The sequence below is a fragment of the Amycolatopsis sp. VS8301801F10 genome, from assembly GCF_046195355.1.
In the GTDB taxonomy this organism is placed as follows: Bacteria; Actinomycetota; Actinomycetes; order Mycobacteriales; family Pseudonocardiaceae; genus Amycolatopsis.
The window spans coordinates 5,615,844-6,062,265 of record NZ_CP176065.1 but is presented as its reverse complement, the minus strand read 5'-3'; the positions used below and the strand labels follow the sequence as shown (position 1 = coordinate 6,062,265).

425 protein-coding genes, 7 tRNA genes, 4 pseudogenes and 1 riboswitch (2 of these 437 only partly in view) are annotated in these 446,422 nt (G+C 71.0%); of the genes and pseudogenes, 219 read left to right on the top strand and 217 right to left on the bottom strand.

Features of this window, described 5'->3' with window-relative positions; translation table 11 throughout:
• The 4 genes and pseudogenes from F9C11_RS28645 to F9C11_RS28630 form a co-directional block, all read left to right on the top strand.
• A protein-coding gene (locus F9C11_RS28645; RefSeq protein ID WP_409180462.1) for a helix-turn-helix transcriptional regulator crosses the window boundary here: on the top strand, positions 1 to 140 show its final stretch. It extends 853 nt beyond the left edge of the window; the window shows 140 of its 993 coding nt (coding positions 854-993); the start codon falls outside the window, past its left edge; it ends in the stop codon at positions 138 to 140.
• A 24-nt stretch (positions 141 to 164) separates the two neighbouring features.
• Positions 165 to 296, top strand: a pseudogene (locus F9C11_RS28640) (acyl-CoA dehydrogenase family protein); the annotation flags it as partial.
• A gap of 158 nt (positions 297 to 454) precedes the next feature.
• On the top strand, positions 455 to 1,042 hold the full coding sequence (locus tag F9C11_RS28635) for a TetR/AcrR family transcriptional regulator (protein ID WP_409180461.1): 588 nt from the start codon (positions 455 to 457) through the stop codon (positions 1,040 to 1,042).
• Positions 1,043 to 1,151: 109 nt separating this feature from the next.
• Positions 1,152 to 1,697 (top strand): hypothetical protein, encoded by a 546-nt coding sequence (locus F9C11_RS28630; RefSeq protein WP_409180460.1) that lies wholly within the window; start codon positions 1,152 to 1,154, stop codon positions 1,695 to 1,697.
• A 9-nt stretch (positions 1,698 to 1,706) separates the two neighbouring features.
• On the opposite strand, the gene F9C11_RS28625 is transcribed toward F9C11_RS28630, so the two are convergent.
• On the bottom strand, positions 1,707 to 2,135 hold the full coding sequence (locus F9C11_RS28625) for a DUF6292 family protein (protein ID WP_409180459.1): 429 nt from the start codon (positions 2,133 to 2,135) through the stop codon (positions 1,707 to 1,709).
• 601 nt (positions 2,136 to 2,736) lie between these two features.
• Between F9C11_RS28625 and F9C11_RS28620 the strand changes: the two genes are divergently transcribed.
• The 3 genes from F9C11_RS28620 to F9C11_RS28610 all read left to right on the top strand — a co-directional run bounded on the left by F9C11_RS28620 (position 2,737) and on the right by F9C11_RS28610 (position 5,278).
• On the top strand, positions 2,737 to 3,132 hold the full coding sequence (locus F9C11_RS28620) for a DUF6010 family protein (RefSeq protein WP_409186990.1): 396 nt from the start codon (positions 2,737 to 2,739) through the stop codon (positions 3,130 to 3,132).
• 378 nt (positions 3,133 to 3,510) lie between these two features.
• Positions 3,511 to 3,957: a CBS domain-containing protein gene (locus F9C11_RS28615; RefSeq protein WP_409180458.1), complete on the top strand. Its 447-nt coding sequence runs from the start codon at positions 3,511 to 3,513 to the stop codon at positions 3,955 to 3,957.
• Positions 3,958 to 3,988: 31 nt separating this feature from the next.
• A complete protein-coding gene (locus tag F9C11_RS28610; RefSeq protein ID WP_409180457.1) occupies positions 3,989 to 5,278 on the top strand; it encodes an ArsB/NhaD family transporter in 1,290 nt (429 codons plus the stop codon).
• 34 nt (positions 5,279 to 5,312) lie between these two features.
• Here F9C11_RS28610 and F9C11_RS28605 read toward each other — a convergent pair whose 3' ends face one another.
• The 8 genes from F9C11_RS28605 to F9C11_RS28570 all read right to left on the bottom strand — a co-directional run bounded on the left by F9C11_RS28605 (position 5,313) and on the right by F9C11_RS28570 (position 14,814).
• Complete coding sequence (locus tag F9C11_RS28605) at positions 5,313 to 6,689, bottom strand: sensor histidine kinase (RefSeq protein ID WP_409180456.1); 1,377 nt, start codon at positions 6,687 to 6,689, stop codon at positions 5,313 to 5,315.
• Positions 6,686 to 7,366, bottom strand: a complete 681-nt coding sequence (locus F9C11_RS28600) for a response regulator transcription factor (protein ID WP_409180455.1) — start codon at positions 7,364 to 7,366, stop codon at positions 6,686 to 6,688. Before F9C11_RS28600 ends, F9C11_RS28605 begins: the two co-directional genes overlap by 4 nt.
• 138 nt (positions 7,367 to 7,504) lie before the next feature.
• The gene (locus tag F9C11_RS28595) at positions 7,505 to 8,188 is read right to left on the bottom strand and encodes a class II aldolase/adducin family protein (RefSeq protein ID WP_409180454.1); all 684 of its coding nucleotides are present in this window, start codon (positions 8,186 to 8,188) and stop codon (positions 7,505 to 7,507) included.
• A complete protein-coding gene (locus tag F9C11_RS28590) occupies positions 8,185 to 8,946 on the bottom strand; it encodes an SDR family NAD(P)-dependent oxidoreductase (protein WP_409180453.1) in 762 nt (253 codons plus the stop codon). Before F9C11_RS28590 ends, F9C11_RS28595 begins: the two co-directional genes overlap by 4 nt.
• Entirely contained in the window at positions 8,943 to 9,227 is a 285-nt protein-coding gene (locus F9C11_RS28585) for an acetone carboxylase subunit gamma (protein ID WP_081685118.1), read from the bottom strand. Before F9C11_RS28585 ends, F9C11_RS28590 begins: the two co-directional genes overlap by 4 nt.
• A complete protein-coding gene (locus F9C11_RS28580; protein ID WP_409180452.1) occupies positions 9,224 to 11,197 on the bottom strand; it encodes a hydantoinase B/oxoprolinase family protein in 1,974 nt (657 codons plus the stop codon). Before F9C11_RS28580 ends, F9C11_RS28585 begins: the two co-directional genes overlap by 4 nt.
• Entirely contained in the window at positions 11,197 to 13,308 is a 2,112-nt protein-coding gene (locus F9C11_RS28575; RefSeq protein ID WP_409180451.1) for a hydantoinase/oxoprolinase family protein, read from the bottom strand. Before F9C11_RS28575 ends, F9C11_RS28580 begins: the two co-directional genes overlap by 1 nt.
• A 24-nt stretch (positions 13,309 to 13,332) precedes the next feature.
• Positions 13,333 to 14,814, bottom strand: a complete 1,482-nt coding sequence (locus tag F9C11_RS28570; RefSeq protein WP_409180450.1) for an aldehyde dehydrogenase family protein — start codon at positions 14,812 to 14,814, stop codon at positions 13,333 to 13,335.
• A gap of 183 nt (positions 14,815 to 14,997) precedes the next feature.
• On the opposite strand from F9C11_RS28570, the gene F9C11_RS28565 reads away from it, so the two are divergent.
• The gene (locus F9C11_RS28565) at positions 14,998 to 15,777 is read left to right on the top strand and encodes an IclR family transcriptional regulator (RefSeq protein ID WP_409180449.1); all 780 of its coding nucleotides are present in this window, start codon (positions 14,998 to 15,000) and stop codon (positions 15,775 to 15,777) included.
• 44 nt (positions 15,778 to 15,821) lie between these two features.
• On the opposite strand, the gene F9C11_RS28560 is transcribed toward F9C11_RS28565, so the two are convergent.
• From F9C11_RS28560 to F9C11_RS28545, 4 genes are read right to left on the bottom strand one after another with little or no spacing between them, the layout of a single operon-like run.
• Positions 15,822 to 17,048: an FAD-dependent monooxygenase gene (locus F9C11_RS28560; protein ID WP_409180448.1), complete on the bottom strand. Its 1,227-nt coding sequence runs from the start codon at positions 17,046 to 17,048 to the stop codon at positions 15,822 to 15,824.
• A 10-nt stretch (positions 17,049 to 17,058) separates the two neighbouring features.
• Positions 17,059 to 17,661: a maleylpyruvate isomerase family mycothiol-dependent enzyme gene (locus F9C11_RS28555; RefSeq protein WP_409180447.1), complete on the bottom strand. Its 603-nt coding sequence runs from the start codon at positions 17,659 to 17,661 to the stop codon at positions 17,059 to 17,061.
• Complete coding sequence (locus F9C11_RS28550) at positions 17,661 to 18,491, bottom strand: fumarylacetoacetate hydrolase family protein (protein ID WP_409180446.1); 831 nt, start codon at positions 18,489 to 18,491, stop codon at positions 17,661 to 17,663. Before F9C11_RS28550 ends, F9C11_RS28555 begins: the two co-directional genes overlap by 1 nt.
• A complete protein-coding gene (locus F9C11_RS28545) occupies positions 18,488 to 19,630 on the bottom strand; it encodes a cupin domain-containing protein (protein WP_409180445.1) in 1,143 nt (380 codons plus the stop codon). Before F9C11_RS28545 ends, F9C11_RS28550 begins: the two co-directional genes overlap by 4 nt.
• A gap of 65 nt (positions 19,631 to 19,695) precedes the next feature.
• Between F9C11_RS28545 and F9C11_RS28540 the strand changes: the two genes are divergently transcribed.
• Positions 19,696 to 20,454, top strand: a complete 759-nt coding sequence (locus F9C11_RS28540; RefSeq protein ID WP_409180444.1) for an IclR family transcriptional regulator — start codon at positions 19,696 to 19,698, stop codon at positions 20,452 to 20,454.
• Here the strand turns inward: F9C11_RS28540 and F9C11_RS28535 are convergent.
• From F9C11_RS28535 to F9C11_RS28520, 4 genes are read right to left on the bottom strand one after another with little or no spacing between them, the layout of a single operon-like run.
• Positions 20,451 to 20,873 (bottom strand): hypothetical protein, encoded by a 423-nt coding sequence (locus tag F9C11_RS28535; RefSeq protein ID WP_409180443.1) that lies wholly within the window; start codon positions 20,871 to 20,873, stop codon positions 20,451 to 20,453. The two genes, F9C11_RS28540 and F9C11_RS28535, sit on opposite strands and share 4 nt — an antisense overlap.
• Positions 20,866 to 22,089 carry an AI-2E family transporter gene (locus F9C11_RS28530; protein WP_409180442.1) on the bottom strand — a complete coding sequence of 408 codons (1,224 nt, stop codon included), beginning with the start codon at positions 22,087 to 22,089 and terminating at the stop codon, positions 20,866 to 20,868. The genes F9C11_RS28535 and F9C11_RS28530 overlap by 8 nt, the downstream gene beginning before the upstream one ends.
• The gene (locus F9C11_RS28525; protein WP_409180441.1) at positions 22,089 to 23,522 is read right to left on the bottom strand and encodes an MFS transporter; all 1,434 of its coding nucleotides are present in this window, start codon (positions 23,520 to 23,522) and stop codon (positions 22,089 to 22,091) included. Before F9C11_RS28525 ends, F9C11_RS28530 begins: the two co-directional genes overlap by 1 nt.
• Positions 23,523 to 23,570: 48 nt before the next feature.
• Positions 23,571 to 23,792 carry a DUF6480 family protein gene (locus tag F9C11_RS28520; protein ID WP_409180440.1) on the bottom strand — a complete coding sequence of 74 codons (222 nt, stop codon included), beginning with the start codon at positions 23,790 to 23,792 and terminating at the stop codon, positions 23,571 to 23,573.
• Between the two features lie 112 nt (positions 23,793 to 23,904).
• On the opposite strand from F9C11_RS28520, the gene F9C11_RS28515 reads away from it, so the two are divergent.
• On the top strand, positions 23,905 to 24,096 hold the full coding sequence (locus F9C11_RS28515; protein ID WP_409180439.1) for a DUF2795 domain-containing protein: 192 nt from the start codon (positions 23,905 to 23,907) through the stop codon (positions 24,094 to 24,096).
• Between the two features lie 250 nt (positions 24,097 to 24,346).
• Here F9C11_RS28515 and F9C11_RS28510 read toward each other — a convergent pair whose 3' ends face one another.
• The 3 genes from F9C11_RS28510 to F9C11_RS28500 are packed head-to-tail and all read right to left on the bottom strand — an operon-like array spanning position 24,347 to position 26,548.
• Positions 24,347 to 24,532, bottom strand: coding sequence for an acyl-CoA dehydrogenase family protein (locus F9C11_RS28510; RefSeq protein WP_409186989.1), 186 nt, complete (start codon positions 24,530 to 24,532; stop codon positions 24,347 to 24,349).
• Positions 24,533 to 24,551: 19 nt separating this feature from the next.
• The gene (locus F9C11_RS28505; RefSeq protein ID WP_409180438.1) at positions 24,552 to 25,382 is read right to left on the bottom strand and encodes an HpcH/HpaI aldolase/citrate lyase family protein; all 831 of its coding nucleotides are present in this window, start codon (positions 25,380 to 25,382) and stop codon (positions 24,552 to 24,554) included.
• Positions 25,379 to 26,548 (bottom strand): acyl-CoA dehydrogenase family protein, encoded by a 1,170-nt coding sequence (locus F9C11_RS28500; RefSeq protein WP_409180437.1) that lies wholly within the window; start codon positions 26,546 to 26,548, stop codon positions 25,379 to 25,381. Before F9C11_RS28500 ends, F9C11_RS28505 begins: the two co-directional genes overlap by 4 nt.
• 219 nt (positions 26,549 to 26,767) lie before the next feature.
• Between F9C11_RS28500 and F9C11_RS28495 the strand changes: the two genes are divergently transcribed.
• The gene (locus F9C11_RS28495) at positions 26,768 to 27,439 is read left to right on the top strand and encodes a GntR family transcriptional regulator (protein WP_409180436.1); all 672 of its coding nucleotides are present in this window, start codon (positions 26,768 to 26,770) and stop codon (positions 27,437 to 27,439) included.
• 57 nt (positions 27,440 to 27,496) lie between these two features.
• Positions 27,497 to 28,948: an amidase gene (locus F9C11_RS28490; protein WP_409180435.1), complete on the top strand. Its 1,452-nt coding sequence runs from the start codon at positions 27,497 to 27,499 to the stop codon at positions 28,946 to 28,948.
• Between the two features lie 5 nt (positions 28,949 to 28,953).
• Here the strand turns inward: F9C11_RS28490 and F9C11_RS28485 are convergent, their stop codons facing one another.
• Complete coding sequence (locus F9C11_RS28485; RefSeq protein ID WP_409180434.1) at positions 28,954 to 29,880, bottom strand: Lrp/AsnC family transcriptional regulator; 927 nt, start codon at positions 29,878 to 29,880, stop codon at positions 28,954 to 28,956.
• A gap of 179 nt (positions 29,881 to 30,059) precedes the next feature.
• Here F9C11_RS28485 and F9C11_RS28480 point away from each other — a divergent pair, with 179 nt between their 5' ends.
• The 5 genes from F9C11_RS28480 to F9C11_RS28460 all read left to right on the top strand — a co-directional run bounded on the left by F9C11_RS28480 (position 30,060) and on the right by F9C11_RS28460 (position 35,993).
• Complete coding sequence (locus F9C11_RS28480; protein ID WP_409180433.1) at positions 30,060 to 31,553, top strand: peptide MFS transporter; 1,494 nt, start codon at positions 30,060 to 30,062, stop codon at positions 31,551 to 31,553.
• On the top strand, positions 31,550 to 32,755 hold the full coding sequence (locus tag F9C11_RS28475) for an amidohydrolase family protein (RefSeq protein ID WP_409180432.1): 1,206 nt from the start codon (positions 31,550 to 31,552) through the stop codon (positions 32,753 to 32,755). Before F9C11_RS28480 ends, F9C11_RS28475 begins: the two co-directional genes overlap by 4 nt.
• Positions 32,756 to 32,834: 79 nt before the next feature.
• The gene (locus F9C11_RS28470) at positions 32,835 to 34,295 is read left to right on the top strand and encodes an FAD-dependent oxidoreductase (RefSeq protein WP_409180431.1); all 1,461 of its coding nucleotides are present in this window, start codon (positions 32,835 to 32,837) and stop codon (positions 34,293 to 34,295) included.
• Complete coding sequence (locus tag F9C11_RS28465; RefSeq protein WP_409180430.1) at positions 34,292 to 35,362, top strand: hypothetical protein; 1,071 nt, start codon at positions 34,292 to 34,294, stop codon at positions 35,360 to 35,362. The genes F9C11_RS28470 and F9C11_RS28465 overlap by 4 nt, the downstream gene beginning before the upstream one ends.
• A gap of 31 nt (positions 35,363 to 35,393) precedes the next feature.
• A complete protein-coding gene (locus tag F9C11_RS28460) occupies positions 35,394 to 35,993 on the top strand; it encodes a TetR/AcrR family transcriptional regulator (protein ID WP_409180429.1) in 600 nt (199 codons plus the stop codon).
• 105 nt (positions 35,994 to 36,098) lie between these two features.
• Here the strand turns inward: F9C11_RS28460 and F9C11_RS28455 are convergent, their stop codons facing one another.
• From F9C11_RS28455 to F9C11_RS28445, 3 genes are all read right to left on the bottom strand, one after another.
• A complete protein-coding gene (locus F9C11_RS28455; RefSeq protein WP_409180428.1) occupies positions 36,099 to 37,313 on the bottom strand; it encodes a cytochrome P450 in 1,215 nt (404 codons plus the stop codon).
• Positions 37,314 to 37,395: 82 nt separating this feature from the next.
• Positions 37,396 to 40,464, bottom strand: a complete 3,069-nt coding sequence (locus tag F9C11_RS28450; protein WP_409180427.1) for a BTAD domain-containing putative transcriptional regulator — start codon at positions 40,462 to 40,464, stop codon at positions 37,396 to 37,398.
• Between the two features lie 29 nt (positions 40,465 to 40,493).
• Positions 40,494 to 41,318, bottom strand: a complete 825-nt coding sequence (locus F9C11_RS28445) for a hypothetical protein (RefSeq protein ID WP_409180426.1) — start codon at positions 41,316 to 41,318, stop codon at positions 40,494 to 40,496.
• A 201-nt stretch (positions 41,319 to 41,519) separates the two neighbouring features.
• Between F9C11_RS28445 and F9C11_RS28440 the strand changes: the two genes are divergently transcribed.
• Entirely contained in the window at positions 41,520 to 41,810 is a 291-nt protein-coding gene (locus tag F9C11_RS28440; protein ID WP_409180425.1) for a DUF4235 domain-containing protein, read from the top strand.
• 78 nt (positions 41,811 to 41,888) lie between these two features.
• Positions 41,889 to 43,193 (top strand): erythromycin esterase family protein, encoded by a 1,305-nt coding sequence (locus tag F9C11_RS28435; protein ID WP_409180424.1) that lies wholly within the window; start codon positions 41,889 to 41,891, stop codon positions 43,191 to 43,193.
• Between the two features lie 210 nt (positions 43,194 to 43,403).
• On the opposite strand, the gene F9C11_RS28430 is transcribed toward F9C11_RS28435, so the two are convergent.
• Positions 43,404 to 43,838 carry a hypothetical protein gene (locus F9C11_RS28430; RefSeq protein WP_409180423.1) on the bottom strand — a complete coding sequence of 145 codons (435 nt, stop codon included), beginning with the start codon at positions 43,836 to 43,838 and terminating at the stop codon, positions 43,404 to 43,406.
• Positions 43,839 to 43,991: 153 nt separating this feature from the next.
• On the opposite strand from F9C11_RS28430, the gene F9C11_RS28425 reads away from it, so the two are divergent.
• Together F9C11_RS28425 and F9C11_RS28420 are read left to right on the top strand one after the other, a co-directional pair.
• Complete coding sequence (locus F9C11_RS28425; RefSeq protein ID WP_409180422.1) at positions 43,992 to 44,852, top strand: MerR family transcriptional regulator; 861 nt, start codon at positions 43,992 to 43,994, stop codon at positions 44,850 to 44,852.
• Positions 44,853 to 44,935: 83 nt separating this feature from the next.
• A complete protein-coding gene (locus tag F9C11_RS28420; protein WP_409180421.1) occupies positions 44,936 to 45,400 on the top strand; it encodes an MSMEG_6728 family protein in 465 nt (154 codons plus the stop codon).
• A gap of 153 nt (positions 45,401 to 45,553) precedes the next feature.
• Here F9C11_RS28420 and F9C11_RS28415 read toward each other — a convergent pair whose 3' ends face one another.
• The 3 genes from F9C11_RS28415 to F9C11_RS28405 all read right to left on the bottom strand — a co-directional run bounded on the left by F9C11_RS28415 (position 45,554) and on the right by F9C11_RS28405 (position 48,213).
• Positions 45,554 to 45,679 carry a hypothetical protein gene (locus F9C11_RS28415; protein WP_409180420.1) on the bottom strand — a complete coding sequence of 42 codons (126 nt, stop codon included), beginning with the start codon at positions 45,677 to 45,679 and terminating at the stop codon, positions 45,554 to 45,556.
• A gap of 71 nt (positions 45,680 to 45,750) precedes the next feature.
• Positions 45,751 to 46,671 carry an NAD-dependent epimerase/dehydratase family protein gene (locus F9C11_RS28410; protein WP_409180419.1) on the bottom strand — a complete coding sequence of 307 codons (921 nt, stop codon included), beginning with the start codon at positions 46,669 to 46,671 and terminating at the stop codon, positions 45,751 to 45,753.
• Positions 46,672 to 47,004: 333 nt separating this feature from the next.
• The gene (locus F9C11_RS28405; RefSeq protein WP_409180418.1) at positions 47,005 to 48,213 is read right to left on the bottom strand and encodes a saccharopine dehydrogenase family protein; all 1,209 of its coding nucleotides are present in this window, start codon (positions 48,211 to 48,213) and stop codon (positions 47,005 to 47,007) included.
• A gap of 71 nt (positions 48,214 to 48,284) precedes the next feature.
• Between F9C11_RS28405 and F9C11_RS28400 the strand changes: the two genes are divergently transcribed.
• From F9C11_RS28400 to F9C11_RS28390, 3 genes are all read left to right on the top strand, one after another.
• Positions 48,285 to 48,860: a TetR/AcrR family transcriptional regulator gene (locus F9C11_RS28400; RefSeq protein ID WP_409180417.1), complete on the top strand. Its 576-nt coding sequence runs from the start codon at positions 48,285 to 48,287 to the stop codon at positions 48,858 to 48,860.
• 88 nt (positions 48,861 to 48,948) lie between these two features.
• Positions 48,949 to 49,878, top strand: coding sequence for an acetoacetate decarboxylase family protein (locus F9C11_RS28395; protein WP_409180416.1), 930 nt, complete (start codon positions 48,949 to 48,951; stop codon positions 49,876 to 49,878).
• A gap of 289 nt (positions 49,879 to 50,167) precedes the next feature.
• A complete protein-coding gene (locus F9C11_RS28390) occupies positions 50,168 to 50,878 on the top strand; it encodes a type 1 glutamine amidotransferase domain-containing protein (RefSeq protein WP_409180415.1) in 711 nt (236 codons plus the stop codon).
• 253 nt (positions 50,879 to 51,131) lie between these two features.
• Here F9C11_RS28390 and F9C11_RS28385 read toward each other — a convergent pair whose 3' ends face one another.
• Entirely contained in the window at positions 51,132 to 52,520 is a 1,389-nt protein-coding gene (locus F9C11_RS28385) for a KamA family radical SAM protein (RefSeq protein WP_409180414.1), read from the bottom strand.
• A gap of 121 nt (positions 52,521 to 52,641) precedes the next feature.
• Between F9C11_RS28385 and F9C11_RS28380 the strand changes: the two genes are divergently transcribed.
• The 3 genes from F9C11_RS28380 to F9C11_RS28370 are packed head-to-tail and all read left to right on the top strand — an operon-like array spanning position 52,642 to position 56,664.
• On the top strand, positions 52,642 to 54,243 hold the full coding sequence (locus F9C11_RS28380) for an amidohydrolase (protein WP_409180413.1): 1,602 nt from the start codon (positions 52,642 to 52,644) through the stop codon (positions 54,241 to 54,243).
• A gap of 10 nt (positions 54,244 to 54,253) precedes the next feature.
• Positions 54,254 to 55,873 (top strand): apolipoprotein N-acyltransferase, encoded by a 1,620-nt coding sequence (lnt, locus tag F9C11_RS28375; RefSeq protein WP_409180412.1) that lies wholly within the window; start codon positions 54,254 to 54,256, stop codon positions 55,871 to 55,873.
• 23 nt (positions 55,874 to 55,896) lie between these two features.
• Positions 55,897 to 56,664: a polyprenol monophosphomannose synthase gene (locus tag F9C11_RS28370; RefSeq protein WP_409180411.1), complete on the top strand. Its 768-nt coding sequence runs from the start codon at positions 55,897 to 55,899 to the stop codon at positions 56,662 to 56,664.
• A gap of 7 nt (positions 56,665 to 56,671) precedes the next feature.
• Here F9C11_RS28370 and F9C11_RS28365 read toward each other — a convergent pair whose 3' ends face one another.
• The 3 genes from F9C11_RS28365 to F9C11_RS28355 all read right to left on the bottom strand — a co-directional run bounded on the left by F9C11_RS28365 (position 56,672) and on the right by F9C11_RS28355 (position 58,660).
• Complete coding sequence (locus F9C11_RS28365; protein WP_409180410.1) at positions 56,672 to 57,754, bottom strand: SRPBCC domain-containing protein; 1,083 nt, start codon at positions 57,752 to 57,754, stop codon at positions 56,672 to 56,674.
• Positions 57,751 to 58,095 (bottom strand): ArsR/SmtB family transcription factor, encoded by a 345-nt coding sequence (locus tag F9C11_RS28360; RefSeq protein WP_409180409.1) that lies wholly within the window; start codon positions 58,093 to 58,095, stop codon positions 57,751 to 57,753. Before F9C11_RS28360 ends, F9C11_RS28365 begins: the two co-directional genes overlap by 4 nt.
• Positions 58,096 to 58,174: 79 nt before the next feature.
• A complete protein-coding gene (locus F9C11_RS28355; RefSeq protein ID WP_409180408.1) occupies positions 58,175 to 58,660 on the bottom strand; it encodes a winged helix-turn-helix transcriptional regulator in 486 nt (161 codons plus the stop codon).
• A 49-nt stretch (positions 58,661 to 58,709) separates the two neighbouring features.
• Here F9C11_RS28355 and F9C11_RS28350 point away from each other — a divergent pair, with 49 nt between their 5' ends.
• Positions 58,710 to 59,882, top strand: a complete 1,173-nt coding sequence (locus F9C11_RS28350; protein WP_409180407.1) for an MFS transporter — start codon at positions 58,710 to 58,712, stop codon at positions 59,880 to 59,882.
• Here F9C11_RS28350 and F9C11_RS28345 read toward each other — a convergent pair.
• A complete protein-coding gene (locus F9C11_RS28345; RefSeq protein ID WP_409180406.1) occupies positions 59,842 to 60,726 on the bottom strand; it encodes a LysR family transcriptional regulator in 885 nt (294 codons plus the stop codon). The two genes, F9C11_RS28350 and F9C11_RS28345, sit on opposite strands and share 41 nt — an antisense overlap.
• A 117-nt stretch (positions 60,727 to 60,843) precedes the next feature.
• Between F9C11_RS28345 and F9C11_RS28340 the strand changes: the two genes are divergently transcribed.
• Complete coding sequence (locus F9C11_RS28340) at positions 60,844 to 61,320, top strand: cupin domain-containing protein (protein WP_409180405.1); 477 nt, start codon at positions 60,844 to 60,846, stop codon at positions 61,318 to 61,320.
• A gap of 116 nt (positions 61,321 to 61,436) precedes the next feature.
• On the opposite strand, the gene F9C11_RS28335 is transcribed toward F9C11_RS28340, so the two are convergent.
• The 3 genes from F9C11_RS28335 to F9C11_RS28325 all read right to left on the bottom strand — a co-directional run bounded on the left by F9C11_RS28335 (position 61,437) and on the right by F9C11_RS28325 (position 64,195).
• Complete coding sequence (locus F9C11_RS28335) at positions 61,437 to 61,784, bottom strand: RNA polymerase-binding protein RbpA (protein WP_009078445.1); 348 nt, start codon at positions 61,782 to 61,784, stop codon at positions 61,437 to 61,439.
• Positions 61,785 to 62,010: 226 nt separating this feature from the next.
• A complete protein-coding gene (locus tag F9C11_RS28330) occupies positions 62,011 to 62,772 on the bottom strand; it encodes a thymidine kinase (RefSeq protein ID WP_409180404.1) in 762 nt (253 codons plus the stop codon).
• Between the two features lie 22 nt (positions 62,773 to 62,794).
• A complete protein-coding gene (locus F9C11_RS28325; RefSeq protein ID WP_409180403.1) occupies positions 62,795 to 64,195 on the bottom strand; it encodes an MFS transporter in 1,401 nt (466 codons plus the stop codon).
• A gap of 250 nt (positions 64,196 to 64,445) precedes the next feature.
• Here F9C11_RS28325 and F9C11_RS28320 point away from each other — a divergent pair, with 250 nt between their 5' ends.
• Positions 64,446 to 65,150, top strand: a complete 705-nt coding sequence (locus F9C11_RS28320) for a transglycosylase family protein (RefSeq protein WP_409180402.1) — start codon at positions 64,446 to 64,448, stop codon at positions 65,148 to 65,150.
• Here the strand turns inward: F9C11_RS28320 and F9C11_RS28315 are convergent.
• Entirely contained in the window at positions 65,083 to 66,081 is a 999-nt protein-coding gene (locus tag F9C11_RS28315; protein WP_409180401.1) for a helix-turn-helix transcriptional regulator, read from the bottom strand. The two genes, F9C11_RS28320 and F9C11_RS28315, sit on opposite strands and share 68 nt — an antisense overlap.
• A gap of 40 nt (positions 66,082 to 66,121) precedes the next feature.
• Positions 66,122 to 66,898 (bottom strand): glycerophosphodiester phosphodiesterase, encoded by a 777-nt coding sequence (locus F9C11_RS28310; protein WP_409180400.1) that lies wholly within the window; start codon positions 66,896 to 66,898, stop codon positions 66,122 to 66,124.
• Between the two features lie 66 nt (positions 66,899 to 66,964).
• Here F9C11_RS28310 and F9C11_RS28305 point away from each other — a divergent pair, with 66 nt between their 5' ends.
• Both F9C11_RS28305 and F9C11_RS28300 read left to right on the top strand, forming a co-directional pair.
• Positions 66,965 to 67,345, top strand: coding sequence for a hypothetical protein (locus tag F9C11_RS28305; protein WP_409180399.1), 381 nt, complete (start codon positions 66,965 to 66,967; stop codon positions 67,343 to 67,345).
• A gap of 99 nt (positions 67,346 to 67,444) precedes the next feature.
• Entirely contained in the window at positions 67,445 to 68,266 is an 822-nt protein-coding gene (locus F9C11_RS28300) for a hypothetical protein (protein WP_409180398.1), read from the top strand.
• A 329-nt stretch (positions 68,267 to 68,595) separates the two neighbouring features.
• Here F9C11_RS28300 and F9C11_RS28295 read toward each other — a convergent pair whose 3' ends face one another.
• The 3 genes from F9C11_RS28295 to F9C11_RS28285 all read right to left on the bottom strand — a co-directional run bounded on the left by F9C11_RS28295 (position 68,596) and on the right by F9C11_RS28285 (position 71,482).
• Positions 68,596 to 69,060: an SRPBCC family protein gene (locus tag F9C11_RS28295; protein WP_409180397.1), complete on the bottom strand. Its 465-nt coding sequence runs from the start codon at positions 69,058 to 69,060 to the stop codon at positions 68,596 to 68,598.
• Positions 69,061 to 69,064: 4 nt separating this feature from the next.
• Complete coding sequence (locus F9C11_RS28290) at positions 69,065 to 70,090, bottom strand: tyrosine-type recombinase/integrase (protein WP_409180396.1); 1,026 nt, start codon at positions 70,088 to 70,090, stop codon at positions 69,065 to 69,067.
• Positions 70,091 to 70,771: 681 nt separating this feature from the next.
• A complete protein-coding gene (locus F9C11_RS28285; RefSeq protein ID WP_409180395.1) occupies positions 70,772 to 71,482 on the bottom strand; it encodes an SDR family NAD(P)-dependent oxidoreductase in 711 nt (236 codons plus the stop codon).
• Positions 71,483 to 71,542: 60 nt separating this feature from the next.
• Between F9C11_RS28285 and F9C11_RS28280 the strand changes: the two genes are divergently transcribed.
• The gene (locus tag F9C11_RS28280; protein ID WP_409180394.1) at positions 71,543 to 72,136 is read left to right on the top strand and encodes a hypothetical protein; all 594 of its coding nucleotides are present in this window, start codon (positions 71,543 to 71,545) and stop codon (positions 72,134 to 72,136) included.
• Here F9C11_RS28280 and F9C11_RS28275 read toward each other — a convergent pair.
• The 11 genes from F9C11_RS28275 to F9C11_RS28225 all read right to left on the bottom strand — a co-directional run bounded on the left by F9C11_RS28275 (position 72,133) and on the right by F9C11_RS28225 (position 82,587).
• Positions 72,133 to 72,999: an LLM class flavin-dependent oxidoreductase gene (locus F9C11_RS28275; protein ID WP_409180393.1), complete on the bottom strand. Its 867-nt coding sequence runs from the start codon at positions 72,997 to 72,999 to the stop codon at positions 72,133 to 72,135. The genes F9C11_RS28280 and F9C11_RS28275 overlap by 4 nt on opposite strands.
• A gap of 88 nt (positions 73,000 to 73,087) precedes the next feature.
• A complete protein-coding gene (locus F9C11_RS28270) occupies positions 73,088 to 73,588 on the bottom strand; it encodes a hypothetical protein (RefSeq protein ID WP_409180392.1) in 501 nt (166 codons plus the stop codon).
• A gap of 23 nt (positions 73,589 to 73,611) precedes the next feature.
• Positions 73,612 to 74,844: an ATP-grasp domain-containing protein gene (locus F9C11_RS28265; protein ID WP_409180391.1), complete on the bottom strand. Its 1,233-nt coding sequence runs from the start codon at positions 74,842 to 74,844 to the stop codon at positions 73,612 to 73,614.
• Positions 74,841 to 75,809, bottom strand: a complete 969-nt coding sequence (locus F9C11_RS28260; protein WP_409180390.1) for an EamA family transporter — start codon at positions 75,807 to 75,809, stop codon at positions 74,841 to 74,843. The genes F9C11_RS28265 and F9C11_RS28260 overlap by 4 nt, the downstream gene beginning before the upstream one ends.
• Positions 75,806 to 77,176 (bottom strand): TrpB-like pyridoxal phosphate-dependent enzyme, encoded by a 1,371-nt coding sequence (locus F9C11_RS28255; RefSeq protein ID WP_409180389.1) that lies wholly within the window; start codon positions 77,174 to 77,176, stop codon positions 75,806 to 75,808. Before F9C11_RS28255 ends, F9C11_RS28260 begins: the two co-directional genes overlap by 4 nt.
• A gap of 20 nt (positions 77,177 to 77,196) precedes the next feature.
• A complete protein-coding gene (locus tag F9C11_RS28250) occupies positions 77,197 to 77,889 on the bottom strand; it encodes a transglutaminase-like domain-containing protein (RefSeq protein ID WP_409180388.1) in 693 nt (230 codons plus the stop codon).
• A complete protein-coding gene (locus F9C11_RS28245; protein ID WP_409180387.1) occupies positions 77,886 to 79,061 on the bottom strand; it encodes an acyl-CoA dehydrogenase family protein in 1,176 nt (391 codons plus the stop codon). The genes F9C11_RS28250 and F9C11_RS28245 overlap by 4 nt, the downstream gene beginning before the upstream one ends.
• Before the next feature lie 11 nt (positions 79,062 to 79,072).
• A complete protein-coding gene (locus tag F9C11_RS28240) occupies positions 79,073 to 79,450 on the bottom strand; it encodes an ectoine synthase (RefSeq protein WP_409180386.1) in 378 nt (125 codons plus the stop codon).
• A gap of 28 nt (positions 79,451 to 79,478) precedes the next feature.
• On the bottom strand, positions 79,479 to 79,730 hold the full coding sequence (locus F9C11_RS28235) for a phosphopantetheine-binding protein (RefSeq protein WP_409180385.1): 252 nt from the start codon (positions 79,728 to 79,730) through the stop codon (positions 79,479 to 79,481).
• A complete protein-coding gene (locus tag F9C11_RS28230; RefSeq protein ID WP_409180384.1) occupies positions 79,727 to 81,163 on the bottom strand; it encodes an AMP-binding protein in 1,437 nt (478 codons plus the stop codon). Before F9C11_RS28230 ends, F9C11_RS28235 begins: the two co-directional genes overlap by 4 nt.
• Complete coding sequence (locus F9C11_RS28225; RefSeq protein ID WP_409180383.1) at positions 81,160 to 82,587, bottom strand: FAD-binding oxidoreductase; 1,428 nt, start codon at positions 82,585 to 82,587, stop codon at positions 81,160 to 81,162. The genes F9C11_RS28230 and F9C11_RS28225 overlap by 4 nt, the downstream gene beginning before the upstream one ends.
• 817 nt (positions 82,588 to 83,404) lie before the next feature.
• On the opposite strand from F9C11_RS28225, the gene F9C11_RS28220 reads away from it, so the two are divergent.
• From F9C11_RS28220 to rox, 4 genes are all read left to right on the top strand, one after another.
• Complete coding sequence (locus F9C11_RS28220) at positions 83,405 to 84,010, top strand: TetR/AcrR family transcriptional regulator (protein WP_409180382.1); 606 nt, start codon at positions 83,405 to 83,407, stop codon at positions 84,008 to 84,010.
• On the top strand, positions 83,994 to 85,610 hold the full coding sequence (locus tag F9C11_RS28215; protein ID WP_409180381.1) for an acyl-CoA dehydrogenase family protein: 1,617 nt from the start codon (positions 83,994 to 83,996) through the stop codon (positions 85,608 to 85,610). The genes F9C11_RS28220 and F9C11_RS28215 overlap by 17 nt, the downstream gene beginning before the upstream one ends.
• Positions 85,611 to 85,662: 52 nt before the next feature.
• Positions 85,663 to 86,307 carry a class I SAM-dependent DNA methyltransferase gene (locus tag F9C11_RS28210; protein ID WP_409180380.1) on the top strand — a complete coding sequence of 215 codons (645 nt, stop codon included), beginning with the start codon at positions 85,663 to 85,665 and terminating at the stop codon, positions 86,305 to 86,307.
• Between the two features lie 174 nt (positions 86,308 to 86,481).
• Positions 86,482 to 87,909 (top strand): rifampin monooxygenase, encoded by a 1,428-nt coding sequence (gene rox / locus F9C11_RS28205; RefSeq protein WP_409180379.1) that lies wholly within the window; start codon positions 86,482 to 86,484, stop codon positions 87,907 to 87,909.
• A gap of 62 nt (positions 87,910 to 87,971) precedes the next feature.
• On the opposite strand, the gene F9C11_RS28200 is transcribed toward rox, so the two are convergent.
• From F9C11_RS28200 to F9C11_RS28190, 3 genes are all read right to left on the bottom strand, one after another.
• Positions 87,972 to 88,748: a PE-PPE domain-containing protein gene (locus F9C11_RS28200; RefSeq protein ID WP_409180378.1), complete on the bottom strand. Its 777-nt coding sequence runs from the start codon at positions 88,746 to 88,748 to the stop codon at positions 87,972 to 87,974.
• A gap of 210 nt (positions 88,749 to 88,958) precedes the next feature.
• On the bottom strand, positions 88,959 to 89,606 hold the full coding sequence (locus F9C11_RS28195) for an SWIM zinc finger family protein (protein WP_409180377.1): 648 nt from the start codon (positions 89,604 to 89,606) through the stop codon (positions 88,959 to 88,961).
• Complete coding sequence (locus F9C11_RS28190) at positions 89,603 to 91,942, bottom strand: DEAD/DEAH box helicase (protein WP_409186988.1); 2,340 nt, start codon at positions 91,940 to 91,942, stop codon at positions 89,603 to 89,605. Before F9C11_RS28190 ends, F9C11_RS28195 begins: the two co-directional genes overlap by 4 nt.
• 244 nt (positions 91,943 to 92,186) lie before the next feature.
• Between F9C11_RS28190 and F9C11_RS28185 the strand changes: the two genes are divergently transcribed.
• From F9C11_RS28185 to F9C11_RS28165, 5 genes are all read left to right on the top strand, one after another.
• On the top strand, positions 92,187 to 92,936 hold the full coding sequence (locus F9C11_RS28185) for a TetR/AcrR family transcriptional regulator (protein WP_409180376.1): 750 nt from the start codon (positions 92,187 to 92,189) through the stop codon (positions 92,934 to 92,936).
• A gap of 87 nt (positions 92,937 to 93,023) precedes the next feature.
• Positions 93,024 to 94,328 carry an RNA polymerase sigma factor gene (locus F9C11_RS28180; protein WP_409180375.1) on the top strand — a complete coding sequence of 435 codons (1,305 nt, stop codon included), beginning with the start codon at positions 93,024 to 93,026 and terminating at the stop codon, positions 94,326 to 94,328.
• Positions 94,325 to 95,128 carry an alpha/beta fold hydrolase gene (locus F9C11_RS28175; protein WP_409180374.1) on the top strand — a complete coding sequence of 268 codons (804 nt, stop codon included), beginning with the start codon at positions 94,325 to 94,327 and terminating at the stop codon, positions 95,126 to 95,128. The genes F9C11_RS28180 and F9C11_RS28175 overlap by 4 nt, the downstream gene beginning before the upstream one ends.
• Positions 95,128 to 95,451, top strand: a complete 324-nt coding sequence (locus tag F9C11_RS28170; RefSeq protein WP_409180373.1) for a YciI family protein — start codon at positions 95,128 to 95,130, stop codon at positions 95,449 to 95,451. Before F9C11_RS28175 ends, F9C11_RS28170 begins: the two co-directional genes overlap by 1 nt.
• Before the next feature lie 32 nt (positions 95,452 to 95,483).
• Positions 95,484 to 95,972 (top strand): GyrI-like domain-containing protein, encoded by a 489-nt coding sequence (locus tag F9C11_RS28165; RefSeq protein WP_409180372.1) that lies wholly within the window; start codon positions 95,484 to 95,486, stop codon positions 95,970 to 95,972.
• Between the two features lie 18 nt (positions 95,973 to 95,990).
• Here F9C11_RS28165 and F9C11_RS28160 read toward each other — a convergent pair whose 3' ends face one another.
• Entirely contained in the window at positions 95,991 to 96,467 is a 477-nt protein-coding gene (locus F9C11_RS28160) for a DUF1772 domain-containing protein (RefSeq protein ID WP_409180371.1), read from the bottom strand.
• A gap of 482 nt (positions 96,468 to 96,949) precedes the next feature.
• Here F9C11_RS28160 and F9C11_RS28155 point away from each other — a divergent pair, with 482 nt between their 5' ends.
• From F9C11_RS28155 to F9C11_RS28135, 5 genes are all read left to right on the top strand, one after another.
• Positions 96,950 to 97,441 (top strand): hypothetical protein, encoded by a 492-nt coding sequence (locus F9C11_RS28155; RefSeq protein WP_409180370.1) that lies wholly within the window; start codon positions 96,950 to 96,952, stop codon positions 97,439 to 97,441.
• Between the two features lie 87 nt (positions 97,442 to 97,528).
• Positions 97,529 to 97,858, top strand: a complete 330-nt coding sequence (locus F9C11_RS28150) for a putative quinol monooxygenase (RefSeq protein WP_409180369.1) — start codon at positions 97,529 to 97,531, stop codon at positions 97,856 to 97,858.
• Between the two features lie 53 nt (positions 97,859 to 97,911).
• Complete coding sequence (locus tag F9C11_RS28145) at positions 97,912 to 98,316, top strand: MarR family winged helix-turn-helix transcriptional regulator (RefSeq protein WP_409180368.1); 405 nt, start codon at positions 97,912 to 97,914, stop codon at positions 98,314 to 98,316.
• Positions 98,317 to 98,387: 71 nt separating this feature from the next.
• Entirely contained in the window at positions 98,388 to 99,518 is a 1,131-nt protein-coding gene (locus F9C11_RS28140) for an FAD-dependent oxidoreductase (protein WP_409180367.1), read from the top strand.
• Between the two features lie 253 nt (positions 99,519 to 99,771).
• The gene (locus tag F9C11_RS28135; protein WP_409180366.1) at positions 99,772 to 100,707 is read left to right on the top strand and encodes an AraC family transcriptional regulator; all 936 of its coding nucleotides are present in this window, start codon (positions 99,772 to 99,774) and stop codon (positions 100,705 to 100,707) included.
• Positions 100,708 to 100,720: 13 nt separating this feature from the next.
• Here the strand turns inward: F9C11_RS28135 and F9C11_RS28130 are convergent, their stop codons facing one another.
• Complete coding sequence (locus F9C11_RS28130) at positions 100,721 to 101,857, bottom strand: FAD-dependent oxidoreductase (protein WP_409180365.1); 1,137 nt, start codon at positions 101,855 to 101,857, stop codon at positions 100,721 to 100,723.
• 84 nt (positions 101,858 to 101,941) lie between these two features.
• On the opposite strand from F9C11_RS28130, the gene F9C11_RS28125 reads away from it, so the two are divergent.
• Both F9C11_RS28125 and F9C11_RS28120 read left to right on the top strand, forming a co-directional pair.
• Positions 101,942 to 102,628, top strand: a complete 687-nt coding sequence (locus F9C11_RS28125) for a TetR/AcrR family transcriptional regulator (protein WP_409180364.1) — start codon at positions 101,942 to 101,944, stop codon at positions 102,626 to 102,628.
• A gap of 27 nt (positions 102,629 to 102,655) precedes the next feature.
• Positions 102,656 to 103,399: a hypothetical protein gene (locus F9C11_RS28120; RefSeq protein WP_409180363.1), complete on the top strand. Its 744-nt coding sequence runs from the start codon at positions 102,656 to 102,658 to the stop codon at positions 103,397 to 103,399.
• A 40-nt stretch (positions 103,400 to 103,439) separates the two neighbouring features.
• Here F9C11_RS28120 and F9C11_RS28115 read toward each other — a convergent pair whose 3' ends face one another.
• A complete protein-coding gene (locus F9C11_RS28115; protein WP_409180362.1) occupies positions 103,440 to 104,603 on the bottom strand; it encodes a tyrosine-type recombinase/integrase in 1,164 nt (387 codons plus the stop codon).
• Positions 104,600 to 105,295, bottom strand: coding sequence for a TetR/AcrR family transcriptional regulator (locus F9C11_RS28110; protein ID WP_409180361.1), 696 nt, complete (start codon positions 105,293 to 105,295; stop codon positions 104,600 to 104,602). The genes F9C11_RS28115 and F9C11_RS28110 overlap by 4 nt, the downstream gene beginning before the upstream one ends.
• Positions 105,296 to 105,374: 79 nt before the next feature.
• Here F9C11_RS28110 and F9C11_RS28105 point away from each other — a divergent pair, with 79 nt between their 5' ends.
• The gene (locus F9C11_RS28105) at positions 105,375 to 106,508 is read left to right on the top strand and encodes an FAD-dependent oxidoreductase (protein WP_409180360.1); all 1,134 of its coding nucleotides are present in this window, start codon (positions 105,375 to 105,377) and stop codon (positions 106,506 to 106,508) included.
• 68 nt (positions 106,509 to 106,576) lie between these two features.
• Here the strand turns inward: F9C11_RS28105 and F9C11_RS28100 are convergent, their stop codons facing one another.
• Complete coding sequence (locus F9C11_RS28100; protein WP_409180359.1) at positions 106,577 to 107,446, bottom strand: PhzF family phenazine biosynthesis protein; 870 nt, start codon at positions 107,444 to 107,446, stop codon at positions 106,577 to 106,579.
• 3 nt (positions 107,447 to 107,449) lie between these two features.
• Positions 107,450 to 107,743 (bottom strand): DUF1330 domain-containing protein, encoded by a 294-nt coding sequence (locus F9C11_RS28095; protein ID WP_409180358.1) that lies wholly within the window; start codon positions 107,741 to 107,743, stop codon positions 107,450 to 107,452.
• 102 nt (positions 107,744 to 107,845) lie between these two features.
• Here F9C11_RS28095 and F9C11_RS28090 point away from each other — a divergent pair, with 102 nt between their 5' ends.
• Entirely contained in the window at positions 107,846 to 108,214 is a 369-nt protein-coding gene (locus tag F9C11_RS28090; protein WP_409180357.1) for a winged helix-turn-helix transcriptional regulator, read from the top strand.
• Here F9C11_RS28090 and F9C11_RS28085 read toward each other — a convergent pair.
• Complete coding sequence (locus F9C11_RS28085; protein WP_409180356.1) at positions 108,211 to 108,954, bottom strand: BTAD domain-containing putative transcriptional regulator; 744 nt, start codon at positions 108,952 to 108,954, stop codon at positions 108,211 to 108,213. The two genes, F9C11_RS28090 and F9C11_RS28085, sit on opposite strands and share 4 nt — an antisense overlap.
• 191 nt (positions 108,955 to 109,145) lie before the next feature.
• Here F9C11_RS28085 and F9C11_RS28080 point away from each other — a divergent pair, with 191 nt between their 5' ends.
• The 4 genes from F9C11_RS28080 to F9C11_RS28065 all read left to right on the top strand — a co-directional run bounded on the left by F9C11_RS28080 (position 109,146) and on the right by F9C11_RS28065 (position 113,458).
• Positions 109,146 to 110,468 (top strand): cytochrome P450, encoded by a 1,323-nt coding sequence (locus tag F9C11_RS28080; protein ID WP_409180355.1) that lies wholly within the window; start codon positions 109,146 to 109,148, stop codon positions 110,466 to 110,468.
• 59 nt (positions 110,469 to 110,527) lie between these two features.
• On the top strand, positions 110,528 to 111,379 hold the full coding sequence (locus F9C11_RS28075) for a class I SAM-dependent methyltransferase (protein WP_409180354.1): 852 nt from the start codon (positions 110,528 to 110,530) through the stop codon (positions 111,377 to 111,379).
• Between the two features lie 378 nt (positions 111,380 to 111,757).
• Positions 111,758 to 112,873 carry a hypothetical protein gene (locus F9C11_RS28070; RefSeq protein ID WP_409180353.1) on the top strand — a complete coding sequence of 372 codons (1,116 nt, stop codon included), beginning with the start codon at positions 111,758 to 111,760 and terminating at the stop codon, positions 112,871 to 112,873.
• A gap of 96 nt (positions 112,874 to 112,969) precedes the next feature.
• Positions 112,970 to 113,458, top strand: a complete 489-nt coding sequence (locus F9C11_RS28065) for a DinB family protein (protein ID WP_409180352.1) — start codon at positions 112,970 to 112,972, stop codon at positions 113,456 to 113,458.
• A 156-nt stretch (positions 113,459 to 113,614) separates the two neighbouring features.
• On the opposite strand, the gene F9C11_RS28060 is transcribed toward F9C11_RS28065, so the two are convergent.
• The 4 genes from F9C11_RS28060 to F9C11_RS28045 all read right to left on the bottom strand — a co-directional run bounded on the left by F9C11_RS28060 (position 113,615) and on the right by F9C11_RS28045 (position 117,048).
• Positions 113,615 to 114,496, bottom strand: coding sequence for a hypothetical protein (locus F9C11_RS28060; protein ID WP_409180351.1), 882 nt, complete (start codon positions 114,494 to 114,496; stop codon positions 113,615 to 113,617).
• A gap of 161 nt (positions 114,497 to 114,657) precedes the next feature.
• Positions 114,658 to 115,545, bottom strand: a complete 888-nt coding sequence (locus F9C11_RS28055; RefSeq protein ID WP_409180350.1) for an alpha/beta fold hydrolase — start codon at positions 115,543 to 115,545, stop codon at positions 114,658 to 114,660.
• Positions 115,546 to 115,591: 46 nt separating this feature from the next.
• A complete protein-coding gene (locus F9C11_RS28050; RefSeq protein ID WP_409180349.1) occupies positions 115,592 to 116,170 on the bottom strand; it encodes a TetR/AcrR family transcriptional regulator in 579 nt (192 codons plus the stop codon).
• Between the two features lie 32 nt (positions 116,171 to 116,202).
• Complete coding sequence (locus F9C11_RS28045) at positions 116,203 to 117,048, bottom strand: NmrA family NAD(P)-binding protein (RefSeq protein ID WP_409186987.1); 846 nt, start codon at positions 117,046 to 117,048, stop codon at positions 116,203 to 116,205.
• Between F9C11_RS28045 and F9C11_RS28040 the strand changes: the two are divergent.
• From F9C11_RS28040 to F9C11_RS28030, 3 genes and pseudogenes are all read left to right on the top strand, one after another.
• Positions 117,016 to 117,084 (top strand): annotated as a pseudogene (locus F9C11_RS28040) (TetR/AcrR family transcriptional regulator); the annotation flags it as partial. The gene F9C11_RS28045 and the pseudogene F9C11_RS28040 overlap by 33 nt on opposite strands.
• A gap of 51 nt (positions 117,085 to 117,135) precedes the next feature.
• A complete protein-coding gene (locus F9C11_RS28035) occupies positions 117,136 to 117,528 on the top strand; it encodes a hypothetical protein (RefSeq protein WP_409186986.1) in 393 nt (130 codons plus the stop codon).
• Positions 117,529 to 117,574: 46 nt separating this feature from the next.
• Positions 117,575 to 118,375 carry a pentapeptide repeat-containing protein gene (locus tag F9C11_RS28030; RefSeq protein ID WP_409180348.1) on the top strand — a complete coding sequence of 267 codons (801 nt, stop codon included), beginning with the start codon at positions 117,575 to 117,577 and terminating at the stop codon, positions 118,373 to 118,375.
• On the opposite strand, the gene F9C11_RS28025 is transcribed toward F9C11_RS28030, so the two are convergent.
• Complete coding sequence (locus F9C11_RS28025) at positions 118,376 to 118,543, bottom strand: hypothetical protein (protein WP_409180347.1); 168 nt, start codon at positions 118,541 to 118,543, stop codon at positions 118,376 to 118,378. It lies immediately after the preceding gene.
• A 444-nt stretch (positions 118,544 to 118,987) separates the two neighbouring features.
• Between F9C11_RS28025 and F9C11_RS28020 the strand changes: the two genes are divergently transcribed.
• Both F9C11_RS28020 and F9C11_RS28015 read left to right on the top strand, forming a co-directional pair.
• The gene (locus F9C11_RS28020; RefSeq protein WP_409180346.1) at positions 118,988 to 119,482 is read left to right on the top strand and encodes a DUF1360 domain-containing protein; all 495 of its coding nucleotides are present in this window, start codon (positions 118,988 to 118,990) and stop codon (positions 119,480 to 119,482) included.
• Positions 119,483 to 119,989: 507 nt separating this feature from the next.
• On the top strand, positions 119,990 to 120,499 hold the full coding sequence (locus F9C11_RS28015) for an EF-hand domain-containing protein (RefSeq protein ID WP_409180345.1): 510 nt from the start codon (positions 119,990 to 119,992) through the stop codon (positions 120,497 to 120,499).
• Positions 120,500 to 120,747: 248 nt separating this feature from the next.
• On the opposite strand, the gene F9C11_RS28010 is transcribed toward F9C11_RS28015, so the two are convergent.
• On the bottom strand, positions 120,748 to 121,941 hold the full coding sequence (locus F9C11_RS28010) for a cytochrome P450 (protein ID WP_409180344.1): 1,194 nt from the start codon (positions 121,939 to 121,941) through the stop codon (positions 120,748 to 120,750).
• A 567-nt stretch (positions 121,942 to 122,508) separates the two neighbouring features.
• Here F9C11_RS28010 and F9C11_RS28005 point away from each other — a divergent pair.
• From F9C11_RS28005 to F9C11_RS27965, 9 genes are all read left to right on the top strand, one after another.
• The gene (locus F9C11_RS28005) at positions 122,509 to 123,513 is read left to right on the top strand and encodes a streptomycin biosynthesis protein (protein ID WP_409180343.1); all 1,005 of its coding nucleotides are present in this window, start codon (positions 122,509 to 122,511) and stop codon (positions 123,511 to 123,513) included.
• A 95-nt stretch (positions 123,514 to 123,608) separates the two neighbouring features.
• A complete protein-coding gene (locus F9C11_RS28000) occupies positions 123,609 to 124,622 on the top strand; it encodes an NAD-dependent epimerase/dehydratase family protein (RefSeq protein WP_409180342.1) in 1,014 nt (337 codons plus the stop codon).
• Positions 124,623 to 125,037: 415 nt separating this feature from the next.
• On the top strand, positions 125,038 to 126,726 hold the full coding sequence (locus tag F9C11_RS27995) for a prenyltransferase/squalene oxidase repeat-containing protein (RefSeq protein WP_409180341.1): 1,689 nt from the start codon (positions 125,038 to 125,040) through the stop codon (positions 126,724 to 126,726).
• Complete coding sequence (locus F9C11_RS27990) at positions 126,723 to 128,063, top strand: cytochrome P450 (RefSeq protein WP_409180340.1); 1,341 nt, start codon at positions 126,723 to 126,725, stop codon at positions 128,061 to 128,063. The genes F9C11_RS27995 and F9C11_RS27990 overlap by 4 nt, the downstream gene beginning before the upstream one ends.
• Positions 128,060 to 129,247 carry a cytochrome P450 gene (locus tag F9C11_RS27985; protein WP_409180339.1) on the top strand — a complete coding sequence of 396 codons (1,188 nt, stop codon included), beginning with the start codon at positions 128,060 to 128,062 and terminating at the stop codon, positions 129,245 to 129,247. The genes F9C11_RS27990 and F9C11_RS27985 overlap by 4 nt, the downstream gene beginning before the upstream one ends.
• Before the next feature lie 4 nt (positions 129,248 to 129,251).
• Complete coding sequence (locus F9C11_RS27980) at positions 129,252 to 130,496, top strand: cytochrome P450 (protein ID WP_409180338.1); 1,245 nt, start codon at positions 129,252 to 129,254, stop codon at positions 130,494 to 130,496.
• On the top strand, positions 130,496 to 131,662 hold the full coding sequence (locus tag F9C11_RS27975; RefSeq protein ID WP_409180337.1) for a nucleotide disphospho-sugar-binding domain-containing protein: 1,167 nt from the start codon (positions 130,496 to 130,498) through the stop codon (positions 131,660 to 131,662). Before F9C11_RS27980 ends, F9C11_RS27975 begins: the two co-directional genes overlap by 1 nt.
• Complete coding sequence (locus F9C11_RS27970; RefSeq protein WP_409180336.1) at positions 131,659 to 132,873, top strand: cytochrome P450; 1,215 nt, start codon at positions 131,659 to 131,661, stop codon at positions 132,871 to 132,873. Before F9C11_RS27975 ends, F9C11_RS27970 begins: the two co-directional genes overlap by 4 nt.
• A 43-nt stretch (positions 132,874 to 132,916) precedes the next feature.
• A complete protein-coding gene (locus F9C11_RS27965) occupies positions 132,917 to 133,744 on the top strand; it encodes a phytanoyl-CoA dioxygenase family protein (protein ID WP_409180335.1) in 828 nt (275 codons plus the stop codon).
• 27 nt (positions 133,745 to 133,771) lie between these two features.
• On the opposite strand, the gene F9C11_RS27960 is transcribed toward F9C11_RS27965, so the two are convergent.
• Positions 133,772 to 134,743, bottom strand: coding sequence for a UbiA family prenyltransferase (locus F9C11_RS27960; protein WP_409180334.1), 972 nt, complete (start codon positions 134,741 to 134,743; stop codon positions 133,772 to 133,774).
• Between the two features lie 49 nt (positions 134,744 to 134,792).
• Between F9C11_RS27960 and F9C11_RS27955 the strand changes: the two genes are divergently transcribed.
• The 6 genes from F9C11_RS27955 (at position 134,793) to F9C11_RS27930 (ending at position 142,138) form a co-directional block, all read left to right on the top strand.
• On the top strand, positions 134,793 to 135,956 hold the full coding sequence (locus F9C11_RS27955) for an FAD-dependent monooxygenase (protein ID WP_409180333.1): 1,164 nt from the start codon (positions 134,793 to 134,795) through the stop codon (positions 135,954 to 135,956).
• Positions 135,957 to 136,056: 100 nt separating this feature from the next.
• On the top strand, positions 136,057 to 136,812 hold the full coding sequence (locus F9C11_RS27950) for a methyltransferase (RefSeq protein WP_409180332.1): 756 nt from the start codon (positions 136,057 to 136,059) through the stop codon (positions 136,810 to 136,812).
• 48 nt (positions 136,813 to 136,860) lie between these two features.
• Positions 136,861 to 138,822: a KedN5 family methylcobalamin-dependent radical SAM C-methyltransferase gene (locus F9C11_RS27945; RefSeq protein WP_409180331.1), complete on the top strand. Its 1,962-nt coding sequence runs from the start codon at positions 136,861 to 136,863 to the stop codon at positions 138,820 to 138,822.
• Entirely contained in the window at positions 138,819 to 139,856 is a 1,038-nt protein-coding gene (locus F9C11_RS27940; RefSeq protein ID WP_409180330.1) for a polyprenyl synthetase family protein, read from the top strand. The genes F9C11_RS27945 and F9C11_RS27940 overlap by 4 nt, the downstream gene beginning before the upstream one ends.
• 33 nt (positions 139,857 to 139,889) lie before the next feature.
• On the top strand, positions 139,890 to 141,092 hold the full coding sequence (locus F9C11_RS27935) for a cytochrome P450 (RefSeq protein WP_409180329.1): 1,203 nt from the start codon (positions 139,890 to 139,892) through the stop codon (positions 141,090 to 141,092).
• Positions 141,089 to 142,138, top strand: a complete 1,050-nt coding sequence (locus tag F9C11_RS27930; protein ID WP_409180328.1) for a methyltransferase — start codon at positions 141,089 to 141,091, stop codon at positions 142,136 to 142,138. Before F9C11_RS27935 ends, F9C11_RS27930 begins: the two co-directional genes overlap by 4 nt.
• A 10-nt stretch (positions 142,139 to 142,148) precedes the next feature.
• On the opposite strand, the gene F9C11_RS27925 is transcribed toward F9C11_RS27930, so the two are convergent.
• Complete coding sequence (locus F9C11_RS27925) at positions 142,149 to 142,400, bottom strand: YrhK family protein (RefSeq protein WP_409180327.1); 252 nt, start codon at positions 142,398 to 142,400, stop codon at positions 142,149 to 142,151.
• 142 nt (positions 142,401 to 142,542) lie between these two features.
• Between F9C11_RS27925 and F9C11_RS27920 the strand changes: the two genes are divergently transcribed.
• The 4 genes from F9C11_RS27920 to F9C11_RS27905 all read left to right on the top strand — a co-directional run bounded on the left by F9C11_RS27920 (position 142,543) and on the right by F9C11_RS27905 (position 146,144).
• Complete coding sequence (locus tag F9C11_RS27920) at positions 142,543 to 143,412, top strand: class II glutamine amidotransferase (RefSeq protein ID WP_409180326.1); 870 nt, start codon at positions 142,543 to 142,545, stop codon at positions 143,410 to 143,412.
• Between the two features lie 19 nt (positions 143,413 to 143,431).
• Positions 143,432 to 144,856, top strand: a complete 1,425-nt coding sequence (locus F9C11_RS27915; RefSeq protein WP_409180325.1) for a glutamate decarboxylase — start codon at positions 143,432 to 143,434, stop codon at positions 144,854 to 144,856.
• Between the two features lie 144 nt (positions 144,857 to 145,000).
• On the top strand, positions 145,001 to 145,360 hold the full coding sequence (locus tag F9C11_RS27910) for an ATP-binding protein (protein ID WP_409180324.1): 360 nt from the start codon (positions 145,001 to 145,003) through the stop codon (positions 145,358 to 145,360).
• Positions 145,361 to 145,430: 70 nt separating this feature from the next.
• Complete coding sequence (locus tag F9C11_RS27905) at positions 145,431 to 146,144, top strand: PAS and ANTAR domain-containing protein (RefSeq protein ID WP_409180323.1); 714 nt, start codon at positions 145,431 to 145,433, stop codon at positions 146,142 to 146,144.
• A 161-nt stretch (positions 146,145 to 146,305) separates the two neighbouring features.
• Here F9C11_RS27905 and F9C11_RS27900 read toward each other — a convergent pair.
• The 7 genes from F9C11_RS27900 to F9C11_RS27870 form a co-directional block, all read right to left on the bottom strand.
• A tRNA-Lys gene (locus F9C11_RS27900) sits at positions 146,306 to 146,379 on the bottom strand.
• Positions 146,380 to 146,396: 17 nt separating this feature from the next.
• Positions 146,397 to 146,468 (bottom strand) — tRNA-Gln (locus F9C11_RS27895).
• A 4-nt stretch (positions 146,469 to 146,472) separates the two neighbouring features.
• A tRNA-Gln gene (locus tag F9C11_RS27890) sits at positions 146,473 to 146,544 on the bottom strand.
• A gap of 129 nt (positions 146,545 to 146,673) precedes the next feature.
• A tRNA-Arg gene (locus F9C11_RS27885) sits at positions 146,674 to 146,747 on the bottom strand.
• A gap of 32 nt (positions 146,748 to 146,779) precedes the next feature.
• Positions 146,780 to 146,852, bottom strand: a tRNA-Gly gene (locus F9C11_RS27880).
• Positions 146,853 to 146,874: 22 nt separating this feature from the next.
• A tRNA-Thr gene (locus F9C11_RS27875) sits at positions 146,875 to 146,947 on the bottom strand.
• A 248-nt stretch (positions 146,948 to 147,195) separates the two neighbouring features.
• Positions 147,196 to 147,330: a hypothetical protein gene (locus F9C11_RS27870; protein WP_409180322.1), complete on the bottom strand. Its 135-nt coding sequence runs from the start codon at positions 147,328 to 147,330 to the stop codon at positions 147,196 to 147,198.
• A 128-nt stretch (positions 147,331 to 147,458) separates the two neighbouring features.
• Between F9C11_RS27870 and F9C11_RS27865 the strand changes: the two genes are divergently transcribed.
• Positions 147,459 to 147,986, top strand: coding sequence for a CGNR zinc finger domain-containing protein (locus tag F9C11_RS27865; protein ID WP_409180321.1), 528 nt, complete (start codon positions 147,459 to 147,461; stop codon positions 147,984 to 147,986).
• Here the strand turns inward: F9C11_RS27865 and F9C11_RS27860 are convergent.
• Positions 147,983 to 148,762 (bottom strand): SGNH/GDSL hydrolase family protein, encoded by a 780-nt coding sequence (locus F9C11_RS27860; RefSeq protein WP_409180320.1) that lies wholly within the window; start codon positions 148,760 to 148,762, stop codon positions 147,983 to 147,985. The genes F9C11_RS27865 and F9C11_RS27860 overlap by 4 nt on opposite strands.
• Positions 148,763 to 148,791: 29 nt before the next feature.
• Complete coding sequence (locus F9C11_RS27855; RefSeq protein ID WP_409180319.1) at positions 148,792 to 149,361, bottom strand: TetR/AcrR family transcriptional regulator; 570 nt, start codon at positions 149,359 to 149,361, stop codon at positions 148,792 to 148,794.
• 166 nt (positions 149,362 to 149,527) lie between these two features.
• Between F9C11_RS27855 and F9C11_RS27850 the strand changes: the two genes are divergently transcribed.
• Positions 149,528 to 150,871 (top strand): MFS transporter, encoded by a 1,344-nt coding sequence (locus F9C11_RS27850; protein WP_409180318.1) that lies wholly within the window; start codon positions 149,528 to 149,530, stop codon positions 150,869 to 150,871.
• A 62-nt stretch (positions 150,872 to 150,933) separates the two neighbouring features.
• Here the strand turns inward: F9C11_RS27850 and F9C11_RS27845 are convergent, their stop codons facing one another.
• The 6 genes from F9C11_RS27845 to F9C11_RS27820 all read right to left on the bottom strand — a co-directional run bounded on the left by F9C11_RS27845 (position 150,934) and on the right by F9C11_RS27820 (position 156,250).
• Positions 150,934 to 152,274, bottom strand: a complete 1,341-nt coding sequence (locus F9C11_RS27845; protein WP_409186985.1) for an SPFH domain-containing protein — start codon at positions 152,272 to 152,274, stop codon at positions 150,934 to 150,936.
• Between the two features lie 116 nt (positions 152,275 to 152,390).
• Positions 152,391 to 152,825: an NfeD family protein gene (locus tag F9C11_RS27840; protein ID WP_409180317.1), complete on the bottom strand. Its 435-nt coding sequence runs from the start codon at positions 152,823 to 152,825 to the stop codon at positions 152,391 to 152,393.
• Between the two features lie 92 nt (positions 152,826 to 152,917).
• On the bottom strand, positions 152,918 to 153,724 hold the full coding sequence (locus tag F9C11_RS27835) for a DUF3097 domain-containing protein (protein ID WP_409180316.1): 807 nt from the start codon (positions 153,722 to 153,724) through the stop codon (positions 152,918 to 152,920).
• Between the two features lie 257 nt (positions 153,725 to 153,981).
• Positions 153,982 to 154,857, bottom strand: a complete 876-nt coding sequence (locus F9C11_RS27830) for a phosphotransferase (protein ID WP_409180315.1) — start codon at positions 154,855 to 154,857, stop codon at positions 153,982 to 153,984.
• Entirely contained in the window at positions 154,857 to 155,666 is an 810-nt protein-coding gene (locus F9C11_RS27825) for an SCO1664 family protein (RefSeq protein ID WP_409180314.1), read from the bottom strand. Before F9C11_RS27825 ends, F9C11_RS27830 begins: the two co-directional genes overlap by 1 nt.
• An 8-nt stretch (positions 155,667 to 155,674) precedes the next feature.
• Positions 155,675 to 156,250: a DUF3090 domain-containing protein gene (locus tag F9C11_RS27820; protein ID WP_037359506.1), complete on the bottom strand. Its 576-nt coding sequence runs from the start codon at positions 156,248 to 156,250 to the stop codon at positions 155,675 to 155,677.
• Between the two features lie 130 nt (positions 156,251 to 156,380).
• Between F9C11_RS27820 and F9C11_RS27815 the strand changes: the two genes are divergently transcribed.
• From F9C11_RS27815 to F9C11_RS27795, 5 genes are read left to right on the top strand one after another with little or no spacing between them, the layout of a single operon-like run.
• Positions 156,381 to 158,312 (top strand): prolyl oligopeptidase family serine peptidase, encoded by a 1,932-nt coding sequence (locus F9C11_RS27815; protein ID WP_409180313.1) that lies wholly within the window; start codon positions 156,381 to 156,383, stop codon positions 158,310 to 158,312.
• Positions 158,309 to 159,208 (top strand): LD-carboxypeptidase, encoded by a 900-nt coding sequence (locus F9C11_RS27810; RefSeq protein ID WP_409180312.1) that lies wholly within the window; start codon positions 158,309 to 158,311, stop codon positions 159,206 to 159,208. The genes F9C11_RS27815 and F9C11_RS27810 overlap by 4 nt, the downstream gene beginning before the upstream one ends.
• Before the next feature lie 2 nt (positions 159,209 to 159,210).
• The gene (locus tag F9C11_RS27805) at positions 159,211 to 159,624 is read left to right on the top strand and encodes a TIGR03668 family PPOX class F420-dependent oxidoreductase (RefSeq protein ID WP_409180311.1); all 414 of its coding nucleotides are present in this window, start codon (positions 159,211 to 159,213) and stop codon (positions 159,622 to 159,624) included.
• Positions 159,625 to 159,670: 46 nt separating this feature from the next.
• A complete protein-coding gene (locus tag F9C11_RS27800) occupies positions 159,671 to 160,348 on the top strand; it encodes a hypothetical protein (protein ID WP_409180310.1) in 678 nt (225 codons plus the stop codon).
• An 11-nt stretch (positions 160,349 to 160,359) separates the two neighbouring features.
• Positions 160,360 to 160,953 (top strand): hypothetical protein, encoded by a 594-nt coding sequence (locus F9C11_RS27795; protein WP_409180309.1) that lies wholly within the window; start codon positions 160,360 to 160,362, stop codon positions 160,951 to 160,953.
• 49 nt (positions 160,954 to 161,002) lie between these two features.
• Here F9C11_RS27795 and F9C11_RS27790 read toward each other — a convergent pair whose 3' ends face one another.
• Positions 161,003 to 161,473 (bottom strand): nuclear transport factor 2 family protein, encoded by a 471-nt coding sequence (locus tag F9C11_RS27790; protein ID WP_409180308.1) that lies wholly within the window; start codon positions 161,471 to 161,473, stop codon positions 161,003 to 161,005.
• 184 nt (positions 161,474 to 161,657) lie between these two features.
• Here F9C11_RS27790 and F9C11_RS27785 point away from each other — a divergent pair, with 184 nt between their 5' ends.
• Positions 161,658 to 162,467: a hypothetical protein gene (locus F9C11_RS27785; protein ID WP_409180307.1), complete on the top strand. Its 810-nt coding sequence runs from the start codon at positions 161,658 to 161,660 to the stop codon at positions 162,465 to 162,467.
• A gap of 43 nt (positions 162,468 to 162,510) precedes the next feature.
• Here the strand turns inward: F9C11_RS27785 and mptB are convergent, their stop codons facing one another.
• From mptB to F9C11_RS27760, 5 genes are all read right to left on the bottom strand, one after another.
• Entirely contained in the window at positions 162,511 to 164,064 is a 1,554-nt protein-coding gene (gene mptB / locus F9C11_RS27780; RefSeq protein WP_409180306.1) for a polyprenol phosphomannose-dependent alpha 1,6 mannosyltransferase MptB, read from the bottom strand.
• Between the two features lie 90 nt (positions 164,065 to 164,154).
• Positions 164,155 to 165,807, bottom strand: a complete 1,653-nt coding sequence (gene nikE / locus F9C11_RS27775; RefSeq protein WP_409180305.1) for a nickel ABC transporter ATP-binding protein NikE — start codon at positions 165,805 to 165,807, stop codon at positions 164,155 to 164,157.
• Complete coding sequence (locus tag F9C11_RS27770; RefSeq protein WP_409180304.1) at positions 165,804 to 166,724, bottom strand: ABC transporter permease; 921 nt, start codon at positions 166,722 to 166,724, stop codon at positions 165,804 to 165,806. Before F9C11_RS27770 ends, nikE begins: the two co-directional genes overlap by 4 nt.
• Positions 166,721 to 167,749, bottom strand: a complete 1,029-nt coding sequence (locus F9C11_RS27765; RefSeq protein WP_409180303.1) for an ABC transporter permease — start codon at positions 167,747 to 167,749, stop codon at positions 166,721 to 166,723. Before F9C11_RS27765 ends, F9C11_RS27770 begins: the two co-directional genes overlap by 4 nt.
• Before the next feature lie 6 nt (positions 167,750 to 167,755).
• Positions 167,756 to 169,540, bottom strand: a complete 1,785-nt coding sequence (locus F9C11_RS27760) for an ABC transporter substrate-binding protein (RefSeq protein WP_409180302.1) — start codon at positions 169,538 to 169,540, stop codon at positions 167,756 to 167,758.
• 188 nt (positions 169,541 to 169,728) lie between these two features.
• On the opposite strand from F9C11_RS27760, the gene F9C11_RS27755 reads away from it, so the two are divergent.
• Together F9C11_RS27755 and F9C11_RS27750 are read left to right on the top strand one after the other, a co-directional pair.
• Positions 169,729 to 170,556 (top strand): M55 family metallopeptidase, encoded by an 828-nt coding sequence (locus F9C11_RS27755; protein WP_409180301.1) that lies wholly within the window; start codon positions 169,729 to 169,731, stop codon positions 170,554 to 170,556.
• Positions 170,549 to 171,853, top strand: a complete 1,305-nt coding sequence (locus F9C11_RS27750) for a M20/M25/M40 family metallo-hydrolase (RefSeq protein WP_409180300.1) — start codon at positions 170,549 to 170,551, stop codon at positions 171,851 to 171,853. The genes F9C11_RS27755 and F9C11_RS27750 overlap by 8 nt, the downstream gene beginning before the upstream one ends.
• Positions 171,854 to 172,018: 165 nt before the next feature.
• On the opposite strand, the gene F9C11_RS27745 is transcribed toward F9C11_RS27750, so the two are convergent.
• Complete coding sequence (locus tag F9C11_RS27745) at positions 172,019 to 172,675, bottom strand: class I SAM-dependent methyltransferase (RefSeq protein WP_409180299.1); 657 nt, start codon at positions 172,673 to 172,675, stop codon at positions 172,019 to 172,021.
• Between the two features lie 259 nt (positions 172,676 to 172,934).
• Between F9C11_RS27745 and F9C11_RS27740 the strand changes: the two genes are divergently transcribed.
• From F9C11_RS27740 to F9C11_RS27720, 5 genes are all read left to right on the top strand, one after another.
• A complete protein-coding gene (locus tag F9C11_RS27740; RefSeq protein WP_409180298.1) occupies positions 172,935 to 177,242 on the top strand; it encodes a GH92 family glycosyl hydrolase in 4,308 nt (1,435 codons plus the stop codon).
• 433 nt (positions 177,243 to 177,675) lie between these two features.
• A complete protein-coding gene (locus tag F9C11_RS27735) occupies positions 177,676 to 178,074 on the top strand; it encodes a GNAT family N-acetyltransferase (RefSeq protein WP_409180297.1) in 399 nt (132 codons plus the stop codon).
• A gap of 38 nt (positions 178,075 to 178,112) precedes the next feature.
• Positions 178,113 to 181,181: a GH92 family glycosyl hydrolase gene (locus F9C11_RS27730; protein WP_409180296.1), complete on the top strand. Its 3,069-nt coding sequence runs from the start codon at positions 178,113 to 178,115 to the stop codon at positions 181,179 to 181,181.
• Positions 181,178 to 183,265: an FUSC family protein gene (locus F9C11_RS27725; protein WP_409180295.1), complete on the top strand. Its 2,088-nt coding sequence runs from the start codon at positions 181,178 to 181,180 to the stop codon at positions 183,263 to 183,265. Before F9C11_RS27730 ends, F9C11_RS27725 begins: the two co-directional genes overlap by 4 nt.
• A 92-nt stretch (positions 183,266 to 183,357) precedes the next feature.
• The gene (locus F9C11_RS27720; RefSeq protein WP_409180294.1) at positions 183,358 to 185,157 is read left to right on the top strand and encodes a hypothetical protein; all 1,800 of its coding nucleotides are present in this window, start codon (positions 183,358 to 183,360) and stop codon (positions 185,155 to 185,157) included.
• Positions 185,158 to 185,241: 84 nt separating this feature from the next.
• On the opposite strand, the gene F9C11_RS27715 is transcribed toward F9C11_RS27720, so the two are convergent.
• Entirely contained in the window at positions 185,242 to 185,628 is a 387-nt protein-coding gene (locus F9C11_RS27715) for a nuclear transport factor 2 family protein (protein ID WP_409180293.1), read from the bottom strand.
• 117 nt (positions 185,629 to 185,745) lie between these two features.
• Here F9C11_RS27715 and F9C11_RS27710 point away from each other — a divergent pair, with 117 nt between their 5' ends.
• Complete coding sequence (locus F9C11_RS27710) at positions 185,746 to 186,168, top strand: MarR family winged helix-turn-helix transcriptional regulator (protein WP_409186984.1); 423 nt, start codon at positions 185,746 to 185,748, stop codon at positions 186,166 to 186,168.
• A 37-nt stretch (positions 186,169 to 186,205) separates the two neighbouring features.
• On the opposite strand, the gene F9C11_RS27705 is transcribed toward F9C11_RS27710, so the two are convergent.
• Positions 186,206 to 186,844, bottom strand: coding sequence for a DUF4360 domain-containing protein (locus F9C11_RS27705; protein ID WP_409180292.1), 639 nt, complete (start codon positions 186,842 to 186,844; stop codon positions 186,206 to 186,208).
• A gap of 564 nt (positions 186,845 to 187,408) precedes the next feature.
• On the opposite strand from F9C11_RS27705, the gene F9C11_RS27700 reads away from it, so the two are divergent.
• The 3 genes from F9C11_RS27700 to F9C11_RS27690 all read left to right on the top strand — a co-directional run bounded on the left by F9C11_RS27700 (position 187,409) and on the right by F9C11_RS27690 (position 191,510).
• Positions 187,409 to 188,398 carry a malate dehydrogenase gene (locus F9C11_RS27700; RefSeq protein ID WP_101440116.1) on the top strand — a complete coding sequence of 330 codons (990 nt, stop codon included), beginning with the start codon at positions 187,409 to 187,411 and terminating at the stop codon, positions 188,396 to 188,398.
• A gap of 577 nt (positions 188,399 to 188,975) precedes the next feature.
• On the top strand, positions 188,976 to 189,575 hold the full coding sequence (locus tag F9C11_RS27695) for an AAA family ATPase (protein ID WP_409180291.1): 600 nt from the start codon (positions 188,976 to 188,978) through the stop codon (positions 189,573 to 189,575).
• Positions 189,576 to 189,893: 318 nt separating this feature from the next.
• Positions 189,894 to 191,510 (top strand): KR domain-containing protein, encoded by a 1,617-nt coding sequence (locus F9C11_RS27690; protein ID WP_409180290.1) that lies wholly within the window; start codon positions 189,894 to 189,896, stop codon positions 191,508 to 191,510.
• 90 nt (positions 191,511 to 191,600) lie between these two features.
• On the opposite strand, the gene F9C11_RS27685 is transcribed toward F9C11_RS27690, so the two are convergent.
• Positions 191,601 to 193,319, bottom strand: a complete 1,719-nt coding sequence (locus F9C11_RS27685; protein WP_409180289.1) for a glycosyl hydrolase family 18 protein — start codon at positions 193,317 to 193,319, stop codon at positions 191,601 to 191,603.
• Between the two features lie 203 nt (positions 193,320 to 193,522).
• The gene (locus F9C11_RS27680; RefSeq protein ID WP_409180288.1) at positions 193,523 to 194,773 is read right to left on the bottom strand and encodes an MFS transporter; all 1,251 of its coding nucleotides are present in this window, start codon (positions 194,771 to 194,773) and stop codon (positions 193,523 to 193,525) included.
• A gap of 237 nt (positions 194,774 to 195,010) precedes the next feature.
• Here F9C11_RS27680 and F9C11_RS27675 point away from each other — a divergent pair, with 237 nt between their 5' ends.
• Positions 195,011 to 196,195, top strand: coding sequence for a serine/threonine-protein kinase (locus F9C11_RS27675; RefSeq protein ID WP_409180287.1), 1,185 nt, complete (start codon positions 195,011 to 195,013; stop codon positions 196,193 to 196,195).
• An 82-nt stretch (positions 196,196 to 196,277) separates the two neighbouring features.
• On the opposite strand, the gene F9C11_RS27670 is transcribed toward F9C11_RS27675, so the two are convergent.
• The 3 genes from F9C11_RS27670 to F9C11_RS27660 form a co-directional block, all read right to left on the bottom strand.
• Entirely contained in the window at positions 196,278 to 198,329 is a 2,052-nt protein-coding gene (locus tag F9C11_RS27670; RefSeq protein WP_409180286.1) for a M3 family metallopeptidase, read from the bottom strand.
• A 91-nt stretch (positions 198,330 to 198,420) separates the two neighbouring features.
• Positions 198,421 to 199,128 (bottom strand): histidine phosphatase family protein, encoded by a 708-nt coding sequence (locus F9C11_RS27665; protein ID WP_037805922.1) that lies wholly within the window; start codon positions 199,126 to 199,128, stop codon positions 198,421 to 198,423.
• Between the two features lie 29 nt (positions 199,129 to 199,157).
• Positions 199,158 to 200,000 carry an undecaprenyl-diphosphate phosphatase gene (locus F9C11_RS27660; RefSeq protein WP_409180285.1) on the bottom strand — a complete coding sequence of 281 codons (843 nt, stop codon included), beginning with the start codon at positions 199,998 to 200,000 and terminating at the stop codon, positions 199,158 to 199,160.
• 161 nt (positions 200,001 to 200,161) lie between these two features.
• On the opposite strand from F9C11_RS27660, the gene F9C11_RS27655 reads away from it, so the two are divergent.
• From F9C11_RS27655 to F9C11_RS27640, 4 genes are all read left to right on the top strand, one after another.
• On the top strand, positions 200,162 to 201,124 hold the full coding sequence (locus tag F9C11_RS27655) for an aldo/keto reductase (protein WP_409180284.1): 963 nt from the start codon (positions 200,162 to 200,164) through the stop codon (positions 201,122 to 201,124).
• Positions 201,125 to 201,222: 98 nt separating this feature from the next.
• Complete coding sequence (locus tag F9C11_RS27650; RefSeq protein WP_409180283.1) at positions 201,223 to 202,236, top strand: YncE family protein; 1,014 nt, start codon at positions 201,223 to 201,225, stop codon at positions 202,234 to 202,236.
• The gene (locus F9C11_RS27645) at positions 202,233 to 202,457 is read left to right on the top strand and encodes a DUF5703 family protein (protein WP_344275483.1); all 225 of its coding nucleotides are present in this window, start codon (positions 202,233 to 202,235) and stop codon (positions 202,455 to 202,457) included. Before F9C11_RS27650 ends, F9C11_RS27645 begins: the two co-directional genes overlap by 4 nt.
• Positions 202,458 to 202,475: 18 nt before the next feature.
• On the top strand, positions 202,476 to 203,057 hold the full coding sequence (locus F9C11_RS27640; protein ID WP_409180282.1) for a dihydrofolate reductase family protein: 582 nt from the start codon (positions 202,476 to 202,478) through the stop codon (positions 203,055 to 203,057).
• A 397-nt stretch (positions 203,058 to 203,454) separates the two neighbouring features.
• Here the strand turns inward: F9C11_RS27640 and F9C11_RS27635 are convergent, their stop codons facing one another.
• From F9C11_RS27635 to F9C11_RS27620, 4 genes are read right to left on the bottom strand one after another with little or no spacing between them, the layout of a single operon-like run.
• Positions 203,455 to 204,183: an SRPBCC domain-containing protein gene (locus F9C11_RS27635; protein ID WP_409180281.1), complete on the bottom strand. Its 729-nt coding sequence runs from the start codon at positions 204,181 to 204,183 to the stop codon at positions 203,455 to 203,457.
• Positions 204,176 to 204,778, bottom strand: a complete 603-nt coding sequence (locus F9C11_RS27630; protein ID WP_409180280.1) for an ArsR/SmtB family transcription factor — start codon at positions 204,776 to 204,778, stop codon at positions 204,176 to 204,178. Before F9C11_RS27630 ends, F9C11_RS27635 begins: the two co-directional genes overlap by 8 nt.
• Before the next feature lie 33 nt (positions 204,779 to 204,811).
• Complete coding sequence (locus tag F9C11_RS27625) at positions 204,812 to 205,705, bottom strand: alpha/beta fold hydrolase (RefSeq protein ID WP_409180279.1); 894 nt, start codon at positions 205,703 to 205,705, stop codon at positions 204,812 to 204,814.
• Positions 205,705 to 207,027, bottom strand: a complete 1,323-nt coding sequence (locus F9C11_RS27620) for a M20/M25/M40 family metallo-hydrolase (protein ID WP_409180278.1) — start codon at positions 207,025 to 207,027, stop codon at positions 205,705 to 205,707. Before F9C11_RS27620 ends, F9C11_RS27625 begins: the two co-directional genes overlap by 1 nt.
• A gap of 418 nt (positions 207,028 to 207,445) precedes the next feature.
• On the opposite strand from F9C11_RS27620, the gene F9C11_RS27615 reads away from it, so the two are divergent.
• From F9C11_RS27615 to F9C11_RS27560, 12 genes are all read left to right on the top strand, one after another.
• Positions 207,446 to 208,306 carry a TetR family transcriptional regulator C-terminal domain-containing protein gene (locus F9C11_RS27615; protein WP_409180277.1) on the top strand — a complete coding sequence of 287 codons (861 nt, stop codon included), beginning with the start codon at positions 207,446 to 207,448 and terminating at the stop codon, positions 208,304 to 208,306.
• Positions 208,306 to 209,199, top strand: coding sequence for a 3-keto-5-aminohexanoate cleavage protein (locus tag F9C11_RS27610; RefSeq protein ID WP_409180276.1), 894 nt, complete (start codon positions 208,306 to 208,308; stop codon positions 209,197 to 209,199). Before F9C11_RS27615 ends, F9C11_RS27610 begins: the two co-directional genes overlap by 1 nt.
• Positions 209,192 to 210,136: a 3-hydroxyacyl-CoA dehydrogenase NAD-binding domain-containing protein gene (locus tag F9C11_RS27605; protein ID WP_409180275.1), complete on the top strand. Its 945-nt coding sequence runs from the start codon at positions 209,192 to 209,194 to the stop codon at positions 210,134 to 210,136. Before F9C11_RS27610 ends, F9C11_RS27605 begins: the two co-directional genes overlap by 8 nt.
• The gene (locus F9C11_RS27600) at positions 210,129 to 210,554 is read left to right on the top strand and encodes a thioesterase family protein (RefSeq protein WP_409180274.1); all 426 of its coding nucleotides are present in this window, start codon (positions 210,129 to 210,131) and stop codon (positions 210,552 to 210,554) included. Before F9C11_RS27605 ends, F9C11_RS27600 begins: the two co-directional genes overlap by 8 nt.
• A gap of 81 nt (positions 210,555 to 210,635) precedes the next feature.
• Positions 210,636 to 212,228 carry an ABC transporter substrate-binding protein gene (locus tag F9C11_RS27595; RefSeq protein ID WP_409180273.1) on the top strand — a complete coding sequence of 531 codons (1,593 nt, stop codon included), beginning with the start codon at positions 210,636 to 210,638 and terminating at the stop codon, positions 212,226 to 212,228.
• Positions 212,225 to 213,181 (top strand): ABC transporter permease, encoded by a 957-nt coding sequence (locus F9C11_RS27590; protein WP_409180272.1) that lies wholly within the window; start codon positions 212,225 to 212,227, stop codon positions 213,179 to 213,181. The genes F9C11_RS27595 and F9C11_RS27590 overlap by 4 nt, the downstream gene beginning before the upstream one ends.
• A complete protein-coding gene (locus tag F9C11_RS27585; RefSeq protein WP_409180271.1) occupies positions 213,178 to 214,074 on the top strand; it encodes an ABC transporter permease in 897 nt (298 codons plus the stop codon). The genes F9C11_RS27590 and F9C11_RS27585 overlap by 4 nt, the downstream gene beginning before the upstream one ends.
• Positions 214,071 to 215,636 carry an ABC transporter ATP-binding protein gene (locus F9C11_RS27580; RefSeq protein ID WP_409180270.1) on the top strand — a complete coding sequence of 522 codons (1,566 nt, stop codon included), beginning with the start codon at positions 214,071 to 214,073 and terminating at the stop codon, positions 215,634 to 215,636. The genes F9C11_RS27585 and F9C11_RS27580 overlap by 4 nt, the downstream gene beginning before the upstream one ends.
• Positions 215,637 to 216,737: a serine hydrolase domain-containing protein gene (locus F9C11_RS27575; protein WP_409180269.1), complete on the top strand. Its 1,101-nt coding sequence runs from the start codon at positions 215,637 to 215,639 to the stop codon at positions 216,735 to 216,737.
• A gap of 239 nt (positions 216,738 to 216,976) precedes the next feature.
• On the top strand, positions 216,977 to 217,570 hold the full coding sequence (locus F9C11_RS27570; protein ID WP_409180268.1) for a hypothetical protein: 594 nt from the start codon (positions 216,977 to 216,979) through the stop codon (positions 217,568 to 217,570).
• A complete protein-coding gene (locus F9C11_RS27565; RefSeq protein ID WP_409180267.1) occupies positions 217,567 to 217,770 on the top strand; it encodes a DUF6186 family protein in 204 nt (67 codons plus the stop codon). Before F9C11_RS27570 ends, F9C11_RS27565 begins: the two co-directional genes overlap by 4 nt.
• Before the next feature lie 37 nt (positions 217,771 to 217,807).
• Positions 217,808 to 218,281, top strand: a complete 474-nt coding sequence (locus F9C11_RS27560) for an SRPBCC family protein (RefSeq protein WP_409180266.1) — start codon at positions 217,808 to 217,810, stop codon at positions 218,279 to 218,281.
• On the opposite strand, the gene F9C11_RS27555 is transcribed toward F9C11_RS27560, so the two are convergent.
• The 5 genes from F9C11_RS27555 to F9C11_RS27535 all read right to left on the bottom strand — a co-directional run bounded on the left by F9C11_RS27555 (position 218,278) and on the right by F9C11_RS27535 (position 224,295).
• Entirely contained in the window at positions 218,278 to 219,054 is a 777-nt protein-coding gene (locus F9C11_RS27555) for an SDR family oxidoreductase (RefSeq protein ID WP_409180265.1), read from the bottom strand. The genes F9C11_RS27560 and F9C11_RS27555 overlap by 4 nt on opposite strands.
• A 92-nt stretch (positions 219,055 to 219,146) precedes the next feature.
• Positions 219,147 to 219,497: a hypothetical protein gene (locus F9C11_RS27550; protein WP_409180264.1), complete on the bottom strand. Its 351-nt coding sequence runs from the start codon at positions 219,495 to 219,497 to the stop codon at positions 219,147 to 219,149.
• 77 nt (positions 219,498 to 219,574) lie between these two features.
• Complete coding sequence (ligD, locus tag F9C11_RS27545; protein WP_409180263.1) at positions 219,575 to 220,516, bottom strand: non-homologous end-joining DNA ligase; 942 nt, start codon at positions 220,514 to 220,516, stop codon at positions 219,575 to 219,577.
• Between the two features lie 33 nt (positions 220,517 to 220,549).
• Positions 220,550 to 222,112: a hypothetical protein gene (locus F9C11_RS27540; RefSeq protein ID WP_409180262.1), complete on the bottom strand. Its 1,563-nt coding sequence runs from the start codon at positions 222,110 to 222,112 to the stop codon at positions 220,550 to 220,552.
• Between the two features lie 143 nt (positions 222,113 to 222,255).
• Positions 222,256 to 224,295 carry an MDR family MFS transporter gene (locus F9C11_RS27535; RefSeq protein ID WP_409180261.1) on the bottom strand — a complete coding sequence of 680 codons (2,040 nt, stop codon included), beginning with the start codon at positions 224,293 to 224,295 and terminating at the stop codon, positions 222,256 to 222,258.
• Positions 224,296 to 224,631: 336 nt separating this feature from the next.
• Between F9C11_RS27535 and F9C11_RS27530 the strand changes: the two genes are divergently transcribed.
• Positions 224,632 to 226,023 (top strand): amino acid permease, encoded by a 1,392-nt coding sequence (locus tag F9C11_RS27530; RefSeq protein ID WP_409180260.1) that lies wholly within the window; start codon positions 224,632 to 224,634, stop codon positions 226,021 to 226,023.
• Positions 226,024 to 226,128: 105 nt separating this feature from the next.
• Here the strand turns inward: F9C11_RS27530 and F9C11_RS27525 are convergent, their stop codons facing one another.
• The gene (locus F9C11_RS27525; RefSeq protein ID WP_409180259.1) at positions 226,129 to 226,590 is read right to left on the bottom strand and encodes a nuclear transport factor 2 family protein; all 462 of its coding nucleotides are present in this window, start codon (positions 226,588 to 226,590) and stop codon (positions 226,129 to 226,131) included.
• A gap of 13 nt (positions 226,591 to 226,603) precedes the next feature.
• Positions 226,604 to 227,515, bottom strand: a complete 912-nt coding sequence (locus F9C11_RS27520; protein ID WP_409180258.1) for a pyridoxamine 5'-phosphate oxidase family protein — start codon at positions 227,513 to 227,515, stop codon at positions 226,604 to 226,606.
• Positions 227,516 to 227,619: 104 nt separating this feature from the next.
• On the opposite strand from F9C11_RS27520, the gene F9C11_RS27515 reads away from it, so the two are divergent.
• A complete protein-coding gene (locus F9C11_RS27515; RefSeq protein ID WP_409180257.1) occupies positions 227,620 to 228,183 on the top strand; it encodes a CGNR zinc finger domain-containing protein in 564 nt (187 codons plus the stop codon).
• Between the two features lie 4 nt (positions 228,184 to 228,187).
• Here F9C11_RS27515 and F9C11_RS27510 read toward each other — a convergent pair whose 3' ends face one another.
• Positions 228,188 to 228,748, bottom strand: a complete 561-nt coding sequence (locus F9C11_RS27510) for a TetR/AcrR family transcriptional regulator (RefSeq protein ID WP_409180256.1) — start codon at positions 228,746 to 228,748, stop codon at positions 228,188 to 228,190.
• Positions 228,749 to 228,784: 36 nt separating this feature from the next.
• On the opposite strand from F9C11_RS27510, the pseudogene F9C11_RS27505 reads away from it, so the two are divergent.
• A pseudogene (locus F9C11_RS27505) lies at positions 228,785 to 229,606 on the top strand (DMT family transporter); the annotation flags it as partial.
• Between the two features lie 22 nt (positions 229,607 to 229,628).
• Here F9C11_RS27505 and F9C11_RS27500 read toward each other — a convergent pair.
• The gene (locus F9C11_RS27500) at positions 229,629 to 231,887 is read right to left on the bottom strand and encodes a glycoside hydrolase family 15 protein (RefSeq protein WP_409186983.1); all 2,259 of its coding nucleotides are present in this window, start codon (positions 231,885 to 231,887) and stop codon (positions 229,629 to 229,631) included.
• A 315-nt stretch (positions 231,888 to 232,202) separates the two neighbouring features.
• On the opposite strand from F9C11_RS27500, the gene F9C11_RS27495 reads away from it, so the two are divergent.
• Positions 232,203 to 232,658, top strand: a complete 456-nt coding sequence (locus F9C11_RS27495; protein ID WP_409180255.1) for a single-stranded DNA-binding protein — start codon at positions 232,203 to 232,205, stop codon at positions 232,656 to 232,658.
• 356 nt (positions 232,659 to 233,014) lie between these two features.
• On the opposite strand, the gene F9C11_RS27490 is transcribed toward F9C11_RS27495, so the two are convergent.
• Positions 233,015 to 233,254, bottom strand: a complete 240-nt coding sequence (locus F9C11_RS27490) for a hypothetical protein (RefSeq protein WP_409180254.1) — start codon at positions 233,252 to 233,254, stop codon at positions 233,015 to 233,017.
• 402 nt (positions 233,255 to 233,656) lie between these two features.
• Between F9C11_RS27490 and F9C11_RS27485 the strand changes: the two genes are divergently transcribed.
• Positions 233,657 to 234,292, top strand: coding sequence for a hypothetical protein (locus tag F9C11_RS27485; protein WP_409180253.1), 636 nt, complete (start codon positions 233,657 to 233,659; stop codon positions 234,290 to 234,292).
• 352 nt (positions 234,293 to 234,644) lie between these two features.
• Here the strand turns inward: F9C11_RS27485 and F9C11_RS27480 are convergent, their stop codons facing one another.
• The 3 genes from F9C11_RS27480 to F9C11_RS27470 form a co-directional block, all read right to left on the bottom strand.
• Positions 234,645 to 235,385, bottom strand: coding sequence for an SDR family oxidoreductase (locus F9C11_RS27480; RefSeq protein WP_409180252.1), 741 nt, complete (start codon positions 235,383 to 235,385; stop codon positions 234,645 to 234,647).
• A 282-nt stretch (positions 235,386 to 235,667) separates the two neighbouring features.
• On the bottom strand, positions 235,668 to 236,264 hold the full coding sequence (locus F9C11_RS27475; RefSeq protein ID WP_409180251.1) for a cation transporter: 597 nt from the start codon (positions 236,262 to 236,264) through the stop codon (positions 235,668 to 235,670).
• A gap of 553 nt (positions 236,265 to 236,817) precedes the next feature.
• Positions 236,818 to 237,150: an ArsR/SmtB family transcription factor gene (locus F9C11_RS27470; RefSeq protein ID WP_409180250.1), complete on the bottom strand. Its 333-nt coding sequence runs from the start codon at positions 237,148 to 237,150 to the stop codon at positions 236,818 to 236,820.
• Between the two features lie 44 nt (positions 237,151 to 237,194).
• Here F9C11_RS27470 and F9C11_RS27465 point away from each other — a divergent pair, with 44 nt between their 5' ends.
• Positions 237,195 to 238,001: a helix-turn-helix transcriptional regulator gene (locus tag F9C11_RS27465; RefSeq protein ID WP_409180249.1), complete on the top strand. Its 807-nt coding sequence runs from the start codon at positions 237,195 to 237,197 to the stop codon at positions 237,999 to 238,001.
• Positions 238,002 to 238,049: 48 nt separating this feature from the next.
• On the opposite strand, the gene gcl is transcribed toward F9C11_RS27465, so the two are convergent.
• The 6 genes from gcl to F9C11_RS27435 form a co-directional block, all read right to left on the bottom strand.
• Positions 238,050 to 239,744 (bottom strand): glyoxylate carboligase, encoded by a 1,695-nt coding sequence (gene gcl, locus F9C11_RS27460; RefSeq protein ID WP_409180248.1) that lies wholly within the window; start codon positions 239,742 to 239,744, stop codon positions 238,050 to 238,052.
• Between the two features lie 2 nt (positions 239,745 to 239,746).
• On the bottom strand, positions 239,747 to 240,637 hold the full coding sequence (locus tag F9C11_RS27455; protein ID WP_409180247.1) for a 2-hydroxy-3-oxopropionate reductase: 891 nt from the start codon (positions 240,635 to 240,637) through the stop codon (positions 239,747 to 239,749).
• A complete protein-coding gene (locus F9C11_RS27450) occupies positions 240,637 to 241,461 on the bottom strand; it encodes a hydroxypyruvate isomerase family protein (RefSeq protein ID WP_409180246.1) in 825 nt (274 codons plus the stop codon). Before F9C11_RS27450 ends, F9C11_RS27455 begins: the two co-directional genes overlap by 1 nt.
• A gap of 278 nt (positions 241,462 to 241,739) precedes the next feature.
• Positions 241,740 to 242,687 carry a sucrase ferredoxin gene (locus F9C11_RS27445; protein WP_409180245.1) on the bottom strand — a complete coding sequence of 316 codons (948 nt, stop codon included), beginning with the start codon at positions 242,685 to 242,687 and terminating at the stop codon, positions 241,740 to 241,742.
• Between the two features lie 229 nt (positions 242,688 to 242,916).
• A complete protein-coding gene (locus F9C11_RS27440) occupies positions 242,917 to 244,104 on the bottom strand; it encodes a cupin domain-containing protein (RefSeq protein ID WP_409180244.1) in 1,188 nt (395 codons plus the stop codon).
• 266 nt (positions 244,105 to 244,370) lie between these two features.
• Positions 244,371 to 245,012: a GntR family transcriptional regulator gene (locus tag F9C11_RS27435; RefSeq protein ID WP_409180243.1), complete on the bottom strand. Its 642-nt coding sequence runs from the start codon at positions 245,010 to 245,012 to the stop codon at positions 244,371 to 244,373.
• A gap of 83 nt (positions 245,013 to 245,095) precedes the next feature.
• On the opposite strand from F9C11_RS27435, the gene F9C11_RS27430 reads away from it, so the two are divergent.
• Together F9C11_RS27430 and gdhA are read left to right on the top strand one after the other, a co-directional pair.
• Positions 245,096 to 248,431 carry a molybdopterin-dependent oxidoreductase gene (locus F9C11_RS27430; RefSeq protein WP_409180242.1) on the top strand — a complete coding sequence of 1,112 codons (3,336 nt, stop codon included), beginning with the start codon at positions 245,096 to 245,098 and terminating at the stop codon, positions 248,429 to 248,431.
• A gap of 72 nt (positions 248,432 to 248,503) precedes the next feature.
• Positions 248,504 to 249,847, top strand: coding sequence for an NADP-specific glutamate dehydrogenase (gene gdhA / locus F9C11_RS27425; RefSeq protein ID WP_409180241.1), 1,344 nt, complete (start codon positions 248,504 to 248,506; stop codon positions 249,845 to 249,847).
• A gap of 24 nt (positions 249,848 to 249,871) precedes the next feature.
• Here the strand turns inward: gdhA and F9C11_RS27420 are convergent, their stop codons facing one another.
• A complete protein-coding gene (locus F9C11_RS27420; RefSeq protein WP_409180240.1) occupies positions 249,872 to 250,093 on the bottom strand; it encodes a hypothetical protein in 222 nt (73 codons plus the stop codon).
• 213 nt (positions 250,094 to 250,306) lie between these two features.
• Here F9C11_RS27420 and F9C11_RS27415 point away from each other — a divergent pair, with 213 nt between their 5' ends.
• From F9C11_RS27415 to F9C11_RS27400, 4 genes are all read left to right on the top strand, one after another.
• Entirely contained in the window at positions 250,307 to 251,140 is an 834-nt protein-coding gene (locus F9C11_RS27415; protein WP_409180239.1) for a DUF6597 domain-containing transcriptional factor, read from the top strand.
• Positions 251,141 to 251,201: 61 nt separating this feature from the next.
• Positions 251,202 to 252,437, top strand: a complete 1,236-nt coding sequence (locus tag F9C11_RS27410; protein ID WP_409180238.1) for an FAD-binding oxidoreductase — start codon at positions 251,202 to 251,204, stop codon at positions 252,435 to 252,437.
• A gap of 19 nt (positions 252,438 to 252,456) precedes the next feature.
• Positions 252,457 to 253,059 (top strand): dihydrofolate reductase family protein, encoded by a 603-nt coding sequence (locus F9C11_RS27405; RefSeq protein WP_409180237.1) that lies wholly within the window; start codon positions 252,457 to 252,459, stop codon positions 253,057 to 253,059.
• A gap of 11 nt (positions 253,060 to 253,070) precedes the next feature.
• A complete protein-coding gene (locus F9C11_RS27400; RefSeq protein WP_409180236.1) occupies positions 253,071 to 253,451 on the top strand; it encodes a PPOX class F420-dependent oxidoreductase in 381 nt (126 codons plus the stop codon).
• A 17-nt stretch (positions 253,452 to 253,468) separates the two neighbouring features.
• Here F9C11_RS27400 and F9C11_RS27395 read toward each other — a convergent pair whose 3' ends face one another.
• On the bottom strand, positions 253,469 to 254,389 hold the full coding sequence (locus tag F9C11_RS27395; protein WP_409180235.1) for a LysR family transcriptional regulator: 921 nt from the start codon (positions 254,387 to 254,389) through the stop codon (positions 253,469 to 253,471).
• Positions 254,390 to 254,472: 83 nt separating this feature from the next.
• Between F9C11_RS27395 and F9C11_RS27390 the strand changes: the two genes are divergently transcribed.
• From F9C11_RS27390 to F9C11_RS27380, 3 genes are read left to right on the top strand one after another with little or no spacing between them, the layout of a single operon-like run.
• On the top strand, positions 254,473 to 255,180 hold the full coding sequence (locus tag F9C11_RS27390; RefSeq protein ID WP_409180234.1) for a succinate dehydrogenase cytochrome b subunit: 708 nt from the start codon (positions 254,473 to 254,475) through the stop codon (positions 255,178 to 255,180).
• A 1-nt stretch (position 255,181) separates the two neighbouring features.
• Positions 255,182 to 257,110, top strand: coding sequence for a fumarate reductase/succinate dehydrogenase flavoprotein subunit (locus F9C11_RS27385; RefSeq protein WP_409180233.1), 1,929 nt, complete (start codon positions 255,182 to 255,184; stop codon positions 257,108 to 257,110).
• The gene (locus F9C11_RS27380) at positions 257,107 to 257,850 is read left to right on the top strand and encodes a succinate dehydrogenase/fumarate reductase iron-sulfur subunit (protein ID WP_409180232.1); all 744 of its coding nucleotides are present in this window, start codon (positions 257,107 to 257,109) and stop codon (positions 257,848 to 257,850) included. Before F9C11_RS27385 ends, F9C11_RS27380 begins: the two co-directional genes overlap by 4 nt.
• 62 nt (positions 257,851 to 257,912) lie before the next feature.
• Here the strand turns inward: F9C11_RS27380 and F9C11_RS27375 are convergent, their stop codons facing one another.
• Positions 257,913 to 258,758 (bottom strand): DUF2382 domain-containing protein, encoded by an 846-nt coding sequence (locus F9C11_RS27375; RefSeq protein WP_409180231.1) that lies wholly within the window; start codon positions 258,756 to 258,758, stop codon positions 257,913 to 257,915.
• A gap of 453 nt (positions 258,759 to 259,211) precedes the next feature.
• Between F9C11_RS27375 and erm the strand changes: the two genes are divergently transcribed.
• Positions 259,212 to 259,973, top strand: a complete 762-nt coding sequence (gene erm, locus F9C11_RS27370) for a 23S ribosomal RNA methyltransferase Erm (RefSeq protein ID WP_409180230.1) — start codon at positions 259,212 to 259,214, stop codon at positions 259,971 to 259,973.
• A 380-nt stretch (positions 259,974 to 260,353) separates the two neighbouring features.
• Complete coding sequence (locus F9C11_RS27365) at positions 260,354 to 261,265, top strand: LysR substrate-binding domain-containing protein (RefSeq protein ID WP_409180229.1); 912 nt, start codon at positions 260,354 to 260,356, stop codon at positions 261,263 to 261,265.
• A 12-nt stretch (positions 261,266 to 261,277) separates the two neighbouring features.
• On the opposite strand, the gene F9C11_RS27360 is transcribed toward F9C11_RS27365, so the two are convergent.
• Positions 261,278 to 261,871: a TetR/AcrR family transcriptional regulator gene (locus F9C11_RS27360; RefSeq protein ID WP_409180228.1), complete on the bottom strand. Its 594-nt coding sequence runs from the start codon at positions 261,869 to 261,871 to the stop codon at positions 261,278 to 261,280.
• A 65-nt stretch (positions 261,872 to 261,936) separates the two neighbouring features.
• Here F9C11_RS27360 and F9C11_RS27355 point away from each other — a divergent pair, with 65 nt between their 5' ends.
• Positions 261,937 to 262,875, top strand: a complete 939-nt coding sequence (locus F9C11_RS27355) for a beta-ketoacyl-ACP synthase III (RefSeq protein ID WP_409180227.1) — start codon at positions 261,937 to 261,939, stop codon at positions 262,873 to 262,875.
• 470 nt (positions 262,876 to 263,345) lie between these two features.
• On the opposite strand, the gene F9C11_RS27350 is transcribed toward F9C11_RS27355, so the two are convergent.
• Entirely contained in the window at positions 263,346 to 264,626 is a 1,281-nt protein-coding gene (locus tag F9C11_RS27350) for a flavin-containing monooxygenase (protein WP_409180226.1), read from the bottom strand.
• A gap of 226 nt (positions 264,627 to 264,852) precedes the next feature.
• On the opposite strand from F9C11_RS27350, the gene F9C11_RS27345 reads away from it, so the two are divergent.
• The 3 genes from F9C11_RS27345 to F9C11_RS27335 are packed head-to-tail and all read left to right on the top strand — an operon-like array spanning position 264,853 to position 267,073.
• Positions 264,853 to 265,275 carry a RidA family protein gene (locus tag F9C11_RS27345; protein ID WP_409180225.1) on the top strand — a complete coding sequence of 141 codons (423 nt, stop codon included), beginning with the start codon at positions 264,853 to 264,855 and terminating at the stop codon, positions 265,273 to 265,275.
• On the top strand, positions 265,272 to 265,949 hold the full coding sequence (locus F9C11_RS27340; protein WP_409180224.1) for a DUF1028 domain-containing protein: 678 nt from the start codon (positions 265,272 to 265,274) through the stop codon (positions 265,947 to 265,949). Before F9C11_RS27345 ends, F9C11_RS27340 begins: the two co-directional genes overlap by 4 nt.
• Positions 265,949 to 267,073, top strand: a complete 1,125-nt coding sequence (locus F9C11_RS27335) for a M20 family metallopeptidase (RefSeq protein WP_409180223.1) — start codon at positions 265,949 to 265,951, stop codon at positions 267,071 to 267,073. The genes F9C11_RS27340 and F9C11_RS27335 overlap by 1 nt, the downstream gene beginning before the upstream one ends.
• A gap of 138 nt (positions 267,074 to 267,211) precedes the next feature.
• Here the strand turns inward: F9C11_RS27335 and F9C11_RS27330 are convergent.
• Positions 267,212 to 267,436, bottom strand: a pseudogene (locus F9C11_RS27330) (lyase family protein); the annotation flags it as partial.
• Between the two features lie 230 nt (positions 267,437 to 267,666).
• Here F9C11_RS27330 and F9C11_RS27325 point away from each other — a divergent pair.
• Positions 267,667 to 269,010 (top strand): MFS transporter, encoded by a 1,344-nt coding sequence (locus tag F9C11_RS27325; protein WP_409180222.1) that lies wholly within the window; start codon positions 267,667 to 267,669, stop codon positions 269,008 to 269,010.
• A 30-nt stretch (positions 269,011 to 269,040) separates the two neighbouring features.
• On the opposite strand, the gene F9C11_RS27320 is transcribed toward F9C11_RS27325, so the two are convergent.
• Entirely contained in the window at positions 269,041 to 269,895 is an 855-nt protein-coding gene (locus F9C11_RS27320; protein WP_409180221.1) for an SAM-dependent methyltransferase, read from the bottom strand.
• A gap of 55 nt (positions 269,896 to 269,950) precedes the next feature.
• The gene (locus F9C11_RS27315; RefSeq protein ID WP_409180220.1) at positions 269,951 to 270,616 is read right to left on the bottom strand and encodes a hypothetical protein; all 666 of its coding nucleotides are present in this window, start codon (positions 270,614 to 270,616) and stop codon (positions 269,951 to 269,953) included.
• Positions 270,617 to 270,759: 143 nt separating this feature from the next.
• Here F9C11_RS27315 and pip point away from each other — a divergent pair, with 143 nt between their 5' ends.
• Positions 270,760 to 271,704 carry a prolyl aminopeptidase gene (gene pip / locus F9C11_RS27310; RefSeq protein ID WP_409180219.1) on the top strand — a complete coding sequence of 315 codons (945 nt, stop codon included), beginning with the start codon at positions 270,760 to 270,762 and terminating at the stop codon, positions 271,702 to 271,704.
• A gap of 239 nt (positions 271,705 to 271,943) precedes the next feature.
• Here the strand turns inward: pip and F9C11_RS27305 are convergent, their stop codons facing one another.
• Genes F9C11_RS27305 through F9C11_RS27290 form a run of 4 tightly spaced genes read right to left on the bottom strand, consistent with a single transcriptional unit; the run spans position 271,944 to position 277,213 of the window.
• Entirely contained in the window at positions 271,944 to 273,560 is a 1,617-nt protein-coding gene (locus F9C11_RS27305) for a dipeptide ABC transporter ATP-binding protein (protein WP_409180218.1), read from the bottom strand.
• A 4-nt stretch (positions 273,561 to 273,564) separates the two neighbouring features.
• Complete coding sequence (locus tag F9C11_RS27300) at positions 273,565 to 275,253, bottom strand: ABC transporter substrate-binding protein (protein WP_409180217.1); 1,689 nt, start codon at positions 275,251 to 275,253, stop codon at positions 273,565 to 273,567.
• Positions 275,254 to 275,273: 20 nt separating this feature from the next.
• Positions 275,274 to 276,275: an ABC transporter permease gene (locus F9C11_RS27295; protein ID WP_409180216.1), complete on the bottom strand. Its 1,002-nt coding sequence runs from the start codon at positions 276,273 to 276,275 to the stop codon at positions 275,274 to 275,276.
• Positions 276,272 to 277,213 (bottom strand): ABC transporter permease, encoded by a 942-nt coding sequence (locus F9C11_RS27290; protein ID WP_409180215.1) that lies wholly within the window; start codon positions 277,211 to 277,213, stop codon positions 276,272 to 276,274. The genes F9C11_RS27295 and F9C11_RS27290 overlap by 4 nt, the downstream gene beginning before the upstream one ends.
• A gap of 322 nt (positions 277,214 to 277,535) precedes the next feature.
• Here F9C11_RS27290 and F9C11_RS27285 point away from each other — a divergent pair, with 322 nt between their 5' ends.
• Complete coding sequence (locus F9C11_RS27285) at positions 277,536 to 278,183, top strand: S1 family peptidase (RefSeq protein WP_409180214.1); 648 nt, start codon at positions 277,536 to 277,538, stop codon at positions 278,181 to 278,183.
• Here F9C11_RS27285 and F9C11_RS27280 read toward each other — a convergent pair.
• The 4 genes from F9C11_RS27280 to F9C11_RS27265 form a co-directional block, all read right to left on the bottom strand.
• The gene (locus tag F9C11_RS27280; RefSeq protein WP_409180213.1) at positions 278,162 to 278,680 is read right to left on the bottom strand and encodes a GNAT family N-acetyltransferase; all 519 of its coding nucleotides are present in this window, start codon (positions 278,678 to 278,680) and stop codon (positions 278,162 to 278,164) included. The two genes, F9C11_RS27285 and F9C11_RS27280, sit on opposite strands and share 22 nt — an antisense overlap.
• 36 nt (positions 278,681 to 278,716) lie before the next feature.
• On the bottom strand, positions 278,717 to 280,306 hold the full coding sequence (locus F9C11_RS27275; RefSeq protein WP_409180212.1) for an acyl-CoA synthetase: 1,590 nt from the start codon (positions 280,304 to 280,306) through the stop codon (positions 278,717 to 278,719).
• 101 nt (positions 280,307 to 280,407) lie between these two features.
• A complete protein-coding gene (locus tag F9C11_RS27270) occupies positions 280,408 to 280,773 on the bottom strand; it encodes a YrdB family protein (RefSeq protein WP_409180211.1) in 366 nt (121 codons plus the stop codon).
• Positions 280,774 to 280,833: 60 nt separating this feature from the next.
• Positions 280,834 to 282,141, bottom strand: a complete 1,308-nt coding sequence (locus tag F9C11_RS27265) for a lysozyme (protein WP_409180210.1) — start codon at positions 282,139 to 282,141, stop codon at positions 280,834 to 280,836.
• Between the two features lie 651 nt (positions 282,142 to 282,792).
• Here F9C11_RS27265 and F9C11_RS27260 point away from each other — a divergent pair.
• Genes F9C11_RS27260 through F9C11_RS27245 form a run of 4 tightly spaced genes read left to right on the top strand, consistent with a single transcriptional unit; the run spans position 282,793 to position 287,355 of the window.
• Positions 282,793 to 284,085, top strand: coding sequence for a sugar ABC transporter substrate-binding protein (locus tag F9C11_RS27260; protein ID WP_409180209.1), 1,293 nt, complete (start codon positions 282,793 to 282,795; stop codon positions 284,083 to 284,085).
• Positions 284,082 to 285,068 (top strand): carbohydrate ABC transporter permease, encoded by a 987-nt coding sequence (locus F9C11_RS27255; protein ID WP_409180208.1) that lies wholly within the window; start codon positions 284,082 to 284,084, stop codon positions 285,066 to 285,068. Before F9C11_RS27260 ends, F9C11_RS27255 begins: the two co-directional genes overlap by 4 nt.
• Entirely contained in the window at positions 285,065 to 285,895 is an 831-nt protein-coding gene (locus F9C11_RS27250; protein WP_409180207.1) for a carbohydrate ABC transporter permease, read from the top strand. The genes F9C11_RS27255 and F9C11_RS27250 overlap by 4 nt, the downstream gene beginning before the upstream one ends.
• Positions 285,892 to 287,355 (top strand): glycoside hydrolase family 3 protein, encoded by a 1,464-nt coding sequence (locus tag F9C11_RS27245; protein ID WP_409180206.1) that lies wholly within the window; start codon positions 285,892 to 285,894, stop codon positions 287,353 to 287,355. Before F9C11_RS27250 ends, F9C11_RS27245 begins: the two co-directional genes overlap by 4 nt.
• A 62-nt stretch (positions 287,356 to 287,417) precedes the next feature.
• Here F9C11_RS27245 and F9C11_RS27240 read toward each other — a convergent pair whose 3' ends face one another.
• From F9C11_RS27240 to F9C11_RS27230, 3 genes are all read right to left on the bottom strand, one after another.
• A complete protein-coding gene (locus tag F9C11_RS27240) occupies positions 287,418 to 288,386 on the bottom strand; it encodes an L-threonylcarbamoyladenylate synthase (RefSeq protein ID WP_409180205.1) in 969 nt (322 codons plus the stop codon).
• A 70-nt stretch (positions 288,387 to 288,456) separates the two neighbouring features.
• The gene (locus F9C11_RS27235) at positions 288,457 to 289,383 is read right to left on the bottom strand and encodes an anti-sigma factor RsbA family regulatory protein (protein ID WP_409186982.1); all 927 of its coding nucleotides are present in this window, start codon (positions 289,381 to 289,383) and stop codon (positions 288,457 to 288,459) included.
• Positions 289,384 to 289,706: 323 nt separating this feature from the next.
• Positions 289,707 to 290,180, bottom strand: coding sequence for an ATP-binding protein (locus F9C11_RS27230; RefSeq protein ID WP_409180204.1), 474 nt, complete (start codon positions 290,178 to 290,180; stop codon positions 289,707 to 289,709).
• Between the two features lie 400 nt (positions 290,181 to 290,580).
• Here F9C11_RS27230 and F9C11_RS27225 point away from each other — a divergent pair, with 400 nt between their 5' ends.
• The gene (locus F9C11_RS27225) at positions 290,581 to 290,757 is read left to right on the top strand and encodes a CsbD family protein (protein WP_409180203.1); all 177 of its coding nucleotides are present in this window, start codon (positions 290,581 to 290,583) and stop codon (positions 290,755 to 290,757) included.
• Between the two features lie 190 nt (positions 290,758 to 290,947).
• Positions 290,948 to 291,769, top strand: a complete 822-nt coding sequence (locus F9C11_RS27220; RefSeq protein ID WP_409180202.1) for an ANTAR domain-containing protein — start codon at positions 290,948 to 290,950, stop codon at positions 291,767 to 291,769.
• 37 nt (positions 291,770 to 291,806) lie between these two features.
• Here the strand turns inward: F9C11_RS27220 and F9C11_RS27215 are convergent, their stop codons facing one another.
• On the bottom strand, positions 291,807 to 293,918 hold the full coding sequence (locus F9C11_RS27215; RefSeq protein ID WP_409180201.1) for an ANTAR domain-containing protein: 2,112 nt from the start codon (positions 293,916 to 293,918) through the stop codon (positions 291,807 to 291,809).
• Positions 293,919 to 294,358: 440 nt separating this feature from the next.
• On the opposite strand from F9C11_RS27215, the gene F9C11_RS27210 reads away from it, so the two are divergent.
• The 3 genes from F9C11_RS27210 to F9C11_RS27200 all read left to right on the top strand — a co-directional run bounded on the left by F9C11_RS27210 (position 294,359) and on the right by F9C11_RS27200 (position 295,925).
• Positions 294,359 to 294,841, top strand: a complete 483-nt coding sequence (locus F9C11_RS27210; RefSeq protein ID WP_409180200.1) for a hypothetical protein — start codon at positions 294,359 to 294,361, stop codon at positions 294,839 to 294,841.
• 63 nt (positions 294,842 to 294,904) lie between these two features.
• Positions 294,905 to 295,417 carry a DUF4383 domain-containing protein gene (locus F9C11_RS27205; protein ID WP_409180199.1) on the top strand — a complete coding sequence of 171 codons (513 nt, stop codon included), beginning with the start codon at positions 294,905 to 294,907 and terminating at the stop codon, positions 295,415 to 295,417.
• Between the two features lie 67 nt (positions 295,418 to 295,484).
• Positions 295,485 to 295,925 (top strand): SRPBCC family protein, encoded by a 441-nt coding sequence (locus tag F9C11_RS27200; protein ID WP_409180198.1) that lies wholly within the window; start codon positions 295,485 to 295,487, stop codon positions 295,923 to 295,925.
• A gap of 27 nt (positions 295,926 to 295,952) precedes the next feature.
• Here the strand turns inward: F9C11_RS27200 and F9C11_RS27195 are convergent, their stop codons facing one another.
• The 4 genes from F9C11_RS27195 to F9C11_RS27180 are packed head-to-tail and all read right to left on the bottom strand — an operon-like array spanning position 295,953 to position 299,012.
• Entirely contained in the window at positions 295,953 to 296,441 is a 489-nt protein-coding gene (locus tag F9C11_RS27195) for a GNAT family N-acetyltransferase (protein WP_409180197.1), read from the bottom strand.
• Between the two features lie 41 nt (positions 296,442 to 296,482).
• Positions 296,483 to 297,469, bottom strand: coding sequence for a zinc-binding dehydrogenase (locus F9C11_RS27190; protein WP_409180196.1), 987 nt, complete (start codon positions 297,467 to 297,469; stop codon positions 296,483 to 296,485).
• 19 nt (positions 297,470 to 297,488) lie between these two features.
• A complete protein-coding gene (locus F9C11_RS27185) occupies positions 297,489 to 298,286 on the bottom strand; it encodes a helix-turn-helix domain-containing protein (protein ID WP_409180195.1) in 798 nt (265 codons plus the stop codon).
• Positions 298,287 to 298,322: 36 nt separating this feature from the next.
• On the bottom strand, positions 298,323 to 299,012 hold the full coding sequence (locus F9C11_RS27180; RefSeq protein ID WP_409180194.1) for a nitroreductase family protein: 690 nt from the start codon (positions 299,010 to 299,012) through the stop codon (positions 298,323 to 298,325).
• 70 nt (positions 299,013 to 299,082) lie between these two features.
• Between F9C11_RS27180 and F9C11_RS27175 the strand changes: the two genes are divergently transcribed.
• Positions 299,083 to 299,985 carry a LysR family transcriptional regulator gene (locus tag F9C11_RS27175; protein ID WP_409180193.1) on the top strand — a complete coding sequence of 301 codons (903 nt, stop codon included), beginning with the start codon at positions 299,083 to 299,085 and terminating at the stop codon, positions 299,983 to 299,985.
• On the opposite strand, the gene F9C11_RS27170 is transcribed toward F9C11_RS27175, so the two are convergent.
• The 3 genes from F9C11_RS27170 to F9C11_RS27160 form a co-directional block, all read right to left on the bottom strand.
• Complete coding sequence (locus F9C11_RS27170; RefSeq protein ID WP_409180192.1) at positions 299,975 to 300,793, bottom strand: SDR family oxidoreductase; 819 nt, start codon at positions 300,791 to 300,793, stop codon at positions 299,975 to 299,977. The two genes, F9C11_RS27175 and F9C11_RS27170, sit on opposite strands and share 11 nt — an antisense overlap.
• On the bottom strand, positions 300,790 to 301,368 hold the full coding sequence (locus F9C11_RS27165; protein WP_409180191.1) for a TetR/AcrR family transcriptional regulator: 579 nt from the start codon (positions 301,366 to 301,368) through the stop codon (positions 300,790 to 300,792). Before F9C11_RS27165 ends, F9C11_RS27170 begins: the two co-directional genes overlap by 4 nt.
• 72 nt (positions 301,369 to 301,440) lie before the next feature.
• On the bottom strand, positions 301,441 to 301,587 hold the full coding sequence (locus F9C11_RS27160; RefSeq protein WP_409180190.1) for a hypothetical protein: 147 nt from the start codon (positions 301,585 to 301,587) through the stop codon (positions 301,441 to 301,443).
• A gap of 95 nt (positions 301,588 to 301,682) precedes the next feature.
• Between F9C11_RS27160 and F9C11_RS27155 the strand changes: the two genes are divergently transcribed.
• Entirely contained in the window at positions 301,683 to 302,057 is a 375-nt protein-coding gene (locus tag F9C11_RS27155) for a nuclear transport factor 2 family protein (protein WP_409180189.1), read from the top strand.
• A 219-nt stretch (positions 302,058 to 302,276) separates the two neighbouring features.
• Positions 302,277 to 302,376: riboswitch (glycine riboswitch) on the bottom strand.
• 33 nt (positions 302,377 to 302,409) lie between these two features.
• Here the strand turns inward: F9C11_RS27155 and F9C11_RS27150 are convergent.
• Positions 302,410 to 302,991, bottom strand: coding sequence for a MerR family transcriptional regulator (locus F9C11_RS27150; protein WP_409180188.1), 582 nt, complete (start codon positions 302,989 to 302,991; stop codon positions 302,410 to 302,412).
• 259 nt (positions 302,992 to 303,250) lie between these two features.
• Here F9C11_RS27150 and F9C11_RS27145 point away from each other — a divergent pair, with 259 nt between their 5' ends.
• The gene (locus F9C11_RS27145) at positions 303,251 to 303,880 is read left to right on the top strand and encodes a TetR/AcrR family transcriptional regulator (protein WP_409180187.1); all 630 of its coding nucleotides are present in this window, start codon (positions 303,251 to 303,253) and stop codon (positions 303,878 to 303,880) included.
• 36 nt (positions 303,881 to 303,916) lie between these two features.
• Here F9C11_RS27145 and F9C11_RS27140 read toward each other — a convergent pair whose 3' ends face one another.
• The 6 genes from F9C11_RS27140 to F9C11_RS27115 all read right to left on the bottom strand — a co-directional run bounded on the left by F9C11_RS27140 (position 303,917) and on the right by F9C11_RS27115 (position 307,743).
• Entirely contained in the window at positions 303,917 to 304,390 is a 474-nt protein-coding gene (locus F9C11_RS27140) for a bifunctional nuclease family protein (RefSeq protein ID WP_009078856.1), read from the bottom strand.
• Positions 304,391 to 304,604: 214 nt separating this feature from the next.
• Positions 304,605 to 305,375 (bottom strand): MerR family transcriptional regulator, encoded by a 771-nt coding sequence (locus F9C11_RS27135; RefSeq protein ID WP_409180186.1) that lies wholly within the window; start codon positions 305,373 to 305,375, stop codon positions 304,605 to 304,607.
• The gene (garA, locus tag F9C11_RS27130) at positions 305,372 to 305,842 is read right to left on the bottom strand and encodes a glycogen accumulation regulator GarA (protein ID WP_009078859.1); all 471 of its coding nucleotides are present in this window, start codon (positions 305,840 to 305,842) and stop codon (positions 305,372 to 305,374) included. The genes F9C11_RS27135 and garA overlap by 4 nt, the downstream gene beginning before the upstream one ends.
• A gap of 125 nt (positions 305,843 to 305,967) precedes the next feature.
• Positions 305,968 to 306,351, bottom strand: a complete 384-nt coding sequence (gene gcvH / locus F9C11_RS27125) for a glycine cleavage system protein GcvH (RefSeq protein ID WP_009078861.1) — start codon at positions 306,349 to 306,351, stop codon at positions 305,968 to 305,970.
• 46 nt (positions 306,352 to 306,397) lie between these two features.
• Positions 306,398 to 306,994 (bottom strand): CDP-alcohol phosphatidyltransferase family protein, encoded by a 597-nt coding sequence (locus tag F9C11_RS27120; RefSeq protein WP_409180185.1) that lies wholly within the window; start codon positions 306,992 to 306,994, stop codon positions 306,398 to 306,400.
• A 512-nt stretch (positions 306,995 to 307,506) separates the two neighbouring features.
• Positions 307,507 to 307,743 (bottom strand): hypothetical protein, encoded by a 237-nt coding sequence (locus F9C11_RS27115; protein ID WP_409180184.1) that lies wholly within the window; start codon positions 307,741 to 307,743, stop codon positions 307,507 to 307,509.
• A 271-nt stretch (positions 307,744 to 308,014) separates the two neighbouring features.
• Here F9C11_RS27115 and F9C11_RS27110 point away from each other — a divergent pair, with 271 nt between their 5' ends.
• Complete coding sequence (locus F9C11_RS27110; protein WP_409180183.1) at positions 308,015 to 308,533, top strand: hypothetical protein; 519 nt, start codon at positions 308,015 to 308,017, stop codon at positions 308,531 to 308,533.
• Positions 308,534 to 308,551: 18 nt separating this feature from the next.
• Here F9C11_RS27110 and F9C11_RS27105 read toward each other — a convergent pair whose 3' ends face one another.
• Positions 308,552 to 310,258 carry an AMP-binding protein gene (locus F9C11_RS27105; RefSeq protein ID WP_409180182.1) on the bottom strand — a complete coding sequence of 569 codons (1,707 nt, stop codon included), beginning with the start codon at positions 310,256 to 310,258 and terminating at the stop codon, positions 308,552 to 308,554.
• 35 nt (positions 310,259 to 310,293) lie between these two features.
• Complete coding sequence (locus F9C11_RS27100; RefSeq protein ID WP_409180181.1) at positions 310,294 to 311,136, bottom strand: crotonase/enoyl-CoA hydratase family protein; 843 nt, start codon at positions 311,134 to 311,136, stop codon at positions 310,294 to 310,296.
• Between the two features lie 109 nt (positions 311,137 to 311,245).
• On the opposite strand from F9C11_RS27100, the gene F9C11_RS27095 reads away from it, so the two are divergent.
• Positions 311,246 to 312,124 carry an alpha/beta fold hydrolase gene (locus tag F9C11_RS27095; protein ID WP_409180180.1) on the top strand — a complete coding sequence of 293 codons (879 nt, stop codon included), beginning with the start codon at positions 311,246 to 311,248 and terminating at the stop codon, positions 312,122 to 312,124.
• Between the two features lie 80 nt (positions 312,125 to 312,204).
• Here F9C11_RS27095 and F9C11_RS27090 read toward each other — a convergent pair whose 3' ends face one another.
• Together F9C11_RS27090 and cobA are read right to left on the bottom strand one after the other, a co-directional pair.
• The gene (locus F9C11_RS27090) at positions 312,205 to 312,954 is read right to left on the bottom strand and encodes a PIG-L deacetylase family protein (protein ID WP_409180179.1); all 750 of its coding nucleotides are present in this window, start codon (positions 312,952 to 312,954) and stop codon (positions 312,205 to 312,207) included.
• A gap of 37 nt (positions 312,955 to 312,991) precedes the next feature.
• Positions 312,992 to 314,218: a uroporphyrinogen-III C-methyltransferase gene (gene cobA, locus F9C11_RS27085; protein ID WP_409180178.1), complete on the bottom strand. Its 1,227-nt coding sequence runs from the start codon at positions 314,216 to 314,218 to the stop codon at positions 312,992 to 312,994.
• Positions 314,219 to 314,436: 218 nt separating this feature from the next.
• Between cobA and F9C11_RS27080 the strand changes: the two genes are divergently transcribed.
• Positions 314,437 to 315,579 (top strand): HAF repeat-containing protein, encoded by a 1,143-nt coding sequence (locus tag F9C11_RS27080; RefSeq protein ID WP_409180177.1) that lies wholly within the window; start codon positions 314,437 to 314,439, stop codon positions 315,577 to 315,579.
• Here the strand turns inward: F9C11_RS27080 and F9C11_RS27075 are convergent.
• The 6 genes from F9C11_RS27075 to rpmB form a co-directional block, all read right to left on the bottom strand.
• Positions 315,576 to 317,549, bottom strand: coding sequence for a DUF2201 family putative metallopeptidase (locus tag F9C11_RS27075; protein WP_409180176.1), 1,974 nt, complete (start codon positions 317,547 to 317,549; stop codon positions 315,576 to 315,578). The two genes, F9C11_RS27080 and F9C11_RS27075, sit on opposite strands and share 4 nt — an antisense overlap.
• Complete coding sequence (locus F9C11_RS27070; protein WP_409180175.1) at positions 317,546 to 318,607, bottom strand: AAA family ATPase; 1,062 nt, start codon at positions 318,605 to 318,607, stop codon at positions 317,546 to 317,548. Before F9C11_RS27070 ends, F9C11_RS27075 begins: the two co-directional genes overlap by 4 nt.
• Positions 318,608 to 318,701: 94 nt before the next feature.
• Positions 318,702 to 318,947 (bottom strand): 30S ribosomal protein S18, encoded by a 246-nt coding sequence (rpsR, locus tag F9C11_RS27065; protein WP_182889057.1) that lies wholly within the window; start codon positions 318,945 to 318,947, stop codon positions 318,702 to 318,704.
• Entirely contained in the window at positions 318,944 to 319,249 is a 306-nt protein-coding gene (gene rpsN, locus F9C11_RS27060; protein ID WP_409180174.1) for a 30S ribosomal protein S14, read from the bottom strand. The genes rpsR and rpsN overlap by 4 nt, the downstream gene beginning before the upstream one ends.
• Positions 319,249 to 319,416 (bottom strand): 50S ribosomal protein L33, encoded by a 168-nt coding sequence (gene rpmG, locus F9C11_RS27055; RefSeq protein WP_409180173.1) that lies wholly within the window; start codon positions 319,414 to 319,416, stop codon positions 319,249 to 319,251. Before rpmG ends, rpsN begins: the two co-directional genes overlap by 1 nt.
• Complete coding sequence (gene rpmB, locus F9C11_RS27050; RefSeq protein ID WP_409180172.1) at positions 319,417 to 319,653, bottom strand: 50S ribosomal protein L28; 237 nt, start codon at positions 319,651 to 319,653, stop codon at positions 319,417 to 319,419. It abuts the gene before it with no gap.
• A gap of 78 nt (positions 319,654 to 319,731) precedes the next feature.
• Here rpmB and mrf point away from each other — a divergent pair, with 78 nt between their 5' ends.
• The 4 genes from mrf to F9C11_RS27030 are packed head-to-tail and all read left to right on the top strand — an operon-like array spanning position 319,732 to position 322,497.
• Positions 319,732 to 320,973: a ribosome hibernation factor-recruiting GTPase MRF gene (gene mrf / locus F9C11_RS27045; protein ID WP_409180171.1), complete on the top strand. Its 1,242-nt coding sequence runs from the start codon at positions 319,732 to 319,734 to the stop codon at positions 320,971 to 320,973.
• A complete protein-coding gene (locus F9C11_RS27040) occupies positions 320,970 to 321,233 on the top strand; it encodes a type B 50S ribosomal protein L31 (RefSeq protein ID WP_009078888.1) in 264 nt (87 codons plus the stop codon). Before mrf ends, F9C11_RS27040 begins: the two co-directional genes overlap by 4 nt.
• Entirely contained in the window at positions 321,233 to 321,391 is a 159-nt protein-coding gene (gene rpmF / locus F9C11_RS27035) for a 50S ribosomal protein L32 (RefSeq protein WP_409180170.1), read from the top strand. The genes F9C11_RS27040 and rpmF overlap by 1 nt, the downstream gene beginning before the upstream one ends.
• A gap of 23 nt (positions 321,392 to 321,414) precedes the next feature.
• A complete protein-coding gene (locus F9C11_RS27030) occupies positions 321,415 to 322,497 on the top strand; it encodes a GTP-binding protein (protein ID WP_409180169.1) in 1,083 nt (360 codons plus the stop codon).
• A gap of 58 nt (positions 322,498 to 322,555) precedes the next feature.
• Here F9C11_RS27030 and F9C11_RS27025 read toward each other — a convergent pair whose 3' ends face one another.
• A complete protein-coding gene (locus tag F9C11_RS27025) occupies positions 322,556 to 323,485 on the bottom strand; it encodes a zinc-binding alcohol dehydrogenase family protein (RefSeq protein ID WP_409180168.1) in 930 nt (309 codons plus the stop codon).
• Positions 323,486 to 323,687: 202 nt separating this feature from the next.
• On the opposite strand from F9C11_RS27025, the gene F9C11_RS27020 reads away from it, so the two are divergent.
• Entirely contained in the window at positions 323,688 to 324,413 is a 726-nt protein-coding gene (locus tag F9C11_RS27020) for a dienelactone hydrolase family protein (RefSeq protein ID WP_409180167.1), read from the top strand.
• 7 nt (positions 324,414 to 324,420) lie between these two features.
• On the opposite strand, the gene F9C11_RS27015 is transcribed toward F9C11_RS27020, so the two are convergent.
• From F9C11_RS27015 to F9C11_RS26995, 5 genes are all read right to left on the bottom strand, one after another.
• Entirely contained in the window at positions 324,421 to 325,023 is a 603-nt protein-coding gene (locus F9C11_RS27015) for a hypothetical protein (protein ID WP_409180166.1), read from the bottom strand.
• 34 nt (positions 325,024 to 325,057) lie between these two features.
• Positions 325,058 to 326,473, bottom strand: a complete 1,416-nt coding sequence (locus F9C11_RS27010; protein WP_409180165.1) for a pyridoxal phosphate-dependent decarboxylase family protein — start codon at positions 326,471 to 326,473, stop codon at positions 325,058 to 325,060.
• The gene (locus F9C11_RS27005; protein ID WP_409180164.1) at positions 326,470 to 327,777 is read right to left on the bottom strand and encodes an MFS transporter; all 1,308 of its coding nucleotides are present in this window, start codon (positions 327,775 to 327,777) and stop codon (positions 326,470 to 326,472) included. The genes F9C11_RS27010 and F9C11_RS27005 overlap by 4 nt, the downstream gene beginning before the upstream one ends.
• Positions 327,778 to 327,951: 174 nt before the next feature.
• The gene (locus F9C11_RS27000) at positions 327,952 to 328,977 is read right to left on the bottom strand and encodes an LLM class F420-dependent oxidoreductase (protein WP_409180163.1); all 1,026 of its coding nucleotides are present in this window, start codon (positions 328,975 to 328,977) and stop codon (positions 327,952 to 327,954) included.
• A gap of 43 nt (positions 328,978 to 329,020) precedes the next feature.
• Positions 329,021 to 329,950 (bottom strand): oxygenase MpaB family protein, encoded by a 930-nt coding sequence (locus F9C11_RS26995; protein WP_409180162.1) that lies wholly within the window; start codon positions 329,948 to 329,950, stop codon positions 329,021 to 329,023.
• Between the two features lie 91 nt (positions 329,951 to 330,041).
• On the opposite strand from F9C11_RS26995, the gene F9C11_RS26990 reads away from it, so the two are divergent.
• Positions 330,042 to 330,647, top strand: coding sequence for a TetR/AcrR family transcriptional regulator (locus F9C11_RS26990; protein ID WP_409180161.1), 606 nt, complete (start codon positions 330,042 to 330,044; stop codon positions 330,645 to 330,647).
• Here the strand turns inward: F9C11_RS26990 and dmpG are convergent.
• Positions 330,641 to 331,666, bottom strand: coding sequence for a 4-hydroxy-2-oxovalerate aldolase (dmpG, locus tag F9C11_RS26985; protein ID WP_409180160.1), 1,026 nt, complete (start codon positions 331,664 to 331,666; stop codon positions 330,641 to 330,643). The two genes, F9C11_RS26990 and dmpG, sit on opposite strands and share 7 nt — an antisense overlap.
• Positions 331,663 to 332,565 (bottom strand): acetaldehyde dehydrogenase (acetylating), encoded by a 903-nt coding sequence (locus F9C11_RS26980; RefSeq protein ID WP_009078908.1) that lies wholly within the window; start codon positions 332,563 to 332,565, stop codon positions 331,663 to 331,665. The genes dmpG and F9C11_RS26980 overlap by 4 nt, the downstream gene beginning before the upstream one ends.
• Positions 332,566 to 332,604: 39 nt before the next feature.
• On the opposite strand from F9C11_RS26980, the gene F9C11_RS26975 reads away from it, so the two are divergent.
• A complete protein-coding gene (locus F9C11_RS26975) occupies positions 332,605 to 333,360 on the top strand; it encodes an IclR family transcriptional regulator (RefSeq protein ID WP_409180159.1) in 756 nt (251 codons plus the stop codon).
• On the opposite strand, the gene F9C11_RS26970 is transcribed toward F9C11_RS26975, so the two are convergent.
• Positions 333,361 to 333,927: a TetR/AcrR family transcriptional regulator gene (locus F9C11_RS26970; RefSeq protein ID WP_409180158.1), complete on the bottom strand. Its 567-nt coding sequence runs from the start codon at positions 333,925 to 333,927 to the stop codon at positions 333,361 to 333,363. It abuts the gene before it with no gap.
• Between the two features lie 53 nt (positions 333,928 to 333,980).
• Here F9C11_RS26970 and F9C11_RS26965 point away from each other — a divergent pair, with 53 nt between their 5' ends.
• Complete coding sequence (locus F9C11_RS26965; RefSeq protein WP_409180157.1) at positions 333,981 to 335,198, top strand: amidohydrolase family protein; 1,218 nt, start codon at positions 333,981 to 333,983, stop codon at positions 335,196 to 335,198.
• Complete coding sequence (locus tag F9C11_RS26960) at positions 335,195 to 336,043, top strand: alpha/beta hydrolase (RefSeq protein WP_409180156.1); 849 nt, start codon at positions 335,195 to 335,197, stop codon at positions 336,041 to 336,043. Before F9C11_RS26965 ends, F9C11_RS26960 begins: the two co-directional genes overlap by 4 nt.
• Here the strand turns inward: F9C11_RS26960 and F9C11_RS26955 are convergent.
• Positions 336,021 to 337,466, bottom strand: a complete 1,446-nt coding sequence (locus F9C11_RS26955) for an amidase (protein WP_409180155.1) — start codon at positions 337,464 to 337,466, stop codon at positions 336,021 to 336,023. The two genes, F9C11_RS26960 and F9C11_RS26955, sit on opposite strands and share 23 nt — an antisense overlap.
• A gap of 142 nt (positions 337,467 to 337,608) precedes the next feature.
• Between F9C11_RS26955 and F9C11_RS26950 the strand changes: the two genes are divergently transcribed.
• The 3 genes from F9C11_RS26950 (at position 337,609) to F9C11_RS26940 (ending at position 340,699) form a co-directional block, all read left to right on the top strand.
• Positions 337,609 to 338,559, top strand: a complete 951-nt coding sequence (locus F9C11_RS26950) for a response regulator transcription factor (protein WP_409180154.1) — start codon at positions 337,609 to 337,611, stop codon at positions 338,557 to 338,559.
• A gap of 136 nt (positions 338,560 to 338,695) precedes the next feature.
• Positions 338,696 to 339,958, top strand: coding sequence for an alpha-hydroxy-acid oxidizing protein (locus F9C11_RS26945; RefSeq protein ID WP_409180153.1), 1,263 nt, complete (start codon positions 338,696 to 338,698; stop codon positions 339,956 to 339,958).
• 60 nt (positions 339,959 to 340,018) lie between these two features.
• Positions 340,019 to 340,699: a GntR family transcriptional regulator gene (locus tag F9C11_RS26940; protein ID WP_409180152.1), complete on the top strand. Its 681-nt coding sequence runs from the start codon at positions 340,019 to 340,021 to the stop codon at positions 340,697 to 340,699.
• A gap of 271 nt (positions 340,700 to 340,970) precedes the next feature.
• Here the strand turns inward: F9C11_RS26940 and F9C11_RS26935 are convergent, their stop codons facing one another.
• The 7 genes from F9C11_RS26935 to F9C11_RS26905 all read right to left on the bottom strand — a co-directional run bounded on the left by F9C11_RS26935 (position 340,971) and on the right by F9C11_RS26905 (position 346,513).
• Positions 340,971 to 342,125 (bottom strand): LLM class flavin-dependent oxidoreductase, encoded by a 1,155-nt coding sequence (locus F9C11_RS26935; protein ID WP_409180151.1) that lies wholly within the window; start codon positions 342,123 to 342,125, stop codon positions 340,971 to 340,973.
• Complete coding sequence (locus F9C11_RS26930) at positions 342,122 to 343,132, bottom strand: ABC transporter substrate-binding protein (protein WP_409180150.1); 1,011 nt, start codon at positions 343,130 to 343,132, stop codon at positions 342,122 to 342,124. Before F9C11_RS26930 ends, F9C11_RS26935 begins: the two co-directional genes overlap by 4 nt.
• Entirely contained in the window at positions 343,119 to 343,823 is a 705-nt protein-coding gene (locus tag F9C11_RS26925) for an ABC transporter ATP-binding protein (RefSeq protein WP_409180149.1), read from the bottom strand. Before F9C11_RS26925 ends, F9C11_RS26930 begins: the two co-directional genes overlap by 14 nt.
• Complete coding sequence (locus tag F9C11_RS26920; protein WP_409180148.1) at positions 343,808 to 344,620, bottom strand: ABC transporter permease; 813 nt, start codon at positions 344,618 to 344,620, stop codon at positions 343,808 to 343,810. Before F9C11_RS26920 ends, F9C11_RS26925 begins: the two co-directional genes overlap by 16 nt.
• A 489-nt stretch (positions 344,621 to 345,109) precedes the next feature.
• Positions 345,110 to 345,820, bottom strand: coding sequence for an MBL fold metallo-hydrolase (locus tag F9C11_RS26915; RefSeq protein ID WP_409180147.1), 711 nt, complete (start codon positions 345,818 to 345,820; stop codon positions 345,110 to 345,112).
• Positions 345,821 to 345,844: 24 nt separating this feature from the next.
• Positions 345,845 to 345,934, bottom strand: coding sequence for a DUF664 domain-containing protein (locus F9C11_RS26910; protein WP_409180146.1), 90 nt, complete (start codon positions 345,932 to 345,934; stop codon positions 345,845 to 345,847).
• Between the two features lie 78 nt (positions 345,935 to 346,012).
• Complete coding sequence (locus F9C11_RS26905) at positions 346,013 to 346,513, bottom strand: DinB family protein (RefSeq protein WP_409180145.1); 501 nt, start codon at positions 346,511 to 346,513, stop codon at positions 346,013 to 346,015.
• 43 nt (positions 346,514 to 346,556) lie between these two features.
• On the opposite strand from F9C11_RS26905, the gene F9C11_RS26900 reads away from it, so the two are divergent.
• The 3 genes from F9C11_RS26900 to F9C11_RS26890 all read left to right on the top strand — a co-directional run bounded on the left by F9C11_RS26900 (position 346,557) and on the right by F9C11_RS26890 (position 351,175).
• A complete protein-coding gene (locus F9C11_RS26900; RefSeq protein ID WP_409180144.1) occupies positions 346,557 to 347,429 on the top strand; it encodes a hypothetical protein in 873 nt (290 codons plus the stop codon).
• Between the two features lie 309 nt (positions 347,430 to 347,738).
• Entirely contained in the window at positions 347,739 to 349,415 is a 1,677-nt protein-coding gene (locus F9C11_RS26895) for an ABC transporter ATP-binding protein (protein WP_409180143.1), read from the top strand.
• Complete coding sequence (locus tag F9C11_RS26890) at positions 349,412 to 351,175, top strand: ABC transporter ATP-binding protein (protein WP_409180142.1); 1,764 nt, start codon at positions 349,412 to 349,414, stop codon at positions 351,173 to 351,175. The genes F9C11_RS26895 and F9C11_RS26890 overlap by 4 nt, the downstream gene beginning before the upstream one ends.
• Before the next feature lie 19 nt (positions 351,176 to 351,194).
• Here F9C11_RS26890 and F9C11_RS26885 read toward each other — a convergent pair whose 3' ends face one another.
• Positions 351,195 to 351,404, bottom strand: a complete 210-nt coding sequence (locus F9C11_RS26885; protein WP_409180141.1) for an MbtH family protein — start codon at positions 351,402 to 351,404, stop codon at positions 351,195 to 351,197.
• A 19-nt stretch (positions 351,405 to 351,423) separates the two neighbouring features.
• Entirely contained in the window at positions 351,424 to 352,761 is a 1,338-nt protein-coding gene (locus tag F9C11_RS26880; protein WP_409180140.1) for a lysine N(6)-hydroxylase/L-ornithine N(5)-oxygenase family protein, read from the bottom strand.
• Positions 352,762 to 352,897: 136 nt separating this feature from the next.
• On the opposite strand from F9C11_RS26880, the gene F9C11_RS26875 reads away from it, so the two are divergent.
• Positions 352,898 to 353,845, top strand: coding sequence for a methionyl-tRNA formyltransferase (locus F9C11_RS26875; protein ID WP_409180139.1), 948 nt, complete (start codon positions 352,898 to 352,900; stop codon positions 353,843 to 353,845).
• Here F9C11_RS26875 and F9C11_RS26870 read toward each other — a convergent pair.
• Both F9C11_RS26870 and F9C11_RS26865 read right to left on the bottom strand, forming a co-directional pair.
• Positions 353,842 to 354,573: a class I SAM-dependent methyltransferase gene (locus F9C11_RS26870; protein ID WP_409180138.1), complete on the bottom strand. Its 732-nt coding sequence runs from the start codon at positions 354,571 to 354,573 to the stop codon at positions 353,842 to 353,844. The two genes, F9C11_RS26875 and F9C11_RS26870, sit on opposite strands and share 4 nt — an antisense overlap.
• A 40-nt stretch (positions 354,574 to 354,613) precedes the next feature.
• Positions 354,614 to 356,251, bottom strand: a complete 1,638-nt coding sequence (locus F9C11_RS26865) for an ABC-F family ATP-binding cassette domain-containing protein (RefSeq protein WP_409180137.1) — start codon at positions 356,249 to 356,251, stop codon at positions 354,614 to 354,616.
• Between the two features lie 121 nt (positions 356,252 to 356,372).
• On the opposite strand from F9C11_RS26865, the gene F9C11_RS26860 reads away from it, so the two are divergent.
• From F9C11_RS26860 to F9C11_RS26845, 4 genes are all read left to right on the top strand, one after another.
• A complete protein-coding gene (locus tag F9C11_RS26860) occupies positions 356,373 to 357,263 on the top strand; it encodes a PaaX family transcriptional regulator C-terminal domain-containing protein (RefSeq protein ID WP_409180136.1) in 891 nt (296 codons plus the stop codon).
• Positions 357,260 to 358,030 carry an enoyl-CoA hydratase/isomerase family protein gene (locus tag F9C11_RS26855; protein WP_409180135.1) on the top strand — a complete coding sequence of 257 codons (771 nt, stop codon included), beginning with the start codon at positions 357,260 to 357,262 and terminating at the stop codon, positions 358,028 to 358,030. Before F9C11_RS26860 ends, F9C11_RS26855 begins: the two co-directional genes overlap by 4 nt.
• A 176-nt stretch (positions 358,031 to 358,206) precedes the next feature.
• A tRNA-Pro gene (locus tag F9C11_RS26850) sits at positions 358,207 to 358,280 on the top strand.
• A gap of 116 nt (positions 358,281 to 358,396) precedes the next feature.
• A complete protein-coding gene (locus F9C11_RS26845; protein ID WP_409180134.1) occupies positions 358,397 to 359,389 on the top strand; it encodes a tyrosine-type recombinase/integrase in 993 nt (330 codons plus the stop codon).
• Positions 359,390 to 359,628: 239 nt separating this feature from the next.
• Here the strand turns inward: F9C11_RS26845 and F9C11_RS26840 are convergent, their stop codons facing one another.
• Genes F9C11_RS26840 through F9C11_RS26830 form a run of 3 tightly spaced genes read right to left on the bottom strand, consistent with a single transcriptional unit; the run spans position 359,629 to position 363,244 of the window.
• A complete protein-coding gene (locus F9C11_RS26840; RefSeq protein WP_409180133.1) occupies positions 359,629 to 360,444 on the bottom strand; it encodes a hypothetical protein in 816 nt (271 codons plus the stop codon).
• The gene (locus F9C11_RS26835) at positions 360,441 to 362,759 is read right to left on the bottom strand and encodes a hypothetical protein (RefSeq protein WP_409180132.1); all 2,319 of its coding nucleotides are present in this window, start codon (positions 362,757 to 362,759) and stop codon (positions 360,441 to 360,443) included. Before F9C11_RS26835 ends, F9C11_RS26840 begins: the two co-directional genes overlap by 4 nt.
• The gene (locus F9C11_RS26830) at positions 362,756 to 363,244 is read right to left on the bottom strand and encodes a hypothetical protein (RefSeq protein ID WP_409180131.1); all 489 of its coding nucleotides are present in this window, start codon (positions 363,242 to 363,244) and stop codon (positions 362,756 to 362,758) included. The genes F9C11_RS26835 and F9C11_RS26830 overlap by 4 nt, the downstream gene beginning before the upstream one ends.
• A gap of 873 nt (positions 363,245 to 364,117) precedes the next feature.
• On the opposite strand from F9C11_RS26830, the gene F9C11_RS26825 reads away from it, so the two are divergent.
• Complete coding sequence (locus tag F9C11_RS26825; protein ID WP_409180130.1) at positions 364,118 to 364,720, top strand: hypothetical protein; 603 nt, start codon at positions 364,118 to 364,120, stop codon at positions 364,718 to 364,720.
• 220 nt (positions 364,721 to 364,940) lie between these two features.
• Complete coding sequence (locus tag F9C11_RS26820) at positions 364,941 to 365,873, top strand: DUF5677 domain-containing protein (protein WP_409180129.1); 933 nt, start codon at positions 364,941 to 364,943, stop codon at positions 365,871 to 365,873.
• A gap of 865 nt (positions 365,874 to 366,738) precedes the next feature.
• On the opposite strand, the gene F9C11_RS26815 is transcribed toward F9C11_RS26820, so the two are convergent.
• The 5 genes from F9C11_RS26815 to F9C11_RS26795 form a co-directional block, all read right to left on the bottom strand.
• Positions 366,739 to 367,974, bottom strand: coding sequence for a hypothetical protein (locus F9C11_RS26815; protein WP_409180128.1), 1,236 nt, complete (start codon positions 367,972 to 367,974; stop codon positions 366,739 to 366,741).
• Positions 367,975 to 368,311: 337 nt separating this feature from the next.
• Positions 368,312 to 368,995, bottom strand: a complete 684-nt coding sequence (locus tag F9C11_RS26810) for a hypothetical protein (protein ID WP_409180127.1) — start codon at positions 368,993 to 368,995, stop codon at positions 368,312 to 368,314.
• A 427-nt stretch (positions 368,996 to 369,422) separates the two neighbouring features.
• The gene (locus tag F9C11_RS26805) at positions 369,423 to 370,094 is read right to left on the bottom strand and encodes a response regulator (protein ID WP_409180126.1); all 672 of its coding nucleotides are present in this window, start codon (positions 370,092 to 370,094) and stop codon (positions 369,423 to 369,425) included.
• Positions 370,091 to 371,608 carry an ATP-binding protein gene (locus F9C11_RS26800; protein ID WP_409180125.1) on the bottom strand — a complete coding sequence of 506 codons (1,518 nt, stop codon included), beginning with the start codon at positions 371,606 to 371,608 and terminating at the stop codon, positions 370,091 to 370,093. Before F9C11_RS26800 ends, F9C11_RS26805 begins: the two co-directional genes overlap by 4 nt.
• A 54-nt stretch (positions 371,609 to 371,662) precedes the next feature.
• Entirely contained in the window at positions 371,663 to 372,943 is a 1,281-nt protein-coding gene (locus tag F9C11_RS26795) for a hypothetical protein (protein WP_409180124.1), read from the bottom strand.
• Between the two features lie 263 nt (positions 372,944 to 373,206).
• Here F9C11_RS26795 and F9C11_RS26790 point away from each other — a divergent pair, with 263 nt between their 5' ends.
• The 4 genes from F9C11_RS26790 to F9C11_RS26775 are packed head-to-tail and all read left to right on the top strand — an operon-like array spanning position 373,207 to position 375,662.
• Complete coding sequence (locus F9C11_RS26790; protein ID WP_409180123.1) at positions 373,207 to 373,935, top strand: PIG-L deacetylase family protein; 729 nt, start codon at positions 373,207 to 373,209, stop codon at positions 373,933 to 373,935.
• Entirely contained in the window at positions 373,932 to 374,651 is a 720-nt protein-coding gene (locus tag F9C11_RS26785) for a 4-carboxy-4-hydroxy-2-oxoadipate aldolase/oxaloacetate decarboxylase (protein ID WP_409180122.1), read from the top strand. The genes F9C11_RS26790 and F9C11_RS26785 overlap by 4 nt, the downstream gene beginning before the upstream one ends.
• Positions 374,648 to 375,355 (top strand): alpha/beta fold hydrolase, encoded by a 708-nt coding sequence (locus F9C11_RS26780; protein ID WP_409180121.1) that lies wholly within the window; start codon positions 374,648 to 374,650, stop codon positions 375,353 to 375,355. The genes F9C11_RS26785 and F9C11_RS26780 overlap by 4 nt, the downstream gene beginning before the upstream one ends.
• A 16-nt stretch (positions 375,356 to 375,371) precedes the next feature.
• The gene (locus tag F9C11_RS26775) at positions 375,372 to 375,662 is read left to right on the top strand and encodes a muconolactone Delta-isomerase family protein (RefSeq protein WP_409180120.1); all 291 of its coding nucleotides are present in this window, start codon (positions 375,372 to 375,374) and stop codon (positions 375,660 to 375,662) included.
• A gap of 881 nt (positions 375,663 to 376,543) precedes the next feature.
• Here the strand turns inward: F9C11_RS26775 and F9C11_RS26770 are convergent.
• From F9C11_RS26770 to F9C11_RS26750, 5 genes are read right to left on the bottom strand one after another with little or no spacing between them, the layout of a single operon-like run.
• Positions 376,544 to 377,185 carry a cyclodeaminase/cyclohydrolase family protein gene (locus tag F9C11_RS26770; RefSeq protein WP_409180119.1) on the bottom strand — a complete coding sequence of 214 codons (642 nt, stop codon included), beginning with the start codon at positions 377,183 to 377,185 and terminating at the stop codon, positions 376,544 to 376,546.
• The gene (gene purU / locus F9C11_RS26765; protein WP_409180118.1) at positions 377,182 to 378,054 is read right to left on the bottom strand and encodes a formyltetrahydrofolate deformylase; all 873 of its coding nucleotides are present in this window, start codon (positions 378,052 to 378,054) and stop codon (positions 377,182 to 377,184) included. Before purU ends, F9C11_RS26770 begins: the two co-directional genes overlap by 4 nt.
• A complete protein-coding gene (locus F9C11_RS26760; protein ID WP_409180117.1) occupies positions 378,051 to 379,025 on the bottom strand; it encodes a bifunctional 5,10-methylenetetrahydrofolate dehydrogenase/5,10-methenyltetrahydrofolate cyclohydrolase in 975 nt (324 codons plus the stop codon). Before F9C11_RS26760 ends, purU begins: the two co-directional genes overlap by 4 nt.
• Before the next feature lie 47 nt (positions 379,026 to 379,072).
• A complete protein-coding gene (locus F9C11_RS26755; RefSeq protein WP_409180116.1) occupies positions 379,073 to 379,942 on the bottom strand; it encodes a class III extradiol dioxygenase subunit beta in 870 nt (289 codons plus the stop codon).
• Positions 379,935 to 380,291 (bottom strand): protocatechuate 3,4-dioxygenase, encoded by a 357-nt coding sequence (locus F9C11_RS26750; RefSeq protein WP_409180115.1) that lies wholly within the window; start codon positions 380,289 to 380,291, stop codon positions 379,935 to 379,937. The genes F9C11_RS26755 and F9C11_RS26750 overlap by 8 nt, the downstream gene beginning before the upstream one ends.
• Before the next feature lie 599 nt (positions 380,292 to 380,890).
• Between F9C11_RS26750 and F9C11_RS26745 the strand changes: the two genes are divergently transcribed.
• The 19 genes from F9C11_RS26745 (at position 380,891) to F9C11_RS26655 (ending at position 401,001) form a co-directional block, all read left to right on the top strand.
• Positions 380,891 to 383,308 carry an NB-ARC domain-containing protein gene (locus F9C11_RS26745; protein WP_409180114.1) on the top strand — a complete coding sequence of 806 codons (2,418 nt, stop codon included), beginning with the start codon at positions 380,891 to 380,893 and terminating at the stop codon, positions 383,306 to 383,308.
• A gap of 413 nt (positions 383,309 to 383,721) precedes the next feature.
• On the top strand, positions 383,722 to 385,092 hold the full coding sequence (locus F9C11_RS26740; RefSeq protein WP_409180113.1) for a YcaO-like family protein: 1,371 nt from the start codon (positions 383,722 to 383,724) through the stop codon (positions 385,090 to 385,092).
• Positions 385,093 to 385,120: 28 nt separating this feature from the next.
• Positions 385,121 to 385,798: a TOMM precursor leader peptide-binding protein gene (locus tag F9C11_RS26735; protein WP_409180112.1), complete on the top strand. Its 678-nt coding sequence runs from the start codon at positions 385,121 to 385,123 to the stop codon at positions 385,796 to 385,798.
• On the top strand, positions 385,795 to 388,197 hold the full coding sequence (locus F9C11_RS26730; protein WP_409180111.1) for a nitroreductase family protein: 2,403 nt from the start codon (positions 385,795 to 385,797) through the stop codon (positions 388,195 to 388,197). The genes F9C11_RS26735 and F9C11_RS26730 overlap by 4 nt, the downstream gene beginning before the upstream one ends.
• A 126-nt stretch (positions 388,198 to 388,323) precedes the next feature.
• Positions 388,324 to 388,479 (top strand): hypothetical protein, encoded by a 156-nt coding sequence (locus F9C11_RS26725; RefSeq protein ID WP_409180110.1) that lies wholly within the window; start codon positions 388,324 to 388,326, stop codon positions 388,477 to 388,479.
• Positions 388,467 to 388,664 (top strand): hypothetical protein, encoded by a 198-nt coding sequence (locus F9C11_RS26720; RefSeq protein ID WP_409180109.1) that lies wholly within the window; start codon positions 388,467 to 388,469, stop codon positions 388,662 to 388,664. Before F9C11_RS26725 ends, F9C11_RS26720 begins: the two co-directional genes overlap by 13 nt.
• 34 nt (positions 388,665 to 388,698) lie before the next feature.
• On the top strand, positions 388,699 to 388,890 hold the full coding sequence (locus F9C11_RS26715; RefSeq protein WP_409180108.1) for a hypothetical protein: 192 nt from the start codon (positions 388,699 to 388,701) through the stop codon (positions 388,888 to 388,890).
• A gap of 47 nt (positions 388,891 to 388,937) precedes the next feature.
• On the top strand, positions 388,938 to 389,132 hold the full coding sequence (locus F9C11_RS26710; protein ID WP_409180107.1) for a hypothetical protein: 195 nt from the start codon (positions 388,938 to 388,940) through the stop codon (positions 389,130 to 389,132).
• A 97-nt stretch (positions 389,133 to 389,229) separates the two neighbouring features.
• On the top strand, positions 389,230 to 390,387 hold the full coding sequence (locus F9C11_RS26705; RefSeq protein WP_409180106.1) for a site-2 protease family protein: 1,158 nt from the start codon (positions 389,230 to 389,232) through the stop codon (positions 390,385 to 390,387).
• A 37-nt stretch (positions 390,388 to 390,424) separates the two neighbouring features.
• On the top strand, positions 390,425 to 391,144 hold the full coding sequence (locus F9C11_RS26700) for a DsbA family protein (protein ID WP_409180105.1): 720 nt from the start codon (positions 390,425 to 390,427) through the stop codon (positions 391,142 to 391,144).
• 37 nt (positions 391,145 to 391,181) lie between these two features.
• Positions 391,182 to 392,519, top strand: coding sequence for a YcaO-like family protein (locus F9C11_RS26695; protein ID WP_409180104.1), 1,338 nt, complete (start codon positions 391,182 to 391,184; stop codon positions 392,517 to 392,519).
• Positions 392,520 to 392,545: 26 nt separating this feature from the next.
• Positions 392,546 to 393,184, top strand: coding sequence for a hypothetical protein (locus F9C11_RS26690; protein WP_409180103.1), 639 nt, complete (start codon positions 392,546 to 392,548; stop codon positions 393,182 to 393,184).
• Positions 393,184 to 394,575 (top strand): hypothetical protein, encoded by a 1,392-nt coding sequence (locus F9C11_RS26685; RefSeq protein WP_409180102.1) that lies wholly within the window; start codon positions 393,184 to 393,186, stop codon positions 394,573 to 394,575. Before F9C11_RS26690 ends, F9C11_RS26685 begins: the two co-directional genes overlap by 1 nt.
• The gene (locus tag F9C11_RS26680; RefSeq protein WP_409180101.1) at positions 394,572 to 395,048 is read left to right on the top strand and encodes a hypothetical protein; all 477 of its coding nucleotides are present in this window, start codon (positions 394,572 to 394,574) and stop codon (positions 395,046 to 395,048) included. The genes F9C11_RS26685 and F9C11_RS26680 overlap by 4 nt, the downstream gene beginning before the upstream one ends.
• Positions 395,048 to 396,361, top strand: a complete 1,314-nt coding sequence (locus F9C11_RS26675; protein WP_409180100.1) for a YcaO-like family protein — start codon at positions 395,048 to 395,050, stop codon at positions 396,359 to 396,361. Before F9C11_RS26680 ends, F9C11_RS26675 begins: the two co-directional genes overlap by 1 nt.
• Positions 396,362 to 396,369: 8 nt before the next feature.
• A complete protein-coding gene (locus F9C11_RS26670) occupies positions 396,370 to 396,960 on the top strand; it encodes a TOMM precursor leader peptide-binding protein (protein WP_409180099.1) in 591 nt (196 codons plus the stop codon).
• On the top strand, positions 396,957 to 397,769 hold the full coding sequence (locus tag F9C11_RS26665; RefSeq protein ID WP_409180098.1) for a hypothetical protein: 813 nt from the start codon (positions 396,957 to 396,959) through the stop codon (positions 397,767 to 397,769). The genes F9C11_RS26670 and F9C11_RS26665 overlap by 4 nt, the downstream gene beginning before the upstream one ends.
• Positions 397,766 to 400,186 (top strand): lantibiotic dehydratase, encoded by a 2,421-nt coding sequence (locus tag F9C11_RS26660; protein WP_409180097.1) that lies wholly within the window; start codon positions 397,766 to 397,768, stop codon positions 400,184 to 400,186. Before F9C11_RS26665 ends, F9C11_RS26660 begins: the two co-directional genes overlap by 4 nt.
• Positions 400,183 to 401,001: a lantibiotic dehydratase C-terminal domain-containing protein gene (locus F9C11_RS26655; RefSeq protein ID WP_409180096.1), complete on the top strand. Its 819-nt coding sequence runs from the start codon at positions 400,183 to 400,185 to the stop codon at positions 400,999 to 401,001. Before F9C11_RS26660 ends, F9C11_RS26655 begins: the two co-directional genes overlap by 4 nt.
• A gap of 138 nt (positions 401,002 to 401,139) precedes the next feature.
• Here F9C11_RS26655 and F9C11_RS26650 read toward each other — a convergent pair whose 3' ends face one another.
• Together F9C11_RS26650 and F9C11_RS26645 are read right to left on the bottom strand one after the other, a co-directional pair.
• Positions 401,140 to 401,952, bottom strand: a complete 813-nt coding sequence (locus tag F9C11_RS26650) for an oxidoreductase (protein WP_409180095.1) — start codon at positions 401,950 to 401,952, stop codon at positions 401,140 to 401,142.
• A 3-nt stretch (positions 401,953 to 401,955) separates the two neighbouring features.
• The gene (locus tag F9C11_RS26645; protein ID WP_409180094.1) at positions 401,956 to 403,137 is read right to left on the bottom strand and encodes a cytochrome P450; all 1,182 of its coding nucleotides are present in this window, start codon (positions 403,135 to 403,137) and stop codon (positions 401,956 to 401,958) included.
• Between the two features lie 158 nt (positions 403,138 to 403,295).
• Between F9C11_RS26645 and F9C11_RS26640 the strand changes: the two genes are divergently transcribed.
• Positions 403,296 to 403,982 (top strand): helix-turn-helix domain-containing protein, encoded by a 687-nt coding sequence (locus tag F9C11_RS26640; RefSeq protein ID WP_409180093.1) that lies wholly within the window; start codon positions 403,296 to 403,298, stop codon positions 403,980 to 403,982.
• A 662-nt stretch (positions 403,983 to 404,644) separates the two neighbouring features.
• Here the strand turns inward: F9C11_RS26640 and F9C11_RS26635 are convergent.
• Both F9C11_RS26635 and F9C11_RS26630 read right to left on the bottom strand, forming a co-directional pair.
• A complete protein-coding gene (locus F9C11_RS26635) occupies positions 404,645 to 405,085 on the bottom strand; it encodes an Hsp20/alpha crystallin family protein (RefSeq protein WP_409180092.1) in 441 nt (146 codons plus the stop codon).
• Positions 405,086 to 405,170: 85 nt separating this feature from the next.
• Positions 405,171 to 405,515, bottom strand: a complete 345-nt coding sequence (locus F9C11_RS26630) for a hypothetical protein (RefSeq protein ID WP_409180091.1) — start codon at positions 405,513 to 405,515, stop codon at positions 405,171 to 405,173.
• Positions 405,516 to 405,538: 23 nt separating this feature from the next.
• On the opposite strand from F9C11_RS26630, the gene F9C11_RS26625 reads away from it, so the two are divergent.
• The 3 genes from F9C11_RS26625 (at position 405,539) to F9C11_RS26615 (ending at position 409,240) form a co-directional block, all read left to right on the top strand.
• Positions 405,539 to 405,817: a hypothetical protein gene (locus F9C11_RS26625; protein WP_409180090.1), complete on the top strand. Its 279-nt coding sequence runs from the start codon at positions 405,539 to 405,541 to the stop codon at positions 405,815 to 405,817.
• A 233-nt stretch (positions 405,818 to 406,050) separates the two neighbouring features.
• Positions 406,051 to 406,446 (top strand): hypothetical protein, encoded by a 396-nt coding sequence (locus F9C11_RS26620; protein ID WP_409180089.1) that lies wholly within the window; start codon positions 406,051 to 406,053, stop codon positions 406,444 to 406,446.
• Positions 406,447 to 407,062: 616 nt separating this feature from the next.
• Entirely contained in the window at positions 407,063 to 409,240 is a 2,178-nt protein-coding gene (locus F9C11_RS26615; RefSeq protein ID WP_409180088.1) for an MGH1-like glycoside hydrolase domain-containing protein, read from the top strand.
• Positions 409,241 to 409,302: 62 nt separating this feature from the next.
• Here the strand turns inward: F9C11_RS26615 and F9C11_RS26610 are convergent, their stop codons facing one another.
• The 3 genes from F9C11_RS26610 to F9C11_RS26600 form a co-directional block, all read right to left on the bottom strand.
• Positions 409,303 to 409,725, bottom strand: a complete 423-nt coding sequence (locus F9C11_RS26610; protein WP_409180087.1) for a hypothetical protein — start codon at positions 409,723 to 409,725, stop codon at positions 409,303 to 409,305.
• Between the two features lie 460 nt (positions 409,726 to 410,185).
• Positions 410,186 to 410,944, bottom strand: coding sequence for an SGNH/GDSL hydrolase family protein (locus tag F9C11_RS26605; protein WP_409180086.1), 759 nt, complete (start codon positions 410,942 to 410,944; stop codon positions 410,186 to 410,188).
• Positions 410,941 to 411,330, bottom strand: coding sequence for a nuclear transport factor 2 family protein (locus F9C11_RS26600; protein ID WP_409180085.1), 390 nt, complete (start codon positions 411,328 to 411,330; stop codon positions 410,941 to 410,943). The genes F9C11_RS26605 and F9C11_RS26600 overlap by 4 nt, the downstream gene beginning before the upstream one ends.
• A 69-nt stretch (positions 411,331 to 411,399) precedes the next feature.
• Here F9C11_RS26600 and F9C11_RS26595 point away from each other — a divergent pair, with 69 nt between their 5' ends.
• The 7 genes from F9C11_RS26595 to F9C11_RS26565 all read left to right on the top strand — a co-directional run bounded on the left by F9C11_RS26595 (position 411,400) and on the right by F9C11_RS26565 (position 414,899).
• Entirely contained in the window at positions 411,400 to 411,975 is a 576-nt protein-coding gene (locus tag F9C11_RS26595; RefSeq protein ID WP_409180084.1) for a PadR family transcriptional regulator, read from the top strand.
• 47 nt (positions 411,976 to 412,022) lie between these two features.
• Complete coding sequence (locus F9C11_RS26590) at positions 412,023 to 412,883, top strand: DUF1932 domain-containing protein (RefSeq protein ID WP_409180083.1); 861 nt, start codon at positions 412,023 to 412,025, stop codon at positions 412,881 to 412,883.
• A gap of 168 nt (positions 412,884 to 413,051) precedes the next feature.
• On the top strand, positions 413,052 to 413,240 hold the full coding sequence (locus F9C11_RS26585; protein WP_409180082.1) for a bacterioferritin-associated ferredoxin: 189 nt from the start codon (positions 413,052 to 413,054) through the stop codon (positions 413,238 to 413,240).
• 78 nt (positions 413,241 to 413,318) lie between these two features.
• Positions 413,319 to 413,804 carry a bacterioferritin gene (bfr, locus tag F9C11_RS26580; protein WP_409180081.1) on the top strand — a complete coding sequence of 162 codons (486 nt, stop codon included), beginning with the start codon at positions 413,319 to 413,321 and terminating at the stop codon, positions 413,802 to 413,804.
• Positions 413,805 to 413,883: 79 nt separating this feature from the next.
• Positions 413,884 to 414,033, top strand: coding sequence for a hypothetical protein (locus F9C11_RS26575; protein WP_409180080.1), 150 nt, complete (start codon positions 413,884 to 413,886; stop codon positions 414,031 to 414,033).
• Positions 414,030 to 414,557, top strand: coding sequence for a hypothetical protein (locus tag F9C11_RS26570; protein WP_409180079.1), 528 nt, complete (start codon positions 414,030 to 414,032; stop codon positions 414,555 to 414,557). Before F9C11_RS26575 ends, F9C11_RS26570 begins: the two co-directional genes overlap by 4 nt.
• A 45-nt stretch (positions 414,558 to 414,602) precedes the next feature.
• A complete protein-coding gene (locus tag F9C11_RS26565; RefSeq protein WP_409180078.1) occupies positions 414,603 to 414,899 on the top strand; it encodes a DUF1905 domain-containing protein in 297 nt (98 codons plus the stop codon).
• A gap of 152 nt (positions 414,900 to 415,051) precedes the next feature.
• Here F9C11_RS26565 and F9C11_RS26560 read toward each other — a convergent pair whose 3' ends face one another.
• Complete coding sequence (locus tag F9C11_RS26560) at positions 415,052 to 416,089, bottom strand: PQQ-binding-like beta-propeller repeat protein (protein WP_409180077.1); 1,038 nt, start codon at positions 416,087 to 416,089, stop codon at positions 415,052 to 415,054.
• An 82-nt stretch (positions 416,090 to 416,171) separates the two neighbouring features.
• Here F9C11_RS26560 and F9C11_RS26555 point away from each other — a divergent pair, with 82 nt between their 5' ends.
• Both F9C11_RS26555 and F9C11_RS26550 read left to right on the top strand, forming a co-directional pair.
• The gene (locus F9C11_RS26555; protein WP_409180076.1) at positions 416,172 to 416,852 is read left to right on the top strand and encodes an ATP-binding cassette domain-containing protein; all 681 of its coding nucleotides are present in this window, start codon (positions 416,172 to 416,174) and stop codon (positions 416,850 to 416,852) included.
• The gene (locus F9C11_RS26550; protein WP_409180075.1) at positions 416,849 to 418,795 is read left to right on the top strand and encodes a YhgE/Pip family protein; all 1,947 of its coding nucleotides are present in this window, start codon (positions 416,849 to 416,851) and stop codon (positions 418,793 to 418,795) included. Before F9C11_RS26555 ends, F9C11_RS26550 begins: the two co-directional genes overlap by 4 nt.
• A 498-nt stretch (positions 418,796 to 419,293) precedes the next feature.
• On the opposite strand, the gene F9C11_RS26545 is transcribed toward F9C11_RS26550, so the two are convergent.
• The 3 genes from F9C11_RS26545 to F9C11_RS26535 are packed head-to-tail and all read right to left on the bottom strand — an operon-like array spanning position 419,294 to position 422,998.
• Positions 419,294 to 419,956 carry a response regulator transcription factor gene (locus F9C11_RS26545; RefSeq protein WP_409180074.1) on the bottom strand — a complete coding sequence of 221 codons (663 nt, stop codon included), beginning with the start codon at positions 419,954 to 419,956 and terminating at the stop codon, positions 419,294 to 419,296.
• A 10-nt stretch (positions 419,957 to 419,966) separates the two neighbouring features.
• Positions 419,967 to 421,607 carry a right-handed parallel beta-helix repeat-containing protein gene (locus F9C11_RS26540; RefSeq protein ID WP_409180073.1) on the bottom strand — a complete coding sequence of 547 codons (1,641 nt, stop codon included), beginning with the start codon at positions 421,605 to 421,607 and terminating at the stop codon, positions 419,967 to 419,969.
• The gene (locus F9C11_RS26535) at positions 421,607 to 422,998 is read right to left on the bottom strand and encodes a BTAD domain-containing putative transcriptional regulator (RefSeq protein ID WP_409180072.1); all 1,392 of its coding nucleotides are present in this window, start codon (positions 422,996 to 422,998) and stop codon (positions 421,607 to 421,609) included. The genes F9C11_RS26540 and F9C11_RS26535 overlap by 1 nt, the downstream gene beginning before the upstream one ends.
• A gap of 34 nt (positions 422,999 to 423,032) precedes the next feature.
• Here F9C11_RS26535 and F9C11_RS26530 point away from each other — a divergent pair, with 34 nt between their 5' ends.
• Positions 423,033 to 423,707 (top strand): response regulator transcription factor, encoded by a 675-nt coding sequence (locus tag F9C11_RS26530; protein ID WP_409180071.1) that lies wholly within the window; start codon positions 423,033 to 423,035, stop codon positions 423,705 to 423,707.
• The gene (locus tag F9C11_RS26525; RefSeq protein WP_409180070.1) at positions 423,704 to 424,954 is read left to right on the top strand and encodes a sensor histidine kinase; all 1,251 of its coding nucleotides are present in this window, start codon (positions 423,704 to 423,706) and stop codon (positions 424,952 to 424,954) included. Before F9C11_RS26530 ends, F9C11_RS26525 begins: the two co-directional genes overlap by 4 nt.
• 304 nt (positions 424,955 to 425,258) lie before the next feature.
• On the opposite strand, the gene F9C11_RS26520 is transcribed toward F9C11_RS26525, so the two are convergent.
• Genes F9C11_RS26520 through eccCa form a run of 5 tightly spaced genes read right to left on the bottom strand, consistent with a single transcriptional unit; the run spans position 425,259 to position 432,712 of the window.
• The gene (locus F9C11_RS26520) at positions 425,259 to 426,470 is read right to left on the bottom strand and encodes a hypothetical protein (RefSeq protein WP_409180069.1); all 1,212 of its coding nucleotides are present in this window, start codon (positions 426,468 to 426,470) and stop codon (positions 425,259 to 425,261) included.
• 14 nt (positions 426,471 to 426,484) lie between these two features.
• Positions 426,485 to 426,913 (bottom strand): hypothetical protein, encoded by a 429-nt coding sequence (locus F9C11_RS26515; RefSeq protein ID WP_409180068.1) that lies wholly within the window; start codon positions 426,911 to 426,913, stop codon positions 426,485 to 426,487.
• Positions 426,914 to 426,924: 11 nt separating this feature from the next.
• Positions 426,925 to 428,283 carry a hypothetical protein gene (locus F9C11_RS26510; protein WP_409180067.1) on the bottom strand — a complete coding sequence of 453 codons (1,359 nt, stop codon included), beginning with the start codon at positions 428,281 to 428,283 and terminating at the stop codon, positions 426,925 to 426,927.
• A gap of 16 nt (positions 428,284 to 428,299) precedes the next feature.
• On the bottom strand, positions 428,300 to 428,698 hold the full coding sequence (locus F9C11_RS26505) for a hypothetical protein (RefSeq protein WP_409180066.1): 399 nt from the start codon (positions 428,696 to 428,698) through the stop codon (positions 428,300 to 428,302).
• Between the two features lie 48 nt (positions 428,699 to 428,746).
• Positions 428,747 to 432,712: a type VII secretion protein EccCa gene (gene eccCa, locus F9C11_RS26500; RefSeq protein ID WP_409180065.1), complete on the bottom strand. Its 3,966-nt coding sequence runs from the start codon at positions 432,710 to 432,712 to the stop codon at positions 428,747 to 428,749.
• Positions 432,713 to 432,855: 143 nt separating this feature from the next.
• On the opposite strand from eccCa, the gene F9C11_RS26495 reads away from it, so the two are divergent.
• Entirely contained in the window at positions 432,856 to 433,209 is a 354-nt protein-coding gene (locus tag F9C11_RS26495; RefSeq protein ID WP_409180064.1) for a WXG100 family type VII secretion target, read from the top strand.
• Positions 433,210 to 433,239: 30 nt separating this feature from the next.
• Positions 433,240 to 433,536, top strand: coding sequence for a hypothetical protein (locus tag F9C11_RS26490; RefSeq protein WP_409180063.1), 297 nt, complete (start codon positions 433,240 to 433,242; stop codon positions 433,534 to 433,536).
• Positions 433,537 to 433,607: 71 nt separating this feature from the next.
• Here the strand turns inward: F9C11_RS26490 and mycP are convergent, their stop codons facing one another.
• Entirely contained in the window at positions 433,608 to 434,894 is a 1,287-nt protein-coding gene (mycP, locus tag F9C11_RS26485; RefSeq protein WP_409180062.1) for a type VII secretion-associated serine protease mycosin, read from the bottom strand.
• 117 nt (positions 434,895 to 435,011) lie between these two features.
• Here mycP and F9C11_RS26480 point away from each other — a divergent pair, with 117 nt between their 5' ends.
• The 3 genes in view from F9C11_RS26480 to F9C11_RS26470 are tightly spaced (at most 3 nt apart) and all read left to right on the top strand, a layout consistent with a single transcriptional unit that may run on beyond the window.
• Positions 435,012 to 435,389 carry a YbaB/EbfC family nucleoid-associated protein gene (locus F9C11_RS26480; protein ID WP_409180061.1) on the top strand — a complete coding sequence of 126 codons (378 nt, stop codon included), beginning with the start codon at positions 435,012 to 435,014 and terminating at the stop codon, positions 435,387 to 435,389.
• The gene (locus tag F9C11_RS26475) at positions 435,389 to 435,763 is read left to right on the top strand and encodes a hypothetical protein (RefSeq protein WP_409180060.1); all 375 of its coding nucleotides are present in this window, start codon (positions 435,389 to 435,391) and stop codon (positions 435,761 to 435,763) included. The genes F9C11_RS26480 and F9C11_RS26475 overlap by 1 nt, the downstream gene beginning before the upstream one ends.
• 3 nt (positions 435,764 to 435,766) lie before the next feature.
• On the top strand, positions 435,767 to 446,422 hold the 5' portion of the coding sequence (locus F9C11_RS26470; protein ID WP_409180059.1) for a hypothetical protein. The gene runs 2,601 nt beyond the window's last position; only the first 10,656 of its 13,257 coding nucleotides appear in the window; the start codon lies at positions 435,767 to 435,769; the stop codon falls past the right edge of the window.

Sequence of the window (446,422 nt, the reverse complement as noted above, 5' to 3'; positions counted from 1 at the left end):
CGCTCGGTGCCTGGTCGTGGGCCGGGATCGCGGGCATCCTGGCCACGTTCGACAGCGAAATCACCGAGGTCCGCCCGGCCGGACTCCGGGAAGCCTGCCGACGGCTCGCCCAGCGGTGGGCCAGGTCAGGACTGCGGTGAACCCGCTCCGGTCGGCGCGGTGGCCCGCTCGCGGCGCTGCAGTCGATCCAGCACAAGATCGCGGACCTGGCCACCGCGTACTACGCCGTCCGCGCCATGACCTACGCCGCACTGTCCGAATTGGACTCCGGCGGCAAGCCGAGGACGGAGACGTTCATGTGCAAACAACGGTATTTCTCCGCGGTCGGCATCGTGCCGCGTCCGGCTGGCTGCCCCGGGCCGGCCAGCGGCAAGGAACGAAACACCGAAGCCCCTCGCCGCCGCGACCAGCTGACCGGGCAGCGCCGGCTGTTCTCTCTGCTAGCGTCGTCGTTGTGGCGCAGAAGGTCCAGGTCTCCGAGGCGCGGTCGCGGCTGCTCGCGACCGCGACCCGGATCTTTTACGCCGAAGGCCTCCACTCGGTGGGGATCGACCGGCTCGTGGTGGAGGCGAAGGTCACCCGGGCCACGCTGTACCGGCATTTCCCGGGCAAGGAAGACCTCGTCGTCGCGTATCTGCGGGGCGTTTCCGAGATGGAGCGCGACGGGATCGGCAAGATCCTCGCCGGCAACCCGCCCGCGGCCGACGCGCTGCGCGCCATCGCCGAACTGATCGCCGAGAGCATCCAGTCGGCGCACTTCCGCGGCTGCGCCTTCCTCAACGCGGCAGCCGAATACCCGGACCCGGAACATCCGGTCCACCAAGCTGTCCTCGCGCACCGCGAATGGTTCCTGCGCACGGTCACGGACTTGCTCGCACAAATCGGTTCGAAACCGCCGGAGCCCGCGGGACGGCATTTCGTGCTGCTGCGCGACGGTGCGATGGCGTCGGGCTGTCTCACGGACGCGGCGGAGGTCGGCGAGACGTTCCTCCAAGGCGTCGACGGCATCCTGCGGTTCCGTCTCGGCTCCGCGGCGAAGTAACTCGTCGTAAGACTTCGGAAAGACCGTTCGGCATTGACGCTGCCCGGGCGGGCCGCCAGGCTCAGAGGGAGACAGAACGTTCGTTCTACCTGAGCTTGGAAGGATCACCGTGACCATCGTTGACAAGCCCGCCGCCGGAACCGCGGCCCCGTTGCGCCGCCTGTATTTCGTGCGGTTCGGCTTTGCCCTGGTCTGGGCCGCGTTGCTGTTCCTCACGACGAAGTCGCACTTCGGCCCGCTCGGGGTGGTCCTGGTCGTCGCGTATCCGCTGTTCGACGTCGCCGCCGCGGTAGCGGACGTGCGTTCGTCCCGGACCGCGGGGTTGTTCGTGAACATCGCGATCAGCCTGCTGGCGGGAATCGGCCTCGCGATCGCCAGCGCGTCCGGCGTTCCCGCGGTGCTGCGCGTGTGGGGCGCCTGGGCGGTCGTGGCCGGACTTGTCCAGTTGATCGTCGCGGTCGGCAGGCGCCGGATGGGCGGCCAGTGGCCGATGATCCTCAGCGGCGGCATCTCCGTGCTGGCCGGGGCGAACTTCGTCCTCAGCGCCGGCGGGCCGAACCCGTCGCTGACCGCCGTGGCCGGATACGCGGTGCTGGGCGGGATCTTCTTCCTGGTCTCGGCGATCCGGCTGGGCCGCGCGCCTTCGGAGAGCTGACGTCGAGCGTCACTGGTGCGGAGCCCGGTAGTCAAGCAGAAGGCCGAGCAGATCGTCCCGGTCCCCGCTCAGGTCCGGCGGCGCGGGCGGCGACGCGCGCCGGGTCCGGGCGTGGACCGCGCGGACGAATTCCCGGACGCGGGAAGGGGACGGCACCAGTTCGCCGCCGAGGTAGGCCACCACGAGCAGGTCCTCGCCGGAGTGGGTTTCGATGGTGAACGACCATCCGTGCCGCTCGTCCCAGACCAGCGCCGTGTCGCGTCCGGGATGGACGGCGAGCCTGCCGTCGAGCGCGAGGTAGGCCGACATCGGCGCGTCGAGGTCCATCGTGGTGGACTCCGGCCCGACCCCGGCCGCGGCGCTCACCGCGTCGAGGTAGGCGCTCATTCCGCAGAGCAGACGGTATTCGTGGTCGGTGGTCAGCGACTGGACGGTCATCGACTCTCGTTTCCGCTGCCCCGGCCCGCCGTTTTTCGCGGCGGCCAAGCCTTCGGCAGCCCGCTTCAGGCTGCTCCCGGGGGCGGCGGCGGGACAAGGGCCGAAGGTCACCTGCTCCGGCCGTTGTGGACGGAGGGACCTGGTCCACTGTGGACCGAATCGTGCCCTGCGGCGGCGACCTGGACAGCAGGGGTTGGCTCGGGCAGTTCGCTACGACCGGAGTGCCCGCGATGGAGAAGACAGCTGCCGCGGCTGGACGTTCGCCGAAGCGCAGGTGCTGGGGTTGACGGCACGCGATTGGACCACCTCCGCGCCGGTTACGCGCTGGAGCGCTGCTCGAAGGCGTGACCCTCGGTCTCGTCGGCGCGGTGCTGACGCAGCCGTTGCGAGTGCCGGAGGTGCGTTCGGCGTTGTGTGCGGCTGGGGCGGTCGACCCGGGTGGCGCCGTCGAGCCTGCGCCGCGGAGTGGCCGCAGTCCTGGGCGAGAAGTGGCGGAAGCGGTGACGAACTGAACCGATTGGCCCCGTTGGCAAGAACCCGGCGAAACTTGGCTCGCCGCCCGGTTATGCGCGCGGGGCAGCCGTCCTAGCGTCGGACTGTGATCATCATTTCGGCCGTTCTCATCGGCATTGCCTACTGCTTGCTCAACTCCTTCCTCGCCGAACCGCACCGCCGCAGTTTCAACGCGATCATGGTCGCGGGTGCGGGAGCCGCTTACCTGAGCAGCGGCGCTTTCGGTCCCGTGGAACTGGTTTTCACCGCCGCGGTCACCTACTGCGCCTACCGGGGCCTGAAATCCTGGCCCTTCATCGGCGTCGCGTGGCTCCTGCACACGGCTCTCGACGTGCTGCACCACCTCAAGGGCATGCCGATCCTGCCGTTCGCGCACACCTCGTCGCTCGGCTGCGCGATCTGCGACCCGGTGATCGCCGCCTGGTGCTTCACCGGCGGAATGTCGGTCAAGGAAGCTCGTGCGAAACTGGTCTCCGTCGCCTGAAAACCGTGAGCGCGTCACTGCTCGCGTTGGGCGGAGGGGCGCTGGCCATCGGGTCGGGCAGGTGCTCAAGCCTCTTGCGCCGCAGGTCGAGGTGATCTGTGTCCAGCCGCTGGGCGCACCGGCGACGCGGCCGCCTATCACCGCTGGGTCGGCGCGGCCACCCGTTCTGACGACCCCGCCTGGTTTGCCCCGGGCCGGTCTTTGCGGCATCTTTACGCGTGGTGTGCCGGGAAGTCTGGTCGGCCTGCCCGTGCCCAGCCGGGCGACGGGCGGTCCGGTCGACCCCGAGGAGTCCGATGACGCTGACGGCCGCGTCAGGCGTGCGGAAAGAAATCACGAGGTCCAGCGGAGCCGCCCGGCTCGCCGTAGCCTGGGGGCATGCGCGCAGCGGACCTGGCCGAGGAGTTCCCGGTCGTCGATCTCGACTCGGACGCGCTGGCGGCCGCGCGCCTGCTGGCCGAGCACCGGCTGCCCGGGCTGGTGGTGACCGAAGCGTCCGGGTGTCCGCACACCGTGCTGCCCGCCTCCGACGTGGTGCAGTTCCTGGTCCCGCCCTACGTGCGCGACGATCCGTCGCTGGCCGGGGTGCTCAGCGAATCGATGGCGGACCGCGTCGCGGACAAGCTCGGCGGCCGTACGGTGCGCGAGCTGCTGCCGGACGAACCGCGCGAGCTGCCGAGGGTGGACGCCGACGACACGATCGTGGAGGTCGCCGCGACGATGGCCCGGCTGCGGTGCCCGCTCGTGGCGGTCCTGCGGGACCGGACACTGCTCGGCGTGGTGTCCGCCTCGCGGCTGCTGGAGCACGCGCTGACGCCTCGCTGAGCCGGGCGGGACTGAACCAGGCGGTCCGCCGGTGAGCACGGTGATCGCGGTGGTCGTGTTCGTGGTGGCCTACGTCCTGATCGCGACCGAGAAGATCCCGAAGATGACCGCCGCGCTGGCCGGGGCGGGCGTGATCCTCGCGACCGGGGTCAGCGGATCGGCCGACGCGTTCTTCTCCGAGGACACCGGCGTCGACTGGAACGTGCTGTTCCTGCTGCTCGGCATGATGATCATCGTCGGGATCCTGCGCCGCACCGGGGTGTTCGAATTCGTCGCGATCTGGGCGGCCAAGCGCGCCAAGGGCTCGCCGCTGCGGATCATGCTGCTGCTGGTGCTGATCACCGCGGTGGCCTCGGCGTTCCTGGACAACGTGACCACGGTGCTGCTCATCGCCCCGGTCACGCTGCTGGTGTGCGACCGGCTCGACATCAGCCCGGTCCCGTTCCTGATCGCCGAGGTCCTCGCGTCCAACATCGGCGGCACCGCGACCCTGATCGGCGACCCGCCGAACATCATCATCGGCAGTCGCGCCGGGCTGGCGTTCAACGATTTCCTGCTCAATCTCGCGCCGATCGTCGCGCTCGAACTCGTCGTGCTGGGACTGGTGCTGCCGTGGCTGTTCCGCGGTTCGTTCACCGTCGACCCGCAGCGCGTCGCCGACGTCATGGCGCTCAACGAACGCGAGGCGATCCGGCAGCCGAAACTGCTGGTCAAATCCGGCGTCGTGCTGCTGCTGGTGTTCGCCGGATTCGTGCTGCATTCGGTGGTGCACCTGGACCCGTCGGTGGTCGCGCTGCTCGGCGCGGGTCTGCTCGTGCTGCTTTCGGGTACGCCGCCGAAGCAGTACCTGGACGGCGTCGAGTGGGAAACCCTGCTGTTCTTCGCCGGGCTGTTCATCATGATCGGCGCGCTGGTCAAAACCGGCGTGATCGACTGGCTGGCCAAGCTCGCCGCCGGAGCCACCGGCGGAAACGCGCTGCTGGCGGTCTTCCTGATCCTCGGGGTGTCCGCGCTGCTGTCCGGCGTGATCGACAATATCCCTTACGTGGCAACGATGAGCCCGCTCGTGCTCGCGCTGACCCACGACATCCCGGACCCCGCGCATTCCGAGGCGCTGTGGTGGTCGCTGGCGCTCGGCGCGGACTTCGGCGGCAACATGACGGCGGTCGGGGCCAGCGCGAACGTGGTGGTGCTGGGACTCGCCGCGCGGGCCGGGGCGCCGATTTCGTTCTGGGAGTTCACGAAGAAGGGCGCGGTGGTCACGCTGATCACCGTGCTGGTCGCGGCACCGTATCTGTGGCTGCGGTACTTCGCGTTCTGACCTCTGCGGGAGCCGTGCCGCCTATGAACCGCACTCACCCCCGCGCCTCGGGGAGTTCGACGACGAACCTCGCCCCGCCGCCCGGACGGTCTTCCGCCCACACCCGGCCGTCGTGGCGGGCCACGTGGTCGGCCACGATCGCCAGTCCCAGTCCGGTTCCCGCGTCGGGGTCTCGCCGTCCGGCGTGCACTCCGCGGGAAAACCGCTCGAAGATGCGTTCCCGGAGTTCCGCGGGCACTCCCTCGCCGGCGTCGTCCACCTCCAACCGGACTGTGCCGCCGCAGGCGTGTGCGGCTACGCGGACCGCGCCGCCGCCGTACCGGGACGCGTTGTCGAGCAGGTTCGCCAGGACGCGGTCGAGGCGGCGGCGGTCGGCGGCCACCAGCAACGGTTCCGCGGGGAGTTCGAGCGCCGGTCGCGGGGCGGGGATGCTCGCGACCCCGCTGCGGACGAGCGGGCCGAGATCGACGAGTTCGCGTTCCTCGCCGGGGTCGGCTTGGTCGACGGCGGAGATCTCCAGCAGGTCGAGCACCATGCCGCGGAACCGGTGGAGTTCGGCCAGCAGGAGGTGGAGCGCTTTCTGCGCGGGTTCGGGCATGGCGTCGCGGCGGCGGTCGAGGACTTCCGCGACCGTCGTCATCGTGGTGAGCGGCGAGCGGAGTTCGTGGCTGACGTCGGCGGCGAACCGGGCGTCGCGGCGGACGCGCCGTTCCAGGGCTTCGGCGGTGGAGTTGAACGTCGCGGCGAGGGGAGCGAGGTCGGGTCCGGCTTGTTCGGGCAGGCGGGCGCTCAGGTCGCCGCGCGCGATCCGGGCCGCGGTCTCGGTGAAGGCGGCGAGCGGGCGCAGCGCGCGCCGGGCGGCCCACGCGCCGACGGCGACGCCGAACATCCCGCACGCCACCGTGCCCGCGACGAGGATCATCCGGAGCTTGCGGAAAGTCCGTTCGAGCCCGAGCAGCGGATGAAGTTCGACGTAGAAGCCCTTCGCGGCGCTCAGCGGCTGGGCCACCGCGAGGACCGGGACCCCGTCGGCGGTGAACTGCTCGTGCGCGGGCGCGCCGGGGCGGGCGCGCGCGAGCAGGCCGGGCGGCAGATCTTGGGGGCCGACCGGGCGTCCGGCGGTGTGCCAGCCGCCGGGCAGGGACACGAGGATCGTCGAATTCGGTCCGGTGGTGAGGCCGGACAGCAGTTCGGCGAGATCGTCGGTCCGTTCGCGGACCTCGTTGTCGACCAGCCGCGCGTTGATCCGGGAATGGCGGTCGGCGCTCTGCAGGCGCTGGTTGAGCAGGTAGTCGGTGGCGAGGTGCCAGGTCGCCGCCGACAGCGCGCTGACCACGGTCAGCAGGCCGAGCCCGAACGCCGCGGAAACCCGGCAGCGCAAGGAAAGCCGCGACCCCGGCGCCGGGCTCACGGCCGGGGCTCGGCGCGGTAGCCGATTCCCCGGACAGTCAGCACGAGCCGGGGGCAATCGGGGTCCGGCTCGACCTTGCGGCGCAACCGCCGGATATGGACGTCGAGCAGCCGCGTGCCGCCGAAGCAGTCCCGCCCCCAGATCCGGTGCAGCAACTGCTCCCGCGTGACCACCTCGCCGTCGGCGGCGGCCAGTTCCGCCAGCAGGCGGAATTCGGTGCGGGTGAGCCGGATCTGGGCGCCGTCGCGGGAAACGGTCTCGTCGTGCGTGCTCAGCACCAGATCGCCGACCTGGAGGCAGCACCTGCGAACCGGGGCCGCCCGGCGCAGCAACGCGCGGATGCGGGCCGCCAGCTCGCCGGCGACCAGCGGCTTGGTCACGTAGTCGTCGGCGCCGGCCTCCAACCCCGCGATGACGTCCTGGCTGTCGGCGCGCGCGGTGATGACGATGACCGGCAGGTCGCCGCGCACGCGCAGCTCGTGGCAGACGGCGAGCCCGTCCATGCCGGGCAGCATCAGGTCGAGCAGGACGACGTCCACCTGCACCGATTCGAGCATCGCCAGCGCGTCCTCGCCGGACGCGGCCTGCGTCACCGCGCAGCCCTGGTCAGCGAGAGCGAGCGAAAGCGCTTCGCTGATCAGGGCGTCGTCCTCGACCAGCAAGACTCGCACCGTCATCGGGTCGCCCTCCGCCGCGGAACATGCTTAAAAATTGTTCCCTATCGCGGCAAGTGCGGGACGGCTGCGGATTCCTTCGCGTATTTCGGCGGACGGTGGGGTTTCCGGCGGAATTGCGGACGACAGCGGACCGGCCGCTCAGGGCAACTGCCGCACCAGGTAATCCCACACCGCCTGAACCGCGCGCGGGTGGTAAATATGCTCCCGCTTGGCGTGCGATTCCTCCGGCGGCGACCAGCTCGGCCAGCCGCCGAACGACTGGGTCAGCAACTGCTGCTCGCACGCCCGCTCCAGCACCACCGCGGCGACCGTAGCGCTCTCCACGGAATCGCCGACCGCGACGATTCCGTGGTTCACCAGGAACACCGCCCGCGCGTTGCCGAGTTCCGCTGCCAGGGATTTACCCAATTCGGGCGTCAGGATCAGATCCGCGGTCTCGGTATAACGCGGCACCTCGGGCGGCACGAACAGGTTCGCGGCATGGCTCACCGGCCGCAGTTGCTGTCCGGTCGCAGCGAGGGCGACGGCGTGCGGGGCGTGCGTGTGCACCACCGCGTTCACGTCCGGCCGCGCGGCGATGACCTCGGTGTGGATCGGGTATTCGCTGTGCCGCGCGCCGGTGCCGGACACGACTTCGCCGTCGGCGTTGACGAGGTGCACCCGTTCCGGCGTCACCTCCTCCATGCCCCATTCCGCGGATTTGATCCACACCCCGCGGCCGTCGGCGTCCCGGCACGAGACGTGGCCCCAGATGAGGTCGCCTTGTCCGACGGCGGCCAGGATCCGGGACGACAGCGCGACAAGTTCCCGCTGCGTGCTCATCGGTGCACCAGCCCGCCGTTGACGCTCAGGGTCTGGCCGGTCAGATAGCCGGCGTCGTCGCTGAGCAGGAACGCGGCCAGGCCGGTCATGTCGTCGGACCCGGCGGGGCGGTGCAGCGATTGGGCTCGCAGCATGGCCTCGCGTTGATCCGGGGTCACCGTTTCCCGCGCGACTTCGGTGTAGACCGGGCCCGGCGACAGGGTGTTGACCCGGATGCCGAACTCGCCGAGCTCGCGGGCCATCGAGAACGTCATGCCGTGCACGCCTCCCTTGCTGGCCACGTAATGCAGATAGCCGGGACGGCCGAGTTGCACGGCGTCGGAGCCGATGTTGACCACGCTGGCCGACGGCGAAGCCTGCAGCAGCGGGAGCAGCGCCGACACGAGCAGCCACGGGCCGCGGAGGTTGACCGCCATCAGGCGATCCCATTCCTCGTCGGTGATCTCCCAGAACGGCTTCATGGTGATGGTGGAGAAGATCGCGGCGTTGTTGATCAGGCCGTCGACCCGGCCGTGCGCCTCGGTCAGCTGCGCCGCGAACTCCGCGCAGCTGGCGCGGCTGGAGACATCGAGTGCATACGCACTGGCTTTGCCCGGGCCGTCGAGAGAATCGGCGGTGGCCTGGACACCCTCGTGGTTGAGGTCGGCGAGCACCGCGGTCGCGCCTTCGGAGACCAGGCGGCGGGCGTAGGCCGCGCCGATGCCTTGGGCCGCGCCGGTCACGACGACGACCTTTCCGGCGAGTCCGTTGCGGGTCATGTCAGGCTCCAGCTTCGGTAGGAGGGTTCGCCGTCCGGGACGATCTCGGTGGACAGCAGCGTCAGGCAGCCGGGGCAGAACGCTTGGCGCAGCAGGACTTCCCGGTCGACGAACGCGGCGGGATCGGCGTGCACCCCCGGTCCGGCTTCGGTGGAGGGGCGTTCGTGGCGCAGCGCGTGCGCCATCGGTTCGGCGGTGGTGTCGCCGATCCGGGCCGCGCAGTGGCGGCAGACGACAGCTCCGGTCGCGTCGTCCACGCGGAGGTTGAGGTCGAGGTTCACTGGTGCGCTCCTTCCGGCGGGGTGAGCCCGGCGCGCTCGTACCGCAGCCGATCGCGGTGTGCCGCCGTGGCCGCGAGGTCGGGTTCGCCGTCGGTCAGGACGACGCCGTAGACGTCGCGAGCGGCGGCCGCGGACACCCTGCCGTTCCGGACATCGGCGGCGACGCGTTCGGGCTCGCGGTGCAGCGGGTCGCCGATTCCGCCGCCGCCTTGCCAGTGGGTGAAGTAGACGTCCGCTTCGGCGAGATCGGTTTCCAGATGCGGCGGGAGCGTGTCCGCGCGGCCGCGCAGGTCGTCGATCGTCTGCGGGATCCGGCCGTTCGCGAGCTGGTCGCGCACGGTGGTGTCGCGGACGAGGACGTCCCATTGCGTGGCGGCGGGGTAGCCGCCCGAGATGCCGGGAGCCTGCGGCACCGCCTTGCCGTTGGCGGAGACGACGAGGTGCACGCTGCCGGCGGGGGAGTCGTAGGGGATGAAGCAGCTCGACGCACCGACGCCGCCGCGCCACCGGCCCGGTCCGCCGGAATCGACCTCCTCGCGCCGCCACAGGTAGAGCATCGGGAAGCTGAACTCGTTGATCTCGATGTCGGCGATGCGGCCCATCGGAATGCAGTTCTCGCCGCCGGTGTCGACGCCGTCGCCGTCGACCTTCGCGCCGAGCCCGCCGGACATCGCGTCGCACAGCATCGTCGCGAAACCGCCGCCGCGCTGGTCGACTCCGGCCAGCATGGTGAGATCCCAGGTGCCGCAGCACACGCTCATCGCCGACCGGCTCAGTTCCGCGTGCGTGCTCAGCATCTGCGCGACGGTTTCGGAGACCGCGTTCTGCGTGGACCAGGCCGAGTTGACCGACGCTTTCCCGATGCCCGCCGGGAAGGTGCAGTTGTTGATCGTGCCGGGTTCGCTGACGATCTCGACGCACCGGTAGATCCCGCCCGGCGACCAGGAGATGTCCGGGCACAGCATGGTCAGCAGGATCGGCAGGATGCCGCCGCGCAGTCCGGCGAGCGTGCAGTTGATGATCCCGTCGACCTGCGGGTCGGTGCCGGTGAAGTCGAACGTCAGCGTGTCGTCCTGTTTGGACATCGCGACCACGATCTTGTGGATGTCCCGGTCGCCCGCTCGCGCGCCGTCCTGGTGGGCCACCGCCGACCACGTGCCGTCCGGCAGCGCCCGCAGTTTCGCGCGCAGCTGGGATTCGGCGTCGCTCATCATCTTCTTCATCACGGCCTTGACGGTGTCCGGGCCGTACTTGTCGATGAGCGCGGTCAGCCGGTCCCGCGCGACGTTGTTCGCGCCGATCTTCGCGCGCAGGTCCAGTCCGACGAGCCGCGGCACGCGGGAGCGCCGCAGGTACATGTCCTCCAGGTCCGAGCGCAGCGTGCCGCCTTCGACGATCTTGACCGGCGGGATCGGCAGCGCCTCCCAGAACACGTCGTGCCCCTCGACCGACCAGCTGCCCGGCGACACGCCGCCGAGGTCGACCTGGTGCGCGACCGCGCCGGTCCAGCAGAACAGCTGGCCGTCGTAGAAGAGCGGGGCGAGGACGGTGACGTCGTTCTGGTGCAGTCCGCCGCCGATCCACGGGTCGTTCAACAGGAACTGGTCGCCCGGTGCGATTCCCGGGTTCTCCGCGCGGTGCTCCAGCGTCCAGCGCACCGCCATGTCCAAAGCGGACCCGAGCTGCATGTTGTACAGCCCGACCTGCACGGTTTCGCCGGTCTCGTCCAGGATGCCCGCGCCGAAGTCGTTGCAGTCGGTGACCACGACGGAGCCGGACATCCGCTTGATCGCGTCGCCCATGTCGTCGGTGATCGCGACCAGGCGGTGCCGGACCACTTCGTAGGTCAGCGCGTCCACGCTGTCGGAGCCGCCGCGGTGCAGTTTCAGGTCGCCGAACCGGGCGTCCGGGTCGAGGGGAGCGCCGGACTGGACGAATCGCTCGGATCCGGCGACGGGGATGACAGCCATCAGGAGTGTTCCTTCCGTTCGGGGAACCGGATGACGAGGTTGCCCAGCCGGTCCACGGTGGCCTGCGTGCCCGGCGGCAGGGCGACCGTGGTGGTCGGCGCTTCGACGACCGCGGGGCCCGCGATCTCGTGGCCCGCGCCGAGTGCGCGGTAGTCGTAGACCGCCGCGGGCTGGCGTCCGGCGCGCACGTCGAGCAGGACCTCCCGCTCGCCGCTCGCGGCGGGCTTGCCGGGCCGGGTGCCGTGCTCGGGCAGCTCCGGCTGGATCTGCAGGATCCCGGTCGCGCGGACGCGGTAGGTGATCAGCTGAAGTCCGGCGTCGGGGAAGCCGGAACCCTTGCCGTACAACGCTTCGTAGCCGGCCTCGAAGTCCCGGCCGAGCTGCTGCACCGACGCGTCGGTCAGCTGCCCGCCGGGCACCGGAGTCGCCACCTCGGCGAGCTGCATCGTGTAGCGGAGGTCGGCTTCGCGTTCGTAGCTGATCGCGGAGAACGTCAAGCCTTGTTCTGCCAACCGGCGTTCGAGTTCGCGTTCCAGGCCGGCGAAAACCTCGTTCGCGGTCTTCGCGGGCACCGGCATCGCCACCGGTCGAGACTGTTCGGCCGTCAGCACGATGTCCGAGGCGGCCAGCCCGTAGGCGGAGAACACCGCCGCGGTGGAGCCGAGCGGGACCACGACCTCCTTGACCCCGAGGTCGGCCGAGTAGCTCGCGCAGTGCATCGGGCCCGCGCCGCCGAACGCGTAGAGCGTGAAGTCCCGCGGGTCCTGGCCGGAGTTGACCACGACCTTGCGGACGAGGTCGGCGGTCTGGGCGTTCTGGATCGCGTAGATCGCCGCGGCCGCGTCCTCGACGGACATGCCGAGCGGGGTCGCCACCACCTTGTCGATGGCGTCCCGGGACAGCTGGACGTCCAGTTTCTTGCGCCCGCCCAGGAAATTGTCCGGATTGATGATGCCGAGGACGAGGTCGGCGTCGGTCACGGTCGGCTCCCAGCCGCCCTCGCCGTAGCAAGCCGGTCCGGGCCGGGCGCCCGCGCTGCGCGGCCCGACGCGGAGGTTGCCGCCCGGGTCGACCCAGGCGATCGCGCCCCCGCCGGCCCCGATGGTGTGCACGTCGACCATCGGCGTGCTGATCGTGTACTGGTTGAGGATCGTGCTCGTGGTGGTCACCGGCTTGCCGTCGACGACCAGCCCGACCAGGAACGTGGTGCCGCCCATGTCGGTCGAGATCACCTTGTCGTGGCCCAGCGAGGCGGCCATCCGGGTGCAGCCGACGACACCGCCGGTGAGCACCGAACCAATGGTGGTGATCGCGTGCGCCGGTGCGTCGGCGGCGGTGACGCAGCCGCCGGAACCCTGCATCACCAGCAGGGCGCCGGTGAGCCCACGCGCGCGCAGTTCGGCTTCGAGCGGGCGCAGGTAGCTGCCGAGCCGGGGGCCGACCTGCGTGTTCATGATCGTGGTGACGTTGCGCGGGTACTCCCGGATGCGCGGGCTGACCTCGCTGGACAGCGCCACGTACACCTCCGGCGCTTCCTCCCGCACGATCTCGCGCACCCGCTGCTCGTGCGCGGGATTGCGGAACGACCAGAGGAACGAGACCGCGATCGCCTCGGCGCCGTCGGCGAGCAGGTCGCGGACCGCGGTCCGGACGCCGTCCTCGTCGAGCGGGACGACGACGCGGCCCTGGTAGTCCACGCGTTCGTCGATCTCGCGGATCCGGTGCCGGGGCACCAAGGCCGCGGGTTTCGCGGTGCGCGCCATGTGCTGGATGTCGTCGCTGCCGAGACCGGCGTAGCGGCCTTCGAGGTTCATGATGCTGATCGAGTCCGCGTGCCCGCGCGTGGTGAGGAAGCCGACCTGCGCGACATCGCCGGTCACCAGCGCGTTGAGCGTGGAAGTGGTGCCGTGCACGAGATAGTCGGTGTCGGCGAGCAGTTCGCGGACCGGAATGCCGAGTTCCGCGGCGAGTTCGTCGATCGCGGTCAGGAAGCCGGTCGCGAAATCCGGGGGAGTGGACGGGGTTTTGGCCGCGGCGAGCCGGTTGTGCTGGTCGGCGACGAAAGCGTCGGTGAACGTGCCGCCGGTGTCGATGCCGATGACGTACGCCATGAGGGCCCCTTTGCCTTCGTGCCGTCAGAACATGACGTTGATGGATTTGGTTTCGGTGTAGCTGAGCAGTTCTTCGAGGCTTTCTTCGCGGCCGACGCCGGATCCCTTGACGCCGCCGAAGGGCACGTTGGGGAAATGCCGGGACGAGCCGTTGATCCAGACGAACCCGGCCTCGAAGGCTCGGGCGACGCGGTGCGCACGCGTGACGTCGCAGGTCCACACGCTCGCGGTCAGCCCGTAGTCGACGCTGTTGGCGATGCGGACCGCTTCGGCCTCGTCAGTGAACGGGATGACCGACAGCAGCGGCCCGAAGACCTCTTCGCGGGCGATCCGCATGTCCGGATTCACGCCGGTGAAGACCGTCGGGGCGACGAACAAGCCCTGCTCCACGCCAGCCGGCCGGCCGCCGCCAGTGGCCACCTTCGCACCTTCGGAGACCGCGATGTCGATGTAGGACAACGACTTCTCGTACTGCGCCCGGTTGATCATCGTGCCCTGCTCGGTGCGCTCGTCGAACGGATCGCCGATCCGCCGGGCTTCGATCAGTGCGACCACGCGGGCCACCAGCGCGTCGTGGACGTCCTGGTGCACCAGCAGCCGCGAGTTCGACCCGCAGGACTGGCCGGACCAGGTGAAGTTCATGCCGAACACCGCACCGGCGGCCGCGGCTTCGAGATCCGCGTCGGGGAACACCACCATCGCGTTCTTGCCGCCGAGTTCGAGGCTGACGTCCTTGACGCCGCTTTCGGCGGCCGCGCGCTGGATGGCGCGTCCGGTGGGTTCGGACCCGATGAACCCGATCCGCCGCACCTGCCGGTGGCGCACCAGCGCGTCCGGCACCGCCGGGCCGTCGCCGACGACCACCGACAGCACGCCGGGCGGGAAGATGTCCTTCGCCAGTTCGGCGAGCCGCAGCGCGGACAGCGGCGCGGCTTCCGGCGGCTTGAGGATGGTCGGATTGCCCGCGACCAGCGGCGCGGCGACCTTGCCCGCGAACATCAGCGGATGGTTGTAGGGCACGATCCGGGCCACCACGCCGACCGGTTCGCGCGTGGTCACGTGCAGTGCGGTGCTGGCGGGCACCGTCGTGCCTTTCAGCTCCAGCGCCTGTCCGGCGAACATGCGCAGCTGCGCCACCGTCACGCCGACGTCGGCGCGCGAGTTCGAGATCGGCGAACCGGCGTCCACGGTGTCGAGCAGGGCCAGTTCCTCGCCGTGGCGTTCGATCGCGTCGGCCAGTTCCGCGACCAGCTTCGCCCGCTCGACCGGCACGGTGTCCCGCCAAGCCGCGCGGGCGTCGGCCGCGGCGCGCACTGCCTCGTCTACGTCGTCCGCGCCAGCGTCGGGAACCTCGGCGATCGTGGTGCCCGTGTAAGGGGACACCCGGGCGAAGGTGGCGCCGGACCGAGCCGGGACGAGCTTGCCGTCGACGAGCAGGCGCCACTCGCGGTCGAGAAGTTCGGCGACCCGGGTCGGGATTTCCGGGCCGGAATGTGCTTCGAGCATCGTCGCTCCTGCGCTTCCTGAGTCCCGCGGGGACCTGGAGCCCCGCGTGCCGTCGGCTCATGCTAACCCGGCGACCCGGCCCGCAGTCCATCTTGCAGACTCTTATTCTGTTATCCAGAAACTCTGCCGAGTCTTTCCGGCGGAAGCACCCGGAAACTCCCTGGTCCGGATAGGATGTCTGCTATGCAGACATCTGGTCCCGCGCGGCCCGCTCCCCAGTACCCGATCGAATCCGTGGACCGCGCGCTGCGGCTGCTCCGGATGTTCAGCGCCACCAGGGAACTCCGGCTCTCCGACGCGCGGGACGCGCTGGGCGTGGGCCAGTCGACCGCGCACCGGCTGATGGCGATGCTCGTCCACCACGGGTTCGTCGACCAGGACCCGGCCAGCCGCGTGTACCGCGCCGGGCCGGCGCTGGTCGAGATCGGGCTGTCCGTGGTGAACCAGATGGACCTGCGCGCGGTCGCGCGGCCGGTGCTGCAGTGGCTGCGGGAAACCACTGGAGAGACCGTGCATCTCGGTTCTCTGGAAGGCAATCAGGTGCGCTTCCTGGACGTGCTCGAGAGCGACCGGGCGCTGCGGGTGTCCGGCCGGGTGGGCCGCACCCTCCCGGCGCACGCGACCAGCCTGGGCAAGGCGATGCTCGCGCACCTGCCGGACGACCAGATCGCGCAGCGCTACCCGGACGAAGTGCTCGGCCAGGTCACCACGAAGACGATGACGAGCCGCAGCGCGCTGCTGGCGGAGATCGAGCGGATCCGGCGGCGTGGCTACGCGCTGAACGCGGGCGAGAGCGAGGACGGCGTCAGCTCGATCGGCTGCGCGGTCGCCCGCCCGGACGGTCCGCTGCTGGGCGGGCTGAGCGTGGCGGCGCCGACCGGCCGGATGACGAAGGCCCAGCGGGACGAGCACGCGGTGGCGCTGGTGGAGGGCTGCCGGCGGCTGGCGGAGAAGCTGGGGTGAACGAAAAAACCGGCGGCGAACGGGTCGTTCACCGCCGGTCCTGGTCATCGGGTGGCAGTCAAATCGTCCGCTGTGGACAGCGGGATCGGCTCGAACATCGCCGGTTCGTCTTCGGGGAACAGGGCTGTCGGGCCGTACAGCCAATCGGTGAACGAGTAGTCGTCCGAAGCCCGGGCACGGAGCAGGCTGTTGCGCTGTTCCCGCTCGACACTGTCCAGATGCCACAGATTTCCCCAGGCCCGGGCGGTCAGCACGACCCGGCGGCAGTGTTCGGTGCGGACTGCCTGGTAGGCGGCCAGCGCACCGTCCCAGTCTCCCAGCCGTTTCACGTGTTCGGCCAGCACCCAGCCGTCCTCGACGGCCATGATCGCGCCTTGGGCGAGGTACTGCAGGGGCGGGTGCGCGGCGTCGCCGAGCAGGGCGAGCCGGCCGTCGACCCAGGTGGAGATCGGGTCGCGGTCGTACATCCGCCACCACTTGTCCCGCCACATCCGCGGAATGCCGGCCCGCACCTCGTCGCAGGTGGCGGCGAACGCGGTGTCCAGTTCGTCCGGCGTGCCCCAGTCGGCCAGGCCCGCCACGGCTTTCGGCGACTCGAAAACGGCTACCTGATTGAGCAAATCGCCGCCGCGGAGTCCATAGTGGACAAAATGGCAGCGCGGGCCGACATAGACCACGACCTCGGACAGATCCACCGGACGGCCGACCTCGGCGATCGGCACGGTGCCGCGGTAGGCGACGTAGGCTGACGAGACGGGCTGGTCGTCCGCGAAGTGCTTCCGGGCCACCGAATGCAGGCCGTCGGCGGCGAGGACGACCGGTGCACTGTGGACGGTTCCGTCGGCGGCGACCGCGGTCGCCGGGTCCGGCGTGTACGACACGATCCGTTGCTCGGTGAGAAGTTCGACGCCGGCGTCCCGGCAGGCGTCGAGGAACAGCCGGTGCAGGTCGCTGCGGTGGATGACCAGGTACGGGAAGCCGTAGCGGCGTTCGAGGTCGCGCAGGTCGAGCGCGGTCAGGTCGCGGCCGTCGACGGCGTCGCGCATGACCATCCGGTCCGGGACCACGCCGCGGGCCTTCGCGGTGTCCAGCAGGCCGTAGGCGTCGAGGATCCGGGTGCAGTTGGGCGCGAGCTGGATGCCGGCCCCGACCTCGCCGAACTCCTTCGCCTGTTCCAGCACCCGGACCGCCACGCCGAGCCGGGACAGCGCGAACGCGGTGCTCAGCCCGCCGATCCCGCCGCCGACGACGAGCACGTCAGGGGTGTCCATGGGGTTCTCCTCACAGCCAGGGGCCGAGGCCGGGGACCCCGGTCAGCGAATGCGGCCGCCCGGCCAGGTATGCCGCGACGTCGGGCAGCGGGCCGTCCGGCAGCCGGTCGAGACCGCGTTTGGCCTGGATTTCGGCGACGAGCGCGGACAGGAACGCCTCCGGCAGGTCTGCGAACGTCAGCCCGGCGCCGAGGTCGACCGCGTGCACGCAGACTTCGCGGGCCCGCAGCCAGGGGATTTCGGCGGCGGGAACCGTCCGGCCCTGTGCGGTGACCACCTCGGCCTGCCACTGCTGCGGAGTCAGCGACGCCATCGCGGACTCCAGCGAGCGGGCCGAATCCTGCAGCCAGGACGTGAGCTGGGCTTCGGGCAGCTGCGAGCCTGCCTCGATGTCGGCGTTGCGCTGCTCCGGCGAGGTGTACATCGGGGTGCGCTCGCCGGTCCGCGCCCAGTGCACGAGGTTCCCGAGTGCGTCCGCGTTGGCCGCGACGTGCGCCGCGAGGTGCTTGCGGGTCCAGCCCGGGAGCGCGCTGGGTCCGGACAGTTCTTTCGCGTGGGCAAGGAAAAGCTCGGTCCCGAACGCGGCCCAGTCCCGCGCGGCGCCGGCGGCCATCAGGATTCCTTCACGATCTGGTTCACGCACGCGCCGATCCCGGCCACCTCGGTGACGACGGTTTCCCCGCCGGTCAGGTAGACCTTCGGGTCGCGCGCGTGGCCGACTCCGGCGGGCGTGCCGGTCGCGATCAGGTCTCCCGGGTTGAGCTGGACGATCGTGGAGACGTACCGCACCAGGTGCACCGGGTCGAACAGCAGCGTGCCGGTGTCGTCGTGCTGCATGACGCGACCGTCCACAGTGGTCTTCACCTCGAGCGCGGGCCGGACGCCGCCGACCTCGTCCGGCGTGACGACGTACGGGCCGACCGGCGTCGAGGACTGCCAGATCTTGCCCTGCGTCCACTCGACGGTGCGGAACTGCCAGTCCCGGACCGAGACGTCGTTCATGACGGTGAACCCGGCGATCGCCGCCGCGGCCTCGTCCTCGCCCGCGCGCCGGACGGTTTTGCCGACCACGACGACGAGTTCGACCTCCCAGTCGAGCGCGTCGGTCTCGGCCGGTTTGACGATCGGGTCGGCCGGCCCGGTCAGGGTGTCGGCGAACTTGGCGAACAGCGTCGGGTACGCGGGCAGTTCGCGGCCCATTTCCTTGATGTGGTTGGTGTAGTTGTGCCCGACGCAGACCACTTTGGACGGATTCGGCACGACCGGGGCGAGGTCGGCGTCCTCGGCGGGCCAGGTCCGGCCGGTCGCCTGGGCGGCGCGCGCCTCCCAGGCGTCCTGGGCGAAGAGCGCGCCGAGGTCGGGACAGCCGAGGTCGACCAGCAGGTCTCCGTCGAGGCGGACGGCGCGCGTGCCGCCGTCGACGCGCAGGGTGGCGAGCTTCATCGGAGGGTCTCCTGACGGTTGAGGTGGAGCGCCTCGAACACGGGCGCGTCCGAGAAACGGAACAGGTCGAGGGTGCCGGAGTCGGAATCCGTGGCACCGGCCTCCGACTTCACCGAGAACGGCTGCCACGACGGGACGACGAACAGGTCCCCGCGCGAAACCGCCCACGTGGCGTCGCCGACGGTCACCGTGCCGGAGCCGTCGAACACCTGGCAGACCGACGAGCCGGTCTCCCGCACCGGCGCGGTCTCGGTGCCCCGGGCCACGCGGTGGAACTCGGCGCGGATGGTCGGCAGCACGTCGGAACCGTCGTGCGGATGGGAAAACCGGACAGCCGCGTGGCCTGGTTCGACCGTTCCGCCGTAGCCCTCTTTCTCCAGCTGCAGCTGGTCGGACAGGGCGGCGTCGGTGTGCTCCCACTTGTAGGACAGCAACGGCGAACCCGGCGCGACGGCGCCGGCCGAGAGCGGCCGCAGGCCCGGATGCGCCCAGAGCCGTTCGGACCGAGACCGCTCCGGCGTGATCCGCTCCGCCTCGCTGATGGCTTCGCGGCCGAATTCGAAGAACTGCGCGTCGATGCCGTACTGGAACGGAATGTCGAGGCCGTCCAGCCAGGCCATCGGCTCGCGCGCGGCGTTGTGGTGCGCGTGCCAGTTCCAGCCCGGCTGCGGCAGGAAGTCGCCGCGCCGCATCGGGACCGCGTCACCGCCGACGACCGTCCACACGCCCGAACCCTCGACGACGAACCGGAACGCGTTCTGCGTGTGGCGGTGCTCGGGCGCGTCCTCGCCGGGCAGCAGGTACTGGATCGCCGCCCACAGCGTCGGAGTCGCGAACGGACGGCCGCCGAGCCCCGGGTTGGCGAGCGCGATCGCCCGTCGTTCCCCGCCGCGTCCGACCGGCACGATCTCGCCCGCCTGCTCGGCGAGCCGGAGCAGGTTCTCCCACCGCCACCGGTGCGGCACCGCCCGCGACCGCGGGTGCGCGGGCATCAGGTCGCCGATCTCCGTCCACAACGGAACGAGCAGCTCCTGTTCGAAGCCGCGGTAGAGGTTCCGCAGGGCGGGGGTGACCGCGGGCTGGTCCGGTGCGTCGACCGCGGCGAGCTGGACGGGAGTTCGCGCTGGTGTGCTGGGCATGGGGTTATGGTGGGCGCGTCCCGGTCTGCGGAAAACGGGATTCTGGTGTGCGGAAAGGCGGCCGGATGGAGAAACGGTTCAAAGCGCCGCCGCCGTACGCGGTGGCCAGCGTCGACAACGCCCTGCGGATCGCGGCGATGCTGCAGCTCGAAGGCCCGTTGACGGTCTCCGAGGTGGCCGAGCGGATCGGCGTCGCGCCCTCGACCGCGCACCGGCTGCTCGCGATGCTCGTGTACCGCGATTTCGCCGTCCAGGACGCCAACCGCGCTTACCGGGTGGGCCCGGTGCTGGAGCTGGCCGCGCACTCGCAATCAGCCGCGTCGAAGCTGCGCGCGGCGGCGCTTCCGCACCTGCGGAGGCTGGTGGACCTGCTGGACGAGTCGGTGAACCTGACGGTCCGGACCGGCGACACGGCCCGGTTCATCGCGAGCGTCGAGTGCTCGCAGGCGTTGCGGGTCGGTTCGCGCGAAGGGATGGTGTTCCCGGTCCATCAGACGACGGCCGGCCTGCTGCTGCTCGCCGAACTGCCGCCGGAACAGGTGGAGGAGCTGTACGCGGTCGACAAACCCGGCGAGCGCCCGGACCCGGCCGAGCTGCGGGCGGACCTGGCGCGCGTGCGCCGCAGCGGGTTCGCGCTCAACCAGGGCCGCTCCGAACGCGGAGTGGTGGCGGTCGGCGTGCCGGTGCACGGGCCGGACGGCGTGGTCGTCGCGGGGTTGTCGGTGTCGATGCCGAGCGTGCGCTACCGGAAGGATCAGCTGCCGACGCTGGTGGCGGCGCTGCGTGCGACCGCAGCCGCGTTGGAGGCGGATTTACGCGGTTAGCGCTGGTCTTCTCCTGCGAGCGCGGTGGCGAAAGCCGCGTGCACGCTGAGGAATTGCTGCACCGACAGTTCCGCCGCGATGCCGGGGTACTGCGGGGCCAGCCGTTGGGCCGCCCAGGCACCCCACCGCACGTGGGCCTCGGCGACGCTCAGGTGCGCCGCTTCGGCGGCATGGCGGGCGTTCACGCCGTCCAGGATCGCTTGGTGCATCAACGCGGGAGTCGAACGTTGTTCCCACGCCCGCAGGGACGCCATCGAGGAAAGCCGGTGCAGCGTCGCGGAAACTGTCGGCGGCGCGGGACGGGGGAGCGGTACGCCGCGTTCGAGCGGTCCCCTCCGCTGCGGCGCGCCGTCCAGCTCGTCGTCGACTGCGGCACCGGTCGAAGTGGCCAGGCCGCGGCTTTCGGCGTCGTCAGTCATCAAGCTCGTCATCAGAGTCCCTCCGACGTGCGGTTACCCGCCTTCGCACGCGCGAAACCCTTGATCGGCGGGAACCGGTGGCGCGGGCGTTGCCGGGCAGCAGCGGGTCGATGTCGACCGGATCCAGCCGCGGGTCGCGCTGCAGGGAGCCGAGCGCGGCCTTGGCGACGGCGAGGATCGGCACCGCGAGCAGCGCCCCGACGATCCCGGCGATTTCCAGGCCGAGCGCGATGCCCACGACGACGGCCAGCGGATGCAGCCGGACCGCGCGCCCGAGCAGGAACGGCTGCAGCACATGGCTTTCCAGCTGCATCACCGCGACCACGACGGCGAGCACGATCCCCGCCGCGACGAATCCGTTGGCGACCAGTGCGACCAGCACCGCGACCGCGCCGGTCACCACCGCGCCGAGGATCGGCACGAACGCCCCGATGAAGATCAGCGCGGCCAGCGGCACCGCGAGCGGGACCCCGACCAGCCAGATGCCCAGTCCGATGCAGACCGCGTCCACACAGGCCACGGCCACGGTCGCGCGCACGTAGCTGACCAGCGAGGCGAACCCGCGGCGGCCGGCGACGTCGATCTCGTCGCGGGTGGCGGCGGGCACGATCTTCAGCAGGAAATGCCACACCTGATTGCCGCTGTACAGGAAGAACACGAGCACGAAAAGCGTCAGCAGCATCTCGGTGAGGACGCCGCCGACGGTCGCGGCGGTGGACAGCACGCGCGTGGTGAGCTCGGCGGTGTTGCCCTGGATCGCGCTGACCGCTTTGTCGAGCAGCTGCTGCAGCTGAGGCAGGTGCAGCGGTCCGTGCTGCAGCCAGTTGTTGATGCGCGCGAGACTGGCCCCGACCTGGTTGCCCAGCTGTGGCAGGCTCGCGGTGACCGTGGTGATCACCAGGGTCAGAACCCCGCCCAGCACGGCGAGCCCGACGATGATCGCGATGAGGGTGGCCAGCGCGCGGGGCACGTGCCAGCGCACCAGCCGCTCCACCAGCGGCGCGAACAACGCCGACAGGAGCAGGGCGATCCCGATCGGCACGGTGACGTCCGCGAGGTAGCCGAGAGTCCACGCGATGACGCCGAGCATGGTCAGCACGACCAGGAAGCGCCAGCTGGCCGCCGCGGCGACCCGGAGCGACCACGGCACCGCGTCGGCGGCGTCCCGGCGCCGATGACGGTGCGCCCCCGCGATCCGGCGGGCTGGCGCGGTCATCACGCCGCTGCCTTGGCCGACAACGGCTCCGCGACCGATTCGAGCGAGCGCCGCTCGGCCTTGATGCCCAGAACCGCCTCGGCGATCCCGCCCGCGATCATCATGCCCGCGCCCAGGTAGTAGCCGAAGGCCACGTTGCCGACGACGCCGGTTTCGACCAGGCCGCCGAACAGCACCGGGCCGATGATCCCGCCGAGCCCGGTGCCGACGGAGTAGAAGATCGCGATCGCCAGCGCGCGCACTTCGAGCGGGAAGATCTCCGACACCGTGAGGTACGCGGAGCTGGCCCCGGCGGAAGCGAGGAAGAACACCGCGCACCAGGCGATCGTCAGGGTGAGCGCGGACAGCACTCCGGCTTGGAACAGCAGGCCGGTCGCGACGAGCAGCACGCCGGAGCCCAGGTAGCTGGTGACGATCATCGGACGGCGGCCGATCGAGTCGAAGAACCGCGCGAGGACCAGCGGGCCGACGAAGCTGCCGAGGGCGAGCGGGACGAGGTAGAGCCCGACGGACCCGCTGGAAATGCCGAAGAACCGGCTCAGCACGAGGCCCTGGGTGAAGTAGACGGCGTTGTACAGGAATGCCTGCCCGACGAAGAGGGCGAGCCCGAGCAGCGTCCGCCTCGGGTAGCTGCGCACGAGGGTCACCGCGACTTCGGTGAGGCTGGTGCGCGTGCGCTCCTCGACCTCGATTGTGTCGTCGACCGGGTCGAGCCGCTCACCGGTCGCCCTCTGAACCCGGTCTTCGATCCCGGTCACGACCTGGTCGGCCTCGTCGGCGCGGCCGTGGGTGAACAGCCAGCGCGGGCTTTCCGGGACGGTCCGGCGGACGATCAGGATGAACAGGCCGAGCACCGCGCCCAGCCCGAAGGCCAGCCGCCAGCCCAGCCAGGCCGGGATCAGGCCGACGTCGAGCAGCACCAGGCTGAGCGCCGCGCCGCCGGCCGCGCCGAACCAGTACGAGCCGTTCACCGCCAGGCTCACCGTCGCGCGCCAGCGGGCCGGCACGAGTTCGTCGATCGCGGAGTTGATCGCCGCGTACTCCCCGCCGATGCCGGCTCCGGTCAGGAACCGCATCACGAAAAACCACCACGGCGCAAAGGAAACCGCGGTCAGCACGGTGGCCAGCAGGTAGAGCCCGAGCGTCAGCAGGAACAGCCGTTTCCGGCCCCAGCGGTCGGTCAGGTAGCCGAAGACGAGCGAACCGCAGACCGCGCCGGTGACGTAGCACGAGGTCGCCAGCCCGACCTGGGTGGCGGAAAGGACCAGGCCGCCGCCGGGTTCGGTGAGCCGGTCGGACAGCGCGCTGACGATGGTCACCTCGAGCCCGTCGAGGATCCACACCGTGCCCAGCCCGACGAGCATCAGCCAATGCCACGACGACCAAGGCAGCCGGTCCATCCTCGCCGGCACGTCGGTTCGCACCACATCCATCACCTCGCGGCGCGAATTCCCGGCGGAGATCACGCGCAAACGGCTTGGCTACCACCAGTCGAGCGCGCGCAGCACGAAGAACGCGGCCACCCCGAGCACGAGGACCGCCACCGCGACGAGCCACGCGACGGGGAGTTTGCGCGACGGCATCGGCTGCGGATGCGAGAGTCCCGAAGTCTGCCCGGCGTCGGGCGGGGTGTCGCCAGGCGGCACGGAGCCGCCCGGTTCGAGGCCCGGCACTTCGTCCGGTTCGGGCCCGGGTGCGGTCATGTCCGGTCTCCTCGTCGGGGGCGCGTTCACCGGACGGGGTTGCCGCCCCGGACGGCGATAAACCCGGGCCGGCGGGTGTTTGCCCGCGGACCGGGCGGGTAGGCGAAGGCCCATGGCTGAACTCAACCCGATCCAGTTGCAGAAAGACCTGGCAGGCGTCGACTACCCGGCGACCCGAGACGACCTGGTCTCAGCGGCCGAACGGAACGGCGCGGACTCCGGAACCCTGGAGGTGCTGCGCGGCCTGCCCGACCGCACCTACGAGGGACCGAGCGGCGTCAGCAAGGAAGCCGCGCAGAAGTAACCACCCGAAACCCGGCCCGGCTCGAGGCGGACCCGCTGCCTCGAGCCGCTCTCTGTGGGCCTTAACCGGGGAGGACGCGTTCGATGATCTCCTTCGCCTCGACGTCCGCGACCGCCTTCGGCGTTCCTCTGCAGGATCAGGTGCCGCCCACGGGAAGTCGGGCTTCGCGACGAAGACCTCCCCGGTGCGCTGCAGAAACCAGCCGAGCAGTCCGGCCAGCAGTGTAGGGTTCATCCGGCGAAACCCCGGGTCACTCCGACACCCGTTCGAACACCGCGGCGAAGCCTTGTCCGCCGCCGATGGACATGGTTTCGGCCGGGGCGAGCAGCCCGAAGAACCCGAGTTTCCTCATTGCGTCGATGAACTCGGCCGGGTAGACGTCGTCGGCCTCGAATTCCCGCACCCGCGGCCGAACCCGCTCGTGCTTCGCGACCAGGGCGACCCACTGCTAAGCGTCATCGCCTGTTCCCTTCCCGTGCCTGCCGCAGCACGCGCTGAGCCCGTTCCAGCACCGGCTTGTCCACCATCTGCCCGCCCACCGCGACCGCCCCGCCCGTGCTGGCGGCGTCCAGGATCGACTGCGCCCAGCGGACTTCCTCGCGCGTCGGCCGCAGCGCCGCTGCGGCGACGGGCACCTGTTTCGGGTGCACGCACAGCTTTCCGGTGAACCCGAGCCGTCGCGCGTAGTGGACTTCGTCGGTGAGGTGAAGTTCGTTGTCCAGGTCTGCGGTGACGCCGTCGATCGGCCCGGGCAGCCCCGCTGCGGCGGAGGCGAGGACGAGCGCGCTCCGGGCGGCGACGAACGCGTCCCGGTCGGCCGGATCGGCGCCGAGTTCCGCGGCCAGGTCGAAGCTGCCGAACGCGAGGCGCTGCACGTTCGGGACGGTCGCGGTCTCCCGCGCGTCCAGCACCCCGCGCGCGGTTTCGACCAGCGCGATCACGACCGGCAGGACCCCGAGCTGCTCAGCCGCGGCCCGTGTCGTCGCCGGTTCGGCTTTCGGCAGCATGACGGTGCACCGGCGTTTCCTGAGCGCGGCGAGGTCTTCGTCGTGCCAGGCGGTGCCGGCGGCGTTTACCCGCACCGCGCACTCGGGGTTCTCCTCGAGCCACGCGACGACCTGCTCCCGCGCGTACTCCTTCCGCTCCGGCGCGACCGCGTCCTCCAGATCGAGCACGACCAGGCTCGGCCCGGCCGCCATTGCCTTGCCGAAACGCTCCGGCCGGTCGCCCGGCACGAACAACAGGGTCGCCGCTTCCCGCGCTCGCGTGGCCGTGCGGCTGGTCATTTCTGTGCCTTCTTCGCCTGGCGGACGAGCCCGCCGCCGATGATCAGCCGTTGGATCTCGCTGGTGCCTTCGTAGAGGCGCAGCAGCCGGATGTCGCGGTAGATGCGTTCGACGGGGACGTCGCGCATGTATCCGGTGCCGCCGTGGATCTGGACGGCGAGGTCGGCGACTTTGCCCGCCATCTCGGTGCAGTACAGTTTCGCCGCCGAGGGGCCTATCCTGCGGTCCTCGCCGGACACGTAGCGCGCGGCGGTTTCGCGCACCAGGGCGCGTCCGGCCATGATTCCGGTCTGCTGGTCGGCGAGCATGGCTTGGACGAGCTGGAAGTCGCCGATCGGCTGGCCGCCTTGGGTCGCGGAGGCGGCGTAGGCGACGGATTCGTCCAGTGCGCGTTGCGCGGACCCGACGGCGAGCGCGGCGATGTGGACGCGTCCGCGGGCGAGGGAGGTCATCGCGGCGCGGTATCCGGCGTCTTCGTTGCCGCCGACGAGTGCGGAGGCGGGGACGCGGACGTTGGTGAGGGTGACGTCGGCGGTCCAGGCGCCTTCCTGGCCCATTTTCTTGTCCTTGGGCCCGACCTCCAGTCCCGGCGTGCCCGCGGGCACGAGGAAGACGGCGATGCCGGGTCCGGAGTCGTCGGCGGGGCGGGTGCGGGCGAAGACGACGAACAGGTCCGCGATCGGCGCGTTGGTGATGAACCGTTTCTGCCCGTCGAGCACCCATCCGTCCCCGTCGCGCACGGCCTTGGTGCGCAGCCCCGCGGGGTTGGACCCGGCGCCGGGCTCGGTCAAAGCGAAGGACGCGACGACTTCGCCGGTGGCGATGCGTTCGAGCCACTGCGCTTTCTGTTCGTCGGTGCCGAACCCGACCAGCACTTGCCCGGCGATGCCGTTGTTGGTGCCGAACATCGACCGCAGCGCCAGCGAGGTGTAGCCGAATTCCATCGCGAGCTCGACGTCCTGGGTCAGGTCGAGTCCGAGTCCGCCCCATTCCTGCGGGATCGCGTACCCGAACAGGCCCGTCTCCGCGGCTTGCGCGCGCAGGTCGTCGGGGATGGCGTCGCCGTCCATGATCTCCTGTTCGCGCGGGACGACCTTGGTGCGGACGAAGTCGCGCACCAGGTCCAGGATGGGCCGGAAGTCCTCGGGGGTCACCGCTGCTGCCATGGGTCCCACTATGGCCTACCCGGCTGGCACAGAAAATAGTTTATCAGAAATCATCGAATGCCTCACACCGCCGGACGCACCGCGTTGCCGGTGTTCTCCCAGGTCGGAGGGGAGGTTCGTAGGGTGGAGGGCGCTCGTGGCGGAGGGGACGTGCGTGCCGCGGTCGTGTAATACTTGATCCGTGACAGCGGGCAAGTGGAGGGGGAGCAGGCAGTGGCGATGTCCACGGGCGCCGGGTCGCGTCGCACTGGTCCGGCGAACCTCAACGCGATGGCCGCGCAGGAAATCCGCCGCCGCGTCTTCTCCGGCCAGCTGCGCGCCGGGGCGAAGATCGACCAGGACGCCCTCGCCGGCGAACTCGGCATCAGCAAGCTCCCCGTCCGGGAAGCCTTGATCACCCTCGACCACGAGGGCGTGGTCGAGCACATCGCCCGCCGGGGCGCGTTCGTCGCCCGGCTGACCCGCGACGACATCCGCGACCACTACCGCGTGTTCGGCGTCGTGTCCGGACTGGCCGCCGAACACGCGGCGAAAAACCTGACCCCAGGAAGCCTGCAGGCGCTGCACGATCTCGCGGACCGGATGGAGTCCGCAGTGGACCGTGCCGACCAGGAACGGCTGAATTACGAGTTCCACCGGAGAATCAATTACGCCGCCGACTCGCGCCGCCTTCTGTCGCTGCTCGGCATTCTGGCCAAAACCGTGTCGCACGGTTTTTACGAGGCACACGAGGACTGGCCGGTCAAGGCGCGGGACGACCACCGGCTGATCCTGGCCGCATTGTCCGCCCGCTCCGCCGCCCGGGCGCGCACGCTGGTCGAGAAACACCTCGCGGACGCGGGCGAGCGCGCGGTGGCGTTGCTGGAGAAGCAAGGATTCTGGGACCGCTGACCCGTTGCGCGAATTCAGTTTTTATGGCTCCGCCGAGTGTCCATTACGGTCGAATTCATGGAGCGGAACTTTGACTCGGCCGAAGAACTCGCGGCCGCTTTGCATGCTGGTGAAGTGTCCTCAGCGGAATTGACCGACGAGGCGATCGACCGCATCGAGCGGGAAGACAAGGCGCTCAACGCGATCTGCGTGCCGGATTTCGACCGGGCCCGCGCCGCCGCCCGCGATGCCGACCAGGCCCGTGCCCGCGGCGAAGACCGGCCGCTGCTCGGGATTCCGGTGACGGTCAAGGAGTGCTACAACGTCGCCGGCCTGCCCACGACCTGGGGCCTGCCGGAGCACCAGGGCTTCCGGCCGGCGGAGGACGCGGTCCAGGTCGCGCGGCTCAAGTCCGCGGGCGCGGTCATCCTCGGCAAAACCAACGTGCCTCTGGGGCTTCAAGGATTGCAGAGTTCCAACCCGGTGTACGGCACCACCAACAACCCGTGGGACCACGACCGCACGCCAGGCGGTTCCTCCGGCGGATCGTCAGCGGCTCTAGCGGCGGGCTTCGGCGCACTGTCCATCGGCTCCGACATCGGCGGCTCGCTGCGCACCCCGGCGCATTTCTGCGGCGTTTACGGGCACAAACCGTCCCTCGGCCTGGTGCCGAACCGCGGAATGGTCCTGCCCGACACCCCCGCCCTGCCGGTCGACCTGGACCTCGCCGTCGTCGGCCCGATGGCGCGCACCGCCCGCGACCTCGCGCTCCTGCTCGACGTCATGGCCGGACCGGACCCGCTGACCTACGGCGTGGCGCACGAACTGGCCCTCCCTCCCGCCCGCCACGAGAAGCTGAGCGACTGCCGGGTCCTGATCCTCGAAGACCACCCGTTCATCCCGACCGGAGCCGCGGTCCGAGCCGGGGTGCACCGAGTCGCCGCCGCACTCGCGGACGCTGGTGCCCAAGTCGAACGACACAGCCCGCTGCTGCCCGACTTGGAAGAGGCCGCGACGCTCTACACGCAGCTGCTGTTCTCCGGCTCAGTCGCGCGTTTCCCGGTCGACGCGTACGAGCAACTCCAGACCCGCGCGGCCGGACTGAGCCCGGACGACCAAAGCCTCGACGCGTCACGGTTGCGCGGAATGGTGCTCACGCACCGCGACTGGCTCCAGCTGAACCACCGCCGCGAACTCCACCGGCACGGCTGGCGGCAGTTCTTCGCCGAGTTCGACGCCGTGGTCTGCCCGGTCACGCCGACGCCCGCGTTCCCGCACGACCACAACCCCGACCTGCTGGCCTGCCGGATCGACATCGACGGCGTCGAGTACCCGTTTTTCGACCAGCTCGTCTGGGCCGGTCTGGCCACCATGCCCGGCCTGCCCGCCACCGCCGTGCCCGCCGGCCTGTCCCCGGAGGGGCTGCCGGTGGGCGTGCAGCTCGTCGGCCCGATGTTCGAAGACCGGACGCCGTTGCGCCTGGCCGCACTGCTGGAAGAGCGGATCGGCGGTTTCCAGCCGCCGCAGTAGCGGGCTTATTCCTCGTTCGCGAGCGGGCGGTCGTTCTCCTCTTTGACCGCCCGCAAGTGGCTCCAGGACTCGACAGCGCGCACGCCCGGCAGCTCCCGCAGTCGTTCGAGCGTGTCCAGCACCTCGTCGAGCGACTGTGCCTGGATGCTGCCGATTCCGTTGCACCATCCCACTCCGGTCGCGAAACAGTCGATGTTCTCGAACTCCGCGATCCGCCGGGCCACCGGTTCGGCGTCGCCGGTCGTGTGCACCGCGAAACCGACGGTGTGCGTGCGCGTCGAACGGCTGAGCCGCACCAACGCTCCAATGTGGACGACGCCGGACTCGATCAGCCGGAGCACCCGGGCGCGCGCGGCTCCTGGCGAAAGCCCGGTCGCTTTCGCCAGTTCGGCGAACGACGCGCGGCCGTCGTCGCGCAGCTGGGCCAGCAGCGTGTGATCGACGCCGTCCAGTTCGAGGCCGGCGAGCGGCCCCGGGCTTTCCAGCGGCCCCGGCGGGAAATACGGGTCTTTCCAGACGCGCAGATACGTGATCGTCTGCACCGCCCGGACGCCCGGAACGGCCTGCACGCGCGCGAGACCCCGGGCGAAGGATTCCAGGTCGGCGGCCCGCAGTTCGGCGGTGACCGCGAACCGGCCCGCGGTCGTGGTGACGAACGAGGTTTCGCTGAGCGCCGCGATCCGCTCGGCGACCGGGCGGGCGGCGCCCTCGGTCTCGACGATCACGTGCCCGAGCTGATGGAGCCCGAACACCGCCGGATGGATCGCGCCGACCAGCCGGAGCCCGCCCTCGTCGATCAGCCGCTGCACCCGCGCCTTGGTGGTGGAGCGGGCGAGCCCGACCAGCCGGGCCAGCGTTTCGAACGACGCGCGCCCGTCCTCCTGCAGAGCCCGGATCAGCAGGTCGTCCACGTCGTCGGTGTTCCCTCGCACGGGAAGAACCTAGCCGATCCCGTCTCGATCGGCGAATCCGCTTATCCGACCGCAACAACGCAGACGAAGCGACGGCCATCTAGAGATCAGACAGTCGAATCGTCTATTGCTCCGCCCATCCGGCAGAGGTACCGTCTGCTCCCATCGGAGCGGCGGTCGACGCGGAAGGTGCGGTGGGCATGGGGACGGAACGGGCGTTCTTCGGTCAGCCCCGCGGCCTGGTGGGGCTGTTCTTCGCCGAGGCGTGGGAACGGTTCTCCTACTACGGCATGCGCGCGCTGCTGCTCTACTACATGACCGACCGGCTGTCCGACGGCGGACTCGGGCTCCGGCCGGAGAGCGCGAAACCGATGATCGCGGTCTACGGTTCGGCGATCTACCTGGCGGCGATCCTGGGCGGCTGGATCAGCGACCGGCTGCTCGGCGACCGCAAGACCACCCTCGTCGGCGGCGTCCTGATCATGTGCGGGCACATTTGTCTGGCCGTCCCGGCTGGCGCCGGCGCGCTGTTCGCTTCGATGGTCTTCATCGCCGCCGGGACGGGACTGCTGAAGCCGTCGATTTCTTCCTCGGTCGGCGACCTCTACGCGGCCGACGATCCGCGGCGCGACTCCGGGTTCAGCATCTACTACATGGGCATCAGCGTCGGCGCGGTGGCCGCCCCGCTGGTCGTCGGCACCGTCGGCCAGGATTACGACTACCACGCCGGGTTCGGGATCGCCGCGGTCGGCATGGCGGTCGGCCTCCTGGTCTACCTCCGGACGCAGCGGCGGCTCAGCCCGGCGAGCAGCCGGCCGAAAAACCCGTTGCGGCTGGCCGAGATCCCGCGGCCGCGGCTCGTCGCGGCGATCGCCGGAATCGCCCTGCTGGCCGTGCTGGGCGCGGCGGCCGCCAGCACCGGAGTTCTCGACGCCGACGTCGCCGTCAACCTCATCAGCGTGCTGGCGATCGCGCTTCCGGTCGGCTATTTCACGGTCATGCTGCGCAGTCCGCGCACCACCGCGGCCGAGCGCGCCCGGGTGCGCGCCTACGTTCCGATGTTCGTCGCGGCAGTCGCGTTCTGGTGCATCCAGGAGCAGGGCGCGACCGTGATCGCGCAATACGCGGGCGAAAGCACCGATCTCGACGCGTTCGGGTTCGCGATCCCGGCGTCGTGGTTCCAGTCGGTCGGCTCGCTGGTCCTGATCGTGCTCACCCCGCTGTTCGCGATGCTGTGGCTGCGGCTGGACCGTTCGCCCCGGTCGCCGTCGACGGCGCACAAATTCGCCGCGGGACTGGCGATCGCCGGTCTTTCGTACCTGCTGCTGGTGGTCCCGGCCGCGCATCCGGGACAGACGAATCCGTTGTGGCTGGCCGGAAGTCTCGCGGTGGTCACCGTCGGCGAAATGTGCCTCTCGCCGATCGGGCTGTCCGCGACGACGAGGCTCGCACCGGCGGCGTTCGCGACGCAGACGATGGGGTTGTGGCTGTCGTCGAACGCAGCCGGGCAAGGCATCGGCGCCCAGCTGGTGAAGTTCTACGACGCTCGTTCGGCGGCGGGCTACTTCGGCGCGCTCGGCGCGGGCGCGGTCGTACTGGCCCTGCTGCTGTTCGCACTGGCTCCGCTCATCCGGCGGCAAGCAACGAAAAGGGAGTCCACCATGGACCACGAGCAAGCGGCGGCGGGCCGGTGAAGCGCGTCGTTTTCCGGGGCGGAACCTTGTTCGACGCGGAGTCTCGCTGTGCGGACCCGGCGGACGTGGCGGTGGAGGACGGCCGGATCGTCGACGTCGGGACCGGCCTCGACGGCGACGAGGAGGTCGACTGCACCGGCCGGGGAGTGCTGCCCGGGCTGATCGACTGCCACGTGCACCTCACGATGACGAGTTCGGATCTGTTCGAGAGCGTGCAGCAGCCGTTTTCGCTCCAGTTCTACGAAGGCGCGCGGAACATGGCCCGGACGCTGGCCGCGGGCGTCACCACCGTCCGCGACGCCGCGGGCGCTGACCTCGGGATGCGCGTGGCGCAGGAACGCGGCCTGATCGCCGGGCCGCGCATGCGGATTTCGCTGAACATGCTGAGCCAGACCGGCGGGCACGGCGATCCGTGGTGGCCCTCGACCTGCGTGGTGGACCTGCTGCCGCCGCACCCGGGCCGCCCGCCCGTGGTGGTGGACGGCCCGGAGGAGATCCGCCGCAAGGTCCGGGAACTGGTCCGCGCCGGAGCCGACGTCATCAAGGCCGCGACCAGCGGGGGAGTCGTGTCCGGCGGCGCCGGGCCGAAGATCGCGCACTTCCGGGACGACGAGATCGCCATGATGGTGACCGAGGCCGCGGCGGCGGGACTGCACGTCATGGCCCACGCGCACGGCGACGGCGCGAAGGCCGCCGTCCGCAACGGGGTCCGCTCGATCGAACACGGCCACTTCCTGGACGACGAAACGCTCGAGATGATGGCCGAGCGGGGCACCTGGCTGGTCCCGACTCTCAGCGCCGGAGTCGGTCTCCGGCAGGCGGTCGAAGCCGGGGCCGGATATCCCGACCACATCGTGGAGAAGATCAAGGAACGCACCGAAAGCAGTGTCCGGCGCGCGGTCGAGGCAGGCGTCCCGATCGCGATGGGCACCGACGCGCCGCTGTACCCGCACGGGGAGAACCTGCTGGAACTGGAGCTTCTCGTCGAACAGGGCATGCGTCCGGCGGACGCGTTGCACGCCGCGACGCTGTCCGCGGCGAACCTGATGGGCCTCGGCTCGGAGCTGGGCTCGCTGACTCCCGGCAAGCGCGCCGATCTCGTTGTCGTGGACGGCGATCCTCTCGACGTGCGGGACCTGGGCAAGCGGATCCTCGCGGTGTACCAGGACGGGCGGCTGGCGCACGCGGCCGGCCGCGAGTGAACCGAGCCGATTGACACACCGGCTCGTCATTCATACATTATCTCCAACTTTGTATGATCGACGAGCGGAGCTGGTTCGGATGAAGCTCGGCAAGACCGCGGTCGTCCTCGGCGGAAGCGTCGCGGGCCTGTGCGCGGCCGGCGCGCTGTCCCCGTACTTCGAGCGGGTGCTCGTGCTGGAGCGGGACGTGCTTCCGGAGGGGGCCGAGCACCGGCGCGGCGTGCCGCAGAGCAAGCACCCGCACTTCCTGCTGAACTCGGGCCGCCGGGCGATCACCGCGCTCTTCCCGGGCTTCGAGGACGACCTCGTCGCGGCGGGCGGGCTGCACCTGATGCCGTCGATGGACGCCGCCTACCTGGACCGGGAGGGCTGGTCGGCACGCAAGCGCAGTGCGATGACGATGGTCTACAGCTCGCGCGTGCTCATCGAGCGCGTGCTGCGGGACAAGGTGCGCGAGCTGTCCAATGTGGACCTCCGAGAGCGGGTCGCGGTGCGCGGGCTGGCCACCGCGGGCGGCGCGGTCACCGGAGTCGAGATCGCCGCGCCCGGCGGCGAGGAGCGGCTGGACGCCGACTTCGTCGTGGACGCGATGGGCCGCGGTTCGTCCGTCGCGAACTGGCTGGTGGCGGCGGGCTGGCCGGAACCGGAGGTGCGGACCCTCGACGCCAAGGTCACCTACACGTCGCGCTGGTACGAACTGCCCCCGCCGGAGAGCCGCCCGGCGTCCTGGTGGTGGCGGCATCTGGTGCTGATGCCGACCCAGGACCGCGGCCGGCATCCCGCCGAGCACGAGTTCCTGGTGAACTTCTTCCCGATCGAGGGCGACCGGGTCATCGCGTGCATGGGCTCGTGGGGCCTGGAAATGCCGCGGACGGCCGACGCCTTCGTGGCCTCGGCCCGGCGGACGCGGACGCCGCTCTTCGCCGCGGCGATGGACCGGTGCACTCCGGCCTCGGAGGTGCACCTGACCCGGTCCACCGGCAACCGGTGGCGGCGCTACGACCGCTGGACGAACCCGCCGCGAGGCCTGGCGTTCGTCGGCGACTCGATCTGCGCGTTCAATCCGTTCTACGCCCAGGGCATCAGTTCCGCGTCGAGTTCCGCGCTGCTGCTGCGCGAGCAACTGGCCCGCGCGACCAGTCTCGACGCGGGTTTCAGCGCGCGATTCCTGCGGGCGCAACGCCGTCTGCTCGAAGTGCCGTGGACCCTGGCGATGGCCCGCGACCGGGGTTACGAGTGCGCGGAGGGCACCGAACGGCTGCCCAAGTGGCAACGCCGTCTCCTCGCCGCCGTTTCCGCGCCGGCGTTCAGCCTGATCGTCGGCGCCGCCCGGGAGGACGACGTCGTCGACGAGCATTTCGCCAAGGTGTTCAACCTCGACGAGTCGCTGAGCGAGATGATGCGCAATCCGCGCGTGCTCGGCGGGTTGGCGCGCTACTGCGTCCGCTCCGTGCTGGGCAGGCACCGGGTGCCGTTCGGCTTCGACCCGCAGGCCGAGCCGCCCGCCACGGACTATTCGCCGGCCGCGGTCGCGGGATGAGCGCCGCCTGCGGACCGGAGGCGGCGGAGGTCACCCGGCAGCTCGGCTTCGACTGCCACCAGGTCAGCCCGGTGGTCTCGGTCCGGGTGCCGTGGGACCTGGAGCACTGGACGATGCCGTTGCTGGAAGTGCTGATCGTCGGCGGCGCCGTTTTCGCGCTGTGGCACGCCGTGCGCCGCTACCGCGCGGGCGATCCGGTCAACCTGGCGCTGTGGTGGGCTTCGCTGGTCTATCTCGTCGTCACCGAACCGCCGCTGTATTTTCCCGAATGGTTCGGGCTCGACCGGCTGTACGGATTCATCTTCGCGCACAACCGGTTCACCGTGCAGTTCATGGGGGACCGGCTGCCGCTCTACATCGTGGCGTTCTACCCGGTGATCAGCCAGCTCGCCTACGAACTCGTGCGGTCGCTGGGGATCTTCCGCCGCCGCGGCCCGCTCGCCGGCTCGGTCGCGGTCGCGTTCGCCTGCCAGGTCTTCTACGAGGTGTTCGACCAGGTGGGCCCGCAGCTGAAGTGGTGGGCGTGGAATCCGGCCAACCGCATCGTCAACCAGCCCGCGCTGGCCGCGGTTCCGATGACCAGCATGCTGCTGTTCGCCTCGGTCTCGATGGCGGCCATGACCTACCTGGTGGTCCGTTTCACCGGCAACCCGCCGCGCCGCGGCTGGCCGCTGGTGCCCCGAGTCCTCGCCGCGGGCGTCCTCACCCCGTTCACCATGGCGGTCGCCGGGCTCCCGGCGAGCCTGTTAGACGGCAACCGCACCGGGCAGGCGTGGGTGCTGGGCACGGAACTGGCCCTCGTCTGGCTGGGCGGCGTGTGGATCGTCGTGGCACAGCTGCGCTCCGCCGCTCGCCTCGACGAGCCGCTTTCGTCCTTCGGCCGGTACTACCCCGCTCTCTACCTAGGCGGAATGGCGGTGTTCTGGATCGGCGCACTGCCCGCCTACCTCGCCGCACGGGACGGCGTCACCAGCGCCGGTTCCCCGATCGGAAGCGGCCCGTACGCGCTCGCGTGCTTCGCCGCCGCCGGTCTGCTGCTGGTCGCGCAACGAGCCGTCCGTCGCTGACCCGCGGTCCCCGTCTGCGACGATAGGCGCCATGGGGTACCACGGATGGCAGGGCGACCCGCCCGGCGCCGAGGACGAGGCACGCCGCCGGATCGTGAAGGCGGCGATCGCGTGCATCGACCGCGCCGGGCTGGCCAAGGCCAACCTCTCCCACGTCGCCGCGGAAGCGGGCGTGACCCGGCAGACCGTCTACCGCTATTTCCCCAGCCTGGCCGAAATCCTGCGCGCCGTCGCCCACGCGGGAGCCGAGGAGTTCGCCGAACGGATGCGGGCGCACCTGGCCACCTTCGACAGCCCGGTCGAGGTCGCCGTGGAATCCGTCGTCTTCGCCGTCCGCAGCCTGCCCGACGAGCCATATCTCGGACTTCTCCTGCAGGCCGGGGAAGCCGACTATTTCACCGCCGGAACCGCGACGCCGCCGTCCTTCTCCCTGGGCGCGCGAATCCTGCGCGACACCGAGGTGGACTGGTCCGCCGCCGGGGTGCGCACCGACGAGGAACTCCAGGAACTGGCCGAGATCTTGATGCGGCTGTTCATGTCGTTCCTGCAGTACCCGTCGACGCCCCCGGCGACAGACGACGAACTGCGGGGGATGGTGCGCCGCTGGATCGGCCCGGCACTGCGCGGGTGATCGCGTCGGCTGTCCACGATCGGCGCTGAGGATCCGGTTGCTGGGGTAGCTGCCGCTGCCCGCGCGTCGCACCGGGAGGACGCTCCTGAGCTCCAAAGTGGACGGTCAAGACCAGGCAACCGGAAGCTCATGCACCCCGTAAATGTTCATGTTCGTCCGCAACGGCACCTCCCCAGCCGGAACCGCCAGCCGCAGGCCGGGGAAGCGGCGCAGCAGTCCCTCGAATCCGACCCGCATTTCGATCCGGGCCAGTTGCTGTCCCAGGCACTGGTGGATCCCGTGCCCGAACGCGACCTGTCCGCGGACCTTGCGGTGCAGGTCGATCGTGTCCGGGTTCTCGAAATGCCGCGGATCGCGGTTCGCCGCCAGCAGCGACACGACCACCGTCGAACCGGCCGGAATCGTCTCCCCGCCGAGTTCCACGTCCTCGGTCGCGTAGCGGTAAAAGATGTCAGCCACCGACAGGTACCGCATCAGCTCCTCCACCGCGTTCGGGAACAGCGTCGGATCGGCGCGCAGTTCGGCCAGCTGCGCGGGGTTTTCCAGCAGTGCGAAGGCCCCCAGCGACAGCATGTTCGCGGTGGTCTCGTGTCCGGCCAGCAGCAGCAGGAACGCCATGCCGGTCAGTTCTTCGATGCTCAGGTCCTCGTCGCGGGCGAGGTCGGACAGGATGTCCTCGCCGGGCTCGGCGCGCTTGTCCGTGCACAGCTGGCCCAGGTAGCCCATCATCGCGCCGAACGCGGCCATCTTGTCTTCGAGGTTCACGTCCCGTTCCATGAACTTCGACGAGTTCGATTGGAAGGTCTCGCGGTCGGCGTAGGGGACGCCGAGCAGTTCGCAGATCACCAGCGATGGCACCGGCAGCGCGAACTCCCGCACGAGGTCCACCGGCTGCGGGAGCTTCGCGACCGCGTCCAGCTGCTGTTCGGTGATCGCGACGATGCCGTCCTCGAGCTGCTTCATCCGCTTGACGGTGAACGCGCCGGTGAGCTTGCGCCGCAACCGGGTGTGGTCGGGGGCGTCCATGCTGATGAACAGGCCGGGGATCTGCGGCGACGGCTCGGTGGCGACCGGCATTCCCGGCGTCTCGTACGGCACGTGGACCACGCCGAGGTCCTGGCGGCTGCTGAACCGGGCGTCGGACATGACCTGGCGCACCGCGTCGTATCCGGTGATCAGCCAGCCCTCGTGGCCGTCCGGGAAGCGCATCGGGCTGACCGGGCGGGTCTCGCGCAGGGCGGTGATCGCGGCGGGCGGGTCGAACGGGCCGGCGTCGCGGTCCATCGGCAGGCCGTCGACCGGGGAAAGCTGCTGGCTCATCGGAAATCCTTTCGTGGTGGCTTTGGTGTCACCACGATCGCCGGGAGGCCAGACACGAAGCCGTCACGGCGCTGACACGGGATCAGACCCGCGTCAGCGGCACCGTGACCAGCTCGGTCCACACCCCCGCCGCGCCTTCCCGAGCGGCCTGGTCGAACGCTTCGTCGCCGAGGTGGCGGCGCGCTTCCTGCTCGATTCGCACTACATCCGGGTTGGACAGGTCTTTCCGGCCGAGCACCCGCGTGCTCGCCGCGAGCAGCCGTGCGGCGTGGTCGTATTGCGCGCGCCGCAGCGCCAGGTCGGCGACCCCGACGACCGCCCGCGCGATTTCCGGCGCGCGTCCGGTTTCCTCTGCGGCACGGCAGGCGGCGGCACGGTGTTCGCGCGCCTCGTCGAGGTCGGCGGCGAACCAGGCGTGCAGGTCGTGGGCCACGGCTCGCAGATGCGGTTGCTTCGCTTCCTCGCCCAGCAGGCTCATCGCGTGGCCGAACTGGTCGAAGGCCTCCTGCGCGTTTCCGTTCCACCGGGCCAGTTCCGCGCGCACCAAGGCGAGCGAGGCCAGCGTCCCGGGCCAGGTGACGCCTTCCGCGAGCCGTTCCGCTTCGGCGACCGCGGCGGCGCAGGCGTCATGGTCTCCCGCGAGCCAATGCAGCCGGGCTTGCCGCATGCGCAGCTGGGCGACGTCGTCCAGCGCGTCCAGTTCCGCGACGACCGAGACCGCCTGCTCGAAGTGTTCGTTGGCCTCGGCGAACTCGCCGCGCATGGCGAGGCAGCCGGCGAGTTCGGTCTGCGCGAACGAGATGCCGAACCGTTCCCCGAGCACCCGGAACTCGACCAAGGCTTCGTCGAACCAGGATTCGCAGTCCTGGCCGAGCATCATCCGCAGCTTCCCGAGATGCAGCCGGGACAGCGCGCGCACCCACGGGTCCTCGTCGTCCAGCAGCGACTCCCAGGCCGGCTGCAGCGCGTCCGGGTCGCCGAGCATCATCTCCAGCGGCACCACCAGCCGCAGCGCCGCGTGCCGGTGCCGGCCGTGCTCGCCGAGTTCGTACGCCTGGTGGATCCACTTCGCGGCTTCGGGCATGTCGCCGGGGCCGGAGGTGACGAACATCGAGGTCAGGGCGTACACGATGGCCCTGATGTCGTCGGGGACCTCGCCGGGGGTGGCGATCGCGGCGGCGATCAGCTCCATGCCCTCGGCCTTGCGGCCCACCAGCCACCAGTACCAGCCGCAGGCCGCCGCGAGCCGCATCGCGGCGTGCGCGTCTCCGGCCGCGAGCGCGCCGCGCATCGCCGAGACGAGATTGTCGTGCTCTGCGTTGAGGACGGCGAGCCACTCCAGTTGCTCGCCGCGGCGCAGGCGGGGTTCGGCGTTTTCGGCCAGTTCGGTGAAGTACGCGAGATGTGCCTGCCGGGCCAGCTCGGTCTCCCCGGCTTCGGCGAGCCGGGCGGCGCCGTACTCCTTGATCGTGCCGAGCATCCGGTAGCGCGGCGCGCCTTCGCCGAACGCGACGAGCAGGGACTTGTCGCTCAGCGCGGCGAGCAGGTCGAGCACTTCGTACTCGTCGACCAGCTCTCCCGCGCAGACCCGTTCCGCCGCCTCCAGGCTCGCGCCGCCGGCGAACACCGAGAGCCTGCTCAGCACGAGCCGTTCGCCGTCGCTGAGCAGTTCCCAGCTCCAGTCGACCATCGCGCGCAGCGTCCGGTGCCGGGGCAGCGCGGTGCGGCTGCCGCCGGTCAGCAGCCGGAACCGGTCGTCGAGGCGGTCCGCGAGCTGCTCGGCGGACATCGTGCGGAGCCGGACCGCGGCCAGTTCGATCGCGAGCGGCATCCCGTCCAGCGCGGTGCAGATCCGAGACAGCGTCCGGTCGTCGGCGAGGTCCTGCCGGCCTGCCGTCGCCCGATCCCGCAGCAGCTGGACGGCCTCAGCCCGGGGGAGCGGCTCGACCGGCCACAACGCCTCTCCAGTGATCCCCAGCGGTTCGCGGCTCGTCGCGAGAATCCGCAATCCGCGGCACTCGCCGAGCAGCCGGTGCGCGAGGGCGGCCGCGGACTCGATGACGTGCTCGCAGTTGTCCAGCACCAGCAAGGTTTCGCGGTCGCGGACCGCGGAGACCAGCCGCTCCACCGGGTCGGAGGGCGACGCTTCGCCGAGCAGCGCGTCGCGCAGGCCGAGCCCGGACAGCGTGGCCTGCGCGACGTCGTCGCCGCTCCCGACGGCGGCCAGCTCCACCAGCCACGCGCCGTGGTGCAGGCCGTCGACCAGCGTGCGGGCGGTTTCCGTGGCGAGCCTGGTCTTTCCGGAGCCGCCGGGTCCGGTCAGGGTGGTGAGCCGATGGCGGGACACCAGGTCGCGGACTGCGGCGACATCGGCTTCTCTGCCGACGTAGCTGGTGAACTCGGCGCGCAGGTTGGTCTTGCGGTTCTCTTCGCGCCGTCCGACCTCGCCGCGCAGCAACGCGACGTGCAACGCGGACAGTTCGGGCGACGGGTCGGCACCCAACTCGTCGGCCAGTGTTTCCCTGATGCGCTGAAACGCTTGCAGCGCCTCGGTATTGCGGCCCGCGGCGGCGAGCGCTCGCATCAGCGCGCCCACGAGCCTTTCCCGCACCGGATGCGCGGCGACGAGGTCGGTCAGCTCCGAGACGAGGTCCGCGCCGCGCCCGAGGTCGAGCTCCGCTTCGAACCGGTCTTCCAACGCCGCCAACCGCAAGGCTTCCAGCCGCGTGGCCGCCGCTTCGAACGCCTCGCTGTCCTGCAAGCCGACGTCCTGCATCGCCGGACCGCGCCACAGCTCCAGCGCTTCGCGCAGCCGCCCAGGCCCGCGGTCTTCCCGGGCCTGGGCGACGAGCCGTTCGAAGCGCACCGCGTCGACCGCGTCCGCGTCGACCGCCAGCCGGTACCCGTCGGTCACCCCTTCGACCACCGCGCCCGGCAATGCCTTGCGCAGCCGGGAAACCAGGCGTTGCAAGGCATTCGCGGCGTCGGCCGGCGGATGCTCGCCCCAGATCCAGTCGATCAGCGCCGCCCTCGGGACGACCTGGCCCGGCCGGAGCGCGAGGGCGACGAGAAGTCCGCGCAACCGCGCGCCCGGAACGTCGGCCACGTCGCCGTCGCGGACCTCGAACGGACCCAGGATCTTGATCTGCACCCGCCCGATCCTGCCATCCGATCGGGTGGTCAGGCAGCGGAATAGAGGACGATGTCGTCGTGCCGCGTACGAGCGTGGACCTTGAGCGTGCCGCGGGGACGATCCGGCGTGCCGAGTGTGCTGCGCACGGTGCCCTTCGTGCTCTTCGCGTCCACGTCGGCGGCGATGTCCGCGCTGACGCCGACCTCGATCCCACCGGCCGCGTTCGACAGCTCCACCTGGCCGCCCGTGACCCGCCCGATCCGGATTGGACAGTGCGCGGCCTTGGCGACGACGCTGCCGTCGGCGGTGCCGATGTCGAAGCTGCCGTTCGACCCGCCGAGGTCGACGTCGGACCGGGCGTGGCCGATCCAGACCTCGCCGCCGGTGCCCTGGTAGCGGACGTCGCCGTCGGCTTCGCCGATCCGCAGGCCAGCCGTGCTGCCCTCGATGACCGCGTCGCCCGCGACGTGCCCGACCGCGAGCCCGCCCGCGCCGAGGTTGCCGCGCAGCGCCGCGACCCGGTCGAGCTGCACCTGGCCGGAGCCGATGTTGACCTCGCAGTCGCCGAGGCGGCCGTCCGCCCGCACCTCGGTCCACGCGGTGTTGAGAACGAGCTTGGACCCGGCGGGCAGCTCGATCGCGATCTCGACGGAGCCGGTCTGGCGGCCGGACTTGGTCGTCTTGACAGCCAGCACGCCGTCGGCGAACTCGACCTTGGTCTTCTCGGCGACCTTCACGTCGACGGAGTTGGCCGCGTCGACGGGCTGCACTCGCACGACGGTCTCGGTGCGCTCGCCCGCGCTGATCCGGACGCGGGCGCCGGCGGTGGTGAGGGCGGCGGTGATGGGGTTCGGGGTGGGGAAAGCGGACATTTTCGGTCTCCTCGGCTGGCTCAGTGGTTCGTGGGGACCACATTCGCCTGCTCGACGGACACGCGGCTGTCACGGCTCAGACGCGGGGGAGACGCGCGTGTCAGCACCTGTGTCGGACGCCAAACCGCGCATACCCCCGGTCGCTCGCGGGTAGTGCTTGAAGACGCTGTTGTGGAAGCTGGTGCGAAGGGAACGGTGAACGTGAACGTCAACAAGCTGATGTACCGGCCGATGGGCATGGTGTTCGGCGTGCTCGGCGGTCTGGCCGCCAACGCGGCGTTCGAACGAGTGTGGAAGCTGATCTCCGGCACCAAGAAGGCGCCCACCCCGACGCAGAAAGACCGGGGCTGGGGCGAGGTGCTCTTGGCGGCGTCGATCCAGGGGGCGATCTTCGGCCTGGTCAAGGCGGCTGTCGACCGCGGCGGCGCGACCGGCTACGACAAGCTCACCGGCCAGTGGCCCGGGGACACCGCCAAGCACGGCAAGGGCTGAGATCCGCCGGACGCGGCAGGTGTGCCGGGGGCGCGCAACGGATACCCGGAGAGTGCGCCGTGCGAGGAAGAGGGCCAGATGGACGAGGTGGACGAGGTTCGCCGGGCGGCGGTGCCGTTGCACGAGCCGGGAGAGCTGGAGCCGCTGCTGGACCGGATCGGCGGCGCTCGTTATGTGCTGCTCGGCGAAGCGTCGCACGGCACCTCGGAGTTCTACCGGTGGCGCGCGGAAATCACCCGGCGGCTGATCGCCGAACAGGGCTTCTCCTTCGTCGCGGTGGAGGGCGATTGGCCGGATTGCCACCGGCTGCACTGCTGTGTCTCGGGCGCGCCGGGCGTCCCGAAGGATCCCGCGCAGGTGCTGTGGGAGTTCGACCGGTGGCCGCGGTGGATGTGGGCCAACGAGGAAGTCGTCGAGTTCGCGCGCTGGCTGCGGGAATTCAACACGGCCCGCTCCGCCGGGCACCCGCCGGTCGGGTTCCACGGCCTCGACGTCTACAGCCTCTGGGACTCCTTGCGCGCGGTGCTCGACTACCTGCGGGAACATCGCCCGGAACAGGTAAACCGCGCGCTGGCCGCGTGGCGCTGTTTCGAGCCGTACGCGCAGCAGCCGCAGCAGTACGCGCGCGCCAGCGCGATCGTGCCGGACGGCTGCCAGGACGAGGTCGTGGCACTGCTGGCCGAGCTGCGCCACGCGAGGGACGGCTCGTCGCCGCTCGGTCTCGACGCGGGCTTCGTCGCCCGGCAGAACGCCGAGGTGGTGGCCGGAGCGGAGCGCTACTACCGCGAACTGGTGCGCGGCGACCGGCGATCGTGGAACGTCCGAGACCGGCACCTCGCCGACACCCTCGACCGGCTCGTGCGCGCATACGGCCCCCACGCCAAAGCCGTGGTGTGGGCGCACAACACCCACATCGGGGACGCGCGAGCCACGGACATGGCCGCGGCCGGAATGCTCAACCTCGGCCAGCTGGTGCGCGAACGGCACGCCCGAGAAGGCGTCGTGGCGGTCGGATTCGGCACCCACCGAGGTTCGGTGCTCGCCGGCGAACGCTGGGGCGCGTCCCCGCGGCGGGTACCGGTCCCTCCGGCGCGGGAGAACAGCCTCGAAGGGCTGCTGCACGAGGCCATTCCCGCCGACGACACGCTTTTCCTGTTCCCGGACGAGCCTTCCGGCTGGGCCGACCAGCTTCGCGGCCACCGCGCGATCGGCGTGGTCTACCGCCCGGACTCCGACCGCAACCACTACGTGCCCACTGTCGCGGCCCGCCGCTACGACGCCTTCGTGCACTGCGATTCCAGCAGCGCGCTGACCCCCTTGCACCCGCTGGAGGACGAGCTGGTCCCGATGGCGGAGGCCGAGACGTATCCGAGCGGGCTGTAGGAGAGTCCCGGAACTGCGCCTGGGAACTGTTTCGCCGCACGGATTCTGCTCGTCGGACCGCTTTGCGCGAGGGCCGAACGGGCCAACCACAGCTCGTTGGCCGAGTACTGCCCCTACCTGCGCGAAGTCCCTCACTCGCTCGTTCAGCCGGACCGGGCATCGCGAGACCGATCGCCGGACGCCCGTCGCTTTCAGGCCGAGAATGCTCGGTCAACTTGCTTCTTCGACTGGCGCGGTGGTCGGCGCGCCCTGTTCGTGCCCGGCCCGTCCGGCGGTGCGGCGGCGGCGTTTCATGCTTTCTTCCGCCAGGTGCCGACGGCCGTGGGTGAGTGCCGCGCGCATGTCGCGCTCGAGCGTGGTGAAGACCCGGTAATAGCCGTCGTCGTACTCCTCGAGGACCTGGAAGGTCCAGCGGTCCGGAAGCACGTTGAGGCCGATGAGCTCGGTGCTGATCCGGTCGGCCCACGCGGGATGGCCTGCCTCGCGCAGCAGCCGGACGGCGTCGTCGAGGGCGAGGTCGGCGCTGCCGGTCAGCTGGTGGAACGCGTACAGGTGCCCGCGGGCGCGTTCGACGGTTTCCAGCGCTTCGCTGACCTTGCCGGCCGCGGCCACGGTGGCCGGGTCGGGCTGAGCGGAATCAGGCATCGCGGGCTCCTTCCGGGACGTCGTTGCACAACCGTTGCATGCCGGGAAGGGGATGTCGACACGACGGCGGCCGGTACCCCGGAAATCGTTCGTTAAACTCGCCGTTCGCCGGACCCGGACGCGGGCCCGGCGGCGGGGAACGGATGGTGGCGGATGGACGCGCGCACGGCGGAGACGACCGCCGGGGCCTGGCCGCCCGGCAAGGTTGCCGAGCTGCTCGGGGTCTCTCCGGTCACCCTCCGCAGCTGGAGCGCGCGCTACGGGATCGGCCCGGAGACCCGCGGCCGGCAGCGCCGGTATACCGATCTCGACGTCCGCCGGCTGCAGCACATGCGCCGCTTGATCGAGAGCGGCATCCGGCCCCGGGAAGCCGCCGCGACGGCGTTCGCGGAGGCCGTCCGGCGGGCCGGCGTCCCCGCGGACGAGCGCGTCGACGACCTGGCCGGCGCGGCGGAGTCCCTGCGGCCGGACGCGCTCGCGGCGCTGCTCGACGACACGATCGCCGATCTCGGCGCCAGCGGGGCCTGGACCGGGGTCTTCCAGCCGCTGCTGCGCCGGTTCGGGGACCGCTGGCAGGCCGGGGACAGCTGCTTCGGCGTCGAATGGCTGCTGGCCGTCGAGATCGCGCAGGCCTTCGAACGGTTCTCCCGCAGCCGCCCGCCGTCCGGCGGGCGACCGGTCCTGCTCGCGTGCTGCCCGGCCGAACGGCACTCGCTTCCGGTCGACGCACTGCGCGCGGCCCTGCTGGAAAACGGCGTTCCGGCGCTCTCCTGCGGCCCGGCGGCTCCCGCCGAGGCCACCGTCGATCTCGCCGCGAAACTGGCCCCGCCGCTCGTCGTGCTCTGGGCCCGGTCGGCGCCCGCGGCCGACGACCTGCTCGCCGCCCGGCTGCGGCAGGCAGGCACGCCGGTCGTTTTCGCCGGACCCGGCTGGGCGCCGCTGGCCCACCGGATCGACCCGTGGGTCGGCGATCTCCCCTCCGCTGTCGCGGCCATCGGCGAGCGCGTGCGCTGATCCCGTTGCAAGACCGTTGCGCTCGGCGCACGATGGGAAGCGACGGCGCTCCCGGCCGACCGAGCTCCCGGAGGAGCGAACGGATGCAGACGTTCTTGCCCTATCCCGATTTCGCCGCCACCGCCCGCGTTCTCGACCGTCGCCGCCTCGGCAAACAACGAGTGGAAGCGCTCCAGGTCGTGCGAGCCCTCACCCGGCCCGGGTACGGCTGGCAACACCACCCGGCCGTCGCGATGTGGCGCGGATATGCCGAAGCAGTCGCTCGGTACGGAATCGACATCTGCCACGCCTGGCGCGAACGAGGCGGCGCGGACACCTGCGCCGCCACCATCGCCGCCGACCTCGCCGCCGCCGGAATCCCCGAAGCCCGCTGCCAAGCCGAACTCGCCCGGACCGGCGAACTCCCGCCCTGGCTGGGCGAACCGGACGTGCACCGCAGCCATCAAGCCGCCCTTGTCCGCAAGGACCCCGCGCACTACCGGCGTTGGTTTCCGGACGTGTCGCCGGATCTGCCTTACGTCTGGCCTGCTTCCGACCGCGCGGGGTGAGCAAGGTGCGGGGCGTCGGGACCCGGCGAGCTTGCCGAGCCTTCGCGTGCTTCCAGAAGCTCCGCGCGACCGCGAGTCCCATGGGAACGGCCGAAGGTCCGGCACACTGCTCCCCGTGACAGTTTTGCCCGCCTCGCTCGAGGTCTGGCCCGATTACGGGAAGGCGTCATGGTCGCGGGCGTAGCGCTCGGCGGTGAACGAGAACGGCGCGTCCCAGCTCCAGGCGTCGGTTCCGGTCACCCGCACCTTCTGTTCGAGCAGGTGCGGCCGACTCCGCACCCGGAGCTAAGGAATCGATCACGGGGCTGCACGTCGCAGGTGCCGCGACCTCGGCGACGATGCGGTCAAAATCAGCCGACGAGGATCCGCTCCACTCCCTCGCGATAGGCGGTGGTCCGGAAATCGGGGAAGCGGGCCGCGAACTTCGAGCTGTCGAAGATGTTGTCGTCGCGGTAGCGGACGAGCAGCTCGTACATCTCGTCGAGCGGCTTGACGAAGCGGCGCCCGAGGCGGAAGGCGAGCATCGGCAGCACCGTGTAACCGATCTTGCGGCCGGTCGCCTCCGCGGCGAGCTCGACGAGCTGGGCGTAGGACAGCCGGTTCGGGTCGACCGGCAGATGCCACGTCTGGCCGTAAGCATCCGGGGTGTTGCCGAGCAGGGCCAGCGCCCGGCTCGCGTCGGGGGTCCAGATCAGGGAGCGCTTGGCGTGCGCGTTGACCGGGACCAACGGCCGCTTGCCCGCCCTGATCCGGTCGAACACCAGCGTATTCGTGTAGCTCTTGGTCCGGCCGGGCCCGTAGAACTCGGGAGCGCGGCCGATGAGGCCCTCGACCCGGCCCGCCTGGATCGCCTCGAGTAGCATCGTGGCGAGCTCGCCGCGGACCTGCCCCTTGCGACCGCCCGGTGCGAATGCGGTCGACTCGGTCTGGGGTACTGGCGTTCCGGGGTACATGTAGGTGTTGTCGAAGAAGACGAGCTTCGTCCCGTGTTCGGCGCAGGCGTCGATGACGTTGCGCATGATGACGGGGAACTGCCGCTCCCACAGCTGCGAGTCCAAGGGCAGACCTACGGTGAGGTAGGCGATCTCGCTGCCCACGACCGCATGGCTGGCGGCCTCGGCATCGGTGAGGTCCGCGGCCACCAGCTCGTCGGTGTCGTTGACCGGCGACGGCTTGCGGCTGACGAGGCGGATGTCCTTGGTGTGGTTGCGGTAGAGCTCGTGCACTAGCTCGTCGGCGATCGGTCCGCCGGCACCGAGAACGGTCTGCATTCGGGTCTCCTTGAAGTGATGGGGGCGTGTGGACGGCCGCTCAGTCGCGAGCAGCGTCGCGCCACCGGATGACGATGCGGTCGACCACCGAGGCCGGGGGCCGAGAAACTGGCCACCCGGGCGACTCTGCCCGCGCCGCGGAGACTGCCTGTGCGATGTCGTCGATCTCGTCGCGGTAGGCCCAGTCCTCGCGTCGGCTCGAACCTCCGCCGCCACAGCGCCCGGGCTTGCCACCCGCGCCGCTCGAACTCGGCGACCAGCGGCTGGCAGTAGCCGGAGCCGATCGCCATCGCCGGCGAGATCAGGACGATCGGCGGGCTGGCGCCACCCTTGTCAGCGTCCGCCACGGGTCGCCGTCGTCGAGGTGAGCACGGTGAAGCTGATGCCGGCGTCCTGGAGCCGGCGCAGCAGGTTCTCGCCCATCGCGGTCGCGGTGGTGACCTGGCCGGCGGTGGGCGGGTTGTCGTCGAAGGCGAGGCACAGCGCCGATTCGGCCAGCATCTTCGCCGTCTCGGTGTAGCCGGGGTCTCCACCGCTGACCTGGGTGTGGACGGTCTCGCCGCCGCCCTCGCCGACGAAGTCGACGGTGAACCAGGCGCGCTCGCGTCGCTCCGCCGACGGGCCCTCGCCTTGCGGGATGCGTCGGCCGATGGCGCGGCGCAGGGGAGGGATCTGCACTGCGGCCAGGATGGCGGGGAAGCCGGCGAGCGCGCTGGCGACGGTCGCGACGCGCCGGGCCCCGATGTAGTGGGAGTAGGCGAAGTCGGGCCCGTAATCCGGGCGAGCGAGCGCGGACCGCCGGACGACGTCGGGGTCGATCGTGGGCAACGGGATCAGCCAGGTCCCGAGCACGCGGTCGCGATGGGGGTGGCCGATGCGGGCGCGAACCCGGCGTCCCCGCGGTCGCGGCTCGAGCCGACGGCGTTCGGACGCGGCCCGCAGCATGGCACGCGGTCGCGACAACTGGCCGAGACCGGAGTGCAGCGTGCCGCCGGAGATGGCGGCGTTCGTGCGGACCACTCCCCGGAGGGTCACCGGCACGCCGGACGGCAGTTGCTGGACCGTGAAGAGCGCGCCGAGATCGTGCGGGATCGAGTCGAAGCCGCAGGCATGGACGAGGCGGGCGCCGGTCCGCTCGGCCGTCGCGTGGTGCTCGACGTACATCCGGTCGACGAACTCGGGCTCGCCGGTGAGGTCGACGTAGTCCGTGCCGGCCGCGGCACAGGCGGCCACGAGCGGTTCGCCGTGCTCCAGGTACGGGCCCACCGTGGTGATCACGACCCGGGCGGACTCGGCGACGCGGGACAGGGACTGAGGATCCGAGGAGTCGGCGTGGAGGAGCGCGATGTCCTCCAGCTGCTGGTCGCTCCGGAGGAGACGGCCGCGGACGGCCTCCAGCTTGGCCCGGTTGCGTCCGGCGAGGGCCAGCCTCGCCCCGGAAGGGAGACGGGCGGCGAGGTGCTCGGCGGTCAGTCCGCCGGTGAAGCCGGTGGCTCCGAAGAGCACGACGTCGAAGGGGCGCGGGTTCGGGCGTGGGTCCATCGGATCTCGGCTCCTCCGGAAGTGCGCTATGTTTACAGTGCTAACCGCAGCGTAGAAGGGTGAAGTAAGCGATGTCAACTTCGGAGAAGGGCGGCTACCATCACGGCGACCTTCGGGCGGCGCTGCTGTCGGCCGCGATGGAGATGCTCGAGGCTGGCGAGCCCTTCTCGCTCCGCGCCGTCGCGCGCAGGGCCGGCGTGTCGCCCACGGCGCCGTACCGCCATTTCAAGGACCGCGACGCGCTGGAGTCCGCATTGGCCGCCGAGGGTTTCCGGGACCTGCTGTCGGACCTGGGCGACGGGGGCCGCCCGCCTGCCTCGCTTTCGGACCTGGCCGAATTCGCGGTCGCCTACGTCGCCTTCGCACTGCGGCGCCCGGCTCTCTTCCGCGTGATGTTCGGCAAGCCGTGCGACGACGCGGACGACGAGCGGGTCAAAGCCGCCGACGCCCTGCACGAGCTGCTGGCCGCGGCCCTCGACCGGGTCTTCCCCGAGGCGGACGCGTCGGCTCTGGCGTCGGGCGGCTGGGGGCTCGCGCACGGGCTGGCCTGCCTGTACCTCGACGGCAAACTGCAGGCAGCATCGGACGAGGAGGTCGCCGAGCGGGTGCGCGGCGCCTTCCTCGCGATCGCGTCGGTCAGCCCCTGACGCGTGGCCCGCGGCACCCGTTGTTGACAGTGCTCACATGCCGTGCAACCCTCGGTGTTAACGCTGCTTACATCGGAGGAGAGCGCTCATGGCATCGACCGGCAAGCTGACCGACCGGATCGTGGAGGTCGACCTCGGAGGCCGTCTGGTCACCGTCCCCGAAGGCGGCCTCTACGACCGGTTCCGGATGGACACCGACCTCGACGAGGTCGCGCGGGACCCGCGGGTCAGCAGCGTCGACTTCTTCCGCCGGATGCCGAAAACCCGCGTGGACTCGCGCATCGGACCGACGCTGACGCCGAACTTCTACTACCGCATCTCCACGGCCCGGCTCACGATGCTCGCGCCGGCGAAAGCCATCCGGGCCCGCCTGCCCCAGGAGCTGGACCCGCTCGAGATCGCCCCGGGGCTCGGGATCGTCTCGGCGATGGCCTTCCGGTACGACGTGTGCGACATCGACTTCTACACCGAGGCCGCCGTCGGCATCGCCGTCAAGCCGGCCCGGCACGGCGGCGGGCTCGGCTTCCTCGACCTGGTCGCCGGGCTCAAGAACGACTCCCTGCACTCCTACGTGCTCTCGCTTCCGGTCAGCACCGAGATCGCGCAGGTGCGCGGCCACGACGGCTACGGCTTCCCCAAGTGGGTCACCCGGCTCGACGTCGACATCGACCCCCAGCGCACTTCCTTCCGGGTCGCCAACGACCAGGGCGGCCTCGACCTCGCCCTCTCGGCGCCCACCCCGAAGCAGACCGCCCGGCGGACCGGCGAGCACGTCTCGACCCTGACCTCCTACACCACGATCGACGGCGCTTGGCACTCCACGACCAGCCAGATCAACCTGCTGTCCTCGGGAGCCGCGCGGTTCCCCCGCGGCCTTGACCTGCGGCTCGGCGAGGGCCGGATAAGCGAGGACCTCCGCTCGCTGAAGCCGATCCGGACGATCCGGCTCGACGTCGCCACCGAAGGACAGCTGGCACTGCACCTGCCAGTGCCCACCTCCGTCCAGGACCGGAGCTGAGGAGTACGAGACGACCACCACGATCGGCAGCCGCGTCGACTGGTGATCGGCCGCGGCAGCGCCATCGGAAACAAGCTCCTGTCCGGCGCGGATTACCTGATGTTCACCGGCACCACCGCCAGCGGGCGCCAGATCGCGCGGGGGAGCGGCTCTACGTCGCCGACAAGATCCACGACGCGTTCGTCGAACGCACCCGGGCCATGCGCCTGGGCGCTGCGGGCACCGGGCGTCCGATGACCACAAAGCCGCGACGGTTCGCCGTCCGCCCCCGGATGAAGGAAGATCAGCCATGACCAAACGCGTCCTCCACGTCGTCACGAACGTCGGACACTACGACGATCCGTCCCACGCCACTGGGCTGTGGCTGTCCGAGCTCACGCACGCCTGGCACGTGTTCGACGAGGCGGGCTTCACCCAGACCCTGGTCAGCCCGGCAGGCGGGGCCGCGCCGCTCGAGCCGCGGTCGCTGAAGTTCCCGAGCTACGACAAGACCGCCAAGGCCTGGCGCGCCGACCCCGCGAAGATGGATCTCCTCGCGACCACGAAGAGTCCCGAAGAGATCGACTCCGCAGACTTCGACGCCGTCTACTTCACCGGCGGCCACGCCGTGATGTACGACTTCCCCGACTCCCAGGGCCTGCAGCGCATCACCCGCGAGATCTACGAGCGCGGCGGCATCGTCTCCTCGGTCTGCCACGGCTACTGCGGCCTGCTCAACACCCGGCTCTCCGACGGCTCCTACCTCATCGCGGGCAAGCACCTGACCGGCTTCGCCTGGCGGGAAGAGGTGCTCGCCCGCGTCGACAAGCTGGTGCCCTACAACGCCGAGGAACGCGCGAAAGAGCGCGGCGCGCTCTACGAGAAGGCCAAGCTGCCGTTCGTCTCCTACACCGTGACCGACGGCAACCTCGTCACCGGCCAGAACCCGGGCTCGGCCAAGGCCACGGCGCGAAAGGTCGTCGAGGCCCTCGCCGGCAACACGTCGCAGGCCCACCCCTGAGACGCGTTCGTTCCGCGGAACGCCGTCGGCAACTCGTCGTCGAGGGACATCTGGCCGACAGGTCGCGCACCGGCCGACGCCTGGCCATCACCGAGGCCGTGCAGGCTGGTGCGGACGCAGCTCAAAACCGACGGCGACGCCGCACCGCTTTGAGGGCGGTTCCCCCGCGGCAGGGCGCGGATCCCGCGACGGTCAGCCGCTTGCGGGATCCGTCGCCCTGCTGCGGGCAAGCGCTCGAAATCCTGTGTTCGAGTCAGCGGGGCTGTTCGGCCCACCATTTCTGCCCGGCCTCGGGCAGAGTCTGGATCGGGTCGTAATACGGGTATTTCCGCTGCAACGCCTCCGGGTCCTCGTGCTCGATCCCGGTCCGGTAATTCTTGGTCCAGTACGAAATCCCCAGATCCCGGTCGTACTCGGCCAGCTGGTGCACCCACCGCTTCCCGACATACGGCACGTCGCACACGATCCGCGGCGTCGCGTACCCCGGCAAATACCCCATGATCGAGTGCTGCAATTCCTGCGCTTCCCAAACGGCCACCCGCCAGTGTTCCGCATTGGGAATCATGTCGCACATGTAAAAGTAATACGGCAGAATATTGGCCTCGCCCTGCAACGCGAAGCAAAGGTCCAGAAGCTCGGCCGGAGTCGCATTGACCCCGCGCATCAGCACGCCCTGATTCCGCACATCCCGCACCCCCACCTGCAATGCCGTCCGGGCCGCTTCCGCGACCAACGGCGTCACCGACTGCGCGTGGTTCACGTGCGTGTGAATCGCCAGGTTCACCCCGCGCGCCTGGGCTGTCAGCGCGACCCGCTGCAAGCCCTCGGTGACCTTCGGCTGCAGCCAGTGCTGCGGGAGCGCCGCGAGGGCCTTCGTGGCCAGCCGGATGTCGCGCACGGTCTCGATGTCCATCAGGCGCATCAGGAACGACTCCAGCTGCGGCCACGGCACGTTCGCCACGTCGCCGCCCGACACGACCACGTCGCGGACTCCGGGGGTGCGCTTCAGGTAGTCGATCATCGCGTCCTGGCGGTCGACCGGCTTGAGCGCGAGCTTGTGCTTCTCGACCTGTTCGGTCGAGTTGCCGACGAGGTCCATCCGGGTGCAGTGCCCGCAGTACTGCGGGCAGGTCGAGATCATCTCGGCCAGCACCTTGGTCGGGTAGCGGTGGGTGAGCCCCTCGACCACCCACATCTCGGCCTCGTGCAGCGAGTCGCGTTCCGCGTGCGGGTGGCTCGGCCACACCGCGTGCCGGTCGCTGCGGACCGGGAGCATGTAGCGGCGGATCGGGTCGGCGTAGAACGCCTCGGTGACCTTCGCCGGGTCGGTGCCCGCGTGCGGGGCCATCGTGTTGATCATCTGCGGCGGCAGCAGCATCGACATCGTGGCCATCTCCCGCTGGTCGGCGAGCAGGTCCTCGTAGAACCGCTCCTCCAGCAGGTCGCCCATCAGGGCGCGCAGCTGTTTGACGTTGCGCACGCAGTGCACCCGCTGCCACTGGGCGTCCCGCCACTCTGCCTCGGTCACGTCGTGCCAGCCGGGGAAGCGGCGCCAGTCGGGTTCCACCAACTCGGCGCGGACGTACTCGTACGGCTGGTCGAAGGCGGCGGCAGTCGGCACAGGTTCCTGGATCGCAGTCATCTGTACTCCTAGTCGTCGGGAACGCGTGAAAATATCCTGCCATAACGTTAGTCGACCGTAAATCTTTCTGCAGGATGACCCGGTCTGTCCTGCTTGGAAGACCAGGCGGGAGACTCGGGGAGTGAACGACAGCACCACGCTCCTGCTCGGCGGCCGCGTCTACACCCCGTCCTCGCCGGACGCCACCGCGATGGCGGTCTCCGGCGGCACCGTGGTGTGGGTCGGCCAGGACGCTCCGGCCCGCGCGCTGCATCCGGACGCCGAGGTCGTCGACCTGGACGGGGCGTTCGTCGCGCCGGCGTTCGTGGACGCGCACGTGCACGCCACCTCCACCGGGCTGCACCTGACCGGCCTCGACCTGACCGCCGTCCGCGGCTCCGCCGAACTGCTCGCCGCGGTGCGCGGGGCCGTCGTTCCCGGGCAGGTGCTGCTCGCGCACGGCTGGGACGAGTCGTCCTGGACCGAGCAGCGGCTGCCCAGCCGCGCCGAACTGGACGACGCCGCGGGCGACACTCCCGTCTACCTGAGCCGCGTCGACGTCCACTCCGCACTGGTCTCGAGCGCGCTCGTCAAACTCGCCCCCGGCGTCGAGTCCGCCGCCGGATGGTCCGCCGACGGCCCGCTCACCCGCGCGGCGCACCACCTGGTCCGCGGCGCGGCCCGGGACGCGGTCACCCGGGCGCAGCGCCAGGCGGCCCAGCGCGCGTTCCTCGAGACGGCCGCCGCGCGCGGGATCGTGTCGGTGCACGAATGCGCGGGCCCGGACATCTCCGGCGAGGAAGACTTCGCCGACCTCCTGGCGCTGGCCGATCCGGCGCTGCCCGAGGTCGTCGGCTACTGGGGCCAGCTGAACGGCCTCGACACCGCCCGCCGCCTCGGCGCGCACGGCGTGGCCGGAGACCTTTTCGTGGACGGGGCCCTCGGCTCGCGCACTGCGGCCCTCACCGCGCCGTACTCCGACGACCCCGGCACCTCCGGCTCCCTGTACGCCGACGCCGCCGTGATCGCCGACCACCTCGTCGCCTGCACCGAAGCCGGGCTGCAGGCGGGCTTCCACGTCATCGGCGACGCCGCGGCCGGCGAAGTGGTCGAAGGGTTCCGGCTCGCCGAGAAGCAGGTCGGCCAGCGTGCCCTCGCCGCGCGGCACCACCGGCTGGAGCACCTGGAGATGGTCACCGCGGACCAGGCGCGCGCCCTCGCCGGATGGGGCGTCGTCGCGTCCGTGCAGCCGCTGTTCGACGAAGCCTGGGGCGGCGACTCCGGCATGTACTCCGAACGGCTCGGCGCCCGCGCGGCAGCGCTGAACCCGTTCGCGCAGCTGGCTGCCGAAGGAGTCGTGCTCGCGTTCGGCAGCGATGCTCCCGTCACCGCCGTCGCCCCGTGGGCCGCCGTACGCGCGGCCGTGCATCACCACACGCCCGAAGCCCGCCTCTCCGCGCGCGCCGCGTTCACCGCGCACACGCGCGCCGGACACCGCGCGGCGGGCGTCAACGACGGCGTCACCGGCAGCCTCGTCCCGGGCGCGCCCGCGCACTACGCGATCTGGGACGCGGCCGACCTCGTCGTCGCCACCGCGGACAGCCGCGTGCAGCGCTGGTCCACCGACCCGCGGTCGGGCGTGCCGCCGCTGCCCAGGCTGGAGCCGGGCACGCCGCTGCCGCGCTGCCTGCGCACGGTCCGCGGCGGCACGGTCATCTACGACGAGTTCACACCGGCCGCTTAGAGTTCCGGGTGTGGCAGTGAGCGTGGCGGACGCCGATTCGGGCGTTGCGCCCAAGACCAAGCGAAAGCGGGCGTGGAAGCCCTGGCTCGCGCGCGTCGCGGCGACGGCGGCGGCGGGCTACGGCTACTACCTCAGCTTCGCGCCGCGCCCGCTGTGGTGGCTGGCCCCGCTGGCGTTCGCCGCGTTCGCGCTGGTCCTTCGTGGACGGTCGTTCCGCGGCGCGTTCGGGTACGGCTTCGTGTTCGGCATGGCGTTCTTCGTGCCGCTGCTGGTGTGGCTGCAGGACTTCCTCGGCCGCGACTTCGGGCCGCTGCCGTGGCTGGCGCTGTCGTTCGCGCTGTCGCTCTACTTCGGACTCGCCGGGTGGCTGATCCGGGTCGTGGCGCGGCTGCCGCTGGCGCCGCTCTGGGGCGCGCTGGTGTTCGTCGCGCTCGAAACGCCGCGCACGTGGTTCCCGCTCGGCGGGTTCCCGTGGGGCCGGGTGGCGTTCAGCCAGCCCGAGGGCCCGTTCCTGTCGCTCGCGTCGGTCGGCGGCGCTCCGCTGGTCGGGTTCGCCGTCGTGCTCACCGGTTTCGGCCTGGCAGCGGCGATCAGCAGGCTATGGCGCACGCGCAAAGCCGGGGACCGCGCGCTGGTGTGGCCTGCCGTGTTCACCGTGCTGCCCGCCGCGGCCGGGCTCGCGGTCTGGCCGACGATCGGCACCGAGGCGCAGGACGGTTCGCTCACCGTCGCGTCCGTGCAGGGCAACGCGCCGGACATCGGCCTCGCTCTGCAGGGACAGCGCGGGGTCCTGCGCGCCAACGCCCTCGCCGAGAGCGCCCGCCTGCTGCAGAAGGTCCAATCAGGACAGGCGCCGAAGCCGGATCTGCTGCTGTGGCCGGAAACCTCGACCCCGCTCGACGGCGACGACCCGGGCGTCGACCAGATGGTGTCGGCCTTCGGGGCTCCGGCGATCATCGGCGCCCTCGTGCGCACGCCGGACGGGGCGGCGGAGAACTCCGCGGTCGTCTGGGACCCGAACACCGGTCCGGGCCAGCGGTACGTCAAACAGGATCTGGTGCCCTTCGGCGAATACGTGCCCGCCCGCGCGGTCGCGCGGCTGGTGACGCCGTTCATCGACGACACCCGCGACATGCGTCCCGGCGACGGCTCCAACGCCGCGCTGTCGGTCGCGGGCACGAAGATCGGCGTGTTCATCTGCTACGAGTCGGCGTTCGACGCGCCCGCGCGCGACGCGGCGAACGCGGGCGGCGAACTGCTCGTCGTGCCGACGAACAACGCGTGGTACGGGCCGGGGGAGATGAGCTACCAGCAGCTGGCGATGGCGCGGCTGCGCGCGGTCGAGCACGGGCGCGCGGTGGTGGTGTCGGCGGTGTCCGGGGTGAGCGCCTTGGTCGCCCCGGACGGGACGATCACCAGCTCCACCGGGCTTTTCACGGCGGATGCCCTGGTCGGGCGCGTGCCGCTGCGCACGCAGACTACGCTGTCGGATCGAATCGGTGCGTGGACGGAGTACGGGCTGCTGGCGTTGGCGATCGCGGGTGTCGCCGGCGGGTTCGTGCTCCGTTTTCGCACCCGGCGCGGCACGGCGGCGCCGACGGGGACCACAGCAGGGGAAGCGGCGGGCTGACCCGCCGGATGCGGAGGACACGGATGGCGCAGGCGCCGCGGGGGGCCGAATCGATCGAACCGGTGCTGGTGGTGATCCCGACCTACAACGAGCGGGACAACCTCGGCCCGGTGCTGGACCGGCTCCACAAGGCACTTCCGAACGTCGACGTGCTCGTCGTCGACGACGGCAGCCCGGACGGCACCGGCGAGCTCGCCGACGAGCGCGCGGCCGCGGACAAGCGGGTGCACGTGCTGCACCGCACCGCGAAGGAAGGCCTCGGCAAGGCCTACATCGCCGGGTTCCATTGGGGGATGGAGCGCGGCTACGCGACGTTCGTGGAGATGGACGCCGACGGTTCGCACGCGCCGGAGGACCTGCCCCGGCTGCTGGACGCGGTGGGCGACGCGGACCTGTCGATCGGGTCGCGGTACGTGCCCGGCGGCAGCACGGTGAACTGGCCGCTGCGCCGGACGCTGCTCTCGCGCGGGGCGAACCTGTACTCGCGGATCGCGCTGGGGATCAAGGTGGCGGACATGACCGCCGGGTTCCGCGCGTACCGCCGCCCGGTGCTGGAGAAGCTGGCGCTGAACGAGGTCGCCTCGCACGGCTACTGCTTCCAGATCGACCTCACGCGCCGCACCGCGGACGCCGGGTTCGACATCGTCGAGGTGCCGATCACCTTCACCGACCGGGAGATCGGCGTGTCGAAGATGAGCGGCGGCATCATGTCCGAGGCGTTCTTCCGGGTCGCGGAGTGGGGCGTGCAGCGCCGGCTGGCCCAGCTGAAGAAGCTGCTGGGCCGGGGCTGAGCGGCGGTTACTTCAGGACGCGGTAGGTGAGGTGCTCGGCGCCCGGCGTCGACACCGCGCCGAGCGGTTCCAGGCGCACCGGGCCGGGGTTTCCCTTGGGGAACAACGGGGTTCCGTCGCCGAGGACGATCGGCGCGAGGTGGATCCGCAGCACGTCCGCCAGCCCGGCGCAGAGCACCTGCGACGCGATCGACCCGCCGCCGATGACCATCACGTCCTTGCCGCCCGCGGCGGCGCGCGCCTGTGCGACCGCGTGCTCGAGGCCGTTCGTGGCGAACCGGAACCGTTCGCCCAGCCGGGTTTTCTCCGGCCGCGTGTGGGTGACGACGAACACCGGCGGCGCGGGGACGCGGTCCTCGCCCTCGCCGTAGCCGTCCTCGTCGGCCCACCCGTTCGGGCTGTCCACGACGTCGAACATGGTGCGGCCCATGAGCACCGCGCCGGTCTCGGTGAAGGAGCGGTGCAGGATCTCCGCGTCGCGCGGCGTCGGGTCGGACACCCAGGCGTGCAGCGGTTCGCCGCCGACGCCAAGGCCGTGGTCGGGACCGGCTCCCGGCGCGGTGACGTAGCCGTCCAGCGACATCGAGATGTCCACGACCACCCGGCTCGCCCCCGGCTGCTCCGCGTCGCGCACGAGGTCGGCGAGCCGGTCCATCGAATCGCGGACGCCGCGTTCCATCCCGCTCGCGACCATGGCGTCGCGCGCCTCGACGCTCGGGAACACCGACCGGGTCCGCAGCCGCGTCCGGCCGCCGAGGTCCTCGAAGGTCAGGGTTTCCAGGCTGACCTGGCCGGGCGCGCCCTCGTACTCGAAGGTCTGGACTAGCCGCTCGGCTCTCTCCACGGCGTGGAAGACGCCGCGGAACACGTGCTCGCTGCCGTCGTGGCCGACGTGCGCGTAGCGGTACGCCCCGCCGGAACGCGCGTCGAATTCGAGGATCCGCATCTCGACGTCGCGCGGACCGAGCCAGCGGGTGAGCAGCTCCGGGTCGGTGTGGGCGCGGAACAGCTGGGCGGGCGTCGCGTCGAACTCGCGGACGATCTCGATGAACGGGGTGCCGGGCTGGGCGGTGATGGCGGTCGGGTTCATTCGTCCTGCTCCTTGGTCTCTTCGAGAAGGCTGTCGAGGCGGCGGTACTCGCGTTCGCGGGTGAGCCGGTAGGTGTCGATCCAGCTGGTCAGCTCTTCGAGGGCGGCCGCGTTGAGGTGGCACGGGCGGCGCTGGCCGTCGCGGCTGCGCGTGATCAGCCCGGCCGCCTCCAGCACCTGGACGTGCCGCGACACGGCTTGTTTCGTCACCGGGAACGGCTCGGCCAGTTCGTTCACCGTCGCTTCGCCGCGCGAGAGCCGGGCGATCAGCGCGCGGCGGATCGGGTCGCCCAGCGCGGTGAACGCCCGGTCGAGACGGTCCTCGGCGTTGTCAACGGACATCTTTATCAACCGATCTCTTTATCAAGCAGTTCGTTGACTGTATGCCCGTCGCGTCGTCGATGCAAGGGGCGGCGCAGGGTCAGCTTGTGCGGATTTTGCGGACCGAGGTCGTCTCGACGCCGGCCGCCGCGCCGCTCGCCGTGACCGGCTTGAGCGGCGGGACCGGCTGTCCGGCCTCGTCGACCAGCACGGAGTGGTCTTCGCCGGGGGAGAAGGCGTGCCGTTCGCCCCACTGCCGGAGCGCGACGACGACGGTGAACAGGTCCCGGCCGGCCGCCGTGAGCGAGTAGACCTGCCGTTTGCCCGATTCGGCGGCCTGCCGGTCGAGGACGCCGCGCTCGACCAGGCGGCGCAGCCGGTCGGTGAGGATGTTCCGGGCGATGCCGGTGCGCTGCTGAAAGTCGGTGAACGCCCGCGCGCCGTCCATCGCGTCGCGGACGATCAGCAGGCTCCACCGGTCGCCGACGAGGTCCAGCGTGCGGGCCACCGGACACGACGGGTCGGTCCAGGCCGGATGTTCGCCCACGTTCGCGTGCCTCCTCGATGAGTTGCTCTTTGAAACCATTCTGCCGTACGGTGCGATTAGTTGCAATTCGCTACTGATTGGGAGACTCATGGGCCTCACCACGGGCCGCCGGACCGTGTTCGCCGCGGTGTGCGCGGTCGCCGTCGCGAGCATTTACGCCGCTCAGCCGGTCCTGGCGCGGATCGGCGCGGACCTGCGCGTGCCGGACGCCGCACTGGGCTGGATCGTCGCCGCCGGCCAGCTCGGCTACCTGGCCGGACTGGCCGCGCTGGTTCCGCTGGGCGACCTCGTCGACCGGCGCAAGCTCATCGCCGCGCATCTGCTGCTGACCGCTGTCGGCACCGGGCTGGCCGCGGTCGCCGGGCAAACCTGGTTGCTGCTGACCGGATTGGTGCTCGCGGGCTTGTTCGCGGTGGTCGTGCAGACGACCGTCGCCTACGCCGCCGCACTGTCCACACCGGACGAACGCGGCCGCACCCTCGGCGTCGTGACGTCCGGCGTGGTGCTCGGCATCCTCGGCGCGCGCGTCGCCGCCGGGGCGCTGGCCGAGCTGTGGGGTTGGCGCGGCGTCTACGTGGTGCTCGCGGTGCTGCTGGCGACGCTCGCCGGTCTGGTGCTGAGGACGATGCCGCCGGACCCGCGCCGCGAGGGCACGACGTACCGGCAGGTGGCGACTTCGCTCGGCGGCCTGTTCCGCGAGCCGCTGTTCCTCTCGCGGGGGCTGATCGCGTTCTTCCTGTTCGCGTCGTTCGGCACGCTGTGGAGCGGCCTGTCGCTGCCGCTCGCCGCGGCGCCGTGGAACCTGGGCACCGCGCAGATCGGCCTGTTCGGCTTGGTCGGCCTGGCCGGCGCGCTCGGCGCCGCCCGCGCCGGACGGTGGGCCGACCGCGGGCACGCGAGCCTCGTCACCGGCGGAGCGCTGGTCCTGCTGGCGGCGTCCTGGCTGGCGATCGGGCAACCGTCGCTGTGGCTGCTGGCCCTGGGCGTGCTGGTGCTCGATTTCGCCGTGCAGGCGGTGCATGTCAGCAATCAGCACCTGCTCACCGCGGCGCGTCCGGACCGCACCAGCAGCGTCATCGGCGGCTACATGATCTTCTACTCGCTCGGTTCCGCCCTGGGCGCGGCCACGACGACGACCGCGTTCGCCGCGGCGGGCTGGACCGGCTCCGCCGTCCTGGGCGCGGCGTTCGCCGGATGCGCGTTCGCGGTGTGGGCCTGGGCTAGGGCCGGTGCTCGGCGGCAGTTGCTGCGAACGCCTTGACCAGCGCGGTCTCCCCGGCGCTGCGCCACATGAGCCCCCACTGGGCCGGCGGGGCGTCGCGGAAGGGCACGAAGGCGATGCCGGGCCGCGCGAAGTACTCCGCGGCGTGCGCGGCGAGCGGGCAGATCCCTTCCCCCGCGCCGATGACCAGCAGAAGTTCCTGGAAAGTGCGGCAGGCGCGCCCGCGGGTGATCGGGACGCCCGCGGGCGTCGCCCACGGTTCGGGCGGCTCCCGCCAGTAGGCGGGCGGCGGATGCGCGGCGCGCAGGACCGGGTCGCGCCCGAGGTCTTCCAGCGTGACGAACTCCCGGCGGGCGAACGGATGCCCGGACGCGACGGCGAGCACCATCGGTTCGGTGTGCACCACCGGTCCCGTCGTGATCGCGGGATCGGCGACCGGCAGCAGGACCACGGCCAGGTCGGCCTCGCCGGAACGGAGCGTGGCGAGCGGATCCTCGAAAGGAGCCTCGCTGAGGTCGACCTCGCAGCCCGGGTACCGGGCCCGGAAAGCACTGGTTACGTCGGAGATCAGGTTCGCCACGGCCGGAGCCTCGAAGGCGAGCCGCACGACGCCCTCGACGCCGCGGCCCGCGGCGACCGCTCGCTCGATCCCGGCCAGCAGCTGCCGGTAGGCGGGCCGGATGTCGGCTTCCAGCGTGCGGCCGATCGGGGTCAGCGAGACGCGCCTGCTGGTGCGGTCGAACAGCCGGGCCCCGATCCGGCGCTCCATCGTCTTGACCGATTGGCTGACCCGCGCCTGCGACACCCGCAGCCGCTCCGCGGTCCGGCCGAAGTGCAGCTCCTCGGCGAGCGCGAGGAAGACCTCGATGTCCCGGTGTTCCACCCTCGCCTCCGATCGATAACCCAGAGCTTATCAACCGATGCGGACTTCTCCGTTGTTCGCCCAGCTCAGCGGCGGAAAGCTGGATCTTGTCCAGCCCGCCCCGCCCCGGAGGAACCGATGACCGAACCGACCCTGATCCGCGCCGGCGACGCCGAAGTCCTCTCCGACGCTCCCGGCAGCCTGATCACGCTGCTGGCCGACTCCGCTGCCGCCACGACCAATCGCGCCACCCTGGGCCAGGGCGTCTTCGGCACGCCCGCGCACTTCCACACCCGCGCGACCGAGTTCTTCTACGTCCTCGACGGCGCGCTTCAGGTCTTGGCAGGCGAGGACCTGCACACCCTGGAACCCGGCGATTTCCTCGCCGTGCCGCCGACCGTCCCGCACGCCTTCGGCCCGGCCGCGGGCTCAGCCGCCGACGTGCTGGTGGTCTTCACCCCGGGCATGGCCCGCTTCGGCTACTACCGGCTGCTCGACCGGGTCGCCCGCGGCGAAGCGGACCCGAAGGAGATCGCCGCGTCCTCGGAGCAGTACGACAACCACTACGTCGACAGCCCTCGGTGGCGGCAGGCCCGCGCCGACGCGGCGGCCTGACCCGCGGTGCCGGACGCGCACCCGGCAAAACGGCCGCGGACGCGGAACGGCCCCCGCGGGGGGAGGTCGCGGGGGCCGTTCCTGTTCGGTGGTGGGAGCCAGCTACTGGCCGAGGCTCAAGCGGACCGGCTGGTCCGGCGTCCCTTGAGCTCGGCGAGACGTTCGTTCAGCAGATCCTCGAGCTCGGGGATGGAGCGGCGCTCCAGCAGCATGTCCCAGTGGGTCCTGGGGGGCTTGACCTTTTTCTGCTCGGGCTGCCCGCCGTCGACGATCTCGGATTCGCTGCCGTGCAGGCGGCACTCCCACACCGTCGGGATCTCGGCGTCGTCGGAGAACGGCACCTCGAACTCGTGGTTCTTGGGGCAGGAGTAGCGCACGGTACGGCGCGGAGCGAGATCGTGATTGCGGTCGGTCTCGTAGCTGACCGCTCCCAGCCGGCTTCCACGGAGAACACGGTCGGCCATAGTGGGATTCCTTTCAGTCAGCTCCGGGTGGAGCCAGGGTGATGCTCACCCTATGCAACGAACGAGGCGTCCGAGGGATTCCCGGCACGCCATGTCGCTGCTCACGATGAGCTGCGTCACCCGTGGTCTTCAGCTTCCTCCAGAGGGAGTCGTTTCGCCCTCTGACGTGACGCGGATACCGCCTTCTTAGTGCGGATATCCCCCAGTCGGGCTAGTTAGGTTAGCGCTAGGACAACCGTAACTGACCGTGCTGGGCGGCAGCGGGTCCCAGATCCCCTGAGCGGAAGTGGCGACGGCACAGTACCTGATAACGGACCGTGACCGTTTCGGCATCAGACCGTGCTGAAGCTGAAGGTTCAACTACGGAGTGTTCGGTATCTGCCACCACAACGGTGTCTCCGTCACGGAGAATCACGTCGTCGCGCACGCGCGCGTTGAACCGCCCCGGCAGCCCGCACCAGCAGAGCACCTCGACCTGGACCGGCTGGAGCTCGTCGGCGATCTCGAACAGCCGGGCCGCGCCCGGGAACAGCCGGCTGCGGAAGTCGGTCGCGATGCCGAAGCAGTACACGTCGACGCCCGCCTCGTCGGCGAGTTCGGCGAGCTGGTCGACCTGGGCGGGGGAGAGGAACTGCGCCTCGTCCACGATCACGTAGTCCACGTGCTGCCCGCGCGCCCACTGCTCGCGCACCAGGTCCCGGATGTCGGTGCCGGTCGCGACCTCGGTCGCCCGCCGGACGATGCCGATCCGGCTGGTGATCTGCGGCGCGCCGGACCGGTCGTGGCGGACCAGCACCAGACCGCGCCGGCCCTGGCGCGCGTGGTTGTGGTCGATCTGCAGCGCGAGCGTCGACTTCCCGCAGTCCATCGGGCCGTAGCAGAACTTCAGCCGTCCCCGCGCGGGACCGTTGCGCCGGGCCCCGGCGGGCGGGGCCGCGGAAAGCGCGTCGGTGGGGTCGTCGAGCACAACGTCGTCTGCAGCGGTCACGACGACCGACCCTATCTGGGCCTCACAGCACCTCCGGCGGACGGTTCCCGGCGGCCGCGATCGCGCGCCGCACCGGCACCAGCGCGACGAACACGAAGCCGAGCACGAAGAACGCCACGAGCGCGACGATCGCCAGCCGGAACGACCCGGTCGCCTGCCCGACGCCGGCGAACACCAGCGGCCCGAGCCACGACGTGCCCTTCTCGCCCACGACGTAGAGCGAGTAGTACTGCGCGTCCTTCCCGGCCGGGATCATCTGGCTGAACAGCGACCTGGCCAGCGCGTTCGTCCCGCCCAGCACCAGCCCGATGCCGATCGCCACGGCGAAGAACTGCAGCGGCTGCCTCGGCTGCACGAAGTACGCCCCGCCGAGCACCACGACCCACAGCACGAGACTGACCAGGATCGTCCGCTTCGCGCCGAGGCGGCGCGCGAGCAGGCCGTGCAGCACGCCGCCCGCGTAGGCGAGGAACTGGATCACCAGCACCGTGATGATCAACACCTCGTCGGAGAACCGCAGCTCGTCCTTCCCGTACTGCGCCGAGACGGTGACGACGGTGTTGATCCCGTCCGCGAAGAGCAGGTAGCTGCCGAGGAAGGCGAGCGTGAGCGGATACGCCTTCGCCTCGCCGAGCGTCTGGCGCAGCTCGCGGAAACCGGCCCGCAGCACCGAAACCCCGCGCTGGGTCGCGGTCGGCACGTGGACGCGGGGGAGCCGCCGCAGGGTCGGGACGGTGAACACGGCCCACCAGATTCCCGAGGTGAGGAAGCAGATCCGCACCGCGAGTCCGGTGTCGATGCCGAGCGACTCGCGGCTGAGGTAGAAGGCGAGCTGCAACGCGAGGGCGAGCCCGCCGCCGAGGTAGCCGAACGCCCAGCCCTTGGCCGACACGTCGTCGCGCTCGTCCGGCGTCGCGATGTCCACCAGGAACGAGTAGTAGACGACCAGCGATCCGCCGTACCCGATGTTGGCGAGGACGAACAGCGCCGCGCCCAGCTGCCAGTCCGAACCGGCCATGAAGAACATCAGCGCCGACGCGACCGCGCCCAGCGCGGCGAACCCGCCGAGGATCTTGCGCTTGTTGCGGCTGCGGTCGGCCACCGCGCCCGCGATCGGCAGCACCAGAACCTGCACGATCGTCGCGACCGACAACAGGTAGCCCCACAGCGAGCCGGCGGGGAAGTGGAGGCCGAACAGCGACACGTCGCAGTGGTTGAGCTTGTCGTCCGCGCCGGACGCGTTGAGGCAAGCCCTGTCCCCGTTAAGGGTGATGTTCTGCTTCGCGTCGGAGGCCGCGACACTGCTCATGTAGAGCGCGCCGAACACCGTCGTGACCGACGAATAGAACGGCGAGTTGGCCCAGTCGTAGAAGTACCAGCCCCACCGTTCCCGCTTGCTGTCCCGGGTCTCGGCCAGCGTCATCCACGGCTCCTCGATCGGTCGCGAATCTCCAGGTCGCGCCGGACATTACTGGCGCGGGCCCGGTCGGTACCGCCGAAGGGGGCAAACCGTGTCCGGTTCGTCGCTTCCGGTTTCCGCCACGCCGCGCGGCGGAACGCGCGACACGCCGAGCCGGGCGTGTCGCTGCCGGGTTTTCCGGGCGTGTCATGTGAGACTGCTGAGCGTGGTGTGACTCTTGTGGTCGATGGGTCGCGTGCTTAGTGTGCGTGACATGACCAACCGCGTTCGCACTGCCAGACGGGCCGCCGCGAGAGCCTTGCTGCTCGTGGCCGCCGTCCTCGGCATGGAACTCGTCGTCACCGGCCCCGCCTCCGCGGACCCCGCCTCCAGCACCTGGGCCAAGCTCCGCATGTGCGAGTCGAGCGGCCGCTACTCGATCAACACCGGCAACGGCTACTACGGCGCCTACCAGTTCGACCTCCCCACCTGGCGCAGCGTCGGCGGCCAGGGCCGCCCGGACCTCGCCAGCCCCCGCGAACAGGACTACCGCGCGCTCTACCTGTACCGGATGCGCGGCTGGCAGCCCTGGGAATGCGGCGGCATGCTCGGCCTGGCCAACGACGGCGACGCCCGCAGCAAACGCGTCCCCTCCTGGGAAGAAGCCGCCTACATCGGCGGCGGCGGACTGCCGGCCCCGCCCGCGCCCAAACCGCGGCCAACTCCGCCTCCCGGCCCGCCCGGCGCGGCGCCCGCGTGGCCCGGCCTCGTCTACGCCTACGGCGACTGCGCACCCGCGCTGCGCACGTTCCAGCTGCGGATGAACGCCTTCGGCTACGGCTTCAGCGGCACCGGCTGCTACTACGACAAGACCCGCACCGCGGTACTGGACCTGCAGCGCGCCAACGGCATCAACGATTCCGGCCGGCTCGGTCCGAAGACGTGGAAGGCCGCGTGGGAGGGCAAGGCTCCGCGCTGACCCGCCCCGCCTCGGCGTAGCGCGCGGCGAGCTGCCGGAACGCTTCCTTCAGTTCGGCCGGGCCGACGACCTCGAGATCGGCGTCGACCCGGCCGAACGAAGCGGCCAGCCCGCGCCACGACCAGGCCCCGAGGCTCACCCGGCACCGGTCCGGCCCGAGCGCCTCGACCACCCCGTCGGCCAGGTAGCTCGCCGCTTCCGTAGCCGGGAGACGCAGGATCGCCTCGCCGCGGCACGGCCATTCGCCGGACAGATCCGTCCCGCGAAACCGCGCGGCCACGAACGCGGCCACATCCGACAGCCCGCGACCGGCGAACTTCGGCCCGGTGGGCGTGCGCGGCGTGATCCGGTCCGCGCGGAAGATCCGCCAATCCTCCCGATCGAGATCCCACGCGACCAGGTACCAGCGCTGACCCCACGTGACGAGATGATGCGGCTCCACGCGCCGGGGCGGAGTATCCGTTGGGGCGTAATCGAACCGCAGCACCTCCCGGGCGCGCACGGCAGCGCTCAACGCGACGAGAGTCTGCGGATCCGCCTGCGGCGCCGGGCGCTCGACGGCGGTGAAGCTCAACGCGTCGACGCGATGCCGCAGTTGCGCGGGCATCACCTGCCGCACGGTCTGCAACGCCCGCTGCGCCGCCTCCTCGATCCCCGCCCCGGTCGCCGACTGCAACGCGATCGCCAGCGCGACGGCCTGGTCGTCGTCGAAGAGCAGCGGCGGAAGCCGCGCCCCGGCATCGAGCCGGTAACCGCCGTCCGGACCCTTCGTCGTGACGATCGGATAGCCCAGCTCCCGCAACCGGTCGACGTCCCGGCGCACCGTGCGCGGACTGACCTCCAGCCGCTCGGCCAGCAGCGCACCCGGCCAGTCCCGCCGGGCCTGAAGCAACGAAAGCAGCGACAACAGCCGCGCGGAGGTCTTCGGCACGCCTTCGATCCTGCTAGAAGTAGCGGTCAGGTTCAGTCCGCTACTTCCACGCACCCCGCTCCCGCAGCACCTCGCGCAGCAGGTCCGGCCGGTCGGTGACGATCCCGTGCACGCCGAGGTCCAGCAGCGTCCGCATCTCCTCCGCCTCGTTGATCGTCCACGTGTGCACCTCGAACCCGCGCCGCACCGCCGACTTCACGAACGCCTCGTCCACCACCTTCAACGGCCCCTGCCGCACCGGCACCTGCGCGAGCCAGCCCGCCGAGAACCGGCTGATCTGCAGCAGCGGAGCCCAGCCGTTCGCCCACAACAGGAACGCCGACCGCGGCCCCATCGCCGTCAGCAGCTTCGGCCCGGCCAGCTTCCGCAGCCGCGCGAGCCGCGAGTCCGAAAAGGACGCCGCCGCGACCCGATCGATCGCCCCGGTCCGCTCCAGCGCCCGCACGAACGGGACCACCGCGCTGTCGGCCTTCACGTCGATGTTGAAAAACGCGTCCGGCAGCTCTTCGAGCAGGTCCTCCAGCCGCGACAGCGGGGCCCGGCCGTCGATCTTGACGTCCTTGAGCTGAGCCCAGGTCTGGGTCGCGATCGCCCCGCGCCCGTCGGTCGTGCGATCGAGCGTCGGGTCGTGGTGGACGACGACGACGCCGTCCGAGGTGGCGTGCACGTCGGTCTCCAGATAGCGGTACCCCTCGGCGACCGCGCGCTGGAACGCCGGCAGCGAGTTCTCCAGCCCCTCCAGGTCGCCGATGTGCCAGCCGCGGTGGGCGAAGGCGCGGGGGAGCGAGTCGGCGAGGTACGGAAACGGTGGACGCATGCTTCCAGTCTGCGCCATCGGTGTGGCCCCGTCGTGAGAACGTGATGGACAGCTAGAGTCCGGCGGGTGAGGGAACTGGCCGAACACGCTCTGACCGGCGACGAACGCGTCGTGCCGCGCCGCACGAACGCCCCGAAACACTGCGGCTGGTGCGGCCGCCGCCTGCCCGAAGCGGGCAACGTCGGACGCCGCCGCCGCTACTGCGGACAGTCCTGCCGCCAGCGCGCCTACGAACGCCGCACCGCCCTGCAGCGCAGCGGCCTGCCCGAGGACGCGGTCGTGCTGTCGGACACCGAGATCGCCGCCCTGCAGGACCGGCTCTTCCAGCTCCGCTGCGCCGCGGAGGACATCGTGACCGCCGCCCAGGACGGCGCGTCGGCGAACGAGCTGCGGCAGCTCGCGGAGGAGATCGCGGCTTCGGCGAAGGATCTCGAACAGCTCCGCTGACGTCCCTCGCTTCCTAGCTCGGAAAGCGGTCCCGACCTGCTGACTATTTTCTGTTATGCCGATTGACACAAGTGTCGTTGGCGCTCTACTGTTCCCGCCGTGGACGCACCCCGAGGGCGAGGCCGGCCCCGCAAAAACCCCGAGGCCCCGGCTCGCTGGACGCCCCCGGAAGGCTGGTCGCGGCTCGTCGCCTGGATCTCCCCGGAGGAGAAGAAGGCGCTGAAGCACGTCGCGGTCGAGGCGGACGTGTCGGTGGCGGACCTCGTCCGGTCGCTGGCGAGCGGACTGGCCGAGGGCGTCATCAGCCATGAAGAACTGCTGGGGCACGTCAGAAGAGGGAAACAGGTCATGGAGAAAATCCCCACGCTTTTCGAGCGCGACGAGCGCTTCCAGGTGATCGACCGGCCCCGCGCCGAATGCGCGTGGGTCTTCGACGGAGCCGGAGTGGGGACCGAGAAACTCGACGGCACCAATGTCCGGCTGACCGTCCGCTCCGGCCGCCTGGTCCGCGTCGAAAAACGCCGCAACCCGAGCAAAGCCCAGAAACAGCAGGGAATCGTCGACGGCTGGTACGTCGACACCGACGAGACGTCCGCCGACGACAAGTGGATCCTCGCCGCCGCGGGAAACACCGACGTCTCGGCGTGGCCGGACGGCGAGCACCCGTGCGAAGCGCTCGGGCCGCGCATCCAAGGGAACCCGCTGGCGCTGACGGACCACCTCTGCGTGCCGTTCGACTTCCAGGCGCCCACCGTGCTGGACGTCCCGCGCAGCTACGAGGGACTGCGCGAGTTCCTGGCCACTTTGGACAGCAAGTTCTCCCCGGGACACCTCGCGGAGGGCATCGTGTTCCACCACCCGGACGGACGCCGCGCGAAGATCAAGCGCAAGGACTTTCCCCGGAGCACCGCCGCGGCCTGAATGCCTGGTTGAGGGGAGCTGTCTGATCGGCTACCGGCTCTGCCGCGCCTAGGTGAGTGAACGCGACTCGATCGGGGAACCAGTTCGCCGCACCGGACTGCCTGCACGCACGATCTGGTTCTGGCCGGACAGCGGAGCAGTGCCGCCCGCGGACCCGTTCGGCGGGCGGCTACCGGCTCGGCCGCGACGAGGCGAGCGACCGCCTGGCTCTGCGGCTTAGCTCCGTTCGGGACGCGTCGGGTTCAGCTGAGCCCGAGGCAGGGGAGGAGCAGCACCTCGCGGTGCTCGCTTCGGATGGCCGAGCTTGCGCTCGGATACCGCACGCCTGCTTACGGCTGGGGACGTTCCGTCGCCTTCGCCAGAAGCTCCAGCGACGCCTCCAGCCGGTCCGCCGTCGTCCACCGGGCGCGGGTATTCCGCCTCACGTCGTCCGGATCCAGGGCGGACCAGTCGTAGGTCTGCGTCACCTCGGTACGCGTCGCGCTGAGCGGGTTCAGCTCCCAGCGCCACAAATGCCCCGGCGCTTCCTTGCCCGGTTCCGCCGGCTGCCACGCGATCCGGCGGCCCTCTTCGAACTCGATGACCCGGTTCTCGCGGACCTTGCCGTTCTTGAGCGTGGTGATGAACGCGTCGCCGACCGCGTGGACGCGCTGACCCGGCTTGGCCTCGCCAAGGTTGTCGTTGCCGTCCCAGCTCGGCTGCTGCGACGGGTCGGCGATCAGCTCGAAAATCCGTTCCGCGGGGGCCTCGATCTCACGGCTGGCGCGCACGACGCGCGCGGGTTCGTCAGTCACCCGTTCATGCAATCACATCGGCCTCCCGCGCAGTGCCCTCTCGAGAAGAGTCGTCCCGTGCCAACCCGTTCAGCGCCCGATAGGTCCGGTTGCTCGCCGCGGCGGCGCGCTGTTCCCGGCCGGTCGCCTCGATGTAGTTCTGACTCGTCGCCAAGCTCGCGTGCCCCAGCAGGGACATGATCTCCGACGCCGTCGCACCGTCCTCCGCCAGCCGCGTGGCGAAGGTGTGCCGCAGGGCGTGGAGATTCGCGCCCGTCGGCACCCGGTCGTGCAGGCCCGCCCAGCGGTAACACGACTTCACCAGGTACTCCAGCGCACCGCGGCCGATCGGATTGCCCGCCCGGTCCCGCAGCAGCGGCTCGCCCGCCGGGAAACGCTGCCGGGGAAAACGCCGGCGGCACGAAGCCTGGTAGTCCTCGATCAGTTTCGCCATCGCGGGCTGCACCGGAATCGACCGGTCCCGGCTGCCCTTGCCGTGGACGTGCAACCGCAGTTCGCCGTCCCGCCCGACCACCGACCGCGGGGTGAGCGCGCGCATCTCCGCTGCCCGCAAGCCCGCGACCAGCCCGAGCGCGAGCACCAGCACGTCGCGTTCCGGCCAGGGATCCCGCGCGCGCCGGGCGCCGTCGGCCGCCGCGGCGAGCAGTTGCTCGGGAGTTTCCTCGCCCCGCAAGGGTTTCGGCGTGAGCGGGGGAGTCTTGGGCCGCGCGACGGCTCCCATCGGATTGCCCGGGAGCAGTCCGTCCGACACGCAGAAAGTGAGGAACTGGTTCCACGTCGACCACGCGCGCAACACCGAGCTTTTCGCGTGGTTGTCGGCAAACGCGCCGAAGGCTGCCCGCAGCACCGGCGCGGTCAGCTCCTCGACGTCCACCTCGTCGCGCCCCAGCTCCGCCAGCAGGAGAGCGGTGATCCCGGCGAGGTCGCGCCGATAGGCGGCAGTGGTGTGCGGCGAGTCCTTGCGCGGCCGCCGTGCCGCGAAGAACGCTTGCTGTGCCTCGGAAACGAGCATAGTGATCTTGTACCGCACGGCACCGACAATTTCGACGCTACCGGTTGTCTGATATATGATGCATAATAGCGATTATGCATGAAACATGGCTGCGGAAGGGGTTCGACGGGGTTTGAGAAGGGGTCGAATCCCCTTGGGGGACAGCGCTTTCCGAACCACCCTATGAATCCCGGCGGGTCTCTGCTCGATGCGCAAAGACCGCGTTCAGGCTTGCTTCGGCGTGGTGAACCGAGCTGACGCCGGGCGGATCTGCGCCGCGTTCATCTGGTCGAGTGGATCTTCAGGACGGCCGAGTCGGCTTTGGCGCGGTGGAGAAAGTTGTTGTGCTCCAACCTCAACGTCCAGCCAGTCGTGCTTAATTCGTCACGGTGACGAATTAAGCACGACTGGGACGACTGTTCCCGTCGGGGATCCCGAGTTGTTCTCCGAGGCAGCCGCCCTCAAGGCCTGACCGGAGACCCGGATCGGGAAGCAACTGCCGACTGACTCCGGAGCGATCGAGCTTCACTCCGCCGCGTGCGGAGACAAGTCGTGCGACTGCGTCAGAAGCCCTCGGGAAACCTCTCCTCAACCCGCTGATCAGCAGGTCACCGAAACGCCGATAATGTACATTATGTCAAGTAAGCGGCGGGACCGTGCTCAGCTCCGCTCGCCCAGCCGGAGCTTGGTATGGGTGTTCCGGAAGGATTCTCGCAACCCTTACCAGGCCAGCGGGCCGTTGATGTCCGAGTAGGTGCCGGTCGGGCCGTCCGTGCCGATCTGGGCCATCCGGACGATGATCTCCGCACCCTGTTCGACTGGCTGTCCGCCGCGGCGTCTGTTGATGTCCGTCTGGGTGTAGCCGGGTTCGACGGCGTTGATCCGGATTTCCGGGTGCGCCTTCGCGTACTGCACGGTCACCATGTTCACCGCGGCCTTCGACGCCGGGTACGCCACTCCGCGGTAGGCGTACTGGCGCGTGGCCTGGTCGGTCATCCTGCCCAGCGATCCCAGCGCGCTGCTGACGTTCACCACCACCGGCGCGGACGATCGTTGCAGGAGCGGCAGAAACGCGTGCAGCACCCGCACGACGCCGAAGACGTTGGTTTCGAACGTTTCCCGCATCAGATCTGCGGTGGTTTCCGCCGCACCGGCCGGTTCCCCGTCGCTCTTCAGCTCGATGGCGATGCCCGCGTTGTTCACGAGGACGTCCAGTCCCCCTTCGGCCTCGACGGTTTTCGCCGCGGCGCGGACCGACGCTTCGTCGGTGACGTCGAGCTGAACGGTCCGTGCGCCGAGTTCCTCCGCGGCTCGTTGTCCTCGTGCGGCGTCGCGGGCTCCGAGGTAGACAGTGTGCCCGGCAGCGACCAAACGGCGGGCGGTTTCGTAGCCGAGTCCTTTGGTGGCACCGGTAATGAGCGTTCTGGTCATGGCGGCGAACGTAGGTGCTGGAGCGCGGACCAGGTCAAGGATCGGTGGCAGGATGGATGAATGCCGCTGCCTGAGCCGACGACGCACGACTGGTCCCGGGACCACGATCCGGAGCATCTGCGGTTGATCCGGGAGCATCCGGATCGGTACGCGCCGACCGGGAGGTGCCACCTGATTCTCGAGGTGCTCGCCTACGCCGCGGACGAGGCCGAGCATCAGGGTTCCGGCCGTGCGGTCGTCGAATTTCACCTGGACGGTTCGGTTTCCGTCGCGGACGACGGCCGCGGGACGCAAATGGCGGTCGGTGCCGACGGGCGGCCGGTGCGGAAGCCGGTCATGGCGACCAAGGACCTCCGGTACTTCGATTCCCCGCCCGCCACTCCCCTCCCCGACGGGCATCCGCGGTACGGGATGTCGGTGGTCGCGGCGTTGAGCGAATGGCTGGTGCACACGAACCGCCGGGCCGAGGGCGCGTGGACGCAGCGGTACCGGCACGGCGTTCCGGTCGGCGAGCTGGTCGCGGTGCCGTCGGATGGCACTACCGGGACGACGGTTCGGTTCCTTCCGGCGGCCGGGTTGGGCGGCGAGGTGTCGCCGGAGTCGGTGCGGCGGTTCGCGGAGCGGGTGAGCCGGGTGCTGGTGGTGGAGGTCTAGTCCACTCCCCTGGGCGGTCCCTGGCTGATGCGGCGCAGGGTGGGTTCGAGGCGGTCGAGGTCGCTGGTGGTGATTAGCTGCCGTTCGTCCCACCAGGTCGCGCCGGCTTCGGCGAGCGGGGCGATCAGGTCGCGGGCTCGGGCCGGTTCGCCGGGGCTGGCTCCGCCGACGACGAATTCGAACTTCTCCCCCGCGCCGTGTTTCCGGGCGTAGGACACGAGGTCGCGGACGTCTTCGGCGGCCGGGGCGACGCCGTGGGTGGCGTTTTTGAACAGCGGGGCGACGCCGTCCCAGTGCGCGGCGCGGCGGACCGGGCGGCGGTTGGGCCAGACGGCGGCGAGCCAGACCGGCGGGCGCGGCTGCTGGACGGTGGCGGGCCGGAGGGTGACGTCGCGGACCTGGTAGTGCTTGCCGTCGTGGTCGACGGGGTTTCCGGACCAGTAGCGGTCGAGGAGGCCGAGGCTTTCGTCGAGGTGTTCGGCGAGGACGACCGGGTCGGTGGGTTCGCCGAAGCTGCCGAATTCGTCCTGGATCGGTCCGCCGAGGCCGGCGCCGAAGACGACTCGTCCGCCGCTGAGGGCGTCGAGGGTGGCGACTTGCCGGGCCAGGTGCTCGGGGCGGCGGCGGGGCACCGCGGTGACGAGCGTGCCGATTTTGAGCTTGGTGGTCGCGAGCGCGGCCGCGGTGAGCAGGATCCAGGGGTCGCCGAAGGGCTGGTTCCGGCGGATGTCTTTGTCGTGGACCACGTGGTCCCAGAGGAACAGCGCGTCCCAGCCTTCTTGTTCGGCCGCTGCCGCTACTTTCGCCACCGTCCGCGCGTCGGCGAAGTCGCCGAAGTTCGGGATGTTGATCGAGAAGCGCATGTCCTGCATGGTCCCGGCGGAAGAGCTGGTGCGGCAAGCGAATAACGGGAGCCGTGCCCGCACTGGGCGGTGCGGGCACGGCGTTGGTTCAGACCAGGATGCCGGTGCACTTGTCGTCGATGTAGGCGCGCTTGGCGGCTTCGTCGCGGGCGGAGGTCAGGTAGCGCGACCAGGCCCGGCGTTCGTGGGCGGTGCAGTCGAGTTCGAAGATGTTCTGGGTCGGCTTGAGCGCGCCTTCCTTGGGCGGGTACGGGTGGAAGCCGTTCTCGTCGCGGCCGTAGAGCGTTTGCCACATTTCGTTGGTGTTGCGCCAGACGACCACGAGCAGGAAGTAGCCTTCGCCGTCGAGGTGGAGCATGGCGTAGCCCAGCTCGTCGCGGAATTCGAGCCGGCCCGCTTCGACTTCGGCGCGCAGGAATTCGCGGGCCTGGTCGCGGATCTCGGCCGGGGTGTCGCGGCCGGCGAGGTAGATGTCGTACCACTTGAGATGGGCGCCGGGCAGGCTGAGGTCGTCGGCGGGCACGATGGACTTCTCGACGTGCTGGTAGTCCGCGCTGATTTCGGCCAGCCGGGTGATTGCCTGGGTCATCTGCTCCCCTGTCGGTGATGGGTTCACTGGTGCGGGCGGTAGAGGGTGGTGCGTTCGAGCTCGCGGACCCGCTGGTAGTCGGCGTCGAGCCGGTCGGGGTCGGCGTTGGTGAGGTAGAGGTTTCCGGGCGAGGTGGCCAGGTCGACGGTGCGTTCGATGCGCTTGCCGGCCGGCTGGGTGACGATCAGCTCGAGGAACGATTCGAGTGCGCGGACCGGGTTCCAGCCCGCGTCGTCCGGGACGACGCCGTCCAGGGGGACGATCAGGTTCATGAACCGGACGTGGTTGAGCAGCTGGTAGGTCGGCAGCTTGCCTTCGATGACCTCCTCGGGTGCGGCGATGGTCTTGGCCAGCAGGTCGACCTGGTTCGTGCCGATCGACCGGGTCACGATGTCGGGCAGGTGCGCGCCGCCGAGCCGGGCTCCGCTTTCGACCAGGACCGGTCCGTTCGCGGTCTGCATGATCTCGGTGTGCGCGGCGCCGTTGCGGATTTCGAGGGCGTCCAGGACGCCGAGCGCGTATTCGCCGACCTGTTTGGCGTCGGGGTCGTCGTACGCCACCGGGTGTTCGTTGCTGACCATGGAGCGGGTCGCGTCGATCTGGTGCTTGCGGTAGCGCCAGATTTCGACGATGTGGTGTTTGCCTTCGCGGCTGACGGTGTTGACGAAGTATTCGTCGCCGTCGAGGTAGCCCTGTGCGAGCGCGGTGTCGTTTTTCTGGCCGTAGCGGGTGCTGGCCGCCATGATGCTGGCGTGGCCGGCGCGGATGTCGTCGGCGGTGTGGCAGAAGTGCACGTTGTCCATGCCCGCGCTGGTGGTGGGTTTGAGCACGACCGGCCATTCGCCGCGGGTCTGGGCCCACGCCACGACCTCGTCCGCGGAGGGCGAGGCGAAGCTGTCCGCGACGGCGAGGCCCGCGCGTTGGACGGCTTGCACCATGAGGTGCTTGTTCCGTCGCGCGGCCGGGGTGGTCATGCCGTTGCCCGGGGTGCCGAGTTCGGCGGACAGCGCGTCCGCCAGCAGGACGCCCGATTCCATGGCGGCGACCACGAATCCGACGCCGAGTTCGCGCAGTTTCGCCGCGGTGGCCGTGAGGTCGCCGTCGTGCTGGAGGTCGATCTCGAAGTCCTCCGGCCGGTAGCTCAGGTGCACGTCGGGGAACTCCGAGCGGACGTGCACGGGTTCCACGCCGTGGCGGCGCAGCGCGGCGGGCAGGTAGCGGCCGATGCCGTACGCGTCGACGATGGCGCATTTCATGAGCTGGCCCCCGCTTCCTCCGAGGTCTGTGCCGCGGTTTTCGCGTCGTGTTTGGTCCGGGCCACCGTGCTGATCGCGACGAGCGCGACGATGCCGACCACGCCCGCGAAGGTGATCGCGGACGGGGTGAGCCGCTGGTCCGGCAATTGCAGGAAGAACGCGAACAGCGGCGAGAGCGTGAGCAGGATCGACGCGGTGATCGGCTCGGTGTGCTTGATGCCGACCTGCAGCAGGTACAGCGGCACCGCGACGCCGACGACCGCGATCATCAGGGACGGCAGGAACGCCGTCCCGACGCCCGGGTGGTCGTTGACCGCGACGAGCGTCCAGGTCACGGCCAGCATCAGGAAGAACCGCACCGCCAGCACCGATTGCGGCTTCAGGTCCGCTTCGCTGAGCCGTTTGGAGTAGATCACGTTCGTCACCGAGCCGAGTCCGGTGAGCAGGGTGAGCGCGATGCCGATCGCGGTGTCCACAGTGGACCGTTCGCCCAGCGCGCTGCGCCCGGTGAACGATCCCCAGACCAGCATCGCGATCATCACGCCGATGAACAGCGAGATGACGACCTCGGTGCGCAGCACCTTCGTCCCAGGCCGGAGCACGGGGCTGACCAGCACGGTCAGCAGCGGGCCGAGCGCGAGCCCCACCACGTTCACGATCGCCGGTTCGAGGAACTTCAGCGCGTAGAGCATCGACAGCCAGGTCACGGCGGTCGTCACGTTGATCATGATCACGTCGGAGCGGTTGTCCCGCAGCGGCCGCAGTGCCGCGGCGGGGCCGCGTCTGATCATGTCGCCGCCGAGGAAGAACACGGCGGCGAGCGTGAACGAGATGGCCGCGACCGTCGCCGGGTCGTGTGCCTGGAGCTGGTTTCCCGCGAAGACGTCGAGCGCGGCGGTGAGGAACGCGAAGCCGGTCAGGGGCAGGAGCCCCTGAGCCAGCCGCGTCCTGGGAGTTTCGGTCACAGAAGAGTCACCTCGGGGATGCTCGCGGCAGCCCGGTTCAGAGCCTCGTCGTCGACGATCTCGTCTTCGAGCTGGCCCGCGAAGTATTTGTCGTATGCGGTCAGGTCAAAGTGTCCATGACCGGACAAGCCGAAGAGAATCGCCCGCGACTGTCCCTCTTCCTTGCACCGCGTCGCTTCGTCGATGGCCGCGCGGATCGCGTGGGTCGACTCCGGCGCGGGCAGGATGCCTTCGGTGCGGGCGAATTGCACGCCGGCTTCGAAGCAGCCGAGCTGGCCGACCGCGATCGGGTCGATCAGCTTCTCCTCGATGGCGCGGCTGATCAGCGGGCCGATGCCGTGGGCGCGCAGGCCGCCCGCGTGCACGGCGGGCGGCACGAATTTGTGGCCGAGGGTGTGCATCCGGAAGAGCGGGCCGAGCTGGCCGGTGTCGCTGTAGTCGTAGGCGATGCTGCCCTTGGTGAGCGTCGGGCAGGCGGCGGGTTCGACGGCGACGACGCGGACCTGGGGGCCGCCGCGCAGTTGTTTGCCGAGGAACGGGAACGACAGTCCGGCCAGGTTGCTGCCGCCGCCGGAGCAGCCGATGACGATGTCGGGGTAGTCGTCGGCCAGGTCCATCTGCAGCAGCGCTTCCTGGCCGATCACGGTCTGGTGCGCCAGGACGTGGTTGGCCGCGCTGCCGAGGGTGTAGCCGAGCGTCGGGTCCTGGCTCGCGACCTCCAGTGCTTCCGAGGTCGCGATGCCGAGGCTGCCCGGCGAATCGGGGTCTTCGGCGAGGATCGCGCGTCCGGCGGCGGTTTCGACGCTGGGGCTGGGGATGCAGACCGCGCCGAAGGACTCCATCAGCGCGCGGCGGTAGGGCTTCTGCTCGAAGCTCACCTTGACCATGAAGACCTTGGCGGTCATGCCGAACATCGACGAGCTGAGCGCGGCCGCGCTCCCCCACTGGCCCGCGCCGGTCTCGGTGACGAGGCCGGTCTTGCCGGCGAGCTTGTTGTAGTACGCCTGCGGGATGCCGGTGTTCGGCTTGTGGCTGCCGGTCGGGGCGACGCCTTCGTACTTGTAGTAGATGCGGGCCGGGGTGTCGAGCGCGCGCTCGAGCCGGCGGGCGCGGAAGAGCGGCGAGGGCCGCCACTGCGCGAGGAGCTGGCGGACCGGCCCGGGGATCTCGAATTCGCGCTCGGTGCTGGTCTCCTGGTCGGCCAGCTGCTCGGGCATCACCTGCAGCAGTTCGTCGCGCGAGAGCGGCTGTCCGGTCGCCGGGTTGAGCGCGGCGGGCTGGTCGGTTCCCGGCAGGTCGGCGGCGATGTTGTACCAGGTGGTCGGGATGTCCTTCTCGGCGAGCTGGAACTTGATCTTCTCCACCATCGTCCTTACGTGCTCTGGGTTCAGTGTGCGGTCGGGATCGGAGCGGCTTCGTCCGCGAGGGAGCCCGCGGTGGTTTTCTTGCCGGAGCTGGCGAAGAGCAGCGGATGCGCCTGCCGGATGCCGTCGACGACCTGGTCGTAGGGCACGTCGTCGAAGTCGCCGTGCATCCGCAGGAATTCCATGTGCCTGCGGCCGAGTTCGTCGTAGGGGTGGTACAGGCTGTCCGAGCGGCCGTCGAACTCGAGCGGCGCGATCTTGTACAGCCGGCACAGCAGTTTGTTGAAGACCGGGGTGGCCTTCACCCACTTTCCGTCCAGGTGCACGGAAGCGAGGCTGTGGTAGCGGAAGACGTCGCCGCCGACGAGCTGGCGCAGCCGTTCGGACGCGAGGTGGTTGCGCACGTCGCCGTAGACGATCCGGCTGGGGATGCCGACGGAGCGCACGGCGGCGGCGTACACGATGGATTTGTGGACGCAGAAGCCGAATCCGGCTTCGATGACCGAACTCGCTTTCAGGCCCGACCGCGAGAGGTCGGCGCCGTACACCTCGTAGCGGATGCCGTCGCGCACCGCGTAGTAGAGCGCGATCGCTTTGTCCGTGTCGGTCTTCGCGTCCTTGCCCGACAGTGCGTTCTCGACGAACGTCCGCACGGTCGGCGATTCGTAGTCGAGGAATTCGGTGGGACGGGTGAGCCGGTCCGGCTCGGGATTCATTGCTGGTCACGCCCTTTCGCTGAGGTGGCGCGGTGGAGGCCGAGGAGGGTGGAGATCCGCTGTTTCTGGACCTCCGTGGTGCCCGAGTAGATGGTTCCGCCGACGGCGTTGCGCAGTTCCTTCTCCAGGCCGTATTCGGCGGTGTAGCCGTATCCGCCGAAGATCTGGATCGCCGAGAGCGCCGAGCGCACGTTGGCTTCGCTGCTCACGAGCTTGGCGATGGCGAGGTCGGTGGCGACGTCCTCGTTCGCGGCGAGCTTCTCGGCGGTGTCGAAGAGCCATTTGCGCGAGGTCTCGACGTCGATCTTCATCTCGACGATCCGGTTCGCGATCGACTGGTAGGAGCCGATGTGCGCGCCGAACTGGGTGCGGGTGCGGGCGTAGTCGACGCACCGCTCCAGCCGGTGGCGCATCTCGCCGGCGTTGATGACGAAGGAGCACAGGATCTCCCACTTCATCACGTGGTCGAGCACCAGGAACCCGGCCCCGACCGAGCCGACGACGTTGCTCTTCGGGACGCGGACGTCGTCGAGGAACAGCTCGCACAGCGGCGACGTCCGCAGGCCCATCTTCTGGATCGGCTTGCCCGCGGAGAGTCCCGGCGTGCCGCGTTCGACCAGGAACGCGGTGAGGCCCGCCGGGTTCTCCGGCTTGCCGGTGCGGGCGTAGACCACGATCAGGTCGGCGATCGGGCCGTTGCTGACGAACGCCTTGGCTCCGTTGAGCACGAAGCCGTCGCCGTCGGCCGCCGCGGTCGTGCGCATGCGCATGATGTCCGAGCCGCCTTCGGGCTCGGTGATGGCGTGCGCGCCGATCGCGGTGCCCGCGCAGATCCCCGGCAGGTGCCGGGATTTCAGCGCCGCGCGGCCGAACCGGTTGAGCGCGACGCCCACGCTCACGATCTGCGTCGACGCGGAGAAGTTGAGCCCGCCGTCGCGGCAGCTCTCGCCGAGCGCCTCCAGGACGTGCATCGTGGTGACGAGGTCCTGGCCGAGCCCGCCGTACTCCTCGGCGAAGGGAAGGCCGAACAGCCCGGTCTCGGCGAGCTGCTTCCAACCGGTTTCGGAGAAGGAGCCGGTGCGGTCTCGTTCGACGTGCCCGGCGCCGAGCGCGGGGCCGATCGCGCGGATCGCCTCCCGCAGCTCGCGCTGGTGGTCGTTCGCCTTCGGCACGGGGTCGGTCCTCAGTACTCGGAGAATTCGTCGGTGTCGAGCTGGTGGCGTTCGTCGCCGTGCAGCGGCGGGTTGAAGACGCTGATCAGCACGAGGTCGCTGTCCGGCGCGGCCATCAGGAAGTGCGGGTCGTGCTCGTCCAGCGCGTACATCACGCCGGGCGTGATCTCGTGCGTGACGGCGCCGTCGCTGGTCATGACCGAGCCGCGGCCGGCGATGCAGTAGCACGCCTCCAGGTGCCTGCGGTACTGCAGCAGCGACTTCGTGCCCGCTCGCACGAGCGTGTGGCACAGGGTGAAGCCCATGCCGTCGGTCTCGAGCAGAAACCGGTGGCTGGTCCCGTTGCCCCATTCGACGACCTTGACCTCGTCTTTTCTCCGGACGATCATGCTGGTCCCCCAAGGAGGTGAGGTGGGTTTACTTGCGGGTGGCGGTGCTCTCGACGAACTCGCGGATCGCGTCGACCGACCGGAAGTTGTCCGGCGAGATCTCGACCTCGTCGAGCGGGATCTGGAAGTGCTGCTCGACCCACGAGATGAGGGCGAGCAGGCCCAGGCTGTCGACGACGCCGTTGTCGAGCAGGTCGTAGGAGGTCTCCAGCTCTTCGCTCGGCGTGTCCGGCAGATACTTCGCGAGGATGTGCGCTTTGACGGCTTCGGTGGTGGTCATGACTCCCCTGCCAGCAGTTCTTTTCTGATCCGCTTCCGGTCGACCTTGCCGGTCGAGGTGAGCGGCAGCGCGGTGTCGACGATCTGGATGACCGACGGGATCGCCGCCCGGACGAGCCGCTGCGCGCAGTGCTGCCGCAGTCCCAGTCCGGTGAGGCGTGCGGAGCGGCGCCGGACGACCGCGTGCAGCCGTTGCCCCGCTTGGGGATCCGGCAGCGCCACGACGCCGACCTCGGCGGTTTCCGGGTGCTCGGCGATCACGCGCTCGACGTCTTCGAGGCCGACGCGCACGCCGCGCACCTTGACCTGGAAATCGGTGCGGCCGGCGAGCGTCAGGACGCCGTCCTCGGTGCGCGAGACGAGGTCGCCGGACCGGAAGTACGGCACGCCGTCGGGCCCGGTGACGAAGCGCGCGTTGTCCTCCCCCAGGTAGCCGCGGGTCTGGAACGGCGTGGACACCGACAGTTCGCCGGTGCCCGCGCCGGTCAGCTCGGTACCGTCGTCGGCGACGATCCGCGCCCGGACTCCTGGCAGCGGCCTGCCCAGCGGCAGCACTTCGTGCGCGTCGGCCTCGTGTCCGTCGAACGAGTGGAGGAAGCTGTCGTTGGTTTCCGTGCAGCCGTAGACGTTGTGGAACCGCGCGCTCGGGAACATTTTCGGCAGTTCGGCGCGCAGCGGGCGCGGGGTGTGGTCCCCGGTCAGCACGACGTGCCGCACGCTCGGGAACTGCGTGCCGGACGAGCGCACGGCGTCCGCGACGATCCGGAAGAACATCGGCACGGCCTGCACCACGTGCGGTTCGGCGTGGAGCAGTTCGACCAGGTGGCGCGGGTTCACCGCGTGGTCGGCCTCGACCAGCGTGGCCCGGCCGCCCGCCCGCAGGGTCGCCCAGACGTCGAGCAGGCACAGGTCGAAGTTCAGCGGCGCGTAGTTCAGCACGTCCACGCCCGGGCCGAGCCCGAACTGCTCGACGGCCCAGTGCATGAACCGGTCGGTGGGCTCCTCGGCGAGCGGCACGATCTTCGGCGTTCCGGTGGACCCGGAGGTCGTGAGGAGGAACCGGACGTCATCGCTGCGCGCGGCGGGCGTTTCCGTCGCGCGCAGCTCGATCCCGGACGCGCCGCCTTCGGCCACGTGCTCGCAGCCTGCCCGCTCGACCAGTTCGGCCAGCGCTGTCCGGCCGAGGTCCGGCGAGGGCAGCAGCACGGCGCGGCGGGCCAGCACGCAGGCGAGCACGAACGCGACCGTCTCGGGCGATTTCGGGGCCACGACCGCGACCGGGCCTTCGCCGGGCTGGGCCGCGAGTTCGGCTTGCGCCTGCCGGACGAGGCCGGCGAGTTCGGCGTAGCTGACGTCGGCGCCGCGCCACCGCAACGCCCCGGCCCGCGGCCGCGTTTCCGCGAGCGCCAGCACGTCCTCGGTCAACCCGGTCACGTCGCGTTCCCGTTGCCCGCCGGAGCGACCGCGCGCGTGCCGCGAAAAAGATTTTCCGGGTCGTACTGCTGTTTGACCCGGACCAGCCGGGCGTAAATGTCCGCGCCGTACGTTTCGACCGCGCCCGCCGGATTGTCCTCGAGGGAAATGTAGTTCACGTAGCCGCCCGGGCATTCCCATTCCCGCAAATCGGCCACGGTCTGCCGGGCCCACGCGATTCCCGGCCCGTCGAGTTCCGGATCGTCCCAGGATCCGTATGCGCTCACCATGAACGGGGCCTGGCGCTGCGGAAAGGCGGAATCGTCCGTGCTGCCGCGCGCGATCGCGCCGAGCAGGAATTCGATGTCGATCGATCCGGTGCCCGACGGATTGGCCCCGGCCGCGGCGACCAATCGGTCGACGGCCTCGTCGCTCAATTCGGAGACATATCCCGATTTGGTGTAGTACCGGCGTCCGTCCGGCGCGCCTTCGTCGCCCATCGTCTGCAGTTCCAGGTACGTCATCACCTTCTCGGTGACCGGCGCCTGCGGCAGCGCGGCGAAGAGCGCGTCCGCTTCGGCCCGGCTCTTTTCCTCGTCGGCCGAGCAAACGGAGAGGAACTCCAGCACCGGACGGCCGCGCAGCCCGTCCGGGACCGGGTCGGCGGGTTTCGCGTGGCGCAGCCCGCCGAGCAAGTGGAAGTCGTCGGAAAGCGTTTCGGTGAATGCGCGGTAAACGCGCAGCGCCGCGGCGGCGTCGTCGCCCGCGTACAGGCCCGTCCGCACGAGGAAACTCCCGACCGGGCGCAGGCGCAGCCGGAACTTCGTGACGATGCCGAAGTTCCCGCCGCCGCCGCGCAGGGCCCACAGCAGGTCCTGGTGCCGGTCCGCCGATGCCTCGACCACCGAGCCATCGGCGAGCACCACCTCGGCCGAGACGATGTGATCGCAGGTCAGGCCCCATTTGCGCGCCCGCCAGCCGTACCCGCCGCCCAGCGCGAGCCCGCTGAGGCCGGTGTAGGAGAACACCCCCGCGGGGCAGGCCAGGCCGTGTTCGGCGGTGGCGAGGTCGACGTCGCGCAGCAGGCAGCCGCCGTCCGCCTCGGCGATCCGGTTTTCGGCGTCGACCCGCACCCGCCGCATCGGGGACAGGTCGATCAGCACCCCGCCCTCGACCACGGAGGTGCCCGCGACATTGTGCCCGCCGCACCGCACGGACAGCGGGAGCCTGGCGCCGCGCGCATAGCGCACGGCCGCGCTGACGTCGGAGGCGGAACGGCACCGCGCGATCACCGCCGGCCTCCGGTCGATCATTCCGTTCCAGATCCGGCGGGCTTTGTCGAACGCGCCGTCCCCGGGCGAAAGAAGTTCTCCTTGAAAAGCCTCGCGCAGCTCTTTAAGATCGGAAAGATCGCGCAACGAATGATCGACGGTCGACGAGTTCACCGAAGTTCCCCACGTTCTTTCTGCGGCCGCCGGGCGGCCGCGGTCAGATACCGGAAGAAATAGCTCGAACACCGGCCGCCAGGACACGGCGGACAGTTGTTCGCACACCACCGCAAAGCAAGGATTCGCGGACGGGCGCCGCGTCACGTCCCGGTGATTGTCACGGCGCACACACCGTTGAAGCCCCCCAGCCCCTCTGAGCGCACCCCTGTCGGCAGCGCCTCCCGGTAGTTGACAGTAGCGTCGAGGAACGGCCGGAGGCAAGCGACCGGACCCAAATTTCCCAAATTCCAGGGCGCAATTTCCCATTGTTCCCCGAGTGTGTTCCGCGGGCGAGTTCCGCCGCGGGCGCGCCCGCTATCTGCGAAAACGCGATTATGGCGCAGAACTGTTCCGCCAACGGGCTCACCGCCGCTGCCCCCGTTGGCCGGAACGGCGCGGGCAGAAGGCCGACGCCGAGAGTCTGATCGTCTTTTTCCGGCCGGCCGCGCAGATCGGCGGAGATGCGGCGTCCGGCCAACGGGATCGGACCGGCGGGCGGCCGGAGCTGCCGAACTCGTCGTCGATCCGGCTCCCGGGGCCTGGCTCCGCAGCTCGCGCGGCCGCGGGAGCGGGCCCGCACCGCCGCGCTCCGGCTAAAGACCGGTTACCCGGGGATTCCTATTCGCTGCGATGCGTTATCGAGGAATCGCCGCCGGAAACACTTTTATGGCTATACAATTAATGCGCATGCAAAAGAGGGCGGGCGGCGAGCCGGCTGCGCGCGGCAGGCCGGTCCCGTTGACGCAAGTTGTGAATCGGTGGTTCACTTCTTCCCGTGGCCTACCGCAGAACGCCCAAAGTCCAGGAGCGGCTCGACGCGCTCCGGGAGACGATCCTGGACGCCACCGTGCGGCAGCTGGCCGAGCACGGGTACGCCGGCTGTTCGGTGGCCGCCGTCGCCGAGCGGGCGGGCGTCGCGGTCGGCACGGTCTACCGGCACTTCCCCACCAAGGCCGATCTCGTCGTGCGCGTCTTCCGGCAGGTCGTGTCGCGCGAGGTCGAGGCGGTGCGCTCGGCCGCGGCCGGCCCGGCCGATCCGGTGGCGCGGGTCGTGGCGGTGTTCGAGACCTTCGCGATGCGCGCGCTGAAGGCCCCGCGGCTGGCGTATGCCCTGCTGGCCGAGCCGGTGGACGCGGTGATCGACGCCGAGCGGCTCGAGTTCCGGCGGGTGTTCCGCGACGTCGTGGCCGAGCACGTCGGCGAAGGCGTGCGGACCGGGGCGTTGCCCGCGCAGGACGCGGCGGTCAGCGCGGCGGCGCTCGTCGGCGCCGCCGCGGAAGTCTTGATCGGCCCGCTGACCAGCGGCGGGTCGGCGGAGGTCAGCGAGTTGAGCACGTTCGTCGTGCGGTCACTGGGAGGTTCGGATGCCCGCAACCCATGAGGTCGTCAATCAGGTCCCGCCGCTGGAGCACGACACCGCGGCCGATCCGGCGCTGGCCGAGGCGGTCGGGCGCACCGAGGCGGCGTGGGTCGTCGACGAGCTGCACGAGCTGGGGCGGCTGGCCGGCAGCGGGCAGGTGCAGGAGTGGAGCCGGCTGGTCAACGAGAACGAGCCGGTGCTGCGCACGCACGACCGGTACGGGCACCGGATCGACGAGGTCGAGTTCCACCCGCACTGGCACGACCTGATGAACGTCGCGGTGTCGCACGGGCTGCAGGCCGCGCCCTGGCGGGACGAGCGGCGGGGCGCGCACGCGGCGCGAGCGGCGAAGTTCTATGTCTGGAGCCAATCCGAGGCCGGGCACACCTGCCCGATTTCCATGACGTACGCGGCGGTTCCGGCGCTGCGGGCGAACCCGGAGCTGGCCGCGGAGTACGAACCGCTGCTGGCCTCGACCGAATACGACTTCGGGCTCCGCGTGCCGGGCACGAAACGCGGGCTGATCGCGGGCATGTCGATGACCGAGAAGCAGGGCGGTTCGGACGTCCGCGCCAACACCACCGCGGCCCGGCCCGCGGGCGACGGCAGCTACCGGCTCGTCGGGCACAAGTGGTTCACCAGCGCGCCGATGTCGGACGTGTTCCTCACGCTCGCGCAGGCCCCCGGCGGGCTGTCCTGCTTCCTGCTCCCCCGCGTGCTCCCGGACGGCAGCCGGAACCCGATCCGGTTGCAGCGCTTGAAGGACAAGCTCGGCAACCGGTCGAACGCGTCGTCGGAAATCGAGTACGACGACGCGGTGGGCTGGCTCGTCGGCGAGGAGGGCCGCGGGGTCCGCACGATCATCGAGATGGTCAACAACACCCGCCTCGACTGCGCGCTCGGCAGCGCCTCGGGCATGCGGCTGGGCGCGGTCCGCGCGGTGCACCACGCGACCCACCGGCACGCGTTCGGCAAGGCGCTCGTGGACCAGCCGCTGATGGCGAACGTGCTGGCGGACCTGGTGCTCGAGGCGGAAGCGGCGGTGGCGGCGTCGATGCGGCTCGCTGCCGCGGGCGACCGGCCCGGCGACGAGCAGGAGCAGGCGTTCCGCCGCCTCGGGCTCGCGGTGACCAAGTACTGGGTGTGCAAGCGCGCGCCGATGCACGCCGCCGAGGCGCTGGAGTGCTTCGGCGGCAACGGGTACGTCGAGGAATCGGGCATGCCGCGGCTGTACCGGGAAGCGCCGCTGATGTCGATCTGGGAGGGCTCGGGCAACGTCGCCGCGCTCGACGCGCTGCGCGCGATGGGCCGGCAGCCGGAGTCGGTGGCGGCGTTCTTCGCCGAGGTCGAACTCGCCGCGGGCGGCGACGCACGGCTGGACGACGCGGTCGACCGGCTCAAGAAGGATCTGTCCGATGTGGACGATCTGGAGTTCAGGGCGCGGCGGGTCGTCGAGTCGATGGCGTTGGTGCTGCAGGGTTCGCTGCTCGTGCGGCACGCCCCGCGCGCGGTGGCGGACGCGTTCTGCGGCACGCGGTTCGGCGGCCACTGGGGCCTGGCTTTCGGCACTTTGCCCGCTGGAACCGACACTTCCGCGATCATCGCCCGCGCCCGCGTCTAGTCCGCGCGTTTCTCCGGACAACGCGCGGCGGCGCGGGCTACTGTCCCTGCCCGTGACCGAACCTGTTTACGTAACCGAGACGCGGACCGCGTACGACACCGTCGCCGAGAATTACGCCGAGCTGCTGAAGGACTTCCTTCAGGACGCCACCTGGGACCGCGCGGTGCTCACCGCCTTCGCCGAACTCGTGGGCGAAGGGCCGGTCGGCGACCTGGGCTGCGGCCCGGGACGGCTGACCGGGCATCTCGCCTCGCTGGGGCTGGACGTGTTCGGCGTCGACCTGTCCCCCGCCATGGTCGAGGTCGCCCGCCGGACGCATCCGCGCCTGCGCTTCGAAGTCGGGTCGCTGGCCGCTCTGGACCTCGCCGACGGATCGCTCGCCGGCGCGCTCGCCTGGTACTCGCTGATCCACACGCCGCCGGAGGAGCTTCCGGTGCTGGCCAAGGAACTCGCCCGGGTGCTGCGCCCCGGCGGCTGGCTGCTGACCGCGTTCCAGGTGGGCGACAACCAGCGCCGCCGCATCGAAAACGCCTACGGCCACGACATCGCCGCCGACGCGTACCGGCTGGACCCGGATTTCGTCGCGCAGCTGCTCACCGATGCCGGATTCGTGGTGGACGCGCGGCTGGTGCGCGAGCCGGGACCGAGCTACGAAGCGACGCAGCAGGCGTACCTGATGGCCCGCAAGGAGGGCTGAGGACAGGCCCCGGGCACAGAAATGGGCAGGGTGTTCTCCCTGCCCATTTCAATATATAGCGCACCCCGGGGCTTGCGGCAAGGCCCGGGTGGTGCTCCACAATCGTCCGCCGGAGCCACTGCCTGCGGAAATACCGCGGGCGGCCGCGGCTTCGGTACAGGGGACGAAAAGTTCATGGTGGACGTGATCGTGGTGGGGGCCGGGCCGGCGGGCGTCATGCTGGCCGCGGAGCTGCGGCTGCACGGGGTGCGCGTGGTCGTGCTGGAAAAGGAGGAGGAACCGCCGAAGTACGTGCGCGCGCTGGGGATGCACTCGCGCAGCATGGAAGTCCTCGACCAGCGGGGGATGCTGGAGCCGTTCCTCGCCGAGGGGTCGACGCATCCGGTCGGCGGTTTCTTCGCCGGAATCGCGCGGCCCGCGCCGGAGCGCCTGGACACCTCGCATCCGTACGTGCTGGGGCTCCCGCAGCCCATCACCGACCGGCTGCTGGCCGAGCACGCGGTCAAAGCGGGCGCGGAGATCCGGCGCGGATGCGAGGTCGTCGGGTTGAGCCAGGACGGCGACGGGGTCAATGTCTCGCTGGCCGACGGAAGCGAACTGCGGGCGCGCTACGTGGTCGGCTGCGACGGCGGGCGGAGCACGGTCCGCAAGGCGCTCGGCGTCGCGTTCCCCGGCGAGCCCGCGCGCCGCGAGGTGCTGCTGGGCGAAATGGAGGCGACCGCGGATCCCGCCGAAATCTCCGCGCTCGTGATGGAAATCCGCAAAACGCAGCTGTGGTTCGGCGTCGGGCCGCTGCGCGACGGGATGTTCCGCGTGGTCGTGCCCGCGGCCGGGGTGGTCGAGGACCGGGACGCGCGGACGCCGACGCTGGAGGAGGTCAAACAGCAGCTGCGCGAGTACGCCGGAACGGACTTCGGCGTGCACTCCCCTCGCTGGCTCTCGCGGTTCGGCGACGCCACCCGCCAGGCGGAGCACTACCGCGTCGGCCGGGTGCTGCTGGCCGGCGACGCGGCGCACGTCCACCCGCCGCTGGGCGGGCAGGGGCTCAACCTCGGGATCCAGGACGCGTTCAACCTCGGCTGGAAGCTCGCCGCCGAGGTCAACGGCTGGGCCCCGGAGGGGCTGCTGGACACCTACGAGGCCGAGCGGCACCCGGTCGCGGACGCCGTGCTGGACAACGTCCGCGCGCAGGCCGTGGTGATGTCGCCGGACCCGGACGGGCGCGCGATGCGGCGGCTGCTGACCGAGCTGATGGCGTTCGACGAGGTCAACAAGCTGCTGCTGGAGAAGGTCCTCGCGCTCGACATCCGCTACGACTTCGGCGACGGGCATCGGTTGCTCGGACGCCGGATGCCGGACCTGGCGCTCAAACGAGGACGGCTGTACGAGCTGATGCACCGGGGCCGCGGGCTGCTGCTGGACCAGAGCGGGCAGCTGTCGGTGCGGGGCTGGGCGGACCGGGTCGACCACGTCGTGGACGTGAGCGAGGACCTCGACGTGCCGGCCGCGCTGCTGCGACCGGACGGGCACGTGGTCTGGACGGGCGAAGATCAGCGGGAGCTGGAGATGACTTTGTTGCATTGGTTCGGCGCCGAGCGATGAGGACGTAGCGGGTTGGGCGGTTTCCCGGCCGCTGGGGGTGCCGGGAAACCGCCCAACGCCGGTCAGGGGTGCACTGGGCCGCCCCAGCAGTCCTGTTTGCCCAGCCGCACGGACGTGTTGGTGTACACGCCGTCGGCGATGGTGTCCCCCATGATCGACCGCTGGTCGGTGGGCCGCGGCCACTGGTAGCACCAGTGCTGGGCGAGGTAGCCGCCCGCCGCCTGGATCGGGTCGAAATCGCAGATGCCGTCGGTCTGGATGCAGTAGCGGATGGACCGGACGCCGGCGAAGTCCGGGCGGCCCGCGCCGAACGACACGTATCCGCCGAACGGCGACGGCAGCCCGGCGCCCGGCGGGAGCGTCGCGCTGATCCCGGTCCCGGCCGGGCCGGGCGGCTGCATCGGGTCGGCGAACAGTTTGGCGCTGAACTTCGCCTTGTCCACGCCGAGCCGGTCGTCGGCGATGTCGTCCAGCACCAGGTTCGCCACGATCGCGCCCTGGGAGTAGCCGACGACGGTGAACTCGGCGTCGGGGTTCTCGCGGTAGGCGTCCTGGACGACCTGGCGGCCGCGGTCGTGTCCGATCGCGACGCTCTGGTCCATCGGCGTCTGGTCGCAGTTGGGCGCGCCGGCGGCTCCGGCCGGATAGTCCACGACCCGCGCGATGCCGCCCCGCAGCCACTCCGGACGGTAGACCGACGCCTTCCCGTCGCAGGTGCCGCCGATCAGGATGTAGTAGTGCGCGTCGTCGGCATGCGCCGGCGCCGCGCTGGCGAATCCCGCGCCGAGCGTGGCGACGACCGCGCCGATCAGCGCGGCCTTCCTGGCTTTCTTCCCCATCGGATCCCCTCCGCGTCGAATGGTCAGCACGTTACTGAACGCATTCGGGAAACTACGGAGAATCGATGAAATCCTGCTGAAAGCATGATCGCCAAGGAACTGCCGGGATCGCCGATCCCGCTGGTCAGACCGCGCGGCCGCCGGATTCGAGTCCACCGGATCGGGTGACCGCCCGCCGCCGGGCCCGCGGTGACTGTGCGCGAGCGCGGTTCAGCGGACCCGCGGCGTGAACTCCGCGAGATCCGGCAGCGGCGGCACCTCCCTGGCGTACGCGTCCGCGGCCAGCACTCCCGTGGTGACCCGGGTGGCGGTGCGGCGGCCGAGTTCGTCGAGGATTTCCTGTTCGGTCCGGCCGCGGGCGAGCAGCAGCAGGAACGGATCGGCGTCGAGCAGCCACGCGACCTGGAACGACAGCGCGGCGGCGTGCCGGCACGGGAGTTCCCAGCCCGGGCAGTCGCAGTCCGGGTCGAGGTCGCCGATGCCGGGCAGCAGCGGGACGACCTCGGCCAGCTCCGGCGGCAGATGCCGGTCGAGCAGCGCCGCGAGGTGCCCGGAGTGGTCGGCGGCGCGGTCGAGCAGCAGCTCCCAGTCCGCTGTGGACAGTTCGGCCAGGTGCACGCCGGTGCGGTACGGGCCGTCGTCGGCGTCCTCGGTGGTCGCGGTGATGCGCCCGGGGCTGACCGTGATCGGGCCGACCAGGCCCGCCGCGGCGTAGCGGCGGCCTTTCTTCAGCTGCCGCAGGTCGAGCGCGGTGTCCTCCATCGCCTGCAGCCACGCGCGGCCCCACCAGGTCCGGGCGAACGGACCGCGGCCGGTGCGGGCGGGGAACGCGGGGAATCCGCGGACCCGGTCGGTCATCGCTGCCTCCGGAGGGTGACGAGCTCGGCCAGCTCGGCGTCGGTCAGTTCGGTGAGCGCCGCCTCGCCGGAGGCGAGCACCGCTTCGGCGAGCGCGCGTTTCTCCCGCAGCATCACGGCGATCCGGTCCTCGACCGTGCCTTCCGCGACCAGCCGGTGGACCTGCACCGGCCGGGTCTGCCCGATCCGGTACGCGCGGTCGGTCGCCTGGTCCTCGACCGCCGGGTTCCACCACCGGTCGTAGTGCACGACGTGGTCGGCGCGGGTGAGGGTGAGGCCGGTGCCCGCGGCCTTGAGCGACAACAGGAACACCGGCACGTCGCCGTTCTGGAAGCCGCGGACGAGTTCCTCGCGCCGGGCGACCGGGGTGCCGCCGTGCAGCAGCTGCGCCGGGACGCCGCGCGCGGCGAGGTGCCGTTCGAGCAGCCGCGCCATCACCACGTACTGGGTGAACACCAGCACCGCGCCGTCCTCGGCGAGGATCGTGTCGAGCAGCTCGTCGAGCAGTTCCAGCTTCCCGGACCGGCCGGCGAGCGCGCTGTCCTCAGGCTCGCCGAGGAATTGCGCGGGATGGTTGCAGATCTGCTTGAGCGCGGTGAGCAGCTTGACCACGCGGCCGCGGCGGGCCATCCCGTCGCTCGCGGAGATGTCGGCCATCAGCTCGCGCACGGTCGCCTCGTAGAGCGCGGCCTGCTCGGCGGTGAGCGACACCGGCCGGTCGGTCTCGGTTTTCGCGGGCAGCTCGGGCGCGATGCCCGGGTCGGATTTGCGGCGGCGCAACAGGAACGGCCGCAGCAGCCGGGACAGCTGCTCGGCGACAGCCGGATCGGCCCCGGATTCGACCGGCTTCCCCCAGCGCCTGCGGAAATCGGCGAGCGGGCCCAGCAGTCCGGGCGTCGTCCAGTCGAGGATCGCCCACAGCTCGGTGAGCGTGTTCTCCACCGGCGTGCCGGTGAGCGCCACCTTCGCCGCGGAAGGCAGCAGCCGCAACGCTTTCGCCGTGTCGGAGCGGTGGTTCTTCACGTGCTGCGCCTCGTCGGCGACCAGCAGATCCCAGTTCACCCCGGCCAGCGGCGCGGGATCCGTGCGCAAGGTGCCGTAGGTGGTCAGGACGAAGCCGCCGCCGAGATCGTCCAGCGACCGCGCGGCGCCGTGGAACCGGCGCACCGGCACGCCGGGCGCGAACCGGCGGATCTCCGTTTCCCACGTGCCCAGCAGCGAAGCCGGGCACACGACCAAGGTCGGGCCGGCGGCGCGGTGCAGGTGCAGGGCGATGAGCGTGACGGTTTTGCCGAGCCCCATGTCGTCGGCGAGACAGCCGCCGAGACCCAGGCCGGTGACGGTGTCGAGCCACTGCAGACCGCGCAGCTGGTAGTCGCGCAGGGTCGCGGCCAGCCCGGCGGGCTGCGGCACCGGCTCCGGATCGGCCGACAGCCGTTCGCGCAGTTCCTCCAGCCAGCCGCCGGTGCGGACCTCGACCTGCTCGCCGCCGACCTCGGTGCGGCCGGTGAGCGCGACGCCGAGCGCCTCGATCGCGGTCAGCGGCTTGAGCGTGCGATCCCGGGCGCGGTCGGCGGTTTTCCGGTCCAGCAGCACCCACCGGTCGCGCAGCCGCACGACCGGACGCTGGGCCTCGGCGAGCGCGTCGAGTTCCGCCGCGCTCAGCTCGCTGCCGCCGAGCGCGAGCTGCCAGTCGAACTGCAGCACCCGGTCCCCGCCGAAGAACGACCGCGCGTCGGACGGCGCGTCGCCCGGCCGCACGACCGCTCGCGCGGCCAGCCCGGTCAGCTCCGCGGGCCAGTGCACCGCGAGTTCCGCGGCGTCGAGCGCCCCGGCGAGCAGCTCGGCGATTTCGCGGTCTCCCAGCGCGACCGACGACGGAACCGCCGCGGACAGCAGCGGAGCCAGCGCGGGCCACACCTCCGCCCCGTGCCGCAGGGTCAGCAGGACCTCGTGCCGCGCCTGCTGGCTTCCGGTGCGCCACAGTTCTTCCGCGTCGACCAGCGGCTCGGTCCCGCCATGCACCTGGACGACCGCGCGGAAGCGGCCGCCCGCCAGGTCGGCGGACTCGATCCGCAGCGACACCCGCAGCGCGGGCTCCACGCCGGCGACGTCGCCGAGGAACCGCAGCAGCAGCGGATACGGCTCCGGCAACCGCGCCGGGTCGCCCGGAATCGGCGTCGCGTGGGCGCGCGGGGGCATCGCGTCGGCGAGGCGGCGCAGCCACGCCTCCTCGTCCGGATCGAGCGGCCCGGTCCACCCGGCCGCGGCGAGCCGTTCCGCGGCTTCGGCGGCCAGCGCCCAGAACCGCGCGGACGGATCCGGCGAAGCCCCCATCGACCGCAGCACCGGCGCCGCGTCCGCGGCGGGCAACCGCAGCGCCGGCACCGTGCGCACCCCGTCCGGCAGCACGACCTCGACCGTGCCGGGCTGCCCGGGACCGTCCGGCTCCGCGCCGTCCGGTCGCCAGAACACGACCCGGCCCGGCTCCACCACCGCTGAATTCAGTGCTCCGCCCTCCCCTGGCCCGCCTGTCCGGGATAGTCTACCGCAAAACTCTGTACTGCGTACGAGGAGCGAAATGGACACCGAGGAACCGGGCGATCCGCGGCGGACCATCGAACTGCTCTGGGGCGTGTCCGGCCCCCCGCGCCGCGGCCCGCGGCCGAAGCTGTCGGTCGAGCACGTGGTGTCCGCCGCGATCCGGATCGCGGACGCGGACGGGCTGGACGCGGTCACCATGCGCCGGATTGCCGACGAACTGGGCGTCGCCACGATGACGCTCTACACCTACGTGCCCGGCCGCGCCGAGCTGCTGGAGCTGATGCTCGACCACGCGCACGGCGAGCTTCCCGGCGAGCTGCCGGAAGGCTGGCGGGCCGGGCTCGCCGCGGTCGCCGAAGACCTGTGGCGGCTCTACCACCGGCATCCGTGGCTGCTGGAGATCCGCGTCGGCCGCCCGACGCTGGGTCCGCACACCTTCGCCAAATACGAGCGCGAGCTGGCCGCGATGGACGAACTCGACCTCGACGACGTCCAGCTCGACGCGATCGTCAGCCTGCTCAACGGACTGGTCGCCGGAGCGGCGCGCGGATCGGTGGACGCGACCCGCGCCGCGCGGCGCAGCGGGATGACCGACCTCGACTGGTGGAACCGTTCCGCGCCGGTGCTGGCCGAGATCCCGGCGGCGGATCCGGTGCACTTCCCGCGCGCGAGCCGGGTCGGCACCACCGCGGGGCAGACCTACGGCGGATCTTCGGATCCCGAGCACCATTTCCGGTTCGGGCTCGAGCGCATCCTCGACGGGATCGGCCGGCTCGCCGGAGCCTGACCGCGCGAAATTGTCGGTACCCCGGTCTACCGTGCGAAGAGTGCCGGCGGAACCCGTTCGCCGGCCCGGAGAGGGAGGGAGCGCGCAGTGACCGGGCAGCCCGACGCGGCGATCGCGCAGGCGTTCCGCGACGAGTGGGGCTCCGTCGTGGCCACGCTCATCCGCGTCACCGGCGACTGGGACCTGGCCGAGGAATGCGCACAGGACGCGTTCGCGCTCGCCGTGCGCACCTGGCCGCGCGACGGCGTGCCCGAACGCCCCGGAGCCTGGCTCACCACCGCCGCTCGCAACCGGGCCGTCGACCGGCTCCGGCGCGCGGCCGTCGGAGCGGGCAAACTCCGGGAAGCCGCGCTGCTGGCCGTCCCGGACGAACCGGGCACCGTCCACAGTGGAGATGGCAGCGTGGAGGACGACCGGCTGCGGCTCATTTTCACCTGCTGCCATCCCGCGCTCGCCTTCGAAGCACAGGTCGCGCTCGCGCTGCGCACGCTCGTCGGGCTCAGCACCGCGGAGATCGCCCGAGCGTTCCTGGTGTCGGAATCGACGATGTCGCAGCGGCTCGTCCGGGTGAAACGCAAGATCCGCGCCGCCGGGATCCCGTACCGGGTGCCGCCCGCCCCTCTGCTGCCCGAGCGCACCGCCGCGGTGCTCGGCGTGCTGTACCTGTTGTTCAACGAGGGCTACTCGGCCAGCGAAGGCGACGACCTGCAGCGCCCCGGCCTCGCCGCCGAAGCGATCCGGCTGGCCCGATTGCTGCATTCCCTGCTGCCGGACGAACCCGAGGCCGCCGGACTGCTCGCGCTGCTCCTGCTGCAACACGCCTGCGGCAGCACGCGAAACGGCCCCGACGGCAAGTTGATCCCGCTCGACGAACAAGACCGGAGCCGGTGGGACACCGCGGCGATCGCCGAAGGCACCGCGCTGCTGGAAAGCACGTTGCGGCGGCGCAGTCCCGGGCCGTACCAGGTGGAGGCCGCGATCGCCGCGTGCCACGCCACCGCCGCGCGCGCCGAGGACACCGACTGGGCGCAGATCGCCGCGCTCTACCTCGAGCTGGCGCGCTTCCGGCCGGGGCCGGTGGTCGAGCTGAACCGCGCGGTCGCGGTCGGGATGGCCTTCGGACCGGCGGCCGGGCTCGCCCTCGCCGAGCGGCTGGCCGACGACCTGGCGGGCTATCACCTGTTCCCCGCCACCCGCGCGGACTTCCTCCGCCGGCTCGGCCGCACCGAAGAAGCGCGGGCCGCCTACGCCGAAGCGCTCGCCTTGGCCCGCACCGGAGCCGAGCGCGGCTACCTGCGGAGACGGCTTTCGGAAATTTCTTCGCCGGAGGTGTCGGTCTCCGCCCCGGCCGTTCGTCGGGAGGGCGAACCGACCCCGGAAGGACAGCCGTGATCACTGAAATCCTCCGCGCGCCCGGCGCGGAGATCCACTACGACGTCGCGGGTTCCGGCCCGCTGCTGCTCCTGGTGCCCGGCGGGCCCGCGGACGCCACCGCGTTCGCCGCGCTGCGCCCGTTCCTTGCCGACCGCTACACCGTCGTCACCTTCGACCCGCGCGGACTCTCGCGGAGCCGGCCCGCCGAACTCGACGACGACCTGGTCGGCCAGCACGCCGAGGACGTCCAGCGGCTGCTGGCCGAGCTGGACGCCGGACCGGTCTCCGTGCTGGCCAACAGCGGCGGCGCGATCACCATGCTCGAGCACACCGTCCGGTATCCGGGCGCGGTGCGGACGCTCGTCGCGCACGAACCGCCGGTCAGCCGCTATCTCGGCGAGCTGCTCGCCGATTTCCCGGACATCCCGGCGATCTACCGGGACCAGGGCGTCGACGCGGCGCTCGGGGCGTTCATGGCCGCCAGCGGGCTCCAGCCCCCGCCGCCGCCGGAGCACCCCACCGCCGAGGACGTCGAGCAGGGCAAGCGGATGCTCGGCAACTTCGAGGTGTTCTTCGGCAAGCTGATGGGCGCCATCGGAGCCTGGGAACCCGACCTCGAAGCGCTCGCCGCCGCGGACACGCGGATCGTCGTCGCGGTGGGCGGCGCGGCCGGGACCCCGGCGTACGAGGCCGGGGTCGGGCTGGCCGGCGCACTCGGCGGCGATCCGGTCAAGTTCCCCGGCGACCACGGCGGTTTCGCCGCCGAACCCGAGGCGTTCGCCGCGCGCCTCGCCGAAATCCTCGACGAGGAGAAGTGATGCGCTACCTGCTGATGATCGCCGGCTCGCAGGAGCCGACCCCCGAACAGCTCGCGATGGGCTGCGGCGGCTGGTCCGAGGACCTCGCGGAACGCGGCGTCCTCGTCGGCGGCGGAGGCCTGCACCCGCCCGCGACGGCCACCACGGTGCGCGTGCGCGACGGCGAGGTCCTGCTCACCGACGGGCCGTTCGCCGAGACCAAAGACCAGATCGGCGGCTACGCCGTGCTCGAATGCGCCGACCTCGACGAGGCGGTCGGACACGCGTCCCGGCATCCGGCCGCCACCTACGGCACCATCGAAGTCCGCCCGCTCCTCGGCTGACTCCCGCCCCCCGGAACCGGAAGGAATCCCTCTTGCCCTCCATTGTGGACAGAAACGAACAGCGCTACGTCGGCTACCGCGCGACCGTCCGCCACGACGGCATGGCCGACGTCGCGCACCGGATCGCCGCGATCGTCGGCGAACTCGCCGAACGCGGCCTGGCGCCCGCCTGCGCCCCGTTCCTGCGCTACCTCGTGCTCGGCACGGACATGCAGACCGTCACCGTCGAAGCCGGAGTGCCCGTCGCCGAGCCGGTCGACCTCGGCGACGAGTACTTCGTCGACGCCCTCCCCGCCGGGAAATACGCCCAGGCCACCCACCACGGCGCGCCCGGCGGCCTCTTCGCGGCCACCGCCGACCTGCTCGCCTGGGGCGAGAAGGAGAACGTGCGCTGGGACCGCACCGTCGAGGCCGACGGCGAGCACTGGGCCGCGCGGCTCGAGATCTACCGCACCGACCCGCGCGTGGAACTGGACGCGAACAACTGGGACACCGACCTCTGCTTCCGGCTCGCGGACTGACCCTCCGGTGGCCCGGGGTCACGCGCCCCGGGCCACCACCGCACCGACGAGACACCCGAAGCCGGCCGCCGACAACACCGTCCGCACCAGGTTCCACCGCACCCACGGCTCCTCGAACCGCGCCCGCAGCACGGCGAAGTCGACCGTGTCCGCGGTGAGGGCGTTGTTCATCGGCACATTGACCGCACCGGTCACGACCACCGTCGCCACCAGAAGCACGGCACCCGCGACAAGCCACGGCAACCCGCCGTGCGCGCCGCTCGTGAAGTGCAGGACCGCGGCCGCGGCCGCGAGCAGCGGCGCGCCCAGGAACGACAGCATGAACCAGCCGTTGAGGATGGCGTCGTTGATCCGGCGCATCGCGGTCACGAACGTGTGGTCGTCGGCGTGCGCGAGCCCCGGCATCACCGACACCGTGTACGCGTAGAACAGCCCCGCGATCAGGCCCGCCGCGAGCACCGCCGCCACGAGAACCGCCTTGGAAACGATCACCATCGCCTTGCCTTCCGTCCTGGTCCCCCAACGCACCAGTCAACCCGCGAACCGCGAGACGATCCATCGCTCATCCGCTCGGAACCATGCGTCATCGTCTCGCGGCCGCGCCACTGGTCCTGCGGACGGCACGTCGGGCGCCACGACCTGGACGACGCGGGCACGTCCACCACCCTCGACCCGAAAACCCTGGCCTAGGGGCCGGCCACCATCAGCGAAAACCGGCGATGAGTTGATCTTGGGCTGACGCAAGAGTCGGTGACTTGTCCCCCGCGGGCTGGTTCGCCCGTCTCGGGTCTGCGCCGTGACCGAGAGTGCGGGCATCGCAGCCGAGGCGCTGACGCCGCTGCTGGAGGGGGTGACGGTGCGCAGCCTGCACGATCCCCGCGCCGACGCGGTGACGGCGAACCTGGCCTGCACGTCCGACCGGGTTCGCCGCTGCTCGATCATCCACCCGGCAAGGACGCCGCCGGGAGCCGCAAGCAATGGCTGTCCTCCTGGTCAGCGGTACGTCAGGTGCAGGCCTGCTGGGCGGTGAACTCGGCCTGGGCCGCCTCGACGGCGGCGGGACAAGTTCGGGCCTTCTGATGGTCGGCGAGCGCGCCGCAGATGGCGGCCAGGCCCGGATTCTTCCCTTGCGCGCGCCGGTGAGGATGATCAGCTCCGGCCGGATCTCCTCCACGGGCTTGCCGTTCGCCCTGGCGCAGCATGTCCCCGGTGATCGCCGGGGGCCGTCAGCCGTGGTTTCCCTTGCGGGCGGCGGCGTTCGGGCATTCGAGGGTGGAGCCGCGGATGTGCTCGCGGTCGGTTTTCGGCTATCGCGGCGAAGAACGCGAACGGTTCATCTCGTAGACGGCAAGGACGACGCGGCAATGCGGGGCGTCGGCTTTGATCTCGCCGCACCTTCACGACCCGGCCGGTGGCGCTGGTCCCGCCACAGGGAAGGCGCGAACACCTGCGCGCGGCGTCACACTTGACCCTAAGAGTCCTAACAGTTAGAGTTCTAAGTGTTCAGAGCGAGCACGCGGGAGCGGCCCGCCGGAATCTCGTCGAAGGAGTGCGACATGCATGCGAACCAGCCGGGAATGGTGCTGAAGGTCAAGGCGAAGCCCGGAAGGGGGGACGAACTGTTCGAGGCCTGCCGCGATCTCCACTTCAACGGTGACCCGGACGGCCCGGTCGACTGGGTCCTTGCCCGCTCGGACGAAGACCCCGACCTCATGTGGGCCTTCGAGTTCTATCGCGACGACGCGTCGTTCGACCGCCACTACTCGAGCCCGGCTTTCCAGGAGGGGCGGCTCGATGAAGGGCACCAGCGGATCGCCGACCTCGTCGCCGACGGCGCTGAGGAATGGGGCGTCCGGACGCCGGTGCACATCGTCTCGTCCAGCTGAGCGGGCGAAGCATGGATACGCAGGGAACGGGGCCCACCAGCAGCCTCGACCTGATGCGCTGGATCGTCTGGGCGCAGCGGAAAACCGGCGAGGACTGGATCCGGGAGCGCGGGCTCAGTCACGAGCAGAGCGCCGCGCTCGTCTACCTGGTCGCGAACCCCGGTGCGATCCAGCGCGACCTCGCCCAGATGAGCCGCACCAGCGCGGCGAGCGTCTCCAGCCTCCTGCGGGGGCTCGAGCGCCGCGGTCTCGTCGAGCGGCGCACGGAGCCCGGCAACGAGCGCAGCAAACGCGTCTACGCGACACCGGCGGGAAGCGACCTGATCGCCGGGTTCGACACCGCGATGACCGCCGTCGAGGAGACGATCCTGGCCCCGCTGGACCAGCCGGAACGGGCCGCTCTGCAGGCCCTGCTCGCGAAAATCGCCGCGGAGCTGCCGCGGCCGAGCCCGTCCTGACCCGCCGCGCTTTCCATCCCACGTCCGCGCCGCGCGGACGTGCGCCCGACCCTGTCCGGGAAAGGACCATCATGAACACCCCTCACGTCACCATCATCGGCGCCGGCCTGGGCGGCCTCACGCTCGCCCGCGTCTTGCACATCAACGGAATCCCGGCCACGGTCTATGAAGCCGAGCCCGCGCCGACGGCCCGCGCGCAGGGCGGGATGCTCGACATCCACGACTACAACGGGCAGCTCGCCATCGAGGCGGCCGGCCTGACGGACGAGTTCCGCGGCGTCATCCTCGAAGGCCGCCAGGCCATGCGGATCCTCGCCCCCGACGGGACCGTCCTGCTCGACAAGGCCGACGACGGCCACGGCGGACGACCCGAAGTGCAGCGCGGCGACCTGCGCCGGATCCTGCTCGACTCGCTCCCCGCCGGCGCCGTGCGGTGGGGTCGCAAGGCCGTCAGCGCCCGTTCCCTGGGCGAGGGCCGCCACGAGGTGACCTTCGCAGATGGCGCCACCATCACCACGAGCCTGCTCGTCGGAGCAGACGGCGCATGGTCGCGGGTGCGGCCGTTGCTCTCCGACGCCACACCCCAGTACACCGGCATGTCCTACGTCGAGACCTACCTGTTCGACGTCGACGCTCGACACCCGGCTACCGCGCAAGCTGTCGGCAGCGGCTCCATGGCCGCACCCGCGACGGGCGGCAAAGGAATCCAGGCCCACCGGGAAAAGGGCCAGACCATCCACACCTACGTCGTGCTCCGCGAGCCGCGGGAATGGTTCGACGCCATCGACTTCGCCGACAGCACGGCCGCGGCCGCACGGATCGCGAAGGAGTTCGACGGGTGGGCGCCCGAACTCACCGCACTGATCACCGATGGCGACGTCCCACCGGTTCTGCGTCCCATCTTCGCCCTGCCGCTCGGGCACAAATGGGAACGGGTGCCCGGAGTGACCCTGCTCGGCGACGCCGCCCACCTCCTGACGCCGAACGGCGAAGGAGCCAACAGCGCCATGTACGACGGGGCCGAACTCGGCAAGGCCATCGCCGCACATCCCGGCGACATCGAGACCGCCCTCACCCAGTACGAGGAAGCCATGTTCCCCCGCAGCGTGGAGTTCGGCTCCATCGGCGCGGAACTCCACGACAACCTCGGCGAAGACGCGGTCGAGGGCTTAATCAAGCTCTACACGGAGAACAGCAACTGAACGGCAGAGCCTCACGAGCGCAGGGAAGCGCCTCGAACACCGCTCGGCTGGTCATCCCGAGCGATGCCGCGAGCGCGTTTCCGGGCAGCGCGGCCGGAAGAGATCACCGAGGTGATGCTCGCGGCCTGAACCGGCGACTGATCCGAGGCTCTGCTGCGAGATGCCGGATTTCCTTTGCCGCGCACGGCAGTGCGGGCTCCTTCGACACGAAAACGGCGGAGACTTTCGTTGCCGCAGCGCTACTCTCGGCCCCGTGGACCCGCTCACCGCGTTGCTCGAAGGACCCCGCGCGCACGGCGCGTTCCTGCTCCGGTCCGTGCTGCGGCCGCCGTGGGCGTTGCGGATCGAGGACGAGGCGCCGCTGACCGTGCTCGCCGTCGTCCGCGGCGATGCCTGGCTCGTGCCCGACAAAGCCGACGCCGTCCGGCTCGGCCCCGGAGACGTGGCCGTGATCCGGGGGCCCGAGCCGTACCTCGTCGCCGACGATCCGGGGACCCCGCCGCAGGCCCTCATCCGGCCGGGGCAGGAGTGCATCACGCCGGACGGCGGGCATCTCACTGACATGACCGAGTTCGGCGTCCGCACCTGGGGAGCCGACGCCGACGGGCCGACCGTGCTGCTCACCGGCACCTACCCGACCGTCGGCGAGGTCTCGCGGCGGTTGCTCGCCGCGGTGCCGGGCGTCGTCACCGCGCGCGCCGGAACCGCCGCCGATCCGCTCGTCGCGATGCTCGCCGACGAAATCGAGCGCGACGTTCCCGGCCAGGAAGCCGTCCTGGACCGGGTGCTGGACCTGCTGCTCGTCCGCGTCCTGCGGGAATGGCTCGACCGCCCGGCCGCGCCCGCCTGGTACCGCGCGCACGGCGACCCGGTGGCCGGGCACGCGCTGCGCCTGCTGCAGGACCGGCCCGAGCACCCGTGGACCGTCGCCGGCCTCGCGAGCGCCACCGGCGTTTCCCGCGCCGCGCTCGCGAGGCGGTTCACCGACGCGGTCGGCGAGCCGCCGATGACCTACCTCGCCACCTGGCGGCTCGCCCTCGCCGCCGATCTCCTGCGCCAGCAGCCCGACGCGACGCTCGCCGCGATCGCCCGGCAGGTCGGCTACCGCAGCCCGTTCGCGCTGAGCGCCGCGTTCAAACGGGAGTACGGGCGCAGTCCGCGGCACTACCGGCTGCGCGAACCCGCCTGACGCCTGGAGAGGCTCAGTCCTCCTCGCCGGACATCTTCGCGAACAGGTGCCGCACTTTCTCCGCCGCGCCGTCGGACAGGAACAGCTCCAGGTTGTCCGCCGACATCCGCGCGGCCGGTTCAGCGCGTTCGAACATCGCCAGCTCGAACTTCCGCACCTCGCCGCCCTGAGCGAGGGCCAGGGCAAGCTCGGCGCCGTCGCGCATCGCGAGGTTCGCGCCCTGCCCGGCGAACGGCGACATCAGGTGCGCCGCGTCCCCGATCAGCGTCACGCCCGGCGTGTGGTCCCACCGCAGGCCGATCGGCAACGCGGTCAGCGGATACACCTCCACCGGCCCGGACGCGGCGTCCACCAGCGCCAGGAACTCCGCCGGCCACCCGGCGTACCGCTCCTTCAGCGCGGCGCGGGCGCGATCCGGGTCGTCGAACGGGATCCCCGACGTCTCGGGCCAGTCCTCGGCGCACCGCAGCGCCAGGTTGACCCGGATCGTGCCGTCCCCGTTGCGCTGCGCGGAAATCGTCTGATGATCCCCGAGCGCGGAGAAGCTGCCGCGCCCGACGAGCGCCGACGCCGCCGGGTGCGCCCGGTCCGCGTCGTGGATGACCAGCCCCACCCCGTGCACGCCGCAGTAGGCCGGTTCCGCGTCGGTGAGCAGCGGGCGGATCCTCGACCGGCCGCCGTCCGCGCCGATCAGGAAATCGCACTCCAGGGTTTCGCCGCCGGACAGGTGCACGCGGTGCCGTCCGTCGCCGAGCGGCTCCGCGCGGGTCACCGCGCGTCCCCAGCGGACAGTCTCCTCCGGGAGCGCGTCGAGCAGCAGTTTCCGCAGCGCCGGCCGGTCGGCCTCGGGACGGCCCCAGCGCTGCGGCCCCTCGTCCGGGGCGACTTCCTGCCGCAGCAGCGTCCCCGCGGAGTCGTAGAGGACCATGTCCTGGCCCTCCGGGCGGGCGATCTCGCGGTAACCGGCTTCCAGGCCGGCCTCGCGCAGCGCCCACTGGCCTTCGCTGACCGTGAGGTCCAGCGTGCCGCCCTGGACCCGCGCGTCCCGGCTGGCGTCGCGTTCGCAGACCACGGCGTCGACGCCGTGCGCGTGCAGCACCCGCGCGCAGGTGAGCCCGCCGAGCCCGCCCCCGGCAATGACGATTCGCATGATGACATCCCCTCGATACACTGTATTGGCGCAATACACCGTATCGGAAGCGCCCCGGTACTGTCACCCGAAAAAGGAGCGAGCATGGACGAACTGGTGTGGGAACGGCCCGAACCGCCGGCGCGCGCGGCGCCGACGCCGTTGAGCCGCGCCCGCATCGTCGAGACCGCCTGCGCGCTCGCCGACGAAGGCGGGCTGGAAGCGGTGTCGCTGCGCAAAGTCGCGGCCGCGCTCGGGGCCGGGCCGATGCGGCTGTACGGCTACCTCGACACCAAGGAAGAACTGCTCGACCTGATGACCGACGCCGTCTACGGCGAGATCCCGCTGCCGGACCCGGAAACCGAAGGCGTGGCCGCCCTCCGCGCGCTCGCCCACGGCTGCCGCGCCGCGGTGCAGCGGCACGAATGGTTCGCCGACCTGATCGGCGGACGCCCGGGCCTCGGCCCGAACGCGCTCGCCTACCTCGAGGCGTCGCTGGCCGCCGCGGCCGGTCCGGGGCCGATCGAGGACGCCATGATCACGGTGTTCACCGTGCACTCCTTCGTGACCGGCGCGGTGCGCAGCGAGATCCGCGAACGGCGGCTCATCAGCGACACCGGTCTCGACGAGGAAGGCTGGCACCGCGCCTCCGCGCCGTACCTGAAGCGGATGTTCGACACCGGCCGCTACCCCACTCTCCTGCGCACCGCCCGCGACGCGGTCCACCCGGACGGCGACGCCGTCTTCGCGGCCGGCCTCGAACGGGTGCTCGCCGGGCTCTCCCTCGGCTAGTTACCGCTTAAGCGGCAAGATAGCCGCATGGACACCGCCGCGCTGGGCCCGACGACCCGGGTCATGCACGCCATGGAACAGCTCTGGGCCGCGATCCGGCGGCGGCACGCGGACGTCCCCGAAGCGATCCTGGTGCTGGCGTCCGGAACGATGGGCACCGCCACCGAGATCCACGGCCACTTCGCGCGGTCGCGCTGGCACGTCGGCGAAGGCGTCGAACCGCGCGCCGAGTTCTTCCTCGGCGCGGAGGGACTGCGGCGCGGCGCGGCCGAGATCCTCTCCACCACCCTGCACGAGGCCGCGCACGGACTCGCCGCGACCCGCGACATCGTCGACGTCAGCGACGGCCGCTACCACAACAAACGTTTCGCCGCGCTCGCCGCGGAACTCGGGCTGCGGGCCGAACAGGCGGACCGGATCGGCTGGTCCTCGACCACCGCGCTCCCCGCGACTCTCGAGGCGTACCAAGCAGAACTGTCCCGGCTCGAAGCCGCGCTGACCGTGTGGCGGCACACCGAGCAGGAGGTCGCCCGGCGCGCCGTCGCGTCCACTCCGGACGACCCGGAAGCACCGGACGAGGCCGGCGAACCGCTCGCGCCGCCGGTGGTGCTCGCCCCCGTCGACGGCCGCGGCGCGCACCGCGGCGGGCCGAACTACGTCGCGGCGATCTGCCGCTGCGAACCGCCGCGCCGGATCCGCGCGGCCCGGTCGATCCTGGAACTGGCCCCGATCGCCTGCACGTTGTGCGACGAGCCGTTCATCGAGGCCTGACCGCTCGCGCGGGAACCCGGGTACACCCGGATAAGCGCGATCAACCGAGCCAGCCGCGGTGCAGCGCCGGAGCCAGTTCGTGCGCGGCCGAGTCCCGGACGGCGTTCTCGTCGTGGAGATATCCCTCGGTGGTCGACAGCGCGGAGTGCCCGAGGTCGCGCTGCACCTGCCGCGGCGGGACCCCGCGCTCGATCGCGTGCGTCGCGTAGGAGTGGCGCGCCGAATGCGGGTGGATGGTGTCGCACAAGGGCTGCAGGTGCGTCGCGACGAACCGGGCCTCGGCCGTTTCGAGCAGTTCCCGCATCCGCGCGGTCTTGGGCGGCTGGCAGAACGTCGCGCACAACCGGCGCAGCAACGCCGTCACGTGCGAAACATGCACCCGCGCGCCGGTGCTCGTGACGAACAACGGCTCGGCCCGGCTGGCGCCGACCTGTCCGCGCACCGCGGGGACCTGCGGCGTGACCCGGTCGGCCAGGTAAGCGTCGAGCGCGTCCGCCACCGGTGCGGCCAGAGCGACCTCGCGGTCCTTGGCTCCCTTGCCGTGCACGCGAAGCACGCCGAAACCGCCCGCCGTCGGCCGCCGGTAGTCGCCCAGGTCGACGCCGACGAGTTCCTCCGCCCGCACCCCGGTGCCGATCAGGATCTCGACCATCGCCCGGTCGCGCAGGCCGTTGCGGCTGTGTTCGGCCAGCAGCCACGCGGCGAGCAGCAACGCCCGGCACGCGTCGAACGACCACCGCGCGGTCTGCGAGGGGACGCCGGACGGCCGGTTGAGATGCTGGGCGCGGCGGTCCACGAGCGCCGCGGGATTGTGCCCGGCCAAACCTTCCCGCAGCAGGTACTTGCGGTAGAACGCGGACACCGCCGACAGCATCCTGCCGCGCGTCGAATCGCGGTACCCGGCTTGCGCCAGCTCGTCCAGCCACTGTTCGACGTGCTCCACCCGGACGTCGGCGAAGGAGGTGAACCCGTTGCGCAGGCACCAGGGCAGCCACGCGAGCGCGTCCGGATCGGTCCGGCGTGCGCGGCCGCGGCGGCGTCCGGGATCGGGCGGCCGGTAGCCGGGAACCCAGTCGAGCGGGATGCCGAGATCGGTCGCGTAGGCGACGCGGGTGTTGAGCGACGCGTACACGCGCAGGAATTCCCCGAACCGCTCGCGCGCGTCCTTGCCCGCTCCCCCGGCGTCACTGAGCGCGAGGGTCATCCGCGCCCGCCCGGATACAGCGCCGCGACCCCGGCGAGCACCAGATCGATCCCGGCCAGGAACTGCTCGCGGTCGTCGTGCTCGCGCATCTGGCTCGCCATCAGCCGGGTGGTCTCGTACTCCTCCGGATCGAGGTTCTCCCACGTTTCCGCCGCGGCGGCGAGGAATTCGGCGCGCTCCGCGTCCGGCTCGGCGGCCCGGCTGTTCGCCGCGTTCTGCCCGGCCGCGCCCAGCACGTAGTGCATCAGCACCGACGTCGCGGTGAACCAGTGCTCCTCGGGCACGCCCAGCGCGCGGACCCGGCGGCCGAGGCTTTCCAGGATCCGCGGCGTCACCGGACCGCCCGGGCTGCGGGACAACTGGAGCAGCAGCTGCGCGGCGAGCCACGGATGCGCTTCGATCGCGGAGAACAGCCCGAGCGCGACGGCGTGCACTTCTTCCCGCGGCGACCCGGCCGGCTCCGCCGCCAGCGCGTCCGCCACCACCGCGTCGGTCGCGGCGACCAGCAGCTCGCCCTTGTTCGCGACGTGCCAGTAGATCGCGCCGGGGCCGGTCGCGAGCCGCTCGGTGAGCACCCGGAACGTCAGCCCGCTCTCGCCGGCCGCGTCCAGCAGTTCCACCGCCGCCTCGACGATGCGCTCCCGCGAGAGCGCCTCCGTGCGCCGCTGTGCCCGGCGCGTCCCCGTAGCCATGCGCCTATCTTGACATACCTGGAGCGCCGTTCCAATATGGAATGGCGTACCAGAACTTGTCCCGTGAAGGAGCCCTGTCATGAACACCGTCCCGAACTCCTCGGTCACGATCGTCGGCGCCGGCCTCGGAGGTCTCACCCTCGCCCGCGTCCTGCACGTCCACGGGATCCCGGCCGCCGTTTACGAGGCCGAACCGTCCCCGTCCTCGCGCGCGCAGGGCGGCCTGCTCGACATCCACGACTACAACGGTCAGCTCGCCGTCGAAGCCGCCGGGCTGACCGACCGATTCCGCGAGCTGATCCTGGAAGGGAGGCAAGAGATCCGGATGCTGGCGAGGGACGGGACGGTGCTGTTCAAACGACCCGACGACGGCACCGGCGGCCGTCCCGAAGTCCACCGGGGCGAGCTGCGGCAGATGCTGATCGACTCGCTGCCGGAGGGCACTGTCCACTGGGGACACAAGGTCACCGGCGTGCGCGCGCTGGCGCGGGGCTACGAGGTCGCCTTCGCCGACGGGAGCACGGTCGCCACGGATCTGCTGGTCGGCGCGGACGGCGCGTGGTCGAAGGTCCGGCCGCTGCTCACCCCGGCGAAACCGGAGTACACCGGCGCGGCGACCGTCGAGACCTTCCTCCACGACTCCGACCGCCGGTTCCCCGCGACGGCCGAAGCGGTCGGCGGCGGGATGCTGCTGGCCCTCGCGCCGGACCACGGCATCACGGCGCACCGCGAGCGGAACGGAACCCTGCACGCCTACATCGGGCTCGCCCGGCCGCTGGAATGGTTCGACCGCATCGATTTCGCCGATCCCGCCGCCGCGACCGCCCGGATCGTGGCGGAGTACGAGGGCTGGTCGACGGCGTTGACCGCGTTGATCACCGAAAGCGACACCGCGCCGGTCTTCCGGCCGCACTACGGCCTGCCGATCGGGCACGAGTGGGAGCGGGTGCCGGGCGTGACCCTGATCGGCGACGCCGCGCACCTCGCCCCGCCGAACGGGGAAGGCGCGAACCTGGCCATGCTCGACGGCGCCGAACTCGGGCGCGCGCTCGCCGCCCATCCCGACGACGTGGAGGCCGCGCTCGCCGAATACGAACAGGCGATGTTCCCGCGCAGCGCGGAAATCGCCGCCGAGGGCGCGCACCTGCAGCAGCAGATGTTCGGCCCCGACGCGCCGCACGGCCTGCTCGCCGAGTTCGTCGCCGGGACGTAGGAACTCCCCGATCCGCCGGTCCCGGGGTCGGCGCGGCTCTGGCTCGTCAGCCCGGCCGCGAAGCAGCCTCAGCGTCCCTCGCGGAGCACCGCCAGCCCGCCGACCCGGGTCGTGATGCCCTCCGGTCCGCGCCGGGCCGAAGCGAGGACGCTGGCCGGGCGGCCAAGGCTGTCGCCTTGCTCCACCTCGATCGCGATCGCCTGCGCCCCTGCCGCGTCGAGCAGGTGGGCGGCCAGGCAGCCGGTGCTGTTGGCGTTGGCGACGTCCTCGTCGACCCCGATCGCCGGCGCGAACATCCGCGCCGCGCCCGGTCGGTCCCCCGCCGGCGGTACGTGCACGAAACAGCCGAGCAGCTCGTACCGCCGGCACGCCGCGGCCAGCCGATCGAGGTCCGGGCGGATGCGGAGCAGCGTCGACCGGTCGCGAACCGGCACCAGCATGCGGGGTGCGCCGGGCGCGGCGATCCGGGGCACGTCGGCCGGATGGAGATCGTCCGCGGCGAGCCCTAGCGCGACGACGATCGCGGCGTGCTCGTCCGGCCGCGGCTGCCGCAGCGCGACGAGCCCCTGGTCGAACCACACCTCGATGCCGGCGGGGCGGCGGATCGCGACGGTGTCGAACGTGCGCCCGCCGGTGTGCTGGCGGTCGTTCAACTCGCTCAGCCCGGCGCGGGCCAGCCGGACGGCCTGAGCGGCGACGGTGCCGTGGCCGCAGCCGGGCAGTTCGGCCGCGGCGGTGAAGAACCGGACCGGCCAGCCGCCGTCCGGCGTCCGCTCCGGGCCGAGGAACGCCGCGTGCGAGGTGCCGGCCGCAGCGGCGACTGCCCGCCGGTCCGCGTCCGTCGCCGCCAGGTCGTCGTCGGTCACGGCCGTGGGGCTGCCGCCCCCGCCGTCGCGCCGCACGCACGCGTCGACCACCGTGACATTCGGCCAGGACATCGGTCAGCCGATGCCTTCGACGATGCGGAAATCGCGCTCGACGGCGTCGCCGAGGGCGGCCAGCGCCTCCTGGTAGGCCGCGCTCTCGCGCGTCGCGGCGGCCTGCTCGAAGCTGTCGAACTCGATCACGATGGTGCGCTCGGCGATCCCGGCGTCGTGCGCCGCGACCCGGCCGCCGCGGACGAGGACCCGCCCGCCCCCGGCCTTGACGGCCAGGCGCGCCAGCTTGTCGTAAGCAGCCAGCTTCTCCTGATCCGAAATGGTGCGGTAGACGCTGACCCAGTAGCCCTTGGGCATGGAACCTCCCGTGTTCGGCCCGGCTTGCCGGGGGCGTCCGTTTCGGAATCAGAAACGCCGCGTGGATGCTAGTGTTTCGAATAACGAAACGCAAGGAGGGCCATGCCGACACCGCGCCCAGGAAAACCGGTTCGCGGATCGACGACCGGCCGTCCCCTGATGGCCGCGATGGACCTGTTCGGCCGCCGGTGGGCGCTGCGGATCCTCTGGGAACTGCGCGGGGGTCCGCTCGGCGCCCGGGCGCTGCTGGCCCGGTGCGACGGGCTGTCGTCCAGCGTCCTCTACCAGCGGCTCCGCGAACTCTCCTCGAGCGGGATCATCGTCCCCTCCGCCGACGGCTACGAGCTGACCCGGCTGGGGACCGCGCTCCGCGACGCGCTCCGTCCGTTCGACGAATGGGCGAGCACCTGGGCGCGAGAGCAAGAACGCGCCGACCAGGAGCCCGCGCCCGGCCGACCGCTTCCGGACTAGGGACACGCGCCGGACAGGATCCGGCCGTGCAGCTCCGCCAGCCGCGCTCCCGGATCGACGCCCAGCTCGTTGCGGAGCCGGCGGCTCAGCCCGGCGTACCGGCGAAGCGCGTCCGCCTGGCGGCCGTGCCGGCACAGCACCGTCATCAGCTGCGCCGCGATTCGTTCGTCCAGCGGATGCTCGGCGGCGTAATGGTTCAGCGGGCCGAGCAGTTCGGAGGAGTTTCCTTCCCGCAGGCGGAGGTCGAACAGGTCCAGCTCCGCGCCGAGCCGTTCCGCGGCGAAGCGGGCGCGCAGCTCCACCAACCACGCGGCGTCCACGTCGACGAACGGAACACCGCGGCACAACGCCAACGCCTTCTCGTAGGCCTGTTTCGCCCGCCGCCGGTCGGTGCCCGACTGCCGCGCCCGCGACACCAGGCCGCGGAACCGGCACAGGTCGATGTCGTTCTCGTCGACGACGAGCACGTATCCGCGGTGCCCGCGCGTCAGCACGAGCCGATCACTGCTCTGGACCACCCCGCGAAGCCGGGAAACGTAGCTGTAGAGCGCGTTGTGCACGCGCGCCGGCGGAGAGCCGTTCCAGACCCGGCTGATCAGCTCGCCGGTCGAGATCTGCACGTTCGGCTGGATGAGAAGCGCGGCCAGAAGCCGGCGCTGCCGCGGCGGGCCCAAGGCGAGAATCCGCCCGCCGACCCGTATTTCGACCTCTCCGAGAACCCTGACCTCGGTGCCGCACACGGAACCTCCCTGGGTCCCTTCCGGGATACCAGTCCCGCCGCCGCCGTTTCAAGGTCGCCGCAAGGTTTCGACAAGGCGGCCCGGCCACGATGGGCCACAGCCCGGGCAGCGCCGCTCCCCCTCCGGGAACGCGCCCCGCCCGCTTTCGCCCCCGGCGCGGGTTTCCCTTTGCCGCGAACAGGAATCGGGAGGTGAGAGCTCATGCTGTACGTCCACTGACCGGCAAGCCGCAGCGCGGGCGCGTCGTGACCGGTCCGGCCGCGACGCGCCCGCTCCGACCCGACCGCGGCGTGCTCGCCGGGGAACCGGAGGACGTTTTGGCCCCGCACGACGACCCGTACTACGAACCCCTCGACCCGCGCGTGCTCGCCGATCCGCACCCGTACTACCGCAGGCTGCGCGAGGCGCATCCGGTGTACTGGCACGGAATGCTGGGCTCGTGGGTCGTCACCGAGCACGCCGCCGGGCGCCGGGTGCTCGCCGATCCCGCCCGCTACGCCTCGGATTTCCGCCGGGCCGGGATCGAGGTCCCCGCCGCGTCGGTCAGCCTGCAGCGGCTCGACCCGCCGGAGCACACCGGGATCCGCCGGCTGCTGATCGCCGCGCTGCACGAGCTGCCCCAGCGCGCGCTGGCCGACCGCCTGCGCGAGACCATGACCTCGCGGCTGCTCGGCCTGGCGGATTCCTGCCCGGCCGACCTCGTCCGGGGCTTCGCCCGCCCGGTCGCGCTCGACACGATCAGCCGGTATCTCGGCGTGCAACCGCCGGGCGGCGAGGAGTTCGAGCGTTACTCCAACGCCATCGTGCGCAGCATGGACGCCGGTCTCGACCCGTCACGCGCGGAAGCCGGGAACGAGGCCAGGGCCAAGCTGAGCGACCTCGTCGCCGGCTGGCTGGCCGCGGAGAACCAGACCGGCTTCGTCGCCGCCGCCCGCCGCGCCCGGCACGTCCGGCCCGGCATTTCCGCGGACCTGCTGGCCAATTCGCTCCGGGCGGTCCTGCACGCGGGCTACGAATCCTCCAGCCGCCTGCTCGGCGCGGTCCTGCTGCGCCTGGCGCGCCGCCCCGGGCTGCTGGACCTGCTGTCCGGATCGGACGGCGCGGACGACCTCGCCGACGAACTGGTCCGCCTCGACGGTTCCGTCCAGGCCGACGGCCGGATCTGCGTCGCCGACGGAGAACTGGGCGGCCAGCGCGTCCGGCGCGGCGACGTGGTGATCGTGCTGCTGGCCGCCGCCAACCGCGATCCCGCGGTGTTCCCCAGCCCGGACGAAGTGAATCCGCGGCCCCGGCGCGGCCTGCACCTCGGATTCGGCCGCGGCGCGCACTCCTGCCTCGGCGCCGCGCTGGTCACCCTCCAGCTGCGCACGCTCTTCTCCTGCTTGCGGGACAACGGAATCACGTTGACGCTGGCCGACTGCCCGGTCTGGGAGGACACCGCGACCCTGCGCGGGCTGACCACGCTGCCGGTCCACGTGTCGGTCCGGCGGAAAACCGCGCTGCGCTGGCGGTGATTCTCGGAACGGTTGCCCGCGGCCGGGTAGGCTGGAGCACCGATTCCCGGGGGGACACCGTGACCGACACACCGACCTTCGACTTGTCCAACGCCGATCAGTTCCGCTCCTGGGACGGCGGCAGCGGAGCGTTCTGGACCGAGCGTGCCGAACGCTTCGACCAGGGCATGGCCGGCTACCACGGCGAATTGGTGAAAGCAGCCGATATCCAGCGGGATTCGGCGGTGCTGGACATCGGCTGCGGCAGCGGTCAGCTCACCCGCGACGCGGCCCGCATCGCGGCTGACGGTTCCGCACTGGGCGTCGACCTGTCCTCGGCGCAGCTCGACCTGGCGCGCGCACTGGCCGAGAAGGAAGGTCTGGCCAACGCGACGTTCGTGCAAGCGGACGCCCAGGTCCACGATTTCGGCGAGTCGTGCTTCGACGTCGCCGTCAGCCGGCACGGCACGATGTTCTTCGGAGACCGGCAGTCGGCCTTCGCCAACATCGCGCGCGCGATCCGCCCAGGCCGCCGTTTCGTGCAGCTGACGTGGCAGGCGCTCGACCGCAACGAGGGCATCAGCACGTTCCGCACCATCGCGGCCGGCGGCCGGGAACTGCCGCCGCCCCCTGCCGAAGCGCCAACGCCGTTCTCGCTCAGCGATCCGGACCGGGTGCGCCAGCTGCTGCACGAAGCGGGCTTCGTCGACGTCGAGCTGACCGGCCTGACCCTTCCGATGTACTACGGCCGCGATGTCGACGACGCGTTCGACTTCATCGCCAGCCACTTCGCCTCGGCCTTCGCGCAACTCGACGACGAGTCCCGCGCCCGCGCCCTCGACGCGCTCAAGGCCGACATCGCCGAGCACCTCACCGACGAAGGCGTGCGGTACGGCGCGGCGCACTGGCTCATCCGCGCCACTCGCCCGTAGGCCCGGAATCCCCGGATCTCTGATCGCCGAGTTCGCCGCGACAGCGAACCGGACTCCGGCGGGGCAAAAGGTCACCCTCGGCTCATCCCACTGCGACTGCGCGGGCGGGCACACCCGTGCTCAACCACTCGGGCGGCACGGAACTTCGACCTCCGCGCGCTCCTGCTGGCACAGCTGACCGGTCGTCCCGGCCTCCGATCACCCCGCCTGGTCCGGCCAGCCGAAGCCTCTCCTAGATTTATATCAATAATCTCAGTTATCCATACACTCCTTGACCCTGACTGGCCTCTCGATGATTTGGTTTGGAATCTGATACCTGCTGTTTGAGTATTGAAACTCAAACTGTAGAGTGGACCCCACCTGCGGAAAGGGGCACTGATGGAGACGGCGGGACCGCCGATCCGGCGCGGAAGCCGGGACGAACGCCGGGAGGCGACCGTGCGCGCGCTCGCCGCCGGAGGCGAGGCCGGATGCGCGTACTGCGGTCAGCCGCTGCCGCCCATCCCCCGGCAGGGCGGGCGGCCGACGCCGTACTGCCCGGCCGATCCGGAGCGGTACGGCCGGTGGGGCGCGAAGGTCATCACGTGCGCGATGCTCGACGAGCAGCGCGAGATCTGGGTGACCGTCTACGGCCCCGACCAGCCGATGACCCGGCTCGACACCGGGGCGCTCGACGAGCGGCTCGGCTCGGCGCTGTCGGCGTTGGACCCGCTGCGCGAGGAGCTGTCCGCGCTGCGCACGCACGTCACCGACGAGACGGCGGCCGCGCTCAAAGCCCGCGAAGAAGCCGAGGCCGCCCGTGACGAGGCGGTGGAGCAGGCTCGGGTGGCGAACGCGGAGCGCGCGCAAGCGGTGGTTGCTGCGGAAGAGGCGCGCGAGGCGGAGGCCGCGGCCAGGAAACAGTCCGAAGTGGACCGCGCCGAGCGGGACGCGGCGCTCGAAAAGGCCGAGGCGGCAAGGAAAGCGCAGGAAACCGCACTGGCCGTCCGCGATGAAGCCGAGAACAACCGGCAGCGTGCGCTGGAGCAGGCAGCGGCCGCCCACGACCGGGTCACGGCGTTGCAGCGGGAGATTTCCGCGTTGCGGGCGACCGCGGTCGAGGAGCTGGAAGAGGTCCGTCGCAACGCGGCGGAAGCGCAGCAGCAACTCCGGGCAGCGCTGACCGCCGAGCACGAAAGCCGGATGCGGGAGCAAGAGCAGCGGCTGCGAGACCAGGCGGCGGAGGCGGACGAACGGGTGCGCGGTGTGCAACTCGCGGCCGATCAGCGGGTGGCCGAGTCGGCAGCCCAGCTGAGCCAGGCGACCAAGGCGTACGCCGAAACTCTGGCTCCGCTGCACGCTGAACTGGGAGAACTGCGTGCTCGCGTCAGTGCGCAACAGGCGGAACTGGACGAGGTGCACCGGCTCCGGGAGGCCGAGAAAGCAGAGCAGGCCGGCAACGCGTCCGACGAGGTCGTGGTTGAATACCCGGAGTCGCCGGATCTACCCGGCTGACGGTCATCGCCCGCGGTGCCTTCCCGGCCCGCCTTGGCGCACTTCCCCGCTGTGAGCACCGGCCCCGTCAGCCCTGCCCGAAAACGGAGCGAAACCATGCCCACCGAACGCCTCACCAACGGCACCGAACGCGAACTGCTCGAGAACACGCTCGACCGCAACCGCGAAGCCCTGGTCGAGACCCTCCGCGGCCTGTCCGAGGCCGATGCCCGGCGGAAGCTCGTCGCGTCGCTGTCGACGCCGATTTCCGTCGTCAAGCACGCCGCCGCGGCGGAGCGGATCTGGTTTCAGCGGTTCTGGGCGGGGCTCGACGAGTCCGAATGCGACGGATACTCCAAGCGCGACGTCGGCACCTTCGCGGTCGCCGACGACGAGACGGTGGCCGGCGTGATCGCCGAGTACGAGCGCGCCAGTCAGCGCTCGCGGGAGATCGCGGCGCGCTTCGCACTCGACGACACCAAGGAATTCCCGGGCGAGGGAACCGTCAGCATGCGCTGGACGCTGCTCGCGATGATCCAGGAATTCGCCCGGCACGCCGGACACGGCGACATCCTGCGCGAGCAGATCGACCAGCCGCTCCCCTGACCTCGGCGGAGCCGACCGGCCAGGTGAACCGCGAGGATGTCCCGCGACAAGCTCCTGCTGCGGCTCGGCCAGCTTCGACTCAACGGAAACTGCCTCGCTCCGGGCAATCCCGAGGCGAGGCAGTTTCCGTTGAGTCGAACCAGCTTGGTCGAGAGGTCAGGCCCGAGGGAGCACTGAACGGACCTCGATCTCGCCGTCGTAGCTCAGCCAGGCCAGCCAGGCCGCCGGTGTCATCGCCTTGGCCTGGGCGATGGTCGCCGCGGGCCAGCCCTTGTCGGCGAGCCGTTCGAGCCGCTTCTGCCAGTCCTGCCGCACCTCAGCGGTCAGCTTCGTCGCGGCGAGCCGCTCGGCCGTGCGGCGGAGTTCGCGCAGCCCGTCGTCCGGGCGCGGCGCCGAGGTGCGAGCCACTGGTGCGGGGCGGCCGCGTCGTCGTGCGAGGTCGCAGCGCAAGGCCACGGCGATCAGCAGCAGCACGACCACCCCCGCCATCGGGATCCACCAGCGCAGGTCGGCGCCGGTGAAGCCTCGGCGGTCGGAGGCGCCGACCACGAGGCGGTAGACGAGAATTCCTGCTGCGATCAGCGCGATGAGCACCGCTCCCAGTCCTCCGACGGCCCCGCTGCGCGCATCGGGCACCGGCACGAGCGCCACGACGAGCAGGAGCAGCCCCGCCGCCAAGCCCGCGACCAGCGCGATCGCGGCACTTTCCCGCGGTTCGCTGAACGCGTTCTTGCGATCGGCGGGACCGAACTCGACGACCAGCACCAGGGCGGCGAGAAGGCCCGCGACGACCAGCGTCGACCAGATGGCGCGCCAGGCGCGAGCAGGCCCAGCGGCGCGGTTCCCCTGGACGACGGCCCGCGCCGCGGGCCTCGATGGCGCACGCGTGGCGACCAGCTGCCGACGGTGCCGGTGCAGGTCGCGCAGCGCGGCGAACAGGTCGGATGCTCCCGCGCCGCGCTGGAGCGCCTGCACGGCCTCGCGTCCGATGGCGCGCACCTCGGCGTCTTCGCCGACGAGACGAACGACAGGCTTCATGAAGCGCGCACCGTGGACCCGATCCAGCTCACGGCCATCGCGAGTTCTCCTTCATCGGCCGCCCCCGGGCGGTTTCTCGTCCTCGGCCCGAACGCCCTGAGCAATCCCTTGTTCCGAGTCGTCATCAGGATTCTCCTTCCCCGTGGGCCTAGGACAGGAAATCATGCGGGCTGCTGGTGCTTGGCGAGGAACGGCAGGAGCGCGTCGGCCATCTCGTCGGGCACTTCCTCGGCGAGGTCGTGCCCGGCGTCGAAAACGAGGCCGGTGACGTCGCCGGCGACGATCCGCGCCTGGGATTCGGCGCGCTCGCCGATGAACGCCGACCCGCCGAGCGCCAGGACGGGCAGGTCCAGTTTCCGTTGCGCCGCTTGCCGGTTCTGCTCCGCGTCGACGAGCATCGCCCGGTAGATCGCGAGCATCGCGCGGATGCCGCCGGGCATCGAGTAGCAGCGCACGTACTCCTCGATCGCTTCCGGGGTCGCGCTGTCCGGGCGGCTGCGCTCGAACTTGATCAGGTAGGTGATCAGCTCGCGCTCATGGCCGGCGATGAGCATTTCGGGGACGTCCGGCTGAAAGTAGAAGCCGAGATGCCACAGGTGCATGCCGCTGGCGACGTTCTCGGCGGTGAGCGCGGTGTGGTCCTCGAAGCCGAACCCGGGGAACAGCGCCTCGGCGAACACCAAGGACGTGACGCGGTCGCGGCGGCGGGCGGCGAGCTGGTAGCCGATCACCGCTCCCCAGTCCTCGCCGACGACGGCGTAGGTCTCGTGGCCGAGAGCGGTCATCAGCTCGGCGACGTCCTCGCTCATCGTCACGGAGTCGTATCCGTCCGCGGGGCGGGCGGAATCGCCGAGACCGCGCAGGTCCGGGACGACGACCGTGTAGTGCGGCGTGAGCTTCGGGAGGAGGTAGCGCCAGTGGTAGCCGGTCTTGGGCACGCCGTGCAGCAGCACCACCGCGGGGCCGGAGCCGGCGGTCCGGTAGTGCAGGCTCGTCCCGTTGACCGCGGCGCGGCCGGTGCGGACGGGATTTCCGTCGTGGTCGAACATCTTCCTTCTTTCTTGATCGAGCGATCCATATTGCGGGCAGCACACATCAGCCGAGGGCGGCCAGGGCCACCTCCACGAGGGGTTCGAGGGCGCGGACGTCCGGGGTGATCTTCGCGGAGACCAGCAGTCCGTTGAGGAACGTGACCAGGAAAGCGGCCAGCGTGTGCGGATCGTGCCGCGCCGCGATCTCGCCGCGTTCCGCCGCGACGCGCAGCACCTCGGCGATCGCTTCCTGGCTGGCGTCCTGCATGTCCCGCACGGTGCGCCGGGTCGCCGGGTCCCCGGGCAGGCGCTCGCAGACCGCGTTGACGGCCAGGCACCCTCGGCCGTCTTCGGCCGCGGCGATCCGGATCCGCTCGACCAGGAGCGTCCGGATCGCCGAACGAGCGTCGGCGCCGTTTTTCAGGCTCTCCAGGGCGTTCGCCGCCAGGGTCGCGCGGTAGTGCTCGAGCGCGGCCCGGTACAGGCCGTCCTTGTCTCCGAACGCGCCATACAGCGAGCCCTGCCCGATCCCGAGGTGCTGGGTCAGGTCCCGCACCGAGGTCGCCTCGTAGCCGCGCGACCAGAACAACTCCATCGCGCGACTCACCGCGGCCTCGGTGTCGAACTCTCGGGTGCGGACCATGACCGCAGGCTACCGCATTCTGGATCAGTCGTTCAAGAAAGGTGGCCGAGCCAGGTCTCGAAGTCCAGCAGGCCGGGGTGCTCCTCGCGCAGCGCGGGGAGGTCCGCGTGCCAGCCGACGTCGTTGGCGAAGTCGTAGCCCGCCGCGGCGTCCGGATCGCGGCCGGTCAGCGCCTCGCGCGGGATCGGCCGGTACGTCACCGGCCGGCCCAGCGCCCGGGTCATCGCCTGGGCGATCTGCGGCATGGTCAGCTCGTCTCCGGCCAGTTCGATCGTGCGCCCGGCGTACTCGACGGGGCGGGTGAACGCCAGGGCGGCGAACGCGCCGATGTCGGCGGCCGCGATCAGCTGAACCGGCGTTTCCGGCCGGAAAACGTCGGTCAGGACGCCGTCGCGCACGCCCAGCAGCGGGTGGATCTGGTTCTCCATGAACCGCACCGGCCGCAGCGCGGTCACCGGGAGGCCGCGGTCGCGGGCGTAACGCTCCAAAGTGGACTTGGTCCGCCAGCGCGCGATGCCGTGCGGGGCGTCCGCCGAGGCGACGGAGGCGTATACGAAGGTCTGCACCTCGGCCGCCGCCGCGGCGTCCGCGACGTTGCGGCCGTAGCGGAGTTCGTCGTCGAGGGTGAAATCGGGAGGCGTGCCGGGATAGCCGAGGGTCGGCTGGACGCTGAAAACGCCGTCGACCCCTCTGGCGGCCGTCTCGAGCGAAGCGCGGTCCCCCAGGTCGCCGCGGACGAGTTCGGCGCCGGCAGCGGCGAGTGCGCGCGCGGCAGGAGCGCCCGGGTCGCGGACGAGGGCGCGGACTCGCTGTTCGGCGGCCAGCAGCGCAACTACGACCGTCTGGTGGCGGCCGCGCGAGAGGTCTTCGCCGAGCAGGGGGCCGACGCGCCGCTGGACGACATCGCGCACCGCGCGGGCGTCGGAAACGCCACACTCTACCGCCACTTCCCCACCCGGCAGGCGTTGCTGGAGACGGTCTTCCGCGACCACGTCGACGCGCTGTGCGGCCGGGCGCGCGAGTTGAGGTCCGCGTCGTCCCCCGGCGCGGCGTTGAAGGAATGGCTGGGCGAGGTCATCTCCTACGGGAGCGCGGAGCGCGGGCTCGCGGCGTCGCTGCTGGCCGCGCTCGGCGAGGAAAACTCCTCGTGCCGGGCGGCGGTTTTCGAGGCAGCGGACGGGCTTCTGACCCGGGCGCAGGACGCCGGCGAAGTCCGGCCGGGCGTCTCGGCCGGGCAGGTGTTCAAGCTGGTCAACGCCGTCGCGCTGGTCACCGAGACGGAACCGGACGCCCCCGGCCAGGCGGCTGGCCTGCTCGAACTGGTCTTCCACGGGCTTGCCGCGCCTGGCGGCCGGTGAGCGGCGACTACCCTTGACGGGTTCGCCCGCCTTCGCTGGAGAGATCTTGCCCGACCGCCGTGCCCTGACCGCCGACTGCGCGAGCTGCTTCGCGCTCTGCTGCGTCGCGCTCACCTTCACCAAATCCGCCGACTTCGCCATCGACAAGCGGGCCGGCGACCCGTGCCCGAACCTGCTGGCCGACTTCCGCTGCGGCATCCACGATCGGTTGCGCCCCAAGGGTTTCTCGGGCTGCACCAGCTACGACTGCTTCGGCGCCGGGCAGCAGGTGTCGCAGGTGACCTTCGGCGGCCGGAGCTGGCGCGACGCGCCGGAGACCCGCGAGCGGATGTTCGCCGCGCTTCCGGTGATGCGGCACCTGCACGAACTGCTCTGGTACCTCACCGAGGCGCGCTCGCTGGCCGTGACCCGCGAGATCCACCCGGAGCTGGACGCGGAGATCGCCGGGCTCGAACAGGCGGCTTCCGGCGACGCGGACGCGGTGCTGGCCGTCGACGTCGACGCCCGCCGCGCCCGGGTCAACCCGCTTCTGGTGCGCACCAGCGAGCTGGTCCGCGCCGGAGCCGGACGCAAGAAGGACCGCCGCGGCGCCGACCTGATCGGGGCGAAGCTCGCCGGAGCGGACCTCCGCGGCACGAACTTCCGGAGCGCCTATCTGATCGCGGCCGACCTCCGGGGCGCGGACCTGCGTCGCGCAGACCTGATCGGGGCGGATCTGCGCGACGCCGACGTCCGCGGCGCCGACTTCACCGGCAGCATTTTCCTCACCCAGTCCCAAGCGAACGCGGCCCGCGGCGACGCGGCGACCAAGCTGCCGCCGCGACTGGCCCGCCCCGAGCACTGGTAGTCAGCGCGGCCGGGTGGAGCCGACGACGACCCCTCCGAACCGGGCGATCCAGCTGCCGCACACGCAACGCACGTACTCGGCCCGGCTGCCCGCCGACGCGGGAACGACGGCGGAAGCGGGCAGTTCGGCCAGGGGCCAGCCACAGCGGGGGCAACGGTTTTCGTCCATGTCCGCCATCGTGCGGTAATGGTTCAGTACAGTTCAACCCTTACGGATTCCCGCACAGCGGAGCGCTGCCCTGGAGTCGCACCGGGGGTGTCGAGCACGTTGGCGGGGTTGATGAGGCTCCGCTGGTTGCCGAACCGAGCGCGGGGTGGTGCGGAGATTGACCGATGAGGACGGAGGTCAAGGGCGCCCCTTGCGGAGGCGGTCCGGCTGTCGGGTGCTGGCAGCACCGCACGAGGTCGCGGTGGCGGCTTTCCGAGTCGTCGTCAGAGTGGGACCGCTCAAACACTGCGCCCGATCATCGTCGAGGAGTGTTTCCGGCGGGCGCTTCCGGGTACGCAGTCCGCGACCGAGTCCAGAGCGGCTGCGCAGGGACGAACCCGGCGCAACGCGGACCGTGCCTTCTCCCGGGCACGGCCGCCCCGTCCGAGTTGAGGAGGAAGGCCGTTGTCATCGGAAATCCGCCGCCGCTATGCCGGCGAGGCCGAACGGCCGCTGGGCGGCTATCTGGCCGTATTGGCCGCGTACGGCGGGGCCGCCGGAGGGCTTGCCGTGCTGGGCCGGGCCACCGGCGCGCGCTTGCCCGAACGGTGGGGACTCGGCGACACGATCTTGCTGACCACCGCGACGTTCAAGGCGAGCCGGCTGCTCAGCAAGGACGCCGTCACCAGCCCGTTGCGGGCACCGTTCACGCGCTACGAGGAGCCGGCGGGCGAAGGCGAGCTGAACGAATCGGTGCGCGGGCACGGGCCGCGGCATTCGGTGGGCGAGCTTCTCACCTGTCCGTTCTGCCTCGCGGTCTGGGTCGCGACCGGGCTGGGCGCCGGCCTCGTCTTCGCGCCCCGGGCGACCCGTTTCGCAGCGACCGTGCTGACCGCGGTGGCCGGTTCCGACACCCTCCAACTGCTCTACGACGCCGGGAAGAAGCTGGCGAGCAAGTAGCGGCGCGCGCTCCGGGAGCGGGTCCGCGCATTGGCCTGCCGACAGTTGCGGCGGTCCGCGCCCTGAACCGCGGGAACAGAGGCGCGATCCACCGCTCAGCGAAGAGCACGGTTCCGGCACCAGCGTTCTTCCGGCCAGCGACGCACGGGCGTGAGCACGGCGGGGAAACCGTGCCGCAATTCCAGCGACGCGGACTTTTTTGTCCCGTTCCCGCGCCGCGGAATATTCTCTGCCGCCACGCCGAAACCGGTCACCGCCCCGGTTCGACCCGATCAAGCGAGAACGCGGAAAACCCGCTGCGGCAAGGACGCGGTCGGCAACCGGACCACCGGGCGACCCGAGAAGCGGAACCGGAAAGGAAAAGGCTCACGCCACGTTCCACCCCGCCTACACTATCAGGTAAACGCCCGGTTCTCGCGACTGAATCCCGTTGTGTTCCCGTGCGGGCACTCGCATTCTGTTGTTCGGAAATCCATCGACCGCCCACTACCCTAGGGGACTCATCAGATGGCTAGCGCACCCACGGATTCCGTCGACACGGTGATCGCGGCGGAGTTCGACACACTGGACCTCAACCACGACGGCCGCCTCGACTGGTCGGATTACGAACTCCTCATCGACCGCTACCGGAAGACGGCGGGGGTGAACGAAGACGACCGGCGGATCAGGGAACTGCGGGCGTTTTACCAAATGCACTGGATGGAACTGCTGCGGCACGCCGGAGCCTCCGGGGACCGCCTGTCGAAGAGCGAGTTCGTCGAGGCCACCCGGCGCGCCACGGGCGACGCGAGCCGGATGGACAGCGCCAAGGTCGGCGGGCACGTGATCTTCGACCTCGTCGACGCCGACGGGGACGGCAGCATCAGCAAGGAGGAACTCGGCCGCTACCTCCGCGGCGTATGGCAGATCGACGAGTCCGACCCGCGCTACGACTTCGACGCGATGGATGCCAACAAGGACGGCGTGATCTCGCGCGAGGAGTTCGTCAACGGGATCCAGGAACTCCTTCAGGGCTAAGCGCCGCGGGAGCACGGAAACGGCGAGTGCCGCCCGATTCTGCTCCGGGCGAAGCGTCGGCACGTATGCCTTTCGTCGCGAAACGATTTGCGCGGACGGCATGCGTGCCGACAATGCGTTTCGGCCGGGTCACGACAGCCGGGCGGCGAAGAGGGGTTTTTGGCACCCGGCGAAAAGCGGCCGCGCAGCGCATGAACACCCGGCGGCCACCACGCCCCTCTCACACGCCGGCTCCGGCGAAGGTGTCCTCACCACCGCACCAGCACCCGCTCCAGCCCGCCGACCACCAGGCCTTCCCGCACCCCCAGCTCCGAGGGCGGCTCCGCCAGCTCCAGCGAAGGCAGCCTCCGCGCCAGCACCCGCAGCACGGCGTGCAGTTCGACCCGGGCGAGCGCCTGGCCGACGCAGACCTGCGGCCCGACGCCGAACGCGAGATGCGAGTTCGGGGTGCGGCCCAGATCCATCCGGTCGGCGTCGGCGAAGGCGCGCTCGTCCCGGTTGGCCGCGCCGACGCTGCACACCACCATCGAACCGGCGGGAAGGGTGCGGCCCGCGACCTCGATTTCGACGGAGAGGTACCGCGGCACGCCGAAGCCCGGATTGGCGTCGAAGCGCAGCGCCTCCTCGACGGCGGTGCGGACGAGGCCCGGTTCGGCGCGCAGCCGCGCCCAGCGGTCGGGTTCGGCGAGCAGCAGCGCGGCCGTTTTGCCGATCATGCCCGCCGTCGTCTCGTACCCGGCGACCAGCAGGCCCTGGCTGGTGCCGATCAGGACCTCCTCGGGAAGCTGCTCGCCGAACCCGTCGGCGAACCGGATGAACTCGCTGAGCAGATCGTCGCCGGGCGCGGCGCGTTTGGCGGCGATGTGCGCCGCGAAATAGGCGGCGAACTCCGCCTGCGCGGCGTCGATCTCGGCCTGGGTGAAGCGGGTCATCGCGAGCATGGTGTCCGACCAGTGCGCGAACCGGTCCCGGTCGGCGTCCGGCACCCCCAGCTGGTCGCAGATCACCCATCTCGGCAGCGGAAAACCCAGTGCCCGCAGCAGGTCCGCGGGCGCCCCGCGCTCGATCATCGCGTCCACGAGGGAGTCGGCCATCGCCTCGATCCTCGGCCGCAGGGCCCGCACGCGTTTCGGCGTGAACCCCCGGCTGATCATCTGGCGCCAGCGGTGGTGCAGTTCGTCTTCCGTCAGCTTCTCCCCGAAGACGCCGCCGCCCTCGTTCGCGGTGACCCGCGCGGCGCCCGCGCCCGCGGGGTGCCGGGTGAACCGGGAGTCGGACAGCACCCGCCGCACGTCCTCGTACCGCGTGAGCAGCCAGGCCCGGTCCCCGCTGGGCAGCCGCACCTCCGCCACCGGCTCCTCCGCCCGCAGCGCCGCCCATTCCGGCGGCGGGCTCAGCGCGTCGGGAAGGCGGAACGGGTAGGCGGGCGCGTCGTCGCTCATCGTGGACTCCCGAAATCGGCTCGGCTGCTCGAAATCCGCTGGGCTTTCGCCTGGAACGGTTGAGGACGATAACGCCTGGGGCCGGGTCGGCGCATCCCCGGAATTGTCGCTCCCCGCCCGTTATTCCGGCAAAGGCCAGCACGGAATATTCTGCTCCGCGAGGCCGTCAATTGGCTGGACGACAATTCCCTGACGGGGAGCGACGCGGGGTCACCTGTCCGGGTCTCCGTGCCGCCGGAATCCCGCCGCGTCCGCACGGAAACGGTTGTCCCGGAGCGAGTTCCCGCCGCGCGCACCGCCCGCGAATATCACCCGGAAGACTGCCTTCGCCGAACCCAAAATCACCGTAACCCCTGTTCAGAGGGCATCCCGCGAATCGTTTTTCCGGAGGCGTCGACCGGGCGTGGACTTTTCGCCCGCTCCGCCGAACGCGCCGGGCGGAACACCCGATCTCGGGAAAAGTCCCCCGAGGGGTTGTTGTTTGTCGGGCTCCTCCTCAATTGTTGAGATCACCGCCGGCGGCGAACGCCCCCGGCAAGCGACCGCGCACGGAAGGGTGGGCACCGGATGGACCGCGAACCTCGCGAGGCAGCTCCGCACGCCGACCCGCCGTCGATCTGGCGCAGCTACAACGCGGACGGGGTGTCCCCGGAACTGGTGCCGGTGCAGGCGCTGCGGCCGGGAGACTCGCTGCGGGTCGCCGGGGTGGACGACGAGCACGCGGGCGTGCTGGCGAAGCTGGACGTCCGGCTGCCGCCGATCATCGTGCACCGGCCGACCATGCGGGTGATCGACGGGGCGCACCGGCTGCGCGCCGCCGAACTCGGCTCTCGCCAGCTCATCGAGGCGCGGTTCTTCGACGGCGACGCCCGCGACGCGTTCGTGCTCGCGGTGGAGGCGAACACGGCCAACGGCCTGCCGCTGTCGCTGACCGACCGCAAGGCGGCGGCGGGACGCATCATCCTGAGCCACCCCGCGCGGTCGGACCGGTGGATCGCGCAGGTCACCGGGCTGGCCGCGACCACCGTCGGCGCGATCCGCAGGTGTTCGAGTGTCGAGGACGCACGGTCGAACGCGCGGGTCGGCCGGGACGGCAGGCTGCGCCCGCTCGACAGTTCGGCGGGCAGGCGGCTGGCCGGGGAGCTGATGCGGGCCGATCCGGCGCGGTCGCTGCGCGACATCGCCCGGGCCGCGGGCATCGCTCCCTCCACCGTGCTCGACGTGCGCAACCGGCTGGAGCTGGGCCAGTCGCTGGTGCCGGTCCAGCGGACGGGCGGGCCCCGGCCGGGGCGCCGCCCGGAGCCAGGGCCCGAGCCCGACCCGGCGGCGACTATGCAGACCCTGCGCCGGGATCCGTCGCTGCGGTTCAGCGAGGCGGGCCGGGCGCTGCTGCGCTGGCTGGACGCGCACGTCCTCGCCAGCCAGGCCACCATGCCGCCGACGGACGGCATCCCGCGGCATTGCCTCGGCACGGTCGCGGACCTGGCCCGGCAGAACGCCCGGTTCTGGGCCGCGTTCGGCGAGCAGATCGACCCCTTGCGGCACAACGGCCCGCAGGCCGAGCGCGCCTGACCGCACGGCGCGCGCCCTGGTGTCCCGCGACGACCGCCGGCCGGTCCGCCGCCGGACGTCCGCACCCAGCCCGAAGCCCAGATCGGAAATTTCGCATGCAGCGCACCGACTCCGCCCGCGTGGCTCTGGTCACCGGCGGCCACGGCTTCATCGGCACGCATTTGACTGCCGGCCTGGCGCGGCGGGGGTTTCGCGTGGTCGCCGCCGACCGGACCGCCTCGCCGGACGAGCGGGTCGAGTCCGCCCGCCTGGACGTCACGTCGTTCGCCGAATGCCTCGAGCTGGTCCGCGAGGTGCGGCCGCACGTGGTGTTCCACCTCGCCGCGTTCTCGACGGTCGACTCGGCGTTCAGCGATCCGCACGCCTCGCTGGCCACGAACATCGGCGGGACGGCGAACATGCTCGAAGCGGCGCGGGCGGTCCGCGGCGGCCTCGCCCGGTTCGTGCTGGCCTCGACGGACAAGGTCTACGGCGAGCTGTGCGGCGACGCGTACGTGGAGACTTCGCGGCTGGACGCCCGCGGCGTCTACGACGTGGGCAAGATGGCCGCCGACCACCTCGTGCGGCTCTACGGCGGCGAATTCGGCCTGCCGGTCGCGATCCTGCGGCTGTGCAACGTCTTCGGGCCGGGCGACCCGCACACCGCGTCGCGGATCGTGCCGCGGACGCTGAGCAGGATCTTCGCCGCCGCGGGGCCGCTGCCGCCGGTGGTCTACGAGGGATCTATGGCGCACGGCCGCGACTACGTCTACGTGACGGACGTGGTCCGGGCGCTCGCGACGCTCGCTTTCGACCCCCGGGCGTGCGGCGAGAGTTTCAACATGGTCCCTGCCGCGCATCGCGCCACGCTCGACCTGGTGGCGGAAATGATCGAGCGGTCCGGGGAAGCGTGCGAACCGCACGACCGGGACCGGGCGGACGCCATTCGCAAGAACGGCTACGAAGTGATTCCCGGGGCCGGACTTCCCCGCGCGCTGGAAAAACAGCACTGCGACGGGCGGAAACTGGGCGCGCTGGGCTTTTCCAATCAGGTCTCGATGGCCGAAGGACTGCGCCGCACCATCAGCTCGTTCCTGCACCGCGGGCCGGTCCGGGGTCGAACACGCTGATCGCTTGCCGCCCGCGACGGGCGTGGTTACGTTCAGGAAACACGGCCGGAGAACTGCGTTTTCCGAACGGATTCCCGGACCCCGAACCCTCGTATCGGAGGATCGCAGCAATGGCGGCACTCGGCCGACGACCGGTTTCCGGCACTGCCGGAAACGAGACGCGCGGGCAGGCTCCCGAGCGCGGTCAGGAAATGGCTTTCGCCGCTTTCTCCCGGACCCACGGGAAATATCGGGACCGCCGGACATCGCGGCGGAATCCCCGCCTGACGCCCTGGCGAAACCCGCGCCTGCTTCGGGGAGAACGCGGCTGTCCGGCGGTGCTCTCCCGTCGCCAGGACGGCGACACCTATCGGATCGTCGCCGCGGCGCGCTGAATTTCGCGGCAACGCTTCATCACACGGGAAGGCGGAGCGGGTTGGACGTCCAAGAGCTTCAGGCACGAGCGGAGAAGGCCGCCGAACGCGCGATCGCGAACCTGTACGACCGGCAACGGGAGGACGGGTCCTGGGTGGACCGGTTGTCGTCCTCCGCGATCTCCACCGCGCTCGGCGCGCTTTCGCTCAACCGCGCCGATCCGGTCGGCTACCGCGACCGCGTCGACGCGGCTGTCCGGTGGCTGCGCGCCTACCAGCGCGGCGACGGGGGCTGGGCGATGGCCGACGCCGAGTGGCCGAGCAGCCCGGGGATGACCGCGTTCGGACTGGCGGCGTTGCACGAGATCGACCCGGAGGGCGCGTCCGACGCGATCGCACGGGCGCGCGCTTTTCTCGACGACAACGACGCGGTGAACGTCGTCCCCGGTCTGTCCGGCGAGGCGCCGAAGACGTGGCCCGCCGCGCTGCCGACCATCTGGGCGCTGACCGGCCTGCGCGACTTCGAGCGGCAGCCGGATCTGCCGGTCGAGACAGTGCTGGTGCCGCGCCGGTGGCGCAACAAGGTGTCCATCGCGCTGCCCGCCGTGCTCGGCCTCGGGATCATGCAAAGCCGGACGATGAAGCACGGCCTTGCCCGCAGGCTTTCCGGCCGGATCGCGGAGCCGAAGGCGCTGGACTGGCTGCGGGAGGTGTCCGGGACCAACGGCGGCATCGAAGAGTGCCCGATGATCGCCGGCTTCGTCTACCTCGGCCTGCGGCGGGCCGGCGTCGGCATCGACCTGCAGCTGGCGTCGCTGCACTATCTGCTGCAGACCCAGCGCGAGGACGGCTCGTGGGCCATCGACCGGGACCTGGAAATCTCGGTCACCGCCTACGCGGTCATGGCGCTCGGCGAATTCCGGGACCCGGCGGACGATCCGGCGCTGCGCGGGACCCGGGAATGGCTGCTGCGCAACCAGTGGACCAAGCCGTTCCGCCAGTTCGGGATCCCGCCGGGCGGCTGGGGCTGGGCCAATCCGTCGGGCTGGCCGGAATCCGAGGACACGGCCGTCGTGCTCGGCGCGCTGGCCGACCTCGGCGTGCCCCGCACGCACCCGGCGGTCCAGCTCGGAATCCAGTGGCTGCTGAAAATGCAGAACCGCGACGGCTCGTGGTCGGAGTGGGTGCGGGACACCCACCTGATGAACGACCGGCCGTGTCCCGGCGTCACCGCGCACGCGGTACTGGCCCTGCGGCGATTCGGTCTGCCGGACTCCCCCGGCTCGGCTCTCGCGCGCGCCCGCGAGTACTTGCGGGGCCATCAGGGCAACGACGGTTCGATCGCCTCGGTGTGGTTCCGCGACAACACGCACGGCACCAGCAGGCTGCTGGAGGTGTTCGCCGGCGACGGCCGCTCCCCCGCCGCCGCGGCGGCCCGGAAGTGGTTGCTGGCCAACCAGGCCGGCGACGGCGGCTGGCCGCTGCGGCACGAGCTTCCGCCGAAGGGCAGCACCGCGGAGGAGACAGCCTGGGCGCTGTTCGCGCTGCTGGCCGACGGCGAGGACCCGGGCGGCCCCGCCGTGCTGCGGGCCGTGGAGTGGCTGGTGAACCACCAGGACGACCAGGGCACGTGGCGGCCCGGCAACGTCGGGCTGTACTTCGACGACCTCTGCTACACCGACGACCTGATCGCGCACACGTTCGCGCTGCGCGGCCTCGGCCGGTGGCTCAAGACGATGGCCGCCCGATGACCGAACCGCGCTCACGACGGCGCCGGTCCGCCGCACCGGCGCGCCGGTCCCTGCCGCCGGGACCGCGGCTGCCGGCGCTTGTGCAGACCCTGATGTGGGCGGCGGCCCCGGTGCGGTTCGGCCAATCCTGCCTCCGGCGGTACGGTCCCCTGTTCACCGCGCGCATCCTCGGGTTCGGCGAGGTCGTCTACGTCTGCGAGCCGGACGGCATCCGCCGGATCCTGCGCGACGACGCCGGTTCGTTCGGCGCGGCCGCGGCGAACGAACCGATCGAGTTCGTGGTCGGCCGCCACTCGCTGCTGACGTCCGACGGAGCCCGGCACGCCAGCCGCCGCAAGGAGCTGATGCCGCCGCTGCACGGCGACAACGTCGCCGCGTACGTCGAGGTGATGGTGTCCATTGTGGAGCAGGAGATCCGGCGATGGCCCGCCGGGCGCACGGTCCGGCTGCTCGACTGTTTCCAGCGGGTCACCCTGGAAGTGATGATCCGCGCGGTCTTCGGCATCACCGACTCGTCCCGGCTGGACCGGCTGCGCGTGCTGGTTCCGCGCCTGCTCGCCCTCAACCCGCTGCTCATCCTGCTGCCCGCGCTGCGCAGGAGTTTCGGCGGATTCGGGCCGTGGGCGGCGTTCCAGCGGCTGCTGAGCGAGGTCGACGGGATCGTCTACGCCGAGATCGCCGACCGGCGAGCAGCGGGCCCGGCCGCCGACGGCCGCGACGTGCTCTCGATTCTTCTCGCCCGCCAAGGCGAACCGGTCTCCGACGAGGAGCTCCGCGACCATCTCGTCACGCTGCTCGCGGTGGGCCAGGAGACGACGGCGACCCAGCTCGCGTGGTTCTTCGAACGCGCGCTGCGGGCCCCCGGCGCGCTCGGCCGGATCAGCGGCGCGGACCCGAAGGTGCTCGACGCGGCCATCCACGAGGCGATCCGCACGCGTCCGGCCACTTTGGACGTGGGCCGGATCGCGACCCGGCCGTGGCGGCACGGCGGATGGGAGTTCCCGGCCGGGACGATGTTCGCGGTGTCGCTCGGCCTGCTGCACCTGTCCGCGGACCTGCATCCCCGGCCCGAGGTCTACTCGATCGGCCGGTTCTACCCCGCCGGACCGCCGAGCGCGCACTTCCTGCCGTTCGGCGGCGGCACGCACCGGTGTCTCGGCGCGTCGCTGGCGATGGTCGAGATGCGCACGATCATCAGCGCGGTCCTGCGGCACGTCCGGCTGGAACTCGTGCGCACCGCGCCGGAAGCGGTCGCGCCGAAGGGGCCGATGCTCGTCCCGCGCCGGGGCGCGGAGGCGGTCGTCGCGGAGAACCGCCTGCGGGAGGGCCGGGGATGAGGACCTCGACCGTGGTGTTCCCGTTCCCGCGCGCGTCCGGATTGGACCTGGAACCGGAATACCGGCTCCTGCAGCGATCCGACCCGGTCAGCCGGGTCGAGTTCCCGTACGGCGAGCCGGCCTGGCTGGTCACCCGGTACGCCGACGTCCGCACGGTGCTGACCGATCCCCGGTTCTCCCGCGCCGCTTCGCTGGAGCGCGACGTCCCCCGGGTCACCGAAGAGAACTTCTCCGGCGGCATCGTCGCGATGGACCCGCCGGACCACACCCGGCTCCGCTCGGTCTGCCGGCGAGCGTTCACCCCCAAGACCGTGGGGCGGTTGCGCGAGCGGGCCACGGCGATCGCCGCCGAGCTGATCGGCAACGCGGGCGAGGAATTCGACGGCGTCGAGGAGTTCGCGGTGCCGTTCACCCTGAAGATGATCTGCGAACTGCTCGGCGTGCCCTACGCCGAGCGCGGGTCGTTTCGCGAGTGGGCCGAAGCGGGGCTGGCCACCACCGCGATCTCCGAGGAGCAGCGGCTGGCCGCGACCGGGAAGATGTGGGACTTCGTCGTCGCGCTGGTGGCGCGGCGGCGGCAGCGGCCGCGGGACGATCTGATCTCGGCGATGCTCGCGGCGCAGGCGGAAACCGGCGACATCACCGACGACGAGCTGGTGATCGTGGTGATGACCGTGCTCGTGGCCGGGTACGAGACCACGTCCGCCCAGCTGCCGAACTTCCTGTACCTGCTGCTGTCCGACCGCGCCCGGTTCCGGGCGCTGGCGGCCGACCCGCGGCTGATCCCGTCCGCGGTCGAGGAGCTGATGCGCTACGTGCCGCTGGAGGCCAACGGCACGACCCCGCGCTACGCGGTCGAAGACGTCGTGCTGAGCGGGACGCTGATCGAGGCGGGTTCGCCGGTCGTGCCCGCGTCCGCGGCCGCCAACCGGGACCCGGACGTCTTCGCCGACCCCGACCGGCTCGACTTCGCCCGCTCCCCCAATCCGCACCTCGGGTTCGGGGCCGGCGCGCACTTCTGCCTCGGCGCGCCGCTGGCCCGGCTGGAACTGCGGGTGGCGCTGGAGGTGCTGACCTCGGCCGCGCCGGGGCTGCGGCTGGCGCGCGGGGAGGCGGGGATCGTCTGGAAGACCGGGATGCTCGTGCGCGGCCCGTCCCGGCTCGCGCTGACCGAGAGGACGTGAACCGATGCCCCACCGCGGCGCCGAAACGCCCGCCCCGCCCGCCACCTCCCGGCAGCCGCCGCCGGTCGAACGGTTCCGGCCGGCCGATCTCGACGGCGTCGATTGGCGAAAGCTGCGCGCCACCTGCCCGGTGTCCCCGGCGGAAGCACCGGACGGAACGCGGGTCTGGCTGGTCAGCCGCTACCCGGACATCCGCAAGGTGCTGGGCGGCCCGGCCTTCAGCGTGTCGCCGATCGACCCGGAGCGGGGCGCGGGCACGGCCGAGGCCAACGAGTCGATTTTCCAGGACCCGCCGGAGCACACCCGCCTGCGCGGTCTGGTGGCAGGCCCGTTCGCGATCGGCCGCGTCGAGCGGTACCGGGACTCCGTACGGGCCACCGCCGGCCGGTTGCTTGCCGCGATGGCCGGACGAGCCGACGTGATGGCGGACTTCGCCAAACCGCTCACGATGAACGTCATCTCCGAGGTGGTCGGCGTGCCGGAGCCGGACCGGGCGATGTTCCAGCGGCTGTCCGACCAGCTGCTCGTGCCGGTTTCGGAGGCCCACGGCGTGGTCGCGCTCGAAGGCTGGAAGCAGCTCAACGACTACGTGCGCGAGCTGATCGCGCACCGGCGCCGCACGCGCGGGACCGACGGCGGCGACCTGCTCGCCCACCTCGTCCGGGCCCAGCGGGACCAAGCCGCGGTGGACGACGTCGAACTCGCCACGATGGTGCTCGGCCTGCCGGTCGCCGGGTATGTCAGCACCGCCAACGCGATCGCGGTGGCCGTGCGCTACCTGCTGGAGTTCGGATGGCTGGCCCGGCTGCGCGCCGAGCCGGACCTGTGCCCTCAGTTCGTTGAGGAGGTGCTGCGCGTCCAGTCCGGCGACAACGGCGAGTCGATGCCGCGGTTCGCCGCGAAGGACGTGCGGATCGGCGACGTCACCGTCGGCAAGGGCGACATGGTGGTGGCCCCGCTCGTGGCGGCCAACCGGGACGAGGACCTGTTCGCCGACCCCGACGTGTTCGACCCGCGGCGGCCGGGTCTGGCCAGGCACCTCGCGTTCGGCTTCGGCATCCACCGCTGTCTCGGGGCCAATCTCGCCCGGCTCGAACTGCGGGTCGCCGTCGACGCGCTGATCGGGTGCGGGCTGGACTTCCGGATGCTGGAGGACTGGAAAGCCGTGCCGTGGAAGGTGAACATGCTGGGCGACCGGTTCCCGGAACGGATGCCGGTCGAGGTGCGCGCCGCGGACGGGGGCTCCTGATGGGGCGGCAGGTGCTGTTCGCGTCCGTTCCGGCGTGGGGGCACGTCTATCCGGTGCTGGCGGGGCTCGCCGAGCTGGTTCGGCGGGGCCATCGCGTGCGCTGTCTCGCGTCCGGGAGTTTCGCGGCCGAGATCGGCAAGGTCGCCGAGACAGTGCCGTACGAGTCGCCGATGGACTCCGCGCAGGCGGACCTGGCCGACCTGGGCAAGGTGCTGCCGTTGCTGCTCGAGGAGACGCGGGCGTCCTACGCGGCGCTCGACAGCGCCGTCCGCGCGCATCGGCCGGACGTGCTCGTGGCGGACGTGCTCGCGACGTCGGGATGGCTGCTCGGCCGGGCGCGCGGGATCCCGGTGGTCCGCACCTGGCCCGTTTTCGCGTCGAACTCCGAGTTCTCGCTGCATCAGGACTACCGGTCGCGAACGGACACCAGCGAGTCGATGTCCGCGTTCTTCGGCGCGGTGGCGGAGTTCCTGCGGGAGATCGGCCTCGCGTCCGAGGTGTCGCCGGAGGAGTTCTTCGACAACGAGGCCGAACGCAACCTCGTGCTGTTCCCGCGCGAGATCCAGCCGCGCGGGGAGACGTTCGGCTCGCGGTTCACCTTCATCACGCCGTGCTTCCGGCCCGCCGAGCAGTCGCCGGAACTGGCGTGGCTGCGCGAAGCCCGGCCGCTCGCGGTGGTTTCGCTCGGCACGGTCTTCACCGACAACATCGGCTTCTTCCGCACCTGCGTCGAAGGGGCCGACCGGCTCGGCTGGCACACCGCCGCCGCGCTGGGGTCGAAGGTCTCCCCGGCCGCCGTCGGACCGGTGTCCGACCGGGTGCTGCTGCGGGCGAGGCTGCCGATGATCGACGCCCTGCGGCACGCGTCGGCCGCGATCACCCACGGCGGGCTGACGAGCACGCTGGAGGCGCTGGCCCAAGGGGTTCCGGTGCTGATCGCGCCGCAGATCGGCGAGCAGCGCGGGGTCGCGGACCGGGTCGAGGCGCTCGGCCTCGGCGTCCGGCTGGCGGAGCCGTTCACCGCCGACCAGCTGGCGGACGTGCTCAAACGCGTCGCCGACGACGCGGACCTGGCGCGGCGGCTGGCCCGGTTCGCGCACCGGCTGCGCGGCGGACGCGGCCCCGAGGAGTTCGCCGACGCGGTCGAGGCGGCGTTTCCGGCATGACTGAAGCGAAGGAGGCCGCGGACGTGCGGCGAGAACTGGCCGAACCCCTGCCGGACTACCCGTTCGAACGCGATTCGGTCATCGACCCCTCGCCCGCGCTGGCCCGGCTGCGCGAAGCCGCGCCGATCCGGAAAGTCCGCACCGCGGGCGGAAACGAAGCCTGGCTGGTCACTCGCTACGCCGACGTGCGCGAGGTGCTGAACCACCCGGCGTTCGGCACCCAGTACCCGGGCGTGCTCCCCGCCGCGGACGAAAACAATCTCGCCGCCGGGTTCATGTTCCTCAAGGACCCGCCCGAGCACACCCGGTTGCGGCGGAGCGTGAGCCGGGCGTTCACCGCTCGCCGGATCTCCGGGATGCGCGAGCGCGCGCAGGAGGTCGCCGACGGCTTGGCGACCGCGATGCTCGCCCGGGGCGGGGTGGTCGACGTGCAGGAGGCGTTCGCCTACCCGCTGCCCATCGCGATCGTCAGCGACCTGCTGGGCATCCCGGAAGCGGACCGCACGCGGTTCCGCGGCTGGGCGGACGTCGTGCTCCGTTCGGCCGGCGGGTCCGAGGAGGACCTCGGGACGGCTTTCGCCGACCTGCAACGGTTCGTGCTCGACCTGGTCGCGGCGAAGCCGGACGGCGGAGACCTGCTCAGCGACCTCGCCCGGCAGGCGGGCGAACCGGACGGGCTGAGCAGGCTGGAAATCTCCTCGATGGCGATGGGCCTGCTGATGGCCGGGTACGTCACGACCGCCTCGGCCATCGCGCACGGCCTGCTCCGGCTCTTCGGGAACCCGCCGGTGCTGCGCGGGATCCGGACCGGCGAGCTGGACCTCGTCGTCGTCGTCGAGGAACTGCTGCGGCTGCAGGACGAGGAGGTGGGCATCCAGCGGATCGCCCAGTCCGATGTGGACATCTGCGGGGTGCGGATCTCCCTTGGCGAGACGGTCATCGCGTCCCGGGCCGGGGCCAACCGCGATCCGGCGGAGTTCGCCGCCGCCGAGGCGATCGTCCCGGACGCCGCGCGCAGCCCGCACCTGGCGTTCGGCCACGGCATCCACCACTGCCTCGGCTCGGCGCTCGCCCGGATGGAGCTGACCGTCGCGCTCGGCACCCTGTTCTCCCGGATCCCCGGCCTCCGGCCCGCCGGTCCGCCGCACGAGGTGCGGTGGCGGGCCGAGGGCATGGACGTCAGCATCGAGCGGCTTCCCGTCACCTGGTGAACCCGCGTCGCCACGGCAACATCGAATCGGAAGGTGGTTCCCCATGGACAGCATCGTCCCGCGGCTGGCCCGGCCCTACGACCCGGCGGCGATCGACGCCGCGTTCCGGAAGGAGGGCGCGGTCGTCCTGTCGGGTGCGTATCCGGGCGAGGCGTGCGACACCTACGTCGCCGAGGTCCAGAAGTACCTCGCCGAAAACCCGGACGAAGCGGAGTACGCGGCCAACTCGGTGCTCGCCCAGTTCCAGGGCGACACCTCGGTCACGCTGCACCAGCTGATCGGCGCCGTCCCCAGCGCGGCGGACATGGTGCTGCACCGCGACATCGTCGGCGCGGCCCGCCGGCTGCTGAAGCCGCTGTCGGACACGATCCTGCTGATCATCGCCGAATACATGGGCCGCAAGCCCGGCGCGCCTCGCCAGGAGCTGCACCGCGACACGTTCTCGTGGCGGCACGCCCCGTACGGGGAGAATCCGATCGCGCTCTCGGTGATGTGCGCGATGAGCGACTTCACCGCCGAGAACGGGGCGACGTGGGTCGTGCCGGGCGCGCACGGCGGATCGCCGGTCGATCCGCCGCCGGACTGGAGCGAAGCGGCCCAGGTCGAGATGGCGAAGGGCGACGCGCTGCTGTTCCGCCAGGACCTGTTCCACGCGGGCGGCGCGAACACGACCGCGGCGGACGAGCGGCACATCCTCTCGTTCGGGTTCCAGGTCGGCTGGCTGCGTCCGGTGGAGAACAGCCTGCTGAGCGTTCCGCCGGAGACGATCGCGGAGCTGCCGGCCGAACTGCGGGAGCTGCTGGGCTACTCGCACGAACTGGTGCTCGGCCTCTACAAGGGCGGGGACCCGAGGAACGCGCTGAAGGTCTGAACCGGGCGCGGCGAGGGGCCGCGCCCGTCACCGCACCGGCTCGTACCGCCGCCGCATCAGCCGCCGGGCCAGGACGGTCAGCAGCAGCGACGGCGTCCCGACCGCCAGTGCCAGCCCCGGCCGTCCGGCGGCCGCGATCAGGAACGTGCCGAGCACGATCCGCTCGGCCACCACGATCTCGTGCGCCCGCACGCCGATCGCCCTGGCGATCGGCCGCGGCGCGCGGAGCACGCCGCGCAGCGAGACCCAGCCCAGCGCGATCGCGACGGAGAGCGGCGCGTAGTACGCCACCGGATCGACCCGGTCGCCGAGCACCGGCGGGGCGGCCAGCGCCAGAGCGACCCAGCCGGCGTAAAACCCGGCCAGGCCGCGGACTGTCGCCTCGTCGCCGCGCTGGACCGGATAGGTCAGGTAGCCGCCCCGGCGGTCCCCGTCGCGGTCGCACAGCGCGCCGAGGAGGTTCGACCCGGAGTCGTGCACCCAGAACATCAGCGACAGGACGACCAGCTGCGGCACGGGCAACGGCTGCGCGGTCATCGAGCCGTAGAGCACCGTGAGCGCGCTGGGCAAGCCGCGACTCGCGTTGCCCCACAGGCCTTTTCCCTTCAGCCACCGCGCATACGCGATGCCGAAGACCGCCGCCGGGATCGACAGCAGCGCGGTCAATGGATTGACCAGCACCGCGAACAGCGCTCCCGCGCCGATCAGGAACACCATCGCGTTGCGCGCGGTGCCGGGCTGGATCCGGCCGGACGGTATCGGCCGGTGCGGTTTCGTGAGACCGTCGAGTTCGCGATCGAAATAGTCGCCGCCGTACAGCGACGCGATCCAGGCGAGCGTCGGGACGAACCAGGCCGGAAACAGCACGGAAAACCCCGCGTCCGGCCGGGTGAGAATCGCACCGCTCAATCCGATGGCGCCGGCGTAGAAGACGGTGTCCGGACGGCACGCCTCGACGTGGGCGAGCAGCCGGACTTTGAGGGAATGGGCGCTGCGCATGACTGGAAAAGTAGCAAGAACGGCTTCTGTTTCGAACGGAGATCGCGGAATGGCGCCTTCGGTGAATGTGATCGGCGCGGGAATAGCCGGGCTGGCCGCCGCGGCGGCGTTCGCCGGTCGCGGGTGGACGGTGCGCGTCCTCGAGCGCGGCCCGGGCCTGCGCGCCGCCGGCGGCGGCATCGGCATCACCCCCAACGGGATGCGCGCCCTCGACGCGCTCGGCGTCGGCGACCCGGTGCGAGCCCGCTCCGTCGTCCAGCGGGAGGGCGGGGTGCGGGCGCCCGACGGCCGGTGGATCGCCCGCAGCGCCCTGGGTTTCGTGGAAGAGCGGTACGGCGAGCCGATTCGCGCGCTGCCCAGGACGGACCTGATCACGGCACTGGCCGCGGCGCTGCCCCCCGGAACCGTCCGGTTCGGAGCGCGCGTCGAGCCTGCGGGCGCGGGCGACGCGACCGCGCCCGCCACGATCCGGGTGGACCGCGCCGAACTCGAATCGGACCTGGTGATCGCCGCCGACGGCATCCGTTCGGCCGCCCGGCGCGCCCTGTTCCCCGAGCATCCCGGGCTGCGGCCCGCCGGTTCGGTGAGCTGGCGCTGCGTGGTGCCCGCCGACGGGCTTTCCCTTGCCGCGGCCGAGACCTGGGGCGCGGGCCTGCGATTGTCGATCCTGCCGCTGCCCGGCGGGCGCGTGCACTTCTCCGCGCTCGCCAGGACGGCCGGAGGGCGCGAGGCGAAGATCGCGGACGGCCCGGTCCCGCTCTTCGGGCACTGGCACGAGCCCATCCCCCGGCTGCTGGAACGGTCGGCGCGGGAACCGCTGTTCTTCGACCGGATCGAGGAACTGGGGCGTCCGCTGGACCGGTTTTTCGCCGGGCGCACGGTCCTGACCGGCGACGCGGCGCATCCGATGACGCCCAACGTCGGCTCGGCGAACCTCGCGCTGGAGGACGCGGTGGAGCTCGCGCACGCCGTCGGCCCGGCGCGGTCGTGGGACGAACTGCGGACCGGCCTCGTCCGCTACGACGCGAGCAGGCGGCCGCGCACGTCCCGGCTGAGCCGGATGTCGCGGTGGATGGGCCGGTTCGCCGAACTGTCCTCGCCCGTCGCGGTCGCCGTCCGCAACAGCGGCGTGCGGCTCGGCGGATTCCTTCCCGAAACGGTTTCCCGGCGTTCGATGGACGCGATGGTCCGGTGGGCGCCGCCGTCCGGCTGACCGGCGTTCGCCGCCCGATATTGCGCCGGGGGAACAGAACTGTTTGACTTCGTTTCGCCCACCGCGCCGATCCGACATTCCGAAGCGGAGACGGGAAAGCATGGAAACGCGACACTTCGAACTGCGCATCGGCCGGCACATCATCGAACAATACCGCGCCGACCGGCACCGGCCCGCCGTTTTCGCAGCGGCCGGACTGGAATGGGATCTGCTCGACGAGGTGTGGCCGCCGACCTACTCGCCGGGCGGCGAACTGTTCGCCGACCGGATTCCGTTCGGCCGCATGTCGTCGTTTCTGGAAATGGGCTGCGGAACCGGGATCATGGCGGTGCTCGCGGCGCGGGCGGGGGTCGGGCGGGTGGTCGGGCTCGACCTCAATCCGGCGGCGGTGCGCAACACCGAGCTGAACGCGAAGCGGCACGCGGTCGCCGACCGGGTCACCGCACGGGAAAGCGATCTCTACTCGGCGGTCGGGCCGGACGAGCGGTTCGACGGGATCTACTGGAACCCGCCGTTCCTGAACGCTCCGAAGGACCGCGTGGACGCCTCGATCTGGGACGAGACGATGTTCGACCCGGAGTACGCCAAGCTGCGCCGGTTCCTCGCCGAAGGCCGCGAGCTGCTCACCGCGCGGGGCAAGGCCTACCTGTGGTTCGGCGAAGCACTGGGCAATCCGTCGCTGGTCGCCGATCTGGCCGAGGAAACCGGCTACGACCTCGGCGTGCTGGCCAAGATGGAAATGGCCGAGGTCCCCGAGGCGCTGGCCGGAGCGTTCCCCGCGGACCTGGCGGGCGGGGACGGTGGCGACGCGGCCTGGCACCTGCACCTGCTCGAGCTCAGCCCCCGCCGGCCCTAGAAAGCGACCGCGCCCGGAAACCGTCCACCAGCACGAGGGGAATCAGCAATGTCGGATCGGCCGCTTCGGGTCTGGCTCGTACAGCAGGGAATCTGGGCGATGTCGCTCGAATCGATGCCGCTGGCGTCGGGCTACCTGAAGGCGACCGCGCTGGCGGACGAGCGCGTCGCGGCCGCCGCGGAGATCGAGATCCGGAATTTCGACGGCGGAGCCACGCTGTTCGGCATGGCCAACGAGCTGTTCGCCGACGGTGCGCCGGACGTGCTGGCCTTCTCCGTGCTCGGCTGGAACTACCGGGAATTCGGCGCGCTGGCCGAGACGTTCAAGCAGCTCAACCCGGACGGCTGGGCGGTCTTCGGCGGCAACCACGTCTCCGGGCAGGCCGAGCGGGTCTTCGGCATGCACCCGTATGTCGACGTCGTGGTCAACGGCGAGGGCGAATTCGCCTTCCGCGACGTGCTGCTGGCCCGCCTCGACCGGGAATCGGCGAGGTCGCTGCACCGCGTCGACGGCATCTCGTTCCGCGACCAGGACGGCGCGGTGACGACCACGAAGGACCGGCCGCGGATCGAGAACCTCGACGAGATCCCCTCCCCGTTCCTCACCGGCGCGATTCCGCTGACCGGCGAGGACGGCCGGTTCCGCTACGACGTCGCGCTGCTGGAAACCAACCGCGGCTGCCCCTACAAGTGCTCGTTCTGCTACTGGGGCGGAGCCGTCGGCCAGCGCGTCCGCGCGTTCTCCCGCGAGCGGCTGCGCCGGGAGATCGAGATCTTCGCCCGGCACGAGGTGCACACGCTCGTCCTGTGCGACGCGAACTTCGGGATGCTGCCGATCGACCTGGAATTCGTCGAGGACGTCATCGAAACCCGGGCCCGGCACGGCTATCCCAAGAGCATCGAGACGTCGTGGGCGAAGAACAAGTCCGCGGTGTTCTACAAAATCGTCAAGGCGATGAAGGACGCGGGCCTGCACAGCTCGTTCACCCTCGCGCTGCAGACGCTCGACGAGGACACGCTGGACCTGATGAACCGGCGCAACATGAAGGTCAACGACTGGGAAGGCCTGGCCGCGTGGCTCGGCAAGGAAGGCCTCGACTGCTACGCGGAGCTGATCTGGGGCGCGCCCGGGGAGACGGTCGAGACCTTCATGAAGGGCTACGACCGGCTGGCCGGACACGTGTCGCGAGTCGCGGTGTACCCGATGCTGATCCTGCCGAACACGACTTACCACGCCGAACGCGAACGCTTCGGCCTGGTCACCGTGCGCGGCAACACCGACGACTTCGAGTACCTGCTGTCGCACGACACCATGTCGCCTCGCGACAACCAGTACCTGCACCGTTTCGTCTTCGTGTCGCGGCTGGTCGCCGAGAACCCGGTCTTCCGCTACGTCTGGGGCCCGATGCGGACCCTCGGCGGCATCGCCCAGTCCGAGCTGATCCGGTCGCTGATGGAATTCTTCGAGAACGACCCGCATCCGGGCACCGAGCCGTTCCGCTCCGGCATGGTCGCCTCGTTCACCGACTCGGACGTGCTCGCTCCGGCGGTCGCCCTGCTTTACGGCAGCGAAGAGGCCAAAGACATGCTCCGCCGCTGGTGGCGCGAGTCCGTGCTGCCGCTGGTGCCGGAGAACGTCCGGTCCATTGTGGACACCGTATTCGAGTTCGACTTGCTCACCCTGCCCGCCTACACCCTGCCCGGACGGATCCCGTCGCCCCGCCGCGCCGGCGAAACGCTTCCCGAGGTCGAGGTCGACGGCGAGCGCTACTACGTGCGGCGCGACATCTGGAAAGGGTTCGACGTGCCGGCGTTCACGCTGGCGCTGCGGCGCGAGGAACCGTGGGAGCACCTGCTGTCGGGCACCGTCAGCTCCGTCTATTACAAGGTGGGCGCCGACCGCTTCCTGCCGTCGACCAACCACGAGGAAATCATCTACTACATGGGCAGGCTCGAAACGCAGCTGGCCCGGCCGCGGCGCGGGCTCGCCCAGCAGGAAGGACGACGATGACCAGTCAGGCAGCGACGGAGGCGGCGGAAAACGGTGCGCGAGCCTTTGCCCGGTCGCCCGGCTCCGGAGCGCTGGCTGGAAAGGTCCGCGACCGGCTGGCCGAACGGTGGCGGCGGGAGACGAGCCTGCTCGGCACGATGTGCACGGAGGCGCTCGTGCCGTCCGGCAAGCTGTTCCGGCCGATCCTGCTGCTGGAATCGGCGCTGGCCGTCGGCGGCGACGCCGAGGTGGTGCTGCCCGCGGCGATCGGCGCGGAGTGCGGGCACGTGGCGAGCCTGGTGCACGACGACATCATCGACAAGGACGACCTGCGCCGGGGAAAGCCGTCGGTGCAGCACAAATTCGGGGCGGACAACGCGATCCTCGCCGGGGACGCGCTGATCTTCGACCTGTTCTCCGCACTGGCCGAATGCCGCCGCACCGGAGCCAGCGCCGAACGGATCGTGGCGGCGCTCGAGGTGGTGGCCCGGTGCGGCATCGACCTGTGCCGCGGCCAGAGCCTCGAGGCGGAGCTGGGCGAACGGATGGACTTCGACCTCGACGCCTACCTGACCGTGGTGCGGTTGAAGACCGCCACGCTGTTCAGGAGCGCGTGCGAATGCGGAGCGCTGCTGGCCGGCGGGGACGAGCGGATGGTGCGGACGCTGGGCAGCTACGCGGAAAACCTGGGCTGCGCCTTCCAGATCCACGACGACCTGATGTCCTACACGCGGGAGACCGGCGTGATGGGCAAGCCCGACACCAGCGACGTCCGCAACGGCAGGCCGACGCTGCCGGTGATCCTCGCCTACCAGGCGGCGACCCCCGCCGACCGCGCGGCGATCACGGACATCCTCGTCGGCGACGGGGCTCCCGACGTCCGCCGGGAGCTGCTCGTGTCCGTCATGGACCGCACCGGAGCGCTGCGCACCGCCGACCGCTTGGCCAGGAAGTACTCGGAGAACGCCGTCGCCATGGCGAGCAGGCTGCCGGTCGCCGCGAGCCGCGACCGGTTGTGCGGCTACGCGCGGGCGGCCGTCGAAAGGGACCGGTGACCGCCCGGACGGGCGATTTCCTCGGGAGACACCATGAGCCAGCACCCTGACCTGCCGACCAGTCCTTTCCCCGGGCCGGACCTGCTCGGCCTTCCCGCCGTCCTGCGCGAGACGCGCGACCGCTGCCCGGTTTCCCGGTTCCGGACGATGGTCGGCGACGAGGCGTGGATGGTCACCGGCTTCGCCGAGGCGAAGCGGCTTTTCGCCGACCCCCGGCTGACCCGGTCCCATCCCGATCCGGAGAACGCCGCGAAGGTCACCCACTCGGCGTTGGTCGACGGCTCCGGCTGGGAGTACGAGGACGGCCAGTCCGAATTGGACAATGAGGCCGCGATGCGCGGGCTGTTGTCCGCCTCGTTCTCGGCGAAGCGCATCGCCGCGCTGCGGCCGTGGATCGAGGGGCTGGTCGACCGGCTGCTGACGGCGATGGCCGGGCACGGACCGCCGGCGGACCTGATCGGCGCGCTGGCCGGTCCCCTGCCCGCGCTGGTCATCTTCGAACTGCTCGGCGTCCCGCGAGCCGACCACGACCGGTTCCTGTGCTGGTCCCGGCAGAGCGCCGACGCGGCGGACGCCCGCGCGTCCCGCGCCGCGATGGAGAACCTTTTCGCCGGGATGCGCGAACTGCTGGAGCGCAAGCGGACCGAACCGGCGGAGGACGTGCTGTCCGATCTCGCCGCCGCGTGCCGGTCCGGTGCGCTGACCATGTCCGAGGCGAGCATGACGGCCGCTGGCCTGCTGTTCGCCGGGAATTCGACCACTGCCGACGTCATCCAGTGGGGCGTCGTGCATTTGCTGGCCAACCCGGACCAATCCGAGGCGCTGCGCCGGGACCCCGCGTTGCTTCCGTCCGCGGTCGAGGAAATCCTCCGCCGCCGGATGACCGGCGGGGACACTCTGGCGCACTACGCGGACGCGGACATCGACATCGGCGGCGTGACCATCAAGGCAGGGGACGCCGTGGTGATCAACTTCGTCGGGGCCAACCACGATCCGCGCGCGTTCGCCCGGCCGGAACGGTTCGACATCGCTCGCCGCCCCAACCCTCACCTGGCCTTCGGGCACGGCAGGCACCTGTGCGTCGGGCGGAACCTGGCGCGCACAGAACTGCGGGCGGTGTTCGGCCTGCTCTTCGCGAAATTCCCGGCCTTGCGCCTCGCGGTGCCAGTGCGGGAATTGCGGCCGAACGACAACCCGATCGTCGGCGGCCTGCGCGCATTGCCGGTGGCGTGGTGACCGCGCCGCGGCCCGGCCGGGAGGAGCCGACGACGGCAGAACCGGACCCGGACCGGCTGACCAGCCTCGTGCTCGGTTTCATCCCGGCGCAGATCATGCGCACGATGGCGACCCTCGACTTGGCCGACCGGCTCGCCGGCGGGCCCGCCTCGCCGGAAGAACTGGCGAAGCTGACCGGCTGCCACGCGCCGTCGCTGCGGCGGCTGCTCCGCGGAGCAGCTTTCGTGGGCCTGCTCGCCCTGAACGACGACGGCGCCTACGAACTCACCCCGGACGGGCATCTGCTTCGCGCGGACGTCCCGAGGTCGGTGAAGCAGCTGGCGGTGTACTTGACCGGCGAGCCGACCTGGAGCGCCTGCGGAAGCATCGAGCACACCGTGCGCACCGGGCAACCCGCCGTGGACCACGTTTTCGGCCAGTCGGGTTACGCGTGGCTGGCGAAAGACCCCGCCGCCCAGGCCGAATTCTACGAATCCTGCGCGGGAGTGGCTCGGCAGGACGTGCCGGCACTGGTCGAGGCCCTCGACCTTTCGGCCGCCCGCGACATCGTCGACGCGGGCGGCGGCAACGGCCTGCTCATGACCGGGCTGCTGGTCGCGAACCCCGCGCTCGCCGGGGTTGTCTTCGACCAGCCGGCCAGCCTCGCGAGCGCCCGGGCCACGCTGCGGGACGCCGGCGTCGCCGACCGCTGCGAGCTGGCCGCCGGCGACTTCCTCGCCGATCCGCTTCCGCCGGACCGCGACGTCTACGTGCTCAAAAGCGTGCTCTGCGACTGGGGCGACGACGACGCCGTCCGCATCCTGCGAGCCTGCTCCCGAGCGATGCGCGCCGACAGCGTTTTGCTGGTGATCGACCTGGTCCTCCCCGAAGGGAACGCCAGGCCCGACCCGGTGGCTCTGATGAGCGACCTGTGCACCCTCGCGTGCGGCGGCGCCGTCCGGACCGAGCGGGAGTTCGCCGACCTCGCCGCCGCGGCCGGCCTGCGGTTGACGGAGAGCAGCGAGACCGGGGCGGCCACGAGCATTTTGCGCGCGATCAAGGCCTGAGCGCAGACCCTCACCTCCGCGAGGACGCGCGGCCGTGTTCCCCGGGTGCGCCATTGAGCCGATGCCGCTCGTGAACGTAGATCGCCTGCCCGATCGCGCCCAGCATCATCCCGAAAGAGCCGACGATGAACAGCCAGATCGCGAGCAGTTCGGTCGCGTCCGAAATGAACAGCACGCTCCCGACGAAGAAGATCACGTTGCCGATCACTCCGACAGCCAGGTGGATCGTGGGGAATTCCCGGACGAAAGACTTGACGTTCACGTCGCTCCTTTCGACAGACGACAGCACACCGCTGGCTACCCGCCGACGCCGCTCGCAGACAGTCGGATAGGCCACCCGCCCGCGAGGTTTAGCCCGGCTCGCCCGGGCAACACGGGCCGGACGGCGACAGGAAGGGACCGGCATGTGCCGTCTGTTTGGTCTGTCCGCTGCCCCGCGGCGCGTGCCCGCCACGTTCTGGCTGCTCGAAGCGCCGGACAGCCTCGCCGCCCAGAGCAGGCGCGAACCGGACGGGACCGGGCTCGGCGTCTTCGACGAGCAAGGGTCGCCCCAGGTGTGGAAACAGCCATTGGCCGCCTATGCGGACGAACAGTTCGCCCGCGAGGCCAAGGAATGCGCGTCGACGACCTTCCTCGCCCATATCCGTTACGCCTCGACCGGCGGCCTCGAGCCGGCCAACACCCATCCCTTCCTCCAGCACGGCCGGTTGTTCGCCCACAACGGCGTCCTCGGCGATCTGCCCCGGCTGGAGCAACGGCTCGGCGAGTACCGGGACCTCGTCCGCGGCGATACCGACTCCGAACGGTTCTTCGCCCTCGTCACCAAGGAAATCGACGCGCACCACGGCGACGTGAGCGCCGGGATCGCCGCCGCCGCCCGATGGGCCGCGCTGAATCTGCCGGTCTACGCGCTCAATATCGTCGTCACCACTCGCGACGAACTGTGGGCGTTGCGCTATCCCGACACCCACGACCTCTGCGTCCTGCAGCGCTGCCCAGGCGGCCCGCACGGCGGCCGGCACCTGGAACACGCGAGCGCCGCGGGCCGGATCCGGGCGCGGTCGGGCGGTCTCGCCCGCCACCGCGCCGTCGTCGTCGCCAGCGAGCGCATGGACGAAGACCCTGGCTGGCAGAACCTCCGTCCGGGGGAACTGCTGCACGTCGGCGCGGACTTGACCGCCACCCGCCGGATCGTGCTCGACCGGCCGCCGCGGCATCCGTTGGCCCTCGACGATCTCGGCGCTCGCGCCGCCGCTTCCCAACACGGCCAGTGACTCATCCGGAGGACCCGCCATGCCCCTGACCCACCCGGCACATCCGCACGACCACAGCACCGGCGACGTCGCGGTCAACCCCGTCTTCACCCGCGAACCGGTCGCGATCCCCCGCGACCGCATCCCGGACGGCGAACTCGACAACGACACCGCCTACCAGGTCGTGCACGACGAACTGATGCTCGACGGCAACGCGCGGCTCAACCTCGCCACCTTCGTCACCACCTGGATGGAACCGAAGGCCCGCGATCTCATGGCCGAGTGCTTCGACAAGAACATGATCGACAAGGACGAGTATCCGCGCACCGCAGACCTCGAACAGCGCTGCGTCCGCATGCTCGCCGACCTCTGGCACGCACCCGACCCCGACACGGCCGTCGGCTGCTCCACCACCGGGTCCAGCGAAGCCTGCATGCTCGCCGGCCTCGCGCTCAAACGCCGCTGGCGCCACCGCCGCCGCGCCGCCGGTCTTCCCGCCGACCGGCCGAATCTGGTCATGGGCGTCAACGTCCAGGTCTGCTGGGAGAAGTTCGCCAACTACTGGGACGTCGAAGCCCGCCTCGTGCCCATGGACGGCGACCGCTTCCACCTCACCGCCGACCAAGCCGCCGCGCACTGCGACGAAAACACCATCGGCGTCGTCGCGATCATGGGCTCCACCTTCGACGGCAGCTACGAACCCGTCGCCGAAATCTGCGCCGCCCTCGACCGCCTCCACGACGAACACGGCTGGGACATCCCGGTCCACGTCGACGGCGCCTCGGGCGCGATGATCGCCCCGTTCTGCGACCCGCGCCTGGAATGGGACTTCCGGCTGCCCCGCGTCGCCTCGATCAACACCTCCGGCCACAAATACGGACTCGTCTACCCCGGCGTCGGCTGGGTCGCCTGGCGCGCCCCCGAAGCGCTGCCCGACGACCTCGTCTTCCGCGTCAACTACCTCGGCGGCGAAATGCCCACCTTCGCGCTGAATTTCTCCCGCCCCGGAGCCCAAGTCGTCGCCCAGTACTACAATTTCCTCCGCCTGGGCCGCGACGGTTACCGCCGCATCCAGCAATACTGCCGCGACGTCGCCACCGATCTCGCCCGCCGCATCGCCGAACTCGGCCCGTTCCGTCTCCTCACCGACGGCAGCCAGCTGCCGGTGTTCGCTTTCACGCTCAAGGAAAGCGAGGCCGGTTACTCGGTATTCGACGTCTCAGCCGCATTGCGCGAGCAAGGCTGGCTCGTTCCGGCTTACACGTTTCCCGCGCATCGCGAGGACCTCGCTGTGTTGCGCATCGTCGTCCGCAACGGCTTCAGCCACGACCTCGCCGACCTCCTGGTCGAAGCCCTCCGCCTCGCGCTGCCTCGGCTGCGAGGACAGGAGAAACCCCAGCGGGGCAAGGAAGCAGCGTCGTTCTCCCACGGGGCCGACACTCGCGACGCACGCGGCCGCGACTGATTCAGCGACGAACCGGCTGGCCCGTTTTCAGAGTCGGATTGCCGCGTCCGGCGGAAAATCCCGCCTCGACCGGGGCCGGCGCGCCCATTGACGCCTCGGTCAGGTCGCGTTTCGAAGAACTCGCGCCCGGCGCGGCCTCGCGAGGTGGCGATCCTGCGCCAGAAACTCGCGCAGTGGCTGGGGGAACTGCCGTTGGACCCGAGCAGCAGGTTCGACATCTCGCTGGCGGCCTACGAGGCCTTGGCCAACGTCGCGGCGCACGCCTATCCCGGCGGCAGCGGCTGGACCCGGCTGTACGCGGACTGGGCGGGCGACACGGTCACCGTAGCGGTGAGCGACACCGGCTGCGGCCTCGATCCCGAACGGAAGCCCACTTCAGGCGGCCGGGGGCTGCCGCGGATCGACGAGGTCACCGACCGGATGGTCGTCGACACCGGCGAGCACGGCACGACCGTGACGATGGTCTGGCAGCCCGCTGCCCTGCGGCAGAACACCGCAGCCTGATTCTCCTGGGCCGAACCGGACCACGCACCGGAAGTTAGGCGTGGCGTCCCCAGTGGGGCAGACTGACTCGATGACCGACCCCGTTGAGCCTTCGACCAGCAGTCCACTGCCTGTGGTGGACCGAGTCGTGGGCGGCCGTTCCCACGCCATCGGCAGCTTCCGGTTCCGCTTCGCCGACCAGCGCTGGGAATGGTCCGACGAGGTCGCCCTGCTCCACGGCTACGAGCCGGGGACCGTCCAGCCCACGACCGAGCTGCTGCTGTCGCACAAACATCCGGAGGACCGCGACCAGGTCGCCGGAACCCTCGCCGCGGCGGTGCGCGACGGCACCGCGTTCTGCAGCCGCCACCGCGTCATCGACACCGCGGGCGCCGAACACCACGTCCTCGTGATCGCCGACCTCCTCAGCGACGACGCCGGCGCCGCGGTCGGCACCGGCGGCTACTACATCGACCTGAGCCCCGATCTGGCCGAACAGCGCCAGCAGATCCTCGACGAAACGATGCCCGAGATCGTCGACGCCCGCGCCCCGATCGAACAGGCGAAAGGCGCGCTCATGCTCGTCTACGGCATCACCGCCGAGCACGCCTTCGCCCTCCTGAAATGGCGCTCCCAGCACACCAACAGCAAGCTCCGCGACCTGGCCGCCAAACTCGCCGACGCCCTCACCGCCTTCGGCGGAGCCCCGGTCCTGACCCGGGTCCAGTTCGACCACCTGCTGCTCAGCGTCCACCAGCGCCCGTCCCCCGCCGCGAGCGAATCCGGAATCCCCGACCCGTCCTGAAGCCGGAATCGCCGCGGTTCCCCTCTCGACACTTCGGAGGAAACCGGAAGCAGTCTCGACGGCCTGGTGTCGCAGACCGGACTCGTCGCATTCACGCCGAGCACACCGGCCTGGGCAGTGCAAACTCAAACCCAGGTCGCTGACACCGGTGAGTGAGAAAGTGGGCCGCCAGGGACTCGAACCCTGAACCCGCCGGGTAAAAGCCGGCTGCTCTGCGCGATTGAGCTAACGGCCCGCGTCTGGTGCGGTGCGCTGCCCGTCGAGGGTTCGAACCTCGATTTCCGCGTCCAGAGCGCGGCGTCCTGCCAGTTGGACGAACGGGCATGGGCTCCCGGTCCAGGATTCGAACCTGGGCCCGCGGATCCAAAGTCCGCGATGCTGCCGGCTACACCAACCGGGAACGCGGGGGACGAACAGTCGGATGCCCGCGGATCGAACGCGGTGTCTCCTGGTCCCGAACCAGGCGGGGTCGCCGCATCCGGGTGCGGACCGCGGGAAGGGCGCCGGCGCCCCCTCGGCACCGGGCCCGTGCCCCTGCCAGGACTCGAACCTGGCACCTCCGCATTCGTAGTGCGGCGCTCTTTCCCGCTGAGCTACAAGGGCGTGCGTCCGGTGCCGATCGGAGCCGGACCGCGAGCGGCCGGAGGGCATCGAACCCTCTTCTTCGGTTTGGAAGACCGACGTGTCCGCCGAGTTCACCACGACCGCGAAGCGCCCGGGCGGGGCGCAGTGGTGAAGGAGGGAGTCGAACCCTCGTCGCCCCCGTTACCGCCGGGTGGGGCTGCCACCGCCCCGTCTTCACCGTGCGGGTCCGGCGGCGCGTGGCTGCCGGACCCGGCGCTCGTCCTGGCCGCGGGTGAGGCGACGGGGACGAGTCTCGGAAATGTCTTGCTCCGCTGTGCAGTTGTCAAAGAACCGCGCCGGTCAAAAAGGAAATACCGGCGCGGGAATAGCCGCGGCGGCCGGAATGAATTGCGTTCGGAGTCCTGACGGAAAAGCCGCCCGGATCGGTTTCCCGACGGGCGGCTCCCGGTGCGCAGCTGCTGCTGCGTCAGGTCAGGGAGCGGATCCCGTTCGAGCGGGCGCCTTTCCGGCACGCTTGGCGCTGGCAGAGCGGAGAACCCTGGACAGCGCGGACCGCGGCCGGATAGTGGCCTCGCATCTCCCGCTGTCGCATGTTCGTCATGTCCGCTCCTTCATTCGCTGTGGTGGATTCATCCTCACCTACGGCGAAGCGGCGCGTCAATCTTATTTCCGGGAAAAGCGATTCCGGCCGGTCTTTCCCCGGGCGGCGGATCGTGTTGTAATGGCCGAGTGCACTTCAACCCTTACGGCGGCGCGGGCGCGCAAGTAGCCGCTGACCTGGCGACCCTTGCCCAGCGCGACGACGTCGCGGCCGCCGAGGTGCGGGCCGCGGGGCAGGCGCGCGACATGGTGCTGCCTCGGATCACCGCGGACGAGGCGGCGCGGATTCTCGCGTGGGGGCGGCGGCTGCACGAGGTGTTCGTCGCGGAGACGACGGCCGAACGGATCGATCTCCTGAACGAGCTGCTCGCCGTCGCCGCGTGCCGGCCGAACATCGCCAGCCACGACGGGAAAGCGCCGCATCTGCATTACTCCAGCGAAGGCGCGGGCGTGGTCGAGCGGTTCTACGCCTACACCGCGGGCGGGCTGGCGCATCTGGTGTGCGAGGAGCCGCACCGCCTCGGGGTCTGCGCGCGCGAGGGGTGCGGCGTCGCGTTCGTGGACACTTCGCGCAACGGGCGCCGGCGGTTCTGTTCCACTCGCTGCGGCACGCGGGTCAACGTCGCAGACCATCGCGCGCGGCAGCTCGCGGGTTAGTCGGCCGCTGCGGCGGTCTCCTGGAAGGAGTGCAGCTCCGGGTACTTCGGGGCGATCGTGTCGCCGGAGGATTCGCCGCGCAGCCGACGGCCGATCCACGGCAGCGCGTGTTCCCGGCCCCAGCGGAGGTTGGCCGCGCGCTGTTCCCGCGGGGACAGGCGGGGGCGCGGTCCCAGCGCGGCGTGCGCGAGGCTGTGCTGCACGCCCAGCGCGTCGAGGACAGCGATGGCGATTTCGGTGTGCCCTGCGGCGTTGAGGTGCAGGCGGTCCGGGGACCACATCCGCCGGTCGCGCAGCTGGCGCATCGACCACATGTCCACCAGCAGCGTCTCGTGCCGTGCCGCGATGCCGCGCACGTGCTCGTTGTAGATCGCGACCCGGCCGCGGATCTGCCGGAACAGCGCGTCCTCCACCCCGTCCACGCCGGTGAACAGCAGCACCTGCGCGCCGGCCGCGCGGAACCGGGCCACCGCGCGCTCGTAGGAGTCGGCGAGGCTGTCGATGTCGACTCGCGGCCGCATCAGGTCGTTTCCGCCCGCGTAGACCGTGACCAGGTCCGGCTTCATCGCCAGCGCCGGTTCGACCTGTTCGTTCAGCACCTGCGGCAGGAGCTTCCCGCGCACCGCCAGATTGGCGTAGCGGAACCCGGGCTCCCCGGCGGCCAGCACCTCGGCGACCCGGTCGGCCCAGCCGCGCACCCCGTTGCGCGCGGACGGATCGTCGTCCCCGACGCCTTCGGTGAACGAATCGCCAATACAGACTAAGCGGTTGGTCATTCGCTCAGTTTAGGACTGGCGGCTCCGGCTCACGGACGGAGGCCGTCGAACAGGATCGCGATGGTGCGGTCGCGCAGTTCCCGGTCGGACCCGACATGCTCGGCCGCCTTCGCGGTGCCGATGATCACCGGGATCAGCTCGGTCGTGGTGACGTCGCGCCGCACCGCGCCGCTGTCCTGGGCGCGGCGCAGCAGCACCCCGAGCGATTCGCGCAGCCGCTCCCCGATCACCGAACCGGTGCTGGGGACGCACACGCCCGCGGAGGTGAGTGCTTCGAAGTAGGCGTTTTTGGCGCTGGACATCTCGATCCAGCTGGTGAGGAAGGTGAAGAAGGCAGCACCGGCGTCCTCGGCGTTCTGCGCGACGACGGCGTCCGCTTCGTCGACGAACCGGTGCAGCCGCGCGTAGAGCACGGCCTCCAGCAGCGCTTCTTTCGTGGGGAAGTGCCGGAACACCGTGCCGATGCCGACTCCGGCCTCGCGCGCGACCTCCTCGGTCGGCGCGCCGGTGCCCTTCGCCGCGAACACTGTCTCGGCGGCTTCCAGCACCTTCGCGCGGTTTCGCCGCGCGTCGGCGCGCAGCGGTTTGTCCTCCGTCACGGCTGTGATGGTAGTCGCGCGCCCTGGCCGCGCGGCGCCCGATCCGGGTCCGCGCGACCCGGCGGACGGTCGGAAACAACCCGTCCGGAGCAAGCGTCCGGAATCGTCAAACCGCGGCCCCTCGTACACACTATGGTGTGACGACCGTCACGAGAGGTGCACGACCATGACTCTAGGCGACAACGAGGTCACCCAGTCAGTCCAAGCTTCCTCCGGCGACCGCCGGGTGCAGGTACGCCGGGCGGCCCTGGCCGGTTCGATCGGCACCACCATCGAGTGGTACGACTTCTTCCTCTACAACACCGCCGCGGCGCTGGTCTTCCCCCATCTGTTCTTCCCCGCGTCGTCGTCCTACGCCGGGGTCATGCAGTCGTTCGCGACGTACGCGGTCGGGTTCGCGGCCCGGCCGGTCGGCGCGGCGATCTTCGGCCATTGGGGCGACCGGCTCGGCCGCAAGGCGACGCTCATCGTGACGCTTCTGCTGATGGGCTTGTCCTCGGCGGTGGTCGGGCTGCTGCCCGGGGCGGCGACCATCGGGATCGCGGCCCCGCTGATCCTCGTGCTGCTGCGCCTGGTGCAGGGCATCGCGATCGGCGGCGAGTGGAGCGGATCGGTGCTGCTCGCCATGGAATGGGGCGACCAGCGGCGGCGCGGGCTGCTGGCGAGTTTCGCGCAGGTCGGCGTTCCGGTCGGGCTCGTGCTCGGCACCGGCGGGATGACCCTGCTGTCGGCGACCCTGTCCCCGGACGCGTTTTCCTCGTGGGGCTGGCGGATCCCGTTCCTGCTGAGCCTGGCGCTGGTGGCGATCGGCCTGGTGATCCGGCTGCGGATCCTGGAGACGCCGATGTTCGCCGCGGCGGTCGCGGCCAAGCGCACCTCGAAGGCCCCGGTGAAGGACGTGGTCCGGCGGCATTGGCGGGAAATCCTGCTGTCGGCCGGGTTGCGGTTCAGCGAGCAGATGCCGTTCTACCTGTTCACCAGCTACGTGCTCGTCTACGTCGTGCAGCGGCCGGAGTTCAGCAAGACGTTCGTGCTCAACGCGGTTCTGGTCGGCGCGGCCGCGGAACTGCTGCTGATCCCGCTGTTTTCCCAGCTCTCCGACCGGATCGGGCGCAAACAGGTGTACCTGGCCGGCGCGGTGCTGACCGGGGTGCTCGCGTTCCCGTACTTCACCGTGCTCACCCACAGCGGCCACGCGATGATCTTCCTGGCGATCATCGTCTCGCTGGTCGCGCACTCGATGCAGTACGGCCCGCAGGCGGCGCTGATCGGCGAGAGCTTCCCGACGCACCTGCGCTACGGCGGCGCGGGACTGGGATACCAGCTGGCGTCGGTGTTCGCGGGCGGCCCGGCTCCCCTGCTGGCGACCTGGCTGCTGCACGCCACCGGCACGCCGTATTCGATCTCGATCTACATCGTCGCTTCGGTCGTGGTGACGGTGGTGTGCGTGATCGCGCTGCCGGATCGTTCGAAGGCCGACATCGACGATCTCGCCGTTTACGCTCGCTGACCGCACGAAGAAGGGGCTGCCACACCGGATTCCGGTGTGGCAGCCCCTTTTCCATGGCGTGCTCAGCGCTGCGGCGGCGGTCCGCCCTGGGGTCCGCCGAACGGGCCCTGCTGCGGGAACGGCCCGTTGCCCGGTCCAGGTCCCTGCGGGCCGCCGAACTGCTGCGGCGGCGGGCCCTGGTACGGACCGCCCGGCGGAGGTCCGGCCGGGGGCTGCGGCTGCGGGAGCGACTGCTGCTGGGCGGGCGGCGGCGCGCTGGGCTGCGGGCGCTCCGGCGGCGGGGGCGGTTCCTCTTCCCGCGCCGGCTCGGGGGCCTCCGGCTTGGCCGTCGCGCCGCCGATCGCGCGGCGGGACTCGGCCGAGGCGCCCAGCGGACCCTCGACTTCCTTGCGCGCCACGGCTTCCGCGGCCGCGACGGCTTCGGCGACCTTCGGGTCGCTGCTGGTGTCGAACCAGCTGGCGACCTCCTCGTCCTCGAGTTCCGGCTTGGCGGGAGTGTCGTCCTGCGGCGGCTCGTAGCGGAACACGCCGTCGTCGCCGGGGGCGCCCAGCGCGCGGGCGAAGCCTTCGAGGGCCTTGCCGTAGTCGCTCGGGATCATCCAGACCTTGTTCGCGTCGCCCTGCGCCATCTGCGGCAGGGTCTGCAGGTACTGGTAGGCGAGAACTTCCGGCGTCGGGCGGCCGGCCTTGATCGCGGCGAACACCTTCTCGATCGCCTTCGCCTGGCCTTGCGCCTGCAGGTAGCGGGCGGCCCGTTCACCCTGTGCGCGCAGGATCCGCGACTGCCGTTCCGCTTCCGCGGCGAGGATCGCGGCCTGCTTCTGGCCTTCCGCGGCGAGGATCTGGCTCTGCTTCTGGCCTTCCGCGGTCTTGATCGACGATTCCCGCTGGCCTTCGGCGGTGAGGATCATCGCGCGCTTCTCCCGGTCGGCGCGCATCTGCTTCTCCATCGAGTCCTGGATGGAGGGCGGCGGCTCGATCGCCTTCAGCTCGACGCGGGCGACGCGGATGCCCCAGCGGCCGGTGGCCTCGTCGAGCACGCCGCGCAGCTGGCTGTTGATCGCGTCGCGGGAGGTCAGCGTCTCTTCCAGGCTCATGCCGCCGACCACGTTGCGGAGCGTGGTGGTGGTGAGCTGCTCGACGCCGATGATGTAGTTCGAGATCTCGTAGACCGCCGCGCGCGAGTCGGTGACCTGGAAGTACACCACGGTGTCGATGTTCACCGTCAGGTTGTCCTCGGTGATCACCGGCTGCGGCGGGAACGAGACGACCTGCTCGCGCAGGTCGATCCGCGCGCGCACCTTGTCCAGGAACGGGACGAGGAAGGTCAGGCCGGGCGAAGCGACCGTGCGGAACCGGCCGAGCCGCTCGATCACCGCCGACTGGGCCTGTGGCACCACCATGATCGCCTTGACCACCGTGATGATGACGAACAAAGCCAGCAGTGCGACCACGACGATCGCTATTGTCGACAAGAGCGTTTCCCCTTACCTAGTACCGTTTTTCCTCGGACGGCGCCTCACGAGACGATGTCCACCACGGCCGTGGCGCCGGAGATCTCGACGACCGTGACGCTGGTGCCCGGGGCGATCGGCGGCTGGGATTCGTGCACGGCGCGCGCCGACCACACCTCGCCGCCGATTTTCACCTGGCCGGCATCGTAGTCCACAGTGGACACCACGACGGCCCGGGAGCCGACCAGCGCGTCGATGCCGGTGGGGACGCCCGACCCGGCCAGGAACCGGCGTTTGAGCGCCGGGCGGACGAGGGCGAGCAGCCCGACCGAGCTGACCGCGAACACCGCGACGTCGATGAAGATGTTGCCGGTCAGCGCTTCCGAACCGGCTCCGAGCAGCGCGCCGACGCCGAGCATGATCAGCACGAAGTCCCCGGAGATCACCTCCGCGATCATCAGGACGATGCCGATGATCAGCCAGATCAGAGCCGCTGCCATGCCCTCATGCTCTCAGATCGCGTCGTTTCGCACCGGGCAAACTACTCGACGTGACCGACGCGTGACCTTGGATTTTTCCGGCAAACCGGACACTACGGAGCGTTGTCGCCCGGTTCGGTCACGAAGTCGATGAGCCGTTCGACCGCGCCGATCAGCGGCGTTTCGAGATCGCGGAAGCTGCGCACCCCGGCGAGCACGCGCTGCCACCCCTCGTACGGTTCGCCCCAGCCGAGCGCGTCGCAGACGCCGGTCTTCCATTCGACGCCGCGCGGGATTTCCGGCCAGGCGCGGATGCCGACCGACGCCGGTTTCACCGCCTGCCAGACGTCGATGTACGGGTGGCCGGTGACCAGCACGTGCTCGTCGCGGATCTGCCCGACCAGCCGGGATTCCTTGCTGCCGGCGACGAGGTGGTCGACGAGCACGCCGAGGCGGCGGCCGTGCCCGGTGCCGAACTCGGCGATCCGGCCGGCCAGCACGTCGACGCCGTCGAGCGGTTCCACGACGACGCCCTCGACGCGCAGGTCGTGTCCCCAGACGCGTTCGACCAGTTCGGCGTCGTGCTTGCCCTCGACCCAGATCCGGGAGTCGCGCGCGACCCGCGCCTGCAGCCCCTGCACGCGGACCGAGCCCGACGCCGACACCTGCCGCGCGGGGGCGCCGGCCTTCTTGACCGGCACGAGCGTGACCGGCTTGCCTTCCAGCAGGAACGCGGCGGGCGCGAGCGGGAACACCCGGTGGCGGCCCTTGGCGTCCTCGAGGACGACGTTGCCGTATTCGATCTTCACCACCGCGCCGCAGTAGCCGCTGGCCGGGTCTTCGACCACGAGCCCGGGCTCGGCGGGGACCTCCGGGACCTTCCGCTTGCGGGGGCCGGACAGCACGTCGTGATAGCGCACGGTCGGGCACGTTATCGCCCGCAGCGAGGGTGCGTCCCGCCGCCACGCCGGACGGAGCCGGTCCTCCGGCTGCGCTCCAGCTCCTGGCGTCGGCGGCGTTCGTGGAGGCACCCGTCCGGTCCGCCGGGGCAAGGTGCGCCGCCTCGCTGCTGCGGCTCGGCGTCGGCGTGATCGACCTCTGCTCCGCCCATCGCCGCACCAGGACGTGGAGGTCAAGAAGCGCACAGCGCGGCAGTCGGGCCTGGTGCGGGGCCGGGTCAGCGGGCCAGCCGCAGCACCGCGTCGGTGAACGGCGTCGGCCCGGTGCGGTTCAGCGGGCCCATCGCCACCAGCGGGGCCAGCGCGGCGCACCACGCGCGCACGCGGTCGCCGTCCAGGTGCGGCAGCCGGGCGATCCCGTCCTCGACCGCGCCGCCGCGGGCCATCGGCAGCACCGCCCAGTCGACGGCGTCGAAGGCCGGGTCGCCGACGCACGGGCGCGGGTCGATCGCGACCGCCCCGCGTTCCGGCCCGGCGTCCAGGACGTTGCCCGGGTGCAGGTCGCCGTGCACGAGCGCGATCGGGCCGCTGGCGGCGAGTTTCTCCGACCGGGCCAGGCCGGTGCGCAGCGCTTCGGGCGGCAGGTGGGCTTCGGCCGGGGAGCCGGCGAGGCGCTGCCCGGCGAGGCCGAACATGAACCGGACGCGTTCGAGCTGGGTCGGGAACGGCCCGGCCGCGGGAACGCCGTGCACGTCGGCGAGCAGTTCGCCGATCTGGTCCCAGGGGACGTCGGCGCCGCGCTCGGTGAACGGGTCGCCGGGTTCGAGGCCTTCGAGCAGCACGGCGCCGTGGTCGAGGTCGGCGTCGAGGATCTGCACGACGCGCGACAGCCCGGCCCACGAGCCGAGCGCGGTGGCTTCCGCGGTCGCGATCGCGCGGTCCGGGCAGAGTTTGAGCACCTTCAGCACGCCCTCGCCGTCGCGGCAGAGCAGGGTGCGGCCGGTGTTGCCGGACCGGGCCTCGGTCACGGTGAGGCTCCACTGCCGGCAGAGCCGGTCGACCAGTTCGGGCAGCGCGTCGCACCACGCTTGCGCCGCTGGGCCGAAGCGGTTTACCAGCCGGGCGCGGGCGGCGTCGTCGATCAGGGCCGCCATCAGAACAGCGGCCAGGGGATCGCGCGCCAGTCGTCGCCGGGCTCGGGGAACACCGCCTCGGCGAGCAAGTAGTCGGTGCGCTGCGAGAGCGCCCGGATCTCGAAGGCGGTCAGGTGTTCGCCGAGTTCCGCGCCGAGCCGTCCGTCGAGGTCCGCGCGGAGCTTGCGCAGTTTCTCGACGGCGTCCTCGGGCAGTTCCTCGCCGATCCAGCCCCACAGCACGGTGCGCAGCTTCGGGTCGGTGTGCAGGCAGATGCCGTGGTCCACGCCGTAGACGCGGCCGTCGGTCCCGGCCAGCAGGTGCCCGCCCTTGCGGTCGGTGTTGTTGACGACGATGTCGAGGACCGCGAGTTCGCGCAGGTCCGGGTGGTCGGCGTGGACGAGCACCGCCGGTTCGCCGAGCCGGTCGTGCGCGTGCAGCACGGTGCGCCAGCCGTCGGGGACCTCGTCGGGCGCGCAGACGTCGACCACTTCGGCGTCCTCGTCGGTCTCGACCCACAGCTGCACCATGCCGGGCCCGAACGGGCCGTCGCGCAGCACGGTCGGCGGGATCGCGCCGAGGCCGCAGGCGTCGGAGATCATCGCGGTCGCGACTTCGCGGCCGGCGAGGGTGCCGTCCGGGAAGTCCCACAGCGGCCGCTCCCCCGACACCGGCTTGTACACGACGCGGCCGGTGACGCCGTCGAGTTCGATCGCGCAGAACAGCGTCACGTTGGAGGCGTCGACCAGCCTGCCCTCGACGTCGATGCGGCCGCGGGAGACGAAATCGCGGGCGGCGGGGTCGGCTGGTCCTGGCGCGGTGCTCGCCACGGCCGCCCTCAGTCCTCGGTCACGTCGACGTCGCGCCGGTACCCGTTCTGCCGCGGGCAGATGTGCCCGGCCGGGTCGAGCGGTTCGCCGCACAGCGGGCACGGCTTGCGGCCGGCGTTGACGACGCGGTCGGCGCGTTCGGCGAAGGCGCGGGCGGCGACCGGGGTGAGGAACACGCGGACCGCGTCCGGGCCCTCCTCGGTGTCGTCGAGCACGACCGTCTCGTCGATTTCGCCCTCGGTGATCGCGAGCAGCTCCACGACGACCGCGCCGGAGTCGGCGTCCCAGCCGAGCCCCATCGTGCCGACCCGGAACTCCTCCTCGACGGGCACCGTGAGCGGGTCCACGTCGACCTCGTCGTCGGGGGCGTGGGCGGGCACGTCGGCCCCGAACCGGCTGGCGACCTCCTCCAGGAGCGAGCCGAGCCGCTCGGCGAGGACGACCACCTGCTGTTTTTCGATCGTGACGCTGATCGTCCGCACGTCCTCCGTCGCCTGGAGGTAGAAGGTGCGGTCGCCGGGCTCGCCGACCGTGCCGGCCACGAACCGGTCGGGCTTGCGGAAGACGTGGATTACGCGTGACATAGCGTCTTCGACCCTAGGCCACGGACGCATGATCGGCATCCGCCGCCCCGGGTTCGGGGAAGTTCGCGCGCGATTCCTGCGCGGTGCGTGCGGATCCGGACACGCAGCGGATCCTCGTTAGGCTTCCCGGGTGCCTCGCATCTCTCCTTATGGAACCTGGACCTCTCCCGTCACCGCGGCCGACGCGGCGGCTGCCGGCGGCGGCGCGCAATGGCTCGCCGCGGTCGACGGCGCGCTGTGGTGGGCGGAAGCGCGGCCGGCCGAAGGCGGTCGGGTCGCGCTCGTGCGCGCGCTTCCCGGCGGCGGCGTCGAGGAGGTGCTGCCCGCGCCGTGGAACGTCCGGAACCGGGTGCACGAGTACGGCGGACGGCCGTGGCTCGCGGTCGGCGGCGTCGTGGTGTTCACGCATTGGGCCGATCAGCGGGTGTACGCGCTGAAGGACGGCGAGGTCGCCGCTTTGACGCCGGAACCGGCCACGCCGCAAGGCGTCCGGTACGGCGACCTCCGGCCCGGCCGCGAGGGCGAGGTGTGGGCGGTCCGTGAGCGCAGCACCGGTCCGCGGCGCACCGACATCTCGCGCGAGCTGGTCGCGATCCCGCTGGACGGCTCCGCCGAACGGGTGCTCGTCGAAGGGCACCGGTTCTTCACCGCGCCGCAGCTGTCGCCGGACGGCGCGCACGCCGCGTGGCTCGCCTGGGACCACCCGGCGATGCCGTGGGACGGGACGGAGCTGTTCGTCGCGCCGGTGGCGGCCGACGGTTCGTTCGGCGACGCGCGCGTGCTGGCGGGCGGGCCGAAGGTCGCGGTGTGCCAGGTGGCGTGGGAGACCGCGGACCAGCTGCTCGTGCTCGCCGACCCGGACGGCTGGTGGAACCTGCACCGGGTCGGGCTCGACGGTTCGGCGGTCAATCTCGCGCCGGCGGAACGGGAGCTTGGCGGGCCGATGTGGAAGCTCGGCGCCAGCTGGTTCGCCCCGCTGGGCGGCGGGAAGCACGCGGTCCTCGACTCGGGCAAGCTGGCGATTCTCGACGAGAGCGACGGTTCGGTGACCCGCGTCGACACCGAGCTGACCGTGTGGTCGGCGAGCGGGCTGGTCGCGACGGCGGACGGGATCGCCGGGATCGCGGGCGGGCCGCGGCACGAAAGCGCGGTCGTGGTGCTGGACCCGGGCACCGGGAAGTGGCGCGCGCTCACGCCGCAGCCGGATTCGCTGCCGCCCGCGGAGTACCTGCCGGTGCCGCGGGAGCGCGTGTTCACCGGTCCGGACGGCGCGGCGATCCCGGCGTACGTGTTCCCGCCGACGAACCCGGATTTCGCCGCGCCGGAAGGCGAACTGCCGCCGTACGTGGTGCACGTGCACGGCGGGCCGACCGGGCACAGCGACGAATCGCTCGATCTGGACTTCGCGTATTTCACCAGCCGCGGCATCGGCGTCGTGGCGGTGAACTACGGCGGCTCGACCGGGTACGGGCGGGCGTTCCGGGAGCGGCTGCGGGAACAGTGGGGCGTGGTGGACGTGCGCGACTGCGCGGCGGTCGCCGAAGCCCTGGTGGCGGAAGGGGTCGCGGACCGGGCGCGGCTGGGCATCCGCGGCGGCAGCGCGGGCGGGTTCACCTCGGCCGCGTCGATCACCATGACCCGCACCTACGCGGCGGCGACGGTGAAGTTCCCGATCCTCGACTTCGCCGGCTGGACCGGCGAGGGCGGCGAGACGCACGACTTCGAGTCGCAGTACCTGGTCAGCATGGTCGGCCCGTATCCGGAAGCGGCGGAGCGGTACCGGGAGCGCTCGCCGATGACGCACGTGGGCTCGCTGGCCGGGCCGGTGCTGTTCCTGCAGGGCCTGGAGGACGAGATCTGCCCGCCGGAGCAGGCGGACCGGTTCGTCTCCGAGATCGACGGCAGCGGGATCCCGCACGCGTACCTGCGGTTCGAGGGCGAGCAGCACGGGTTCCGGAAGGCGGAGACCATCGTCGCCGCGCTGGAGGCGGAACTTTCCTTCTACGGCCAGGTGTTCGGCTTCGAGACGCCGGACGTGCCGCGGCTGGAGCTGTCCCGGTGAGGCCCGCGAGACTCGCTGCCGGCGACACGGTCGCGCTCGTCGCGCCGTCCGGGCCGGTGCCGCAGGATCTGCTGGACGCCGCGCTGCCGGTGCTGCGCGGCTGGGGCGTGAAGGTGCGGATCGGCGCGGGAGTGCGGGCTTCGGGCGGGTCCTACCTGTCCGCGCCGGACCAGGCGCGGGCGGCGGAGTTCACCGAGGCGTGGCTGGACCCGGAGGTCCGGTGCGTGCTGGCCGCGCGCGGCGGCTACGGCGCGCAGCGGATGCTCGATCTGGTGGACTGGGCGGCGTTGCGGGCCGCCGGGCCGAAGGTGCTGGCCGGGTCGAGCGACGTGACCGCGCTGCACCGGGCCGTGCAGACCCATCTGGATCTCGCGACGCTGCTTTCGCCGATGCCGGCGAGCGTGCTGTTCGACGAAGCCGCGTCGGAGCACTTGCGGCGGACGTTGTTCGAGCCGGACCACACGCGGGTGCTGCGGGCGCGGGAGCCGGACGTGGTGGTGCCCGGCCGTGCGCTGGGCGTGCTGGCGGGCGGGAACCTGTCGCTGCTCGCGTCCGGGATCGGCACGGCCGAGCAAGGGTCCGCGCGCGGCGGGATCGTGCTGCTGGAGGACGTGACCGAGAGCCCGTACCGGATCGACCGGATGGTGACGCAGCTGCTGCGGTCGGGCTGGTTCGACGGCGTGCGCGGGGTGGTGCTGGGTTCGTGGGCCGCGTGCGGCGATCCGGCGGAGGTCCGCGAACTGCTGGCGGAACGGTTGTCGCCGCTGGGGGTTCCGGTGCTGAGCGGGTTCGGCTTCGGGCACGTGGCGGGTTCGCCGACGCTGCCGCTGGGCGTTTCGGCCTCGCTCGACACCGAACTGGGCACGCTGACCCTCGACTCCCCCGCGCTGGACTGAGCATGCGACTGTCCACTGTGGAGGCCCGGGCGCGGTTCGCGGCCGCGCGGGTGGCTCGGCTGGCCACAGTGGACAGTCGCGGGGCACCGCATCTGGTGCCGGTGACGTTCGCGGTGCGCGCCGACACAGTGGTGTTCGCGGTCGACCACAAATCGAAGAGCACCACGTCGCTGCGGCGCCTGGCGAACATCGCGGAGAACCCGGCGGTGTCGTTCCTGGCCGACGAGTACGACGAGGACTGGTCGCGGTTGTGGTGGGCCCGCGCGGACGGGGTCGCGAGGGTGGTCTCTGACGCTTCGCGGGACTCGTACGTCGAGTGGTTGACGGAGAAGTACCCGCAGTACGCGGAGCGGCCGCCGGAGCACGCGGTGGTGGTCACCGAGGTGCGGACCTGGCGGGGCTGGGCGGGTTCGTAACGCTGGACCGGACTACGGCGATCTTTCTCCCGAAATGGGGAGGATCATGCGTATTCCGCTTGCGGTGACCGGTCTTGTCCTGCTGCTCGCGGGGTGCGCCGCGGAAGCTCCGGCAGCGGCTCCGGGTTCTGCGCCGCCGTCGAGTTCGGCGCCGGCCTCCAGCTCGGCTTCGGCTTCGGCTTCCTCGGCTCCGGTCGCCAAGGACCTCACCAAGTACCTGCCGAGCGAGGAGCAGCTCTCCGCGGCCGGCGCCCGGCGGCAGCGGGATCGCCTGCCGTATGTAGTGGGCGCCAACACTCCGCTGCGCATCGTGCGGGCGTGCGATGCGGACCAGCCGTGGGATTCGGCCGCGTACAACGGCGCGCAGGCGATCTCGGTGACCGACAAGGCGCAGGTCCAGCAGCTGCTCGCCCAGTACCAGGGCTACTCCGGCGAGCAGGTGGTCTCCGGCCTCGGCAAGGCGCTCGACTGCGGGAAGGCCGTGGTCGAGGGCGAGCAGCTGGCCGTGAAGACGCGGTTTTCGGTCCCCGGCGTCGCCGACCCGCAACTCGGGTTCTGCGGCCAGTTCCGTGCGGTCCGGGTGGCCGGGTGCGTCCTGGTGCTCGCCCACGGGGACCGCGCTCTCGCGGTCACGTCGATCGGCTGGCGCGCGAACGCGGCGGAACATCAGGCCGAGCTGAAACGGCTGGCGCCGACCTTCGCCGCGGCGTTCGACCAGGAGTGACCGGGGCGGGCGTGCGGAAGGGGATTTCGCTGCTGGCGGGGCTGGTGCTGTGCCTCGCGGGTTGCGCGAGCAGGACAGCGCCCGCGTCGTCCTCGGCGGACGACTTGACCCGGTATCTGCCGGACGAAAAGCAGTTGCGCGACGCGGGCGCCCGGCAGAAGGAAGCTCCTTCCTCCTTCTCCGGCATCTGGATCACCCCGTTGCACGTCGTGTCGTCGTGCGAGGGCAAGGATCCGTGGGAAGCCGCTCTGCGAATCCACGCGCAGGCGAGCGCCGTCGCCGGGGAGCTGAACGTCTGGGCGCTGGCGGCCGAGTACGTGGGCTACTCCGGCGAGCAGATGGTCGCCGTCCTCGACGGAGCGCTGGGCTGCGGCGAGAACGCCTCCTCGAGCACGCGGTTCTCCGTTCCGGGCCTCGCCGACCGGCAACTCGGGTTCTGCCGCCGGTTTTGGGAGCCGAGGTTGTCCGCCTGCGTCCTGGTGCTCGCCCGCGGCGACCGGCTGCTCGCGGTGCGGATCGACAGCACCAGCGTGGAATCGGCACCGCTGCAGGCCAAGCTGCGGCAGCTGGCTCCCACCTTCGCCGCGGCGTTCGACCGGGCTTGACGAGCGCGAAACGGAGCCAGGCGGCCCGGGAGGCGCCCGAGCACCGAGTTCAGCGGGTCTGCGCCAGATCTCCGAAGTACCCGGTCCGCCAGAGGATCCGGGTGCGGACCTCGGTGATCCGCCAGCCGTCGCCGGTCTGGCGCAGGTCGGCCGTGACCACGCCGCCCGCGGTGAACGCGCGGTCTTCCATCCGCACGGTGACCGGGCGGTCTTTCCACAGGTGGATCGCGACGAGGTTCGCGCGGACCTCGGCGGTGGCGCCGTCGAGGTCGACGTCGTGGCCGGTGAGCAGGTGCTGGCTCGCCTCGAAGCGGGCGAAGCTGCGGGCGTGGCTGTCGGCGATGTCGGCCGGGCCGGACAGTTCGGCGCCGTTGGGGCGGACGATCTTCCCGTCCGGCGCGAAGACGCGGCGGAAGCGCGGGGCGTCGAACTGCCGCTCGTCGACCGCGCGGTAGTAGCTGTTGACGGTGCGGATGATCCGGGACGTGGCGAGCAAGGCGTCGAGTTCGTGGTCCTGCACCGGCTTCTCCCCTCGGCTGTCTTGGTTCATCGTCTCGTGCCGGGGCGGTGTGACAGTCCCGCCGTGCCCGGGCGGCGCTTGACCGGGTTCGGCAAGACTCTTACCTTTGACCTGCCAGACATCGGATGTACTGCGCCGCCGGCCGATGTGCCCCTTTCGTTCCTGACTGAAAGGACACTTCCCGATGCCGGAATCACCGGGTTTTCCGCGCCGTGCGGCGCTGCGCGCGATTGCCGGGTCGGCGCTCGCCGTCCCGTTCCTGTCCGGTCCGCTGGCCCGGTTCGCCGCGGCCGCGAGTCCGTTGTGGCATCCCGATCCGGCGAAGGACGGGCTGAAGGCGTTCGAGGGGGTCGAGGCCGATCGCGGCGGGCTGCATCCGGACCGGAAGTACGTGGTGGTGGAGGGGAATCACTACCGCTTCGCCATCTGGCGCGACGACCGCGACACCACCGGCGGCGGTGACCGGCAGCGGACCGAGACGAAGGGCATGGTGCGGGACGGTTCCGCGCTGAAGATGCGCGACGGCGAGACGTGGACGCTGTCCTACGAGATGTTCATCCCGGCGAGCCTGCACGGGACGAGCCGGTTCACGCACATTTTCCAGACGAAGACCCCGGCGACGAACGCCGGTCCGTGGGTGACGCTCGATCTGGTCCGCGACGGCGGCACCGAGATGATTTCCGCTCGCGCCTACGCGAATCCGGGTTCGCCGTCGATCGCGGCGGCGAAGCTGGCTCCGTTGCGGGAGAAGTGGATCACGGTCGAGTGGACGCTCACTCCGGGCGACGCGGGCGCGGCGGCGTGCGTGATCCGCAGCGGCGCGGGTGCGGGTGCGCCGATCGCCGCGCAGGGCCGCAAGACCGGGGTGAAGCTGCCGGACCAGGGCGACTACGTGCGGCCGAAGTGGGGCATCTACCGGTCGGTGGAGAGCGATCCGGCGGACATCCTCGACACGTACCTGCTGTTCCGGAATTTCCGCGCGGACCGAAGGTAGCCCCGGCGAGCGGTGGTCCCGGCGCGGCGCCGGGACCACCGGCTCAGGAGGATTTGGCGGGGAGGAATTCCTCGTCCTTCGGCTTCTTCCGCCACGCCGCGACGAGGCCGAGCGGGTCGGGGCGCAGCAGGGACGCGGCGGCGTAGAGGCTGACCACGACGACGATCGCGATGAACCACCAGTCGTAGAGCGCCTGCTCCCCCGTCGGGTAGTACACGAGCGTCACGAACACCGAGATCGCCACGATCGCCGACAGGTTGCGCCGTTCCCACGGGAACGCGGAGATCAGCACGAAGCCCCAGGTGAGATACCACGGCAGGGTGGGCGGCATGAGGATCGCGACGGCGAGCAGGGTGATCGCGGCGCGGTAGACGGCTTCCTTGCCGCCGCCGCGGGCGAGCCACCACTGCCGGACGCCGAACACGACGAGGCCGACCATCGCGATGGCGCGGGCGACGGTGACGAACGGCGAGGGCTGGACGTTGGCGATGAGGTGGACGAGGTTGTAGACGGCCTCGCCGATGCCGCTGGGGAAGTTCAGCCAGTTCGTGATGAGCTGCGGGGCCTTGAGGCCGGACCACCAGCCGAGGTTGAGCGAGCCGAGCGAGACCCAGGTGCCGACGACGAACACCGGCAGGAACAGCCCGACCGCGGCGGCCCCGGCCTTGAAGAAGTTCCTCGTCTTCGACGGGCCGGCCATGTCCGCGGCCCACATCCACACCATGAACGGCAGCGCGACGGCGGCGGTCGGCTTGATCAGCATGCCGATGGTGACGAGCACGACCGCGACGACGTGCTTGCGCTCGAGCGCGGCGAGCATCCCGATGGTGAGGAAGCCGAGCATCATCAGGTCGTTGTGCGGGCCGCCGAAGAGGTGGATGACCATCATCGGGCTGGCGACCGCGACCCACAGCGCGACCGGGAGCTTCCCGCCGAGGTGCTTGACGAGCCGGGGCAGCGCCCACAGCGTCATGCCGAGCCCGACGAGCAGCACGAGCCGGGTGAGGATGACCCCGGCGATCATGTGGTCCTGGGTGAGCGCGACGATGCCCTTGGAGATCAGCAGGAACAGCGGCCCGTACGGGGCGGGCGTGGTCTGCCACAGCGGGTGCACGTTCTGCACGACGTTGGGCAGCACGGCCAGTTCGGCGGGGCCGTTGGCGTACGGGTCGAGCCCGTAGAGCAGCTGCGCGCCCTGGCCGAGGTAGGAGAAGACGTCGCGGGTGAACAGCGGCGGCGACACGAGCAGCGGCGCCATCCAGCACAGCGCGGCGATGAGGATCGGCTTGCTGCCGATGCGCCCGGCGAGCGCGTAGCGGCCGAGCCGGACCCACGCCCACACGACGAGCGCGAAGCCGGTGTAGAGCAGCGCGTTGGCGAGCGCCCGGCCGTGGCCGTAGCGGATCCACGAGAGCGGGCCGTGGCCGAGGACGGGGTCGCGGATGAGGATGCCGCCGGCGCCGAGCGCGGCGAGCATGAGGAGGGCGCTGCCGACCGTGCCCATCGCGATGGTCCGGTACGGGAAGCGCGAGGGCGTCAGGAATTGCCGGTCGAGGCTTCCGGCGTTCGGCTGCGCGTCGTCGATGGTAGTGGCCATTTCGATCCAGAAGATTACCGGGTGCAGTCGTCCGGCCCCGCACGGGCTCCGGGCGCGCCCGGTTCGGCGCGCGCCCGGAACGGGCCGCGGTCAGCGGTCGGCCGCGGTCCGCTGCGCGGTGCCCCCGGGGAGCGCCGCGAGCAGCGACTTCGTGTACTCGTGCCGCGGGTCGAGCAGGACTTGTTCGACGGTACCGGTCTCGACGAGTTCGCCGCGGTACATCACCGCGACGCGGTCGGCGATGTTCCAGGCCAGGCCGAGGTCGTGGGTGATGACGAGCGCGGAGAGGCCGAGCCGGCGGCGCAGCCGGAGCAGCAGCGCGAGGATTTCGCCGCGCACGGACGCGTCGAGGGAGGCCACCGGTTCGTCGGCGAGCAGCAGCGCCGGTTCAAGCGCGAGGGCTCCGGCGATGACGACGCGCTGGCGCTGGCCGCCGGACAGCTCGTGCGGGAGCCGGTCGAGGTATTTCCCCGGCGGGCGCAGTTCGGCGGATTCGAGCGCCTTGAGCACGATGTCGCGTTCGTCCGGCAGGCCGTGGATGCGCGGGCCTTCGGCGACCGCCTCGTACACCGTGTGGGCCGGGTTCAGCGCGCTCGTCGGGTCTTGGAGCACGAGCTGGACTTCCCGCCGGTACGCGCGCAGCCCGGCCCCGCCCGAGGGCACCGGCTTGCCCGCGTAGCGGACCGTGCCGGAATCGGGTTTCTGCAGGCCGAGCAGCGTGCGGGCGAGGGTGGTCTTGCCGGAGCCGGACTGGCCGACCAGCGCGACGATCTCGTCCCGGCGGACCTGCAGGTCCACCCCGTTGACGGCGTGGATCCGCTGGCCCTTGCGGTCCCGGAACGTGACGTGCAGGTTCTCGGCGGCGAGCAGCGGCGCGTCGTCGGAGCTGGCGCGTTCCTCCGGTTCCGGCGGCAGCGGCGTCGCGGTGGCCGGGGCGTAGCGCGAGGCCGGGTCGCCGACGGTCGGGAACGCCGCGGCGAGCGCTTTGCTGTGTTCGTGCTGGGGCGAGGACATCAGCTCGGCGCTGGGCCGTTGTTCGACGAGTTCGCCGTCGTACATCACCGCGATGCGTTCGCAGGTGGCGGCGAGCACGGACAGGTCGTGGCTGATCATGATCAGCCCGATGCCGCGTTCGGCGACCAGTTTCGACAGCACCGACAGCACCTGGGCCTGCACGATGACGTCGAGCGCGGTGGTCGGTTCGTCGGCGATCACCAGCCGCGGTTCGCAGGCCAGCGCCATCGCGATCATCACGCGCTGTTTCTGGCCGCCGGACAGTTCGTGCGGGTAGGCGCTCGCCCGCGAGCGGGGCAGGTCGACCTGTTCGAGCAGTTCCGTGACCCGGGCCCGCACCTGCGTTTCGGACAGGGCTTTGCCCTCGGGCGCGTGCAGCCGGATCGGTTCGGCGATCTGCTCGCCGACGCGGCGGACCGGGTTGAGCGCGTGCATCGCGCCCTGGAACACGACCGACGCCTCGGCCCAGCGGACCGCGCGCAGCCGTCCCCAGCGCATGTCGCCGACGTTCTCGCCGTCGAGCAGGATCTCGCCGGTGATCTTCGCGCTGCGCGGCAGGAGCCGGAGCACGCTCATCGCGACGGTGGACTTGCCGGAGCCGGACTCCCCCGCGACGCCGAGGGTGCCGCCCGCGTCGAGGCGGAGGTCGACGCCGCGGACCGCGGGGACGTCGCCGCCGCCGGTGCGGTAGGTGACGCCGAGGTTTTTCAGTTCGAGCAGCGCGGTCACGAGTGCCGTCCTTTGAGCCGCGGGTTCAGCACGGTTTCGAGGCCGCGGCCGACGAGGGTGAACATCAGGACGACGGCCACGATCGCGAGGCCCGGCGGAAGCAGGTTCCACCAGGCGCCGCGGGTGACCGCGCCGTTGTTGAGCGCGGTTTCGAGCATGCCGCCCCAGGAGATCGCGGTGGGGTCGCCGACGCCGAGGAACGACAGGGTGGCGTCGGCGATCACCGCGTTGCCGACCACGAGGGTGGTGTTGGCGAGCACGAGCGGGGCGACGCCGGGCAGCACGTGTTTCGCGATGACGTGCAGGTGGCCGCCGCCGAGCGCGCGGGCGCGTTCGATGTAGGGGCGGCTTTCGATGGTGAGGGTCTGGGCGCGGACCAGCCGGGCGGTGCTCGGCCATGCGGTGACGCCGATGGCGAGCACGATGGTCCAGATCCCGCGCGGCAGCACGGCCGACAGCGCGATCGCCAGCACCAGCGACGGCAGCACCAGGAAGAAGTCGGTGAACCGCAGCAGGACCGCCGACACCCAGCCGCCGAAGTGCGCGGCGGCGATCCCGATCAGGGTGCCGATGAACACGCTGAGCACGGTGGCGCAGAACCCGACGAGCAGCGAGATCCTGGTGCCCCACAACGTCATCAGCAGCACCGAGCGGCCGTCGACGTCGGTGCCGAGCCAGAACCGGCCGTCCGGCGGGCTGAGCGGTGTGCCGGTGACGCGGGTGACGTCGAGCCCGCTCGGGTCGCTGATCAGCGGCAGCGCCAGGGCGAGCAGCACGGTGAGCGCGAGCAGGAAAAGCCCGGCGAGCGCGGCTTTCTGCGTGGCGAACTCGTGCCAGGTGCGGGCGATTCCGGCGCGGCGGCGGCGCCACGCGATCGCGCGGGCGCTTTCGGCGGCGGTGGCCGCGGGGGTTGTCATGCGGTACGCACCCTCGGGTCGAGCACGCGGTAGAGCAGCTCCGCGAACAGGTTCATCAGGACGACGGCGCCGGCGAGGACGACGAAGACCCCTTGCAGCACCGGGAGATCCGGGCCGTGCAGCGCGTCGTAGGTGAGCTGGCCGAGTCCGGGCCAGCTGAACACCGCTTCGACGGTGACCGCGCCGGCGACCACCATGCCGAACTGCATGAAGATCAGCGTCACGGTGGGCAGCAGCGCGTTCGGGACGGCGTGCCGCCTCCGGACGAGGTCGTCGCGCAGGCCTTTCGCGCGGGCGGTGGTGAGGTAGTCGGCGTTCATCTCCCCCAGCAGCGACGAGCGCATCACCAGCATGTACTGCGCGTAGAACACCGCGAGCAGCGTCAGGCACGGCAGGAACAGGTGGTGCAGCACGTCGAGGCTCTGGGCGAAGAACCCCGGCCCGGCGTCGGGCGAGTGCATGCCGCGGCTGGGGAACAGCCCGTTGGTGGCGACGAGCAGCAGCAGGCCGAGCCAGAACTGCGGGACCGACCATAAGGTCAGCGCGATCCCGGTCTGCGCGCGGTCGAAGAAGCTGTCGCGCTTCCACGCCGCGCGGACGCCGAGCCACAGCCCGAGCGCGACGGCCAGGATCGTCGCGCTGCCGACGAGCAGCACGGTCGGCCACAGCCGTTCGCCGATCATGTCCAGCACCGGGCGGCGCTCGATGTAGGACTCGCCGAAGTCGCCTTGGAAGAGGCCGGCGAAGTAGTTGCCGAACTGCGCGAGGACGGGCTTGTCGATGCCGAGCCGTTCGCGCAGCTCGGCGATCTGGCCGGGGTCGGTGGGCCGTTCGCGGGCCATGAACGCGACCGGGTCGCCGGGCAGCAGCCGGAAGAGGAAGAACCCGAGGACGATCACCAGGAACACGCTGCCTGCGGCTTCGGCGATCTTCGTGAGGACGAACCGGAGGGTCCCGGTCCCGCCTCGGTGCTCGTCGGGGTCGGCGAGCACCGAGGCCTGGTCGGGCGCGAGGGCTTGGCTCACGTTCTCCTACTCCCGGTCGTCGGCGGACTTGCCGCGGCGGGACAGCGCGATGCCGCCGCCCACGAGCACGACGAGCACCACCGCGCCGACGACGATCCACACGACCGGGCTGGAGCCGCTGTCCGACGAAGCGGCCGACGCGTCGGCGGGTACCGCGCCGTAGACGCCCCAGTAGGCGGTCTGCTCGAGGATCGAGCCCTCGGGCTGCGGCTGCTTGCCGAAGGAGGAGAACTTGTCGGAGCGGTAAGCCTCGAGCACGTTGTCGTAGTCGTAGACGACGTTCACCGCCTGGCTGTACAGCCGCGCCTGGGCCTGCTTGACGTAGCCGGCGCGGACGGCCGGGTCGGTTTCGGCGAGCTGCTTGGCGTAGAGCGCGTCGTACTGCGGGTCGCAGAAGAACGTGTCGGTGGTGCCGCCCTTGCCCTGGGCGTTCGGCCGCGCGGCGCAGGTGTGCAGGGCGAGCGAGTAGTCCGGGTCCGGGTTGTTCGCGTAGCCGGAGATCGCGAGGTCGTAGTTGCCCGCGTTGGTGCGGTCGTTCAGCTCGTCGTCGGAGACGAGTTCCTGTTTCACCGAGATGCCGATGTCGTGCAGCCAGCCGGTGAGGTACTGGGCGAGCCGCTGGTCGCCGGCGCGGTTCGCGTGCCCGGTGAGGCGCAGTTCGAGGCGCGCGCCGCCGGGCGCGGTGCGGATGCCGTCCTGGCCCTTCGGGTAGCCGGCCGCGTCGAGCGCGGCGTTGGCGGCGGCGAGGTCGAACTTGCGCGCCTCCCCCGGGGCCGGATCCCAGTGGTAGGTCGAATAGATCGGCGGGATCACGCCGCCGCCGGGCTGGGCGTAGCCGCCGGCGACCTTGTCCACGATGGTCTTGATGTCGATCGACTGCGCGATCGCCTGGCGCACCCGGATGTCCTTGAGCACCGGGTTGCCGTTGCCGATCGGCTTGTTTTCCGAGTTCTGGACGCCGAAGTTGAGGTTGAGCGCGTTGTAGCGGCGGCCGGGAGCCTTGTTCAGCTCGATGTTCGGCTGGCCCTTGAGCGCGTCGAACTGGATCGGGGTGAGCCGGTTGATGACGTCGACCTCGCCCTGTTTGAGGGCGTTCACCGCGGCCTCGACGTCCTTGAACACCAGCAGCTGCAGTTCGTCGACCTTCGGCGCGCCGCGCCAGTAGTTCTTGTTGGCCTTGAACTTGACGTACTCGTTCTGCTTGTACTCGGTGATCTGGAACGGCCCGTCGTCGACGCCGACGACCGGGATCGTGTCGGTCTTCGGGTCATTGAGGTCCTTGATCTGCGACCACACGTGCTCGGGCACGATCGGGACGTCCAGCAGCGTCATCGACGACTGCACCGTCTTGGTCTTGATCACCAGCGTGCGGTCGTCCGGCGCGTTCACCGACTCGAAGCTCGCGACGTAGTTGCCGTTCGCGGTGCGCGCGGTGGAGTCGGTGAGCATCCGGTTGAAGGTGAACGCGGCGTCCTTCGCGGTGACCGGCTGCCCGTCGGACCACTTCGCGCCCTGGCGGATCTTGAACGTCCAGGTCAGCTTGTCCGGCGACGTCGTCCACGATTCGGCGAGCGCCGGGGCGGCCTCGGCCTTGTCCTGCGACGGGATCGTCAGGAACTCGTAGACGAACCGGCCGACCTGGGTCGACGCGGCGAGCCCGGCGGTGAACGGGTTCAAGTGGTCGATACCAGTGGTCAGCGCGACCCGCAGCACCTTCGGCTGCCCCTGCTGCTGTGCCGGCTGCGCCGCGGCGGTGCCCGCGAGCGGCAGAATCGCCAGCGTTCCCGCCATCGCGACACCGAAAACGCGGCGCAACCCGTGCCGCTTGTGCTTATTTCGCACTTGAGAACCACCCCATCGTCAATCCCCGACCCCAGAGACGAAAAGTAACCACATACGGCGGGAAGCGCGCAATATGTGACGGCGCCGCTGCGTGTCCGATCGTTATGGTCGCGGCGGGGATCACTAGAGTGCCCGGCATGCGGATCCTGATCTCGGCCGACATGGAAGGCGCCACGGGGGTCACCTGGACCGACGACGTCGTGCCCGGGAGCCCGCAGTGGCAGCGGTTCCGGGGCCTGTTCACCGGCGACGTCAACGCGGTGCTGGCCGGCCTGTACGCGGCGGGCGCGACCGACGTGCTCGTCAACGAGGCGCACTCGTCGCAGCGCAACCTGCTGCTGGAAGACCTCGACGAGCGCGCGCGGATGCTGACCGGGCGGCACAAGCCGCTGTCGATGATGCAGGGCATCGATTCCGGTGTGGACGGTGTGGTGTTCCTCGGCTACCACGCCGGGGCCGGGTTCGACGGCGTCCTGTCCCACACGTATCTGGAGAACCAGATCACCGGAGTGTGGCTGGACGACGTGCCGGCGAGCGAGGGCAGGCTGAACGCGGCGATGGCCGGCGAGTACGGCGTGCCGGTGCTGCTGGTCAGCGGCGACGACCAGACCTGCGAGGACGCGCGCGACTACGCGCCGGACGCGGAACTGGTGCAGGTCAAGGAATGCGTGAGCCGGTACGCGGCGATCTGCCTGCCGCCCGCGCGCACCGCGCGGCTGCTGGAAACCGGTGCGCGGGAGGCGATGGCGCGGGCCGGGCGGACCGAGCGGACGCCGGGGCGGCACCGGATCGAGGTCGAGTTCGACGCGAGCCATCTGGCGCAGGCGACCGCGGTGATCCCGACCGTGGAGCAGACCGGGACGCGCCGCGTCGCGTTCGAGGCGCCGAGCATGACCGAGGCGATGAAGGCGTTCAAGGTGGTCACGGCCATCGCGGCAGGGGCGGTGCAAGGCATTTATGGCTGAGGTCGACGTTGTTTCGCTGTGCGCGGACCTGATCCGGTTCGACACCACCAACTACGGCGGCGGGGAGGCCGCGGGCGAACGGCTCGCGGCGGAGTACGTCGCCGAATTCCTTGACCGGCACGGGGTTCCGGCGCGGATTCTGGAGCCCGAGCTGCAGCGGTCGAACGTCGTCGCGCGGATCCCGGGGACCGATCCGACGCTGCCCGCGCTGCTCGTGCAGGGGCATCTGGACGTGGTGCCCGCCCGCGCCGCCGACTGGTCTGTACCGCCGTTTTCCGGCGAGGTGCGCGACGGGTTCCTGTGGGGCCGCGGCGCGGTCGACATGAAGGATTTCTGCGCGATGGTGCTGGCCGCCGTCGCCTCCGGGCTGACGCCGCGGCGGGATCTCGTGCTGGCGTTCGTCGCCGACGAGGAGGACCGCGGCGACTACGGCGCGCACTGGCTGGTCAAGGAGCACGCGGACCTGTTCGAGGGCTGCGCGGCGGCGATCAGCGAGTCCGGCGGGTACAGCTATCACGTGTCCGCGGCGGACGGCCGGAAGGTGCGGCTGTATCCGGTCGCCACTGCCGAGCGCGGCACCGCGCACCTGCGGCTCACCGCGCACGGGCGCGCCGGGCACGGGTCGCGGCCTAATGCGGAGAACGCGGTCGTGCGGCTGGTCGGGGCGCTGCAGCGGATCGCGGACCACCGCTGGCCGGTGCAGCTGACGCCGACCGTGCGGGCGTTCCTGGAACGGACCGGCGCGGCTTTGGGCGTGCCGGTGGACCTGTCGTCGGGCGAGGCGGTCGACGAAACCGTGGCGCGGCTGGGAGCCGCCGGGTCGCTGGTGGCGCCGACGGTGCGCAACAGCACCACGCCGACGATGCTCGACGCCGGGTACAAGGTGAACGTGATCCCGTCGACGGCGACCGCGCAGGTCGACGTCCGGGTGCTGCCGGGGACCGAGGACGAGCTGTTCGCGGTGGTGGATTCGTTGCTGGGCGAGGGCGTCGCGCGGGAATTCGTGGCGCATCAGCCGCCGGTGCAGGCTCCGGTCGATTCGCCGTGGTTCGAGGCGATGGCCGGCGCGCTGCGGGCGGAGGACCCGGAGGCGGTCGTGGTGCCCTACTGCATGGGCGGCGGGACGGACGCGAAAGCGTTCACGCAGCTGGGGATGGCGTGCTACGGCTTCGCTCCCCTGGCGCTGCCGGAGGGCTTCCCGTACCGGGCGATGGCGCACGGCGTGGACGAGCGGGTGCCGGTGGACGGGCTGCGGTTCGGGACGCGGGTGCTGACGCGGTTCCTGGAGTCTTGCTGAGGGTTCCGGCGTGGCCTCGCGTCCGGTTCGGCGCCGGACGCGAGGCTGGCCTTTCTTTTGTGGTTGCGCCGCCGCGGTTTCGCCGCTTCGGTGTCCACAATGGACAGTTCGGCGGCGCGGTGCGCGATTGCCGGTCGCGGCTCTTCGCGGGACTGTCCGGTGCCGTCAGCGGGTGAACTCCGCCCACCAGCGGCTGTCGTCGCGGACGCGCTCCAGCGAGGTCAGGGTGACGCCGTCGCGGGCGAAGGACTCGACTTCGGCTTTGCCGAGCGGCCACGGCGGGCCCTCCCAGCTGTCGAGGTCGATGCTTTCCTCGGCGACCGCGCCGACGACGAGCGTTCCGCCCGGCGCGACGAATCCGGACACCGAGGCGATCGCGGGGTCGTGGACGTCCTTGGGCATCGACTGGACGGTCATGATCTCCACGACCAGGTCGAAGGCGTAGTGGAATTCCGCGGGCGGGGCGAGCAGGTCCGCGGTGCGGTAGGAGACGGCGGTGTCCGGGAAGCGGTTGAGCACGGCCTTGATCGCGCTGGGCGAGACGTCGAAGGCGGAGGTCTCGTATCCGGCGGCGGCGAGGAGTTCGGCGTCGTCGGCCATTCCGCAGCCGACGACGAGCGCGCGGCGTCCGTTGCCGGGACGGCCGTCGAGCCAGGCGGCGAGTTCCGGCGAGGGCTCGCCGCGGTACCACGGCAGGACGGCTTCGCCCGCTTCCGCCGCGGCGTAGAGGGGCTCGAACCACCCGGTGGGGTCGCCGTGGGCGAGGGCGAGTCCGGCCCGGCGGCGGGCGTCCTCGTCGGGATCGATGGCGTCGTCTGGCATGGGGTCCGTTATACCCGCCGGGCCGCGGGGCCGGTGCGTTCGCGGCGCCGAGCCCTGCGGCCGTCGCTTCGGCCAGCCGCGGAGAGCCCTGGCGGGCCGGCAGACACCCGGTTGCCGTAGCCGGGCCGCCGGGGGTTGTCCGTTTCCGGTCAGGATTCCGGGGCGGTCTTGACATCGATGTCACCCGCGCGTTGAGCTTCCGGGGCCCCGGGACGTCCGTTGTCCCGGGCCCCGATCCCCTGACGAACTGGGAGCAATGATGCCCCGAAGCGCCAGACCGTTGCCCGCCGTGCTCGCCGCGGCGGTGGCGGCGGCGGGCCTGGTCGTCCTGCCCGCCGCGGCCGGTGCCGCGCCGGGCGAGGCCGCCCCGCCGGATTTCGTGTCTTCGTTCGAGCCGAACGACCCGCAACCGATCCAGGACGCTGTCGACACCGATGCCGCGGGGAAGCCGCGGGCCTCGGGCGTCGACGGCGCGAACGGGACCGCGATCCCCGGCGACATCCGGGGCAAGGTCACCGACGTCAGCGCGACCAGCGAGAACACCGGCGGCGGCGAGGTCGCCGCGAACCTGATCGACGGCAGCACCGGGACGAAGTGGCTGTCGTGGGACCCGACGGCGTCGGTGACGTTCGCGCTTTCCGCGCCGACGTCGATCACGCATTACGCGGTCAGTTCGGCCAACGACTTCCCCGGCCGGGACCCGCGGGACTGGACGCTGCAGGGCTCGAACGACGCGCAGCGGTGGACCGATCTGGACAAGCAGTCCGGGCAGTCGTTCGCCAGCCGTTTCCAGCAGAACGACTACAAGCTGGCCGCGCCGAGCGCCGCGTTCGCCTACTACCGGCTGAACGTCACGCGCAACAACGGCGACGACATCATGCAGTTCTCGGAGCTGCTGCTGGCCAACGACGATCCGGCCCCGCCGCCGCTGCCGAACATGCGCAGCGTGGTCGATTCCGGGCCGACGTCGGGCTACACCAACAAGAACCGGGTCGGGTTCACCGGCAAGAAGGCGTTCCGCTACTCGGGCAGCCAGCCCAAGGCCGGGCACGGCTACTCCTACAACAAGGTCTACGACGTCGATCTGCCGGTGACCGCGACGACCGAGTTGTCGTACAAGGTGCAGCCGCAGTTCGTCGAGGGCGATCTGAAGTATCCGAGCACGAACGTCGCGGTCGACCTGGACTTCACCGACGGCACGCATCTGCGCGACCTCGGCGCGACCGACCAGTACGGGTTTCCGCTGACGCCGGAGGGCCAGGGCGCGAGCAAGGTCCTCTACGCGAACCAGTGGAACCTGGTGCGTTCGGCGATCGGGCGGGTCGCGGCGGGCAAGACGATCGACCGGATCGCGATCGGCTACGACAATCCCAGCGGCCCGGCGCAGTTCGCGGGCTGGCTCGACGATCTGAAGATCTCCGCGACGCCGACGCCGCCGGCCAGCACCCGGCCCAGCGACAACGTGCGCACCACGCGCGGCACCATGGCGAACGGCACGTTCTCCCGGGGCAACAACTTCCCGGCGACCGCGGTTCCGCACGGCTTCAACTTCTGGACGCCGGTGACGGACGCGGGTTCGGCGAGCTGGCTGTACAACTACCATTCGCAGAACAACGCGGAGAATCTCCCGCAGCTGCAGGCGTTCAGCGTGAGCCACGAGCCGAGCCCGTGGATGGGCGACCGGCAGAGCTTCCAGGTGATGCCGTCGGCCGCGAGCGGGGTGCCGGACGCCAACCGCGACAAGCGGGCGCTGCCGTTCACGCACGACAACGAGGTGGCGCGGGCGCACTATTACGGCGTCACGTTCCAGAACGGGATCAAGACCGAGATCGCGCCGGCCGACCACGCGGCGATGCTGCGGTTCTCCTTCCCGGGCAATGATTCCAGCCTGATTTTCGACAACGTCAACAACTCCGGCGGGCTCACGCTCGACCCGGCGAACGGCACGCTCAGCGGTTATTCCGACGCCAAGAGCGGCCTGTCCGCGGGCGCCGGGCGGATGTTCGTCTACGCGACGTTCGACAAGCCCGTCACGACCGGGGGCAAGCTGACCGGGCAGAACCGGGACAACGTGACCGGGTACCTGCGGTTCGCCGCGGGCGCGGACAAGACCGTGACGATGCGGATCGCGACGTCGCTGATCAGCGTGGACCAGGCCAAGAAGAACCTGGAGCAGGAGATCGCCCCGAACGCCGGGTTCGACCAGGTGCGGGACGCGGCTCAGCAGGCGTGGGACAAGCAGCTCGGCGTGATCGAGGTCGAAGGCGCGTCGAAGGACCAGCTGGAGACGCTGTACTCCAACCTGTACCGGCTGTTCCTGTACCCGAACGAGGGCTTCGAGAACGTCGGCACGAAGGAAGCGCCGAAGTACCAGTACGCCAGCCCGGTGTCGCCGAAGACCGGCGCGGACACCGCGACCCGCACCGGGTCGAAGATCGTCGACGGGCAGACGTATGTCAACAACGGCTTCTGGGATACCTACCGGACCACCTGGCCGGCGTATTCGCTGCTCACGCCGGACATGGCGGGCAAGATGGTGGACGGGTTCGTGCAGCAGTACCGCGACGGCGGCTGGATCGCGCGCTGGTCCTCCCCCGGTTACGCGGACCTGATGACCGGCACCAGTTCGGACGTCGCGTTCGCCGACGCGTACCAGAAGGGCGTGACGAACTTCGACGTCAAGTCCGCCTATGACGCGGCGCTGAAGAACGCGACGGTGACGCCGCCGAACTCCGCGGTCGGCCGCAAGGGTCTGGACCAGTCGATTTTCCTGGGCTACACGCCGAATTCGACCGGCGAGGGCTTCTCGTGGGCGATCGAGGGCTACGTCAACGACTTCGGCATCGCGAACCTGTCGAAGAAGATGTACGACCAGGCGGCGGCGAACGATCCGCGCAAGGCGGAGTACCTGGAGAACTACCACTACTTCACGAGCCGGGCGCAGCAGTACGTGAACCTCTTCGATCCGAGCACCGGGTTCTTCCAGGGCAAGGACGCGAGCGGGAAGTTCACGAAGGCCAAGGCCGACTACGACCCGCGCCAGTGGGGCGGGGACTACACCGAGACCGACGGCTGGAACATGGCCTTCACCGTGCCACAGGACGGGCAGGGGCTGGCGAATCTCTACGGCGGCAAGGACAAGCTGGGCGCGAAGCTCGACGCGTTCTTCGCCGACCAGGAGACCGCGAACTTCCCGGGCAGCTACGGCGGCGTGATCCACGAGATGCGGGAGGCGCGGGACGTGCGGATGGGCCAGTACGGCCACTCCAACCAGCCTTCGCACCACATCCTCTACATGTACGACTACGCGGGCCAGCCGGCGAAGACGCAGGCGAAGGTGCGCGAAGCGGTGTCGCGGCTGTACACCGGCAGCGAACTGGGCCAGGGCTACGCGGGCGACGAGGACAACGGCGAGATGTCCGCGTGGTATGTCTTCAGCGCGCTGGGCTTCTACCCGCTGCAGATGGGCAGCCCGGACTACGCGATCGGGTCGCCGCTGTTCACCAAGGCGACCGTGCACCTGCCCGGCGGGGACCTGGTGGTCAACGCGCCGAAGAACTCGGCGAAGAACGTGTACGTCCAGGGGCTGAAGGTCAACGGGAAGAACTGGACGTCGACGTCGCTGCCGCACGACGTGCTCGCCCACGGCGCCACGCTCGACTTCGACATGGGCCCGAACCCGTCGACGTGGGGCACCGGCGCCGGCGACGCGCCGAAGTCGATCACCACCGGCGACGCGGTGCCGACGCCGCTGCACGACGAGACCGGGCCGGGGCTGGGCACTTTGTCCACTTCGGACGGTTCGGACGCGTCGGCGTTGCTGGACAACACTTCGCGCACGCAAGCGAAGGTGACCGGCGCGGTGCAGTACCAGCTGAAGTCGGCCGACGAGGCGGTCACGCACTACACGCTCACCTCGGGCACCGGCGCGGGCGACGCGAAGAGCTGGACGCTGAAGGGTTCCTATGACGGGAAGACCTGGACGGTCGCCGATCAGCAGACCGGCCAGTCCTTCCCGTGGCGGCAGCAGACCCGGGCGTTCGCGGTGAAGAACCCGGCGCATTACGCCTACTACCGGCTGGAGGTCACCGCGACCGCGGGCGGTCCGGCGACGCTGGCGGAGTTCGAGCTGCTGGGCCGCCCGGACGCGTCGTGCACGAAGACGCTGACCGGCGTGCAGAACGGCCCGCTGACCGTGTCGAGCAGCGTGGTGTGCCTGAACGGCGCGACGGTGTCGGGCCCGGTGAACGTGGCGCGCGGCGCTTCGCTGCTCGTGCGCGGCGGCCAGATCACCGGCCCGGTCGCGGCGGCGGGTGCGGCGCAGGTGGTGCTGAACCGGACGAAGGTGTCCGGTCCGGTGTCGATCACCGGCAGCGCCGGCCCGGTGTCGATCGAGCTGACCGACATCTCCGGCCCGGTGAACCTGACCGGCAACCAGGGGCCGCTGATCGCGAGCAGCACCGTGGGCGGGCCGCTGGCCTGCACGGGCAACTCCCCCGCCCCGACGGATCACGACCTGGCCAACACGGTCCGGGGTCCGATGGGCGGGCAGTGCGCGCAGCTCTGACCGGCTGACTGCGAGGGGGCTCTTGGGGGAAGCTGATTCCCTCGAGAGCCCCTTTTTATGGCGGTCCCCGGATTGGGGAAAACGACGTGCTCTTCACGGGTTCCGGCCGACGGGAACTGCTTGAGCTTATTTTCAGTAGCGGAAGCGGGCGTCACATGAGCACATCCCCGTGCCGAAAGAGGAGCCACCAGAGGAAGCGTGCAATAGCCGATTTCACCAGGGAAAGGCTTGAAATGCTTCGCTCGCTTCGCGTCTTCGCATGCACTTTGGCAGCGCTCGTCGCCTCTGTTTTCGGTTGCCGAGGCGGCTGGGCCAAGACGATCGAAGACCGCCGCCGAGTCGTGACGGACTGCTGACGTCAGCCGACCGGAGTCAGTTCCGGCAGGCACGTTATCGAGTGGTCACCAGCACCCCAACGTGAGAGCGTCGCGTGATGAAGATCAACTACTCCTGGCGCGCCGACCTCACCGACGCGCAGCTCGTCGCCCTCACCCAAGCCCACGGCGGCGACCCCGAGACCGGCTGGTGGGACCGGGCGAAGCAGCACAGCCTCGGCTGGGTCAGCGCGCACGACGGCGGCCGGCTGGTCGGCTTCGCGAACGTCGCGTGGGACGGCGCGGACCACGCGTTCCTCCTCGACCCGAAGGTGCACGCGGACTGGCAGCACCGCGGCATCGGCACCGAACTCGTCCGGCGCGCGCGGGACGCGGCGAGGGACGCGGGTTGCGAGTGGCTGCACGTGGACTTCGAACCGCATCTGCGCCCGTTCTACTTCGACGCCTGCGGGTTCGCCTCCACTGACGCGGGGTTGATCCGGCTCACCGCGAGCTGAACCGGCGAAGCCGGCGCGGGAGCGATTACCGTGGGGGCGTGACCACGGCTGCGTTCTTCTCCTCGTTCGAAGCGGGCGATCCGCAGCCGGTCGCTCCCGGACTGCGGGTGGACAGCGGGCCGCGCCGGTCGCCGACCGCGAAGACCGGCGTCGGGTTCACCGGGGCGAAAGCCTTGCGCTACCAGGCCGGGCCGCCTCTCGTGCTGTTCGAGGTGGACATTCCGGTCACCGGCCACAGTGCACTGTCGTATGTGGTCTTCCCCGCATCCGACGATCGCAGCACGCACGTCGCGCTCGATGTCGAGTTCGCCGACGGCAGCCGCGCCGGGTTCGCCCCGGACCCGGAGACGCTCTACGTCGACCAGTGGAACCTCGTGCGTCGTCCGCTGCAGGCATTCGCCGGGCGGCGGGTGCGGCGGATCCTGCTGGTGACCGCGTTCGACGGCGACGCGACAGGCTGGCTGGACGACGTCCGGATCGCCGAGCGTCCGCCGCGGCACCAGGACCCGGTCGACTGGGTCCGCACGACTCGCGGCACGCATTCCAGCGGCGAGTTCTCGCGCGGCAACACCTTCCCGGCCACCGCGGTCCCGCACGGGTTCAACTTCTGGACCCCGGTCACCGACGCACGCGCGCTGAACTGGTTCTACTCCTACCACCGGCACAACGACGAGCGGAACGAGCCGCGGCTGCAGGCGTTCGGGCTCAGCCACCAGCCGAGCCCGTGGATGGGCGACCGGCACACCTTCCACCTGATGCCCGGCGCCGGACCGGTCGAGCCGGACCGCGGGCGGCGTTCGCTGGCGTTCAGCCACGACGACGAGACCGACCGGCCGCACCATTACCGCGTCCGGTTCCGCGGCGGGATCACCGCCGAGGTCGCGCCGTCCGAGCACGCCGCGATGTTCCGCTTCGGCTTCCCGGACGGCCGCGGCTGGGTGCTGTTCGACAACGCCCGCAACCGCGGCGGCCTGCGGATCGACGCCGAGCGCGGGATCGTCACCGGGCACACGTGGGTGCGGAGCGGGCTCTCGACCGGCGCGCGGCGCATGTTCGTGTACGCCGAAGCCGACCAGCGGCCGGAGAAAGGCGGGCGGATCCGGCGGCCGTTCTGGCGGACGGTGACCGGCAGCCTGGAGTTCGCCGTCCCCGAGGCGACGCTGCGGATCGCGACGTCGCTGATCAGCCTCGCGCAGGCGAAACGCAACCTGGCGCTGGAAATCCCGGCAGGCACGACGTTCGACCAGGTCCGGGACCGGGCGCGGGAACGCTGGCAGGAGGTGCTCGGCCGGGTCGAGCTGGAGGGCGCGTCCGAGGACGAGCTGACCACTTTCTACTCGTGCCTCTACCGGCTGTTCCTGTATCCGAACGTCGCGCACGAGAACACGCCGCGCGGCATCCGGCACGCGAGCCCGGTCGTGCGGAGCTTCCGCCCGAGCACGCGGCGGCGCACCGGCGCGAAGGTCGTGGACGGCGAACTGTACGTCAACAACGGCTTCTGGGACACCTACCGCACCGCCTGGCCCGCGTACGCGCTGCTCGCGCCGCGCCAGTGCGGCCGGATGATCGACGGTTTCGTGCAGCAGTACCGCGAAGGCGGCTGGATCGCCCGCTGGTCCTCCCCCGGATACGCCGACCTGATGACCGGCACCAGCTCCGACGTCGCGTTCGCCGACGCGTACCTGAAGGGCGTGACGAACTTCGACGTCGAGGCCGCCTACGACGCCGCGCTCAAGAACGCCACCGTCACCCCGCCGCGCAAGGGCGTGGGCCGCAAGGGTCTCGACCGTTCCGCGTTCCTCGGATACACGCCGACCTCGACGCGCGGCGGCCTGTCCTGGGCGCTCGAAGGCTGTCTCAACGACTTCGGCCTCGCCAACCTGTCCGACGCGCTCGCCCGGGAAAGCAGCGGCGCGCGGGCCCGCCGGTTCGCCGATAACGCCGTCTACCTCCGCCAGCGCGCCCAGCACTACGCCAACCACTTCGACGCCCGGATCGGCTTCTTCCAGGGCCGCACCCTCGACGGCGGCTGGCGCCACGCACCCGCCGGATTCGACCCCGGCGCGTGGGGCCCGGACTACGTGGAGACGAACGCCTGGAACACCGCGTTCTCCGTGCCGCACGACGGCCCCGGTCTCGCCGCGCTGCACGGCGGACCGGCGGGTCTCGAGGCGAAGCTGGACGAGTTCTTCCGCACCCCGGAGACCGGCCAGGACGGCCGGATCCACGAGATGACCGAGGCCCGGGACGTGCGGATGGGCCAGTACGGGCACTCCAACCAGCCCTCGCACCACATCCCGTTCGTCTACGCCTTCGCCGGGGCGCAGGCGAAACTCCAGCGGACCGTCCGCGAGGTGCTGCGCCGGCTGTACCTCGGAAGCGAGATCGGCCAGGGCTATCCCGGGGACGAGGACAACGGGGAAATGTCGGCCTGGTATGTCTTCACCGCCCTCGGTCTCTACCCGCTGGCCGTCGGCAGCCCGCGGTACGCGGTGTGCGCGCCGCTGTTCCGCTCCGCCACCGTGCACCTCGACAACGGAAAGGACCTGGTGATCCGAGCACCCCGCGCCGCGACCGGCACGCCCTACGTGCACGGCCTGACCGTCGACGGCGAACCGCACCCTTCGGCCACCCTCGCGCACGCGGTCCTCGCCCGCGGCGCGGTGCTGGAGTTCGACGTCCGCGCCGAGCCCGGCGACTGGGGCGGCGAACCGGTCGCCCCGGTCGCCCCCGCGCCGCTGAAAGACCTCACCGGCACCGGAATCGCCGCTCTGTCGGACAACACCAGCCGCACCCAGGCCGTCTTCCGCACGCCCCGGCCGACCATCACCTTCACCGCGGACGGCGAACCGCGCGAGGTCGTCCTGTACACGCTCACCTCCGGCAGCAGCGCGGGCGATCCGCAGGACTGGGTGCTCGAAGGCTCGGACGACGGCCGGCGATGGCGGATTCTGGACGAACGCTCCGGCGAGGTGTTCCGCTGGCGGCGCCAGACCCGGCCGTTCGTGCTCGCCGACCCCGCCGCGTGCCGGCACTACCGGCTGCGGGTCCGCGCCTCGACGCGGCGGCGCGTCGCCCTCGCCCAGTGGGAGCTGCTGGCCCGATGATCACCGCCGTGCGCAACGCCTTCCTCGACCGGCTGGCGGCAGCCGACCCCGGCCTCGTCCGGCTGCGGCTCGCCGCGTCGGCGGTGCTCGGCATCGTCCTCGCGGTGCTCGCGATGCTGCCGCTGCACTTCCCGCTCACCACCACGCTCGTCGCGGCCATCGCGGCGATGATGAGCGCGTTCACCGTCAACGACGCCACCAGCGGCGGCCAGGCCGTCACGCTTCTGCTCGCGTTGCTGGTGGGGGCCGCCTCGATCACCGCCGCCTGTTTCGGCTCCGCCTACGCACCGCTCGACAGCGTCGTGTTCGTGCTGCTGATCTTCGTCGCGGTGTACGTGCAGCGGTTCGGCGCGCGCGGCATCGCGCTCGGGTCGATGGCATTCTTCCTGTTCTTCTTCCCGATGTTCCTGCAGGCGCATCTCGCGCAGGTGCCGCACCTGCTCATCGCGCTGACCATCGGGATCGCGGCGAACGCGGTCGTGCGGTTCCTTCTGTTGCGCCGCAACGCCGAAAGCGAGCTGATCCGCTACCGGCAGGCGTTCCGCGCGCGGCTCGGCGCGGCGGTGCGGGCGGCCGAGGCGTACATCTCGTCCGGCGGCTCGGACCGCAGCACCCGCCAGATCCGCACGGCAGTGGAGCGGCTGCACGAGGTGGTCCTCTTGATCGAGGACCACGCGCCGGACGTGGTCGACGACCGCCGCGCCGACCAGCTGCGCCGCCGGGTGATCGAGGTCGAACTGGCCGTGCAGTGGCTGGTGATCACCGTGCGCCGGACGTGCTCGCAGCCGCTGCCCGAGGGCGTCGCGGACGATCTGGTGGCCCGGCTGGCCCGGTTCCGGTCGCTGATGGAACGCGACCCGCGCGACCTGCCGCTGATCAGCGAGACCGGCGAGTACAGCCGGATGCTGGTGGAGGGCAGCCGGATCGACGAACGCGCGCACCCCGGCGACGGAGTCCGCCGCGCGATCGCCGAACTGGCCGTCGCGGACGACCGGGCGCAGCGCATCGCGAGCCGGTCGTCCACAGTGGACTTCCCGGCCGAAGAGGACGAGGAGGAAGAACCCGCCAAGGCGTTCGCCTACGACAACCAGACCCGCGGCGCCATCCAGGCCGTGCTCGGCGGCGGGCTCGCCGTGCTGGCCGGGCAGCTGATCTCGCCGCAGCGCTGGTACTGGGCGGTGCTGACGGTGTTCGTCGTGTTCATCGGCACGTCCAGCGCCGGGGCCCGGTTCGTGAAGGGCATGCGCCGCACCGGCGGGACCCTGCTGGGCATCGTCGGCGGCGTCGCGCTGGCGCTGCTGGTCAGCGGCAACACCCCGGCGATCCTCGCGCTGCTGCTGGTCTGCGTCTTCGGCATGGTCTACACCGCGCGGGTGTCGCAGTTCCTGATGGCGTTCTTCGTGACCAGCATGCTGGGACTGCTCTACAGCCTGCTCGGCACGTTCAGCATCGAGGTGCTGTGGATCCGGGTCGCCGAAACCGCGGTCGGCGCGGCGTGCGGGCTGCTCGCCGCCGTGGTGGTGCTGCCGGTCCGCACCCGCGCGGTGATGCTGGACGACATCGCGGTCGCGCTCGACGAACTGCACGAGTTCATCGAATCGGCCGCGAAGCTGCTGTCCGGCCGCGAGAACGTGAACATCATCGAAATGTCCCGCGACCTCGACCGCGCGGTCGAGCAGGTGCGGTTGACCATCGAACCGCTCACCCACCCGATCAACCTGCGCAGCGCCCGCCGCGACTACGGCTGGCACGTGCTGACCACGCTGGAGGGCATCGCCTTCCGCGCCCGGCACGTCGCCGCCCGCGCACAGCCCGGCCAGCTCGCCGGACCGGTCTCGGAACGGCTGGACCAGTTCGCCGGCCGGATCATCGCGAACGTCGACCTGGTGCACGAGGCGGTCAGCAACCCGGGCAGCACGCGGACCCGCAAACTCGTCCGCGACGACGGAACCCCGGTCGCCGACCGGATCGACGAGGCCGAGACCCGAGCCGTCCTCTCCAGCCTCAGCCACCTCGACGAGGGGCTCATCGCACTGGGCCGCGTGCTGGGCGTCGGAGCGCAGGACCCGCCACGGCACAGCTGACCCGCCCGGCCCGCGGTGACCCGGATTCGCCCCTCAGGCGGCCGCGAACCTGGCAGGATCGCTCTTCTCGGACAGCTCTGGGGAGGCAGCTGATGAGAAGACCGGCGCTCGGCGACCCGCTCTGGCTCGGACAGTACCGAGTGCTCGCGGAACTGCGCCGGGACGAGAAGACCAGGGTGCTGCTCGGCAGCGGACCGGACGACCGGCTCGTCGCGCTCACGCTCCCGAACACCGCCGAGGACAGCGGATTCCGTGCTGAGGCCGCGGCGTTGAGCGCGGTGTTCGAAGCCGACCCGGACGCGGCCACGCCTTGGCATGCCTCGGAATTCCATCCCGGACCCGCGCTCGAGGACGTGCCCGGCGCACTGCCCGAACCGGCGGTCCTCCGGCTGGCCGCCGGGATCGCGGCCGACCTGACCCGGCTCCACAGCGTCGGGCTCGCACACGGAAATCTGGTCCCGTCCCACGTCCGGCTCACGAACCACGGGGCCAGGCTCGTCCCCCGCGCGACCGGCAGCGACCCCGCCGCCGACCTGTACGCACTCGGCACGCTTCTCGCCGCGGAAACCGCCCTCCCCGAGGCGATTCGCCCGTGCCTCGCGGAAAACCCGGCCGACCGGCCCACCGCCTCGCAACTGCTCGAAACGATCGGCCCGGCTGCCGCCCCGTGGCCGCCCGCCGTCGAAAAGCTCATCGCGGAACAGACGGCCGAACTCGCCCCGTTCCTCGACGCTCAGCCGGCAGAGGACAAAACCGACCCGGTGATCCACCAGGTCACAGAAGACTTCCCGGCCGCCCCGCCGCCCCCGCTCTCGCGGCGGCGAATCCTGCTCGGCGCGCTCGCCCTGGTCCTCCTCGGACTCGCCGGATGGCTCGCGTGGCCGGGCCCGCCCAAGCCGGACGCGCTTCCGCCCGCACCGCAGCCGCCGCTGGTCGAATCCGGGTTCCTCGTCGCCCGAGGGCATCCGCAGTTCCTCCAGTACAACCACGACGGACGCCTGCTCGCCACGGCGGACGCCGACTTCACCCTGGAGGTGCTGGACGTCGACACGCGCAAACCGGTCGGCCGCCGCCTCGGCCCCTTCCCCGAGACGAGCGTGGCGGGCATGGCTTTCGGCCTCGACGGACTTTCCCTCGTCACCGCGCGGGTCAAAGACGCCCAGCTCACAACGCAGACCTGGAACGCGTGGACCGGCCAGGAAACCAGCGCACCGCTCGTATTCGACGGCATCGACCGCGACGGCGGCTGGCCCGCGCTCAGCCCCGACGGCAGCCTCCTGACCGTGCCGATGGCCTCCCCGCGCAGGCTCGACGTGTGGCGGGTCGCCGACCGCACCCGCGTCGGCAGCATCGACACCCCGGCCGCCTTCCGATACTCGGAGTTCAGCCCCGACGGGCACACGCTCGCCGTCTACCAGTGGAACGGCCACTCCGGCCACCCCGGCCAGTTCCGCCTGTGGGACGTGGCTTCGCTCAAACCAGCGGGCGCCCCGATCACCATGGCCGCGAACGAACGGCTCTGCTGCTTCGCTTTCCGCCCGGACGGCCGAACGCTGATCACCACCAGCGGCGAAGCCCGCCAACCAGCGAAAGTGCACCAGTGGGACACCGCCGCGCACCAGGAACTCCGGCCAGCCTTCACGCTCGCCCCCACGCGGATCGACCAGCAAAACGGGACCGTCCGGATGACCATGGCCCTCGCCGGGCTCGACGACCAGCACCTTCTCGCGCTGTCGGCGGGCACCCTCGTCGTGCTCGGGCTCGACGGGAAACAGGAGGGCGCGGGCCTGCCCGGAATCGCCTCGCTCTCGGTGAGCCCGGACCGGAACACCATCGCCACCACGTCCGGCTCGACCGCGGACAACAACGTCCACCTGTGGCACAAACCCTGACCCCGCCACCCGAACGTCCGGGAGGGAACCCTGGGGGAGCCAGATTCCTTCAGGGCTCCTTCAGGCCCGCTCCGACCCGGCGGATCAGCGTGCGAAAGCGGGCGGCGCGCCCATCGGGCTGAGGTGCATTCCCGCGATCCGCCAGCCGTCTTCGCCGCGGACGAGCACGTGGGTGGCCCGGAACGTCCCGTCGACGCGGTTGCCCTGATGGGTCGCCTCCTGGTCGTGCACGCCGATCGCGATCGCGGTGTCACCGTGCACGCGGACCTCGACGTCCCGCCAGTCGAGCCGCAGCGTCGCCAGCGCGCCGGACTCGTACCGGCCCAGCCACTGCTGCCGGTCGAGCACGAAGCCGAGCGGCCCGACGAGCCGGAACTCGTCGGCGACCAGGGAGCCCAGCGTCTCCGTGTCAGCCGCGACCTCCGCGGCGGCCCAGCGTTTGCCCAGTTGAGCGATGTCCGCAGCGGTCATGATGCCCTCCAGTGCCATTCGATGAGACAGCACAAACGTTAGACATCTAATCATTCGTCGTCAAACGGTTAGAGGTCGACGATCCTGCGGTACCGTCCTCTCGTGCCCCGACCCGCCATGCCGCCGCTCGGCGTTCTCCTCGCCCGCACCGCCAAGACCGCCGGCCAGGCGTTCGACCGCGCACTGGCCGAGGTCGGCGGATCGCAGCCGGTCTGGCAGATCCTCATCGCGCTCAAAACCCGCCGGCACGCAAGCCAGCGGGAACTCGCCGACGCCGTCGGCATCCAGGGCGCGACGCTCACCCACCACCTCAACGGCATGGAAACCGCCGGCCTGCTCACCCGCACCCGCGACCCGGAAAACCGGCGCGTGCACCAGGTCGAGCTGACCGACCACGGCGAGCGCACCTTCCACCGCCTCGCCGACGCCGCGATCGCGCACGACAAGCGGATGCGCCGCGGCTTCACCGACGACGAAATAGCGACCCTGGCCGCATTGCTGACCCGGCTCGCGGAAAACGTGGCACAACCGGACCCGTGAGCGCTTCCTCGCGCGCTCACGGGTCCGGGCCGCGCAGTTACCGCGTGGGCGGGCAGGTCTTCCAGGCGAAGTGGTAAACCGTCTGGACACTGCCGTCCGTCGAGTCCATCGTCAGGAAGCTCGTCGTCTTCGCCGGGTCCGAAGTCCCGGCATACGCCCGCAATTCCGTGTTGATGTTCAGGTTGCGTTCCTGGCCGCACGGCTCGTAGATAATCGCGTCGATGTCCGTCGAATCCGAGAACTGCCAGTCATTGTCGTAGAACCCGTCGAGCCGATGCGTCGCGTAGGCGGTCGGCGAGTTTCCCTGGAAATAGTAGTTCGCGCGTTCCACGCCGTACGCGCCCTTTTCGAGGTGCCCGAATCCGCGGTAGTCCGCCGAGGCGATTCCGTACGTGAACCCCTGCGGGACGTGCACGCGAAGGCCGATCTGGCAGTTCTTGCGGAAGTCGGTCGGCTGCGCGCCGACGCCGACCTGCGCGGTGTATTGGCTGTAGGTGACGGTGAACGCGGTGTTGTCCGTGGAAACCGAAACCGCGGCCGTGTCCGGCGGGCAGCCGGTCCCGTTCACCGTCGCCACGTCGATGATAATTTTGTCCGGCGGCGGATTCTGCGGCCAGGAATGCGGCGTAATCGTCGAAGTCAGCGCCAAAAGCGCAGCGGACATCGTGGCAAGCATGGGTTCCTTCCCATTACTTCCGAGGGGTGGGGGGGTTTCGACAGGGTAGCGCGGCAACCACTCTCCGAGTCCCACTGAATGGAGCAACGTTTATGCTTAGCTGCGCACAGCAACGTGTTAACAAACCGTTGACACGAGCTATTATGGACAATTGACGAATCAACAAAAATGATTCAAAAATACACCACGCAGAACCACTCTTCCCGGCTGGTCCGGACAATCCGGCGAAAAAGGCCGCGAAAACCGGGGCAATCGGGACAGTTCGCGCACCGCGCCCGGTACCGCGCAGACCCCCGCTCCCCCGGGCGCTCCGGCCGCCCGCCAGCACCGCCGCCGCGCCCCGCGCCACCCGCCGCGGCCGGGCCCGGCACGCCCGGACCCGGCCGCAACTCGATCGTGATCTCGAGTTACGCCCTTCGCCCCACTACTCAAGTCGCATCGAGCCGCGTCCGCCGGGCCGGAACGTGATCCTGGCTACCGTGACTGGACGCACCCGGACGACGCCCGCCGGTAGGGCTAGCATCCTCGGTACTAGCCAAAGTCGTCTCAAGCTGGAGAAGCGCAATGACCCAAGCCCCTGTCAACGTCACCGTCACCGGTGCGGCCGGCCAGATCGGCTACGCGCTGCTGTTCCGCATCGCGTCCGGTCAGCTGCTCGGCGCCGACACCCCGGTGAAGCTGCGGCTCCTGGAGATCCCCCAGGCGGTCAAGGCGGCTGAGGGCACCGCGATGGAGCTGGACGACGGCGCGTTCCCGCTGCTGGCCGGCATCGACATCTTCGACGACCCGAAGCAGGCCTTCTCCGGCGCGAACATCGCCCTCCTGGTCGGCGCCCGCCCGCGCAGCAAGGGCATGGAGCGCGGCGACCTGCTCGAGGCCAACGGCGGCATCTTCAAGCCCCAGGGCGAGGCCATCAACGCCGGCGCGGCCGACGACATCAAGGTGCTGGTAGTCGGCAACCCGGCCAACACCAACGCGCTGATCGCCCAGTCGCACGCCCCCGACGTGCCCGCCGAGCGCTTCACCGCGATGACCCGCCTCGACCACAACCGCGCGCTGGCCCAGCTGGCCAAGAAGCTCGGCGTCGCCGTGACCGACCTGAAGAAGGTCGCGATCTGGGGCAACCACTCGGCCACCCAGTACCCGTCGGTGCAGCACGCCGAGGTCAACGGCAAGAACGTCGCCGAGACCATCAACGACCAGGCGTGGCTCGCCGACACCTTCATCCCGACCGTCGCCAAGCGCGGCGCCGCGATCATCGAGGCCCGCGGCCTCTCCTCGGCCGCCTCGGCCGCCTCCGCCGCGATCGACCACGTCTACACCTGGGTGAACGGCACCCCGGAGGGCGACTGGACCTCGGCCGGCGTCGTCTCCGACGGCTCCTACGGCGTCCCGGAGGGCCTCATCTCCTCCTTCCCGGTCACCGCGAAGGACGGCAAGTACGAGATCGTGCAGGGCCTGGAGATCGACGAGTTCTCCCGCCAGCGCATCGACGCCTCCGTGGCCGAACTGGCCGAGGAACGCGACGCGGTCCGCAAGCTGGGCCTGATCTGAGGTTCGTTTTTCACGATGGCCGCCCCGGTTTCGGGGCGGCCATCGTTCGTTCTCGCGTCTTTGGCTGGTTTTGGGGTCGTGGATGTTGGGCTTGGTCTCACGATGTAGGTGTGTTTTCTCATCGCCCACCGTATAGGTCGTTATACAGTGGAGAGTAGGTCGTGTAGTCGGCGGGCGGTGCCCGGCACGATCCGTGTCCCGTCGCGGAGGTCGGCGGTCAGCTGGTCGTAAACCCGGCCCACATTCGCCGCCTGGACCGGCAACGCGCTGGGATCGGCAGCACCGTCCATTCCGGACTTCCGGGATGCGACCTGCAGTTGCGCTCCCCCGTCTCGGATCGAGGTCCGGGCGGTCACATCCCGGCCCTCTCCCCCGCATCTGCGAGCGCCGTGGCTTGCGTGCTTGGCCGCGGTCCTGCGGGCGCAAAAAGGCCGGCGCACCCCCGTTCGCGCTCGCCACCGCGATCCCGCCGGGCCGCACGATCGGGCTCGTCCCGGGCGAGGACTAGTGGCGGCGGAATCGTCCTCGACGGTCTGCGCCCGGCACGATCGGCGCACCCGCCGCTAGGGTCGGGTGAATGGCCCGGCTGATCCACCTCAACGGCCCCAGCGGCATCGGGAAATCCACTGTCGCGCGGCGCTACGCCGATCTGCACCCGGGAGTGCTCGATCTCGACGCCGACCAGGTGGTGACGATGATCGGCGGCTGGCGGACCGCGTTCTGGGACACGCTGCCGGCCGCGCGGCGGCTCGCGCTCGCCATGGCGGAGACACATCTGCGGGCCGGGTACGACGTGGTCATGCCGCAGTTGGTGGCGAAGGTCGAGCAGGCCGAACGGTTCGAGGAGGCCGCTCGCGCGGCAGGCGGCGAGTACGTCGAGATCATGCTCGCCGCGCCCCGTTCGCAGGCGAAAGCCCGGTTCGCCGCGCGCGGCGACCACGCGGCGGCCGACGCGATGGCCGAACTGGGCGGCCCGGTCGCGCTCGACCGGATCCACGACCACGTCGCGGAGTACCTCCCGCTCCGTCCACAATGCACAGTCCTGGACACCGGAGGCCTCGACGCGGACGAAACCTGCGCCAAGGTCGCGGAAATCGTTGCCCGCCGAGCAGCGGCGGAGGCACCGCGTGCACGGAACGGGGACCAAACGGGAAACGCGCCGCCCAGCCCGGCCTGAGCGCGGTATATGTCGAGGAGTGCCAGGACACAGACCCGACGCGGTCCGTCCGCCGCCAACCGGGCGGACCGCGTGCCGCGCGCGAACCAGCCCCGCCGCACCCCCGGCCGACGCGGTCCGTCCGCCGCTAACCGGGCGGACCGCGTGCCGCGCGCGAACCGGCTCCGCCGCGCCCCTGGCCGACGCGGGAATCGCAGCCGATTCCCGCGCGATCCTGATTCTCGACGGCCCTCGACAGGTCAGCCCGCCGCCAGCGCTCGTTCCCGGCCTGTCGCCGTCCTTCCTCGATCCGCGCCGGCCCCTCCGGAAGAGACTCCCATGCCAGAATCCGCTGCACGCCCGGACTTCTCCGCGCCGCCCTGGCTGCTCAGCGCTCGCGACGGCGTCGCCCTGCGCGCCCTCGCCGCGGCCTTGCTCGACAGCACGGCGTCCGACCTCGACCTCTCCTACTCGCTCGCGACCCGCGTCCCGCGAGCGCACCGCGTCCTGGTCCCGGCCGGCGACCGGACCGCCCTCGAAGCGGTCGCGAGCGGCGCGACACCCGGCCAGCCCGTGCCGATCCGCCCCCGGCTGACCTTCGTCTCCCGCGGCAGCAAACTCTCCCCGGGCCGGGAAACCGAGTTCTCGCAACGGTTTCCGCTCTTCGCCGAAACTTTCGCCACGATCCTGGCCGACTATCAGGACTGGCTCTTCGCCTTCCAGGCCGCCCTGAGCTGCCTGCTGGAATCCTGGGGCCTCCGCCCGGAAGCCGTCGCCCGCGTGACCACCCGGCCTCGGGACGACCTCAGCCTCCAGCTCGACCTCACCCCGCCCTCCGTCCAAGCCCTCGTCGCCGAACTCGCCCGGCTGCACACCGCGGGCATCGCGGTGGCCTGGAACGAGGTCTTCGCCGGAAGCGGAGCCCAGCGGGTCGACCTGCCTGCCGAAACCCTGCTCTACCGCCCCCGATGGGTCCCGGTCCCCGCGCGTCCCGGCCCGGCGGAACTCCTGGAACTCCCCACCGGCGACGACGTCCACGCCCGCACCGCCCACGCTCTGGACGCTCTGCAGGGGCGCGAAGACCGGCTAGCCGTCACGATCAACGCCACCGGACCCGATCCGGATCTGGCCAGCGCCGCGGTCTGGGGCCTGCTCAGCGCTGCCGGAATCACCGCGGTCGACCTAGACCAGCCCATGCCCGCCGCCGAGATCCTCGAGCTGGTCGGCGGCAGTACCGAACCCCAGCTCGCCATCCGCGACGGAATCCCGCACGCCTTCCGCGTCGCGTCCGTCACCGCTTCCCCCGTCCGGCTGATCGACCCGTCCGGCACCGTCCTCGTCACCGGCGGCACCGGCCGGATCGGCACCCTGCTGGCCGCGCACCTCGTCGCCGGGCACGGCGTCCGCCACCTCGTGCTGGCGAGCCGCAGCGGCCCCGCCGCCGAACGCCTCCCGACCGATCTCGACGCGGACGTCCGCATCGCCGCCATCGACGTCGCCGACCCGCATCAGGTCGAAAGCCTCCTCGCCTCCTGCACTCCGCCGCTGACCGCGGTCATCCACTGCGCCGACGCCCTCTTCAGCGCGGCACAAAGCCCGGACCCGGTTTTGCGTGCGAAAGCCGACTCCGCCTGGATTCTCCACGAGGCGACCAAACACCTGCCGCTGTCCGCGTTCGTGCTCTTCTCGTCCCTCGCCGGGACCTTCGGCGAACCCGGACGAGCGACGTACGCCGCCGCCAACCGATTCCTCGACGCCCTCGCCCTCCACCGACGCGCGAACGGGCTGCCCGCGGTGTCGATCGCGTGGGGCCGATGGGATCCCGCCGTCTTCGACGCCGCGCTCGGCAGCGAAGAACCGGTCTTGTTCGGCCCCGGTGCGCCTCGCACCGAGCGAACCCGCCCGACCGAGGAGGCCTCCCCCGGCCTGCTGACCAGTGTCCCGGCCGGAAGATGACCTCGGGTCCTGAGCTTTTTCTTTAACGGAAGCTGGGCGCTGGCCGATTTTCTCGCCCAACGCCCAGCCGTATAGGTCGTTATACAGCAATCAGCTGACCGAAATGTCGTCCGCGTAGATCGGGCTCTGGCCGTACCAGCCGTGGACGTACACCGTCACCGCGCCGGACGAGCCGGTCGTGAACGGGACGGTCAGCTTGGTCCAGCTGGAGTTCGCGGTCCACGAACTGGCCGTCGCTCCCCCGCGGACGCCAGCGTAGGCGTATCCGCCCTGGACCCATGCCGTCAGCGTGTACGCGTGGTTCGGCGCGAGCGTCAGGTTCTGCGTCGCTTCCCCGGTCGTCGACGCGGTCGGCGACACCTGCAGTGCGTGGCTGCCTCCGTGCACCGGCGAGGACACGATCGCTCCCCCGCTCCACGGGCTGAGCGCGCCGGTCTCGAAGTTGCCGTTGACGACGCTGCCGGTCGGGCTGGTTCCGTTGACCGTCAACGTGTACGTCGCGCTGTGGCTGCCGCCGCCTGCGACCGAACCCGTGATGGTCAGCGGGTAGACGCCCGGCTGAGTCGCCGCCGTCGTGGTGATCGACAGGTTAGCGCTCTCCCCCGCCTTCACCGTGGCCGGGCTGACCGACGCGGTCACGCCGCCGGGAGCGCCGCGCACCGAGAGCGAAATCTGTTGCGCCGTACCGGAAGTCACCGCGGTGGTCACCTTGCCGGTCGCCGAACCGCCCGGGTCGACCGAGGCCGCGGCCGGGCTCGCCGACACCGAGAAATCGTTGCCCGGCTGCGGGGTCCCGCCGGTGAACGGGGCGAACGTGTGGCTGAAGTACCACTTGTCCTGCGGGATGCCGGAGCAGTTGTCCTGCGCGCCGGTCCCCGGGCAGGTGCCGTTGTCCCGCTGCAGCGCCCAGAACGACAGCAGGTTGATGCCCTTGGACACGGCCCAGTTGTAGACCGTGACCGCGTCCGCCGTGGTGAACGTTTCGGCCGCGCCGAAGTCGTCGATGCCCGGCATCTCGGTGACGCCGACCATCCCCCAGAGCTGTTCCTGCGTCTTCTCCGGGTACAGCGACGCCAGCTGCGACACCAGTCCGGCCGCCGCCGTCTGGGTGTCCTGGGCCATGTTGTGCGTGGCGTTGTCGTAGTAGTCGAAGGTCATCAGGTTGACCACGTCGACCCTGGCCCCGTTGGAAACCGCGTTCCGCAGCACGTCCAGCGCGCTGGCCAGGCCGCTCGTGGTGGTCGGCAGCGTGTAGGAGATCTGCACCTGCCGCCCGTTGGCCGCGGCCCAGTCCTGGACCTTCTTGATCGCCTTGTTCCGGCGGTCGATGCCGGCGGAGTTGGTCAGCGAGTTGTCCTCGATGTCCATGTCCAGGCGCGGCACGTCGTAGGTGGTGATCAGCGATTCGTACGCGGCCGCGATCTGGTCGACGTTCGTGCAGCTGTCGGCGATCTCGGTGGCGTTGTGGTCGGCGGTGTAGCCGCCGAACGACGGGATCACGTCCCCGCCGCGCGAGCGGATGGCGCGGAAGTCCGCGCCGAACGTCGAGTCCGCCACCGGCATGCCGGCGTCGCCGTTCCAGAGGACGGTGCACGAACCCGACGAGGCGGTCTGCAGGAACGCCATCGTCAGGTGCTTGACGCCGGCCTCCTGGGCCATCGCGGCCGGGCTCTGCCCGTTCCAGGATTCGAAGTAGGGCGCGAACACGTGGTTCGGCAGCGGCGTCGCGGCGTGCGCGGGCGCCGCGGTGGCGACCAGCACCCCGAGCGGAGCCGCCGCGGCGGCCAGGACAGCGGACAATCGGGACAAGTGACTTCTTCGTCGCATGCGGGCTCCAGTGCCGAAAAAGGGGCCGTGCGGCGCGGCGGCGCACGACCGGAACCTTCCCAGAATTGGACTGGACCAGTCACCCGTCAAGGTCTAGACCACTAATGCGGCCGAACGGCCGGGTCGGATCGTCGGGCGCCACTGGGGGCCGGTGGTCCGGCGCCGGACCACCGGCCCCCAGTGGGTCAGCCCACCTGTTCCCTGGCCGGGGCCGGCGCGCCGAGCGAGAGGTTCGTCGACCGCGTGGTCAGCGAAATCGCCGCCGCGGCCAGCGTCGACACCGCCAGGAACCCGAACGCCGCGGCGAACCCGAACCGGTCCGCGAGCCAGCCCATCACCAGCGGCGCGAGCACGCCGGCGAGCTGGCCGCCGGTGTTGACCAGGCCCATCCCCGCGCCGACCAGGTCGCGCGGCAGCACCCGCAGCGGGAGTCCGACGATGCCGATCGAGGCCAGGCCGCTGATGAACATCGCGACGGTCTGCAGCACGGTGAACCCGGTCGCCGAATCCGACAGCAGCATCGCGACGAGCACCCCGGCCGCGGCGACGAGCGCGGGCACCACGAGCCAGCGTGGCCTGCGGTCGAAGTACCGGCTCATCAGCCAGCCGCCGAGCAGCACCGCCGCGGCGCTCACCAGCTGCGGGATCGCCGCCGACACCCCGGCCGCGACCAGCGAGAGCCCCTTGGTCTCGACCAGGTACGACGGGACCCAGGTGATCATCCCGTAAGCGAGCATGTTGAAGCAGGCGAACATCGCCGCGCAGCGGATCACCAGCCGGTTGCGCAGCACCCGCGAGACCGGCACCTTCACCGGGGCGACGTGCGCCTCGGGTTCGGTCAGCTCGCGCGGCAGCGGCGCGGGCAGGATCCGCCACAACGCCAGCCCGACGATCAGCCCGGCCACCGCGACGATCCAGAACGTGTGCCGCCAGCCCGCGGCCACCACGAGCGGCGCGACCAGCAGCGGTCCGAGCCCGGCCCCGACGGAGTTCGACGCGAGCAGCAGCCCGGCGCCGCGGCTGCGGGCTTCCTGCGTCGTGCGCTCGGCCAGCGCCTTGAACGCCGCGCCGGGGAACAACGCCTGCGCGAACCCGAACGCCGCGCGCAGCACCAGCAGCACGACCAGCCCGGGCGCGAACCCGGTGGCGGCGGTGAACACCGACCAGGCCACCAGCGAAATCACCAGCAACGGCCGCGCGCCCACGCGGTCCGCGAGCAGCCCGCCGGGCATCTGCCCGACCAGATAGGCGATCGCGAACGCGGAGACGACCAGCCCCTGCGTGGTCTTGGACAGCCCGAACTCCGCGCCGATCAGCGGCAGCGCGACCGCGATCATGACGCGGTCGATGTAGTCGATGATGAAGACGCCGACCAGCAGCGCCAACGTGGTCCGTTCGGTCCGCCGCACGCCCGGCGCGGAACTGCCAATGCTCACCGTCGGATCCTCCTTGATTCGGCGACGCCGCATTGTGCGGTCAGGCACCCCCTCCGCGGCTTCGTCGGATCCGCCGAATCCCGGGCCCGGGTGTCAGCGGATCCGACGAAGCCGCGGTTTCGCGGAGGCGCGGACGCGGGGGAACCGGCGGCCGGAACCGGCCGTTCGACGCCGGAACGCAGCGGAGTTCCCTACGATGGCGAAGCTGACGACCGCGGGCGGAGAGGGACGGTGGGGATGGCCGAGGGGCGACCGGGTGCGATGATCGGCGGCCGTTACCGGCTGATCGGCGAACTCGGGTCCGGCGGTTTCGGCCGGGTGTGGCGGGCTCGCGACGAAAGTCTCGACGTGAGCGTCGCGGTGAAAGAGATGCGGCTGCCGCCGTCTTCCAGCGACGCGGAACACGCCGACCGGCTGAAGCGGGCGGAGCGGGAAGCCCGGCACGCCGCCCGGCTGCGCGACCATCCGAACATCGTCGCCGTCCACGACGTCGTGATCGAGGGCGGCGTCCCGTGGATCGTGATGCGCCTGGTCGACGGCCAGACCTTGGCCGACCGCCTCGCCGGCGGCCCCCTCTCCCCCGAACAGGCGGCTCCGATCGCGGCGGCGCTGGCGGACGCGCTCGGCGCCGCGCACGACGCGGGCATCGCGCACCGCGACGTCAAACCCGGCAACGTCCTGCTGACCGGGGCCGGCCAGGTGCTCCTGACCGATTTCGGCATCGCCACCCACGAGTCCGACACCCAGTTGACCTCTACTGGCATGTTTATCGGCTCGGTCGAATACACCGCCCCGGAACGGCTCGAAGGCCGCGGCCGCGGCGCGGTCAGCGACCTTTTCTCGCTCGGGGCCACCCTCTACCACGCCGTCGAGGGCGTCTCCCCGTTCGGCCGCGACAGCGCCAAGGCGACGATGGCCGCCATCCTCTTCGAGCAGCCTCCGCCGCCGGAGCGCGCGGGCGCGCTGGCCGAGCTCATCACGCGCCTGCTGGACAAGGACCCGGACCGCCGCCCCTCCTTCGCCGAAGCACGGCAGCTGGCCGCCGCGCCGAGCCCGGCCAAGCGCGAAACCCGCGTCGAGACCGGACTCCGGCCGACGCGACCCGAGCCGGCGCCGAAGGCGCCGCACCAGCGCACCGGCCGCAAGGGGTTCTTCGCCGGGACTTTCATGATGGCTGCGGGGCTGGTCCCGGCGGTCGTCGCCTCCGGGGCCGTCCTTTCCGGCTCTTCCCACGCTGCCGACCAGAGGACAGCCACCCTCGTCCCGTTGGCGTTCGCCGCTGGGATCGCCGTCTTGGTCGGAATCGGGCTCTGGCTCTGGCTCTGGCCGATCAAGCACAACAAGCCGATCGGTTTCGGCGCCGGCCTCCTCACGTTCGTCGTGCTGCTCGTTTTGTGGCTGCCGAACATCGTGATCAGGTGAGCCGCGCGTCCCAGGCGGAAACCCGCAGCGGGGCCGGGGCGAACGGCCCCAGCCTCGCCGTATAGGTCGTTATACACCCAGCTTACGCGCCCGCGAGCCCCCGGCGCTTCAGCAGCGGTTCGATTTCCGGCGCGCGGCCGCGGAAGGCCGCGAACGCCTCCATCGGGTCCACGCTGCCGCCGAGGCCCAGCAGGGTCGACCGGAAGTGGTCGCCGTTTTCCCGCTTCAGGCCGCCGTTTTCGGTGAACCACTCGACGGTGTCCGCGTCGAGCACCTCGCTCCAGATGTAGGAGTAGTACCCGGCGCTGTAGCCGCCCGCGAAAACGTGGTTGAAGTACGTCGTCCGGTATCGCGGCGGGACGCTTTCCAGTGCCACGCCCGCCTTTTCCAGCGCCTCGGCCTCGAACCGCTGCACGTCCTCCACCCGGTCGTCCGGGCCGAGGCGGTGCCACGCGAGGTCGAGCAGCGCCGCGGCGAGGTACTCGGTCGTGCGGAAGCCCTCGCCGTACTGCTGCGCGGCCTCCAGCAGCTCGACCTGCCCGGCGGGCAGCGGCTCCCCCGTCTCGTGGTGCTTGGCGTAGTTGGCCAGGATTTCCGGCCACAGCATCCACATCTCGTTGACCTGCGACGGGTATTCCACGAAGTCGCGCGGCACGTTGGTGCCGGTGAAGGTCGGGAATTCGACGCCGGACAGCAGCGAGTGCAGCGCGTGCCCGAACTCGTGGAACGCGGTGCGCACCTCGTCGAGCGAGAGCAGGGTCGGCTCCCCCTCGCGCGGCTTGGTCACGTTCAGCACGTTGACCACCACCGTGCGCCGCCCGAGCAGCCGCGACTGGTCCACGAAGTTGTTCATCCACGCGCCGCCGCGCTTGGAGTCGCGGGTGTAGTAGTCCATCAGGAACAGGCCGAGCCCGCTGCCGTCGGCGTCGAAGACCTCGAAGATCCGCACCTGCGGGTGGTACTTCGGCAGGTCGTGCCGTTCGGTGAAAGTCAGGCCGTACAACCGGTTCGCGGCGGCGAACACGCCGTCGTGCAGCACCCGGTCCAGCTCGAAGTACGGCCGCAGCGCCGCGGTGTCCAGCTGGAACCGCTCGCGCTCCACCTTCGAGGCGTAGAACGCCCAGTCCCACGGCTGCAGCGTCGCGTCGGGCACGTCCGCTTCCAGCAGCTGCTGGAGTTCCGCGGCCTCGGTGCGCGCGTTCGCGACCGCCACCGGCGCGAGCCGTTCCAGCAGCCCGCCGGCCGCCTCGACGGTCTTGGCCGTCTCGTCCGCGATCACGTACGCCGCGTGGTTGGGGTAGCCCAGCAGCGCGGCCCGCTCGGCGCGCAGCCGGGTGATTTCCTCGACGATGGCGTTGTTGTCGTACTCGTTGCCGCGGTTGCCGCGCGACACCGAAGCGGTGTAGACGCGCTCGCGCACCGCGCGGTTTTCCAGCGACGCCACGGCCGCCTGCGCGGTGGGCAGCGTCAGGGTCAGCACGTACTTGCCTTCGAGACCGCGTTCGGCCGCCGTCTGCGCCGCCGCCGCGATCGCGCTTTCGCCGAGCCCCGCCAGTTCCGCGGCGTCGTCGAGCACGACGGCGAGATCGTTGGTGTCCCGCAGCAGGTTCTGCGAAAAACGGGTCTGCAGCGTGGAAAGCTGCTCGTTCAGCGCGCGCAGCTTCGCCTGGTCCTCCTCGGGCAGCCCGGCGCCCGCGCGGCTGAAGTCGGTGTACCGGCGTTCCAGCAGCCGCAGCTCTTCCGGGGTCAGGCCCAGCTCCGCGCGCTTGCGGTACAGCGTCTCGATGCGGGCGAACAGCCGCGGGTTGAGGTGGATCGCGTCCTGGTGCGCGGCCAGCTTCGGGGCCAGCTCGGCCTGGATCTCCTGGATCTCGTCGGTCGCGTTCGAGCTCGAGATGTTGAAGAACGTGCCGGACACCCGGGTCAGCAGCGCGCCGGCCCGCTCGAGCGCCGCGATCGTGTTCTCGAAGGTCGGCTCGGCCGGGTCGTCGGCGATCCGTTCCACGTCGGCGGCGTGCTCGGCGAGCCCGGCCTCGAACGCGGGCCGGTAGTGCTCGTCGGAGATGCGGTCGAACGGCGGCAGCTCGTACGGCAGGCCGCTGGGGGCGGCGAACGGGTTGTCCGGGGAAATCATTCGGGTTTGCGCTCCTGGTTCTCCACAGGGTTCTCCACGTGGTTCCGCCCACCCTACGGGGTCTCGCATCCGACGGAAGGACTGTCGATCGTCAGCGGCCCGTGCTTCCGCCCACGACGGCGTCGCTCGAAGCCTTCTTGCCGCGGCCGCGCTTCTTCTTCGGCGGCGGCGGCACGATCCCGGCCAGGTCGCCGCCGTGTTCGTTCACCCGGAGCACGAACGGCCGCGTTTCGGTGTAGCGGACGACCGACACCGCGGCCGGGTCCACGACGATCCGCTGGAAGGCGTCCAGGTGCTGGCCCAGCGCGTCGGCCAGGATCGACTTGATCACGTCGCCGTGGCTGCACACGACCCACACCGCGTGGTCGCCGTGCTCGGCGGTGATCCGGGCGTCGTGCGCGCGGATCGCGGCCACCGCGCGCGCCTGCATCTCGGCGAGCCCTTCGCCGCCCGGGAACACCGCCGCCGACGGGTGCGCCTGCACCACGCGCCACAGCGGTTCCTTGACGAGGTTCTTGAGTTCCCGGCCGGTCCACTCGCCGTAGTCCACTTCGGACAGCCGCGGCTCGACGACCTTCGTCAGCCCCTGCGCGGCGGCCAGCGGCGCGACGGTCTGCTTGCAGCGCAGCATCGGCGACACGACCAGTTCGGCGACCGGCACCCCGGCGAACCGCTCGACGAGGGCGTCGGCCTGGGCCCGGCCGGTGTCGTCCAGCCCGACCTTCGGGGTGCGCCCGGCGAGGACGCCCGAGCCGTTGGCCGTGGACTTCCCGTGCCGGAGCAAGATGACCGTACTCACGACGCCACCCTAACCGGTGATCGGCGGGGTCAGCCCCCGGCGGGTCCCGCGTTCGGGTCGAGCACGCCGCCGAAGACCAGGCCGAACAGCACGGCGCCGAGCACCACGCGGTAGATCACGAAGGGCACGAAGCTGCGCTTCTTGATGTAGGCCATCAGCCACGCGATCACCAGGTAGCCGACGCCGAAGGCGACCAGCGTGGCCAGGATCGTCGGCCCCCACTGCGCGTTCTCGCCGTTCTTGCCGATGTCGGTCAGCTTGTACAGCCCCGAGCCGAACACCGCGGGCACCGCCAGCAGGAAGGAGTACTCCGCGGCTTCCGAACGGGTGTAGCCCATCAGCAGGCCGGCGCTCGTCGTGCCGCCCGAGCGGGAGACGCCCGGGATCAGCGCGAGCGCCTGCGCGAAGCCGTACGCCAGGCCGTGCGGCACGTTCAGGTGGTCCAGCGTCCGCTGCTGCTTCGCGGTCCGGTCGGCGAACAGCAGGATCAAGCCGAACACGATCAGCGTCGTCGCGGTGATCCGCAGGTCGCGGAAGGCCCGGTCGATCTCGTCCTGCAGCAGCAGGCCGAGCACGACGATCGGCAGCGAGCCGACGATGATCAGCCAGCCCAGCCGCGCTTCCGGGTCGCGCCGCCAGTCCGGGCGGTAGAGCGAGAAGAACCACGCGCGCAGGATCCGGCCGATCTTCGGTCCGAAGTAGAGGATCACCGCCAGCTCGGTGCCGATCTGGGTCACCGCGGTGAACGCCGCGCCCGGGTCGCCCCAGCCCGCCAGCGCCGCGACGATCCGCACGTGCGCGCTCGAGGAGATCGGCAGGAATTCCGTGAGCCCCTGCACCAGCCCCAGCACCAGGGCCTCGAACCATCCCATCACGCCGCTCCCGCCGGTTCGCCCGCCCGCTGGGGGCGCTGTCCGATTCGCACGGCCGGGAACCTATCGGGTGGTTCCTGAGAACTCCCGCGAGGGCCCCGGTCCGACACGGGGTCACCTTGCCCGGGCGCGGGCGGGTGCGCCCACTAGGCTCGGCGGTCGTGGAAAAGCGACAGCTCGGCCGGTCGGGACTGCGGATATCGCGGATGGCCCTCGGCACCATGACGTGGGGCGGCGACACCGATCCGGACGAGGCGGCCAGCCAGCTGGTCGCGTTCGTCGACGCGGGCGGCACGCTCGTGGACACCGCCGACCTCTACGCCGGCGGCGAGGCCGAGCGGATGCTCGGGGAGCTGCTGTCGGACCTGGTGCCGCGCGAGGACGTCGTGCTGGCCACCAAGACCGTCGCCCGCCGCACCGACGGCCCGTTCGGCGGCGGCGCTTCGCGCGGCGCGCTGCTGTCCGCGCTCGAAGGATCGCTGAAGCGGCTTCGCACCGACCATATCGATCTGTGGCAGCTGCACGCGTGGGATTCCTGCGTGCCGATCGAGGAAACACTGTCCGCGCTCGACTACGCGGTGACAAGCGGCAAGGTCCGCTACGTGGGCGTGTCCAACTACGCGGGCTGGCAGCTCGCCACCGCCGCCTCTCTCGCCGCGGTGCCGTTCGTGTCCGGGCAGTTCGAATACTCGCTGCTGGAGCGCGGCATCGAACGCGAAGTCGTCCCGGCCGCGGCGCACCACGGGATCGGCATCCTGCCGTGGGCTCCGCTCGGCCGCGGCGTGCTCACCGGCAAGTACCGCACCGGCACGCCCGCGGACTCGCGCGGCGCCTCCGCCGAGTACGCCGGGTACGTCGAGCACCACCGCACCGAACGAGCCGCGCGGATCGTCCAGGCGGTCGTGACCGCCGCCGAGGGTCTCGGCACGTCGCCGCTCGCCGTGGCGCTCGCCTGGGTCCGAGACCGGCCCGGAGTGGCCGCGCCGGTCGTCGGCGCGCGCGACACCGGCCAGCTCACCGGCTCGCTCGCCGCCGAGGAGCTCACGCTGCCGCCCGCGATCCGCAGCGCGCTGGACGACGTCAGCGGCATCGAGTTCGGCTATCCGGAACGGGGCACCCGATGAGCCGCAGGTGTCGGGTCGGTGACACGGGCGTGACGGGTCGGCGTTCCTGGAGGATGCTGGAGGGACCCGTTCGCCGGAGCTTGGGTGGAGGTTTCAAGGTGCGTCGGCTCACCGCCGCGTCGCGGATCGCGATCCCGCTGGCCGGTGCGCTCGCGCTGTCCGCCTGCTCGTCCTCGGAGCAGCCGAAGGACAACCTGCAGGTCGTGGCCAATCCGACGGCCGCGAAACCGGCCGTCTCCCCCGCCCGCGCGGTGCCGCCCGCCGGGCAGGTGCTGCCGATGCCGGTGGTGTCCGCGATCGCGGCCGACCAGCAGAGCCGCACGCTCGTCGTCGCGCTTTCCCAGCCGCCTGAGCTGCGGCTTTACGATCTCGCCTCGCTCGGCGCGCCGAAGAAGACCGTCGCGCTGCCCGGTCCGGCGGAATCGCTCAGCGTGTCCGCGGGCCAGGCACTCGCCGGGATCCCGGGCAAGGGCGTGCTCGCCCGCGTCGCGCTGCCGGGCGGGCAGCTGACCGCCGAGAAGGTCGCCGGGCAGCCGGCCGCCGGGGTCGCCGACGGGCCGGACACGCTCGTCGCGGTCCGGGACCGCAAGGCCGTCGAGGTGCTGGCGAACGGCTCGGTGGCGAAGACGATCACCGGGCAGCTCTACAGCGCCGACGACGTGGTCGACACCGGCAACGGCGTCGTGGTCCTCGACCGGCTGCGCACCGCGGTGTTCAGCGTGGACGTCCGGGCCGGGACCATGGACGAAGGCCTGCGCGCGGGCGACGGCGCGGCCAACGCGGTCGCGGATTCCTACGGCCGCGTCCTGGTCACCGACGCCCGCGCGGGCGCGCTGCTCGCGTTCTCCACCAGCCCGCTGATCCTCCGCCAGCGCTACCCGGTGCCGGGCAGCCCGTACGGCCTCGCCTACGACGCGAAGCGCAGCCTGGCGTGGGTCACCCTGACCGCCCGCAACGAGGTCGTCGGCTACGACGTCCGCGGCGGAGAGCCCGTCGAGAAATACCGATTCCCGACCGTGCGCCAGCCGGACACGGTGGGCGTCGACGACCAGACCGGCCGCGTCTTCGTCGGCTCGGCCGCCGGAGAAGGGACCCAGGTGATCCAGCCATGACGACAGTCGACGAGGCGGTGGTCGAAGGGGATTGGGAGTATCGCCGCCTGCGCCTCCCCCCGGCGGTGTCCCGGCGCGCGGCGATGATCCAGCTCTCCATCCACGCGGAGTTCGCGGGCTGGGAACTGCGCACGGTCCGGCTGTACGCGGACGGCACGCGGAGGGTGTGGCTGCGGCGGAAGCGCACGGCGGCGGACCATTCGACGGGGCTCGCGACCTGACCTGCTTGACTGTCCGTTATGCGCAAGTTGGTCTATCTGGTCGCGTCCACCCTCGACGGCTTCATCGCCGCCCCGACCCGGGAGGACCCGACCGGCTCGGTCTTCCAGTTCGAGGGCGACCACGCCGAGCCGCTGCTGCGCGAATATCCGGAAATGGCGCCGACGCACCTCCGGTCCGCGCTCGGCATCGAGGACGTCCCGCACCGGCATTTCGACACGGTGGTCGAAGGCCGCGTCTCCTACCAGATGGGCGTCGACCTCGGCGTTCCGGACGCGTATGCGCATCTGCGGCACTACGTCTTCTCCCGCACCATGACCGAGGCGCCCGGCCCGGCCGTGCAGGTGGTCAACACCGACCCGGCGGAGAAGATCCGCGAGCTGAAGAAGGAAGACGGCAAGGACATCTGGCTCGTCGGCGGAGGCGCGCTGGCCGGAGCGCTGCGCGACGAAGTGGACGAGTTGCACCTAAAGCTGTACCCGGTGGTCATCGGCTCCGGCGCGCCGCTGTTCGACGCCGGGTTCTCCGTTGACAGCTACCGGATGGCGGACAGCCGGACCTTCGAGAGCGGCGTCGCCCTGCTGCGGTACGTCCGCGCCTGAACCCTTGTGAACGACGTCGCCGGGCTGACCGGACGCATCTGGCGCACCGACGCCAGCATGCTGTATCGCCGAGGCACTGAAGCGCTGGCCCTGAGAGGGGGTGCCGTCCAGTCCCACCGGATGGCTCGTGACCAGCGGCTGGTGCGAGGCGATAGACCGGGTTCGCCGGGACGCGGCCGGCCACGAGAAGGCCGTCCGGGCAGCGGCGGAACCGCCTCCGGAACCGGAAATCGCCGGGCTGGCCGCGTTGCTGCATCGCCGCGATGCACGCTGTCGCGATGTACGACCGGCTTTACGGACTGGACCCGTCGCCCGTCGTCCTGCTGAACCAGGCGGTGGCCACGCGGTACGCCGTCGGTCCGGCTCCGGCGGGACAAGGCGGCCCATTCGACAAGGCTCAGCCGAGCGCGGCCATCCACTCCGCCCACTTGGCTTCCTCCGCCGCCACGTCCACGTCCGGCGCGACGATGTGGTGCGTCGCCACCAGCGGCCCGCGGAAGCCTTGCATGAAGCAGAAAAGCCCCTCTTCGGTACGGATTCCGACGGTCTGCTCGTTCACCGCGTACACCACACCATCCGAACCGGCCAACCGGACTTTCGCGCCGACAGCCAGCTTTTCGACCCCGACCTCCTTCGCCAGCGCAGCCCACAACGCAGGCCAATCCGTGACAACCGCAGGCCCGAACGCGGTCACCGGCACAGCCGTCCGGCCCGGGAAGTGCCGCACGAACTCCACCAGGTTGCGGAAGAACAGCGCGCCGCCCGCCTGCATGGCCTCGAACTCGTCCGCCCAGTCGTCGCCCGGCAGGAAGCCGCTCGTGACACACCGAATCACCGAGCTGCCGCCCTCGCGGCCTTCGACGAGGAATTCGTAAGCGATCCGCCGTCCGTCCGGATCCGGTTCGCCGCCGTAGGCCAGCCGGTTCGGCGGGTCCCACGCGGTGATCGCGTGCGTCGGTTCGTAGGCCGCGAAAGCCCCGCGCACCGCGCCGCCGACCCCGCCTTCGACCTCGTTGCGGCCCATGAACCACGAGTCGATGCCCGGCCCGGTCGCGATCGCGGCCCAGACCTCCTCCGGTTCGACCGGGACCTCGGCGACGTCGATCTCCCGGAATTCCTTACCCATCCTGGTTTTCCTCCCCCATCGGCACGCTCGGGTGCACCGCCAGCACCACTCGGTGCGCGCGGCCGTTCTCGGCTTTCTCGTCGTGGTACTTCCCGACCAGCGTGGTCACCGCCGTCGCCAGCTCCTCCGCGAACGCCGCCCGGTCGGCTGCGGAAGCGAACCGGACCTCGCCGTCGAGCGCGAAGGTGGCGACGCGCTTTTTTGCTTTCGCCGCACCGGTGATCAGGATTCCGACGTCGCGCACCAGCCGTCCGGCGACGGCCAGCAGCCAGCGCGCGGAGAGCCGGTCCGGCGACTGCGCCGGATCGGGCTGCACGGCCGCGAGCGCGGACGGCGAAATCACGTACGAGGCTGCGGTCGCCCGCATCATCCGCTCCGTGACGTTGCCCTTGCGCCGCTCCTCGACCAGCTCCACGAGCCCGTGCTTTTCCAGCGCGCGCAGGTGGTAGTTGACCTTCTGCCTGGGCAGGTCGACGCGAGCGGCCAGCATCGTCGCCGAGGCCGGCTGCGCCAGTTCGGCCAGGAGCCGGGCCCGGACGGGGTCCAGCGACACCTCGGCCGCGGCCGCGTCCTCGATCACCGCAACGGGAAACATGCGTCCCATCGTCGCGGCTGAACACTCACATTGTCAAGACAGTTTTTGTTGTCGGTAGGCCTCGTGCACGACCGAGGCGATCCGCGGGACCACCTGCGCCGCGGCCTCCAGCGGGACGACGTGCCCGACGCCCGGCAGCACCACGGCGTATCCCTGGGCCAGCCCGCGCACGAACTGCTCGACGTCGGCGGGCGCGACGATCCGGTCCCGCTCCCCCACGATCGCCGTCACCGGCAGGTCGCCGGCCAGCGACAACGCGGCTTCGCGGGCGTAGGCGTCAAGGGCGGGCCGGAACTGCGCGACGGTGTGCGGCCAGTTGCCGCGGATCATCTTCACGGTCAGCTCGACCAGGTCCGGGTCGGGATCGTCGCCGAACAGCCACCAGCGCAGCCCGGCGCTCACCGCCCGGCTGGTGTGCTCGCGGAACACGCCGTACAGCTTCGCGCCCAGCACCATTTCCAGGTCCTGCGCGACCTTGCCGAGCGCGTTGGGCCAGGCCGCGGACGCCTCGGTGGCCAGCCGCCCGGACGACGTCGACAGCAGCACCAACCCGCCGACCCGCGCGGCGAACAGCTCCGGATGCCGCTGGGTGAGCGACATGACCGCGAGCCCGCCCATGTCGTGGCCGACGAGCACGACCCGGCCGTCCGGGACTTCGCGCTCGAGCACCTCGGCGAGGTCGTCGGCGAGCTGCCCCATGGTCGCGGTGCCGCGCGCGGCCCGGCCCGACTCGCCGTGCCCGCGGTGGTCGTAGCTGACCACCGCGAGCGGCTGCTCGACCGCGTCCGGCAGCACCGGGGCGATCCGGCCCCAGCTGCGCTGGTCGAGCGCGTAGCCGTGCAGCAGCACGACGGTCACGGCCGCCGCCGGGTCGCCCCTGCGCACGAGGTGCAGGGGCGTGCCGTCGGCGAGCCGGAACCCGGACATCAGGACGAGCGGAGGAACCGGTCCAGCACGCGGACGCCGAACTTCAGCGCGTCGACCGGGACGCGCTCGTCCACGCCGTGGAACAGCCCGGAGAAGTCGAGGTCGGCGGGCAGTTTCAGCGGAGCGAAGCCGAAGTTGCGGATGCCGAGCTGCTGGAAGGACTTCGCGTCGGTGCCGCCGGAAAGCATGTACGGCAGCGTGCGCGCACCCGGGTCCTCGGCGAGCACCGCGGCGGTCATGGCGTCGACGAGCGCGCCGTCGAACGTCGTCTCGACCGGCGGCAGCTCCATCCACTCCTTCTCGATGTCCGGCCCGAGCAGCTCGTCCAGCTCGCGATCGAACGCCTCGATCCGCCCCGGCAGGATGCGGCAGTCGACCGCCGCCTCGGCCACCGAAGGAATCACGTTCGACTTGTACCCCGCGGTGAGCATCGTCGGATTCGCGGTGTCGCGCAGCGTCGCGCCGATCATCCGGGAAATGTTGCCCAGCTTGGCAACCGCTCCCTCGAGGTCGTCCTCCGGAAAGTCCCAGCCGGTGATCTCGGTGACGCCGGCGAGGAACTCGCGCACGGAATCCGTCAGCACCAACGGGAACTGGTGCTGCCCCAGCTTCGCGACCGCTTCGGACAGCTTGGTGACCGCGTTGTCGCGATGAATCATCGACCCGTGGCCCGCAGTGCCGCGAACCCGCAGCTTCATCCAGCGGATGCCCTTCTCGGCCGTCTCGATCACGTACGCGCGGACGTTGTCCTTCAAGGTGATCGAGAAGCCCCCGACCTCGCTGATCGCCTCAGTAACGCCCTCGAACAACTCGGGCCGCTTCTCGACGAGCCACTGCGCCCCGAACTTGCCGCCCGCCTCCTCGTCGGCGACAAAGAGGAACACCAGATCCCGCGGCGGCACGATGTTGTTGATCTTGTAGTGCCGGGCAAGCGCCAGCGTCATGCCGACCATGTCCTTCATGTCGACCGCGCCGCGCCCCCACACGTACCCGTCCTGAACCGCACCGGAGAACGGGTGCACCGACCACTCGGCCGGGTCCGCAGGGACGACGTCGAGATGCCCATGGATCAGCAACGCCCCGCGACTGGGGTCAGCCCCAGGAAGCCGCACGAGCACGTTGTGCCGGTCCTTGCCGCCAGACTCGACGTAAGTGATCTCGTACCCGGCGTCAGTCAGCTTCTCCGCGACGTACTCGGCCGCGACCCGCTCGCCCACGAGGGTTTCGGGGTCGCCGGTATTGGTGGTGTCGATGCGGATCAGCTCGCTGGTAAGCGTGACAGCCTCGTCCGCAGCAACGTCGATCAAGTTCGGTTCGGTCACCGGCCATTCCTATCATCCAATGCCCCAAGACGCCGCCGTCCCGCCGAGTGGACCCCCACACCCCGCGCGACGAGCAGCCCATACAGCAACAAACCGCACCGCTGCACCCAAAGAGCGAGGCACCCAGCCCCTCCCCCGCACCCCGATACGAAGCCTCCCTGCGGTTCGGGGGTGCTTGTCAAGGCATCTTTCCCGCCTTGACAAGCACCCCCGAACCGTCAGCACAATCAAGCTTCGGGGTGCCCCACGCAACCACCAACCGGCAATGTCCCCCGCCAGGGCGACGAGCCGAACCAACTGATCCGCCAGTCAACCCAAGATCGCAACTCCTTACCCCACAACACTTCCCCCGCCCCGTTACACCCCACCACCCCCCAACAGTTGCGATTTTCGCAACCCACAACTACCGTCACCGCCCATGGACGAAACAGACCAGCTGAGAGAACGAGTACGCCAGCTGATCCAGTCCATGCCCGTCCCCCAACGCGAATTCGCCGCCGCCATCGGCCTCGACCAGACCAAACTCTCCAAGGCCCTCAACGGCACCCGCCGCTTCTCCCCGCACGAACTGGTCCGCGTAGCCGAATACTCCGGCGTGACGGTGAACTGGCTGCTCAACGGCAGCGACGACGCCAAAACCGTCACCGCAGTCCCGGCCCCGGCGGCGGGAACCGCGAGCGAGCCCGACGACCCGGCGCACTCCGAGCCGAGGCGCCGCATCCTCGAAACCGCCTGGCAGCTCATCGCCGAACGCGGCTACCACCGGGTGCGCATCGCCGACATCGCGCAAGCGTGCGGCACCAGCACCGCGGCCATTCACTACCACTTCCCCACCAAAACCGAAGTCCTCGACGAAGCGTTGCGGCGCAACGTGAAGCTCGCCTTCGACCGGCAGGTCGCCGAGCTGCACGCGGTGCCCGGCGCGCACGACCGGCTGCTCAAGCTGGTCGAACTGCAGCTGCCGACCGAGGGCCTGCTGCGCGCCGAATGGTCGGTGTGGCTGCAGGTCTGGAACGAGGTCGCGCTCGACCCGCGGCTGCGTTCGCTCTACACCGATTCCTACGACCGCTGGTACCAGACCATCCTCATGACCATCCGCACCGGCCAGGAGCAGGGCGTCTTCCGCCTGGCCGACCCCGAGGCCGCCACCGCCCAGCTCACCGCGCTGATCGACGGCCTCGGCATCCAGGTGCTGACCGGGCGGCCCGGCAGCACGGTGGGCGCGATGCGCGCGCACCTGCACGACTTCATCGACCGCTCGATCGTCCAAGGAGCCTGATGAACCACGAGGTCATCGTCACCTGCGCGCTCACCGGCGCGGGGGACACCACCCGCCGGAGCCCGCACGTCCCGGTCAGTCCGGCGCAGATCGCCGAGAGCGCCATCGAGGCCGCCAACGCCGGTGCGGCCGTGGTGCACATCCACGTGCGCGAACCCGAAACCGGCGCGCCGTCGCGGGATGTCGCGCTGTATCGCGAGGCGGTGCGGTTGGTCAAAGAGTCCGGGGTAGACGTCGTCGTCAACCTCACCGCGGGCATGGGCGGCGACCTCGTCATCGACGCCGAGGACCCGCTCAAGCCGGTCGACGGCACCGACCTGGTCAACGCACTCGACCGGCTCCCGCACGTCGAAGAGCTGCTGCCGGACATCTGCACGCTCGACTGCGGCTCGCTGAACTTCGGCGAGGGCAACCAGCTCTATGTGTCCACTCCGGACATGCTGCGCACCGGCGCGAAACGCATCCAGGAGCTGGGCGTCAAGCCCGAACTGGAGATCTTCGACACCGGCAACCTGTGGTTCGCGACGAAGATGGTCGAAGAAGGCCTGATCGACCCGCCGCCGCTGTTCCAGCTCTGCATGGGCATCCCGTACGGCGCGCCGCCGGACCCCGGGCTGCTGCAGGCAATGGTGCGCCTGCTGCCGGAAGGCGCGCAGTGGGCGTCGTTCGCCATCGGCCGCGACCAGATGCCGTGGGTCGCGCAGTCGGTGCTGCTGGGCGGGCACGTCCGGGTCGGGCTGGAGGACAACCTCTACCTGGCCCGCGGAGTCAAGGCTACCAACGGCCAGCTCGTCGAACGCGCGGTGGACATCGTGCAGAAGCTCGGCGCGGACATCGCCACCCCGGACCGGGCCCGCGAAATCCTCGGGCTGAAGGAGCGCGCGAATGCCTGAAGCATCCACTGTGGACACGGTCGCCTGCGTCGGAGCCGGAGTCATCGGCGGCGGATGGGTCGCGCATTTCCTCGCCCAGGGCTTCGACGTCCAGGCCTGGGACCCCGCGCCGGACGCGGCGGAGAAGCTCGAAAGGCTCGTCAACGCGGCTTGGCCCGCGCTCACCGAACTCGGCCTCAAACCGGGCGCGAGCCGCGATCGCCTCACCGTCACCTCGACGCTCGCGGAAGCCGTCGACGGCGTCGGCTTCGTGCAGGAAAGCGCGCCGGAAGACCTCGCGCTCAAGCAAAAACTGCTCGCCGACATCGACGCGGTCACCGCGCCGGACGTCGTGATCGCCTCGTCCACCTCCGGCTACGGCATGACCGAAATGCAGGTCGCGGCGAAGACGCCGGAGCGGCTCGTGGTCGGGCATCCGTTCAACCCGCCGTACCTGATCCCGCTGGTCGAGGTCGTCGGCGGGAAGCTCAGCGCGCCGTGGGCGGTCGAGCAGGCCGCCGCGTTCTACCGGCGCGTCGGCAAGTCCGTGCTCACGATGGACCGCGAGGTGCCCGGCTTCATCGCGAACCGGCTGCAGGAAGCCTTGTGGCGCGAGGCCCTGCACATGGTCGCGAACGGCGAGGCGACCGTCGAGCAGATCGATCTCGCGATCACCGACGGACCCGGCCTCCGCTGGCCGGTCCAGGGCCCGATGCTGACGTTCCACCTGGCCGGCGGCGAAGGCGGCATGGCACACATGCTCGACCACTTCGGTCCGTCCCTGAAGTCCCCGTGGACCCGGCTGGAAGCGCCGGAACTCACCAAGGAACTCCGCGACGCCGTGGTCGCCGGTTGCGACGACGAGGCGGACGGGCGGACCATCGCCGACCTGGTCGCCGAACGCGACCGGGCGGTCATCGCGATCCAGCGCGCGGTCGGGCAGGCCCGTCGTGGCTGAGTACCGCGACCGCGTCCGTCCAGAGTGGATCGACTACAACGGCCACCTCTCCGAGCCCTATTACGTGCTCGTCTTCGGCGACGCGACCACCGCGCTGATGGACATCGTCGGCCTCGGCCCCGGCTACCGCGAGAGAACCGGGGCGTCGCTGTACACGGTGGAGGCTCACGTCCGGTACCTGCGCGAAGTCGGCGCGGACGCCGAACTCGAGGTGAGCACCTCCGTGCTGGCAGTCGGCGCGAAAAAGGTGCGGCTGTGCCACGAAATGCGGGTCGGCGGCGAACTCGTCGCCACCGAAGAGCTGTTGTGCCTGCACGTTTCCGGGGGCCGCGCGACGCCGTTCCCCGCCGAAATCGCCGCCGCGCTCGCACCGCATCTCGCCCCGGTCCCGGACTACGCGGGACGTGCCATCGCCTGATCCCCTCCCCCACCGTGTCGTGAGCGGCAATCCCGGTTCTAACCGGGATTGCCGCTCACGACACCCGCTCGAAAGTCGCCCATGGAAGCCCGATGTAAACCGACCCGCGTTTCCCGCCGCCGCATTCTCACCGCGGCCCTCGCCGGCGCCACGCTCGCCGGGACCGCTCCCCTGCTGACCGCCTGCGGCTCCACCGTCGCCGCGGCCGTGCCCTCCGGACCGCCCAAACGAGGCGGCACCCTCCGCGTCGGAGTCACCGGCGGCGGCGCGTCCGACACGCTCGACCCGCACATCCCCGCCACCAACCCGGACATCGCCCGGGTGCTCAACCTCTACGAACCGCTGCTGCTGCGCGATCACGACTACCGGCTCCAGATGCTGGTCGCCGAATCGCTGAAGCCCTCGCCGGACGCGCGCACCTGGACCGCCGTGCTGCGGTCGGGCATCCGCTTCCACGACGGCCGCCCGGTGACCCCGGCCGACGTCGTCGCGACCTTCCGCCGGATCACCGACCCGAAGGACCCGAAGAGCGGCGCGGCCGGGCTGACCATGCTCGGCGAGGTCGTCGCCACCGGCGACCGGACCGTCGAATTCCGCCTCACCTCCCCGAATTCCGGTTTCGACGACCTGCTCGGCCAGTACAGCCTCGGCATCGTCCCGCACGATTTCGACGTCAAGCGGCCGATCGGCACCGGGCCGTTCAAAGCCGAGACGTTCACCGCCGGGCTGCAGAGCACCTTCGTGCGCAACGAGCACTACTGGCGGCCGGGCCAGCCGTATCTCGACCGGTTGTCGCTCATCAACTTCGCCGACGACGACGCCCGGATCAACGCCCTGCTCTCGTCCCAAGTGGACGCGATCGACCAGGTCCCGGTCGCGCTCGTGGACGTGCTCCGCAGCGACCCGCGGATCCAGGTGCTGCGGTCGGAAACCGGCACCTGGCTGCCGTTCACCATGCGCGTCGACCGGCCGCCGTTCGACGACGTCCGCGTACGGCAGGCGCTGCGCCTGGTGGTCGACCGCGAGCAGATGATCAACCAGGTGCTCAGCGGGCAGGGCCGGGTCGGCAACGACCTCTACGCACCCTTCGACCCGGCGTACAACCGGCAGCTGCCGCAGCGGAAGCAGAACATCGCCGAGGCGAAACGCCTGCTCGCCGAAGCGGGGAAGCCGACTCTGGACATCGAACTGGTCACCGCGCCGATCCAGGCCGGCGCGGTCGAGGCCGCGCAGGTGTTCCAGCAGCAGGCCAAGGCGGCCGGCGTGAACGTGCGGATCCGGAAGGTCGACACCACCACGTTCTACGGCGAGAACTACCTGTCCTGGGATTTCGCGCAGGACTTCTGGTACACGCGCAACTACCTGCCGCAGGTCGCGTCCGGCGCGCTGCCGAAAGCGCCGTACAACGAAACCCATTGGAACGACCCGGAATTCACCGGCCTCGTCACCCGGGCGAGCGCCACGGTGGACCCCAAGGCGCGCACCGAGCTGCTGCACCGCGCGCAGCAGATCGAGTACGAGCGCGGCGGGCTGATCGTCTGGGGTTTCGTCGACCAGGTCGACGCCTACCAGTCCTATGTGGCCGGATTCGTGCCGGACCGGACCGGGATCTCGCTGTCGGGCTACCAGTTCCGCCAGGTCTGGCTCGGCACGGCGGAAGGAGGCGCGGCATGAGCCGGCTGATCCTGAAACGGCTGCTCGTGAGCCTCGTGGTGCTGTGGCTGGTCACGCTGCTGGTGTTCGTCGCGACGCTGCTGCTGCCGGGCGATCCGGCGCGGGCGATCCTCGGCCAGCAGGCGACTCCGGAGCGGATCGCCGCGCTGCAGCACCAGCTGCACCTCGACGAACCGGTCTGGCAGCGCTACCTTTCGTGGCTGGGCGGCCTGTTCACTGGCGACCTCGGCACCTCGACCTCGACCCAGGGCCCGGTCACGACGCTGCTCGCGGACCGGGTGTCGGCCTCGCTCGTGCTGCTCGTGCTCGCCGCGGTGATCGCCACGCCGCTCGGGCTCGCGCTCGGCACCTGGACCGCGATGCGCCGCGGCCGCGCCAGCGACCAGGTCGTGTCCGGCATCAGCCTGGTGATCGCGGCGCTGCCGGAGTTCGTGATCGGCGTGGCGCTCATTGTCCTCTTCGCGACGACGGTGTTCCGCGTCCTGCCCTCGGTCACGCTCACGCCGCCCGGCGAAGCGGTGTGGGCGCAGCCGAGTCAGCTCGTCCTGCCGGTGCTCACGCTCGTGCTCGTCGTGACCCCGTACATCACGCGGATGATGCGCGCGACGATGAGCGAAGTCCTCGACTCCGGGTACGTGGAAATGGCGCGGCTCAAGGGAATGCGCGAGCGGACGGTGCTGCTGCGGCACGCCTTGCCGCACGCGGTCGGGCCGGTCGCGCAGGTCGTCGCGATCCAGCTGGCCTGGCTGGCCGGCGGCGTCGTGGTGGTCGAATTCCTGTTCCGCTATCCCGGCATCGGCCAGGCGCTGATCGACGCGGTCGGCAAACGCGACGTCGCCGTCGTCCAGGCGGTGACGCTGCTGATCGCCGCGGTCTACATCGTGGTGAACCTGCTGGCCGACGTGATCGGCATCCTCGCCGACCCCAAGCTCCGGACGGAGGCAGTGCGATGACCGCGGTCGAAGAAGAACAGGTGGTGCCCGCCGTCCCGGAAACGCCGCCGCGCGCGGCCGGGCTGATCCGCACCGCCTGGGCGTTCCCGCAGGCCAAGGTCGGCGCGGTGCTGGCCGGAGCCGTGATTCTCGTGGCGTTGGTCGGCCCCTGGCTCGGACCGGTCCTCACCGGGCACACCACCACCGACTTCGCCGGGAAGCCGTTCAAACCCGACGGCCTGATGGGCACCGACGGTCTCGGCCGCGACGTCCTCACCCGGTTTTTGGCGGGCGGCACCACGCTGCTGCTGTACGCGGTCCTGGCCACCGCGCTCGGCATCGTGCTCGGCGCGCTGCTCGGGATGATCGCCGGGTACGGCGGCGGCTGGCTGGACAGCCTGCTGATGCGCGGCAACGACGTGCTGCTGTCGTTCCCGCAGCTGGTCATCGCGTTGCTGGCGATCGCGGTGATCGGCCCGAAGGGCTGGCTGCTGGTGCTGGTCATCGGGCTGACGCACGCGCCGCGGACCGCGCGGGTCGCCCGGCAGGCCACGGTTTCGGTGCGCAACCACGACTACATCCGCGCCGCCGAGATGTACGCCGTGCCGCGCAGCCGGATCCTGCTGCGCGAGATCCTGCCGAACATCACCGGCCCGCTGATGGTGGAACTGGGGCTGCGGCTGACGTATTCGATCGGCTACATCGCCTCGCTGTCGTTCCTCGGGCTCGGCATCCAGCCGCCGGCCGCGGACTGGGGCCTGATGATCAACGAGAACCGGATCGCGCTCGTCGTGCAGCCGTGGGGCGTGCTGCTCCCGGTGGCCGCGATCGCGGTGCTGGCCGTCGGGACGAACCTCGTCGCCGACTCGCTCGCCTCGGCCGCGGCCGGGCGGACCCGGGAGGTGCGCGCATGACCGCTGCGCTGGAGGTGACCGGACTGGCCGTGCGCACGACGGCGGGCCGCCCGGTGCTGCATTCGGTTTCGTACGAGATCGCGCCCGGCGAGGTGCTCGCGCTCGTCGGCGAATCCGGTTCCGGCAAGACGACCGCCGGGCTGGCCGCGCTGGGCCATTTCCGGCGCGGGCTGGTGTCCGGCGGCGGCCAGGTGCTGCTGCGTCCACGCGACGGCGAACCAGTCGACGTGCTGACGCTCGACGATGCGGCCCGCCGCCAGTTGCGCGGCAGTGCCGTCGCGTACATCCCGCAGGACCCGGCGCTGTCGCTGAACCCCGCGCTGCGGGTCGGCCGGCAGATCGCCGAGGTGCTCGAAACGCACGGCTACGCCGGGTCCGTTGACCAGCGGGTGGCCGAGGTGCTCGCCGAGGTCGGGCTGCCGTCCGACGAGGCCTACCAGCGGCGATACCCGCATCAGCTGTCCGGCGGGCAGCAGCAGCGGGTCGGCATCGCGATGGCTTTCGCGTGCCGGCCGAGCGTGGTCGTGCTGGACGAGCCCACCACCGGCCTCGACGTGAAGACGCAGGCGCTGGTGCTGGAAACGGTGCGGCAGCTGACGTCCGAGCACGGCGTCGCGGCGCTCTACATCACGCACGATCTCGCCGTGGTCGCGCAGCTCGCGGACCGGGTTGCCGTGATGTACCTAGGGGATCTGGTCGAATGCGGCGTCGCCGACGAGGTGCTGCGGCGGCCGAAGCACGCGTACACGAAGCGGCTCCTCGCCGCGGTGCCCGACCTCGACACGGAGCCCGCCGCTGCTCCCCCGCCAGCCGACGCGGTGCTGGCCGCGCGCGACATCCGGGTGTCCTATGGGCAGCAGAAAGTGTTGCGCGGCATCAATCTCGCCGTGACGCGCGGGGAAAGCGTGATGCTGCTCGGCGAGTCCGGTTCCGGGAAAACCACGCTGTCGCAGTGCATCGCCGGACTGAACCGCGGCTTCACCGGGACCGTCGCGCTCGAAGGCACCCCGCTCGCCCCGGCGGCCCGGCAGCGCAGCACCGATGAGCTGCGGCGGATCCAGTACGTCTTCCAGAGCCCGTTCTCGTCGCTGAACCCGCGCAAGACGATCGCGCAGTCGATCGAGGTTCCGTTGGTGCGCTTGACTTCCCTCTCCCGCACCGAGCGGCGCGAACGCGTCGCGGAGACGCTGGACCGGGTCCGCCTGCGCCACGACCTCGCGAACCGGCTGCCGGACCAGCTCAGCGGCGGCGAACGGCAACGCGCCGCCATCGCCCGCGCGCTCGTCACCACGCCGGACGTCCTGGTGTGCGACGAGGTCACTTCGGCGCTGGACGTCTCCGTGCAGGCCACGATCGTGGAACTGCTCGGCGAGCTGCGCCGGGAGCTCGGCATGGCGATGCTGTTCGTGACGCACAACATCGCCCTCGCCCCGGAGGTCGCGGACCGGATCGCGGTGCTGCGCGGCGGCGAGATCGTCGAGGAAGGCCCGGTCGAAACGGTGCTCAATTCCCCTTCGCACGAGTACACCAGCGAACTTCTCGCTACGACCCCGAGGTTGTGAATGACTTTCAGCGGTGCGGTGAAGCCCGGTTACGAGGCCGTGCGGGAAGCGTTCGGCGACCTCGTCGAAGCGACCACCGGCGGAGCCGCGTTCAGCGTGTTCCGCGACGGCGCCCCGGTGGTGGAACTGTGGGGCGGCTCGGCGGCGGACGGGGTGCCGTGGACCCAGGACACCCGCGCGGTGTTGTTCAGCGGCACCAAGGGCGTGGTCGCGACCGTCCTGGCGATGCTGACCGCACAGGGAAAACTCGACCCGGACGAACGCGTCGCCCGCTACTGGCCGGAATTCGCCGCCGCGGGCAAGGAGGACGTGCCGGTCTCCCAGGTCCTCTCGCACACCGTCGGCCTGCCCTACGTCGAGGCCGACTTGCCCATGCTGGACAACGCGGCGAACGCCGAGGCCCTCGCCGCCCAACGTCCACTGTGGACACCCGGCACGAAGGTCGCGTACCACGCGCTCACCTACGGCTACCTCGCCACCGAACTGGCCCGGCGCGTCACCGGAGCGGACCTGGGCGCCCTGATCCGCGACCTCCTCGCCGCGCCGTACGGCCTCGACCTGCGGCTCGGCACCCCGCCGACCGTCCCGGTCGCTTTCCTGCGGCGCGCGCCCGGCTACCGGATCAGCACGTTCCTCCAGGACGAGGAACGCCGCCGGATCGTCGAACGGATGTACCGCGGCCTGCTCGATTCGGGCGACTCGATGAACTCGCCCGAGTACCGAGGCGCCACGCTGGCCGCAGGCGGCGCCGTCGGCACCGCGACCGCGATGGCCCGCCTCTACGACCTGCTCCGCTCGGGCAACCTCGTCCCCGGCGACGTGCTCGCCCAAGCCACCCGCACCTGGTCCGAAGGCACCGACGCGATCAACGACCGCCCACTCCGCTTCGGCCTGGGCTTCGAACTGGCGGACCCGATCGGCACCTACGGCCCCGCCGAAGCCGACCCCGCAGCCTTCGGCCACTCCGGTGCCGGCGGCGGCCGCCATGGTGCGTGGCCGACGCGGGGGTTGTCGTTCTCGTTCGTGACGAACGAACTCCAGGCCGAGGATGTGGACCACCGAGCGTCATCCCTGCTGGCGGCCCTGCACGAGGCCGGCTGACCTCTCCGCGGATCGTCTCCTGCTGCCCGGCTGACCCGACCTGCCCGCGGCAGCTGGCTCCTCGACGGCTCGTCCTGCTTCAACCGCCGCCGCCCCGTGCGGTGACCCTGGCAACGGCCCTGCTCCGCCGAAGCCCGACAGGTCCAGCCGACTCCCGAAAAGATCGCCCGTCCGGGAAGCCATTCACCCCCTTTCGCGTTGTCCCCCAAGCAGGACCGGCACGGAATGGGGTGCGTCGCATGGCAGTTCCCGAACGGCACGCGGCGGACTATCCGGTGCCTCGGCCCGTTGTCGATCTCCCGGTCGCCGCGCTCCTCATCGCCTCCCTCGCGCACTGGATCCGCGACGCTCCCGCCGACGGCGTGATCTTCTTCGCCGCCGCGCTCCTGCTGATCTTCACCGAACGCCGCCCCGCCCCCGCCGACGTCCTCCTCGCGCCCGCCATCCGCCTGCCCGGCGCCTCGTTGATCGTCGCCGTCAGCCTGGTAGCGCTGGTGTTCGGCCGGCAAACCGTGCCGATGTTCCTCGCCATCACCGCAATCGGCGTCGGCGCGCTCGTCGTGGAATGGCGGGACCCCTCGCTCCCTCCGCAACCAGTCCCGCGCCGCGGCTGGCTTTGGGTCGCGCTGGCGATCTCCTGGTGTGTCTGGGAACTCGTCTCGTTCGTCTACGAGCAAGCCGCGGGCGGGCTGTCGCTCACCCATCCCACGATGAGCGACCTCGTCGACCCGATGCTCGACAACCGCGTCGTGCAAGCTCTCGCGCTCGGGGTCTGGGTCGCCGGCGGGCTCGCCATGCTTCGTGCGGCCGCCGCCGCGAGGAGGGCGGCGTGAGCAGCAGGGTGATCACCGAAATCGGCTTCGGCGCGATCGTGGCCGCCGCTCTCCTGCTGTGGCTGGGCAGCCATCTGTTCCCGAAGAAGATCCCGCCGCTGACGCGCGTGCTGGCCGCGCTGATGCGCAAGCGGTCGACCCGGATCGCGCTCGTGCTGGCCTGGTGGTGGGTCGGCTGGCACTTCTTCGTCCGGAGTTGACCGTAAATCATCGATTATTTCTGCTATGGTCGATGATATGAACGAACGTCTCGAGGTCTCCCGCTTCATCCCCGCCCCGGCCGCCGCCGTCTTCGCGGTTCTCTCCGACCCGCAGGGCCACGTCGACATCGACGCGTCCGGCATGCTCATGGACGCCGAGGGCGAACCGGTCACCCAGGCCGGCGACCGGTTCGTGGTCCACATGGACCGGGAAGCGCTCGGCGACCGGCCGCTCGGCAAGTACGACGTCGAGGTGGTCATCACGAAGTTCGTCGAGGACGAGGAAATCGCCTGGACCGTCGAGGGCAGCTTCCGCCCGCCCGTCCGCCACGTCTACGGCTACCGGCTGGAGCCCGCCGAGGGCGGCACCCGCGTCACGTCCTACTACGACTGGTCGGAACTCAGCGACGAGTGGAAGGAGCGGCTGACCTTCCCGGTCGTCCCGGAATCGGCGCTCAAGGCGACCCTCGGCATCCTGGAGCGGACCGTCCGCCGCCGGGCCGCGGTCTAGCGATACCGCAGCGCGGTCGGCTTGCCCTGCTCCACCAGATACTGCTCGAAGGTGACGACGCCGTCCGCGTGGTCCGGCGCCAGATTCGCGCCAGTCGCATAACCCCGGGCAACCCGCCCCGGCACCGGCACCGAAACGAGCCGTTTGTCCTTTCCGGACGCGGCGAGCAGGGCACGCGCCAGGTCCGCGGTCGTTCGCACCTCCGGGCCGCCGAAGTCGGCGACCCGGCCCTGCGGTCCGCCCTGGGCCAGCGAGACGAGCCGGGCCGCGACGTCGCGCACGTCGACGGGCTGGAACCGGAACTTCGGCACCGGCACCACCGGCAGCCGCGCGGCGCCGGCGAGAATCGTCCGCACCAGCGAGTGGAACTGCGTCGCCCGCAGGATCGTGTACGGCATCCCGGAGTCCGCGATCAGCTGCTCGGCGGCCAGTTTCGCCTGGTAGTACCCCATCGGGATCCGGTCGGCGCCGACGATCGAGACGTACACCAGATGCGGTGCCTGCCCGCTCCACCGCGCGGCCTCGACCAGCGTGCGGACCGTCTCGACCTCCCGCCGGTAGTCCGTCGCGCAATGAATCACGGTCCCGACCCCGGCGACCGCGACGTCGATGCCTCGTCCCGTGCGCAGGTCGCCGGCCGTCCAATGGACGCCCTCGCTGGACCGCCGCCGCCGGCTCAGCGCCCGCACCGGCGCCTCCGCGGCCCGGAGCCGTTCCACGACCACCCGGCCCAGTTGTCCGCTACCGCCGGTGACGAGGATCTGCTCGGCCACGTGGTCCTCCCGCTGCCGCACTGCCCGGGCTCAGCCGGCTGTCGCCCGCCATCCTGGCATGCCTCGCCCGGCGCCGGGCAAAACCGCACAGCTCAGAACTTCGAACGCCACCGCACGGTCGGCTCGTCCGCCGCGTCCCGGCGCGGCGTGTCCTTCCGCAGCAGCACCGACAGCCGTCCGTACGCGGTGATCAGCTCCGACGTCGCCTCGTTGCCCCGGCCGACCCGGGCGTGCTCGAACCCCTGCCGCAACGCGGCCAGCGCGGCCGGTTCCGCGGTCGCGAGCAGGCCGGCCGCCTCGGAAACGGTCTCCTCGAGACCGTCGAGCATGGCCTTGGTTTCCGGCCGTCCGGACGCGACGGTCAGCACCGGCGACAGCACGCGCAGCTGGTGATGCAGCCGGTAGAGCACGGCAAGCGGATCGTTCCTCCCGGCACCGTCCATCGTGGCATCCTCCGCTCGCTCCCCGGGGAGACGCGGCGGAGGCTCCCCCATGACGCCAGGCGCCCGATTGAGTTCGCTCAGGAGTCCTCTGCCTCCAACCCGTCCCGGTCGGCCCACTCCAGCAACGGCTCGAGCGAGTACGCCGTGTCGTCGATGCCCGCGTGCAGATCGCCGAGTTCGGCGAACCGCGCGGGCACGGTCGCGATCGTGCAGTCGTGCGGGTCGACGTCGTCGACCTCGTCCCAGCGGATCGGCGTGGACACCAGCGCCTCGGGCACGCCGCGCACCGAATAGGCGCTGGCGATCGTGTGGTCCCTGGCGTTCTGGTTGTAGTCCACGAACAGCTTCTTCGGGTCGCGGTCCTTGCGCCACCAGGTCGTGGTGACGTCGTCCGGGGCCCGCCGCTCGACCTCGCGGGCGAACGCCAGCGCCGCCCGCCGGACGTCGGCGAACCCCCAGCGCGGTTCGATCCGGACGTAGACGTGCATCCCGCTGCCGCCGGACGTCTTGGGCCAGCCGCGGATGCCCAGCTCGCCGAGGACCTCCTCGGCGACGTGCGCGACCCGGCGCACCGTGCCGAACCCGCATTCCGGCATCGGGTCGAGATCGATCCGCCACTCGTCCGGCCGTTCGGTGTCGGCGCGCCGGGAGTTCCACGGATGAAACTCCACAGTGGACATCTGCACCGCCCAAACGACATGCGCCAGTTCGGTCACGCACAGCTCGTCGGCGTGCCGGTGGTAGCGCGGGAACTGCACCCGCACCGTCTCCAGCCACGGCGGCGCACCGTTCGGCACGCGCTTCTGGTGCACCTTCTCGCCGGTCACGCCGGAGGGGAACCGGTGCAGCATGCACGGCCGTTCCCGCAGCGCGCGCACGATCCCGTCGCCGACCGAGAGGTAGTAGCGGACGAGATCGAGCTTCGTCTCGCCGCGCGCCGGGAAGTAGACCCGGTCCGGGTTGGACACCCGGACCGTCCGGTCCCCCACCTGAAGCTCGACGGCCTCGCCCTTAGCCATGGCACCGACCGTATCCGGAAACCGCCCGGCGCGTCAGCGGTCGAACGGCACGAGGGTGAAATGCCCGACGCCCTTGGCCGCGGAGTAGACGGTCCACTGGTCCGGACCATGGCCCGGGCCCTTGTCGTACAGCAGCCGGTAGTCCGGCTTGCGCAGCGGCAGCCGCTTGAACCAGTGGTAGTTGATCCGCAGGATCGTCTTGCTGACGAAGCCGTCCTCGGCGAGCCGCTTGTTCACGATCATCGTGACCTGGCTGCGGTCGGAGAAGACGTCGAGGATCTGGCAGTCGCAGTAGTACGCCAGGGTGCCGATCTCGCCCGGCCCGGCCACCGACTTGCCCTGCAGCCGCGCGCCGAGTTCCTTGCCGACGCGGGCGTAGTCGGTCGAGCTGGCCCAGTTGCCGAAGATGACCGGCGACGGCCACGGCACGCCCTGCGCGAGGTCCACGCCCACGTTGGCGAGCGCGACCGCGCCGCCGAGGCCGAGCGCGACGAGCGGCGGGACGCGGTTCAGCTTCGGCCGCTTCTTCGTCTCGGCGTGCCAGACGCCGATCATCAGGACCGCGAACGACGCCGTGCTGACGATCGGGGTCACGTAGTACCAGTGGTACGGGCCGACGCCGAGGGTCGAGTAGACGATGTAATAGATGACGCCGCCCGCGCCGAGCGCGACGACCGGGGCCAGCCGCGGGAAGTCGTCCCAGCTGCGGGCGAAGCGCAGGGCGAGCCAGCCGAGCAGCACGGTCACGCCGACCAGCGCCGAGGCGAAGGCGACCATCACGGTGAAGGGCAGGTACAGGAAGTACATCATCGGGCCGCTGAAGTAGCCCCAGGCGCCGAAAAGGCCTTCCTGGTCCTGCTTGATCACCAGCGTGTCGGGGATGAACGAGCCGAGCGCGAACCAGCTGGTGAGGAACCACGGCGCGGACACGAGGACCGCGGTGGCCACGGCCGTCCAGAACTTCTTCCGGATCGCCGCCGTCGAGAACGCGATCACGAGGACGAACACGACCAGGTCGAGCCGGGTCAGCACGGTCAGCGCGGCGACCGCGCCGAACAGCACCGGCCGCTTCTCCAGCGCGGCCACCACGAGCCACAGCAGGACGGTCGGGACCAGCAGCACCTCGAGGCCGGTGGCCGACAGCAGGAACGGGTTCGCGATCACCAGCAGCAGGCCGAGCACGCCGACCCACGGCGAGAGCCCGAAGCGGCGGGTCAGCCGCGCCCACGCCCAGCCGATCGCCGCGCTGCTCAGCACGGTGAGCGCGCCGAGCGCCAGCACCGGGTGCGCGGAGCCGCTGATCCGGGTGACGAAGGTCAGGAAGCCGAGCAGCAGGACGTCGAGCGGCGACGTCGCCGAGTTCGCCACCGAGCCCGGCACGAGCGCCCATTCGCCGTGCACCGCGAGATTCTTCGCGTAGGACAGGGTGATGTACCCGTCGTCGGTGAGGCTCCCGCGCACGAGCAGGAACGAGAGCAGGCCGAGCGCCGCGGCGGCGAGGGGCAGCCACGCGGCGAGGCGGGACCGGACGGGAACGCTGGCCGAGGCGGCGGAGCCGTTCGCGTCGTCCGAAGTCGTGAGCACAGATTCATCCACCGACATGATCCCGGAACAGTAGAGGGTGTCCGACACGCAGATGCTAACGGGCTGTCCGAAACGGCGAGGCCGCCGCACCCGCTCTCCCGGCGGTACCGGTTTCGCAACGGTTTCCCGCCGCGCTGGGGAATTTCCCCCCGATTTCACGTCAGCGCGTGCCGTCCTCCGGCCCGGTCGGCGCCCTGGTCGAGGATCCGGGTCGCCACCCGGGTGATCGCGGCGTCCAGTTCGGACCGGTCCCCACCGCCCCAGTCGCCGAGCCGTTCGGCGATCCAGTCGTGCCACGCGCGCACGAGCTTGTCCCATTCGCGCGCGCCGGACGCGGTGAGCGACCAGCTGTCGCGCGCGTACTCCAGGTGCCCGGTCAGTTCGAGCCGCGCGAACGCCGGTTCGAGCACCTGCGCCGGGACGCCGTGGTCCTCCCCGATCGCTTCGAGCGTCGCGGCCCGCCCGGCGCGCTGCCGGAGCCGGACCTGCAGAACGCACCAGAGGCCGCCGACGTCCAGTTCCGAACCGGCGCGCGCGACGATCGCCGGCGCGGCTTTGCGGCGTTCGCGGAACAACAGCGTGGCGATGGCCCGTTCGAGTTCCCGGTCGTGCTCGTGCGCTTCGGGCATCGCGAATCCGTCGCCGAGATCCGGCGCGGCGGCGCGGGCGGTGTCGCGCAACGGCATTTCCTTGAGAAAGAACGCGAGCACGAAAGCGACCAGCCCGACCGGTGCGGCATAAAGGAAAACGATGTGCAGCGAATCCGCGTACGCGCTGATCACCGGTTCCGAAATCGCCGCGGGCAACTGGTGCAAAGCCAGCGGAACCTGGACCGCCTTCGGGTCGACGCCCGGCGGCAGCGGATGTTGCGCCAGCGCCTTGGCGAGATTCGGGCCGAGCTGATTCGCGTAGACGGTGCCGAAAATGGCCGCGCCGAACGAACTGCCGATCGAGCGCAGGAACGTCACTCCGGACGTCGCGACGCCGAGGTCCTGGTAGTCCACGGTGTTCTGCACCGCGATGGTCAGCACCTGCATGCCGAGGCCGATCCCGAGGCCGAGCACCGCCATGTAGAGCGCGGATTCCCAGAACCCGGTGTGCGCGCCGAGCCGCGACAGCAGATACAGCCCGGCCGTCATCACCGCGGACCCGGCGAGCGGATAGATCTTGTACTTCCCGGTGCGGCTCACCAGCGTGCCGGACAGGATCGAGGCGACCAGCAGGGCGAGCACCATCGGCAGCAGCCGCACGCCGGACGTCGTGGCCGAGACGCCCTGGACGTACTGCATGTAGGTGGGCAGATAGGACAGCGCGCCGAGCATCGCGAACCCGACGACGAAGCTCATGATCCCGGCGACGGTGAACACCGGGTTCCGGAACAGCCGCATCGGCAGCATCGGCTCCGGCGCGCGCAGTTCGACCGCGACGAACGCGCCCAGCAGCACCACCGAGCCCGCGGCCATGCCGAGGATCACCGGCGAACCCCACGCGTACGTGGTGCCGCCCCAGCTCGTGACGAGCGTCAGCCCGGTCGCGGCGAGGCCGATCAGCAGGATGCCGAGGTAGTCGATCACCGGTTTGACCGCCGCGCGCACGCTCGGCATCGCCGACGCGGCGACCGCGAGCACCACCACGGCCAGCGGGATGTTGACGTAGAACGCCCAGCGCCAGGACAGGTGGTCGACGAACAGCCCGCCCAGCATCGGCCCGGCCACGGTGACGACGCCGAACACCGAACCGAGCGCGCCCTGGTACTTGCCGCGTTCGCGCAGCGGGACGACGTCGGCGATCAGCGCGGTCGAGGTGACCATCAGCCCGCCGCCGCCGAGGCCCTGGACGGCGCGCCAGACGATCAGCCAGGTCATGCTGTCGGCGAAGCCGCAGAAGAACGAGCCGATGCCGAACACGACCACCGAAAGCTGGAACATCAGCTTGCGGCCGAAGAGGTCGCCGAGCTTGCCGACGACGACCGTCATGATCGTCTCGGCCAGCAGGTACGCGGTGACGACCCAGGACAGGTGCCCGGCCCCGCCGAGGTCGCCGACGATGGTGGGCAGCGCGGTCCCGACGATCGTCTGGTCCAGCGCGGCCAGCAGCATGCCGAGCAGCACCGCGCCGAACACCGCGCGGATCCTGCGCCGGGACAGCGCCGCCGGCGCCGGTTCCTCCCGGATCCCCTCCGCCGTGGCCGTCATCGGCACCTCCTCGCGCGCCCGCGCCGGGCCGCTCCCGGCGCGTCCACGTAAGCACCTCGGTCCACTGTGGAATAGCCGCCCGGCCGGAGCGTCGCCCGTTCCGGTGACCGCCGCGGGCCTTTGCGCGCCGAATACCCTCGCGGACGCCCCGGATTACCCGAAAGTCTCAGCCCGCACCGTCCACCGTGGACGTCCGCGCAGCTCCAGCGCGATTTCCGGAAGTCAAACGGGTCCTGCCCGATTTACCCGGTTCCTCCACGGTGATCTGGAGCACACCTTAAGTCCAGCCTAGGTGTGCTGCGTCACGCGGGGCGGTACCGCTAGCGTCACGCAACCATGGAATCCACAGTGGTCGCCAAAGAGGGCGACAACTACACGAAAGCACTGGGCAACCGCCAGGTGCAGATGATCGCGATCGGCGGGGCGATCGGGGTCGGGCTCTTCCTCGGCGCGGGCGGGCGGCTCCACGAAGCGGGGCCGTCGCTGGTCCTTTCCTACGCGCTGTGCGGCATCGCGGCCTACTTCGTGATGCGGGCGCTCGGCGAGCTCGTGCTGCACCAGCCCAGCTCCGGCAGTTTCGTCACCTACGCCCGCAAGTTCATCGGCCCCTGGGCCGGGTTCGTGTCCGGCTGGATGTACTGGCTGAACTGGGCGATGACCGGGATCGCGGAGATCACCGCGGTCGCGATCTACGTGCACAAGTGGCTGCCGGACGTGCCGCAGTGGATCACCGCGCTCGTCGCGCTCGGCGTGCTCATGGCGGTCAACCTGCTGAGCGTGAAGCTGTTCGGGGAGCTGGAGTTCTGGTTCTCCGTCGTCAAGGTGCTGGCGATCATCGTGTTCCTGGTGACCGCCCTCGGGCTCGTGCTCACCGGCGCGAACATCGGCGGCAGCCCCGCCGGCGTGCACAACCTGACCAACCACGGCGGGTTCTTCCCGGCCGGCGTCGGCATCGCGCTGATGACGCTGCAGGCGGTCGTGTTCGCCTACTCCGCGATCGAGGTCGTCGGCATCGCGGCCGGCGAGACCAAGGACGCGCGCAAGGTGCTGCCGAAGGCGATCAACGGCGTCGTGTGGCGGATCGGCGTCTTCTACGTCGGTTCGGTGCTGCTGCTGGCGATGCTGCTGCCGTGGCCGTTCTACAACGGCGGCGAAAGCCCGTTCGTCACGGTGTTCTCGCGGCTGGGCATCGGCGGCATCGGCGACGTGATGAACGCCGTCGTCCTCACCGCCGCGCTGTCCTCGTGCAACTCGGGGCTGTACTCCACCGGCCGCATCCTGCGCGCGCTCGCCGACGAGGGCGAAGCGCCGAAGTTCGTCGGCAAGATGAACTCGCGGCACGTGCCCTACGGCGGGATTCTCTTCACGTCCGTGGCCTACGTGCTCGGCGTGGTGCTGAACTACCTGGTGCCGAAGGAAGCCTTCGACATCGCCACCGCGGTCGCCTCACTCGGCGTGGTCGCGACCTGGGCGACCCTGGTGTATTCGCAGATGCGGATGCGCCAAGCGGCGTTGCGCGGCGAACTGGAGCGGCCCGGCTACCGCATGCCCGGCGCGCCCTACACCGGCTGGGCCACGCTCGGATTCCTCCTGCTGGTCGTGGTGCTGATGGGATTCTCCGACGGAGCCGAGAAGATCGCGTTCTACTCGATCCCGGCGATCGTCGTGGTGCTCGCCGTCGGCTGGCGGCTGGTCTCCCGCAAACGGCAGGCGCGCACCGGCGCCTGAGCGGAGCCCGCGTTCCCCCAACCCCGCGAACGCGGCACCGGCCCGGCCGTCCTTCCGATACCCACCGGAAGGGCAGCCGGGTTCTTTTCTTTCACCACAGTGCTTTCACCATAGTGGGAAATCGGCCCCGCGCTCGGCTTCCGGCCGCGGCCCGAAGATGCGCCGCTCGGACTCCTCGATCCGCCGGTCGTTGATCGACGCCTCGCGCCGGCTCATCAGCCCGTTCTCGGCGAACTCCCACAGTTCGTTGCCGTAGCTGCGCCACCATTGCCCGTCCGCGTCGCGGCTCTCGTACTGGAACCGGACCGCGATGCGGTTCTCGCGGAATCCCCACAATCCCTTGCGCAGCGCGTAATCCCGCTCGCGTTCCCACTTCGCGGCGAGGAACTCGACGATCGCGGCCCGGCCGACCACGTGGGTGTCGCGGTTGCGCCACACCGAATCCGGCGTGTACGCGAGCGAGACCTTCTCCGGGTCCCGGGTGTTCCACGCGTCCTCGGCGGCCTGGACTTTCTGTAGTGCGGCGGAGAGATCGAACGGCGGGAACGGCGGTCGTGCTTCGGTCATCACAAGGGTCCTTTCACGGGATGAGCTGGGGATTGCGCGGATACGGCCGGTGCGCGACCTGGCGGGCCACCGGACGGCCGGAAACGACGCGTTGCACTGCGAGCCGGACGATCCGGCCGGTGTAGCCGTCGTCGCCGGAGCGGCCCGCTTCGCCCCATTCGATCGCGGCGGTGCCGGAGACTTGCAGGATCCGGCCGGCGGCGAAGTCGAAGAAGAGCAGCGCGGCTTCCGGGTTCGCGGCGATGTTGCCGAGGCTGTTGAACAGGTTGTTGCCGGGATAATCGGGCCACCACACCGCATTTCCCTCGACCCGGACGAAGCCGGGCGCGCCGCCGCGGTGGGACGCGTCCGCACCGTGCTCGGGGTTGATGGTGCCGAGGAAGAACGTGTCCGCTGCCCGGATCAGCTCGGTGTCGCCCGGGCTCAGTTCCGGGCGCTCTCGGGCCGCTGTTGTCGGCGCGACTTCCTCCGAGAGCACGCGCTGCTGGATGTACTGCGGGCAGTTGCCGTACGCCTGCTCGACCGCCACGATCAGGCGGTCATCGGCCGCGGCGACGAGGCTGCCGTTGATCCGGACCCGGCGGCGGGTGGCGAACTCGATGCTCGTCATGCCGAGCAGCTGCCCCGCCGGGAGCCCGTGCAGCGGATCGCCCTCCGGCAACGCGCCGCGGACGGCGAGCGTGGTCTCCGACGTGGTTTCCAGAAACCCGGGCGGGCCGACGATGGGCGAGGTCCACAGCCGCCCGCCGGCGTCGCGTCCGGTCACGACCAGGACCGTCCGCTCGGCCAGGAAGCCCGCCATTCCCGCGGAAATCCCGGCCGGTTCGGCCATCCGCGACAAGCGCGCGGCCTGCTGTTCGACTCCGGCCTCGCGCTGGACCGCCAGTTCGCCGGCGTGGAAAGCCTGGTGGATCGCCGGGCTCATGACACCCTCCCTTTCTCACGGGTTGCTCCGTGAGTTTCCGTGAGAAGTTCTAGCAGCTGCTTCTCACGGATGCAACCCGTTCCATCCGTGATACGGTCTCGGCCATGGGCATGCTGGCGGACGAGGTCGTGCCGGTCCGCCTGATGGCGACCGTCTGGGCCGACACGAGCGGGCTCCACGACGACCTCCGCACGCGCGAAGACCTCGACGCGTGGCTCGACGACGTCGGCGTCGAACGCGGAGCCCGGCAGTCGTCCGCGGCCGAACTCGCCCTGGCGCGCCGGCTCCGCGACGCCGTCCGCCGGCTCGCCGCCCAGGTCACCGCCGACGACCGGCAGCCCGCGACCGTGAATCTGGACACCGCTCTCGGCGACCTGAACGACCTCGTGACCCACCTGCCGGTCCCCCAGCTGACCCTCGTCGGCGGGAAACTGCGGGAGAGCTTCTCGCGCGGCACTTCGCCGATCGTCACCGGTTTGGCCCGCGTGGCACGAGAATCCATCGCACTCCTCGGCGGACCGGACGCGGCCAAACTGCGCGCCTGTCACGCTCCGGGGTGCGTGCTCTACTTCATGAAGACGCATCCGCGGCGCGAATGGTGCTCCGTCGCCTGCGGCAACCGGGCACGCGCCGCGCGGCATTACGAGAAGATCCGTTCGACGCGCTGACGGCTCAGCCCAGCAGCACCACCGCCGTTTCGGCCGCCCGCGCGAAGACGTTCTCCGCGACCCGCATTCCCGCCATCACGACCGCCCCCTCGTGCAGCAGCATGATCTGCTCGGCGACCCGGTGCGGGTCGGAAACGCCCGCCGATTCGGCCAATTCGGCGAAAACGCCGAGCATCCACCGTTTGCTCTCGGTCACCACCGCGTACGCCGGATGCGCGGGATCGCTGATCTCCGCGTGCGCGTTGATCATGCCGCAGCCCTTGCCGCCGTACTTCTTCGCCCAGGATTCGGACGCGTCGAACGCCGCCGCCAGCCGGTCCCGCGGCGCCGGCCCGGCCTTCTCCAGCGACTCGCGGAGGAACTCGCGCCAGCGCGCGTCCCGGGCGGACAGGTATTCCACGACCAGCCGCTCCTTCGAGCCGAACCGGTCGTAGAGCGTTTTCTTCGTGACGCCCGCCTTCGCCGCGATGACGTCGACGCCGACCGCGTGGATCCCCCGCTCGTAGAACAACTCCGACGCGGCCGCCAGCACCGCTTGCGCCTTCGGGGTCCAGTCGATCGCCATGGCCCCAGTGTATACCGATCTGTATAGTCCGGTGCCATGGGTAAACAGATCGGTATAGTCGGAGCGGCGATCCTGTTCGTGGGGTGCTGGTCGTCCGGATTCATCGGCGCGAAGCTCGGCGCGGCGGACGCGGCCGTGCCGACCGTGCTGATGTGGCGGTTCGTGCCGCTCGCCGTGCTGCTGGCGCCGTTTCTGCGCTTCGGCTCGCTGCGCGAAACGGGCAGGCAGGTCCTGATCGGCCTGCTGTCCCAGTCCGGCTATCTGCTGACCGTCTACTGGGCCATCGGCGAAGGCGTCAGCACCGGCACGACGGCGCTCATCGACGGCGTGCAGCCGCTGGTCGCCGCCGCGGCCGCCGGGCCGCTGCTCGGTGTCGCGGCGACCGGGCGGCAATGGGCCGGGCTCGCGCTGGGCCTCGTCGGCGTCGTCCTGGTCAGCTGGTCGGACGCCGCTTCGCACGCGCCGGCCTGGGCGTACCTGATCCCGTTCGCCGGAATGCTCGGGCTGGTCGCCTCCACCGTGCTCGAACGCCGGTCCCGCGTTCCCGCTCCGCCGATGCGCGCGCTGGCGATCCACTGCGCCAGCTCAGCGGTCGTGTTCACCGCGCTCGCGCTGGCGACCGGGCACGCGGCGCCGCCCGCGTCCGGGCACTTCTGGTTCGCGATGACGTGGCTGATCCTGCTGGCGACCTTCGGCGGCTACGGGTTGTACTGGCTGCTCGTCCGCCGGATCGGCATGACGGCGGTCAACAGCCTGATGTTCCTGATCGCGCCGGTCACGTCGGTGTGGGGCACGGTGCTCTTCGGCGAGCCGTTCACCTTGCTGACCGGCGTGGGGCTCGGCTTGGCGCTGGTCGCCGCCGTCGTCGCGAACGGCCGGTTCAGCCGGCGTAGCGCTGGCGGACCACCTCCGGAGTCTCCAGGTTCTTCCCCGCGTCCATGTTCTGCGCGAGCCGGAGGTACTGGCCTTCCGCCCACATCAGCGGCCCCGCGCTCCCGGTAGGCCGGCCCAGCCCGAAGCACGCGACGTCGGCGCGATCCCAGACCTGCTCGGGAATGAAGTAGCCGTCGTTCGCCGAGTCCGCCATCGACTTCAGGTACTTCGCGGCCGACCGTCCGTTGGCCAGCTCGTACTCGCCGCGCTCGCCGGACAGGACCGGCCAGAGCCGCCCGAACCGCTGCGGTCCGTTCGCCGGCCAGCCGGTGCAGGTGGTGGTGCTCTCACCGTAGTTGTCGTGCGGGTAGCGGTGGAAGTAGACGTCGCCGTTCGGGGTCGTGACCTGCATCGGCGCGTTGCCGTCGCGGGCCGCGGCCGTCGGGGCCAGCGATTCGGCGACCTCCGGGTCGGCCGGGCCGCGGAGCCCGAGCCGGACGAGGTCGAGGAAGCCGAAGTCGGTTACGTCGTGCTCGTAGAAACAGCCTTCGTCGAAACAGATCTGCCCGGTGTCGTTCGGGTCGGTTCCCTTGTCGATCCGCTCGTAGTAGGTGTGGCCGCCCCAGTACCCGGCGGTCGTCCGGGTCCAGCTGTCGAGCTGCGCCCGCCACGAGTCCGCGGTGGACTCCCACTGCCGCGCCGCCGCCGGGTCGCCGTTGGCCCGCGCGATCGCCCCGGCCGCGACGAGCCCGGCCACCTCCGCCGCGATCGACGACGGCGAGCGCCCGTACTGCTCCTCCCACCGCTCGGTGGTCGCGGGCCCGCTCGTCCGGATGTGCTCCGCCGTCACCTTCACCCGGGCATACGTCACCGCGTCGGTCAGCCCGGTCGTCCAGGCGAGGATGATCGCGTCGGAATCCTGGTCGAGCTGCTCGCAGCAGCCCAGCTGCTGCGGCGTCGCCCCGCGGACCCCGCTCACCGGGCTGTAGCGGGGAAACGCGCCGGCCGGGTAGGTCGTCCCGTCGCCTTGCGTGGGCGCGGAAATCCACTGCGAGGACCACAGGAACTGCGCCATCCGCTTCGCCTGCGCCGCGTCGCCCGCCGCCAGGAGCCCGGTCGCCTGCTGGTACAGGTCCCGGCCCCACACGCGGTGGTACCCGTCGTTGAGCACGTCGCCGTTCACGACGTCGCCCCACGGCGTGGCCAGCCCCGCGACACTCGCGCCGCGATGCGTCTTGTCCTCCGCCGCGTGCAACGCCATCAACGCGACGTAGTACGCCCGCCGCTGCCGCTCGTCGCCCGCCACGCTCTTCGGCGCCGCCTTCAGGCTGCCGACATACTCCTCCCAACCGCGCCGATACGCCTGCTCGAGATTGTCGAACCCGCTCGCCAGCGACCCGTCGGCGGCCGTCGCCGCGCCCCGGGCGTCGCTCCCGTACCCGAGCGCGACCGAGAACGTCGTGTCCTGCCCGACCGGGATCTGTCCACACTGGACTACATTGCCGTGATCAGTGGAATCGAACTGATTCGTAAGACGTTGATGTGCCCGCAAGTCTACCAGGCAATCGCTCGCCGCGCCGGAATATCCGTTGTCGTGCGCCACGAATCCGGTCGAAGCACGCAACGCCGACGCGACAGTTGTCCTGGCCCCGAACAAGTCTTCCGTCCCGCTGGCCGTCAGCCCGGTCCCGTCCCACGCGGCCGTGTCGTTCGCCGCGCCGCCCGCCATCGAGGGATTCGCCAGCAGGTAGACCTGGTACTGCCCGCCGTCGAGCGACTGAAACCGCGTACGGGCAAGAAGAGTCGGCCGTCCGGCATCGGTCACGTACGTCGTGGTGATGCGATAACGCCCGTTCTTGGCGGTGTTCGTGACCGTGTACTCGAGCGCCTTCTCGTCCGGCATCGAAACGACGTGCTCGGTCGCGTCGCGCTCAAGGTCCACAAAGGACTTCCCGTCGGTGACGACGTACTGGAGGTCCTGCATGTTGGCGACGTCCGCGCGCGGATAGAACACCTCCGACGTGACACCGCCCGCGACGGTGAACCACAACGGGCTCGCGGTCCCGGCGGCCGTGCCGAGGGCGGATTTGTCCCCGGTCGTCCACGATGACGGCCCGCCGCAGCAATCCCCCGCTCTGCCTTCGGCCACCGGAGCGGGCTTCGCCCCCACTTGCGCGGGCGAAATCCCCTGCGCCGCCACCGAAATCCCCACGACCGCGACCACCGCCGCCGCCCGTCCCCACTTCCCACCGGCCATGCCGCCCATGCTGCCCGCCGTCCTTCCCGCGAACAACAGCCGAACGGTGGGAACCGCCCCGTTCCGCCGGTCCACCCGATGGAGTGACCGCGAAGCCCCGGAAACTGTCGTACCCGGATGGTCTCCTTGTTCCCGAGGCGGCGCCCGGTCCCGGGTCCGCACCGAACAGAGGAGCGTCACCATGACCGGAGAAGCCGTCCGCACTGCCGTCGGGAACCTGCCCGCAGACCCGGAGCCCGCCTTTTTCCCGAAAACCCGCGACACCAGGACTCGACATACCAGCGATCGATTCGCATCGATTCACCGAGCAGAGGGAGCTTGATCATGGCCGGAGAAACTGTCGTCACGGTGGTCGGGAATCTGACCTCAGACCCGGAATTGCGTTTCACCCCGTCCGGAGCGGCGGTCGCGAACTTCACGGTCGCGTCCACGCCGCGCACGCTCGACCGGCAATCCGGCGAATGGAAGGACGGCGAGGCGCTGTTCCTTCGGTGCAGCGTCTGGCGGCAAGCCGCGGAAAATGTCGCGGAGAGCCTGACGCGGGGAGCGCGGGTCCTGGTCACCGGGCGCTTGGTACAACGATCTTTCGAGACCAAGGAGGGCGAGAAGCGCACCGTGGTGGAGCTGCAGGTGGACGAGATCGGCCCGTCGCTGCGGTATGCCACCGCCAGGGTCACCAAGGTGAGCCGGAACAGCGCCGAAACGGGCGGCCTGAGCGGGGACGGCTGGGCCGCACCGGTGTCCGCCGGCGTCGGGGCGGGTGAGGAGCCGCCATTCTGATCATCTCGACCACGCAGGCCCTCTGGACAACGTGATTGGAGGACGGTTCACCGACGTCATCGCCCGCACGCTCGGGGCGACCACAGCCGCGGACCGCCGTAACCGGCAACGGTGCCGAGAACACCCCTCTCCCGGAGAACGGGGGCAGGCCCCCCTCTGACGCGTCATGAGCCATGCCCGTGGCTATCTCCACCGGAGAGCGGCCGGAGTGCCCGAGAACCGAGCATTCCGGCCGCGACCGGCACCGCACCGTGGTCGGCCCGGCCGCCGGGAGATGCACGTGCCGGAGAACGCCACCCGGGGTGGGTGCTCGTGCTGGAGAACGCCACCGGGGCGGGTGCTCGTGCCAGCAAACGTCACCGGAGCGGGTGTTCGACCTGGAGGACGCCGCCGAGGCGGGTACTCGTCCCGGAGAACATGGCGGCGCACGTGAGCCAGATGGCCGCGACCGTCGCCCGGCCGGGCGCCTGGAGCTGGTTTCCCGCGAAGACCTCGAGCGCGGCGGCGGTGGCGCACGGATTCCGGTACCGGGCTGGCCTGTTCGCCGGGTCGCACGCCTGGAACCGGGAGCCGGTTTCCACAAAGATCTCAAGCACGACAGGCGACGGCTCCCGGGCCCCGGCACCCGTCCAGCCTCTTCGCCGGGTCGCACGCCTGGAACTGAGAGCCGGTTTCCACGAAGACCTCGAGCGCGACAGGCGACAGCTCCCGGACCCCGGCACCAGTCCGGCCTGTTCGCCTGGAGAGGTAGTGCGAGGTCATGCCCGGCGGTGGCCGCGACCTCGCACGCCTCCGTGCGCGCTCGACCCCGGCGTCGCACGTCCGACCCCGAGGGTGCCCTGCCAACCCCGCGGCCCCGTCCGGCTGAGCCGGGTGCCCGGTGCAGCAGCGAAGCAGTCGAGTGGTCTGATCCTTTCCCGCAAAGGTCCATACCACTGACCCCAGAAGCCGACTATCGGCCCTGACCGGAAAGGAATCCCGCTGGTAGCTTCCGAAGCATGCCCGCATCTCGCCGGACCAAGGCCGGAATCACCTCCCTCGCCGCGATTTCCGTACTGCTGCTGGCTCCGCTCTCCGCACCAGTGGCCCAGGCCGCACCCGCCAGCCACCCCGCGGCCGGTATTCAGGACGAGTGCAGCACCCCGTCGATCAACCGGCTGCAGAAGTGGCTGGCCAGCGGCGAGGGCACGACCGTCCCGGCCACCGGAAGCCTGCTCGTCCCGGAGGGCGACGGTTACGCGGCGAAGATCGTCTTCCAGAACAACGAATGGCACGTGGCCGTCGTCTGGCTCGGCAACCAGTTCGACGCCCAGGCCGACCTCAGCCATTCGTCCGGTTTCTGGATGACCTACGCCGCCGACGACGACCTCTACGTCCAGCTGCGCCCCGCCTCGCACTGGAGCGGCGGCGACAAATGGCTCACCCGCATCCCCGCGACCGGCGGCCAGCTGGTCCGCAAGTTCTTCCCCTTCGACCCCGGCGCCTGGACCTGGCTCCCCGAACTCGGCCAGCCGCAGTACTCGTTCGCGTCCGCACTGAGCGAGGCCCGCGGCCTGGTGTTCGTCGGCAAGACCCCGAACAGCCTCGACTTCCGCGAACTCCTCATCGACGGCTACCAGCCGCCATGCCTGTGACCCCTCCCGACACCTCAGCCCAGACTCTGCCTCTGCAGGCCGAGCACCGCTAGCTTCGCCCTGGGCTGCCGGTTCCAGCACTGCTCCCGGCGCGGCCTCCCGCGTCCGGCGCTGCTCCCGCCCCAGCCTCCCGCGTCCGCACAGCTCCCGGCCCGACCTCCAGCCCCCCGGCCTCCCGCGCCCGGTGCTGCTCCCACGCCCGGTGCAGCTCCCGCCCCAGCCTCCCGCGCCCGGCGATGCTTCCACCCCGGACCACCCGCGGCCGCGCAGCTCCCGGCCCGGCCTCCCGCGCCCGGTGCAGCTCCTACCCCGGGCCTCCTCCGCCACGACTGCAGGACCGAGACTCGACCCGCTAATTCTGCACAGCGGGCCGAATCGTGATGTCGCCGATCTCCACGTCGTCGGGCTGCTCGACCGCGAACGCGATCGCCCGCGCCACCGCGGCCGGATCGAGCGCGAATTCCTCGACCTTGCGGCGAATCTGCTCCCGCTCCCCCGGATCGTCGATCGAATCCGTCAGCTCCGTCCGGACGAACCCCGGCGACACCGACGTCGTCCGGAGAACTCCGTCCGTGGACTCCTGCCGAAGCGCCTCCAGAATGGTCCGCACCGCGTTCTTCGTCCCGGCGTAAACCGCCTGTCCGGGCACGATCTTCAGCCCCGCCGTCGACACCGTGGTCACGAAATGCCCGCGCCCCTGCCGCCGGAAAACCGGCAACGCGGCGGCGATCCCGTGCAGCACACCGCGGACGTTCACGTCGAGCATCGCCGACCATCCGTCGACGTCCGCGTCCGCCACCGGCCCCAGTTTCGCGATCCCGGCGTTTCCGACCAGCACGTCGAGCTGACCGAACTCGTCCACCGCCCGCCGCACGAGCCGGTCGAGGTCCGCGCGCTGGGTCACGTCGGTGACGCAGGCGGCCGCGCGACCGCCGCCGTCGCGGATTTCCTTCACCAGCACGGCAAGCCGATCCGCACGGCGTGCGCCCAAGACCACCGCCGCGCCCCGCTCGGCGAGCAGCCGCGCGGTCGCCTCGCCGATCCCGCTGCTGGCCCCGGTGACGGCGACGACTTTCCCAGCGATACCAGACATTCCCTACCCCTGACCCTCATGCGGACACGTGTCCGGATAGCTTAACGGACACGTGTCCGCGTCTGCCGACGGCGGGATCGCGTCAACATCGGCTGGAGCGCAGTCAAGGAAGCGTGAGCGTCGGCGGGATTCGCCGCCGCGCCAGGTCATGCTCCACCTCGAGACGACCTCGCGAGAAAGGCCCACCAAGGTGAGCGACCTAGCTGCCGCACTGCTGCTGATCGGCGTATTCATCGCACTGGCCCTGACGTTGCGGACCATCCAGCAACGCCTGACCCGCGATCAGCAGCAGTGCTCGCCGCGCCAGGCCTCGAGCCCCTCGCGGACCGCCACCGCCGCGATCGCCAATGCCGCGACCGGATCCGCCCAGTACCAGCCGAACACCGCGTTCACCAGCAGCCCGGCCAGCAGCACGCCAGAGAGGTAAGTGCAGAGGAGCGTCTGCTTCGAGTCGGCGACCGCGCTCGCGGAGCCGAGTTCCCGCCCAGCCCGGCGTTGCGTGGCCGAGAGCACCGGCATCACGACCAAGGACACCGCGGCAAGCACGATGCCGACCGTCGAATGCGAAGCCTCTTCGCCGAACAGCGACCGCACCGAATCGACCGCGACATACGCCGCCAGCAGGAAGAACGACACCGCGATCACCCGCAACGCCGCCCGCTCCCGACGCTCCGGATCCGCACTGGCGAACTGCCACGCCACCGCGACCGCGGACAACACCTCGGCCACCGAGTCCAGCCCGAACGCGATGAGCGCCGACGAGGACGCAACCGCCCCCGCCGACACCGCGACGATCGCCTCGACCACGTTGTACGCGATCGTCCCGGCGACCAGCCACCGCACCCGCCGCCGCAACACCGCCCGCCGAGCTGGGTCCACCGCTGGACGATGCTGACCCGCCGCCGCACCGCAGCCGCCCGAGCCAGTCAGCGACAAGGTTTCGCCGCCCGGCGGATCCGCGCGACAGTCCGGACAGGGCTCACTCATCGCAACACCTCACGCCATCCATCACCGAAGAGCCAGCCCATGACGAGGCCTCGCCGCCCAGCCGATGCACACGACAATCCAGGCAATATTCCGCCACGCACCACCGCCGGAGGCCCCTCCCGCAACAAGGACTCGGCGCTCGGCCGATACACCCGACAACCCGGGCAACGACCGGTCGCCCCGCCAGCGAGACCGCCGCGCGACCCGGCGGATCCCCGCGCCAATCCGGACCAGGCCCCGGCATCGCACCACCGCAAGACCACCCGCCGCACCGCCGAAGAGCCAGCCCATGACAAGTCCTCGCCGATCGGCCGATGCACACGGCAATCCAGACGACACTCCGTCATTGCGCCACCGCGAGACCACCCGCCATCCATCCGAGACCCCGTCCCGGACAAGACCTCGCCCCCCGGCGGACCCACGCGGCAATCCGGACCAGACACCGTCACCGCGCCCCCTCCGGCTCCTCGTCGCACGCATCCGTCGGCGCGACCGCCAGCACCACCTGCGTCAGCTCCGCCAACGCCCGCGCCAGATGCGGATCTGCGATCGAATACCGGACCTGCCGCCCCTCGTACGTCGCGATCACCAGGCCGCAGCCGCGCAGGCAGGCGAGGTGGTTCGAGACATTCGACCTGCTCAATCCCAGCTCCGCGGCCAAGCGCGCCGGGTACGCGGTCCCGTCGAGCAGGGCCACGAGGATCCGGCAGCGCGTCGGGTCCGCGAGGGCGCGGCCGAGGCGGGCTAGGGCCAGTTCGCGGGTCTCAGAGGTCAGCACAGCCACAACAGTACAGCGTCCAATGAATCAAATACACTGCCGGAGTGGACAACCTCCTCGGCGACTTCCTCCGCGCGCGGCGGGAGCGGGTCTCCCCGGCCGACGTCGGGCTGCCGGACAGCGGGCGGCGCCGCGTGCGGGGGCTGCGCCGGGAGGAACTCGCGCTCCTGGCCGGGATCAGCAGCGACTACTACATCCGGCTGGAGCAGGGCCGCGACCAGAATCCGTCCGTCCAGGTGCTCGACGCGCTGGCTCGGGCGCTCCGCCTGGACGAGCCCTCCCGCCGGCACTTGCATCAGCTCGCGGCCCCGACCCGATCCAGCCGAGCCGAGCCGCGCGTGCCCGCGAGCATCGTCGAATTGATCTCCGCTTGGGCGACGAATCCGGCGTACGTCCAGGACCGGCTCACCAACGTCCTCGCCGCCAATCCCGTCGCCGCAGCGGTTTCGCCGAACTACGCCGTCGGCCGGAACCTGCTCCGCGCGGTCTTTCTCGACCCGGCCGAGCGCGAACTCCGCCGGGACTGGGAGCAGATGGCGGCCGACGGGGCAGCCGGTCTGCGCGCCGCGCTCGGGCCGGGCATCGCCGACCCGGCGGCGGGCGAACTCATCGCCGACCTCGCCGCCGGCAGTGCCGAGTTCCGGGAACTCTGGGCCCGGCACGACGTCAAACCGCGCACCGGCCACCTCGTCCGCTTCCGTCACCCGGCGGTCGGAAACCTCGATCTGCACAGCGACAAGCTCGACATCCCCGGCCCGGCGACCCTGCAGCTGGTGGTCTTCCACGCGACCCCGGGCACCCGCGACGCCGACGCGCTCGCCTCGCTGGCGAACCTGGTTTCCGCGCGATAGCACCGGAAAACCGGGCCGGAGCACGCATCGCCCCGGCCCGGTCCCGGGTCAGCCGGCCGCTTCGAACTCGCGCACCGAGTCCAGTGCGGCGCCCATCGCGGCGTTGCCCTCGCGTTCGATCATGATCTCGACCAGCACCGGCCGCCGGGTGCGTTCGGCTTCCTTCCGCGCCCATTCGAGCGACGAGCGGATCTCGCCCGGGTCCTCGACGCGCGTGCCCGAGCAGCCGTAGGCCTCCATGATCTTCACGTTGTCCGTGCCGCGGTCGTCGTAGTGGATGTCGACCTGGTAGTTCATCTCGTACGGCAGCTCGGACTGGCGGATCAGGCCCAGGTACTCGTTGTTGAGCATGACCAGCACGAACCCGACGTCGTACTGCGCGGCGACGGCCAGCTCCTCGACCAGGAACTGGAACGAGTAGTCGCCGACCACGCCGACGACCTCCGCGTCCGGCCGGGCCTTCTTGACGCCGATCGCGGCCGGGATCTCCCAGCCGAGCGGGCCGGCCTGGCCGCAGACCTGGTAGTGCCGCGGCAGGTGCGCGCGCTGGAACTGCCCGGACCAGATCTGGTACAGCCCGATCGCCGTCACGAAATACGTCTCCGGCCCGTAGAACTCGTTGAGTTCCTTGAACACCCGCGGCGCCTTGATCGGCGTGCAGTCGAAGTCCTCCTTGCGCGGCAGCTCCGCCTTCAGGTCGCCGAGCCGCTTGACCCACGCGCGGTCCCGCGCCGGAGGGGTGCGCGCGTCGAGCGCCGCCAGCAGCGCGTTCAGGAACTCCCGGGTGTCCGACACGACGCCGAGGTCCGGGCCGAACACCTTGCCCAGCTGCGTGGGCTCGATGTCGACGTGGATGAACTTCCGGTCGCCGCGGTACACCGACAGCTCGCCGGTGTGCCGGTCGCCGAAGCGCGCGCCCAGCGCCAGGACCAGGTCGGACTCCAGGAACGCGGCGTTGGCCCACCGCTGCGAGGTCTGGATCCCTGCCATGCCCGCGAACAGCTCGTGGTCTTCCGGGAAGCTGCCCTTGCCCATCAGCGTCACGCCGACCGGGACGCCGAGCCGTTCCGCCAGCCGCCGCAACGGGTCGCTCGCCTCGCCGAGCACGACGCCGCCGCCGGCCAGGATCAGCGGGCGTTCCGCGGCGAGCAGCAGGTCCAGCGCCCGTTCGACCCGCGCCGGCGACGGTTTGACCGTGCTGACCGGCAAGGCCGAATCGATCGACGAATCCCATTCGATCGTCTGCTTCTGCACGTCGATCGGGAGGTCGATGAGCACCGGGCCGGGACGTCCGGACCGCGCGATCCGGAACGCCTCGCGGAAGATCCACGGCAGCTGCGCGGCTTCCTTCACCTGGACCGCCCACTTCGTGACCGGCCGCGCGATCTCGACGATGTCGACCGCCTGGAACGCTTCCTGGTGCAGTTTCGTCGTCGCGGCCTGCCCGGTGATGCACAGGATCGGGACGGAATCCGCGTGCGCGGTGTAGAGGCCGGTGATCATGTTCGTGCCCGCCGGACCGGACGTGCCGATCGCGACGCCCACGTTGCCAGTGGTGCGCGCCCAGCCGTCGGCCATGTGCGTCGCGCCTTCTTCGTGGCGGACCACGAGATGGTCGATGCCGCGGCCTTGCATGGCGTCGTACAGCGGCAGGATCGCGGCTCCAGGGCAGCCGAAGGCGACGTCGATCCCTTCGTCGACCAGCACGTCGACAACGGCTTGCATAGCGGGGACCCGGGCCATGGTCACACCTCCTCGGACGAGCGGCCGGACAGTTCTTCGACGACCTTCAGCAGCGCGGAATGGTCCAGCGAGCCGTAGCCCATCGCCCGCCCGGCCGCGACCAGCTGCGCGACCAGGCCGGTCAGCGGGAGCGCCACGCCGGACTGCCGGGCCGCGGCGAGCGCGATGCCCATGTCCTTGTGGTGCAGGTCGATCCGGAAGCCCGGCTCGAACTGCCGCGCGACCATCGACTTCCGTTTCAGTTCCAGGATCCGGCTGCCGGCGAGCCCGCCCGCCAGCACGTCGAGCCCGGTCCCGGCGTCCACTCCGGACGCTTCGAGCAGCACGATCGCCTCGGCGACCAGCCCGTAGATCCCGCCGACCACCAGCTGGTTGGCCGCCTTCACGACCTGGCCCGCGCCGTGCGGCCCGACGTGCACCACGGTCTTGCCGAGCGTGTCGAAAACCGGCTTGGCCGCGGCGAAATCGGCCGCCTCGCCGCCGACCATAATGGACAGAGCGGCCTGCTCGGCTCCGGCCTGGCCGCCGGACACCGGCGCGTCCAGCACGCGGATCCCCTTGGCCGCACCGGCTTTCGCGACCTCGATCGAGGTTTCCGGCCGGATGGTGCTCATGTCGGCCAGCAGCGTGCCGGGCTCGAGCGTGTCGAGCACGCCGCCCGGGGCGAGCACGACCTGCTCGACCTGCGGATGGTCCGGCAGCATGGTGATCACGACCTCGGCCCCGGACACCGCGTCGGCGACGTCCCCGGCCGCGCGGCCGCCCGCCGCTTCCAGCTTGGCCAGCGCGTCGGCGTTGAGGTCGAACCCGCTCACCTCGTGCCCGGCGGCGGCCAGGTGCGCGGCCATCGGCGTGCCCATCACGCCCAGCCCGATGAACCCGATCCTGCTCATCACTTTCCCCTTCGCTCGTACGGCAGCCAGGCCAGCGAGTCCACAGTGGAGCCGTCCGGTTTGTACTCGACGCCCACCGGTCCGGCGTAGCCCGCCGCCTGCAGCTTTTCCAGATATCCCTCGAGATCCAGCTCCCCCGTGCCCGGCTGGTGCCGGCCCGGCGCGTCGGCGATCTGCACATGCCCGGTGCGCGGGGTGCAGCGGGCGATCACGGCGTCGAGGTCATCGCCGTTGACCGCCAGGTGGTAGAGGTCCGCGAGCAGCCGGACGTTGTCCAGGCCCAGCTCGTCGAGCACCGCGACCGCGTCGGCCGCGGTCTTCAGCGGGTACGCCGGGGCCCCGGACAGCGGTTCGAGCACCAGCTGCGCGCCGATGCCCTCGGCCGCCTTCGCCGCGGCGGCGAGGTGCGTGCGGGCCAGATCGTCCTGTTCGGACGGTGCGACACCGTCGATCCGGTTGCCGTACAGCGCGTTGAAGCTGCGGCAGCCGAGCCGTTCGGCGAGGCCGAGCGCGACCGTCAGGCTCGTCGCGAACTCCGCCTCGCGGCCGACCCACGACACGAGCCCGCGCTCGCCCGCGGCCATGTCGCCCGCGTAGAAGTTCAGCCCGGTGAGCTGGACGCCCGCCTGCTCGATCGACCGCGCGAACCGGTCGACCTCGGCCCCCGAGGGGTCCGCGCTGTCGAACGGCCACCAGTACTCCACCTTGGCGAAGCCCGCTTCCCGAGCGGCCCGCGCGCGCTCGAGCAGCGGGAGTTCGGTGAAGAGGATCGACAGGTTGGCGGTGTAGGGCAGCGAGTGCCGCTCCCCGGCGGGACCGGTCATGAGTACCTCGGCTCCTCACATCTCGATCAGATAATTTCGCTTTGCGGAAGTTTTCTTCCGTAGTTCGAGAATAGCCGGACGCGGAGGCTTCGGTCAACGGGCAACGCGCAGGTTTCGCCGCCGCGGCGTCGTACGGCTCCGCCGCGGTGGACTGCCCGGACTGACGACTGTCCACAGTGGTCGCTAAGTGCTCCACAATGGACAGTCAGGGATTTTTCTTTTCAGGAAAGGGGAAACTCCGCAGCCGCGCGCGGGAGAAGCAGTGGCGCGGGCTCGGCTCAGACCTCGCGGACCGACTCCGCCACGAACCCGGTCAGCACCAGCCGCGCGGTGCACCGGCTGTGCCCGGAAGCCGTCCCCGCGGTCCGCCGGACCACGACCTCGTACCGCCGTCCGCCCGCGCGGACCAGCACGCTCCGGGTCTCCCCGCGGGATTCTTCCGCCACGGCCAGCACCGAATCGAGGCCGCGCAGGCCGGTGCGGCCCCGGATTTCGATCTCGGCGAACTGCGACCACGCGCTTTCCGCGGAGGTGCGGCCGCGCAGGTTCTCCAGCCGGACGTTGCCGCCGAGCGCTTCCTTCGCCGCCAGTTCGGCGTCGGGCACCGCGAGGCTGCCGTGGAGGCAGCCGTCCGGGACGGTCAGGAGGTTGCCCGCCCAGCGGTCCCCGCCGACGTGGCTGACCTCCCACACCCGTCCGGGATGGTTCTGCGCCAGGCTGGTCGCGAGCGGGCGGCCGAACACGGCGCAGCACATGTCCTTGCTGCCGTGGGTGCACACGAGAAAGAGCGGCCCGGACACCGGTTCGCCGTGCCCGCCGCGTCCGGCGGCGACCGCTTCGAGGTCGAGGTGGGCGATTTCGGCCAGGTCGGCGACGTCGAGCCGTTCCGTCCAGCGGCGGCCGGGCTCTCCGCTGGCGACGTAAACCGTGCGCGGGGCCCCGGGCGTCCGCGCGTGCCGCCCCGGTTTCCGGATCAGCAGGGGACGCAGGCCGGCGGCGCGCGCGGCGTCGAGGCGGCCGGCGGGGAAGACGGTGGCCAGTACTTCTTCGAGAGCGTCCGGGCCCCACGAACCCGGTTGCTCGATCAGCAGCCACGACGTCATGCGCGCGGCGGTCCCGGCGGGCTCGCCGCCCAGCTCGCGAGTCAGCGCGGCGCATCCGGGCGCGGCGTTCCGGCCCGGGAAGCAGATCCCCGGGCCCGAGTGCCGCACGTCGGGCTTAGGCATGCCTAAGTATAGCTGACGGCGCGCGCCGCCCTTGCGACCCGACCGTCCCCGGTGCGCGACATCACTCGATCGGGTAGCGCTCGCCTCCGGTCCGCGACCGGCTGACCGCGCCGTGGCTCGACGGCCCCACAGCGCCCCGCGCAGCGGCGGCACGCTCCGCGTGCGAGACAGAGCGGATGAACGGCGCACCGACGAACGTCGCCGCAGATTCGCCAAGGCGAGCCCCGGCTCAAGCCCGAGCCACGAGACCCTGGACCACCAGCTCCTTCAGCAGCGCCCGCACCGTCGCCGGAGGCAGTCCCGGCGCGGCGTCGGCCAGCACCTTGAACGGCTGCGGCCCGCACCCCAGCAGCGCGGCGAGCACCGGTCGCGCGGCCTCGGCGAAGACCAGCCGCTTGCCCGCTCCGACCAGGGCCACCGTGCCCTCGCCCGCCACCAGCGCGGCGCGCGGGACCAGCAGCCGGACTTCGAAATCGTCGTCCGGGGGAAGCAGGCCGGCCGTCGCCGCCCACGGCAGGCCGACGCGGGTCTGGGCCGGGGCCTGGGCGTCCCGGTCGGCGAGGAACCGGTCGACCACGTCGCCCGCGGTCAGCTCGGCCAGCCGGCGGCGCAGTGCCTCGGCTCGCTCGGCCCGGACGTCCGGGCCGGCGAAACGGGGCAGGTCGGCGCGGAACAGCTCGTCGGACCGCAGCTGGTCGGCCAGCCACGCGACGAGGTCCACTCCGGTGGCGGCATTGAACCCGATCGTCAGGTGCAGGGATTCCTCGCCGACCGCGGACACGTCGTGCCAATGCCCGCGCGGCAGGTAGAGAACGTCGCCGTCCTCCAGCAGGAAGTCGTCGTACGGCTCGCCCTCGGGGCGCTGCGGAAGCTCGACGTCCCGCTGCAGCGGCGAACGCCGGGTGACCCCGTGCAGGCGCCATCGCTTCCGCCCGGAAAGCTGGATGATGAACGCGTCGTGGTCGTCCCAGTGCACGTCGAAGCCGTGCGTGGTGCCCCAGCCCGCGTACAGGTTCACCTGGATCCGCTCGCGCAGGTCGTGTTCGAGCCTGATCGCCAGTTCTCCCACCTCGGTGACCAGTTCGTTGACCGAGTCGAGCACCAGCGTCGCGCCGGCGCGCAGGTGTTCGGCGAACGGGGCCGGCAGCACGCGCGGGACCATTCCGTTGCGCCGGGTCGACACCATCTCCGTGTAGGTGTGCGCGGGGACGACGTCGCCGTCGCGCGCGAGCCGCAGCCGGGGGAATTCCAGCCGGTGCTGGCGCAGCACCCGGTCCAGTTCCGGCCACGGGAGCAGGGACGCGAACCGGCCCTTCTCCCCCGGGAAGCGCCGCGGCGCCTTGCCGAGGACGTCCGCGAAGAACTGGCCGGCCTCGAGCGGTGCGACGAGGCCGGCCAGTCCGGGAATCTCCGTCATGGAGCCCGGCAACGGCTAGTCGTTGCCGTCGTTGTCGGCCACGGCGCCGTTGGCCTTGCCGCGGTCCACCGCGGCGGTCAGCGGCTCCACGCTCAGCAGCAGACCGCTGGCGGCCGTGTCGGTGTCGGTTGTCATGCGTTCTTGAGCCATCCGGACCTCGCAACGTCGACGACTGGGCGCGCCTCACGCTACGGGAGATCGCCGGGGCGGACATCGGTCATTTGAGTGCTCTTCGGCGGGGCGATGATCACCCTCGGCAGCGCCGTTCAGCCGGAGGCCCAGTCGGCCCGGATGTGCTTCAGATGCGCCCGCACCTGCGCCTCCAGCCGGACCCAGTCCCGGGCCGCGATCGTCGCCAGCATGTCCCGGTGTTCGCGTGCCGAACCGGCCAGCCGGCCGTGCCCGGCGAGCTTTTCCAAGCCGTACAGCCGCGTCTGGTCGCGCAGGGCCGCGATCGCGTCGGTCAGCCGCCGGTTCCCGGCCAGGGCCAGCAAGTCCAGATGGAACCGGCGGTCCGCCTCCAGAAAGCGCGCGACGTCGCCCGCCTCGGCCGCGGACTCGATGTCCGCGGTCAGCCCTTCCAGCCGGGCGAGGTCGCCGGGAGCGGCGGCGGCCGCGGCGGACAGCGTCGCCGGGACCTCCAGCAGCACCCGCATCTCGTAGATCTCGTCCAGGTCGCGTTCGGTCATCGCGACGACCCGGTACCCGCGGTTGCGAACCGGTTCGAGCAGGCCCTGGTTGACCAGCGTGAGCAGCGCCTCGCGCACCGGGCTGCTCGACACGCCCAGGCGCGTCGCGAGCGCGGCGGCCGAATAGATGTCGCCGGGCCGCAGTTCGCCGGACACCATCGCCTGCCGCACCACTTCGAGCACTTGCTCGCGCAGGTTCGTGCGCTGCAGCTGCGGCATGCGACGCTCCTCCGGCTTGACTCCGCCCGCTTCCCTCCCGCATCGTAGCCGAGTAACCGGTAGCCGGTTACTAAGGAGTAACTATGCCTGAGGTCCGGGGTTACTGCACGTTGTGCCGGTCGCGCTGCGGCGCGGTCTACACGGTCGAGAACGGCGCGCTGCGCGGCGTCCGGCCGGACCCCGCGCATCCCACCGGCGCCGCGCTGTGCCCGAAAGGGCGGGCCGCGCCCGAGCTGGTGCACTCCCCCGAGCGGCTGCGCACGCCGTTGCGCCGCACGACGCCGAAGTCCGACCCGGATCCGCGCTGGCGCGAGATCACCTGGGACGAGGCGCTGGCGGAGATCGCCGAGCGGCTCGGCGGCATCCGCGCGGCCAGCGGGGCCGAGGCCGTCGCGTTCTCGGTCACCTCCCCCAGCGGCACGCCGATGTCCGACTCGATCGACTGGGTCGAGCGGTTCATCCGGCTCTTCGGCAGCCCCAACACCTTGTACTCGACCGAAATCTGCAACTGGCACAAGGACTTCGCGCACGCGTTCACGTTCGGTTCGGCGTTGCCCGCCCCGGATTACGCGGGCACCGAATTCGCGGTGCTGTGGGGGCACAATCCGGCCAAGGCGTGGCTCGCGCAGTCCGCCGCGCTGGCCGGGGCTCGCCCGCCGAAGCTGGCCGTCGTCGATCCGCGGCGGACGGCCAGCGCGGTCCAGGCCGAGCACTGGCTGCGGGTCCGGCCGGGCACGGACGGCGCGCTCGCGCTCGGTGTCGCGCGGGCGTTGCTCGAGCGACGGGGCCACGACGAGGCGTTCGTGCGGTCGTGGACGAACGCTCCGCTGCTGGTCCGGGCCGACACGGGCCGGTTTCTTCGGGCGGCGGAAATCGATCCCGCGGCGACCGGGTTCGCGGTGTGGGACGAAGTCGCCGGCCGAGCCGAGCCGTACGACCCGGAGTTTCCCGCGCTCGGGCCGGAAAGGTTTGCCCTGCACGGAAAACGTCGCGTGCGCACGGTGGCCGGAACGGTCGACTGCGTTCCCGCGTTCGAGCACTACGCGCAAGCCTGTGCCGCGTGGCCGCTCGATCGAACCGAAGCGGTGACAACCGTCGAGGCCGCGGCGATCGAAGCTTTCGCGGCCGACCTTGCCGAGGCTAAGTCCGTGACGTACGCGGCGTGGTCGGGCGTCGGTCAGCACGCGAACGCCACGCAGACCGAGCGCGCGATCGCCACGCTCTATGCACTCACCGGCAGCTACGACTCCCCCGGTGGCAACGTCGTGCTGCCGAAGCTGCCGATCGCCCCGGTCACGTCGCCGGATCAGCTCGCGCCCGAGCAACGCGCGAAAGCCCTTGGCCTGGCGGAGTTTCCGCTCGGACCGCCGGCGCAAGGCTGGGTGACCGCGCGCGATTTCTGCCGCGCCGTTCTCGACGAGAAGCCTTATCCGGTACGAGCATTGGTGTCGTTCGGCGGGAATCTGCTGCTGTCCCAACCGGATCCGCGCCGAACCGCGGAAGCGTTGCGGCGGCTGGAATTCGCGGTGCATCTCGACCTGTTCGAGAATCCGACCTCGCGATTCGCCGACCTTCTGCTTCCGGTTCAGACGCCGTGGGAGCACGAGGCGGTCAAGGCCGGTTTCGAGATCAGCCAGGCCGCGCAGGAGCGCGTGCAGCTGCGGCCGCGGCTGACCGCTCCGATCGGCAAGTCGCGTTCGGACACTGAGGTGGTCTTCGAGCTGGCCCAGCGGCTCGGGCTCGGCGCGGAGTTCTTCGACGGCCGCATCGAGGACGGCTGGGATCACCAGCTGGCCCCGCTCGGGCTCACTGCCGCGCAGCTGCGCGAGCGGCCGGGCGGAGTCGATCTGCCGCTCCACACCGAGTACCGCAAATACGCCAAGCTCGCCGAAAACGGTGCGGTGGCAGGGTTTTCGACGCCCACCCGGCGCGTCGAGCTGTATTCCGAACGGCTTGCCGAGCATGGCCAGCCCGCCGTCCCGGCCGCTGAGCCGCCAGCCCCGGACGCCCGGCTCCCGCTGGTGCTGACCTGCGCGAAGAACGGCTACTTCTGCCACAGCCAGCATCGCGGGATTTCGTCGCTGCGCAAGCGGTCGCCCGAACCGGCCGTCGACCTGAGCGCGGAACTCGCCGCGGAGCGCGGGATCGAGGACGGGCAGCGGGTCCGCATCACGACCGCCGCCGCGGACGTCCGGATGCGGGCGCGGATCGACCCCGCGCTGCACCGCGACGTGGTCGTGGCGGAGTACGGCTGGTGGCAACCCGCCCCGGACCTCGCACTGCCCGGGTCGGACCCGCTCGAGGACGGCGGGACGAACTACAACCTCCTCGTCGGCGACGACGCCCACGACCCGGTGAGCGGATCCGTTCCGCTGCGCTCGACGTACTGCGACGTCCGGCCGGACGAACCGGAGCCGTGGACCGGACAGCGGGAGTTCGTGGTCAAGCGGGCGGAATTCGAAACCGAGGACATCCGGTCGGTGCTCCTCGAACCGGCGGACGGGCGGTCCGTGCCGGAGTTCCGCGCGGGGCAGCACATCACCGTCGCCTGGCCGGACGCCCCGGGGCTGGCCCGCAGTTATTCGCTGACCGGGCCCGCGAACGCCCCGGACGGCGGGTACGCGATCGCGGTGCGGCGGGTGCCGGGCGGGCAGTTCTCGCCCGCTGTGCACGACCGGCTCCGGCCGGGGACCCGGTTGCTGGTCACGGCTCCCTCTGGCGGGTTCGCGCTGCCGACCGTCCACCCGCGACCGATCGTGCTGCTCGCCGCCGGGATCGGGATCACGCCGTTCTTAAGCTGTCTGGAATCGCTCGATCCCGCGTCCGCGCCGGAGATCGTGCTGCACCACGGCAGCCGCGACCGTTCCCGGCACGCCTTCCGCGAGCGCCTCGGCGCGTTGGCGGCCCGGCTGCCGAGCGTCCGGATCGTGAACCACTACAGCCGCCCCGGCCCGGAGGAGCCCCATGACTTCACCGGCCGGATCAGCGCCGACCGGGTAGACGCCGACCTGATCCGGCGGCGGGCCCGGTTCTACCTGTGCGGTCCGGAAAGCATGCTCGACGAACTGACCGCCGGACTGGTCGAGCGGGGCGTGCCGCGCTTCGACCTCTTCACCGAGAAATTCCACGCCGCGCCCGCCCCGGTCGAGATCGCGGACGACGCCGCGGCCACCGTGCGGTTCGCGCGCTCCGGCCGCCAGCTCGCCTGGCGGGCCGGGGACGGCGACCTGCTGCGGTTCGCCGAGGCTTCCGGGATCGCGCTGCCCAGCGGATGCCGGCTCGGGCAGTGCGAAAGCTGCGCCGTGCCGGTGCTGGCCGGCACCGTCGCGCACCTGGTCGCGGTCGCCGACGATCTGCCCGCTGACCAGTGCCTTTCCTGTCAAGCGGTACCCACCGCGGACGTGGTGCTCGATGCGTGAGCCTGGTCACCCCTAACCTCGCAAACCCCGTCAGGGGTGCGAAATCCGGCATCGGGACGGCATCATCGGCTGATGGCACTCGACCAGACATCGCGCGCAGTGTACGAGGACATCGTCCGGAAGAACCCGGCCGAGCCGGAGTTCCACCAGGCCGTCTTCGAGGTGCTCGAAGCGATCCGGCCCGCGCTGCAGCGGGACCCGGGCCTGCGCGACGCGGCGATGCTGGAGCGGCTGTGCGAGCCGGAGCGGCAGGTGATGTTCCGGGTGGTCTGGACCGACGACGCGGGCGCGGTGCACGTCAACCGCGGCTTCCGGGTCGGGTTCAGCTCGGCGCTCGGGCCGTACAAGGGCGGGCTGCGCTTCCGCGGCGACGTCACGCTGGGCACGGTCAAGTTCCTCGCCTTCGAGCAGATCTTCAAGAACGCGCTCACCGGCCTCGGCATCGGCGCGGGCAAGGGCGGGTCCGACTTCGACCCGGCCGGCCGCAGCGACGGCGAGATCATGCGGTTCTGCCAGGCGTTCATGACCGAGCTGGTCCGGCACATCGGCCCGGACACCGACGTCCCGGCCGGCGACATCGGCGTCGGCGGGCGCGAGATCGGCTACCTGTTCGGCCAGTACAAACGGCTCACCAACCGGTACGACGCGGGCGCCATCACCGGCAAGAACCCCTTGCTGGGCGGCATTCCGGCGCGTCCGGAGGCCACCGGATACGGGACGGTGTACTTCCTCGAAGCGATGCTCGGCGCCCGCGACGACTCGTTCTCCGGCCGCACCGCGGTCGTGTCCGGTTCGGGCAACGTCGCCTGCCACGCGATCGCGAAACTCCAGGAACTCGGCGCGAAGCCGGTCGTGTGCTCGGATTCCGGCGGGTACGTTCACGACCCGCGCGGGATCGACCTGGAAGTGCTGCACGAGCTGAAGGTCGCGCGGCGCGGGCGGCTTTCCGAGTACGTCGACCACGTGCCGTCGGCGAAGTACGTCACCGGCGGCACGCCCTGGGACGTCCCGTGCGACCTCGCGCTTCCGTGCGCGACGCAGAACGAGCTGGACGAGCAGTCCGCGCTGCGGCTGGTGAAGAACAACGTGCTCGCCGTCGCCGAAGGCGCGAACATGCCGTGCACGCCCGGTTCGCTGCAGGTCTTCCGCGAGGCCGGAGTCGCGGTCGGACCCGGCAAGGCGGCGAACGCGGGCGGCGTCGCGGTGTCCGCGCTGGAGATGCAGCAGAACGCCGCGCGCGAGCGGTGGACGTTCGAGCGCACCGACCGGACCCTGCGCGACATCATGACCGACATCCACCGCACCTGCCTCGAAACCGCCGACGAGCACGGCGTGCCCGGGGACTACGTGAGCGGGGCGAACATCGCCGGGTTCCGCAAGGTGGTCGCGGCGATGGACGTCTGCGGCTACATCTGAGCGGCAGGAGTGCCTGCCGGTTCCTCACCGCGCGGAAGACAGCGTGACCAGGAGGTAAAGCAGGATCAGCAGCCCGGCGACGCCGAGCACGGCGGCGACCGCGCTGCGCACCCAGGTGACCAGCCCGGTGGCGGTGCGCTGCCGGTAGCCGGTGAAGCGGGCGTGGGTCTGGCTGGCTCTGTCCAGCAGCCCGCCCACGAACAGACCAGCGCCCAGGACAAGCAAGATGATGAGCAACGTCGGCATGACCGGGCGCCTCCTTCAGCAGCACGCTCTTCCCCGTTCAGACAACGAGAATCCCCGGGCCGGGCGGCGGGCGGCTACGGGAGAAGGTCTTCCGGTGCGGGGACTTGTGGCCCGGCCCGGCGATGCTTTCCCCGTACTGCGGTCCCGTCCGGACAAGTGCTGCCGCGCAACGCCGTGCTTGACGCGCGCCCGGCGGAGCGCTTCGGTACGAAGATGACCGCGTATGTGGAACGTCCGCCGATTCCGGGCCTGGCGGGAGCCGTGCGGACGGTGTGGATCCAGCGCACCGGCGACGCGCCGTACGCGCAGCGGCATCTGCCGACCGGCGGCGTCGAGATCCACTTCCCAGTCGGCGGGCGGCCGCGGCTGCTCGGGCCGTTGACCGGGCCGCGGATCGAGGTCCTCCCGCCGCACACGACGGTCGTGGGCGTGCGGTTCCGGCCCGGGGCCGCCCCTCCGCTGCCTGCCGGGCTCGACGAACTGGCCGACCAGCACGTCGGGCTGGCCGAGTTGTGGGGGCGGACTGTCGAGCGGCTCGTGGAGACGGTTGCCCTCGCCCCGACGCCCGAACTGGGACTGGCCGCGCTGCAGGCGCATCTCGTGCGGGAATTCCGCCGGGCCGGCGGCCTGGACCCGCTGGTCGGGGAAGCGGTGCAGGTGCTGATGCCGTGGGACCCGGTCGGCGTCGACGCGGTCGCCGCGCATCTCGCGCTCTCGGGCAGCCAGTTGCGCCGGCGGTGCCTGCAAGCGGTCGGAATGAGTCCGAAGGTGCTTCAGCGGACGTTGCGCTTCCAGGGGTTTCTCGCGCTGGCGCAGGCCGGTGCTGTCGCGTCCGGACGGCGGGGCGCGGACGGGATGGCGAGTCTGGCGGTCGACGCCGGTTACGCCGACCAGGCTCATCTCAGCCGCGAATGTCTTCGGCTGACCGGGGTTACGCCGAGGCAGTTGCTCGGCGGCGACCTCGACCGGTGCGCGTGCGGGCATGACCATTCGGCTTCGTACACGCCGTTCCTCGCTACCCGGAGACGGTCGCCGGTCCGGTTCTGAGCGCCCTGCCGTGCGCGTTTTGTTCAAGAACGGCGCGCCGGGACTCCGTAGCGTCTGTTCCGTGCTCGACCTGACTGCATTCGACGTCCTCTCCCCCGGTTCGCCGGGCTACGAGGCCAGCCCCCGAGCGAAGCTGGTCGTCCGGTGCCATTCGGTCGCGGACGTCGTTCAGGTCCTGGCCTACGCGGAGGCGACCGGCGCGCGCTTCGTGCCGCGCGGGGGCGGACATTGCTTTGTGGACCGCTGCCCGGTCGACGGGATCGTGGTGGACCTGTCCGGAATGGACCGCATCACGGTGGACGACAGCGGCGTCGCGACTATCGGAGCGGGCGCTCGGCTGGAGGCGGTGTACGCGGCATTGCACCAGCACGGCCGGACGATTCCGGCTGGCTGCGGCGACACGGTCGGCATCGCCGGGTTGACGCTCGGCGGCGGGATCGGGCTGCTCGGCCGCCAGTACGGGCTGACCTGCGATCGTCTCGTCGGCGCGCGGGCGGTGCTCGCGGACCGGAGCGTCGTGGAGTGCTCCGAAGACTCGGAACCCGACCTGTTCTGGGCGTTGCGCGGCGCGGGCGGCGGACAGTTCGGGATCGTCACGGAGCTGCGGTTCGCGACGGTGCCGGAACCGTCGGCCTGCCGGATCGAAGGGCATTGGGCAGAGCCGGAACCGCTCGTCCGGGCCTGGCAGGACTGGGCGCCCGACGCGCCCGACGGAATCACCGTGAACCTCTCTGTCCAAACTGGACACGCGACGCTCTTCGGCGCCTCCGTTCTTCCGTCGGCGGAAACCCACGACCTGCTCCGGGAGTTCACCGCGCGGGCTGGTGTTCGGAATGCGACAGATATCCGACCGGATGTTCCCTACCGCTTCGTGAAGCCGACTTTCGCCGCGCTGGACCCGCCCGGAGAGAACCGCCGGTCCCGGTCGGAGTTCTTCGCCCGCCCGTTGTCGGAACGCACCGCGGCCGACCTCCTCGAACGGCTGGAGGGCAACCGGCGGCTGGCGTTCACCGCGATGGGCGGGGCGTACCGCCGGGTCGCCGAGGAGGCGACGGCGTTCGCCCACCGGGGCGAGAGGTTTCTGCTGGAGGAGGCCAGCGACCCGGACGATCCGTGGGTGGACGAGGCCTGGCGCACGGCGCACGCGGAGGGTTCGGGCCGGGTTTACCCGAACTTCCCGGACCTCGCGCTCGAGGATCCGGCCGCCGCCTATCACGCGGGCAACCACCCCAGGCTCGCCGCGCTCAAGAAAAGCTACGACCCGCATCGGGTCTTCGACTTCCCCCAGGCTCTGTGAGCGACTACCAAGGAGCGTCATGACCAAAGTGTTCAGTGCCCTCTCCGTCTCGGTCGACGGGTACATCAGCGGCCGCCGCCCGGAGGGGGCCGACGAAGTCGGGAGCGGGCTCGGCGACGCCGGGGCGCTGTTCGACTGGTACTTCACCGGAGACACACCCAGCGAAATCTTCGGCGGGTTCAAGCTTTCCGAGCCCAGCGCGCGGGTTTTCGACTCGCTCGCCGCCCGCGTCGGAGCGACCGTGGTCGGGCACGCGACCTACGACCACTCAAGCCACTTCGGCGGCGGTGGCCCGCATCCGACCGCACCGCTGTTCGTGGTCAGCCGTAACCCGGTGCCGGAGCTGAGCGGGGCGCAGACCCACGCGACGAGCATCGAGGAGGCCGTCGCCGCCGCGCGGGAGGCCGCGGGCGGCAAGGACGTCGCGCTCATGGGCGGCGTCCTGGTCACCGAGGCGATCAAGGCCGGGCTGGTCGACGAGTTCGTCCTGCACCAGGTCCCGCTCCTGCTGGGCGGCGGGCGGAGCTTCTTCGGCGAGCTGCCGGACCACGTCCGGCTGCGGCTGGTCGAGGCCGTCCCGGCGCCCGGCGTCACCCACCTGCACTACGAAATCCTCCGCTGAAAGGAACCCTCGTGCTGAACCCCGAAATCCGCCGCGTCCTCGACGGCGCCCCGATCGCCCACCTCGCCACCGTCCTCCCGGACGGGTCGCCGCACGTCGTTCCGGTGTGGATCGGCACGCGCGGCGACCGGATCGTCTTCCTGACCGGCCCGGACAGCCGCAAGGCCCGCAACCTCCGCCGCGACCCCCGCGTGGCGATTTCCCTGACCCCGCCGGACAACCCGTTCGAGCCGATCGTCGTCCGCGGCCGGGTGGCCGAATGGATCGAGGGCGACGCGGCGTGGGAGATCGTCGACGAGGTGGCCGAGAAGTACCTCGGGCAGCCGTACTCGCGCGAGCAGGAGCGCGTAGTGGGATTGATCGAGCCGCAAACCCAGTCGGTGGGGATGTAGCGGACAGCCCGCCGCCCTCAGCCGACGAGCGGGCGCGTGCCGGGCGGCAGCTGAGCCACCCCGCCGCCCAGGTACCGCACGACCGCGTCCTGCAGCGCCCGCACGGCGCGCGGCTGCTCGACGTCCCGCCGGTACGCCAGCCGCACCACGCGGTTCAGGCCGGGCTCGGTGAAGCGCGTGCGGCGGAAGCGGTCCCCGACCACGGTGCTCGGCACCACCGCCAGGCCCAGCCCGGCCTGAACCAGCTCCAGCACCGCGTCCATTTCGCCGCCTTCGATGGCGAAGAGCGGGTCGAACCCCTCGGCGCGGCAGGCGGCCACGGTCGCCTCGCGCAGGTCGTAGCCCTGCCGGAACATCACCAGCGGCCGGTCGCGCAGCGCGGCGATCGGCATCCGCCCGCGCACCGGCGCGGGAGCGTTCTTCGGCGAGATCACCACCAGGTCCTCGACGAACAGCGCGCGGCTGGACAGCCGGGAATCGTCGTGGACGCGGCTGTCCACGATCATCGCCAGGTCCAGCCCGCCTTCGGACAACGCGGTCTGCAGGTCGCGCGACCCGCTTTCGTGCAGCACCAGCTCGATCCCCGGATAGTCCCGGCGGAACGCGGCGAGCATCGCGGGCAGCAGGCCGGTGCACAGGCTCGGGGTCGCGCCGAGCCGCACCCGGCCGCGGCCCAGTTCGTCCAGCTCGCGGATCGCCCGGTACGCGGTCTCCGTCTCGGCGAGGATCCGGCGCGCGATCGGCAGCAGCGTCTCCCCCGCCTCGGTGAGCGTGACGTTCCCCCGGATCCGGTGGAACAGCGCCGCGCCGACGTCCCGTTCCAGCGCGCGGATCTGCTGCGACAGCGAGGGCTGCGCCACTCTCATCCGTTCCGCGGCCCGGGTGAAATGCCGCGTCTCTGCCACTGCCAGGAAATACGCCAGCTGCTGGAACTGCATGACCACCAGCATAGGCTGTGGCTATCGAGTCGAGAGAAATCATGTGTTTGCCCTCTCGTGGCCGCCGACTTACCGTCGGTGGCGTGGCACTCGCACCCGCTCCGCCCCGCCCTCGCCCGGCGCTCGTGAGGTTCTGGCGTTCGACCATCGGCAAGAAGGCCGTCATGGCCGTCACCGGGCTGATGTTCGTCGCGTTCCTGTTCGTGCACATGGCCGGGAACCTCAAGGTTTTCCTGGGACCGCGGCATTTCGACGACTACGCGGCCTGGCTGCGCACCATCGGCGAACCCGTGCTGCAGAACGCCTGGTATCTCTCGATCCAGCGCGTCGTGCTGCTGATCGCGTTGGTGCTGCACGTGGTCGCCGCGGTGCAACTGTCCAAACGGGACCGGCAAGCCCGCCCGGTGAAGTACGCGCACGGCCAGCGGCGCAAGGCCAGTTTCGCGACCCACACCATGCGCTGGGGCGGCGCGACGCTCGCGCTCTACGTCGTGTGGCACATCCTGGATCTCACCGTCGGCGTGGCCAACCAGGACTTCCGCGACGGCCAGCCGTACCACAACATCGTCGCGGACTTCCAGGTCTGGTGGGTCAATTTGATCTACATCGTCGCCCTGCTGATGCTCGGCCTGCACATCAACCACGGCTTCTGGAGCGCGGCGCAGACCCTCGGCATCACCAGCAAAGCCCGCGACCGGGCGCTCAAAACCGCGGGCTCCGTGCTCGCCGTCGTGATCACCGGCGGCTTCCTGATCGTGCCGATCGCCGTGATGGCGGGATGGGTGGCCTGACATGAGCGACTACACGCTCGGCGAGCCGATCGCCGACACGCGAGCGCCGGGCGGTCCGATCGAGGACCGCTGGGACCGCCGCCGCTTCGACGCGAAGCTGGTCAACCCGGCCAACCGGCGGCGGCACCGGATCATCGTCGTGGGCACCGGCCTCGCCGGGGCGTCCGCCGGGGCGACGCTCGCCGAACAGGGCTACCACGTGGTCCAGTTCTGCTTCCAGGACTCGCCGCGGCGCGCGCATTCGGTCGCCGCGCAGGGCGGGATCAACGCCGCGAAGAACTACCGCAACGACGGCGATTCGGTCTACCGGCTCTTCTACGACACGGTGAAGGGCGGCGACTTCCGGTCCCGGGAGTCCAATGTGTACCGGCTGGCGCAGGTCTCCGCGCAGATCATCGACCAGGCGGTGGCACAGGGCGTGCCGTTCGCCCGGGAGTACGGCGGGCTGCTCGACACGCGCTCGTTCGGCGGCGTCCAGGTGCAGCGCACGTTCTACGCGCGCGGCCAGACCGGACAGCAGCTGCTGCTCGGCGCGTACCAGGCGCTGGCGCGGCAGATCGACGCCGGCGGCGTGGAAATGCACCCGCGGACGGAAATGCTCGATCTGATCGTGTCCGGCGGCAAGGCGCGCGGGATCGTCGCCCGCGACCTGGTGACCGGCGAGGTGACCACGCATCTCGCGGACGCCGTCGTGCTCGCGACCGGCGGCTACGGCAACGTCTTCTACCTGTCCACCAACGCGAAAGGCTCCAACGCCACCGCGATCTGGCGAGCGCACAAACGCGGCGCGTACTTCGCCAACCCGTGCTTCACCCAGATCCACCCGACCTGCATCCCGCGCTCGGGCGAGCACCAGTCGAAGCTGACGCTGATGAGCGAATCGCTGCGCAACGACGGCCGGATCTGGGTCCCGAAGCAGCCGCGAGACCCACGTCCGCCGCGGGAGATCCCGGAATCCGAACGGGATTACTACCTGGAGCGGATGTACCCGAGCTTCGGCAACCTGGTTCCGCGCGACATCGCCTCGCGAGCGGCGAAGAACGTCTGCGACGCCGGGTTCGGCGTCGGCCCGGGCGGGCTCGGCGTGTACCTCGACTTCGCGGACGCGATCGAGCGGATGGGCCGTCCGGCGGTGGAGGCCAAGTACGGCAATCTGTTCGAGATGTACGAGCGGATCACCGCGGAGAACCCGTACGAGGTCCCGATGCGGATCTACCCGGCGATCCACTACACGATGGGCGGGCTGTGGGTCGACTACGACCTGCAGAGCACGGTGCCCGGCCTATTCGTGATCGGCGAGGCGAACTTCTCCGACCACGGCGCGAACCGGCTCGGCGCGTCCGCGCTGATGCAGGGCCTCGCCGACGGCTACTTCGTGCTCCCGGCCACGCTCAACGACTACATCGCCCGCGGCGGCTTTCCCTCGCTCGACCCGGCCGATCCGGCGGTCGAGGAAGCGGAAACCGCCGTCCGCGACCGGCTGGAGCGGCTGCTGTCCGTGCGCGGCGCCCGCAGCGTGGACTCGTTCCACCGCGAACTGGGCCACCTGATGTGGGACCACTGCGGGATGTCCCGCTCCGCCGAAGGCCTGCGAAAAGCACTCGACCGCATTCCGGAGCTGCGCGCGGAATTCTGGCGAGACGTCCGGGTTCCCGGCGCCGGCGCGGAACTGAACCAGGAACTGGAAAAAGCCGGTCGCGTCGCCGATTTCCTCGAACTCGCCGAACTGCTTCTCCTCGACGCACTGGTGCGCGAGGAATCGTGCGGCGGCCATTTCCGCGAGGAACACCAAACCGAAGACGGCGAAGCGCGGCGCGACGACGAGCGGTTCTCGCATGTCTCCGCCTGGGAATACGCCGAGAAGCCGGTGCTGCACCGGGAACCCCTGAACTTCGAGCACGTCCACCCCACCCAGCGGAGCTACACGTGAAACTCACCCTGCGGGTCTGGCGCCAGTCCGGCCCGGACGACGACGGCAGGCTGGTCGACTACCCGGTCGACGACGCCAGCCCGGACATGTCCTTCCTGGAACTGCTCGACGTCCTCAACCAGCACCTCATCGAGGACGGCGCCGAGCCGATCGCGTTCGACCACGACTGCCGCGAGGGCATCTGCGGCTCGTGCGGCGTGGTGATCAACGGGCGGGCGCACGGCCCGGAACGCACCACGACCTGCCAGTTGCACCTGCGCTCGTTCCGCGACGGCGACGTCCTCGACGTGGAACCGTGGCGGGCCAAGGGTTTCCCGGTGATCAAGGACCTGGTGGTCGACCGTTCGGCGTTCGACCGGATCATCGAGGCGGGCGGCTACGTCACCGCCCCCACCGGCAGCGCCCCCGAGGCGCACGCGACGCCGGTGCCCAAGCCGGACGCGGATCTCGCCTTCGACAACGCGACCTGCATCGGCTGCGGCGCGTGCGTGGCGGCCTGCCCGAACGGGTCGGCGATGCTGTTCGCCGCGGCGAAGGTGGCGCATCTGAACTCGCTGCCGCAGGGCCAGCCGGAACGCGCCCAGCGGGTGCTCGACATGGTGGAAACCATGGACGCCGCGGACTTCGGCGGCTGCACGAACACCGGCGAATGCGTCGCGTCGTGTCCGAAGGGGATTCCGCTGGCCAGCATCGCGAACCTCAACCGCGAGTTCCTGAAGGCCAGCCGCTCGCGGGGGTAGCCGCGCGCGCTGTCTCCCGCCCGGAGCGGGTCCGGCGGGAGACAGCAGCAGCGCGGGCGGGGTCAGGACTTCTTGCCCCGCCTGGTGTCGTCGTCGATGTCGATCTGCTCCTTGCGGACCTTGCCCTGGACGGTCTGCTCCTCGGTCACCTGCTCGGTGCCCAGGCGCACCCGCTCGACCGGCACGGTTTCCTTCTGCACCACCGGCTTCTCGGCATGCAGCACGACGTCCTGCTCCGCCTCGCCGATCTCGGTCCGGCCGGCCGCCTTGGCGTCGGTGATCGGCTCCCGTTCGACGCGGACTTCCTCGTGCGTGACCGGCACGGTCACCTGCTGGTCCTCGGTCACCACGTACTTGCGCAGCCGGACGTGGCCGGTTTCGACCTGTTCGGTGCCGACCCGCAGGCGCTCCTCGGAACGCACCACGTCGCCGGACGCGTCGCGCCGTCCGCCCTTGGCCGTCTCCTGGCCGGTCGTACGACCCCGGCCCGCGGCGCCGCCCGTCGCGGCCTCCCGGCCCGTGGTGCCGCCGGCCATGCCGCCTGCCGCCGCGTCCCGCCCACGGTTCTGGGTGGTCGGGCTGTCCCCGGACCGCGGAGTCGGCAGGCCGTAGTACTTGTACAGCTCGACGCTCTCCTTCTCGGAAAGGTGGCCTTCGGCGTCGATCCGCGGCGCGTCGGACACCTGGTCCTTCGCAACCTGGACGTGCAGGCCGTCCTTTTCCAGGCCCGCGCCCGACAGCGGCACGAAGCTCTCCTTCTGGCCGAACAGGCCGGTTTTCACCGTCACCCACTCCGGCCTCTTGGTGTCGTCGGCGAGGTAAACCGTGCCGACCTTGCCGATCTTGCTGCCGGAATTGTCCATCACGGTGCTGTCGACGAGATCCTGCGGCTGGATTGCGCGTACCATGGATCCACTCCATTTCCCCGAATCGGAATTTGCGCTTCCGTCCCCACTGTCCGGCTGGTCAAACGGCCGCGCAAGCGACGCACCCCTCAAGCGAGCGACCCCGTTTCGTGTCAGTTTGCGGGCCGGAATCAGCGGGTACCTGGGCAGCAAGCGGTCCGTTCGCAGACGCGCGGCGGAATGGCCGGAAATTGTTCGTCCGCCGGGCCGGGAAAGGCCGCGCGCTTATCCGGACGGCCCCGCGCCGAGCCCGGACCGAAAACCGGATGCTCCCGTCCGGCCGGGTCGGCTAGGCTCGGCCCCATGGGTGCCACTTTCGCCGCGTACGCCTTGATCCGCCTGCGCAACGCCTGAGCGCCGGACGCACACCGCTCCGCCGCGCTCTCCCCCGTTGCCCGTCCGGGCTGCCTGTCCTGGCGCCCGGGTCGCTTCCTCATGCGCGGAGTACGCACCCCCATGTCTGCCCAGCCCTACGGCGGACGGCACGAACTCGGCCAGAACTTCCTGGCCGACCCCGCCGTCATCGCCGCCGTCTGCACCGCCGCCGACCGCACGACCGGTCCCCTCGTGGAATTCGCCGCGGGCGACGGCGCGCTCACCCTCCCGCTCAGCCGCACCGGCCGTCCGCTCACCGCGGTCGAACTCGATCCCCGGCGCGCCCGCCGCCTCGCCCGGCGGACCGGCGACCACGTCGAGGTGGTCCACGGCGACCTGCTCCGGCACCGGCTGCCCGCCGTTCCGCACACCGTCGTCGGCAACCTTCCCTTCCACCTCACCACCGCGACCCTGCGCCGGCTGTTCCGGCAGCCGCACTGGGAACTCGCGGTGCTGGTGGTGCAATGGGAGGTCGCGCGCCGCCGGGCCGGGATCGGCGGCGCGTCCCAGATGACCGCCGCCTGGTGGCCGTGGTTCGCATTCTCCGTCCCCGCCCGGGTCCCGGCGCACGCGTTCCGCCCGCGCCCGGCCGTGGACGGCGGGATCCTCGTGATCGCCCGCCGGGCCAAGCCGCTCGTCGCCGAGCAGGCGGAGTACCAGGAGTTCGTCCGCGAGGTCTTCACCGGCCGCGGCCGCGGTCTGGCCGGGATCCTGCCCCACACCGGCCGCCTCAGCGTCCGCGCGGCCCGGACCTGGCTTGCCCGGCAACGGCTGCCGCCGCAAGCACTCCCCCGCGACCTCACCGCCGAGCAGTGGGCCGCGCTCTGGGAAGTGGTGCGGTGAGCGTGCATCGCTCCGCCCGATGCACGGCCGCGACGAAAGGCGGTTCCGGGAATGAACCACGGCGACTGGGTGCGCGCGGCTGCGCACTGCGGCCTTTGTGGACGGTGACTGGCAGGAAGCCCAGTCCGGCAAGACTTCACCGACGTCAACCGGCCACCCAGTCGCGCACGTGGCCGAAGGCGGCCAGGACGAGTCCGACGCCGCGGTAGCGGCCAGCGTTCGAGGACGGCCGCTGCTCCCGGCTCGCGCGCCCACCACTCCGGGCAATTTCGCCGCGACACGCCCAAGCCCAGCGGATCCTCCGACGCCAACCCCGCGCTGGACACGCCCGCGCCGAAACCGCAGCATCCCGGTTGCCGCCGCTGAGGCAGGATGTCCGCATGAGCGAGCCTTCCTTCACCCTCGTGCAGCTGCGCTATTTCGAGGCGGCCGCGCGGCACCTGAGCATGACTGCCGCGTCGAAGGAGCTGATGGTGTCGCAGTCGGCTGTTTCGACGGCGATCGCGCAGCTGGAGAAGGAAATGGGCGTGCAGTTCCTGCTGCGCCACCACGCTCGCGGGCTCAGCCTGACCACGGCGGGCGAGGAGTTCTACAAGCGGGTGCTGGACTTCCTGGCGCATGGCGCGGAGCTGGTCGAAACAGCGCGGCAATCCGGCACCGACCTGGTCGGGACGCTCACCGTCGGCTGTTTCACCACGCTCGCGCCGTTCCGCCTGCCGAGCCTGCTCGCCGAGTTCGAGAAGCGGCATCCGCGCGTCCACGTGTCCCTGCGCGAGGGCGAGCACAAGGCGCTCAAAGCTGCTTTGCGCGCCGGCGAGACGGAGCTGGCGATGCTGTACGGCTACGACCTCGACGACGACATCGAGCGCGAGGTGGTCGGCACCGCCGCGCCGTACGCGCTCGTCTCCGAGGACCACCGGCTCGCCCGGCGCAAGAGCCGCAAGGTGTCGCTGCGGGAGCTGGCCGACGAGCCGATGGTGCTGCTCGATCTGCCGCACAGCCGGGAGTACCTGCAGTCGATCCTGAGCGATGCCGGGGTTTCGCCACGGGTCCGGCACCGGACGAGCGGATACGAGACGGTGCGGGCGCTGGTCGCGTCCGGGCACGGATTCGCGTTGCTCAACCAGCGCCCGCCGAACGACACCACTTACGCGGGCGCGAGCGTGGTGCCGCTGACGCTGACCGACGAAGTCCCGTCGCTGGAAATCGTCCTCGCCACCATGCGCGGGGTCCGGCTCACCCGGCGGGCACAGGAGTTCCGGGAACTGTGCCGCACGCTGTACTCCCCGTGAGAAAGCCCGACTTCAGAACAACCGCTCCAGCGCCCGGCGCGCGCGGGCCGGAGCCTGCCGGTCGCCGTGCAGCTGCAGGAAATGGTTGAGCGCGAGCATGATCCCGACGAACTCGTACAGCAGTTGGTCGATGTCGGTGTCCGCGGGCAATTCCCCCAGGCTCACCGCACGCCAAAGATTCACACGCAGCTCCCGCTGCCAGAACGAACTCATCCGGACGATGGCGTCGCGCACCGGGCCTTCCCGGCCGTCGAACTCGGCCGCCGCCGCGGTGAAGAAGCAGCCGCCGGGGAGCAGTTCGCGTTCCAGATAGGAGATCCACGCCTCCCCGGCCGCCCGGAGGTAGGGCAGGCCGCGCGGCACGCCGCGGGCGCGTTCGGGCACCTCGCGGACGAACATCTCGGCGGCGGCGTCGACGACGGCCAGCTGCAGGCTCTCCTTGGTGCCGAAATGGCCGATCACACCCGCTTTGCTCATCCCCAGCTCGGCGGCGAGCCGCCCGATGGTCAGCCCCTCCAGGCCCTCGGCGGAGGCGAGCACCAGGCCGAGGTCGAGGATGCGCCGTCGGGTGAGGCGCGTGTCGGCGGCGGACTTCCGGGGGCTCACGAAACCCCACTATAGATTACGAACGATCGGTCGCTATATTGGGCCCAACCCGTGAGGAGAGACAGATGCCCGGCTCCCGCATCACCGCGCTCGGCCACCACCAGCCCGCCCGCGTGCTGACCAACGCCGACCTCGAAGGCATGGTCGACACGACCGACGAGTGGATCCGACGCCGCACCGGCATCGCCACCCGGCGCCTCGCGGACGGCTCGGTCGCCGACCTGGCCGTCGAAGCCGCGGCGAAGGCGCTGGCCGCGGCCGGGCTCGAACCGGGCGAAATCGGCCTGGTCGTCGTCGCCACCTGCAGCGCGATCGACCGCTGCCCCTCGATCGCCGCCCAGGTCGCGGGCCGCCTCGGCATCCCGGCCCCGGTCTGTTTCGACCTCAACAACGGCTGCGCCGGCTTCTGCACCGCACTCGCCACCGCCGACCACGCCGTCCAGGCCGGGGCCGCCCGGCACGCGCTGGTCGTCGGCGCGGAGAAAATGTCGGACGTCACCGACTGGACCGACCGCAGCACGTGCGTCCTGCTCGGCGACGGCGCGGGCGCGGCGGTCCTCAGCGCGGCGGATACGGCGGCGGTCGGCCCGGTCGTCTGGGGCTCCGACCCGACGCGCCGCGACCTCGTCCGGATGGCGGGCGAATGGCAGCCCGCGTTCGCCCAGGACGGCCAGTCGGTGTTCCGCTGGGCCACCCGGGAACTGCCCGCCGTCGCCGCGGAAGCCTGCCGACGCGCGGGCATCGCGACCACGGACCTCGCCGGGGTCGTCACCCACCAGGCCAACCTGCGGATCATCGAAGCCCTGACCGACCGCCTCGAACTGCGCGAGGACGCGGCGATCGGCCGCGACGTGGTCGAATCGGGAAACACGTCGGCGGCGTCCGTCCCGCTCGCACTGTCCAAAATGGTCTCCCGCGGCGAACTGCCGCCGGGCGAGCCGGTGCTGCTGTTCGCCTTCGGCGGCGGGCTCTCCTGGGCCGCACAGGTCGTGACCTGCCCGTGAAAGACCTCGTCTGCCTGCACGCCGCCGCCAGCGGCCCGGCGACCTGGGATCCGCTGCGCCCGGGCTGGCCGCGCTCGGGTTCCGGCCGCACACCCCGGCCATCCCGGCGCGGCGCGAGTCCTACCCGCTGCCGTCCTTCCGGGACGAGGTCCTGCGCACGCTGGACGGGCTCGCGCGGTTCACGCTCGTCGGGCATTCGCTCGGCGCGTTCGTCGCGTCCATGGTGGCCGCGGCGCAGCCGGACCGGGCCGAGCGGCTGGTGCTCGAAGAAATCCCGGTGCCCCCGCGCGACGCCGGCGACCGGCCACCGGCCTGCGCACTCCGCAACCCGAGTGGTGGAGCAGCCTCGCGGCGATCAGCGCTCCGACGCTGATCCTGGCGGGCGGGCCCCTCGACCAGTCCCGGTACGCCTTGCTTGAGAAGGCGTCACCGGACGCGAAGACGGTGCGGGTTGGCGTCGGGCACCGGATTCATTCCCGCGCGCCGGAACGCTGGCTGGCCGCGGTCTCGGACTGGCTCTGATACCCGCGCTGGATCGCGAGGTGATCGGCCACGAACTTCGCGTCGTGCCATACGCCCCAGATGAAACTCGACCCGCGCCGCGCCAGCCACGGCAGGCCGAGGAAGTACACGCCCGGCTCCGCGGAGACCCCGCGGCGATGCTTCGGCCGTCCGTTCTCGTCGAAGGCGTCGACCTGCAGCCAGCTGTAGTCGGTCGCGAACCCGGTCGCCCAGACGATCGAGGTCACTCCCGCCGCGGCCAGGTCCAGTTCCAGCAACGGATCGGTGACGCACGCCGGGTCCGGGCCCAGTTCGCGGGCGGACGGTTCCTCGGGCAGGTCGAGACCGTTGCGGGCCGCGTAGGCGTCGGCTTCGTCCAGCAGGGCGAGGTAATTCTCGTCGCCCGCCGCGATGTTCTTCGCCAGGTCGCTCGCGAAGCTGAGCTTGCCGTCGGCATACGCGCCGGTCATGCCGACGAGCGTGATGCCGAGCCCGGCCAGCGCGCGGAAATCCACGGTGTGCCCGCCGCGCGCGCCGCTCACCGCGATGGTCACGTGTTCCGCTCCGGCGGGCGGCGTTTCGGCGTCCCACTTGCCCAGAACGCCGAGCCACCAGCAGAAGTCGCGGTCGCGGTAGCTGCGCGGCGGGCGGTCGTGCGGGCCGACGGACAGGTACACCTCGCGTCCGGCCCGGCGCAGTTCCTCGGCGATCTGCACGCCCGACGAACCCGCTCCGACCACGAGCACCGCGCCTTCGGGGAGCTGCTCCGGGTTCCGGTAGCCGCTGGAGTGCAACTGCACCGGACCGGCGTCCGCGGGCACGATCGGCGGGATCACCGGCCGCTGGAACGGGCCGGTCGCCGCGATCACGAAGCGGGCGTCGAGGGTTCCTTCCGAGGTTTCGACGCGGAATCCGGACCTGCCCTCGTGCCGCCGGACCGAGACCACCTCGACCCCGGTGCGGACCGGCGCGGCGATTTTCTCCGCGTATGCCTCGAAATAAGCCGCGACCTGGTCCTTCGACGCGAATTCGCCCGGCGCGACATCGGGGAACTCGAGGCCGGGGAACCGGTCGTGCCACGCGGGTCCGTTCGCGACGAGCGAGTCCCACCGCTGCGAGCGCCAGCGTTCGGCGATCCGGTCCCGCTCCAGGACCAGGTGCGGCACGCCGCACTCGCTCAGGTGCTCGCTCATCGCCAGGCCGGCCTGTCCCCCGCCCACGACGAGGGCCTCCACCTGTTCGCTCGACATCCCAGACCTCCGCTCCGGCTCCGGCGCGGTTCGGCGCCGCCTCCCCGGATCCTCACGGCCCGCCCTGCCCGTGTCCAACAGATGTTTCCGGCACACAAGATCTGCTTTTCCGATGCAGTCTGCATCTCTCTAACCGATGCGTTGGTCCGGAAAGATCTACTGGACAGAACCTCGGCGGCGCGGTCAGGCTGAGGCGTCCGACGACCGCCGCAGGGAAGGCCACGCAGTGACTGTCCACCGTCGCATCCGCCCGTTCAACACGCGGGACACCTACCCGGAGCAGAACCTCGACAACGACCTCTGCCAGGCCGTCGTCGCCAACGGCACGGTCTACGTCCGCGGCCAGATCGGGCAGGACCTCGACACGAGCGAATCGGTCGGGATCGGCGACGTCGCCGCGCAGGCCGAGCGGGCGATGGCGAACATCAAGATGCTGCTCGAGGAAGCGGGCAGCCGGATGGAGCACCTGGTCAAGCTCACCATCTACCTGGTCGACCCGCGCTACCGCGAGGCGGTCTACCGCACGGTCGGGCGTTGGACCAAGGGCGTGCACCCGATCTCGACCGGCGTGGTCGTGTCCGCGCTCGCCCGGCCGGAATGGCTGTGCGAGATCGACGCTATCGCGGTCATCCCGGAGGAGGAGAAGTGACCTTTTCGATCGTCGCCCGCGAGGTGTCCGGCGGCGCCGTCCGGTTCGGCATCGCGGCCAGTTCGTCCAGCCCGGCGGTCGTCGCTCGCGTCGCGCATCTGCGTCCGGGCCTCGGCGCGGCGGCCTCGCAGAACATCACGGACCCGCGGCTCGGCGGACGGCTGCTGGACCGGCTCGCCGACCACGGGGATCCGGAAAAGGCGCTGGCCGAGGTCACGTCGGCGGCGGAGCACATCGAGTACCGGCAGCTCACCGTGCTCGGCGCCACTGGACCAGGTTTTGCTTACAGCGGCGCGAAAACCCTCGGCACGCACGCGTCGGCGACGGCGGACGGCGTGGTCGCGGCGGGCAACATGCTCGCCGGTGGCCACATTCCGCAGTCCATGGTGGACGCTTTCGCCGACGCGACCGGCGAGCTGGAACAGCGCCTCCTCGCGGCGATGCGGGCCGGGCTCGCGGCGGGCGGCGAGGAAGGCCCGGTGCGGTCCGCCGGGCTGGTCGTGGTGTCGGCGGCGGAGTGGCCGGTCACGGATCTGCGCGTGGACTGGACGGACGAGCCGATCGAGCAGCTCGCCGGACTCCTCGACGTCTGGCTCCCCCAGCGCGACGACTACGTCACCCGCGGCTTGAACCCGGCCGCCGCGCCGTCCTACGGCGTGCCGGGAGACGAGTGATGGCTGCGCCCAAAGCGGCCGCCCGCACCGCGGTCGAGCGGCATGCCGACGAGCTGATCCAGCTCTCCGAACGGTTGCATGCCGACCCGGAAACCGCGTGGGAGGAACATCGCGCGGCCGCCCTGGTGCCGGAACTGCTCGACCGTGCCGGGTTCGCGGTCACGTCGAAGTACCTCGGCCTCGACACCGCGTTCCACGCGAGTTTTGGCTCCGGGCCCAAACGGATCGCGCTGTGTGCCGAGTACGACGCGTTGCCTGGCCTCGGCCACGCGTGCGGGCACAACCTCATCGCGGCCAGCTCCGTCGGCGCCGCGCTCGGGCTCGCCGAAGTCGCCGACGACCTCGGGATCACCGTCGAGGTCTACGGCACCCCGGCCGAGGAGGGCGGCGGCGGGAAGATCGAGCTGCTCGAACGCGGCGCGTTCACCGGCGTGGACCTCGCGATGATGGTGCATCCGGCGCCGGTGGACGTCGCCGAAGCGCGGCCGTTCGCGGTCAGCCACTCGAAGATCTCCTACACCGGCAAGTCCGCGCACGCCGCTGCTTATCCTGAAGCCGGGGTCAACGCGGCCGACGCGTTCACCGTCGCCCAAGTCGCGATCGGCCTGCTGCGGCAACAACTTCCGTCCTCGGTGCGCGTACACGGCATCGTGACGCACGCCGGAGACGCCCCGAACGCGATCCCCGAGCACGCGTCCGGCCGGTGGTATGTGCGGGCCGAGACGCTGGCGGAACTGTCCGAAGTGGAGCCACGGGTCCTGCGGGCTTTCGAAGCCGGGGCGCTCGCCACCGGCTGCGAGCTGAGCGTCGAACCGGAAAGCAAGCCGTACGCCGAATTCCGCGCCGATGAGCAAGCTTTGGCCGCCTACCGCGCCAACGCGCTCGAACTCGGCCGCGAGTTCGCCCCGGACGGCACGGCGGCGCGGATGAACCGGGCGTCCACCGACATGGGCAACGTTTCGCAGGTCGTGCCCGCGATCCATCCCTACATCGGCATCGGGTCGCTGCCCGCGATCAACCATCAGCGCGAATTCGCCGCGCACTGCGTCGGCGGCACCGCGGAACGGGCCCTGCTCGACGGCGCGATGGCGCTCGCGTGGACCGGCGTCGATCGCACCTTCTGAACCTCCTGCCCCGGGAAGGACACCGATGTCCAGCACCCGCTCCCAGCCCGACCTGCTCGGTGAGATCTCGGACAGGCGTGCGCGGAAATCCGAGAAGGGCGGCTGCACGACCAGTTCGTCGTGAACCCCATCCAAGAGCGGATGCAGTTCGGCGCACTCGCCGCGGGCGTGGCCGAGCAGTTCCAGGGCGCGGTCGGCGATGACCTCGTTGGCGTTCATGCTCGTCGAGGTCCCGGCGCCGACCAGCAACCGGGCTTCGGCGAGCCGTTGTTCGTCCTCGCCGAGCGTCGCGGCGAACTCCTGGCCCAGCGTCATCGGGACGGCGTGCTCCAGCTGCGTGCGGCCCAGTTTGAGGACGTCGGCGAGGCTGCTGACCGACGACCAGGTCGATGCGCTGCGAACCCCGCAGGCCCGCACCGGCGCCCCGTCCCGCACGTGAACGCTGTGTTTCGCCGCGGTCAGCCCCTGATGTCAGCACAGCTGAGCGGCTCTGCATAAGCCGAACAGATGCATTGCTTTGCTTATTACTTCTTGTTAGATGCCGTGGGCCGCTCTTAGCGTCCTCCCGAAGAACCGGTCCAAGGAGGCCACTGATGACCGCACCCGACGCCTCTCCGGCGCCCGATCTCGTCGAGCAGACCGCCGATCCCGCCACGTTGCGCCGCAGCGTCGCCGCCGGCGCCGTCGGCGTCTTCGTGCACTGGTTCGACTGGGCCGCCTACGCCTATCTCGCCGGCACCATCGCGTCCGTGTTCTTCCCGGCGGGCAACTCGACCGCCGGGCTGCTGGCGGTCTTCGGCGTCTTCGCGGTGTCGTTCGGGATCCGGCCGGTCGGCGCGCTGATCTTCGGGCCGCTGGGCGACAAGATCGGCCGCAAGCGCACGCTGTCGGTGGTCATCTTCGTGATGTCCGGGGCCACGCTCGTGATCGGGCTGCTGCCCGGCTACTCCGCGATCGGCATCGCGGCCCCGATCCTGCTGGTGCTGCTGCGCCTGCTGCAGGGCCTCGCCGCGGGCGGCGAATTCGGCAGCGCGGCCAGCTTCCTCGCCGAGTACGCCCCGCGGCGGCGGCGCGGGTTCGGCGTCAGCTGGCTGGAAGTCGGCTCGCTGCTGGGCTTCCTCGCCGGTTCGTTCGTGTTCCTGCTGCTGTCGATCGGACTGACGGACGCGCAGCTGGCGTCGTGGGGCTGGCGCGTCCCGTTCCTGATCGCCGCCCCGCTGGGCGTCATCGGGTTCGTCATCCGCAGCAAGATCGAGGACACCCCGGAGTACCGCGCGCTCGAAGCGACCGACAACGTGCCGCGCAGCCCGGTCCGGGAACTGTTCCGGCACAACAAGAAACAGCTGCTCCAGGCGGCCGGGCTGATGACCATGATGCACGTGCCGTTCTACGCCGTGCTGACCTATCTGGTCACCTACGAGACCGACTACCTCGGCCACTCGTCCGGCAGCGCGGCGGCACTGTCCACTGTGATCTCGCTCGTCGGACTGGTCCTCGTGCCGTTCTTCGGCCGCCTTTCCGACCGGGTCGGCCGCCGGCCGGTCCTGATCGGCGCGGGCATCGCGCTGTTCGTTCTCGCCGTCCCGGCATACCTGCTGATGCGCACCGGCCTCGCCGGCACCTGGATCGGCGGGCTCGCCCTCGGCGCGATCCTGGCCGCGATCCTCGGCACCTACGCGGTGTGGTCCGCGGAGATCTTCCCGACCCGCACCCGGCAAAGCGGACTGTCCATCGCGTACAACATCACCGCCGCGCTGTTCGCCGGCACCGTGCCGTACCTGATGACCGTGCTGATCTCCGCCACCGGCAGCACGCTCGTGCCCGGCCCGTACCTGATGGCCGCGGCGGCCGTCGGCCTCGTCGCGGCGTTCTCGATGCGCGAGACCGCCGGAACCCCGTTGCTGCACAAGGAAGACCTGCAGAACCCCGAAGCCTGACTCCCGATTCGCCAACGGCGGTGAAGCGGGTCAGACCTTCCGGCCCACCACGCCCGCCACGCACTTCGCGGCATCGCTCAACGGCTTCAGCCGCGGACCGTCCTGCCACCACTCGTCGGCCACCGACAGGCCGGGCCCGTCCGTCCGGCTCGGCGGGAGCAGCTCAAGACCGGGCAGCATCGCCTCGATCTCCGCGCGCGTCCGGAACCGCCCGGCTCCCAGCGGTCCGGACACGAGGATTTCCTCGATCCGCTTCGCGACCGCGGTCAGCTCCGGCACCTCGGGGTCGTAGAAATGCGCGAGGGCGACGTACGAACCGGGCGCGAGCGCGTCGATGTACTCGCGCATCACCTCGGCCGCGCCGTCGCCCTCGTAGTGGTGCATCGTGCCGATGTGCAGGAGCGCGACGGGCTCCGAGAAATCGAGGTGCTCGCGCACGGTTTCGTGCTCCAGCACTGCCTGCGGTTCGAAGATGTCGGCCTCGACCATGTGCGTGAACTCGTTGTCCTCCAGCAGCGCGCGGCCGTGCGCGAGCACCACCGGGTCGTTGTCGACGTACACCACGTGCGCGTCGCGGTGGTAGCGCTGCACGATCTGATGGGTGTTCTCCGCGGTCGGCAGTCCGGAACCGCAGTCGAGGAACTGCCGGATGTCGGTCTGGCTGGCCAGCATCCGCAGCACGCGGTTGTGGAAACCGCGGTTGCCGCGCGCGATGTGCACCGCCTCCGGGACCGCCGCGCTGATCTTCCGCATCACCGCGCGGTCCACCTCGTAGTGGTGGCTCCCGCCGAGGAACCCGTCGTAGATCCGCGCGATGCTCGGGCGGTTCGGGTCCACCCCCACCGGCACCTGGCTGGGCGACAACGGGGACGACGAGCCGGTCATGGACACCTCGCGGGGCGGTCGGTCGGCAGTGACCTGCTGAGAGTAGTACCGCCGATCAGCCATGCCAGCGGCGCGGCCGCTCGCCGTCGCCGCCCCACTGCTCCAGGTACGAGCTGACCGCCGAGCGGAACGCGTCCTCCAGCGAATCGTGAGACTGGTTCTGGCTGTCCTGCTGCGGGTTCTGCGTCGGCTGAATGCGAGGCGGCGCGGTGGTCGCGGGACGGCTGCTGGCCCGGAGCACGGTGTCGCGCACCTGGTCGCTGGCCGGGGCCGGGGACGCGCTGAGCGTGCCCACCGCGGGCGGCGCGGACGACGTGGTGCGGACCGGGGCCGGCGGCGGCTGCACGGGCTGCGGATCTGTCCCGCCGGAAGCCGACGGCCACAGCGCCCACGAGCCCAGCCCCGCGCACGCCAGCACGGCCGCACCGGCGAAGACGCCGTAGCGCGCGGACCGGCGCTGGGGCGGCGGCGCGGTCTCCGCGGGCGGTGCGGTCTCGGCGGCGGGCACCGGGCCGCGTTTGGCGAGCTGTTCGATTGGGGAGCCGGTCGAGACGTCGAGGACCCCGCCGAACGCCGACGCCGCGTCGTCCGTGCCGCCGGTCCGGGAAAGCCCGGGCGGCGGGGGTTCGCTGCCGTCGATCCGGGGCATCGGCGCCGTCTCGGACAGCCGCACGAGCTGCGCGACCGACTCGAGGTCGCTGCCGGACTCCGGGTTCCCCATCCAGACCTCCACCCCGCCGGGCCGCGCGTCCGCGGCACCTCCGGCGCGCCAGATCCTAGGGACCCCCGGTCCGCGCTGTAAACCCGCCTTGAGCGTGATCCAGTACGCTCGACGGGTTTTCCGTCCCGGGGAGGAGGCCCGCGATGCGGCCGTATTCGGTCGAACCCGACGCGACCGGCATGCTCGACGTCGGCGAAGGACAGCAGATCTACTGGGACGCCAGCGGCGCCGGGCAGCCGGTGCTGTGCGTGCACGGCGGCCCCGGCGGAGGCGGCGAGAGCTTCGGCCGCGGCGGCTTCGACCCGGAGAAATTCCGCGTCGTGGTCTTCGACCAGCGCGGCTGCGGGCGGAGCACCCCGAGCGTCGCGGACCCGGCGGTGAGCCTGGAACACCAGACCACCGACCGGCTGATCGCCGACATGGAGAAGCTGCGCGTCCACCTCGGCGTGGAAAAATGGCTGCTCTACGGCGGTTCCTGGGGCACGACGCTCGCGCTCGCCTACGCGCAGCGGCATCCGGACCGCGTCAGCGGCCTCGTGCTGGTCGCCGTGTTCACGTCGTCGCCGGACGAGATCGACTGGCTGTACCGCGGCGTCCGGCGGCTGCTGCCCGCGCAATGGGAAGCGTTCCGCGCGGGCGCCCCGGACCCGGACGGCGACCTCCTCGCCGGGTACTCGCAGCTGCTCGAGAGCCCGGACCGGGAGGTCCAGCTCCGCGCCGCGCGGGATTGGTGCGCCTGGGAGGACGCGGTGATCTCGCACGAATGGGTCGGCGGCCGGACCGGCCAGTTCAGCGCGGGCACCGACGAGGAACTGATCACGCTCGCCCGCCTCTGCGCGCACTACTACGGCCACCACGCCTGGCTCGAGGACGACCAGCTGCTGCGCGACATCCACCTGCTGCACGGCATCCCGGCGGTGCTGATCCACGGGCGCGCGGATCTCAGCGCGCCGCTGCGGAAGGCGTGGCAGCTGGCCCAGGCTTGGCCGGACGCGGAACTGGTCGTGATCGACGACGCCGGGCACACCGGGAGCCCGTCGATGGGGACGGCGGTGCTGGAGGCGATCGCCCGGTTCGAGGACCGCTAACGCCGCCCCGCGCCGCCCGCGCTTGGTCCGCGCCAGTTCAGCAGCGGCAGCTCTCCCAGGCCTGGCCGGACGCGGAACTGGTCGTGATCGACGATGCCCGGGGTCAGCACCACCTGCGAAGCCGCCGAAGGCCTTTCGGTTCCGCGATACGGGTCGTCACCGGAGAAGGTGCGGCGGCCGACGTCGCGAGCAGATTTCCCACGCCAGTCCGTCTCCCGGAAGAACGCGGACTCATCGCCTCAGCCCGACAGCGCGCGCCAAGCCTCCCGGCGTTCCCGCTGCCGCTCCGGATCCGCCACCGGCGCCGCCGCGACCAGACGGCGCGTGTAGTCCTCCTTCGGCGCGCCCAGCACCGCCGCCACCGGGCCCTCTTCGACCACCCGGCCGTGGTGCAGCACGACGACGCGGTCCGCGACCCGTTCCACCACCGCGAGGTCGTGGCTGATGAACAGGCACGCGAAGGCCAGTTCCCGCTGCAGGTCGGCCAGCAGGTCCAGCACCGACGCCTGCACCGACACGTCCAGCGCGCTCGTCGGCTCGTCCGCGATCAGCAGTCTCGGCCACAGCGCCAGCGCCCGCGCGATCCCGACCCGCTGCCGCTGCCCGCCGGACAGTTCGTGCGGGTACCGGCCGCTCCAGCCCGGGTCGAGGCGCACGGCGGCGAGCAGTTCCGCGACCCGCTCCCGGTGTTCGCCGCGTTCGCCGTGCACCACCAGCGGTTCGGCGATGCTCGCGCCGATCGTCGCGCGCGGGTTGAGCGCGGAAGCCGGGTTCTGGAACACGATCCCGATCCGCCGCCGGATCTCGCGCCGCTGCCGGGCCGACGCCCGCGCGAGGTCCACGCCGTCGATCAGCACGGTGCCCGCCGACGGGGCGACCAGACCGGTCAGCACCGACGAGATCGTGCTTTTGCCGGAACCGGATTCGCCGACGAGACCGAGCACCTCGTCGCTCCCGATGGTCAGCGACACCCCGTCGACCGCGCGCACCGGCGGAGCGCCGCGGCCGACCCGGTAGGTCACCGCCAGATCCGTCACCGACACCAGCGGCGCCGACGTCGGCCGCACCGCGCCGGACGGCTCGGAACCCAGCGACAGCACCGAATCCAGCAGTTCCCTCGTGTAGCCGGCCTGCGGCGAGGCGAACAGCCCGGTCGCCGTGTTCTGCTCGACCACCTCGCCGTCGCGCAGCACGACCACCCGGTCCGCGACGTCCGCGACCACGCCCATGTCGTGCGTCACCAGGAGAATCGCCGTGCCGAGCCGGTCCCGCAGCGACCGCAGCAGCTGCAGGATCCCGGCTTGCACGGTGACGTCGAGCGCGGTCGTCGGCTCGTCCGCGATCAGCAGCTTCGGGTCGTGGAGCAGCGCGATCGCGATCACCACCCGCTGCAGCTGCCCGCCGGACAGCTCGTGCGGGTAGGCCCGCAGCACGCGCCGCGCGTCCAGTTCCACCAGCTCCAGCAGTTCCCGGGCCCGCTCCCGCGCCGCCGCCCGCGACACCTTCCGGTGCGCCCGGACCGCGTCCACGAGCTGCGTGCCGATCCGGAACACCGGGTTCAGCGCGCTCATCGGCTCCTGGAACACCATCCCGATCTCGCCGCCGCGCACCGCGCGCAGCGCCGGACCGTCCACTGTGTACAGATCGCGGCCGTCGAGCACCGCGGAACCGGTCACGGTCGCGGTGTCCGGCAGCAGGCCGAGCAGCGACAGCGCGGTGACCGACTTGCCGGAACCGGATTCCCCGACGAGGGCGACGACCTCGCCGAGGCGCACGTCGAACGTCACGTCCCGGACGGCGGAGGCGCCGCCGAACCGGATCGAGACGTCGCGCAGGGAAAGCAGCTGCTCGGACACGGGATTACTTCGCCAGGCCCATCTGGAGGTAGTTCGGGTACGCCGGGAACGCGCCGATCGCGAAATTGCCGACCTTCGCGCCGTGCAGGAAGGAGTTGCGCGTGTAGATCAGCGGGACCACCGGCGAATCCTGCATGATCCGCTTGTCCGCCTTGGCCCACAGCTTCCCGGCCGCGGTCGGGTCGACCGTCCCCTGCGCCTCGGCGATCAGCGCGTCCACCTCGGGCACCGAGTAGCGCGACTCGTTGTACCCGCCGTTGCCGATCTCCGACGTGCCGAACAGCGGCTCGATGTTGGCGTTGGCGCTCGGGAAGTCCGGCTGCCACGAACCCAGGGTCAGGTCGTAGTTGCCGTCGTCGCCGGTGACCAGCGTGGTCCAGGCTTCGTCGTCGAGCGGGCGCAGCTTCGTGCGGATGCCCGCGCGCTGCAGCGCGGCCTGGATCGCCTGCGCCTTGTCCGCTTCGTTGTTCGCCGTCGACACCGGGAAGTCCAGGTTGTCGAGGCCGTTCGGGAAACCCGCCTCGGCGAGCAGCTGCTTCGCCTTCGCGACGTCGCCGGACGGCGGGGCCGGGTAGAGGTCGTATACCTCGCGTCCGGCGATGCCCTCGGTGATCAGCGTCGTGGCGATCGGGCCGGCCAGGTCCGCGCTGCCCGCGGCGGCGACCTGGTAGGCGGTCTTGTCCACGGCGTACTGGAACGCCTGGCGCACCTTGGGATTCGCCAGCGGGCCGCGCTTGGTGTTCAGCGCCAGGTAGGCCAGCGCGCCGGACTTCGACGTGACGAGCTGGTTCTTCGCCGCCGGGTTCGTGCGGATCTGCGCCAGCTGCGCCGGGTTCACGAACGACGAGCCGAACGCGAACGCGTCGTTGCCCTGGCTGGCCAGCAACCGCTTCGCGACCACGCCGGTGTCCTGGCCCATCTGGATCACGACCGCGTCCGGCAGGCCGGTGCGCGCGAGGTCGGTCTTGGCGTCCCAGTTGGGGTTCCGGACGAATTTGACCTGCACGCCCTTCTGGTACGACTCGACCTGGTACGGACCGGACGCGACCGGCTTCGTGTCGTAGGTCGCGTCAGTGCCCTTGCCCTTCGGCACCGGGGCGAACGCCGGCATGCTCGCGATCCACGGCCAGTCGCCGTACGGACGGGCCAGGTGGAACACGATCGTCTGCGGGTTCGGCGTCTCGATCGACGCCAGCTCGCCGCCCTTGAACGGGCCCTTGTAGTCCGGGCCGCCGGCGAGCAGGTTCTTGTGGTAGCTCAAGCCGCCGGAGAACGCCGAATCGAACGACCGCTCGATGCCGTACTTGATCTCGGCGCTGGTGATCGGCGTTCCGTCGGCCATCTTCAGGCCGTCCTTGAGCGTGTAGGTCCAGGTCTTGCCGTCCGCGCTCGCCCGGCCGGTGTCGGTGGCGAGGTCCGGGACCACGGTGGCCGGGCCGTCCGCGGAGGTCTTCCACGCGGTGAGCCGCCGGTGGATCAGGCTGATCGTGGTGATCGCCAGGTTCTGGCTCTTCGCCGGGTCGAGGTGCTGCGACGTGGTGTCGCTGAGGATGTACAGCGTCCCGCCGGACGACACCGCGACCGCTCCCCCGCCGCCGGACTGCTCGTTCGCGTTGCACGCGGCGAGGAACGCCCCGGCTCCGGTGACCGTCGCGGTGACGCCGAGCGCCTTCAGGAAGTCCCTGCGATCCATGGTTTTTTCCGTTCCCTTTCTCACGAACCGAGCCGAGCGCGGGGGTCGAGGACCCCGTAGAGCACGTCCACCGCGAAGTTCGCGAGGACGACGAAGAAGGCGGCGAACAGGCTGACGCCCATCAGCACCGGCAGGTCCACCTGGTGCACCGCGTCGACGAGCAGCCCGCCGAGCCCGGGCAGCGCGAAGACCCGCTCGGTGATCACCGCGCCGCCGAGCAGCGCGCCGAGGTCGACCGCGAACACCGTCACCACCGGCAGCAACACGTTGCGCAGTGCGTATTTCCCGATGACGGTCCGCTCCGGCAGGCCGACTGCCCGCGCGGTGCGGATGAAGTCCTCGCCCATGATCTCGAGCATCTGCCCGCGCGAGAGCCGCGCGTAGACCGCGGCGTTGATGAACGCCAGCACCAGCCACGGCAGCACGAGGTGCCACGCCCAGTCGACCGGGCTTTGCGCGAACGTCACATAGCCGCTCACCGGCACCACGTCGAGCGTGAAGCCGAACAGCAGAATTCCCAGCAGGCCCACCAGATACGCGGGCGCGGACACCCCGGCGAGCGTGATCGTCATCGCGGCCCGGTCGGCGAACTTCCCGCGGCGCAGCGCGGAGAACACGCCGGTGGCGACACCGGCGAGCAGCCAGATCACCGACGCGCCGACGGCCAGCGAAACGGTGATCGGCAGCCGGTCGCCGATCAGGGTCAGCACCGGTTCGCTCTGCTGGAACGAATAGCCGAAGCAGGGCGCGGAGCAGACGATCGCCGTCACGCCGGCGCCGAACGTGCGGCCGGCGAAGATGCCGCCGAGGAAGTCGAAGTACTGCTGGATCCACGGCTTGTCGAAGCCCATGAACTCCCGGGCCAGCGCCAGGTTCTCCGGCGTGCACGGCTTGCCGCAGGACATGTACGCCGGGTCGGTGGGCAGCAGGTAGAACACCGCGAAGGTGCCGAAGCTGACCACGAGCAGCACTCCGAGCATGCCCAGCAGGCGGATGCCCACGAAACGCAGGGTGCGGTTCACCGGCGCACCGCCGTTTTCGGGTCGAGCGCGTCGCGCAGCCCGTCGCCGAGCATGTTGAACGCCAGCGTCGCGACGAACAGCGCGGCGCCGGGGAAAATGAGGAACATCGGATCGGTCTGCACCCAGTTGATCGCGTCGCTGATGGAACGGCCCCAGCTCGGCGTGGGCGGCGGGATGCCGACGCCGAGGAACGACAGCGCGGCTTCCAGGCCGATGTTGGCCGGGATGCTCACCGTCGCCAGCACGATGACCGGCGCCCACAGGTTCGGCAGCAGCTCGCGGCGGAACACGTGCCCGCCGCCCGCGCCGAGCGCCCGGGCCGCCTTGACGAAGTCGCGGTTGCGCAGGCTCAGCGTCTGCGCGCGGACCACGCGGGCCACCCTCGGCCAGCCGAACAGGCCGATCACCGCGATCAGCAGCAGCGGCCGCGGGATCGACTGCGGGGCGACCGCGCCGAGCGCGATCATGAAGATCAGCTGCGGGAAGCCGAGGAGCACGTCGGTCACCCGGCTCACCGCGGTGTCCCACCAGCCGCCGACGTACCCGGCGCTCGCCCCGAGCAGCACGCCCAGCAGCATCGACACCGCGGTCGCGGCGAGCCCGATCAGGAACGACGTGCGCGCGCCGTACGCGACGACCGCGAAGAGGTCCCGCCCGGTCAGCGGTTCGACGCCGAACCAGTGGCTGCCGCTGATCCCGCCGAGGAATCCCGCGCCGGTGCCGTCGGCCGGATTCAGCAGTTCGGTGTGGTAGGTGTACGGATCCTGGCCCTCGACCAGGGCGAGCAGCGGAGCCGCGAGAGCGGTGACGATCACCAGCACGATGACGACCGCGCTGGCTCGCGCCCAGCGGTCGTGCCGCAGCGCGCGCCACAGGTTCCGGGAGGCCGGAGCGGCCGCCGGGACACTGGCGCCGCCCGGCGACAGGATGTCGGACAACGGTTCCCTATGCAGATCAGCGTTACTTGACGTCGTGACAGTAAAGAACCCGAAGGAAATTCACCACGATGGCGGCGCCCGTCCCGGATCGTGAGACATCGCCGACGTCGTCCCTCCCTCCGGAAGCCGTGCCGTTTGCCCAGGTCGCGGGCCGTCCGACAGCCCGGCTCAGTGTGCCGTGCGGACAGCTGTCCGGCCAGTGTTGTCCTCACCCGTTCGGACGGAGTCCCGGGACGGTCGGCTGACTCGGTTTGTGCCGCCGTCCGCCCGGCACTGGACTGGGCGCACGTGATCAGTCTCCTGTGGACGGAAGGACCCGCCGATGTCTCGTTGCTCGCGCCGCAAGTGGGCCGGAGTGCTGCTTTCCGCGGCTGCGACCGCCTTGCTGGTCAGCCCGGCCGCGTCGGCCAGCGCGGCGGTGAACGGCGGCGACGCGATGTACACGGTTTCTCCCGGGCCGGGCCGCGAGCCGTACTACTGCTCCGCCGGGTTCGCGATTCTCGTCAAGGGCGTCCGGTATCTCCTCACCGCCGGGCACTGCACCGAGCACGGCCTCGACTGGAAGGACATCGGGCGCAATGTGGACAGCCACTTCCCGGTGACCGACTACGGGCGGGTCGCGGACCCTTCCGGTTCCGGGCACAGCCGGGTCGACCTGTACGACGGCAGCGCGCAGCGGATTCTCCGCGCCGGGACCCCGCAGGTGGGGCAGCTGGTGTGCAAGAGCGGGATGACGACGAAGAAGACCTGCGGGAAGGTCCTCGGGCTCAGCCAGACGGTGAACTTCGGGGACGGCAAGCAGGTGGTGGGGACGATCGCCACGGACATCCCGGTCGGGGCCGGGGACAGCGGCGGCCCGCTGTTCTACGCCGGGGTCGGCTACGGGGTGCTGTCCGGCGGGAACGACCAAGTCAGTTTCTTCCAGCCGCTGCCGCCGGTGCTCGCGGCTTACGGGGCGACGCTCGCCTGAGCGAGTTCGATCCAGAACCGGTCCTCGCCGCGCTTGCGGCCGTCCGGCACGCCGCCGTTGGACAGGATCGCCCGGCGCGAGCGCTCGTTCTCCGCGTCGCAGGTCAGCAGCACGCGGCCGAGCCCGAGCCGGCGGCACTCCGCGAGCCCGGCCGCCAGCATCCGGGTCGCGTGGCCCTGCCCGCGCCACGGGGACACCACGTGGTACCCGACGTGGCCGCCGGACTCGGCGAGTTCGGCCGTGAGCCGGTGCCGGACGACCAGGCTGCCCAGGTAGTACTCGCCGGAGACGTACCAGAAGAGCGTGGAAGGCACTCCCCAGCGCGGCTGCACCTCGCGCCGCGCGGCGACGAACCCGGCGAAGTCGCCGCTCGCCTCGTCCAGCCAATCGGTCGGGCGGCCTTCGAGCAGGCAGTCCGCCTGTTCTCCGACGAGGTACGACGTGCGCACCTCAGTCGTGGGCAGGACGAGACGGGGCGGCTCGGCGAGACGGATCATCGGCCCAGTCTTCCCGCCGAGCGTCCGGCGCACAGCTCATTTTCGCGCCAGCCCGGCGTGTTCCTCCCGCAGCGCGCGCTTGACGATCTTCCCGCTCGGGTTCTTCGGCAGCGCGTCCACGAACACCACGTACTTCGGGCACTTGTACCCCGCCAGGTGTTCCCGGGCGTGCACGAGAACCTCCTCCTCGGTGAGCGTGACGCCCTCACGCGGGACGACCGCCGCGGTGACCGCTTCGATCCAGCGCGGGTGCGCTACTCCGAAGACCGCGACCTCGGCGATTCCGTCCAGCAGGTACAGCGCTTCCTCGACCTCGCGGCTCGCCACGTTCTCGCCGCCGGTCTTGATCATGTCCTTTTTCCGGTCCACCACCGAGAGATAGCCCTCTTCGTCGAGCACGCCGAGGTCGCCCGAGTGGAACCAGCCGCCTTCGAAGGCCGCGGCGGTTTTCTCCTCGTCCTCGTAGTAGCCGAGCGTCGCGTGCGGGCTGCGGTGCACGATCTCGCCGACCTCGCCGGGCGGGAGTTCGCGGCCCGCGTCGTCCACGATCCGGGTCTCGACGTTGATCGACGCCCGTCCCGCCGAACCCGCCTTCGCGAGCTGTTCGTGCGGGCGCAGGATCGTCGCGAGCGGGGCCATTTCGGTCTGGCCGTAGAAGTTCCACAGCTGCACGTCCGGCAAGCGGCGCGAGAGTTCGCGCAGCACTTCGACCGGCATCGCCGACGCGCCGTAGTAGCCCTTCCGCAGGCTGGACAGGTCGGTGGTGTCGAACGCCGGGTGGCGCAGCAGCGAGATCCACACCGTCGGCGGCGCGAACAGCTTCGTCGCGCGCTCGCGTTCCACCGCGGCCAGCAGCGCCGCCGGGTCCGGGCCGGGCAGGATCACGCTCGTCGCGCCGAGATAGACGTCCACGGACAGGAAACAGTCCAGCTGCGCGCAGTGGTAGAGCGGCAGCGAATGCACCTCGATGTCGTCGCCGGTCATGCCGCCGTCGATCGCGCACGAGACGTATTGCGCGATCAGCGAGCGGCTCGACAGCAGGACGCCCTTCGGCCGCGATTCGGTTCCGGAGGTGTACATCAGCCGCAGCGGGTCGTCGTCCGCGACGGCCACCGCGGGCGCGGTTTCGTCGCCGGGCTGGTCGATCCAGTCCGCGACGCTCTCCCATTCCCCGCCGCTGCCGCCGATCCGCGCGCGCAGCACGCCGGCGCGGCCGGAGCGTTTCAGCGCCTCCGCCGCGGTGTCCAGCAGCGCGTCCTCGGCGATCAGCCCGGACACTCCGGCGTGGCCGAGGATGAACGCGACCTCCTCCGCGCCCAGCATGAAGTTCACCGGAACCAGCACCACGCCCAGCTTGGCGGCGGCGAACACGAGCACCGCGTACTCCCAGCAGTTGCGGCTGAGCAGCGCGAGCCGGTCGCCCTTGGCGAGGCCGCGCTCGGCGAGCCGGTGCGCGCAGCGGTTGACCGCCGCGTCGAACTCGCGGTAGGTCGCTCGCCGCTCTCCGGAGACGATCGCCAGCTTGTCCGGGACGCGCACCGCGGTGCGCCGCAGGAGATCGCCGACGGAATGCTGGCGGGCGTGCTGGATCGCTTCCGCCGTTTCGGCGCTGAACGGGCTCGGCATAGCGGGAGTCTCATCCACCGGCGCGGCGCGCGCAAGCACTGCCGGGGAGCGGCTGTCTCAAGTGGACCCGCCGGAACCGGTGCCCCGCCCGGGAAATCCGCTCAGCCGTCCTTCGCCCACACCCGCACCGCGACCGCGACGGCGATCCCGGCGACGCCCAGCACGATGCCCGCGACGAGCAGCCCGGACGCGATCAATCCCAGCGCGGCCACCGCGAACAGCCCGACCTCCAGGAAGAACCGGGTCGGCTCCGGGCTGCGCCGTTTCGCCTTCGGCGCGATCACGAGCCACCAGATCGCCCCCGCCAGCGCCGGCCACAGCACCGCGGACAGGACGTCGAGGAACACGCTCCCGCCGAGCCGCGCGCCGGCGACCGCGAGCCCGGCCAGCAGCGCCAGTTCGGTCAGGAAGCGGATGACGAGCACCGCGCCGGGGAAACCGCGCAATTCGGGTCGAGTGGTGGTCACGCCGGGAAGCCTAACGGCCGGGCCCGCGTTCCGTGCGCGGAGTCGCGGACCCGGCCGGAGTCAGCGGCGGGCGACCATCCGGGACAGCGTCATCAGGATCGCCCCGAACACCAGCAGCGCCGCGCCGAACACCGCGAGCCGCGGGGTGCTCACGCCGGTTTTCGCCAGCGCCTGCTGCTTGGGCTGGCTGGCTTCCGGCGCGGAGGTCTGCGCCGGCTGGCTGGTCGTGACCTTCTGCGGGGCCGCCTTCTGCGCCGCCGGGGCCTTCGGCGTCACCTTCGCCACCTCGTGCACGCGGGCGGTGAGCGAATCGGCGTGCTTGGCGTCCGACAGCGAGCCCGGCGGGTTCGCCTGCTTGCCGCCGGCCCAGACGAGACCGCTGATGTCCTTCTTCGCCGCGGGCGACGAGGTGGACGTGGCCGGCTTCGTCGCCGACGACGTCGGGCTGCTGGACGTAGTCGGCGAAGTCGTGGCCGAACTCGTCGGCGTCTTGGCCGGAGTCTTCGTCGCCGAGGAGGCCGGCGGCGCGCTCGTGGTCGGTTTGGCCGACGTGGGCGGCTTCGTCGACGTGGTCGGCTTCGTCGACGTGGTCGGCTTCGGGGGAACCGGGGCCTCGCTCTTCGGGGCTTCTCCCCCGGCGAGCTTGATCAGCTGCTCCATCGAGCCGTTGAACGAGTCCTGGTCGCCGGGCTTGTTGCCGGAGTCCGAGTACTGCCAGATCGTGTAGTAGCGCCAGCCCGACGGCAGCGGGCCCGGGCTCTGCGCGTACCGGGCGATGAACAGCGGATGCGTGTCGCCGAACGCCGCCGAGTTGCCGGTGCAGGTCTTCCACCAGTCGGTGGTCGTGTAGAGCATCGGCCAGCGCGAGGTTTTCGCGTGCACCCGCTCGGAGAACGACCGCACCCACGACACCATCGCCGACTGCGAAAGGCCGAAACAGGTCGAGCCATAAGGGTTGTACTCGATGTCCAGCATCGGCGGCATCGTGCGGCCGTCCCCGGACCAGCCGCCGCCGTGCGCGACGAAATAGTCCGCCTGCGTCGCGCCGTCGGACACGTCCGGGCGCGCGAAGTGGTACGCGCCGCGGATCATCCCGACGTCGTACGAACCGTTGTACTGCTGCGCGAAATACGGGTTTCGGTACCCGGTGCCCTCAGTCGCCTTGACGTACGCGAAGCGCGCGCCGGCGTTCCAGGCCGCTTTCCAGTCCACATTGCCCTGATGCCCGGACACGTCCATGCCCGGCACTTGAGCAGGCGCAGCCACCGCCTGGGGCGCGTGCAGCAGCCCCAGCGCTCCGACCGCAGCAACCGCTGCCGCCGCGACGACCGCACCCGCCCGAGCCGCTATCCGCCCGGAGCCCGTCATCCTCTACTCCCTCTTCTTTTCCCGCCCTGGGAGCGCTCCGGCCGTCCGAGTCTCTTCCCCAAGATCGGCACCGGATCACCTGGGCGAGCCCCAGTGTGTGTGACACGCGGGACGCCTGTAAACCACTGGGAGTGATGCGACGCGTGGTACACAAGAGGTTTTCCGAGGTCACCGGGGGTGCGGCCGCCGCGGGGCGGGACGAAACTCACCCACCCCGGGTCACTGTCGGCGTCGGGCCCGGCACTCGTCGCAGCGGGTAATCAGCTCGCCGGGACTGGCGCACCGAGCCGGACCCGAGCGGTCGCGAGTGCGCGGTTCCGTCTTCGCGCTAGGGCCGAAGGTCGTTCGCCGGGCACCGCCGCGGACGCGCCCGCGGCGCGCGACACGCCCGGCCCGGCGAGGCGTTCACAAACAACCTCCCCGCGCCGGAAACCCTTGCCCGCACTGCGGAAATCGGCCGCCACCAGCACTTTTCGCCGCAATGCCGGTAATTGCCCGGACACGCAGCGTCAACCCGGAAGCCGTCTTCGCAACATCTTGGCAACCGGCTTGACACCGGCTGTGGTCCGGACCACCCTGCAGGACATTGGTCTACACCATTTGTCATTCAGCCCCGGTCGCCGACGACCGGGCACCGAAAGGACGAGACACGTGAAGCGCTGGCTCAAGCTGGCGGCGGGAGCCGCCGCCATCACGCTCGCCACGGCCGGGTGCGCCGGCTCCGGCGGGAGTGAGAACGCCTCGAGCGCTGGGGGCGCGCAGGACGGCAAGCTGACGGTCTGGCTGATGACCGGCTCCGCGCCGGACAGCCTGACCTCCGCCCTGAACAAAGAATTCGAGGCCGCCCACCCCGGCGTCAAGGTCGACTACCAGATCCAGCAGTGGAACGGCATCCAGCAGAAGCTGACCACCGCGCTGGCGAGCGACACGCCGCCGGACGTCATCGAGGTCGGCAACACCCAGACCCCGGCGTTCGCCGCGCAGGGCGTGCTGGCCGACCTCTCCGCCGACGTCGACAAGCTCAACGGCGGGCAGTGGCTCGCCGGGCTCAAGGCGTCCGGCCAGTACGACGGCAAAACCGTCGGCGTGCCGTTCTACGCCGCGAACCGGGTCGTGCTGTACCGCAAGGACATGTTCGAGCAGGCGGGCATCGCCAAGCCGCCCGCCTCGAACGACGAATGGCTCGACGACATCGCGAAGCTGAAGGCGAAGTTCGGCAGCGATTCGCAGTTCCAGCCGCTGTACATGCCGGGCCAGAACTGGTACGCGCTGTCGTCGTTCATCTGGGACAACGGCGGCGACATCGCCAAGGGCGAGGGCAAGTCCTTCAAGTCCTCGCTGAACACGCCGGAAGCCAAGGCGGGCCTCGAGTTCTACAAGAAGCTCGTGGACGTCTCCGGCACCACCGCGCCCAAGGACAACGACGAGGCCACGCCGCAGCAGGCGGGCATCTACGGCGCGGGCAAGGTCGCCATGTTCATCGGCACCCCGAACGAGGTCGCGACCGCGGCCAAGACCGACCCGGGCATCACCGCCAAGACCGGCGCGTTCCCGATCCCGTCCAAGACCGCGGGCCAGACCGCCCCGGTGTTCCTCGGCGGCTCGAACCTGGTCGTCCCGCTCAACAGCAAGCACCAGGACCTCGCCAAGGACTACCTGAAGCTGCTGACCAGCACCAAGTACATGACGCAGCTCTCCGCCGGCGGCTACGTGCCGGGCACCTCGACCGACCTCAGCGCGCTCGACAAGGACCCGCTGGGCTCGGTGATGGCGAAGGCGTCGAAGAACGGCCGCGCGATGCCGGCCAGCCCGAAGTGGGGCGAGGTCGAATCCGGCCAGAACCCGCTGAAGGACATGCTGACCGCCTACCTGACCGGGAAGAAGACCCTGGACCAGGCCGCGGCCGACGCGAACACGGCCCTCGACAAGATCATCGGCGGATGACCGCGACGAAGGACAAGCCGATGCCGGCGGGGGCGACCCCGCCGGCATCGGCGCACGTCGGGGCGGCGCGGAAGCGGGGCGGCGGCTGGTTCAGCGAACGGCTCGTGCCGTATCTGCTGCTCCTGCCCGCGCTCGCCGCCGTGCTGGTGCTGCTCGGCTGGCCCACCGTCCAGATGCTCGGCATCAGCCTCCGCCAGCTCGACCTGCGCGAGCTGGTGACCGGCAAGATGGTGTGGATCGGCTTCAAGAACTACACCGACGTGCTGTCCGACCCCGAGTTCTGGGCAGTCGCGCTCCGCACGGTCCTCTTCACCGCCGCGCTCGTCGCCGCGACTCTCCTCGTGGCGCTGCTGATCGCGGTGCTGATGCGGCACCTGCACCCGGTGCTGCGGATCTGCGTGCAGATCTCGCTGGTGCTCGCGTGGGCGGTGCCGGTCATCGCCACCACCACGGTGTTCCAGTGGATCTTCGACCAGCAGTACGGCATCCTCAACAAGACGCTGGACCGGCTGGGATTCCATTCGTTCATCGGCTATTCGTGGTTCTCCACCGGCACGAGCACGCTCGTGGTCATCGGGCTGCTGGTGCTGTGGCAGGCGGTGCCGTTCGTCGCGTTCACGCTCTACGCGGGTCTCATCGGCGTGCCGCGCGAGCAATACGAGGCGGCGGGCATCGACGGGGCCGGGCCGTGGCAGACGTTCCGCGCGGTCAGCTGGCCCGCGATCCGGCCGATCCTGACGATGGTGACGTTCCTGTCGATGCTGTGGGACTTCAACATGTTCGCCCAGGTGTGGGCCGTCCGCCAGGGCGGCCCGGACGGCGCGAGCACGACGCTGGCGATCCTGCAGTACCTCAAGGGCATCGCGGGCAGCCACTTCGGCTCGGCCGCGGCCATCGCCACCATCATGCTGGTGCTGCTCCTGCTGGTCACCGGCCGGTACGTGCAGTTGCTGGTCCGGACCAAGGACGGGGAGATCGCATGAGGAAGTCCCTGCCCGCCCGGGTGCTGGTGTCGCTCGCCGGCCTCCTCGTGGCGCTGCTGTTCCTCTTCCCGACGTACTGGATGTTCACGACGTCGCTGAAGACGCCGGGCGACGTGCTGTCGCCGAAGTACGACCTGATCCCGACCTCGGCGACGCTGTCGAACTTCGCGTCGGCGCTGACCAAGCCCGGCTTCGTCACGTACCTGAGCAACAGCCTGATCGTGACGCTCGGCGCGGTGCTGGCCGCGCTGGTGGTGGGCGTGCTCGCGGCGATCCCGCTCGCGCGCTTCCGCTTCCGCGGCCGCAAGGGGTTCCTGCTGCTGATCCTGGTCGCGCAGCTGGCCCCGCTGTCGGCGCTGTTCATCCCGATGTACCTGCTGATGCGCGACATCGGGCTGCTGAACACGCTGCCGTCGCTGCTGCTGGTGTACTTCGCGACGTCGCTGCCGTTCACCGTGTGGATGCTCTACGGGTTCGTCAACGGCATCCCGTACGACCTCGAAGAGGCCGCGATGATCGACGGCTGCAGCCGGGTCGGCGCGTTCCGCCGGGTCACGCTGCCGCTGCTCGGGCCGGGACTGGTGACCACGTCGGTGTTCAGCTTCATCACCGCGTGGAACGAGTTCCTGTTCGCCCTGGTGTTCATGCGGGACCAGTCGAAGCAGACGCTGCCGGTGTGGCTGTCGTCGTTCAAGACGGCGTTCTCGATCGACTGGGGCGGCGTCATGGCCGCGTCGGTGATCTACGCGATCCCCGCGGTGATCTTCTTCCTGATCGTGCAACGGAAACTCGTGTCCGGCATGACCGCCGGCGCGGTGAAGGGATGACGGTGGCTGACCTGTCCGACGACCCCCGCCGGCTCGCCGAAGCCGTTCTGCTGCCCGGATTCGCCGGGACCGCCGCGCCGGACTGGGTGCGCCGCCGCCTCGCCGAGGGGCTGGGCGGCGTGATCCTGTTCGGCCGCAACGTGGTCGACGACGAGCAGGTCGCCGCGCTCACGTCCGCGCTGCGGGCCGAGCGGGACGGCGTCGTCGTCGGGATCGACGAGGAGGGCGGCGACGTCACCCGCCTCGACGTCGGCAAGGGCTCGTTCGTGCCCGGTCCGCTCGCCTTGGGAGCGGCCGGGGATCCGGAGCTGACCGCGTCCGTCGCGGCCGCCCTCGGCGAGCGGCTGGCCGCGTGCGGGGTCACGGTCAACCTCGCGCCGTGCGCGGATCTCACGCTCGCCGCGGAGGATCCGGGCATCGGCGTGCGGGCGTTCGGCTCGGACCCCGTCGCGGCTTCGCCGCACGTCACGGCGTTCGTCACCGGCATGCAGAAGTACGGCGTCGCCGCGTGTGCGAAGCACTTCCCCGGGCACGGCGCGGCGACCGAGGATTCCCACCTCTCTCTGCCGGTGCTGCCGCGGACCGCGGCCGAACTCCGCGAGGTCGAGCTGGTCCCGTTCGCCGCGGCGATCGAGGCGGGCGTCCGGACGGTCATGTCCGGGCACCTCGTGGTGCGGGAATGGGGCGAGGAACCGGCGACGTTCAACCGGACCGCGCTCGTCGACGTGCTGCGCGGCGAACTGGGGTTCACCGGCGCGGTCATCACCGACGCGCTGGAAATGGGGGCGGTCTCCGGGGCCTACGGACGGCACGACGGTCTCGGCGAGGCTTCGGTCCGGGCCTTGCTGGGCGGCGCGGACGCGCTGTGCCTCGGCGGGGCGGCGTTCGACGCGGAGACGCTGGACCGGACCGCCGCGGCGATCGTCGCGGCGGTGACCGAGGGACGGCTTCCCTTGGCGCGGCTGGCCGATGCCGCCGCTCGGACCGCGTCGCTGGGCACCTCGCCCGCTCCGGCGAGCGTGCGGCCAGTGGACTACTCGCTCGGCCTCTCCGCCGCGCGGGCCGCCCTGCGGATCACCGGCACGCCTCAGCTCAAGGGGCCGACGCTGGTGGTGGATGTGCAGACGGAGCCGGGAATCGCGGCCGGGCCGATGCCCTGGGGGCTCGGGGCGCATCTGGCGGAACTGGTCCCGGGCACCCGGGCGCTGGCGGTCTCCCCGGACCAGGTCTCGACGGTCCTGGCGGAGGCCTCGTCCGCGGAGAGCGTCGTGGTGGTCACCCGGGAAGCGCACCGGCATCCGGCGGTGCGGGAGTTCCTGGCCGGGCTGTCCACTGTGGACTACATCCGGGTCGAGACCGGCGTCCCCGGACCGGAAACCGGTGCCGGGCCGAGGATCGACACGTTCAGCGGCTCCTACGTGAGCCTGCGGGCCGCGGCCGAGTACCTGGCCCGTTCCTGACCTCTGTGAGGGGAACCCGGAAGGAAGCTGCTTGGGTTCCCCTCACGGACCGGCGAACCGGCTCACGAGCGAGGACCTGCCGCGCGGCGAAGGCGGTTCGCGATCGCCAGGCCCAAACCCTTCTCCTCCGGAAGGGACGCGACGATCAGGTCGCAGCCCTTCCGGTCCAGCTCGCGCAGGAAGCCGTACAGGCCGCGGGCGTACTCGGCCAGCGAGGCGGGAACCTCCACCACGGCATGGGCTTCCGGCGCGCTCTGCTGAGAAGGCGGCAGGAAGACCCCCACCTGATGCCCGAGTTCCCGCGCGCGTTCCGCTTCCGCGGCAATCTGTCCGGGCTCGACCAGAACGACCCGGGCGCGCGGCGCGTAATGCGAAGGATGCTGGCCGGGGACCCGGATCGGGCTCGTGGCCGGCACCTCGAGGGAACTGCCGAGCACGGCCTCGAGATCTTCCCGGGGCACCCCGCCCGGCCGCAGGATGCTGAGCGTGTCGCCCGTCGCGTCGACGATGGTGGACTCGACGCCGACCTGGCAGAGGCCGCCGTCCAGCACGAAATCGACGGCCTCGCCCAGTTCCGCGCGGACGTGCTCCGCCGTGGTCGGGCTGACCGAGCCGAACCGGTTGGCCGACGGGGCCGCCGCGCCGCCGCCGAACGCCGACAGCAGGGCCAGCGCCACCGGATGGTCCGGAACGCGCACCCCGACCGTCTCCAGCCCGCCGGTCGCCGCCGACGACACCCGCGGGCCGCGGCGCAGCACGAGCGTGAGCGGGCCCGGCCAGAACCGCTCGGCCAGCAGCCGCGCCGGCTCGGGCAGCTTCTCGACCCAGCCGTCCAGGAATTCGGCTCCGGCGACGTGCACGATCAGCGGATGCGTGGGCGGACGGCCCTTCGCCTGGAACACGCGGGAAACCGCGGCCGGGTCCGAGGCGTCGGCCCCCAGGCCGTAGACGGTCTCGGTCGGGAAAGCCACCAAGCCCCCGCCGCGCAGCACCTCGGCCGCCTTCTCGATGTCGCCAGCTGCCGCGGTCACGCTCGCACTCTCCTGCCCGACGGGTCGTTCCTCTCGCCCCGTCAGCCTAAGACTCGCGCGCCGGCGCCCTTCACCCGGCGGCGAACCGCGCTTCGACGGTCGACCCGGACGGGTCCGAATGCATCCGCACCAGGTCCGCGAGATGGTTCACCAGCAGCAGCCCCCGGCCGCGGACCTGGTCCGGGGAGGCCGGGACGCGCCCGGCCATCGGATCGGCCAGCCAGGTCTCGTCGCGGACCTGGCACACCAGCTCGCCGTCGGCGAACCCGAGCCGCACCAGCGCGGTGCCGCTGCCGTGCTCCACGCTGTTGACCGCCAGCTCCGACACCGCCATCACCGCGTCCTCGACGCGTTCCTCGGCCAGGCCGTGCCGCCGCGCGATCTCGGCGGTCCGCAGGCGGAGTTCGACGAGGTCGGGCTCGGCGACGGCGAAGGACTGGGCGCCGGGCGGGGGCGGCAGCTCGCGGTTGTAGTCGGCGACCACCGCGTCCGGCGCGTAGTCCCCGCTCGCGCGCCACTCCCCCGTGCCGTCGATCAGCCAGGGATGCGTGCGGTGCGCGTCGGCGAGTTCCGTCGCTCCGAGCGCTTCGGCGTCGTACGGGCACAGGATGGTGACCCACCGGCCCTCGAACGCGTGGTTGATCAGCGCCTCGTGCTGCGCGCACGCCGGGTATTCCGCCGCCGAGCGGCCGGCCCAGATCGGCTCCCCGACGATCCGCACGTGCCGGTCCGGGTGCCCGTCGGCGAACGCGCGCAGCACGCCCGGAATGATCCGCCCCGGATTGCGGCCGGCCTCGGTCATGTCGACCAGCAGCACCCGGGAAGCGTCGGCGCCGAGCGCCGCCCGGACCAGGCTCACGTGCTCCGGCGGCGCGGCGACCGCGACCGGCTCGCCCGCGGCCAGCCCCTCCTGGAGGAACTGGCCCACGCCGGAGGAGAACTCGTCCTCGCTTCGATAGAACAGCGCCGGATGCAGGAACGCCTGATCCGCGCCCATCACCGACGCCCCGCCGGAAACCACGGCTTCTCCGCGGGCATCACGATCACTACCTCGCCTCTGCCGCCCGTCGGGACGGCTCGGTTCGCCTTGCCAGCCAAGGCTACCCAGGTTCCGGAGAACCACGCATCGCCAGCGCCCGGGCCGGGCGCCTGCGGTGTCGGGTCGACAACGTACCGCAGTTTGTCAACAGCTCCCGGCCGATCCGCGACGCGCCCCAGGAGGCCGAGACCAGGGACCGGAGGAGTCTCCGGCGCGAGGCGCGAGGTCGGCGGGCGAATACCGGGACGTGCCCGGCACCGAGGCGCTCCGGCGCGCCGTCGTCATCCGGAAGCACGCGGGCCGGACGGATCCTCCGGGGAGAGGTCCAGCTCGGCCCAGACGGTCTTCCCGCCCGGCCGGGGCGTCTGGCCCCAGCTCTCGGCGATGGCGTCGATCAGGGCCAGCCCGCGTCCCCCGCCGGCGTACCCTTCGCGGCCGCGGGCGAAGTCCGGGAGGGAATCGGAAACCTCGATCAGGATCCGGTCTCCGCGCAGCGACAGGGTCAGCTCGCACGGCGGGCGGGCGTGCCGCATCGCGTTGCAGGCGATCTCGTCCAGCACCAAGCGCACGTCGGCCAGCGTGTCCGGGTCCGTGCTCGGGCGGTGCCGGCGCACGAACGCCTCGGCCTCGCCCCGGATCACCCGCAACGTCGTGAAATCCTGCTCCAGAGCCAACTGCAGCCGGGCGGCGCCCGCGTCCTCCGGCGGTTCCGCTCCCGCGGGCAAGCGACTGTGCTGAAACTCCTCCACACTCACGCTTGACCTCCTCCTCGGCCTGCATTGTGCCCGCCCGGAACCGCGCGGTTCGACGCGGACACTCCGCGCGTGCTCGCGGCGCTCGGACACCCCCGCGTCCCGCGGCGACTCCGGTCGCCGCCCGCCCCAGTCGACGGCCGCGGCATCCCGCCTCTCGCGAGTGCCGGTTCTTCCTCCTGTCGAAGACCGCGAGTACCCGCTGCCCGAAACGGCAAACCAGAATCGCGGATCACCCCGGACAGCGGGCCCGTCCCGGCATTTTCCGGGCCGCACTTCGGCATTCTTCGCTCGCCGCCCGCGGTTTGAACCGCTCCCGGCGCGGGAATCCGGGGTGCGCTGAGCAGCGCTGCTTCCCCGCGCGGGGTTCGAGGAACACCTTGCACGAGAAGAGGTCATCGACGTGAGCGACACCACTGAAAACAAGGCCGAGGAACTCAAGGGCAAGGCCAAGGAGGCGCTCGGCAACGCCACCGGCAACGAGCAGTGGCAGGCCGAAGGGAAAACCGAACAGGCCAAGGGCGCGCTCAAGCAGGCGGGAGAAAAAGTCAAGGACGCCGCCAAGAGCGTTAAAGACTAACCCGTAAGACAGGCCTGCGGCCGGGACTTCGGTTCCGGCCGCAGGCCTGTGTCGCGCCGTGGCGCCTCTCGGGAGAGCCGAATCTCCGCCGGCGGCGGGCACTGCCTCCGTCAGCCCGCTGGTCCGGTTCGGCGGGCCGGTAGAGTGGGCCGGTGCTGCCAGTCGACTGGGCAGGGACGAGGAGGCTCAGGTGACTGACGTCGGCACGCGGAACGCCGAAGACTGGGAGGCCGACCGGATCGCGTTCGGCGCGGACCCGGCCGGCGACGGCTGGTCCCGGTGCGGCGTGGCTCTCGAAGGGCCGCTGGCCCGGCAGTTCGGCGCGCTCGCGGCGATCCTGCTCGACGCGGATTCCCTGCACGAAGCGATGGAACGCGTCCTGTCCGCCGCGCTGCGGATCGTCCCCGAGGCGGATCTGGCCAGCATCACGCTGCGGTCGCCCGACGGCGGGTTCCACACCCCGGTCTGCACGAGCGCGACCGCCGAGGAACTCGACCGGATCCAGTACGAAACCGGGGAGGGCCCCTGTGTGGAGGCCGCCCGGCACGAACGGCCCGGCCACGCGCTGGCCAACAACCTCCCGGTCTCGGACGCGTTCCCGGAATTCGGCAGGCGCGCCGGACAGCTCGGGTTCGGCTCCCTGCTGGCCGCGACCCTGCTGCCGGACCGCAAGTCCGACCTGCCGCCCGGCGCGATCAACCTCTACAGCCGCCGCGCCGGGGTCTTCGACGACGCCGCCGTCGACAACGCCCTCGTGCTGGCCTCCCACGCGTCGCTCGCGCTCTCCGGAACGGCCGCGCACACCGCGGCCGCGCTCAAGGAGGCCCACCTCCAGCGCGCCGTCGACACCCGGGACGTCATCGGCCAGGCCAAGGGAATCCTGATGAACCGCCGCGGGATCTCCGCGGACGAGGCGTTCGACATCCTGCGCCGCACGTCCCAGGACCTCAACGTCAAGCTCGTCGACCTCGCGCACACGCTGGCCGAACGGCACCAGGAACTCGACGTCTGACCGGCCCCCGGGAAGCGCGAGCAGCCGGACGTCCCGGTCACCCCTGGTCGAGTTCGCCGTGCCGTCCGGCGAGGGTGCGGGCCAGGTCGACCAGTTTCACGTTCAGCTCCTGAGAGGTGCGGCGCAGCAGGTCGAACGCCTCGTCGGCGGTGAGGCCCTGCCGGTTCATCAGGATGCCTTTCGCCTGGCCGATGACGTCGCGGGTGTCGACGGCGCGCGCGAACTGGGCGCGGCGGACCTCGGCCAGCTTTCTCTGGTGCGTGTTCGCGAGCGCCAGCGACGCGTGCGTGGCCAGCAGCAACACGGCGCCGCGGTCGATCCCGGTCAGGCCGTCGGGGCGGCGGGAGTAGATGTTCAAGGAGCCCGCCAGCTGGTCCGGCCCGGGAGCGGCGGCGAGTCCGGCAGAGAGCACCGCGCGGCAGCCGAGTGCGCTCGCGGCGGCGGTGAACCGCGGCCACCGGGTCTCGGCGGTCAGGTCCGCGCTGGCGACGAAGCCCGGTCCGTCCGCGCGAACCGCTTCCACGCAGGGACCTTCTCCGGCGCGGTACTGGACCTGGTCGAGCCGGGCGGCGGCCTCCTCGCTCCGCGCCGGGGTGGAGAACCGGCCGCCGGGCTCCCGCACGGTCACGCTGACCAGGTCCGCTCCGGCGACCAGCGGCTCGGCCGCGCGGACGACCTGGCGCAGCGCGTCGGCGATCGAGGTCGCGGAGAGCAGCGATCTGGTCAGCGAGCCGAACCGGCCCGCGGACTCCCCGGCGGCCGGCGGGTTCGTTTTCCTCGCAGCGCATTCGTTTTTCGTCTCGCCCGGCAGCCGGACCGGGCTTCGGCGGACCGGAAGGCGATTTCCCGGGCCGGTCCCGTGCCGCAGCGTCGCCGACGGGGCCTCCCCGTAGGCGGCGCGGTAGTGCGCGGCGAACACGCTCGGCGCGTAGCCCCATCGAGCGGCGATCCGCGCGACAGTGTCCTGCTCCGGCACGGCGGCGCGCAGTTCCGCCCGGGCGCGGTCGAGGCGGGCCCGGCGCAGGTAGGCCATCGGGGTGGTGCCCAGGTGCCGGCGGAACGCCAGCTGTACTGCCCGGGCCGAGACCCGGGCCGCGGCGGCGATTTCCGCGATGTCGAGGGGCCGGTCGAGGTTGGCTTCGATGAACGCGATCGCGCGGCGGAGCGTCCGCGAATGGGTGTCGAGCCCGTCTCCGGCCCGCTCGCCGGACGCGGTGTTCGGGAACGCGTTCAGCACCGCCGCGGCGAGGTACTGCGACACCGTCGCCACGGCCAGCGGATTCTCCCCGACCCCCGGCACGCCGAGTACGTCGTCGCGCAGATGCGCGATCGCGGACCGCAGGTGCTGCGCGGAGCTGGTGTCGACCGGCCGGTGGCCGAGCAGCCGCACCGGCTGTTCCGCGCCCGCCGCCTGGCTCAGCAGCGCCGGATCGACCATGGTGACGCTGTACTTGGCGCGCGCGATCCGGCCGGTGAAGGGGCGGTCCGAGGGCGAGAAGGACACCAGGTCCCCCGGGCCGAACGTTTCCGCTTCCGGCCAGCCGTCCACGCGGTGGTCCTCGATCGTGCCGGTCGCGATGTCGCACAGGCAGAGCATGCCCAGCGCCTCGACGTCGTAGCGCATCTCGAAGGACAGGTCGAACTGGTCGGCGCTCAGCCCGTCCACGGCGAGCCGGCTGATGTGCGTGCCCGCGCGGCCGGTGTCGCTGCCGATGCGCATCGGTGCGTACGCGCTGTTCAAGAACGCTTCGGTCCGGCCGAGATCGTCGCTGTCGAAGGCCAGCGAGCGCACCGGGACGGTCGCGGCGAACGGCTGAGGCCCGTCGTCGGCGAGCGCTTCGGCCAGCGAGGCGGCCCGCCGGACGGCCGGGCCGGCACTGTCCAAAACGGACTCGGGGGTCCGCTGCGGGTCCGCCACCAGCACGCAGTCGCGCTCGCGGGCGAACGAGAGCACCGCCCGGGCCAGCCCGGCGGAAACCCGGCCGATGCCGCGCAGATCGACCACCGCGCGCGTTCCGGGCGCGAGGCCGCCGGCCGCGCTGCGCAGGGCGTCGAGGATCTCGGCCGGGCCGGTCGTCTCGAACTGGTCCGGCAAGGTCAGCACCACGGCGTTCCCGATGTGCCGAGGGGTGATCTTCAGGTCCGTCACGGCCGCGGCGCGCCCGCCGTCCGTGCGGCCGGACGCCGGGCGGCGCCCGGAACGGACTGGCGCGCCGGTCGCTGCGGCAAGCGGGATGTTCGGCACTCGGCGGTCGCCACACGCACTCCTCGGAGCGGGCTGGACCGGGCGCCGGGCGCGCCACAGCCAGCGGGTTGTGGACGCTGCCTGCTTAACGCACCGAGGAAAAAGCTTACCGGCACCGCCTTCCGCCAGCGCAGGGCCTCGGGCATCGCCCGCCGCGGGCTTCAGCTCTTCCGCCGCCTCCCCGCGGTTCCGCCGGCCGGCGGGATCGCCGCCGCCAGCACGGCGCACCGCACCGCGGCCGATCGTCCACTGTAGACCGACCGGACGCGCGAGCCGCTGGCCGCCCGGGCGGAAAGCCGGGAAGCCGCCGGTTACCCGCGGCCGTGCCGGGTATCTCCGCCCCCATGGACACCTTGCTCGGGATCTACCTCAACGACCAGCTGGCCATGGGCCTGGCGTGGCGCGAACTGGCGCGCCGGGCCGCCCGCGGCAACCGGGGCACCGAGTTCGAGGTGCCGCTGCGGGAGGTGGCCTCGGCGATCGCGGAGGACGTCCGGACTTTCCGCGGAATCATGCAGGCGGTGCCGGTGCGCGCGAACCCCGTCAAGGCCGGGATCGCCCTCGCGGCCGAACGGCTGGGGCGGCTCAAGCCCAACGGCAGGCTCACGTCGTACTCGCCGCTGAGCCGGTTCTGGGAACTTGAGGCGCTGGCCATGGGCATCGAAGGCAAGAAGATCCTCTGGACCACGCTCCGCGACGCGGCACACCTCGGAAACCGGCTGGCCGACGTCGACTTCGACGCGCTCCTCGTCCGCGCGGACCGGCAACGCGACCTGCTGGAACCGGCGCGGGTGCGGGCTGGCGAGGAGGCGTTCGCCGGAGGCTGACGCGACCTGAACTCGCGCAGCCCCGGCACGCAGAAGCCATCCGCCCCGAGGAAAGGAAAGCCCATGAACCAGCACGAGGCCGCCGCTCCCCGGCGGCCGGTCCAGACCGCGGCTCTGTTAGCGGCGGCGGCCTTTCTCGTCGTCGGCGTGCTCGGCTTCATCCCGGGCGTGACGACCCACTACGGCGAACTCCGGTTCGCCGGTCCGCATTCCGCGGCCGCGTTGTTCGGCGTGTTCGGGGTTTCGGTGCTGCACAACCTCGTCCACCTGCTCTTCGCCGTCGCCGGGTTCGCCGGCGCCCGCACGCCCACGGCCGCCCGCATGTTCCTGATGCTCGGCGGTCTCGCCTATCTCCTGCTCTGGATCTACGGCGCGGCGATCGACAAGCACAGCGCCGCGAACTTCGTCCCCCTCGACCACGCCGACGACTGGCTGCACCTCGGCCTCGGAGCCGGCTTGCTCGTCCTCGGCGTCGCGGGCACCGCCGTCGAACGCGCGCGCGGCCAGTACCCGCGGCGCAGTCCCGCCGGAAAACTCCCGGAAGACGCCTCCGCCGACGACGAAGGACAGCCGTGACCGGTTTGCCGCCGCGGCGGCCCGGGTAGCCGGAGAATTCCCAATCGGACCACCAAGGAAAGGCACCATGGCTGCTGCAGCGCATTATGTCGAGGTCAACGCTCCCGCCCAGGCGTGCTACGACTGGTGGCGCCCGCTGACCCGGCTCCCGGAACTGTTCTCCGACGTCCGCTCGGTCGAAGCGCTCGACCACGACGGGACGCGCACCCGGTGGAAGGTCGCCGGACCTGCGGGGTCCACAGTGGAATGGGAGGCGCGGATCGCCGAGGACGCGCCGCCGCGCAAGATCGCCTGGACCACGGCGGACGACGCCGATCCGGACGTGCGCAACTCCGGGGTCGTCCGGTTCGAGGACAAGGGCGACGGGCGCACCGGCGTGGAGATCTCCCTCGAATACCAGCCCCCGGCGGGCAAGCTCGGCGAGGCGGTCGCGTCGCTGCTGGCCGATCCGCAGAAGAAGGTCGAGCGCGCCGCCGAGCAGTTCCGGACCGTCATCGAAGCCCGCTGATCGCCTTTCGGGCGGACCGGGTCGCGGTCAGGCTGATTCCAGGCTGCGCGTGAACGCGACCCGGTCCAGCCCCGGCCCGTCGTAGTCCGGAAGCACGTCGGAAACCTCGAACCCCATCCGGGCGTGGTACGCGCGGGAGGCGGCGTTCTGCGGGCTGGTGATGCACTTCACCTTCCGCACCCCCCGTTCGCGCACCTGGCCGAAGAACCATTCGTACAACGTCCGGCCGATCCCCCGCCCGTGCAGTTCCGGGTCGACGCCGACGAAGTGGATGTAGGCGGTGTCCGGGTCGGTCTGCGAAACGAAGCCGATCAGGAACGCCGCCAGCGTCCCGTCCGGACGTTCGGCCAAGCGGCTCGTCGTGGTGAAGTGCTGGAAGTACAGGCGCGGCACCAGCAGCGCCCGCTCCTTCGCACCGGCTTCGCCCTTCAGCCCGCCCCACCACGGGCCCAGCGCGGCCAGCACGCGCGCGTGGTCGGCTTCGGTCGGCTGGCGGAAAGTCAGGTCGGCGCTCATGCCCCCGAGCCTCTCGTTTCCGCGCCCGCCGGGCAACCGGGTTATCGGCGCGGATCGACGTGCACCTTCGGCGCGCCCGGCGGCCGCTGCCCGCCCAGCACGGCCGCGACCTCGTCCAGCCCGACCGTCGCGGCCACCAGCGGGCGCGGGTCGACCTCGCCGGACGCGTACGCCTCGATCGCCTGCGCCAATCCCGGCGATCCGCTCAGCACGCCGATCGCCGTGACGTCCTTCAACGCCAACATCCGCGTGTCCAGCAGGCTCGGGGTCCCGGACAGTCCGATGCAGACGATCCGGCCCGCCGGTTCGACCGCCTCGGCGGCGAGCGCGGGAGCCGCGGGATCGCCGGTCGCGTCGACCACCGCGTCGAACGGCAGCTCCGGAACGCTCGTCCCGGCCGGGAAACCCAAGCCCCGCGCGAAATCCACCGACCACGGCGTCGCGCCCACCAGATGCACCTCGCTGCCCGCGGCCCGGAGGAACAGCGCGGTCAGCAGTCCGATCGTCCCCGGGCCGAGCACCAGCACCCGCTCGCCCGCGGCCGCCCGCGCCGCCCGGCAGGCGTTGCCGCCCGGTTCGGCCAGCGCGCCGGCGACCGGGTCCAGCCCTTCCGGCAGTTCGTGCAGGGAGCGCACCGGCACGGCGAGGCGTTCGGCGAGCGCCCCGGCCCGGCCGCCGCGGATGCCGACTTCCTGCCGGTCCGCGCAGACGTGCTGATGCCCGGCCCGGCACCGGCGGCAGTCGCCGCAGCCGAGCATGGTGTCGCCGGTGACGCGGCGGCCGACCCACGCGGGATGCACGCCGGGACCGGCCTCGCAGACCCGGCCGCACCATTCGTGGCCGAGCCGCATCGGGTAGCGGGCGTGCCCGTCGGCGAGGTACTGCATTTCGCCGGTGAAGAACTCGACGTCGGTGCCGCACACCCCGGCCCGCTCCACGTCGACGACCACCTCGCCGACCCCGGCCACCGGCTCCGGCACCTCGGCCGGACCGGCCTCCCCCGGTCCGGTCACCACGAACGCCCGCATGGCCCGATCGTAGCCGCGCTCAGCCGGTCCCGCGCTCGCGCAGGAACGCCGCCGTCGCCGGATCGGCCGGGTAGAACGACTCGATGACCAGTTCGGCGAGCGTCACGTCCAGTGGCGTCCCGAAGGTCGCGACCGTGCTGAAGAACGTCAGCTCGAGGTCTTCGTGCCGGTAGCGCAACGGCACGAAGATGTCGCCCGGACCCGGGATTTCCACCTCCGGGACCTCGTCGTCGCACGGATAGCCGCGCAGTTCCGCCAGCAGCTCGGCCAGCCCGGCGTCCGCGGTCTGCTCCACCTGGCGGCGCAGCCTTCCCAGCAGATGCGCGCGCCATTCCCCCAGATTGAGCACCCGCGGAGCCATCCCGTCCGGGTGCAGGGTCGCACGCAGGACGTTCACCCGGCCGGTCAGCAGCGCCGGGGAAATGCCCTCGGTCAGCACGCCGAGGCTGAGGTTCGCGTCGACGAGATTCCAGCCGCGGTCGACCACCGCCGCCGGATACGGGTCGTGCCCGGCGAGCAGCCGCCGCACGGCCTCGCGGACCACGGTCATCTCCGGCGCTCCGAGGTCGGACTCGCCGTACGCCGGCGCGTAGCCCGCGGCCAGCAGCAGGCGGTTCCGCTCGCGCAGCGGGATGTCGAGGTGCTCGCTCAGCCGCAGCACCATGTCCCGGCTCGGCTTGGACCGGCCGGTCTCCACGAAGCTCAGGTGGCGCGTCGAGATGTCCGCGGAGATCGCGAGGTCGAGCTGGCTGATGCGGCGGCGGTCGCGCCATTCCCGGAGCAGTTCGCCGATCGGGGCCTTCACCGTGGTCGTCACCCGACCGACGCTACGGCGTCGCCGGGCGCGAGACCATTACCCGCGAGGTAACGGCGCGTGCACCACCAACGCCTCGGCGAGCGGCTTGCGGTCGAGGTCCGGCACCTCGCAGTCCGGCGCGGGATAGCCGACCGGGAACAGGATGTACGGCCGTTCGGTCGCCGGGCGCTCGAAGACCTCGTTGAGGAAACCCATCGGGTTCGGCGTGTGGGTGAGCGTCGCCAGTCCCATCGTGTGCAGCGCGGTGATGAACATGCCGCACGCGATGCCGACGCTTTCGTTGACGTAGTAGTTCTTCCGCAGCGAACCGTCCGGCAGCGGAGTGCTCTTCTGCGCGAACGCGACCACCAGCCACGGCGCGATTTCGAGGAACTCCTTGTGCTCGTCGGTCTCGAGCCGGGCGAGCGCCGCGTGCCAGTCCGGCGCGTTGCGCTCCCGGTAGAACTTCCGTTCCTCGACCTCGGCCGCCTCGCGCACCGCGCGTTTCACCTCCGGGTCGGAGGTCGCGACGAACGTCCACGGCTGGTGGTGCGCCCCGCTCGGCGCGGTGTTCGCGATCCGCACCGCGGTCTCGATCGCCTCCAGCGGCACCGGGTCCGGGGAAAACCAGCGGACCGACCGGCGCCGGTCGAGCAGCCGGTACAGCTCCTGCCCGCGCGCGAGGCTCTCCTCCGGAGACAGCCGCGGCGGCGCGTAGGGGACGAACGGGTGCTTGTGCCGGGTCATGCTCCGACCCTGCCGCGTCCGCGGTCATCGGTCCAGTTCACATTTCTCGTGAAGGACATAAGCTGGACTGATGTCTCCCTCGTTGCGCCAGCTCGAGTATCTGGTCGCGGTCGCGGACACCGGCGGCCTCACCGCCGCCGCGGACAGCTGCCACGTGTCGCAGTCGGCGGTCTCGCTGGCGCTCGCCTCGCTGGAACGGACTTTGGGCGTGCAGCTGATCCTGCGCGGCCCCGGCCGGACAACCGCGCTGACCGACGCCGGCCGCCAAGTCGTCGGCGAGGCCCGCGCGGTGCTCACCTCGGTCGCCGAACTCGGCACCCTCGCCCGGGATTTCGGCCAAGACCTCGCCGGACGCCTGAACTTCGGCTGCTACACGCCCCTCGCGCCGCTGCACGTGCCCGCCGCGCTGGCGACCTTCCGCACCCAGCACCCGGAGGTCGAGGTCAGCTTCGTCGAAGGCACCCTGCCGGACCTGCAGCACCTCCTGCTGGAGGGCCGCTGCGACCTCGCCGTGCTGTACCGGCAGGACCTCGTGCCCGGAATCGCGGTGGACAAACTGTACGACCAGCCGCCGAGCGCGCTCCTCCCTGCCGCGCACCCCTTGGCCCGCCGCAAGACGGTTTCGTTGCGCGCCTTGGTCGAGGAGCCGTTCATCCTGCTGGACGTGCCGCCGTCGGAGCGCTATTTCCGGGACGTCTTCGCTTCCGTGGGCCTGCCCATGCCGGTCGCGCACCGCACGACGAGTTTCGAACTGGCCCGCGCATTGGTCGCGCGGGGTCTCGGCTACACGCTGTCGGTGCAGCGACCGCCGCTGGAACTTTCCGTGGAGGGCACGCCCTTCGCGGTACGTCCGCTGCGCGAGCGAGTCCCGACGACGCCGGTCGTGCTGGCCCGCGCGGAGGGCGCGCGGCTGACCCGGCGAGCCGAAACGTTCCGTGCCTTCTGCCGGGAGTTCTTCGGGTCTAGAGCGTAATGCCGCGCGGTTCGCGCCCGAGAAGCTCGGCCAGCAGTGGACTTGTCTCGGCGAAGTGGCCTTGGCGGGCCGCCTGGAAGAAGGCGAGCTTCATGCGCGCGATCTCCTCCGGTTCGCCCGCCGTCCACTCGTCGTCAGGCACGACTACCCGCTTCACCTCGCGTCCGCTGACCCGCGACGCCAGTTCGGCCACGTCGTCGAACGTCACCGCCTTTCGCGCGGTCAGCGTCACCGGGCCGGCAAATTCCTTGTCCCCGGCGAGAATCACCGCCGCCGCTTCGGCGACGTCGGCCCGGTCCGTCCAGGACACCGGTCCGTCCGCCGGCGCCTGGATCACCCCGTCCTCCCGCCAGTTCCCGAGCAGCCAGCCGATGCTGTGCGCGTAAAACCCGTTGCGCAGCGCCGTCCACGCGACGCCGGACTCGGCGAGAATCCGTTCGGTCGCCGCGTGCTCCGGCCCCGGCGGGAATGGGGTGTCCATCCGGGAATTCTGATGACTGGTGTACAGAATCCGTTGCGCCCCAGCCGCTACCGCCGCCTCGATGCCCGCGCGATGCAAGCTCACCCCATCCGCGTGCGGATCATTCGAGGACACCAGCAGAACTTTTTCCGCACCCTCGAACGACTTTCGCAGAGCCTCCGGATCCGCATAGGAACCCTGCCGCACTCGCACTCCCCGATCCGCGAAGTGCTGCGCCTTCGCGACATCCCGGACGCTGACGCCGATCTCCCGCGCGGGAACACGCTTGAGCAGGTGCTCCACAGTCGCCCCGTTCAGCGCACCCGTTGCCCCCGTGACCACGATCATTCCCGAAACTCCTTCCGTCCCAGCAACGGCAGCAGGATGTCCTCCACGAGATGCCGCAGAAACCGGTCGTCGCACGGCTCTCCGGCGAAAACGATCCGGTGCACGATCACCGCCGGTGCGACCTCGCCGAACAGCTCCGCCGCGCCGGGCGCCATTTCCTTGCTCGGCAAGGACTCCGCCATCGCCGCTCCGTCGCGGCGCAGAATCCGGCGCATCTCGCCGGCGAGCCGGGAATCCCCGCGCATTCCCGCGAACAGCGCGCCCAGCAGTCCGATTTCCTGCTCGGCGATCTCGCGCGCCAGCCACCGCACGACGGCCAGCAGGTTCTCCCGGAGCCCGCCGGCCCCCGGCGCGGGCGGGGCCGAAGTCTGCCGCTGCTCCACCGCCGCCGCGACGAGAGCCGCTTTGTCGCGGTACCGGCGGTAAATCGTCGTCTTGGCCACCCCCGCCCGCGCCGCGACGGACTCGATGGACAACTGGTCGTAACCCACCTCGGTCAGCAAGGCCAAGGCCGCCTCGTGCATCGCGGCGTCCCTGCGGGCATCGCGCGGCCTGCCCACGCCGGAGGTCTCCATCGGCGGCCCCTTTTCGATACGCTACCGTCTCGTATCGAAACTACGCTTGGGCCGGGGCCCGCGTCAACTCGGTCACGCCTCGTTGCAGATTTCCACCGCGGCCGGAAGATCCCCGAACTTCCGGGCTCCCGCCTCGATCACCGAGTTCTCCGCCTCCCAGCTGAGATCGGAGTCGTCGAAGCAGAACAGGTCGTGGTCCGTGATGCCCCGGTGGAGCACGGCGAACCGATTACCTCCCGCGTAATCGACCAGCCGCCGATCCTCCGACAGGCTTGGCCCTACCGAAAACGGGACGACACAAGGAGAACCCCGCAATGACCACCACCGCACCGACCGCCGCCGACCTCGCTCGCCGTTACGTCGACGTCTGGAACGAGACCGACCCGCAGCGGCGCCGCCGGCTCGTTTCGGAGGTTTTCGCCCCGGGCGCGACCTACACCGATCCCCTCGGTTCGGTCGCCGGGCAGGACGGGATCGACGGGTTCATCGGCGGCGCGCAGGCGCAGTTCGCCGGGCTCGTCTTCAGCCTGCCCGCGGAGCCGGACGCGCACCACGATCTCGCGCGCTTCCAGTGGCACCTCAGCGCCCCGGGCAGCCCCGAGCCGGTCGCGATCGGGTTCGACGTGATCGAGATCTCCGGCGGCCGGATCGCCAAGGTGCACGGCTTCCTGGACAAGATTCCGGGCTGACGCGCCGCGACTGTGGTCTTGACCACAGCGTGAGGTTCAGACCACCCGGGAGGTCTGAACCTCACCGGCGCGGCCGCCACGCCGAAGCGCAGGCGTGGCCCTCCCCACTCTGTCCGTACCCCGCGGGGCGCCTGAGAGTTTCACCCGCGTGGATAGCCGGGTTTGCACCGTCGGCGGCACCGGCTGGTGGTCTCCTGCCGATGCGCTTTCCAGAGGCGTCTCGTCCGCGCGGTCCAGGGTGCCTGAGAGGTTCCGGGGAGGACTTGCTCCTTCGGCGCCGGGCCGGGGATGCCGGTCCGGTCTCTCCCGCGCGGGTTCGTCGATCGCGCGCCCAGTCTAGCGCGGACGAAGATCAGCCCGTGCGGCGGGCGTTGCGGCGCTGGGTCAGCTCGTCCGGCACGACGGCCTCGACCAGCCCGCCGTCGGCGCGCTCGGCCGGGAACTCGTGGATCGTGCCGCTGATCTCCTGCATCGCCCCGCTGACCGCGATGCCGAACACGCCCTGGCCGCCCTGGAGCAGATCCACGATCTCCTCCGGCGAGGTGCATTCGTACACCGTGGCCCCGTCGGAGAACAGCGTGACCTTCGCCAGGTCGCGCACCCCGCGCACGCGCAGGTGGTCCACCGCGACGCGGATGTTCTGCAGCGAGACCCCGGTGTCCAGCAGGCGTTTCACGACCTTGAGGACCAGGATGTCCTTGAACGAGTACAGCCGCTGCGACCCCGAACCGTGCGCCGTCCGGATGCTGGGCGCGACCAGCTTCGTGCGCGCCCAGTAGTCCAGCTGGCGGTAGGTGATCCCGGCGATCTGGCAGGCCGCGGGACCGCGGTAGCCGACCAGTTCGTCGGGCAGCGAGGCGTCGGGGAACAGCTCGCCCTGCTCGCCGTCGGCGACAGGTCCGGCGGGTATCTCCGGACGACCAGCCTCGACCACCGCAAGCCTCCCCTCGCCCGGCCTCGCGGCGGGGCGTTCGACAGGCCGGTCGAGCCCAGGATCGGGTTCGGCCGGGGAAAACTGCCACGAGCGCGCCGGGTCGGCGAATCACATCGTGGCGATTTACCGCCTTTGACGGTAAGGCTGCGCCGCGAGCCGGTCAACGCGACGCGCGGCGGACCTCGAGGCCGTGTCGAGGCTTTGGCCCGTTCGCCGTACGGGATTGCCATTTTTTATTCAGCCGAGTAACTTATTACTCATGCAAGTAAGCATCGACACGCAAGCCGAACTCGGCCTCAGCGTCACCGAGGCCACCACCCGGGCGCAGATCATCGGCGCGACCATCGCCACGATCGCCGACCACGGGTACGCGCGCACCACGTTCGCGCGCATCAAGGAGCGGGCCGGGCTCAGCAGCACGAGGCTGATCTCGTACCACTTCACCAACAAGGCCGGCCTGATGCAGGCGGTGCTGAGCACGGTGTCCGAGACCAAATCGGAATACCTGCGCAAGCGCAGCGAGGGCGTCGACCCGGCGGACCGGCCGGGGAACCTGCGCGCGTACATCGAAACGTCGGTCGCGTTCCTGCGCGACTACCCGCAATGCGAGCGGGTGCTGGTCGAAATGGCCGCACACGCCGACGACCGCGACGGCTGGGCGATGACCGGCGTGCTGGTCGGGCAACTGCGCACCGGGGCGCTGCAGCGCCAGCTGGAACAGGGCCGCAAGGAAGGGGCCTTCGGCGACATCTCACCGGAGATCGTGGCACTGTCCATCGCCCAGGCCATCGACGGAGCCGCGGCCGCCTACGCCAACGACCCCTCGCTCGACCTCGACCGCTACGGGCGGGAGCTGGCCGACCTGTTCACCCGCGCCACCGCGCCGTGAACGCTTGCCCGGCGGGAAACCGCCGGGCAGGGGCGCTCAGGTGTCGGCGCCGCGGAAGTCTTCCGGGGAGACGGAGTCGAGGAACTCGCGGAACTTCTCGACCTCGTCCTCCTGCTCGTCCGGGATGATCAGCCCGGCTTCCTCGAGCACCGCGTCGACCGCGTGGATCGGGACGCCGATCCGCAGCGCCAGCGCGACCGAGTCGCTCGGGCGGGCCGAGACCCGGATGTCGCCGTCGAAGACCAGCTCGGCGAAGAACGTGCCTTCCTTGAGGTCGGTGATCACGACCTGCTCGAGCTCGCGGCCGAGCGCGCCGATGACCTCTTTGAGCAGATCGTGGGTCAGCGGCCGGGCGGGCCGGACGCCTTGCTGTTCCAGGGCGATCGCGGTGGCTTCGACCGAGCCGATCCAGATCGGCAGGTACCGCTCGCCCTCGGTCTCCCGCAGCAACAAGATCGGCTGATTGGCGGGCAGTTCGACCCGCACTCCGACGACGCGCATCTCGCTCATCGGGCTTCGCCTCCCTCTCGTGCACACGGGCCGCAGCGCTCGCGACGGCTGACGACCGTTGTCTCCGACGCTACCCGTCATCCGGGCGCTGTGCTCGCTCGCAGCGGACTTTCTCGGTTCGTGGTCTCGCGAACCGTCTCTCACGGTACGGCATCCCGGCGCTGAGGTTCAGTCATTGACAAGTGACGGAAACCGCGTCTCGGGAATACAGGGGTCAGTCGCCGGCGACGCCGCGGAGGCCGGCCTTGACGAGCAGCGTGTGCAGCGTGACCGACAGCGCGGCCAGTTCGCGCACGACCTCGTCCGCGCGCGCCTTCGCGTCCGCGTCCCGATGCCGGTACGCCGGGGTCACGATCTGCTCCAGCAGGCCGACCTCGCGGTCGGCCGCGGCGCGGAACGCGCGCAGGTGCCGCGGTTCGAGCCCGAATTCGGTCATCGCCTTGACGGTGCGCGCGATCAGCACCGACTCCGGGCCGAAAAACCCCGCCGCGCCGGGGCGCAGCAGGCCGTACTGGCACAGCTCGGCGAGCAGCGCGTCGTCGATGCCCGCCTGGTCCAGCAGGTCTTCCTGGGTGAGCCGGGTGTCCGGCCCGGTCGCGAAGTCCGCCGCCGCGGGCAGTCCGGCCGGATCGCTCCCGTCGCCGAGCGGCACGAGCCGCCGCGGCAGCTGCGGAGCGGACGGGACCGGCGCGGGCGGCTGCGCGCCCGCGTCGGCCGCGTCGAGCTGCTCCTTGATGACCTTGAGCGGGAGGTAGTGGTCGCGCTGCGCGGACAGCACGTACCGCAGGCGTTCCACGTCCGCCGGCGAGAACTGCCGGTACCCCGAGGGCGTGCGGCCCGGGCGGACCAGGCCTTCCGCCTCGAGGAAACGGATCTTGGAAATCGTGACGTCGGGGAAGTCCCCGCGCAGCTGCGCGAGCACCGCCCCGATGCTCAACCCGTCCCGCCGGGCCTCCTGACGACCGGGCTGCCCGGCCGCCGTCACTGCGCCCCCTGGCCCCCGTGCCCCGGGCCGGTCAGGAAGACCAGGCGGAACTTGCCGATCTGCACCTCGTCGCCGCCGGCGAGGACGGCCTGGTCGACCGGCTCGCGGTTGACGTAGGTGCCGTTCAGGCTGCCGACGTCGATCACGACGAACTCCCCGCCCTCGCGCCGGAATTCCGCGTGGCGGCGGGAAACCGTGACGTCGTCGAGGAAGATGTCGCTGTCGGGGTGCCGTCCCGCGCTGGTGGTGTCGCGGTCGAGCAGGAAGCGGGAGCCCGCGTTGGGGCCGCGCTTCACGACCAGGAGGGCGGAACCCGGCGGCAGGGCGTCGACGCCCTGCACCGGTGCCTCGGCGGCCGGCGCGGACTCCTGCTGGCCTTCCATGTCGGCCAGGAAATCGGCCCGGAAGACAGAGGTCCGCTCCGGAGACTGCTCCGGGGGAACGCCGGGCCCGTCGTTCGTGCTCACCTGAGCTCTCCTCTACGCATGAAGTGTTGTCATCGACCAAGAACGTGTAGCTGTCAACGTACCGTGCCCGACCGGCCCGGAACCCTCGGGCTCCCCTTGCGGCCCGCGGCGCCGGGCCGGGCGGCTCAGCCCTTGATGAGCGCCTGGTACGCCTCGGCCTCGAGCAGCGCCTCGAGACCGGCCGGGTCGTCGAGCCGGATCTCCACGAGCCAGCCCTCGCCGTAGGGGTCGGAGTTGATGAGCTCCGGCGAATCGGAGACCGCGGAGTTGACCGCGACGATCTCGCCGTCGACCGGCGCGAACAGCTCCGAGACGCTCTTCGTGGACTCGACCTCGCCGAACGGGTCGCCCGCCCCGACCTGCTTGCCGACCTCGGGCAGGTCGACGAACACGACGTCGCCGAGCTGGTCCTGCGCGTATTCGGTGATGCCCACCCGCACGAGCGAACCCTCGCGGGTCGCGACCCACTCGTGCTCCTCGGTGTAGCGAAGTTCTTCCGGAGTGGTCAACGCCGCTCCCCTTCCTGGTGCTGGCTTCAGTGCCGACAATCTTCTATCACCGGGTGCGCAGCGCGCGAGCCGCCTGCACGACGTAGAGCGCGCCGGACCAGACATACAGGACGCCGCCCCACACCATGAACGCGTACGCGATCGGCCGGGCGACCGCGGCAACGTCCGAACCGCCCTGGGTGAGCAGCAGGAACGGGAAGGCGTACATGAGGACGAAGGTCGCGCCCTTGCCGATGTAGGTGACCTCGGGCGGCGCGAACCCGCCGCGGCGCAGCAGCATCACGCAGACGCCCAGCACCAGCTCGCGCAGCACCAGCGGCACGACGACCCACCACGGGATGATGTCGCGGATCAGGAACGCGACAAGGGTGGCGAGGATGTAGAGCCGGTCCGCGGCGGGGTCGAGCAGCTGCCCGAGCCGCGACATCTGGTCGAGCCAGCGGGCGAGCTTGCCGTCGAGCCAGTCGGTGAGCGCGGAGAAGACGAGGACCGCGAGCGCCCAGCCGTCCTCCTTCGGGCCGAGCAGCAGCCACAGGAAGACCGGGACGCCGGCCAGGCGCAGCAGGGACAGCAGGTTCGGGATGGTGAGCGCCTGCCGCCACAGGGAGGGCTCGGTCTGGGGCTCGTCGGGGACCGTGGTCACGCGGCCAGCCTAGAGCGGGCGGGATCGCGAGGTTTGTCCTGGCGGGGTGAAAGCCGGGGCCGCGGCTGTGCTGCGGCGGGGCTTCCGGCGCGGGAGGCTCCGGCGGGTGCTCCGTCCGGGCCCGCGGCGCCTCCGACGGCGGGACGGACGGCGGGATGGACGGTGCGGGCTCGCTCGCCGATGCCGTCGGGGGCGTTCGCGGTGCGGCCAGGGGTGATCGGCGCATCGGCGCGGCTGGATCGGTTCGGCTCGGCGCCGGATCGGTTTGGCTGGGTGCCGGATCGGTTTGGCTCGGCGCTGGAACGATTCCGCCGGAGCCGCGAGCAGGTCGGTGCGGCAGGCGATCAGCACGGCTGACGATCGGTGCGGCTCGCGAACCGGCACGGCAGTCGGATCCGCGTGGCAGTCGGATCCGTGCGGCAGGTGAATCGGTGCAGCGGCAGGGAAAACCCGGATCCGCCGGGCGGCGGCCGGAACCCCTCCCCGGTTCCGGCCGCCGTCCGGCGGAAGTCTCAGCGGGTGCGGCGCCTGCCGGCCGCGCGGCGGTGGCTCCAGCCTCGGCGGCGCAGCTGCGCGGTGCTCAGCGTTTCCGGGCGGCCGCGGCCGTCGGTGCCCACCCAGCGGGGGCGCACGCCTCCGGCTTCGAGGACGTAGGGGCGGCCGCCGCACCACACCACGCTGCAGGGTTCGGTCGGCGGATCGGCCGGGTCGTCGTCGGTCTCGGCCGCGGGGGCGGTTTCGGTGCTCATGCTCTCGGTGACTCGTGCTCTCTGGCGTCGGGCTTCGGGGACCTGGAACGCGCGGGGCGCCTGCCTTCTACGTCGGCGCCGGACCGCCGGGCGTTAACCGTCCCGGAGCGAATTCCTCCGAACGATGGGTCCCGGCGGTGCGGATTTCCCGGTCCGGACCCGGAAATCCACCGTCCACAGTAGACTCAAGAAGGCGCGTCCCGGTGTGTCGGTGCCGCTCAGCGGGGGCGCGAGGGGCCAGAATGGGCTCGACCCCGGCGAAAGGATCGCGGTGCTCCCGTCGAAAACCGTGTACGGGCCGCTGTGCGCGGCTGTGGTGGTTTTGCCCGCGCTCACCGCCTGTTCGGGGGATCAAGCGCCGCCGGCAGCCGTGTCGTCGGCGCCCTCCGCGATCGCCTCGGCCGCGCCGAGCACGCACGCTCCCCCGCCGCTGCCGCAGACCGGGACCGCGAGCAGCCCGCCCGCCGCGCCCAGCGGCGCCCCGGCCGCGCCGAAACCGTCGAACCAGGCTCCGCCGGCGACCCCGGGCACGTGCGGCACCGTCACCGCGGCGAGCGGGACGACGCTGTACGTCTACGACACCAAAGCCATCCCGTGCGCGGACGCGATGGCGCTGGTCAAGAAGTTCCACCAGGCCATCAACGGCCGTCAGGCTCCGGGTTCGAACAACCCCGTCAACGCGACGGTCGACGGCTGGCTGTGCGTTTCCGGCCCGCCCGCCGCGCAGGGCGGCACCACGTGCAGCAAGGGCGAGCAGACCGTGCTGGCGGCGGTGGTGCCGGCCGAATGAGGCCGGCGCCGCCGCGGCTCAGGACTTGAGGTCCGGGAAGTCGTCCTCGCGGAACTCGCCCTCGGGCCGCTCGCCGCGTTCGCGGCCGCGCAGTTCGACCCGGCGGATCTTGCCCGAGATGGTCTTTGGCAGGTCGGCGAACTGCAGCCGCCGGATCCGCTTGTACGGCGCGAGGTGCTCCCGCGCGTACGCCAGGATCGCCCGCGCGGTTTCGGCGGTCGGCTCGTGCCCGGAGGCGAGCACGACGTACGCCTTGGGCACGGCCAGCCGGATCGGGTCCGGCGCGGGCACCACGGCCGCCTCGGCGACCGCTTCGTGCTCCAGCAGGACGCTCTCCAGCTCGAACGGCGAGATCCGGTAGTCCGAGGCCTTGAAGACGTCGTCGGTGCGGCCCACGTAGGTGATGTAGCCGCGTTCGTCGATCGAGCCGACGTCGCCGGTGTGGTAGTAGCCGTTCGCGAACGCGGCGGACGTGCGCTCGTCGTCGTCCGCGTAGCCCGCCATCAGGCCGACCGGCCGGTGCGCGAGGTCGAGGCAGATCTCGCCCTCGTCCGCGCGCTCGCCGGTGACCGGGTCGACCAGGGCCACGACGAACCCGGGCAGCGGACGGCCCATCGAACCGGCCACGACGTCCTGGCCCGGCGTGTTCGCGACCTGGACGCTGGTTTCGGTCTGGCCGAAGCCGTCGCGGATGGTGACGCCCCACGCCTTCTCGACCTGCTCGATCACCTCGGGGTTGAGCGGCTCCCCCGCGCCGACGACCTTCTTCGGCGGCGTCCGCAGCGCGGTCAGGTCGGCCTGGATCAGCATCCGCCACACCGTCGGCGGCGCGCAGAAGCTGGTGATCCCGCAGCGGTCCATCTGCGCCATCAGCGCGGCCGCGTCGAACCGCGCGTAGTTGTACAGGAACACGGTCGCTTCGGCGTTCCACGGCGCGAAGAAGTTGCTCCACGCGTGCTTGGCCCAGCCCGGCGACGAGATGTTGAGGTGGACGTCGCCCGGCTCCAGCCCGATCCAGTACATTGTGGACAGATGGCCGACCGGATACGAAACGTGCGTGTGCTGCACGAGTTTCGGCTTCGCGGTGGTGCCCGAGGTGAAGTACAGCAGCAGCGGGTCCTCGGCCCGGGTGACCCCGTCCGGGGTGAATTCGGCCGCCGAGGCGTAGGCGGTTTCGAAGGCGTGCCAGCCGGAAACCGGTTCGCCGACCGCGATCCGCGTGTAGTCGCCCGCGACGCCGGCGAACTTCTCCGTGTCGGCCGAACGCACGACCACGTGCTTCGCGTTGCCGCGCTCCACCCGGTCCGCGAGGTCGGCCGGGCCGAGCAGCGTGGACGCCGGGATCAGGACCGCGCCGAGCTTGATCGCCGCGAGGATGGTCTCCCACAGCTCGCCCTGGTTGCCGAGCATGACGATCACCCGGTCGCCGCGCGAGACGCCGAGGCCGCGCAGCCAGTTCGCGACCTGGTTGGACCGGGCCGACATCTCCGGGAACGTCCAGCGGTTCTCGGTGCCGTCCTCTTCCACGATCCACAGCGCGTACCGCCGCGCGTTCGCGGGATCCGCCGCGATCCGGTCGAACCAGTCGGCGGCCCAGTTGAACTCGTCCAGCCGCGGCCACGCGAACTCGCGGTAGGCGGTGTCGTAGTCCTCGCGATGGGCCAGCAGATAGTCCCGCGCCGCGCGGAATGCCTGGTAGCCGGTGACCTCAGCGCCGTTGCTCACGTCGTGCTCCTCGTGCTCGCTTTCCCGTGCCTGTTCTACTCGCCCTTGAACTCCGGCGCTCGCCGCTCCAGGAACGCCTGCACGGCTTCCTGGAGGTCCTTGCTGGGCAGGAACGCGGAGTTCCACGCGGCGACGTAGCGCAGGCCCTCGGCGACCTGGCGTTCGGTGTTCGCGGACAGCACCTGCTTGGTGCCCTGCACGACCAGCGGCGGGTTCGCGGCGATCTCCGCGGCCAGCTCGCGGGCCTTGGCCAGCAGCGTCTCCTGGTCCGGGTACACGTCGTTGACCAGGCCGATCTTCTCCGCGCGCGCGGCGTCGATGTCCTTGCCGGTCAGGGCAAGCTCGCGGACGTGCCCCTCGCCGATGATCGGGGCGAGCCGCTGGAGGCTGCCGATGTCGGCGACGATCGCGACCTTCACCTCGCGGACGCTGAACTTCGCGTCCTCGCTGGCCAGCCGGACGTCGGCGGCGGTGATGACGTCGACGCCGCCGCCGATGCACCAGCCGGACACCGCGGCGACCACCGGTTTGCGGCATTCGGCGATCGAGCTGACCGCCTGCTGCAGCCGCTGGACCTCGCGGTGGAACTCGGTGCGCGGCCCGGCCAGCGCGTCGCCGGCCAGCAGCGGGGCCCAGTTCCCCATCATCGCGGGCAGGTCGAGGCCGTAGGAGAAGTGCTTGCCGCTTCCGGCGAGGACCACGGCGCGCACGCGCGGGTCGGCGTCGAGGGCGGCGAACACGAGCGGCAGCTCGCGCCAGAAGTCGGGGCCCATCGCGTTGCCCTTGCCCGGGCCGAGCAGGGTCACCTCGGCGACCGGGCCGTCGAGGGCGACACGGAGCGAGACGAGTTCGGGAAGGGCGGCTGCTGGTTCGGTCATGCGGTCATCTTGACTCATCCCCGCCACCCCGGCCCAACCGGTTGACACTGTGCCAACGACGCTCCGGGATGCTTTCCTGGAGACCCGAGGTGGAGAGGGAGGCGCCCGTATGGACCCGGCACCCGTGCCCGTCGCCGACGCCCCGCCGGCGGAACCCCCGGCGGCCCGCAGGACCCGGCCGATCGAGCTGTCCGGCTCGTTCCGGCACGAGGGCCAGCGCCTGTGCTACACCGAATACGGCAGCGGCGACCGCGTCGTGGTGCTGATGCACGGGATCATGTTCACCCGCCGGATGCACGCGCCGCTGGCCCGGCGGCTCGCCCGCGCGGGGTTCCGCGTGGTGACCCTCGACCTGCTCGGGCACGGCGATTCGGACCGGCCGACGCAGTCGTGGCGCTATTCGATGCCCGCGTTCGCCGAGCAGGCCGTCGCGCTGCTCGACCATCTGGAGATCGAGGACGCGGTGGTCGGCGGCACCTCGCTGGGCGCGAACGTGGCGCTGGAGGTGGCGGTGGCCGCCCCGTCCCGGGTGCGCGGGCTGGTGGTGGAAATGCCGGTGCTGGACAACGCGATCATCGCCGGGCTGCTGACGTTCGCTCCCCTGTTGTTCGCCGCGCGCTTCCTGCCCGCGACGGTGCGCGGCGTCGCGCTGGCCGCACATCTGGTGCCGCACGGGAACCAGTGGGTGGATGTGCTCACGGACACGCTGAGCCAGGAACCGGCTCCGATGGCCGCGCTGCTGCACGGCGTGCTGTTCGGCCGGATCGCGCCGCCCAAGTCGATCCGGGGCACGATCGCCGCGCCGACGCTGGTGATCGGGCACGAGGGCGACCCGATCCACCCGTTCGGCGACGCGGGCAGCCTCGCCGAGGACCTGCCGAACGCCGAGTTCGTGCAGGCCCGCAGCCCGGTCGAGCTGCGGTTCGACCCGAAGCGGCTGACCGCGGCGATCCGGGACTTCGCGTTTCGGCGTTATCCCCCTGCCTAGTCGCGAGGTCCGTGAGGGGAACCCTGGGGGAATCTGCCCTGAGTCCCTCCGGGTTCCCCTCACGGACCTCCGGGCGCGGGTCAGTCGGCGGACAGGTCCGGCGGAGCCTGCAGGTCGTGGGCGCGGAACAGCACGGCGTGCTCGACGCCCATCGCCTTGCCGCTCATCGCCGCGAACTGCGGGATGAAGTCCGCGGGTGCCGGATGGTCCGGAAGCGCGGCCAGGTACGCGGCGTGCGCCTCCAGGGACGCGACCCCGCGCCGCAACGGTTCGCCGGTGACGTCGACGCCGTGGGTCGCTCCGGAGCCGGGCAGCCCGGGGACGAGGTACCAGCGGGCCGAATGCGGTGCCAGGCCCTCGTCGTCGATCTGCTCCGGGAAGACCCACCGGTTGCCCGCGTCGCGGATCGCGTCGAGGGTCGCGAGCCCGGCGGCGCGGTGGTCGGCCTGGTCGAAGCCGTAGGGCGTTTCGACGTCGAATCCGCAGCCGAGCACGACGTCGGGCTTGAACCGGCGGATCTCGCGGCAGATGTCCCGGCGCAGGTCGAGGCCGTACACGAGCACGCCGTCCGGGTGTTCGAGGACGGTCAGGTGCTCCACGCCGACCGCCGCGCAGGCGTTGCGCTGTTCGGCGACGCGCAGGCGGGCGGTCTCCTCCGGCGGGTTCGGCATGCCTGCCTCGCCGCGGGTGAGCAGGAGGTACCCGACCTCGATGCCGCGCGCGGTCCAGCGCGCGACGGCCGCGGAGGTGCCGTACTCCATGTCGTCCGGATGCGCGACGACGCACAGCACGCGCCGGAAGGACTCTTCGGGCAAAGCAGGCAGTGTCATGCGGCCATCTTCGCGCTCCGACGGCCCGTTGTCCGCGTTATCCGGCTTGATTCCGGTCCAGTCCGGCGACCGGGCCGAACACGATCACCGCCGGCGGCCGCACGCCCGCGGCCGCCGCTTCCTCGGCCACCGAGGCGAGCGTGGACCGCAGCACCCGCTGGGTCCGCATGGTTCCGTCTTCGATCACCGCGACCGGCGTGTCGCCCGGGCGGCCGCCTTCGAGCAGGGCGGCGGCGAACTTCGGCAGCCGTTCGACGCCCATCATCAGCACGATCGTCCCGCGCATCCGGGCCAGCAGCGACCAGTCGACCAGCGACCGCTCGTCGCCGGGCGCGACGTGCCCGGACACGACGACCACCTCGTGCGCGACCCCGCGGTGCGTCACCGGGACGTCCGCCACCGCGGGCACCGCGAACGCCGAGGTGATGCCCGGGACCATGGTCACCGGCACGCCGGCCTCGGCGCACGCCTGGACCTCTTCGAAGCCGCGGCCGAACAGGTACGGGTCGCCGCCCTTGAGCCGGACGACGAACTTGCCTTCCTTGGCCTTCTCGACGAGCGTCCGGTTGATCACGTCCTGGCTCGCCGCGCGGCCGTACGGGATCTTCGCCGCGTCGATCACCTCGACCTCCGGCGCGAGCTCGTCCAGCAGGTCGCGCGGGCCGAGCCGGTCCACGACCACGACGTCGGCGCGGGACAGCAGCCGCCGGGCGCGGACGGTGATCAGGTCCGGGTCGCCGGGCCCGCCGCCGACCAGCGCGACGCCGGGCAGCGCGCCTTCCGGATGCGGCTGGCGGCCGTCCTCGATCGTGCCCGCGTGCAGGCCGTCCAGCATCGAATCACGGACCGCGGCCGAGCGGAGCGGCTCGCCGCCGGACAGGACGCCGAACAGGAGACCGCCGTGCCGTCCGGTCGCCGGGGTCACCGCCGAACCGGATTCGCCCTCGTCGGCGCGGACGCAGAAGACGCGCTCCCGCTCCGCCTCAGCGCAGATCGCGGCGTTGGTCTCCGGATCGTTGGTGCAGGCCAGCGCGTACCACGCTTCGCGCAGATCGCCCTCGGCGTAGCGGCGCTGATGCCAGACCAGTTCGCCCGCGTCCGCCATCCCCTGCACCGACGGCGTCGTGTGCGGCGACACCAGCTCGACGCGGGCGCCCGCGCTGATCAGCCGGGGCAGCCGGCGCTGGGCAACGGAACCGCCGCCGAACACCACGACGCGGCGTCCGGTCAGGTTCAGGCCGGAAAGGTAGTGCGGGTCGTCCATGCGCGGAAGTTTATGGGCGAGGCGCCGGTTCGCACGGCGACCGTGGGTCATGCCACGCCGGAGGGCCGGCTTACGCCGCCGGGGCTAACGCCGCGGGAAAACACCTCGGCTGTTCGCACCCAAATCCGGAGCCGCGGGAGTAATTCGCGATTCGGACGTACCACCGGCGCGTCCGGGAGCGACTGCGGAGCACACACGGCGGCACATGGGGAGGCATCATGACCAGGAACAGAGTGACCAGGCGAAGACGCGCGGGCGCGGTGGCGGCGGCGCTGCTCGTGTTCGCCGCCGCGACGACCGGGACCGCGCAGGCCGACCCGGCCGCGCCGACCGATCTCGCTCCGCTGCCCGGGGACGACCAGAGCATGGCGCTGGCGGTCAACGAGTCGGGGGTGGTGGTCGGCACCTCGTCGGCAGGCCGCGACCCGCGCCTCGACCACCCGGTCCGCTGGGACCCCGCCGGCCATGCGACGGCGCTGCCCACGCCGGGCGCGGCGCAGGGGCAGGCGCGCGCCGTCAACAGCCACGGGGTCGCCGCGGGTTATGTGCTGACCCCGACCGCCGCCATCCCGGCGCGCTGGGACGCCGCGGGCCAGCCGACCCTGATGGAGCTTCCGCCGGGCTACCACAACGCGATGGGCGAGGCGATCAGCGACACCGGCGTCGTCGTCGGGGAATGGCTGACGCCGGACGACCTGGAACACCCGTTCCGCTGGGACCCGGACGGCCGGGTCACCGACCTCGGCACGCTGCCCGGCGACACGTGGTGCATCGCCACCGGCATCTCCGCCGACGGCACGATCGTCTCCGGCCTGGACACCAACCCGGTGAAAGCCCACTCGGTGCGCTGGGTGAACGGCGGGCCGATCACCGACCTGGCCCCGACGGCGTGGGCGAGCGCGAACAACGTGATGAACCGGGACGGCACGATCGGCGGGCACCTGACCGACGTCGAGCACGGCACCTCCGCTCCGGTGACCTGGGACCGGAACGGGGTGCTGCACCGGCTGGACTGGCCGAGCCCGCATCCGAGCTGGCTCGACCAGGTCGGCCCCACCGGGTACGTGACCGGCAGCGGCTATCTCTATCCGCCGGACCGGGATTCGGTGCTGTGGGATCCCGAGGGCAACGTCGACGTGATCGACGGCGACATCGCGGGGGTCGATTCGAACGGCAACGCGGTGGGAGCTTCGCAGAACCGCGCGACGGTTTGGTACGAGAACGGGAACATCGTGCGGTTCGGGATCCTGCCCGGGGGCAGTTACAGCAAGGCGGAGTGGATCACCGACAGCGGGTACGTCGTCGGGAGTGCGAACACCACTGGCTACAAGACGCATGCGGTGGCTTGGAAACTCCGTTAGCACCGGTCGCGGCTGGGCGGATCTCGCGGCCGCCCAGCCGCGCGTGCGTGATCGCGGCCCTCCCGGGTTTCCGTTGCCGCAGCGTCATTCCACGCGGAAAACCGGCCCGCGCGGCACGAACGGCAGCCGCGCGGAACCAGAAAAGCGTGTTCCCGCGAGGGCCGGACGTGGTCGCATCGCGCGTCGGTGATGATCAGGACCGGCCCGTCCGGCGGGAAGTCCGGGGCGCGGCGCAGCAGGTCGACGCCGGGCTGCAGGCGGGTGCCGCCGCGGCCGCGAACCTTCACCCGGCCCGCGATGTCTTCCACCGCGAGGTATCCGGCGTCGTAGGCGGCCGCGTCGCAGAAGACCACCCGGGCGGCCGGGACGTCGCGGGCCCGCGCGTACGAGGCGATCGCGCCGAGTGCTTTGCCCAGCAGTTCCGCGTCCATCGAGCCGGACGTGTCCAGCACGACGCCGAAGGTCGCGCGAAGCTCCCGTTGCTCCGGCCAGACCCGGCCCGGGCGCGGGATGTCGGGCGTCGCGGACTGACGGCGCGACGCCCGTGCGTAACTGCGCGCCGGCTGCTCCGCCCGGACGTGCTCGTCGAACCACTGGGCCAGCTGCGCATCCCAGGGCAGCGGCGGGTGGTCCAGCGCGCGGATCTCCTGCTCCAGCCCGACCGGCAGGAGGCCTCGGCCCTGTGAGTGGTGGTAGACCAAACCCTGGCTGAGCGCGCGGCGGTAGAACTCGTCCAGGTCGACGCCGCCGGTCCGGTCGCCGTCGCGCCACGGAAGCGGCTTCGGCTCCGCGCGACGCGAGGAGCGGCGGGCGGCGGCTTCCGGTTCGGACAGCCAGTCGCCCAGGACGTCTCCCGCTTCGCGGCCGTCCAGCGTGCGCAGCTTGCGGGCGCGGCGAAGGTCGGTCGTCAGCGTGTCGTACACCGATTCCGCGGAAAGCGCGGCGAGCTGCGGATCGTGCAGGCTGTCGCTCGGCAGCTCGCCGACGCCGAGAGCGACCAGCCAGCCGTTGATCACGTAGTCGCACGCGACGTTCCACAGGTACGGGTCGCGGCCGAGCGCGCGGCGGTCGTGCCGGAGCGCGGCGTGCAGCATTTCGTGGGCGAGCACGAACCGCCATTCCCCGGCGGTCAGCGCGGCGTCCGGGTTGACGTAGATCTCGCCATGCTCGGCGTCGACCGCCGCGATCGAGATGTCCCAGGCGCGGACCACTTCGGGATCGACGACCAGGGTGAATCCGGCGGCCACCGCGCCGAGCAGCGGGAACGACGAGGCGAACCAGCCCAGCGCGCGGTCCCACTCCCCCGGACGCCGCTGGAGCCGGGTCCGGCCGCGTGCTTCGGCGGCCTGCTCCATCGCTTCGGTGGCCGAGGCGATCAAGCCGCGCGCGAAGCGCTCAGTCCACGGATCAGGCTTCCCGTAGTGCTGGACCTCCCAGCGGTTCGGCGGTTCGGCGAGCACCAGGCACGGCCGGTCGCCGCCGGTGCCGAGCGAACGGAAAACCTCGGGCACGCCGGTCTCGCGCCAGGCGCGGGCGAGGGAAAGCTCGTCCGTGCCGGGAAGTTCGGGCAGGAGCGTCAGCGGCGTCCCGACCCGCACCGCCTCCGCGAACCGGTGCACCGCGACGCAGCACGCCGCGCTGTAGCTCGCGTCCACGCTTCGGTCGGCGGTGATCGCGTCCGCTTCGGCGAGCTGCCCTTCGTCCAGGTGGCCGAGGCCGAGATGCAGCAGCAGATGCGCGAACACCCACGCCCATTCGGCGGGCTCGGCGTCGCGAGCGCGGTTCGGGGTGAGCACTCCGCGGCCGGAAACGACAGCCCAGCTTTCCTTGCCGGGCAGGCTGAGCCGGTCCAGGCTCGCCCGCCGGGAAAGATGGTCCAGGACGGTGTTCGCGCGGACCAGCGCCCAGCCCGCGTCGATCGCCTTGGCGCGGCGCTCGCGGAGCCGCGCTTCGGCGTGGGCCCCGCTCATGCCCGGGCCGCCACCAGCCGCGGCAGGTCGCGTGCGGTCTCGACCAGGAACCAGGACGGCAGGCGCGGGTTGCCCGCCTCGTCGTCCGCGATCACCAGCTGCGCCATCTCCAGCGAGATCTCCGCCAGTTCGACCAGCAGGCTCTTCGCGCGGAAGGCGAACTGCCGCACCGCCGCCGACGCGTGCCGCTTGTCCGAGGGGAGATCGCGGGCCAGCCGGACCCGGAACGTCTCGGCGAGGAAGTAGAGCAGGTCGCGCTCGTCCGGCCCGGCGGGCCAGCGCGCGGCGCCCTTGAGGATGGCTTCCAGGTCGAAAGCGTGCCGGGCGACCTTGAGAAAGGACCGGAACGCACCGGCGTGTGCCGGGGTGAGCGTGGCGTACGCGAGCAGCCCGACGGTTTCGTCGTCGAGCGGATCGCCGGCCGAGCGCAGCAGATCGGACAGCATGTGCCAGGACCGCGGGGTGGAGAACGGCTCCTCGGTCTTCGGCGGCTGGCTCCACAGATGGTCCGGGCGCTGGGCGAGGTACTCGACCACCGCCGGGTGGATGTCGTGGCCGGCCGCCCAGGCGAGCCAGTCGGCCGCCGACGCGCGCAGGTGCAGGTGGACCAGCCGGTTCACCAGCGCGGACGCCATCGGCCGGGCGAGCGCCTGGTCGGTGGCGCGGTTGCCGGCCCCGATCACCACCGAACCGGGCGGCAGTTCGTACGAGCCGATCCGGCGGTCGAGGATCAGCGAGTAGAACGCTTTCTGCACGTCCGGCGAGGCGGCGTTCAGCTCGTCGAGGAACAGGCAGTACGGCTCGTCGCGGGCGATCTGCTCGGGCGGGCAGAACCGGCTGCGGCCGTCGGCGATCTGGGGCACGCCGATCAGGTCCTCGGGCGCGAGCTGGGTGCCGAGCAGCGAGACGCATTCGAGGCCGAGCGCCGCCGCGAATTCGCGCACCAGCGAGGACTTCCCGATTCCGGGCGCGCCCCAGAGGAAAACCGGCCGGACGACGGCGGTGGCGAGCAGGATGTCGGGCAGCTGGGCAGGCGTGACGGTGAGCTGGGCGTGCAAAGCGGGGACCTCTCCGGTAGCGGGACATCCTCGTGCGGCGCCCGTTTCGTGCCGTCATGGTCGCGCGCCGGGCCAGCTGCCCGCATCCGGTTTTTCAGCTCCGCGCCGCCGTCGGGTACGGCAGCAGCGCCATTTCCCGCGCGTTCTTGATCGCGGTCGCCACCTGTTTCTGTTGCTGCGGCGTCAATCCGGTGACCCGGCGGGCCCGGATCTTCCCGCGGTCGGAGATGAATTTCCGCAGCAGGTCGACGTCTTTCCAGTCCACCCTGGTGATTCCGGCCGCGTGGAAGGGGTTCGGGCGGCGGCGCGGCGTCCGGTCCGGTTTCGGCATCGCGCTCACCAGCTCGACTTCGAGACGCCGGGCAGTTCCCCGTTGTGCGCCATCTGCCGCATGCGCACCCGGGAGACGCCGAACTTCCGCAGGTATCCGCGCGGACGGCCGTCGGCGGCGTCGCGGTTGCGGATGCGCGTGCGGCTCGCGTCGCGCGGCATGCGTTGCAGCGCAACGACTGCGTCCGCCTTTTCCTCGGCCGACGCGGACGGAGACGCGATCAGCGCCTTGAGCGCGCGGCGGCGTTCCACATACCGCGCCGCGAGGACCTTCCGCTGCTCGTTCTTCGCGATTTTCGACTTCTTAGCCATCAGCGTTCTTCCTTGAATTCGACGTGCTTGCGCGCCACCGGGTCGTATTTGCGCAGCACCATCCGGTCCGGGTTGGTGCGGCGGTTCTTCTTCGTGACATACGTGTAGCCGGTGCCCGCGGTCGACCGCAGTTTGACGATCGGCCGGATGTCGGTGCTTTTCGCCATCTAGAACTTCGCTCCCTTCGCCACGAGTTCGCCGACGACGGCGTCGATGCCGCGTTTGTCGATCGTCTTCATGCCCTTCGCCGACACCTTGAGCCGCACGGTGCGGCCAAGGCTCGGCACGTAGTACCGGCGCGTCTGCAGGTTCGGCTCCCACCGGCGCGACGTGCGGCGGTGCGAATGCGAGACCTGCTTGCCGTAGCCCGGCTTGCGGCCGGTGACCTGGCACACGGCTGACACGGACCCTCCCAAGTTGATAGTGACATTCATGTTCAACTACTCTCGACACCGTACCCCGCCCCGTCGTCTGGAGATCCAGTGCCCCCACGCCCGCGTGTCCCGCTCGTGCTCTGCAGCGGGATCGCCCGAACCGACTCCCTCGCCGCGCTCCTGCTCCGCGCGAGCCCCGGCACCGCCGTCGTCCACCACGACCTGCGGGACATCGGCTCCGGCGTCGTCCGCCGCCGGATCCTGCTCCGCGGCCGCGACGAGCTGACGCCGCTCGAACTCGCGCACGGGTGCGTCAACTGCACGCTGCGCGAGGACCTGCTGCCGCTGCTGCGCCGGCTGGCCCGGATGCCGCAGGTCGACCGCATCGTGGTGCGGCTGGACGAGGCGATGGAGCCGGAGCCGGTGAGCTGGGCGATCCGCAACGTGCTGGTCGGCGACCGCCCGGTCAGCGACGACGTCGAACTCGAAGCGGTGTTCACCGTGCTCGACTGCGCGACCTGGCTCGCCGACGTCACCGGAGACGACCTGCTCGCCGAACGCGGTCTGCAGGGCAGTCCCGAGGACGAGCGGACGGTCGCGCAGGTCGCACTGTCCCAAGTGGAATCCGCGGACGTGCTCGTGCTGGCCGGAGCCGCGCAGGACGCTTGGAGCGCGGCCAAGTCCGCCGCGGTGCTGGACCGGGTCGCGCCGTCCGTGCCGCGGGTCGAGCTGGCCCGCACCGACGCTGCCGGGCTCTTCGCCGCGATTCCGGCCGGCGCCCGCCGCGGCGAGGTCACCGACCTGCACGGCGCGCTGCTGCGGGGCGCGCCGCCGCTGCACCCGGACTGCGGCATCGAACTGCTGCAGTTCACCGCGCAGCGCCCGTTCCACCCGGAGCGCCTGCACGAGGCGATCGACCTGCTGCTCGACGGCGTGGTCCGCACCCGGGGCCGGGCCTGGGTGGCGAGCCAGCCGGACGTCGCGTTCTGGATCGAATCGGCGGGCGGCGGGCTCGGCATCGGCCACGCCGGGCCGTGGCTCGCCTCGCCGGACGGACCGGACTGGGCCGAGGTCTCCCCCGAACGCCGCACGCTCGCCTCGCTGCGCTGGGACCCGGTGCACGGCGACCGCGCGCAGGAGCTCGTGATCGTCACCGACCAAGCCGCCCCAGCGGAGATCGAGGCCGCCCTGCACGCCGCCCTGCTCACCGACGCCGAACTGGCCGAAGGCGAGGCGGCCTGGCGCGAGTACCCCGATCCGTTCGGGGACTGGCACGAAGACCCCTGCGAAGAAACCGAAGAACCGGACCGGCACGCCAGCGCCGCCAACCAGAAGGACGAAACCCTGTGAAACCCGGCATCCACCCCGACTACCACCCGGTGGTCTTCAAGGACTCGTCGACCGGCGACGCGTTCCTCACCCGCTCCACCGCCACCTCCGACCGGACGATCGAATGGTCCGACGGGAACACCTACCCGCTCGTGGTCGTCGACATCAGCGCGTGGTCGCATCCGTTCTGGACCGGCACCCAGCGGATCCTCGACTCCGCGGGCCAGGTCGAAAAGTTCCACCGCCGCTACGGGCAGCGCCGGAGCGGGGGTGCGCGCTGATGGCCGTCCCGAAGCGGAAAATGTCGCGCAGCAACACCCGGTCCCGGCGCTCGCAGTGGAAGGCCGCGGCGCCGGACCTGGTGCCGATCGTCGTGGACGGCGAGCGGAAACTGGTGCCGCGCAAGCTGATCAAGCACTTCCAGCGGCTCGAGAAGTGAGCGTCCCGGTCAGCGCAGTTCCGGTGACTGTCCTTTCCGGATTCCTCGGGGCCGGGAAAACCACGCTGCTCAACCGGATCCTGGCCAACCGCGAGGGCCTGCGCGTCGCGGTGATCGTGAACGACATGAGCGAGGTCAACATCGACGCCGCGCTCGTCCGGGACAGCGTGTCGCGGACCGAGGAGCGGCTGGTCGAGATGACCAACGGGTGCATTTGCTGCACCCTGCGCGAGGATCTGCTCGACAAGGTCGCCCGGCTGTGCGAGGACGGGCGGTTCGACCACCTGCTCATCGAATCGAGCGGGATCTCCGAGCCGATGCCGGTGGCCGCGACCTTCTCCTTCCCCGCCGGCGACGGCTCCCCGGTGCTGTCGTCGGCGCGGCTGGACACGATGGTCACGGTGGTGGACGCGGCGAATTTCGCCCGTGAGCTGGCTCGCGGAGACGGTCTCGCCGAGCGCGGGCTGGACCAGTACGAGGGCGACGAGCGGACGGTCAGCGACCTGCTGATGGACCAGGTCGAGTTCGCCGACGTACTGCTGCTGAACAAAACCGACCTGGTCGCCGAGTCCGAAAAGGACCGGTTGCTCGCCTCGCTGCGCCGCCTCAACCCGGCCGCCGACGTCCTGTCCGCCGAGTTCGGCCGGGCGCCGCTGGAGCGGGTCTTCGGCACCGGCCGGTACGACGCCGAACGCGCGCAGCAAGCGCCGGGGTGGGTCGCGGAATTGAACGGCGACCACGTGCCGGAGACCGAGGAGTACGGCATTTCCAGCGTCGTGTTCCGCTCCGGCCGCGCGTTCGACCCGGTGCGGTTGTGGGAGTTCGTCACCGCGCGGCTGGATTCCGGCGAATTCGGCACTGTGCTGCGGTCGAAGGGGTTCTTCAGCCTCAGCACCCGCCCGGGGACGCTCGGCCTGTGGTCGCAGGCAGGCAGCGTCGCGCGGTTCGAACCGCAGGGCGTCGCCGCCGAACCCCGCCAGGAACTGGTGTTCATCGGCGTCGGCCTTCAGCACGCCGCGTTGCTCGACGCGCTCGAAACCTGCCTCTCCGACACCGTCGCCGCCGACGACCCGTTCCCGGAATGGGAACCGGTGCACGTCCATTGAGGACAGTTCCGGCTCACGGCCCGCGGTGCCGTGAGCCGGAACCGCCCTCCGGGTCAGGTCAGTCCATCGTGAGCACGATCTTGCCGTGGATGTTCCCCGCCTGATAGGTCCGCAGCGCTTCGACCGCTTCGGCGAGCGGGAACGTCGCCATGACGCGGTGCGTCAGCTCGCCGCTCGCGCACAGGGCCGCCAGCCGGGCGAGCCGGGCCGCCGAGCGGTCGTTCGGCGTGGTCCGGATGCCCAGCTCCCCGGCGCGGTCGTGGTCGACCAGGGTGAGAATCCGGGACCGGTCTTCGACCAGCTCCAAGGTGTACTCCAACGCGGCGCCGCCGACCCCGTCGATCGCCGCCGTGACGCCGTACGGAGCCACCCGTTCGACGAAATCCTCGCTGTAGGCAAGGGGAATCGCCCCGAGCTCCCGCACCTGCCCGTGCCGCGCCGGACGGGCGACGCCGAGCGCCTTCGCCCCGCGCAGCCGGGACAACTGCACCGCCATCGCCCCGACCGAACCGGCCGCGCCGTGCACCAGCACCGTGTCGCCGGGGCCGACGCCGATCTGCTCGACCGCGATGTCCGCGGTCTGCGCCGCCGCGGTGAACCCGCCCGCGACCTCCCACGGCATCTCCGGCGGCTTCGGCACGATCTGGTCCTGCCCGGCGACGAGAAACTCCTGATACCCGCCCAGCCGGCCGAACCCGAGCACCTCGTCGCCCGCCGCGAACCCGGTGACGCCTTCGCCGATTTCGTCCACGACCCCGGCGAACTCGTTGCCCGGCACGGTGAACGCGCCCGGTTCCGGAACCGGGAGGACCCCCGCGACCACCGCGAGGTCGAACGGCTGCACCCCGGCCGCCTTCACCCGCACCCGCACCTGCCCCGGTCCCGGACGCGGCTCCGGCGCCTCCTCCAGCCGCAGCACCTCGGGCCCGCCTGTTTCGCGAAACCCCATCGCCTTGCCCATTCCGCCTCCAGCGTTCGTGTCGATCACCGGAAGTCTCGGACCTCAAGCGGACTTGATGTCAAGCCGCGGGCTCGACCAGCGCCGCCCGATCGGCTAAGTTGACCACCGATGACTACCGGGACGGCTTCGCGCCACTCACGGATCGGCTACCCGGTGCTCTGCTGAGCGCCGCGCGGGCCCCCCCTCCTTTCGTCGTGACCGCAGAACCTCGACGACGACAGGAGAATTCATGCCCGGCACCACCTTGCAGATCCCCACCGCCGACGGACTCGCCGACGCCTTCGCGGCGTTCCCCGACGACGGCGAACCGCATCCCGGCGTGCTGATGTACGCCGACGGCTTCGGCCTCCGGCCCGTGCTGCGCGACCTCGCCCGCGAACTGGCCCAGCACGGCTATTACGTCCTCGTGCCCAACTTCTTCTACCGGCACGGCCCCGCACCGGTGCTCGACCTGCCCGGGTTCATCGGCGAAGACGAGCGGCCCGAGGTCTTCGCGCGGGTGCTGCCGTTGATCGAAGCGCACCCGCCTGAACTGGTCCTGCGCGACGCCGGCGCTTATCTCGCCTTCCTCACCGCCCAGCCGGAAGTGCGCCCCGGGCCGGTCGCGGTGACCGGCTACTGCATCGGCGGGCTCCACGCGGTCCGCACCGCCGCGGCGCATCCGGACCGGGTGGCGGCGGTCGCCGCATTCCACGCGCCGGTGGGCGCGGCCGGACCGGACGCCTTCTCCCAGCTCGCCGCCGAGGCGCACTTCGGCCATGCCGCGTCCGATCTGACGCCGGAGACTCTCGGAGAACTCAACCAGGCTCTGGACGCGGCCGGCGTGAGCTGTACGTCCGAGATCTACCCGGACACGGTCCACGGGTTCACCATGGCCGACACCGACGCCTTCCGTCCCGCTGGGCTGCGACGGCATTGGGAACGGCTGCTGCCGCTGCTCGATCGCGCCCTCTGAGCCTCCGCTACTCGACCCACCACCATCCGTCGCCCAGCTCGACGGTCGGCCGGACGGCGCAACCCGCCCCGTCGAGGTAGTCGTCGGAGTCCACCGGGCGGCCGGGAAGGTACTTCTCCGGGTACTCGGTGAAGTGGGCGAATCCCGAGGCGCAGTCCGGGATCCCGGACCAGACGCGGACGAACCACACCGGCCGCTCCGGGTCGTTGTTCATCCGCGAGATGCCTTCGGGCGGGCCCATGCCCTTCTCGAGGTGGTCGAGGTAGGTCAGGGCGTCGGCGAAGTCCGACCGGTGCATCGAGTACCAGGTGGTGGCGTAAAAGTGCACCCAGTCGGTGGTGGCCATCAGCACCGCGCAGACCGCGGCGACCGCCGCGCATCCGGCGAGACCGGGCCAGCGCAGCCGCCGCCACACGAGCCACGCGCTGATCGCCGTCGCCGCCGCGGCGATCAGCCACGCTCCCTCGACCAGCCCGGGGATCGACACCGGGAGCACGAAACTGAGGAACAGCTTGTGGTAGTTCACGGCGGCGGCCAGAAGCCAGCCGAACAGGAAGACCACGACAGCCAGCACCAGACCCGGTCTTCGGTTTTCCTCAGCACTCCCCATGGTCCGTAGACGGCCGGCCGGCCGTTCGGTTGCGCTACCGCGGCGACGGCGTGTAGAGCGCGCCGAGAAACTCCACCAGCAGCCGCTCCCGCAACGGTCCCGGCGCGGCCGCCAGCAGCGCGTTGACCGGAGCCATCCGCTCCGGCAGCCCGTCGCCGCCAGTCAGGCCCGCCGCCGCGAGCAAGCCGCCGAACTGCTCGGACGTCAGCGTTTCCGGGTCCAGCGCGGCCACGAACGCGGCGACGTCCGGATCGACCCGCACCGGGCCCGCCGCCCGCGCCGCGCCGACGGAAGCCGCCAGATCGGCGAGGAATTCCGGTTCGCTGCCGTGGTTCGCGGCGGTGACGGTGAGATGCAGGTTCAGCGGAGAGGTCCCGTGCGCGAACTGCGGCTGGACGTACCAGCCGCGCGCCTTCATCTCGTCGGCGACGGTGAACAGGTCGAACCCGTCCGAGCCGGTGAACGCGACCAGCGTCGACACCGGATCGCCCAGCACGCGCAAGCCCGGAATCTCCGCTACGCCAGCACGAATCCGCTCGACGGCTTCCCTCGCGCGCGAGGCCAGTTTCAGGTAACCGTCCTCGCCGAGATGCTGCACGACGGCCCACGCGGCGGCGAGCGGACCGCCGGAGCGGGTGCTCTGCAGCGTCGGGTTGAGCATCGTGTAGCCGGGCCAGGCCGCGCTCGCGAAGAAATGCGTCCGGCGGAGTTCCGCGGACGCGTGCAGCAGCACCGAGACGCCCTTGGCGCAGTAGGCGTATTTGTGCAGGTCCACCGAAATGCTGGTGACGCCCGGAACTCGGAAGTCGAACGGCGGCAACTCCGCGCCGAGTTTCGCGAAGTACGGCAGCACCCAGCCGCCGATGCACGCGTCGACGTGCATGCGCACCCCGCGCGCCGATGCCGCGGCGGCGATCTCCGAGATCGGGTCGACGACACCGTGTGCGTACGAGGGCGCGCTCGCCACCACCAGCACGGTGGAATCGTCGATCGCCGCGGTCATCGCCGCCGGGTCCGCGCGGAAGGTGTCCGGATCGACCGGCACGACGACCTTCCGAACCCCGAACAGATGCGCGGCCTTGTGGAACGCGGCATGCGCGGTTTCCGGAAGCACGATGGACGGCGAGGCGAGGTCCGGGCGCGCGTCGCGAGCGGCGAGAACCGCCAGCAGGCACGATTCGGTGCCGCCGGAGGTCACCGTGCCGACCGTCTCCGGCGTGCCGCCGAGCAGTCCGGCCGCGCGGGCGACCAGGTCGTTCTCCATCCGCAGCAGGCTGGGGAACGCGGTCGGGTCGAGTCCGTTGGCCGAACTGGCCAGCGCGTGCGCGGCGGCGGCGATTTCGTCCACTTCGGACAGTCCGCTGTCGTACACGTAGGCCAGCGTGCGCCCGCCGTGCGTCGGCAGGTCGCCGGAGCGGAGTTCGCGCAGCCGCGCCAGGATGCCGGTCACGCCTGCTTCTCCAGCACCGAACGGCGCAGCAGCGGGATGCCGAGCGCGATCAGCACCGCGGGCAGCACGGACGCGCCGATGACGATCGCGGTGATCGCCGAGGACGGCTGCGGGACGGCGGTGGCACCGGTGCTCGACACGTAGCTCCCGGCCTGCAGCACGAGACCGAACAGGCCCGGCCCGAGCGCGAGCCCGAGCGTCTCGGACGCGGTCCACACCCCGGCCGTGACGCCCGCGCGGGTCTCGCCGGTGCGCTCTTCTTCGGCGCTGATCAGGTCCGGCAGGATCGCCAGCGGGAACACCGAAATCCCCGCGTAGCCGACGCCGGCGAGCGCGACGAACACCAGGGTCGCGGCGAACGGGAGCCGGTCGGCGAAGTACATCGCCACCAGGCCGAGGAAGAACGACGTGGTGGCGACGCGGAATCCGGCGAGCTTGCCCCAGCGCGCGCCGAGCCGGGGCCACAGCGGCATGGTGACGAGCGCGGGCCCGACGAACCCGACGAACAGGTAGGTGCGATAGCTCGGATCGCCGAGCACGTGCTGCGCGAAGTACGGGATCGCGGCCAGCACGGTGCCGATGCCGAGCGCCTGGATGAAGTAGACGCCGAGCAGCCACCGGAAGGAACGCCACCGCGCGATGGTGCGCGTCAGTTCCTTGAGCCGCACCGTGTTCGGCCGCAGCGAGCCGACCGGCGCGCCCTTCAGGCCGAAGTAGACGGCGAGCGTCGCGGCCAGGATGATCACCGCCATCACCAGGCCCATCACCCGGTAGCCGGCCACGCCGGGCAGCAGGTCGGTGATCGCCGGGGCGACGCCGCCGGACACCAGCACCGCGACCGCCAGCACGCCGATCCGGACGCTGGTGAGTTTCGTGCGCTCCTCGGCGGAATCGGTCAGCTCGGCCGGAAGCGCGTTGAACGGCACCTGGAAGAACGCGTACGCGGTGGCGCACAGGAAGAACATCGCCACGACGTAGGTCGCGTCCCACACCGGCGTGCCGAAGCCGGGATGCGCGAACAGGGCGAAGAACAGCACCGCGACGCCGATGCCGCCGCGCAGCAGGAACCGCCGCCTGCTCCCGGTGCGCGAGAGGTCGGCGTCGGACAGCCGTCCGGCGACCGGGTTGAAGACCACGTCCCACGCCTTGGGCACGAACACGATGATCCCGGCCGCCGCCGCGGGCACTGCCATGGTGTCGGTGAGGTACGGCAGCAGGAGCAGCCCCGGCACGGTGCCGAACCCGCCGGTGACGAAGGAGCCGAGCGAGTAGCGGAATCTCGTGCGGCGGGACAGCGGCGCCAAAGGTCCTCCTCGAAGGCGGAACGACGAACGCATGCCTAATGGATCTTCGCCGGTTCCCGGAAGTGGTCGGGAGGAATCGTGCCACCGTCGTGATGCACCGGCCGTACCGGGCCGACTACGGACTCGTGAGCGCCTGTCGCGGTTCTAACCGGGACAGGCGCTCACGACTCGCCTTCAGGAGAGCGCCTTCGCCGCCCTCGCCAGCGATCCCGCGTCCCCGCGCAGCAGCAGCGTCGTCACCACCGTCTTCTCCCACGCCGGCAATTCCTCGCGGACCTTCTCCGCAGGGCCGATCAGCGAGGTGTCCTCGACCAGCGACGTCGGAATCGCCTTCACCGCTTCTTCCTTGCGTCCGGCCAGATACAGCTCCTGCACCTTGTCCGCCACGTCCGCGTACCCGAGCCGGGCGAAGACGTCGTGGTGGAAGTTCACGGTCTTCGCGCCCATCCCGCCGATGTACAGCGCGAGCGCGGGCTTGATCCGGCTCGCCGCCTCCTCGACGTCGTCGTGCACGATCACCGGCACCGACGCCGCCACCTCGAAATCGGCCAGGCTCCGGCGCGCGCCCGGGCGGGCGAACCCCTCCTCCAGCGCGGCCCGGTAGAAGCCGTCCGATTTGGGCGAGAAGAACAGCGGCAGCCAGCCGTCGCAGATCTCCGCGGCCAGCGCGACGTTCTTCGGCCCTTCCGCGGCGAGGTAGACCGGCAGGTCGGCGCGCAGCGGGTGCACGGTCGGCTTGAGCGGTTTGCCCAGCCCGGTCCCGCCCTTGAGCGGCAGCTGGAAGAACTGCCCGTCGATGGTCACCGGTTCCTCGCGGGCCAGCACCTTGCGCACGATCTCGACGTACTCGCGCGTGCGCGCCAGCGGCTTCGGGTACGGCTGGCCGTACCAGCCCTCCACCACCTGCGGCCCGGACGCGCCCAGCCCGAGCACGAACCGGCCGCCGGACAGGTGGTCCATGGTCAGCGCGCTCATCGCGGTGGCGGTCGGGGTCCGCGCGGACATCTGCACGATGTTGGTGCCGAGCTTGATCCGGCTGGTCGCCGCGCCCGCCCAGGCCAGCGGCGTGAACGCGTCCGACCCGTACGCCTCGGCCGACCACACCGAGTCGAACCCGAGCCGTTCCGCTTCGAGCACGGCCTCCTGCGCGCCCGGGATCGGCCCGCTCCCCCAGTACCCGAGGTGAAAGCCCAGCTTCATCCAGCCCTCCTGATCTCCGAGTCCGCGCGGAAGCCCGTGCGGCTCACGGCACGTCCGGCGAGTAGTGCTCCGGTTTCCCGCGCTCGGCGAGCGGGGGAAGATTGCGGCGCGGGGTTTCGGCCGGCGGCGCCCCCGGGGCCAGTTCGCCGCGGGCGCGCCGCCAGCCCGCCCGTGCCCGCGGATGGTAGCGGCGGTCGTGCGGGAGCAGCGAAAACGCCGCGTTGATCAGCTTGCCGACGCGGCGGTGCCGCCGGGCGTCGCGCGCGGTCCAGCGGAAGCCGAGCAGCTCGCGCACTTCCGGGTCGTACATCCCGACGGTCAGCCACACGAACTGCTTCGCGATCACCTTCGCGACCGGCTTCCACAAGGGATCCGGCAGCCACGGCAGGAAGGGCGGTTTCGCGATGCCGCGGAGGTCGAGGACGTCGCGGGCGGCCTTGTTGTCCTCCAGCACCTCGGCGCACATGTGCTTCCAGTACCGCTGGAAGTCCTCCCAGGATTCCGGCACCGGCCGCATCGTCATGTCGTACATCCGCCACCAGCGCACGTGCTCGTCGAACAGCGTGCGCTTTTCCTCTTCGCCGATGCCGCCCATGAAATTGTCGGCGATCAGGATGGTGCTGACGAAGAACGTCGCATGCGCCCAGTAATACGTGTCCGGGTCGAGCGCGTGGTAGCGGCGGCCTCGCGCGTCCACGCCCTTGATCCGGTCGTGGTAGCCGCGCACCTGCAGCGCCGTGCGGTGCGCGAGCGGGCCGTCGTAGACGACGCCGCCGATCGGGTACAGCGAACGGAACAGCCGCTGCCAGCGTTCCTCGAAGAACTTCGAATGCTGCTCGACGCCCGCGCCGAGCCCGGGGTGCATGTTCTGCATCGACCCGGCCCACAGCGCGATCAGCAGGCCGCGCCAGTCGCCGAAGTACTTCCAGGTCAGCGAGTCCGGTCCGAGCGGTTCGGGTGCTTCCCGGGGCATCGCGGCTCCTCGGCGGGTCGGCGAAGCGACTACGGCTGTGGTCAGGCTAGGATGTGACAACAGCTGTGGTCAACTCTGGACGGGAGCGGGTATGCCGGGCCGCACGTGGGCGGGCACGACGCTGGACGACCGCAAGGCCCAGCGCCGCGCGCGGCTGCTGGCCGCCGGGCTCGACCTGCTCGGCGCGCAGGGCAGCGCGGCGGTGAGCGTGCGCGCGGTGTGCCGGTCCGCGAAGCTGACCGAGCGGTACTTCTACGAAAGCTTCGCCGACCGGGAAAGCCTGGTGGCCGCGGTCTACGAGGACGTCGGGGAGCAGGCCCGGAAAGCCTTGGCCGGCGCGGTGTCCGGCGAAGGCGATCCGCGCCGCCGCGCCGAACGCGCCGTGACCGCGTTCGTGGAGCTGATGCTGGACGATCCGCGCAAGGGCCGGGTGCTGCTGCTCGCGCCGCTGACCGATCCGGCGCTGACCCAGCGCGGCCTGCACCTCCTCCCGGCGTTCACCGCGCTGGTCGGGGAACAGCTTTCGCGCGGCGACGAGACCGGCCGCCAGCTCGTGGCGATCGGTCTCGTCGGCGCGCTCAGCAACGTGTTCATCGCCTATCTCGACGGCACGCTGAAGGTGAGCCGCGAGCGTCTGGTCGAGCACTGCGTGCAGCTCGTGCTCGGCGCGGACGCTTTCGACTCGGGGACTCACTGAGCGGCTGCCCGCTCGTCGCGCAGCCGCAGCGCGATGTCGATGATCATGTCCTCCTGGCCGCCGACGTAGCGTTCTTCGCCGACCTTGTACAGGATTTCGTGCGCCGGGACGCCGTAGCGCTCGGCGGCGCGCTCGGCGTGCAGCAGGAAGCTGGAGTACACGCCGGCGTAGCCCTGGATGATGGACGAGCGGTCCATCACCGGCAGCCGGGTCAGGTACTTCTTGACGACGTTCTCCGCGGCTTCCATCAGAACGTCTTTGTCCACGCCGGTTTTGACGCCGAGCCGGTCGAAGGCGGCGGCGAGGACTTCCGTCGGCGAGTTGCCCGCGCCGGCGCCGAGCGCGGCGAGCGAACCGTCGATCTGCCGGGCTCCCGCGCGGTACGCGAGCACCGAGTTGGCGACGCCGAAGCTCAGGTTCTGGTGCCCGTGGTAGCCGACCTGGGCTTCGTCGCCGAGTTCCGCGACGAGCGCGGCGACCCGTTCGGACGCGTCGTCCAGGATCAGCGCGCCCGCGGAGTCCACGACGTACACGCACTGGCAGCCCGCGTCGACCATGATCCGGGCCTGTTTCGCCAGATCCTCCGGCGCCGACATGTGCGACAGCATCAGGAATCCGACGGTTTCCAGGCCGAGATCCCGCGCCGCGCCGAAGTGCTGGATGGACACGTCGGCCTCGGTGCAGTGCGTGGCGATCCGCACCGCGCCCGCGCCGAGATCGGCCGCCGCGCGCAAGTCGGTGACCGTGCCGAGACCGGGCAGCAGGAGCACGGCGATCTTCGCCTGCTTCGCCTCGTCGACGGCGGCGGCGATCAGCTTTCGCTCGTCCACCAAGGAAAAACCGTAGTTGAAGGTCGAGCCGCCGAGACCGTCGCCGTGGGTCACCTCGATCAGCGAGATGCCCGCGTCGTCCAGCGCGCGGACGGTGTCGCGCACCTGCTTTTCGGTGAACTGGTGCGCCATGGCGTGACTGCCGTCGCGCAGAGTGGTGTCGACCAGCCGGACGTCGGTGTTGTTCACGCGGCCACCTCCTGAGCGGCGAAGAGATCGCCGACGCGCGCGGCGGCGGCGGTCATGATGTCGAGGTTGCCCGCGTACTTGGGCAGGTAGTCGCCGTTGCCCGCGACCTCGAGGAAGACGCCCACGCGGGCTTTGCCGCTCCAGTCCGGGCGCGGCGGGTCGAACTGCGGGTCGGCCTTGAGCGTGTAGCCCGGCACGTACTGCTGGACGTCTTTCACCATGCGGTGCACGGATTCGCTGATCGCGTCGAAGTCGGCGTCCGGGTCGACCGCGCAGAACACCGTGTCGCGCATGATCATCGGCGGGTCCATCGGGTTGATGATGATGATCGCGCGGCCCTTGTCCGCGCCGCCGACCTTTTCGATGGCGTGCGCGGTGGTCTCGGTGAACTCGTCGATGTTCGCGCGCGTGCCGGGCCCGGCCGACCGCGACGACACCGACGCGACGATTTCCGCGTACGACACCGGCGTCACCCGCGAAACCGCGTGCACGATCGGGATGGTCGCCTGGCCGCCGCAGGTGATCATGTTGACGTTGCGGTCGGTCAGCTGGTCGGGCGGATTCACCGCCGGGCAGGTGAGCGGGCCGACCGCGGCCGGGGTCAGGTCGATCGCGCGGATGCCGGCTTCGGCGTACCGCGGCGCGTTGGCCTTGTGCGCCTTCGCCGACGTCGATTCGAACACCAGTTGCGGCAGTTCCGCGCGCGAGAGCAGCCAGTCGACGCCCTCGGCGGACGTTTCGAGGCCGAGCTTCGCGGCGCGGGCGAGCCCGTCCGACGCCGGGTCGACGCCCACCATGTAGCGCACTTCCACGTGCTCGCTGCGCTGGAGCTTTGCCAGCAAATCCGTACCGATGTTGCCCGGGCCGACGATCGCGGCCGTCACCTTGCGTTCCGCCATGCCGCCACGGTGCTCGCCGGGATGGGGCACACTCAACCCATGCGTACCACTGGACGGAACGGCGACGGGCTCGTGACCGCACGGGTCGCCGCCGTGCTGGAAGCCTTCCGCCCCGGCGACGACGCGCTGGGCGTCTCCGAACTGGCGCGCCGGACCGGCCTCGCGAAGACGACCGTGCACCGGCTGGCCGGGCATCTGGCGGATACCGGCCTGTTGGAACGCGACGGCACGTCCGTCCGGTTGGGACTGCGGCTGTTCGAGATCGGCCAGCTCGCGGTGCGCCGCCGCGGCCTGGTCGAGGCGGCGCGGCCGTACCTGGCGGACCTGCGGGAGGCCACCCGGAACACGGTGCATCTCGCGGTGCTGGAGGGCACCGAGGTGGTGTACCTGGACGTGCTGCGCGGACCGGACGCGCCGGATCTGCCGTCGCGCACCGGCGGGCGGTTCCCGGCGCACGCGACGGGGGTCGGGAAGGCGATTCTGTCCCGCTCCCCCGACGACGTCGTGACGCGCGTGATCGACGCCGGGCTGCCTCGGGTCAGCTCTCGGACGATCACCGCGCCCGGATTGCTGCGGCGCCAGCTGGCGCGGATCCGCGAGGACGGGATCGCGTTCGAGCGCGAGGAATCCGGCATCGGCGTGGTGTGCGCGGCGAGCCCGCTCGTCGACGCGAACGGGCTCGCCGTGGCCGCGGTGTCGATCTCCGGATGGGCGACGCGGATGCGGACCGAACGGGTCGCGCCCGCGGTGCGGACAGTGGCGTTGGCCTTGTCGCGGACGGTTTCCGAGACCTGATCAGCCCTTGCTCAACCGCAGGAGCAAGGCGACCGCGTCCTCGGAATGCCCCTCCGGGGTCAGCACTTCCTGCAGCAGCAGACCGCGGATCGCGGCGACGGCGACGGTCGCCATGGTCCGCGCTTCCTGGGCACCGCGCCCTTCGCGTTCCGCCAGCGAGGCCAGCATCTTGGTCAGGTCGTCCAGCGAATCGACCAGCTCGCGAAAGTCTTCCGGCCGGTACGCGGCCAGGCCCGCGACGTGAAAGAAGCCGCGGACCCGGGACAGCTGCTCCGGGCGGGTGTAGGTCCGCCAGATCGCCACGACGAAGTCGTCGAAGGTGCTCTGCTTCGCCCTCTCGAACAGCACCTCGTTGTCGCGGGCGCGCTGCGCCTTGAGCATCGCCGCCAGGACCCCCGGCAGCGACCCGAAGTGGTACCGCAGCAGGGCATGGCTGGTGTCGGCCCGGGCGGCGACCTCCCGCAGCGACACGTCCGGCGAGGGAAGCGTCCCGTCGAAGGCGCCGAGGAGCCGGGCCAGGAGCCGCTCGCGGGCGTCGCCGGCGGGTTCCGTGCTTGACAAGGTCACCGCCGCAGTTTATCCATTGGAAAAGACGGGTGCAACGGCGGAGGGAACGGCTTGTGGGACGATTTCAGGTAGTCGGCGCGACGGTCGTCGACGGGACGGGGCGCGATCCCGCCGAGGGCACCGTCGCCGTCGAAGACGGGCTGATCGCCCAGCCCGGCGCGGCCGGCGAGCGCCTCGACGCCGACGGGCTGACGATGACGCCCGGCCTGATCGACGCGCACGTCCACTTGGGACTGTCGAGTCCGATCGAACCGCAGTTTTCGTTCCAGCTCAGCGTCGCCGAGCTGGCCGCGGACATTTTCGCCACCGCTGGTGCAACGCTGGACGCCGGTTTCACGACCGTCCGCGACACTGGCGGGATCGACGGCGGGGTCGTCACCACGATCGCGAAGGGCAAAGTGCGGGGGCCGCGCGTGCTGTCGTGCGGACCGGTGCAGTGCCAGACCGGCGGGCACGGCTATTACGGGGCTGAGTGGGAGCCCACCGAGCTGTGGAGCAGGCACCACATTCCGGGTCTTTGCGCCCTGTCCATGCAGTCCGGCAACGCGAACGAGCTGCGCAGCAACGTGCGCGAGGCCTTCCGGCGCGGTGCCTCGTTCCTGAAGCTTTGCGTGACCGGCGGGGTGGTCAGCGCGCACGACCAGCTGACCGACACCCAGTTCACCGTCGAAGAAATCGCCGTCGCGGTGCAAGAAGCCGCCGCTCGCGGCACCTACGTGACGGTGCACGCGCACAACAACGAAGGCATCCGGAACGCGGTCGAGGCCGGGGTGCGCTGTGTCGAGCACGGCACTGACATCGACGAGTCCACAGCCGCATTAATGGCCGCTCACGACGTCGCGCTGGTCCCGACATTCGCGGTTGTGGAGCACCTGCTGCGGGACACCGCGAGCACCGGCCTCAACGAATCGATCCGCGACCGGGCGCTGGGCGTCCGCGAGCGGATGGCCGAGGCGCTCGCGTGCGCCAAGGAAGCCGGGGTGCGGATCGGGCTGGGCTCGGATCTCATCGGCCCGGCCCAGGACCGCCGCGGCGAAGAACTCGCCCTGCGGGCCGCGCTCGAGACACCGATGGACGCTCTCGTGGCGGCCACGAAAACCAACGCCGAGATCCTCGGCCTCTCCGGCGAGGTGGGCGTCCTCGCTCCCGGACTGCGGGCGGATTTCGTGCTCTGGAACGGAAACCCGCTCGAAGACCCCCGGCTTTTCGCCGACCCGGCCAACGCGATCGTCGTCGTCCAGGCCGGCCGCGTAGTGAAGGACCTCCGATGAGCGCCATGTGGCACGGCTGCCTCGCCGACACCGACTACTTCGAAATCCGTTCCAGCGCGGGGCACGCGTACGGCGTCTGGGTCACCACCCCGCCGGGCTACGACCCCGCCACGACGCGAGCGCCGGTCGTGTACGTGCTCGACGGCAACTGGGCGGTCGGCCTGACGGCCCCGCTCATCGTCACCCAGGCGGACCCCATGCAGCCGATCCAGCCGTATCTCCAGGTCAGCGTCGGCTACGCGGGCGAGGAGGCGCAGCATTGGTCCCGGCTGCGCAACCGGGACCTCGTGCCGCCCGGCGAGCCGATCGGCCGGGAGTTCGTCGACGCCGTCGAGATGGGAGTCGAAACCGGCAGGATGACCCGCGAACAAGCCGACGCCTACCTCGCCGAACTGCGCGACACCCGGGCCGACGCGTTCCTGGCCTTCCTCGCCGAAGAACTGCACCCGCGAATCGAACGCGACTACCGGACGGCCGCGAGCGGGCACGGTCTCTTCGGCTACTCCTACGGCGGGCTTTTCTGTCTCTACGCCTGGCTCAGCGGCCGCTCCCTCTTCGAGAGCATCGGAGCGGGCAGTCCCGGCGTCGTCGGGGAAGACAGCCGGATTTTCGCCCAGCTCCGCGAGCTCGGCGACGGCCTGCCCGCCGCCAAGCTGCACGTGACCTTCAACGAACAGGAGCTGCTCGGCGAGCTGCCCGTCTACCAGAACCTCGCGAAGAACACGGCCACGCTCCTGCACCGCCTCGCCTCGCCCGCCGTCACCAGCGAGGTCCTGCGCGAAACGCACGTGACCGGGTTGCCAGCGTCGTTTCTCAGCTACCTCAGGACTTGCCGGTCCCGGTAGCGACGTGGACCGCGGGTCGCCGAGCTTCCCACGGCATGGCCTGTTCCAGGAACGCCGCGACCCGCAGCAGCACCGACTCCGAACACACCGGACCGCCCAGTTGCACCCCGATCGGCAGCCCCCGCGCCGACTGGCCGAGCGGAAGGCTGATCGCCGGAGCGCCGGTCTGGTTGAACAACGGCGTGAACGAGCACGCGTCGAAAAGCTGCCTCGTCCACTCGCCCGCGGCCAGCTCGGCGTTCGCGTCCAGCCGGCCCAGCGGCAGCGCCGGGGTGTTCGTCGTCGGAGTCAGCAACAGGTCGTACTCGGTGAAAAACCGGCCTGCCGCCCGGGAAACGACGTTCATCGCCCCCAGCGCCGCGGTCAGTTCCATCGCGCTGAGGGAACGGCCGTACTCGACGCACGCCCACGTGGTGCGTTCGAGATTCTCCGGACCCGCCGCGACCCCGGTCATCTCTTCGATCCCCGCGACCGCCGCGGCCAGGAATCCCGACCACAGCACCTGGTTGGCGTGCAGGAACGACTCCCATTCGAAGACCGGCGTCGCGCGTTCGACGTGGTGGCCCGCCGCTTCGAGCACCTCGACGACAGCTTCGACGGCGCGCGCCACCTCCGGGTCGACGTAACTGCCCGACCAGGATTCGGTGTGCACCGCGATGCGCAACCGTCCCGGGTCCGCGCCGACTTCTTCGAGCCACGGGCGCGCGGGCGGCGCGAGAACGTACGGGTCGCCCGGACAGCTCACCGCGACCTCGTCGAGCAGTGCCGCGGTGTCGCGGACCGTCCGCGTCACCGCGAGTTCGACCCCCATGCCGTACAACGGATCCGAGAAGTCCGGACCGGCGGGCACCCGGCCCCGGGTAGGCTTCAGCCCGACCAGGCCGGTGCACGCCGCGGGCACGCGGATCGACCCGCCGCCGTCGTTGGCGTGCGCGATCGGGAGCGCCCCGGCCGCGACGAGGGCCGCCGAACCGCCGCTGGACCCGCCGGCGCTGTGCCCGGTGTTCCACGGGTTGCGCGTCGAACCGTAGGCCAGCGCTTCGGAGTTGCCGTTGAACCCCAGTTCCGGCGTGGTGGTGACGGCCAGCGTCGCCAGGCCCGCCGCGCGGAACCGCTCCATCAGGTGCGTGTCCTCCGGCGGCACGACGCCCTTGCCGAGCAGCCGCGTGCCCATCCGGGTCGGCACGCCGGCGGCGTGCAGGACGAGGTCCTTGATCGCGAACGGGACCCCGGCGAACCGGCCGTCGCGCGAGTACTCGAGCGGACGGTCGAACGGGCCGTCGGCGACCGCGTTCAGCTCCGGGTTCACCTTGCCGATCGCTTCGACGGCCAGCGCGGCGACCTCCGCGGCGGCGACCTCTCCGGAGGCGATGAGCGCGGCCAGCGCGGTCGCGTCGAGGGCGGCGTATTCGTCGAGGCGCATCGAGTTCTCCTTCAGCCGGGGAACCGGAACGCTACGAGCGGGCCACCGCCGCCGCATCGGCCTAAAAGCCGATCCGCTCCCGCCGCGTTGACATTACGGACAGCGGGCGTTCATGCTCGCCTCCGGCAGCGGAGGTTCGGACATGGCCGCGGATGTGCAGTGGTGGGCTCGGTTCGCTCGGGAAGTGCGCGCGGCGGGCCGGGGCGACCTGCCCGTCGAGACGCCGTTGCGCACCGTGCGCGACAAACTCGGGTTCGACTGCGCCGCCCTGGTGAGCGGCAGCAGACAGCGCACCACGACGGTCAATCTCGGCTATCCGGCGGACATGCTCGGCTACCTCACCACGACCTACCGCTGGAAATGCCCGATCCACCGGCGCGCGGCGCGGTTGGGCCTCCCGCTGCGCTTCGTGGACGTCCCGGACGTCCACGAGACCAGGACGTACCGGGAAGGCATCCAGCCCTACGGCTTCCGCGAAGGGGTGACGCTGCCGCTCGCGCCGGGTGCCGGTCCGGAGCGGAGTTTCGTAGCGCTGAGTTCGACTCATGACCGGCCGCTCGACGACGGCTCCGTTCTCGCGCTCACGATGCTGTCCCACGATCTCGCCGCGCTGGCCGACCCCGGCGCCGAGCCCGGCGATCCCGCGGCCGACGTCGTGCTGTTCGTTTCCCCGGGCAAGGTCGAGGTGCGCTCGGCCTTGCCCGCGCGACTGCCGCTGAACGAGCGCGAGTCCCGGCTCGCCGCGCGGTGCGCCACGGCCGAGCGGACCGGATTCCGGCACCGCGACGCGGACGGCGGCTGGTGGCGGGTGCTGGCGCGGGCGCGCCGCCCGGACGGCGTCCTGCTGCGGATCTCCCGGGTGCCCGAGCCCGGGCCGCTGACCGGGCGGGAACTGGACGTCGTCGGGCTGGTCGCGCGCGGATGGTCGAACGAGCGGATCTCGGCGGCGCTGGGGATCACCGTCCGGACGGTGCGCAGCCACGTCGAGTCGGCGCTGGTGAAGCTCGACTGCGCGAACCGGACCGCGCTGGCCCGGCACGCGCTCGAACACGACCTCGACACCCTTAGCGCGTTGGAGGCCGCACACCGCTGATTGTGTCACAATCCTTGCGCCCATGCTGCGCGCTATGCTTCACTCCTCCCGCCAGTTCTTTGCACAAACGCCGATGCAGCACGCAGTTCATCGGCTCGCGATTGTGTACCAATTCCCGGTGGCCAGGAGGCAGCGGATGACCACGTTCGAACCCGAGCACCTGCCCCGCCGGCCGATCCGGCGGCGGCTGCCCCGGCCGTCCGAGATCCGGCCGCTGCTCACCTTCCGCCAGCCGCGGTTCGACGTGCGCGAGCGCCGCCTCGCCGCCGCGCACACCATCGACGACCTGCGCACCATCGCGCGCCGCCGCACGCCCCGGCCGGTTTTCGACTACGTCGACGGCGCGGCGGAGCAGGAAATCAGCCTCGGCCGGGCCCGGCGGGCCTTCGAGGAGGTCGAACTGCACCCGCGCGTGCTGCGGGACGTCACCGAGGTGGACCCGTCGACTGCAGTCCTCAGTGGACAGTCCACGTTGCCGCTCGTGCTCGCGCCCACCGGGTTCACGCGGATGATGCACCACGAGGGCGAGATCGCCGTCGCCCGCGCGGCCGCCCGCGCCGGAATCCCCTACGTGCTTTCCACCATGGGAACCACCGATCTCGAGGACGTCCGGGCTTGCGCCCCGTCCGCCCGGCAGTGGTTCCAGCTCTACCTCTGGAAGGACCGCGCGGCGAGCGAAGCGCTGGTCGAACGCGCCGCGCGAGCCGGGTACGAAGCGCTCGTCCTGACCGTCGACACCCCGATCGGCGGGGCGCGGATGCGCGATGTCCGCAATGGACTGACGATCCCGCCCACACTGACCGTCCGCACGCTCGCCGGGATCGCGGTCCGGCCGTCCTGGTGGCTGAACCTGCTGACCACCGAACCGCTGCGGTTCGCCGCGTTGAACAGCTTCGACGGCACGGTCGAGGACCTGATCGGGACGATGTTCGACCCGTCGCTGACCGGCGAAGACCTGCGGTGGCTGCGCGGGATTTGGCCGGGAAAGCTGGTCGTCAAGGGGATTCAGAGCGTCGCGGACGCCGAGGTGCTGGCCGGTTCCGGCGTCGACGCCCTCGTGCTCTCGAACCACGGCGGCCGCCAGCTCGACCGCGCGCCGACCCCGCTCGAACTGCTGCCGCGCGTCGTGGACGCCGTCGGCGACGACTGCGAGGTCATCCTCGACACCGGCGTCCGGACCGGTGCCGACCTGGTCGCCGCGCGGGCCCTGGGCGCGTCGGCGGCGATGGTGGGCCGGGCCTACCTGTACGGCCTGATGGCGGCGGGCGAACAAGGCGTCGAGCGCGCGATCGACATTCTCCGCGCCGAGTATGTGCGGACGTTGCGGCTCCTCGGCGTCCCGCGCACCGACGACATCACCGCGGAACACGCGTCCCTGCGGCTGCCCGCCCGGATTTGACGGTGGGGTCGGCTAAGATCGGAAGCGGCGGTGGGAAGTTCTGCTGAAACGAGTGGCGAAGTGCGCGAACAGGCGGGCAGCACGCCCGGAAGCATCGCGCAGGCCCTCCGCGACGATCTCCTGGACGGCCTCCTCGAACCCGGGACCCGGCTCACCGAGGAATCGCTGAGCGCCCGCTTCGGCGCCGGCCGCCATTCGGTGCGGTCCGGCCTGCAGACGCTGGTGTCCGAGGGGCTCTTAGAACACCAGCGCAACAAGGGAATCGTCGTGCCCGCCGTGACGTCCGAACGCATCGACGCGATGTGCTCGTACCGCTCCATCCTGGAACTCGGCGCACTGCGGCTCGCGCTGCTGCAGAACGCGAGCTTCGACGCGGTGGACGAGGCGGTGCGGCGTCTCGAGTCGATGACCGCGGAAACCCCGTGGCGGCACGTGATCGAGGCGCACAGCGCGGTGCACACGGAAATCGTGGCGGCCAGCGGAAACCCTCGCGTGCTGGCCGCGCACCGGGCCTGCGCGAACGAACTCAACTGCATGCTCGCGACGATCCGGGCCGAATCCTCCGCCGCACACCTGGCGGCGACGCACCGGCACCTCGTCGGCCAGCTCCGCGCGGGCGGCGAGACCGCGCTCAAGGCACTGGAGGACGACCTGGAGCTGGGCGGCCGCGCGATGATGCACCTGGCGCTCCGCCGCCGGAACGAAGTGCCCCTGCTGCTGCCCGGAGACCTCGACGCGTGACCGCCCGCACCGGTTCTCACCGGCACGGCCACCACCCGCACCGCGATCAGCCCAGCGGCTCGTGAGCGCTGATCCCGGTTCTAACCGGGACTGCCGCTCACGAGGGCCCCGGCAGCCCAGCTCCGCACACACGCCCCCGCCAGCCCGCGGCCCCCGTGAGCCCTGGCCCCGGCCCTCACCAGCACCGCCGCGCACAAGGCCCGGTCTGCCCACCTCCGCACGAACGCCTCCGCCAGGCCGCAGCCCGTGAGCCCTCACCCCGGCACCGCCCCTACTGCGCGGCCACCGCCCTCTCCCCCGGCACCGCCCGCACCACCGGCGCCTCCTCCAGCAACCCGCGCCGCGCCAGCTCCGGCCGCACCCCCTCGCCGAACCAGTACGCCTCCTCCAGATGCGGGTACCCGGACAGCACGAACTCCGCCACCCCGGCGTCGTGGTACTCCTCGATCAAGTCCGCGATCTCCGCGAAACTCCCCACCAGCGCCGTCCCCGCCCCGCCGCGCACCAGGCCGATCCCGGCCCACAGACGCGGGTGGATCTCCAGGTCCCGCGCCGTCGTCCCGGCCCGGCCGCCGTGCAGCGCGACCATCCGCTGCTGCCCCACCGACTCGCTCGCCGCCAGCTGCGACTGGGCCTTCGCGATCTGCTCCGGGCTCAGCGCGTCCAGCAGTTTCTGCGCCTCCGCCCAAGCCTCCGCCGAGGTGTCGCGCGCGATCGTGTGCAGCCGGACGCCGAACCGGACCGTCCGGCCTTCCCGCTCCGCCAGCTCCCGCACCTTGCCGATCTTCTCCGCGACCTGCGCGGGCGGCTCGCCCCAGGTCAGGTAGACATCCGCGTGCCGCGCGGCGACCGGGAGCGCCGCCGCCGACGAGCCGCCGAAGTACAGCGGCGGCACCGGGTCCGGCGCGGCGAGCGTCGTGGCCCCTTCGACGCGCAGGTGGTCCCCGGCGAAGTCGAACGGCTTGCCCGACCACACGCCGCGCACGATCGACAGGAACTCGTCGGTCCGGGCGTAGCGGGCGTCGTGGTCGTGCCAGTCGCCGAAGCGGCGCTGTTCGACCGCGTCGCCGCCGGTCACGATGTTCAGCAGGACCCGGCCGCCGGACAGCCGCTGGAAGGTGCCGGCCATCTGCGCGGCGAGCGTCGGCGAGATGACGCCCGGGCGGAACGCGACCAGGAACTTCAACCGGCTCGTCTCGCGGATCAGCGCGGCGGTGGTCAGCCAGGCGTCCTCGCACCAGGTCCCGGTCGGGGTCAGCACGCCCTCGAACCCGAGCCGCTCGGCCGCGCGGGCGACCTGCGCGAGGTAGTCCAGGTCCGCCGGCCGTTGCGCGCTCGGGCCCTGGGACTTGTTGGCGTGGAAGCGTTCCACGATCGTCCGGCCGTCCCCGCTGGTCGGCAGGAACCAGTGCAGTTTCACGCTCATCCGTTCCTCCTCGCGGCCTCGATGTCGGGCCCGTAACGGCGGTCGACGAACGCCGCGAAGTCGACCTTCCCGGGCAGCGTGCCCTCGTTCGTGAACGCGTCGGAAAGCTGCTGTTCGGACGCGACGACCGCGTCGTCCAGCGGGATCGGCCGGTCCCGGCCTGCCGAAACCGCCTTCTTCGCCACTTCGAGCTTCAGCCCGGTTTCGGCCGCCCACGCGCGCGCCCACTCGTCCGGATGGGAGTTCGACCAGAGCTGGGCTTTCACCACGCGCTGCACGAAATCCCTGATCGCCGAGTTCTTGCCCGGATCGGCCAGCGCGGTGGTGCTGGCGGTCTCGAAGGCGAGCCCGTTGGACGCGCCGCGACCGTCGGCGAGCACCCGGGCGTGGGCGTCGATCTGCGCCTGCGCGGTGTAAGGATCCCAGATCGCCCACGCGTCGATCTGGTGCTGGGTGAACGCGGCGAACGCCTCGGACGGCTGCAGGAACGAGAGCTTGATGTCCTTTGTGGACAGACCGGCCTTCTTCAGCGTGTTGAGCAGCTGCCCGTGCGCCGAACTCCCCTTCGCGACGCCGACCGTCTTGCCCCGCAACGAAGCGACGTCGGTCAGCGGCGAATCCGGCGGCACCAGGATGGTTTCCCGCTCCACATTGCTCTTCGCCACGCTCACCACGGAGATCTTCGCCTTCGACGCCGCGGCGAAAATCGGCGGCGTGTTGCCCACCCGGCCGATGTCGATCGCTCCCGCGGATGCCGCCTCCAGCAACGGCGGACCCGAGGTGAAGGTGGACCATTCGATCCGGTACGGCGTGCCGCTCAGCTGATTCGCCGCGGTGAGCAGGGATTTCACCCCGCCCTTCTGGTCGCCGACCCGGAGCGTGACCTTTTTCAGCTCCGCCGGCGAAACCGCGGCCGGAACCGGCGCGCGCCCGTCCGACGCGGCCGACGAGCAAGCGGCGAGCCCGGTCAGCAGCAGCGCCGCGGCCAGGACGTTACGCAGATGCACCTTCGGTCACTCCCAAATCGGCCAGGACGCGGCTGCGCACCTCGGCGTTGTCGGCGGCCTGCCGCGGACGCGGCTGGCCGAGAACGTGTTCGGAGACGATGCGGCCCTCGCCGAGGACGAGGATCCGGTCGGCGAGCACGAGCGCCTCGTCGACGTCGTGGGTCACCAGCAGCACCGCGGGCCGGTGCGTGCGCCACAGATCCTCGACGAGCCGGTGCATCGCCAGCCGGGTCAGCGCGTCGAGCGCGCCGAACGGTTCGTCCAGCAACAGCAGATCCGGCTCGCGAACCAGCGCGCGGGCAAGCGAAACCCGTTGCGCCTCACCGCCGGACAGCGTCAGCGGCCACTTGTCGGCATGCTCCGCCAGCCGCACCTCGGCGAGCGCCTTCTCCGCGACGGCGCGGTCATTGTCCTGCCGCAGCCCGAGCACGATGTTGCGCCAGACTCTCCGCCACGGCAGCAACCGGGGCTGCTGGAACGCGACGGAAACCGTCCCGTCGACACTGGCGGTGCCCTCGATCTCCGGATCCAGCCCGGCCAGCACCTTCAGCAAAGTAGACTTCCCGGACCCGCTCCGGCCGAGCAGCGCGACGAACTCGCCGCGGCCGATGTCCAGATTGAGTCTGTTGAGGACAGTCCGGTCGCCGAATTTCTTCGTCAGGTCATGGACTTCGACTACCGGGCTCGCCATCGCAAGGCCCTCCTTTCGAGCAGCCGGACGAGCGCGTCGGTGACGAGGCCCAGCACGGCGTAGACCACGAGCCCGACCACCACGACGTCGGTGCGCAGAAATTCGCGGGCATTGTTGATGAGATAACCGATTCCGGCGTCGGCGTTGACCGTCTCGCCGACGATCAGCGCCAGCCACGCGACGCCCAGCGACTGCCGCAACCCGACCAGCGCCTGCGGCAGCGCACCCGGCAACACGACGTGCCACAACCGTTCGGCGCGGGTGAATCCCAGCGCCCGCGCGGCTTCCACGAGCTGCGGGTCGGCCGTGCGGATTCCCGAGTGGACATTCAGGTACAGCGGAAACGCCACGCCCAGCGCGACCAGGAAGATCTTGGTCTCCTCGCCGATCCCGAACCACAGGATGAACAACGGGATCAGTCCCAGGAAGGGCAGCGTCCGCAACATCTGCACCGGCGGGTCGACCAGCGCCTCGCCCCAGCGCGACAACCCCGCGACGGCCCCGAGCAGCAGCCCGGCGAGCGCCCCGAGCGCGAATCCGGCGCCGACGCGGCCCAGCGAAACCGCGAAGGCGCTGCCGAGTTCGCCGCTGCGGGCGACGTCGACCCCGGCTTGCAGGACGGTCCAGGGCGAGCTGAGTTTGTCGGGCGGCAGCGCGCCGGTCGAGCTGGCGATCTGCCACGCCGCGACCAGCGCGACCGGGCTGATCCAGCGGCGCAGCGACGGCAGCCGCCGCCGCGCGCGCTTCGGCGCCGCCGTTTCGGCGCGCGGCAGCACGCCCGTGGTGGAAATCGACACGGATTTCTCCCGGGTGGGGGTTTTCGGTTCAGGGAAAGGAATTCAGCGGCGGGCCGGACAGACCGCGCTCGCCTGCTGCCGGAGGTCGACGTGCAGGCGGCAGACAAGGAGGACGCCGCGCTTCATGCACCGAGCTTCGATCCCCGGACGGGTGAAGTCAATGGCGTGCCGGACTGCTCTCACGCACTGGAATCCGCGCGGCGGTGTGCCGGGTTTGTTCACCGGGCGGACCGGCGAATGCCCGGGATGCGGGACAGTTTTCCCGCCCGGTTGCCGAACATGGCGGTTGCTCCGGGGAGCGCTCCTCGCCGCCGATACGGCACGCGGCGATGCGGACTCGGCCCGAAAATTGTCGGTGCCGTGCGGTACAAGATGACCATGGTCATTTTCCAGGCACTGCAAGCGTTCTTCGCCCGTACCCTTCACCGCGCGACCCGTCGGCCCGCGCACCCCGCAGCGGCACCGCACCGCCGGCGGCCTGAACGCGGCTCAGCCTCCGAACATTCTCCGCCATTCCTCGAGAGACCGGGGCCGGAACACGAAGTTCGAACTCTTCACCCGGGACAGCGACGCCGACGATTCCGGCGAATACTGGTGCCCCGGATACACCACCGGGTCCCCCGGGAGCGTCGCCAGCCATTGCAGGCTGCGGAAAATCGCGTCCGCGTCGCCGCCAGGGAAGTCGGTCCGGCCGCAGCCTTCCAGGAACAGCGTGTCGCCGGAGACCAGCCGGTCGCCGACCAGGAAACACTGGCTGCCCGGCGTGTGCCCGGGGGTGTGGAGCAGCCGGATGTCGATCGAGCCGACCGTCACGACGTCGTCGTGCTCGTGGGCGCGCAGGTCGGTGTCCGAAACCCCGGTCACCCGCCGCACCCACTCGCTTTCCCGCGCGTTGACGTGGATCGGCACCGGCCGCAAGGCGAGCAGCTCCGCGATCCCCGGCAGCGAGAAGCCCATCATGTCGCCGCCGACGTGGTCGGGATGGTGATGCGTGGCGAGCACGCCGGTCAGCCGCATCCCGTCGGCTTCCAGCGTCTCGACCAGGTCGCCCACCGCGTAAGCCGGGTCGACCAGCACCGCCTCGCCCGTTTCGCGGTCCCCGATCAGGTAAGCGAAATTCACCATCTGGGTCGCGACAGGATCCCCGACGGCGAAATCGCGGCCGGCGAGCAGTTGGCGGAAGTAGAGCTGGTCTGCCATGCCCCGCAGCCTAACGGTTGCCGGTCATTCGCCCGCGCAGCCGTCGGGCAGCTCCCGCAACGCGTCGAGGTGCCCGACGTGCCGCGCCGTCTCCTGGGTCAACACCCACCGCACCGCGAACTCCCCCGACCCGTCCTCCCGCGTCAACCCAGCCGCACCACTCTGCCCAACGCGATCAGCGACAATCCCCGGTCACTCGCCCACAGAACCGTCAGCCAGCTCCCGCAATGCATCCAAATGCCCCACATGCCGCGCCGTCTCCTGCACCACATGCGCCAACACCCACCGCACTGCGAACCCCCCAGACCGCCGCGACCGGTCCCCCGGCTCCAGCCCGGCCAACGCCGCCGCCGCGCGACCCCATTCGGCGCGGTAGGCCGCGACGACCCCGGCCACGTCGTCCTCCGGCGTCAGGTCCCAGCTCGGGTCCGGCAAGCCCGGCCACAGCGAAGGCTCGTCGGAGCCGCCCGCCTCGATCACCAGCCACCACCGTTCGACCGCGGTCAGGTGCTTGAGCACGCCCAGCGCGCTGGTCCGCGGCGAACTCGGCAACGGAGCCGCGGCCGCCTGCTCCCGGCTCAATCCGGTGATCTTCTGCACGGCGGTCGCCCGGAGGAAGTCGAGGAACCGCGTCTGGACGGTCATCTCGTCGCCGTCGAGCGGATCCGGCCACACGCGCGCTACCTCCGCCATGGCCCCGACCCTACCGCCGCCCGGCAGGAATACCCTCGGCGTCATGGTGTGGGGATTTCTGTGCGCGCTGCTGTCCGCGGTGGCCTACGGCGTGGCTTCGGTGATGCAAGCGGTGGCCGCGAAGGCCGCGCCCGACGAGGGCGGTGCCGGGGTCGACCCGCGTTTGCTGCTGCGGGTGTTGAAGCAGTGGAAGTTCGTCGTGGGGCTGCTGCTCGACGGCGTCGGCTTCGTCGCGCAGATCGCCGCCCTGCACGTCCTGCCGCTGTTTCTCGTGCAGGCCACGCAAGCCGCGAGCCTCGCGGTGACGGCCGTCGCGGTGCGGGTGTTCGGCGTCCGGCTCGGGGCGCGGGAATGGACCGCCGTGGGCGTCGTGGTCGCCGGGCTCGCGCTGCTCGGTTCGGCCGCGGAAAGCGAGGGCTCCAGCGAGGTCGGCCTGGGCTTCCGGCTGGCGCTGGCCGGGGCCGCCGCGGTGCTCGGGATCGCCGGGCTGCTCGTCGGCCGCGCCGGCGAACGCGTCCGCACCGCCGGGCTCGGGCTGGTCGCCGGGCTGTGCTTCGGGCTGGTCGCGGTGGCGGGCCGGGTCATCCCGAGCCTCGCGCCGCTCGACCTGCTGCGGGACCCCGCGCTGTACGTCGTCGCCATCGCGGGCGCGCTGGCCATGCTGTTCTTCGCCACCGCCCTGCAACGCGGCAGCGTCACCACCGCCACGGCGATGCTGGTGCTCGGCGAAACAGTCATGCCGTCGCTGATCGGCGTCCTGCTGCTCGGCGACCGGACCCGACCCGGCTTCGCGCTCGTCGCCCTGACCGGCTTCGTCCTCGCCGTAGCCGCCGCACTCGCACTGGCCCGATTCGGCGAACCCGAACCAGCAGCCGCCTCAACCGGCGAACAACCACCCGAGACAGCACGCCGATAACCCCACCCGCGCCAACCGAAGGCAACGGCCACCCCGCCGCTGACCGGCGTCCTCCTGCTCGGCGACCCGACCCGACCCGACCCGGCTTCACAGTCATCGCCCTGACCGGCTTCGTCCTCGCCGTAGCCGCCGCACTCGCACTGGCCCGATTCGGCGAACCCGAACCAACAGCCGCCTCGACCGGAGAGCAACCACCCGAGACAGCACGCCGCTAACTCCCCCGCCCGAAAGTTAGGCTAGCCTTCCCTCGTGGACGAAAGGGAGGAACCGGCGACCGGACCGGCCTCGTCCGCGCGAACGGAGGCGCCGATGACCAGCGGCCGGGACGTCCTGCGCAGTGCCCTCGCCGGACAACGGAAATCCGTCCTCGCCGCGGCTGTCCTCGCCGCCGGGCACCAGGGCGGCGAGGCGCTCGTCCCGGTGGTGATCGGCGTGGTGCTGGACCGGGCCGTCGCCGACAGCTCCGCGCTGACGCTCCTCGGCTGGCTGGCCGTGCTGGCGGTCGTCTTCCTCGTGCTCTCCACCAGCTACCGCTTCGGCGCGAGGGCCGCCGAGCTCGCGGCCGAGCGGGCCGCGCACGAGATCCGCCTCGCGGTCAGCCGGCGCGTCCTGCATCCTCGCGGCGGCGCGGAAAACGGTTCGCTCGCTGGGGAACTGGCGAGCGTCGGGACCTCGGACGCCCGCCGGGTCGGGATGATCAACGCGGTGCTCCCGTTCGGCATCGCCGCGCTCGCCGGGCTGGTCGTGAGCGCGGTCGTGCTCCTGCGGATGTCCGTGCCGCTCGGGCTGCTCGTGCTCCTCGGCACCCCGCCGCTGCTGGTCCTCGCGCACCTCATCGGCAAGCCGCTGGAGAAGCGCAGCGAACTGGAACAGGAACGCGCCGCGCACGCCTCCGGTGTCGCGGCCGACCTCGTCAGCGGGCTGCGGGTGCTGAAGGGCATCGGCGCGGAACCGGCGGCGACCGCGCGGTACCGGCGCACCAGCCGGGATTCCCTGCGGGCGACGATCCGCGCGGCCCGCGCGCAGGCCTGGCACAACGGCGCACTGCTCGCGCTCACCGGCATCTTCATCGCGATCGTCGCGCTGGCCGGCGGCTCGCTGGCGGCGAACGGCGAGATCTCCGTCGGCGACCTCGTCGCCGCGGTCGGGCTTGCCCAGTTCCTGCAGACGCCGTTCACCATCTTCGCCTGGGTCAACGGTCAGCTCGCCCAGGGCCGTGCTTCCGCCGGCCGGGTCGCCGCCGTGCTCAGCGCGCCCCCAGCCGTCCCCGACGGAAGCGGAGAGCTGCCCGCCCCGGCGCGCGGCAGCGTCAGGCTTTCCGCCGTATCGCACGGAAAACTCCGCGAACTCGACCTCACCGTCCCGCCCGGCGAGCTGCTCGGCGTCGTGACCCCCGATCCCGCCACAGCCACCGATCTCCTCGACTGCCTCGGCCGGTTCGCCGATCCTCGCGCCGGGTCCGTCCACGTCGACGCGACGGATCTGTCCACTGTGGACCCCGACCGCGTCCGCGACGTCGTCCTCGTCGCCGCGCACGACACAGATCTGTTCGAGGGCACCGTGGAAGACAACGTCCGCGGCCGAATGCCCGCTGTCCCGGACGGAGTACTCACCGCCTCAGCAGCCGACGAAGTCGCCGCGACTCTCCCTTCCGGCACCGCCACCGCGGTCACCGAACGCGGTCGATCGCTGTCCGGCGGACAGCGACAACGGGTCGCCCTGGCACGTGCCCTCGCCACCGAGGCCCCGGTCCTGGTGCTGCACGATCCGACCACCGCAGTCGACACCGTCACCGAAGCCCGCATCGCCACCGGCCTCGCGGCACTACGGCGAAACCGCACGACGATCGTGGTCACCACCAGCCCGGCGCTGCTCTCCGTGACCGACCGCGTCGTCCTGATCGAAAACGGCCAGGTCGTCGCCGAAGGCAGCCACACCGAACTAGCCAGCACCGAGGCGGCCTACCGAGCGGCGGTGCTCTCGTGACCGAACGCGAACTCCTCCCCCTCGCCACCGCACCACGCACCCGGGCAGTCCTCCTCGACCTTCTGCGACAGGCAAAAACCCGCGCAATCGCGTCCTTCGCCTTCGTCGTCGGCGCGACCGCGATCAGCCTGCTCACCGCTCCCCTCCTCGGCCGGGTCGTCGACCTCGTCGCCACCCGCCGGCCCGCCTCCGCGCTCGTTTACCCGGTAGCCGGCCTGGTCCTGGTCGCCGCGACGTCCGCGGTCGCCACCGCCGTCGGTGCCTCGATGCTCGCCCGGCTCGGCGAAACCATGCTCGCCGACCTGCGCGAACGGTTCGTCGACCGTGCCCTGGGCCTGCCGCTGGAGCAGGTCGAGAAGGCCGGTTCCGGCGACCTGACGGCCCGGGTCACCACCGACGTCTCGGTGGTCGCCGACGCGGTCCGGCAAGCTCTGCCCGCGCTGGCCCGTTCGGTGCTGACGATCGCGCTGACCCTCGTCGCGATGGCGGTCCTCGACTGGCGTTTCCTCGCCGCGGCCCTGCTGGCGGTCCCGATCCAGCTGCACACCGTCCGCTGGTACGTCCGCCGCGCGACCCCGCTCTACGCCGCCCAGCGAGCCGCCGTCGGCGCTCAGCAGCAGCAGCTTCTCGACACCATCGGCGGCGCCAAAACCGTCCGCGCGTTCCGGCTCGCGGACGCGCACGTCGACCGGGTCCGCGAACGCTCCGACGGCGCGGTCGAGCTGGCTTTGCGCGGCGTCCGGCTCGCCACCCGGTTCTACGGGCGGCTGAACCTCGCCGAGTTCGTCGGCCTTTCCGCGGTGCTCGCCGCCGGTTTCCTTTTGGTGGGCGCGAATCTCGCGACCGTCGGCGTCGCGACGGCGGCCGCGTTGTACTTCCACAGCCTCTTCGGGCCGATCAACACCGCGCTCGCGCTGGTGGACGACGCGCAGGCGGCGACGGCGAGCCTCTCCCGGCTGATCGGGGTGGCGGATCTTCCCGCACCGGCCGAACCGGCCCGGGCGAGCCGTCCGGTCGACGCGTCGGTGAAGGCGGCCGGCCTCGGACATTCCTATGTGGACGGCCATCCGGTGCTCCGCGACGTCGACCTCGAAGTCGCGCCGGGCGAGCGCGTCGCACTGGTCGGGGCGAGCGGAGCCGGGAAGACGACGCTGGCGAAGCTGATCGCCGGGATCCACCAGGCCAGCAGCGGCACGGTGTCGATCGGCGGAGTCCCGCTCGACCAGCTCGGCCCGGCCGCCGCCCGGCGCGCGGTGGCGTTGATCAGCCAGGAAGTGCACGTCTTCAGCGGACCGCTGGCCGACGATCTGCGCTTGGCCGCTCCCGAAGCCACCGACGAGGAACTGCAGGCGGCGCTGGCCAAAGTCGGCGCCGCCGAGTGGGTCGAAGCGTTGCCCGACGGGCTCGCGACGGTCGTCGGCGAAGGCGGCCATCGGCTCACGGTCACGCAGGCGCAGCAGCTGGCCCTGGTCCGGTTGGTGCTGGCCGATCCGCCCGTGGCGATCCTCGACGAGGCCACCGCCGAAGCGGGCAGCGCCGGCGCGAAAACGCTGGAAGCCGCTGCGGCCGCCGCGCTCGAGGGCCGCACCGGCCTGATCGTCGCGCACCGCCTGACCCAGGCCGCGGCCTCGGACCGGATCGTCGTCCTGGACGCCGGGGCGGTCGTGGAATCCGGGACGCACGACGAACTGGTCGCCGCCGGCGGCCGGTACGCCACGCTCTGGACCGCCTGGTCCGGCATGCGCAGCCGCCGTCGGTGAGGATTTCCCCTACCGGACTTCAGGATTCCTCTCGCGCCAGGAGGGAGAGCGGGCGCAGATCGGTCCAGGACCGCTCGATGTAGTCCAGGCAGGCCTGCCGCGCGTCCGGGCCGAAGGCGGTCCGCCAGCCGTCCGGCACGGCCACGAAATCCGGCCACAGGCTGTGCTGGCCCTCGTCGTTCACGAGGACCCGGTAAACGCCGTCGGGGTTTTCGAACGGATTCGTCATCGCTCGCTCCTTTCCTGGTTCAGCGGATCCCGCTGACCGCGTACTCCACCGGGCCGGATTCGGCGGCCCGCCGGTCCACAATGGACTGCAGGATCTCGCCCACCCGCACCGCGGTGTTCGACAGCAGCGACGACGTGATCCCGTGCGTGTGCTCGGTGCCGCCCTGCAGGTAGAGGCCGCCGCGCACGGCCGGGTCGGTAGTGATCCGGTAGTCGCGCTCGACCTTCAGCCGGCCTTCGCCGTCCCGGCGGCACTGGCTGGCCAAATCGCCGAGCAGCGCCGTCGGGTCCGCGGGCAGGTAGCCGGTCGCGTAGACGACCGCGTCCGCGTCCAGCACCGAACGTTCGCCGGTCGCCAGCGATTCGACGGTCGCGCGCACGTGCGTGCCCTGGTCGGCGACCTCGACCGGACGCGAAACGTTGAACAGCCGCAACCGTTCCACGCCCAGCACCTTCTCCTGGTAGCGCCGCCGGTACAGCTCGTCGATCAGGTCGAGATCGACCGCGGAATAGTTCGTCGCGCCGTGGTAACGCATCAAGCGTTCCTTGACCGGTTCGCTTGCCGCGTAAAAGGAATCGACCGCTTCGGGGTCGAAAATCCGGTTGGCGAACGCACTGTCGTCGGCGGGGCTGTAGCCGTAGCGCGCGAACACCGCGCACACCTCGGCGCGCGGGAACTCGTCGTGCAGCAACGCCGCGACCTCGGCCGCGCTCTGCCCGGCGCCGATCACGACGAACCGCCGCGCGTCCGTGCCGCGCAACGACTCGACGCGGTGCAGCAGCTCGCTGTTGTGCCAGATCCGTTCCCCGGCGACGACCCCGTCCGGCAGCTTCGCGCGCAATCCGGTGCCCAGCACGAGGTTCCGCGCCCGCAGCTCGGCGATCTCGCCGTCCACCTCGGCGCGCACGTCGAAGAACGCGATCTCGCCGCCGTCGCGCACCGGTTCGACCGAGACGACCTCGCTGCCGTAGGACACCAGGTCGTCGACCTTCGCCGCGGCCCATTCGAAGTAGTCGTGGAACTCGACGCGCAGCGGGAACAGGGTCTTGTGGTTGATGAAATCGACCAGCCGCCCCTTTTCGTGCAGGTAGTTCAGGAAGGTGAACGCGCTGGCCGGATTCCGCATCGTCACGAGGTCCTTGAGGAACGACACCTGCATGGTCGCGGTGTCGATCAGCATCCCGCGATGCCAGCCGAAGCGGGGCTGGCGCTCCAGGAAGTGCGCCGTGACCGTCTCCCCCGGGCCCGCGTTGTGCTCGGCGAGCGCGATCGCGAGCGCCAGGTTGGACGGCCCGAACCCGACTCCGACCACGTCGTACACCGGCACCCGGCGGTCCCCGGCCCCTGCTCGTGACATGAAAGTCCCCTAGCGCGGCACTGCCGCATCACCGTTCCGACTGACCAATGCTCAAGAAACCCTAACCTAACTTAGGTAAGCCTCAACTAGTACTGTCTGGGTGATGTTCGTCCCGACCACGAAAGGTGCACCGCCGATGCGCGTGGCCATGTTCGGCTACCAGACCTGGGGACACCGCACCCTGAAGGCCCTCCTCGACGCGGGCCACGACGTGCGGCTGGTGGTCACCCACCCGCCGAGCGACCACGCCTACGAACGGATCTGGAGCGATTCGGTCGCCGGACTGGCCGAAGAGCACGGAATCCGCACCCTGCTGCGCACCCGCCCGGACGACGCGGAGCTGCTGGACGAGCTCAAGGCGGCGGACCTGGACCTGATCGTCGCGAACAACTGGCGCACCTGGCTGCCGCCGGAAATCTTCGCCCTGCCGCGCCACGGCACGCTCAACGTCCACGACTCGCTGCTGCCCGCGTACGCCGGCTTCTCCCCCATCATCTGGGCGCTGATCAACGGCGAGCCCGAAGTCGGCGTCACCGCGCACATGATGAACGAGGAACTCGACGCGGGAGACATCGTCGCCCAGCGCGCGGTCGCGGTCGGCCCGCGCGACACCGCCACGGATCTGTTCCACCGCACCGTGGACCTCATCGAACCGCTCGTCACGGAAGCCTTGGGCCGCATCGCGTCCGGCACCGTCGTCCCGATCCCCCAGGACCGGACGAAGGCGAGCTTCTTCCACAAGCGCGCCCCGCGCGACAGCCTCATCGACTGGACCTGGTCCGCCGAGGAACTGGACCGCCTGGTGCGCGCCCAATCCGACCCGTACCCCAACGCTTTCACCTACCACCGCGGCGAGCGGCTGCGCATCGTGCGCGCCTCCGTTTCGGACGGTCATTACGGCGGAACCCCCGGCCGCATCTTCATCCGCGAAGGCGAGGGCGTGGTGATCGTCGCCGGCCGGGACGCGCGGCGCGGCCAGTCGCCCGGGCTGCGGATCGAACGCGTGCGCACTGCTGACGACCAGGAACTTTCGGCGGCGGAGTACTTCACGCATATGGGCGGGTATCTCACCGACCGCCCCTAGGCGGCGCGCGCGACGGTGACGATCGACCGGCTGTCCGCGGTCAGCGGACCGCCGCGGAAGTCGCCGTACTGGTGCTCGACGGCGAACCCGGCTCGGCGCAGCGCGGCGTTGAGCGGGTCGACGTCGAGAAACCGGAGCGTCGCGCGGTCGGTCCGCAACGGGGTCAGATCGGGTTCGCCGACGGTTTCGGTGAAGGTCACGACGCCGTCGGCGACGGACTCGACGTGCCACCACGACACGAGCTTCCGCCCGCCGTACTCGAACGGCGCCGGTTCGGCCGCTGCCCAGACCTCCCACGCGCGAGCCTGCGGATGCCGCGTCTCGAAGACGAACTGCCCGCCGTCGATCAGCGCGGCGCGGACGGCGGTGAGCGAAGCCGCGATGTCCGCGTCCGTGACGAGGCACTGGAACGCGTTGTTCGCCATGGTCGCCAACGCGAATTCTCCGCGCCACGGGATGTCCGACGCCGGTCCTTCGACCCACTCGACGTCCGTCCGGCGGCGCGCCCGCCGCAACGCCGCGGCGTCGGGATCGATGCCGGCGAGCCGTCCGGGATGCCCTTGCTCGCGCAGCGCGTGCAGCATCTGCCCGGTGCCGCAGCCGACGTCGAGCACCGATCGCGCAGCTGTCGCGAACTCGGTGTAGAAGCCGTCGCTCGTGCCCGGCTCGGCACGCCACGGGTGGGTCACGTCGTACCCGGCCGCGGCGTCGTCCTCGGTGAATTCCACCCGGCCGACCGTACTCAGGCTCGGCGGCGCACGGCACCGGCTAACGTTCGGAAACCTTGCCGCCGTGCACTTCCAGCCGCCGGGTCACCGAAACCGCGTCGAGCATCCGCCGGTCGTGCGTCACCAGCAGCAGCGTGCCCGGGTAATCGTCCAAAGCGGACTCGAGCTGTTCGATCGCTGGCAGGTCCAGATGGTTGGTCGGCTCGTCCAGCACCAGCAGGTTCACCCCGCGCGCCTGCAGCAGCGCCAGCGCCGCGCGGGTGCGCTCGCCGGGCGAAAGCGTCGCCGCCGGGCGCAGCACGTGCGCGGCCTTGAGCCCGAATTTCGCCAGCAGAGTACGGACTTCCGCGTCCGCCAGCGACGGGACCTCGCGCGCGAACGCGTCCGCCAGCGGGAGGTCGCCGAGGAACAGCCGGCGGGCCTGGTCGACCTCGCCGACCACCACGCCCGGCCCGAGCGCGGCCTCGCCCTCGTCCAGCGGCAGCCGGCCGAGCAGCGCGGCCAGCAACGTGGATTTGCCCGCGCCGTTCGCGCCGGTGATGGCGACCTTGTCCGCCCAGTCGATCTGCAGATCCACCGGTCCGAGCGCGAACCCGCCGCGCCGCACGACCGCGCCCCGCAGCGTCGCGACCACCGCGCCCGCGCGCGGAGCGGCGGCGATCTCCATCCGCAGCTCCCACTCCTTGCGGGGCTCCTCGACCACCTCGAGCCGCTCGATCATCCGGTCCGTCTGCCGCGCCTTCGACGCCTGCTTTTCGGTGGCTTCGCTGCGGAATTTGCGGCCGGCCTTGTCGTTGTCGGTCGCCTTGCGGCGGGCGTTCTTGACGCCCTTCTCCATCCACGCGCGCTGCATGCCCGCCCGGGCTTCGAGCGCCGCGCGGGTATTGGCATATTCCTCGTAGTCCTCGCGCGCGTGCCGCCGCGCGACCTCCCGTTCCTCCAAATAGGACTCGTACCCGCCGCCGTAGGTCTTCACCTGCTGCTGCGCCAGATCCAGTTCCACGACGCGATCGACCGTGCGGGCCAGGAATTCGCGGTCGTGGCTCACCAGCACGGTGCCCGCGCGCAGTCCGCCGACGAACCGCTCCAGCCGGGCGAGCCCGTCGAGGTCGAGGTCGTTCGTCGGCTCGTCGAGCAGGAAGACGTCGTAGCGGCTGAGCAGCAGCGACGCCAGCCCGGCGCGCGCGGCCTGCCCGCCGGAGAGCGAAACCATCGGCTGGTCGAGGTCGACGGCGAGCCCGAGGTCCGCGGCGACCTCGCCGGCGCGGTCGTCCAGGTCCGCGCCGCCGAGCGCGAGCCAGCGGTCGAGCGCGGTGCCGTATGCGTCGTCGGCGCCGTCCTCGCCCGCGGTAAGCGCATCGGTCGCGGCGTCGAGTGCGGTTTGCGCGGCCGCGACTCCGGTGCGCCGCGCGAGGAAGCCGCGCACCGATTCCCCCTCGCGCCGCTCCGGTTCCTGCGGCAGGTGCCCGACGGTGGCGGTCGGCGGATTCAGCCGGACCTCGCCGGATTCCGGGCGGGCCAGCCCGGCGAGCGTGCGGAGCAGGGTGGACTTCCCCGCGCCGTTGACGCCGACCAGGCCGATCACCTCGCCCGGGGCGACGACGAGATCGAGACCGGAGAAGAGAACGCGGTCACCGTGGCCCGCGGCCAGGTCCTTCGCGACGAGTGTGGCGCTCATATCGGAGCCGAGTTTACGGGCGCCTCCCGCGCCGCGTGCCGCGTGTCGGCTCCGTCACTCCCAGTGGGTACTCTGGGCGGGTTGCCGGGTCCAACGAGAGCAGTGAGGTCGGTGAAAAGCGATGGCGGAACCCGCCCCGGTCCCGTTCGGACGGGGGAAGCAGCGGGCTCCCCGGCCGACCGTCAGCAGACGGCGCGAGGTGAGCCACGCCAGCGCGCGGTCGCTGCTGATGACCGTGCTGGGCGAGTACGTGCTGCCCCGCGACCGTCCGGTGTGGACGTCGCTGCTGGTCGAATCCCTCGGCATGCTCGACATCGAGGAGAAGTCGGCACGGCAGGCGCTGGCCCGGTCCGCGGCGGAGGGCTGGCTGGTGTCGGAGCGCATCGGCCGCCGCGTGCGGTGGTCGCTGACCCCGCCGGGGCGGCGGCTGCTCACCGAGGGCGCCGAGCGGATATACGCCTTCGGCCGCGACGCGCGCCCGTGGGAGAACCGCTGGCTGATGCTGATCGTCTCGGTCCCGGAGGCGAAACGCGACCTGCGGCACCGCCTGCGCACCCGCCTCACCTGGGCCGGTTTCGGCTCGCCGGTGGCGGGCGTCTGGGTGAGCCCGGATCCGAGCCGCGAGCCCGAGGCGCAGAAGATCGTCGCCGAACTGGGCCTCGAAGCGCAGGCGATGTCCTTCACCGCGGAGTACGGCGCGATCGGCGACCAGGAGAGCATGGTCGCGCGGTCGTGGGACCTGTCCGAGCTGACCGACCGGTACGAGGACTTCATCGACCGCTTCACCGGCGTGTCGCCCTCCGGCGCGCAAGCGGTGCTGCGCGCGCAGACCGAACTGGTCCACGAATGGCGCCGCTTCCCGTTCCTCGACCCGCAGCTGCCCGCGGAGCTGCTGCCGGCGAGCTGGAGCGGAGCCAAAGCGGCGGAACTGTTCCACCGCAAGCACGTCGAATGGCGGCCGGCCGCGCAGGCGTACTGGGACCAGCTCACCGCGAACGAGGAGCAAGCATGACGAAACTGGAACGCGACGGCGGGCTCGCCGTGCTCACCATCGACGAGCCGCCGCTCAACCTGTACACGAAACCGCTCCAGGACGCCCTGCTCGCGGCCATCGGCTCGCTGGAGGAAACGCCCGCCCGAGCCCTCCTGATCCGCGCCGAAGGCCGCGTCGTGAGCGGAGGCGTCGATGTCGCGCTCTTCGACGCGCAGTCGTCTGCCGCCGAGGCGAAGGTGCTCTTCGACGAACTGCTCACCGTCCCCGATCGCCTTGCCGCACTGCCGTTTCCGACAGTTTTCGCCGCACACGGCTTGTGCCTGACGTGGGCTTTCGAAGTCGCGATGGCGTGCGATCTGCTGCTGGCTTCGTCCCGCGCGAAGTTCGGCTTGGTCGAAAAGGTCGTCGGCCTGACCCCCACGATGGGCGGCACGCAACGCCTGGCCGCCCGCGCCGGGGTGGCCAGGGCGAAGGAGTTCGTCTTCACCGGCGAACCCTTCGACGCGGCGACTCTGGAGCGATGGAACGTCGTCAACCGGGTCCTCCCGGACGAGGGTTTCGACGAGGCAGCCCGAGAGTTCGCCCGCGGCCTGGCCGAAGGCCCGACGCAGGCACATGCCGCCACGAAGCGAATCCTGGCCCATTTCGAACACGGCGGAGTGCCGGAAGCCAACGCACACGTGACGGCGATCGCCGCGGAGCTGTACCACACCGAAGACTTGCGGAGCGCGGTGAAGTCGTTCCTGACCGAGGGCCCCGGGAAGGCTCGATTCACCGGCCGCTGATGCGGATCCCTGTCCCCTCCGGCCCTGGTCCCCGCGCGGGACCGGGGCCGGTTGTGGATCTGGCGGGGTTTGCGCAGGTCAGGGGGTAATGGAGACCTCGCTGCAGGGGCGGTTGGGGGACCCGCTAGAGTAGTCGCATCGCACTCCACGAGGGGTTCCTCGGGGGGTGAGGAGTCCGGGCTGTGGCGCAGTTTGGTAGCGCACTTGACTGGGGGTCAAGGGGTCGCAGGTTCAAATCCTGTCAGCCCGACCGGACGACGGGTTTCCGCAGCTCAGAGCAGCGGGAGCCCGTTTTTTCACGTGGTCGCAGGTGTCCTTCCGGTTCTAGCACAGCGCTCGGTGACACCTTGACTGGAGGCTCTCCTCATGCCGACCATTTTGACTAAACAGGGTCTGCCCCGCCCTGCCCACGACCTGTGGCGCTCCTACGTCGAGGAGTGGGACCGCAGCCTCCGCGCCGACAACAAGCCGCACACGACCCGCTACAACTACGAACTCGCCGTCACCCAGTTCGCCGACTTCCTCGGCGGCGAAGAACTCCCCCAGTTCCTCGCCGAGACCGGGATGGACGACACGGACGACAGCGACGCCGACGAAGACCCCACCGACGTCGAACGCAAGCACGTCGAATGGTTCATCGCCTGGATGATCCACACCCGCTCCTCCGCCACAGCCCTGAACAAATACAAAGCGCTCCAGCAGTTCTTCAACTATCTCCTCGACGCCGAAGAAATCGACCGCCACCCGATGGCCAAACTCAGCCAGCCGACCACAACCGACAAAATCATCCCCGTCGTCGACGACGACCAACTCGCCAGCCTGCTCGACGCCTGCAAAGGCAAATCCTTCCGCGACCGCCGCGACGCCGCGATCATCCGGCTGTTCGACGACACCGGCGCACGCCTGGCCGAGGTCGCGAACCTCACCACCGACGACCTCGACCTCTCCCGCGACGGCATCCTCGTTCGCGGCAAAGGCGACCGGATCCGCTTCATCCTCTTCGGCGAGCGCACCGGTCAAGCCCTGAGCCGCTACCTGCGCGCACGCGCCCGTCTCAAGGGCGCAGCCGACTCGCCGTACCTCTTCCTCACCGCACGCGGCGGGAAACAGCTCAAGCCGAACGGAATCAAGATCATGCTCCGCCGGCGGGGAAACCTCGCCGGCATCCCGCACATGCACGCACACCGGCTGCGCCACACCCTGTCCCACAACTGGCAGCTCGCACAGGGCAACGAGTCCGATTTGATGGTCATCATGGGCTGGACATCCCCCGAGATGCTTCGCCGCTACGGCAAAAGCGCCGCCGCCGAACGCGCGCAGCACACCCACCGCGCCCTCAACCTCGGCAACCGGGTCTGACCGGATTCGCGAACTGGTCGGCATAGTCTGCGAGCCCCGCCGGATAGCGACGGGGCTCGCAGACATGCGACTTCCGCCAGCGCTGAGACCAGGCAACGCCCCAAGGGAACATCGGTTTCGGACAGCTCGCGCGCCTAACGGCCTCGTTCAGCGGAGTCTCCGGGCACCGAGGCAATCAGGTCGTCGACCACCACCCGGCCGGTCCTCCTGGATCGCGGCGGGCACGGCACGGGAACGCTTCATTGGCTGGGAGTCCAATCAGGCGTGTCCGCAGCATCGCGACCTTCCGCCGGCTGCCGGGCCACGTCCGTTGAAACGACCTCCCGTTGGTTGTTCCACATGGTCTGATCTTTGACCGTTTCCAGTCGGGCTGCGACCTCTTGCGCTCCATAGCCCCGGAGAACCTCGATGAACCCTTCCACGATGCCGTGGCTCTGCTTGGGCGTCAGCTGTCCAAGCAGATCGATGAGCGCCTGAGTGATGAGGACAGGCATGGCTGGCTCATGCCACTGTGCGAGCTGGGTGACGAGATCCTCTCGACTCAGCACTCCGGCCAACTCGCCAAGGCGCGACGTTTCGAGCAGGGCGTAGACGCGTGCGGTGGCAGGGTCCGCGAGGCACTCGTCCCGGACGAACCGGGCACGGGCGCGCGCTTGTTGCCGCGCGAGTTCGTCGAGCTCGAGTTCGTGGCGCATCCGCTGAATCTCGCGTGCACGCACGGCTGTTTCCTCGTCGAGCTTGACCCGGCAATATACGTCGCTTATCCGTACGTCTTTGGTTGATTTCGACGTCAGCTCAGCCAATTCTCCGGCAACCCGGTGCTGAAGGTAACCGCAGCGGAGCCCGCTGATGCCCACGGCGGCAGGCCGGATGATCCGGTCTGCCGCCGGGACGACCAGGTCCAGAGGATCGGGCAGCAGCTGGCCCCGACGTGCCCGGACACGCGCGCGGACGGTCAGGGTGATGGTGAACGTGACGTCGTCGTCCGCACTCGGGTATGAATCAGGGTGCGTGTAGTCCTGCAGATTGTTCCAGCGCCCCGCACCCCAGTTCATGCCGCGTGGTCCGTCCCGTCGGCCGAGTCGGCTCCGCCGCGAAGGCGACGCGCGAAGTCGCCGTCGAACAGTTTGGTCAAGTGCAGATAGATGCGTTCACGGTCAACGGTTTCGGCGCTATCACCAGCCTCGTACCAGGTGAACACGTAGTGGCGGAGGCGCTCTCGCGGCGAGACTACGCCCGGTTGTTCGGGATGATCTACGGCCCTGCGCAACAACCCCAGTACTTCGTCCCGCAGGTCTGGCCGACCCACTGCGACATCGAGCCACTGATTCACGGTCGCGTGCACTACGGCTTCGGCTTCTTTGCTCGGCTGCGGCGAGAGCAAGACTGTCCAGCCAGCTATCAGACCATCGGACGAGGGGGTGAAGCCGACGTCGCCGCCTCTGCGGAGAAGCGTGGGAGCCCCCTCGTCCTCGTCGGCTTTAGCAGCGAGCGCGCTGAAGGCCCGGTACGCAACCGCCACAGTGTCAGCGTTCTCGCACCAAGCGATAACCGTCTCGAAGAGCGTCTTCCGCACCGAGTCGTCGTCCCATAACGTGATAACACTCCGCTCGACTGCCTTTTCGATCTCTTCGTCGGCAACAGCGGCGACATGCTTGAGCCGGCGAAGCGCCTTGCCGGTGTGCCGTCGACCGAACTCCAGCCCGCACACTTCCGCGACGGCACGTCCCAGTGCCAGGTCTTTCCGCTTGGCCCAGTTCAGGAGCATGGTATGGATGTAACGATGGGTGCTGGACTGAGTCGCCGCTTCGTCGAGCGTTCTGACGAAGACCGGCCACAGGTCCGAACCGCGCCAACTGCCGGCGAGTTTGGCGAGTGGTTCCGGCCGCTCCTGCCGTGCCGCCCAGTGGACCGCGAACCGGGCGATGCGAGCGGCGAGCTCTTCCAGTTGTTCCTCGGAAACAGAGTCGAACGTTTTGTCTTGTTTGCCGCTGGGCGCGTCCGCCAGCCAGTCCAGGAAGGCCGGACGGGAGAACGGACGGTCAGTCCAGAAGTAGTGCAGTGCCGCGTCGTCCCAGCCGTCGCGCCGGAATACGACGGTGTCGTTGTCGGCGAGATCGGCTTCGACCGCGTCCACGAGTTCGATGATGCCGGGTGCGTCGAGCGCGGCGAGGTCCGGTTGTTTCTTGCCGCTGAGGCTTCCCTCCAGCTTGCTGGCCAGTGCGTAGACATAAGAGCCAGGAGCACCTGGCAGTGCTGCTGCGGCAAGCAGGAAGCTTCGCTGCACGCTCGTCCGGTCTCGCTTCCGGTGCCACTCCAGCAACGGCTTGCGCCAATTCCGTCTGGCCTCCACGACGGTCTTCACCCGGCGAGCGAACAAGCGATCGCCCCCGTCGGAGAGGTCCGCATAGTCCGAGTCTTTGTCGCCCTCCTGGAGCACGGCCAACTGATCAGGCTTCGCGCGGTGTGCGGACCGCATCAACTCGACGATCTCGAGAACCTCAGCGGGCGGCTGACCAGCAAGCATCCGCTCGATCGGCGTGGCAGCGAGCCAGCGAGCCACGTCCAGATCCGGTTCCTGGACCTCCAGAGCTTTGCGCACGATGTCCGCCGGTGCCGCGATGCCGATGTCGGCTTCCATGTACTTGACGTCCTCGTCGACGCACGCAGCCCACTGCTCAGGGCTGATCAGAAAGATCAGCCAGGATTCCCGGCGATCGAGTTCCGGCGCGAGCTCGGTCAGCGTCATCCGGAAGACCCGAGAACGAAGCTGGAAGCCCTCCTCGTCCGGCGGTACCTCGACCACATATGCCCAGTGACGGTGCTTCGCGGGCAATCGGTCGACCTGGAACGTTTCGCCGCCGCCGAAGTGCAGGGCTCCGACCTTGACCTGCTGCTGGCTCTCTTCACGGAGCTTGGCCAGCATCGCATGGGCGATGACAGTGCGGCCAGTACCTGGCGGCCGGGCGATCGTGAGCAGACGGGCACCGTCACGCCATTTGGCATAAGCGGCGTCGAACCCTTCAGGAGGCGCGAACAGCCGCGAGGTCAGCCTGAGATAGGCGTCGTCAGCCTTGAGATGCTCAAGCGCCGCCTGCACCTCATTGACGACCTTGACGCCGTTGATTTCACCCAAGACGAGATTGCCGGAGAAGTTCGAATACACACCGAAGCGGCCCGGATCGGTGTCAGGGTGCGGACGCTCATCGGATGCGGGCGCTTCCGCAACCGGAGAGTGCCGGGCCGAAAAAACATCGTCCGCACGAGCCGGAAGCTCCGGATTCTCCCCGTACGCCGGGGAGGCCGGAAACTCCCCCGGCTCCGGTCGCTGGCCGCCGTCAGGCAGGTCGTAGTCGTTGGGCTGGCTCATCCGATCGGCCCATTGATTTCGACAGCGGTGAACTCCCCCGTCGCACGGACCACGCCGTCGTTGAACTTCACTGTCACCCTGGCGGTATCGGCGATCGAGGTCGCCTTCACCGCGGTGGCGGGGCCTTCGATGTCAGCGCGCTCCATCTCGACTTCGACCCCGCTCCGCTTGAGTCCAGCGGCCAGGTCAAGAGGCTGCCCGGTCAACGACTCGACGTGCCGGCCGACGACATCGATAGTGTCGAGCAGTTCCCGGTCTGCGACGTCAGGTCGAACGCCGTCGACTGTGTACTTCCGCAAGATTTGAACCCGCTGCTCCAGATCATCGAGCATGCGCGCTTCCGCATCGCTGGTCTTCGCCTCACCACCAGCTTCGGCCGCGGACCGGCGCTTCTCCAAGACCTTTCCTGCTTGCTCGAACGCGAACTTCACCAACTGGGGAAGGACGGTGGCGCTGACTGTGGCCAACGTGAAGGGGTCAGACACGAGACACTCCCAGGACGCAGAAACACCAGCGTGCGGGCAAATCGCACGCCGGCCGACGGTCACTGTCGGTCCTGATACGCTCGCACAGCGGCAAGGGCTGGAGCGAGCAACGACCTGTGTTTCCACACAGACGGACTGTTCTTCCCTAAATCTCGATCAAATGCGTATCTAGTCGCGGGCCAGCCGCACTCGCAGCGACACGCCCGCCGAAGATCCGCCATTCCGAGGCGGATCCGCGAGTTCCTTGCGGTAGACGAGCAGGTGCCGCGCGGTCAGCCTTCTAGCGGGACAAAACGGCCATAACACCATGCGAGGGAATCCGACCTCGAACCCACGGGTAAGTGGGGTGCGGCCCAGCAGTTGGGTCCGTTGCAGATCGAATTCTCCGAACTGGTCCGCCGCAAGGCCAGCAGGAAGATCCCCCTTTGGGGACGCACCTTGAACTGAGGGCAAGTGTGCATCCTGGATGTCAAGTGTTCTGGATGCCTGTTGGTTCTGGCTACGGACGTTCCGCTCGGCCCGCGGCACGCCGGGACTCCAAGCCGACCAGCAGGCCTTCCGCTCATCAGTAACGCCAACACGGCGGTCGCCGACCTGATGACGTGTGGTCTGCAAGCATCATCGACACCGAACTGACGCGGCTGCCCGCCGGTTGGCACCACGGAGCCTGCTCGAAACCGCTCCCGAATCAGCTCCCAATCGTAGCCCTCCTGCTCCACTGGCCGCCGCGCTCGTCTCCAGCCTGACGCGTCGCAATGACGCCCAAGAGCGTCGCTGGCAGCGATGCGCAAGACCGCTCGCCCGGAGGCACCAGGCCGCTGAGGAGCGCCAGAGGAACTCATGCACCGCTATCGACGAAACAGAGGATGAACGTTGATCACGTCGGTCCTGGCTGGTGGATGGCCGGATTTCGGGAACGTGCCCGATTGGATTGCCGCGCTCGCCGGCGTGGGAACCCTCGGCATCGCTGTCCTCGCTGCGTCCGCCGCGTTCAAGCAGGTCGGTGAAGCCCGTCGACTGCGCGAGGAACAAGCTCGCCCCTTCGTCGTGGTCGATTTCGAACCCAACGGAGCCGGGCACCCGTACATGGACATCGTCGTAAAGAACTACGGCGCGACGTTGGCAAAGAACGTTCGCATCACCTTCGAGCCGCCGCTGGCCAGCACACTTGACAACATCGACGAAACCCCGCCCGTCTCCGAGTGGGCACTGTTCAGCGAACCGATCCCCACCATCCCACCGGGCAAGGAATACCGCGGACTGTTCGAAAACATGCCCACGCGGTTCGAGAGCAATCTACCCCGCCGCTACGCCGTCACGGTGGGACTTGACGGCCCAACCGGCCCAGAGGCCCTCAGGCAGATCCTCGACCTCGGCCCGTACTTCGGAGTGAAGAAGATCGATGTTCAGGGGTTGCACCACATCGCGAAAAGCCTGCGCGCATGGGCGAAACACGCTGGTGCCAACCGGTTCTAGAAACTCCTGGCCGATGGCCCGCGAAGCTATGACACGGCTCGGGTTCCGCCCAGGACTGCAAGCGACGGAAGGACACGTTCAACCTGGAGGCTCCAGCATGCGCCCTGCGACTGTCGAGGCCTGCCGTGCCTGACCCACTTCGGAACCCCGATCCATTCGAACCCCTGATAGCCGATAAGAATCTACAGACCGTGATGCATGCCCCAAAGAGGAACCCTGCATGAACGATTCCGTTGACAACCCTCCAGTGCAGCGTTCAGAAACCGGAAACATGCCTGAATCGGACGAGCAAGCCGGAAGCCTCAAAGATCGAATTGAAGCAGTCGAAGGATTCATCAAGATCGTCGAACGCCTTGCCGAAATGGGCGACCTCAAATGGGCAGATGTCGAGTCCGACTACCGACTCCTCGCGGTAAACGTAGCTCTCCGCCGACAAATCGAAAGCCTGCGGGCCGCGGTCGCACTTGCCCGGCAGAACCTTGGACACCTCGCAGTATCCTTCGTGCGCGCCTCACTCGAGGATGTCATCTACCTCGGGTTTTTCGTACCGCTTGCTCTTGAGGATTCGCAGAAGTTGTTTCTGCTGCTCGGCAACTGGGATTCGACCCGGTCTCTCCTCGCGCAACGCGCCTATGTCGGCGACGAAGTCATGAAGAAGCTCTGGTACCCAAAGAGCTTCCTCGACGCGGTGCAGCACAAGCGGGACGACCTCCGCACACAATTGAAAGTCCTGCAAAAATACTATAAATGGTCGGGGGGCGCCCTTCCGTCCGCCGCGTGGATAGCCGAGAAAGCGGGACGAAAGGACCTCTATGACTATTTACATGCCGCAACGAGCCGCTCGTTGCACTTCTCAGCAGGCGAGATCATGCGTCGAGGCTGGGGGCACCCGTCCGGCAAGATGATCACGGACGAACCTGAGTTCCGCGCCCACCTCTCATCGTTTGCCCTCGACCAACTCTGGCGGTTGTACGCGGAGACTTGGATGGTCGCGGCGCCCTTAATGGAGGCGGCAGCCATCACAATCGGTGATGATCTGCAAACTGCCGAAATGGAAGCTGCGTTGAACCGCCTCGTCGCGCTAGGCAAGGTCCCGCTCGTTCACGCGCATGAATGGAACCTGACTCCCGAGGGGCACGTGCGCCTGCAATGACACGCTTCGCCGCGCCGCGGACGACGCCGGCCCCCTCTCGACTCGACGAGATGCTCGTAAACGAACCCTCAAGATCAAACTTTGACACGCGAATGGCAGGACTGCACCTCCCAGATGCCGCAGGCAGTTCCGGCGGTGTCGAGGCATGCGAATCGGCTCTGCCTAGGCCGGCTTGCCCATGCATGATCGTTTCGGAGGAGCGTGGCAGGGCGTCGAGGAACGTCCCTCTTCCCCACCCGATACCGCAGGCACCACTGCATTTGCGGGCCGCCAGCCGGCGAGTGCACAACGGCCGCCGCGCCGAACCCCGGATCGTGACCTCCGCCGACACGCGCCCGATCCGGAATCCGTGAGCACAGAAGGTTGCCCCTGACGAGCCTGCACCGTCGAGACGCCGTCCTCATCCGGCTCTTCCTGGACACCGGCGCGCGCCTCGCCGAGGTCGCGAACCTCACGACCGACGACCTGGACCTCTCCTGAGACTGCATCGTCGTCCGGGGCAAGGGCGACCGCATCCGCTTCGGCCCCTCGGCGAACGAGCCGGCCAGGCCCTCAGCCAGTACTTGCGCGTGCAAACCCGCCACGCGGCTTCTGACGTCCCTTATCTCTTCCTCTCCGCTCGATGCGGAAGCAGCTCAAACCGAACGGCATCAAAATCATGCTCGCCGCCGAGGCCACGGTGGCAACGCCCACGGCGTGCTCGTCCGCAATCTCCACGCCCGCCTCAGCCGCCACTTCCAGTAACACACATTCCTCAAGTCCGGCGGCAGCGAACGCGATTTGATGCTGCCCTGGCGCTCAAACCGACCCGGACCTTCCGACGTCCGGATGCGCCGTCATGCCAAGTTGAGGGTGCCCTCGACCTTCAAGGACTCAACGGGTGCGCGGACCGCTCTGACTCAGACCTGGCACCGTCCCTGCGAAGTGTCGTGACAAGGTCGTCGAGTGTCGTGAAGACAGTTTCACGTCGGCCTAGAGCTCGCTGGATATCGCGGAGTTGCCGTCCGGTGTGTGCCTCCGCGCAGACGTAGTCGGCGTACGCGGCAGCACTAGAGAGGTAGAACATGTCGATCAGGTCGTTGCGACGCCATTTGACCTGGTGGTCTATGAATCGGCGAATAAACAGTTCGGATGTCAGCCCAACCATAGGAGAAGCTGTGAGCAACCTGACCAACTGGCCATCGCTAAACGATGGGAAGTCCGCGGAGCCCGTCAGCCGTCGGTAGGCAGCCGTGTAGAAGCCGATGTTTTCGTTCCAGTAGCGGCGCCTGGCCAGCCCACGACGCCGATTCTTCGGGACGTTCTCTGCGTGAATCTGGGACGTGATTCGCGCGTGATGGTCGACCCATTTCGCAAGAGCGTGCTTCGGAGTGCGCTCAGGATCAACGAGCGTGTCCAGCACGACATTCGGCATGGTCAGCATCGCCATGAATTTGTCGAAGTCAGGCGTATCGGCAGTGATGGCCAAGGGCGTATCAGAGCCAAAGAGAGCGCCAGGCTCCGTCACGATGGGGTGAAGTACGGGCGCGCTCTCCGTGAGTCCAAGGTGACCTCGGATCGTCAGCTCGACCTCGTGTTTCCAGATGTCGAATGGGTTCCGAATCTGCCAGCCCGCCGCCAGACGTGCCATGGCTACGCCTACTTCGTAGCGTCGCTCGCTGTGCAGGCCCGCGGTCTCCAGCATGTGCCCCATCGACAACGGCAGGACGACGCCGCCGTCGGTAGCCAGTCGGATCAGATCTTGCGCAGCGCGGCGCTCGCTGGGGTTATCCACGCGATTCGGGTCGTGCAGCACGTCAGCGACAGTCCGCCAGCGATTCTGATCCAGATAGACTGATGGTCGACCGTTGAAGGGCGGCGCAGAGTTCGGATTGAACCCTTCCGTGATGATCAGGTCGCCCCTGGTGGTGGTCGACAGGACCCACCACTTCTCCCAGTCGAAGACGGAAGCGGCGACCTGCGAGTCCGGCACTTGGAACTCGGGATTCAGTGCCTCTTCGAGGATTTGGCCATCCTGGCCGACGATCTTGATCGTTCCCTTCTGGAAGTCGACCTGCCAGTACTTGTACAGGTCAGCCGAAATCACCAGCGGTTCGTCCACGCAACCAGGCTAGTCGTTAGGTCCGCTCCTCCGAGTGGCGAGGTCTAGGCGCGGGCGCTGCGCCTGCACTCGTCTACCGGCGGGAGGTAGGCAGTAGCCGCGTCATCCGCTCGGATCTGCGGGCCCGAACACCAACGGAGGGTGTGCCTGGATCGGCGGCACGCTCGCCCGTCGGAGTCGTGTCGGTGGTGTGCGTCAGGCTGGTGGTGTCGGTGCGACCCACGAGTCGTTGAACGTTCGAAAACCATGCCCCGTAGGCACTGCCCTCGCAGAACTGCCTACAAGCGCCGCAGTCACCGGGTCAGTCCGCTCGGGTCACTGCGCGGTCCTTCCGGTGCTAGACGTGACCGGGCGGCAGGCACGCGTCGGAGGTGCGCGGATCGCAGCGTGTGCAGCGCATCCGGCCGCAGCCTGGGCACAGCTGACGCGGCGACCCGCAGTCGCAGGCCTGGCGCTGCGGCCTGAGCAGGACGACGTTCGAGGAGCCGTCAGGTGGCGTCATCAGGCGCAGGGCGCGGGTCATCGGCTCTGCACTGTGCTGTGGGCGGCTGGGGCGAACCGGTACGTGCGGGCGTGGTGGACCGACAGTGCGGCGGCACATGGCTTGCAGACGAGCCAGCGGGTCTCGGTGGCCGACCGTTCCGCGGAGACGAAGCCGGCCGCGTTCGTGCGCGCCTTCCCGTGCGGCGACCAGGATCTCGCCGGTGCCGCCGTCAGAGAGCCGGACGTCCACCGGTGCTGTCTTCGGACCGATGGTTCCGTCCGACCGCGCCGCCAGCGTGAGATCCACCGGCACCCAGGTGTCCCCGCGCCGGACCCGTTGCGGCTCAAAGCTTTCTGTCCGCGTCAACGTGCCGTCCGGGTTGGCGACGACCTCCGCGTACTCCGTGGTCTCGTCCGGGACCGCGACCTGCTTGTCCGTCTGCTTCGCCTTCGCGAGCGCCGACGCGACAGCAGGCGTTTCCCCGCTCGGGGTTTCCGCCGCAGCCGGCACGGGAATGCCTGAGAACACCAATGCCACCAAGGCAGCGACCGGCAAGGCACGACAGAGTGAACGCACGAAGGTCTCCCCCACCTACGGCCCAGCACATGCGAAACCCGGGCGCGATGTCGAACGGGAGATTGGTACCAACCACTCAAGGGCTTGCCAAGACGAACTAAACGAGACGTGGGTTAATAACCGGTCTTTCCCCTCTACGCGAAGGCAGCGCTCGTCCATCCCGATCACGCTGTATTTCAGCACCGCGGTCACCGTCCTCAACCTGACTTGCGTCGGCCTGGCCGGTCGGCTTCGGGCCAAAACCGGCGCATCCGCGCCCCGCTCCACAACCCTCGCGTCCGAACAGGCGTGACGGTTCTCCAGCACGCCCGGTGACGGCACCAAGCCAGTTGCGTGGCAGGCGTCCCACTCGAGAGTCGCCGGAGTCGCGCGCGGGCAGCGAAGTTCGCTACTCGGGATCCGCCTCCACCAGGCCCTCTCGCACCGCGACGAGCGCGGCCTGGGTGCGGGTGCTGAGGTCCAGTTTGGTCAGGAGATTGCTGACGTGCGTGCGCGCGGTGCGCTCGCTGATCGCCAGGCGCTCGGCGATCGCCCGGTTGGACAGTCCCCGTCCGACGAGCACGAGGACTGCCCTTTCCCGTTCGCTCAGCGCGCCAACGCCGTGGGCGGGACCGCGCAGCCGTTTGGTGAGCTTGCCTGCCACTGCGGAGTCGATGAAGATCTCGTCGCGCTGAGTCGCGCGGATCGCGGCCTCGACCTCGCCCGCCGCCGCGTCCTTGAGCACGTATCCGGACGCGCCGTTGGCGAGAGCGGCCTGAACTCGCTCCACCTCCGAGAAACTGGTGAGGATCACCGTGCGAACGTCGGGATACCGCTCGGCCAGGACCGCCACCGTCTCCGCGCCGTCGAGCCGCGGCATCTGCAGGTCCAGCAGCACCACGTCCGGGAGCTGGCCTTGTGCGTCCATCACCGCCAGCCGGTCGAGGGCTTCCCGGCCGTCCGAAGCCTCGCCGACGAAGGCGATGCCGTCGGCGAACTCCAGGAAGCTGGCGATCCCGCGACGGACCACTTCGTGATCGTCCACGACGAACACCGCGATTGGCTCCTGCTCGGTCGTCATGGTTCGTCTCCTCGTTCTGCGCAGTTCCTGGGCATCTGCAGCTCCGCGCGGACCGTAGTACCCACGCCCGCTTCCGTGTCGATCTCCACCGAGCCGCTCCACCGTCGTGCTCGATCCCGCATGGACGTCAGTCCGAACCCGCCAGTCCCCGACCGGTGGGAAACCAGTCCGCTGCCGTCGTCGGCGACCTCGACCCGGAGCACGCCGCGGTCGACGGTGAGTGTTGCCCGGACTCGGGTCGGCCGTGCGTGCTTCACCGCGTTGTGCACGGCCTCGGCGACGATTTGGTAGACGTCTTCGGCCTGCTCGGAACCGTCGAGTTCCTTCTCGGCGATGGCGTCCACGTCCAGTTCCACGGCGACGCCGTCACGCCGTTCGACCGTCCGCGCGAGCCGGTCGAGCGCCTCGCCCAGACCGAGCTCGGCGGCGACGGAGGTGCGCAGGGCCAGAACGACGCCGCGCAAGTCCCGCTGCACGTTTTCGATCAGTTCGGCCATCTCGTCGGAAATGGACAGCACCCGGTCGTCGTACGGTTCCGGAAGGCGGGACCCGATCCCGGACAGTGCCCGCGCCTGCATGCCCAGCGAGAAGACGTGCTGGACGACCGAGTCGTGCAGGTTGCGGGCCAGTCGCTCACGCTCTTCGCGCCGGGCGGTGAACCGCTCGTTGGCGATCAACGTCGCGTAGTCCACCGCGAGGGCGGCCTGTTCTGCCATGGACTCGAGGAAGCTGAGCATCGCCGGCGTAGCCCGCTGGCCGCTGGCCACGTAGACGTTGAGCACCCCCAGCGCCTTGCCGCGGGAGACCAGCGGCGTGCTGATGAAGTCGTCCCATTCGATCTGGGCCACGTAGTCGTGCAGGGGTTGCCACGCCGGGTCGGCGAGCATGTGCGCTCGCCGGCCCGGAAGCACGAACTGGCGGCGCTCGTGCAGGCAGCGGTAGGTGATGAGGTCCGCGCCGCGTTCCCTGGAGGCCATCAGCAGGTCGAAGAACGTCGACACCTCGGCGAACCCGGCGGACCCCATGACCTGCAGCTGTTCCCCATCGGAGGTCACGACCACCACCTGGGCTCCCGCGACCCCGTGCGAACGCTGGACCTCCTCGGCCATCGCGTTCAGCACCACGGTGAGAGAGCTGTCGGAGGCGGTGCTCGCGGCAGTGCGCGCGAGTGCGGCGACCCGCCGATGCTGGTGCCGCTGCTCGGTCACGTCCCGGAACTCGACGAGCACGACCCGGCCCGAATCGAGGTCGAGCGTGCCCCCCACCGTGCAGGCGAGTTCGATCGGTTCCCCGGTCCCGCGTCCCCACGTGACCTGTCGCTCGGCGCCGGGGCGGCGGTCGTCGTCGCCGGACAGGACGAACGGCGTCCCCAAGCTGGTCAAGTCGTCGCGGGAAACGCGCAGGATCGACTCGCCGGCGCGGTTCATCCAACGGACCCGTTCGTCGGGTCCGACAAGCGCCACGCCATGGGCGAGGGCGTCGAGCATCGCCGCCCACGGCTCGATGATCGTCATCCAGAGCTCCTCGCAGCTGCCGGCCGCTGCCCCAAGTATCCCGGTTCCGGCCGATCAGGCGCTTTGCAAGTCTGCTCGCCTGCGGTCGGTCTTGTACGGCGCCGGGGCGACGGTCGCCCGAATCTCCTTCTGCCGGCCGCGAGGGTTGCCCCAATGCACGGTGAGAGCCGTCCCGATCTCGGCGTGCTCTACGTCGACCGTGCACAGGGACAGCATTTCCCGGAAAAAGTAGCTGTACCCGCGCGAGGTCGACACGCCGACAAGCTCGCCGCCGCGGGTGACGCGGTCCGCCCACATGAACCCCCGCTGGTCGCGCGGCATGTCCATGAAAAGGTAGTTCTCGCCTGGACGGAACAGCGAGGCCTGCACGTCGAGGACGTCCTCGGGGTTCCACACCAGGGTGCGCATCACCCGACGCGGGTTCGCCTTCTCGTGCTCCAGGGCCTCGCCACCCAGGAAGTCGTGGTCGAACTTGATGTTGCGCGCCCAGCCGAGCTCTACGGGACTGCGGTAGTAGTCGGAGATCTGCTGTCCGTCGAACGAGCCCGCGATGTGGGCCGGCTGCGCGAACGACGGCATCGAACTGGTGAACGCCTTCAGGTAATCCGCGGTCTCCGGCTCGAAGATCGCCGGGAGGTAGTCCGTCGCGATCGTCGGGAAGCACGCCTCGAGGTGGTTGATGGCAGCCGTGCGCCCCCCGAGTTTGCGGATCCCGAACTCCCGGCCCGCATCCACGATCGCGTCGTAGACGTCCTGCTTGTGGGCCATCGGACCTTGGAGCTCGAAGCCGATCTCTCCGGCCATGCCCTGGCGCAGGGCGTAGATCTCGTGGCCCGCGACGGTGATCGTGTTGACGCGCATGAAGCCGGTGTCGCGCAACCCGCTCCCCGCGACCTTCTCCAGGACATGGATCGAGTGCGGGCCGGAAACCTGGAGGATGAACCAGTCGTCCTGTTCGACCTTGACGTCGTAGTCGGTGGAGGCCAGGTAGTGGGCCGCCCAGAAGCCCCCGCGTCCGTGGAGCACGTACTCGTCCCGCCCCAGGCGGCTCAGGACGCCCTCGTGAATGACCTTGCCGTCCCGGTTGGTGTGAATCGCGTGCTTGGACTGCCCGATGTCGAACGTCGTGAAGCTGTTGACGGTGATGTCGCCGAGCATGGTGAGCACATCAGGGCCGGTGAAGCGGTGCTGCCAGAGGAATGACCAATCTCCGATGTAGCAGGTCTGCTTCCAGGACAGGCTCTCGTCCAGCCAGTCCGTGTACTCGGGCTCGCCGAAACGGCTCCAGGCATACCCTTCCGGAGCCTTGCGCATGCTGCTGACTGAGTGACTCATCGGCTTCCTCGCTGTGATGTCGGACTGTACTGGCCCTGCTCAGGACCGTAGGGCGGCATCCGCGGCGGCGGGACGCCCTGATGACCTCGAGTCGAGGCCCATGTGGGCGCCTTCCGCCAGGACAAATGACGTAGCCGGGACAGGGCCCAGCGCCATGGAACACCGGTCATTCGCGCGTTACGTCGACGTTGCGGGCTGCCTAGCGTCTACCACCACGAGGCCGGCGAGCGGTCGAACACAACGACAGGAAGGGTTCGGCGAAGATGGCGACGGACAAGGCCCCCTCAGTGCTGGTTGTCAGCGCGCATTCCGGCGACTTCGTGTGGCGCGCAGGAGGGGCGCTCGCCCTGTACGCCGAGCGCGGCTACGACGTGCGGATCATCTGCCTGAGCTACGGCGAGCGCGGCGAGTCCCAAGGGCTCTGGAGGCGGGACGGGATGACGCTGGAGAAGGCCAAGGAGAGCCGCCGCGCTGAGGCTGCGGCCGCCGCGGCCGCGCTCGGCACCTCGATCTCCTTCCTCGACCTCGGCGACTACCCGCTGCGGGTCGATGCCGACGCCCTGGACCAGATCGTCGCCGCGATGCGCGAGGCGCAACCGGAAGTCCTGCTCACCCACGTCGCCGCCGACCCGTACAACCGCGACCACAACGCCGCCCACGAGGCCACCCTGCTCGCCCGCCAGGTCGCCCAAGCCGCCGGCCACGACCGCTCGACCAGTCCCCTCGGGGCCCCGCAGGTCCTCCAGTTCGAGCCGCACCAGCCCGAGCAGTGCGGTTTCCTGCCCAACCTCCTGCTCGACATCACTTCCGTGTTCGACCGCAAGCGCAAGGCCATGGAATGCCTGGGGGCGCAGTCCCACCTCGTGCAGTACTACACCGATCTCGGGTCGCGCCGGGGCGTGCAGGCCGTGCGCAACGGCGGGGCGAAGTCAATCGCGTACGCCGAGGCCTACCAGCGGGTCTTCCCGATCGTCGGGGAGGTCCTGCGATGACCGACAACGTGATCGTCCGCACCAGTCGCGGCCCCTCGGCCGAGGTCGTCGCTGCGCTGGCGAAGTACGGAGTCGCGACCGCTCACGAGGCCCACGGGCGCCGCGGTCTGCTGGGACCGGAGCTGCGCCCCATCTACCCGGGCGCCCGCATTGCCGGCCGTGCCGTCACGGTGCTGTCCCACCCAGGCGACAACCTGATGATCCACGCCTGCATCGAGCAGTGCAGGGAGGGCGACGTGCTGGTGGTCGCCACCACCTCGCGGTCGACCGACGGCATGTTCGGCGACCTGTTCGCGACCCAGCTGCTGCAGCGGGGGGTTCGCGGCCTGGTCACCGACGCGGGCGTCCGGGACATCGCCGACCTGCAGGCGATGGGATTCCCGGTCTGGTCGCGCGCCGTGCACGCCCAGGGCACCGCGAAGGCAGTCGCCGGGTCGGTCAACGTGCCGGTCGTGGTCGCCGGACAGCTCGTCAACCCCGGCGACATCATCGTCGCCGACGACGACGGCGTTCTCGCTGTCCCGCTGGCCGAGGGCGAGAAGGTCGTCGAGGCCGCCGTCAGGCGAGAGGCCAACGAGGAGGCCAAGCGGCGCCGGTTCCGCGCGGGCGAGCTCGGCCTCGACGTCTACGACATGCGTCCGCTCCTGGAACGGCTCGGTGTGCGCTACGTCGATGCCGACGACGGCGAAGCCGACCCGTCCGAGGAGTCCCGATGAGCACGTTCGTCCTCGTTCACGGCGCCTGGCACGGCGGGTGGGTTTGGCAGCGGGTGATCCCCGCGCTCCGCGCCGCCGGCCACGAGGTGCTGGCCCCGACCCTGACCGGACTGTCCGATCGTGCCCACCTGATCACTCCCCAGGTCGGGTTGTCCACGCACGTCCAGGACGTCGTCGCGATGCTCGAGGCGCACGACGCCCGCGATGTCGTGCTGGTCGGGCACAGCTACGCGGGGCAGGTCATCACCGGTGTCGCAGACCGCGTCCCGGAACGGATCGCGCTGCGCATCCACCTCGACGCGTTCGTCGGCGACGACGGCGACGCCGCCATCGACCTGTTGCCGCCGGCGATCGCCGGGCACTACCGGGAGTCGGTCGAGGGACCCGGTTTCGGCTGGCTGGTCCCCGTCCGTTCGCTGTCCAAGCTCGGCGTGACCGACGAGGCGGACGTGGACTGGCTGACGCCCCGGCTGACCCCGCACCCGTGGCTGGCCTACACCGAGCCGTTGCGCCTGACCGGCAAGGGCGACCAGGTGCCCGCCGCCTTCGTCGAATGCGTGGAGTGGATGCGGGTCTTCACACCGCAGGCCGAGAAGGCCGCCGCCCTCGGCTGGCCGACCCACGAGATCGCCGCCGGCCACGAAGCCATGGTCACCGCACCCGACGAGCTCGGCGCCCTGCTGCTCGAGATCGCGCCGGCCTGAGCCGGAAGGAGAAACCGTGGAATTCCTGGTCCGCACCGAGAACCTCCTCCCGAACGACACCCCGGAGGAACTCCGCGACGAGCTGAGGAAGGGCGAGCGCGAACGCGCGATGGAGCTGCGCGAGCAGGGCGTTCTCAAGCGGCTGTGGCGGATTCCCGGTCGCAACGCCACCATCGGCCTCTACGAAGCCGACGACCCCGCCGCACTGCACGACGCGCTCGTCTCCCTCCCGATGTGGAAATGGATGGACGTCCGAGTCGAGGCGCTCGCCACCCATCCCCAGGAAAAGCAGCCGCGGCTCAGCTGACCGCGACCGCACCACTTTGTCCCGTTGGGAACGTCTAGTCGAGGGCGCGAGCGTTCGCCCTCGACTAGACCACGAGGCTCGAGCGATCGACGACGTCGCCAACTCGATGCACGCGGACGGCCTTCTGAAGCGCTAGAGGCGAGGAGCCGCATCGAGCCGCTTGCCGGTCAACTCCGTCAGCACGGCGTTGAATGTTGGGCGTTCTGGGGCGTGAGCGGCGAGCGCGGGTGTGCCAGCCGGTAGCTTGTGCTGGCCGGGTGCTCACGGACCTGTCTCCGACAAGACAGTGCGCCGTGAGCAGCCGGCCCTTTTGTTTCCGGTTGTTTCCGGCCGTGGAAGCGGGCATGGCGAAGCCCCGGTGCGCCATTGGCCGTCTACGGAAACAGAGTGCCAGTCATCTTCGGCGTCAACCGTGCCGTCGAGCATCCGGGCCCAGAAGCTGCTCTCAGCAGACAGGTCAGCGGCGTCGAACACAACAATCTGGCGGTTGATCTTCACCAACGTCGTCCCCATGGTTGCTCTGAAGAGACAACGACAACTCAGGCGGCGCTGAGCTCCTCCAGCGCCATGCGGACGGCAAGGATCTCCAGTGCCTCGTCGCGGGTGACGGCGCGAACCCGGGCGCCACGATGAGGAATCCGCTCGATCATCCCCTCAGTGCTCAGCTGGACCTGGCCGTGCGCACGGCCAGGTCCAGCTCGCGCCGAATCGTTCCGAGAGGTCGGCCTCGACGAGGCGCTGGTTCGGCACGACTCGCCGGTGACGATGGCCTCCCGCACAGCCGCACGGACGTCGGCCCGCGGACATCGGCCTCGGCGGAGACCGCGACTTCCTCGAGCCAGCGGCCTCGGCTCATTCCGGCAGTCATCGCTTCCTCCGGTTCATTCGTGGCTGCGTGCCAGGACCGTGCGCACTGAGCGCTCGACTGCGGCCGCACGCACGGTGAGGGCATCGACCTGATCCAGAACACCGAGAAGGCGGGCGCGGACCGCATCGCCGCGGATGCCGCCGAGGTTGATCTCGACGTTGAGCCGAGCCGTGGTCGCGGCCGCCCGCGCCGCCTCGGAGGCAGCCGCGACATCGGTGATGACATTGCGATTCGCCACCGGAAGCAGGCGTTCGGCCAGCGACATCAACGAGCACGCGATCCGGATCACCGCGGCCGGCGGACGAGCCGCTTCCGCGAGCGCCTCCGCGATCGCCGCAGACCGACGTTCCTTCTCGTGCGAGGTGGCACGCGGCAGGCGATACGCCTCCGCCACCGCGCCGAATGCCGTCGCGTCATCGGTGGCGAGCTGCAGGGCGACGGCGCGTTCCGCCTCGGCCTGCTCGAGGATGCCGCTCACCAGATCGACGCTGTCCCCTCCGGTGGTGTACCGGGCGACCATGCTCAGCAGCGCCGCTGCCTGAGCTGCGTGCAGCGCGCCGGCAGCGCCGCCGCCCGGAGCCGGGGTCCGGGCGGCGAGCTGGTCGAGGAAACCACCGACGGTCAGCTCGGACACTGGGGTCTGCGATGCGCTCATGGGAAGACGACAGTCCGGTTCCCGGCGACGGCGATCCGGTTCTCGGAGTGCCACCGCACGGCGCGAGCCAGGGCGCGGCTCTCCGCCTCCCGGCCGCGAGCAGCCAACTGGTCCGGGCCCAGCGAGTGGTCGACGCGGATGAGCTCCTGTTCGATGATCGGCCCCTCGTCCAGGTCGGCGGTCACGTAGTGCGCGGTGGCTCCGATGAACTTCACGCCGCGCGCGTGGGCCTGGTGGTAGGGCTTGGCGCCCTTGAAGCTCGGCAGCATCGAGTGGTGGATGTTGATCGCTTTCCCGTCGAGCTGCTTGCACAGGTCGTCCGAGAGGATCTGCATGTAGCGCGCGAGCACCACGAGGTCGACGTCTTCCTCGCGCACCAGATCGACGAGCGCGGCCTCCGCCTGCGGCTTGGTGTCCTTCGTGACCGGGATGTGCTTGAAGGGGACGCCGAAGCTGTCCGCGATGCGGCCCAGGTCGGGGTGGTTGGAGACCACGGCCGCGACGTCGAGGGCGAGCTCGCCGATCGAGTTGCGGAACAACAGGTCGTTGAGGCAATGCGCGAACTTGCTGACCATCAGCACGACCCGCAGCCGCTGCCGGCCGTCCGCGAGGCTCCAGTTCATCTCGAATCGCTCGCCCACGGACCGCATTTCCTCGCGTAGCGCCTCGAAGTCGAGAGGCGTCCCGTCGGTGTGAGCGAACTCGACGCGCAGGAAGAACGTTCCGTTGATCGCGTCGCCGAACTGCTGGCTCTGCACGATCGTGCACCGCGCCCGCACCAGCATCTCGGCGACGGCGTGCACGATCCCCGGCGCGTCGGGGCACGAGAGGAGCAGGACGGCGCGCTGGGCGCCGGCGGGCGGGGTCATGACGCCTCCTGGAAGGACGCGGCGGCGAGCGCCGGGCTCGGGTCGGCGAGGGAACGGACGGCCTCGTCAGAGGTCATTCCCGACAGGATGCGGGCGGCCAGAACGGTGTTGCGCACCAGCCACACGTCCGTGACGGGCCCGACCCCGCCGGGAACCGGCGTGATCGCCCGGACCCGCGGGGCGACCGAGTCGTAGTCGACGTCGCCGACCATGCGCACCCGGCCGTCGTCGCCCCGCTGCGGATTGATGCCGACGTCGATCACCACGGCGTTCTCGCCGACGTGCTCGGCTTTGATCAACCCGGCTTTGCCCGCGGCCACGATGAGCACGTCGGCCCATCGGGTGTGCCGGCCGATGCCGGTGGTCCTGTCCGCCCACTCGTCCACGGACTCGACGGTCGTCTGCCGCTCGTAGCCGAGGGAGATCGCGGGCTTGCCCACGTTGTTCGAGCGTCCGACGACCACGATCAGCGACCGATGGTAGAAGTCCGCCCGGTCCTCCCCCGCCGCGTCGAGCCAGGTGTCGAGCAGGTGGAACACCGCAGCGGCCGTCGAGGGGACGAACCGCGGAACACCGAGCGCCAGCAGGCCCGCGTTCTCCGGGTGCACCGCCTCGACGTCCTTGCGGGGGTCGATGGCCCGGAACACCGCGGCCTCGTCGACGTGTGCGGGAAGAGGACGCAGGACCAGGATGCCGGACACGTCCGGGTCCGCGTTCAGCTCGTCGACGAGCTCGACCACCTCGCCCTGAGCCGCGGACGCGGGCAGAGCGCGGCGTCGGTGCGGAACTCCCAGCTCGGACGCCAGCCGCGCCAGACGGCGCTCGTAGGCCGCGGAGCTGTATTCCTCGCCGACCACGACGGTCGCCAAACCGATGCCGGCGCCATCGGCCTTCAGGCGGGCAACATCGGCCGCCACACCTCCCTTCAGCGCTCGGGCGGCTGCTCGGCCGTCGATGACCTCTGCACTCATCTCTCAGCAACTCCAGGTGTCGTGCCGGCGGGCTGCCGGGCGGGCGTTCAGGACGTCTGGTCCGCGCGGTCAGCGGGCCGGTTGTCGAACAGCGCGAGTCCGGCCGCCGTGTTGGAGGCCGGAACGTGATAGGCGGAGTGGACCTTGCGGATCCGCTCGTTCAGAGCGCCCCGCATGATCAGCCACATGATCAGCTCGATGCCTTCGGAACCGGCCTCGCGGATGTAGTCCTCCCGGCTGAGGGCGGCGAGCTTTTCCGGGTCGTTCTCGATCGCGTCGAGGAACATGCGGTCGAAGGCAGGATTGACGAAGCCCGCACGGGCGCCGGCGAGCTGATGCGACATCCCGCCGGTGCCGAGCACGCCGACCGTTTTCGCTCCGTCGTAACTCGCGATCGCGCGTCCGAGCGCCTTCCCCAAGGCGTAGCAGCGCGCCGCGGTCGGCTGCGGGTAGCGGATCACGTTCACCAGGATCGGGATCACCCGGCAGGGCCAGGACTCGCCGGGCTCCGGGGTCCAGACCGACAGCGGCACGGTGAAGCCGTGGTCGACGTCCAGCTCGGAGAACACCGTCATGTCGAACCCGTCGTCCACCAGGCTCTGCAGCAGGTGGAACGACAGGTCGGGGTCTCCCTCGATGTCCGGCACGGGACGACGGCCGAAACCCTCGTCGGCCACCTGGTACCGCTCCGCGGCGCCGATCGCGAACGTCGGAACGATGTCGAGGTCGACGCCGTTCGCGTGGTCGTTGTAGACCAGGATCGCGACGTCCGGAGTGCGCTCGGCCAGCCACTGCCTCGCGGGGCGGTAGCCGTCGAACAACGGCGCCCATCGCGGATCCGCGTCCAGGCCCCGGTCGATCGCGGCCCCGATCGAAGGCACGTGCGACGTGCCGAGTCCCCAGATGACCTCAGACATCGGTGCGTCCTCCTTCCTGCATCGCGGCGATGAATTCGTCCTCGGACATCCCGGCGAACACGCCGCCCAGGTACTGCATGGACCGGCCGTCGATCATGGCCAGCTTGTAGATGCAGAAGATGCTGCCGCCGAGTTCCGCCATCGCCTGCCAGTCCCGGGCGAGCACAGCGGCGGTCTGCTCCTCCGACAACGCGAAGCGTGCGCAGTAAGCCGGTTCGTCGGCGAGGAACTGCTCGCGGCTGTCCCGGTCGATCAGCGACATGAACAGCTTGTTCATGGTGCGCCCGCGCAAGCTCGTCGGGCCGTCGAAGACGTAGGTCGGCGGCGAACCCGGCCTGCTGCCTGTCATTCGATACTCCCTGCGTGGTGCAGCGCGAGACGCGCCGTCGTCGATGCACCTCGACGTTAGGCGCCCGCATCCGCGCCGCCATCGCTCTGCTGTCCCGTTCGCCGCTGGCCGACTGGAGGACGCGGCACGGACAAATGACGTATCGCTCGGGATCGTGCGGTGCGCCACCGGCACCGCAGCAGGGTCCCCGTGGCCATCTTCAAGATCGCAGATGAGCTGCATCGTCCGTGGCTTCGGCCAGCCGCCCACCGTCATCCGGGGCGTAGAGGGGACGACGTTCACGATCGCGGCGGCGCTCCTGGCGCCCACGGCAGTTGCCCGCCGCCCTCCGCCATCCGGTCCGCCGCCGGAACCGGCGATGAACCGCTGAGCGGGAACCCTTTCGCGGTTCCCGCGTTCCGGGGGATCCGGCGCGGCAAAACCCATTGTCAGCACCCGTTTCACCCACGCGAGAAACATTCACTCGTTCGGGTCATAACCCGTCACTGTTCCATGATCCGGGAGGCGACCCCGCGCCCTCGTGACAGAATGGCTCAACCCGACCGGAGATCGCGGGTAAGCAACCCGAAGCCGTCCGCCGCCGAGAGGAGTCCGACCGCTTGGGAGCGAGTACGTTCGGTGACTTTCTGCGCTTTTACCGGGTGCGTTCTTCGCTCACCCAAGAAGAATTGTCCGAACGCACCGGCATCAGCGTCCGCGCTATCAGCGACATGGAACGCGGCCGCGTGCGCAGCCCCCAGCGCCGCACGCTGGAACTGCTGTCCGAGGGGCTGGGGCTGACCGGCGAAGAAGCGGAGTCGTTCGAGGAAGCAGCGCGGGCCGGGAGGAAGATGGCCGTTGCCGCGCCCGTCCCCGAACAGCCGGACGCGCCGCCGCGCGGCGCGGCGTGCTCGCTGCCGCCGACGCTTACCGAGATCACCGGGCGCGACGCCGAACTCAAGGCGCTCGAGGAGTACGCGCACGACGCGATCGCCTCGTGCCGGCTGCAGATCGCGATCGTCCACGGGCTGCCCGGCGCGGGCAAAACCGCGCTCGCCATCGAAGCGGCGCACCGGCTGTCCGGGCAGTTCGCCAACGGGTGCCTGTTCCTCGACCTGCGCGGGATGGACCGCGAGCCGCTGTCGGCCGACCGGGCGGTGCAGCGGCTGCTGCGCGCGTTCGGGGTCGAAGAGCGCAGGATCCCCGCCGACCCGGAGGACCGGCTGTCCCTCTACCGCTCGCTGCTGCGCGACCAGACCGTCTTGCTCGTCCTCGACAACGCCGCGAGCGAGGCCCAGGTGCGGCCGCTTCTGGCCACCAGCAACGGTTCGCTGGTGCTGGTGACCAGCCGCAGCACGCTCGCCGGGCTGGACGTGCGGCGGCGGACGGCGCTGGACCTGCTCGGGCCCGGGCCCGCGGTCGACCTGCTGCGCCTGGTCGTCGGCGAAGAGCGGGTGGCGGCCGAGCCCGAGGCGGCGCGCCGGGTGGCGGTGCTGTGCGGCGGGGTGCCGCTGGCGCTGGTCATCGCGGGCAACCGGCTGGCCAGCCGTCCACAGTGGACGATCGGGTACTTCGCCGACCAGCTGGAGGACGAACGGCGCCGGCTGTCCGTGCTCACCGCGGGCGACCTCCAGGTGCGCAGCGCGTTCGAAGTTTCCTACGACAGCCTGGAACCCGCGGTGGCCCGGATGTTCCGGCGGCTCGCCCTGGTGCAGGGCCCGGACACTTCGGTCGAGCTGGCCGCGGTGCTGTGCGGCGACAGCGCGCACGCGGCCGAGGCCACCCTGGAGAAGCTGGCCGACGTCGGCTTGCTGGGTCTCAGCGGCACCTGCGGCCGTTACACCGGCCACGATCTGCTTCGGGTGTTCGCCCGGGAACGGCTGGAACTCGGCGAGAGCGCGGAGGAGGTGCGGCTCGCGCTCGACCGGATGCGGAACTGGCTGCTCGCGGTCGCGACGAAGGCCGCGCTGTTCTTCGACCACGACCGGGACGAGGTGACCGTCGAGATCGACGGCCCGGATCCGGTGTACGACCGGGATTCCGCCGCCCACTGGCTGGCGCGGGAGCAGCCACACTGGCTCTGCGCGCTGCGCGGCGCTGCGGCGCAGAGCGACCACCGGCGAGTCCTCGACCTCGCCTCGGCGATGCACTGGTACTCGGACTTGCGAGGAACCGGCGAGCTGTGGCGCGAGGTGTTCGGCGAGGGCGCGAAAGCCGCGGCCGCGCTGGGCGACGCGCGTGCGGTCGCCGAGCAGTCGAATTACTTGTGCTGGGCGTTGTGCGCGTTGTCCGGCCAGCAGCGCGAGGCGCTGGCCGTGCACCATCGCGCGCTGGCCGCGGCCCGGGAGGCCGGTGACGTCCTGAACGAGGCGTGGGCCTGGTACTACCGGTCTGTCATCGAGCTGCGGCTGAGTTCGCCGTACGACGCGATCCGCCACAGCCGGCGCGCGGTCGAGATGTTCGAGCAGGCCCGTTTCCCCAACGGCTTGTACCTGTCCCTGTCGTTGCTGGGCAAGCAGCTCGACGCGGCGGGCAAGTCCGACGAAGCCGCGGCCGCGCACCGCAGGGCGATCGCCTACTACCGCGGCCTGCCCAGTTCGCCGGGCAACGACGAACTGCTCTCCCTCATGCTGACGCGGCTGGCGGAGAGCCGGACCGCGGCCGGCGACGTCGCGGCCGCGCTGGTCTTCCTCGACGAGGCGGAAACGTTGTTCCGCAAGCACGAAGCGGGCGTCGGCATCGCCCGGGTGCGGCATCTGCGCGGCGCGGCACTGGCGCGGGCCGGCCAGGTGCGCGAGGCCAGAGACCAGCTGGAGTCCGCGCTGGCGGAAGCACGCTGGTCCGAGAGCCGCATCGAACTGCTGGTACGGCTGTCCGACCTGTGCGACGAATGCGGCGACCCCGGCCGCGCCCACCAGTACCGCGTACGCGCACTGGCCGAGTGCTCCCGCTACGACGCGCCCGCAGTCCGCCGCACCGCGCAACGCCTCGCCGCGGAACTGGGCATCAACTGCCCGGCGCACCACACCGCCGGCTAGCCCGCGCTCTCGTTCCGCCGCGATCCGGAGAACCCGCGCGGCGTCCGCCTCCCGGTCATCGGGACATCCGGCCTGGCACCTGACGTGCCAGGCCGGTTTCGTTGTGCGGCAGAGCGAAATCCCCGCTGCTTCGCCATGCGGAACCACCGGCAGAAATTCCGGTTGTCGCCGGTTCTGCCGGTACTTCCGCGTACCCGTCCGCGGCCGCTCGCTGTTGAATCGGATCCGGAGCCGCAAGCCTCCAGCGCAGACAATCAGACGTGAAATTGCTTCAGCTATTTTCCGGGACGCGCTCCCGGGAACAGCCGCCGATTCATTCGCGGCCGCCCGCCGAAAGCGCGCAAGCGAATCCGGCGCCCGGCCATTCGTTCCCGTTTCGGCGGGACAGCGAAAAAGAACTGAGAGTGGTAGCAATGGCGAACTTTGCCCCGATCGGCACGCGGCCCGCGTCGAGCCGGGCCGCGGCACTGCGGGAGCGGCTGTCCCCCATCGTGGGCCGGCTCGGCCCGGTCGCCCCGCCGCACCGGCTCCCGCTCCCCGCCGGCGTGCCGGGCCTGCCGATCGCCGGGGCTTCGCTCGGCGACGTGGCCTGTGCGCTGCCCGAGGTCGCCGGGTTCGCCGAGCGGACCGGCGGCGCGACCACCGGGCTCGACGGCGCGGGCGGCGGTTTCGACGCCGGCCTCGCCGAGTGGGTTGCGGTGGCCGAAGCCGTGGAACGCTACTGCGCCGCCGTCTACGACCGCGACCAGCTGCTGGTCGCCACCGCACAGGAACTCGGAGACGACGCGCTCGACCTCGACACGATGCCGCGGCTTTCCGAACGCGAGCTGGCCGACGACCGGCACCGGATCGGCCCGGCGCGCAAGGACGTGCCGCGCTCGTGGGTCCGCGGGATCCGGCTGTCGGACGCGTGTCCGAAGTGGATTCCGGCCGAGCTGGTCTGGCTGTGCTTCGACGAACCGGGCGTGCAGCGGTTTTCCGCGCCCAACACGACCGGATGCGCGATCCACTCCGATCCGGACCAGGCGCTGCTGAACGGCCTGCTGGAGACGGTCGAGCGGGACTCGATCGCGATCGTCTGGCGGCAACGGCTGCCGTTGCCGGAGATCGAGCTCGACTGCGGACCGCCGGAACTGCACGAGCTGCTCTCGCGGTTCACCGACGACGCGGGCGTGTCGCTGCGCTTGTTCGACGCGACGCTGGATCTGGGCGTCCCGACCGTGTACGCGGTGTATCAGGAGCACCGGTCGGAGCGGTTCCGGCACGTGCTCGGCTGCGGGATCGGCCCGCGGCCGGAACAAGCCGCCGCGAACGCCGCTCGCGAGGCGCTCAGCTGCCGGATCGCGCTGGAGCACGCGGGCGAGCCGCCCGCCGACCCCGGGACCATCGCCAACACCGTGGACGGCGCGCTGTACATGGGCAGGGCGGAACGGGCCGGAGCCTTCGACTTCCTCGTCGGTCCCGGCCGGGACCGGGAGAAGGCGCCGCTTTCCGGGCTCGGGTCCGGCGACTGGCCGGACGAGCCGCGCGACTGCCTGCTGCGGCTGCTGGGCCGGATGCGCGCGGCCGGGCTCGAAGCGTTCGCGGTCGACCTCGGCTGCGACGAATCCCGCGAGGTCGGGCTCACCGCGGTCAAGGCCGTGGTGCCGGGCCTGCAGCCGCTGTCGTTCACCCACCGCGCGCAATTCCTCGGCACGCCCCGGCTGTTCGAAGCGCCCGCCGCGTGCGGCTACCCGGTGCACCCGCCGGGCGAGCTCAATCCGTGGCCGCAGCCCTTCGCCTGAGACGCCCGTTTTCCCGGAAGGAGACCAGATGCCCGGCATGCGCGATGTGCTCGTCCGGCACGACGCCGGCTTCGGAGCCGAGGTCGCGGCACGGCTGGCGGCCATGCTGCCCGCCGCTCGCCGCGAACCTCTGGACGGTCCGCTGGCCGCGGACGACGTGCCGCCCGGCGGGGTGCTGGTGCTCGCCCTCGACCAGCCCGCGCCGCGGCTGGAACGGCTCGCCGACGAGCTGGCGCTGTCCCGGGACGCGGTGCTCGTCCCGATCGCGGCCGAGCACCAGGTGGTGCGCATCGGCCCGGTGCTCGGACCGGGCGCACAGGCCACAGTGGACTGTTACTACCGCCGCGTCCGCCAGCACTACTACGGCACCGGGCTGACCGAACTGCACGCGGCGTACGACCGGGCAGCCGCCCGCCGCACCGACGGGTACCTGCCGTCGACGGCCGCCGCCGCGGCGGCCTTGACGGCCGCGCTCCTGCGGCGGCTGGCCGACGGCGACCGGAGCGACCTGCAGCAGGTGACGGTGCTCAGCGGCCTCGCGCCCCGGCTCGACCGGGCCCGGCTGACCGGTGTGCACGGCAACGCCCGCTCCGCCTCGCCGGTGCCCCGCGCGGACCGGTCCTGGGCGGCTCTGCTGCCGCTGGCCCGCGATCTCGCCCGTGGTCTGTCCGCAATAGACACTGCTGCCGAAGGAGCGCCCCGGTGACCACGTCCACGACCCCCCAGCGGGTCACCGCCGCCCGGATGACCGCCGCGGTCGCCGGCGACCCGCAGTTCACCCTGCCCGAGCGGGCGCGCACGCTGCCCGGACTGCTGCGCGTCCCGCTGCCGGCCGGCCTCCTCGTCGAGGGAGCCGCCGCTCGGCAGGTGTTCTCCGGCAAGGCCGCCACGACCGTCCTGCCCCGCGTGCTCGACCTGCTGGACGGCACGCGGACCTACGCGGAGATCGCCGCGTCGCTGGGCTTGCGCGAAGCCGAGGTCGTGTCGGTGGTGTCGCTGCTCTACGTCCGCGGGCTGGTCGAAGAAGGCATCGACCCGGCAGTGCCCGCGCAGCCGGTACCGCTGTGGCTGAGCCGGAACATCGATTCGAGCCGGGTGCACCGCAGCGGGCACCGGGCATTGCGGGAGCTGCGCTCCGCACGGGTCGCCGTCGTCGGCCCGGCGCACCTGGCTGCTGAACTCGCCGAGCTGCTGGAAGCGAACACCGTGCGCGCGGAAACCCGCCCAGTCGAGGCGCACGGCCGGCTCGCCGTCGGCGACCTCCCCGCGAACGCCTTGGTGATCGGCCTGTCCGACACCGCGAAGACGCCTGGCTGGATGTACGACCTCGACCGCGCCGTCCGCGAGCGGAACGGGGTGTGGCTGCGCGCGGTGACCGCCGGCGCTCGTCTGGAGATAGGCCCCCGGTTCGACGCCCGGGTCGGCTTGGACCTCGCCCGCTGGGAACTCGGCGCGCCGTCTCCGTCGGACGACAGCGCGGGCGGCGCGGCGGACCGGTCCGCGGCGCTGGCCATGCTGGCCACCGAGATCACCCACGTGCTGGCCCGGATCGGCGGCGGCGAGGGTCTCACCGCCGCGATCCGGATCGACCTGGCGTCCGGGGAGACGACCGCTCTCGCGGTCGCGCCCGGACCGCTGGCCACGCGGGCCGGCGACGGCACTCCGTCGGTGGCGATCAGCTTCGACGAGATGGTCCGTTTCCCGCCGAAGGACCAGGCGTTCCCCAAGGGCCACCTGATGCACTACCTGCCCGCCAACACCGCGAAGCAGTTCGACCACAAGGTGTACGCCCAGGTCCGGCGAGTCGCGCTGCCCCCGGTCACCGCGGCCGACCTGCCGGTTCTGGCCGCCGCGGACGCGCCGGCCGGCCTGGAGCGGCTCGTGCTCGCCGTGCGGACCGCGTTCGGGCTGCGGCCCGGCGGCGGCGAGCCCGCCGACGGACATGTGCGCCGCTACCACGCGACGGGCGGCAATCTCGGATCGCCGCAGGCGTATCTCGCGATCCGCGAGGTCGACGGGCTCGCCCCCGGCTGGTGGAGCTACGACCCGTTCGCACACGAGTTCGCGGCGGTCTCCCGGTTCGACGCGGCGAGCGAACGCTGGCTGGCCGAGGCCGCGCCGGACGCGCCCGCGGTCGTCGTCGCCACCGGCGCGCTGACCCGGGTCGCGGGCAAATACGCGGCGTTCGGGGCGCGCGTGGTCCACATGGACGCCGGGGTCGCGCTGCACCAGCTCGGCGAATCCTGCCGCCTGCTCGGTCTCGCCGCCCGGCGGATCGGCGGCTTCCGGTTCGGCGACGTCGCCCGGCTGCTGGGCCTCGACCCGGCCGCCGAGCCGGTGACCGAGGTCGTCCGGATCGACCGCGCCGGCCCGGCGGCCGAGGCCGGCGGCGGCTCGTCGTTCACCGGCGCTGCCTCGGTCCACAGCGGACCCGAGTTCCTGGTCCCGAAGGCGCTCGGCTCCCGGGAGGACGTCGTGACGACGTTGATCGCGGAGCTGCAGGAGCAGCCCGCCCCGGTCGCGCGCGGCCGGCTCGGCGGTGCGGGGTGGTCGGCGCGGGAATACGCCTCGGCACTCGCGAACCGGCACGGCGGCCGCCATTACGGACCCGGCGAGATATCCAAGGGCGAGCTGGAAACCTGGCTGCGCCGGGCGGACCGCGCGGGCAGCCTCGGCTGGGCCGAGCCCGGCACCGGGCAGCTCGGCTACCTCGTGCTGGCGGTGCGGGTCGCCGGCCTGGAACCCGGTTTCCACCGCTTCTCCCCCGCGACCGGATTCGCCGAGGCGGCCGCGCTGCCGCCGGGATTCCGCGTCGAAGACGCCTCGCTGCAGGCGGAATTCGGCCAGGCGGCGGCCATCGGCGCCGTCCTCGGCCGCACCCCGCGGGCAGTGCACGAACTCGGCGCGCACGGCTACCGGACGTTGCTCGCCCGAGGTTGCGCGGCCGTCAACGAAGTGTGGCTCGCCGCGTTGGCCGCCGGGCGGGAGTGCTGCGGTTTCGCCGGGCTCATCCCGCACGCCCTGACCCGCCACGGCCGCCTCGACCTCCGCACCGAAGCGCCGTTGTTCACCTTCGCCGTCGGCGAAGCCCCTGGACTGGGCTGACCGAGCCCCCGGTCCGGCTCCCCGTGCCGGGCCGGCTCCCCTCATCGCACCCGGGAGGCCTATCGCATCCACCGATCCCCTTCGCCGGTAAATCCGACACGGAAAGGAAAAATCATGGAAAACCCGATGTCCGAGCTCGAAGCCGAGCTGGACTTGTGGGCCGAGGAGTCCGACACCGCGATCGCCGCCGACTGCTGCAGCGGCACGTCGGCGAGCGCCAGCACGCTCAGCACGCCGCTGGTCTCGGTGGGCACCGCCAGCAGCAAGGCGTGCGCATGCTGACCGCGGGGGAAACCGGGAACCGCCGGGAACCCGCCGAACTGGAAGCACAGCTGGACCTGTGGGCCGAAGAGCCGGGCGCCGAAGTCGCCGCGGCGTGCTGCGGCGGTTCCGGGAGCAGCGTGGCGTGCGCGAGCACTCCGTGGAGCAGCGTGTCGACCGGCGGCTCCGCCGGTTCCGCCTGCTGAGCACCACCCCCAGGAAAACTCAGGAAGGAAAGCCATGAACAACGTCACCGCCGGGCAGCACGACGAACTGCTCGACCTGTGGGCCGAAGAGTCGGACGCGAACCTGGCCGCCGACGGCTGCACCCTCAGCAGCGCGGGCTGCAGCGGTTCCGCCAGCACGTTCAGCTGCCCCGCGGGCAGCGCCAGCACCGCCGGCAGCGGCAGCACCGCCAGCACCAAGTGCTGATTCGCTCCGCACCCGCGCACCACTTGCCAGATCTGAAAGGAAAACCCGTGGACATCACCGCGATCGACCAGGACGTCGTCCTGGACCTGTGGGCCGAGGAGTCCGACGCGTCCGCCGCCGCCGACTGCTGCTCGGGCTGCGCCAGCTCCGCCGGCAGCGCGAGCAGCGCCGGCTGCGCGTGCACCACTGTCTCGACCGGCGGCTCGGTCGGTTCCGGCGGAAGCGCCTCGACCAACTGCTGACGCCCTGACCGGGTGGGCGGCCGCCGCCCCCTTCGGCCGCCCACCCTTCCTTCTCTCCCCCGACCGCACCGCCGCTCGCAAGTCCTGGAGGCCCGTCATGTCCACGACCGTCGATCCGCCGCAGGCCGGCGAAGCGGCCGCCGCGCTGCCCGTCGCGGACGAGCACTGGCCCGCCGGCGACGACCTGCTGAAGCTGCGCCCCGGCGTGGAACTGCTGACCGGGGCCGACGGCCGGTCGATGCTGTTCGACGACGAGAGCGGCAAATACGTCTTCCTCAGCGCCGGAGCGTGCCTGCTGGTGCCGCAGCTGACCACGGGTGTCCGATATGGACAGTTGACCGGCGAACTGGCCCGCCGCAGCGGCGCGCGCGCCGAACAGGTCGACCGCGCGTCGCGCCCGCTGGCGCGCGATCTGCTCCGGATGGGGTTGCTCGAGGGCATCGCGCCGGATGCCGGCGGCGTCACCGCCCGGCTGGCCCGCTCGCAGATCAAGATGCCGCATGTGCGGCTGCCGCTGTCCACCGCGCGCGCGGACCGGGTTTTCGCCGCGCTCGCACGGCTGTTCCGCGGGCGCGCCGGCGGCCTGGCGCTCGGCGCGGCCGGCCTCCTCGGCCTGGCCGGGGTCCTGGCCGCGCTGGGCGCGATCTTCTTCACCCCGTTCGCCCCGGACCTGTCCGCGGTCTGGGTCGTCTACCTGGTCATGATTCCGCAGACGCTGCTGCACGAGACCGCGCACGGCGTGCTGTGCCGGCGCTACGGCGTCCCGGCCCGCGAAGTCGGGGTGGCGCTGTGGTTCTACGTCATGCCGATCGCCTACGTCGACCGGTCCGACTCGGTGCGGCTGGAGCGGCGGTGGCCGCGAGTCGCGATCCTGCTCGCCGGCCCCGCGTTCGACGGCATCGTGCTCGGCGTGCTCGCGGTGCTCCTGATCTGCGGGGCGGGCGATCCCGGCGTGCTGGGCGTCCTGGTGGCGTTCCAGACAGTGATGCTGTGCATGAACTTCAACCCCATGCTGCCGACCGACGGCCAGCAGGCGCTGGAAAACGCGCTCGGCAAACTGAATCTGCGCAACCGCGCGATGACCTACGTGCTGCACCGCCTGCTGCGCAAGCCGCTGCCCAGCGCGCTGGCCAAGACCGCCCGGCGCGACCGCGCGCTGTTCTGGGGATACGGCCTGGTCTGCCTCGGCTATCTGCTCCTGGTCTTCGGGATGCTCGGCGTGACCCTGTACACCCTCGTCGGCCACTTGTTCTGAGCACCGGTCGTTTCGAGCACCGCAGACAGGAGAAGCAATGACCCAGCAAGCCCTGGCGCCGCGGCACCGGCCCCCGTTGCCCCGCAAGCGGAAGCTGCTCACCGCCGGACTGATCGCGCTGGTCGTCGCGGCCGTGGTCGGCGGCGGTCTGTTCCTCCAGCTGCGCACGACGGCCGCCGAGGCCGACGGGTACGGCCCGGCTCGCACCCCGGCGCGGATCACCGGTTCCGCCGTCGTGACGCTGGGCCCGGCGAACGCCCCGCACGCGGTGGACGTGTACGAGGATCCGTTGTGCCCGTACTGTTCCCAGTTCGAGCAGCGGTTCGGCCAGCTGCTCGCCAAGGCGGCCGACGAAGGCAAGGCGCGCGTCAACTACCACATTCTGACGTTCCTGGACGAAAAATCGGCCAGCCGCAGCTACTCCACCCGCGCGGCCAGCACCTTGCTGTGCGCGGTCCAGTCCAACGGCGCGGCTTTCGGGCCGTTGCACGATCGCCTCATGGCGACCGGCACGCAGCCGAAGGAAAACGCGTCCGCCGACCTGACGGACGAGGAACTCGCGCGGTTCGCCGGAGAAGCGGGCGCCGGACCGGGAGTCGCGGCCTGCCTGCGCGCCGGCACTCACGCCGGCGTGCTCCGCGACACCACCGCGGCCGTGCACCCCACGATCCCCGGCACGCCGACCGTCCGGATCGACGGACGGCTCGTTCCCCGCGACGAGGTGCCCGGCGGCGACTGGGCGGATCCGCTGCGGTGACCCGCCCCGGAACGCCCTCGAAGGAAAGGAAACCGCGATGAGCCCGTCTTCCGCGCCGAGCCTGCGCGAGCGGCTGAACCCGTTGGCGGACCCGGTGGTCGGCCTGGTGGCGGAGCCCGGTCTGCTGCCGTTCCCGCTGGGTTCCGGAGCGATGCCGATCGCGACGGCATACCTGGGCGACGCGGGCGCGAGCATTCCCGCGATCCGCCGCTACGAACGCTGGATGCGCACGTCCCCCGAGCAGATCGACGGCAGCGGCGGCGGTTTCGACGTCGAGCTGGCCAAAGCGGTCTCGGTCGCCGAGGCGCTGGAACGCTATTGCTGCGCCATGCACGATCCGGCCGACCTGCGCTGGGCCACCGCGACCGAACTCGGCGACGACGCGCTCGACCTGGACACGCTGCCGCGGCTGTCCGAGGCCGAGCTGTCCCGGCCGCGGCTCGCCGTCACCCCGGCCGCGAAAGACGCCCCGCGGCACTGGGTCCGCGGCGTCCGGCTGAGCGACGGGAAGCCGACCTGGCTGCCGGCGATGCTGGCTTATCTGTTCTTCGTGCCGTCCGACGGCGAAAATCTCGCGAACCCGATCACCACCGGCTGCGCGGTGCACACCGATCCGGTGCTGGCGCTGGTGAAGGGCCTGGTCGAGGTGATCGAGCGGGACGCCACCGCGATCGCCTGGCACCAGCAGCTGCCGTTGCCGGAGCTCGAACTCGACACCGGCGGTCCGGAGCTGCACCGGCTGATGGCCGCCTACGACCGCAATCCGCACGTGGACGTGCGGCTGTTCGACGCGACCACCGACGTGGGCGTGCCCGCGGTGTTCGCCGTCCGGGTCGACCGCCGCAGCACCAGCCTGCGGCACGTGGCCATCTGCGCGGCGAACCTCGATCCGCGGCTGGCGGCGGTCAACGCGGTGCGGGAAGTGCTTTCCTGCCACCTCTCGTTCCTGCACCAGGTCGGCGACGCCCCGGCCCGCGCCGAGGACTGCTACCGCACGGCGGACGGCGCGCTGTTCACCGCGCACGCCAGCCGCGCCGAGGCGTTCGACTTCCTGCTGAACCGCACGCCTCCGCGGCGGGCGCTGTCCGAGCTGCCCACACCGCCCGCGAACGACTCGGCCGAGTCGCTGCGCTGGCTGGTCGACCGGCTGGCGGCGGCGGGCGCCGAAGCGTACGCGGTGGACCTGACCACCGACGAGGCGCGCGCGGTCGGCATGACCGCCGTCAAGGCCATCGTGCCCGGCTTGCAGCCCATGTCTTTCGTGCGCACCGCCCAGTTCCTGGGCCATCCGCGGCTTTACGCCGCACCGGCGGCCATGGGCTATCCGGTGCGGGCCGAGGCCGACCTCAATCCGTGGCCGCAGCCGGTGGCCTGACCGCCCCGCTCCCGAAAGGACCCCTCGTGGACATTCTCGTCCTGCACGACGACGACTTCGGCGCGGCGCTCGCGGCCCGGCTGCGCATGACGCTGCCCGGCCGCGTCGCCGCGGCCCGGCTGGACGACTGGCCGGACCCGGACGCGCTCGACCAGCTGATCGCCGGCGCGCGGCACGTCGTCTTCGCGTGGAGCCGCCCGGTGCCCCGGCTCGAGACCGCGGTGGACCGGGCAGTGCTGCGGCACCGCGCCACGCTGCTGCCGGTGGTCGCCGAGGCGATGAGCGTCCGGGTCGGGCCGCGCCTGACCCCGGACACGCCGGCCACCGTGGACTGCTACTACCGCCGGCGCGCCCAGCGGGCCGGGGCCCATGCCCGGCTCGGCACGGTGCACGAGTATTTCGACGACCATCCGGCCGGCGAACCGGCCGGGCATCTCGCCGCGACCGTCGCGATCGCCGCCGCGGCCGCGGCCGGGTTCCTGACCGCCGGGCAGCCCGGCGAGGCGCGGCTGGCGTTGATCCACCCGCACACCGGCCTGTCGACCAGTTCGGTGCTGCTCGGCGTCCACGGCAACGCCCGGTCGAGGGCTCCGTTCCCGCCCGGGCAGCGGACCTTCGCCCGGCTGCGGGGAATCGTGCGGGACGCGATGGGAGTGAGCGCGTGATGGCCGTCGTCCACCGGCAAACCGCCGGCGAAGCCCTGCGCGAAGCCGGGTCCGCCGCGCGCACGGACCGGCCCTCCCTGCTGCCCGGCATCACCCTGGTGCGCACCGCGTCCGGCCTGATCGCCTACGGCGGCTTCCGGCCCCAGGTCTTCGGCGGGAAGTCGGCCCAGACAGTGCTGCCGGCGGTGTTGCGCGCGCTGGACGGCACCCGCACCACCGCCGAGGTCGCCCGCCAGCTCGGCCTGCCCACGTCCACAGTGGACGCAGTCTGCGCACTCGCCCGCACCCGCCGGTTGCTCGGGTCCGGCCCGGCGCCTGCCGACAGCACCGGCCGCTGGCTGGCCCGATCCGGTGCCGAGGCAACGAAACCCGGCGCGGCGAAAGCGACGGTCACCGGTGAGCACTCGCTGGCCGCGGAACTCGCCGATCTTCTCGCCGCAGACGGCGTCGTGAGCGAGGTCGTGGACTGGGCTGACGGCGAGTTCTCGCCCGGCGACAGCGATCTCGTCGCAGTGGTGCGGTCCGGCCCAGAGCCCTCCGCCGCGCTGGCCGCTCTCGACGAGCGCCTCACCTCGGCCGGCGTCCCGTGGCTGCGGATCGTGGTGGGCGCCGACGGCGCGGAGATCGGGCCGCGTTTCACGCCCGACGACGAACTGCGGTACGTCTCGTGGTGGCCGGTCGCCCCGCCGCGCGAACCGTCGGCCGCCGCGCCCGGGACACGCCAAGCCGCGCTCGGCTTCGCCGCCGTGGAGATCGTCAACCTGCTGCGCCGGGCGGGCCGTCCCTTCTCCGGCGCCGCCGTGGCCGAGTTCGACGCGGCGACCGGGGCGTGCCGCCTGCGGCCCCGGGTGCCGCGTCCGCCGGACGGCGCGTCGATCTGCCTCGCGGCCGACTACGCCGGCCGGAAGTCCACTTCGGACACTCCAGTCCCGGTCCTGCCCGAGCCGGACGCCACGCTGCTTCAGCCCGCGGCCTCCGCGGATCTCGGCGTCCTGCTCGACACCGCGTTCCCGGCGACCGCGGAATCCCGGCTCAACGCCTATCTGCTCACCCCGGACGGAGCGCGGCTGCACCGCCCCGGAGGCCTGCTCGACCTGTCCGGAGTCGCCGACGAACAACCCTGGCTGCGGCGGCGGGCAGCCGACGCACTCGCCGCGGTGGCCGTGTCCGTGACGCTGCCGGGCGGCACGGACGTGCTCCGGGCCGCCCTGCTCGACGCCGGTGCCGCGCTGCAGCGCCTCGCCACGGCCGCGCACCGGCTCGGCTACCGCGTGCGGCGCGAAACCGGCGGCACGCTCGGCGAATTGGGCGAGGCGCTCGGCATCCTGCCGCACGCGGAAACGGTGCTCGACGTCGTCGTCCTCGAACGCGAACCGGGAGGCTCACGATGACCGCGGAAAACCGCTATGCGCCCGAAAGCGACACCGCACTCTTCGAGCAGTTGCGGACGATGCTGGCAGACACCCCGCTGTCCAGCAGCAATTCCCCGCGTCCGGCCGCGGACACCACCGACGAATCAGCTGCCGCCGTCCTCACCGCCGCGCTCAAGACGGCCGCGCCGGCCTCGGTCCGGGTCACCGTCGCTGTCCGGGACGTCGACGGGATCGCCCCCGGGCACTACGAGTTCCGCGACGGCGCCCTCCGTGCCGTCGAGAACTCCGGCGAGCCAGGCTCCGACGCCCTCGCGACGGTCGTCTTCCACGACTGGGCCGACGACGTGCACGCCTGGCGCCACGTCCTGCTGGCGGCGGGCGCGATGCGGGAAATCGCCCGCAGCTCCGGATTCTCGCTCCGGCCGGCTGCCCGGAACGCCGGGTTGTCCGTCCAGGCGTGGGAATTCGCTCCGGCCGCCGGAGCCGCCTGATGCGGCCGGATCCGCTGGCCGGCCTGCGCGCCGTGGTTTCGCCGTACGGTCTGGTCGGGAAAACCGGCGTGTGCGCCGGGCCGCACGGGATCCCGGTCGCCTCGGGCAGCCTCGGCGAGCTCGGCGAGGTGCTCCCGCACCTGGCGGGCCGGCGGCGGTCCCTGGCGGCCGAGGGCAACTTCGACGGAGCGGGCGGCGACCTCGACCCGGACCGCGCGGAGTTGCTCAGCGTCGCCGAGTCGGTGGAGCGCTATTCGGCCCTCGCGGTCAGGGACGAGGCGCTCGTCTTCGCGAGCGCCGACGAACTCGGCCCGGACGCCGTGGCCCCGGCGGAATGGCCCCGGGCATCGGCGGCCGAGTTCGCCGTGCCCAACTGCCCGCTGACCGAGCCGGACGGCACGGACCGCATCCGCTGGGTCCGCGCGTGGTCGCTCACCCACGCGCGCCCGCGGTACGTGCCCGCGCGCCTGGTCTGGCTCGGCCTGCCTCCCCGATGCCCGGCGGAGTTGTTCACCCTCGGCAATCCCAGCGGCAGCGCCGCGCACACGGACTATCCGCGCGCGGTGCTCGCCGGCCTGCTGGAGGTGGTCGAACGCGACGCGCTGATGCTGGCGTGGCTGCATCGGCTCCGGCTCCCCCGGCTCGACGTCCGGCCGGACGACCTTCCCGAATCGCTGCGCCCGTACCTCGACCGGAGCCGCGCGGCCGCGCTGGAGACGCGGGTGTTCGACGCGACCACGGACTTCGGCGTCCCGGTGTTCTTCGCCCTGCAGCTCGCCGACCGCGACCCGCTGCTGGCCCAGCTGGTGTGCACGACCGCCGGGCTCGATCCGGCGGTCGCGGTGGCCAAGGCCTATCGCGAACTGGCCATGCTGCGCGTGGCGCTCCAGGCGAACGCGCCGGCGGACCCCGCCCAGGTGCCCGCCGACGGCGTCTGCGGCGGCGCCTACCGCAGCGGCGCGCCGGAAGCCCGCGGGCAGTTCGACTTCCTCCTGCGCGGCCCGCGCCCGCTGCGCACCCTCGCCGAGCTTCCCGTGCCGTCCAGCGACGATCCGGTCCGGCAGCTGGACTGGGCGGTCGCCCGGCTGCGCGCCCGCGGCGCCGAAGCGCTCGCCGTCGACATCACCTCGGTCGAGGCCCGCGCCGCCGGCGCCGTCGTGGTCAAAGTCCTGGTGCCGCAGGCAGTTCCGCTCTCCTTCGGCACCGGCGTGCGGATGCTCGCCACGCCGCGGCTGCACACCGCGCCGGTCGCCATGAACCACCCGGCCCGCGCCGAAGCCGCGTTCAACCCGCACCCGCAACCGATGGCTTGAGGTCCACCATGCACAGCGTCTCGCACACCGCACCCGACGGCACCCGCGTCCGGCTGTTCAGCGACGGCGGTTTCGGCACCAGACTGCTCGCCGCGCTCGGCGGACCGACCGGCGGCGCCGAGCAGATCCTCGTGGGAGTCGCCGAGAACGGCGACCGGGGCGTGCTGGACTTCGTGGCGCACCAGGCGAAATCCCGCGATCTGCCGTGGCTCCCGCTCGTGCTGGACGGCGCGTCGCTGCGCTGCGGGCCGACCACCGGACGCGGCGGCGGCCCCTGCCCCGACTGCGTCGAGCGACGGCGGCGCCAGCACAGCCGGGAGGCAAGACTGGCCGCGCTCCTCCCTCCGCCCGGCGAAGCGGCGTTCCTACCCGAGCACGTCGACGTCGCGGCCGCGCTGGTGCACCGGGCCGTCCGCGAGTTCGTCCACTTCGGACAGTCGGATGCGGTCTATGCCGCCGACCTGGTGCACGGGTCCTTCGAACGGCACCGCGCGATCCCCGTGCACGCCTGCCCGCGCTGCGATCCGCCCCGGCCGGACGGCAGCACCTGGCGGTTTCTCGCGGCCGCGCTGCATTCGAACGCGGGAGCGGTCGGATGACCCGGTTCCGCCGCCGCCTCGGGCTGCGCACCGCGATCCGCGACGACGCTTTCCTGCTCGGCGGCGCGGTGCCGCCGGTCCTGCTGCGCGGAAAGGCCGCCACCACCGCGGTGCCAATGCTGCTCGGCGCGCTGGACGGCGTCCGTGACACGGCTGGGCTCGCCTCCGCGATCGGGAGGCCGGAACGGCAGGTCGACGCGATGCTGTCCCTCCTCCGCCGGCACGGCGCAGTCGAAATCGCCGGCCACGCCGCGGAATCGGGTTCCCCCGAGGCGGCGTTCTTCGCACTCGCGGCGGGGTATCTGGCCGATCCCCGGAGCGGAGACGCCTTGCGCGCGCGGGTCTCCCGGACGCCGGTCGAGATCGTCGGGACCGACCCGGTCACCGCTGTCCTGACCCCGCGCCGGGCCGAAGGCGCTCCCCTGTACGCCGGCAGCGACGTCGAGGGCCTGACCGAACGCTGGCGGGCCGGCGCGGCGGTGCTGCCGGTCCGGTCGGCCGGGAACGAACTCGTCATCGGCCCGGTTTCCCGGGCCGGGTCCGGTCTTTGCCCGCGGTGTCTCGCCGCGGGCACCGCCGAACCGGGCGCGCTGCCGCAAGCGCACCACGCGCTCGCGGCCGCGCTGCTCGCCGCGCGGCTGCCGATGCTCCTCGCCCGCGACCCCGGCCCGGACGCGCTGCATCTCGACCTCGAATCCGGGCGGACCCGGTCCGTGCCCCGGCGCCGCCGCCCCGGTTGCGCCGACCCGTGCGGGCCGGCCGCCCGGAACGCCTCCACCAGCCCGCTCGGCCAGGAGAAGACAGCATGACCCGCAACCTCGCTCCGGCGCCCGTCCTCGCCCGCCCGGAGGCCGTACTCGCACCGTGGACGCTCGCGCGCGTCGCCGGATTGCCCGCCGGCACCTGCGATCTGGTCGGCCCCGAGACGCCGGCCCTGCTCGACCGGCAGGAAGCGCTGACCGGCGTGCTCGCCGAACTCGGCGGGCCGGTCGCCGACGCCTGCTACGAACTCGTCCCGTCGCTCGACGACGCGCCCCCGTTGCGGCGGCTCGCACTAGCGGCCAAGCGCGCGGCGTTCAAGGGTTCCGCGCTGCCGAAGGACATCACCGAGCTGACTGCCCGGATGCCTGAGCCGGCAAGGGAAGCCGTCGACGAGTACCAGCGGACCGCAGCGGAACTGGCGCGCGTCCGGGACGAGCTCGCAAGCTCCGTCGCCGCCGACGGCGAGCGCGCACGCGCTGCCCTCGTCGCGCCGCTCGACTGGGATCCGTTCGTCCGGTCAGTGGCCCTCGCCGCACCGGAATGGGCCGAACACGGCCTCGGCAAAGCGCGTTCCGGCCGCCTCGACGCCCGCAACCTGCGCACGCTCTATTCGTACGTCACCCGCACCGCGCTCAAAACCAGCCCGTACTCGCGGCTGACCACGGTGGCCCTGCCCGGTGTCTCGACCACTGCGTCGCGCAGCTACGCCGGCGCGGCCGTCGCCTACACCGCACTGCACGCGGTGGCGCGCGAACACGGTCTGGCCCGTCTTCTGCGATACCGCGTCGCCCCGCGGGCCAACACCGCACAGGGCAGGTTCGTGGCACACGGTCAGGCCGAAGGACTCGGCGCCCTCCCGTGGATGTCGCTCTCGATCGCGCACGACGCCGCGGCACCCGCTTGGCTGGCGGACGCCGATGACGAGCGCGACTACGAGTTGCCGGAGCTGCTCGCGCTCCTCGGCGGCCGCGATCCGTGGGCGCGTTTCCTGCGCGCGCTCGACAGCGGCTGGGTGCATCCGGTCGCCTGCTGGCACGGCGGCGGCGATCCGCTCGACGGGCTGCTCGCCGCCGTCGAAGTGGCGGAGAACCGGCATCCGATGACCCGCGAAATCCGGCGGGTGCACCGCTCCGCCGCCGCGCTGGCCGGCTCTCCGGCGACCGAGCGGACGGCCGCGCTGGCGGCGGTCCGGCAAGCGCAGGCGAGCTGGCGCGCGATGAGCGGCCTCCGGCTCTGGACCTCCGATCTGGTCTACGAGGACGCCGCGACCGGGTTCGCCGTACCGGATCCGTTCGGCGCCGACGGCACCGACGGCACGCCGGACCTGGCCGCCTTCGCCGCGGAACTGCGGCCGCGGATGTTCCGCAGCCACCTGTACGACTTCCTGCTGACCGCGTTCGTCTCGAGGTTCGGCCGGGGCGGCCGGTGTGCCGACTTGTTCGGCTTTCTCGCCTCGCTCGCCGTCGAAGACCGTGCGGAACAGGCGATGGCAGCGGCGGCGGCGAAGGATCTGACGGACGGCGCCGACCGGGCTTGGCTGCCGGTCGGGAGCACCAGCGCTCCGCCGACCACGGGCGTCCTGTTCCAGCTCGCCGACACCGAACGCGGCCGGTATCTCGTGGTGAACCAGCTGTGCGACGGCGTCGGCGGCATGGTGAGCCGGTTCACCGGCGTGCTGGGCGATCGGCTGGCCGCCGCGCTGCGGGAGTGGTACGCCGCGCTGTGGCCGGGTGTCCCGCGCCATGAGTACGCGCCGAGCCGGGCCTGCACCACCGCCCAGCACGCGTCCGCCGGGCTGCTGCCCGCGCTGGCCGTGCCCGGCGACGGGATGCCCGGCCGGCCCGGCGACCTGCGGTTGCGCGACGTCGCGCTGGTCCATGACGCGGACCGCGACGTGCTGGAACTCCTCGACCCGGACGGCTGCCCGTTCGGGCTGGTCCCGGCCGGGCTCGTGCCGAGCCGGATGAGCAGCGGCGTGCAACGGCTGCTGACCGTGCTGGCCGACCCGTGGGTGCGGCCGCTGGGCTTCGGGGACAGCCTGCTGCCCTTCGACCTGCCCGTGCGCGAGGAAGTCGTGGCGCGGCCGCGCCGGACCATCGGACGCGTCGTCGTGGAGCGGGCGAGCTGGCTGTGCCCGGCGGGACAGTTCCCGCGGCCGGAGAAGGGCGACCGGGAAGCCGACACAGTGGCGCGCGCGGACCGCTGGCGGCGGGCGCACGGCATTCCGGCCGAGGTGTTCTGCCGTCCGGTCGAGGACTTCCGCGCGAAGCCGCTCTGGGCCGATCTCCGCAGCGCGGTCTCCCTGGCCGTGCTGGGGCGGGAACTTCCGGGCACCGGCCGGATCCGGGTGGTCGAAGCGCTGCCGGGCAAGGCCGGCCATCCCCTCCGGTCGCCGTCCGGCGACCGGCTGGCCTGCGAATACCTCGCGGGCCTTCGCTGGCCCCGACCGGAAGGAGCGGCATGACCGGCGCCGAATGGTGGTTCGCCCGGCTGTATCCCGGCACCCCGTCCGGAATGGACGCGGCGGTCGCCGGAGCAGGCGCCTGGGCCCGGCAGACCGCGCGCGACATCGACGCCGACTGCTGGTACTTCATCCGCTACGTGGATCCGACCGGCGTGCACGTCCGCCTGCGCCTGCGCGCGCACCCCGACGCGCTCGACGAACTGGCCGAACGCACCGGTCCGCTCCAGGAAATCGTCTCGTCCGCCGCCCCGTCCGCACCGCGCCTGCTGCCCGAAGCCGGGACGCTCGACCTCGCCGGCCCGGCAGGCATCCGCCTCGGCGTCTACGAACCCGAGGTCGACAAGTACGGCGCCGGCCATCTCCCGGACGCCGAACGCTGCTTCCAGGAATCCAGCGAACTGCTCCTCGACCTCGACGCCCCGGCGAGACCGGCGAACGGCGCGCGGACCGCGCTGGCCGTGCACCTCATGCGCCGCGCCGCGGCCGCCGCGCTCCCCGCCGGCGAGATCGGCGGCTTCTGGGCACATCACCGTTCCTACTGGGGAAACGCCCTGCGGGCGCTCCGGCTGTCGAAAGACACACTGCGTTCGCGAGTCGCCGCAATCACCCTCGAACTGGACCGCGCCGCCCCGCCCGCCGCGGAACTGGACCGGATCAGCGAGTGGAGCGCCGTCCTGGCCCGCCGGATCAGCGCTGCCGGACCGGCGCGACGGCAGCACCTGCTCTTCCACCACGTGCACATGACCTTGAACCGGCTCGGCTATCTGCCCGCGGAGGAGGCGTTGCTCGGGTTCGTGGCCCAGGCGGGCCGGTGACTCGGCAAGACGTCGCGCAGCGAATCCCTTGCTTCACAAGGATTCCCGGTTGCCCGGCTGGGTGGCGGACGCCGGACCGCAGCCGCATTTCACGTCCGTCGTCGACACAACCGCCGCGCGGCTCGCGGCGATTCCCCGCTACCGGATCGAACGGGTGACCAGTTCGTCGAAGTCGCGGTCCGGCAAGGTCCGGTTGAGCTCCAGCAGCTGCTCGGCGTGCAGGCCCACGGCGTAGCGGGTCCGCGGCGGATCGGCTTCCACCGCTTGGCGGACGGTCTGGGCGACGACAGCGGGATCGGTGCCGTCCGCGAGGCCGGTTCCGGACTGGCTCGCCATTTTCTCAGCCATTTCCCGGTAGGCGCCGCGGCCGGAGTACTCGCGCAACTGCGCGGCGGTCCGGTCTTCGAATTCGGTCTTGATGATGCCGGGCTGAACGATCACGACCTCGATGCCGAAGGGACGGACTTCCATGCGCAGAGTGTCGGAGTACGCCTCCAGCGCGTGCTTCGAGGCGTAGTACCAGGCGCCGAGCGGCAGGCTGATCACCCCGCCGATGGAGGAGACGTTGACGATGCGGCCCGACCTTCGCTCGCGCATGGCGGGCAGGACGAGCTGGACGAGCCTGGCCGGCGCGAACAGGTTGACCTGGAACTGGTCGCGGGCCGCGTCCAGCGGGACGTCTTCGGCCGCTCCGTGCAGCACTGTCCCGGCATTGTTGACCAAGACGTCGATCCGTCCCTGTTCCTCCAGGACCGTGCGGACCACGCGGTCGAGGTCGGACTCGCTGCGGGCGTCCATCGCCAGCGCGTGCCCGCCCGCCGCGCGCAGTTCGTCCATTTTGGACACCCGGCGCGCGGCTCCGTAGACGAGGTGGCCCGCGCGCCGCAGCTCCAGGGCGGCGGCGAGGCCGATTCCGGCGGAGGCTCCGGTGATCAAGCAGACTTTCGGCACGGTTCAGTCCTCCCAGGCGACGGGCAGCCGGTGCACGCCGTAGATGAGCATGTCGGTGCGTGTCGCGATCTCCCCGGCGGGAGCGGCGAGGCGCAGTGACGGGAATCTGGTCAGCAGGGCAGGCAGGGCGACCCGCAGCTGGACGCGGGCGAGCTGCTGGCCGAGGCATTGGTGGATGCCGTGGCCGAAGGCGACGTGCCCGCCGGCTTTGCGGCGCAGGTCGAGTTTCTCTGGCGAGGGAAAGCGTGCGGGGTCGTGGTTGGCCGCAGGCACCGAGACGGTCACCGACTCGCCCGCGGTGATCTGCTCGCCGGCGAGTTCCAGGTCTTCCAGCGCGGTGCGCACAGTGAACGGGATGATGCTGAGGTAGCGCAGCAGTTCTTCGACCGCGTTGTCGGCCAGCTGCGGGTCGCCGCGCAGGAGCGCGAGCTGATCGGGGTGTTCGAGCAGCGCGAAGACGCCCAGCGCGAGCATGTTGGTGGTGGTGTCCAGTCCGGCGCCGAGCAAGGTGAAGCCGATGTTGACCAGTTCGGGGTCGGTGAGATCGCTGCCGGTCAAGTCGCTGAGCAGATCGTCGGAAGGGGCTTTTCGCTTGGCAGCCACCAGCTCGCCGATAACGCCGTGCACCGCGGCGTAGGCCGCGCCGGTTTCTTCGGGAGTGTTGTCCAGCCGGAACAAGGCGAGCGCCTGCTGCTGGAACCGGTCCCGTTCGGAGTAGGGCACCCCGAGCAGTTCGCAGATCGTCTGCGCAGGCAGCGGCTGCGCCAAGGCGGCGACCACGTCGGCCGGGCCGCCCCGGGCGGCCATGGCGTCCAGGCACTCGTCCGCCACGGCCTGGATCCGCTCGGTCAGCCGCCGCATCCTGCGCACGGTGAACTGGCCGGCGAGCAGCCTCCGGTACCGGGTGTGCTCGGGTGCGTCCATGCTGCCGAACATCCCCGGCGGCGCCGGCTGATCGCTGCCGGGAGCGCCGGGAACCGGCAGGTGCCGCAATTCGGCTCGCGCGCTGAACCGGTGGTCGGCCAGCACTTCGCGGGCGAGCGCGTGTCCGGTGACCAGCCAGCCGGCGTGTCCGTCCGGGTAGTCCAACCGGCTCAGCGGACTCTTTTCGCGCAGTTCCGCCAGCCCTCGCGGTGGGTCGAACGGCAGGCCGGCCGGCCGCTCGGTCGGCAGTGTCCTGGTCATCGCCAGCTCCCTTCCGTGCACCTCTTGCGGGAAACGCTAGGGCGATGTTTTATTGATGGGCAAACGATGTATTCGCATATTCGCAGGTCAGCGCGGTATTATCGATGCATTGGCTTGCAGGTGAACGCATCGGTGCCGCAGAGTTCGGAGACGAGCAGATGCCATCCGGCAGGTTGACCTACCCGGAACGACAGCGCGTCGCGGCCGGGTTGGCGGACGGACTGAGCTACGCCGAGATCGGCCGCCGGCTGGGCCGGTCGAAGTCGACGGTGGTCCGCGAGGTCGCCCGCAATGGCGGGGCGCACGACTACCGCGCCGATCGAGCCGAGCGGGCCGCCCGGCATCGCGCACGCCGCCGCGCCCCCGTTGCGCCGGCTCCCCCGCCCCGGGCAGCGGCCGACCCGCGGACCCGGAGCGACTTCGAGGAGCGGTTCGCCCAGATGGCCGCCCAGACCGGGATGCCGTCGATGATGGCGCGGGTCCTGATCTGCCTGTTCACCGCCGAGTCGGGCAGCCGCACCGCGACCGAACTCGCCGCCCGGCTGCGCGTCAGCCCCGCGTCGGTCTCCAAAGCGGTGGCCTGGCTGGAAGAACGGGGAATGCTGCGCCGCCGGCGGGACGGCCGCCGCGAGCGCTACCTGATCGACGACGACGTGTGGCAGCGGGCATGGCTGGCCAGCATGGAAGGCATGGCCCAGTGGGCCGGCTTCACCCGGCAAGGCGCCGCGCTGTTCGGCGGGGACACGCTGGTCGGAGCCAGGCTCCTCGCCACCAGCCGCTGGCTGCAGCACATCCGCCAGGACATGATCGAAGCCGCCGAGCATTGGCGGCGGGCCTCGCGCTGAAGATCCCCTTGGCTTCGGGGCGAGCAGAGCGGCGCAGGGGATCCGCGTTCCTTCTTGCCTGAACGGCCCGGCTCGCGCGGCCGGGGCTCGCCGCCGCGGGTTTGCCCGCGAGGACCGAGCGGAACCAGGTCGCGACGGTTTCGGCGCGGGCAGGGCATCGCCGTCCAGTTCAGGCAGGTCCTCGCCACAGCCGGTTTCCGCCGCGGCCGCCCAGCCGCGTTCGGCCCGCTCCGGCGGAATCTCGTCGTTCCCTGGTCCGTCAGCGGGTTCGGCCGACGGCATCAACACCACGGCAGGTTCCCGGCTGGCCGGATCTTCCGCGCGTTCGGGCCAGCCGGGCGGGTAGCGCGGTTCGGATGTCCAGGAGCCAGTGTCGCGGTCGCTGGTGTTCTCCGGGCGGGGTTTCTCCGTGACGACAGGAAAAGTCGACCGCGCGGGCCTCGCAGCGGTGGTGGAACTTCGGACTGGCGTTGGCCGGGGTGACGCACGGGCCGGAGTCCGCAGTGTCGCGTTCAGCGGACCGTGAGCGAGGCCGTCCGCCGAGCCTGGACGCGGCAGGCGGACCGGCCCGGCCCGCCTGCCCGAACGCGGTGCGGCACAGCGAAAGAACATCCGCGGCACTGACCGCGGAGCCGGCCCGGCCTGGCGAGCACGCCTTCGGATCAGGCGTCGATCTCCTTGCGGGAAGCCCGCTCGCCGCCGATCTCGATCTTGCGGGGCTTAGCCCGTTCGGCGACCGGGATCCGCAGCGTCAGCACACCCGCGTCGTAGGCGGCGTTGATCTCGTTGGTGTCCAAGGAATCCCCGAGGAACAACTGCCGGGAGAACACGCCCAACGGCCGTTCGGACACCTGCATTTCGACCGCCTGGTCAGTCATGGCCGGCCGGCGCTCGGCCTTGACGGTCAGCACGTTGCGCTCGATGTTCACCTCGATCGCGTCCGGGTCGACGCCGGGCAGATCGAAGGCGATGACGAACTCGTCGCCGACGCGATAGGCGTCCAGCGGCATCGCCGCGGGCCGCGACCAAGTCCCCGCGACGGCGCCGAAGGCCTGCTGGGCCATCCGGTCGAACTCGCGGAACGGGTCAGTGCGCATCAACATGACGTTTCCTCCCTGGCATGTCAGCTCTGGTGTCGACGCACACCCCAGATTTATCATGTCATCGAAACGATGACAAGCGTCGATGTCACTGAAAGGACGACATGGTGGACGACGCGGCGGTGGGCTCCGCGCCGCCGGGGCATTCGGCCTGGTCCGCTGCGTGCTGGACCAGACCCGCGCGGGCACGGGAAGCCCCGGCGACCTCGTCGCGGCACTCGCCGCGCTGCGCCGGCTGAGGGAGGAACTGGCCGGCTGGGAACCCGAACTGATCGCCGCGGCCCGCGAGCAGCAGGTGAGCTGGGCCGCGCTCGCCCCGGCGCTCGGCGTCGCCAGCCGCTGGGCCGCCGAACTCCGCTACCTGCGCCTGCGGCCCTCCGGCACCGGCGAACGGACCGGTGAGGAACGGGTCCGCGCTCAGCGCGACAAACACGCCGGCGATCGGGCTGTCGCCGCTTGGCTCGCGACAACGCCGCGATCCTGCGCCGGCTGGCCGGGCAGGTCAGCGCGGTGCGCGGCCTGTCCCGGCACCACGTCGACCAGGTCAGCCAGGCCCTCGCCGCCGACGATCCGGCCGTCCTGCTGCCCCCCCCGCTGGCCGACCCGCACCCGCAGCTGGCGCACCTCCACCCCGGCTTGGCCGCCCAGGTCCGGTCGTGCACCGAGCAAGCAACGCAGATCCGCCGCACCAGCCACGCGACGCGGTCCGGCACGACAGCGGCAACGAAGCAATAGATCAGGCACCAGCCCCGCGGGACCGGTTGCGATCGCGAGGCGGGAGTGCTACATCAGAATTAGCACTCAAAGCCGTCGAGTGCTAACTCCGATCCAGTGCCCGCCGGAGGTCTGTGATGACCGCAGTAGTCCTGTTCGCCATGACCGTCCTCGGATGCGTGGTCGCGACCATGACCGCCGCGCGCCGCCACCACGTCTGAACCCGCCCGCCGCGAACGGAGGACCCGGAACCCATGGGGCTCGACAAAGTCTGGATACAGACGCTCAGCGACGGCCTCCTGCGCGCCGACCAGGTCGTCGGGCTGACGTCGCACGCCACGCCGTCCTTGCCGGGCAAAGCAGCGCGCTGGCTGCTGGACGCGACCGTCGCCGTCGCCGCCGGCAGCGGAGCGGCCGCGGGCGGCTGGGACGTCGGCATCCTGCACCGGACCCTCGCCCAGACCGCCGAAGAACCGACCGACGCGCCCGAAGCGCTCGCGCGCGTCCTCGCGCGGCTGGACCAGCCGGGCACCGCCGGGATCATCACCCCGTCGGCCACCCGGCACGGAGTCGAATTCTCCTTCTCGTCCTTCGCTGAGACCCCTGCCGAACCCGGTTCCGCCGCCGAGGCGACCGAGCGAACCGGCTGAACCGCACGGCCGGGCAGGCACGGGAATCCGGCTCCGGCACCTGCATCGCTGCCGCAAGACAAAGAACCGCCACCCGCCACCCAGGGACCCGGTGCGACGAAACGGCCGCGAGTCTCGCGGCCAACCGCACCTCTCGCCGCCATGGTCTCGCAGTCCGTGGTGGCCGCCAGCGTCGGCACGTCCGGCGGCGCTGGTATTTCGTGCCCGGCTCCCGTGGAATCGTCGAGACGAGGCTGCCTGGCTTCGCCTGCCGAGGAATACGTCGAACCCGCAAGCTGACGCGGCGCGCGGACCGAGCCGGACGCGCGAGCGTCGCCGACGATCTCCGTCTCCGGACCGCGCACAAGCGTTTCTTCGAGCACCAGCCGGAATTCGAGCCCTCGGCGAGTCGCTGAGGTTCGCCCGCGTCGGCGCAGGCGGCACTCCGCATCGGACGCGGACCCAGCCGTCCGCGAGGGTTCCAAGATCACCTCCGGTCCAGGCGCGGGCGGCCACGCGATATCGTGCCCCGTCGATGCCGAGAATCGGTGCCCGGAACCGTTGCGGCCGCTGGCGAGCCTCGCTGCCGCCCGCGGCGCTTCCGACGGGTCGATTTCCTCGCTCAGGAAGGGTGGTCATGGTCCGTTCGCGCACAGCTCTCGCAGCGATCACCGTCGGTGCGGCGCTCCTTCTCCCGCCGCCCGCGGCCGCGTCCGAGTCCTCCGGCGCGGAGCCAGCCTCGTTTTACGCGGACGTGCTCGATCTGCAAGGCGTGCCCGCGTCGGCGCTGCCCGGCTCGGCCGGCGGGGACGTCAGCGACATCAACGTATTCGCCGACCGCGGCGCGTGGCACGCCTACGCGCTGCCCAAGGTCGGCGACACCAAGTCCTACGGCGCGTTCACCGGACCGCTGTACCTGGCGCAGGAATACCCGTGGTGGCTGAGCTCCGGGTTCAGCCGGCTCAGCCTGAGCGAAGCCGGGCGCCCGATCGACCTCGCCGGCGCTCGCGACCCGGCCTTCAGCTCGCTGCCCGGCGCGCTGCGGCAGAGCTTCGAGGTCGACGGGCTGCGCGTCGTCATGGAACTGCGCTACGCCAGCAACCGCACCGCACTGGTCCAGGCCACCGTGGAGAACACCGGGCACCGGCGGCGGTCGGTCGACGCGGGCTGGAGCGGCACGCTGCTGCGGCCGGACACCGGACCCGAGCACGACGCGCCCCGGCTCTCCGCGACCGAGGACGGGGTCGCGGTCGGCTTCGCCGAAGTGCGCGAAAAGAACGACTACCTGACCGACGGCACCGAACGGTTCCAGGTCACGCACGCCGACCCGGTGACCACCACGGTCACCGGCGACACCTACACCACCACCCGCGACGCTCCCCTGCTGCTCGGCCCGCACGGCCGCCGAACGCTGACCTGGACCGAGTCCTACACGTTCACCCCCGCCGAGGCCGCCGCCGACGCACCGGCGGCGAGGCGCGCGCTGGCTCAGCCGTGGCGCACCGTCGCCGAGAACGACGCTCGCTGGCGCGGCTACGTCGCCGCGGCCACCCGCGGGGTGCCGCCGGACCGGCGCCGGCTCGCGGTGAAGGCGACCGAAACGCTGATCACCAACTGGCGCGGCCCGGCGGGCGCGTTGAAGCACGACGGCATCACCCCCGCGATCTCCAACAAGTGGTTCACCGGCCTGTGGGCGTGGGACACCTGGAAGCAGGCGGTCGGCACCGCCGTGTTCGACCCGGCGCTGGCGGAATCCCAGATCCGGTCCATGTTCGACTACCAGGTGACCGCGGCGTCTGCGACCCGGCCGCAGGACGCCGGGATGATCCCGGACGCCGTCTTCTACAACGACCCCGCCCGCGGCGGCGGCAACTGGAACGAACGCAATTCCAAGCCGCCGCTCGCCGCCTGGGCCGTCTGGTCGGTCTACCAGCGCAACGGCGACCTCGGGTTCCTGCGCGAGATGTACCCGAAACTGGCCGCCTACCACGCCTGGTGGTACCGGAACCGCGACCACGACCGCAACGGCCTCGCCGAATACGGCGCCACCGTCGATCCGGCCAACGCGACCGCCGAGGACAAGCGCCTGGCGGCGGCGTGGGAAAGCGGCATGGACAACGCGCCGCGTTTCGACGCCAAGCTCGGCGCCACCGTCGTGGACAACGCCTCGCCGTCTGGACAGGTCGTCGGTTCGTCGCTCGCCCAGGAGTCGGTGGATCTCAACTCCTACCTGGTGCTGGACAAGAAAACCCTCGCCCTGATCGCCGACCGGCTCGGCGACCACCGGGCCGCCCATGCCTACCGCGCCTCGGCGGCCAGCGTCGCGGCCGCCGTCCAGCGCACCATGTTCGACCCGGCCACCGGCTGGTTCTACGACACGGAACTGGGCACCGGGCGACGGCTTACCGCACGCGGCAAGGGAATCGAAGGCGTCCTCCCCCTGTGGGCCGGCGTCGCGACCCCCGACCAGGCGGCAGCCGCGCGGAAGAACCTCCTGTCCCCCAGCGAATTCGACAGCCGTCTGCCGTTCCCGACCACCGCGGCCAGCTCGCCGTACTACCAGCCGACCGGCTACTGGCGCGGCGCGGTCTGGCTGGACCACGCGTACTTCGCCTTGACGGGCCTGCAGCGCTACGGATACGGCCCCGACGCGGCAGCCCTCGCCGACCAGCTGCGCTCGAACGCGGCCGGCCTGCTGGGCAACGGACCGCTGATGGAAAACTACAACCCCGCCACCGGCGCGCCGATGAACTCACGCGGCTTCAGCTGGTCCGCGGCGATGCTGCTGGCACTCGACCACCCGCAGCGAGGCTGACGCCCGGGCGCTCCGTCGAACCAGGCGTCCAGCGGCCTCGCTGCGGGCCCGGCGCCGGACCGCTACTCACAGCGGAGCTCTCCCGCGAACTGAACGACGCCAACGCTGTGCTGAACCAAGCCCTCCTCGCCAGGCGGGATCCGCAACCAGCCCCGGCTGCGAAACGTTCCGCTGCAACCCTCGAACCGGCCTGTCGCCTCCACGACGGCGTACTCCACCTCCAGCGTCGACGGCTCGCCGGGAGCACCCGCACTCAGGGCGGCTCGATCATGCGTGCGCAGCCTGGAACCGTCGCTGTCGAGGAACTGGTGAAACATGGTGTAGGCAATACGTCCGTCGCCGAGTTCCTCCACCTCGCTCGTCTGCTCGCCGTACGCGGCGCCGTTCACAGTGCCGGTCACGGCACCGATCCCGGTCGTCTTCGTCAGCGTGAAGAGCGTGGCCGAGCCCGTCATGCTCAGGCGGTCGCCGCCCTGATCGGTCATGGCTTTCCTTCCGTTGTGCCGAGTTTCCGGTCGGTTCAGGATCGGCCCGGCCCCCTGGATCGGGCGAAAAAATTTGCCGAAACCGCAAATCTCGTTTCCATGACGCTTCGCTGCTGCCAAGCAAGGCGGCCGGAGATCGCGCAGCGGCGCGACGGTTGGCACCGGCTCGGCATAACCGCGGCGGGACCAGGCCGCGGGATGGCCGCCCAGGATCACCGCCGATCGGGCGGCCGTCGGCGTTGCCCTCGCCAAAGGTTCGCAGGAGGCAAGCGTCGTGCTGTTCAGGGGAGGCTGGGCGGATTTCCTTTACTGGACGGCCCGGTCGGCAACGAGGCACCCGGGTGGCGCGATCCGCTCGACGGCGCGAAGTCCGCCCAGCTTCTGGACCGGCTCACCCAACTGTTCGCCTGACTGCCCGCCGACCCGGCTGAATGCTCTTCACCAGCCGCGAGGACCGCGCTCACACCGGAAGCAGCATCGGACGTTTCGCGGTGCGCCCGTCGCCGGAGGACCGGCCCAGCAGCCGTCGCATCAGCCAGGGGCCGAGGAATTCGGCGAGCCAGCGGAGTTCCGTGCTCGCTGTCCGCCAGGCCGGACGGCGGTCGGCGGGCGGCAGTGGGGCGCTCCAGCTGTCGTCGCTCCCGGGGAGGCCGAGGCTGTGCGCGACGGCGGCCGCGATCCGGGCGTGCCCGATCGGGTTGGCGTGCAAGCGATCCGCGCACCACAGCCGCGGGTCGCTGGCTACTTCGTGGCGGTCGCAGTCGACGACTGTCACCCCGTATCGGGTTGCCGCGGAACGAATTCGGCGGTTGAGGTCCGCGACTCGCGGACGCAACGGGGCCGCGATCGGGGCGATTCTCGCGATATCGGGGAAGGCGAGCGTGACCACGTCGGCACCGGCGGCGGTGAGGGCGGCGAACATGGCCGTCAAGTGCTCCTCCACCGCGTCGGCGGCGTAGCCGGGGCGGAGCAGGTCGTTCATTCCGGCGACGACGGTGGCCAGCGTCGGGCGCAAAGCCAGCGCCGGGGCGAGTTGTTCGGCACGCACTTGTCCCGCGAGGCGTCCGCGGACGGCGAGGTTGGCGTACTCCACCGGTTCGCCGGCGGCGGCGAGATGATCGGCGAACCGGTCCGCCCAGCCTCGGTAGCCCGTGGCCTCGTCGCCGTCGCCGATGCCCTCGGTCTGGCTGTCGCCCAAGGCCACGTAACGGATCGTCACGCACCGGCCTCCTGCTTGATCTGCTCGAACCGGGCGGCCATCGCTTCGCTCAGCGCGGTCGCCGCGGAGAGCGGGCGCACCATGACCACGAAGTCGTCGATCAGCCCGTTTTCGTTGGTGTGCAGGAAATCGCAGCCGTTGATCTCCTTGTCCCCGACCTTCGCGGTGAACACCAGGGCGTGGTCGCGGCCGTCCGCGCTGGAGATCTCCCGGACATAGCGGAAGTCGGCAAAGACGCCGCTCACGGCGCGCAGGATCGCCGAGGTGATCGGCTTGCCGGGATACGGCCGGTACGCGACCGGGCTGGTGAACGTCACGTCATCGGCGAGCAGGGCCTCGACAGCCGTGTGGTCGCCGCTTTCGACGGCCTTGCGGAACGGGTGCACGCTGCCTCCATAGTAACTTTTTTGATTAGGTGCGGAAGAGATTAATCACCTGGCTGCTACCGTGTCCAGGTGTCCTTGAAATTCGCGATCCTCGCGGCCCTGCTGGAGGGCGAGTTCTCCGGCTACGACCTGGCCAAGTCGTTCGACGCGTCGGTCGCCAACTTCTGGCAGACCACCCCGCAGCAGCTCTACCGCGAACTCGAACGGCTCTCGGCGGACGGCATGATCGCCGCGCGCGTCGTCGAGCAGGAACGCCGGCCCACCAAGCGGATGTTCCGCCTCACTCCCGCCGGACGGCAGGCTCTGCGCGAGTTCACCGCGACGCCGGTCCAGCCCACCACGATCCGGGACGACCTCCTGGTCAAGGTGCAGGGAAGCGACGCGGGCGACGCCGAAGCGGTGATCGCCGCCGTCGAGGAACGCACGGAGTGGAGCCGGGCCAAGCTCGCCCGCTTCGAGCGGCTGCGCGAGCGCATGCTGGACGGCCGCTCGGAAAACGACTATCTGCGCGAGAACGACCGCATCGGGCCATATCTGACATTGCTGCGCGGCATCTCGTTCGAGCAGGAGAACGTGCGGTGGGGCGAGCAGACCGCGCGGATTCTCCGGCAGCGAGCCAAATCGGATGCTTCCCGGCCTGCCTAGCACAGTGCTTCGCTCCTGGCCGCGCCATTGACGGCTAGACTCGCCCGATGGCTGCTTCGACGGTCGGTCTGTTGCACCCAGGCCGGATGGGCTCGGCTATCGCACGGCAGTTGCTCGCAGGCGGGCACCGGGTGTTGTGGTGCCCGGCCGGACGGTCGGCGGGAACAGCGCGACGAGCCGCGGAGACCGGGCTGACCGCCGCGGAGAGCCTCCCCCGCCTCCTCGAACAGAGCGCGGTCGTGTTCTCGATCTGCCCTCCCGCCGCGGCCGAGGAGGTCGCCGAGCACGTCGGGGACTACCGAGGGGTTTACGTCGAGGCGAACGCCATCAGTCCACATCGGACGGTCGCGATCGCCGAGCGGCTCCGCGCGACCGTGGTGGACGGATCGATCATCGGGCCTCCCCCGGACGAGCGCTCGCCCGCGCGCGTCTACCTGTCCGGCCCGGACGACGCAGTCGAACTGGTACGGGGACTGCTGGCCGGCAGCCGGGCTGAACCGGTGCCGCTGGGCGGACGGATCGGCGCGGCGAGCGCAGTGAAAATGGCCTACGGCTCGTTCCAGAAGGCCTCGCGCGCGCTGGCCGCGGTCAGCCATGCGATCGCCGACGACTACGGCGTCGGCGAGCACCTCCTCCGGGAAGCGAACGCCTTCGGCGGCAACGCATTGGCGGACACCGACGGGCTGCCGTCCGCGGCCGCGCGCGCCTGGCGATGGGCGCCGGAAATGCTGGAGGTCGCCGAAACCGCGCGGGCGCTCGGCCTGCCGGACGCCCTCGCCGCCGGCGCGGCCGAGGTGATGTCCCGCTGGGCCGACGACAAGGACGACTTCGACCTCGACCTTCCGGCCACGCTGCGCCGCCTGCACCGCGGGCAGCGGGTCGTGCCGCGACCGTCCCCCCGCGACTGACCGGGGACGACGCTGCCCCTCGGCGCACGTCGTCGCCGGACCGCCGTTCGGCGAGCGCGGCCTGTCCCAGTGACCGCAGCCACTCGACGCGCTCCTTGCCAGACCCCAGTTGATCTGTTGTGCTTAGCCTAACCTAAGCACCGAACCGGCAAAGGGGTGTCCTCGGCGATGTACGCATGTGTCTGCGCGGCTGTGCCGACGCCGCAGGTCGAGGCCGCCGTGCTGGCCGGAGCCCGCAGCGTCGAGGAGATCGGCGAGCGCTGCGCCGCCGGGACCGGCTGCGGAACCTGTCACGAACGGCTGAACCGGATCCTTCTCGAGCACGCCGAACCGCAGGACCTCGCGCACACCGCCTGAGCCGCGGGCCCCGCTCCGGTTGTGAGGCGGATCACCCGTGGGTAGCATCCGGTCCGGTCGAGGCCGGAGGTGCGGACCATGCAAGGCGACGACGAGGTTCTCGCGCTGCTCAACGAGCAGCTGACCAGCGAGCTGACCGCGATCAACCAGTACTTCCTGCACGCGCGCATGCAGGCCGACTGGGGATTCACGAAACTCGCCGCGAAAACGCGCGCCGAGTCGATCGAGGAAATGCACCACGCCGAATGGCTGACCGACCGCATCCTCCTTCTCGGCGGCCTCCCGAACTACCAGCGGCTCCTGCCGATCAACGTCGGCCAGACGATCCCCGAGCAATTCTCCTCGGACCTCGCCATCGAAATCGACGTCCTCGACCGGCTCCGGCCCGGCATCCCGATGTGCCGCGCCCACGGCGACGCGGGCAGCGCGAATCTGCTCGAGAAAATCCTCCTCGACGAGGAACACCACGTCGATTACCTGGAAACGCAGCTGGAGCTGATCGACAAACTGGGCGAGCAGCTGTACCTGGCGCAACTCGTGGACCAGCCGCCCACCGCGGGCTGACCTCCGCCCCGAGTAACGAAACACCGCGGCACGGCGACTCATCACCATAATCCGGCACTGTCGAACCCCGGAGGACGCCATGTCCGACGACGACCGCAAAGAGACCACGCCGCCGATCCCGGTCGTGCCGCCGTCCCCGTCGGCGGAATTCGCGTACCCGACCATCGGGACCGAGAAAGTCCTCGACGGAGGCATCAACCCCGACCCCGAGGAAGACCGCGACGAATGACGACCGGGTCCGGACCGGCGGGCAGCGAGAAGAAATCCGGGCCCGTCATCGCGAGCCTGATCGACAAAGAGATCGACAACGCCCGCGCGAACGCGAGTTCTTTGCAAGTCCGGGGACTCGCGGTGATCAGCTCTTCCGGAACGCTGGTCACGCTGCTTTTCGGGCTCTCCGCGCTGTCGACGAAAGCGCAGAATTTCGTTCTCCCGGACGCGGTAAAGCCTCCGTTGTACCTGGCGGCCGCCTTCCTGGTGCTCGCCGCGGCGGCGGGGATCTTCACGAACGCTCCCCGGAGAAGCGACGCGATCGCGCTGAAAAACCTCACGCCGTTGATCGCCGAGGACGTCTACTGGAACGCGCCGTCGATCTACGCGGAACGGGAAGTGGCCAAAACCCGGCTCACCGTTCTGCAGAACTCGCGGGCGATCAACATCAGCACCGCGCGGACGTTGCTCGTCGCGATCCTTCTCGAGATCGCCGGAGTCGCGTGCGTCACCTGGGCCGTCACGAGCCTGGTCTCGGCCTGAGCCCCGCGGCCGGAAACTGTCGGTGCCGCGTGCGAAGCTGGCGGCGTGGAAGTGCACTTCGACGCCGAACTGTGGATCTGGGACGCCCGGCGAACCGACACCTGGACCTTCGTCAGCCTGCCCGGCGACGTCTCGGAAGAAATCCGCGAACTGGGCGGGCCGCGCCGCGCGTTCGGGTCGAGGCGGGTGCAGGTCCGGGTCGGCGCCACCACCTGGCGGACGTCGATCTTCCCGGACAGCACGCGCGGCTACGTGCTGCCGGTCAAACGCGCGGTGCGCAACGCCGAGAACCTCGATCCCGGCGATGTCGCCCGGGTGACCGTCACGGTCCTCGACCTTTGACGTCGGCGATGCCGGTCGCGCCGGAGCGGCGGGAGAGATCGGCCGGGCAAGGGTTTCGCGTGACCGGACCCGCGCGCGCCACGTCCGTTCGGCCCGCGGCTCGACGCTGAAGCCGCACACGGTGTCAACGACAGCCCGTGCGTGAAGTGCGCCTACTCCAGACCCGCGCTGTTTCGGATCTTGATCGCGAGCAGGGTGCCCTTGGCGAGGGCGTACAGCTGGTCCGTCCCGGCGCCGCGCAGCGCCCAGATTCTCCGTGCCACGCTGGTGCGCTTGGCGATCCGCCCGTCGGAAGCCAGGTGAAACAGCGTCCCGGAAGCGCTGGCGACCAGGAAACCGTCCGCTGTCGGGACGACCTCGCCGACCAGCCGCTCCCCGACGTCGACGCGCCACTTCAGGGCTCCCCCAGCTAGGTTCACCACGGTGTATCCGCCGCGGCGTTCGACCAGCCACAGCGATCCTCCGGCAGGATCCGGCGCCGCGGCCGCGAGGTCGGTATCGGCGCGGAAGAACTCGCGGGCGGTGTCGGCTGACAGGTCGATTTCAGCCAGTGCGCGCGGCCCACAGGGCAGCAGGAAACGGCCGGGGCCGACCGCCGAGATGACCGATCCGGCGTCGTTGTCCGCGAGCGGTTGCGGCAGCCGCCATGCGGACAGTTCCCGTCCGTGGTGCCGGTCGAGCAAGCGGACCCGGGTATCCCCCGGTTCGCCGAGGAGGAAGCCCTCCCCGGCGGGCACCGGCAGCACGGTGTGGCTTTCGGTTTCCCAACACAGCTGTCCCGTCGCGAGATCGAACGCGCGCAGCGGCGTGTATCCGCGCCAGCCGCCGACCAGCACCACGTTCGCTGCAACGACCAGATGTCCGGGGACAGCGGGAACGTCCGCGGACCAGATCGGCTGCCCGGTCGCGAGGTCCAAACAGGACAGTCGAGGGCGGTCCTGCGGGAGCACCAGGCAGCGGCCCCCGGCGACGACCACCGCGCGCGGCCACGTGCCGACCGGAACATCCCATCGCACCGAACCGTCCGCCGGGTCGAGGCTCACCAGCCTGGTGCCGCGCTCGTGAACGACGACATGATCGCGCGTCACCGCGAGGCCCGAGGCGACGCCGCGTTGGTGCAGCGGCCGCTCCCACCCGATGTCGATCACCGCGCCAGACCACCACGATCGTCTGGTCTCGGGCAACCGCATTCCTCGCACCGCGAGGCCAGTCATCGGACGAGCAGCGCGGCTCACCGTGCGCACACCGGGGTTGCGCGGTTACCGTCCGGTCATGCAGTCAGGTGTGCAAGTCACCGCCCGAGGGCTCGGCGTGCGCGGGCCCCAGGGACCGGTGTTCGAGAACGTCGATCTGGACGTGCCCGCGGGCGCGATCCTCGTCGTGCACGGCGCGGCCGGGACCGGGCGGACCTGCCTGCTGCTCGCACTCGCGGGACGGATGCGGCTCAACTCGGGCGCGGTGCGCGTCGGGGCGCACCTGCTGCCCGACGACCACCGGGAAGTCCGCCGCACGGTGGCGGTGGCCTCGGCGGGGCCGGCGCTCGAGCTGGAGCCCCGGCTGCGCGTCGACGAGCTGATCGCCGAACGCACCTGGCTCGCGCCCGGCGTGACGACCGCCGCCGTGCGGGACGCGCTCGACGTCGTCGGGCTCGACGTTCCGGGGAAGGCGACGGCGGAGGAACTCGGCACGGCCAAGGCCGTCCGGCTGGCGCTGGCGCTGTCCCTCGCCGAACGGCCGGGCGCGATCGTGCTCGACGATCTCGACCGGGAGTGCACCCCGGACCAGCGGCGGGAGGTCTGGGCGGCGGCCGGGAGGGTCGCCGCGAGCGGCGTCACCCTGCTCGCCAGCTCCGCCGGTCCCGCGCCCGCGGGCCTGGACACGTTCCCGCTCGCCCTGCCGGCGCTCAGCACCGACCGGCTGCCCGGCGACCCGGCACCGGAGGAAGCCCGATGAAGGCGGTACGGCTCGCGATCCTCGAACTCCGGCGGTTCCGGGGCAGCCCGCTGCGCCGCCTCGTCCCCGTGGTCCTGTGCCTGGTTCCGCTGCTCTACGGCGCGATGTACCTGTGGGCGAACTGGGACCCGTACGGCAAGCTGAACAGCATCCCGGTCGCCGTCGTCAACGAGGACCGTCCGGCGCAAGGGCCGCAGGGCGAGCCGATCGACGCCGGCGCCCAGCTCGTCCAGCAGCTCAAGGCCGCGGGCACCTTCGACTGGCATTTCGTCGACAGCGGCGAAGCGCGGGACGGGCTGACCGACGGCCGCTACTACTTCACGATCACCGTCCCGCCGGACTTCAGCGGCAAACTGGCCACGGCCGCGAACACCCGCCCCGAGCAGGCCGGGATCCGCATCGAGCTCAACGACGCCAACAACTACGTGGTCGGCATCATGACCGAGGTGGTGCAGCCGGAGCTGCAGGACCAGATCAACGCCGCCGCCCACGCGGCGTACGTCCGCAGCATCTACGGCGAGCTGTCCGACGTCCGGGACAAGCTCACCACCGCTTCCGACGGCGCACATCGGCTAGTCGACGCCACCACGGTCGGGCAGCAGGCGGCCGACGCCCTCACCTCGGGCACCGGCACGCTGCGCCAGGGCACCGCGCAGATCTCCAGCGGCGCGGACCGCGTCTCCCAGGCCGTGCACACCCTCGGCGGCCAGGCCCGGAAGCTCGGCCAGGTCGTGTCCGACCAGCTGCCGGGCGCCGCGGCCACCCTGAGCGGGGTCACCGGCGTGACGGCGCGGGGCCTCGCCGCCGCGCACACCGGCACCGCGCAGATCAGCCAGTACACCCAACGCGGAACCGCGGACCTCACGCAGCTCGCCGACACCTTCCCGCAGCTGCGGGACAGTCCGGCGTACCAGCGCGCGCTCGCGGACGCCCACCAGCTCACCGACGCGGCCGCGCGAGTGGACGGGGACACTGCGGCGGCCGATCACACCGCACAACAAGCGTTCCGGCAGGCACAGGCCCTGCAGGCGAACGTCGGCGCCGCACAGCAGAACATCAACGCGGTCAGCGGGTCCACTGTGCTGCTCGACAACGGCGCGCAAGACATCAGCGCCGGCACGCGCACGCTCACCGCCGGGATGACCACGCTGAACAAGGGCGCGACCACCGCGCAGACCGCCGCCGACCAGGCGCACAGCGGCGCGGCCGACCTCTCCGGCGTCATCGACGACAGCCTCAAGCGCATCCCGCAGACCAACCCCGCCCAGATCGCCCACGCGGCCGAGGTGCTGGGCAACCCGGTGCACGTCGACCGGCAGAACCTCAACCCGGCCGGGGTGTACGGACGTGGTTTCGCGCCGTTCTTCTTCGGGATCGCGCTGTGGGTCTTCGGCCTCTTCGCCTATCTGCTCCTGCGCCCGCTGAACAAACGCGCACTCGCCTCCCGGGTGTCCGCGGCCACCGTCGCCGTCGCCGGCTGGCTCCCCGGGGCCATGCTCGGCTGCGCCGGGGCGCTGGTCCTGTACGCCGTCGTGGACTTCGGGCTCGGGCTCGATCCGCTCCACCCGGTGCTGACCGTGCTCCTGCTGCTCGTCGGCGCGGCCTCGTTCGTCGCGATCGACCACTTCCTGCGCACCGCGCTCGGCGCCCCCGGCGACGTGCTGTCGCTGGTCCTGCTCATCCTCCAGCTGACGTCGTCCGGCGGCCTGTACCCGATGCCGACGACCCCGGGGTTCTTCCAGTTCCTCAATCCCCTGCTGCCGATGACCTACCTCGTCGACGGCCTGCGCGTCACCGTCTCCGGCGGCCTGGGCACCCACCTCGTCCGGGACTTCGCGGTCCTGGCCGGCTTCGCGGTCGTGGCGCTCGTGGGCACCAGCCTCGCCGCGAACCGGCAGCGGAGATGGACCGTCGCCCGGCTGCATCCCGAAATCGAACTCTGAGCTTGGTGTTCAACCTGGTGGCGGCGTGCGGTGACCCCGGCGGTGCGGTGCGCCGACGGGTCCGTCACCAGCCTGGCCGGGCTGTCCCTGACGGCAGTGGGCCTTGCGGAATCTTGTTGCCGCGCAACCACATAAGTTAAACAACAAGCGGAGAGGGTGTTGCGGGACCTGGGCGGCTAATCGTTGCTGTCTTTCTGTCAGGCGGCGGACTGCTTCGGTGTCGATCGGGCCGCGGGGCGCGACGCAATAGTGCGGCCCGTAACCGAAAGCGAGGTGCTTGTCGGGAGCACGGCGGAGGTCGAAGCGGTGCGGATCGGCGAAGACGGTTTCGTCCCGGTTCGCTGAACTGTGTTCCGCCCACTCCGAACGGTGGGCGGCATGGCTGCGCGGCAACGGAATCCCTCCGGCTGCCTGGGCCGCCCGGCGCGGGAACCGGCCCCGGTCCCGCGCGTGCCGCAACCGAATCCCGGACGAGCCGCCGACCTGATCGAAGAGAAGCTACCCCGCGAACCGGTAACCCACCCCGCGAACCGTCTCGATCAGCTCGGCACACCGCAGCTTCCGCCGCAACTGCCGGACCACCACCTCCAGCACGTTCGACTCCGGATCCGCCATCCGGTCCCACGCGTGCTCGATCAGCTCCTTCCGCGGCACCGGCGCACCGCCCGCCGCCATCAATCGTTCTAGGACCAGGAATTCCTTCGGGGCCAAGGTGAGCAGTACGCCCGCGCGGCGCACTTCGCGCGTGCCCGCGTCGAGTTCCACGTCGCCGCGGCGCAGGACGGCCGGGCGGGCCTGCGGTCCGGGGCTCAGCCGGCACAGGCTGCGCACCCGCGCGACCAGTTCGGCCATCTCGAACGGTTTGACGAGGTAGTCGCCGCCGAGGCGCAAGCCCTCGACCCGGTCGGCGGTGCTGTCGCGCGCGGTCAGGAACAGCACCGGCACCAGCCAGCCGGACTGGCGGCGGTACTGCACGTAGCCGAGGGAATCGCCGGCGGGCAGCATCCGGTCGAAGACCACGCAGTCGTAGGCGTTGACGAAAAGCGCTTCGTCGGCGGCCGGCAGATCCGCCACCGCGTCCACGGCGAATCCGGCGCCGCGCAGCGAAACGTCCAGCGCTGTCCGCAGATTGTCATCGTCTTCGACCACCAGCACCCGCACGAAGCCCAGGTTAGCGGGCCACCGCCGCCTCGACGTCGGCGATGCTCAGGCTCCGCAGCTCCTCGCGCGTCGGCACCCGGCCGAGCAGCCGCAACCGCTGGGACTGCGACTTCCGCACGCCCTCGAACAACCGCCGCGCGTCGCGGGCGTTGCCGAAGTTCTCGTCGCCGGAGATCCGCGCGAAATGCTCCGCGAGCACCGGTTCCGCGGCCCCGTCGAGGGCGTAGTCCTGGCCGGCCGCCATCCGGCCGATGATGTCGAGCAGCTCGCCGGGCGTGTAGTTCTCGAATTCGATCGTCTTGCCGAACCGCGACGCCAGCCCGGGGTTCGCCGCCAGGAACCCGGCCATCTCCTTCGTGTACCCGGCCGCGATCACGGCCACCTCGTCCCGGTGGTCCTCCATCAGCTTGACCAGCGTGTCGATCGCCTCCTGGCCGAAGTCGCCGCCCGCCGAGCCCGCCCGCGACAGCGTGTAGGCCTCGTCGATGAACAGCACCCCGCCCCTCGCCTCTTCGAAGATCGTCGCGGTCTTCTCCGCGGTGTGCCCGATGTACTGGCCCACGAGATCGCGCCGCGACACCTCCCGGAACTGGCCGTGCGGCAGCACCCCCAGCGCTCGCAGCAGCCGCCCGTACAGCCGGGCCACCGTCGTTTTCCCGGTGCCGGGCGCGCCGGCGAAGATCAGGTGGTGGCTCGCGCCGCCGACCGGAAGGCCCGCGTTCCGCCGCCACTCGTTGACCTGCAGTTCGTCCACCAGCGAGCGCACTTCCGCCTTCACCCGCGGGAGCCCGACCATCGTGTCGAGTTCGGCCAGCAGCTCGTCCGGGGCCCCGGAACCGGCCGGCCCCCTCGCCTCGACCACGGCCGGATTCGCGCCTTCCGCCAGGCGAATGCCCGGCTCGGCGGTGTTGTCCACCCGGCACTCCTCGATCGTGCCGCCGCATCCGGCCGCGAACGCGATGCCCACGCCGCGCGAATCCCGGACAGTGCACTTCCGGAGCACCGGCGCGCTGTGCTGCGCCACGGCGATCCCGTCCGAACCGGTCCGCGAGACGGCGCAGTTTTCCAGCACCGGGCGGCTGTATTGGTAGACATAGACCCCGCGCAGCCCGCAGCCGGACACGGTGCAGCCGCGCAGCACCGGCGCGGCGCCCATCCCAATCACGATGCCGTCGCCGGTCACTTCCTCGACGACAGTGTCCGCCAGGCTTCCCGGGCTGCCTTCGATCAGCACGCCCTGTTCGACCGCCTTGAGCGAGCAACCGGTCAGCTCGAACGCCGCCGTCCCCTCGATCCGCACCGCGGGCCCGCGCCCGCCGGTGATCGAGCAGTCGCGCACGACCAGCTCCGCGTTCTCCGCGGACAACCCGGCCGCCTCCCCGGCGTGCAGCTCGATCCCGCGCAGCGTCAGGGATCCGCCGGTCACGCGCAGCACCGGATGCTCCGACCCGCTGCCGTCCACGATCACCTGCGCCCCGGATTCCGCCGCCAGCGTCACGTGCAGACCGGACAGCTCGAGCACCTCGCGGTACCGGCCCTCGGCGACGGCGATCACCGCGTGGTCCGGGGCGGCGGCGAGCGCTTCGCCGATCGTCGGGTACGCGCCGGGCCGGTCTGCGACGAGGAGCCGGCGTGCGTTCGGCGTCGTCATCAGCCCGCCTCGGCCATCAGCCAGCCCCGCCCGGCCGCCTTCGCCCCGGCCTGGAACCGGCTGCGCGCGCCGAGCCGGTTCATGATGTCCGCGACCATCCGCCGGACGGTGCGCACCGAGATGTCCAGCCGGGCCGCGGCGGATTCGTCGGTGCTGCCAGAACACAGCAGCGTCAGCAGATCGCGTTCGCGGCGGGTGAGCCCGGCAGCGCCGTCCCGGTCGTCCAGGCCGGTCGGGATCAGCGGCACGGCGTCGGGCCAGATCCGGTCGAACAGCCCGGCCGTCGCGGCGACGACGCCGGGCAGCCGGAAGACCGCGGCGGACGAACCCGTCCGCTCGTCCGGCAGCACCGCCGCCGCACGGTCGACGACCAGCGCGTCCATCGGCACGCCGGCCTCGGTCCGCACGTCCGCCCCGGCAATCGCCAGACCGCCGAGCGCGCCGGACAGCCGCGCCGAATCGGGGCACAGCACGCGGTAACGCACGCCGGGCCGCAGCGTCGCCTGGCCCAGCCGGCGCACCGCGTCCGCCGGTCCCGGCCCGGCGGTGCTGCACATGATCAGCACCTCGCTCGTCGCGGACGCCAGCAGCCCGTCGATCCCGGCCGGCCGCGGCGCGGAACCGCCGCCCGCGACCAGGCTGAGCTTCGCGCCGGTGCCCGGCTGCCGGGCCTGCAGCACTTTCCGTTGCGCGGCAACGAGTTCCGGCCCCGGTTCCAGTCCGAGTTCGCGGGCCAGCAGCTTCCGCGCGTGCTCGAACGCGGCCAGCGCCTCGGCCGGGCGGCCGGCTCGCTGCAGCGCGAGAACGAGCCGCACCCATCCGCTTTCGCGGAGCGGGTCGCGGTCGGCGACCTCGCGCAGCAGCGTGATCGCGTCCGCCGCGCGGTCCGCCGCGAGATACGCCTCGGCGAGCAGGCAGCGGATCTCCGCGCGCCGCTCCTCCCATTTCGCCGCGGCCGCCCGCGCGCCGTCGAACTCGAGGCCCTCGAACGGCTCTCCCCGCCAGTGCCCCAGCGCCGCCGACAGCCGCTCGGCCGCGGTCTCGTACTCCGCGTCGGCCAGCGCGGCACGGCCGGACTCCGCCAGCGTTTCGACCAGTTCGGTGTCCAGCTCGCCCGGCAGCACCTTGATCCGGTATCCGCCCGGCCGGCTCTCCAGCCGCTCCCCCACGCTCTGCCGCAGCTGCCACACGTAGCTGCGCAGGTTGCGCAGCGCCGAGGCAGGCGCGGCCTGTTCCTGCCAGATTCCGCCGATCAGCTGATCGACTCGGACCCAGGCGTTAGCGTGCAGGAGCAACAACGCCAGGAGCGCGCCCGGCTTCGTCGCCCTCAGCTCGATGCGGGTGCCGCTCGACGGGCGCGCCTCGAGCGGACCGAGTAGTTGAAACTGCATGCGCTAACTTTCCATCGGGACACCTGAGGTTTGGATGACAACGGTGATGGTCGTCGAGGACGACGAGAACATGCGGGTCGCGGTCGCCGCGCAGCTGCGCGCGGCCGGGCTCGGCGTGCACGTCTGCGGAGACCTCGCCGCCGCCGGGAGAGCGCTCGGCGCGCACGGGTACGACTGCGCGGTGTTCGACCGGATGCTGCCCGACGGCGACGCGCTCGGCTACGTCGACGCGCTCCGCCGCCAGGGCTGGCACACGCCCGTGCTGTTCCTCACCGCGCGCGATTCGCCCGCCGACCGCGTCGCCGGATTCGAGCACGGCGCGGACGACTACCTGGTCAAGCCGTTCGCGATGGCCGAATTGACCCAGCGGGTGCTGAACCTGTGCCGGCGCAGCGGGTCCGACCGGCCCTCGGTGCTCCGCCACGCCGACCTCGTGATGGACTGCGCGCGGCGCGAGGTCCGCAGGGCCGATGTGCTGCTCACCCTGTCGAACAAGGAGTTCGCCGTGCTCGAGTACCTGCTCGTCCGCTCCGGGCAGGCGGTGAGCCGGGCCGAACTGCTCGAGCACTGCTGGGCCGCGGCCGCGGACGAGATGGGGGACAAGTCCAATCCGGTCGACGCGGTGGTGAAGCGGCTGCGGCGCAAGCTGCGGGAACCGGAACTCGTCCACTCCGTGCGCGGTCTCGGCTACCGGCTCGGCGTTCGGTGAACGGCTCCGCCGCCGACCGGCTGCGCCGGCTCCGCTGGGTCCTCACCGCCCTGTTCACCACCATGAACGCGATCGGGCTGATCGTGCTCGCCTGGATCGTGATCGACGAGGACGCGAGCCGCGGAGCCGCCGAGACCACCGCGAGCCTCGACCGCGTCACGGCGGCGGTCAGCAGGCAGGTCGGCTACGACGGCGGCGTGGTCAGTTTCGCGCTGGTGAACAGCGACGAGCTGAACAACGGCTGCCCCCAGTTCGCGATCCTGCCCGGCGGCGCGCAGACCTTCCGGCCGCATTTTTCGAACCGCACCTGCGTGCCGATGGACACCGGCGTGCTCAACGGGCTCGCCGCCGACGCGATCCGCACCGGCGGACTGGTCGAGGGCTACCAGCAAGGCACCGACGGCCGTTCCGTGCTGGTGCGCGCGCAGCCGCTGCTGAACCCGTCCGGGAAGTACCTCGGCGCGGTCGTCGCGGTCGCCGACCTGACCGGCACGCAGTCCGCGCACACCCGGTTCGTGCTGCTGGTGGTCGGCGGCTGCGTGCTGCTGATCGCCGTGCTCGGCTTCGCCGGGCACCTGCTGTCCGGCCGGTCGATCCGGCCCGCGGCGGCGGCGCTGCAGGAACAGGAAGTGCTGCTCGCCGAGACCGCGCACGACCTGCGCAGCCCGGTCGCCGCCCTGCGCGCGCTGGCCGAAACCGCCCAGGCGAACCCGGATCAGCGCGCCGCGCTGCTGCCGCGGACGGTGCAGCTGGCGTCCGACATGGGCAGCATCATCGACAGCCTCCTGGTCCGCGCCCGGCTCGCGGCGGGCGTCGAACAGCTGCACCTGCAACCGGTCTGGCTCGACCAGCTGGTCACCGACATCGCGGAGAGCACGCACACCGGAGGCGCGCAGGTGACCGTGACCGCGGCCCCGACGAAGGTCAACGCCGACCCGACTCTGATCCGCCGCGCGGTGGGCAACCTGCTGGACAACGCCGTCCGCTACGGCAGGCAGCCGGGCGCGGAAGCGATCGTGCACATCACCGTCTACGGCGGCACGGTCACGGTGGCCGACCACGGCCCCGGCATCGACCCGTCGACCGCCGCGGACGCGTTCGACCGCTTCAGCAGCACGGGCGGCTCGTCGGGCCTCGGGCTCTCGATCGTCCGCTGGGTAGCGCAAGCGCACGGCGGAGTGCTGTCGGTGTACAACGCGGACGAGGGCGGGGCGATCTTCGAACTCCGCTTCCCGCAGGCGGCGTGAGGGACGGGCCCGGGGGTTCGGTTCGGCTGCGAGGTTGATCCGCTCGCGCAGTGCGGTCTCCCCTTTCCGGCGAGCAGACTGACGGCCGGACCGAGGAATTCCGGCCCGGCCGTCGACGTTCGTCCGCGGAGTTGATCGACTCCGCTCGCGCGAACTCCCTTCCCCCACGCAACCTGACGGCCGAGAAAGCCCGGCCCGGCCGTCACCGCTCGTCCGCGAAGGCGATCGACTCCGCCCCCGCGAACTCCCCCTCCCTCACGCAACCTGACGGCCAGACCGAGAAACCCGGCCCGGCCGTCACCGCTCAGCGTTCGTCCGGGTAAGCGATCAGCTCCACCGTGCCCGTCCCCGATTCGCCGAACCGGCCCGGGCCCGGAGCCGAGGCCTCCGGACCGCCGCCGGTCCGGCCCCGGAGGGCGACCGTCACCCCGTCGTGGGCGGTGGAACGGCGGCGTCCGCCGGCCGAGTGGCCGTCGGTGTTCTCGGCCGCGCCCGGGCGCAGGGTTCCGGCGGTGGCGGCGCCCATGCCGTGCGGCGTCATCGGCGGCAGCATTCCGCCCGCGCCTCCCCGGGCCGAACCACTCGCCGTGCCTTCCGGTTCCGCGCTGCCCCGTTTCGCCGCGGGGGAACGCATCGCGGGCATCGCGCCGAGTCCCGCGCCCGCCGCGCCCAGTGCGCCGAACGGAAGTCCCGAGGCGACCGGCGCGGAGCCCGCCGGGGAAAGGCCCGGCATCCCGCCTAGCGCGCCGCCCAGGTCGCCCGGCGACAGCGAGCCCGGACCCAGTCCGGCGAGCGCGAGACCTTGCCCCGACTTCCAGTCCTCCGGGTTCAGGCTCAGGCCGTGCGCGTTCGCGGCTCCGTTCAGGTTCACCCCGCCGGTCAGCTTCGACAGGTCCGCGGAAGCGCCCGATCCGCCGCCGATGCCCGCGGCCTGGGCGAGGCTTTGCACTTCGGTCAGCAGGTTCACCGCCGCGTCCGCGGTCTTCACCGCGTCGGCCGAGGAAATGGCGAAGTTCGGGATCAGGTCCGCCGGGTTCGTCACGCCCGCCGCCCCGCACACCGCGAGCATCGCGCCGTCGTACTGCGCGCCCAGTTCGTTCATCACCGTCGCGGAGCTTTGCCAGGCCTGCAAAGCCAATTCCCAGGTCAGCGGGTTCATCCGGGCGGCGGCGTATTCGGCGTAGAAGCCTTCGACCAGCCCTTGGGTCACCGGCAGGGTGTCGGCCAGCGCGTTCAGCTGCGTCGAGACCTGCGACGCGGCGATCCGGTCGCTCCAGGTCGTCAGGTCGGCGATCGACCGGCCGACCTTGGCCTCGAACGAATCCGCGGCCTTGTCCTGCCAGCCGGCCAGGGTCACGGTCCCGGCGTTGCGGCGCAGTTCCGCGGCGGCGGTCTGGCTCCAGGCGTGCACCTCCGACCACATCGTCGCGGCGGAGCGCAGAGTCGGGATGTGCGCCTGTTCGGCGTCGATCATCGCTTTGTGGAAATCGGGAAGCAGCACGTTGTAGGGAATCACCGGTCAACTCCTCTTCAGACGGATTCCGGGGCGGACGGATGTTCCGGCGCGGCGCCGCCGGTGCCAGGGCCGGCGCCCGGGGTTTTCCCGCTGCCGGAACCGGAGAACTGCTTCAGCACGCCGATTCCCTTGTCGGCCAGCTTCATCGTGGACGTCGCCAGGTCGATGCTGTTGATCAGATCGGTCGCCTTGTACTGCGCGGCGGCGGCCTTCACCTTCGCCGAAATGGTCGTCAGGTCCTCGCTGGTGTTGCCGATGTAGGCGCCGACCACGCCGGTCGCGGCCTTGTCCAGCACGGCCATCAGGATTCCCTCGACCGTGCCCAGCGGGCTGACCGGCTCCCCCAGCCTGGCCAGCGACGCGGGCGGCGCCGGGGCCCTGGTCTGCGCGGAGAACACCGCCATCGCCTCGGGATTCCCCTTGATGAACGATGCGTCGGACATCTTTCCCCTCCTCAGGTTCGGTAACTGCGTTCCGGGCCGGCGCTGCCGACCTGCCACAACTCTTCGTCGAGCACTTCGGCCGGCGCGCTCTCGACCGCGGGCTGCGGTTTCTTGCGCGCCTTCGCCGGGACCGGTTTCTTCCTCTTGCCTTCGGCGTCCCGTCCGGCCAGCACCACTCCGGTCTTGCCGTCGGCCTTCCGCGACCGCACGGCATTGACCTGTTCGGCCGCCCCGGGCCGGATCCCGCCGGAACCAGCGCCGCCCCGTCCGGCCCCGGACTGCGGCGGATACATCGGCGGCATGCCGCTGCTGCCCGCGGTTCCGGCCCCGGCCGTCGTTACCGACCCGACCGGCGGGGTTCCGGCGGACAGCGCGGATTGCGCCGCATTCGGCGAGACTGGGCCGCCGAGTCCCCCGCCCGCCCCCGCCGGGCCGCCGACACCGCCGCCGCCGATGCCGGCTCCCGCGCCGCCGCCGACCGCGCCCGCGAGCCCCGGCAGCCCGGAATCCGCTTGCGGCAGCGGCGAAAAGTCCGCGGGCTGATACAGCTCGGCGGGGTCGAACGCGGTACTCACCGGATCGGGCACCTGCGCGAGGTTTCCCCCGGCGCCGCCCGCGTTCTTCGCCAGGTCGAGCGCCTTGCCCGCCACGTCGGCCGCGTTCTTCGCGGTCTCCAGCGGCGATTCGGGCGAGTCGCCCGCCGGGGTCTGCGCGGGATCGTCCGGATCGGGAACTTCTTGCGGCGACGGGCTTTCCCGCGGATTCGCCGCGTCCGGATCGCCGCCGCTGTTCGGCGCGGCCGGGCCCGGACCCGGCTGATCCGCAGGCGAAGCCAACCCGACCTTCGGGTCCCCCGACAGCTGCCTGCCGGGAGCGGCGAACAGCTGGGAAGCCACCTCCCGGTAGTGCCCCGCCAGGCCCTCCAGTTCGACGGCTACCGCGTCGCGCGCCGTCTCCGCGTCCGAGTCCGACGCGTCCCGCGGCAGGCTCGCCATTTTGGCGTCCGCGAAAGCCCGCGCGCCGTTGATCGCGCCGATCAGGCCGTTGATCGCCTTGCTGATCGCGTCGGTGGTCGTACTGGTCGTCCAGGGGCCGCCCGATTCGGGGCCGCCGGCCATCTCGTCGGTCCAGGACTGCGCGACCCGCACCACTTTGAGCGCCTCGGCGTCGAAGGCGGTGCCCGCGAAATCCGTCCAGGCGGCGCCGAGGTCGAGGCGCATCCGGTCCAGTTCGGCCGCTCGCGCCGCCAGCCACGGGCGGATCTCGGTCCACATCGCCGAAGCGGCGTTGAGCAAGGGCACGTGCTGGTCGGCCTCCGCCACGATCAGGTCGCGGAGTTCGCCGAGCTTCATGCTGCGGTAGTCGATCATGCCGGTCGCCCGCTTCCTAGTGCTGCTGACCGGAAACGAGCGAAGGCAGCACGGCGGGAAGACCGTCGCCGGTCATCTTGCCGAACTCGGTGCGGGTGTAGTCGTCGAAGGCGGCCCTCGCGAGTTCGTTTCTGTTAGTTTCGTCGGTGAAGCGGTAGTTTTGCGCCGCGCGGTGGGCGAAAGTGCCCAGTGCGTTGACCGTCTCCTTGAACTGGGTGAGGAACCGGTAGAGCCGGTCGGTGGTGGTGCTGTCCGCGTCCAGCACGGATTCGTGGCCGTTCACCATGCTGCCGCAGCCTCCGCCGCCCCGCCCGGCCACCAGGTCCGGGACCGGGACCCGGGCCAGGTTTCCCGCGTTCTCGGCGAACCGCTCCATCGCGGCCGGGACGCCCGCCATTCTGTCCGGTGGTGCCATCGCGCTCTCCTCGTCTGTCCGCTCGTCTGTCCACAGTGGCCGGTCCGGTCAGGTGCGCGGCGGCGACCAGGCCAGCTGCACCAGCCCCTTGTTCCCGCGCCGGTCGACCAGCCAGCCCCGGCCGGGCGGCAGCACCTGCGCGCGCATCCCGCCGAGCAGCGGGCCCTCGTCGCGGTCGCCGGACATCAGCACGCCGGCCGCGCCGACCTCGCGCATCCGGTTGAGCACCGGTTCGTACAGGCCCTTGCCCGCGCCGCCGGTGCGGCGGGCGAGCACGATGCGCAGGCCGATGTCGCCCGCTTGCGCGGCCAGCGGCAGCAACGGCATGAGCGGGTGGTCCTTGTGCGTGGCCACCATGTCGTAGTCGTCGACGAGCACGAAGATCTCCGCGCCCTGCCACCAGTTCTTCGCCCGCAGCTGCTCGGGCGTGAGGTCCGGCCCGGGCAGCCGCCGCGACAGCCGGGTGACCACCTCGTTCATCAGCGCGATGCTGTGCGCGTCGTTGGTGCCGGTGCCGAGCAGGTAGTCCTGCGGGATCTCGCCGGTCAGCCCCCGCCGGTGGTCGATCAGCACGATCCGCGCCTGCTCCGGCGAGTACGCGGCGCAGATGCGGCGGGCCACCGTGCGCAGGAACGACGTCTTGCCGGACTGGGTGTCGGCCAGCACGAAGAAGTGCGGATCGTTCGCGAAGTCCAGCCGCAGCGGCGACAGGTCGTGCTCGTGGACGCCGATCGCGAGCCCGGCGTCCGGTCCGGTCAGCCGGTCGGCGGCGGGGAGTTCGTCGTAGGCGAGCACGCCGGGCAGCAGCCGGACCGGCGGGGCCGCCGCGCCGGGCCACGCGTCCGCGATCGCCGAGACCAGCCCGGCGATCCCGTCCGGCAGGTCGTCGGCGCCGTGCCCGCCGTCGATGCGCGGCAGCGCGATCAGCATCTGGTGCTTGCTCGCGGACAGTCCCCGGCCGGGCCGGTCCGCGGGCACGCCCATCGCCGCGCGCCGGTCGATCATCGAATCGATCGGGTCGCTGATCTTCAGCTCGAGCCTGCTGGCGAACAGGTCGCGCACGTTCATCCGCAGGTCGAACGAGCGGGAGCACGCGGCGACCACGTGGATCCCGTAGGCGAGCCCGCGCGAGGCGATGTCGCCGACCAGCTCCTCCTGCTGGTCGAAGTCGTTGCGCAGGGTCAGCCAGCCGTCGACCACGAGGAACACGTCGCCGTGCGGGTCGTCCGGGAACTCGCCGGCGGCTTTCCGTTTCCGGAACGTCGCGACGCTGTCGATCCGGTGCTCGGCGAACAGCCGTTCGCGCTGGGCGAGCAGGGAGGCGACCTCGGAAACCGTGCGGCGGACCGCGCCGGTGTCCAGCCGCCCGGCCACCCCGGCCAGATGCGGCAGGCCTTCCAGCGACGCGAGCGTTCCGCCGCCGAAGTCGAGGCAGTAGAACTGCGCCTCGCGCGGGGTGTGCGTGAGCGCGAGGCTGAGGACCAAGGTGCGCAGGGCGGTGCTCTTGCCGCTCCGCGGCCCGCCGATGACCACGACGTGTCCCGCGGCGCCCGAAAGGTCCAGGATCAGCGGATCGCGCCGCTGCTCGTACGGGCGGTCCACCAGCCCGAGAACCGGGCGCAGCGCGCCGGCGAGCTCGGTCGAGTTGGCGGTCAGCCCGCGTTCGCGGTGCGCGACCAGGTCCGGCAGCAGCTCGTCCAGCGACGGCGATTCGTCCAGCGGCGGCAGCCACACCTGGTGCGCGGGCGTGCCGCGGCCGACCAGCCGGTCGACCATGATGTCCAGCAGCGTCTCGCCGACCGCGGCCTCGGGTTCCGGCTCGGGCTCGGCGGCGCCGCCGTCGTCGATCGCGGGCGCGTGGTAGGCGGTCGTGTATTCGTGCAGCACCAGGTCTTCCGGCGGGCTGACCGGTCCGCCGGACTGGCTGGCCCGGCGGTGCACGCCGGACACGTAGGCCGAGCGGAACCGCACCATCGATTCCGTGCCCACCTTGAGGAAGCCGTTCCCCGGCGCGCGCGGCAGCTTGAACGCGTCCGGCACGCCGAGCACCGCCCGGCTCTCCATCTCGGAGAAGGTCCGCAGGCCGATCCGGTAGGACAGGTGGCCCTCGAGCCCGCGCAGCCGCCCCTCGTCCAGCCGCTGCGACGCGAGCAGCAGGTGCACGCCGAGCGAACGGCCCAGCCGTCCTATCTGGACGAACAGGTCGATGAAATCGGGCTTGGCGGAAAGGAGTTCGGAGAACTCGTCGCAGATCACCAGCAGCGTGGGCACCTCCGGCAGCGGAGCCCCGGCCTGGCGGGCCTTCTCGTAGTCGCGCAGCGAGGAGAAGTTCCCGGCCGCGCGCAGCAGTTCCTGGCGGCGGATCAGCTCGCCGTTGATCGCGTCGGTCATCCGGTCGACCAGGTGCAGTTCCTCGGCGAGGTTGGTGATCACCGCGCTGGTGTGCGGGAGCTTGTCGAGCCGGGTGAAGGTCGCGCCGCCCTTGAAGTCGATCAGCGCGAAGTTCAGCGAGCTGGGCGGGTGCGTGATCGCCAGCGCCAGCACGAGCGTCCGCAGCAGTTCGGACTTGCCGGAGCCGGTGGCCCCGATCAGCAGCCCGTGCGGGCCCATGCCCTCCTGCGCCGACTCCTTCAGGTCGAGGTCGATCGGGGCGCCGTCCTCCTGGATGCCGAACCGGATCCGCAGCCGGTCGCGGTTCGGCCGAGGGGCCCAGGTCTCCTCCGGCGAGAGGTCGTACGGATCGCCGAGTCCGAGCAGTTCGGCCAGGCCGAGTTCGGAACTCATCGGCGCGTCGCGGATCCCGGAGCTCAGCCGCAGCGGCGCGAGCTGCCGGGCCAGTCCTTCGGCCGCGGCCGCGGCGAGGAAATCCGCCTGGCCGAGCGGTGCGTCGCCGTCGGCGGTGCGGCTGGACAGCGCGCCGTCGGACTCGACCGACAGCAGCACGGCCGTGCGGGTCAGCGCCCGAGGCGGCGGAGTCGTCAGGTCGAACACCGTGACGCCCTCCACGCCGCCGCCGGTCATCAAGTGGTCCGACCCGGCCACCTCGCCGCCGTCCAGCACCACGACCAGGTACGGCCCGGGCACGCTGACCTGCTGGCCGGGATCGAACCGCGGCCGCGCGCCGAGTTCCTCCTCCAGCATCGATTCCAGGGCGGACACGGCCGGGACGACGAGCCGCAGCGGGCCGAGCGCGTCCGACCGGGCCGGGTGCAGCGAATGCGGGAGCCACTTCAGCCATTCCCAGTCGGCGCGGCGGTCCTCGCTCGCGCACACCGCGATCCGCAAGTCGTCCGGCGACTGCAGCGTGGCCAGTTGCGCCAGAACGGCGCGCAGCATGCCGAGCGCCGCGTCGCGGTCCCCGCGAAGGTAGATCCGGCTGAACCCGTTGACCGCGATCGCCAGCGGCAGCCCGCCGACCGTGCGGTTGGCGGCCAGGAATCGGCGCAACGCCAGCGCGGACAACGGTTCCAGCTCTTCCAGCGGCAGGGTGTCCGGCGCGACGAGCGCGAGCGCCGGGCTCTGCGGCCCGCGGCCGATCCGGGCGACGGCGAAGTCCTCGTCGTCCTTGCGCCGCTCCCACAGCCGGTAGCTCGCCGCGAGCGACCACAGCGCGGCGGGCTCCGGATGGAGGTAGTCCATCGCCGTGCGCTGCCTGCGCACCGCCCGGCGCAGCCGCACCCGGTGCTGTGCCAGATGCCGCAGGTATTTCCGCCGTGCCTGGCCCATTTCCCGTTTGCTCGGGCCGCCGCCCTGCAGCAGTCCGGTCAGCAGCATGCCGAGCATCCCGACGCCCATCAGCCCGTAGACCGCGAACCGCACCGAACCGCCGAGGTTGCCGGAGTACAGCAGCAGCGTCGACGCCATCATGGCCAGCATCGGCAGCACGGTGAACACCTGCGCCCACTGCCGTCCGGGCGGGGCTGGGATCGCCGGCGGCGGTTGCAGCATCAGCTCGCCGGCCGGCATCTCCGGGGCCGGTTTCCGCGCGGGCCGCTTGACCAGGACTGTCGCCATGGCCCCGATCTTCCGCGTCCGGCGGGCATTCCGGGCGGCCGTGGCAGGAACGTGCCGCGCGGCCGGTATCGCCCGCCGGAAGAACTAGCGTCGGCGGACGTGGGGAGACGACCGTTCCCCGTGAACGCGAAAGGAGGGGTCTTGTGACCGGGTTCAACTTCATGAACGGCGATCCGACGCAGATGCGCGGGATCGCGGACACCTGGCGTGGCCTGTACGAGGAGGTCGCGAACCGGAACACCAGCCTCAACGCCGGGAACACCGGCCTGGAGGGCGTCTGGAAGGGCGCGGGCGGGCGGATGTTCCAGGGCATCGAACCGGACCGCTTCGCCCAGAACCAGCGGCTGACGACCAGCGGCCACGGACTGGCCGACAACCTGACGACGTCGGCGAACAAGTACTTCGAAAACGACGCGGAAAACGGCCGCGCGCTGAGCCTGACCGGCGATTTCCAGGTCGACACCGGATCGTTCGGTTCCGCTTTCGGCGGCGTCTGAGCCACCCGCACCGGAGAAGGGAGAACAATCGTGAACGACCAGATCCTGATGTACTTCGACCAGGTCCAGAGCCAGGCCCAGGAGATGTTCCGGACCGCGGGCCAGGACTCGACGTCGTTCGGCGACGTCTACCAGCGCGCGAAGGACGCGTTCTCGTCCGTGCTGACCGACGGCAACGGCCACGAGATGGACGCGGCGATGGGCCAGAAGTTCAAGCTGGACAACGAATACAACGACCGGGCGCACGCGATGGGCCGGGCCACCTCGGATTCGGTGGACCGGTCGCAGCACTGCGTGCAGAGCTGCGCGGCCACGTGGCAGGTCTGATCGCGAAACGGTGAAGCGCGCCCCGTCTTCGGACGAGGCGCGCTTTGTCGTGTCCGTTAAGGACTGTCCGATCAGGACTTTCCCAGCAGCGAGACCTGATCCGGCAGCTCCGCGGCGACCGGCTCGGCGGGCAAAACCGCCGCACGCCCCGCACGCCACCCACGACTACTGCCCCGGCGCACGACGACCACGACCAGCACCGCCAGCACCAAAACCCCGGCCCCGCCGAAAGCCAGCCAGTACGCCGTCGAGGCCGTGTCCCGCACCCACGCGTCATGCGCGACCGCCGCCTGGTCCACCGGAGCCGGGTGGTACGCCGGGATTTTGGCTGGCGGCGCGAGGTTCATCCCGTCGGTGACCGCGCGGTACGGGTTGACCAGGCCGGCGCCGTACGCGTCGCTGGATTGTCCGCCCCGGGCCGGGCTCGCGGTCGCTTTCAGCCGTTGGATCACCTCCGGCGCGGACAGGTTCGGCCAGGCCGCGCGCACCAGCGCCGCGGTGCCGGCGACGAACGGGGTGGCGAAGCTGGTCCCGTCGTCGTAAGCGTGACCGTCCACTCTGGTCGCGGCGAGCACTTTCGCTCCCGGCGCGACGAGTCCGACGTACGGTCCGATCTGCGAACTCGACGCCCGCGCCCCGTCGATGTCCACCGCGCCCACGCCCAGCACCCCGGGATACGCCGCCGGATACGACGGGAGCCGCGCCGACGCGTCGTTCTGCGCGTTGCCCGCCGCGGCGATCACGACGACGTCGCTGGCCACCGCGTAGGCGACCGCTTCGCGGATGGGCGGGAAATCGGCGGTGCCGGACATCGACAGGTTCAGCACGCGGGCGCCTTGCCCGACCGCGTAGACGATGCCGTTCGCGACGGTCTGCGGGTTGATCCGCTGGATCTGGCCCTGGTCGGTGAGGTCCTGGTCGCTGACCCGCACCGGCAGCACCGTCGCGTCCGGGGCGACGCCGCGGAACCCGACGCCGGGCAGCGCGTCCGCGGCGACGATGCTCGCCACCGCGGTGCCGTGCGAATCGCAGTCGAACGAGCCCGGGAAGTCCTTGCCCGCCACGAAATCCCGGCCCGGCAGCACCTTTCCGGGACGGTGCAGCTGCGGGTGGTCGGCGTCCACTCCGGAATCCACCACCGCCACCGTCACCCCGCCCCCGCGCGTGTACCGCCACGCCGATTCCGGAGCCAGCATCTGCTGCGCCCAGGGCTGGGCGGTGATCTCGGGGTGCGCCGGTTGCGCGTTGACACAAGCCCCCGCGGGCGGGGCGGCCCGCGCCGCGCCCCCGCCGAGGACGAACTGGAGCGACGCCACCGTCAGCACGGTGGCGACAGAAGCCTTACGGTGTCGGGTCACCCTCGCGATACTGCGGCACTCCGCGTCCGTTCCCGGCTCCGTGGCAGCTACCGGTCACCGCCCGCCGCGACCGCGGGTCCGGCCCCAGACTGGCTTCCGAAACCGAGGAGGGCCGGAATGGACACGCCACTGCACCTGAACATGTACGAGGAATACCGCCGGCTGGCCGCCGACATCCGGACTGCCCAGTCGCAGGTGGCCGAAGTCCGCACCGAAGCCTCCTCCGACGACGACCTCATCACCGCGGTCGCGAACGGGTCCGGCGAACTCGTGGAACTGCACCTCGACCCCCGCATCTACCGGACGCCGGATTCGGCCCGGCTGGCCGCCGACATCACCGCCGTCGTGCACCGCGCCGCCGAACTCGCCCGCCAGGAGACCTTCGCGATCCTGGCCGCCTTCCTGCCTCCCGACGCCACCCCGGAAACGGCGGACCTGCGCGCCGGTCCGATGCTGCACGAGCTCGACCGCCAGCTCGCCGGGGAGGACCGCTGATGGCCCCGCCGGAGAAGCCCGCCCCGGGCGAGCACCTCGTCGACCGCACCGACGCGTCCGGGTACGCCGGGATGTACCCGGACGCCACCGAGCAGGTGTTCCGCGCGCTGGCGCAGCTGCGGCAGGCCTATCACGACGCGCTGACCGGCATCCGGAACGATCTGCAGCAGGAGTACCGCGTGGGCAACGGGGCGACCGGCAAGGCGTTCATGGACTCCTACCGCGACTGGGCGACGAGCCTCGACCGGAACGCGCAGCTGGCCTCGCTCGGCCTCGCCCGGCTCGCCGACCAGGCCGTGGGGCAGGTCGCCGAATACCGCGCCGCGGACGCGCGGAACGCCGCCGCGCTGCGCGCGTCCCAGACCGGGCAGTAGGCGATGGCCCCCGGCGACGTCCAGGAACCGACCGAAGAGCTGTGGATCCGCGTCAAAGCCGACTGGCTTTCCCGCCACGCCGGATGGCTCGACGCGATCTGGCCGCTGGACAGCGAATCCGACGCGCGGGAACTCGCCGACGTCTGGGACCGTCTTCGCGACGCGTTGACCGCGCTGCACGACCAGGCGGGCCCGCACGTCGAAAGCCTGCACGACACGTGGAACGACCTCGCGGGCGTGTCCGCGTACAACGCGTTCCACCAGTTCCTCGACGGCTCGCCCGGCGGCGACGGGTTGCTCCAGCTCGCCGGGCACTGCCACGAACTGGCCGAGGCCTGCCGGAAGTACGCGAAGGATCTCGCGGACATCAAGGGCGAGATCGTCGCGGACATCCTGATCAACGTCGCGCTGTTCGCCCTGTCCACGATGATCGCCGGACCGGCGGGCGAGGCGGTTTTCGTCGCGAGGCTCGCCGGCCAGATCGCGGCCCGGGTCGCCGCGGCCGTCGAGAAGATCGCCGCGGCGAGCCGGGCGGCGAGGCTGGGCGTGGGCCTGATCAAGTTCGCCGGCGAAGCGGGGTTCAACATCGGGCGCGGGGCCGCCGGCGGCGGGTTCGGCAATCTGCTGGGCCAGGAGTTCAGCTCGTGGCGCGGGTACGGCGACGTCGACCCGGACAAGGTCAAGGCCGCGGCCAAGGCGGGCGCGATCGGCGGCGCGCTCGGGCACGCGGTGAACCGCACGGTCGGGAACGCTGTCTCCGAGACCGCGGCCAAGGGCCTGGCGAAGCTGCCGAAGATGTCCGAGCACGCCGCCAAGCAGCTCGGCTCGGTCGCCGGCGCGAGCGTGACCGGAGCCATCGCCGGAGCCGGCACGAACTCCTACCTCGGGCACCCCGTCGACCAGGGCGCGATCGCCGGCGCCGCGCGGGGCGGGATGCACGCGCTCGGGGCGAACGGCATGAAGAACACCTACGAGCGCGTGACCGGCCACGAACACCCGACCATCCGCGACCTGCTCCGGCCCCACCAGCCGACCCCGCCCGACGGCGGTCCGCCGAACACCCCGATGCCGCCTCCCGCCGCCGCACCGCACGCCGCGGAGGCGCCCGGCTCCGCCGAACACGCCGGTACGGCTCAGCACACCGCGCCGCGCACCTCCGCCGAAGTGCAGGCCGCGACCCAGCGCGCGGAAGTCCCGCTCGCCGAACGGGCCACCGGTACGACCGGGATGCATTCCGGCGCGGGTTTGGCGCCGAGGATCGACGCCGGCGGGGCGTCGGGTGCGGGAACGGCACCGAGAATCGACGTCGGCGGGTCCTCCGGTGCGGGAACGGCGCCGAGGATCGACGCCGGCGGATCGTCCGGCGCGGAGGTGACGAACCTCGTCCGGTCGCCGTCCGCGGCACCAGCGCACCTGCCTCCGCCGACGCGGACCGCTCCCCTCGCGCCGCACTCGGCCCCTCCGGCTCGGTCCGGGGAAGGGCATGTCTCGGCACCGGTCAAGGAGGCTGGTGCGGGTGCCAAGGGCTCGCCTGGTGGAGACGGCAAGGGCTCGCCCGCGGGGCAGGACAGCGCTTCCCCTGCGGAAAAGGCTGCGCCGACCCGAGCGGACGACACTTCCGGTGCCGCAGACGAGGGTCAGGGGCGCTCGGCCGCTGCGGAGTCCGAGGCGGGCAAGGTGGTGGACCTGAACTCGCGGCGGAATCCCGACGCCGCGGCCGGGGCGAAGGCGGCCGAGGCTGCCGAGGTGAAGCAGGTTCCGGACGCGGAGATCCCGCCGGACGAGCCGCCGGGGTCGGGTCAGCGGCCGGAGGGACCGTCCGGTCAGAGCCAGAAGGAATCGCCGCGGCCGGGCGGATTACCGGAGGGCGGTGCCCGGGTGGAGAAAGCGACCGCGGATTATCGCGGCGAGCCCACGCGTGCGAACGAAACCGTTGCTGGACCGACGCGAACCACCTCCTCCCACAACGAACCCGCACCGCTCCGGACCACTCGAGCACCAGAAAACACCACCCCACCGACAAAAACCGCCGCGGCGGTCCGCAGCGAACCCCGCGCGAACGAAACCAGCGCCGGACCAACGCGAACCACCACCTCTCACTACGAACCCACGCCATTCCGAACCACCCACTCCTCAGACAGCAGCACTACACCGACGAAAACCACCACCAACCACAACCAACCCACACCCCTCCGCACCACCCACACACCAGAAAACACCACCCCACCGACAAAAACCGCCGCCGCGAACCACGACCAGCCCACCACCGCCCACAACGAACCCACACCACTCCGGACCACCCACTCCTCAGACAGCAGCACTACGCCGACGAAAACCACCACCAACCACAACCAACCCACACCCCTCCGCACCACCCGCACACCAGAAAACACCACCCCACCGACAAAAACCACCGCCGCGAACCACGACCAGCCCACCACCGCCCACAACGAACCCACACCACTCCGGACCACCCACTCCTCAGACACCAGCGCTACACCGACAAAAACCACCACCAACCACAACCAACCCACACCCCTCCGCACCACCCGCACACCAGAAAACACCACCCCACCGACAAAAACCACCGCCGCGAACCACACTCGACCCGAGCCGCGGGCGGAGGCATCAGCCGCCGACGAGTCCACAGCAGGAAAATCACCCGCCGAGCTCAAGGACTTCCGGCCGAAGGAGTCGTTCGCCGGGCGGGCCAAGCGGGTTCTCCTGACCGAACCCGAGGCGAAACTGGCCGAGCTGTCCGAGCACGCCGCCTACGTGCGCGATCGCGGCGTCGGCTGGCTCGGCGACCAGCTGCTCGGTTCGCTCGGCGGCCATCCCTCCGGGCCGCGGCCGGGCGATCGGTGGTTCGGCGTCGAGACGCGGCGGAACGAGGCCGCGTTGGCGGACGTGCTCGGGCGGTTGCGCGGGCTCGGGTATTCGCTGTCGGACCTGGCCGAGCAGGGCATCGCGTCCCCGCACCTCGCGCTCGCCGACCGGATGGTGCACCGCGAACTCGGCGAGGCGGAACTCAAACAAGCGCTCATCGCACGCTCCCAGCTGTCCGAAAGCAAGCCCGCCCGTTCAATGTTCGACGAAGTGCTGTCGCGGACGGGCGAGCTGCTGACCGAGGCCAAGGGGCTGGAAGCCAAAGCCCACGAGGCAATCGCGAAGGGCGCGGAACCGGACCCGGTCGTCTTCACGGTGCACGACGGCGACGGCGCGTCGGGGGACGGACCGCGGGCGGCGTTGCGGCTGGTTCCCGTTCTCACCGGGGAGAGCGAAGCACTGGCCGTCGGGGACCGGGCCGATGGCGCTGGCGCGTCGAAATCCGCCGGAGCGTATTTGCCGGACGGAGCGCTCTCTCCAGATCGGGTCCGCGCGCTTCCCGATTTGTGGGGCGACTTCCGCGCGCGGGCTCGATTCGGCGGGTTGTCCGCGCACTTGGAACTGCTGCACGAGGCCGGGAACCTCGACGCCGACGGACGCCACGACTTCCGGCTCGCCCTTCACGACTGGCTGGCCGACGCGCCGACCCCCGAGGGAAGCGGCCTGCGCACGCAGTTCCGCGCCGCCTTCGATCAGCTGACCGCGGACCCCGTCTCGCCTGGGCCGGACGTCCGGACCGAGCCGACGCTTCCGCGGGCTCGGCTGGGACAGTCGGTGAGCTTCGCCGAAAGCGTGCTCGGCCCGGTCGTCGGCCCGGTGCCCGCGACCGTGCCGGATCCGGGGCGGCCGTCGATCGGCTTCCCCTCGCGGCCGCCGATGCGGACGGAGCCGCTCCCGAGCGTCGGCGATCCGCGCCCGCCTCGAGTGGGTGACCCGGCACCCGTCCGCGTCGCCGACCCCCGGCCAGGCTCACCCAAGGTGCCCGGCGAACCGGTGCCGGTCCGCGTCGCCGACCCCCGGCAAGGCTCACCCAAGGTGCCCGGCGAACCGGCACCCGTCCGCGTTGCCGACCCACGAGCAGGATCGACCGCCGCGCCCGTCCGACCGGGCGACGTCATCGCCGCTCCGATTCCGCAGCTGCCGCCGGACTTTCCCGGCAACGACCAGCCCGGACCGGTCCCGGACGTGCGCTATCCGCGACCCGACGCGCCGGAAGTGCCGCCCGTCGTTCCCGCCGCTTTCCCTTACCCCGTAGAGAAAACAGTCGTGCGGCCGGTACGCGAACACCCCGAGGTCGTCCCGCTCCGGCACGGCTATCCCGGCGAAGCGAAACCCCAGCCGCCAGTTCCACCCGAGGACGACGACAAAAACTTCGACCTGCCGCGCGAGGTTCGCGAGCAGCTTACCGAGCAGGAACTCGCCGACCTGTGGACGCTGGTCCGCGCGACCGGCGCCCGGCCCGGCGACGTCCTCCGCTGGATCGTCGACAAGGTGCTCTACGACCGCGTCCGCCAGGCTGGCCGCGGCCTGCCGCACCAGGACGCGAGCCTCGCGGACAAGCTCCGCTTCCTCGCCGTGGAACGGGAAAGCGACCGGCTCCTCGTCGGCGACCGGCTCGCCGAACTCGCCGGCACTCCGCGGGCGCGGGTCCAGGTCGCCGAGGAGGAAGACCGTCGCGAGGACGGGGCCGCGGGCATCTACCTGCGCTACGGCGTCCTCACCACGCTGTCGTTCGCCCACGCCGAGTTCGCCAAGCGACGAGACCTGCTGGACCGCATCCAGGCGCAGCTGGAACTCGCGAAGTCCGCTGCGGCCGACAGCCCGGAACTCGCCGGGCGAGCGGATGAACTCGCGGTGAAGCTGATGCAGGAATACCTGGACCTGGTCAGCCCGGAGCTGGGTTTCCTGCACTCGCTGAGCCTTTCCGACGACGCGGAACGCGCCGCACTCGGCTTCGGCGGCGCGACGGAGTTCCGGCCGCGCGGGCAGGTCCACGACCACGGCGAGACCATCGGGCTGGCCGAGTTCTCCTTCTCCCACGCCGACGGCCGGCAGCGGAAGGCGGTCGTCGCCCGGCTGCGCAGTCCCGGGTCCGCCGACCGGGAACGGCTGCTCAAGAACGCGCGGCGCTACCTGAAGAATCAGCACCACGGCGAGGAAAAACCGTTCATCGTCCTCAGCCGGGAATGGCGCGCTACCGGCGAAACAGATCTCGCCGAACTCACCGACGGGTTGCGGAAAATGGGCTTCGCCGCCGTCCTGCACAGCGACCCGGCCCGGCCTGCCGAAGAGTCTCGGACCACCGCGCTGCACCTCGACGACGCGGTGCGCGCCGAAGCCGACGCACCAGCACGTTCGGAAAAACCCTGGCTGGGCAAGGTGTTCTCGGAACTGTGGGAGGCCGCAGGAGCCGCCGGGCAGCCCGGCTTGCGGCAGATCGCGCTGCTCCCGGCGAAGGACGTGGTCGACGTGCTGTCCTTGCTGCTCCGGCCCGACAGCGCGCCCGCCGCGAGGGATACGCATTTCGCCGCGCTCGGGCGGGAATTGGCGCGGTTGCCGGAAAGCCAGCGTCAACCGCTGCGAGACAAGCTGCAGTGGCTCGGGGAATGGATCGACGGACGGCCGCCCTGGAAGCAGGCCTACGAGGACGCACGAGGACTGTGGACCGCGTCCGCGCTGCTCGCCGCGCTGAACGCGGGAATGTCCATTGCGGACGTCCGGCAGTTCGCCCCGGACTTCGCGCCGCTGCACGCGAGCCCGGACGAGGAGGTCGCGGCCGCGGCGGTGCTGACCGAACTCGCCCTGCACGAAACCGGGTTGGGCGCGCTGTGGCAGCCCGGGGTCTTCGCCGCGCCGATCCGGCCGGACGACCCGGCGGCCTTCCCGGAATTCCCCGTGCGGGACGCGACTTCGACCGGACCGGACTACCACGTGGTCGTCGCGCGGACAGCGAACCTCGCCGAACTGCTCGCCCGAGCCCGGCGGAACCTCAGCGCGCATCCCCGATTCGTCCTCCTCACCGGCGAGCCGACGACCGCGGAACCCGAAGCGCTGCGCGAACTCTCCCAGCAGTTGCTCGCCGAGGGCTTCGACGCGGTCGCGGTGCACCGCGCCGGTTCGCCGTTCGAAATCCTCGCCGCGCGGACCAACCTCCTCACCAGCCTGACCGCGCACGCCGTCGGCCCACTCCGGCCGGTCACCGCCCCGGGACTGGCCGAATGGCTGTCGGCCAAAGCGGCGGCCAGGCACCAAGAACACCTGGACTTGGCCGAACAAGCGCGGCGGGCGACGGAAGAACCCGAACCCGCGGCGCCGCGGCCTCCCTCGAACCCCGTCCAGCCCGCGGCCGAACCGTCGCCGCCGCTCACCGGGGCCATCGAGATCCACGCTCCGCTCAGCACGATCCCCGGCGCCCGGCAGCGTCCGACCGCCGACGACATCGCCCGGCGGATGCTGCCCGCCGCGGCCGTGGCGGCGGGCGTGCGCGTTCTCGAGAACGGCCCGTTCCCGCCCCCGTCGGGCGACACCGTGTTCCTCGACCACGCCGGGACCGTTTTCGCCTTCCAGATCGTCTCCACCCCGAACCTCGGCTACTCCGCGCGCGCCCCGATCACCTTCCAGGTCTTCCGGGAGCCCACGGCGGGGCAGCCGCTGCCGCTGGTCGTCCTCCGGCTCCCCGACTGGCTGGCCCCGGACCTGGCCGTCCTCCCGATGGCCCACGCGATGGCCGCCGGCGCGGCCCTGCTCGGGGCACATCGCCGCGGCGACCCGGTTTCCCTGCCGGAGCAACGGTTCTGGCACGACCGGTTCCCCGGCACTGCCCCGGTCCCGACGCCGACCGACCTCGGCTACGTCGCTCAGGTCGCCGCGCTCGGCGCGGAACTCGACCGGGACGGGACGCGGCGGCGCGACCGGCGGCGGATGCGCGAACACCTGTCGCGGCTGCTGTCCTACCTCGGCCTGGCCGGAGACGATCCGCACGCTGGCGTCCGGCTGTCCGCGCTGGCCGCGTACCGGGCCAACGCGAACGGCATCGACCGCGCGCTGGCCGTGGCGGACCGGTTCCGGCCAGCCAAGGCGGTCGAGGGCTACCGCGTCACCCAGTGGCCGGTCGAAGACCCCGCCGTCGAAATCGGCCACCGCCTTCCGGTGGACACCCCGGCGCGCCGCTTCGACCATGCCCCGGCGGTCGCGGCGGCGGTCCGCGCGCAGGTCGGCAAGGCCGCCGAACGGACCGGAGTCCTGCTGGTGCCGGCCGGCCCCGACCTCCGCTACGACGTGTTCCACGACGGCCGGCACCTCTACACCGCGGCTTTCCACGTCCTGCCGCGCACCACGCTCGAATCGACCGGGGTATCCGTGCATCCGGGCACCCGGGTGCTGTCGGGGTATCTCCCCGCGCGGCTCCGGACGCGAGACGTCGAAGAGATCGTCCGCGCGGCACTCGCCTTCGGCACGCGCTACTTCCGCACCGCGGCCTGCGACCCGGGGACCCTCCGCCCGGACGCCGACCCCGACCGGCTGCCGGAAAGCCCGGCCGACCGGGCGCTCGAAGCGCGACTCGAAGTGCTGGGCGACCGGATCACCGCGGCTCCGCGCTGGCGTCCGCTGCACCGGCAACAGCTGATATCTCAATTGCACAGCCTGCTCGAACGCGCAGGCCTGGAAAAGCAGCTGCCGGACTACTCGTACCGCGTCGCCGCGCTCGGTGCCCGTGCCCGTGCCGTTGTGGACACCTTCGCCGTCGAGCGGAAAGACACCGCCTACCCGACCACGGCGTTCACCATCGCGACCACGGTCGTGTTCGACCAGCCCACCACCGTGGCCATGACCGTCGCGTTGTCGATGTCCGGCTTCGCCAGCGGACACCCCGGAAACGGCTTCGCCTACTTCGCGTACGGCGCGGTGTCCGCGGTGCTGGGCGCGGCGATGACCCGGCGCTACGACATCGCCAGCGACAAACAGGCCGCGCTGAAGAAGAAGTACGACGAGATCCGCGCGAACGTCGACCACGGCCGGAACCAGCACGAACTGGCCACCGACTGGCACGAAGCGAAGTTCGGCACCCCGCTGCCGGGCACCGGCGTGCCCGCCCCGGCCCAGCTCGAAAGCGACGCCCCGGACATCGCCCTGCCGCTGCGCAAGCGGATCGCCCGGTTCAGCACCCCGCCGCTGGTCGCGCTGGGGACCGCGACCGCGGTCGGGTTTCCGCTGGACATCGCGGTCGGCTCGTTCTTCGCGCTCGTGGCGGCCGGAACGGGCGCCGCGGTGTTCCGGCCGCTCGTCGAGGGCTACAGCCGGCGGCGGCGCAAGGGCACCGAACTGGCGGTGCACGACGCGATCCGGCGCGAACTGCACGAGTACGACCTCGAAGACGCCAAAGAGCTGTACCGGCAGCTGATGCACGCCCGCGCCGCGATCGAAGGCCTGCTCGCCGAAGGCGTGCTCCCCGATGCCGCGCTCGCCGAACTGACCCCGGCTCCGGCCGAACGCGCCGCGGTGGGCTTCGCGGAGCACGTCACGGGTTCGAAGCTGATGGACGCGGTGGCGAGCTTCCTGCCGTACCTGCCCGACCTGTACAAGATCACCCACCCGACGCTCCAGCCGCTCAAGGCACTGCTCGAGCACTTCACGCCGCTGCAGATCCTCGCCGCGGTGGACCTCGCCAAATTCGGGGTCGCGGGCTGGATCTCCGCCTTTGCGGACAACCACCTCGCAGTCGGCGAGGTCACCAACAAGCTGACCCGGATCGCGATGCGCATGCGCGCCGAACGGGAAACCCAGCTGCCGGTGAAAATCCGGGACCGGGACCTGCTGCTGCGGGACCTGATGGGCGAAGCGCTGACCGCGGTAAGGGCCGCGCAGGCGCGCCCCGCCCGCTCTTCCGAACTGGAGCGGGCGCTCGCGGAGATCCGTTCGAAGCCGCCGCTGCTGCCGAAGCCGGTGGCCCGCAAGGCCGCGGTTTCCCGGCTGCGGTACGCGGGGGTCATCGCCGCCAAATCGGTCACCGTGGGCGGGTACGCGGTCGGCTTGAACGTACTCGCCGGGATGCCCGCCACGGCCGTGTGGGGCACGGTGGCGGCCGCGGTCGCCGGGATGCTCGCGATCGTCGGCAAGCCGTACTACCGGATCCGCGAGATCCTGACCGACGACCGGGCGGGCACCCCGGTGGAGCAGCAAAGCGACCGCGACGCGGTGGCCAACGGGCACGTGCTCCGGCTCCTGCTCGAGACCGCCGGACGCGAACAGCCGGTGCTCCCTGCCGTGACGCCGCTGTCCGAGTTCGAGCCGCTGACGTTCACCGGCGAAAGCCTGCGGTCCGGCGACTGGGCGACGGAACTCCGGGGCAAGCTGGACGCTCTCGACCGCGCTGTCGAGACCGAACTGGGGCACTGGGGTTTCCGTCCGACGCTCGAACGCCGCCAGGCCTTGCTGCGCGACGAACTGCCCCGCCTTTCCGCCCGGGCACGGACGCAGCTGGCCAAGTACGAAGGCAGCGAACACGGTTTCCTCGCCAACCATCTGGACGCGACGCTGCGGGAGTACCTGCGCACCGGCGAGGGAGATTTCGCCGCCCGCGTTGCGCAGGTGGTGCGGCAGCACGAAACCGCGGACGCCGAACTGCTCCGCGGGCTGATTTCCGTTGTCCAGAACCACGAAACCGGAGCTCTCGCCACCCGGCTGGGAGACCTGGTCCGGGAGCGGGACAGCAGCCGCCAGCTCGTCGACCGCGTGACCGAGCTGCTGAACTCGCACCTCCGGGACGAGGAAATCGCCGCGCACGCAAGGCTTCTGGTGCACTGGCACGACAACAGCGGCGACGGCCAGCTCGCCCGGAAGGTCCGCGACCTCCTCCGGCAGCCGCCCGAGCGGCTCCCCGGCGAACTGCGCCGGCTGCTGCTCCCGTTCGAGCACGAACGCACCCGGGCCGCCCAGCTCGCCGTGACCGCGATCCGGGACCTCAACGAACGCCTCGACGAATACCAGGCCGCCAGCGACCCGATGCGGTTCGCCCGCCTCGAACCCCCGGCCGCCGAACTGCCCGAACCGGACTACCGAAGCCCCGGGCAGCTGCTCGCGGACGATCTCGCGGACCGGCCGGAACCGGCCCGGACGGTGCTGGGACTGCGTTTCCTCGGCGACGTCGTGCCCGAAGACTGGGCGAAGCGGACGCGGACCTGGGGCGCCGAACAGCTCGCCGAGGCGCGGAAGGCCCTCGAACTGGCGATCTGGTCCGGGAAGAAGAACGGGAAGTACACGCTGCCCGCGGTCACCGCCGACACCGCGCCCGCCGCGGTGCTCGAATCCTTGCTGCGCGAGGAAGTTCCGCTGTTGCGGGAGGTCAACCCCCGCTATCGCTCCGCGCGGCTCGACCGCTACCGGTACCGGTCGAACTGCGTGTCCGCCACGAGCGCCTTCTTCCACCGGATGGCGGGCTGGGACACCACCGCGGTACCGGCCGGACCCGAGCCGGAAACGCTGGCCGCGCTCTGGCAGCGGCTCGGCGGAACCTGGGAAGCCCACGGCAGCGAGTACGACACCCTCATCGCCGCGCTCACCGGGCGCAAGGGGTTCGCCGGCGCGGTCGCCGTCCGCTCCCTCGGCGCCGACGGCACGATCTCCCGGCACGTCAGCGCGGTGGTCGTCAGCGAACGGACCGGCGTGCCGATCTTCGCCGACCCGATGACCGGGTCCGCCACGAAGCTGCCGCCCCGGCCGCTGGAGATCCACCTGCTCCCGGTGGGTCTCGCCGCGCTGCGGTCGACGGACCCG

Excerpts from the sequence above, each read along its gene's own strand:
- F9C11_RS28625 (WP_409180459.1), bottom strand. The coding sequence starts at position 2,135 with ATGACCGTCCAGTCGCTGACCACCGACCACGAATACCGTCTGCTCTGC.
- F9C11_RS28615 (WP_409180458.1), top strand. The coding sequence starts at position 3,511 with ATGCGCGCAGCGGACCTGGCCGAGGAGTTCCCGGTCGTCGATCTCGAC.
- F9C11_RS28600 (WP_409180455.1), bottom strand. The coding sequence starts at position 7,366 with ATGACGGTGCGAGTCTTGCTGGTCGAGGACGACGCCCTGATCAGCGAA.
- F9C11_RS28595 (WP_409180454.1), bottom strand. The coding sequence starts at position 8,188 with ATGAGCACGCAGCGGGAACTTGTCGCGCTGTCGTCCCGGATCCTGGCC.
- F9C11_RS28590 (WP_409180453.1), bottom strand. The coding sequence starts at position 8,946 with ATGACCCGCAACGGACTCGCCGGAAAGGTCGTCGTCGTGACCGGCGCG.
- F9C11_RS28580 (WP_409180452.1), bottom strand. The coding sequence starts at position 11,197 with ATGGCTGTCATCCCCGTCGCCGGATCCGAGCGATTCGTCCAGTCCGGC.
- F9C11_RS28575 (WP_409180451.1), bottom strand. The coding sequence starts at position 13,308 with ATGGCGTACGTCATCGGCATCGACACCGGCGGCACGTTCACCGACGCT.
- F9C11_RS28570 (WP_409180450.1), bottom strand. The coding sequence starts at position 14,814 with ATGCTCGAAGCACATTCCGGCCCGGAAATCCCGACCCGGGTCGCCGAA.
- F9C11_RS28565 (WP_409180449.1), top strand. The coding sequence starts at position 14,998 with ATGCAGACATCTGGTCCCGCGCGGCCCGCTCCCCAGTACCCGATCGAA.
- F9C11_RS28560 (WP_409180448.1), bottom strand. The coding sequence starts at position 17,048 with ATGGACACCCCTGACGTGCTCGTCGTCGGCGGCGGGATCGGCGGGCTG.
- F9C11_RS28555 (WP_409180447.1), bottom strand. The coding sequence starts at position 17,661 with ATGGCCGCCGGCGCCGCGCGGGACTGGGCCGCGTTCGGGACCGAGCTT.
- F9C11_RS28550 (WP_409180446.1), bottom strand. The coding sequence starts at position 18,491 with ATGAAGCTCGCCACCCTGCGCGTCGACGGCGGCACGCGCGCCGTCCGC.
- F9C11_RS28545 (WP_409180445.1), bottom strand. The coding sequence starts at position 19,630 with ATGCCCAGCACACCAGCGCGAACTCCCGTCCAGCTCGCCGCGGTCGAC.
- F9C11_RS28540 (WP_409180444.1), top strand. The coding sequence starts at position 19,696 with ATGGAGAAACGGTTCAAAGCGCCGCCGCCGTACGCGGTGGCCAGCGTC.
- F9C11_RS28535 (WP_409180443.1), bottom strand. The coding sequence starts at position 20,873 with ATGACTGACGACGCCGAAAGCCGCGGCCTGGCCACTTCGACCGGTGCC.
- F9C11_RS28530 (WP_409180442.1), bottom strand. The coding sequence starts at position 22,089 with ATGACCGCGCCAGCCCGCCGGATCGCGGGGGCGCACCGTCATCGGCGC.
- F9C11_RS28525 (WP_409180441.1), bottom strand. The coding sequence starts at position 23,522 with ATGGATGTGGTGCGAACCGACGTGCCGGCGAGGATGGACCGGCTGCCT.
- F9C11_RS28520 (WP_409180440.1), bottom strand. The coding sequence starts at position 23,792 with ATGACCGCACCCGGGCCCGAACCGGACGAAGTGCCGGGCCTCGAACCG.
- F9C11_RS28515 (WP_409180439.1), top strand. The coding sequence starts at position 23,905 with ATGGCTGAACTCAACCCGATCCAGTTGCAGAAAGACCTGGCAGGCGTC.
- F9C11_RS28505 (WP_409180438.1), bottom strand. The coding sequence starts at position 25,382 with ATGACCAGCCGCACGGCCACGCGAGCGCGGGAAGCGGCGACCCTGTTG.
- F9C11_RS28500 (WP_409180437.1), bottom strand. The coding sequence starts at position 26,548 with ATGGCAGCAGCGGTGACCCCCGAGGACTTCCGGCCCATCCTGGACCTG.
- F9C11_RS28495 (WP_409180436.1), top strand. The coding sequence starts at position 26,768 with ATGTCCACGGGCGCCGGGTCGCGTCGCACTGGTCCGGCGAACCTCAAC.
- F9C11_RS28490 (WP_409180435.1), top strand. The coding sequence starts at position 27,497 with ATGGAGCGGAACTTTGACTCGGCCGAAGAACTCGCGGCCGCTTTGCAT.
- F9C11_RS28480 (WP_409180433.1), top strand. The coding sequence starts at position 30,060 with ATGGGGACGGAACGGGCGTTCTTCGGTCAGCCCCGCGGCCTGGTGGGG.
- F9C11_RS28470 (WP_409180431.1), top strand. The coding sequence starts at position 32,835 with ATGAAGCTCGGCAAGACCGCGGTCGTCCTCGGCGGAAGCGTCGCGGGC.
- F9C11_RS28465 (WP_409180430.1), top strand. The coding sequence starts at position 34,292 with ATGAGCGCCGCCTGCGGACCGGAGGCGGCGGAGGTCACCCGGCAGCTC.
- F9C11_RS28460 (WP_409180429.1), top strand. The coding sequence starts at position 35,394 with ATGGGGTACCACGGATGGCAGGGCGACCCGCCCGGCGCCGAGGACGAG.
- F9C11_RS28455 (WP_409180428.1), bottom strand. The coding sequence starts at position 37,313 with ATGAGCCAGCAGCTTTCCCCGGTCGACGGCCTGCCGATGGACCGCGAC.
- F9C11_RS28445 (WP_409180426.1), bottom strand. The coding sequence starts at position 41,318 with ATGTCCGCTTTCCCCACCCCGAACCCCATCACCGCCGCCCTCACCACC.
- F9C11_RS28435 (WP_409180424.1), top strand. The coding sequence starts at position 41,889 with ATGGACGAGGTGGACGAGGTTCGCCGGGCGGCGGTGCCGTTGCACGAG.
- F9C11_RS28430 (WP_409180423.1), bottom strand. The coding sequence starts at position 43,838 with ATGCCTGATTCCGCTCAGCCCGACCCGGCCACCGTGGCCGCGGCCGGC.
- F9C11_RS28425 (WP_409180422.1), top strand. The coding sequence starts at position 43,992 with ATGGACGCGCGCACGGCGGAGACGACCGCCGGGGCCTGGCCGCCCGGC.
- F9C11_RS28420 (WP_409180421.1), top strand. The coding sequence starts at position 44,936 with ATGCAGACGTTCTTGCCCTATCCCGATTTCGCCGCCACCGCCCGCGTT.
- F9C11_RS28410 (WP_409180419.1), bottom strand. The coding sequence starts at position 46,671 with ATGCAGACCGTTCTCGGTGCCGGCGGACCGATCGCCGACGAGCTAGTG.
- F9C11_RS28405 (WP_409180418.1), bottom strand. The coding sequence starts at position 48,213 with ATGGACCCACGCCCGAACCCGCGCCCCTTCGACGTCGTGCTCTTCGGA.
- F9C11_RS28400 (WP_409180417.1), top strand. The coding sequence starts at position 48,285 with ATGTCAACTTCGGAGAAGGGCGGCTACCATCACGGCGACCTTCGGGCG.
- F9C11_RS28395 (WP_409180416.1), top strand. The coding sequence starts at position 48,949 with ATGGCATCGACCGGCAAGCTGACCGACCGGATCGTGGAGGTCGACCTC.
- F9C11_RS28390 (WP_409180415.1), top strand. The coding sequence starts at position 50,168 with ATGACCAAACGCGTCCTCCACGTCGTCACGAACGTCGGACACTACGAC.
- F9C11_RS28385 (WP_409180414.1), bottom strand. The coding sequence starts at position 52,520 with ATGACTGCGATCCAGGAACCTGTGCCGACTGCCGCCGCCTTCGACCAG.
- F9C11_RS28370 (WP_409180411.1), top strand. The coding sequence starts at position 55,897 with ATGGCGCAGGCGCCGCGGGGGGCCGAATCGATCGAACCGGTGCTGGTG.
- F9C11_RS28365 (WP_409180410.1), bottom strand. The coding sequence starts at position 57,754 with ATGAACCCGACCGCCATCACCGCCCAGCCCGGCACCCCGTTCATCGAG.
- F9C11_RS28360 (WP_409180409.1), bottom strand. The coding sequence starts at position 58,095 with ATGTCCGTTGACAACGCCGAGGACCGTCTCGACCGGGCGTTCACCGCG.
- F9C11_RS28355 (WP_409180408.1), bottom strand. The coding sequence starts at position 58,660 with ATGGTTTCAAAGAGCAACTCATCGAGGAGGCACGCGAACGTGGGCGAA.
- F9C11_RS28350 (WP_409180407.1), top strand. The coding sequence starts at position 58,710 with ATGGGCCTCACCACGGGCCGCCGGACCGTGTTCGCCGCGGTGTGCGCG.
- F9C11_RS28340 (WP_409180405.1), top strand. The coding sequence starts at position 60,844 with ATGACCGAACCGACCCTGATCCGCGCCGGCGACGCCGAAGTCCTCTCC.
- F9C11_RS28335 (WP_009078445.1), bottom strand. The coding sequence starts at position 61,784 with ATGGCCGACCGTGTTCTCCGTGGAAGCCGGCTGGGAGCGGTCAGCTAC.
- F9C11_RS28325 (WP_409180403.1), bottom strand. The coding sequence starts at position 64,195 with ATGACGCTGGCCGAGACCCGGGACAGCAAGCGGGAACGGTGGGGCTGG.
- F9C11_RS28320 (WP_409180402.1), top strand. The coding sequence starts at position 64,446 with ATGACCAACCGCGTTCGCACTGCCAGACGGGCCGCCGCGAGAGCCTTG.
- F9C11_RS28310 (WP_409180400.1), bottom strand. The coding sequence starts at position 66,898 with ATGCGTCCACCGTTTCCGTACCTCGCCGACTCGCTCCCCCGCGCCTTC.
- F9C11_RS28285 (WP_409180395.1), bottom strand. The coding sequence starts at position 71,482 with ATGACCAGAACGCTCATTACCGGTGCCACCAAAGGACTCGGCTACGAA.
- F9C11_RS28280 (WP_409180394.1), top strand. The coding sequence starts at position 71,543 with ATGCCGCTGCCTGAGCCGACGACGCACGACTGGTCCCGGGACCACGAT.
- F9C11_RS28275 (WP_409180393.1), bottom strand. The coding sequence starts at position 72,999 with ATGCGCTTCTCGATCAACATCCCGAACTTCGGCGACTTCGCCGACGCG.
- F9C11_RS28270 (WP_409180392.1), bottom strand. The coding sequence starts at position 73,588 with ATGACCCAGGCAATCACCCGGCTGGCCGAAATCAGCGCGGACTACCAG.
- F9C11_RS28265 (WP_409180391.1), bottom strand. The coding sequence starts at position 74,844 with ATGAAATGCGCCATCGTCGACGCGTACGGCATCGGCCGCTACCTGCCC.
- F9C11_RS28255 (WP_409180389.1), bottom strand. The coding sequence starts at position 77,176 with ATGGTGGAGAAGATCAAGTTCCAGCTCGCCGAGAAGGACATCCCGACC.
- F9C11_RS28250 (WP_409180388.1), bottom strand. The coding sequence starts at position 77,889 with ATGAATCCCGAGCCGGACCGGCTCACCCGTCCCACCGAATTCCTCGAC.
- F9C11_RS28240 (WP_409180386.1), bottom strand. The coding sequence starts at position 79,450 with ATGATCGTCCGGAGAAAAGACGAGGTCAAGGTCGTCGAATGGGGCAAC.
- F9C11_RS28235 (WP_409180385.1), bottom strand. The coding sequence starts at position 79,730 with ATGACCACCACCGAAGCCGTCAAAGCGCACATCCTCGCGAAGTATCTG.
- F9C11_RS28215 (WP_409180381.1), top strand. The coding sequence starts at position 83,994 with ATGCCCGCAACCCATGAGGTCGTCAATCAGGTCCCGCCGCTGGAGCAC.
- rox (WP_409180379.1), top strand. The coding sequence starts at position 86,482 with ATGGTGGACGTGATCGTGGTGGGGGCCGGGCCGGCGGGCGTCATGCTG.
- F9C11_RS28200 (WP_409180378.1), bottom strand. The coding sequence starts at position 88,748 with ATGGGGAAGAAAGCCAGGAAGGCCGCGCTGATCGGCGCGGTCGTCGCC.
- F9C11_RS28195 (WP_409180377.1), bottom strand. The coding sequence starts at position 89,606 with ATGACCGACCGGGTCCGCGGATTCCCCGCGTTCCCCGCCCGCACCGGC.
- F9C11_RS28190 (WP_409186988.1), bottom strand. The coding sequence starts at position 91,942 with ATGGGGGCTTCGCCGGATCCGTCCGCGCGGTTCTGGGCGCTGGCCGCC.
- F9C11_RS28185 (WP_409180376.1), top strand. The coding sequence starts at position 92,187 with ATGGACACCGAGGAACCGGGCGATCCGCGGCGGACCATCGAACTGCTC.
- F9C11_RS28170 (WP_409180373.1), top strand. The coding sequence starts at position 95,128 with ATGCGCTACCTGCTGATGATCGCCGGCTCGCAGGAGCCGACCCCCGAA.
- F9C11_RS28160 (WP_409180371.1), bottom strand. The coding sequence starts at position 96,467 with ATGGTGATCGTTTCCAAGGCGGTTCTCGTGGCGGCGGTGCTCGCGGCG.
- F9C11_RS28155 (WP_409180370.1), top strand. The coding sequence starts at position 96,950 with ATGGCTGTCCTCCTGGTCAGCGGTACGTCAGGTGCAGGCCTGCTGGGC.
- F9C11_RS28150 (WP_409180369.1), top strand. The coding sequence starts at position 97,529 with ATGCATGCGAACCAGCCGGGAATGGTGCTGAAGGTCAAGGCGAAGCCC.
- F9C11_RS28145 (WP_409180368.1), top strand. The coding sequence starts at position 97,912 with ATGCGCTGGATCGTCTGGGCGCAGCGGAAAACCGGCGAGGACTGGATC.
- F9C11_RS28140 (WP_409180367.1), top strand. The coding sequence starts at position 98,388 with ATGAACACCCCTCACGTCACCATCATCGGCGCCGGCCTGGGCGGCCTC.
- F9C11_RS28130 (WP_409180365.1), bottom strand. The coding sequence starts at position 101,857 with ATGCGAATCGTCATTGCCGGGGGCGGGCTCGGCGGGCTCACCTGCGCG.
- F9C11_RS28125 (WP_409180364.1), top strand. The coding sequence starts at position 101,942 with ATGGACGAACTGGTGTGGGAACGGCCCGAACCGCCGGCGCGCGCGGCG.
- F9C11_RS28120 (WP_409180363.1), top strand. The coding sequence starts at position 102,656 with ATGGACACCGCCGCGCTGGGCCCGACGACCCGGGTCATGCACGCCATG.
- F9C11_RS28115 (WP_409180362.1), bottom strand. The coding sequence starts at position 104,603 with ATGACCCTCGCGCTCAGTGACGCCGGGGGAGCGGGCAAGGACGCGCGC.
- F9C11_RS28110 (WP_409180361.1), bottom strand. The coding sequence starts at position 105,295 with ATGGCTACGGGGACGCGCCGGGCACAGCGGCGCACGGAGGCGCTCTCG.
- F9C11_RS28105 (WP_409180360.1), top strand. The coding sequence starts at position 105,375 with ATGAACACCGTCCCGAACTCCTCGGTCACGATCGTCGGCGCCGGCCTC.
- F9C11_RS28100 (WP_409180359.1), bottom strand. The coding sequence starts at position 107,446 with ATGTCCTGGCCGAATGTCACGGTGGTCGACGCGTGCGTGCGGCGCGAC.
- F9C11_RS28095 (WP_409180358.1), bottom strand. The coding sequence starts at position 107,743 with ATGCCCAAGGGCTACTGGGTCAGCGTCTACCGCACCATTTCGGATCAG.
- F9C11_RS28090 (WP_409180357.1), top strand. The coding sequence starts at position 107,846 with ATGCCGACACCGCGCCCAGGAAAACCGGTTCGCGGATCGACGACCGGC.
- F9C11_RS28070 (WP_409180353.1), top strand. The coding sequence starts at position 111,758 with ATGGAGACGGCGGGACCGCCGATCCGGCGCGGAAGCCGGGACGAACGC.
- F9C11_RS28065 (WP_409180352.1), top strand. The coding sequence starts at position 112,970 with ATGCCCACCGAACGCCTCACCAACGGCACCGAACGCGAACTGCTCGAG.
- F9C11_RS28060 (WP_409180351.1), bottom strand. The coding sequence starts at position 114,496 with ATGAAGCCTGTCGTTCGTCTCGTCGGCGAAGACGCCGAGGTGCGCGCC.
- F9C11_RS28055 (WP_409180350.1), bottom strand. The coding sequence starts at position 115,545 with ATGTTCGACCACGACGGAAATCCCGTCCGCACCGGCCGCGCCGCGGTC.
- F9C11_RS28050 (WP_409180349.1), bottom strand. The coding sequence starts at position 116,170 with ATGGTCCGCACCCGAGAGTTCGACACCGAGGCCGCGGTGAGTCGCGCG.
- F9C11_RS28025 (WP_409180347.1), bottom strand. The coding sequence starts at position 118,543 with ATGGACGAAAACCGTTGCCCCCGCTGTGGCTGGCCCCTGGCCGAACTG.
- F9C11_RS28015 (WP_409180345.1), top strand. The coding sequence starts at position 119,990 with ATGGCTAGCGCACCCACGGATTCCGTCGACACGGTGATCGCGGCGGAG.
- F9C11_RS28010 (WP_409180344.1), bottom strand. The coding sequence starts at position 121,941 with ATGAGCGACGACGCGCCCGCCTACCCGTTCCGCCTTCCCGACGCGCTG.
- F9C11_RS28005 (WP_409180343.1), top strand. The coding sequence starts at position 122,509 with ATGGACCGCGAACCTCGCGAGGCAGCTCCGCACGCCGACCCGCCGTCG.
- F9C11_RS28000 (WP_409180342.1), top strand. The coding sequence starts at position 123,609 with ATGCAGCGCACCGACTCCGCCCGCGTGGCTCTGGTCACCGGCGGCCAC.
- F9C11_RS27990 (WP_409180340.1), top strand. The coding sequence starts at position 126,723 with ATGACCGAACCGCGCTCACGACGGCGCCGGTCCGCCGCACCGGCGCGC.
- F9C11_RS27985 (WP_409180339.1), top strand. The coding sequence starts at position 128,060 with ATGAGGACCTCGACCGTGGTGTTCCCGTTCCCGCGCGCGTCCGGATTG.
- F9C11_RS27980 (WP_409180338.1), top strand. The coding sequence starts at position 129,252 with ATGCCCCACCGCGGCGCCGAAACGCCCGCCCCGCCCGCCACCTCCCGG.
- F9C11_RS27975 (WP_409180337.1), top strand. The coding sequence starts at position 130,496 with ATGGGGCGGCAGGTGCTGTTCGCGTCCGTTCCGGCGTGGGGGCACGTC.
- F9C11_RS27970 (WP_409180336.1), top strand. The coding sequence starts at position 131,659 with ATGACTGAAGCGAAGGAGGCCGCGGACGTGCGGCGAGAACTGGCCGAA.
- F9C11_RS27965 (WP_409180335.1), top strand. The coding sequence starts at position 132,917 with ATGGACAGCATCGTCCCGCGGCTGGCCCGGCCCTACGACCCGGCGGCG.
- F9C11_RS27960 (WP_409180334.1), bottom strand. The coding sequence starts at position 134,743 with ATGCGCAGCGCCCATTCCCTCAAAGTCCGGCTGCTCGCCCACGTCGAG.
- F9C11_RS27955 (WP_409180333.1), top strand. The coding sequence starts at position 134,793 with ATGGCGCCTTCGGTGAATGTGATCGGCGCGGGAATAGCCGGGCTGGCC.
- F9C11_RS27950 (WP_409180332.1), top strand. The coding sequence starts at position 136,057 with ATGGAAACGCGACACTTCGAACTGCGCATCGGCCGGCACATCATCGAA.
- F9C11_RS27945 (WP_409180331.1), top strand. The coding sequence starts at position 136,861 with ATGTCGGATCGGCCGCTTCGGGTCTGGCTCGTACAGCAGGGAATCTGG.
- F9C11_RS27940 (WP_409180330.1), top strand. The coding sequence starts at position 138,819 with ATGACCAGTCAGGCAGCGACGGAGGCGGCGGAAAACGGTGCGCGAGCC.
- F9C11_RS27935 (WP_409180329.1), top strand. The coding sequence starts at position 139,890 with ATGAGCCAGCACCCTGACCTGCCGACCAGTCCTTTCCCCGGGCCGGAC.
- F9C11_RS27920 (WP_409180326.1), top strand. The coding sequence starts at position 142,543 with ATGTGCCGTCTGTTTGGTCTGTCCGCTGCCCCGCGGCGCGTGCCCGCC.
- F9C11_RS27915 (WP_409180325.1), top strand. The coding sequence starts at position 143,432 with ATGCCCCTGACCCACCCGGCACATCCGCACGACCACAGCACCGGCGAC.
- F9C11_RS27905 (WP_409180323.1), top strand. The coding sequence starts at position 145,431 with ATGACCGACCCCGTTGAGCCTTCGACCAGCAGTCCACTGCCTGTGGTG.
- F9C11_RS27870 (WP_409180322.1), bottom strand. The coding sequence starts at position 147,330 with ATGACGAACATGCGACAGCGGGAGATGCGAGGCCACTATCCGGCCGCG.
- F9C11_RS27860 (WP_409180320.1), bottom strand. The coding sequence starts at position 148,762 with ATGACCAACCGCTTAGTCTGTATTGGCGATTCGTTCACCGAAGGCGTC.
- F9C11_RS27850 (WP_409180318.1), top strand. The coding sequence starts at position 149,528 with ATGACTCTAGGCGACAACGAGGTCACCCAGTCAGTCCAAGCTTCCTCC.
- F9C11_RS27845 (WP_409186985.1), bottom strand. The coding sequence starts at position 152,274 with ATGGTGGTGCCACAGGCCCAGTCGGCGGTGATCGAGCGGCTCGGCCGG.
- F9C11_RS27840 (WP_409180317.1), bottom strand. The coding sequence starts at position 152,825 with ATGGCAGCGGCTCTGATCTGGCTGATCATCGGCATCGTCCTGATGATC.
- F9C11_RS27830 (WP_409180315.1), bottom strand. The coding sequence starts at position 154,857 with ATGGCGGCCCTGATCGACGACGCCGCCCGCGCCCGGCTGGTAAACCGC.
- F9C11_RS27820 (WP_037359506.1), bottom strand. The coding sequence starts at position 156,250 with ATGTCACGCGTAATCCACGTCTTCCGCAAGCCCGACCGGTTCGTGGCC.
- F9C11_RS27805 (WP_409180311.1), top strand. The coding sequence starts at position 159,211 with ATGCGACTGTCCACTGTGGAGGCCCGGGCGCGGTTCGCGGCCGCGCGG.
- F9C11_RS27800 (WP_409180310.1), top strand. The coding sequence starts at position 159,671 with ATGCGTATTCCGCTTGCGGTGACCGGTCTTGTCCTGCTGCTCGCGGGG.
- F9C11_RS27785 (WP_409180307.1), top strand. The coding sequence starts at position 161,658 with ATGCCGGAATCACCGGGTTTTCCGCGCCGTGCGGCGCTGCGCGCGATT.
- mptB (WP_409180306.1), bottom strand. The coding sequence starts at position 164,064 with ATGGCCACTACCATCGACGACGCGCAGCCGAACGCCGGAAGCCTCGAC.
- F9C11_RS27770 (WP_409180304.1), bottom strand. The coding sequence starts at position 166,724 with ATGACAACCCCCGCGGCCACCGCCGCCGAAAGCGCCCGCGCGATCGCG.
- F9C11_RS27760 (WP_409180302.1), bottom strand. The coding sequence starts at position 169,540 with ATGGCGGGAACGCTGGCGATTCTGCCGCTCGCGGGCACCGCCGCGGCG.
- F9C11_RS27755 (WP_409180301.1), top strand. The coding sequence starts at position 169,729 with ATGCGGATCCTGATCTCGGCCGACATGGAAGGCGCCACGGGGGTCACC.
- F9C11_RS27750 (WP_409180300.1), top strand. The coding sequence starts at position 170,549 with ATGGCTGAGGTCGACGTTGTTTCGCTGTGCGCGGACCTGATCCGGTTC.
- F9C11_RS27745 (WP_409180299.1), bottom strand. The coding sequence starts at position 172,675 with ATGCCAGACGACGCCATCGATCCCGACGAGGACGCCCGCCGCCGGGCC.
- F9C11_RS27740 (WP_409180298.1), top strand. The coding sequence starts at position 172,935 with ATGCCCCGAAGCGCCAGACCGTTGCCCGCCGTGCTCGCCGCGGCGGTG.
- F9C11_RS27735 (WP_409180297.1), top strand. The coding sequence starts at position 177,676 with ATGAAGATCAACTACTCCTGGCGCGCCGACCTCACCGACGCGCAGCTC.
- F9C11_RS27725 (WP_409180295.1), top strand. The coding sequence starts at position 181,178 with ATGATCACCGCCGTGCGCAACGCCTTCCTCGACCGGCTGGCGGCAGCC.
- F9C11_RS27720 (WP_409180294.1), top strand. The coding sequence starts at position 183,358 with ATGAGAAGACCGGCGCTCGGCGACCCGCTCTGGCTCGGACAGTACCGA.
- F9C11_RS27715 (WP_409180293.1), bottom strand. The coding sequence starts at position 185,628 with ATGACCGCTGCGGACATCGCTCAACTGGGCAAACGCTGGGCCGCCGCG.
- F9C11_RS27710 (WP_409186984.1), top strand. The coding sequence starts at position 185,746 with ATGCCGCCGCTCGGCGTTCTCCTCGCCCGCACCGCCAAGACCGCCGGC.
- F9C11_RS27705 (WP_409180292.1), bottom strand. The coding sequence starts at position 186,844 with ATGCTTGCCACGATGTCCGCTGCGCTTTTGGCGCTGACTTCGACGATT.
- F9C11_RS27700 (WP_101440116.1), top strand. The coding sequence starts at position 187,409 with ATGACCCAAGCCCCTGTCAACGTCACCGTCACCGGTGCGGCCGGCCAG.
- F9C11_RS27695 (WP_409180291.1), top strand. The coding sequence starts at position 188,976 with ATGGCCCGGCTGATCCACCTCAACGGCCCCAGCGGCATCGGGAAATCC.
- F9C11_RS27690 (WP_409180290.1), top strand. The coding sequence starts at position 189,894 with ATGCCAGAATCCGCTGCACGCCCGGACTTCTCCGCGCCGCCCTGGCTG.
- F9C11_RS27675 (WP_409180287.1), top strand. The coding sequence starts at position 195,011 with ATGGCCGAGGGGCGACCGGGTGCGATGATCGGCGGCCGTTACCGGCTG.
- F9C11_RS27670 (WP_409180286.1), bottom strand. The coding sequence starts at position 198,329 with ATGATTTCCCCGGACAACCCGTTCGCCGCCCCCAGCGGCCTGCCGTAC.
- F9C11_RS27660 (WP_409180285.1), bottom strand. The coding sequence starts at position 200,000 with ATGGGATGGTTCGAGGCCCTGGTGCTGGGGCTGGTGCAGGGGCTCACG.
- F9C11_RS27645 (WP_344275483.1), top strand. The coding sequence starts at position 202,233 with ATGACGACAGTCGACGAGGCGGTGGTCGAAGGGGATTGGGAGTATCGC.
- F9C11_RS27640 (WP_409180282.1), top strand. The coding sequence starts at position 202,476 with ATGCGCAAGTTGGTCTATCTGGTCGCGTCCACCCTCGACGGCTTCATC.
- F9C11_RS27635 (WP_409180281.1), bottom strand. The coding sequence starts at position 204,183 with ATGGGTAAGGAATTCCGGGAGATCGACGTCGCCGAGGTCCCGGTCGAA.
- F9C11_RS27630 (WP_409180280.1), bottom strand. The coding sequence starts at position 204,778 with ATGTTTCCCGTTGCGGTGATCGAGGACGCGGCCGCGGCCGAGGTGTCG.
- F9C11_RS27625 (WP_409180279.1), bottom strand. The coding sequence starts at position 205,705 with ATGTCCGGGTTCCGGCTCGCCGACGGCACGCCCCTGCACCTCGTGCGC.
- F9C11_RS27615 (WP_409180277.1), top strand. The coding sequence starts at position 207,446 with ATGGACGAAACAGACCAGCTGAGAGAACGAGTACGCCAGCTGATCCAG.
- F9C11_RS27610 (WP_409180276.1), top strand. The coding sequence starts at position 208,306 with ATGAACCACGAGGTCATCGTCACCTGCGCGCTCACCGGCGCGGGGGAC.
- F9C11_RS27605 (WP_409180275.1), top strand. The coding sequence starts at position 209,192 with ATGCCTGAAGCATCCACTGTGGACACGGTCGCCTGCGTCGGAGCCGGA.
- F9C11_RS27595 (WP_409180273.1), top strand. The coding sequence starts at position 210,636 with ATGGAAGCCCGATGTAAACCGACCCGCGTTTCCCGCCGCCGCATTCTC.
- F9C11_RS27590 (WP_409180272.1), top strand. The coding sequence starts at position 212,225 with ATGAGCCGGCTGATCCTGAAACGGCTGCTCGTGAGCCTCGTGGTGCTG.
- F9C11_RS27585 (WP_409180271.1), top strand. The coding sequence starts at position 213,178 with ATGACCGCGGTCGAAGAAGAACAGGTGGTGCCCGCCGTCCCGGAAACG.
- F9C11_RS27580 (WP_409180270.1), top strand. The coding sequence starts at position 214,071 with ATGACCGCTGCGCTGGAGGTGACCGGACTGGCCGTGCGCACGACGGCG.
- F9C11_RS27575 (WP_409180269.1), top strand. The coding sequence starts at position 215,637 with ATGACTTTCAGCGGTGCGGTGAAGCCCGGTTACGAGGCCGTGCGGGAA.
- F9C11_RS27570 (WP_409180268.1), top strand. The coding sequence starts at position 216,977 with ATGGCAGTTCCCGAACGGCACGCGGCGGACTATCCGGTGCCTCGGCCC.
- F9C11_RS27560 (WP_409180266.1), top strand. The coding sequence starts at position 217,808 with ATGAACGAACGTCTCGAGGTCTCCCGCTTCATCCCCGCCCCGGCCGCC.
- F9C11_RS27550 (WP_409180264.1), bottom strand. The coding sequence starts at position 219,497 with ATGGACGGTGCCGGGAGGAACGATCCGCTTGCCGTGCTCTACCGGCTG.
- ligD (WP_409180263.1), bottom strand. The coding sequence starts at position 220,516 with ATGGCTAAGGGCGAGGCCGTCGAGCTTCAGGTGGGGGACCGGACGGTC.
- F9C11_RS27535 (WP_409180261.1), bottom strand. The coding sequence starts at position 224,295 with ATGACGGCCACGGCGGAGGGGATCCGGGAGGAACCGGCGCCGGCGGCG.
- F9C11_RS27530 (WP_409180260.1), top strand. The coding sequence starts at position 224,632 with ATGGAATCCACAGTGGTCGCCAAAGAGGGCGACAACTACACGAAAGCA.
- F9C11_RS27525 (WP_409180259.1), bottom strand. The coding sequence starts at position 226,590 with ATGACCGAAGCACGACCGCCGTTCCCGCCGTTCGATCTCTCCGCCGCA.
- F9C11_RS27520 (WP_409180258.1), bottom strand. The coding sequence starts at position 227,515 with ATGAGCCCGGCGATCCACCAGGCTTTCCACGCCGGCGAACTGGCGGTC.
- F9C11_RS27515 (WP_409180257.1), top strand. The coding sequence starts at position 227,620 with ATGGGCATGCTGGCGGACGAGGTCGTGCCGGTCCGCCTGATGGCGACC.
- F9C11_RS27510 (WP_409180256.1), bottom strand. The coding sequence starts at position 228,748 with ATGGCGATCGACTGGACCCCGAAGGCGCAAGCGGTGCTGGCGGCCGCG.
- F9C11_RS27500 (WP_409186983.1), bottom strand. The coding sequence starts at position 231,887 with ATGGGCGGCATGGCCGGTGGGAAGTGGGGACGGGCGGCGGCGGTGGTC.
- F9C11_RS27495 (WP_409180255.1), top strand. The coding sequence starts at position 232,203 with ATGGCCGGAGAAACTGTCGTCACGGTGGTCGGGAATCTGACCTCAGAC.
- F9C11_RS27485 (WP_409180253.1), top strand. The coding sequence starts at position 233,657 with ATGCCCGCATCTCGCCGGACCAAGGCCGGAATCACCTCCCTCGCCGCG.
- F9C11_RS27480 (WP_409180252.1), bottom strand. The coding sequence starts at position 235,385 with ATGTCTGGTATCGCTGGGAAAGTCGTCGCCGTCACCGGGGCCAGCAGC.
- gcl (WP_409180248.1), bottom strand. The coding sequence starts at position 239,744 with ATGGCCCGGGTCCCCGCTATGCAAGCCGTTGTCGACGTGCTGGTCGAC.
- F9C11_RS27455 (WP_409180247.1), bottom strand. The coding sequence starts at position 240,637 with ATGAGCAGGATCGGGTTCATCGGGCTGGGCGTGATGGGCACGCCGATG.
- F9C11_RS27450 (WP_409180246.1), bottom strand. The coding sequence starts at position 241,461 with ATGACCGGTCCCGCCGGGGAGCGGCACTCGCTGCCCTACACCGCCAAC.
- F9C11_RS27445 (WP_409180245.1), bottom strand. The coding sequence starts at position 242,687 with ATGCCTAAGCCCGACGTGCGGCACTCGGGCCCGGGGATCTGCTTCCCG.
- F9C11_RS27440 (WP_409180244.1), bottom strand. The coding sequence starts at position 244,104 with ATGACGGAGATTCCCGGACTGGCCGGCCTCGTCGCACCGCTCGAGGCC.
- F9C11_RS27435 (WP_409180243.1), bottom strand. The coding sequence starts at position 245,012 with ATGCCGCAGCTGCAGCGCACGAACCTGCGCGAGCAAGTGCTCGAAGTG.
- F9C11_RS27430 (WP_409180242.1), top strand. The coding sequence starts at position 245,096 with ATGCCTGAGGTCCGGGGTTACTGCACGTTGTGCCGGTCGCGCTGCGGC.
- gdhA (WP_409180241.1), top strand. The coding sequence starts at position 248,504 with ATGGCACTCGACCAGACATCGCGCGCAGTGTACGAGGACATCGTCCGG.
- F9C11_RS27420 (WP_409180240.1), bottom strand. The coding sequence starts at position 250,093 with ATGCCGACGTTGCTCATCATCTTGCTTGTCCTGGGCGCTGGTCTGTTC.
- F9C11_RS27415 (WP_409180239.1), top strand. The coding sequence starts at position 250,307 with ATGACCGCGTATGTGGAACGTCCGCCGATTCCGGGCCTGGCGGGAGCC.
- F9C11_RS27405 (WP_409180237.1), top strand. The coding sequence starts at position 252,457 with ATGACCAAAGTGTTCAGTGCCCTCTCCGTCTCGGTCGACGGGTACATC.
- F9C11_RS27395 (WP_409180235.1), bottom strand. The coding sequence starts at position 254,389 with ATGCAGTTCCAGCAGCTGGCGTATTTCCTGGCAGTGGCAGAGACGCGG.
- F9C11_RS27385 (WP_409180233.1), top strand. The coding sequence starts at position 255,182 with ATGAGCGACTACACGCTCGGCGAGCCGATCGCCGACACGCGAGCGCCG.
- F9C11_RS27375 (WP_409180231.1), bottom strand. The coding sequence starts at position 258,758 with ATGGTACGCGCAATCCAGCCGCAGGATCTCGTCGACAGCACCGTGATG.
- erm (WP_409180230.1), top strand. The coding sequence starts at position 259,212 with ATGTCTGCCCAGCCCTACGGCGGACGGCACGAACTCGGCCAGAACTTC.
- F9C11_RS27365 (WP_409180229.1), top strand. The coding sequence starts at position 260,354 with ATGAGCGAGCCTTCCTTCACCCTCGTGCAGCTGCGCTATTTCGAGGCG.
- F9C11_RS27355 (WP_409180227.1), top strand. The coding sequence starts at position 261,937 with ATGCCCGGCTCCCGCATCACCGCGCTCGGCCACCACCAGCCCGCCCGC.
- F9C11_RS27350 (WP_409180226.1), bottom strand. The coding sequence starts at position 264,626 with ATGTCGAGCGAACAGGTGGAGGCCCTCGTCGTGGGCGGGGGACAGGCC.
- F9C11_RS27335 (WP_409180223.1), top strand. The coding sequence starts at position 265,949 with ATGGCTGCGCCCAAAGCGGCCGCCCGCACCGCGGTCGAGCGGCATGCC.
- F9C11_RS27325 (WP_409180222.1), top strand. The coding sequence starts at position 267,667 with ATGACCGCACCCGACGCCTCTCCGGCGCCCGATCTCGTCGAGCAGACC.
- F9C11_RS27320 (WP_409180221.1), bottom strand. The coding sequence starts at position 269,895 with ATGACCGGCTCGTCGTCCCCGTTGTCGCCCAGCCAGGTGCCGGTGGGG.
- F9C11_RS27315 (WP_409180220.1), bottom strand. The coding sequence starts at position 270,616 with ATGGGGAACCCGGAGTCCGGCAGCGACCTCGAGTCGGTCGCGCAGCTC.
- pip (WP_409180219.1), top strand. The coding sequence starts at position 270,760 with ATGCGGCCGTATTCGGTCGAACCCGACGCGACCGGCATGCTCGACGTC.
- F9C11_RS27300 (WP_409180217.1), bottom strand. The coding sequence starts at position 275,253 with ATGGATCGCAGGGACTTCCTGAAGGCGCTCGGCGTCACCGCGACGGTC.
- F9C11_RS27285 (WP_409180214.1), top strand. The coding sequence starts at position 277,536 with ATGTCTCGTTGCTCGCGCCGCAAGTGGGCCGGAGTGCTGCTTTCCGCG.
- F9C11_RS27280 (WP_409180213.1), bottom strand. The coding sequence starts at position 278,680 with ATGATCCGTCTCGCCGAGCCGCCCCGTCTCGTCCTGCCCACGACTGAG.
- F9C11_RS27275 (WP_409180212.1), bottom strand. The coding sequence starts at position 280,306 with ATGCCGAGCCCGTTCAGCGCCGAAACGGCGGAAGCGATCCAGCACGCC.
- F9C11_RS27265 (WP_409180210.1), bottom strand. The coding sequence starts at position 282,141 with ATGACGGGCTCCGGGCGGATAGCGGCTCGGGCGGGTGCGGTCGTCGCG.
- F9C11_RS27255 (WP_409180208.1), top strand. The coding sequence starts at position 284,082 with ATGACCGCGACGAAGGACAAGCCGATGCCGGCGGGGGCGACCCCGCCG.
- F9C11_RS27250 (WP_409180207.1), top strand. The coding sequence starts at position 285,065 with ATGAGGAAGTCCCTGCCCGCCCGGGTGCTGGTGTCGCTCGCCGGCCTC.
- F9C11_RS27245 (WP_409180206.1), top strand. The coding sequence starts at position 285,892 with ATGACGGTGGCTGACCTGTCCGACGACCCCCGCCGGCTCGCCGAAGCC.
- F9C11_RS27235 (WP_409186982.1), bottom strand. The coding sequence starts at position 289,383 with ATGGGCGCGGATCAGGCGTTCCTGCATCCGGCGCTGTTCTATCGAAGC.
- F9C11_RS27210 (WP_409180200.1), top strand. The coding sequence starts at position 294,359 with ATGGACACCTTGCTCGGGATCTACCTCAACGACCAGCTGGCCATGGGC.
- F9C11_RS27205 (WP_409180199.1), top strand. The coding sequence starts at position 294,905 with ATGAACCAGCACGAGGCCGCCGCTCCCCGGCGGCCGGTCCAGACCGCG.
- F9C11_RS27200 (WP_409180198.1), top strand. The coding sequence starts at position 295,485 with ATGGCTGCTGCAGCGCATTATGTCGAGGTCAACGCTCCCGCCCAGGCG.
- F9C11_RS27195 (WP_409180197.1), bottom strand. The coding sequence starts at position 296,441 with ATGAGCGCCGACCTGACTTTCCGCCAGCCGACCGAAGCCGACCACGCG.
- F9C11_RS27190 (WP_409180196.1), bottom strand. The coding sequence starts at position 297,469 with ATGCGGGCGTTCGTGGTGACCGGACCGGGGGAGGCCGGTCCGGCCGAG.
- F9C11_RS27180 (WP_409180194.1), bottom strand. The coding sequence starts at position 299,012 with ATGACCCGGCACAAGCACCCGTTCGTCCCCTACGCGCCGCCGCGGCTG.
- F9C11_RS27175 (WP_409180193.1), top strand. The coding sequence starts at position 299,083 with ATGTCTCCCTCGTTGCGCCAGCTCGAGTATCTGGTCGCGGTCGCGGAC.
- F9C11_RS27170 (WP_409180192.1), bottom strand. The coding sequence starts at position 300,793 with ATGATCGTGGTCACGGGGGCAACGGGTGCGCTGAACGGGGCGACTGTG.
- F9C11_RS27165 (WP_409180191.1), bottom strand. The coding sequence starts at position 301,368 with ATGGAGACCTCCGGCGTGGGCAGGCCGCGCGATGCCCGCAGGGACGCC.
- F9C11_RS27155 (WP_409180189.1), top strand. The coding sequence starts at position 301,683 with ATGACCACCACCGCACCGACCGCCGCCGACCTCGCTCGCCGTTACGTC.
- F9C11_RS27145 (WP_409180187.1), top strand. The coding sequence starts at position 303,251 with ATGCAAGTAAGCATCGACACGCAAGCCGAACTCGGCCTCAGCGTCACC.
- F9C11_RS27140 (WP_009078856.1), bottom strand. The coding sequence starts at position 304,390 with ATGAGCGAGATGCGCGTCGTCGGAGTGCGGGTCGAACTGCCCGCCAAT.
- F9C11_RS27115 (WP_409180184.1), bottom strand. The coding sequence starts at position 307,743 with ATGAGCACCGAAACCGCCCCCGCGGCCGAGACCGACGACGACCCGGCC.
- F9C11_RS27100 (WP_409180181.1), bottom strand. The coding sequence starts at position 311,136 with ATGACCGAACCAGCAGCCGCCCTTCCCGAACTCGTCTCGCTCCGTGTC.
- F9C11_RS27095 (WP_409180180.1), top strand. The coding sequence starts at position 311,246 with ATGGACCCGGCACCCGTGCCCGTCGCCGACGCCCCGCCGGCGGAACCC.
- F9C11_RS27090 (WP_409180179.1), bottom strand. The coding sequence starts at position 312,954 with ATGACACTGCCTGCTTTGCCCGAAGAGTCCTTCCGGCGCGTGCTGTGC.
- cobA (WP_409180178.1), bottom strand. The coding sequence starts at position 314,218 with ATGGACGACCCGCACTACCTTTCCGGCCTGAACCTGACCGGACGCCGC.
- F9C11_RS27080 (WP_409180177.1), top strand. The coding sequence starts at position 314,437 with ATGACCAGGAACAGAGTGACCAGGCGAAGACGCGCGGGCGCGGTGGCG.
- F9C11_RS27075 (WP_409180176.1), bottom strand. The coding sequence starts at position 317,549 with ATGAGCGGGGCCCACGCCGAAGCGCGGCTCCGCGAGCGCCGCGCCAAG.
- rpsN (WP_409180174.1), bottom strand. The coding sequence starts at position 319,249 with ATGGCTAAGAAGTCGAAAATCGCGAAGAACGAGCAGCGGAAGGTCCTC.
- rpmG (WP_409180173.1), bottom strand. The coding sequence starts at position 319,416 with ATGGCGAAAAGCACCGACATCCGGCCGATCGTCAAACTGCGGTCGACC.
- rpmF (WP_409180170.1), top strand. The coding sequence starts at position 321,233 with ATGGCCGTCCCGAAGCGGAAAATGTCGCGCAGCAACACCCGGTCCCGG.
- F9C11_RS27020 (WP_409180167.1), top strand. The coding sequence starts at position 323,688 with ATGCCCGGCACCACCTTGCAGATCCCCACCGCCGACGGACTCGCCGAC.
- F9C11_RS27015 (WP_409180166.1), bottom strand. The coding sequence starts at position 325,023 with ATGGGGAGTGCTGAGGAAAACCGAAGACCGGGTCTGGTGCTGGCTGTC.
- F9C11_RS27000 (WP_409180163.1), bottom strand. The coding sequence starts at position 328,977 with ATGAAGCTGGGCTTTCACCTCGGGTACTGGGGGAGCGGGCCGATCCCG.
- F9C11_RS26995 (WP_409180162.1), bottom strand. The coding sequence starts at position 329,950 with ATGCCCCGGGAAGCACCCGAACCGCTCGGACCGGACTCGCTGACCTGG.
- F9C11_RS26990 (WP_409180161.1), top strand. The coding sequence starts at position 330,042 with ATGCCGGGCCGCACGTGGGCGGGCACGACGCTGGACGACCGCAAGGCC.
- F9C11_RS26980 (WP_009078908.1), bottom strand. The coding sequence starts at position 332,565 with ATGGCGGAACGCAAGGTGACGGCCGCGATCGTCGGCCCGGGCAACATC.
- F9C11_RS26975 (WP_409180159.1), top strand. The coding sequence starts at position 332,605 with ATGCGTACCACTGGACGGAACGGCGACGGGCTCGTGACCGCACGGGTC.
- F9C11_RS26960 (WP_409180156.1), top strand. The coding sequence starts at position 335,195 with ATGAGCGCCATGTGGCACGGCTGCCTCGCCGACACCGACTACTTCGAA.
- F9C11_RS26955 (WP_409180155.1), bottom strand. The coding sequence starts at position 337,466 with ATGCGCCTCGACGAATACGCCGCCCTCGACGCGACCGCGCTGGCCGCG.
- F9C11_RS26950 (WP_409180154.1), top strand. The coding sequence starts at position 337,609 with ATGGCCGCGGATGTGCAGTGGTGGGCTCGGTTCGCTCGGGAAGTGCGC.
- F9C11_RS26945 (WP_409180153.1), top strand. The coding sequence starts at position 338,696 with ATGACCACGTTCGAACCCGAGCACCTGCCCCGCCGGCCGATCCGGCGG.
- F9C11_RS26935 (WP_409180151.1), bottom strand. The coding sequence starts at position 342,125 with ATGAGCGTGAAACTGCACTGGTTCCTGCCGACCAGCGGGGACGGCCGG.
- F9C11_RS26925 (WP_409180149.1), bottom strand. The coding sequence starts at position 343,823 with ATGGCGAGCCCGGTAGTCGAAGTCCATGACCTGACGAAGAAATTCGGC.
- F9C11_RS26915 (WP_409180147.1), bottom strand. The coding sequence starts at position 345,820 with ATGGCAGACCAGCTCTACTTCCGCCAACTGCTCGCCGGCCGCGATTTC.
- F9C11_RS26905 (WP_409180145.1), bottom strand. The coding sequence starts at position 346,513 with ATGGCGGAGGTAGCGCGCGTGTGGCCGGATCCGCTCGACGGCGACGAG.
- F9C11_RS26900 (WP_409180144.1), top strand. The coding sequence starts at position 346,557 with ATGGTGTGGGGATTTCTGTGCGCGCTGCTGTCCGCGGTGGCCTACGGC.
- F9C11_RS26895 (WP_409180143.1), top strand. The coding sequence starts at position 347,739 with ATGACCAGCGGCCGGGACGTCCTGCGCAGTGCCCTCGCCGGACAACGG.
- F9C11_RS26885 (WP_409180141.1), bottom strand. The coding sequence starts at position 351,404 with ATGACGAATCCGTTCGAAAACCCCGACGGCGTTTACCGGGTCCTCGTG.
- F9C11_RS26880 (WP_409180140.1), bottom strand. The coding sequence starts at position 352,761 with ATGTCACGAGCAGGGGCCGGGGACCGCCGGGTGCCGGTGTACGACGTG.
- F9C11_RS26875 (WP_409180139.1), top strand. The coding sequence starts at position 352,898 with ATGCGCGTGGCCATGTTCGGCTACCAGACCTGGGGACACCGCACCCTG.
- F9C11_RS26865 (WP_409180137.1), bottom strand. The coding sequence starts at position 356,251 with ATGAGCGCCACACTCGTCGCGAAGGACCTGGCCGCGGGCCACGGTGAC.
- F9C11_RS26860 (WP_409180136.1), top strand. The coding sequence starts at position 356,373 with ATGGCGGAACCCGCCCCGGTCCCGTTCGGACGGGGGAAGCAGCGGGCT.
- F9C11_RS26855 (WP_409180135.1), top strand. The coding sequence starts at position 357,260 with ATGACGAAACTGGAACGCGACGGCGGGCTCGCCGTGCTCACCATCGAC.
- F9C11_RS26845 (WP_409180134.1), top strand. The coding sequence starts at position 358,397 with ATGCCGACCATTTTGACTAAACAGGGTCTGCCCCGCCCTGCCCACGAC.
- F9C11_RS26840 (WP_409180133.1), bottom strand. The coding sequence starts at position 360,444 with ATGAACTGGGGTGCGGGGCGCTGGAACAATCTGCAGGACTACACGCAC.
- F9C11_RS26835 (WP_409180132.1), bottom strand. The coding sequence starts at position 362,759 with ATGAGCCAGCCCAACGACTACGACCTGCCTGACGGCGGCCAGCGACCG.
- F9C11_RS26820 (WP_409180129.1), top strand. The coding sequence starts at position 364,941 with ATGAACGATTCCGTTGACAACCCTCCAGTGCAGCGTTCAGAAACCGGA.
- F9C11_RS26805 (WP_409180126.1), bottom strand. The coding sequence starts at position 370,094 with ATGACGACCGAGCAGGAGCCAATCGCGGTGTTCGTCGTGGACGATCAC.
- F9C11_RS26800 (WP_409180125.1), bottom strand. The coding sequence starts at position 371,608 with ATGACGATCATCGAGCCGTGGGCGGCGATGCTCGACGCCCTCGCCCAT.
- F9C11_RS26795 (WP_409180124.1), bottom strand. The coding sequence starts at position 372,943 with ATGAGTCACTCAGTCAGCAGCATGCGCAAGGCTCCGGAAGGGTATGCC.
- F9C11_RS26790 (WP_409180123.1), top strand. The coding sequence starts at position 373,207 with ATGGCGACGGACAAGGCCCCCTCAGTGCTGGTTGTCAGCGCGCATTCC.
- F9C11_RS26785 (WP_409180122.1), top strand. The coding sequence starts at position 373,932 with ATGACCGACAACGTGATCGTCCGCACCAGTCGCGGCCCCTCGGCCGAG.
- F9C11_RS26780 (WP_409180121.1), top strand. The coding sequence starts at position 374,648 with ATGAGCACGTTCGTCCTCGTTCACGGCGCCTGGCACGGCGGGTGGGTT.
- F9C11_RS26770 (WP_409180119.1), bottom strand. The coding sequence starts at position 377,185 with ATGAGCGCATCGCAGACCCCAGTGTCCGAGCTGACCGTCGGTGGTTTC.
- purU (WP_409180118.1), bottom strand. The coding sequence starts at position 378,054 with ATGACCCCGCCCGCCGGCGCCCAGCGCGCCGTCCTGCTCCTCTCGTGC.
- F9C11_RS26760 (WP_409180117.1), bottom strand. The coding sequence starts at position 379,025 with ATGAGTGCAGAGGTCATCGACGGCCGAGCAGCCGCCCGAGCGCTGAAG.
- F9C11_RS26755 (WP_409180116.1), bottom strand. The coding sequence starts at position 379,942 with ATGTCTGAGGTCATCTGGGGACTCGGCACGTCGCACGTGCCTTCGATC.
- F9C11_RS26750 (WP_409180115.1), bottom strand. The coding sequence starts at position 380,291 with ATGACAGGCAGCAGGCCGGGTTCGCCGCCGACCTACGTCTTCGACGGC.
- F9C11_RS26740 (WP_409180113.1), top strand. The coding sequence starts at position 383,722 with ATGGCGAACTTTGCCCCGATCGGCACGCGGCCCGCGTCGAGCCGGGCC.
- F9C11_RS26735 (WP_409180112.1), top strand. The coding sequence starts at position 385,121 with ATGCCCGGCATGCGCGATGTGCTCGTCCGGCACGACGCCGGCTTCGGA.
- F9C11_RS26725 (WP_409180110.1), top strand. The coding sequence starts at position 388,324 with ATGTCCGAGCTCGAAGCCGAGCTGGACTTGTGGGCCGAGGAGTCCGAC.
- F9C11_RS26715 (WP_409180108.1), top strand. The coding sequence starts at position 388,699 with ATGAACAACGTCACCGCCGGGCAGCACGACGAACTGCTCGACCTGTGG.
- F9C11_RS26705 (WP_409180106.1), top strand. The coding sequence starts at position 389,230 with ATGTCCACGACCGTCGATCCGCCGCAGGCCGGCGAAGCGGCCGCCGCG.
- F9C11_RS26700 (WP_409180105.1), top strand. The coding sequence starts at position 390,425 with ATGACCCAGCAAGCCCTGGCGCCGCGGCACCGGCCCCCGTTGCCCCGC.
- F9C11_RS26695 (WP_409180104.1), top strand. The coding sequence starts at position 391,182 with ATGAGCCCGTCTTCCGCGCCGAGCCTGCGCGAGCGGCTGAACCCGTTG.
- F9C11_RS26685 (WP_409180102.1), top strand. The coding sequence starts at position 393,184 with ATGGCCGTCGTCCACCGGCAAACCGCCGGCGAAGCCCTGCGCGAAGCC.
- F9C11_RS26680 (WP_409180101.1), top strand. The coding sequence starts at position 394,572 with ATGACCGCGGAAAACCGCTATGCGCCCGAAAGCGACACCGCACTCTTC.
- F9C11_RS26675 (WP_409180100.1), top strand. The coding sequence starts at position 395,048 with ATGCGGCCGGATCCGCTGGCCGGCCTGCGCGCCGTGGTTTCGCCGTAC.
- F9C11_RS26670 (WP_409180099.1), top strand. The coding sequence starts at position 396,370 with ATGCACAGCGTCTCGCACACCGCACCCGACGGCACCCGCGTCCGGCTG.
- F9C11_RS26665 (WP_409180098.1), top strand. The coding sequence starts at position 396,957 with ATGACCCGGTTCCGCCGCCGCCTCGGGCTGCGCACCGCGATCCGCGAC.
- F9C11_RS26660 (WP_409180097.1), top strand. The coding sequence starts at position 397,766 with ATGACCCGCAACCTCGCTCCGGCGCCCGTCCTCGCCCGCCCGGAGGCC.
- F9C11_RS26655 (WP_409180096.1), top strand. The coding sequence starts at position 400,183 with ATGACCGGCGCCGAATGGTGGTTCGCCCGGCTGTATCCCGGCACCCCG.
- F9C11_RS26645 (WP_409180094.1), bottom strand. The coding sequence starts at position 403,137 with ATGACCAGGACACTGCCGACCGAGCGGCCGGCCGGCCTGCCGTTCGAC.
- F9C11_RS26640 (WP_409180093.1), top strand. The coding sequence starts at position 403,296 with ATGCCATCCGGCAGGTTGACCTACCCGGAACGACAGCGCGTCGCGGCC.
- F9C11_RS26635 (WP_409180092.1), bottom strand. The coding sequence starts at position 405,085 with ATGTTGATGCGCACTGACCCGTTCCGCGAGTTCGACCGGATGGCCCAG.
- F9C11_RS26620 (WP_409180089.1), top strand. The coding sequence starts at position 406,051 with ATGGGGCTCGACAAAGTCTGGATACAGACGCTCAGCGACGGCCTCCTG.
- F9C11_RS26615 (WP_409180088.1), top strand. The coding sequence starts at position 407,063 with ATGGTCCGTTCGCGCACAGCTCTCGCAGCGATCACCGTCGGTGCGGCG.
- F9C11_RS26610 (WP_409180087.1), bottom strand. The coding sequence starts at position 409,725 with ATGACCGATCAGGGCGGCGACCGCCTGAGCATGACGGGCTCGGCCACG.
- F9C11_RS26590 (WP_409180083.1), top strand. The coding sequence starts at position 412,023 with ATGGCTGCTTCGACGGTCGGTCTGTTGCACCCAGGCCGGATGGGCTCG.
- F9C11_RS26585 (WP_409180082.1), top strand. The coding sequence starts at position 413,052 with ATGTACGCATGTGTCTGCGCGGCTGTGCCGACGCCGCAGGTCGAGGCC.
- bfr (WP_409180081.1), top strand. The coding sequence starts at position 413,319 with ATGCAAGGCGACGACGAGGTTCTCGCGCTGCTCAACGAGCAGCTGACC.
- F9C11_RS26575 (WP_409180080.1), top strand. The coding sequence starts at position 413,884 with ATGTCCGACGACGACCGCAAAGAGACCACGCCGCCGATCCCGGTCGTG.
- F9C11_RS26570 (WP_409180079.1), top strand. The coding sequence starts at position 414,030 with ATGACGACCGGGTCCGGACCGGCGGGCAGCGAGAAGAAATCCGGGCCC.
- F9C11_RS26560 (WP_409180077.1), bottom strand. The coding sequence starts at position 416,089 with ATGCGGTTGCCCGAGACCAGACGATCGTGGTGGTCTGGCGCGGTGATC.
- F9C11_RS26555 (WP_409180076.1), top strand. The coding sequence starts at position 416,172 with ATGCAGTCAGGTGTGCAAGTCACCGCCCGAGGGCTCGGCGTGCGCGGG.
- F9C11_RS26550 (WP_409180075.1), top strand. The coding sequence starts at position 416,849 with ATGAAGGCGGTACGGCTCGCGATCCTCGAACTCCGGCGGTTCCGGGGC.
- F9C11_RS26540 (WP_409180073.1), bottom strand. The coding sequence starts at position 421,607 with ATGACGACGCCGAACGCACGCCGGCTCCTCGTCGCAGACCGGCCCGGC.
- F9C11_RS26535 (WP_409180072.1), bottom strand. The coding sequence starts at position 422,998 with ATGCAGTTTCAACTACTCGGTCCGCTCGAGGCGCGCCCGTCGAGCGGC.
- F9C11_RS26530 (WP_409180071.1), top strand. The coding sequence starts at position 423,033 with ATGACAACGGTGATGGTCGTCGAGGACGACGAGAACATGCGGGTCGCG.
- F9C11_RS26515 (WP_409180068.1), bottom strand. The coding sequence starts at position 426,913 with ATGTCCGACGCATCGTTCATCAAGGGGAATCCCGAGGCGATGGCGGTG.
- F9C11_RS26510 (WP_409180067.1), bottom strand. The coding sequence starts at position 428,283 with ATGATCGACTACCGCAGCATGAAGCTCGGCGAACTCCGCGACCTGATC.
- F9C11_RS26505 (WP_409180066.1), bottom strand. The coding sequence starts at position 428,698 with ATGGCACCACCGGACAGAATGGCGGGCGTCCCGGCCGCGATGGAGCGG.
- eccCa (WP_409180065.1), bottom strand. The coding sequence starts at position 432,712 with ATGGCGACAGTCCTGGTCAAGCGGCCCGCGCGGAAACCGGCCCCGGAG.
- F9C11_RS26480 (WP_409180061.1), top strand. The coding sequence starts at position 435,012 with ATGGACACGCCACTGCACCTGAACATGTACGAGGAATACCGCCGGCTG.
- F9C11_RS26475 (WP_409180060.1), top strand. The coding sequence starts at position 435,389 with ATGGCCCCGCCGGAGAAGCCCGCCCCGGGCGAGCACCTCGTCGACCGC.